We start from the raw sequence: 396,856 nt of genomic DNA on the forward strand, positions 1-396,856 counted from the left end.
ACGAAGCAAATTACCGCCGCATTTCCATCATCAACTGGATGCTCACCGTTCCCATGATGGTACTTTTTGCCTGGCCTTATTTCTATACTGCAGATTTAATGGGTCTGGATACCCTCTATTGTTATATGGGAGCCTTTATCTTTGCGGCACCTTTTATGCTTACTATACTGCACGGACATGTAACCATGGCCCTTGGCTCACTCCACCGACATCATTATTATGATTGGATGACCCAAGAAAAGCCACTTACTTATGGTCTTTTTTTTCACCCTATGTTTGTCAAAACACGTTTCAGGCTCATTATGCTAATCTTGAGTCTGCTTTTTCTGCCGGCAGGCTATTTGTTAGGGATATAACAAGATTTAGCCTATTCCCCCTTACTGATTGAGCATTAATAAGCCTTCCCATTCTTGATTTCATCCACCACACTTGGATCTAACAAAGTAGATGTATCACCAAGATTATCCAGATCTTTGGCCGCAATTTTCCTAAGAATTCGACGCATGATTTTTCCGGAGCGGGTTTTCGGCAGCCCTGATACAATCTGAATTTTATCAGGCTTAGCAATGGGGCTGATAATTTTACTTACCAAATCCAACAACTCTTTCTTAAAAGCTTCCGGATCCTTGACTTGCTCGTCACAAATCATAAAAGCAAACACCCCTTGCCCCTTAATGTCGTGAGGAAAACCAACTACCGCTGTCTCAACCACTTTAGGATGTTCGTCCAGGGCATTTTCAATTTCAGCAGTTCCTAATCGGTGCCCCGAAACATTTAATACATCATCCACACGACCGGTTATCCGGTAGTAACCATCCTCATCACGTCTGCAGCCATCTCCGGTAAAATAATATCCTTCGTACGTACTTAAATAAGTCTGCTTATATCGTTCATGATCACCATAAACAGTTCGGGCAATACCCGGCCACGGATGTTTGATACACAAATTTCCTTCTACTCCATTTCCTTCAATTTCCTCACCATTTTCATCCATTAAAGCAGGAAAAACGCCGGGGAGCGGTAATGTAGCAAAACCGGGTTTAGTAGGAGTAATTCCCGCTAAAGGAGAAATCATAATTCCTCCGGTTTCCGTTTGCCACCAGGTATCCACGATCGGGCATTTATTATTTCCTATGTGATCATGATACCAATGCCAGGCTTCTTCATTAATAGGTTCACCTACAGTTCCTAATACCTTTAGTGAACTCAAGTCATACTTCTTAACATAATCGATATCATAAGACATCAAGGCTCTAATAGCCGTTGGAGCCGTGTAAAAGTGCGTAACTCGATATTTTTCTACCACTTCCCATAGCCGGCCGGCATCCGGATATGTCGGAGTCCCTTCAAAAATAATCCCTGTAGCTCCGTTAAAAAGCGGTCCATAAATAATATAACTGTGGCCTGTAATCCATCCTGCATCTGCTGTACACCAATAAATATCGTCGGCTCCTACCTGAAATACCTGTCGAAATGAATAACTCGTATACACCATATATCCCCCACAAGTATGAACCACCCCTTTGGGCTTACCGGTTGAACCCGATGTATAAAGAATAAAAAGCGGATCTTCGGCATCCATTTCAACCGCTTCATGCTCTCTGGAGGCATTTCGGATTAGAATATGCCACCATTCATCCCGCCCTTCTTTCCATTCAATTTCACGGTTGGTTCGCTGGCATACGATCACACTTTCTACAGAAGGACAGCTTTCAAGTGCTTCATCTGAAATTTCTTTAAGAGGAACATGCTTATCCCCGCGCCGAAGACCATCGTTGGTAATCAACATTTTAGCTTCACAGTCATTGATCCTTTCTGACAGCGACTGTGCAGAAAATCCTGCAAATACAATGGAGTGAACCGCTCCAATTCTGGCACAAGCAAGTGCCGAAATCACTAATTCCGGTGTCATAGCCATATAAATGACAACACGATCCCCTTTTTTGACACCTTTACTCTCCAACACATTGGCAAACCGACAAACATCTTCGTGCAACTGTCTATACGTAATTGTTCGGCGAAATGAATCAGGATGATTCGGCTCAAATATAAAAGCTGTTTTATTCCCAATAGTGTTCAAATGGCGATCCAACGCATTTTCTGTAATATTCAGCTTACCACCTTCAAACCATTTGATATTCGCGTCTTTAAAATTTCCTGTTTGAGTTTTATCCCAGCGTTTTCGCCAATAAAACGTTCCGGCTTCATGATCCCAAAATTTAAGACGGTCTTTTTCACTTTCTCTGAATGTTTGCTGATACTCTTCAAATGATTTTATATTAAGCCACATTTTTAAATCAGTTTGGTTATGAAATTTTGATGATGTTGTAGGTTTTTGAGCGAATAATCAAGTTTATCTCTCATTTTGAGAAGATTTGACCTTTTTTGAAGTAATTAAGCCAAAATTTTCAAGAATGTCTGCTGGATTATACATCATTTACAAAATATAGAGTTGAAGAATTAAGTATCCCGCAAATATTTAGCTAAAGCTAAAAAAATGTTACACACACATTTTACCCTCAAAATTTTCCTTTTATGATGCCTTTTTTTTAGGGTTTTTCGAAAAAAATTACACGCACAAAATGGCATTTTTTTACCCGAATTGGTGCTCAAAATTTTTAAAATGTGCCAAAAAAATGGATTCTTGTTCCTGAAATTTGAGTATTTCTTAATATTTAATAATGAATCAGAAGGGATTTTTGAGCGAATATATTCATCAAAAGAGTAACATAGTACCCACCTTATGATGGCCAGATACTGTTATTACAAGGTGATTTTTCCGGGCAAAACTGTTTATTGATTGGATTTCCGCTTATAGCAATGATGCAAACGACTCAAAATACGGTGCTTTCGAGTGCGCACGTTCGCGTTAGAAAGGTCAAATTCCTCAACAGCATCATCTGTACTGGCTTCCGGCCTATCCATGAAATACTCAATAAACTCCCTGGATTTCTTTCTAAGCTCATCTAAACATTCTTCCAGTATACGCTGCCTTTCTTTATCCAGCAGGTTCTGGAACTGCTCTTCCGGCTCATATATTTCATTAAAGGACTCTCCGTCATAGTCAAACTTGTGCTGACGCTTTATATATCGGAGATATTCATGACGACAAGACTTAATCAGATAACTGAATATATACTTACTTTTCTTGATCTTATTCTTCCGTATTTGTTCAAATACATCCAAAAAAGCTTGCTGTACACATTCTTTAGCCGCATTTGATTCTGCACTCATCACCACTTGAAGATAGTCCTCAAGTCTTGGGATCACTTCCGACAATAGTTCGCTTGCCTTCGTGTCATCCCCTTTTTGGAGTGCTTCTACCAATTCCGAATAATCAACTCTGAGTTGTGCCAAACTAACCAACCAATAATTAAAAATTTTTGACAGCTTTGATGCTTATCACTGAATTCGAATACATCAAAGAATTTACAGTTCTATTTAAACTATCAAAATATACGAGCTCCAATAATAAGTGATTTTTTTTGAATTATTAATTCATTTTAATCTTTTAGTGGCAGCTGTGAATATTAAGATTTAGATTAATTTTGTAACAATATGTAAGAATTATACTCTTACAATGGAGTAGAAAAATGTCTTTAAAACAATAAACTACTCTAAAATTAAAATGTAACAAATAGCAATAAACATACTCTTGTACTTAACCTAAAGTTTAATCTTTAAATATCAATACCATGAAATCACTAAAATCTCTCTTCGCCCTCGCTGCCATTGTAACTCTTTCGTTCGGATGCGCCTCGGTCACCGATGCCTCCCTGACCGAAGAACTCAACAAAACCCCGGATACTCAAATCACCTCCAGCGATGACGGTGTATTCTCCGGCGGAAACGATGTAGAGCCTATCGTGGAGAAACCCTGGTAGTCACACAATCACTAACCCAGTTCTTTAATTCACAACTCAATAACACACTTAAATTATATAACACCATGAAATCACTAAAATCTCTCTTCGCCCTCGCTGCCATTGTAACTCTTTCGTTCGGATGCGCCTCGGTCACCGATGCCTCCCTGACCGAAGAACTCAACAAAACCCCGGATACTCAAATCACCTCCAGCGATGACGGTGTATTCTCCGGCGGAAACGATGTAGAGCCTATTGTGGAAAAACCTTGGTAAAAATCCAATTATCTTCATTAAATTAAGGTTCAATTAATAAGATGATTAGCTTTGAATTTACTTTATCTATTAATAATAGCATTTACGTTTTCGGATACCACCGATGTTCGTATTCAAACCGAAAACCAAATAGAACACTATGTTAACAATATAAAATCTGATAAAAATCTAAGTTTGAATTCATGGGCTTTTCATGAAGTTGCAACTCTAAACTGTACGACATTAGATATTGCAAAAAAACATCTTCAAAATTTGCCGGATCATGCTTCTTACTATGAATACCTTGATTGCAATGATATTCTAAATAAAAAAGCGGGTGATGAAAGTATCCAATTTTGGGAAGGGGATATTCTAGATCGATATAAAAGAATCATTGAAAGTGAAAGTAAAATAACTGAAGAGATATTGGGTTTTAACGACTACCCTCTATTACATTTCACCTTGTTAATGCGTAGTAACGCCAGTGATTATTATTCTTTGGAATATTTGAAGCAGGCTTTGGAAAATTGGCTTGATTACAGCCAAAGTTTGACTGATAAAAATAACTTGGAGTATGTTCTATTTATCTCCAACATCATACGAGCTGCCTATATACTCGATAAGTATGAGATCATTGAAAAACATTATGAAATATTTGTTAATCAAAACATACTCCCTAATTCAAGCCATAAACTAAGGCTATTAGGAGCCTTTGATTACACCTTTTACGTCTTAGGTAATTACGACAGGTCTTTGAAACTCCAAAGGGAAGAATCTTTGCCTTTAGCCCAGTTTATAGGAAAGAAAAGTGATGTTCAAGCCATTAAAAACCGGCAAGGAGCATATCTTTTCTCCCTTGGTAAATATGAGGAGTCAAAGATTGTTTATGAAGAGTTATATAATGATTCATTAAGCTTCGAAAATCAGTACTCACTTTTCACAAATCTTGGAGTAAATTACTTAAAACTTGGCCAAGCGAATAAATACATTTCCTTTCAGCTTCGGGCCTTAAATCAGGAAACAAAAAACTACAGAAGCTTACTTCAAATTTATAGAAACCTGTTTGTTTATTATGTTTCTATTAAAGATGTTAATGTTGCATTAAGTTATATAGACAAAGCAAAAGAGGTGGCTCAAAATAATTCTGATACGACGGAATTAGCACTAATTGATTCTTATTTAGGTTCTTTCTACTGGTCAACCTATAAAGATCATGAAAAAGCCCTTGATTTTTTAAATTCCGCCGAAGGAATACTTTCTCCTGAAAGGGACTATGCCAGGTATGCAAATCTATTAATTGAAAGAGGTACCATTTTAATTGAAATTGATTCTCTTGATGCAGCTCAAAATATATTCAATACAATTAAAAAATTAACCCTCTCCAAATCAGATACACCAAAATATATTGACGCATTGGTAAATCTTTCATCCATTTATCTAAAAAAAGGTGATTTGAAAAATACCTTTTCGAATTTGGAAGAAATAAAACTCTACTCCCTAGACAACATCGATTTCCCATTGCTCACTAAATACTATACTGTTAAAGCTGAATACAATTATAAAACAGGCAATAGAAGAGCTGCCATAGCTGAATTAAAACCGGTTGTGGATCAAGTCATAGATCGAGCTAAAAATAATACCGACTCTCAAGAAGGGTATTGGTCGGTAGAGGATGAGTACCTGGAGGCTTTTGCATTAATGGTGGAGTTATTTATAGAAACTGAGGCCCCTGAGGAAGCTCTTTTGCTCCTGGATCAGCTAAAAACCATTAATGACGCTTCTTTATATAACAGTCCGTTGATCAAGGCCGCCAAGTTATCAGAAGAAGACTTAGTCGAAGAAAAGCGCCTAAATAGAAGGTTGCAGTCACTTCGGAAAAAATATCTGAATGCCACTCAGGAAGAGCGTTTTGCAATAAAAATAGAAATCGATCGTACTTCCGCTATGCGGGAACAAATTTTGGCCGAAGTAAATCTTAATAAAGAAAGGGATCTGCCTTCGGTTTGGGCCGTCCAAAGATCCATACAGTCAAATGAATTGGTCTTACATTTTACGGAAGTTGGGACTCACTTATATGTCACACACTTAACCAGGGATGACACTAAAATTAATGTCTATGATTTCCCACAGGAAACACAAGAAAAATTTAGCAGTATTGCAGATGATCTAGCCTCAGGAAATACAAATTTGAATCATTTGCATGAACTATATCGGTTCCTTGATTTAAGTCAAATTCCGGATGACATAAACATGATTTCGGTTATACCGGACAATTATTTGTACCGAATTCCTTTAGAAATATTACCTACCGAATCTCCGGATTCTCCTATCAGTTTTGGCAGCACACATTATTTAATTGAGGATTATTCTTTTCGGTATTTCACATCACTAAAAGAATTTGACGGTAATCAACGTACTTTTAATGCTTCAACTGAAAACGATTTCAGTGGTTTTGGAATTTCTGACTTCAAAAACTTTAAAAACACAAATCTCCCGTCGCTTCCCTATGCTACTGTTGAAACCAGGAATATCAACTCAGTGCTTACTTCATTTCAACAAAAAGAAATTTATAATGAAGGTAATGCAACTAAAGATGCTTTTAAGCGACAAGTTGGTTCTTCACGGCTAGTGCATGTAGCTACGCACAGCGAGGTTTCAGAGCAAAATCCACTCTTTTCTACAATTTATCTGAAAAACTCCAACCCGGGCGATACCCTTGAGTCTGAACAAGCACTTTATGCATATGAATTGTTTGATACGCCACTCAACAGTGAGTTCATTATGCTGAATTCATGCAGTTCAGGATCCGGAAATTATATTCAGGGCAGTGGCGTAATGGGTATCAGTCGTGCTTTAAGATATGCAGGAGCCAAAAGCCTTGCACTGAATTTATGGTCCGTCAATGATAAAGTAGCTTCTGAATTTGCTACAGATTTTTACGGTTATTTAAATGAGGGGGTCACTAAGAGTGAAGCCATCAGAAAAGCGAAGCTAAATCAACTTAAAAGGTCTAATGCCAACCCTCATTTTTGGGGAGCTTATATGATGATTGGCAATCCTTCTCCTATCACACGGTCATCTGAAAATGCGTTTCTGCTATTTTCTTTATTGGCCGCATCAATATTATTTAGCGGATATACCACCTATCAAAAAGCTGCTGCATAGGCCGCAGGGAGCTAAATATTACCGGCTAACCACACTGGCAAGTGCATCAACATAGGTCTTAGCTACCCGACTGTAAGCACCGTTCAACTCATAAGCTTTTTGGAAAGCTTCCTCTGCTTCATCAAGACGGTCTAATTGGAAATAGGTATTACCTAAGAACCAATAGCCCTTCTCAAGAGTAAGAATCTCAATATCATTTTGAGCAATTACCATTTCGAAGCTCTCAATGGAAGAAGAATAATTTCCATTATTATATTGAATTGAACCCAGGCTTAATGCAATTTCTGCTGTTAGTTGTGGATCATCAGTATTTTCAAGTTCTGTCTCTAAAAGTGAAATTGCTTCTTCAACTTCACCGTCGGTTGCCAATCTAATAGCTTGCCGAATCACATCACTTGTTACTGTTTCTGAAACACCCCTTGCATCCCTCATGATTTCAAGTCCAATTTGATCAACCGGACTTACGGAAAGGTCGCCTGAAGTACTTATGTTCATTACGCCAATTACGCCGGCAATCAAGATAACTGCTGCCGCTGCGGCATACCGAACAACTTTTTGGAAGGAATAAATTTTAGCAGAAGGTTGTGCTGCTTTCTTATGATCAAGAATTGCCTTCACATTGGCTACACTTTTCATGTAATCCAAGTAATAGTCATCCTGAATTAATTCAGCCCATAACTCATCTGCTTGCTCTGCATTTAACTTCCCATTTACATACAGATCAATTTTCCTCTCCAGCTCTTTATTTACTTTACTTTCTATCATTTCTGTATTTATGATTAAATATTACTAACTGATTTTTACCGTCATTGTTTAAACCCGCAGGTTTTCACCCATTTCTTTAGATACTAAATATATAATACTATACTATATCTATTAAATAAGAGTAAACACCACTGTATTTGTTACATTTTATTTGAATTTTTTTTCAAAATTATTTTTAGCGGGTTGATTTCTTATTATAAAGAGGATTCTAAACACTGTAATGTTACAGGTTTTTCTTTTATGGAGAGTAAAATTAAACGATTCTAACCAACTTAACTAAATGGCCTTTAACTATCGATTAATCATATTGATTGTTGTTTCTACATTTTTCGTTTCATGTACTCAAGAAAGCACTCTTAGTGGTAGTATAGATTATCTTGGGGATGCAGTTCTTATTCTTCAGGAAAAACCCGTCCATTACAAATATGCCCCTGTTTCAAATGATACCATACCGGTAACAGATGAGGGCACCTTTGATTTGTCCCTCTCTGTAGAACAACCAGAACTTAGAACTCTTTATATTAATGATGCCTCCTATCCTGTTTACCTAACTCCCGGAAATAATCTTTCAATTACCATCACCCGTTCTGATTTTCCCAAAAACGTTCGGGTGGAAGGATATTCACAAGATTGGGATGAACGATATGACGCCTATTTGCGTGAAATTGAAGGGCTCGACTCCCAAATCCTTCAGGAAGTGGAGAAAATTAAGGTTGGAGAAGAAAACCAACTTACAAACCTAAGTAAACAAAAATATAAAATTGCTGAAAAGCATCTTAAAGAAACTCCTTTCAGAGACTATTACTTGCAAGCAATTGGAGAACATTTGGTTTTTAAAGTTCGGTCAATAGAATATAATGGGCGCAATTTCGACCATTTTGATACAGATTCTGCCCGGGCCAGCGTTTTCAATGAAGCCAAAGAACTTGGTTTTTTCACCTTTGAATCTCTTAAAGCACAGCGTGCCGGCATCAGGGATTTCACTCATTATTACGCCCGTACATTTGGGATTTACGATAGCGTAAAGGCCGACTATGAGATGGATTTATCCGAACATGACATCAAACGAATAGCATACAAGTCTTTAAATGAGAAGCGTCTGGAGGTTTTGGAACATATAGAAGAAAGGGACGCATTGGCTCACGTACGGATGTATTTAGTGGCTGAACGAATTGGAGAACAGTCTTTGGAAATAGCCACACCAAGTTATGAGGACTATCTTGAAGAATTTTCAGATTATCCCAAATACACTGATTTTTTAACTTATTTCTATAATGAAATTAAATCTGTCTCCCCAGGCCAGCCGGCCGTTCCTTTTGCAATTCCCGATATTAATGGAGATATCCATACCATGGAAGATTATAGAGGCAAATTTGTATTGCTAGATTTTTGGGCCGGATGGTGCCAGCCGTGCCTGGAGGAGTTTCCGCACATGCGCGATATTTATGAACGTTACTCACGGGATGAACTTGAGATCGTAGCTATTTCAAACGAAGTGGACAGCCTGGTTTGGGTACAAGACATTAAGCGGTTTGATAATCCCTGGGTGCAGCTTTACAGCGGTGATGGTTTTCAGGAAAAGACCTTCACTGCTTATAAGGGTGGTGGAATTCCATTCTATATTTTAGTTGATCCGGATGGAAAGATCGCCCGTTATAATGATATTCGAGCCTCTTTTAATTTTACTACCGTATTTGACTCCCTCTTAACTGAATACAAAAATTCACAAGAATAATGCTTCGATTTTTACTTGCTTTACTATTAATACCCGGTATAGTTAGCTGCCAGGATTCAAAGCCTGAACCTCAAGAGATCATAGATTCCCAACGCCTTGGGCAAATGATCGTAATTGGATTCCGAGGCACCGAGCTTTCAGAAGAAAGCACGATCTACAAAGACCTTTCTGAGCGAAATATTTCCGGTGTGGTTTTATTTGACCGGGATGTTATTACCGGGAACCGAAGTCGCAACATTGAAAGCCCGTCTCAGCTCATGCAGCTTACCAACAGTATTATTGCATCCGCTCCCACTTCTCCCATCATAGCCGTAGACCAGGAAGGCGGATTGGTAAGCCGACTGAAACAAAGCAAAGGATTCCCAAAGTCTGTCTCAGCTGAGTATTTAGGAGAGCTGGATAACGAAGATTCAACCCGGCATTACTCCCGGCAGATGGCTCAGGAATTTATGGTGGTGAGTACCAATACCAACTTCGCCCCCGTTGTAGATGTCAACACTAATCCCGAAAATCCCGTAATCGGAAAACTGGAACGCAGCTTTTCATCCGATCCTGAAAAAGTAGCTGAACATGCCGGATATGTTATTGATGAATACAGCAATGAGGGGATTCTAACGGTACTAAAACACTTTCCGGGACATGGAAGCTCTACTTCCGACAGCCACCTTGGCTTTACTGATGTAACTGATACCTGGAATGAATCTGAACTCATTCCTTATAAAAAGCTTTTTTCCGAAAAAGAGATTCATGCGGTGATGACCGCTCACATCTTCAACGCTAACATCGATTCCCTGTGGCCGGCTACCTTATCCGATAAAACGATAAATGGTTTACTCAGAGACTCACTGGGGTTTGAAGGCGTTGTGTTTTCCGATGATATGCAAATGGCTGCCATTCGGGCTGAATACGGATTAGAAACAGCCATCGAAAAAGCCATTAATGCCGGTGTCGATATTCTGATTTTTGGAAATAACCTGGTGTATGAAGAGGATATCGCAGAACGAGCCATCAACATTATTCAAAAGTTACTGGAAGAAGGAAGGATCGAAAAAGAAACCGTAGAAGCATCACTCGCCCGAATTGATAAGCTGAAAGAAGAGGTGATCGCTCCCCTTTGTACCTGCATGGATTTTTAGGCAGATGAATCAAACAGATATTCTTTCAAAAACTGAAGAATATGTTCGTGAAACATTGGAAGGAGAAGGCAGCGGACATGATTGGTGGCATATTCACCGTGTCCGAAATACAGCACTGAAACTTGGTAATGAAGAAAACGCCAACCTTTTTGTTGTAGAACTAGCGGCTCTCCTCCACGATATTGCCGATCATAAATTTCATGATGGAGATGAAGAAATCGGATCTGCAACCGCTCGAAAATGGCTCCAAGGACTAAATGCAGAAAAACACATTATTGATCATGTATGTGACATTATACGTGATGTGTCTTTTAAAGGAGCGAAAGTTGAAACTCCCATGAAATCTATTGAGGGAAAAGTTGTGCAAGATGCCGACCGGCTGGATGCCATAGGCGCTATTGGCATCGCCAGGGCTTTTGCGTACGGCGGGCACAAAGGACGCGAACTCCATAACCCAGATATCAAACCGGAAAGTCACGCCTCATTTGAGTCTTACAAGAAAAATAGCGGACCAACCATCAACCATTTCTACGAAAAACTGTTTTTGCTTAAAGATCGTATGAATACTAAATCCGGACGCAAACTGGCTCAGGAACGCCACCAATTTATGCAAGAATTTGTAGCTCGCTTTTTAGATGAATGGGATGGAAGTGTTGAATTATGAATGCTAAATGTTGAATTAGATCTATTTAGAATTCAACATTTAGCATTCAACATTTCTAATTTCCCCGATATTCTTCTCCCTTAATGATCCATTTTGGTTCACCTTCGCCCTTCAGGTAGTAATCAAAATACTCTTTCATGCGAATGGCATAATCGAGGCGGTTTTCTATTTTTTGAGGATGATGCGGCTCATTATGATACTGCAGGAAGATCACATCTTTGTTGTAGCGACGCATGGCCAGGTACATCTCAATACTTTGCTCCCAGGGCACCGCACCGTCGTCATCACCGTGCATGATCAGCATCGGTGTGGTAATCTTGTCCGCATAGAAGACCGGTGAATTTTCGATGTAGGCAAGCGGGGCCTCAATCAGTGTTTTACCGATTCGACTTTGCGTTTTTTCATACTGAAATTGACGGGCCATCCCGGATCCCCAGCGAATTCCACTGTACGCACTCGTCATATTACTGACGGGGGCACCAGAAACCGCCGCATCAAAAATATCGGTTTGGGTAACCATAAATGCGGTTTGGTAGCCACTCCATGAATGCCCGTGCAAACCAAGTTTATCCTCATCCGCTATCCCCATTTCAACCAGCTTCTGAATTCCGGGAACCAAACTCTTAGTAGCTGCAAACCCTGGCCGACCAACTTCAAAGCGAATATCCGGAAGGAATACCACATATTCATCACTTACATATTGGGCAAACACCGGGCGGTGATTGGTCTTCGGCTCATTGAAATCATGCAACCGATCAGTAAAAAACCGATAGTAATAAGTCATGATCGGATATCTTTTATTCGGGTCGTAATTATCCGGTTTAATGACCACACCCTGAATAAACTTGCCATCCAAACTCAGCCAGTCAACGAGTTCTGCTTTTCCCCAATTCCATTTTTCATGAAGATCATCATGTAGATTGGTTAGCTTGTTTGTGCGGTTAAATTTCCAATTATTAGCTACCCAAATATTTGGGAATTCGTCGTAAGCTTCTCTTTTATACAGAATGGTATTTGCATCCTCCGCTTTTTCCACGAAAGTGAATTTCTTGTCTTCTTCAAGCAGACGATTGATACCAGATCGATTTGTCTTGGCTGCGTAGAACCCAAAATTTTTATTGAGATCGTGATAGGAAGTCAAGAGCAAATCTTCATTATTTTCAAATGCTTCATCCCGGTCTTTATTCATCCTTTCGATTCTGAAAATTCGGTTTTCCTCCCGTCCTTTACCCTCGGTTATATTTCTGGAATTTCCGTTAGAAGTATCGAATCGCCAGATGTCGTATTTATCATAGATCATCACAGCGGCATCTTTTTCAATCCATCCGGCTACACCATATCCCGGCACATCCGATGGGTAGTCATGATCTTCGTCATAGAATGGCACATCTATTTCTGCGGTAAGATTTTTAGATTCTAAAGATTGCGTATCCATCAGATACCACTGTTTATCCTGATAATAAGCCGCGAATTTTCCTTCCGGCGACAGATTCACCCATCCGCCAAAGTGCTCCAAAAATTGTTCTCGCTCCCCGGTATTCAGATCTACCGTATAATAATCACGATAGGTGCCGTCCCAAGTACGTTCTTTCATGTATGGAGTATCATCGCTTCCCAAAACCAAATCAGGATTGTGTGCGATACTTACATCCGGTATGTTATGATCAGCCAGCTGTACCCACTCGTTTCTATCGAGATGATACACAGCGGTATAAAGATGGTTTTTCCGGGAATTCCATGTATTCTTTTCATGTGTTTTAATGAGGGGATCATCTCCATGCCAAATATCGAGTCCGCGGTCATCCGTAATTTCTTCCACATCATAAATATCAATTTCTTCTTCAGAATCTTCCTCATCCTCCTCTTTTTTACTATCTAAAGCTGCCATTTCAGCATCCATAAAGCCAAAGAATAGACGGTTGCCATCATTTGTGAACGTAAGGCGATTATTAGACCGAAGCACAAAACCGTCATTGCTTTCTCCTTGTTCAATCAGCGTTTGCAAATTCGAATCAGAGGCTGACCATAAATGCAGGGAGGCATCACTTTCCACATATGAAGTATCGAGTGTGGCTTTGGTAAAGGCCAGATTTTGAGGCTCATGGTCCCAAGTCAGATTTGCATAAAACCCGTTTTCCGCCGTATTGATTTCTTTTGATTCCCAGGCACCTAAATCAAAAATATATGCTCCGTTTTCAGCTCCTGAAGTATCTACAACAGAATATGCCAGGTATTGAGAGAGACTGTCAAAAGCCATTTCCCGTACAAAAGGCAACTGAAACTGATCTCCCGAATCCAGATTCTGAAGCACTAACTCTCTACCGAGTTTATCGTTTTTCGATTTCAGATCTTCAACTCCCTTGCTTTGCATATGATGTACTGCCAGCCATTTTCCATTCTCCGAAAAAGAAAATGATTGCACGCTGTCAAATTCTGTCACTTCCCCATCATTGGTAGATAAAAGCAACAAGCCCTGTTTAGGCTTATCTTTTTCAGCTTTCAGCTCTTCAGCTAATTTTACTTTTCGAAAAGCCGCTACCCATGCTCCATTCGAGGTGATCTTTGGACTGGCCCCCAGTTTCATGGAAAAAGTCTGTCGACCGTTGGTACTTTTTACTTCCACTTTACCGTCACCGCGGTCAGGCCAAATTTCATAAGCGGCCCAATTCCCGTTGTCAGAAAGTTCGATGGAACCGATGTCCTCAAATTTCATCACGTCCTCGAAACTCAAAACACCCTGCCCCGTAGTTAATACCGGACATATAAACAGCCCGATGATCAAAAGAAAAAACCGATTTTTTAATGAATGCATGAATCTAAAATTTATTTTAATGTGGTAACCCAAATAAAACGTATTCAGGCGTTACATCAAATTTTTGATCACTTTCTTTAGAAATATTTTACTTTCAGAGTAAAGCATCGTTATGGCACACACAGAATATACCTATGACTACTTGATTCAAGCATTTCAGCAAGCCAAAGCCACTGCTGAAAATCTGACTTCAGACTTAGATGAGGAAGTGTTTCTGCGCCGACCGGCGAAAGATAAATGGTGTATTGGAGAAATATTGAGCCATTTAGTGCAGACAGGGCGTGAGTATTTGCCGCAAATTAAAAAAGGCCTGAATAAACCGGACTTTGAGTTAAAAAAAGGCGCCGATCCTTTCATTCCCGGTTTTTTATTTCGATGGTTCATTCATCAGGTAAGCCCCGAGAATAAAAAAAAGCTCCCTACAGTGAAATCATTTCAACCCGAGCAAACTACTAGTATTGACCGGCACAAAGTGCTCCAGGATTTTCTTCAACTTCAGAATGAATTCATCATTATACTAAAAAAGTCTAAACTGGAAGGACTTGATTTGGGACGCATCAAAACCCGAAATCCTGTCATAAAATTTGTACCTATGTCACTAATCGCCTGTTTTGGAATTACCGAGGCGCATCAACGTCGGCATTTTGAGCAGATGAGAGACTTGAAAAAAAGGTTTTCTAAGTAACATATATCCTACTCCTGCAAAATCCTCTCTTAATTTTTGAGATTATTGTTTACTCTCTGTATAAATACACATATTTTATACATATAATTTACAGTGGCATCAGTATTGAGGTTATTATGGAAGGACTCAACATTTATCAAGGCGGGTCGGTAAAAAAACAGCGAAATGAGCTCAAGCTTTCATATAAAGCTGAAACCGGTTTTGTTTCTCCCGCCGCCGATCATCTCCAGAAACCATTGGATTTAGAGGAACTGATTGTACACCGGCCCGCAGCTACATTTTATGTCCGGGCTGAGGGAAATGCCATGAAAGAATCCGGAATCCATGACGGCGATATTTTGGTAGTAGACCGGTCTGTTCAGGCTGCTGATGGAAACATAGTGATTGCTGCAATTGATGAAGAACCGGTAATTCGAAGGCTGGTCAAGAGAGGCTCACGGCTGTTTTTAATTTCCGACAATCCAAAATTTGAGCCTATCATCATTCATCCCGATACCAACTGGATGATTTGGGGTGTGGTGACTTATGTCATACATAAATATAAGCTATGATTTTAAAGCTGGACTCTTTCAATAACAGAAGCAGCATTGCCTATGCAATGATCGATTGCAACAATTTTTATGCTTCCTGTGAGCGGGTTTTTAATCCTTCGCTGGAAAACAAACCAATTGTTATTCTGTCCAACAATGATGGCTGTGTTATTGCCCGTTCGGAGGAAGCCAAGCAACTTGGTATCCCCATGGGCGCACCGGAGTTCAAATATCGAAATTTTTTTAAGAAAACCGGAGTAATTGTTCGCTCCTCTAACTATCCATTATATGGAGATATGTCGCGGCGGGTAATGGAAGCCCTTCGAGACCTCACGCACGATATTGAAGTTTACAGTATTGATGAGGCTTTTGCTGAAGTTTCCACCAACACGCATCCCGACCTGGAAGAATATGGTCGCATTATCAAAGAAACCGTTTTTAAATGGACCGGCCTTCCTGTATCGGTTGGAATTGCACCCAGTAAAACCCTTGCCAAGATTGCCAATGAAACAGCGAAAAGAAATCCTGCTTACAAAGGTGTTTTAAATTTATGTGAGAATCCGGGAACCGATCACATATTAAAAAAGATGCCTCTGCAGAAAATATGGGGAATCGGGCATAACCTAACCATCCGTCTGAACCGCTTTGATATTAAAACCGCCCATGACTTAAAACAAAAAATTAATCATAAACGCTGGGTAAGAAAGCACCTTAATGTAACCGGATTGAGAACCGTGCTCGAATTAAACGGCTTTCCATGCATCAAACTCAGTGAAGCCCTGGATTCCCGAAAAGGCATTCTCACCTCCCGCATGTTCGGTAAACCTCTCTTTGATCTTACCGAAATTGAAGAAGCTGTTTCTACCTATGTTTCTCGCGCAGCGGAAAAATTACGAGCTCAGCATTCACTCGCTTCCAATATACAGGTTATGCTGATCGGGGATAAATTCAAGAACCCAAAATCGAAGTATAAGTACGGGGCTTATACCTCTTTCAAGGTACCAACAGCGCATACTCCCACACTTATTAATGCAGGCAAACAGATCACCAGATCCGTTCACCTCCCCGAAACCAAATACAAGAAAGCGGCCATCATGCTAACCGGATTGGTGCCCAACAGTGAGGTACAAATGGACTTATTTGATCCTGAACTTTATACCCGGCAACAATACACGCTGATGGAATGTATAGACCAAATAAATACCCGACATGGGAGAAACACCGCTGCTTTTGCAGCCACCGGCTTGCATCGGAAGAATGAGGAGGAAGCTTCTTGGAAAATGAATCAGAACTTTTTGAGCAAAAGATATACCACAGAATGGGAAGACATAATGATCGCTAAAGCAAAATAATAAAGTGAGGAGTGATAAAGTAAGTTTATATAACTGTTTCCCATGATTTGTTTTTCTAAACCAAAAAAGAGATATGTAAAATAAGGCTTGTTACCTTTAAGACCTACTTTATCACTCCTCACTTTCTCACTAACTCCGAAGCTTCTTTTCCGAGTTGCATACCCAGGGCCACTCCCATTCCGCTTAAACCCGCAACCACAATGGCTTTTTCTGAAATGCGCTTGAGAATAGGGCTTTTGGTACTTGTGAATCCCATTATTCCCGACCATTCTTTTTCAACTCCCCACCCTTCCGGCAACTTCAAAACATTGTTTGCAAAGGATATGAGGTGGTTTTTAATTTTTTCATTCGTTCCAAATTCTATTGTTGTTTCAACATCAATGTCTAAACTTCGAGCACCGCCAAGCAGTAATTGATTCTCACCTACTTCCCTGAAATAATAGTATCCGCCATCATAATGAAAGGTGCCTTTCCATTTAAAGTCAGGGATGGGTTTAGTCACAAATACAAACCCTCTTCCCGGTTTTATATCCACTTCTTTTAAGAGTGAAGAGGTAAAGGAGTTAGTCGCAATAGCTAATTGAGAGGCTTTTAACTGAACGTCATTTCCAAGATTAACAACCCCACTCGCTTCATCAATATTTTGCACCTGAGATTGCCACCGAAATTCCACGCCTTGTTCTAAGTTTTTCTCATATAAAGTACGCATCATTTTTCCGGGATGAAGGCACCCTTCGTGCCTGATGCTTATGGCAGGAAATCCGTTAATCTCTGTAATCTCATAGACATCCTCTTTCCCGGCCGCTTCAACAAGCCATCTGTTTACAATATCCAGTTGGGCAACTGCTTTCTGAAATACTTCATCATCAGTAAAAATTTCAAAGGCACCGGGTTCACGATAATCAATATTTTCATCTCCTAGGGTCTGGCGAAGCAGTTGCAACCCGTTAAACCTTCGCCGGATTCGGTCAATAATTTTGGCCTCTTCCTCGATTTCCATATCAGCCATGTGTTCTGTAACTGAACCAAAACAAGCAAAACCTGCATTCCTGGTGCTGGCACCAATCGGATAAAAGCCACGATCTATCACCAACACTTTTTCATCCGGATGATTTTGCTTATAGAAATATGCTATCGATTGCCCTGTAAGCCCCGCACCCACTATAATCAGGTCATGTTCCCGGTTATACAGTTCCGATTCCCAAAAAGAGCGTTCTGCGTTTTTCATTGGTGATCAAAGGCTAATGAAACCATCAAAGGTATAGCTACTTCAAAAAATCGATCATCCACATTATACTTGGGATGATGCCATGGATACAAAGAGTCTGATTCCTCACTTCCACTTCCCACAAAAAAGAATGCGCCGGGAAAATGCTGTAAATAAAACGCGAAATCTTCTCCCGCCATCACAGGGCGTCGCATCTCTAAAGCTGATTCTTCCCCAAATAATTTTTTCATAGTACTGAGTACCGTTTCAGCTTCTTTTTCGGTATTGATAATTGACGGGTATCCTTTATTGAAACTGAATGTATATCCGCCGCCTGCTGATTCGGTAATTCCTTTCGCCAAAGCTTCGAGTCTTTCAATCACCAAATCTTCCGTTTCCGGCAATAATGTTCTTGCCGTTCCCCAGAGCTTAACTTTTTCAGGAATGATGTTATGTGCAGTTCCTCCTTCAATTTTACCAATTGTCACTACCACCGGTTCGGCTGGATCTACATTTCGGCTGGCTATGGTTTGAATAGCATTTACATACTGCGCAGAAAGCACAACAGGGTCAATGGCCTCATGGGCCCTCGCTGCATGGCCACCTTTACCAATGATCTCTACTTCAAATTCTGAAGTAGAAGCCATCAACGGGCCCGGTTTTGTAGCGATGGTTCCGGGCTTGTGCATAGGTGAGGTATGTAAGCCATAAATAGCCTGTACCTTATGTTTTTGCAGAAATCCGGTCTCGCTCAGCAGCTTCCCGCCACCGGGCAGTTTCTCTTCCCCGGGTTGGAAAACGAGTAATATTTTTCCTTCAATTTCACTTTGTAGTTCCTTTAAAATCCTGGCAGAGGTCAAAAGATTTGAAGTATGTGCATCATGACCACAACAATGAGCCACCCCTTCATTCTTTGAAATAAATGAACTCTTGGTTTCTCCTTGTTCCAAAATTGGCAATGCATCTATATCTGCACGCAATGCAATAACCCGATCAGATTTTTTACCGCCCTCCAAAATACCCACACACCCGGTTTCAAGCGGACTTTCATAGGGTATTTTAAGCTTATCCAATTCGTTCTTAATGAACTTAGTAGTCTCAAATTCCTTAAAACTCACCTCTGGATGTTGATGCAAGTATTTTCGGGTTGAAATGGTATCCGAAAAATATTTTTTTGCCAATTCTTTAATTTTGGAATGCATGCGCTTTTGTATCAATTATATTTTTGCGAATAATAAGCATATTATGTGACTCAACGTAACCTTTTGCAGATCTCTGCCGTACCGGTATGGGTCAGATAAAAAGAAGGACATATGAAAACATCATCTTGGGAAATAATCATTGCAGGTTTCATTTTTGTGGGCGTTGCTATATACCTCATAGAACAAAACTCGGATGCCCCTGTATCCAATGAAACTGCTGCTGCCGACAGCATCCGAATAAACCTGAATGGGAATGACATTCGGGTGTTCGAACTGAAAAGCCTGCAAAATCTTGAGAATCTTAAAAACCTGGAGAATCTCGAAAATCTCAAGAACCTGCGTAATCTTGAGAACCTCAAAAACCTTACTAATTTTTTACCTGCTGAAGTCAGGACTGAATTTGAAGCTGAAATTGATGAAGTAATGCAGGAGTTTGAACAAGAGAGTGTGAACGTAGTTGTCAATACTGAAAAAGGCACCGTTTCTGTTGACAAAATCGTACCGGCCTCTTCGGGAAACTGGACAGCCGTTTCCCCCGGTGTGTTTGCTTATGCAAAAGAATTTGATGCAACAACTCTACAAGAAACCCGGCTGGAATTACCTTTTGGTTCTATTGATGTAATCGGAAGTTCAGGCCCCAAAGCCGAGTTTACTGTAAAGGCATCCGGCCAAATTTCAACAAAAGCAGATCTTCAATCAAAAATTAACACTTCTACAAATATTACAGCCGATCGGGCATTTTTTAAAATAACCCCTCAAACTGGCCAATCAAAAAACCTAAATATTCAGTTACAGGCTACCCTTTCAATACCTGAAAATATACGTGTGCATATGCTTACGAACGCCGGTCATATCTCATCAGAAGATATCCACGGGGAACAAAATTATAAAACACTTGGCGGACATATAACTTTGAAGAATATTTCAGGGAAAATCAGTGCAGAAACCGGGGGTGGGCATATATCCATTTCTGATTCTGAAGGGCATCTGGTTTTAAACTCTAAGGGAGGCAGTATTCACACACAAAACTCCACCGGCAGATTAATCATGAAAACAGCCGGGGGAAATCTTCAGGCTTATGATTTTGGCGGTTCTGTTGATGCCTCTACCAACGGCGGAAATATTGAATTGCGCTTTCTAAAACTTGACGGAAATTCTTCTGCAACAACAGGAGCAGGCACGATTACCCTTTGGACACCCAAATCCGAAAATGCGTCCTTTAATTTAGCCGGGAGCTCAATAGAAATTGATTCTGAACTTGATTTCCAGGGTACCACCTCATCCGGAAGCGCTCAGGGAACCATTGGAAACGGAGCAACTTCCATTACTGCCAAAACGAATTACGGTAAGGTAATTCTGCATGCTAAAAATTAAGTTCGCTTTTTTTTCTTAAAAAGATTGTAACTGTTCACGATCCATGCTGAATGCAGTACCAAATGTATGACAAGAATCAGCGTAAATATTACCGCTGTCCAAAAGTGAATATCTCCCCAATCATGTCGTGATAAGCTAATAAAAGCTTTTTCACCACTGCCCGGCGGCAGTAACACATACATAATGACTCCTGTGAATAACAGCACTAACAGGCATAGAAATAGTGTAGCATCAATCACTATATTTTGGGTATTCTTTCTCATCTTTTCTCGCAGTATTTATCTTTCATTTTAGTATTTTTAAATGAACTTTTTATGAATGTCTACCGGGTTTAGGCAAACTAAAGGGCCTTTTGATTTATCCTGGATTGTCGGCCCTGTTTTCTAATTACTTTTTAAGAATGTCTCCTAAGATACACCCAACCAAAGACGGCTCTTCTACACTGTATTCTGAACAATTCAGTCAATATTATCACAACCCAAATGGAGCGGCTACCGAAAGTTTACATGTATTTTTTGAGTCCTCCGGATTAAATGAATACCTGGAAACTGCCACCTCCCTGACGATTCTGGAAATAGGTTTTGGAACAGGATTAAACTTTCTGTTGCTGCTGGATATCTTGAAACAGCGCGGCTCCAAAATCCCCGTCAAATTTTATTCTATTGAAGCTTTTCCGGTGAGCGCTGAAACTGCTGACGAATTTGACTTTTCCGGCCACATTAATCATCAAGAATTGAATGATGTTTTACCTGATATTTTTAAGAATTTGCAGCCCGGTATAAATCACAAAAAGCCGGTGGGTGAAGTAGATGCAGAGCTGAATTTGTTTATAGGAAAATTTGAAGCTTTTAAACCCGATGAACTACAGGCAGATTTCATCTTTCATGATCCCTTTTCACCGGAGGTAAATGAAGAGCTTTGGACCGATGAAGTTTTTAAAAAGCTGCGGACTTTTTCAAAACCTACAACAGTATTGGCAACGTACTGTGCGGCCTCGAAAGCGCGCGGAGCCATGTGTGCCTCAAACTGGCATGTTGCCAGGGCAACAGGTGCCTTGGGGAAACGAGAAATGACACTGGCTTCCCCATCTAAAGAAAAACTAAAGCAGTTTAAACGGGTAGATGAGAAAAGGCTGAAGAACCGATATCTGAATAATGACTTTTGACAGGAGCTTATCCCTCTAAAATTTCTTGTAATTCTTCAGCAGCTTTCCGAATTCCTTCCGGGTGCTGAAGCATGTTTGCACCCAATAAAAAAACCGTATCCTCTCCATATTCCCTCATCCATTGAGGAATAGTTTCTCGTTTCATTCCCCCACCCGGCATTGGAAATATTGGCTTAAATGATTTTTCCATGTTTCTCGCTGCTTCATTCAGTTCATGACATTCTTTTGGGGTAAAAGAAAATCGCCCGCCGGTATTTGGATAAACGGCGAAATCTGCACCAAAGGCTCGATACAATTCCCCATATAAAAAAGCAGGAGTAAAGCCATGCTCCGGATCAGTAACCAGGGTTCCCGAAAATGCCGGATGAGCTATGATGGGCAAATCCAGCTTGGATTGTGCCAATTCGTGCATGGCTTCATATCCGGAAAGATGTGGGCAAACCAAAACCCCGTCAGCTCCTAAATCAGCAGCAAGCTCGTAATGCTCCATCAACCTGGAACCAGAAGTTGTAATGTTGGGAAAATAACGGGTGAGATTTCCGGTTTCATTTACGGCTTGTCCCAATACTTTAACCACCTTTGAAACCCGCTCCTCAAATGGAGCATAGGGTTGGTTTGTCAAGCCGTGGTCATCTTTAATCATATCAATTCCGCCCAAGGCAAATTCACAAGCTTGTGCTGCAAGTTCATTAGCAGAAAACCCCATAGGCTTTAGTACCCCACACGCCATTGGCCGTTTACGGATTCCAAATGCTTCCCGGATTCCCTCAATGCCAAACTTTGCTCCCTTAAATAAACTGTTCAAATTACCCCAATCCACGGATATAATTTTTATACCTCTTTTCAAGGAGATATTTCCGTAAAGAATATTCAAAAATTGTGTGAGATCATTTCCCGCATTATCCAAAGGCCACTCAATAACCGCCTCATACCGTCCGGGGCTAAAGCTACTTACTTCTGTTACTGTCCCGGCCACCTTATCTAAAATTTTGCGAGATACCACGTCTTCAGGTAACTCCACACTCTGTTCCAGACAAATCCACCGAAGTTTTTCATCGATCTTTTCATCCTCATAGCAAGTTACAAGGTAGCGTACGGTAAAGGTTTCCATGCTTTGATAAAGTGCGAGGGTTTCGTGTGGTTATAGGAGTATCAATAATACGGTAAGCCAACAAAATACTTTAAGAAGAAGATATAAATTCAGCAATTAGAGCTTTAATCTCATCAATCCCATCCCGGGAGCTGGCTGAATATGGCAGAATCGGGACTTCTATATTCATTTCCTTCATAATTCGCCGGACCTGAGCCTTCGATTGATTTACTTTATTCTTTGAAATCTTATCAGCTTTGGAAAGCACAACGGCAAAAGGTTTTTCATTCATCCCCATCCAATAGAAGAAATCCTCATCTAGTTGACTGGGATCATGCCGTACATCCACGACCTGCAAGATCAGCCTAAGCGACTCTCTGTCCAGGAGGTATTCACGGATATTCTTTCCCCAGCGTTCGCGTTCTTTTTTAGGAACCTTTGCATATCCATAACCGGGCAGGTCAACAAAAAAACATTCTTCCCCCACCTGATAATAGTTCATCTGCTGCGTTTTACCCGGCACGTTTGATGTACGAGCAATATTTTTCTTATTCAACAACGCATTTATTAAAGAAGACTTCCCAACATTAGATCTTCCGGCAAAACAAACTTCCGGCAAACCGGCGGGAGGGCATTCTTCAAGTTTTGTTGCACTGGTGATAAACTTCGGCTGGGCATTAAACATTAAATAAGCTCATTTGCTTCTTTCTCTATCCCAAAATTCACCGGTACGGGATAATCTCCGGTAAAACACGCAGTACAATAATCATGACCGGATGGATTCGCCTCTTTAACGGCACCTACCAATCCATCAGGAGAAAGATATCTTAAACTGTCCACACCAATTTCCTTGGCCATTTTTTCGATATCCCGGTCAAACTTGTTAGCAATTAATTCATCCGGACTTGGGAAATCCATTCCGTAAAAGCAAGGACTTATAATTGGCGGTGAACTTACCAGAAAATGTACTTCAGACGGATTACAATCCCGAATCATATCTACTAAATAACGGGATGTAGTTCCCCGTACAATTGAATCATCCACTATTATAACCGGCCGGCCTTCCAGCACTCCACGCACCGGATTGAACTTGGTTCTTACTTTTTGCTCCCGTGATTTTTGCCCCGGCGATATGAAAGTCCTGCCTACATAATGATTTCGGATGAGCCCCATATCATATTGGCAATCGTGCCCCAGTTTTTGGCTTTCCGTGGCATAACCTAATGCAGCAGTATTACTGGAATCGGGAACCGAAATTACCACCGGGCGTTTTCCTGTGGTATCATTTTCAATGATTTCACTTAAAGGATGTTCTTTTGCCAACCGCTTACCCAAGTTGCGACGGATCTTATCCACCATTTCCCCAAAAATCATACTATCAGGCCGGGAAAAATATACATATTCAAAAATACACTGACTGGTTCCCGTTCCTTTTGTTGGCGGAATAAAATATGATTTAGGTTCTCCTTTTTCAGCTGCTTCTTTATCAATAACAACTACTTCTCCGGGCTCCACATCACGAATATATTCCGCATTGTTAATATCGAAAGCACATGTTTCGCTGGCAACACAGAAAGCCCCATCTACTTTACCCAGTGCCAACGGGCGAAATCCATTGGGATCACGCACAGCTATAAGTTTATCATCGGTCAAAATCACTAAACAGTACGCCCCCTCAATTTGACGAAGTGCGTCCATAATTTGATCCATCTGATCTTCATATAAACTGTGAGAAATCAAGTGGAGAATAAGTTCCGTATCAGAAGTACTTTGAAAAAGAACCCCTTCTTTCCTGAAGCGTTCCCGAATTTGTTTGGCATTAGAGAGGTTCCCATTGTGCCCGATGGCCAGATTCCCATTTCTATAATGTACTCTGAACGGTTGAATATTAGCAGGATTTTTGGACGATCCTGAAGTTGAATAACGGTTATGACCAATAGCATTTTTACCATTCAAAATCTTCTTAAAAACTTTAGACTTGCTAAATACATTTAACACCAAGCCGAAATCTTTATAGGCCGGCATGGCATACCGTTCTTTTTCATCGTCAAAATACGAAGTGACGATACCGGCTGACTCTTGCCCACGATGCTGCAAGGCATGCAATCCATAGTAGGTATGAATGGCCGCTTCCGGGTGATTATAGATACCGTAAATTCCACAATATTCGCGAGGCTTATCGCTCATATTTAAAGCTCCAAACTTATGAGGGTTGATGAGTCTTAAAGATAAGAAATGATTGGGGGTTTCGGGAATTATAACTGTAACAAATTATTGACAGGTTATGCACATTGTTATTCATTACTTCTTGCTTGGTAATAGACATTCAACTATTTGTAGGTAATTCAATAAAAAAGGTTGTCCCAATTCCTTCTTCACTTTCAAACCAGATTTTCCCATTCATCCTCTCCACAAATTCTTTACTTAAGCTGAGACCAAAGCCACTTCCCTTTTCCTTGTTAGTACCTTCTCGCGTCCATGATTTGCTATCAAAAATCTTATCAAAAGCTTCCTTAGGAATTCCAATACCGGTATCCTTTATATAAATAATGACTTTTTCTCTTGTTTCCTGAGTGCCAATTTCAATACTACCCCCCTGATTCGTGTATTTTATTCCATTTAAAAGCAAATTCCTGATTACCAATTGCAAAGCATTTGAATCTGCTTTTAAAGTTGCACCCTCTTCAATATTTTGAATAATCGATATCCCTTTCTTATCTGCCAATATTTTTTGAGATGAAATTATATCTTTAACTAACGGTTGTAATTGAACCGGACCAAAATCCATTTTTACCCCGGAAAGTTGCTCTTTAGCCCAAACCAGCAGATCTTCCATGACATCTACATTTTTCTGAACTGAAATTTCCAGTTCCTGAACCACTTTTTCCATTTCCTCTTCAGACAACGCTTTTTCTTTAAACAAATAAAGTACTCCTTGCATAGAACTAAGTGGAGTGCGCAGGTCGTGAGCTATGATGGCAAACAATTTATCTTTGTCCCTGTTTAGCTGCTCCAACTCCTCTTTTTGAGCTCTTACCTGCGTAAGAATTTCCTCTTTTTCTCGAGCTGTTTTTCGCATTATAAACAATATTACAACTATCAATACAATGATAAGCATTGCTGCAACAATCAAAATAAATTGAAATTGTAATTTGCTTTCTTGCTGGCTTTGCTTTTCCTGTAAAAGCCGATTCACTTCATTCTGCCGGTTTAATTCCAACTGATTTTCAAGTTTGGCCAACTCTTTTTCTTTTTCGATATCGGTTAAACTGTCTGAGTAAGCTTTATGCGTATTCAATGTAGTAAACGCATCTTCATATCTATTGGCCTGAGCGTAGGCTTTGTAAAGATTCTCCCTTGAAGTAATTACCAAGTCCGTATTTAAAGATCGAACGGCAAGTTCCTCAGCAGCCTCCAAATGACGGATAGCCTCCTCACTTCGCTGCTGCTCCATATACATATTTCCGAGCACATAATGATTATAGTACATTCCCTCAGTGATCCCGCCGGCTTCGCTCATTGCTAAAGATTGTTTCAACAATTCTTCCGCATTTTCATACTGCCCCATTTTAGCCAGCGTCGCCCCACGGTTATGAAGAATAATGGCGGGCGGAGAATTAGGACGAAGTTCAAAAAATAACCTTTCGGCTACCTCATAATGATTCAAAGCTTCTTCATACCGCTCCATGTTGCTTAGTGTATTTGCAAGATTCAAGTGAGCCCTGTAAATATCGGCTTTGGCGTTTTTGGCTTGAGCGAAATCCAGAGATCTTTCCAAATAATACACTGCCCTTCCATATTCCTCGTAGTCGTTATATGCTTTGCCAACATTATTATACACTACGGCAAGCATCAACGTATCTCCGGTTGCCTCAGCATACTCAATTGTAGATAAATAGTTCTTAAATGCCTTGTTACGTTGACCCAAATTGTTATAAATAACAGCCAAATTTTGAGTCAAGCCTATTCTTAATCGCTCTTTCTCATTCTGTGGAAGCCGTTCGGTAAATTCAATAGCTGTCTGAAAGCTTGCAATAGCCTTTAAAGGCTTTTCCTCCATATCATAGGCCCTTCCCAATAAGTTATGATATTGGACCATCTTCTCACTTTCAGGGAATCTTTCAATTGCTTCATTGAGCAGCGAAACGGCAAGTTCGGTTTCTTGCCGATTTATATATACTTCAGCTAAAAGACCAATAGACATTTCCTGCCCTTTAGAAAACCCGATTTTTTTTGCAATACTGTCCGCACGATTAATATACTCCTCGGCTAAACTCAAATCCCCGGCAAGAATAGCCCTATCTCCTTTTTCCAATAATTCATTTACCAGCGTGGTGTCACTTTTAAGCAAACCAAATGACGAATCTAAATAAGGGGTAGCTGAAGCCCATCCTCCTCCAAAAAATGATACTCCAATAACTGCAGCGGCTAAAACCTTTTTAAATCGTACTATAATCAAATCTGGATCCATTTATATTATATCTGTCCTTTGATTCAAAATAACAAAGCCCTTCAAACTATGAAGTGCTATTATTGCTTATTTAGGAACTTTTTATAAAAAAAGACCTACTTCCGCCGACAGATTAATTTTTTCTTGATCATTCTGCTTTAACAATTCAAATGATAGATCATCTCAATTACAGTTATAATTTTATATTCTGCATATTAGCTATTTTAATAGATCCCAATAGAAAATGATACCTTTCTACAGAAATTGAACGGGAATTCAAGTTTACATTTAATATCACTCTTTTACTTACATAAATAATGACGAAAGCACAGATTACTTCATTAGCTAAAGAAGCCAAGAGCTTGGAACCGGATTCCGAAGAACGATCTCTTCTTCTGAGCAAGTCATTGAATTATTCAAATCATTTTCTCCAGTCACTGGATGCTCAAAAAGCTTATCAAAAGTTTGATAAAACTGTAAACAAACTGCTTGATGAACCTCTTACCGATGCTCCGTCGAACGTAGAGAAGGTAATATCAGACATCGAACATAAGATTGTGCCACCGGGGCTTAATCCAGCTTCAGGAGCACACTTTGGCTATATACCCGGCGGAGGGCTGTTCAGCAGTGCGGTTGGAGACTATCTAACTGCAATTACAAACAGATATGCGGGCGTTTATTTTTCATCCCCCGGGGCTGTTGCACTTGAAACTAAGCTCATCAATTGGATGGCAGAACTCATTGGTTATGACGGAAAGGCCGGAGGATATCTGTCTTCGGGAGGCAGCATGGCGAACCTGACGGCTATAGTAACAGCAAGAGAAAATGCCAAAATCGGATCACAGGATATTTCCAGAACCGTCGTCTATTTGACTGAACAAACCCATCATTGTGTGGATCGGGCGCTTATGATAGCCGGGATGAAAGATTGTGCGAAGCGATATATAAACCTCGATGATAAATCCCGGATGAAAAGCCCAGAACTGAAAAAGACTATTCAGAAAGATAAGGAAAAGGGTTTAATTCCATGGATGATTGTGGCTTCGGCAGGCACAACAGATACTGGTGCGATAGATGCCCTGAAAGAGATAGGTGAAATTTCTTCCGAAGAAAATCTGTGGTATCATGTAGATGCAGCTTATGGCGGCTTTTTCTTACTCACAGAAGAAGGGAAACAAAAATTAAAGGGAATAAATCTGGCAGACTCGGTGGTCCTCGATCCTCACAAAGGACTGTTTTTACCATATGGCTCGGGAGCACTGGTTGTAAAAGATGTAGAAAAGCTTGCCAAAGCACACCGTTATGATGCCCATTACATGCAGGACACTAAAATAGATGCAGGCATGTATTCTCCGGCAGAACTTTCCCCCGAACTAAGTAAACATTTCAGGGGGCTTCGAATGTGGATGCCACTCAAACTACACGGGATAAAAGCATTCCGCAGTGCCTTGCAAGAAAAGCTGCTGTTGACTCGTTATACCTGGCAAAAGCTTGATCAAATGAAAGATATTGAGGTTGGTGCCGAACCCGATTTAACTGTATTTACGTTTCGATGGGCTCCGGATGGTGTAGCTGACTTGGATGAAATGAACAAAAAACTGCACAAAGCGATCGTTAATGACGGGCGAGTATTTCTATCTACTACCCGCATCGAAAATGAATTTCGCTTTCGATTTGTGGTGCTCTCCGTGAGAAGTCATTTGAAAGAAATAGAATTATTTCTGACTGTGCTAAGGGAAATTATCACCAAGACTGAACAAAACATCTCTGAACTCTCCAATTAACTGAGTGAGCTTCAAACAAGTAAAAAGCCCGTCGCTTAGCAACGGGCTTTAAATATTTCTGACTCTTTTTCTTAATTACGAAATAAAGCTTAATTATCGAGTGTGGCTTCCAGCAGGATATCCACCCCGGTCAATGCTTTTGAAACCGGGCAGCCTTTTTTGGCCGCTTGTGCTATTTCCTGGAACTTATCGTTACCGATATTCGGTACATCCCCTTTGGTAATCAGTTTGATGGTGGTAATGGCACCTGCTCCCCCGTCAATAGTTACCTCAGCATGAGTTTCAACAGAATTTGGGGTGAAACCGGCCTTATCCAATTCGTTGGAAAATGCCATGGAGAAACAACCGGCATGGGCCGCGCCTATAAGTTCTTCGGGGTTTGAGCCGGCTTTATCCTCAAACCGGGTAGCAAAACTGTACGCTCCTTCGTAGGAACCGCTTTCCAGCTTCATAGTTCCTTTCCCTGATTTCAAATCTCCTTTCCAGACGGCTTCTGCTTTTTTTGTAGGCATGGTTTTTTGTAATTGGTTAATAGTTAATGGTAATTGATTATTTGCTTTGCATAAGATAACGAGTTAAGCAAAAGATACATTCCAAAAATATACATCCTCACCTGACCCCTACCCTGTGGCGCGGGACATAAACAAAAAAAGCTCGAAACTGGATTCGATGTAAAGCACTAAAATCCAATATCTATAATTAATCCTTGGGTGATAAATAATTAATCCTCCAGGAAAATTCTTCAACCAGATTTTCAGTATATCCTTCGTGGACAAAACTTATTTCCGAATTTTTGTTAGTAAACCAGGTTGTAGGAAAAACATAAACTTCCTGTTTACTTAGATACCCATTATCCCTAAGGACTTTAAAAGTATATTCATTCTCTATCATCCACTCTCTAACTTTGTCAATATCCGGGTCGTTATTGATAGTAATAACTTCCACATTTGGATTACTTTCAAATTTTTCATGGAGCTTCTGAATATCCGGCATCTCCTTTACACAGGGGCCACACCATAGTCCCCAAAAGTTTATTACTGTTATTTTCCCGGTTAACTTATTTGAATTGAATTCGGCATTAGCCAAATCGTTTAGCTTAAATTCCGGTAAGAGTTCCGGGTTTTCTATTATTTCAGACAATAATTCTTCCTTGCGGTTTCCTTCTCCCACTTTCTTTACAGCAGCCAAATAATCTTCGAAGCGTTCGACGTCACCGTTCATTTTAAGATATAAGTTCTTTAAAGCTTCCTCATTTGGGTTTTCCCCGGTGCCGGAAATCTTTACTCCGGCCTGATAATGATTCTCGGCCTTTGAAAGCTCTTCCTTTTTTTCGTAAATCTGTCCCAGCCTGTATAGTATATTTACATCTTCGCTGTGAAGAGAATAGGCCATTGACAAATGCTTTTGAGCACTATCCAGTTTTCCTTCATTGAAGAAAACCCATCCCAGTGCACTGTAAATATTACCCTTGTACCGCCCCATGCCCTTTAAATACTCTTCTTCAGTTTCGTAAACACCCCGTTCATTTTGTCCATTAATTTTTTCCTCAGCAAGTACGACTCCCTCGCGAGCAATTTCTTTGGCCCGTTCATAGTAGTTTGTTTTTTCAGCCAAGGCTACTGGACCATAACCATGTGTTATGTGAACATTAATTCCCTCATATTCAACCATCCCATTTACAACCTCAAGAAAAATCTCCGGGTTCACTTCTTCAGAGCTTCTCAATTGAAAAAATAACTGTCGATATGCATCCCCAAGTAAACTCTTTCTAATGTGATTCGGTTTATTAATGAAATCCCATAGTAACTGTTGGTATTCCTCTATTAGTTCCGCTTTTTTTTCTTCAAATATCTCTTCTCTGTGTTCTGATAAAAAAGCCCTATATCGGCTTACATAAACCCACTCTGCATATACATCATCGGGATATTCCTGTAATATCTTTTCTTCATATTCATATTGTTTTTCCTCATCACCAAATTGCCCGTATTTATTGGCGATACCATAAAGCATTTCTACACTAATAGAAACTTCATCAGTTATTGATTCCAAATCTGCTTCAAATATTTCTTTTTTTTCATCTCTACTGAGATCATCATTTTGCATCAGCAACCTCCAATACAATGAATGTATGGAGTAGGAAGAAGTAAGTTCTGTAGCTTTTTTAATAAGCTCATATGCTTGTTCCGAATCTCCGCTAAATTGCAAGTAGAACGCGGGGCGGTAATACGCATCTATCCATTCCGGATCCTGATTTCGTAATTCTTCTAAAATCTCCAATCCCTTCTTAAAAAGGGCTTTCTGATTATCATCTTGAGCCCGATAATTGGAAGCCAATAACCCACCCGCCCACAAAGATCGTAAAGCTTTTGAATCCGGAAACTCATCAATCACTTTATCTAAATAGGCTACTGACGTCTCTGTACCTTCTTGGTTAGATATAGTAGCGGCTTTTAACCAATGAAAATATTCATTATTGGGATTCATAGACACCATCTTATCCATCAAATCCATTGCCTCTCCCCCTCTGTCATCATGCGCACTTAAAGCTCTCACCAAAGCAAAAAGAGCCCATGAATCTTTCGGATATTTTTGATACAGATCTTCAGCAAGTTTTATTGCCTTTTCTTCTTTTTCAGACAGTGCAAGATTAGCTATATACCATGCATGAAGTTCTGTTGATTCTGGAAACTGCTTTAGGAAGTTTTCACCAGAATCCAGACCGGGTGTATAGTTTTTATTGAAAAAATGTGCCCTCACAACTTCAATAGCTCCTTCTTCCGATAAATTTTGCCCTTGTTGAGCATATGTATAAAACGGAAGTAAAAAAAAGATAAATGCTAGAAATAGTTTATTCATAATTCCCCCTACTTATTATTTAGTATGATGCTTTAATTTAAAAATTCTCCCTTAAAATGCTAATAAATTTCCCCCAACAATATGTAAATACTAAATATGGGTCAATTTAACAATTGCAGGATTTTTCAATCATCAAATTAATAGAACAACAAAGTAACTAAGTTCTGCTCAACGGCCTTTTTGAAGGGGGACCGAGTTTCTTCCACAGGAATGCCGTAGACAGAACTCGCAAGTTCATTGACTTTTTCATACAAAACAAAAAAGGCAGAACTCATTGCTGAATTCTGCCTTTTGGAGCGGGAAACGAGATTCGAACTCGCGACCCTCACGTTGGCAACGTGATGCTCTACCACTGAGCTATTCCCGCTTATTATCAATAAATGTCTCCTATTGGAGAGCACCAAATATAAGAGTGTTCATGGCTACAATTCAACCCTTTTTTAAAATTACCGTTTTAATTTTTTCAGCACTTTATCTGAACTGATCTTCTCTTCCAGATATGCCTCATCAGGTAAGACGGGTTTATCGCGATACCGATCTACAATACATATAAAGCCCAATGACTCACCTTTATCAGCATGAAACTGATGGAGGGTTTCCGGGGAAATAAATACCACATCGTGCAGACTCAGTTCATGCACCTGATCTCCCAGAATCATGGATCCGGCCCCGCGAATGATAACCACCGAGTGCGGATGCCGATGATATTCCAGTGAAGTATATCCGCCTTTTTCCACCTCAAAATACCGGGTTTGAAAATTGAGCGGGTGCTCATCCTCTCCTTCTCCCAATAGCGAATAGCGGTGTACGCCTTGGTAACAAGAAGTGTCGGATTTATACTCCTTTCGCTCTACTCCCTTCCACTCGTAATTTTTACACTTTAGTATTTTTGACACTTTGTTTGTTCGTTATTCTATTGCCTGCAACCTTATGTCTTCAATCTTAAATCTAATATCTCTTAAATCGAAATTTCTTTTACGGAGCCAAGCAATCTACCCAAGAATTTATTGCCATATACTTTTTCAATATGCTCCATATCGGCAATAATCACCAATAATTCTTTGCTTCGGGAAAAAGCTACATTCAGTAACCGGGGAACCGAAAGTCCATTTTTCTTTTCATCAAAAGGACGGACGGAATAGTGGCGCATACCACCGTTTTGCCATTCACCGCTCATTACGGTATCAAATATAATCACGGATTTCTCGCGTCCCTGGAAAGTGTGAATGGTTCCCACTTCAATATCCCGGTATCCTTTTTCCCACAAATGATTTCGAACCTTATAGACGCTATTTCGAAAGGGGACGATAATTCCAATATCATCCGAAGCATGATTTTTGGTAAGCCGTTTTACACTTTCCTCAATGAGCCGGTGATGGACTTCATTTACCGGTTTAAACCCTCGCTCACCTGACTCTTGTTCTAAAACCGGGTTATATTTTGTGGTGTCTATCAAGGCCACGGAAGCAATACTTCCATCGGTTATCCTTCCGTCTCTAGGTTCCCCTGACTTCAACCTTCCTTCGTAAAATACCGAACTTATCACCCCGGCCAAGTCATCTTTCATCCGGTACTGTACATCGAAAAAACAGGTAAAATCGGGATTAATATCGTGCCAGTTAAATAGTTCTTCCGTAGTCCCTGATTTAGATACAAAGGTGAAAATATCCTGCTCCAGAAAATCCCTTGATTTAGGGTGATTGGTTATGGCAATCGGCGGAAGCTGCATGGGATCACCGGCTACAACCAGGTGTTTTTTGCTTTTAGCAGCCATCAACAACATATAGGGAATTCCGGCCATAGACCCTTCATCAACGACCACAGCATCGTAACTGAGGTTATAAAACAGTTCTGAAGTGCATACCTTGGCAAGCGTTGTTGCCACCAACTGCTTTTTCTTGAGCTCATAGCGCTCATTCAAATTCATCAGGCGATCGATTTCAATTTCAACGGATTCAGGCCCACCGTGCTCATCCAGTTTGTTTCCCGCAAGCTGACATTCCAGTTCCAGTTTTTCCGGTACTTCTTCGCCGTTGCGCATCAAGCCATCGACCGTTTCCTGAAGTTTTTCATACTTACTGAGCAGGTTTGAGAGCGTCACCGCATCGGCTTTGCGGCTGTCCAGCTTTGTCTTCACCTGGTGTTCAAAAAGGATGTCTTCCAGCCGGGACTCATCTAAAGCGGCTTCACCATAGCGGGTGGTGTTTTGAAGATTGAAGCCCGGGTCAACTTCCTCTAAGGCATCAATAACACTCAACAACCCCACATCCACTGCGCGATTAGTATTGGAAACAAAAAGCACCCGTTTCTTTTGCCGCAACAAGTTGGCCACAACATAACCCAGCGTTGCTGTCTTCCCCGTTCCGGGCGGTCCCCAGACATACAAAATGTTGTTTTGGAGAGATTTTTGGATGGCTTCTTTCTGGGCATCATTGCGAAGGTCATCCACTTTTATTTCAGCAATACCGGCATGTTCTTTGAAAAATTCTTCCGGTTGCAGCAATGCTTTCAGCTGAGGAATCTCATCGGCTTTGTCCTGAAGTTTGAACAGGTGCTCTTCCATCTTTTTGAGCACAAAATCATTCTCCCACTCAAGAAACACCTCTCCAATTTTATTTCCTACGTTTTTGGGGAATTCCAGACGCACTTTTTTGTCTTTAAATTCCACCGGATGAACTTTGTATTCCTTGCTATCAATTTTTGCCTTTATTTCTTCGGCAAACCTGAGGCCTTTATTCTGCGTCTCAAACGTATATATAAATTCCCCTGAGATCTTTTCGAGTTCACCGCTGAAAAGCACATCCGTGGATGGGGTTTCCCTCACAGCAAGAATTTCTTTTTCAATAGCCTCAATAGCTTCTTGTAAAACTTTCTTAATCAAGTAATGCTTAATTTTAAACGTTGAATGTTAAATAGTGAGTCCATTTAACATTCAACATTATTCAATTTAAAATTTCACTGATCCCATAATTCAGCGCGAATCATTTCTGAACTTTTTTCAGACAGAAGATACTCTAATCGCAACCGGTTTTTTTCAGGGACTTTCTGCTCTACCAATCGCGCACTTTCCGGAGTGTACAAGATAAGGTCTGATTCGCGAACAAAAAGCGGTAATGACTTGCCATATATGGTACCCGCAACAAACGATCCTTCAAAATGAATAGAGCGTTTCAATTCACTGATAATTTTTGGAATACTTTCTTCGCTTCCGGTTACCAATCCGATGGTATCAATGGCCACTCGATCGACCATAGAAAGCAGGATATCCGGGTCGTAATCATACACAATAGGTAACACCAGTAAACTTTCCTTTAAGCTCCTGAAATGGCTCATGAGGTGGATCGGTACGAATAAGGCATCATATTTAGCTGCGCTTTCATATTCATTGATGTCAATCACCTGGCTTTTTACACCTACCTGTTTTTTTATGGCATCTGAAAGCATTCGCCCCAACTCATAATTTTCTCCCACACTCGCACTTGTTTGAATACGGTCCGGCCATTCCATAAAGCCCAGCTGTTCCTGGAATAAAAGCTCGATTTCGGATTCATCAAGTCCGTAACCAATGAGTTCCTCCACCAATGCCTGAACCTTCTCTCCGCCCACTTCCAGCCTGGCTGATTTATCCAACAGTGTATTCTGGTTTTTTACGGTGAAACCGCGCCCCTGTTCTCCAAGGATCAGGCCTTCGTCTTCCAAAATATGATAGGCTTTTCGAACCGTGTGAAAACTAGCTTCAAGCTGCTGGCCCAGCTCCCGCGTTGACGGCAACATTTCACCCACCTGAAACTGCTTAGTAGCAATCATTAGTCGAATTCGGTCAGCGATATGTTTTGCGGAGGTTTTAATTTTCTTTCAATTAATTAAAATGATGATTTATATATCTTCATCCACTACTCAGTAATTAATTATTCAGCGGTGGATATCGGATATTCAACTTGTGTAATCCTCGATAATTTCCAGGTATGCCTTTACTGTTTTTTCCAGGCCCCAGTAAATGGATTTACTAATAAGTGCATGACCGATACTTACTTCATTTAAGTGCGGAACGGTTTCCAATAGATCGGGAAGGTTCTCCAGATTCAAACCGTGACCGGCATTAACTTTCATTCCAAGGTCATTAATTAACTTAGCTCCCTTTCGCAGCCGGATCAGTTCATGTTGTTTTTTACCGGGCCCGGCATTGGCAAACGTTCCGGTGTGCAGCTCGATGGCATCAGCCCCCAGCTTATGTGCCAGTTCAATGTCTTCGGGATTGGGATCCAAAAACAAGCTGATCTCAATATTTGTTTTCCTGAGCGCCGGGAATACGCGGCTTTTAAAATCGTCAAATACCGTGTGCATTTTTAAACCGCCCTCGGTTGTCAATTCTTCCCTTCCTTCCGGAACCAGGGTACACAGGTGTGGATTCACTTCCGTACAAATTTGCAGCATCTCATCTGATGCGGCCATCTCAAAATCCAGCTTTCCCCGAACGCTTTCTTTTAACCTATATACATCTTCATCCCGGATATGGCGACGGTCTTTGCGAAGGTGAAAAACAATACCGGCCGCCCCTGCTTCTTCACAAATTCGAGCTGCATCAACAGGATCGGGATATCCCTCCCCCCTGGCATTCCTTAGTGTTGCAACGTGATCAATATTTACAAGTAATTTCATTGATATAACCGCGGAATTAAATTTAGAATTTCTTCTCCAAAAGTAAGCATATCCGTTTATATTTACAGATAATGAAATCAGACGGTATGACCATTAAAAAAGCGAGCCTTATAGTTTTTACGGCGGTAATTCTTGCAGCCTGCGGGACCGTTAAGCGCGGGACTATTCCCTGGGAAGAAGAAACCACCTCGACAACGCCTGTAAATTCACCGGAAGATACTCCGCCCAAAAGCAGTTCGGTAAATGAAGAAAATACTCCTCCTGAGATTAAGGAGCGGCAAGAATTCCTCGAGTTGGCTTACCAAGACTGGAAAGGAGTTCCCTATAGACTTGGCGGGGCCGGTTATGAAGGCATCGATTGCTCTGCTTTTATGCAGGTTGTTTTTGAGGATTATTTTTTCGAAATCATTCCCCGCACCACCTTAGAGCAACTGGAACACGGAAAAGCTATCAAAAAAAGAGAGCTGAAAACAGGGGATATGGTGTTTTTTAAGACAGGGCGAAAATCATATCATGTGGGCGTTATGATAAACCAAGATGACTTTTTGCATGCTTCTACAAGTTTCGGAGTTATCATATCAAGCCTTGAAGAAGATTATTGGCAGAAAACTTACCTGGCTGCGCGAAGAGTTCTTTAATCTTCTGCTGATTTCTTTGATTAAGACCGGATTGTATAAAGCCGACTCATTTTTTTTGCTTAACAATTCATCTTTCTTCATCAAAAAAAGCCTGAGCTAAGCCTAATGGCTACCTCGCCCACTCAGGTAATACCCCTGCTTCAATTCCAAATACAAACCCAATAATTGTTAAAGAGGCGAGTGTCAATAATATTATAAATAGGATATTTAGCCAAAAACCGGCTTTAGCCATTTCAGGAATAGTAATCTTCCCGCTTCCATAAACAATGGCATTAGGAGGTGTTGCCACCGGAAGCATAAAAGCACAACTGGCACCTAATACAGTGGGAATAGCAAGGAGTAATGGATTCTCTCCCAACCCAATGGCAACTGAGGCTAATATTGGTAAAAAAGCTGCTGTAGAAGCTGTATTACTTGTCATCTCTGTTAAAAAGATGATTAGCGATATCACAATAAAGATAATCAACAGTATTGGCCAGGTATTTAGTGCTCCTATTCCGGTTCCAATCCAGGTAGCCAAACCTGTAGAACTGATAGCAGATGCCATACTCAATCCACCACCAAAAAGAATTAATACGCCCCAGGGCAAACGCTTGGTATCCGACCATTTTAGAAGAAATACATTATTCTTAAGATCAGAAGGGATGATAAAAAGAATCACAGATGCTGCAATTGCTATACCAGCATCTGAAATACCCGGAATGTAATTTGAAATGAAAGGCCTGAATATCCAAAGTGTAGCCACTGCTACAAAAACAGAAGCAACCTTTTTTTCCTCTGATGACATGAAGCCTAATTCATTCATCTGTTTTTGAATCAATTCTTTACCACCCGGTAAGACATTAATTTTTATCGGGTAAATCAACTTTGTCAAAACTAAATACATTAGTGGAAGTGACACCAAAACAATGGGAACTCCAACAAGCATCCAATCAAAAAATGTGATCTCAATGCCATAATTCTCAAGAACAAAACCGGCTAATAAAGCATTGGGAGGCGTACCGATGAGTGTACCCATCCCTCCAATATTACAGGCATATGCAATACATAATACCAGTACAATCTCAAAGTTTATCTTTTCTGAGCTTTCATCTCTGTCTACCAACTCCAATATTGACATAGCTATTGGCAACATCATAATTGCGGTAGCCGTGTTACTAACCCACATACTTAAAAATGCAGCCGCTATTATAAATCCTATGATAATAGAAGAGGGTTTAACTCCAACAAAACTGACAATATTGATTGCAATTCGTTTATGAAGATCCCACTTTTCCATTGCCAGGGCTATTATAAATCCACCCATAAATAAAAAAATAAGTGGATTGGCATAAGGCGATGTTGCCTCTGAAATAGTAGTAATACCAAATATGGGAAATAAAACTATTGGCAGCAGTGCAGTTACAGATATGGGAATGGCCTCTGTCAACCACCATATCCCCATTAATATTGTTATTGCAGCTGTTCTCCATGCCTCATCAGATAAGCCCTCAGGCGACGGGGTTAGCATGAGTACTATTAATACTAACACTCCACCGATCAAACCTAAACGTTTACCTAAATGGGTAAAGTTTCTTTTTATCATAAAAACCTAAACTTATCTGTCAGCCGGATAATTTTCTTTTTCCATCCAATATTCTAAGTAAGGAACATTATAAATACTTGTCCAGCCAAATACTCTAAGGCCATTTGTTATCTGCCAAATTGGGGGCCTTCTTGCACCAGGGTCTTTTGGAAAATTACTTGCCTCTTCTAACGCTTCTGCAAGTATCTTTTGATTTTCATAAGAGTCGAATTCCTGTACCAATTCATCGGTTTTTAAGTATTGAGCACGATCAACCGCTTCTTTTAAGAAACTCGGTTCACCGGAATATTCATATCCCAAAACCAAACTGCTTATTGATGATAAATAGGATTCCATGTCATGATTATAGGGAGGAACATCCCGAAGCCTTCTTGCATGATCAATGACAGCATTTTTAGCTTCCTCGCTATCCGTTAGTTGAATATACCTTCTGAGACCATTAGTTACATAAACTTGTGAGTAACCATATCTGTTAATTACAATCTCACCACCTTGATCCGGATGATGTTGTAACTCAAGCATTATATTTACCCGGTCTTTCAGCTCATCACCATATACATCCATTTTTGTGGCATCATAAATCTCAGCTAAATTCCAAACCGACAAGTATAGCCGGCGTCCCCTCAATCCATGATCACCAAATACTCTTTTCACATAATAATTACCTGTTTCCATGGCTACTTCCAAACCTCTGTGATTTGCATCAAGATAATAGGATGTAATCCATCCGGGCACCCAAACATGAGCACTCAATAATGAAGTATAGTGCTGATCAGCATGTCGTCTGCCCATTCCAACATAAGGTGACCCTTCAGTCTTTTCTAAATTTTGAAAATAGTGTAACGATTCGTTTGTATCACCAATGTAAATAGGATCTTTAGGCCAGTGAATGTTGTCTACATCCATTGTATGCATACTTGCTGCTTGTGCTGTTCGATAATACAGAGGGTTACCTGTTCTTATAAATTGTAACCACCACATGTAATCGTTACCGGGTTCATTATTTGTCCATTGTCTCCATTCATTACCATAATAATAGGTCAAATTATCACCGTAATTAAGCATGCCATACCACGGTTCCCATTCCTGATTAAATTTCATCCATTTAAATTTATACTCTAAGCCTCTTTCGTACGTAGCAAACTTCTCATTCCGGGCAGATAGTTTACCAAAAGCTTCACTTTTGGCATACCAATCAGGATCTGCGTGTGTAACAGGACTATCCAGAAACATTTTTGCAGTTTTCTCTACATCACCATTGGTACTTTTTTTATGAAAGTAAAATACCATTTCAGTTGTCTTTGCTAAACCTTGCGCAAAGTTTGCAATCATTCCACTATCATTTTCGAGGTCTTTTCTCGCAAAACTAAGTGGCTCAACAGAAGGCGTCCATATAAAAGCTGTTATTTGATCTTGTTCTTCTTCAACCTTCATCTCTTTGGGGTATTCTTCAAAGAAGCTCTTGAAGCCAATCATAATGCCCCATTTTTCGTCAGAAAGATCTATCCAGCCAACCGCTCTTTCAGCATTAACATCAGTTTGTTCATCTATTGTGATCTTTGACTTAAATGCATTCTGTAATCTTTGCTCTGGTGAAGAGTTTTCCAAGGGTGGAATTTGAGATGGATTCGGACCGGTTTGAAGTACTGATGCCTCATTAATTAATGAACTCTGTACAAATTGGCTGCTGCTTTTATCCCACCATTTTCCATCATAATAAGAAGTAGTTACAGTCTTATTATCAGACAAATTATACTTTAAAGATAATCCCGTTGCAGCTATTTGATCTTCTGGCTTTACAAATCCTGTGTCTTTGGAAAGCTCGCCTTCATCAATAACAATTCCATTTTGAGTTACAATAGCCTCATATTGTCCATTGGGAATACTATGATTATCAGGATTTCCGGTATAAATAAATGTATGCTGAACTTTAATGTAGCTCTTCCCGGCATAAGCATGAATTCGGGTTATAAAAGGAGCGGTATTATTGTCGTCACGATTATACTGGTACTCTCCCTCCACCCGAATAATTGAATGTAACGGACCACTTCCCAGTTCTTTAACCGTTCTTGTAACTACTGCCTTAGATCTGTCAAGTCCCATCCCATCTATAAGATCAAGGAATGAACTTCGTCCCTCTCTACCTTCAGCAATTACATCCGTTTCACCAAAACCATCTTCATCAATATCCAATTCAACTTTATCAAGAAAACCACTGCCGGCAGGTGCATTAAAAAAACCACCACCTTCTCCTTTTTTGACTTCAAAACGTAAAGGGCCTGTATCAACTGTTACTTCTCCGTTAACGCGTTGATTGTTCTTAACGGTTAATATTTGGTCATAGTCCATGCTATTTCGAACTTCAGGACCATATTCTACTGTATAATCAGTTTCATCTCCAGTAAAGAAAAACACCCACATCCATTTAATACTATTATCCGCAGGCTCCCAGGTATTTACTTTCGTGATTTGTGATGGAATCTCATTTCCCTTGCTATCCAAAACTCGAACATGATCAGGTGAAAAAAGCTCCCCCTTGGGAACTGGAATACCAAAAACTTGCGGAGATCCCGGAATGTTATTTTTTACATCAATGGGAATTTTTGTTGAATTATTAATAACATCACAAGCTGAAATCATGATCAGTGAAACCATGAACAACAAACTTAAATTCTTCATATTAAACTTTGAAATCCACATTATAAATTACCTGTCAATTTTGGGTTTTATTATCTAAAACCAGAGCTGCAGCACCCAATAAAGCTATTTGGTCCAGTTCAGAAACAGTTATAGTTAGTTTATTAAGAGAGTTCTTGTAGGCAAAGTCTGACATCGATTTATACATTGCATCTTTAAAAAATTGATAAGCTTTACGAACTCCTCCCCCAAAAACAATCAACTCGGGATCATATGCATACAGAACAGCTTTAATTGCATTTCCAAGATGTGTTCCAAATTCATTATATATTTCCTGCGCATCCTCATCATCATCCAAAGCAAGTTCAAAAAGTTTTGATCCATTAATACCTTTTTGTTTTTCAAAAAATTGCCCGGAACAATAATGCTCATAAATTGAATCTCGATAAGGTATCATTCCCACCTCTCCGGCTCCACAGTTAGGCCCTGAATACAATTTGTTATTAAAAATAAGTCCGGCTGCAAAACCAGTTCCAATTATAAGACCGGCAACAGAAGAACATCCCCTAGCTTTTCCGAAGTATTTTTCCCCCAAAACAAAACAATTCGCGTCATTATTAATGTAAACAGGCTTGTTAAAGTCTTTCTCGAGAATTTTCTTAAGAGGGACTTTCTTCCAAGAGGGGATGTTTTGCACATTATATACTATACCGGCTTCAACATCTACCACACTTGGAACTCCTATCCCAACTGCGGTCACAGATGACTCAATTTCTTCCGAAATTAGCATCCTGATTTGATTAATTAAATCTTCCGCTGATGCCGTATTCTCAATTTCTGCAGTTGAAATTGACACAATCTTGTCATTCACAATACGTGCAACCCTTACGTTAGTAGCTCCTAAATCTATTCCTATCACATCCATCTTATTCCTGTGGATTGATTTAAAATTGTTCAACGAAAATCAGCATCATTCTTTTGACCCAAATTCAATGGTCTTGTTACTGATGAGTGGTTGGGCCCAGAAGCCGATACTCAGTATGTATCCAAATGAGATATAGAGGAATAACATCCCGATTCTCAACCCAAATAGATCACCAAGTGAACCCACGATAAGCGGAACAATTGCACCACCGGCAATTCCGGTAACCAATATTCCTGAAAAAGTTCCATGATGCTCGGCCACTGAATTTAGTGCTAACGAAAATATAATCGGCCACATAACAGCAATAAAAAATCCTATTGCAGGAAAAGTATAAAGTGCCATCTCTCCAGGACCAAAAAGAGAAAGGGTAAGTGAAATTAATACAGCTACTGTAAAGAGGATAAGTACTTTTTTACTGTCCATAACTTTTAGCAGGAATAAACCAAGCATAGTCCCTGCAGTCATCATTCCCCAAAACCAAGAGACTACTGAAGCTCCGGTGGTTTGAGGATCGTATCCATGGTAGGTTGAAAGAAATTCTGATATCCAGTTGGCAACCCCTTGTTCAGCACCTACATAAGCGAAAATACCAAAGAAGAACAAGATTACTTTCTTGTTTTTTAATAACTCTATATGGGTTTCAAAAGCGCCAATCAATTCGTCTTCTTTTTTCTCTACTTCCGGAAACTTAGAAGCCGCAATCACAATCACCATAACTACACAAACAAATGCGAATAACCAGTATAATGAAACCCAGGGCAAGTTCTCCGGAACTATGTTAGTAAGCAAACTCAACAATGCGCCCATGTTTTCAGTACCGATATTAAGAACCAAATAAGAATAAACAAGTGGGCTTATAAAAGAAGCCAGTCCGAAAAACAATTGAGCCATCACTGAATTGAAAGCAAAATTTTCTTCCCCACCAGAAACCCTGAGGAGTGGATTAATAGCTACCTGAAGCATAGCCATCCCTGAGCCGATAAGGAATAAAGAAATGACGGCAATTAAATATTGAGGAAATAAAGCAAAAAGTAACGCCCCGGAAAATGCTACCAGAAATGCGGCTATCATTACTTTTTTTTCCGCAAACCGTTCGATCAATATTCCTGAAGGAATCGACATCACCCCATAGGCTATAAAGAATGCAAATGGTAAAATCGCTACTAAGGTAAGACTCAAATTAAAATCCTCAATGATCTGAGGAACAAGCGGACCTATTATATTTGTTAGAAATGAGATAACAAAAAATATTAATACGATAAGTCCTACCAGGTAATAATTCCGTTTCATAATATTGATATAGTGAGTGGTGCTAGTGTTTCAGGTTTAAATAAAAATAATAGGTAAGCTATTTCTTTAACATTGGAAATAACTTTCTGATTTCTTCTTCGGTGGGCTGATATCCATATTCACAAATCTCAAATGATTCAGCATATTTGAATGTTTTTGCTTTCTCTTTACCATACCATTTTTCGAGTACTTTACGCTGTTCCGGTGAAACCCCCATCTGACCTATGAACCCATTTCGTAAAAACTCTTTTCTTTCCTCTTCACCTTCAGGTACTTTATCTAAATTTCCTGAAACCCAGGGAAGCCACTCGTATACCTGAGACTCATGTGCATCGAAGGCATTTACTTTTTTCTCAAAGGTCTCATCTATTCCAACTACGATGTCATGGGAGAAGGGATTCGGTTTTTGGAAACCATCTGCCATATACAAAAACACCGGATTTTTCTTTAATGGGGGGGTGTCGGGGGCTACATTTGGAACTACTACCATATAAGCAGCATCCTGAACCAATACACCCGCATATCTGTGGTCAGGGTGATAATCGTTCGGGCGTAATCCTAGTACGATATCGGCATTCCAATTTCTAATTTCTCGAATAACCTGTTGTCTGATATGTAACTCAGGCAGCAATTCTCCATCATGATTATCTAAAACTTTATATTCGTCAATACCCAATCTTCTGCCTGCTTCAGCTGCTTCTGCTCTTCTACGTTTAGCCAGCATCCCGCCGCCTTCTTCATAATGACCTGCATCTCCATTTGTAATTGACAGGAATTTAACTGCATAACCTCTTTCAGCTAGCATAGCTGCGGTTCCTCCCATTTTAGCATCGCCATCATCTGGATGAGCGAATATAGCAATCACTCTAATTTTATCATTTCCATCATCCGGCAACTGAGCACTTGCCAAAAAAGTAACAGAAAGTAATAGCGTAGTAAAAAGTAATGATCTTAAATAGTTCATTTATTTTGATTTAAATTAAAAAAATAGCCGGGATATATGAGTGTATTATCCCGGCTAAAAAGCTACTATTTATTGGTGTTCTGGATTTTGGGTCATTTCATCTGGCGCAACATCTATAGCCCCAAGTGGAATCGGATACAGAAGTGTTACTTCCGACTCTGATATCCCTAAATGATTAGCCATTACTGATTTCGCTACTCCAAATCGCAGCAAGTCAGGCCATCTTTTATTTTCAAATGCAAACTCCAATCGCCGTTCCTGCAGAAGTTTCTCCTCAAAAGTACCCGGCGTATTAGTATCAATATCGGTCAATCCGGCACGATTTCTTACTTCATTGATAAGATCATATGCTTCACCACTTTCACCAAGGGCTTCAGCCAAGTTCAATAGAACCTCAGCATATCGAATTTCCATCCAATTATTAGGTGCATCAAAAGCATTTGAAGGGGAGCTATCAAATTTCTTGACCCAATATGTCCCGGTAGCTGTTGTATCCAAGGTTCCATTGAGTCTTTCATCTGCAGAATCAAACTGAGCAACGATATCATCGGTAACATTTTGTGGAGCAACTCCTCCACCAACACCACCACCGACACCATTTGGCGTATACATATCAGTATATGCACTTCCTTCTCCAAGGCCACCGGAGATATATTGAACCTCAAATATAGACTCAATATTTCCTTCATTAGAAGCGCCCCAAAGCTCAGCATAATCAGCTACAAGGTCGTATTGCTCTGAGTCCACAACTCTTCGTAACGGTCCTTCAGCTGCGGTGGGATTTCCAGCTTGCAAATGTACTCTTCCCAATAAAGCAGCAGCAGCATGTTTAGTGGCACGCCCGCCATCTGTTACTTCCGGCAATAATGTCTCAGCCTCTTCCAAATCAGAAGCAATGCGGTCAAATATAACCGAAGCAGAAACTTGGTTTATTTCCACATTTGGTGAAGTAACTTCTTCAAACTGCTCAGGAATGTTTCCAAAAATGACAGCCATATGATAGTAAAGTAATGATCGTATAAAAAGTGCTTCTCCTTTAATTTGATCCTTTAAGTTACTATCCGTGAAATTAACATCATCAATACGAGCTATAATCGTATTTGCTCTGGCGATTCCTTCGTAAGACTGATTCCAGGTTGTACTCAACTCACTCGCCGTCGATATTTCCTGAAAATCATCCAGCTGTTGTAGTGTAGCGGCAAGACCTGTTGCCCCACCACCGTTTGCTCCATTATCAGCTCTCATTTCTAACATGAGTACATAGTTGACTCCAAAGGTTCCATTACTTTGAAGTGCATCGTATGCACCTGTAATAGCTACTTCAAAATCGCCCTGTGTTTCATAGAAGTTTTGCGAGTTTCGCTCCGATATCGGACTTAAGGTTGTAAAATCTTCTCCACAAGAGACAAATAAAAGCGGAAGAAGAAATATTAGATATAATTTTTTCATGGTTCTTATCCTTTTTAAAATTCTGATTAAAAGTCGAGGTTAATACCGAATTGGAATGTTCTTGATAATGGATAGGCACCATAATCTTCACCCGGTGTCAAACTGTTCGTTTGCAGGCTTACCTCGGGATTAAATCCTATATAATCTGTAAAAATAGCAACGTTAGTAGCAGATGCATACAAGCGAGCAGAGCTAAATATACCTTCAATCCATGAAGCCGGTAAAGTATACCCTAACGTTATATTTTTAATCTTCAAATAGCTTCCATCTTGTACCTGATAAGAAGAAATTCGGTTATTATTACCATGGTTAGCTGAATTACGGTCAGCCCTCGGATGTTCTCCATTCCCTGGTTCTGATTCAGAGATCCAACGATCATTCAGTGCTGCATATGAATTGAAATTAGCTTCACCATTGAGGAGGTGACGGGAAGTTAAGTTCAGTACATCCCGGCCTTGAACTCCCTGAATGAAAATACTCAGATCAACACCTTTATAGTTAAATCTATTTGTGATTCCATAGGTGTAGTCGGGATGATAGCTGCCAATCACCGTGCGATCGTCTGCGTTAATTACACCGTCGCCATTCACATCCTTAAACTTAAAGTCGCCGGGACGTGGAGCAGGAGCCATTAAATCATCAGGTGAATTATTAATATCCGCCTGATTTTGATAAATACCATCAACTACATATCCATAGTAACTACCTATTGGATCTCCGATACGCGTAATATGACGATTACCGGCTGCTCCGGAACTTAAAATTGGATCTCCTTCCGGGCCTAATTTAAGTACTTTATTACGGTTTGCAGCAATATTGAAATCAGTAGCCCATTGGAAATCACCTGAGAAGTTTCTGGAAGTGATAGCAAACTCAACTCCTTTATTCTCAACTTCACCAATATTTGTCAGTGCTGTTTCAAACCCGGTTGATGCAGGAATGTTTACCATAAGCAAAAGATCTTTGGTAGTACTGTTATATACATCAAACGAACCATAAATTCGACTTTCAAGGAAAGCATAATCAATACCAAGATTAACTTGATAAGTTGTTTCCCAGGTAAGCTCATCATTTCCAATTGTTCTTGGAGCAACACCAATGCTCTCACTTCCTGAAAATGGATAATTGGCTTCACCTAATAATCCGATTGATCCATAGTTTGGAATCTCAAAGTTACCGGTTACACCATAACTGCCTCTGAATTTCAACTCATTTATAGCATCAATATCGGCCAAAAATGATTCCTGAGTTGCTCTCCATCCTAATGAAAACGATGGGAATACACCCGTTTGATTTTCGCTACCGAACCTTGATGAACGATCAGCACGGACAGTACCTGTAAACAAATATCTATCTTTGTATACATAATTAACACGGGCAAGGGTTGAAACTAAACTCCATTCTTCCTGAATTTCATCACCACCTGTGATAATACCGCCATTAACAGTTTTAACTTGATCGTCAGTGAAGTTTTGGGCTACTATAACACTTCGGCTATCCGTTTGCTTTTGAGCAGTGTACCCGGCTACAGCATTCAAACTGTGATCCTCTCCAAAGGACTTCACATAGTTAAGTGTATTTTCCCATAACCAATTAAAGCTATCACCTGAACTGCTTTGAGCATAAGGCTGTGGAGATGTCTGAGTTCTATAAAGAAACTCGGTTCCCCTGTAAAATGACTGTTTAAAATTATTCAGATCATAACCAACCAAAGACTTGAATGTAAGGTTCTGATTTATGTTAAAATCACCATAAAAATTACCGAACACTCGATTATTCTTAATGTCCTCACTTATGAATTCCATAATGGCAAGTGGGTTACTGGCTGATGTAGTTCCTCCACCCAGATAAGACTGATTATTCAGCTGGTTTATAGAACCATCCGGATTATAGGGTGCAACTACGGGCGAGTGAACCATCGCAGAGTATACAATTCCGGGAGGTGAGCCAAAATAAGGTGCATTAGCAGGTAATCTGTCGTGCTGCGTTAAAGCCGTATTGATCGAAGTACCAATGGTAAACTTGTCACTTAAATCCTGAGTCAGGTTTAATTTTAATGTATAACGATCAAAGGCAGAACCATCTAAAACACCTTCTTGATTCAGGTAACCGGCTGAAAGGAAATATCTACTGCTTTCATTTCCCCCACCTACAGAAAGGTCATAATTCTGCATTACTGCAGGGCTAAAAATAAGATCCAACCAATCGGTATCAGTTCCATCCCAATTAACATATTGTTCCGGAATCAAATAGTTCCCTACGTTTGGACGCCCTGCATTTGTATCAGGATCGTAATTTGGATTAGCCGGAGCATCTCCCATTTCAATATCCTGCAGATAATTATTATTACGTGAATCTTTGGTATAAGCTATCACTTCCTCGGCATTCATTAAATCCGGCTGGTTGAATATAGTCGAACTTCCCATATAGCTATTAAAGGAAATCTGGGGAGTACCAGCACTACCTCTCTTAGTTGTAATAAGAACAACCCCATTAGACCCTCTGGATCCATAAATAGCAGCAGCAGAAGCATCCTTTAAAACCTCAATTGATTCTATATCTCTTGGGTTAATGGTTGCTAATGGATTAGCCTTAGGTGGCTGAAAAGAAGCTCTTTGGCTTCCAATACTTGCTTGAAGGTTCGTGCCTTTTGAAATAGGAACTCCATCCACTACATACAGCGGGTCATTACCGGCAGAAATAGAACCTGTTCCACGAATCAAAATTTGTGGACTAGCCCCGGGCTCACCTGTTGACTCCGCTACATTAACCCCAGCCATTCTACCCTGAAGTGCATTTTCAAAACTTGAGACAGGAATGCTGTTGATTTCCTCAGGCCTTATTGACGTCACGGAACCTGTAACCTCTGTTCGTTGCTGTGTACCATATCCAACAACAACAACATCCTCAAATTGTACAAGATCATAGACTAAATCTATTTCAAAATAGTTTTGATCACCTATAATCACTTCTTGTGTTTTATATCCTACAAATCGAAAAACTAATACCTCAGCATCATCAGGGACTGTAAACTCAAACTCCCCATCCGCATTTGTAGCAGTACCTATATTCGTACCTTCTACAGATACGTTAACGGCTGGCAGTGTTTCGCCGGTTTGTGAGTCCCTAACCACACCAGAAATATCTTTCTCAAGTTGAGTAATTTCATTTTTCAAAGATTGGCTTTCAATCAACATGATTTCCCTGGTGTTAGAAACTACAGCTTCGTAACCCGAATCGAGTAATACATATTGTAAAGCATCAGAAACACTTACATCTTTAAGCTCTACTGAAATAGACTTAGACAGTGCTTTTAAGTCTGAGTTAAGAGCAATTCCAAGTTTTGACTTCTTTGAAATTAACTTTAATACGTCACCAAGAGGGACGTCTTTCTCATCTAATGTAATCTTCTTCCTCAATTCTGGAATACTATTGGAATACAACTTAACTGAATAGTACTGACTGGAAATTGTCTGCAAACTATTCGAAAGAGATGTAATCAATTGTGCCTTTGCATTTGTAGTATTACCAAAATGAAGTACAACAATACCAAGTAACATATATGATATCGCAATCCTTACTGTTTTTGTAACAAATGTTCTCATCCGTGTCCTCTATAGCTAGTTTTTGTTCTTGTTATAAAAGCGCTTCCAATTTTACCTGATAACAAAACGAATTAATGCCTTGTTGTTTAACAGGGTTATTTACTGAAAGTAACTTTGTCCTTACTAATTTTATATCTGATATCTAACGAAGTAGCAATCGTCCGGATCACGTTATCCATACTTTTACTTTTCAATTCAGCTGTTAAATGCATGTTTTTGATGGAATCAGAATCAAATACTACGGTTATGTCGTACCGGCGTTCCAATTGTTTTGCAACTTCAGACATTGCAGTGTAATCAAACTTCAACTCGCCTCGTTTCCAACTCAAATAAAAATCTATATTGTCAACATTTTCGGTAATCATCCTGCTATTTGATAAGTCTAACCGAGCAAGTTTACCTTTGGTTAAAATTATTCCATCATTCGCATTAGAATTTGCTCGCCTAAATGATACAACACCACTTTCAACTACAGTCTGTACTGTTTTATCGTCTGAATAATTTTTTACTACAAATGAAGTTCCAAGAACTTGAATTATAGCACCGTTAGTATTTATGATAAATGGCTTATTTGGGTTCTTTGCTACATCAAAATATGCCTCCCCTTCAAGATAAACCTCCCTGGAATCTTCACTAAAAACAGTCGGTATGGAAATTCGACTATCGGCATTCAAATACACTTTTGTCCCATCAGATAAAGTCACTCCCCCACGCTTACCCTTCGACATTGAAATTTCTTTCAAAGCCGTATTTTGAACTTCTTTAACAGGTACATAAATCGATTTAAAGGTATATAACCCAAAAAGCCCGGCCAGTAAAAATATTGCAGCTACACGAATTACAACAGACCAAGTAGAATTTAAAGAAAACTTACTTCGGCTTGCTGTTGTTTTAATATTTCCAATAATACCCTCATCATCCATTCTGTTTTTCAAAACAGCCCAATCAACTTCGGTATTAAAAAGAGTATTTGGCGGATAATTTTTTGAAGAAAGCTCCCACAGTTCATTTAGGCTATTCAAATAATCTTGGTTTTTAGCACTTTCTGAAAGCCACTTATCTACTGATAGCTTCTCAGCTTTTGAGCATTCTCCAGTCAAATATTTTGATAGTAATTCTATATCCAAAGTTTGAATCTGATTAAGTGTGTTACTTCTTTATTTCTTTAATAAGACAAGTCTAATTCTTAATACCCCCAAGAGTAATTTAATTTTTTTTAGACATGTCCTTTAGTAGTATTTGATCACGAATATCTTGCAATGCGTTTGCAATATGATTCTCAACTGTTTTTCTAGTTATATCAAGAACTTTAGCTATTTCTTTATATGACAGCCCATGACGTCTATTCAACTCAAAAACCATTCTTCTTTTTTCTGGCATGTTCTCTACAATTGCCCAGATTTGCTTAATAGAATAACGTTGAAGATCAGTTAACCCGTCATTGTTTTTAGCACCAGGCATCCCAAATAATGCTAAACTTTCCATCTCGGTTCGAAATCCGCTTATAATTCTAAGCTGTGAATTTTGTTTTTCCAATAGATTAAGAGCCTGATTTTTCACCGATTGAAAAAGATAAACCCTCACACCTACGTTAATTTCCCAATTTTCCCGATTCCTCCAGATTTTCAGAAATACATCTTGTACAACATCTCGTGCAAACTCTCTGGATTTCGTAATACTGATTGCGAACCTGCTCAATTCAATATGATACTTGAAAAATAAATACTCGAATGCTTTTTCATTTCCCTCGCGTATCAATGCTACAAGCTCTAGTTCATCTAGATCATCCATAGAGTTTTGACTTTGAAACACGGAGGCTAAAAACATCTTATTTATATCTACAATAGTTGGTACTCAATTTAGAATTATTGAGCTGACAATGTATTATTCAAATAATCTATTCAATTATAACATAATCATTAGCAGCAGATACCATAGTATCCGCTGCTATATTAATTAAAAAAAATAACTCACTACCAATCCCTTCTGGAACCTGCTCCATCTGGATTGCCTTTATAATATCTAAAACTTTCCATCGGCTTACCGTCACGAGCACCTCGCTCATACACTCTGTTTCGCATACGCTCGAGAAATTCTTCCCCCTCATTACCAGGTAAATCTTCCAAATTCGGGCCTGTATAATTACTAAAAGCAGATGTAAATTGACTTACATATTTACTTAAAGAACGAACTTTATTTTCTGCGAAATCTGAAATATCAACCCAAGTGTTTTCGTGGGACCCTGTTGTACTATAGAAAAGATAGTCGGTAACTGAATGCTCTTCCAAGCCTTCATTAATAATTTGACTTGGAAAAATTAGTCTCCATTCAGCTGCTCGGGCAGCATCTACTGCCAGATATGAAGCCGCACGGTGATCCGCCTTATGCCATTGCTGATATCCATAGCCGGGATCAAAAGCCATTAGCGTATTAGGCTTCAGCTTTCTTATCCACCAAACAATTTGTTTTACAACTTCTTCCCGATCTGCAAACTCTAACATACCATCTGTATAACCTAGATTGATATAGTTTTCTTCAGGTATGCCTAATTCCTTTAAAGCATCAACTTCTTCTTGTCTGCGAATTTTAGCTAATCTGTCACGTGTCATAGTCGGGTCACTTGTACCTACATTCCCCGTGGTTAAGAGCATGACATAAACATCATTTCCGTTAGCTTGAAGTGTAGCTAATGTTCCGTGTGACCCTCCATCATCGTCTGGATGAGCTCCTATCAATAATATGGTTCTACCTGTCCATTCTTCTACCGGTGTATCAGGTTGCGCAATCAATAAAAATGGCGTTAACATGAATGTAACCAATAGTATTTTTATTCTTTTCATAGTTTGTCCTATTTGTTATTTGTTAAAGAGACTTTCTTTTTTGAAAAATTCAGGGTTAATAAGAGATGCAGCCTTTTCATCCAGCACTAACTCAACTTTGGGATGTTTTTTCAGGAAAGTGATTGGACACTCGCCTGTAATTTTTTTGCTAAATAATTGTGAAATCGCTGAGGCTTTAGAAGCTCCCCAAGCCATACAAACAATTTTTTTTGCCTTTAATATAGTATTTATACCCATTGTAACAGCATATTTAGGTGTGTTGCTCAGCCCCCCAAATCTTTCCGACGTATCCAATCTTGTTCTATGATCCAATTGAACCAATCTTGTCTTGGAACTCAGTTCTGAACCCGGTTCATTAAATCCAATATGACCATTACTTCCTACTCCCAACAATTGAAGATCTATCCCCCCAAATTCCTCAATTTTATCTTCAAAATCCTTACAGTGAGCCGGGATATCATTACGATCAAGCATACCATTAGGTATAAATATGTTAGCCAGGTTAATGTCTATATGCTTAAAAAGGTTTTCAATCATATAATAATGGTAGCTGTTTTCGTTCTTTGAATCGATTGGATAGTATTCATCTAAATTAAAAGTAATAACATTTTTAAAAGACAGTCCCTCTGTTATATGATAGGTTATCAATTTTTCATAAACTTTTTTTGGAGAACCCCCGGTAGCCAAACCAAGAACAGTTGGTTTCGAGTACAAATTATTACTCTCAACTTCTGACTTTATCAATTCAGAAATATAATCACTGCCTAAAGTTTTGTTCCTAAATACCTTAAAATGGATCCTCCCATTACTGAATTCTACCATGCTTTACTTTAGAAATAATCTAGTCTTATGCCATACTTTTTCATAAGACCGAACAAAATTCCTATACCCCTAAAATTATTTGCTCAAATGGCAACTATTTAAACTGAGTGCACTCTCTACACAAAGAACAGATAAGCAAAGCAGTTGATAAATTTAAGCCCGGTTAATTTATAGCAAGTGTGTTTAATTCAGACTTAAAAAAGTCAAAAATATATCTTGGCAAATGAAATCAAATACTGATGCAAACACTTAGGTGTTTTTTTCACGTAATTCAAAAATGTGTTTCATCATTTTCAGATAATGATCACTCATTGATATATCTCTTCTTTTCATCATAGACTTCATTACTTCTATCGCCTTTTCAAACCGGTAAAGCTCTTCACCTTCAGGACCTAGCCACGTAAAAGACTTAATAAATTTCGGAGATAAATAGTCAATAAAAACATTTGAGCTTACCCCACAAATTGTTCCAGTATTCAACATTGTGTTAATGGCTGTTTTAGAATGATCTGCCATGATAGTTCCTAAAAACTGTCTCCCGGTTTCAATTGGTTTCTTTGTTTCCCAGTCAATGACCTTAACGCTTTTATAGTCATTCTTTAAATTTGAAGTAATGGTATTCGCACCTAGATTTACCCATTGCCCAAAAATAGAATTCCCGCAAAAGCCATCATGAGCTTTATTGCTAAATGAATGAAAGATACTGCCAGACACTTCCCCCCCAACCTTGCATACCGGCCCAATAGTTGTACCCCCATAAATCCTTGCACCCATTTTAACAGTAGCGCCTTTTCCTACTGCAATAGGACCACGCAAAATACTTCCGGCTTCAATTTCAGCTCCATCTTCAATAACTATCGGGCCATTCTTCGCTATAAAAATGCACCCTGGTTCAATATGGACCTTATCTCCAATAAATATATTTTCTTCATAATGAACTACTGCTTCAACCCCCAAACCGGTTTTAGATATGTTTTTCAACTTTGTTAAAGCAATATCAGCTTTAATTTGATCTGAATTTAGTTCAATAAGATCCCAAATATAATTTAGTGCCCAAACATTTTTGAATTCTATCTTTTTCAAACCATCACTTTGAAAAACACCTTGGTGAAATAATTGAGATGAAGTTTCACCGTCAATAAGTGCAGCAACTACTTCTTTTTTATTAACTAATTTTTCATTCATTTTTAAATCAGAAATTGCAGAAACTAATTCAGCATTTGGTAAATACCTGGAATTCAGCCAAAGACAGGGTTCATCATCCTGGTAAACCCCTTTATCAAATACACCCTCCATGTAGTCAGGAAGTAATCTGTAACTTTCATCAAGGCTTAATGTTTTTTCCCACTTTTCCCTTATAGTATAAATCCCCACTCTGAGATCATCGAGTGGACGAGTTAGAGTGAGTGGGTGAAACCGTTTTGCTTTTTCATCGGAAAAGAAACAAATATGCGAGACAATATCGGGTGTCATAATTTCTAAAATCGTGATCGTTATTCTATGTGTAAGACACTATATTTAAGGATTATCGCAACCAAAAAAAATTATTTAGTAAGAGTTTAAAATATGTGTGGAATTGTAGGGTATGTCGGTGATAAACAAGCTGGTAAAATTATAATAGATGGACTGAAACGATTAGAATACAGAGGTTATGATTCCGCAGGCCTTGCCATCATAAACAAACAATTAACCATAAAAAAGGGGAAAGGGAAAGTAGCCAATCTTGAGAAAATGGTCGGGAACGATCAAATGGGGACAATTGGCATTGGGCATACTCGGTGGGCTACTCATGGCGAACCAAATGATATTAATTCTCATCCCCATACTATTGAAAGCGGAAAACTTGCGCTCGTTCATAACGGGATTATTGAAAATTACAATACCTTAAAGAAAAAACTAATTGAGCAAGGGTACATTTTTTATTCTGAGACAGATACTGAAGTTCTTGGAAAACTTATCGATAGTTTTCTTAAAAATGATTCCACTTCTTTGAAAAAAGCCATTCAGCTTGCTTTGCATCAAGTTCATGGCACCTATGGTATAGCCGTAGTTCATTCTGATTTCCCGGATCAAATTGTAGTGGCTAGAAAAGGATCCCCTCTTCTTCTTGGAGTTGGCGACGGTGAAATGCTTATTGCATCGGATGCTTCTGCTGTAGCAGCTTATACAGATAAAGTAGTGTATTTGGATGATGGAGAAATAGCCGTTATTACAAAGGATGGTTACACCGTAGAGTCCGCTGATCAAATTGAACTTTCTAAAGAGGTTCACGAATTGGCTCTCAGTTTAGATGAAATTGAGAAAGGAGGATTCGATCACTTTATGCTTAAAGAGATCTTCGAACAACCCAAATCTATTTCTGACTGCTTACGTGGCCGTATAAATGCCGAAGAAGGAACGGTCACCCTTGGGGGAATTGAAAGCGTTATGGATAAGCTTGCAAATGCCAATCGAATTATAATTGCTGCTTGCGGTACCAGCTGGCATTCAAGCCTGGTAGGAGAGTATTTGTTTGAATATCTCGCTAAAGTCCCTGTCGAAGTGGAATACGCATCCGAGTTTAGGTATAAAGAACCTCTGATTGGAGAAGATGATGTCATGATTGTGATTTCTCAAAGCGGAGAAACAGCAGATACACTTGCGGCACTTCGGGAAGCAAAAGCACGGGGAGCATTAGTACTTGGCGTCGTTAATGTAGTAGGTTCCACCATTGCACGGGAAACAGATGCCGGTGTATATATACATGCCGGACCTGAAATTGGTGTAGCCTCTACCAAAGCATTTACCGCCCAGGTTACTGTATTGACCATGATGGCCATAAAACTTGGACTTTATAAGAAAACCCTTTCCAGTAAAGAGGCCAAAGAACTTATTGCCGCTTTATCTCAGATTCCTGATAAAATTGAAACAATCTTACAGAACACAGATCAAATAAAACATATTTCAGACCTGTTCTCCTATGCCCCTAATTTTCTATATTTAGGACGTTCTTATAGTTTTCCCGTTGCGCTTGAAGGTGCTTTAAAACTCAAAGAAATTTCATATATCCATGCCGAAGGTTATCCGGCAGCTGAAATGAAGCATGGCCCTATTGCCCTGATTGATGAAATGATGCCGGTTGTTGTAATAGCGGCAACCGATCATACCAATGATAAAATGATTAGTAATATAGAAGAAGTCCGTGCCCGGAAAGGCCGGATCATTGCTATCACTACTGCCGAGAATACAGAGGTCGGAAATCTGGCTGAGTTTACTTCTATTGTTCCTGAAACGAAGGATGTTTTATCTCCACTTCTTACAGTTATTCCGCTTCAGCTATTGTCTTATTTCATAGCTGTAAACCGTGGATGCAATGTAGATCAGCCACGAAACCTGGCCAAAAGTGTGACTGTAGAATGATTTGAATGTGGATAAATTTGAAGAAACTTTCCTCGAATATTTAAAAAATATTCATTCAAACTTCACAGAAAGGATTTTACATTAAATTATCATAATATTTTTATGTGGATAACTTGATTTTTATAAAAAAAATGCGTTCAATTCCTGTCCTCTCGGATTAGTATCATAAATCAATCGAAATGAGAAATTGGAAGGCATTTATTTTTAAAGTTGTCGTACTTGTATTGGTGGGCATTGTAATTTTTACAGGCTGATCTTATTCCTGCACATACAATTTATGCATCGCTTATCGAAGCGCGACCTTTCTGTGTTTAATTTTTCCTTTATACTTTAACTTCTTTTAATTGCTTTGTGCTCTTTTATATTCTCAAGACTTGCTAAATTCCAAATGAAATTCTGAGATTCAATTAACAAACGATCTGATAATGGGGAAAATAAATTTAAATTATTTAGAAAGCATGACGGATGGGGATAATGAAGTCATGATCGAAATGATTCAATTGCTAATAGAAGAAACCCCCAAACATCTGGATAGTATTAAAAAGGCTCAGGACGAGAAAAATTGGATGCAACTTAGATCTGAAGCCCATAAAATTAAGCCCATGATGCTTTATGTTGGGCTTGATGATTTGAATGAAGCCTGTCAGCAACTAGAAGAGAATGCAAAAAATGGGGAGGATTCTGAAGCTAATTCGGAGTTAATAGAAAAGCTTGAAAATGGGTTTGATGAAGTAGTGGACGATTTAAAAGCAAAGATAGCCGAACTAAGTTAACGTCATTTGCAGGTGATCGATATCGTCTACCGAATACACCTCTCCTTCTTCCTTAAAACCTAATTGATTATAATACGCTTTGAGAGCTGCCTGAGCTTCAATACGTATTGGCACACCTCTACACAGCTCTATACCTTTTTTGACAAGTTTAGCCCCTAATCCTGTTCCCCTGAAATTCTTTGAGACTACAATCCTGCCTAAACTCGCTTCCCCCTCATATTTTAAACCGGGTTCAAATACTCTCAAATAAGCTGCCAATTTATCCCCTTCATAAAAAAGAAGATGATTCGCTGTATCATCATAACCGTCTATATCTTCATAAAAACAGTTTTGTTCAATAATAAAAACCTGTTGGCGCAGTCTGAATACATCCTCCAGCTGTTTTGAACTTAGCTCTTTAAAAGTTTTATAAATTATATCCATAAAGATTTAACTATAATTGCAACCATTTTTCATTCTACTTCGTAAAGGAAACCCACTGTTAATAAAATACTGAAATTATGATTTGGGCTTGGCTATTAAATAGCATTTCTGTTTACGCAACTGCAAATTTACTGAAAGGCGTGGAAATCAAAAACTTTTGGAGCGCTGTTTTTGTAGCAGCCCTATTGGCATTAATCAATATATTTGTAAAACCCATTCTATTGATTTTGAGCCTTCCCATCACCATTATAACATTTGGGTTATTTGTGTGGGTTATTAATGCAGCCCTTATTATGTTGGTAGATGCTTTAATAGAAGGCTTCAAGGTAAAAAACTTTGGCTGGGCCCTTCTCTTCGGGATGGTGATGTCAATAATAAGCTGGGTGCTCTTTAACCTTTTTGGATAAGAAATTTTTTTAAATAAAATAAAAGGCTGCTTTTTACGCAGCCTTTTTTATTTCTATAAATTATTATTCAAATATTATCGCAAACAGCTTGAGTAAATGTAGAAGTTGTACCTTCCCCGCCAATATCCGGAGTGCAGTATACTTTTTTCTCAACCAGTGTTTTGTAAATTGCCTTTCGAATATTTTCAGCTATTTTTTTCTGATCAATATGTTCCAACATCATTAAAGCTGAAAATAGAAGGGCCATTGGATTGGCAACATTTTTTCCAACAATGTCTGGTGCTGAACCATGTACTGCTTCAAACATAGCTGCATCATCTCCAATATTAGCTGCCCCAGTCACGCCAAGCCCGCCGACAAGTCCTGATGCTAAATCAGAAAGTATATCTCCAAACAGATTGGTGGTCACGACTACATCAAACTGCTGTGGCCTAAGTACCATCTGCATAGCCATATTATCTACAATCAAATCCTGAAACTCAATACCAGGATAGTCTTTAGCCACTTTTTTACCAACTTCCAAAAATAAGCCAGTAGTCAATTTCAAAATATTTGCTTTATGAATAAGGGTAACTTTCTTGCGTTCATTTTTTACAGCATACTCAAAAGCAGCTCGGATAATTTTCCTACTGGCTTCTTCGGTAACAACTGCAATACTTTCAGCATGCTTTATCCCATCCTCTTCTTCTATCCAATGTTCTTTGCCAATGTATAGTCCCTGTGTATTTTCACGGAAAATCACCATGTCTACTCCTCGGAATGGAGTATCAATACTTGGCAGTGTACGAGCAGGACGAATATTACTGTACAGATTAAATTTTTGGCGAAGTGCCACATTCACGGATCTGAATCCGGAACCAACCGGAGTTGTAAGCGGTCCTTTTAGTACGATGCGATGTTCTTCAATAGCTTCAACCGTTTCATCAGGCAGAGGATTTTCTGTTTCCTCGTAGGCTTTCAGGCCAGCAGATTTCTCGACCCAATTTATTTCAGCTCCGGCTTTTTCTAAAATGGTTGTCACAGAATTTGTGATTTCGGATCCGATTCCATCTCCGGGAATTAAAACGACATTTCTCATTCAAAAAGGGATTTATTTCTTCAAAATTTTAGGAGTGCAAATATATTGATTTAAAAGTCCAAATGTGAATATGAACGAGAGTATTATCAGACTCTAAAACTTTTACTCTCTAACCAAGTCAGACCTGCCTGTTCCGGGCAACGAATTTGTTGGTTTAGCATGCAATCAAAAATAAGCTGAAGGTAATGGCGAAATTGCTTTTATTAATACTAATAATGCAAGAAAGAAGTTAATGTATGAGATTGGCTTTAGAGCTTAATCATTTATTCGGAATAATTTTTAAGCAAAACAAAATGATTTCTTAACAATAAGCGTTATAAAGCGTAGATCAGGAAAAAATACTCAAAGCCTATGATAAACCGAGATGAACCTATGGAGAAATCTAAAAAAGAGATTAGAAGTCGAATTTTATCATTTACTAAACAAAGAAGTCCTGAAAAATCTGTAAGCCCTTCTGAGGTAGCTCGTGATTTGTTTTCCAATATATGGAAAGATCATCTTGATGAAGTACGTACGATGGCCGGTGAATTGCAAAGTGAGCATTTAATTAGCGTGAGTCAGAAGAGTAAAGATGTTCGAATCGATGAGGCTAAAGGGCCGATACGCTTATCTCTGATGAAATCTGATAAGTAGAAATATATGCCGGGCTTTTAGTTTTTGAGCTTCCCCGGATTTCCATGAAAGATGACAGCAAGAAAAATCTATTTTTTAAATCCTGTTCCAGACCCACTCGGGGATACATTTAACAACCCATGCCAACAAACGCCAGCGCTTCGTTACATATAAATAGTTCTTCTTTTTGCTAATCCCCTTCACCATTTGTTTCGCTGCTTTCTCTACCGGAGCCACCCAAAACATCCCTTTGCTGCGCGCTGTCATTTCCGTCCAAATATACCCTGCCCTTATTTCTGTTATGCTGATGTCTGAAGATACTCGTTTTGCTTTTTGACGATAACTCACCATATAATTTGAAATAAAATGCTTCGTAGCAGTATAGGCTGCCGCGCGATGTGAAGCTAATAATGAAGCCATTGAGGACATACCAACAATATGTCCTTCATCCTTTTTCCTAAAATATTCAAAGGCAAAATGACAGCCATGGGCAAAGGCTAATGCATTTACTTCAATCAATTTAGATTCTGCCCTCCAGGGTGGTAACATTTGTAAACGTCCAATGCCTGCATTCAGAATCATAATATCCATCCCCCCCATTTCATCAATCAATTCCTGATACACAATTTCAGCTTTCTCATGATCAGTGACATCCAAAGTTCTTACATATGCAAGATCCCCGATTTCAAATTTCAGCTTTTTCAGTCGCTCAGTTCTTCGTCCAATTAACCCGACTTTGTTCCCCTTTTCGGAGTATTGAAGAGCGAGCTCCCTTCCTATACCTGAAGTAGCTCCGGTAATGATGACGTTTTTCATAAGACTGCTGATATTGGGTTTCAATTAATCTTTGAAATCCATCACCTAAAATTATTTTGCAAGTTGAAGGGCCGGTGTTTTTTGTTTGGCATACTCAAAAGCACCAAACATTACCCCAGAATAAAACAGATCTCCTATTACTGTGTAGTGAAAGAAAGGAATTCCTGCAGTATAACTCATAAATAATCCTTCAAGGCCAACCGGATACATCGGATTTCCTAACCAAGCACCAAAATTCGTCACCAAGAAGAAAATTATGGAAGCACTTAAGCTCCCTGCGACTACGGTCTTGAGATTTACTTTTTTAAGAATAAAAATACCGGCTAACACGATCAACGCAATTGAACCATACATCCAATAAAATCCGGGTGTGAAAAGAACAAACCCTCCATAAAAATTGGCATAAAGCAAATTGTTCACCAATAAATCACTTATAAAGAAAGCAATAAGGGGGAGTAAAAAAGAGAATTTTTTATCCGTGAAATAAGCAGCGCCAAAAATAGACATCGCTCCTAATGGCGCGAAGTTATATGGATGAGGTATAATTCTTGAGAGTGCAGCTATAAGTATAAATCCGGATAAAACTATAAAACGTTTTTTGTTCATTGGTCTGATTGTGCTTTATGTGAATCCTTAAAATAAAAAAAGCATCGCCTCAAATGAAACGATGCTTTCAAAATATCCGGTATTTTTGAAATTACTTCTCAGCGTTTAACTCAAGGTTCAAGTCAATAGTAACTTCATCACCGATAACTGCGTCAGAAGCCCAATCACCGGTGCCCACTGTGTAATCTGTTCTATCTAATTTTGTTGATGCAGTAATGCCTGCTACCAGCGTATTCTCCTGCATAGGATTATCCTGGATACCCAAAAGCGTAAATGGAAGTGAAATTTCTTTTGAAACGTCTTTAATAGTGAGCGTGCCATTGGCCACAAACTCATTATTGCCAGCAGACTGAATGTCTGTGCTTTTGAACGTTATATGCGGCCATTTTTCAGCATTAAAAAAGTCATCTGTCCTCAAATGCCCGTCTCTTCTCTCATTTTTTGTGTCAATGCTATTTACCATGATTCGAACATCAATCATGCTTTCTTCCAGGTTTTCCGGGTCAAAGTTTACGTTTGCTTCATAGTCATTGAATTGTCCGTTAACCGGAGTAAAGAAGTGAGTTACTTTAAAATTAACAGCGCTGTGATTTTTGTCAATAGTCCAATTAGTCGCAGCATATTTCACTAAAGCCAATGATGAAAAGGCAAATAATAGCAAGGCTAATACTGTTGTAATTTTATTAAGTGTCTTCATTATTTAAATAATTATTTAAGATTATGTGTTGTGTAAGGTTACCCAACACACGACTTCTTTAAATAATTTCCTTTAATATTAAATTAATTTGAATTTTTCTGTTTTAGGTTTGCAGCGACGCATTTGAATACAATTTTATGTTACAACATGTAAAACACACTTAACTTCCCGAACAATTTATCTTTTCTTCAGTTTGTAAAAATAGCTATTTATATCATATTATTTTTAGTTACTAGTCAATTATTCAATTTTTAAAGTTTAGTCATGAAAAATTTAGTGCGTTATACGTTTGTATTAATGGTGGGTGCAATTTTTGGAACAACTGCTGTTTTTGCACAACAGCAACAAATGCCCCCACAACCGGAACCGTTAAGCCCGGAAGAAGTTACTGATGAGCAATTAGTAATGATCTCTAATGTAACACAGGCAGGTCAGGGTATTCAAGAAGAGGCCGATAAAAAGATGAAAGAAGTTATTGAAGAAGTGGGGATGGAATATACTCGCTTTCAAGAAATTGTAATGGCCCAACAAAATCCTCAAATGGCGGGGCAAATTGAAATAACAGATGAAGAACAGGAAACACTGCAACAAGTTCAACCTGATCTCATGCAAATTAATCAACAAGCTCAACAACAATATATAGCCAAAATTGAAGAGGAAGGACTTTCTATTCAAGAATTTCAGCAAATAGCTCAAGCTATTCAGGCTCATCCTGAGGTAGCCGAGCGATTTGAAGAAATCAATAACTCGAATTCCGATAGCGAAGACGGTTAATCCGGTTCAAAGGATTTAAAGTAAAAGCCCGGTGCTTATCACACCGGGCTTTTTTATTTATAAATAAAGTTTATCTGCTTACCCATTCAGAATTTTTAATTGTAAAACGCCAGGGTAATTGAGCATCTTCCCCAGCATAATCAACCCCAATACGTGGGCTTGCTTCTATTTCCTTGCCCCCAAAATTAACCCCCCTGTCCTCCAACCAAACTTCATCTCCAAGTAAATCTGTTTTGTCATTTGATGTTGTGATTCCCAATGCCTGAGACAGTTTTCCCGGACCATTGGTAATGATAGGACTTGGGCTTTCTTGCCCCCTCCTTTCTGCCATTTCCTCAATCCCTTCCTTTGGTTCTATAGCCCGAACTAAAATGGCGTCGGCTAATTCTTCTCTGTTTGTTACAATATTAAACAGATGGTGTATACCGTAACAGAGATATACATAAGAAAAGCCTGGAGGTCCGTAAAGGGTTTCCGTTCTCGGTGTTTTCACATTAGGATAAGCATGACAAGCTCGATCAGTCCGCCCGTTATAAGCCTCGGTTTCTACAATCATTCCGGTTGTTAAATTACCGTCAAATTTTGTGCAAAGTACTTTTCCAATTAACTCTTTGCTTATTTGAACCACATCATCGCGTTCATAAAAAGTACGGGGAAGCTTAGGATACATCAGGAGATAGCAGTATAGGGGTTTTCTTCGATGGCCGGTTTATTGATCATAAATATATCTTTATATGCTCTGCCAATAATTGCACTGATCACAAAAAGCAATGCCGTATAAAATGTCCATACAGCTAATATAATCAGGATTGTATATCCTTGGTAAAAATACCGATAAGTTGAAAAAGCATATTCCAAATACATGCTTACGCCATATTTGGCTAACTCAAACAAAATAGTGTAACTGAGAGCAGCAATTAGTGCTACTTTTGGCTTTATTTTACGCTCACTTACAAATCGAAACACCACATAGAGCACCAAGAATGCCAATACAATAGGAAGAACAAAATTTAAAAAATCATAAATCCAGGGGAGTTCAATGGTGATTTCAGTAAAAGGAACATCAATCTCACTGAGATTAAACAGTGAAATAGTGGAAACAGCGAGACTAAATATCAAAAAGACAATCCCAATCAAGCTAAAACCAAAGAAATTGTATACTACATCCATTACGGGATGCTTACGCTCTTTAATATCGAAGGTATCGAATAGCACGTGTTTAAGGCTGTGGAGCAGGCCTTGAGTGAAGAACAGGAGTACAATAATACCAATGATTCCAAAGATTCGTCGTGCTCCAATCAGCGGGGTTAGTAACGTTTCAATCGTTATTGCGCCACGAAATACATCATCACTTTGAGTTTCATAAGTAAAACTTGGGAAAAACTCTCGTCCGTATCGCACAATCTCATTAAAAGCTTCCTCAGCCGAAAGCACATAACCAATTATAGAGATCAGGATCAAAACAAAGGGAACAGCGCAAATAAATAAATTAAATGTAATAGCCGAAGCATTAAAAAAGATATCTTTTTTACTGGCCAGCGTTACTACCCGATTCCAAAATTCTTTCTGTTTCTGCAAAACCTGTTCTTAATTTATGAACCATAAAATTCGGATGTAACAAGATGAATTACAAGCGATGATTTAACACGTAGTTTTTCAGTCAATTCATTGGTAAGTTCCAAATCCACATTTCAGCAATCTATCAGTTTAAAATAGGTATTTCGAGCGCATGAGTGCTAAAAAACAAACTCCGCTAATGCGGCAGTATTTCCAAATTAAAGACGAACACCCCGGTACTATTTTATTGTTTCGGGTGGGTGATTTTTATGAGACTTTTGCCGATGATGCTCAACTGGTGAGCAAGGAATTAGGAATCACCCTCACCAAAAGAAACAATGGTGGCGACCAAACCCCATTGGCCGGCTTTCCCTATCACGCACTTGATAATTATCTTCCCAAACTGGTTAAAAAAGGCTATAAAGTGGCTGTGTGTGATCAAACTGAAGATCCGGATGAAGCAAAAAAGGCCGGGCGTAAAATTGTAAATCGTGAGGTTACTGAAATCACCACACCCGGTGTAACCATGTCGGAAAAATTATTGGATCATAAACGCAATAATTACATTGCTTCCCTTCATTGGGATGGGTCTAAAATCGGCGTTGCGTTCTCAGATATTTCTACCGGTGAGTTTGCTCTCAGTCATGTAGATGAAAAAAACCTTGGCAGTTTGCTCGCCGCTATTCAACCTTCTGAAATATTGATTCAGCAAAAGCTCAAGAATAAACTGGATGAAAAACTCACTCATCATAATATTACCTTTATTGAAGATTGGGTATATGAAGGTGACTATGGTTATAAACTACTTACCGATCATTTTGAAACCCACTCGTTAAAAGGCTTTGGAGTGGAGAATCTTAAAACCGCTCACGTTTCTGCAGGTGCTTTGATGCATTATATGCAGGAAACCCAAAAGGCTTATTTACGTCACCTCCGCCGCCTTTATGCTTATGAAAGTAATGAATTTATGTCGCTGGATGCCGCTACAAAGCGTAATCTGGAACTCACTGCCAGTATACAGGAAGGAGGAACAGAGGGTACACTGATTTCGATTTTAGACGACACATGCACCGCTATGGGTGGGCGACTGCTCCGGCGCTGGATTATGCGTCCACTTAAAAGACTTAAACCTATTCAGGAGCGCCTGAATGCTGTTGAAAAGCTGAATGAATTACATGATATCAGAAGTACATTGCGTGAGGAGCTCGAACAAGTAGGCGATATGGAACGCTTGATTTCACGCATTTGTGTCGGGAGAACCAATGCCCGGGATGTTGTTCAACTGAAATTGTCTCTTGCACAAATCCCGAGGCTGAAAAGTCAATTTTCAGGAATTGAAGATCCGTTGTTGCAGGACATCCTGAACCGCTTAAAATTGTTGATCGAAGTACAAGAACGAATTAATAAAGCACTAAAGGAAGATCCTCCGGCAAGCCTGAGAGACGGAAATATGATCCGGGAAGGATTTAATGATGAACTTGACGAGCTTCGGGATGTAGCAAAAAACGGGAAGAAATACATCGCCCAGATCAAAGATGAGCTTGCCAAAAAACACAATATTTCGTCATTAAAGATTGGCTACAATAAGGTGTTTGGATATTATATAGAAGTCACCAATACCCATAAAGACAAAGTACCTGACTCATTCATCCGAAAACAAACGCTGGTAAACTCAGAGCGGTATATTACTCCGGAGCTGAAAGAAGTCGAAGAAAAGGTATTATCAGCTGAAGAACGCAGTAAAACTCTTGAATATGAGCTGTTTGAGGAATTGCGTTTATATGTAGCCGATTTTGCAGACGATATCCAGCAGGTTGCTCAAGCTATTGGAGAACTGGATTGCCTTCAGGGTTTTGCGGAAATTGCTTTTCGAAATAATTACGCCAAGCCGGAAGTGGGTGATCACGAAGAAATCGATATCAAAAAAGGCCGTCATCCCGTAGTGGAAAAGTCTCTCCCCATGGGTGAGCCCTTCATTCCTAATGACATCAAGCTGGATAATGAAGAGCAACAGATTTTAATTATTACCGGGCCGAATATGGCAGGTAAAAGTATCATATTGCGGCAAACGGGACTAATTGTATTGCTTGCACAAGTGGGAAGTTTTGTACCCGCCGAATCAGCTAACATTGGGTTGGTTGATAAAATATTCACTCGTGTTGGAGCTTCTGATAACCTGGCAGCCGGCGAAAGTACCTTTTTGGTTGAAATGAATGAAGCTGCCAATATTTTAAACAATGCCACCCCCCGGTCACTTATTTTATTGGATGAAGTCGGTCGCGGCACCAGCACTTTTGATGGACTCAGCATCGCCTGGTCGTTGGCAGAGTATCTTCACAATCACGCTCCGGTAGCTGCCAAAACCTTGTTTGCCACCCACTATCACGAGTTGAATGAGCTGGAGCAGATGTATGAGCGCACCAAAAATTTCAATGTTCAGGTGAAGGAACACAACGGCAAGGTTGTTTTCCTGAGAAAATTAGTTCCGGGCGGAGCCGATCACAGTTATGGCATTCAAGTGGCAGATATGGCCGGACTTCCGCAAGTGGTGATTGAACGGGCCAAAGAAATTCTAAAAAACCTGGAGAGCCACAGCCTCGATATCACTAATAAAAATGGAACCATCGAGAAAGAAGTTTCCAAGAAAAAAGAAGCGTCTAAAAAGCTTGCTGAAAAAATCGATAAACAGCCGGAGACCAGTCAGATGTCGATGTTCCAAACCCATGTGGACCCCCGATTTGAGACTGTACTGAATAAGCTGGAAGCTACCGACCCCAACAGAATGACCCCGATTGAGGCCCTGATGTTACTTACGGAATTAAAAAGATTGGTAGATTAATGGTATTACAAAAAATGGCATGACTGAAAGTAAACCTCACAAATCCGGATACGTTGCCATCATTGGAAAACCCAATGCGGGGAAATCCACGCTGATGAATTATATCCTGGGTTCCAAGATCTCCATCACCACGCATAAAGCGCAAACCACCCGGCATCAGATTGTGGGGATTTTTTCGGATGAGGATACACAGATCGTTTTTTTGGATACGCCGGGAGTTATCTCACCAAAGTATGAACTGCAGAAAGCCATGATGAAAACGGTGGAACGCGCCCGTTCTGATGCCGACCTCATCCTTTTCATTCATGATCCCACTGATAAACACCCCGCTGATGATGTTATCGAACTCATCCGATCCATTAATAAGCCAATCTACCTGGTGGTCAATAAAATGGATGTGGCCGATCAGGAAAAAGCGAAACGATCGGTTGCTGAAATTAAGGATAAAATGAAGATCCGATCGGTACATTACGTATCAGCGACAGCAGGAACAGGCGTGCCGGAACTGATGGAAGAAATTCGCGTCGGATTGTTACCCGGGCCTCCCTTCTATCCCAAAGAAGATCTCAGTGAACATCCGGTTCGGTTTTTTGTTTCTGAATTGATCCGTGAGCAGATATTCCTGCAGTTTCATCAAGAGATACCTTACTCCTGCACTGTTGAAGTGGTTTCCTATGATGCCGATGTGGACATCGACCGTATTCATGCCGACATCATTGTAAACCAAAAATCCCAAAAAGGTATGCTAATCGGAAAAGGAGGAACAGCTATTAAAGAGCTGGGGATCAAAGCCCGGGAATCTATTGAAGAATTCATAGGCAAGCAGGTGTACCTGGAGCTGCACGTGAAAGTCCGGGAGAAATGGAGAGAAAAAGAAGGCTGGGTTCGGAATTTGGGCTATGGGAAGTAGCGGAATGAACTCCAGTAAGTAGTTAGTTTTTCAAGATAGGCTAGAACAACTTATTAGTGATTAAATTTTAGGTTCAATTCATATACTTCAACAATAGGCGACTCAGAAATATCGGTTAGAAAAAGTTTTCCATTTTTGTAATCAAGTACTTTAAAAGTATTTACAGGATGACTATTAAATTTTTTAAGCATAATTTTATTCAAAAATCCATCTTCCTTAGAAAAAATATTTAATGACAATGCTGAATTCTTATTACTTATTTTTTTCAAAATCTATTTTAATTATTTGTTTATCTACACCTTCCTTTTCTGCTTGACCTGTACACCCTATCAAAACCAGCAATAAAATAATTAGACTATTTTTCATACTTAGCTATCTTTTTAGATGTTGAAAAAAAACGAATCTGTCAATTTTTTTTAAAAGCATCACAAATTTTAATTTGCACTAACCAAAATCTCACCGTAGTTTTTACGCAATGAAATTAATCCGACAAAATATTACCAACCCTTCTGCAACCATGTGTTGCATGTATATGTGCAAAGCGCAGACATAAGGGCTATGGTATAAATAAACGATTTTAGACAAGCCCTTTTGAATGCAACTCAAAAGGGCTTTTTTATTGGATATTAATTTCTATTGTTCTTTAAACATACTGTTGCATTCTCATTACGAAAGGTGGAGGGATCAGGTCCTGTGAAGCCTTGGCAACCGTTCAGCACATAAATGCTTATGTGCTGAAAAAGGTGCCACATCCTGTTCCGCACATAACTTGTTATGTGCAGGAAAAAGATGAGTTCGATAAGACCCGGTTTTGTAAGAAAAGCCTCTTTCGGATTCATCTCTGAAAGAGGCTTTTTTTGTTTGCTCAAATAAAGTCTCGCAGAGGAGAATCATCAGTTTCGAAGATTCAACAACAAATAAATAACACTTACAAAAACCCAATTATCATGAGCAACGAAAAAGAAAAACGAGACTTAAAATTTGAAACCCTGCAGCTTCATGCAGGACAGGAACCTGATTCCGCAACCGGATCACGGGCGGTTCCCATCTACCAAACCACTTCTTATAATTTTGATAATACCGAACACGCCGCCAACCTCTTTGCCCTGCGTGAATTTGGGAACATCTACACCCGGATCATGAATCCCACTAACGATGTTTTCGAAAAACGTCTTGCTGCACTTGAAGGTGGAGTTGCAGCGGTAGCTACAGCTTCAGGTCAGGCAGCGCAATTTTTGGCCATTACCAACTTGGCTCAAGCCGGAGATAACATCGTTTCTACTCAAAACCTCTATGGAGGAACCTACAATCAGTTCAAAGTTTCATTACCCCGATTGGGCATTGATGTCAACTTTGCTGAAGAAGACACCGTGGAAGCCTTCGAAAAGCATATAGATGAAAACACCAAGGCCATTTATGTGGAATCCATCGGAAATCCGCGGGGTAATGTTGCTGATTTTGAAGGTCTCTCTGCATTGGGTGAAAAATACGGTATCGCCCTTGTAGTAGATAACACCTTCGGAGCCGGCGGGGCTTTAGTTCAACCCCTGAAACATGGCGCAAATGTAGTAACCGCATCGGCCACCAAATGGATTGGCGGGCACGGAACATCAATTGGAGGAGTGATTGTAGACGGCGGAAATTTCAATTGGGGCAATGGAAAGTATCCCGGTTTCAGTGAACCTTCTCCTTCTTATCACGGACTGAATTTCTGGGAAGTATTCGGAGAAGACGGGCCGTTTGGAAACATTGCTTTTGCCATTCGTGCACGGGTTGAAGGGCTGCGTGATTTCGGCCCCTCACAATCCCCATTTAACAGTTTCCTGTTATTGCAAGGATTGGAGACACTCTCTCTCAGGATTGAACGCCACAATGAAAATGCCCTTAAATTAGCTAACTGGCTGAAAGATCATGATGCCATTGAGTGGATTAATTTCACAGGCTTACCCGAACATGATTATCACGAGCGGGCTAAGAAATATCTGAAAAAGGGACACTTCGGTTCCACCTTCACTTTCGGTGTGAAAGGCGGATATGACGCAGCCCGTGAATTCATCGAAAATGTAGAGGTTTCCAGTCACTTAGCGAATGTAGGCGATGCCAAAACACTGGTCATACACCCGGCATCTACCACCCACCAGCAACTTACTGAATCCGAACAGCAAGCCAGCGGTGTGAAAGGTGACCTTGTTCGGGTATCAGTTGGCATCGAACATATTGATGATATTATTGAAGATTTCGAAAAAGCCTTTGCCAAAATAAAAGTAACTGCCTAATCGTCCACTACTCAAAAACAAAAGGGAGCGAGTTTAGGCCTCGCTCCCTCTTTTTAAAAAACCGTTTACAGAAACTCTGTAAACAATCATTCGAACTATAAAAATACACATACTATGAGTACTCAAACAACTACAAAACCACAAAATGAAAAAAAACTGCATGAGGCCATCGCCGGTGTTATTAATGCGGTAAAAAATAAACCCGAAAATGCTGATGCTACTTTTACAATTACCTCTGAATTGAAGCACGGATTTCACTCTAAAATTAATGCGCGTAAATTCGAATTCATTTCGGATGAACCGGAAAATTTAGGCGGCCAAAATGAAGGGCCAAACCCTATTGAATATGTATTGGGGGCATTAGCCGCCTGTCAGGAAATCGTGATTAAAGCCCATGCCGGTCAGCTCGGAATAGAAGTAAAGTCAGTAAAAGTAGATGTATCCGGAAACCTGGACTTGCATGGCTTTTTTGCTCTTTCAAAATCAAGACCCGGGTTTACTAATGTAAAGTATAGTACCACTATTGAAACTGAAGAAACCGACCCGGTTAAACTTCAAAAACTAAAAGACATCACGACAACAAATTGTCCGGTACTCGATATCATCCAGAATCCGGTTCCGGTTTCAGGAGAATTAACCTATATCAATTAATAGTAAAAGGGACGGAAATCATTTTCCGTCTCTTCTTATATCAAATACAATTTGAAATGGCAAAACCAATAAAACATAGCTTAAATCAATCTTTCATTACAGAATCAGGATTAGAGCTAAAAAATCCCCAAATAGCATATCGAAGTTGGGGAACTTTAAATTCGAAAAAAGACAATGTTGTACTCATTTGCCATGCCTTAACCGGCAATTCCGATGCTGATAATTGGTGGGGAGGTCTTTTTGGAAAGGGAAAACCCATCGATCCCGAAAAGCATTTCATTATTTGCCCAAATATTCTAGGAAGTTGTTACGATTCTACCGGGCCGACCAGCCTTAATCCCGAAACCGGAAAAGCTTATCAAGCTGATTTTCCTAAAATAACGATAAGAGACATTGTCCGCTTTAATCAGCTTTTGTTAGATAAACTCGATATCAGTGAAGTTGAATTAGTGGTGGGCGGATCTTTAGGAGGAATGACGGCACTTGAGTTTGCCCTCATGGATGAACGAATTCAAGCCGCAGCATTATTTGCCATGGGTAAGGCACATTCTCCCTGGGCCATTGGAATCAGCGAGGCCCAGCGGCTGGCAATTTACGCTGATGAAAAGTGGAGCAATGGTTTTTATGATCCTAAATATCCTCCCGCAAAAGGACTGGCAGCCGCCCGGGCTATGGCCATGATCACTTATCGTGCACCCGAAAATTATGAACAGAAATTTGGACGAGAAATTCATCCTGAAAAAAACATCTACCAGGTAGAATCCTATCTGAATTACCAGGGAGAAAAACTGGCCGGGCGCTTTGACGCAAATACTTACGTCATTCTTTCCAGGGCAATGGATTCTCATGATGTTTCCAAGGATCGAGGAAGCTTTGAGGAGGTACTTGGAAATTTAAATAAACCCGTTTTAGTAGTTGGCTTTGACAGCGACCTCCTCTATCCAATCGAAGAACAGCGCGAATTGGCAAGCCTCCTTCCTCACAGTCAGCTCGCAGAGTTAGAATCACTCTATGGCCATGATGCCTTTTTGATCGAATTCGAACAGCTCAATGATCAGCTCAACTCATTTTTCAACTCACTTAAAAAAACAAAACAATGACACTCACCTTAAAAAAATCTATTTCAAATCCAAAGCCTAAAAAGAAGAATATTGACTTGTTTATTGCAGGAATCGGGGCGATTGGAGGAACCTTAACCCGGTTAATAAAGAACTTAAATCACCCACTTTTTGAGCTTGACCTAATTGGAGTCTGCAACAGCAAAACCACCCAATGGAATATTGATTTGAATAAATTCTCCAAAGATTTAATCATTACTGGCGGAGCACCAACAGATTGGAATAAAATCCCCGAGGAGCTTATCCGGCGCAGTAATGGAAACCTAATTTTTGTGGATGCAACAGGAAGTGAAACCGTAGCCCACCAGTATCAATATCTATTGAATCACGGAGTTCATATTTCAACCCCAAGTAAAAGAGCGAACACCTTGGGACAGGAATATTTTGATCACCTGATTAAAGCGAACAATACCGGTAAAGCTCAATACCGATATGAAACAGCTGTCGGAGCCGGCTTGCCTGTGATCAGCACTTTAAAAACATTGTTGAATAGCGGAGATGAAATCACAGAAATTTCGGGGGTGGCCTCCGGAACGATGACTTTTTTGTTTACCCAGCTTCAAAACGGAACCCCCTTTAGCGAAGCCGTTCTGAAAGCGAAGAAAGATGGTTATTCGGAACCCGATCCCCGCGATGATTTATCCGGCGAGGATGTAGCCCGTAAATTCCTGATTTTGGCACGCGCAAGCGGGTATAAATTCGAACGCGATCAAATCCGGGTAGATACTTTGGTTCCTGAAAAGCTAATCTCTCTTTCCACCGAGGAATTCCTTAAGCAATTACCGGAATATGACGGGCATTGGAAAAGCAGGAACTCTCAGGCTATGGTAAATAATCGAAAACTTAGATATGTCGGTAAATTTACTCCGGATGGTATTTCAGTTGGGATTGAAGAAGTGAAAGCTGACTCTCCCATCGGTGGACTAAAAGGAACCGATAACCTGATTCAAATTTACACCAAAAGATATGCAACCTCTCCCATAGTAATACAAGGTCCCGGAGCCGGAAAAGAAGTAACCGCTGCCGGTGTTTTGGGGGATATTATTGATATTGGTGGGTTGATTTGAGGAATTCAAATGAAAAATTCAGGATTTTGAATTTATTATCGAACGTGATATTTGTCAGTTGCCCATTTAACCGGGTTGTTACGAATGTATTCTGATATTGTATTAAATGATTTTCTATCTCTTACGATATGATCATAATACCTCGACTGCCATTTGAAATCAGGCTGAATTTTGCGTGCTCTTTTTGTCACCCCGATTTTAAAACCTCGAATAATGGATGCCAAATTTCGTGATTGAGGACCAAATTCATTTAATGGGTTTTGGTTGCCTGGTCTTAGAGACGCAAGGTTTTGCGTCTCTATACCATGTTTGGCACCCGTTTTGTTTCTAGCATCATCTGCCTTGGCAATAATTATAATCCCATGAACATGATTGGGCATAACAATAAATTCACCCAATTTCACAAACGGGAAATGTTCCGGGGTATCCATCCAACAGGTTTCTGCAATTTTACCAATTTCGGATAATTGCATTTTTCGATTTCTACCAGAATTATCTCCCATTGATGAATTTGAATATAGAGACGCAAAATCTTGCCTCTCTATGATATAGGTACCATCATCAATTGATATACCAACCACCTTTCCAAAAAAACATTCCCGATTTTGCATACAAATCGTTACAAAATAGACCCCATTCCATCCATAATCCCAAGATTTTAATCGAACTGTTTCTGACCTGTATTTCTTATACCCCTTATTTTGCATGTCTCTTAATTTGAACCGAACTTATTCTAAAATAACAGAATTTGATTTATGTGCAATATCATGAGGCTTTCCCTTTTATTACTAATATCCATTCTATCCCTTCAAACCATCTATTCCCAGGATCGACAACGGGCTCGTGATCTTGGCATCAAACCCGGAATTCTAACCCCGGGATCTCTAAATGCCATCACCGATGTAGAAGGAGTTAAAGTTGGTCATCGCACCATTATAGAAGGAAATAATATCAGAACAGGGGTTACCATGATCTTTCCTCATGATGGAGATTTATTCAAATCCCGTGTCCCCGCAGCGGTATATGTTGGAAATGGATTTGGCAAGGCATTAGGTTTTACCCAGGTTCAGGAACTGGGAGAACTTGAAACACCAATTGGGTTGACAAACACTCTTAGCATCCATACGGTGGCCAATGGAATAACAGAGTATGTTCTTCGGCAGGCCGGAAATGAACATGTACGATCAGTAAATCCTGTTGTAGGAGAAACCAATGATGGATGGCTGAATGATATTCGTGGGCGACATGTAAAAATTGAGCATGTTTTTGATGCTATAGAAAATGCCAAAAGTGGTCCTGTTGAAGAAGGCAGTGTGGGTGCCGGAACCGGTACTTCAGCGCTGGGATTCAAAGGAGGAATTGGAACTTCGTCCCGAACTCTTCCCGAAGAGCATGGCGGATATACCGTAGGTGTTTTGGTTCAATCCAATTTTGGCGGAGTCCTTACTATAAATGGTGCACCCGTTGGTGAAGAACTTGAAAATCATTACATGGCAAGCGATGTTCCTTATGATGTGGATGGTTCTGTAATGATGATTGTGGCAACAGATGCTCCTTTGCTTTCCCGAAATTTAAAGCGATTAGCAAAACGGGCCTTTTTAGGTATTGCACGGGTAGGCGGATTTGCCTCAAATGGTAGCGGCGATTATGTGATCGCTTTCTCAACAAGTAAAGATGTACGGATCAAGACTTACTCTCCCGGCTCCACCCAAACATTTACAGAATTAGAAAACTCCGCCACAACTCCGCTTTTCCTGGCCGCTGTTGAAGCCACAGAAGAAGCTATTCTAAACTCCTTATTTATGGCCACCACTGTTACCGGCGATCGCGGGCATACGCAAAGGGCTCTTCCTGTCGATGAAGTCTTGGATATAATAAAGAAATACAACTTGCTGGAAGAGTAACTTTTAAAAGCCTAAAGTTAATTTGGGTATATCTCCCACGAATCCTCCCACTCTCTCCCACAGCACAATTTTTACGCCTTTTTCCCGCACCGGAACAACCACTTACCTTATATATTCGCCTTATAGCCTCATATATGCGAAATATGTTCGTTTTACTAAAATCTAACTCATACAGTTAAATACAACGATTAATCACTTCTTTAACTTTCTTTGGGTAAACCCTTGACACATAGTGGTGATTTGGGGTACATTGTGGGGTGAAGTGGGAGATAGTGGGGACTTATCTCTTCCACCTTATATATAGCAATCTAAATCACCGCAGGGATATCGTGCCAAGTTTTAAAGGACAATACGAGCATAGTATAGATGACAAAGGGCGAGTCGCCTTTCCTGCGAAGTTACGCAAATCTCTCAGCCCCGCCGCACAAGAACGCTTCACAGTCGTACGCGGACAAGAACCCTGTCTTTATTTATATCCCGAAGACGAATGGGAAAATGTGGAAAAGAAACTATCCCGTATTAACAACTTCACCAAAAAAGGCCGCCTGGCTAAAAGAAACTTCCTGCGATATGCCGAAGATGTATCTCTGGATAAACAAAACCGTATTGCCCTCCCCACTGATCTTACAACCTATGCAGAGATTGACGGTAAAGCGGTATTCCTTGGAATGGGTGAATATATAGAAGTATGGGATCCCGCCAAACTTGAAGAAGCGGATGCCAACCTCGATGACGGTGCATTTGAAGAAATTTTTGAACAAGTAATGGGAGATGATCCTGAAACCGATGGTGTATGAGATGGCTACATATCATCAACATATCCCGGTTTTATTAAATGAATCGGTAGAGGCCCTTATTACAGATAAGGATGGCCTATATATAGATGGCACACTCGGCGGCGGTGGGCATTCCAAAGAAATTTTAAACCATCTTGGTGAAAACGGGCGGCTATACGGCATCGATCAGGATGATGAGGCACTTGAAGCAGCCTCCTCTAATATTGGCGATGATTCCCGTTTTATCCCTTTAAAAGGCAATTTCGGCTATCTGGCCACTCTTCTTCCTCCCCAAACCCACGGTCAGATAGCCGGAATCCTTTTGGATTTAGGTGTTTCAACACACCAGATAAAAGAACCTGAACGAGGATTCAGCTTCCAGGAAGACGGTCCCTTAGATATGCGAATGGGAAATCTTTCCGGGGTATCAGCATACCAGGTTGTAAATGAATATGATTATGAAAAACTGCGTGATATAATTTTCCATTACGGAGAAGAAAAACAAAGCCGGAAAATTGCCCGGGCCATTATCGAAGCCCGACCTATTGAAACAACCGGTGAACTCCAAAAAGTGGTTTCTTCTGTAGTAAACAAACGATTTGAAATTAAATCCTTAGCCCGGGTTTTTCAGGGAATTCGCATTGAAGTAAATCGCGAATTAGAAATGCTGGAAAATGTAATGGAACAGTCATTAGAGGTTTTAAAGCCCGGCGGACGTATTGTAGCTATTTCATACCACTCTCTTGAAGATCGCATTGTAAAGAGATTCTTTAAATCAGGAAACTTTAAAGGAAAAGTGGAAAAAGATTTTTACGGAAACCCGATATCCCCAATCAAACCTGTAAGTAAACAGGTTATTATCCCCACAAAAGAAGAGGTTTCCGTAAATCCTGCGGCCCGAAGCGCTAAACTTCGGATTGCAGAAAAAATAGACGGAGGTGAATCATGATGGTACAATCCCCACTTAAAAAGCATGATATTCGCCCTAACCTTCGCAAAGTCCCTTTGCCTGATAATAATTCTTCTTCTGCAAAGAAAAATAAAAGAGCAAAGCATTCTACCACACCGAACGGAAAACTTGGAATCCCCAAGATAACACCCTGGAAAGTGATTTTAGGCAGTATTATCATTGGAATTTTCGGATTACTCTATCTTACCCATGTATTTTCCACTCAGCGTTTACTGGAAGAAGTACAAACTCTGGAAGCTGAATATAATAGGTCAAGAGCTCAATACGACGAACTTAAACTCCGTTACGATCGGATGATTGGCCCGGCAGAGATTTACCGCAAGGCTGAGGATCAAGGATTCATTAACGGCGGCCCGGCAGATAAAGTTATCATCATAAAGGAGTAACGGATGGATGAGCGTACTGCCATATTAAGCCGAATGTTTATCGTTTTAGGGTTAATACTCCTCATCCCCTGCGCGTTAGGGTTTCAGCTTATCCGGGTCAATTATTTTGAGGGTGATGAATTAAGAGCGCTATGGAATAAACAAGCCATAGATCAAATTCCCATTCCCGCCCAGCGCGGAAATATATACGATGCAAACGGAACACTGTTAGCCACAAATGCTATTGATTACAAACTGGCTTTTGACCCAAAAGTAGAAGTAAACGGCAAAATTGGCGTTCCACAGTCGCAGGTTAATCAACTAACCAAAAAACTCGGTTCGTTAACAGGAAAAAGTGCGGCGCATTATCAAAATAAAATCAATAGTGCCCCTCCCCATTCACGTTATATCGTTCTGGCTACTAACTTATCGGTTTTGGTCAAAGACGAAATTAACGCACTTGGTATTAAAGGGGTAATTCTTGAAGAGAATTATCGCAGGAAATACACCTTTGGTTCTCTTGCGTCTCATGCTTTGGGTTTTGTAAACCATGAGACCGATGGACGGATTGGACTTGAAGCTTATTACAATAAAGAACTTAAAGGTGAAGATGGGCTTCGTCAGGTTCGGCGCGACCCTTTTAACCGTATTTTTGAATATATCGGAGCTCCTAAAAAACTTCCCCGAAACGGATATTCGCTGCATACCACTATTGATGCCTACCTCCAGGCAATTCTGGAAGATGAGCTCAAAGCCGGCGTAGAAAAACATTTGGCTAATTACGGAACCGGAATCATAATGGATCCAAAAACCGGAGCTATTAAGGCCATGGCCAATTATCCAACCTATGATCCTAATTTCCCGGCAAGTACAAATGACGAAAATAGAAGAAATTTTGCCATTTCCGATATGATTGAACCCGGTTCTACCTTCAAACTTGTAACTGCTATTGCAGCTGTAGAGCAAGGAGTTGTAGAATTTGGGGAAGTTTTTGAAACACCGGAAAACGGTGAAGTAATCATCCATGACTTAATTCTTCGTGACCATAATCCATTAGGTGATTTAACTTTTCAGGAAGTCATTCAGAAGTCATCAAATGTAGCGATGGCCGAAATTGCCATGAGAATGGAAGCACAGGTTTTTTATCAATACGCCAGAAATATGGGCTTTGGCACCGATACAAATATTGATTTAATCGGTGAAGTGCCGGGACGTTTGGCCAAGCCCTATGATTGGAGTTTAGTAACCCTCCCGTGGATGTCTCACGGTTATGAAATTCAAACTACTCCTCTTCAAATAACTCAGGCCTATGCAGCATTTGCAAATAATGGAGTTATGATGCGTCCTTATTTGGTGGAAAGAATAGAGGATAAAAATGGAAGTATTATTAAAGAGCACAAACCGAATAAGATTCGGCAGGTAGCTAAAAGATCAACCTTAAATAAATTGCTGCCTGTTTTTGAAAGTGTAGTAACTGACTCCGGAACCGGAGATCTTGCACAAGTTGATGGCCTTCGTATTGCCGGCAAAACAGGAACGGCTAAAAAAGTTGTAGATGGCCGTTACACCAATAATTATCGTAGTTCTTTTGTGGGATTCTTTCCGGTAGAAGATCCCAAATATGTTTGCTTCATTCTTTTAGATGAACCCAAAACCAGTGGTTATGGAGGTGTTACAGCCGGCCCTATTTTCAAAAATATAGCCATGCGCATTGCCGGTCTCGATAATGATATCCAGCGCAACATGAAAAAGGATCAGAACCCGGCACCCCAATTGGTGCAAGTTCCATTTCTAAAAGGACTATCAGAGCAACAGGCAGAACTTTTGTTAACCAATTTGAACCTGCCATTTTCCATGAACGGAAAATCAGGTTATGTCATAGAGCAATCGCCGGAAGCAGGAACGGAGTTGCAAAGAATTGAAGAAATTTCACTCACATTATCGGAAACTTACGCAGCTTCTGACAGTGCAAAAGCACGAGATGGTTATGCTGAAATCCCTGACTTAAAGGGAATGAACATGCGGCAAGCTACATCACTTTTGACTGAATTGGGCTTGCAAACCGAAATTATTGGATCAGGAACCATTTTTGCACAGTTTCCAAAATCCGGTGAATGGCTCCGAAAAGGTTATCCCGTTACCATTCGCGGCAAAGCAAAATCATTAGAAATACTAACCCAAGCCAGTGATCGATAAGTGACCCTCGATAAACTAATAGAAATTTGCAATCCGCTACACGTCACTAACGCAGATATTGACGTTGAGCTGGTGTCTTTCGCGATCGATTCTCGTGAAGTACAGGAGAACTCCACCTTCATTGCAATTAGTGGTACTCAGGTTGACGGGCATATGTTTTTAGAAGATGCAATTAGTCGGGGAGCCAAAGTAATTATCTGTGAAGAATCTTTTTATACAGAAGATGATATTTGTGTGATCGAAGTTGAGGACACAAGAAAATTAGCCGGGCCTATTGCACAAGCTTTTGCTGGAAATCCCGCCGAGAAATTAAAAATTATTGGAATTACCGGAACCAATGGAAAAACAACTACCGCTACGCTTGTCTATCAAGTTTTAAGCACATGCAATTATAAAGCCTCTCTTCTGGGAACCGTTAGTAAGCGAATTTTAGACAATGAATTTGACAGCAAACTAACCACAGCTGATCCAATTGAACTTGCCAGCGATATGAAAACCATGGTTGAGGCAGGTTCTGAATATTTGGTAATGGAGGTTTCCTCACATGCATTGCATCAGCATCGCACTGCCGGTTTTAATTTTCAAGTGGCTGCCTTCACAAATTTGAGTCACGACCATCTTGACTATCACGAAACGCTGGAAGAATACGCTAAAGCTAAAAAACTACTTTTTGATCAGCTCCCGGAAAGTTCTACAGCCGTGGTCAATATGGACGACAAGTTTGGCTCAGAGATGCTCAAAGACTGCAAAGCAAAGCAATTTTTTCTGAGTTTCAATAATGATACAGCTTATGTCTTACAAAACTCAGCACGGGGTATTTCCGTGATCGTTGAAGGAGAAAAGATCGAAAGTCCCTTAGTTGGTAAATTTAATGCTTATAATATTGGATTAGCCTTCCTGATATGTAAAGCTATCGGTTTGAGCCCTCGGGATATCGCCAACGCGTTGAGCAACGCTAAAGGTGCCGCCGGACGTATGGAACCGGTTAGTATTGACGCAGATCACCTTCCACTAATTATTGTGGACTATGCTCATACTCCCGATGCCCTGCAAAATGTGCTTTCAACCCTTTCAGCCGTTAAAGATGCCGAGCAGAAATTAACCGTAATATTTGGAGCCGGCGGTGATCGGGATACTTCCAAACGCCCTGAAATGGCAAAAGTCGCCGAAGAATATGCCGATAAAATTATTGTAACCAGTGATAACCCCCGCTCTGAGAATCCTGATTTGATAATTGCCGACATTTTAGAGGGTTTTGAAAATTTAGATAATGTGAAAAGCATCACAAACCGAAAGGAGGCTATCGAAAAAGCTATTTCTGACGCAACAGGAAATGAAATCATACTGATTGCTGGAAAAGGTCACGAAGATTATCAGGAAGTAAACGGCGAACGCCATCCTTTTGACGACCGTGAAATAGCCCGCGAGTTTCTCACCGTAAAAGCCGGAGGAAACTGATGTTACACGAACTATTTACCTGGCTTGATACGGTTTATGATGTTCCCGGAACAGGAGCCGTTGCATTCATCTCTACCCGAACGGCATTGGCGGCAGTTACTTCACTACTAATTAGCTTGTTTATCGGGCGAAAAATGATTCAATGGCTCAGTAAGCTTCAGCTGAAAGAAGTGATCAGAGATGATATTGGATTGGATCACCACCTTGCCAAAGGAGAAACGCCAACTATGGGCGGTGTAATAATCATCCTATCTATTATAATTCCATCTGTTCTTTGGATGAAAATGGACAGCATCTATGGTTGGTTGATTGTATTTGTAGTACTGGTACTCGGAATCGTCGGATTTATCGATGATTATATTAAAGTGGTTAAAAAAGACAAAAGCGGCCTGGCAGGATGGTTTAAAATAGCAGGACAAGTTACCGTAGGTTTGATTGTAGGAGCTGTACTTTATTTTCACCCTGAATTCGACTCATTTAACACCTTAACCACCGTTCCATTTTTAAAGAATGTGAACATCGATTACGCCTTTTTCGGTGATACATTAGGGTGGATGATTTATCTCAGCGTTGCGGTTTTTGTAATTACTGCCGTAAGCAATGCCACTAACCTAACGGACGGACTTGATGGGCTTGCTGCCGGCGTTTCTGCAATTTGCGGAATTGTCTTTGCAATTTTTGCTTACGTATCCGGGCGCGTTGATTTTTCAGGCTTCCTCGACATCATGTACCTGCCCGGTGTTGGCGAACTCACCATTTTCAGTGCTTCGTTAATTGGGGCATGCATTGGGTTTTTATGGTATAACACTAATCCGGCCTCTGTATTTATGGGAGATACCGGGTCATTGGCATTAGGGGGTGCATTTGGTGCCTTAGCCCTGATGCTCCACAAGGAATTACTGCTCCCTTTTATTTGTGGAGTCTTCTTTTTTGAAACACTGTCGGTAATCATTCAAACCACTTATTTCAAATACACCAAACGAAAATATGGCGAGGGTAAGCGGGTATTCCTGATGACCCCCATTCATCATCACTTTGAGAAAAAAGGATGGCCTGAGCAAAAAATCGTGGTTCGATTCTGGATTATCACAGTACTCCTTGGAATTCTAAGCTTGTTGACACTCAAAATCCGATGAGAGAAGTAAAAAACAAACATATCGTTGTGATTGGCGCCGCGCGAAGCGGTGTAGCAGCTGCTCTCCTCCTTCATAAAAAAGGAGCCGATGTTTTTGTGTCTGATTATGGAATGATTACCGAGGAAGCAAAACAGAAATTCAATGTTGCCGGTATTCCTTACGAGGAAAACGGGCATTCTGAAAAAGCCAAATCCGGCGAATTTATTGTTTTAAGTCCCGGAGTACCCACAGAATCTCTTATTGTTCAGAATTATTTAAATAATGGCAAAGAAGTATTTGCCGAAATTGAAGTAGCAAGCTGGTTCACAAATCAAAATATCATAGCTGTAACCGGAAGTAATGGTAAAACTACAGTTGCCAACTGGCTTGATCATTTGTGGAAAACAGCCAACCGTGATCATGCCCTCGCCGGAAATATTGGTGTGGCGTTTTCTGATGAAATTGAAACCAATAAAGGTGACTTCATTCTGGAAGTCAGCAGTTTCCAACTCGATCATATCAAAAATTTCAGACCAACGGTGAGTGTGATTTTAAATATCACTCCCGATCACTTGAATCGTTATGGAAATAGTTTGGAAGCCTATGCCGCTTCCAAATTCAGGATAACAGAAAATCAGACAGCAGATGATTGGTTTATCTTTAATTACGATGATCCAATCATCAAAAAACATGTTGAGACGTTAAAGCAAAAACAAACAGCTCCCCGGTTATGGGCTTTTTCCAATGAAAACGAAGTATCCGAAGGAGCATTTGTACGCAACAATCATATCATCTTCAAATTCAACAATAAAGAAGAAACCCTTATGCCAGTAGAAGAAATAGGATTACGTGGCCGGCACAACTTAAGTAATGGCCTTGCCACAGCATTGGCAGCCCGTGCTGCCGAAATTAAGAATGAAGCCATTCGTGAAAGTCTGCGTTCATTTACAGGTGTAGAACATCGGCTTGAATTGGCCCGTGAAGTGGATGGCGTGAAATATATAAACGACAGTAAAGCGACCAACGTAAACGCAGTTTGGTTTGCACTGGACAGTTTTCACGTTCCTGTAACTTTGATTTTAGGCGGTCGCGACAAGGGAAATGATTACAGCGAACTGGAACCTCAGATTCGGGAAAAAGTTCACACTATTATTGCGATTGGAGAATCCAAAGAACGGGTAGAAGCCCAGCTTGGGAAAGCAGCTCCGAATTTTGTGAAAGTAGAAACAATGGGTGGAGCCGTACGTGCAGCCCAAAAAGTTGCCAAACGTGGCGAAGTAGTTTTATTAAGCCCCGCTTGTGCTTCTTTTGACATGTTCGACAGCTATGAACACCGTGGAAAAATTTTCAAAGAAGAAGTAGATAAATTATAAACCCCAATATCCAGGCCCCAATGACCAAAATTTTGGCATGTGAAATTTGAGATTTGAGTAATTAATGATATACACCAGTCCACATAGCAATATTTCCAACATCATCGGCACTTCCGCTGAAGATATTGATACGCGCAAGCAAGGCAGCGATCGGTATTTATTGATGTCGGTTGTTATCCTGATGACCTTTGGGTTATTAGCGGTGTATTCATCCATTGCCTTTTTTGCCGAAACAAAATCAACTACAGCCGGGCAACTGATCATCGGTCATATGGTGAAATTAGGTATTGCCTTCTTCGTGATGCTCATCTTCTCAAAAATAAACTATCATACCATCGCCAAATTCAGCCGTATCGGGATGGTAATAAGCCTGTTTCTATTATTTGCGGTACTTGCTTTTGGAACAGAACAGTTTGGAGCAAAACGTTGGCTGAATGTAGCCGGATTTTCCTTTCAACCTTCCATGGTTGCAACTGTTTCTCTTATCATACATGTATGTGTATTGCTGAGTGAAAAACAAGAATACATTAAAGATTTTAAAAAGACCTTCCTCCCCATCATGTTTTGGGTGATTTTGACTTGCGGACTCATCGGTATTGAAGACTTCAGCAGCGCAGCCATTTTACTGGGGATCTGCTTGGTATTGATGTTTATAGGGAGAGTGAGTGTAATACAACTTGGCACATTGATTACCGTTGGGATATTAGGAGGCATGTTATTGTTAAGCCAATCCGGCAACAGGCAAGACCGCATCAATCAATACATCACCCAAATTAAGGATATCCCAAGCGAACACATTCTACAGGGAAGCGGCTATCAGGCTCAACAGGCTCATATTGCCATTGCCAAAGGTGAATTGATTGGTGTGGGAATTGGCAAAAGCTCCCAACGTGACTTTCTACCTGCTCCTTATAACGATTTCATTTTTGCAATCATCGCCGAAGAATACGGACTAATTGGTGCGATGTCGCTTATATTCTTTTTTACTGTGATTTTATTTCGTGGCGTAGTGTTCATTGCCAGAAATGCCGAAGACAACCTTGGGTCGCTGTTGGCAGTGGCGTGTACACTTACTATCGTTTTTTACGGATTTGTAAATGCCGGTGTTGCCAGCGGTATTCTTCCCGTAACGGGACTTCCTATGCCTTTTGTAAGCTACGGAGGTACCAGCATGTTGTTTGCCGGGCTGATGGTCGGAATTCTCCTCAATATCTCGAAACATAACCGGGATCGGAGGACCCTGTTCTATGGATAGTCCAAGAATTTTATTGGCAGCAGGTGGTACGGGCGGTCATGTGTATCCTGCCATCGCAATTGCAGATGCTTTGAAAGCTGAAAACCCTGATACCGAGATCCTATTTGTAGGGACTAAAGATCATATGGAATGGGACGCTGTGCCTAAATCCGGATATGATATCCGAAATGTTTGGATAAGTGGATTCCACCGACGGTTTACTTTAAAGAATTTGATATTTCCTGTGAAATTGATCACAAGCTTGATTCAAAGCTTAAGAATTCTCTCAGGATATAAGCCCCATGTGGTTATTTCCTGTGGCGGATATGCCGCAGGGCCTGTCGCATGGGTTGCCGGCAAAAAAGATATTCCGGTTGTGATACAGGAACAGAACAGCTTTCCGGGTGTCACCAACCGATTGTTGGCAAAATTTGCCGTCAAAATATTTACCGCCTTTAAACAAGCAGACCACTTCTTCCCCGAAGAAAAAACGCAGGTAACCGGAAACCCAACCCGGGCCACATTGATTGGAGCAAACAAATCCAACGCTTTAGACGCTTTTGGGTTTACCGATGATAAACCTGTTTTACTTGTAATGGGAGGAAGCGGAGGCGCAAAAACCATCAATGAAGCAATGAAAGCAAACATTGAAGCACTGCATGACCAAATCGGTTTGCAAATCATCTGGCAATGCGGAGCTCGATATTATGATGAGCTTTCAACAGGAATCAAAAAGAAAAATTTGGACAACCTGCGGCTCACGGCTTTCCTCGATAATATGGCGGAAGCATATGCGGCGGCAGATTTGGTAATCAGCAGAGCCGGAGCAAGTTCCTGCTCAGAATTAATGCTAACGGGCAAACCAAGTGTTTTGGTACCCTCACCCAATGTTGCGGGTGATCACCAGACACAAAACGCAAAAGCAATGGTAGATGCCGGTGCATCTAAATTGTTGGAGGATAATGCTATGAAAGAGACTATGACAGAATTAGTAGAACAATTGATCTACGATCAGGAAAACCTTAAACGCATGAACCAAGCAGCATTGAACCTGGCAAAACCTGACGCAGCAAAACTAATTGCTAAAGAAATTTTAGAAATCGCAAAATCGAAGTTATAAAATAACAGTGGAAAAACGCATCGAGACACAACCCGTTTTTGGCAAAACCAAGCATATCCATATGGTGGGTATAGGTGGAATTGGTATGAGCGGGATGGCCGAAATCCTATTACAGCGCGGTTATAAGGTAACCGGATCAGACGGTGCAGAAACCGAAACTACGAAGCGACTTCAGGAACTCGGCGCCGTCGTTCATAAAGGACATAAGGCCGAATATATCGAAGGCGCAGATGTTGTGGTTTACACCAGTGCCGTGAAAGCTGATGATAATGTAGAAACTAAAGCTGCCACTGAAAACCGTATCCCCACTATTAAACGAGCAGAAATGCTGGCCGAATTGATGAAAATGAAGTTTGGTATCGGAGTGGCCGGAACACATGGAAAAACTACAACCACAACTATGGTAGGGCACGTGACCCAAGACGGAAACTATGATCCAACCATTATCGTCGGAGGGAAAGTCCACAGTTTTGACAAAACCAACGCTGTAGTTGGAAAAGGTGATTTAATTGTGGTTGAAGCCGATGAATTCGACCGAACATTCCTCCGTCTCTCCCCTTCAATTGCGATTATTACGAATATTGAAGCCGAACACCTGGACATTTATGATGATTTGGAAGATGTAAAACAGGCGTTTATTGACTATGCAAACAAAGTACCGTTTTACGGAGCGGTTATTGTATGCCTGGATGACCCAAATGTGCGCAGTATTTTGCCAAATCTTGAAAAAAGGGTCATCACCTATGGAATAACTCCTCAAGCTCAACTTCGGGCAATCGATATCCGTGTAGATGCTTTTACCAGTACCTTTACAGTAGTACATGAAGGTGAAAAACTTGGAGTTATTACGCTAAAAGCGCCGGGCGAGCATAACGTAAAAAATGCACTGGCTTCTATTGCAACAGGAATTGAACTGGGTATTGATTTTAAACTAATCAAAAAAGGCATTGAACGGTTTGACGGAGTATTCCGAAGATTTCAGCTCAAATATGACAACGGCTGTATGGTCATAGATGATTATGCCCATCACCCTACAGAAGTACAGGCAACACTACAGGCAGCACGGAAAGGATGGCCGGATCGCAGGGTCGTTGCGGTATTTCAACCTCATTTATATTCCCGAACTCAAGATTTATATAAGGATTTTGGGCTCTCTTTCTTTGACGCTGAGTTACTTATTGTGACAGATGTTTACCCTTCCCGCGAAAAACCCATTGAAGGAGTAACAGGGAAATTAATTGCAGATACAGCCATACAATACGGGCATAAGAATGTGATGTATGTGGAGGATAAAGAGAAAGTAACCGAAACTCTTAAAGAAATTTCAAAAGCCGGAGATATCATTATCACCATGGGAGCCGGCGACATTTACCGGTTCGGTGAAGAATTTGTAGAAGCGCTGAAATCAAAAACATTCAAACCAAAAGGAAAGTAGTTGAGTAATAAAACTACAAATAAAAGCTTAATGCCCTGGATAACCGCCATTATGATGGTGACCGGCATTGCTGTGCTTGCTGCAATGTATTGGACTCAAAATGTGACTATACAGGAGGTAAAAGTAAATGACCTTACATTTACATCCTATGAAGAAATAAAAGAAGCAGCCGCTATCCCTTTCGGTGTAAAACCTGACAGCCTTAATCTTAATGAAGTAATCCGGAGGGTTGAAAGTTTGACATATGTCCGATCAGTAATGCCGTACATCGAACCCAACGGAAATTTAAGGCTCAATATCAGAGAACGTCAGCCCATAGCTTTACTGGTTAACGGTTCAAGTCGAAAATATGTAGATGCAGAAGGTGTACGCCTTCCCATATTAGAAGGCAAAACACAAGATGTACCCTTGCTCTATGGATACAGTGCCGCATCATCAGATACCATTAAAGCTGAATCATTTGTACAAGTCAGAGATTTTTTAATGAAAGCCAAAATTAACGGATTTGCCTGGGCCACTATCAGTGAAGTGGTTTTCGATGAAACCGCCGGTGTGGTAGCATTGAGCCATGAAAATGGAGTCAAGCTGCTTTTTGGACGTAATGAATTTGAAATCAAACTGGAGAACTGGAAAGCTTTTTATACAGAAGTGATCCGCACCAAAGGCATCGATGCTATGCGTCAGGTTGATCTCCGGTTTACAAATCAGGTGGTAACCCATGAAATTTAATTTTGATCACATATCATTTTCTGAAGTACAGGGATATTCTTTGCTAAAAACCAAAAAGGGCTCAATATCAGCTGATGCTACCAAAGCAAAGAATCTGGTGCGAACAGAGATCCTGTTGCAGACCCTTTTAAATGCCCCAAAGGATGGTTTACTGAAGGAAGATTCAGTCTTAGACTTTTATGCAGCCATAGCAACAAACTGTAAAGACTTAAGACCATACGTCCTTAGCAGCAGCTTCAGGGAAATATTCGAAGAAAAAACTTTAGCAATCAATCAAAACACAGCGGATCGTCATGGAAGAACATGAAAATATAATGGTAGGCCTGGATATCGGGACCACCAAAATTTGCGCAATCGTAGCCTCAATCGATGAACAGGAACGTATTCACATTCTCGGGGTGGGTAAAGCTCACAGCGACGGCCTGAACCGTGGAGTTGTGGTAAATATAGACAAAACCGTTAATGCTATTAAAGATGCCATTGCCCAGGCAGAACTGGCTTCCGGCATACAGGTAAATTCAGTGAATGTAGGTATCGCCGGGGATCATATCCGAAGCATGAGAAGCAAAGGCGTAATCACCATCAACAACAAAGACAACGAAATTACCGCCAAAGATGTAGAGCGACTGCTTGAAGACTGCCAGCGTATTATGCTGCCAACCGACCAGCAAATTCTACATGTAATTCCGCAGGAATTTGTGGTGGATGGTCAGGATGGCATTAGCGATCCGGTTGGAATGAGCGGCATGCGTATGGAAGCCGAAGTTCACATTATTACAGGCCTTGTTTCCGCGGCTAAGAACATGTATCGCTGCGTGGAAAGAGCCGGTTACCAGGTAGCTGACTTAATTCTTGAACCCCTTGCTTCCTCCTACTCTGTATTGGATGAAGAAGAAAAAGAAGCTGGCGTGGTATTAGTGGATATCGGGGGCGGTACTACCGATCTCGCCATTTTCCAGGACAATACGATACGACATACGGCAGTAGTCGCCATTGCCGGGCAAAAAGTAACCGATGATATCCGGCTCGGACTCAGCGTGCTTGACGATCAGGCTGAAACCCTTAAACGTAAACATGGCGAAAGTTATGCAGACCTGATCGAGGAAGATGAGGTTATCACAGTACCGGGAATTGCAGGACGCCCGCCCAAAGAAATAACTAAAAGTATTCTCGCTAAGATTGTTCAGGCCCGAATGGAAGAGATCCTGGAAATCGTAGGCATTGAAGTTAAACGCAGCGGATATGCAGATTCAATGAGTGCCGGAGTAGTCATTACCGGTGGCGGATCATTGATTAAAAATATCTGTCCGCTGGCAAACGAAATTTTAGGACTGGATGCCAAGGTAGGAATTCCTCTGGGCATCACAGGTGGACTGAAGGAAGAAGTAAACAGCCCAATCTATGCTACCGGCGTAGGCTTGGTTATGCACGCCCTTCGTTCAGGAACCGCTAATAATCAAACGATGATACCCACATCATCAAAAGGAACCAATGTTGAGCAGGTGATGCAGAAAATCACCGAGCGCATGAAGAGTTGGTTCAAAGAACTTTAAAAGTAAAATCAGCAATCAACACAAGGGAATGAATCCGTCTGACGGATGTAATTCCAAACGCAATCATCTACAACAATAACAATCCAGTAAATCAACAACTCAAATAGGAGTTATCATGGCTAACAATTCACGTTTCTTTTTCGACGAACAGAGCCAGGAAAACGCTAAGATCAAAGTGATCGGCGTAGGCGGCGGTGGCGGAAACGCCATTAACAATATGATTAATATGGGGCTCGAAAGTGTGGAGTATATCGCACTGAATACCGATGCCCAGGCACTAAAAAACAGCATGGCGGATATCAAGATCCAGGTGGGTTCGGCCCTTACCAACGGACTTGGCGCCGGGGCACGTCCCGAGATCGGGCGTGAGGCGGTGGAAGAAAACCGTCATGAAATTGAAGAATCCATTGAAAATGCCGATATGGTATTTGTAACGGCAGGCATGGGTGGCGGAACCGGAACTGGGGGAGCTCCTGTGGTGGCTGGAATCGCCAAACGCCGTGGAATTTTAACCGTGGGTATCATCACTACCCCATTTGAATGTGAGGGCAAAGTTCGTAAAAAATATGCCCTGGAAGGAATCACCGAGCTCAAGAAAAATTGCGATACGGTAATAGTGATCCCCAATGAGCGGCTTCTCGACATTGCCGACGAAAACACTTCCCTGATGGAAGCCTTTGCGATGGCGAATGAGGTACTTTACAACGCAACACGCGGTATCAGCGACCTGATTCTCATGCCCGGACTCATCAACCTTGACTTTGCTGATGTTCGCACAACCATGAGCGACGGGGGTGCAGCCATTATGGGCTCAGCTACAGCTGAAGGTCCTGACAGAGCTGAGAAAGCAGCACGGGCAGCTATTAACTCTCCACTGTTAGACGGAGTAAGTATTCGCGGTGCACGAAATGTATTGGTGAATATTTCAGCCGGATCTAACCTTGGAATGCGTGAAACCACAACAGCTACCAATATCATCCATGAAGAAGCCGGTGAAAATGCCGAGATCATTTTAGGTACGGTATTGGATGAAACTTTTGGAGATGAAATCCGCGTGACGGTGATCTCTACAGGTTTCGAATTGGCAGAAGATCGCTCCTCGGCTAAAGTGGCCGGAAGTAAAGAACCTTCTTTGAATAAAGCGGCTCAAAATGCTCAGGTCAATATTCAAAAGTCCAAGAAAGAATCGGATGTACCAAATCGATTCCCAAGAGGAACAGGCGACTATTACAAAGGGGAAAACAACCTCAAAAAACTGGATACTCCTTCTTATCTGCGTCGTGATCTAAACGTTCGCAAGCAGGAAGAAAACATCGAAGTTCCTGAGGAAGAAGAGCAAAACAACGAAGCGCAAGATAATATAGCGCCTTTCCAAAGCCGCACGGAACGCATCCGTAAGGATGATACCGAGCAGCCGGCCTTTCTCCGTAAAATCATGGATTAAGGAATTGTTATTGATATCGGTTCTCAACCCGGTACCATGGGAGTGGTACCTCTGAGAACCACTGATTTTACTGGATTATAGCTTCATTAGAGCTATAGATTGCTAACAACAGAAAAGGCTCCTTGATAGGGAGCCTTTTCTTTTTAATACCTGCTTGTTTCTTACTTTTTTGCAATTTCTGTATTGGAACAAAATTATTTAGGTCTGTGTAAGAATGGATTCAAATAAAACCTGTTTAATAATCTAACATATGCTATGAGAAATCTGCTTATTTTGTTCTTGTTTGTTGCATTTTTACTTTCGATGAACCATAATGCAAACGCTCAAAGTACAGAGCTGGGTGTTATTATTGGGGAACCGACCGGAGTTAGTGCGAAATTCTGGGCATCCGGGAGAACAGCGATAGACTTTGGAGTGGCATGGTCACTGGGTGAGTCCGGAAATATGCACATTCACTCTGATCATCTCTGGCATTTTTGGAATCAGTCAGGTCCAGCATTTTATACCGGTTTGGGTGGACGATTAATAATGAATAATGAGACCCAATTAGCCGCCCGCATTCCGATCGGTCTTCAATTTAATGTGGCCAAGCGACTCAGTTTATTTTTTGAACTGGTACCCACTCTCCCCATCGTACCTGAAACCAGCTCCGATTTTGATATAAATGGCGGAGCAGGCCTGAGGATAAGGTTTTAGAATCAATTTATCATAAAATAGAATACACCAACCGACCCGCCATAGCTACAGCTAACACTGCAAAACCCCACTGCAGGTATTTTCTTTTGATCTTTTGGTTGAGATAAGCTCCCCCAAAACCTCCGATGAGTCCGCCGATAGCCAGCGGAAAGGCCGCTCCAAAATCCACATAACCGACCGAAAATTCTGTAAGGCCCGAAATAGCACCCGGTTCAAAGGCAAGCTGCAGCCAGCCGGTAGTAACCATGAGTATCATCGCCAGATGGGATACACTTACTGCTTTTCTGAAGGGCTGTTTATAAAATAAATTCATAATGGGCACCATCACCCCGCCCCCGCCAACTCCGGCAAGGGCAGCTACAAATCCGCCACAGCCACCTGTAATAAACGATTGCTGCAACTTCAATGGTTCAAACTCCCGGTCAAATTCATCTTTCTTGTCTTTACCCCTTCCGAACATCATGTATGCAACATACAACAACATTATCGAGAAAAAGATCACGAATTCGGTTCGGTTGTAATACGGAGAAGTAATCACCAATTTACCTGCATAAACACCAATTACTCCCATCAAGCCCAACTTAATTCCTTCACCCCAAAATATATTATCCTGCAGATATTGGCGTACAATACTTCCTGAAGCGGCTATGAACGTACAAAACAAACCGGAAGCCACCGTCCAGAGTACCGGGTTTTCGACTCCGGCCCCATCAAATAAAAAGAAAAGGACAGGAGTGAAAATGATCCCACCGCCTATTCCAAGCAACCCGGCTAGAATTCCCGCTACCAATCCAACCAATAAAAGAAGCAGAAGCTCAAGCAAAAGTGATCTCCCCTTTTAAATAAGTGACGGCCTCACCGGATATCTCCACCCGATCTCCTTTCATCGTGCAAATAAGATCTCCTCCACGCTTAGAGATCTGTCGGGCTTTCAATTCGTCTTTACCTAATTTTTTACTCCAGTATGGAGTACTTTTGGTATGAGCCGAACCGGTAACCGGGTCTTCATCCACTCCTGATTGCGGAGCAAAAAAACGGGACACAAAATCAACTTCATCACCCGGAGCTGTGACAATAATTCCACGTGCTTCTACTTCACTCAGCATCTTAATGTCAGGGTTTAATGCTGCAACTTCTTCCTCCGAATTCAGCACTACCATGTAATCATCGGATTTAAATACTTCGGGCGTTTTGAGAATTCCCAGAGCTTTGAAAAGAACATCCGGAGCTTCAGCTTTTTCCATATGATCTGCAGGGAAATTCATCAGTAGTCTTCCCCCTTTTTTGCCAACTGTAAGCAAACCACTTCGGGTTTTAAACACGATCTCATCCTCTGAGTAGTCAAGTTCTTCAAATAACACATGAGCTGTGGCAAGCGTGGCGTGCCCGCAAAGATCCACTTCCACTGTCGGGGTAAACCACCGCAAGCGATAACTATTGCCCTCTTTCACAAAAAAGGCTGTTTCGGAGAGATTGTTTTCAGCAGCAATATCCTGCATTTGTTCATCTGTCAGCCATTCCTCTAAAGGAACCACAGCAGCCGGATTCCCGGTAAATAATTCGGATGTAAACGCATCAACTTGATAAATGGATAAACTCATGATCTAATAATTTCATATTTAAAATTAAAAAGTAAGTCTTCTTGAACTGTGGAACTCAAAAACCCATTCTTAATTTTAAATCTTTCATTTTAAATTACCTCTGAATGTAGGGGCATTTAATAATTAATTAAACCCTTAAGTGTACCACTCGTTCCATGGGATTCTAATTCGCATATACCCTGCCATCTCCCTTATCTTTGCGGCGATCTAACTACTATTTAATCATTATAACCTATGAGATATTTATTAACCCTACTATTATTATTTCTATTAATTGAATCCCCTAAAGCTCAGATCAAGGCTGAACTTGATTCTATCGATGTTACTGCATCAAGAATCACTACCTCCATTTCGGAAAGCGGAAAGAATGTTTCGGTGATCACTGCAGAACAGATCGGTGAAATGCCGGTACAGTCGGTGGATGAGCTTCTCCGCAGTCTTCCCGGCATCAATATAAACGGCCGCGCAGGTTTCGGCGTGCAAGCAGATGTTGGTGTACGCGGAAGCACCTTTTCGCAGGTGATGTTCCTTTTGGATAACACACCTTTAAACGATCCTCTGACTGCCCACTTCAATACCAATATCCCGGTTGCGCTTTCTGAGATCGCCCAAATCGAGTTGATCCGTGGCCCGGCAAGCACCTCTTTTGGAGCTGATGCCGTGGGTGGTGTGGTACACATAAAAACCAAGGCGTACATGATGAAAGAAGTTGAAGCCCCTGAAGAATTTCAACCCCGAGCTAATCTTGACGTTTCAGCCGGTGAAAATGACCTGCGCATCATTGATGCAACCGCAGGTGTTGCCAAAAAAAATATTCGATTCAGCACCTCTTTCAGAACGGCTTCATCTGATGGAGAACAGTTTTCGAACCCCGGATTTGAGCAGGGTGTTTCCCCGGAAGAGAACTATAACACCTATTTTGATATGATGAACCTGTCGGCTGCCCTTTCAGTAAACTTAGCTGAAAACTGGAATTGGTATGTACGTTCAGGGATCGAGAATCGTGATTTCAATGCCCGTTATTTTTACACGAGAAGTATCTATGACGAATCGGTAGAAAAGATCGACAGCCGGTGGGCACTTTCTGCATTAACCTACGATAATGGGAATCACCGCACTGAGATCAATGCCTCTTACCGGGATGTGGAAGATGTGTTTGATTTTAATTCCGGTACTCTTGGTATTCCGCCGAATGAGCATCAAACACAACAACTATTTCTGAATGCTTCTCATCAATATGAATTGAATAATGATCAATTGAATTCGGTTTCCGAGTCATTGAATTACATGCGATTTATGATCGGCGGTCAGATCCTAAATAAACAGATCGAAAGTACCGACCGGGGTGATCATGAAAACACCTCCTGGGGAGTGTACGGTATCCACACCATGAACTATGGCTTTGGGTTGAGTGTGACCACCAGCCTTAGACTACAGTTCAATCCCATAAGCGATCTTTCTTTCCTTCCGCAGATCAGTGCGGCTTATGACATGGGAACCCTGAATATCAGAACTTCTATTGGACAGGCTCTCCGTGAAGGCGATTTCACTGAGCGTTATATTTCTCATGAGATTCCAAATCTCACTCCCGGACGAAATATTGGGAATCCTGATCTGCTTCCGGAAGAATCCACCACTTTTGATCTTGGCCTGGACTGGACCCCAACCAACAACCTGAGGATCTCACCAACGGCCTTTTATCGGAGTTCATCAAACCTGATTGATTACGCTCTGACGAATTCTAATAACATCGATAATGCAGATAACTTGCAAGACGGTGAAGAATATTTCTATGCGTCCAACATTTCAGAATCTGATGTGGTCGGTATAGAATTTTTATCGGCCCTTACTTCTGATTTGGGATCAAGTGTGGCGTTAAGAACCGAAGCAGGTTATACCTATATCAAAACAACAAGTGATCAAAATACGGTTTCCCGCTACATTGCCAACCACCCATCGCATCAGGTTAGTCTTGATTTGTCTTTAACGGGCGGCAATCTTTCCGTACAGTCACAGTCTCAATTCAACGTGCGTTCGGAAGAAGCTGAGGCACTGATAAACGCTGAAGTACCCAACCAATATTTCCTGACCAATTTAAAGGTGGGATACAAACCATTCGGGAATAACTTCCAGATCTACACTCAGATCCTGAATGTTACAGACACACAATACCAAGAGATCCTCGGTGCTCCCATGCCCGGAAGATGGGTACTTGGCGGAGTTAAATACAGTCTTTAATTGTATTTTAGGTTTGATTAAACGCATGAATTTGTATGTGCATATTCATGCGTTTTTTATTTGATCTAACTTTATCGATCCGCGATTATCAAATCATCCGCCTCATCCGTGTTCCATTACAGTGTTTAGCTTGGGAACGAGCCGTACTAACTTTATCTTTAAAGGTCTGTAATTTCACTCCAAATCCATTTCATGAAACTGTACCCCAATTCCCTTTTAGATAAACTTGGTTTTGAGCATATCCGTCAGGCCACACTGGAGCTGACGCAATCGGTTCGCTCTGAGGAATTGATGGAAACTTTAAAACCTTCCTCAAATTTACAGCGGGTACAACTGCTTACCGGACAAACAGCTGAAATGCTGGAGATCATCGCCGATCCCGATCCTTTTCCACTAAGAGAATTTCCCGAGGTTCGCGACTACTTATCACAATCCAAAGCCGAAGGTAGCCTCATCCCCCTTCCCGCTTTTGTGGATGTGTTGAAAATTTGTTCAGCATCACGACAGGTAAAGAAATTCCTGAAAGCCAGAGAGGATACCTATCCCCGGCTTTTAAAAGTTTCGGAAGGACTCATCCCGATGAAGGAGCTCGAAAAAAACATTAAGGAGAAGGTGACAGAGTATGGAGAATTGCGGGACGATGCGAGTCCGGAATTACAATCCATTCGCCGAAAACTGAACAAGCGAAAAAGCGACCTCCGGGGAACTATCAACCGGGCTATGAATAAGGCCTCCAAAGATGGTATGACTTCCGATGAGGGTGCTACTATCCGTAACGGACGTATGGTGATCCCGATTCAGGCTGAATTCAAACGAAAGTTCCAAGGATTTGTGCATGATGTTTCCGCGAGCGGACAAACGGTGTACATTGAGCCGGTGGAAGCGCTGAATATGAACAACGAGATTCGTCAGTTCGAGGCCGAGGAACAACGCGAAATTGAACGTATCCTGAAAGAACTGACCAGACATGTACGCCAAAACGCCGAGTATATTGATCAAAATACCTTATGCCTTGCAGAACTTGATGTGATCGCAGCAAAAGCAAAACTCACTAAAAAGCTGGAAGGACAAATCCCGATCATCGCCGAGAAAAATTACCTTAGTGTGAAGGAAGCCTACAATCCCATTCTCCGGCTCAAAAACCTGAGTATCCGAAAAAAGGAAAATCGCGAGAAAATCATTCCGCTGTTCATGAAGCTGGAAGAAGACGAACGCTGCCTGATGATCACCGGGCCCAATGCCGGGGGTAAATCGGTAGCCATGAAAACCGTGGGCTTATTGTCCATGATGATGCAATCCGGGTTTGGCGTGCCTGCCAACCCAACTTCCGAACTTCCCATCTTCTCAGGGATTTATGTAGATATGGGCGATGATCAATCCATTGAAGATGACCTAAGTACCTTCTCATCCCGGCTGCAATGGATGCGAGAAACCGTGAAACAGTTTGAGCCAGGTAGTTTAGTGTTAATCGATGAAGCTGCTGCCGGCACTGATCCGGAGGAAGGCGGAGCACTGTTTCAGTCGTTCATCGAACGGATGCTGGAACAAGACTGTAAGGTGATCGTAACCACCCATCACGGTTCGCTTAAAGTATTTGCACATGAACATCCTTTAGCCGTGAATGGGTCTATGGAATTCGACCAATCTTCCCTCTCTCCCACCTATAAATTCAAAAAGGGTATTCCGGGAAGCAGTTATGCTTTTGAAATTGCCCAGCGCATGAACCTGAATGAAGAAGTACTGAAACGAGCCCGGGTGCTGCTGGGAGAAGCCAAGAATAGGATGGAATCACTGATCACTGAATTGGAGACGAAATCACAGCAGGCGGCTGAATTAAAGGAAAAATACACCTCCCTACAGGCCAAGGCAGAATCGGAACGGAAGAAGTTTGAGAATAAAATTCAGGCCATTGAAAAAGACAAAGAGAAGATCCGTGAGAAGGCGCTGAAGGAAGCAAAGTCGATCATGGACTCGGCTAATCAGCGCGTGGAACGAGCCGTCCAGCAGATTGTGGAGCAGAACAAAGCCGATAAAGATGAGATCAAGGAGATCCGCAAAGAAGTGGATCAGGAGAAAAAAGAAATTGACCGCTCGCTGCAAGAGATTGAAGAGAAGAAAGAAGAACGTAAACAGGTTACGGACGATCCTCCCAAAAAAGGGGATCACGTTCGTTTCAAGGATGGAAATACAACCGGGGAATTAGTGGAGATCAATGGTAAAAATGCGGTGGTACAGGCCGGTGGTTTGCGACTAAAGACCAAGTACAAGAACCTGGTTAAAGTGGAACAGCCCAAGAAAGAAAAGAAATCAAAAGCCCGTTCATCTATTATTGTAGGCGATAGTAATTTAACCAACGAGATGGTTAAGCCCTCCCTGGAGGTTCGGGGAATGAGAACGGAAGATGCCCTGCATGAGGTTACCCAATACATCGACCGGGCGGTGTTCCGAAATATGAATCAGGTGGAGATCATTCACGGAAAGGGGGATGGGATCTTGCGGAGCCAGATTCAATCATACCTGAATACTCGTAAAGATGTGAAAAATGTAGAAACGGCACCTATTGAGAGAGGGGGAGCGGGTTGTACGATTGTGGAGTTGAAATGAGGAATTGGGGATTTTGAATGTTGAATTTTCTATCTAATTCTAACCTTCAGATTCCTGCCTTCGTAATAATGATCAGGTAAGAGTTGAAGGGATTACAAAACAAAAATGGGTTGAAGTTCACACTCCAACCCATTTTTAATCTTTCATTTTGAATTTTTAATTCTTATTCAGATTCCGCCCATACCTCCGCATCTTCAACAACTTCGGCAAACTCGATGGCATCTCCGGTCTTGCTCATGGTGGCTTCATAATGAACCGGGCCTTCTTCATCCCTGCTGATAAGCAATGAAGCCAGCTTGTTGGTGATGTTCTGCTGGATTACACGCTTCAATGGACGCGCACCATAAACCGGGTCATACCCCCGGGCAGTCAGCCAATCTTTCACATTGTCGGGAATATCCAGTTTAACATTACTTTTTCTGAGCATTTCATGCACTCTTCGAAGCTGAATATCCACAATGGAGCGGATGTGCTCCTGACCAAGAGGGTGGAATACAATGGTATCATCCACACGATTCAGAAACTCGGGACGAATGGTCTGCTTCAGTTGATCAATCAGCTTGTTCTGCAGTTCTTCGTATTTCTCGTCCGACATCTTACCGCCCGACTTCTCAATTTCATTGGAGATCAGGTGTGAGCCGATATTGGAGGTCATGATGATGATGGTATTCTTGAAATCCACCGTCACGCCTTTGTTATCGGTAAGGCGGCCTTCATCCAGTACCTGCAACAGAATGTTGAATACATCCGGATGGGCCTTCTCGATCTCGTCCAGCAAAATCACTGAGTATGGATGTCGGCGGGCGGCTTCGGTAAGCTGTCCGCCTTCATCGTAGCCCACGTATCCGGGAGGAGCCCCAACCAAACGGCTGACGCTATGCTTTTCCATGTACTCACTCATATCAATGCGGATCATCGCCTGTTCATCATTGAACAGAAAATCAGCCAATGAACGAGCCAATTCGGTTTTACCCACCCCGGTTGAACCAAGGAAGAAGAACGAACCAATGGGCTTTTGCTCATCCTGCAACCCGGCCCGAGACCTGCGAACAGCATCCGAAACGGCTTCAATAGCTTTATCCTGACCAATCACTCGTTTATGTAATTCATCTTCGAGGTGAAGCAATTTCTTGCGCTCACTTTGCAACATTTTTCGAACAGGAATTCCGGTCCACCGCGCTACGATATCAGCGATGTCTTCGGCATCCACTTCTTCTTTAAGTAAAGACTGATTATCCTGCATCTCATCCAGTTTATCCTGAGCCTCTTCGAGATCCGTTTCAAGCTGAGCGATAGTTCCGTATCGTAATTCAGCTACCTTCTCATAATTCCCTTGCCGCTCAGCTTTATCTGCTTCGTTTCTGGAGGTATCGATGGCTTGCTTCAACTCACGCACTTTTTGAATGAGCTCTCGCTCCTGTTCCCACTGCACGCGCATTGACTTTCGCTGTTCTTCCAAATCGGCTAGCTCCTTTTCAATTCCCTTCATTTTGGATTGGTCTTTTTCCCTCTTCAGGGCTTCACGCTCAATTTCCAGCTGGCGAATTTGTCGCTCCAGTGCATCCAGTTCTTCCGGGAGAGAATCGATTTGTAACCGCAGTCTTGATGCGGCTTCGTCTATCAAGTCGATGGCTTTGTCCGGAAGAAAGCGGTCAGCTATATACCGGTGTGAAAGCTCAGCAGCGGCCACCACAGCGGCATCCGTAATACGAACTCCGTGATGCATTTCATAGCGTTCCTGCAATCCACGTAAGATAGAAACCGTATCTTCTATGGAAGGTTCACCGACTAAAACAGTTTGGAGCCGACGCTCCAGGGCTTTGTCTTTTTCGATGTATTTGCGGTATTCATCCAATGTAGTGGCGCCAATAGCATGAAGTTCTCCTCGTGCTAAAGCAGGCTTCAAAATATTGGCCGCATCCATAGCACCTTCAGTAGCACCGGCTCCAACCAAAGTGTGAATTTCATCAATAAAGAGGATTACTTCCCCGTCAGATTCAGATACATCTTTTACTACAGCTTTCAACCTTTCCTCGAATTCACCCCGGAATTTCGTCCCTGCGACCAATGAACCCATATCCAAAGCTACAATACGTTTTGTTTTGAGGCCCTCGGGAACATCCCCGCGTACAATTCGAAGCGCCATTCCCTCGGCAATCGCGGTTTTACCCACGCCCGGTTCACCAATTAGTACAGGATTATTCTTGGTACGCCGAGTTAAAATCTGCATTACACGCCGGATTTCCTGGTCACGTCCAATTACCGGATCAAGCTTATTTTTTTCAGCCAATTCATTCAGGTCACGGGCATATTTTTTAAGAGCACCGTATCTGCTTTCGGCATTGGGATCATCCACCGTTTGATTGCCGCGAACGTCTTTCAATACTTTCAGAATATTTTCCTTTGTAACATTCTGGTCTTTAAGCAAATTGGCAATTTCCCCTTTGATGCTAGCCATACCCATTAAAATATGTTCTGAGCTTATATACTCATCACCAAGTTTACTGCCCTCTTTCTGAGCAATATCAAAAAGTTCCTTGCTTGTGTTCGACAAGTACTGCCCTGATACAGAGGCACCCTGCACTTTTGGCAATCGCTCTAAAGTACTGTCCACTACTTTTTCTATTGCGGAAGGATTAGCTCCAAGTTTACTTAAAAGTGTGTTTACAATACTCTCCTGATCACTTAAAAAAGCTTTTAAGATATGCGCAGGTTCAACCGCCTGATTATTGCCGCTTTGGGCAAGCTCAAGTGCTTTTTGAACAGCTTCCTGCGCTTTGAGTGTAAATTTGTTCATGTTCATATTAAAACTCCTTTTTTCTCTTATTTGTAGTTAATATGACCAAAATCGTGCCTGTTACTTTATATTGACATAATTACAGGATGATGGCAGGTGAGCTGAAAAAAAAAATGATTTTACAAGAAATAGAAGGATGACTGGTTTCAACAAACAATAAAAAAACCCTGAACTGTATCAGAGTTCAGGGTTTGGGTTTTTCGGGGTACAAATTCTTTTAAAATTCTAGCGCAAAGATACGGAATCTTAAAAAAAGATCTCTGTAATTTTTAGTAAATATTCTTCAGTTTTTATAGATTAAATCAATCATCTTTAAAGGAATAAACCCCGGTCCGTATCAGGGACCAAGGTTTGGGTTTTCGGGGTACAAAAATCCTTCTTTAATCGAGTTATAGTTCAAACGCGATATATTGTTTCAAATTATTTCGAATTATTGTCAATAATAAAACTTCATCCCCTGCTTCAATGGCTGTTTCCACCTCAGAATAAAAATCAGCGGCGGATGATATTTGCTTTTGTTTAACTGCAATAATCACATCCCCAGTGCGAAGGCCTCTTTCGTAGGCGGATCCTGATTCATTTACTCTGTTAACAACAGCGCCTTCAATATCGTTGCCTATATCAAGCTGATTTCTGATTTCATTATTTAAATCACGTACTGAGAAACCAAGACGTTCTTCAAGGCCTTGTGAGGACTGAGGGTCGACAGACGCAACAGCCTCTTCCGGTCGCTTTCCTAACGTCACATCCAGGCTCATATTCTCCTTATCACGAATGATACCCAGCGTAATTTCATCACCCGGTTTTTGGGATGCTATGCTCGTTCGGAAACTATCCCAGCTACTAATTTCCTGCCCGTTTAAAGATACAATAATATCCTCTTCTTGAAGGCCTGCTTTATCAGCCGGCCCACCTTCTTCCACGCGGCCTACAATTACACCACGCACGTTACCAAGTCCCATTGCGCGGGCCATTGTTTGGTCAACTTCGCCACCGGTAAACATGCCCAGATATCCGCGGCTTACTTCACCGTCTTCAATCAGATCATTCATAATACGTTCCGCCATATTAATCGGAATGGCAAATCCGATCCCGTCATTACCGCCTGACCGGGATGCAATGGCTGAGTTAATACCTACTAACTGGCCATTTACATCAATTAAAGCTCCGCCGGAATTGCCTGGGTTAATAGCGGCATCGGTTTGAATGTAATCACCGTAGAACGTCAGGTTACCCAATGATCGACCACGGGCACTTACGATACCAAATGAAACCGTATGGGCTAAATCTTCACTCAGTGGACTTCCAATTGCCAACACTAAAGACCCCGCCTTTAAGTTGTCACTGTCTCCTATTTCAATCGCTGGAATGTTATCGACGTTCACTTTCAATACCGCAATATCCGTTTGCGGGTCGGTACCAATCAATTCGGCATCTACCTCATTTCCACTGAACAGCCGAACCTTAATTTCATCAGTATCTGCAATCACATGGTTATTGGTCAGGATATATCCCTCTTCAGAGACTATAACTCCCGAACCTAATCCACGCTGTACTCGCTCCCTGGTTTCTCCGTCACCCCGGGGATTACCAAAAAACTGAGAAAATGGATTAATCATCCTTATTTCCTGAGTTCTTTTTGTTGTTATAGTAACCACGGCCGGATTTGTCTTTTCAGCTATATCTACAATAGCATCATTAAAGTCTTTAAGTGAAGCCACTGATCTATTTTCAGCACTTTCAACTTTGGTGTCATACTCCGGCAGAGTGATGGTATCAGAATTTGTAACCCAATTGAAACTTAGCAATACAAGGATAGCAGCGGCCACCCCAAATATATTTCTTACGGTCGTATTCATTTTTATCTATGCTTTGTTTGTTTTATGGTTTGCGGTAATACAACGCATCAAGGTTTTAAAATTGTGTGCAGCCACAAACCTTTACAATTCAATTCATATATAATAAGAAACCGAAGCTCCTTTCGCAGAGCTCCGGTCCCCTTAACCTATTGGATCAAGCTTATGATATCTTGATCTGCTTCTTAACCTTTTCTTCGCTTTTTGCAATAGTAATATTCAAGACACCATCTTCATATTTAGCAACGATGCTGTCTTCATCAATAGTATCGGGAAGTTGGAACGAACGGCTAAATGAACCGAAACCTGACTCTACCCGATGATAGTTTTTATTGTTTTCCTCATTTTCAAATTTACGCTCACCGCTGATAGATAAGCGGCCATTTTCCAAGTCTACATTTATATCTTCTTTATTCATGCCCGGAAGTGCTACTGAAACTTCAAATTCCTTTTCCGTTTCAGAAATATCTACGCTTGGCATAAACGAATCTTTACGATAGTTGAGTGATTCATTAAAGAATTCATCCAGAATATCGCTAAAATTCTTTGAGTGAAGATCAATATTGGGTCGTGAATATTTCATAAGTGCCATAATTAACCTCGCCTTTTTATTTTCAATTAATTCACTGTTAAAGATGCAATCAGCATGCCAATAACAGAAAAGAGAAGCCATGCTGACAGACGGGCAATATCAATCTGTTGAAATTTCAGTCCGGTTATAAAGAGAAGTAATGTTGACAGACCGGAAAAGCAGGACTGTCAGCTCCATTACAAACTTGGCAGGAAAAGAAATTTAAAATGGGATAGCCCCACATTTTAAATTTTACACTTTGAATTTTTCATTCTAAAGAATAGCTCTTCTTCCATTCCCGGGCTATCAGAAAAGCCATTTCCAGACTTTGCTCATAGTTAAGGCGAGGATCACAAAATGTTTCGTAATTGCGGTTCAATTCATCTTCTTCAAGGCCTTTAGCGCCGCCCACACACTCGGTTACATTATCACCGGTAAGTTCAAGGTGAACTCCTCCAAGATAACTTCCTTCAGAACGATGAATAGAAAATGCTGACCGCACTTCGCTGATAATATCATCAAAATTCCGGGTTTTGATTCCGCCATCTGTGCTAAAAGTATTGCCATGCATAGGATCGGAACTCCAAACTACCGGAAATCCCTCACGCCGCACTGCCTTTATCAACTTGGGCAGTTCTTTTTCGATAAGATCTTTTCCAAAGCGGGTAATTAATACAATCTTACCTGCCTCATGATTTGGATTGAGTGTTTCAATAAGCTTCAGTGTTTCATCAATTTCATAAGGAGGACCAATTTTTATACCCACCGGATTATTGATCCCTTTAAAATATTCTACGTGAGCACCGTCCAAATCCCGGGTGCGATTGCCCAGCCAAACCATGTGAGCACTCAGGTTGAAATGCCCGGATTTTCGTGGTACAGGCCTGGTTTGTGCCGAATCATAGTATAAGTTCAGCGCTTCATGTGAAGTATAAAAATCTACTTTTTGAAGGGTTGTAAAGGTATCAGGAGCTATGGCTTCCACAAACCTAACTGCTTTAGTAATAGAAGTTACCATGTCCTCATATTCGGCATAGTATTCATTATTGCGCATGAAATCGAGCTCCCATTGCTCCGGGTGGTGAAGATCGGCAAACCCCTCATCAGCTAAAGCTCTTAAGAAATTCAGTGTGAGTCCTGCCTTGTGATAACCTTCCAGTAACCGTTCCGGGTCTGGCATACGAATACCTGATTCTGACTTAAAGCCATTAATCAAATCACCCCGATAATTATGAATTTCTTTACCATCAACTGTTTCAAAATCATTAGATCGTGGTTTTGCATACTGCCCTGCAATTCTTCCTACTCGTAAAACCGGAGCTCCCATTTCATGAATTAAGATAAAGCTCATCTGTAAAAGCACCTTTACCATATTCACAATTTTGGGTGCTTTGGTTGCATCAAAGCTCTCGGCACAATCTCCGCCCTGCAATAGAAATGCTTTTCCTGCTGCAACATCAGCAAGTTTAGATTTTAATGCTTCAATTTCCCACGAGGTAACCAGCGGGGGTAATGATTTGAGTGTTTGGTAGCTTTTCTCCAATTCATCCTGATTCGGATATTCCGGAAGTTGTTTTACCGGTTTATCTTTCCATGAGGTTGGAGACCAATTTTTGGGTATTACTTCTTGCATAAAACTTATATTTGAAAGTGAGTGTGAAAACTATCGGTTTTTTAGGGTTAATGCTTAAAATTCTTACACATTGTATCACTCAATCAAATATATTAAGGGCAAAATCTAAGAATCTCACTATGTTAGAAACAAAACCACGTATTTTAGTTGTAGATGATCATCCGGCTCTTGTAACACTTACAAGACATAAATTAATTCAAAAGGGGTACGAAGTACTTACCGCACAGAACGGTCAGGATGCCTTAGAACTGGCTCGTACCGAATATCCGGACCTCATTTTAAGTGATGTTGACATGCCTGTCATGAATGGATTCGAGCTTTGTGAGCGTATAAAAAAAGATTCCAGGCTCAATAAAATCCCATTTATACTGGTGACTTCAATGGTGACAACGGAGTATATCATGAAAGGGATTGAAGCCGGTACCGACAATTATCTAACCAAACCCTACGACGACGACACCCTTTATTCAAAAATTGAAGAACTTTTAGTAAACCCACCCCCTCCAATTAATAGCCTGAAAACGGTTGAAGTAAAAATTGAGGGCAAGAAATATGAAGTGCTGGCTGATTATTCACATTTGGTAAATTTGTTGATTTCCACCTATAAAAATACGCTGGCACAAAACAATCAACTGAGTAGAATGCAGAGCGGATTAAATGCCGCCAACAAAGAACTTGAACTCACCAAACAAGAGCATGAGGAACTCATCCATAATATTTTTCCTGAAAAAATTGCGGAAAGTTTACTCGCCTATGGCACAGTGACTCCTGAACGATATAAAGATGCAACCATCATGTTTACGGATTTTTCCGGATTTACAAAAGTGGTTCCCCAATTAAGTCCGGAAAAATTAATCGAGAGTCTGTCTTTTTATTTTGATCAATTTGATGATTTTGCCGCACAACATAATTTAATCAAAATAAAAACCATTGGTGACAGCTATATGGCTGCCGGCGGTTTACCCGAGCGTAACTCAACACATCCTGTTGATACCATCCTCGCTGCACTTAAAATCACAGATTTCGTAAAAAACTTCGGAGAAAAAAATAAAAATAATGAAACCCCCTACCTTCCTATTCGCATTGGTATCCATACCGGTAAAGCTGTTGTGGGAGTGATTGGGAAAAAACGCTTTGCATACGATATCTGGGGTGAAACTGTAAACCTTGCTGCACGTTTGGAAGAACATTCCGATCAGAACGCCATTAATATTTCTGAAGTGACCTATGAACGGGTTAAGGATTTCTTTGAATGTGAGAGCCGAGGAGATATAGACACCAAATATACCGGCAGGGTGCCTATGTACTTTGTTAAGCGGATTAAGTCGGAATTTTCAGAAGATGATGAAGGGCTTTTCCCGAACCGGCTTTTTATTCGAGAATATAATTCCCTGCTAAGATCAAACGGACAGAGCTAAATTTTCCGGGACTCAACAGCACAATTCTTGCTTCATTATTTTTTAAAAAGGAATGGAAGAATTCGGGTCGTTGTTTTTGTATTTTTCATAGTTCTGAAATTCAAAAATCAAAGAGACTTTGCAGCATAACATTGTAGTACGAGGGGCTCGCGAACATAACCTCAAAAATATTGATATCGATATTCCCCGTGATCAGCTTGTGGTCATAACCGGGCTTTCCGGATCGGGGAAATCATCACTGGCTTTTGATACTATTTACGCCGAAGGTCAGCGGCGATTCCTGGAATCTCTTTCTGCTTATGCCCGTCAATTTCTGGGAATGATGGAACGGCCGGCCGTAGATTTTATCGATGGCTTGTCACCTGTTATTTCCATCGATCAAAAAACTACTAACCGAAATCCACGCTCTACGGTGGGAACCGTAACCGAAATTTATGATTTCCTTCGATTACTTTATGCCCGGGTTGGAATTCCATATTCCTACAAAACCGGAAATAAAATGGAAAAACAATCAGCGGATCAGGTAGTACAGACTATCATGGATATGCCGGAAGGAACCAAGGCCTATTGTCTGGCTCCGGTGGTTCGCGGGAGAAAAGGACACTATCGTGAACTCTTTGAGCAAACCATCAAACAAGGCTTTGTAAGTGCCCGAATTGACGGAGAGTTTCATGACCTGGAAAAAGACATGAAACTGGATCGATACAAAACCCACAACATTGAAGTGGTAGTAGACCGTTTTGTAATCTCTCCAAAAAGTGAAAAACGTATTGCTGAAAGCATTCGCCTGGCCCTAGAAATGGCTGACGGGAATGTAATTCTTGCCATTAAAGACGGAGATGAGATCAAGGACAAGCTCTACTCACAAAACCTTTTTGATCCGGAAAGCGGGGTGGCATATGAAGATCCTGCCCCCAATCTTTTTTCATTTAATTCACCCTACGGAAATTGCCCAAAATGTGAAGGACTGGGATATACTTATGATGTAAGCTGGGAATTGCTGGTTCCCAATAAAGAACAAACTATAGAAGAGGGCGGAATTCGCTTCCTTGGTGCACCTAGAGATATTTTCGTATTCAAACAGCTTAAGGCTATTCTTAACTCCTTTGATCTGGATTTTGAAACTCCGCTTAAGGATTTTCCCGATGAAGCCTTGAATATCATTTTACACGGTAGCGGTGATAAAAAATATTCTGTCAGCTACGATTTCAAAGACAACTCCGTAACCTACAAGCATAAGTTTGAAGGACTTCGAAATACTATTATAGACCAATATCATAACAGCAAATCTAATAAGCAGCGGGACAAGGCAAAAGCCTTCATGGATAAAGTGACATGTCCTGAATGCAACGGCGGACGCTTAAACAAAGAAGCCCTATCCTACAAAATTGACGGGTATAATATTCACGATCTTGTCCAAAAAGACATTCAACAGCTAAGAGATACACTTTACGGCATCAACCTGACCGAAAGACAACAAACGATCGGCAATCAGGTGCTGAAGGAAATCCGTGACCGTTTGGACTTTCTGCTGAATGTAGGACTGAATTACCTAAGCTTAGACCGTGAAGCCCAGTCTTTGAGCGGCGGTGAAGCCCAGCGAATTCGATTAGCTACCCAAATAGGAACTCAGCTGGTAGGTGTACTTTACATTTTAGATGAACCCAGCATCGGGCTTCATCAACGCGATAACATCAAGCTTATCAAGTCACTGGAAACATTGCGGGATTTGGGGAATTCAGTTATAGTGGTTGAACATGATCGCGAAACTATTGAGCATGCCGATTTTGTGGTAGATTTGGGCCCCGGAGCCGGTGTAAATGGCGGACACATCGTAACCTCAGGCAAACCTGAGGAACTTGACCCCGACTCCGATACTGCCAAGTTTTTAAGAGATGAAGAAGCGATTGCCATCCCTGAGAAAAGAAGAAATGGAAATAAAAAATCCATCACAGTTAAAAATGCGCGCGGCCACAATTTGAAAAACCAGGATATGGAAATTCCTTTGGGGAAATTTATTGCAGTAACCGGTGTAAGTGGAAGCGGTAAAAGTTCACTTATTAATCAAACACTGGTTCCTATTCTGTCTAACTATTTTTATAAATCCAAAACGGTGCCACTGCCTTACGATTCTATTAAAGGAATCGACAACCTGGATAAAATTATTTCCATTGATCAAAGTCCTATTGGCCGAACCCCAAGATCAAATCCCGGAACTTATACCAAAGTATTTGACCATGTGCGGCGGTTATTTGCTGAACTGCCCGAATCCAAAATTCGCGGTTACGATCAGGGGCGCTTTTCTTTTAATGTGAAAGGTGGGCGGTGTGAATCTTGTAATGGGGATGGAGTTCGTAAAATTGAAATGAACTTCCTTCCGGATGTATATGTGACCTGCGAAACCTGTAATGGGAAACGATACAATAGGGAGACACTTGAGATCTACTATAAAGGGAAAAACATTTCAGACGTACTGAAGATGCCTATTAGTCAAGCTGCTGAATTTTTTGATGCCCAACCCGCTATCAGCCGAATTTTAGGAACACTCACCGATGTAGGACTGGGTTATCTCACGCTGGGACAATCCAGCACTACTCTTTCCGGCGGTGAGGCACAACGAATTAAGCTTGCCCGTGAACTTTCCAAAGTAGGCACCGGTGATACTCTCTATGTAATGGATGAGCCCACAACCGGCCTTCATTTTCAGGATGTGAGAATGCTGGTGGATGTTATTCAGCGATTAGTAAATAAAGGAAATACCGTAATGGTGATTGAGCACAACCTTGACCTTATAAAAGCTGCAGATTGGATTATTGATTTAGGGCCTGAGGGCGGTGCCAGCGGTGGGGAAATAATCGCTACCGGAACTCCGGAAGAAATTGCCACAATAAAGCATTCTTACACCGGTCAATTTCTCAAAGAAGAATTTGACCGGCTGCGAAAAGTAACTGCATAAATAACTTTATAATTTTCTTGTTCACAATGGATGAATTGTTGTTTATATTTTGAAACTGAATGAAATTCTTTCGCACACATATCACCCAGTCTTTCAATATAGGCTTATTGCTCGTTGGGCTCGTTTTTTATTTTATAAAACCGGTTAGTAATCATTCCGAGCATGATGCTTTTGCTGTTTGGTTGCAATCCAATTTAAAATCAAACACCAATGATAATGTTGCAGATCAAATTCGCGGGCTTTCAACTGCCAATGTGGAGCTGGAGTCTGTAATTCGCGAAGCCTCGGCTCTTGTAAAAGCCTATGCAGATGATTTTGAACTCCCGGTTGATAAGCAGTCTCAAGACGAGAACGAAGTTTTTCAAGTACTTTTAAAAGAATGGAAGGATTATCAAAATTCTTCTACCGGCATGGGTAAAGCTGTGATAATCAAACAGGCACAATCCCATTCTGTACTGCCTGTAGATGGGCTTGCTTTCGGCGGAAAATCGCCCGTTCAGCAGTATGATATTTCTCCATCAGTTTTAAATACTGCTTTTGAACAAATTACCCTTCCCTCATTTAATTATTACATTTCCCCTCTTTCCGGCGGAATGGCTATCAATGCCCCATAGGCTAATCGGGCAAAACATACTCAATTTCTATTTAAACGATAGCAGAAAGCAGAAAAAGGCTTCAGCTGATATTAATGCTGATCACTTTATTTTTGAGCTCACTCTTATCTATCAAAATTTTTCAAACTATAAAATTTAATTACCATGCAAGGAAACGGATTTAAAATTGGTTGTATAGTGGCCTTTTTAGCCCTTACAATTTATTATCTCTACCCAACTTTACAGTGGAATCTAGAGCAAAACTACATTGAACAACTAAGCCCCTCTGAAGCGGCTCAGTACGAAGAAGAAAACCAGGAAAAACTGGAGAGTCTTAGAGAAAACATCCTCTCTTTGGGGCTTGACCTCCAGGGTGGAATGCACGTAACGTTAGAAGTAGGTGTGCCACAGCTGGTTTTAGAATTAGCCGGTGATAATGCAGACGAATTACTTTCTGATGTAATTAGCACGGCTAGCGAACGGTCAATAGAAAACAACAGTGACTTTATCGATGAAATGGTTGCTGAGTTTGAATCCAGAGACCCGGATGCACGTCTCAGCCGTTATTATAGAAACGATGCAATGGATATTACCCGTCGTTCTACCAATGAAGAAATTGCAACATTTCTTAAAACGCAAAGAACCTCCGCTTTAGATAGGGCTATTGAAATTATTCGTACACGTGTTGACCGTTACGGTGTAACCGAGCCCTCTATTTTGAAGCAAGGGAATAACCGAATCGTAGTTGAGCTTCCCGGAGTAGAAGACAAGGAACGTGTTCGCAGCCTCCTGAAAGGTACTGCACGTCTCGAATTCCGCCTGGCAGCGGATGCAGAAGAATTTCGTTCTTTTGTAAATCAGCTTTATGAATACTACGAAACCTACCAGGAAACAGATTCCGATACCCTTGACAATCAATTCAGTCCACTTGAAGAAGTATTGGTTCCGGCACAAAGTCCTTATTTGGTAGGATATGCCACTCCTGAGGATACTGCCCGGGTAATGGATTTGCTGAAAACAGAAGATATTCAGCGAATGATGCCAAGAAATACCACCGTAATGTGGAGTGCCAACCCTCTTCCCGGACAAGATGGTTCAGACCTTTATCAATTGATTGGAGTCCGTACTCAAATTGAACTGACAGGCGATGTAATTGAAGCAGCAAGTGTTCAATTCGACCCCGCTACCAACGTCCCTGAGGTATCCATGAGCATGAATAGCGACGGTGCCCGTAAATGGGGACGCATAACCGGAGCCAATATTGGCAAACCGGTTGCTATTGTATTGGATGGGTTTGTGTTTTCTTATCCTAATGTTCAAACCAAAATCTCAAATGGCCGTTCCTCTATCACAGGATTGGATGGCATTGAGGAAGCAGAAGATTTGGTAAACATCCTGCTTTCAGGTGCACTGCCCGCTCCACTCGAAATTCTTGAAGAACGTACGGTAGGAGCAACTCTGGGTGCTGAGTCAATCAGCGCCGGATTGAATTCCATCCTGGTTGGATTAGGTATTGTCGCCATATTTATGATTGTCTATTACCGCACCGGAGGAGGAATTGCTGATTTGGCTCTGCTGCTGAACATTATTTTCATCCTTGGTATCCTCGCCGCTTTCAAAGCAACACTTACCTTGCCGGGTATCGCAGGTATTGTATTGACCATCGGTATGGCCGTGGATGCCAACGTGCTGATTTTTGACCGTATTCGTGAAGAACAACGCACCGGAAAAACACTAAAGGCATCCATTGAAGCCGGGTATGCAAATGCCATGAGTGCTATTGTTGATGCTAACGTAACCACCTTTTTCGTAGCTATTATCCTCTTCAGTTTTGGAGTTGGCCCGATCAAAGGATTTGCGGTAACACTGATGGCCGGTATTGTAGCCTCATTGTTTAGCGCTATTGTAATCACCCGCGTTGTTGTGGATTATCTGACCCAGGCAAAGAAAAACGTTGTCAGCTTCGGTTAATCATCAATAAGAAATTTAAATAACTAAAGGAATATTATTATGAGATGGTTTGAAACACCAAATTTTAACTTTACCGGAAGCCATAAGATAGCGTACGTTATTTCCGCTGTTTTATTTTTGGCTTCAGTTACCGCAATTTTAACACAAGGATTGCAATACGGCATTGATTTTAAAGGCGGAAAAGAATTCGTTCTTGATTTTCAGGATGCCGTAAATGTAGTAGAAATGCGTTCCAGCCTGAGCGAGCCTTTGGGTGCTGCTCCCGAAATCAAGCTTTACGGTTCAGACAGTGAAGTACTGATTCGTACTGACAATGAAGGTGAAATCAGTGAAGTTCAACGGATAATTACCTCAAATGTAGCGGAGCTGTATCCCGATAACCCTGCCAATGTGATAAAAACAGATGTGGTAGGGCCCCGGTTTGCAGAAGATCTAAAATGGGGTGCGTTACAAGCGGTCATTTATGCCATTGTAATCATCTTCATTTATATCTTAATTCGGTTTCGAAACTGGACCTTTTCAGCCGGTGCGGTAGCCGCCCTTGTTCATGACGTGGTGATCGTACTTGGGGTATTTACTATCCTCGCTGATCTGGTCCCATTTAGTTTACAAATTGATCAGGCCTTGATCGCTGCATTCCTGACCATCGTTGGTTATTCTCTTAACGATACCGTAGTTGTTTTTGACCGTATTCGTGAGAATTCCAATGTACATAAAGGAATGGATTTCACACCGATGGTAAACAAAAGTTTAAATGATACATTAAGCCGTACCGTTATAACTTCCATTACCACCTTGTTTGTGGTGCTTGTGCTGTTTATTTTCGGCGGTGAGGTGTTAAAAGGCTTTTCTTTTGCCCTCTTAATCGGTATCGTATTGGGTACATACAGTTCATTGTTTGTAGCCAGCGCGTTGGTGGTAGAACTCGAAAAACGTACCAAAAAATCTTAATTACTTAAACGACAGGAAATCTATGAGCTTTAATACATCAGAACGCTACAACAGCGTGGTTATCGAATTTAAAGGAAACGTAATGGGTGGCCCTGATGCGGTTAGTCTGAACGAAAAATTGCATGAACTCATCGATGCCGGAAAAATCAATGTTGTGGTTGACCTCGGCAAAGTGAAATTCATGAACTCTTCAGGCCTTGGTATGCTAATTGGGGCACTTACCACCATGCGTAAAGCCGGTGGAGACCTCCGTATAGCCAATGCAACAGATAAAATCGAAAGCCTGTTGATCGTTACTAAGTTAATTACGGTATTCAAGCACTTTAAATCAGTGGAAGAAGCCGCAGAATCATTCGAAGAATGATAACCTGAAATTAAAATTGAATACGAAGGGGTGTTCTGCACCCCTTTTTTATTGAACTGATTATGAGCACAAGAGTTGTTATTGGAGCCCAATGGGGTGATGAAGGAAAAGGAAAAATTGTAGATCTTCTTAGCGATAAAGCGGATTATGTAGTTCGCTTTCAAGGCGGAGCTAATGCCGGCCATACCCTCAAATTTGATGATCGAAAATTTGTCCTACACCTTATTCCATCCGGAATTTTTAATGGAGATGCCGATTGTGTAATTGGCAATGGTGTCGTGATTGACCCCATCGCTTTGGTAGATGAAATCAAAGGCGTTCAGGAAATGGGATTCAGCCTGAAGGGCCGTTTCTTTATTAGCCAGACTGCCCATGTAATACTCTCCTACCACAAACTTCTGGATCAATTGAAAGAAAAACGCCGGGGCGGGGATGCCATCGGAACCACCGGCCGTGGAATTGGGCCCGCTTATGTAAGTAAGGTTTCCCGCGTAGGTATTCGCATGGTTGATTTACTTGACCGGGCTGTACTCAGGGAAAAAATTGATCATAACCTGAAAGACATTAATTTTGCTCTCAAGAACTTATACAAAGAGCCGGTTCTCAAAACTGATGACCTGATGGATGAACTTGAAAATTCCATCAAAACATTGGAACCCTATATTTGCAACACTACCAATCTATTACATGAGGGTATCAAAAATGAAAAATCAATATTACTGGAAGGTGCTCAGGGCACTTTGCTGGATGTAGACCATGGTACTTATCCGTATGTAACTTCCTCATCTCCAACTTCCGGTGGTGCCTGTATCGGTTCAGGAATTCCTCCCACAGCTTTGACCAACATAATGGGAATTACCAAAGCTTATTGCACCCGTGTTGGAAACGGTCCTTTCCCTACTGAATTGCTCGATGAAACCGGTGAAGAACTTCGTAAAAAGGGACAGGAATTCGGAGCAACCACCGGGCGCCCCCGTCGATGCGGCTGGCTGGATTTAGTAGCCCTGAAATACGTATGTCAGATTAACGGTATGAACGAACTGACTCTTACCAAAATGGATGTGATGGACGGGTTTGAGGAGATCAAAGTTTGTACCGGATATAAATTGAATGGAAAGGAAAGCGATGTATTTCCACTTTGTCTGAATGAGATAGAAGAGGTTGAACCTGTTTATACCACCCTACCGGGATGGAAAAACTCTATTGAAGGAATTACCGATTGGAATAAACTGCCTTCAACAGCACAATCTTACATTCGATTTATTGAGGAATACCTGGGAGTGAAGTTTACCATTATTTCTACCGGACCTAAACGCAGCGAAACGATTCTTCTTTGAGAAATGGCCTCCGGAGGTTTCTGGTTTTCACTGAGTTCTCTCCTTCCCAACTTTTCGGTTGGGAAGGAAACTATCAATCCCCTGCATAAGTAAGCAGTTTCTCATACGCTTCCTGACATTCCTCGAGCAGGTCTTCCAGTTCTTCCGGAAAAGGCTCATTTTTTGATTTGTAAGCCCTAAATCCTGTAGAACGATGCACGTTATGATACCAGTGCTTTGCCCACACTCCATCCTCTTTTCGGGGGCCGGCCGGCCATTTTAGCATAGCTTCATCAAAAGGTATTCCCAATGTGCCGCATAATTCTCTCAACCGTGATTGAGGATATTGGAGTATATCTTTCGAATCAACAATAATAGGTTTCTTATCAATAGCCTTAAGGTATTGTACCACTTCCAGATGTTTGGCATATCCTACATCTTGCATTGTCGGATTCTTAACCTGTTTGGCATAGGATGGAAGCATATCCTCAGGAGGCCGGGTCAAAATCACATTCACCGTTTCCTCCATAAAACTCCAGTCCAAATTTACCAGATGGTGGGTCATATTCTTAAAAAATGCAATGGGGGTATCATATTCTCCAAGTATGATTTCATCCACTACTTTTTGCCCATCTGTTTCCTGGCTGGCAATTACTTCATCCGCACCGGGATGATAATCTTTTGCATCGGTCGAAGAAAGGTAGTGAGCATACAGCGGCTCATCTACAACTGTTGTGTCTTCGCGCTGGGCAAAAGAGTACATCAACGCCGTTGAAATATTACGTGGACCACTCCACAAACAAATTCGTTTGGTTTTTAGCATATATTCAGTTTTTTACTTTTACTTTAAACCTGAGGGTTAATAATACACCCAGGATAAAATTCAAATTCATTAAAATTAAACCTTCATCTTACGTACGGATTCTTCAATCTCTTGCTCATAAAGATGTTGCAAACGCTGTGCCATTTTTCCGGGTACAGATTTTGTAATTAACCGGCCATCCACATGAGTAACAGGAGTTATCCCACCAAAGCTTCCAGTTACAAAAGCCTCATCCGCCCCATAAACATCAAACAGTGAAAAATTCTTTTGATGGCACGAGATATCTTTCTTCTCACATACTTCAATCACTTTGCCACGAGTAATGCCATTCATGCAATATTGCCCGGTTGAAGTCCATACTTCGTCATCTTTTACTATGAAAAAATTAGTGGCATTGCACGTGGAAACAAATCCATTGATATCCAGCATGAGCGCTTCATCAGCTCCGGCTTCAATCGCTTGGACCAATGCCTGAACTTCGTGAATTTTACTATGACAGTTGAGCCGGGGATCCAGGTAATCGGGAGAGCCCCGCCGAATAGTACTGGTAAATAATTTGATCCCTCTGTTTCTGCTTTCAGGATCGGCTTTTTTGTATTCTGCAATAATAACCAGATTAGGCCCGGAAATCGTTAACCTCGGATCCTGTGATGGGGTTTTCTTAATTCCCCGGGTAAACATCAAGCGGACATGAACACCATCTTTCATATCGTTAGCATCCAGCGTTTCCCAAATAGCGCGGGTAATTTCTTCCCTGCTCATCTTCAGATCCATGCCCACAGTTTTAGCTCCCTGAAATAGCCGATCGAAATGTTCTTTCAAAAAAACCAAGACTCCTTTATACAGTCGAAACCCTTCCCAAACACCATCACCTACTAAATAACCACTGTCAAATACTGATATCTTAGCCTCTTTACGGGGAAACAACTCCCCATTCACATAAACCAATACATCTTCGTTCCGCGGATCATAAACCGCATTATGAGTGCCGTGCGTCATTTAATTTTTGAATGAACATACGTAAAAGAGAGCAAATGGTCACCCCTTTGATTTTATGCTTATATAAAATATTACCAATTGTTTAAAATAAATATCTTAAAAAAAATTTAGTAGCAGGGCAAAAAGTGTTCTCAAAAAAAATCTCTACAGCATCACTGTAGAGATTTTATTATTTGCGGACTGAGTTAAAATCCACCCCCAAAAACCCGAAAGGTTAATCGATTAGGAAGGACAATTACCTAATCCAGGATTAGTTATATGACCAAAAGTTTACCACTTTTATTTGTGTTTGAATAATAGGTATAGAATAAAAAGTGAACCGGTTCTGAACCCGGATATAAAACAGTCATTTCCTGTTCCTATCGCATTTTTATGCTTAAAGCTCATTTATCCAAAATATGAACTTTCACTCCTCAAAAACCAAAGCATCCGGATTTGCACCTAATTCTTTCAGGTATTTCATCATGGATTTGTTAAAAGCCTCAGGGCCACAAACATAAAATGGCTGATCAAAGTCATTGATCACGGATTCCAGAAATTCCTTATCTATAAATCCATCCAAAAAGATATGATCGCTCTCCGGCTTTTCATCTGTGATCACCTTGATGAAATTATCACCCATTATATCCTCAAATTCATTTCTCAGGATAATATCTTTTTCAGTTTTATTGGAAAAGATGAGCTTGTTATTCCCGATCTCACCCTTTTTGTGAAGGTCTCTGAAGATAGCAATGAATGGAGTCACTCCGGCTCCTCCCGCTAAAAATACGCCTTCTCCTTTATATTGAATCGTGCCCCAAGCTTCGTCCACAATAAGGGAATCTCCTTTTTTTAGCCTCCCAATCTGTTCGGTTACGCCATCGTGTTCAGGATAAATCTTGATAGTAAATTCAAGGTGTTCATCTTCATTCAAAGAAGTAAAGGTAAACGGCCGTTTTTTATCTCTCCATCCATCCTTGTCTATTGCAACTTCCGTAGCCTGGCCTGGTTTAAATTCATAGCCATCCGGTTTTACCAGGGTAAATTGCTTGACGTCGTGTGTTAGATTTTGAATTTCTAATATCTGAAGTGTGTGTGCCATAATTGTCTATTTTTTTAGCGTTTGATAATAGATACAATTATAACCTCTAAAACATTCAAAATATGTACTTAGCGGTGCGGGATATAAGCCTTCATATTATTCAATGCTTGTTGCTGCACCTTCTTTTGAAGAAATGAACTCCAACCCAATAAAAACCCCTGCAACCCCAATGCCTGCCGGCTCCACTTCCGGAAATCAAAAGAGTCGATGTGTTCGATGATGAGTCCGTCTTTAAATCTAAACCGGGCGTTAATGTTATTGTGTACCATCCGGTTTGTTTGAGAGAATAAGTACTTCGCTTTCAGCCGGGCCTTACCTGTTTCTTCATCCGCCCAAACCTGATCAAAATGAAACTCGAATTCCTTCGCCCCTTTGCAAAGCATCGTCCACATTCCGGCTATTTCTTGTTTTGATTTCAAATCAAAAACAGCATCTCTGAATACTGCATTTGGGTGATAACAGCTTGTCATAGTTTCATAATCCTGCTCTTCTAATCCTGAGTATAACCGGTGAATAAGTTTTTCATTTTCATTCATGCAGAAATAAAGTCAATTCAGTGGTTAAAAACATGAAGCTGTAAATTAAAATAGGCTTCAAAATATATTGAATAAGTATTACCCTAACCTGTCATACTCATATTCCATCATAGAACATTAGCCCAAAAAATCACTCTAAAAAATAAAAGTGTAACATTTCACCTCCAGCCTACTCTTATCAATAATCTACCATATAGATTGTATCAGTAATGGACGGATGGCTTTTTAATTTATTCACCCGTTGGGGTTCTTTCATTTTTTATACAACTCTCTTTCGGTATTCAATTCAAAAAGAGCGGATACAGTTAATTAAATCAAGTACGTTGGGTTCGGCTAATTGTCCCGCAAACATAAAAAAAATACAGTATGTATCGCATCAAAACTATTCTGAGAAATAGTCCGTTGGTCATTGCCATTCTTTATTTTTTGGTTGGAGGTTTATGGGTTCAATTCTCCGATCAATTTGTACTTGCTTCCTTTAATGAGCCAGAAACTATAACACAGGTTCAATCCCTTAAAGGATGGTTATTTGTATTGGCTAGCGGGGTGATGATATATTTGCTGGTATGGAAAAATAACACCTTGCTAAGTAAAGCCATTCAGCAGCTTAGAAAAAGCAGGGATGAATTTAAGGCCACCTTTGAATCCGCCCCTGTAGGTATCGCTCATCACAAACCTGATGAAAACTGGATACAGGTAAACCAAACGCTATGTGATATGCTTGGATATAAAAAAGAAGAGCTGCTCAATCTTAATTTTGAAGATTTTATTCATCCCGACGATATAGAAGCCAGCAGAGAATTAGACCAAGAACTGGTAGAACAAAAAAGAACATCCTATAAAATAGAAAAACGATATCGCACAAAAGACGGTACATATTTTCCGGGTTTGGTTTCTAAATCAGCGGTATTTAATGGACCGAAGAACCCGGTATACCTGGTGGTGATGTTGGAGAATATCGCGGACCAGAAAAAAACGGAAGAAAAGTTACAACAATCAGTAGAAGCAAAAGAAACCCTGCTTTCTGAAATACATCACCGGGTTCGCAATAACCTGGCATTGGTTTCCGCGTTATTTGATCTGCAGGCCATGTATACCGAAAATGAACGGGTTCATGCGATTCTTCACGATAGCCAGATGAGAGTGAAGTGTCTTGCATTGGTGCATGAATCCTATGCAGATGCCGAAAAAACCTCTCATATAGATTTTGGGGACTACCTGAATCAATTAGTAGATTTTATCTATAAAACATTCAAAAAAGAGAATGGAGAAAGTACGGTCAACATAAAGAAAGACATTCCCACCGTAAACCTAAACATCAACCAGGCAGTACCAGCCGGTTTATTATGCAATGAATTGCTGCTTAATGCTTACCTAAATTCTTACGAAGACATTAAAAATCCCGCTATAGAAGTAAGCCTTAAAGAGGTCGAGGAAAGCGTAGTATTAACTGTTTCGGATAATGGGTTAAAAAGCAGCCAAGAGTATAACCTGAAGAAACCAACCAGTTTGGGGATGCTCATAGTGAAAACACTTAATTCACAACTCAGAGGGAACATATCGGTTACTGAACAAAATGATAAAACTTCATTTGAGCTAACATTTGAAAAACGGGATTTCAAAGGCCCCAGCAGCGCATTATAAATACTAACCGACTGCCCGGCAGTTTTTATATAAATATTATTTAAGAAATGTGTTTCGAATAAAATAACTCACTTGCCCACCGGTAATAACTACTAAGCTTCCCACTAATGTATATAATGGCCAGGCAATGGCTAATCCCTCCCCCGGAAGAATGTTTTGTATAGGACCCTGAACCATAAACAACAACGCAATCAAACCGCAGAAGAAGCCGATAATAGCATCAGTTTTGTTGGGTTTATCGAAAAACATTCCCAGCAGAAAAGCACCCAGTAACCCACCATAGGTATAAGAAGCAATGCCGAGGCCCAATTCTACAATAGCCGGACGTTCACCGCCCTGAAGTTGTAAAACAGCAAAGAAAATAGCAGAAGCTGTCAAAATGATTCCCCACCCCATCGTTATTTTTCGGGAAATAGAAAGGTCTTCAGCTTCGGTATTGTTTTTCCCAAAATAGGGTTTATACAAATCATAGGTTGTTGAGGAAGCCAGTGAATTCAGTGAAGAGCTGAGACTGCTCATAGCAGCCGCAAAAAGAGCAGCAACTATCAATCCGGAGACTCCAACCGGCAATTGCTCTACAATAAATTTGGCAAATATTTCATCCGTAGTTGCTAGCCCTAATTCTGAAGCGGCAGCACCTTCATAAAACATAAAAAGCAATAACCCGATACCCAGGAATAATCCGAATTGGAGCATCGCTACAATTCCACTCCAAATCATGGCCTTTTGACCCGACTTTAAATCCCGGGTTGCCAGTACCCGCTGAACCAATAATTGATCCGTTCCGTGAGAAGCCAGTGAGAAGACAGCACCGCCTACAATTGCCGTTATCAGAGTGTATGGCTGCGCAATAAAGTCTCTGAATGAAAGATCAAATCCAAGATTCATGATTTGAAATTTTTCGGTCGGCAACTCGAATCCGACCGGTAAATTTCCAAGCAAAACACTGACAGCTATCAAAGCACCTCCGATATAAACTATCATCTGCACAAAATCCATCCATACCACGGCTTTAATTCCGCCAAAAAAGGTATAAATCAGTGTAATTCCGGTAATCACACAAATGGAGAGAATATATAATTCCAGATCTCCCCATCCTGCAAAAGCTCCCCCCAAGCGTAAGATAATGGCCAATGGAATAGCCGTAGCAAAAAGGCGTACCCCATCCGCTAAAAGCCGGGTAATCATAAAAGTGGTACTTGCAGCATTCCGCATAGTCCCGCCAAATCTTCTTTCCAAGAAGGTATAAGCTGTAAAAAGTTCCCCCTCATAATATTTGGGCAGAAAAAATAATGCTACAAAAACACGGCCGATCACATAACCCACGGTAATTTGCAGGAAAGTAAGATTTCCGCCATAAGCTACCGCAGGAATGCTGATAAATGTAAGGGTACTGGTTTCGGTGGCTACAATGGAGAAAAGAACGGCCCACCAGGGGATGCCGTCGCCGCCCAGAAAATAATCTTTATTCGACGTCTGTTTTCCGGAGGACTTTAGCCCTAAAAATGCAACTCCGGCCAGGTATACCACAATAACGATATAGTCGATGTAGGAGAACTCCATAAGCTATATCAGGTATTGGACTGGTTCGGCGCGATTACCATCTGTATTATACACCGACACATCGAAACCTTCCACGATACTGTATCCACCGTAAGCGCCTTCTTTATTGAGGGCGATGAAAGCCGCCTGAACACCCTCGCTGTTCCCGGAACTGCGTTCTATTATCCGTTCTGTGGCAATTTTACAGGCTTCTTCGGGGGAATGTCCTGCACGCATCATCTCAACCACCAGGTGGCTGCCGGCTGTTTTTATGATTTCCTCTCCCAATCCAGTTGCGACCGCTCCTCCTATCGCAGGGTCAATGAATAAACCTGCCCCAATAATGGGTGAATCTCCAACACGGCCATGCATTTTCCAAGCTGCCCCGCTTGTAGTGCATGCGCCTGAAATACGACCTTTTTCATCCAGGGCCAGCATTCCTATAGTATCATGGTTTTCAATATTTATTTTCGGTTTGTATTCTTTTTGATCCAGCCACTTTTTCCATTCAGCTTCGGCATCGGGTGTTAAAAGATCTTCTTCCTCAAATCCATGGTCGAGTGCAAATAGTTTTGCCCCTTCACCTACCAGCATACAATGCGGAGATTCTTCCATAACCTTTCGCGCCACCGAGACCGGATGTTTGATATTTTGCATGAATGCCACGGAACCACATTCTCCCCTTTCGTCCATGATACAAGCGTCTAGCGTTACCTTGCCCTCCCGGTCTGGATACCCGCCAATGCCTACTGTTTTATTGTCTTTATTTGCTTCTTCAACTTTGACTCCGGCTTCAACAGCATCCAAAGCATAGCCACCCTTTGACAAAACCTCCCATGCCGCTTCGTTTGCACTCAAACCCGTTCTCCAAGTTGAAATGACCACCGGCTTCTTTCCTGTGAACCGGGTCTGGTTGGGTACCATCGGTATGCCAAAAGGCAAAAGTCCCAAAGCAGTTGTTTTTAAAAAATCTTTTCTTTTCAGCATAAACTAATGTATCAATGATTGTTCTTCCCTTTACAGGACTTTAAGGTCAAGGGCCATTCTCATGAAGAAAATCTATCAATTTCTCCATCGCCCGGCCTCGGTGAGAAATAGCATTTTTTATGGATGAATCCAATTCTGCAAAAGTTTTCTCATATCCTTCCGGTAAGAAAATGGGATCATAACCAAAACCCTTATCCCCTTTTTGTTCGGTGATGATCTCTCCTTTGCATACGCCTTCAAAGGTGTATTCCAGGTCCTCAATAACCAATGCAATCACCGTCCTGAACCGAGCCGCCCTGTTTGGGCTCCCGTCAAGCTCACCCAACAGCTTCTGCACATTATCCTGATAGGATGCATTTCTGCCGGCATAACGCGCTGAATAAACGCCCGGACTTCCGTTGAGAGCCTCAACCTCCAATCCGGTATCATCAGAAAGCGCAGGAAGCTGAGTTTCCTGAGAAACATATCGTGCTTTTTTTAGGGCATTTCCTTTTAAGGTGGGGCGATCTTCAATAACCTCTTTTAGGTCTGGGAAATCTTTTGTGGAAAAAACCTCGATTCCCAGCGGACTCAATATTTGCTGCATTTCCTCAATTTTATGAGGATTTTGAGAAGCTAATACCAGTTTTTCTATCTTCATATTTTTACTCTTGGAAAAAATTTATAAAACATATTTATTCCACTTCCTAATGTAAGCAATCCATTTAATGCTGTAAAAACCGTGTCATCTATCAATACCGAATAGACCGTAAGCATCAAACTTGATAAAAAATACATGATGATAAAAGCAAGATTCATTGAAGTATTTCCCTCTTTTATGGTTTGCCACGTTTGAGGAATCCAGGCTGCTACTAATATTCCAAAGCCCGTCCACCCTAATAACTCAATTCCCGTCATATTTATCTTGTCTGTTTATTTAAGCTTGTGTAATAATTCCTGAACTTCATGCCATTTTAGTCGCGGCCCATATTGCGATACGATCTTGGAACCCGCCAGACTGGCAAGCTTACCTGAATTTGCGAAGCCTAGTTCATTGGTGATTCCATACAAAAACGCTCCGGCAAATAAATCTCCGGCACCATTGGTGTCTACTGCTTTTACTTCATACGGTTCAATATCAATGAAGGTATCACCGTCATAAATCATAGCTCCATTTTTACCCTGTGTAATTACAAAACGTTTGGCTTCTTGTTTTAAAGCTTCTCTTGCTTCCAGCAGATCACTTTTCCCGGTAAAAGTTTTGGCTTCGTCTTCGTTGCAAAATAACAGATCTACAGAAGCTCCTATAACATCACGAAAATTCTCTTTGAATGCGTGCACTATGGCAGGATCAGATAAAGTAATAGCAGTTTTAACCCCATTTTCCTCAGCAATTTTCTTGGTATGTTTCATGGCATCCAACCCCGGTTCTGATGCTACCATATACCCTTCCAGGTATATATATTCCGAATCTTTTATCGCTCTCTCATCCACTTCATTGGTTGAAAGTCCGGATGAAATTCCCAGGTAGGTATTTAAAGTTCGTTCGGCATCATCCGTTATCATCACCAAACACTTCCCGGTAACTCCATCCTCTCTTTCCTGCCGGTCAAAATTCGTAGGGATCCCGGCATCTTCCATATCCTTCAGATAAAAATCTCCGAACTCATCGTCAGCTACTTTGCAGGAATAAAACGCCTTCCCCCCAAACTGACTTACCGCGATCACGGTATTGGCCGCCGACCCGCCTGATTTTTTTTCGGTGTCGTTATGATCAATGGCACTTATTAATTTATGCTGGGTTTCTTCATCCACTAGGGTCATGAGTCCTTTTTGAACTTCATACTTTTCGAGAAAATTATGGGTGACGTTGAATTCCAGATCTACCAGGGCATTCCCGATGCCGTACACATTGTATTTTTTGTTCATATTCTTTTTTGCCACAAAATCTCTAAAACACGAAAATGCATGCTTTATGAGATTGATTTAATCGTTTTTTGCTCAAAATTTTCGAGTTTGAAAGTACGGACATGTGTTCAGCTTTGAAAGCTGTCAAATACAAATAGCATTTTATAAATTAGTTATATAAAAAAAGCCCTCTCACCTTTCGCTAAGAGGGCTTTAAGTATCCTTTTGATTTTTTCAATTAGTGTACAATAATAGGATCAGGATTTCCATCAGGATCACCGTTAACGGTGCCGTCGGTACTTGCATTTCCTAATAACAGAACACCGGCAGCATGTGGAGCGGCCATTGAAGTTCCGCTTATAGTATTATAACCTCCGTCTTTCCAAGTGGAAGTCACACTTACACCAGGAGAAGCATAATCAACCGGAGGGTTTCCGAAGTTAGAAAAATAAGCCCAGTCATCGTTACTGTCCATTGCAGAAATAGTAACAATATATGTTCCATTTACACGAGCAGGAGATGAATTGTTTGCATCCTCACTGTCGTTTCCAGCTGCAAGTGAAAAGTAAATACCATTAGAAGAAGCAGCCAACACTGCATCATCCAAAGCCTGAGAAACAGGACCTCCTAAACTCATGTTTGCAACATCACCGGCAGAACCGTTGGCACCAACATGATCAACACCTGCAATTACTCCGGAATAAGACCCACTTCCACGGCTATCCAGCACCTTAACAGGAATTACTGTAGCACCGGCAGCAACACCAATAACACCTTGGTCGTTATCAACAGCAGCAACAGTACCTGCTACGTGTGATCCATGTCCATTACCATCATCAAGACTTTTTGCATCACGTCCACTAGTAAATGCATTGAAACCTCGGGAAGCATCAACATTCAAATCCGGGTGATCTAAGTCAATTCCGGTATCAATGATCCAAGCTACGCTACTTCCAGTGTATGTTACACCACCATTCACACGAGTGATTCCGTATGGAGTTTCCTGATTAGAACTTCCTCCACCATCACCGTCACATGAGCCACCATTAGGAGTACCACATGGGGGAGCAAAAGTATGAATCCTGTCCTTCTCAATATATTTTACATTTTCATCACTGCGTAACTTTTCTAGCTGTGCTTCATCTAAGTGAGCTGCAAAACCGGCTATTGCGTTGTTATATTTCAGAAAAACATCAGTTTCTGATAATTGAGCTTTTGACATTACTTTGCTTCTTACAGCTTCAACCTGCTCTACATCACCGAGTTTAAATTGGCCGTCATTTGATGATTTCATCACCACAATATATTGCCCTTCGATAACCTGATTTTCTATTAAGTCATCTTGGTCAGCAACTTCCGTTACATTTTGACAACCCACAACTGCTAACATAAGAACTAATGCCCCAGCAGTAATCTTCCTAATTATTCTATTATTCATATCTATTTCTATGATTATTTAGTTAGTGTTTTATTTATACCCGAGTGAATGAGTAACTTAGATCATATACCACCTATTCACTTTCCGTTAATTTGAAAAATTATCGGTCAGGAATTTGTGTTACACATGTATATACATTAAACAGTAATAGATTACCACTTTGTTACAAAAAAAATTTCACAACTATTTACAATCTAAGCTAACCTCTTCACTCCCAGGAAGAAAGGCGCAAAGCAAAATGGCCCCCAATCCTGTAAATGGAGTCAATAGCTCCAGAGCTTATGAACCTGCTAATGACGATTTCAGAAATAGCAGCGTCTTAATACCTCTTATTACATGGAAAAAAGAACTGGAAGTAATCCTGACTTTACGAACACAATCCATTAACCACGGAGGACAGCTCAGTTTTCCCGGTGGTGGCAAGGAAGGAGATGAAACTATTGTGGAAACAGCGCTGCGTGAAGCTCAAGAAGAAATTGGCCTTCACACAAGTGGAGTCCAAATTGCAGGACAACTCACACCGCTTTATGTAGGCCATTCCGATAATATGGTAACTCCGGTGGTTGCTTTTTTAGAACAAGAGCAAAGCTTTACACCTAATCCAAATGAAGTGGATGAAATTATTACGGTACCGATTTCCAAACTCATTGAGGAACAACACATGGTAGAGGAAGACTGGGAACTTAGAGGAACCCCTTATCGTGTTCCCTTTTGGAATATTCACCGTGTTCCGCTTTGGGGTGCTACGGCTATGATGATGAGTGAACTCGTGGAATTGTATAAGGAGTTTTTGGAGACAAATTCTCATCCATGATTTCCCAGAAGTTATTATGAATGCCTATCTTCTCATCCTGTTAAATCAAAGGAATATATGTCGCTTTTACTGATTGCAAAAAACCGAGACTTCGACTCACTAAAAAAAGCCCTGCTCGAAAAAGATTCCAATCTGGATGTTGAGATCTGGCCTCGGGTTGAGAATAAGGAACGGGTTACGTTTGCGGTATGCTGGAATCACCCTGAAAAAGTATTAGGTAATTATCCCAACCTTAGGGCAGTATCATCGCTTGGAGCCGGCGTAAATCATCTTTTGGACGATGAAAGTCTGCCTGAAGATATCCCCATCTGCCGGCTCGTCACAGATTCGCTTCAAGAGCAAATGGCTGAATATGTATTGAATGCAATCGTCAACTACCGACTCCATATCGGTGATTATTTTACAAACAAGCAGAAAGGAGTTTGGGAACAAAAAAACACAGTTCCTAAAAAGCATGCCCCGGTCGGCATTATGGGATTGGGTGAAATGGGAAGCAGCGTTGCAACATTACTGGTGCAACAAGGATACACCGTTTCCGGCTGGAGCCGCTCTAAAAAGGATATCGACGGTGTTACTTCTTTTGCCGGGCCGGATAAACTCGATAAATTTCTTTATGAAACCAAGATCCTGGTAAACCTCCTTCCCCTAACCGAAGAGACTGAAGGATTTCTGGATCTCGATCTTTTCAAAAAACTTAAAAAACCCGGATATTTGATAAATGTGGGAAGAGGAGATCACTTGGTTGAGGAAGATCTGATCTACGCCCTCGACATGGGTTACTTGGAAGGCGCTTGTCTGGATGTATTTGAAGAAGAGCCATTGCCAAAAAATCATTCTTTTTGGAACCGCAAACAGATTATGATCACTCCGCATATTGCGGCCATCACTCCCGCCAAAGAAGCTGCTGAAGTAATTATAGAGAATTATAAACGAGCTATGTCGGGGATGGCGCTTTTATTTGAGGTGGATAGAGAGAAGGGGTACTAAGGAAAGCTGTCAGTCTTAGTAAAGAGGATCAAGCTATCAGCACAACTATACACTAGCTAAGCAGCCTTACCAATTGATATCCCATCCAAACAAATGCCAATCCAAAGATTACCTGAATACCCAAATTCAATAAGCTTAGCAGCAATTTACCATTCTCGAAGAGGAGAAAGGATTCGTGGGAGAAAGTTGAGAATGTTGTAAATCCTCCTAAAATTCCCACAAAAATAAAGAGCCGGATTTCAGGGTGTGCCCATGATTTCAACTCAAAAAGCCCGGTCACTAGCCCAATGAGCAAACAGCCCAAAAGATTCACTACCAACGTTCCATAAGGAAAAGCACTTCCTGAAAACTGAGATTGTGTAAATAAGGATAACAAATAGCGGGAAACAGCTCCAATAAAACCACCGGAACCCACCGCTACAACTTTCAGCCAGTCGATATTCATATCAGATGCTTACCGGATGCACCCAACCGAACTTGTCTTCTTTTCGGCCATATTGGATATCCGTTATCTCATCAAAACATTTTTGGGCAAAATCACCGGGTTTTTCCCGATCTAGTTCAAGCGTCTTTCCCTTATGATGAATCAAACCTACCGGTGAAACTACGGCTGCAGTACCGGAACCAAATACTTCCTTCAACTCGCCTTTCTCATAGGCTTCAAAAAGCTCGTCAATGGTAATACGGCGTTCTTCTACATTCAGACCCCACTCTTTGGCAAGGGCTATTACGGACCTTCGGGTTACCCCGGGGAGAATTGACCCAGTCAAAGCCGGGGTTATAAGTGTATCACCGATTAAAAAGTGGATATTCATTGTACCTACTTCTTCAATATACTTATGCTCTTTAGCATCTAACCAAAGTACTTGTGTGTAGCCGTCGGCTTTGGCTTTTTTAGCCGGTAAAAAGCTACCGGCATAATTTCCTGCTGCTTTAGCTTCGCCTGTTCCGCCATTTACCGCACGTACAAATTCGTCAGTAGTTGTTAAAGAAACCGGATTAAAACCTTCTTCATAATAAGCCCCAACCGGTGAAGTAATAATTTGATAGGTAAATTTATCCGATGAACGGGCAGCCAATAAATCATCTGATGCAAAAATAAACGGACGTATGTAAAGTGCAGTCCCTGATTTTTTCGGAATCCACTGCTGATCTAACTTGATAAGTGTTTCAAGTACTTCAATAAAAAGGTCGTAATCGGTTTCAGGAATGCACATCCGCCGGCAGGAGTTATTAAATCGCTCATGGTGTGTTTTTGGGCGGAAAATGTGAACCGTTTTTTCATCCGCGTAATAAGCTTTCATCCCCTCAAAAACAGCCTGACCATAATGAAATACATTCGTAGCCGGGGTCACTTCAAAAGAACCGTATGGTTTAATGACCGGTTCACCCCATTTGCCGTCCACGTGTTTCATTTCGAACATGTGATCAGAGAATTTACGTCCAAACACAAGGTTATTAAAATCAACCTCATGAACTCGGCTTTCATTTACTGGCTTTACGGTAATTTTGGTACTTGTAAGTATCTCGTTCATCATGATTCTAAAATAACACGTTTCGGATTAAATAACAGCAACAACGAAGGAAATTAAATTTCCTGCACCTGATAATATCTGAAGATAATCAACTTAGACCACCTTATAGGGCATATAATAATCAGGGTATATATTGAATTATCGTAACATTTAAAGCAACATCTTCAGGGTAACATTTCTCTTAACAAAAAATACAATCAACCTGTACTCTGCATTGCAGCTGCTATTCCGTTGATGTTCAGAAATAATACTTCCGTCAGTTTTTCTTTCTGATCTTTGGAATCCGCTTTCTTCCAGCGTTTTAACAATTCGGCCTGTATAAAATTCATCGGATAAGTAAAGGGATTCCTAAATAAAATGGAATTCTGTATCACTTTATTGTGATCTAAAATATGATCATTCCCGGTTATGGATGTAATCCATTGTTCCGCCTGCTTAAAATGTTCCACTAACTGGTTATGGAATTTCGTGGGCTTGGTGTTATACAAACCCGAAGTTGGCAAGTGTGTCCGAGCCATTTCACGTTGCGAATTATTCAAAACAGTACGGAAAAAAGTCCATTCCTTATGCCACTTCTGTAGCACTTCAAGTGCATTGTCATTCTTTTCGGCCGCCGCTTCAATTCCTTTTCCAATCCCATACCAACCCGGTGCATTATAGCGAACCTGTGTCCATGCAAATACCCATGGAATGGCCCTAAGTGAATCAAAAGTCATTGAATCTGAAGAACCACGGGATACCGGGCGTGAGGCAATCGGCAATTTACCAATATGTTCGATCGGAGTTATACTGGAATACCAATCCCAGAAATCCGGATCGTCAATCAACTCCCGATATGTTTTCATACTTGTTTCAGCAATATCTTCTATAACCGCCCTTTCCCCTTCTTTATTGGAAAGGTAGCCGGAAGTCTCTGAATATTGAAGCATGGTTACCTTAGCCATGGCATTCACAATTTGTTCTAAATGCCGGTGTGTAATTGACGAAAGCATATATCGAAATGAAATAACTTCTCCCTGTTCTGTAAATCGAATACGACCATTATTGGCCACCGCCGGCATCGCGGTTATGGCTTGGTTCGACTGTCCTCCACCCCGGCCAATTGTACCCCCTCGCCCATGAAATAAGCGGAAATCAACATTATACTTTCTGCAAACAGTCCCCAATTCGTACTGAGCTTTATCCAGTGCCCAGTTAGCCATCCAGTACCCGCCGTCTTTGTTACTGTCGGAATAACCCAGCATAATTTCCTGGAAATTATTTCGGGATTTCAAGTGCCTGGAAAAGAGATCATGCTCATACATTTGTGCCATTAAATCTGCACTATTCTCCAAATCTTCAATGGTCTCAAAAAGAGGCACAATATCGATTAAGCTCTCTGCTTTATCATTCTCATAGCTCCATAAACCTACTTCCTTTGCAATCAGCATTACCTCCAACATATCACTGATACCATGCGTCATGCTAATGATATAACTGCCAAAAATGTCCGGATTCAGAGCCAGTATATCTTTAATTTCCTCAAACACCGTCATCACTTTACTGGCAATTTCTGAGCGTGAACTCTTTACAGTGCTTAATGGCCTTGGGTTAGAAAGCTCTTTCACCAAAACTTCAATTTTATCCGTTTCAGTCAGCTCATTATAATTGTCCAGCACCTTAGCTTGAGACAGAAGCTCTTCCACTGTTTCTTCATGCAGTGCACTGTGTTGACGTATGTCTAATGCACTTAAATGAAAGCCAAAGGTATTTGCGCGAATAATTAAATCTTGCAGTCGCCCCTGCTGCGACAATCCCGAAAGCCCATTTTCAACCAAACTCTTTTTAATGACCTCCAAGTCATAAATAAAATCAGACACATTATACTTTTGGGAAGCGGCTAAAATTTCCGGCTTTTCCTCTCCAAGCGCATCCAGTAAAGACTCAATTTTACGCATGATATGCGTCACCTTCCGGCGATAAATCTCATGCTTATATCGGCGCTTATATCTTTCTGAAATTGGGAATTCTTTCTCATCTTTTTCGACCGATGTTCGCAATGCATCTGAAACCGGAGCTTGCTTATCTGAGACACTTAAATACCTGCGCAGCTCATTAAGTTCATCCAGGTATAAATTCAACACGGTTCTGCGCTGCTCAATTACGGTTTGCCAAGTTACGTTCGATGTCACATTAGGATTCCCGTCCCGATCACTGCCAATCCATGACCGGTATTTCAGTACAATCGGAATCTCAGGACGCTTGCTGTAATAGGTGTCAAAAGCCTGACGAATATCCCGATAGAGAACCGGGATGGAATCCCAAATAGAATGCGTAAAATAGAACAAACCATTTTCCACCTCATCCTCTACTGAAAGCCGTTCTGAACGGACTTCATCCGTAAGTAAAAGTAGGTTAAGTTGATTTAAAATTTCCCGCCGTAAATCTATTTTTTCATCCGGGGTGATATCGCTGTTTCCAAGCCGGGAAATCATGGAAGCCAACTCCTGTTGTTTCAGTAAAACACTGCGGCGGCGAGCTTCCGTCGGGTGTGCGGTAATAGTTGGCTGAATATCCATTTGCCGGAAAATATCCAGGGCTTCCTCATAGGTATATCCCTTTTCCTTCATTCGATAAACTGCTTCAGCTATACTTTCTTTTCGGGGAGATTCAGGAGTTTCGTCAAATTCACGGCTTCGGTTTACGCGACTGATCTCATGTTGCTCCAGGGAATTCACTAAATGAAAGAAAGTGGTGTACATCTGCAACACATCTTTAATCTCATCAAGTGAGAGAAGGTTCATCTCTTTTTGAAGCTTCTTCAATGTTGGTTCATCTTCCTCATCCAATGCTTTAGCACATTCAATTGGAAGCGTACCCAGTTTTTTTACAAACGCCTCACCATGTTTTTCAATGACCAATTCCTCAAGAATTTCTGTGAGTGTAATTACTCTTTTTGTCAGGTTTTGACTTATCCCACTACTTTCAGCAAGGTTACTGACGGTTTCTTTCCAGTACATGAATGTTTAAATTTTGAAATGAGTGTGAGTGATTGAATAGTAAGTTAGAGATAATTAAACTCTTTTATAGTTTCAACAAACTCAACTATCCAACTTAAATACATAAAATGAATAAAAAACGTTGTGGCTGGGTTGAAGGTCAATTTCAGGAATACATTAAATACCACGATGAAGAGTGGGGAGTTCCCGTCCATGATGACAAAACACATTTCGAGTTTTTGATTTTGGAGGGAGCCCAGGCCGGACTCAGCTGGTCTACAATTTTAAAGCGCCGGGAAGGATACCGGAATGCGTTTGCCAATTTTGATCCTGAGAAAGTGGCTCAGTTTAATGAATCTAAAATTCAGGAATTGTTGCAGGATGAAGGTATTATCCGAAACAAACTGAAGGTGAGGTCTGCGGTAACCAATGCTCAGTTATTTTTGGATATTCAAGAGGAATTCGGCAGCTTTGACAACTACATCTGGGAATTTGTCGGGGGTGAACCGATTGTCAGTCACTGGGAAAGCATGAAGGGGTTACCGGCCACCAGTAAAGAGTCCGACACCCTAAGTAAGGACCTGAAAAAACGAGGGTTTAAGTTTGTAGGAAGTACCATCATGTATGCCCATATGCAGGCTTGTGGATTAGTAATGGACCATACCACAGACTGCTTCCGATATGCAGAATTGAACCCCGAACATTGAACAATTAACTTCTGCCTTGGATATTCCTTGTTTAATGTTCGATGTTCTTCTCCAGCCACTCCTCAATCAAATCATCCACGTATTTCACAACAAAATCCTCTCTCTCAAGGAAAGCTGATGCGACAGCAGATCTGGCTCCGGTTCGGCAGGAAACCATTACGGGTTTATCGTTTGGAATATCACCCAGTCTTTCCAACAAGCGGGTATGAGCAATATTTATTGCTCCGGGAATGTGCCCTTCGTCAAATTCCGATTTTTTGCGTACATCCAGTAAATAGGCTTCATTCGCATTCAGGTGTTTTTCCGTTTGAGCAAAATCTATGGTATCTGTAGTAAAAAGCACCCCTCCCTTTTCAGCAAATTCTTTCAATTGACCGGGTGTGGCAAATCCTTTTACAGGATCCAATCCTATCCGGATTAAATCCAGCACTGCTTCTTGTAATTTATCCTCTTCAATAATCAAGAAAATGGATTCGTCCTCTCTTATATAAGAACCCGCTACCGTATTGAAGGCTTTATTAATTGGAGAAAGAAGTGAACCTTCAATATGCCCATTCATAAATTCTCCCCGATTGCGTGTGTCTAAAATCACTGAGTTTGTGATGCGTACCTGTCCAATAATTTGTTCTATAGTTAGGTTTTCCGGTTGTGGGATATTTCCCAGGATTTTAGGCCCTTTTTTATTTTCCCTTTTCATACGGGCAAAATAAATCGGTGGCTCCGGCTGACCATCCAAAATATAATCCACAAACTCTTGTTCGTTAGTTGCTGCACGTATAGAATCATTAAACCGTTGTTCATATCCCACCGTAGATTCAGGAATAGCCCCCAAAGCCTTTCCGCAGGCGCTTCCCGCTCCATGTCCCGGCCACACCTGCCAGTAACCCGGCATTTCTTTAAATTTTTGAAGTGATTGATACAATACTTTAGCTGAACTTTCCATAACCCCTTTCTCACCGGCTGCTGTTTCAAGTAAATCCGGGCGTCCTACATCTCCTACAAAAACAAAATCACCTGAGAGCAACCCCATTGGAACATCAGATTTTGCTCCGTCAGCCACTAAAAAACTCAGGTGTTCGGGGGTATGCCCCGGGGTAAATGCTGCAGTAAACTTGATGTTCCCAACTGAGAATTTATCCCCATCCTTTAACAGCTTATGGTCGTAATTACTTCCAATAACCCATTCGTATTTCCAGTTTTCATCCCCTTCATCCGAAACATATACTTTAACCCCCTGCTCAGCAAATTCACGTAACCCGGAAAGATAGTCGGCATGAATATGTGTCTCCGCGGCAGCAATAATTTTGAGGTTATTTTTTTCGGCAATTTCTTTATATCGGTCAATATCCCGCATGGGGTCAATCACAATGGCTTCGCCCGATGCCTGACAACCAATTAGATATGCATATTGAGCGAGCTTTTCTTCAAATATTTGTTGAAAAAACATGAATGAGGTTAAGTTTTTTTCCGTTTAATTTGCCAGCGGAAAATACTACATCTTGAAGCCATCGAAAACTGTTATGAAAGATTTTTGGAATGAACGTTATTCGGAACAGGAATTTGTATATGGAACCGAACCGAATAATTTTTTTAAAGAACATATTGAGAATTTAGAATCCCGTACAATTATTCTGCCTGCCGAGGGTGAAGGGCGTAATGCCATATATGCTGCAAGCAAAGGCTGGGATGTAACAGCAGTAGATTATAGTGAGCAAGGGAAGAAAAAAGCACTGAAACTGGCAGAACAGAAAGGGGTCAACATCAAATATGATTTGAGTGATTTAGCTGATTATGATTTTGGACAAAACAAATATGATGCTGCAGCTTTCATTTATGTCCATTTGCCACGATCAATCATAAAAGATGTGTATTCTCATGTAATTTCAAGCGTCAAGCCGGGAGGTAAGATTATTGTGGAGGTATATTCAGTCAACCAGCTTGGAAGAAATTCAGGAGGACCAAAAGATAAACGGGTTTTATATACCGAAGAAAAATTACGGGATTTGCTTTCCGGTACCGACATCAAATGGATGGATGAAGTCGAAGTGACTCTCAATGAAGGGATGCATCATGTTGGGAAAGCGATGGTGTTTCGGGCAATTGCTGAAAAAGTATAAATAAGAAATTGAACCGGGAGAACTTAAATGGCAATCCTTTGGAATTTCCAGATATAATCGGTGATTGGAGTTGAGTAAAAATATTAAATAAGGGTAATTCAATAATCACCCTTATTTAAGAATCTGGTTCAAACCTATTTGGTTTCGAAACCTGCATTGGCCAAATCCTGAAACCCACCAACATTGTATACCTTTTCAAAACCATTTTGCTTCATCATGCGAGCTGCCTGTCCACTTCTGTTGCCCGATCGACAGTATAGATAGTACGTCTCATCTTTATTCAAGCTATCAAGTTGCGCAGCAAAATCACCATTCATTAAGTCATATTGGTGATCGGCTTCAACCAAATGTCCTTCTTCATACTCACCTTTGGTACGGACATCAATAATAATACCCGGAGTTTCAGTCTTTATTTCTTTAAACTCTTCTACACTGATGTCGATACGCTGAGTTTCTTTTTCGTCGGTTTTGTTTGAAAATATATTAAACATGATTAGTCCTATAATTAAAATTGTCGCTATTGTTAAAATCGTTTTCCACATAATGTTTTATTTTAGAGATGCACCGGTTTTTTAAGTTTATTCATGCTAATTAACAAAGTAATACCGGATATCATAACAATCACTCCTGTTATGGTGATTGCAAATCCAAGATCGAACAAATCAGCCAAAAATCCTGCAAGAAGTGCTCCGACGGCATAACCGCCATCTCTCCATAATCGAAATACTCCGATACTTTCAGCACGATCTTCAGGATGAACCAAGTCAGCTACAGCTGCTAAAAACGTAGGATATACCATTGCAGTTCCTAATCCTAAAAATGAGGCCGCAATTATAAATTCATAAAAGTGGGACAGTGATGGGAAGATTAACAAACTTGCAGCCTGTACCATCAATCCTGCAAATAACATATTCTTTCGACCGGTATAGTCTGAGATTTTCCCTGTTACTACCTGGAAAATTCCCCAAAACGCCGGATAAATAGCCGTTACAATTCCAATTTGATATAAATTCAGTCCGGCTGCTGACAAATATAGCGGAAATATTCCCCAAGCCATTCCATCTTTTAAATTGGTTGCCAATCCAGATTGTGAAACGGCAAACAGATTACGATCTCCTATCGAAACCTTCCAAAACAGATTCTCTTTACTCCTTTTTTCATTATTTCCTTCAGAACTTTCAGAATGAACCCAGGGAGCAGTGTCTTTCACTAAAAAAATCGACATTAGTAATCCGATACCGGCCAGTCCAATTCCTAAATAGAAAGGGTATGGTCGTAACCCAAACTCTGAAGCAATCCACCCGGTCAGGAAAGCCACAACTGCCACAGCTAAATAACCGGCAAATTCATTCAATCCCATGGCCAGGCCCCGGTCTTTTTTCCCGGCAAGATCAATTTTCATAATCACATTGGCCGACCACGCCAGTCCCTGGTTAATACCTAAAAATACATTGGCAGCGATCACCCAATTCCAGCTGTCTGCCATCATTAAAATGAAAGGAACAGGCAAACCAAACAGCCAGCCCACAATCAGCATTTTCTTGCGTCCGTATTGCTGGGCAAATCTTCCCGCAAAATAATTGGATGCCGCTTTGGTAATTCCAAAAACAATGATGAATGAAAAGATTGCTGAACGAGCTGCGATGCCAAACTCACTTTCGGCAATTTCGGGTAGAATGGTGCGCTCCAGCCCCACCATGCCACCTACAAAAGCATTGATGAACACCAGCAACGAGAATTGCTTCCAATTATGTTTGAGTCCGAGTACTTTCATCTATTCTTCTTTTAAGTGTGAACCTACAATCGTTTGACAGGTCTCGCAGGTTCATCTAAACACTCACAGACCCTAACGTACGATGCGAGGTTGCTACAATATCTTTATTAAGTATTAGTTTGAACCGGTGAATAATTGTGGTCCTTCTTGTGACCTTTTTTGTAGGCTTCCATTGCATCGGCTACATCAAAATAAAAGTTACTGATACTGAGCCCTTCCGTAATTCCGGATACTTTCAGCTTATCTCTAACCGGACCAATGGCGCCGGCAAAATACAATTCAATATCCCGATCTTTCAGGTCTTTTATCAATTCCTGCAGTGCATGTACTCCGGTAGAATCTATATTATTCATAGCAGATGCATCCAGGATCACCAGGTTGAGTTTATCTCCTTTTTCGGCAATGAGAGAATCAATAGTGTCTCTGAAATATTCTACATTGGCGAAATAAAGCTGAGAATCGAAACGGTAAATCAGAATTTCTTCTTCAGTTTTCGCTTCTTTATATCGTTTAACGTTTCGGAAATTTTTGGTTTCTCCTAATCGGCCCAATTCCGTACTGTGCGGTTTGGTACTGCTGTAGATCACCAGTCCTAATGAAATTAATACGCCTACTGCAATACCTTCTTCAATGCCAAGAGAAAGTGTGGCGATAAAGGTGATTACCAACAAAGCCAGGTCTTTTCGGTCTGTTTTCCAAAGATGCCTCATTTCATGGGTATCGAATAGCCCGGCCACGGCCACCATAATAATCGCCGCCAAAACCGCACTAGGCAGATAATAAAACAGTGGGGTTAAAAAGAGTACTGTGAGTGCGATAATTACTGCTGAAACAATAGAAGCCATTCCTGTTCTGGAGCCGGCCTGATCGTTCACTGCAGTTCTTGAAAATCCCCCGGTTGTCGGATATGACTGGAACAAGGCTCCACCAATATTCGCCACCCCCAATCCAATCAATTCCTGGTTTGGGTCAACTTTATATCCATGCTTGTTTGCGATGGCTTTAGCCACGGCAATCGACTCCATATATCCCACCAATGAAATCACAAGAATAGTTGGTAATAACAATTCAATGTCAGCCCAGCTCATAGATGTAAATTTGAAACTTGGAAGACCTCTTGGAATATCTCCCACAATCGCCACTCCGGATTCATTTAACCCAAAGACATACGTTACAAGGGTTCCTAGCCCTACTACAACTAATGCTGAGGGAAAGGTGCGTTTCCATTTTCTAATAAGAATGATGGTTGCAATAGATCCGATCCCAATTGCAGCTGTAAAAGGATCAATCTCATTTATTTTTTGAAAAGCATTAATCAGAATTTCATGCACATAATTAGTTCTAGGAATGTCAATTCCCAATAGGTTTTTAAGCTGACTGCCACCAATGATCAGTGCAGCAGCTGAAGTAAATCCGCTAAGTACAGGGTGCGATAAAAAATTCACCAAAAAACCCATTCTGAATACACCCATCAAAAGTTGGAAAACCCCTACACCCATGGCAGTCATAATCGCCAGCTGTATGAACCGATCACTTCCCACATCTGCAATCTCACCAACACCTGCCAGTACCAACAAAGAAACCATTGCCACAGGCCCTACTGCCAACTGACGAGACGTGCCAAAAACAGCATATAAAATCAGCGGTACAATAGAGGCGTATAAACCGTAAATCGGCGGGAGCCCGGCAAGCATGGCATACGCCATTCCCTGAGGAATAAGCATGATACCCACCGTAATGCCGGCATTTATATCTCCTTTAGCGTCATCCCCGGAATAGGATTTAATCCAATCCAGAATGGGAATATATTTGGTAATGGATGGTTTTGATTTCATGGTTTGATTTATTTTCTCCATCGTAAAGGCGTTTCATGTATTGCCTCCACAATAGAATATTTCAATATTTTTGTTTGATAGAACTCGCCGGACCTTTCACCTTCCGACGGGTTGGGTTTTCGGGGTACAAAATTTTGATCCCCCAATGTTGCAGGAATAAATGCGATTCATCCCTGCATTATATCAGTGGATTATTTAAACAGTGGTTGCTGCTTTAGGCTTATAATTTTCGAATTCATCATCGATGAGAACTACTTTATAGCCATTTCGTTTTAGAAATGCCGAAGCTACAGCGGAGCGGCCCCCTGCTTGACAGTGTACCACCAAGGTTTTGTCTTTGGTGATTTCACCTAATCTTGGCAATAATCGTGTATGTGCCAGGTTTTGAGCACCTTCTATATTACCTTCACTGTATTCTGAGGCTTTCCTCACATCCAGGATCTGGTAATTGTCATCATCTACATACTGATTAATATTATCGAATTTTTGCACTGTGATAGCTTCCAGTTCTCCCCCTTGTTCAGCATAATGATCAAGGTCCATTGGAGTCACATAGCCAATTACATTATCCAACCCAATGCGATAGAGATCACGAACGGCTTCTTCCAGTTTATGCTCCTCTACAACCAGGTAAATATCTTCATCTTCTGTGATATAAGAGCCGGCTACCGTATTAAACTGTTTGTTCATAGGCGAGAGCAATGATCCGGGAAGATGTCCTTCTGAGAATTCGTCTCTTTCTCGGGTGTCAAGCACGGCAACCTCCGTGTTGTTCGACAAGCTTCCAAGCTCCTTTAAAGTGAGATGCTTTGGCTGTGGAAGTCCTTTTATGATTTTGGGACCAAGCTTATTGTCTCTTTTCATTCGTGCAAAATACAAAGGTGGCTCCGGCTGACCTTCAAGAATGAAATTCACGAAAGCATCCTCAGAAGTTGCTGATTTGATGGAAGCATTGTAACGCAATTCATATCCAACGGTTGTTTCAGGGATTGCTCCCAATGCTTTTCCGCAAGCACTTCCGGCTCCGTGCCCCGGCCAGATTTGCAGGTACTCGGGAACATTTTTAAAATCTTCAACCGATTTAAAAAGGGTCCGGGCAGAAGGCTCCATTACATTGGCTTGCCCCGCAGCTGATTCCAGGAGATCAGGTCGCCCTACATCTCCTACAAATATAAAGTCGCCGGTGGCAATTCCCATGGGTTCATCCGCTGCTGCACCATCAGTAATAAAGTAACTCAAATGTTCGGGAGTATGTCCCGGTGTGTGCCAGGCTTTAATGGTAATGTTACCTATTTTGAATTCATCACCATCGTTTAAAAACTCATAGTCATAATCGCTGTTTTTCAGCCATTCGTACTTCCAGTCTTTATCACCTTCATCTGAGGCGTACACTTTCACTCCACGCTCGGCAAATTCCCGAAGACCGGAAATATAATCGGCATGGATATGAGTATCAGCTGCACCGACAATGGTTAAATTTTGGCCGGCTGCATGTTCAATGTATTGGTCGATATCACGCATTGGGTCGATCATTACAGCTGTTCCATTAGCCTGGCATCCAACCATATATGCATACTGTGCTAATTTTTCGTCAAAGAATTGTTTGAAATACATGTTGTTTCTCCTGTGTTGTGTTGTTAAATATTCTTGGAAGTCAGAACTCTGAACTCAGTAGTCAGAATTTCTCTACTGAGTTCTGATTCCTGAATTCTGAATTCTTCCATTTCATTAATGAGGTAAAGAATCTCGAAGCATACCATAGACGTAAGTTCCTGCTGCTGCTGATAAAATTGGGATGATCATCACAGTGAGGCCGCTTCCCAGTAGTGCAAACATGGGGCCCGGGCAGGCTCCTAATAAAGCCCAGCCAAGTCCAAATAAGCTGCCGCCAATGATGTAGCGTTTCACTTGAGTAGAATCTTTTGGAGGTATCGTAATTGGATTCCCCTTGGTATCCTTGATGTTGTTTCTTTTAATAATTTGGATGGAAATAATGCCTACCACAATTGCAAGGCCGATAATTCCATACATGTGAATAGAGTCGAAACGGAACATTTCCTGAATTCGAAACCAAGACACGACTTCAGATTTTACAAGTACAAATCCAAAAGCCATTCCAATCAATAAGTATTTGAGATATTCTAAAAATTTCATTGTTATGCTTTTATAGGATTAAAGTATGAGTGGGTAAATGAAGTAAGTCATAATAAGACCGCCAATAAAGAAGCCGATGACAGCAATCAGTGAGGCAAGTTGTAAATCGGATAACCCGGAAATAGCGTGACCGGAAGTACATCCGCCGGCATAACGAGCCCCAAAGCCTACCATAAAGCCACCTAAAACCAATACAATAAGTCCGGTTGGTGTGCCTAATGCCGCCCAGGAAATAAGATCAGCCGGAACCAATCCGGCAAAATCCTGAATTCCAAGGGCCTGTAAATCAGCTATCGTGGATGCTGCAAGATCAATCGGCTCGGGATTAGCGAATACATATCCGCCTAGAAAGCCACCAATAATAGAACCCGCTAAAAAAGTAAGATTCCACCAACCGGCTTCTTTCCAGTCATAATTGAAAAATGCTATGTTTCCGAAATTGCATGCCGCACAAGCGTGCCTCAGATTTGCCGAAACACCGAACATCTTCCCTCCCATAATAAGCAGAAGGGGAACAGTAAGGCCGATGATGGGACCGGCTACATACCAAGGCATAGGTTGAAATAATATGTCCATCAGTTTGAGTATTTATTTAATTATTTATCGTTCTTTTTTTTCTTCGTTCCAATGATACTGGGTTTTTTTGATTTGTAACAACATGTTATAACAAGTATATTGCATTGAGGTTAATTGGCGAGATTTTACCAGTAAGGGCGAATTGCAATGCGCCCTTACTGGTAACCAAGACTTTGATATAAAAATTTGATCTATGGAACAACAATCATCTAAACACGAATACGTTAAACAGCATTTGCAAAAAGAAATCACTGAGGGAAATTATGAAGCCGGAGAGAAACTGCCTTCTGAAAACCGTCTTTGTGATTACTTTAAGGTAAGCCGCGTAACCGTCCGTCACGCGTTGCAAAATTTGGAGAATGACGGGCTGATTTATCGCAAACAAGGTATAGGCGCTTTTGTTAATGATCAGAATATGAAGAGTAACCTTGTCCGGCTGACAGATTTCTCGGAGGATATGCGCCTTGCCGGTTTGGAAAGCAGTTCCCGGCTCATCAGTTTAAAAAAAGTAGATCCCGTTAAAGAGGTAAATGAGATTCTGGAAGTTCGCCCTGATATGAAACTCATCCGTGTGGATCGTATTCGCCTCGGCAGTGGAAAACCCGTAGCGTTTGACATCACATGGCTTCCGCCCGGCTATGGCCAACTTCTATTTGATGAAGACCTAACCACTCAAACCATCTACAATGTGATTGAAGAAAAATATGAGATTCCCATTCTTGCCGGTAGTTATAAAATTACTGCCATCAATGCCGACGACTATATTGCGAATCAACTAAATATTTCCCAAAATGATGCCGTTCTGGAAATTGACCGTTGCTCACGAACCACCGGTGACAAAAAGGTTTATTTTCAAAAGCGATATTACAATCCGGCCCACGTTTCCTATGTAATGGAGCTTTCCCGAAATGATGAATCTGAAACTTCCTCTAAAGATGGGTTACCCCTCAAGGAATTCTCTCCGAAGTTTGCTAAATAACAACATAAACAGCATTTTCCGTCTACTTATAACTGTTCACTAATTGTGGGTCAAATGAAAAAAACACAGAGAATAATGGCAACCTCCATGCTGATGCTAACGTTTGTGTTTTCCTTTTCGGGGATTCAAGCACAGTACCTGGAGGAGTTTGAAGATAAAGTAACCGAGTTTACGCTAGATAATGGATTGCACTTCATTATAATTGAACGGCATGATGCCCCAGTTGCAAGTTTCTACACCCATGTGGATGTAGGCGGAGCTAATGAACCGGTTGGAAATACAGGTATTGCACACATATTTGAACATATGGCATTTAAGGGTACTCATTATATCGGCACCACAAACTGGGAAAAAGAGAAAGTGGTGATCGATCAAATGGATCAGGTGTATCAGGAGTGGCTTCGTGAAAAATATAAAGCCAATCCGGATTCTTCTGTCCTGAATGCAAAATGGACAAAGTTTCAGGAACTTCAGGAGGAATCAAGGCAATTTGTAGTCAATAATGAATTCTCCCAAATTATTGAGCAAAATGGCGGTACAGGCTTAAATGCTTCTACCGGTGCTGATTTTACAAATTATTTTTATAGCCTCCCTTCAAACAGGGCTGAATTATGGTTCAACCTGGAATCAGACCGATTCAAAAACCCAACCTATCGTGAGTTTTATGTTGAGAAAGAGGTGGTTCGCGAAGAACGCAGGATGCGTACTGATTCTAATCCAATCGGACGATTGATTGAGGAATTTTTAGCCGTGGCCTATACTGCTCACCCTTATGGACGCCCTGTAGTAGGCTGGAACTCTGATATTACTGCCACTACCATTGCAGATGCTCGTGATTTTTATGACAAATTCTACGTACCAAGTAATATCACTATTGCTATTGCCGGTGATGTAAAACCTAGCCGAATGAGGGAATTAGCTCAAGAGTATTTCGGTGATCTCAGGGAAGGCGAACCGGCACCTATAGTTACTACTATCGAACCCGAACAACGAGGTGAACGACGCTTCAGTATTGAAGGAAACTCACAGCCTATTATGCTAATCGGATATCATGGTGTTGAAGAGTCTCACCCTGATTTTGAAGCATTGAATTTAGTAGGGAATATTATTTCAAATGGCCGCACATCACGTCTTTATAAAAAATTGGTTGAAGATCGCCAGCTTGCTTTACAAGTTGTTGCTTTTAATGGTTTTCCGGGAAGTAAATATGGTTCTATGTTCCTAACTCTTGCTGTGCCTAACAGAGGGGTGGAACTAGATTCACTTGAGAACTCAATCTATGAGGAAATAGAGTCAGTAAAAAAAGGGGCACTGACCCAGGAAGAATTAGATCGGGCCCGTACTAATATTCGAGCAGGAATTATTCGCGGACTTAATAACAACACCGGACTGGCCAGTAACTTCGCAAGTACACATGCAACCAAAGGTGACTGGAGAGAAGTATTTTTACGATTGGATCGCATCAATGAGGTGACTTTGGAAGACCTGCAGCGTGTTACAAAAAAATACTTAGTCAAAGACACCCGAACCGTAGGTGCTACGGTACAAGCTGATTCCTAATTCAATATTTTAACTGCCTAATGGATTTTATTATGAAACGTTTAACCATTTTTATTTTTGCATTGCTTATCGCATTACCCATTTCTGCGCAAAAGCGATATCATGAGATTGAGTTTCCGGAAATCAATCCTATACAAATGCCGGAAGTAGAAGAATTCAACCTTGATAATGGGATTAACTTCCTCCTGGTTGAAGACAAGGAACTGCCCCTCATAAATGTGCGGGTGACAGTAAAAACCGGTGGTATTTTGGTTTCGGAAGATAAAACAGGGCTTGCCGGCATGACGGGAAGCGTAATGCGTGAAGGAGGTTCTGTTAACTACCCGGCCGACGAACTTAATAAACTGCTGGAAGATAATGCCGCTTACATCTCTACTTTTATCGGAACCGGCTCTGGGGGAGCAAGTTTAAATGTTCTGAAAGAAGATTTTGACGATTTACTCCCTGTTTTTGTGGACGTCTTACAAAATCCTGCTTTCCCTACAGACAAAATTGATCTTGCTAAAACTCAAGCCAAAAGCAGTATTTCTCGCCGTAACGATAACCAAACTCAGATAGGAAGCCGGGAATTTCAAAAATTGATTTATGGGGAGAATTCTGTTTACACCCGCCAAACCGAATACGAAACTATAGATAATATTACCCGTGAAGACATGATTGAACTTCACGAAAATGCTTTTGTCGGTTCAAACCTGACAGTGGGTATAGTTGGTGACTTTGATACTGATGAAATGAAGCAAAAATTGCGTGAAGCCTTTGGGAGTTTTCCAACAGGAAGTCCAACCAATCTCATATATCCGGAAATAAACTATGATTTTCCCTCCACCATAAACTTTATAAACAAATCAGATGTAAACCAGAGTTATGTTTCTATGGGACATATTGGAGGTTTACGAGAAAACCCGGATTATCCTGCCATTCAGGTAATGAATGAAGTGCTGGCCGGTGGATTTTCAAGCCGATTGTTCCAGGAAGTGCGAACCAACCTTGGTTTAGCCTATTCAGTGGGTGGTGGTTATGGAACCAATATCAATTACCCTGGCACCTTTCGGCTTGTTACTATGACAAAAAGCTCCACTACAGCTGAGGCCATTGATGCCATCTTGAATGAAGTAAAAAGACTTCAGCAAGAACCTATCACCAAAGAAGAACTCAACAACACTAAAGATCAATTCTTAAACTCTTTGGTATTTCGATACGACAGTAAGTCCAAAATCCTGAACGAGCGAATCAACAACGAGTATAGCGGACTTTCTCCGGATGCTTTTGATAAGCTTATGGAAGGAATAAAAGCTACGACCATAGAAGATGTACAACGTGTAGCCCGGGAGTATTTGAAACCGGATGAAATGCAGATTTTGGTCGTAGGCAATAAAGATGAAATCGGTGATCAGTTAGAAAAATACGGTAAAGTAAATGAAATCGACATTTCTATTCCTGAGCCACCTTCTGATGAAGAAGAAACTGCCGGAGATGCAGCCCAGGGGCAACAGTGGTTGAACAAGATGTCGGATGCCATCATAGCGTCCGGAACCGAAGCAGAAGCGATTCGTGAAGAAGCAACTATTACTCAAAAAACACCAATGGGTGATATGGAATTACAAAGTTCTTCTGTCACTAATTATAATAATTACTCCTCTGAAAGAACTATGCAAACTCCACAGGGCGAAATGAGTATTAGTTTCGAAAACGGCAGCGGCACCTTAAGCATGATGGGACAACAACGACCGCTTCCTTCGCAGATGGCTCAACCAATATTGAAAGAAATGAAACGCAGCTATCTTGCCATCGCATTTAATAAAGATGTTGCAAAAGCTGAATACCTTGGAGAGGAAACCGTAGAGGGCAAAAATTACGCTGTTCTTCGCGTTAAAAACGATGGGGTACAGGTGACTTATTTACTGAATAAAGAAACAGCTTTACCGGCACGCACCAGGTATTCAGAAATGAACCCGCAAACCGGACAACGTCAACAAGCCGAAACCGTATTTTTTGACTGGAAAGTGGTAGATGGCATTGCATACGCTTACTCCGCAATTACTTATACAGATGGAGAAGTAGCCGCAGAAGTATCAGTTGAAAGTCATGGAACCGAATAAAAATTTAACTTCATCAAACTTACATGTTAAAACCCGTATTTCTTTACTTTAGTACGGGTTTTAAATTCGTATTTAAATACTTGTCCTATATATTTAGGGTAAATCAATTTTAGAGGTAAACATTATGTCAGTTTGGGATAACGAATATCCATCAGATTCAGAATACGCTCATTATTATGCCGAGTATGTAGCCCATGTTCCCAAGAACAATATTATTGAAACACTAAATACCCAGATGCATGAAATGTACACCTTCATTAATGCAATACCGGGGCATAAAGCATTTTTTGCTTACGAAGAGGGGAAATGGACTATAAAGGAAATAATAGGCCACATGATTGAAACCGAGCGTGTATTCTCTTATCGGGCTTTAGCCTTCTCCCGGCGTGACCCAAGTCCCCTTCCTCCGATGGAGCAGGATGAGTACATCAAATATTCGAATTACAATAAACGAACCATTAATAATCTGGCAAATGAATATATGGCTGTACGTATTTCGAGTGTTCACTTATTCCAAAATATGACCAGAGAAATGCTTTTACAGAAAGGAACAGCCAGCGGAGTAGAATTCACGGTCCGCTCTATTCCTTTTATTATTGCCGGCCACGAACTGCATCATATCAACATTATTAAAGAGAAGTATTTGTAGCGATAGATTGATGCCTTTAGAGGACCTATTCGAAGAAGGGTGTGAGTCAATTTACTACTGATTGTTCAAAACTCTTTTGCTTAGACACCTTACCTAAACCCAAATGTATGATCTTCTGAACCAACTCCTCTTCATCCGAAATTTCCGGAAGATTCAAAGCCCGTCCTTCTTCGATCCAATCTGAAAGTGTTTGGCTAAAATACTGATCAACCTGATATACCACTTTTGCGCCTATTTTTTTCAAAGCAGCAGCATTACACAACTGCTCATATTGTTTTTTAATAGGAATAGTGAGTAATTTTTTCCCTAAAAACATGGCTTCAGAGGTCGTTTCAAATCCTGTAGAAGAAACAATCCCCAAGCAATTTTCAATACTCTCCAGAAATGTCTCCTTACCCAGCGGGTTTACTTTTACATTTTCTCTGATGTAAGCCTTTTCACATTCCGGACAAAAAACATGCCATTCCACTTTTCTCACCTGATTAAATATGGTATATAACATTTTATTATTGAATGCTGGCAAATACACGGTAACGTGCCCCCCCGGCTTCGGGTGAAGATCACGAATATGTCTTCTAATAATGGGTGGAGCAATGAAATCATCATACCTCAAATAATGAGATCCCACAGCCGCTGTACTCGGCGCAAAGTGCCTCATCACCTGTTCAGCCATCACAGATCGTTTATCAGGCCTAGGTGAATTTCCCGATAGAAATGATGCCTGATGACTGATAGCCACACAGGGAATTCTAGCACTCTGTGCAGCCCATGCGGTAACCGGCTCAAAGTCATTTACAACAAAATCATACGCTTCAACCGGTAGGGTTTGAATATCTCGGATGAATCTTAATGGATGAAGATTAAGAGCGGTTTCGAGCACATCCACACTACCGTTATTGTCGTAAGCAAAGCTAAGTCCTCTTGCTTTATACTGAACTGGCCCATCGATATTCATTTTGAAATTATACCCACTGATGAGTACATCCACTTCTGCATATTCACGAAGTTTGGGAAGTACTACTCTTGCCCGACTTATATGGCCGTGGCCGGTTCCCTGTACGCCGTACAGAATCCTCATCCGATCATCACCTTATGATTAAAGGTGTGGCTTTTCATCAACATGTTCACCCGTGGATTTTCTTGTAGCAAAACATCCTTACCGTAACGATACAGACTCCACTCGGCTCCATCATACTCCAGGCAAGTTAAATTTTCCACCCAGTCACCGGAATTCAGGTAAATCACTGATCCCTTTTCATTTTCATACCCACGAATTTTGGGTTGATGAATGTGACCACACACCACATAATCGTAGCCCTCCTCAATAGCCAGCTCCATTGCAGTCACTTCAAAATCATCGATGAAATTGACTGCCTGCTTTACGCTATCTTTGATCTTTTTGGAAAGAGAAAATTTTCCATATCCCATTTTTTCAGAAATGTTATTCATCCACCGGTTTAGCAAGATTAACAATTCGTAGCCTTTTCCGCCCATTTTAGCTACCCATTTGCTGTACTTCATGGTGATATCAAAAATATCTCCGTGGAAAAACCATACGCTTTCACCGTTCATCTTCAACACCAGTTTATCCTGAATAAAGAGCGGTCCAAGTTGCAGGTTTGAAATTTTTCGTAAGGTTTCATCATGGTTGCCCGTCAGATAGTAAATATCCACTCCATTAGTCATCATGGTGATGAGCGTTCGGATGACATGCATGTGAGCGTCCGGCCAGTAGTATTTACGGAAATTCCACATATCGATGAAATCACCGTTTAGAATAACTCGCTTCGGATCAATGGAATTCAGATATTGAACCAGTTCCACAGCATGGCAGCCCACAGTACCGAGATGGATATCAGACAGTACAACTGTGTCGAGCGTTCGTTTCATAGCCTTAGATGATTTTTCACCAAATATCTTCTAAGTATATTATGAAGCCTTATCGTAACTGTTATTAATTAATTACCAAGGTGTTAGGAAATTATGAATGAGAATTAATTGATGATATTATTTACGTTCATTCATAATTCAATATTCAATATTCAAATTTTAGCATTCCCATGAATGAGCAAAAAATAGTACACGTACATCTTCCCAAAAATGAATCTTTTAAGACTACCTTAAGCGCCGGAAAACATGAACTCCTCTCAGATGAACCGGAAAGCGTTAAAGGTGGGCAAGATTCCGGTCCCGATCCCTACGACTATCTGTTAATGGGCCTCGGCTCCTGCACTCTAATGACGGTGAAAATGTATGCAAATCGTAAAGGATGGCAACTGGAAGATCTCTATCTTGAACTTCGCCATAATAAACGTCACGACAAAGATTGCGCTAATTGTGAAGATCCTGAAAGCAAAATTGATGTTATCGAAAAAGAATTAATTTTGAAAGGCAACCTCAGCCAAGAACAAACAGAAAAACTGTTGGAAATTTCCAAAAAATGCCCGGTTCACCGTACCCTGGAAGGAGATATAAAAATTGAAAGCTCAGTAAGTACTTAACGATTCTTTTCCTTTCCTTTTACCCGATACATCATGATATTTGCCGGCAAAGGTTAGTTAATTCCCTTTTTAAAGCAGCTTTGGGAGTTTAATAGGTTAGCAATTATGAATTCATCTGCACTGCGCATCCTGAACGATGCAATTTTTGAAGCTAAAACTTGGAAACCGGGGCGTTCCCGAAATACGCTTGAAAATGATTTTTACCAGCTTATGCTAAGCGGTCCGGCACTTGATGAACATCTTGATTTATGGCATGAATTCAGGCGAGCCCTCGCCGAAAATCCTCACCTGGAAGAAAAAGATCTCCGCGAGTTCCTAACCCGTACCGAATACGCCCGCGAAGGGTACTGGTGGTTTGACCCAGAGGAATGGCGTTAGGGAACATTGAACATTCAATGCTGAGTGTTCAATCTTCAATATTCGTTATTCAACCACCTCAATCCCCTCTTCATACGCTTCCATCGGGATGCAAGAACAAACCAAGTTCCGATCTCCATACGCATCATCAACACGAGAGACAGCCGGCCAGAATTTGTCGTACTTGAGTTCTTCCTGCGGAAAGGCTCCTTTTTCGCGCGTATAGCTACGAGTCCATTCATCCACAGCAATTACACGTTGGGTGTGGGGTGCATGCTTCAACACGTTGTCTTCTTTGTCTGCAATGCCATCTTCAATTTCCTGAATTTCTTTGCGGATCGAAATCATAGCCTCACAAAAACGATCAAGTTCTTCCATAGATTCACTTTCAGTCGGTTCAATCATCAGCGTACCCGGAACCGGGAAACTCATGGTTGGGGCATGAAAGCCGTAGTCCATCAATCGTTTGGCTACATCCACTGATTCCACTCCGGCCGATTGTTTGAATGGGCGGAGGTCTACAATAAACTCGTGAGCTGAACGTCCGGTTTTTCCGGTGTAAAGAATTTCATAATGATCCTTCAGGCGGTCTTTCAGATAATTTGCATTCAGAATGGCATATTTTGTGGCATCAGTCAGCCCATTTACCCCCATCATTCGGATGTAGGCATGTGAAATCGTCAAAATACTGGCACTTCCCCATGGGGCTGCTGAAACTGCGTTCACTCCTTTTTCTCCTCCAATTTTGATTATAGAGTGAGAAGGTAAAAACGGCACCAAGTGCTTGGCTACACCAATGGGCCCCATGCCGGGACCGCCACCACCGTGTGGAATACAAAATGTTTTGTGTAGATTCAGGTGGCAAACATCCGCTCCAATTTCGCCGGGACTTGTCAAGCCAACCTGAGCATTCATATTGGCCCCATCCATGTAAACCTGTCCACCATGTTTGTGAATGATTTTACAGAAATCCTTTACCCGGTGTTCAAAAACTCCGTGAGTTGATGGATATGTAATCATCAAAGCAGCCAGCCGGTCACTGTGTTTTTCCGCCTTAGCCTCAAGATCATCGCTGGAAATATTTCCATGATCATCGGTAGCTACAACTACAACCTCCATCCCGGCCATTACCGCACTTGCCGGATTTGTCCCGTGTGCCGAAGAGGGGATCAATGCCACGTTTCGGTGACCCTCCCCCCGGTTTTTGTGATACTCGCGGATGGTCATCAAGCCGGCATACTCTCCTTGAGCACCGGAATTTGGCTGGAGCGACATTCCTTCAAACCCTGTTATTTCGCATAACCAATCGCTCAGTTCATCAAACAGCTGAGTGTATCCCGCTGCTTGCTCACGCGGCACGAAAGGATGAATCTGTCCGAACTCAGGCCAGGTTAAAGGGATCATTTCAGCCGTTGCATTTAATTTCATAGTACAAGAACCGAGAGAAATCATGGAGTGAACCAGAGATAAATCTTTATTCTCCAATCGCTTCATATAACGAAGCATTTCATGCTCAGAATGATATAAATTGAATACCGGATGGTCGAGATAACCCGTAGTTCTTTTCAGGTTCTCCGGATATTCTACTTTTGCAGCTTTGGATTCAGCTTCAACATCAAAATCATTTTTCTTGCCCAGCGCTTCCGCAAAGATGTTTAAAATCAGCTCTGCATCTTCCAGGTTTTTGGCTTCATCAAACGAAATCCCGATTCGATTTTCACCGGTATAGCGAAAGTTAACTTCGTACTTCTCCGCCACTGCCCTAACTTTGGCCACATCAGCTTCAACCGTAATGGTATCAAAGAAAGTCTCAGTTTCAACCTTCACTCCAATTTTATGCAATCCGACTTTAGTCAACTTTGTTAAACCATGAACTTTTGAAGCAATTTTCTTCAAGCCTTCCGGCCCGTGATAAACGGCATACATCCCGGCTATCACCCCCAACAAAACCTGTGCGGTACAAATATTGGACGTTGCTTTTTCTCGACGAATGTGCTGTTCGCGAGTCTGTAAAGCCATTCTATATGCCGGTTTCCCTTCGGCATCCTGGGTTACCCCTATAATTCGTCCGGGTATTTGTCGCTTAAATTTTTCTTCTGTGGCAAAAAAGGCAGCATGCGGCCCGCCATATCCCATCGGGACTCCAAATCGTTGTGAAGAGCCCACCACTACATCCGCTCCCATTTCACCCGGTGCTTTTAACAAAGTCAAACTCAACAAATCAGCAGCCACGACAGCATAAACATTATTTTCATGTGCAGCTGAAATTAAACTCGTATAATCTTCAACAGTGCCATCTGTTGCAGGATATTGAAGTAATATTCCAAACAATTTAGGATCAGTGACATCCAGGTCATTATGACTGCCAATTCTTACTTCAACACCAATGGGTTCAGCACGGGTTTGAAGAACCTCAATAGTTTGCGGATGACATAATCCCGAGACAAAAAATACATCTGCCTCTTTTCGCTTTTTACCTTTTCGTTGCCCGTACAACATACTCATTGCCTCAGCAGCAGCAGTTCCTTCATCCAACAAAGAAGCGTTGGCCAATTCCATCCCCGTAAGGTCACTAACCGTAGTCTGGAAATTTATAAGTGCTTCCAAACGCCCCTGTGCAATTTCTGCTTGATACGGAGTATATGCCGTATACCAACCCGGATTTTCCAAGATATTTCGTTTAATCACATTCGGCATCAGGGTATCATAATATCCCATCCCGATAAACGATTTATAGATTTTGTTCTTCTCAGCCAACTTCCTGAATTCGGTAAGAAAATCAGTTTCACTTAAAGCCTCCGGCAAATCCAGAGGTCTTTGCAAGCGAATGCCTTCGGGAATGGTTTCGTCAATCAGCTTGTCTAACGACTCAGCTTCAATAACCTCCAGCATTTTTTTTGTTGTTTCCTGATTAGGTCCGTTATGTCGGTGAGCAAATACTTCTTTATCGAAATTGATATTCATTTATATAGAAAAATGGGGTGATTTTTTTTGATGAATGAAACACATATTAAAGCCGTTAAATTTCAGCTAAATAATTTAAAAAACAGGATTCTTCAAAATAAGGAAAAATGAGCTCAAAAAAGCAGTTTTTGAATATCACTTTAATTCAGTTTCTCTAAAATTTTTGATTTATTATAGGACTTGTTAAAATCACAAAATTCATTAATTAATTTTACCTGATTATGGGAAAAGCATTAAAACTTTTGGTTACAGTTCTTCTTTTGGGAACTACACATACTTTTGCACAGGAAACCAACTCTTTAAAAATTGTAATTGAACCCGATCCTGTTGTTGTGGAAGTCGGAAGTGAGCTTCACATACAAGCAACTTTAGTAAATGAGAATGGGGAAGCACTACCTGATACCATTCTCTTTTATTCCCGAAATGGACGGGATCTTGAAGTCTCCCGTGATGGCTATGTAAAAGCCAATAAGCCGGGAACATATTCCGCTTTGGCGCTGCGATCAGGGCCCAGAGATCAGCGAGTGACAAAATCTTTTGAAATTGAAGTTCCATATCCGCCAATTGCTAAGGTTGAATTCATTGATGTCCCTAAGAACATCTACTCAAGAACTACCATTGATCTGCGGGTAAATGTAATTGATGAAATGGGGCTTGTTCGTGAAAACCCTGACCTCACTATCACCAGCAATAATAAATCAGTTGCGGTGGTACAGCATGGTAAATTAATGGCTCTAAAAATGGGGAAAGTTCAACTAATAGCCGAATCAGAAGGTAAAAAAGCCACCTTGGTTGTAAACGTCAAAAACAATCCTACTGCTTCGATCGAAATTGAGAATGAAGAAACCAGTATCCGAACCGGAGATGTCATAACTCTAAATGCTGTAGCAAAAGCAAGCAATGGGAAAACCACCGATGCTCCCATTACCTATTCTTTTGTAGCACAACCGGATGATAACTTAGGACAGGGTGCAGAAGGACAGATTTCTCAAGAAGGAAAATTCGTGGCTAATAAGCCTGGTATTTTCACCCTTTCGGCAAGATCCGGAGATGTAGTAACTGATCAAATTATTCGAGTCAGAGATCGAAATGTAGCCCGGGATATTGAATTGGTCGGACATGGAGAAGTTCTCGATGTTCACACCTCAGATCTGTGGATATGGGAAGGTGTTGACGGCCGTGACTATGCCATAACCGGAACATGGGGTGCTAACGGTGATGCATATTTTTGGGATGTCACAGACCCCTCCAATATTACTCCCATTGATACAGTGAGGGTTGATGCCCGCACTGTCAATGATGTGAAAATTTCTGAAGACGGCACCATTGGGGTAATCACCCGTGAAGGTGCTTCCGATCGTAAAAACGGAATGGTAGTACTTGATGTAACCAATCCGAGAGATGTTAAAATACTGGCAGAATATAACGAAGGTTTAACCGGCGGTGTTCATAATGCTTTTATTTATGAGGATCATGTATATGCCGTAAACAATGGACGCCGATACGATATCATTAATATTGAAGATCCAACAAATCCGGTAACGGTTGGAAGGTTTGAACTGGATACTCCCGGCCATTCCATTCACGATGTTTGGATTGAAGACGGAATTGCCTACTCCTCTAACTGGAGGGACGGCGTTGTTGCTGTAGATATTGGCAGCCGGGACAGTGAATTGGCTGACGCCGGCGGATCTCCGGAGAATCCCGTACAACTTGGCAGCTATTCCTATCCAAGTGGATGGAATCATGCAGCATTTCCATTCAAAAGTAAATCCACAGGTGATTTTTATGTGATTGCGGGCGATGAAGCATTTCCGGAAGGATTGCCTTCCCGAAATAATCCGGTAGCCGCGGCTGGCTGGATTCACTTTGTGAAATTTGACGGATGGGAAAAACCCAAAGAAGTAGCTCGTTACCAAGTTCCTGAAGCCGGGACACATAATTTCTGGGTAGTTGATGATCTGTTATTTGTGGCTTACTATAATGCCGGTCTTCGAATCGTAGATATTTCCGGAGAATTGATGGGCAATCTTTACGATCAAGGACGGGAAATAGCCAAGTTCGAACCTACCCACCCGGATGCCCTCGTGCCGAATGCTCCGTTTACATGGGGACCTCAGCCTTATAAAGGACATATTTTCATCTCAGACTGGAACTCGGGATTATGGGCAATTAAATTAGTCGAAGAATCATCACAAGGCACCAATTAAGGATTTTTAAAACCAAAAGCCTTTTTATCAGGCTTTTGGTTTTACTATGAAATGGCAATCTCTACTCAAAATTTTTTAAATAATTTTGATATGCAACCACTAACGAAAGAAAACCTTAAACATTACTACTTCAATAAGTATATAGTATCTCCTTTAAAAAAGGATAAATATCATATTTCTTATTGCTATGATTATAAGACTCTTTGGTTTAGAACGTATAAAGTAGCCAGCCGTACCATTAATTATTGTTTTAAAGAGGAAAGCCCAGATAAAGGCTATGTTTATAGTTCAGAAGTGAGTTATATACCCTCACTTTATTCAAATTTCTTCAAATTTGCCTTTATCAGGAATCCGATTGACCGTTTTATATCTATTTGGAAAGGGATGGTACTGAAAAGGAACTATTTTGAATTTTCTGAAGATGAGTATCCCAAAATGAAAAATTTTGAATCATTTCTTTCATGGGTAGAAAATCAAAATATTGAAAGTGCAGATGTACACTTGCTCCCACAAAATAAGCTTATCGATTTAAATAATATCGATTATCTCGGACGATTTGAAAACTTTAGCAATGATTTCCTGGAAATAGCTAATGAAATCGACCTTTCTATTTCAGAAGAAGATCTGATTTATAAAAATAAATCACCCAAAATTGATTTTACTTTAAATTCAGAAGACAAAAAAAGAATCATAAAAATTTACCATAAAGACGTAAAGTTATTCTATCCCCGTTTAGATAATTAATTTTCCAATATCACCTATATGTATTTCATTAAATCTCTACTCACTCTTGTCCTTTTTTGCGCTTTAGCTTTTACTGACTCTGTTTTTGCCCAAGATTATTATGTGTATGTAGCTGCAGAGTCAGATGATCAAGTTCAACTGATCCATTTTAATGCGGAAACAGGAGAGGCTGCAGTTTCAGAAACCATTGACGTTGGCGTTTGGCCACAAGAAAATGAAGGGCCTCACGGACTAACGATTTCTTCAGATGGTAAATATTGGTTTGTTACCATTGCACATGGCACACCCTACGGCCAACTTTGGAAATATGAAACAGGAACTAACAAGTTTATCGCAAAAGTTGAATTAGGCATGTTCCCGGCAAGTATGGACTACAATCCATTAACCGGACTGGTGTACGTGGTCAACTTTAATCTCCACGGAGATATGAAACCAAGTACACTCTCGGTTGTTGATTCCGAAACAATGATGCGTCTTGCCGATATTCCTGTTGGTATCATGCCTCACGGTACTCGCATAAGTCCTGAAGGTGATGTGGCTTACCATGTCTCAATGATGACGGACGAATTATATGAAATTGATGCATATCAGCTGGAAGTAAAAAGAACACTCAGTCTTGGTCAAGACTCCCCTCAAATGGACCATTTTCAAAAAGAGGCCATGGATCATTCGAATATGAATCACAGTCCTGTAGAAAAACCAACCTGGGCCGACCCACACCCAAGTAAACCTTTCGTTTATATAGCCGGAAATGGCTCCAATGAAATCATCGAAGTGGATACGAAAAAATGGGAAATCACCCGTCGTTTCAATACCGCTAAAGGTCCTTATAACCTGGAAGTAAGTCACAACGGGAAATTGCTAGTCGTATCATACAAAGGTGAAGGTGCAGTTGGAATTTGGGATCTTGAAAAAGGTGAAGAACTGGCCTACATCGAAAACAGCAGGAAAGTTACCCATGGAGTTGCCATAACTCCTGATAATAAATTTGCTTTCATTTCTGTCGAAGGCATCGGGGGTGAACCGGGTTCTGTTGATATCATTGATCTCAAAAAACTGGAGAGAGTAGATGTGGTGGAAACCGGTAAACAGGCCGGCGGTATTGTTTTCTGGAAGCAGAAATAATCCACTACCCTATTCGGCTATCAATGAAATAATATGGCTTACATTATTTCCTTGTTCGCCTTCTTTATAGATGGTGTCTTTGTCCAGGGCTTCAATAGAAAACCCCAGTTTTGCAGCCATCTCAATTAGCAATGGTTCTAAGCGCCCTTTGTCGGTATTGAACTTTACCATCGCCATGCGGGTCCTGATGTCAATTTTTTGGACAGCCCGGCCTATCATGTCGGCACATCTGATAACCTCAGAGCCGTTAAAATGGTCTTTATCAGTTACCGGTGACGGGGAAAAGGTTTTCTTGAACTCACTGAGTGAACGGATCTCTCCGGACTTTTCCTCCTTTTGCAGCCACTCAATCCGGTGTTGTACATCTTTTATGTAATAGGCTAGGTACCGGGGTTTTTTACTTTCTAAATAAAAGTTAAAATCACTTAGCCAAATATCTTTTACTTCCTGCATCGGTATGTCAAACCAAATCCCCTCTTGCTCTAAATTCCATACCAGCTTGCCATCCTTTGATTTTCGTTCATTCAACATCAACGGATAACTCTCCTGAAAAACATCGGTAAGATGTAATGTATTCGTTTCTGGAATCACTTTTACGGCAGGTGTGTCTTCCTTGGGATTCACAAAATCAGGGGCATCATTTTCAACTTCACACTCAATAGAACTTATTCTAAGTAAGATTCGGACTAATCCCTGATCAATAGGTTCCTTAAAAGCTTCAAGTTTATCACTCATAATTACTTCTGAATATTTACGCCTGAAGTTAGGGAAATAATATGTTTGTTGAGTGCATAATTCCAAAACACAAAATTAGCTGTGGCTAAATATTTTTTAAGTCCTCACGAATTGTTATCTTTTCGATCAAAAAAACTATGGAACTTATACCCGATTGGTTTTACGAATTAAATCCCATCTTGCAGGCTTTCAGCGGAGGCCTCTTTACCTGGGCTGTTACAGCTCTTGGTGCAGCTTTAGTCTTTTTCACCAAGGCCGTAAACTATAAATTACTTGATGCTATGATGGGTTTTGCTGCCGGTGTTATGATTGCCGCCAGTGTTTGGTCGCTTATCATCCCTTCTATTGACATGGCCGAAGCTCAAGGCCTTATCTCCTGGATGCCTGCTGCTGTAGGCTTTTTAGCGGGAGGAATTTTTCTGAGAATTTGCGACCAATATCTTCCCCACTTACACATTGGAATGCCCCGTGATGCAGCTGAAGGGATGGAAACCTCATGGAAACGGGCAACTCTTTTAGTACTTGCCATCACCTTACACAACATCCCCGAGGGCTTAGCTATTGGGGTTCTGTTTGGTGCAGCTTCTATTGGCCTGGAAACCGCAGGGGGTGCAACTGTTGCAGCAGCAATTGTTTTAGCTCTTGGCATCGGAATTCAGAATTTCCCTGAAGGAATGGCGGTTTCTATGCCCCTTAGACGCGAGGGTGTTGGTGTTTTCAAAAGCTTTAATTACGGACAAATATCCGGTGTTGTTGAGCCGATCTCTGCCGTCATCGGGGCCGCTGCAGTTATTTTCATACAGCCTATTTTACCTTATGCCTTGGCTTTTGCAGCCGGAGCTATGATTTACGTGGTGATTGAAGAGCTGATTCCGGAAAGTCAACTGCACGGAAATACTGACCTCGCTACTCTTGGAGCCATGGGTGGCTTTGTGTTGATGATGGTTTTGGATGTAGCGTTAGGTTAATAATGGTTTAAAAATGATTTCTTAAAGTCGTTCACCATTTCGTACCTTTAAAGTCTTATCATTTCATTTAAATACGATTGCATTGAGCGACAATAAGATTATTTTTTCGATGGTTGGGGTTAGTAAAACCTATAAACCCAATAAAACGGTTTTAAAAGATATTTACCTCTCCTTCTTTTACGGAGCAAAAATCGGGGTGCTTGGTTTAAACGGTGCAGGTAAATCTACTCTCTTGAGAATTATAGCCGGCGAAGATAAAAACTATCAAGGTGATATTAGCTTTCAAAAAGGTATCAGCTTCGGCTATTTATCTCAAGAACCAAAGTTGGACCCCTCAAAATCGGTTAAAGAAATTGTAGAAGAAGGGGTTCAGGAAACAATGGATTTGCTGAAGGAGTATGAAGATATCAACACAGCATTTAGTGATCCTGATGCCAACTATGAAAAACTCATTGAAAAGCAGTCGAAATTGCAGGAGAAAATTGACCGAATTGATGCCTGGGATATTGACAGTAAACTGGAACAAGCGATGGATGCTCTGCGCTGCCCTCCCGGTGATACATCAGTAGAGATCCTGTCAGGTGGTGAGGCGCGACGTGTAGCCCTATGTCGTCTGCTCCTCAAAAAGCCAGACGTGCTTCTGCTCGATGAGCCAACGAACCACTTAGATGCCGAATCTGTGGGTTGGCTGGAGCAACATTTAGCCCGGTATGAAGGAACTGTTATTGCAGTAACTCACGATCGTTACTTTCTTGATAATGTTGCCGGATGGATTTTAGAATTAGATCGCGGAGAAGGAATCCCGTTTGAAGGAAATTACAGTTCTTGGCTGGAGCAAAAATCAAAACGACTTGAGCAGGAAGAAAAAGAAGAATCCAAGCGGCAAAAAACGTTAAAACAAGAATTAGATTGGATTCGCCAAAACCCAAAAGGCCGGCGTGCTAAGAGTAAAGCCCGCATTAATAAATATGAAGAACTACTTTCCGAGGAAAATGAAAAGCGCCGGGATGATATGGAAATTTTTATCCCAGCCGGTCCCCGGCTTGGAGATAAAGTTATAGTGGCAGAACATGTTAACAAAGGATTTGAAGACCGCTTGTTGATTGAGGACATGAATTTCCGACTCCCTCCCGGGGGTATCGTAGGGGTAATTGGGCCAAACGGCGCCGGTAAAACCACTCTCTTTAAAATGATAACCGGACAGGAAAAACCGGATAGCGGTAAATTAGAGACCGGAGATACTGTTGAATTAGGTTATATTGATCAAAAACGACCATTGGATCCTTCCAAGACCATTTGGGAAGAAATCTCAGGCGGACAGGATACCATCAAACTTGGAAACCGGGAAGTAAACTCGCGAGCTTATGTGGCTCGTTTCAACTTTAGTGGCAGTGACCAACAAAAGAAAGTAACAGAGCTCTCAGGAGGAGAACGAAATCGAGTTCACCTTGCCAAGATGTTGAAAGAGGGTGCTAATGTATTGCTTTTGGATGAGCCAACTAATGATTTGGATGTAAATACCCTTCGTGCATTAGAAGAGGCTTTATTAAACTTCGCCGGTTGCGCAGTGGTTATCTCTCACGACAGATGGTTTCTTGATCGTATTGCAACCCATATTCTGGCCTTCGAAGGTGATAGTCAGGTTTATTGGTTTGAAGGAAACTTTGAAGAATATGAAGAAAATAAAAAACAGCGGTTAGGCATTACTGATGACCAACCACACCGCATTAAATACAAAAAGTTGATGCGCTAAATTAAACTGAAGGTCTTATTATATTTAGCAGATTTGCATTATTGGTAATTGATACTAATCAACCAAATTTATTTAATAGTTGGCATAGGGCAAAAACATCTAAAAAAGAATAAAATATGTATAAAGATCTCAGAAAAGGTCGTTTAGATGTAGACCGAAAACTTTTTAGTGTTGTTGTATTTGGCTTTATTTGCGCCCTTTTACTCATCCTAACAGTTAACTTTTCTATCAATACATCTTCAGGTATCAGGGCATATGTAGCGGGTGAAGCATATTGGGCAAAAGCACAAAAAGAAGCGGCAATTCATCTTAGTAATTATCTGCTTACCGAAAATGAGAGAGACTATCAAAACTTCAAAAGTGTTTTAAAGATAAATGAAGGGGACCGGATTGCGAGAGAGGAACTGCTCAAAGAAGAATATGATTACCAAACGGTCTATGAGGGTTTTATAACAGGGAAAAATCATCCGGACGATATTCCTGATATGATAAACCTTTTTCGCCGATTCAAAAATGTTTCACATGTTAAAGAAGCTGTAGATATTTGGGCGGCCGCTGATAAAAAAATTGAAGAATTAATCACATTTGCCGATTCAATTCGATCAGAAATCCAACGGGGAGATGTTGGCCTTATGCAAAAGGAGGAATGGCTCTTAGCTTTAAGAGACCTTGATCACGAACTTACCGACCTGGAATATCAGTTCTCTTTATCTATGGGAAATATGGCTCGGTTAGTAAATGATATTTTCCGGTGGACTACCATCATTTTGGGGTTACTGCTGATTTCAATAGGAATTTGGATTACACTCCGGTTTTATAAAAGCACAAATATATGGATGAGTGCACTCAAAAAAAGTGAAGAAAAATTCAAAAATGTGCTCGATAACTCCAAAGATGTACTTTATAAAATGGATCTGAAAAGCAGAAAATATGTTTTTGTGAGTCCCGCTTTAGAAAGCATGCTTGGATATGATACTCAAAATTTAATGGAAGGCGGGGTTGAATTTATTCTTTCCATTATGCATCCAGATGACAAGAAGCGCATGAATAAAGTCGTTGAAAAATATAACCATCTCGATGACGGTGATTTTCTTCCTGTCGTGCAATTCCGGCTTCAGGACAGCGAGGGAAACTGGAAATGGGTAAGCAATGTCCGAACCTTGGTTAAGGATGAAAATGGCAAGCCTGATGCTATTGTGGGGGCTGTTCGGGATATATCGACTCAAAAAGCACAGGAAAAGAAAATCACCGAATCACTCCATGAAAAAGAAATTCTTTTAAAAGAAATTCACCACCGGGTTAAAAATAATCTGGCTATAGTTTCAAGTTTATTAGAGCTCCAAAAAGACGGAGTAAGTGAAGAAGTCCAGAAAATGCTTAGTTCCAGCCAGGCGCGAATCAAATCCATTGCCAAAGTTCATGAAAAGCTTTATGAATCAACCACTCTCTCCGATATCCCCCTTGACACCTACATCACTGAAATAACCGAAGAAATTGAAAAAGCGTACAAATCCAAGGAAAAACAAATAGATATAAAAATTGATATCACGCCAATTACCGTAAATATCAATGAAGCGATACCTATCGGGTTAATCCTAAACGAGCTTATTAATAATGCTTTTAAGCATGCTTTTAGTGGGCTCCAAAACGGCATTTTAAAAATTCTTCTTCAAAAAGCTGACCGGGGCATGGAGCTTATCGTAGAGAGTAATGGTAATCAAATGGATGCTGATTTTGATGCGTCGAAAAGCGGTTCACTTGGAATGACGTTGATAAAATTATTAGTTAAACGTATAAATGGGAAGCTGGAAATTGAACAAGATGAATGGACCAGGTTCAAAATTTGGTTTGAATTAGAGAAGACTAGTCCAAGCAATATTACTTAAAAATCATTCCTCAATACCCTGCCCGGCATCTATTTCCTTTAGACTGTCATAATCATTTGTACCAACCACCCAATTATATATATTAAGACAGTCACGATCATTGATATCAGCCAGTTCGAATCCCATTCCTCCTGCACCTGATGCTACCGTTACTCTCAGGTTTTGAATGTTTTTTCTTATCTGAAAAGGGTTTTTTGTAAGGTCAACATTTTGAATTCGATTTCTCTTTACAATAGCTACCGTTCGGGATAAGACCCGGTATCGCATCCGTAAAATACTCTCATCAACAGCCAACGCGGCATCTTTATAACGCAGCCAGCCAAGATATCCTAAAAGCGGTACTAACAACCCAATCAACCAACCGTAATCCAACAAAAGCCATAACAATGGAATAGCAACTAATAGTAAATAATTCGGGCGACGTATATATCGGAATAGTACATTTTTAGGGGGGCTTATTTCAAATGCTGGTTCTCCATATTCGGGCAAAAATTCAGTCAGAAACGCACTCAAGCTTTCAGAAGCCATAAAGGGTGCCATAACAATAGAACGGCCTTTCTGGGTCTGATCAAAGCCCGCACTTTCTACGTAAACCATTCCATAGCCAAACGGCTGACGAATAATTCCCTCCACAAACCGAACCGCCTGGATGCGGTCGTAAGGAACGGTAATATGCTTTCGCTCCAGTAATCCGGTAGTAATGATAAGTTCCTTGGAAGTTTTCTGAAGCCGAAAATCAGAATAATTAAAAATCACTCCTAAAAATGACAATGTCCATGAAACTATAATAATAACGATGACCAAAGTGGCTATTACAGTAACATTACTATAACCGGGAGCAGCTTCATAAATATATTCTATGGTTTCTTCATTAATAACTTGGTCAAGTTGTCCTGAAATAGCTCCCAATATGGATGCGATTAATCCAAAATTACCGGACGTGAAAGCGGCAAAAACCAAATCTTTCGTAGATAATTTCCACGTGCCTAAAACTTCTTCTTCAGGTTCTTCAGTATTTTCGGTTAATGCATCTTCTCCCGGAAAGCTGTTTTTTCTCTTGCGTAATTCCGTCCTCAGAGCTTCTGCTTCCTCCCTCGATATTGCACTTATTGTTGCTGTTTCAGTGCCCCCTCCTGCCGTTTTAACCTCTACTTTTACCAGACCGAACATTCGTTGCAGCAAGCCCTCCGTTATATCAATAACCTGTATACGATCTTTAGAAAGGTATAACTTATTCCTTACAACAATTCCTTTCCGAATCTGTAGTTCATCTTCATATACACGATACTTAAATACCCACCAACCAAATGCACCTCCAAGTAACGCGACTCCTAAACCACCCATCAAAAAGTATAAAAAATATCCTTCTGTATTGGAGGTCCCGATAAAAAGCAGAATTATAATGGTTATAAAATTCTGCCGAATTAAGTCCAAAACCCTCGTTATAGCAGCTACGGGATGCTGTCTTTTAAATTCAGACATCGCCTTTTACCTTTCTTACCAGGGTTGAAATGGTGTTTCGTAATTCATCAGCCGTATCATCATCAAGGGCCGGAATTTCATGCGTGGTAGCCGCGGTTGATATGGTAACGGATGACAGCCCAAACTTACGATAAACAGGTCCCTGACGTGTATCAACATGCTGAACCCGGTTTATAGGCACCAAAGTTCTTTTTTTGATGATAATTCCGCGCAGCATATCTATTTCCTTCTCTGAGACGTCATATTTCCAACGCTGCCAGCGAAGTTTTGGTAACAGAATTCCCGTTAATAAGTAAAAAATTAACGCTATTAGAAAAAAAGATGTGAATAACACCCAATCTATTCCATTGTACCAGGTTTGTGCCATACTTAAATTTTTCCCAACAGCAATACCCATGTAAAATGCAGCGGGACTGAACCATAAAAGTCCAAATAATAAAGCATTAATTGTCCATGCTTTTATAGCATTTTCGTGGATTCGGGTGCCGGGTTCTTGATTCATACTAAGCTAACTTGGCTTTGATTTTGGGTGAAGGTATAAACTTCCATTTTCTTTAAAAATTTGTTGAAAATAAAAAAAGCCACACAATGGTGGCTTTTTTTTAGATTTAATAAAAGAAATTACATTGCGTTTTTTCTCGCTTGAATTTCCTGCCGGATTTCGTGAGAAAGATTTTTAAGGGTCATCAAATGCTTACGAGCCCTTGTACCAGCGGCTTTGTTTCCTTTCTCATAAAATTTCTGCATTTCAACTTGTAATTCTTCTACTACATTGTTGATATCGTCCATTCTACTCATATGTTGTACTCCTTTTAATTTTATTTCGGTTAAAGGTATTTCATGGAACTAAAAATACCCGCTTTATAACATACTGTTGTAATTACAGTAATAAAATCTGCGTTAATTTAATAAATAAGTAGGTAAATACATTTTTTTCTTTACTCCTTGGTTATAGGCACTGCTTCACGGGTTGTTCCCTTAATCTCATCTACCCCATACATTAAACCTAAACCAATGATCAAAAGCAATAAAATTGCACTCATTCCCCAACGCTGACTACCCATAAGAAAAGTAATCCATCCTACCATAATCGGTCCTGCAAAAGTAGTAACTTTACCGGATAATGCAAAAAGCCCATACATTTGATTTCGTTTATCTTCGGGGGCAATTCTACCCATAAAAGTTCGGCTTGATGCTTGTACCGGCCCTACGAAAATTCCGAGCATTAACCCCCATATCCAAAACCATTGCTCATTTTCTACAAAGAGTACTGCCACAACCGGTATAATCAGACCTATCAATGCCCATACAATTGTGTTCTTACTTCCACTGATATCATCTAACCAGGCAAAACCGAATGCACCGAGACCGGCGGTCACATTGAGCGCGATTCCGAACATAAATATCTGACCGGTATCGAAGCCAAATGTTCCTGCTGCATAAACCCCTCCCATAGCAAAGATCGTAGCCAGGCCATCATTATAGAACAACCGGGCAAGTAGAAATTTCCAAATATTCGGCTCTTCTTTCAACATAGACAGGCCATTTTTCAGCTCTTTCATCCCATCCGTTATAGCCTGTGAAATGGTCTTATTTTTGGAAGGAGTATCCGGGGTCTTCAAAAACATGGGTAAACTAAACAAAGCATACCACACTCCGGTGAATACAAAAGTAATTCTTACATTTTGCAGAGATTCTTCATCTAAACCAAAAACAACAGATCCATACTCTACAAAACCAAAATAACCTATAATAAGACATAGCAACCCGCCGGCATAACCCATTGCCCACCCCCATCCTGACCACTTTCCTATAGTGAGACTGGTAGTTAAATCAGGCAGCATGGCATTGTAAAAAATAAAAGAAAGCTCAGCCCCCAATGTTGCTATAAATGCCATGGATAAAGCAAACCAAATGAATTCGGAGCTTGGTTCTGCAAACCATAACATGCTGCAACCAATTACACACATAGCGGTGAAAAACACAATCCAGGGTTTTCTCCTTCCACCTTCATCAGCAATAGCCCCTAAGAATGGAGCAGATAGTGCGATAATCAAACCGGCAAGCCCGATCATATTCCCCCAAAGGGTCGTCCCCATGGTTTCATTTTCAGCAATAGATTGAGCAAAATAGGCCGCAAACACAAAGGTTTGGATCATTACGAAGTAGGCGGAGTTGGCCCAGTCGTACATAGCCCACGCAAGTAAGCCTTTGGTTGAATCAGGTTTGGTCATAATCAAGGGTTATGAAAGATGTGCACGAATATCGGTCTTGAGAACGGAAATGCAAAATTAAATAGCTGGAAATGAGAACGCGATAAACTTAGTAGGAGATTAACCGTTTCATTTTACAAGTTGAAATTATAAAAGAACGTCATTCACCAATTCCTTTGCTCCTTTCACACAATCAGGCACGGAAACACCCCAACGATAATTACCTCCAACATAAAGTCCCTGATTTTCTTGTTCGGATTTTGTGATTTCGTTCCTGATTCTCCCATATCCTACCTGGAACTGAGGTATTGCTTTGGTCCATAGTTTGGATTTAATGACTGTCGGATTTGCTGAAATCCCCATCAGCTCTGAAAACTCCTGTACGATCGCTTCTTCAATTTTCTCCACCGGAGATGATAATATCGACCGATCATGGGCTCCGCCGGCCATTAGCGTATAATGTAGCTTTCCTTCCGAAGTCAATTCCGGAAATATACTGGATTTCCATATAGCTCCCAGCAGCCGGATATTTTCTTTACGCGGGACAAGGAAGCCAAATCCGGATTCAGGAAATTCAATATCCTTCTTATTGAAGATAACTTGGGTTGAAAGCATCGGGGCATAATCAATTTTTCCCAGGGTTTGAGATAATTCAGGGTTAAACTCTGACATAATCGAACACAGGGTATAAGCAGGCAAGCAAGTAATCACTGTACTTGCCTGATGAGTACCTGCATCCGTCTTCACCTCAAATCCGCTGCGTATTTTTTTAAGGTTGATTACTTCCTCATTCAAAATATGGGCCGATAGTTTTTCCGTGACAGCATTTGTTAGTTGCTGAATACCTTTTTTGAAAGTCAAAATCATGGGCTTGATTTCGGATTTTTCCCTTTTGGATCGAAACATTCCCATCACTAAAGATCCAAATTTGTTCTCAGTTTCAGCCAATTTTGGAAGAATCTCATACTTACTCATCTTAAAAATATCACCGGCATAAATTCCCGAAAATACCGGATCTACCAAATATTCAACGGCTTCCTTACCAATCCTTCGCTCTAAAAAAGCCCCTACGCTTTCGTCTTCAGTCTCACCTTTGGGAATAAAAGGTTCTGCAAGCATACGCACCTTTGCTTTTACCGAAAGCACTTCAGTTGTGGCCAGTGTTTTTACTGAAGGCGTTAACCTCTGAAGTTCCCGGTTTCTTACAATAAACCGGGTTTTGAAGGCTTCTGATATTTGGATAATGTCATCTTTCAACCCTGCTTCTTCCGCCAGTTCACGGATAAAACCGTCATGGTCACGAAGGGAATTAGGGCCGAAATCAAACACGGTTTCTTTGGCTTTCTGTGATGAAATCACTCCACCGGTTTCTTCCTCTTTTTCAATAAGCTTAAAAGAAATGCCTGCTTTGTGCAAATACCATGCTGTAGCCAGGCCGGAGATACCTCCGCCAAGAATAATTATTTCTTTTTTATTTAAATTACTCAAGTTGTTTTTTCTGCCAATTGCAGTTTCTCAGTACACCACTTTTCCAAAGCATCGATCCAAAGATCATCATCATTAACACATGGAATGAGGATGAGGTCATCCCCCCCGGCCTCAACAAAGTCTTCTTTTCCGCGAATACCGATTTCTTCCAAGGTCTCAATACAATCAGAGATAAAAGCCGGGCAGGTTACTGCTACCTTTTTTACACCTTCTTCAGCCAATCGCACTAATTCCGAATCAGTAGCCGGGCTTAACCAAGGATCAATCCCTAATTTAGACTGAAAAGCAAAGCTGTACGTAAAATCCATACTATCAAGATTTAAATATTCTGCAGCATTTTGAGTGGTTTTCACGTTTTGGTGCCGGTAACAAAAAGTATGAGCCGGTGAATTTACGTTGCAGCAATCCTCACACTTCAGACAATGGTCGCCGGTAATATCTCTTTTCTTTATATGACGCTCGGGTACTCCATGATAAGAAAACATTAAATGATCAATGTCATGCTCCTCAATATATGGACGAATACTTTCTCCTAATGCTTTTATATAAAGCGGGTCGTCATAAAAAGCCTCTTTAGTTTCCATTTCCAGGTGGGGATATTTTTCCAGCCACACTTCTTTGGCTTTCTCGATCACGGTTTCAGTAGTAGCCATGGCATATTGCGGATACAGTGGAATCATAAAAACTTTTTCCAGGTCAGGGTTTTGCTCCATGAGTGCGTCAAAACCGGCTTCAATAGAAGGATTGCCATAGCGCATACCCATGGCAATGGGAACGTGCTCCCCCAACCGGGCTTTCAATTTATCAATAACACGCTGGGTGATCACAATCAGAGGAGAACCTTCATCCCACCAAATCAACTCATAAGCTTCAGCTGATTCTTTTGGACGAAATGGAAGAATCATGGTCTCGACAATTGCCTTACGTATAGGTGAAGGAACATCAATGACTCGTTTATCGGTTAAAAATTCTCTCAAATATACTTTCAGATCAGCGGGTTCATAACTATCCGGTGATCCAAGGTTAACTAATAAAATCCCTGTTTTAGATTGTTCCATGCTTTTTTTTAATCTATGTTCTGCTACAATTGAGCAATAAGTTTATTTAATGTGTAAAAAATATGAATTCCGGGAAAAATAGGCCTGTATTAATCATTGGGTGTGGTTGGTTAGGAAAAAAATTGGCAGCGCGTCTCATTGCAAATAATAAAATTGTTTACGGAACCACGCGCTCCTCTTCTAACTTTTCCGAGTTTAATGCACTTGGAATTAAGCCTGTTAAACTTGAATTACCAGTTACTGCCCTTTCTGATATCCGCTTACCGGATGTAGATTCAGTAATCATTTCTATTTCACCGGGCCGGGGTGAAGATCGAAATGAATATCCAAAAATACTCGGACAACTTTCCCAGGTTTTGGCTGATAGAAACGTACAAACTATTATGTATAGTTCCACTTCCGTGTATGAAGATACGAAGAATATAGTCACAGAATCAGATGCAGATCCGGACGAAACGAGCAGTAACGCAATTACAGCTGCAGAAGGTGCATTGGTTAAGTACTCTCCCAATGCTGTAATCCTGAGATTATCTGGTTTATATGGAGAAGATCGCCACCCTGCTAAATACATGGCCGGACGAAAAAATATTGCTCAAGGTGACTCACCTGTCAATTTAGTGCATCGTGATGACGTGATTCAGGTAACTGAAAAAATAATTGATAAAAAAATAAGCGGTGAGATTTTCAATGTTTGCAGTAGCAGCCACCCTTCCAGGTCTGAAATCTACACTAAAATAGCTGAGCGCCTGGAACTGAAAAAACCAACTTTTGAAGAAGGCGGTGCTGATGGGAAAATTGTTTCATCTGAAAAATTAAAAAAACAGCTTAAAATTAAATTTCTTCATCCTGAACCGGAGGAATTTCTGGCAGATTAGCCGGGATTCAATATTCCTTCACTTTCCAAAAGTTCCAGTGTTTCTGCGGCATGTCGTAAATGCGGGATCACAATACTGCCTCCTACGATCAATGCTACATTCAGTGCGTCAACAATCTCAGCTTTGGTTGAGCCGGTTTTTGCGCATTGTTCCAGGTGATAATCAATGCAGTCGTTACAGCGCAGCACAGCAGAAGCTACGAGCCCCAATAACTCTTTCGTTTGAGTTGGAAGTGCCCCCTCCCGATAGGTATTGGTATCCATATTAAAAAACCGCTTAATCCCAAGATGATCCAAGTCCATCACCTTATCGTTCATCTTACTTCTTTTTTCTCTAAACAATTCCAATCGATTTTTTTCTGACATAATCTTTTATTTTCACTTCCTTTACTCAGTAAATAAGTGGAAAGTGGTTTCATATTTCTTACTTTCTTCAAGCGAAACTTACACTTAATTATCTTTTTCTGCTTTCGTGATTTAGCGGTCATCAAATACTATGTTCTGGAATAAAAAAGAAGCAAAACATAAACTGGTTGTAATTGGAGATAGCCTTTCACAAGGGTTTAATAACGGAGGCATTTACCGTACAGACATGAATTTTCCGGCTCTGCTCCATCGCTGTTTTGAGCCCAAACCAGAATTTGATCAGCCTAAATTTACTGCCCAAGCCGGAATTCCTCTTAATATCGAAGTTTTAGTACGGGGTTTATCTGAGGAGTACGGGGATGAAATTGATTGGACAGAATTTCTTCCTGCTGCCAAATATACAGTTAAAACCTTAAAACGAATTAAAAGATATTGGGAAGGAGGTTTTAAGGATCTTGCTGTTGACCGGGTTCAACCCTATCACAATCAATCTGTTTGGGGATTCAATATCAGCGACTCATGGAAAGTAACCGAAGAAAACAGTCGCCATCATATTATGAACAACCGGGAGCAATTCACGGTGTTTAATATGCTTCCCGAGCATGCCAAATTTACGACTGCACGACTGGTTTTAAACCCTTCTCTTAAACCCGAATATCAAAAGCGTTCCCAAATTGATAATGCTAAAGTATTAGCTGAAGATGGAGGCATCGAGAATTTAATCGTTTGTCTTGGTCATAATAACATGATCGCGACAGTTACCGATCTCAAACTTATTTGGACCGAGGATGACGACCTTGAGGTTTTTCCCGGGCAGCGGGCTCACACTATTTACAGACCGGAACATTTTGAGAAGCAGTATCGAAAAATGGCTGAGAAAGTATCCGGGCTTGGAGCTAAGCGGGTGTTTGTCCCTACTCTGCCTTATGTGACAATTCCACCCGTTATGCGTGGGGTGAATTCAGACCTTTCCAGCAAACGCCTGGGATATTTTGATTACTACACCCGTTTTTGGATCTGGGATGAAGATTTTCATCCCGACAAACACCCGCATCTCACCAAAGATGAAGCCATTCAGCTCGACCTTACCATGGACGACTACAATGCCATCATCAAAAAAGTAGCTAAAGAATATGGATGGTCTGTTGTTCCTATGGCTAAAAATGTAGCCGGTATGGCACGCAGACGTTTAGGCGGTGAGCTGGTTCGGGACTTTCCTAAGGGGCTAGCTGATGCTTTAAAGAGACAAGAAAGCACTGCCCATTTGGTAGATGAAAATGGAGATGTTAATCTGTCTACAGATTTCATCCGCTTAAATGATGAGGGTAAACTCTACAAAGGCGGAATATTTAGCCTGGACGGACTTCATCCCACTACCATTGGTTACGGACTGATGGCCAATGTTTATTTAAAAACGATGGCAAGAGCCGGAGTTAAATTTCAACACTCTATTGATTGGGATGAAGTTGTAACTGAAGACACGTTGGTTAGCAACCCACCAAAACTACTTGCAGAGCTTCGCACAGTACTTCGATTTTTGGCTATGAACCAACAAGAACGTGTTTTTAGTATCGGTAAAAATGTTTTGAGCCAGGTTATGGAATTGGTTTCACCAAGGCACCAACCCTAAACCCTTATCCCAGCTTAAAATCTTCCAAAAAACTAGTATAACTGTTTCTCAAAGACTTAATTTCAGCCTGGACTGACGCTTTTAAGGATTCCCAATTCTCTTGGCTCGCTTCTTTCAAGTCATTAATATCTTTTTTTATTGCATCACGCCGCTCTTTTAAATTATTAAGCTCTTCCTTGGCATCTTCTTCAATTTCACCTGATTCCTCCCTTAATTTATTTTCTGCTTGCTGAATTTTACTGTTTAATTCTTCAAGCTTCTCCTCAGCCTCGGCTGTAAATTCAGCTTTTGTTTGCTCTACATCCTCTTTTGCAGATTCAACTGTACTTTCAATTTGGTCGTCAACCTCACCGGCTTTTCTCTCGGTCTCTCCTGAACAAGCTCCCAGTACCACAATTATGCCTGTAAGTAAAATGGTGAATATATGTCTTAACATGATTCCTCAGTCTTTATTTCTGTTCATTTGTATGTTTTAAATGAACGCGATCGCGGTTTGTTCCCCGGTATTTAACAGAGAAAAATTAATTTAGATTTATTCTACATAAGCTTTGACTTGGTTTAAATCTCTCCTTAACTTAGAATCGATCTAAATAAATAATCATCCCTTAATTTCTCATTCTTACAAAATGAAGCTTAACAAACTATTCGTCCTTACCTTAACCTCCATCGTTATGATCTCATGTGGTTCTAATGATGATCCGCAAATTGACGTCCCTGCCAACTACGAATTTACCCGAAACGGGGAATCAACTGTTTCCTTCACCGGACAAACAACCCGCATTAAAATGACCACCGAACTTGTTGGTGCCATTAATGACTTTGATAATTCTACCAAAGAACTTTTACTGCAAATGTACCGAAACCAAACTGCAGACGGTGGAGATGCGAATCCATATTCAGATGAGGAATTGAATGCTGCAACCAAGAATGTTAAAAGTAAAGTAGCTGCATCCACAGATTACTTCTCTACAAATACTACCGTTAGTGCCGAACTCAAAAATCAGTTTGAAACCTGGCTGATAAACCAAATTGAAGAAGTCTATCCCAATGAGAATACCATGGCAGAGCCCGGTCAACCCGGACAAATTGCCGATGGCTCTTCAACTCGATATGTAAACGGTAAAGGCTTTGAATACAACCAATTGGTTGGTAAAAGCTTGATCGGTGCATTAATGACCGACCAAATACTAAATAATTATATCAGTACTTCTGTACTGGATGCCGGAACAAATCGTGAAGACAACAATAACGGCACCCTTGCTGAAGGCTCAAATTATACCAATATGGAACATAAGTGGGATGAAGCCTATGGATACCTCTATGGCACGGCTACAGACCTTTCTAATCCTGTTCCAACTACTGGCGATGACGATGCCTTCCTTAACAAGTATTTAGGCCGTCTTGAAGCGGATGAAGATTTTGCAGGTATTTCACAAGAAGTATTTGATGCTTTTAAATTAGGCCGTGCTGCTATTGTGGCCGGAGAATATGCTGTTCGTGACAAACAGGCTCAAATCATTCGAGAAAATCTGTCTAAGGCCATTGCTGTTCGAGCGGTATATTACCTTCAATCCGGGAAAAATGCTTTAGATCAAGAAACACCTGACTATGGAGCAGCCTTCCATGATCTGTCAGAAGGATATGGATTTATCTTCAGCCTTCAGTTTACCCGTGTTCCAAATTCAGACAGTCCGTATCTTACTAAAACAGATGTAGATGGATTTCTTGCTCAGCTTACTCAAGGGAATGGACTTTGGGAGGTTACCCCGCAAACGCTGGATAACATCGCACAAGAAATTGCTGGTCAATTCGATTTCACTATCGAAGAAGCTGCTAACTAATTTTAGACTCTCAAATCTGGCTGGCAACCGGGAAACAGTTGCCGGCTTTTTTAATTTTAAACCACTGTCATTATGAAAAAAATTGCGATCATTTTACTTACTCTTTTTGCATTATGGAGTTGCACCAAAGATGGTCCTTCCGGCCCTAATGTAGATGATTTTGACAGGGAGGCTATTCTTGTAAACTGGTCTGATAATATTATTATCCCTTCTTTTACAGCTTTTTCAGGCTCTGCCGACCAGTTACACTCAGATGCGTCAGCTTTTGCTCAAGCACCAACGCTCCAAAATCTTGAAATACTACGCAATTCCTGGAAATCTGCATACCTGGCCTTTCAGCATGTTTCTATGTTTGAAATGGGAAAAGCCATGGAGCTTCGCTTTCGCGATAACCTGAATATCTATCCCACCGACACAACAGAAATTGAGACTAACATCATGGAAGGCAACTATAACCTAGAGCTGTCTTCACTAAACGACAGTCAGGGATTCCCTGCACTCGATTACATGCTAAATGGATTGGGTGCAAATGATACTGAGACCCTGGCTTTCTACACTACCCATGAAAACTCGAACGGATATCTCACCTACCTAACAGATCTCACTGCTCGTATTCAATTTCTTTCAAGTGAGGTCTTGACAGACTGGACTTCCGGATACCGTGATGAATTTGTAAGTAACTCCGGTAATGGCGCGAATTCTTCTCTGGATATGATGGTAAATGATTATATCTACTATTATGAAAAACATCTTCGTGCAGGTAAAATTGGTATTCCTGCAGGTGTATTTTCCGGCTCACCACTCAGCACTCATGTAGAAGCTTATTACAGTGATGCTTTTTCCAAATCCTTATTCAACGAAGCATTAAATGCCTCTCAGAATTTCTTCAACGGTACACATTTTGAAAGTAATACTTCCGGTGAAAGCCTGAAATCATATCTCGATTTCCTAAATACAATGAAAGATGGAACTGATCTTGCAACCCTCATCAACAACCAGTTTGATGCTGCAAGAGAGGAAGCTAAAATCCTGAATGATAATTTTGCGGAGCAGGTGGAGTCTAATAATAACTTAATGCTCTCCACCTACGATCAACTGCAATTGAATGTTGTTTACATGAAAGTGGATATGCTTCAGGCACTGAACATCAACGTGGATTATGTTGATGCTGACGGTGATTAAACAGTGAATACCAATTCGATCCGGTCATATCTCAATACTTCAACCAATGCTGCTCCATTAGCTGTTTTCCGGATTTTTTTCGGAATTTTGATGCTAATCAGCATTGTTCGCTTTGCGGCCAATGGCTGGATCGAAAAGCTGTATATAGAACCGGATTTCTTCTTTTCCTATTATGGCTTTGAGTGGGTTCAGCCATTGGGCGAATGGACTTATCTGATCTTTCTCATTTGCGGACTTTCCTCCGTTTTTATTACCCTTGGATATAAGTACCGCATTTCCATCATCGTTTTTTTCCTCAGTTTCACCTACATCGAGCTGATGGACAAAACCACTTACCTCAATCATTATTACTTCATCAGTATCCTCAGTTTTCTGATGATCTTTCTGCCTGCTCACGCTTATTATTCCCTGGATGCATACAAAGACGAAAATCTTCGGTCTCAACAAGTTCCTAAATGGAGCATTGATTCAATTAAATTCCTGCTTTTTATTGTATATTTCTATGCAGGACTTGCCAAACTCAATTCCGATTGGTTATTCAAGGCCATGCCTCTGCAGATCTGGTTGCCGGCCAAATATTCTATCCCAATTTTAGGAGACCTGCTTCAGCAAACCTGGACACATTACGCCTTTGCATGGGCGGGCGCCCTTTACGACCTTACCATTCCTTTTCTTTTGCTTTATAAAAGGACCCGAATTATTGCTTTTGCGATGGTAGTCGTTTTTCATCTACTCACTCGTGTTTTATTTCCCATCGGGATGTTCCCTTACATCATGATCGCCAGTGCCCTTATCTTTTTTGATGCCGGTTTGCACAACCGAATACTTGAATATACTTCTAAGTGGTTCAAAATCAGTAAATCCTTTTTTGATAACGGGGCTGATTATTCCTTCCCTAAGGCTTGGATCCGAAAAGCTTCAGTTAGTATGGTAGCCGTCTTTTTTATGATTCAGTTGCTTGTTCCCTTTCGATATATGCTGTATCCCGGAGAGCTTTTTTGGACAGAGGAAGGCTACCGATTCTCCTGGCGGGTGATGTTGATGGAAAAAGCCGGATATGCCAATTTTAAAGTGGTAGATCCTGAAAATAGACAACGATTTTATGTAGATAACACAAAATTTCTGACCCGGTTCCAGGAAAAACAAATGTCCAGCCAACCTGATTTCATTTTAGAATATGCCCATTTTCTGGAAGATCATTATCAGCAGCAAGGCATCAAAGATCCCGAAATTTATGTAGACAGTTATGTGGCTTTGAATGGACGACAAAGCCGACGTTATGTTGATCCTGAGGTCGACCTGACCACTATTCAACCTTCACTGAAACACCGAACCTGGTTACTCCCTTTTGACGATGAGATTAAAGGACTTTAGTCTGTTTATTATTTTTTCCCTGCTTTCAATTTCTGCTTTAGCACAACATCAGATCTCAGGATATATCACCGATGCAGAAACCGGAGAGCCTATTGAGGATGTTGACATCTATGACAACAACGCCGGAAAGTCTTTCCAAACTAATGAAAATGGGTACTTCGAAATAAACAACCTCCCCTATGGAAACTATAATCTCTTCTTTTTTAAGCTTGGATATGAAATTGTAAATAAAACTATCATTCTGGATGGTAATAATTCGGATTTTAATTTTGAATTAAAGAAACTATCCGGCGAAATGTCTGATGTGGCTGTCATCGATCAGAGAGATAAAGTTTTTGGATTAACAAGGCTTCGGGAGGTGGAAGGAACTTCTATTTATGCAGGAAAGAAAAACGAAGTTATCTCCATTGAACAAATGGTAGTAAATACTTCCTCAAATAATGCCAGACAGATCTACGGCCAGATATCCGGACTGAACATTTATGAATCCAATGATGCAGGTTTACAGCTAAACATTGGCGGGCGCGGACTTGATCCCAATCGATCTTCCAACTTTAATATCCGCCAAAACGGATATGATATAAGTGCCGATGTTTTGGGATACCCGGAAAGCTATTACACACCTCCGGCCGAAGGGCTTCAGGAAATACAGGTTATTCGCGGAGCGGCTTCCCTGCAATATGGAACTCAGTTTGGCGGATTGGTTAATTTCCGCATGAAGAAACCCGTAAAAGACAAGGCCATTGAAGTTATTTCACGTCAATCTACAGGTTCTGATAAACTCTTTACTACATTCAATAGCGTAAGCGGAACTGTTGGAAAGGTAGGCTACTATGGCTATTACAATTTTAAAAAGGGAGACGGATTTCGGCCCAATTCCAATTTCGAATCGGACAACCTTTATTTCTACACAAATTATCAATTCAGTGAACAAACCAAAATCGGGCTGGACTTCACTTATCTGAATTACCTTGCCCAGCAGCCCGGAGGGTTGACTGATGCCCAGTTCTATAGAGATCCAACCTTTAGTAACCGAACCCGTAACTGGTTTGACGTGAACTGGAAACTGGCTTCTATAAATTTCGAGCATGAGTTTTCCTATAAAACTAAGCTGAGTATTCTTGCTTATGGTCTTGATGCCTCCCGAAAATCAGTTGGATTCCGAACCAACCGCGTGTCTCAAGAAGACGACCCAGAATCACCTCGTGACCTTATCCTGGGGGATTTCAATAACTGGGGAACAGAAGCACGCCTGTTGAACCGATATTCAATCGGAGAAAAAAATGCTGTGTTTCTGATCGGAAGCAAATATTACAATTCCAGAAATACCTCCGTTCAGGGACCCGGTAGCGCGAGTGCTGAAGCTGATTTTACCTTAGCTGACGAGCAATTTTCAAATTATCCCAATCAATCCGATTTTACCTTTCCCAACCAAAACCTCGCAATATTCGGCGAGAACATTTTTTATGTGAAAGAGAATTTTTCTATAACCCCGGGATTTCGATTTGAGTACATCAAAACACAAAGCCGGGGAACTTTCAAGCGTGTTAATTTTGATTTGGCCGGAAATCCTATTCAAAATCAGACTTTTGAAGACAATCGAACGTTTGACCGAAGTTTTTTACTGCTTGGCACGGGACTCAGTTACCTCCCCAATTCAAATACGGAACTTTACGGAAACTTCTCTCAAAACTATCGCTCCGTAACTTTTAATGATATCAGGGTTGTAAATCCCACATTCCAGATTGATCCTGAGATCACTGATGAAAGCGGTTTTACCACTGATTTTGGTATACGCGGAAGCCTTGGAGAAAGTATTTCTTATGATCTCGGTGGCTTTGGATTGCTCTATGACAACCGCATCGGGGAAGTTTTAAGAGCTGAGACACGTATTAATGCAGAAGGAAACAGAGAGGAAACGGGGCGTGTTGTTCGTTACCGAGGAAATATCGGGCGGGCTTTTATGTATGGAATAGAAAGTTTGTTTAAGGTGAATATTTTACCACTTTTGAACAAAGACCAACGAGATATAAAGTTTTCTGTTTTTGCGAATACAGCACTTACCCAATCCGAATATTTCGATTCTGAGATTGCCGGCGTAAAAGGCAATGAGGTTGAATTTATTCCTCTACTCAATATGAAAACAGGACTTACGATCGGTTACAAAAATTTGATTGGCTCATTGCAATACACCTTCGTCTCCAATCAATACACGGATGCTTCAAATGCCGAACAAAATCCGAATGATAACCAAAGCGGCATCCGTGGCGAGATCCCGGCATATGAAATAGTCGATCTTTCCCTGTCTTGGTCTTACAAGAAAATTAAGGTTGAATCAGGCATCAACAATGTCCTGAATTCCTGGTATTTTACCCGACGAGCCACCGGTTATCCGGGCCCGGGCATTATTCCATCCCCACCAAGAACCTTTTATGCCACAGTCCAATTTAGAATTGGGACATGACCGAATATAGCTGATTGATACCAATTCAAACCATCCCCCAACCCCCTTCCGGGTTATCTTAAAAATAGATATAACCAAAAAGCCCGATTGCAGTGAAACAACCGGGCTTTCATTTACTTCATTCTTATCAGTGGTTATTCAAATCCACCAACTCCTGCGCTTTCATTTCCGCTTTTATTGGCACCTTCACTCTTATTATCGCTATAAACTCCCGATACAAAGAAAGCTGCTCCGGACAAGGCCAGGTCTTTTAGCATATTAGACATAGAAGTTTGCATATTCTCTCCACCTCCAATTACACCCGGCAAATGAATAGAGAGGGCAAAAATAAGCAACATTATTCCCAACAATAACGCAACAAGCTTTACTTCTTTCTGAATAATTAATGCTACTGAAGCACCAATTAAAGCAATTCCTGTTAAATAAATCCAGAAAGCTCCACCGGGTATTGGCACCATTCCGGCCATTGCACTTGCATTCATAAAATGAAAAAGTCCGAATATTGCAAAGGGTATTGCATAAACGAATCTTCCAATTTTTCCGATTGTTGTTTCCATAGCTATACTCCGTAATTTAAGGTTGGATGTCCCTTTATTATATACAAACTTGCTTTAATATTAAAACAAAAGTAGTAAGATTTAATCTTTTTAGCCTTGACTAATTATTATTTTAGCCTCATATTTAGTCAAGGCTAAAAATTTATTTACCCATGCATTATTTCATCAAAATCCTGCTTTTTACCGCTATTATCGTTTTACGATCCATTTCACTTTCCGCTCAAGATTCTGGAAGTATTTCTGGAATTATACTTTCTAATAATAAACCAATTCCATCCGCTACAGTTGGTATAGAATCATTAAATAAAGGAACATTTTCAGATGATGACGGGCAATTTCTCCTTCAAAATATTCCTGAGGGTGAATACACCATTTCGGTAAGTGCTGTTGGGTTGCAACCTTTTAAACAAAACATCTTTGTAGAAGCTAATGAACAGCTATTTCTAGAGCTAAAATTACGTATTTCAATAACAGAGTTAGAGCAGGTGATAGTGACCGGGACTTTGAAAGAAACCACCATCAAAGATTCTCCTGTAAAAGTCAGCTGGATATCCGGTCAGGCACTTGAAAAGTCAGCTTCAGAAAACCTGATGGATGCGGTTAAATATATCAACGGTTTATATAACCAGGTTGATTGCGCAGTTTGTGGCACCAACAACATTCGCATTAACGGAATGGCAGGGCCTTATACAGCCGTACTTATTGACGGTATGCCGATAATGGGTGCACTTGCTTCAGTGTATGGGCTGAATGGTATCAACCCAAACATCATTCAGAATCTGGAAATTATTAAGGGCCCAAACTCTACTTTATACGGAAGCCAGGCAATGGGTGGAGTTGTAAATATTATCACCAAAGACCCCGGCTCTTCCCCGATGTTTTCAATTCAGGCCAATACCAGTACTCATCTCGAACATAACTTGAATTTGGCCTATGCCCCTAATTTTGATAAATCGCATGTCTTATTTAGTAGCAGCTTATTTCATTCAAATACATTTATTGATGAAAATAATGATGGGTTTTCAGATTTAACTCAGGATACCCGTTTCACCTTTTTCAACAAGTGGAGTTTTGAACGGCCGGACTTTAAGAAAGCTTCGTTTGGTGCAAAACTGTATCTCGAAGAACGCATGGGCGGGGTTGAAGCATTTGATCATTCTGTAAGGGGGAGCGATGAAATATATGGTGAATCTATTTACACAAATAGGATAGAACTTTTCGGAAGCTATGATTTGCCTTTTAGCCCCGAAAATTTTTGGATAGATGCATCCTATGCCTACCACCACCAAGATAGTTACTACGGAGATTATAACTACAAAGCCAGCCAGCAAACCTTTTTCTCCAATTTAATTTGGGATAAATCTTTTTCAAAAAAAAGTGATTTACTTGCAGGAGCAGCGATTCATTACGATATACTCGACCAGCTTTTTAACCATAATGTTGTTGATGGAGGTTCTGCAGATAAACGATTTGTTCCCGGAGTTTTTCTTCAATACGACCACAGGTGGAATGATACCTTCCGAACACTTGCAGGAATACGAGCCGATCATCATTTAGATCACGGGGTAATTTTCTCTCCCAGGTTTAATGCCAAAATTAAACCCGGCAGCCATACCACTTTTAGGTTAAATGTAGGAACCGGATTCAGAATTGTAAACCTGTTTACTGAAGAACATGAAGCATTGACAGGTTCCAGGGAGGTTATAGTTGCAGAATCTCTAAATCCAGAACGCTCGGTAAATCTGGCTTTGAATTTGAATCAGATTATAGATATCGGCCCTTACTCTATTCTGAATACCGATTTCGATATCTTCTATACCCGGTTTTCAAATCAAATCATACCAGATTATGATACATCCAATCAAATCATTTATACTAATTTAGATGGACACTCGGTCTCAAGAGGAATTTCATTAAGTATGGCCCATAACTTTATAGCACCGCTCACTTATATGGTTGGGGTTACCGTTCAGGATGTGTTCAGTGTTGAAAATGGGGTTAAAGAAGATCTGCTATTTGCACCAAATTACACGGCTGTTTTTAATGCTACTTATACCCTTCAAGAATGGAAGCTGACGCTAGATTATACCGGTCGAATAAATGGAAAAATAAAGCTGCCGGATTATCCTAACCGAAATCAATTCTCTGAAGCTTTTACTGAGCAAAATATCAAATTTAGCAAGCGCTTTAATAGTGGAATCCAAATTTTTGTTTCGGGTAAAAACTTATTCAACTATACCCAGCCGAGCCCAATAATTGCCCCGGATCGCCCTTTTAGTGACGAGTTTGCCACCGATTATGTATTTGGCCCCATTCAGGGAAGGCGATTTTTAGCAGGCATTTCCTTTGACCTGGAATGAATCTATTTCTTAGCCATTTAACTTCAAAATATTTCGCTTCCCCTAATCCCCTTTCGTGCTTCTTTGTGACTTCATGGCCTTCTCTTTTTAGCCACTAAGCTTTAATACGACCATTTTAACCTAAAAAAAAGTACATTTGGAGTTTCGGTGATATTAGCGAAAACTTCACCTTTTAGGAGCTGAGCTAATATCAGAAAATCGAGGTTGTCTCCCAGAGAGCGAGAAATTTGAGGGATCAGAATCAGCATCTTACGATCAAAGCTTCCCAAAATTCCGGCACTGATACTGGTAAGCGGGTTTATTGAGTAAGACGCATTCACAAAATACCCGGTTTTGGCAATAAATAGATCATCAGCTGAAGGTGGCTGCATAAGTTCCCCAACGGGATTCAACGCACGCTTCCACCCGCCGTTATATAAAAGTTCAGTGGAAAGATAGACTGCATTTGAAAACATATAATCTCCCCCAAGCGATGCTGTAATATGCCCGCTTTCCTCAAAAAAATTTTTACGGGGATGGAAGTAAGTAGTTTCTCCTTTAAATCCTGCGTTTTTCAGATAACCGCTCCAGCCCGCACCCAGCGCCAACTGATCAAAATAGTTTCCTCCAATTAGCTGAATATCATACTCACCTAGATTTCCGCGATACATAGCAGCTACAACCGACTCATCAAACGTATCCCCAAAGCGATAGCCCGCTTCAATACTAGAGGCATAACTCCATGAGTATGAAGCATAAAAGGCATCTGTTCCGGGGCGCTCCTCATAATCAAAATCCAGATAGGCATAGGTATTGAATAAATCATTGGGATTCCACACCATTGTCTTCCCCCAGTTGATTCGCTGCCGCCCGGCATGAACTTCCCATGGGCCGTTAATGTATGAAAGATGAAGGCGATCGATGGCGGAATTGAGCACGGTGTGATCAGAATCAATCCACGTGTGACTTAGGTCAAAATAGCCCGGGTCGTTTTCCATGAAATCCCCATAACCGGGAGTATTTTTCACCGTCCAGCCGTTGAACAGGCGATTACGTACATCTCCCCGAAACTCAAAATTTCTCCCAAAACTAAAGCGGCTTTCTATGCGGTGATGAAGAATGTTATCGTAACGGATGGTCCCAAAATCATTGCTTATGCTGGTGCCACCCAGTTCTTTTACATATCCTCGGAAATCTGTTTCGATAGTGTTTTGTGCTTGGATTGTTGTGGGGAAAATCAAGATTATGCATAGAAATAATAATCCTAATCCACCAATCCCTTCTTTTCTTGAGTAATTCGGGACAAGCTGAAATCGGTCCCACTCCAAATAGAGATAAGTTTTTAGCCATATCAAAACTCCGGTATTCAATATTCCTCTAGTCAATGTTCGATATTCAAGTTCCTTGCGTGATGTTGGATATTCTCTCCTCATCCTTTTCAACTTTACCATCTACCAGGGTAACTACACGCCGGGCCCGTTCTACTACTCTTTGATCGTGAGTTGAAAACACAAAGGTAATTTTTTCTTCTTCATTCAGCCGCAACATCATGTCCAATAGGTTTGCAGTTGAAGCGGAATCAAGGTTTGCCGTGGGTTCATCAGCCAATACAAAATCTGGTTTGGATGCAAGCGCACGGGCAACAGCTACTCGCTGTTGCTGTCCGCCGGAAAGTTCGGAAGGACGTTTATTAATTTTATCTTCCAATCCTACCATTTTAAGCAATTGCATACTTCGTTCGTTACACTCTTTTTGAGGCCTCCCCTGCATTTGCAAAATAAAAGCGATGTTTTCTTTAGCGGTCAGCACGGGAATTAAATTATAGGCTTGAAACACAAACCCGATATGATGTAGCCTGAAGTCAATCAGCTCTCGCTCTTTTAACGAAAACATATCGGTGTTATGAATTTGCACCTTACCTTCTGTAGGTTCATCTAATCCGCCAATGATATTCAACAGCGTAGTTTTTCCTGAACCGGAAGGCCCAACAATAGCAGTGAATTCGCCTTCTTCAATATCCAAACTAACTCCGTTCAGAGCATGTACCGGAACCTGATCCTGATTATAAACTTTCTTGACGTTACGTACCTGGATGATGGGCATTGGATTTATGATTTTTTGTTGCTGTATTGTCTATTGATCATTGCTAATTATTTATTTTCTAGACTTTTCTTATGGCTTGAACCGGGTTTAATTTAAGCGCTTTAACTGATGGATAAATGGCGGCTAAAAGCGTTGCTAAAATCATCAAGAGCCCAATATTTACAAAATATCCTTCCGGCAATTCCGGATAAATGGTAGTACTCATTCCGTAATCTTCTAATCCTTGTGCAAAAGCACTTAAGTCAATGCCAACACTTCCTACCCAAAAGATACTCAACCAACTCAAAACCATTCCTATAGGCACTCCTACCAGCGTTAAAAACAAGGTTTCAATCATCACCATAAAAAAAGTGCGGATTTTATTCACTCCAATAGCTCTAAGCATACCCAACTCCTGGGTTCGCTCCAACACAGCCATCAACATGGTATTAATGATACCGAAAGTAAGGGCGATAGCAACAATAGTCATAAAGATGTAGAGCATGAAATCTACATTAGAATCGGTATAACGTAGAGTGGGGGATACATCTCCCCAGCTTTGGATTTCCATTACTGATACCTTCGCCAGCGAATCCCGGTATTGGTCCGCATTCTTAAAATTATCTACCAGCATCACAATTTCATGAACAGTGTTTTCCCGACCCAGCAACCGGTTCATATCTTCACGACTTACAAATACATGAGTTTCGTCAAAATTGGAATTTGGAGTATCAAAAATTCCAACTACCCTAAAAGCCCCAGCCGTAATGTTGCCATCTACATCCTGAAAATTAATAACCATCCGAGAACGAACTTCTACATCTAGCCGCTGTGCTAATTTTGATCCTATCAATGCCGCATTTCTTATTCCCGGCTCAAGATAAGTGCCTTCGTGGATATAGGTATGAAGATCTGAGACAGTAGAATCAGCTTCGGCGCGAATTCCCTTCACTGTTATGCCAAATGTGTTGGTTGCACTTGAAGCCAAACCCTGCACCATATTTCTGGCGGACATCGATTCCACAAACCCATATTCTTCCAGGGCTTTCACCAAAGAATCAGGATTGGGAATAAAGTATTTGGGTAAATTTTCTTCGCTATATTTGGGATGGTGAATTTGAAGATGTGAAACTGAGGTTTCCAGCTCATTTCTGATGTACTGCATGCTCAGCCCGTTCATCAATCCACTAGAAAAAATTCCGGCCCAGGTTCCCAAAACTACCGTTAACATCACCACGGCGCTCCGGGTAGTATTTCGCCACACGTTTTTCCAGCTTAGTTTAATAATCGGCCACAAATTCATATCAGCGCCTCATTGCTTCTACGGGTTTCAGTTTGTGCATGTGCAAGAGCGGGTATAAACTGACGATGAGGGTGATGGTCAAAACTATCATTCCCTGGTTCAGCATAATTGCGGGATCGGTGGAAAATCGAATAAATGGTTCCATCCCATACTCTTCTATAGCCCGTGCCGCTTCTCCGGTGAATTTTAATGGATTTAGGTTGAAGTAATACATAAATGGCAGACTGCTAATCATCCCGAAAAGCGTGCCCATGAATGTGATGAAAATCATTTCCAAGATCAGTATGACGGCCATTCGAACCCGTGCCGTACCAATAGCAATCATCACTCCAAATTCAAATTTACGCTCGGCGGTCATCATAAGTACTGTTCCGAAAATCCCAAAGCCTACGATCATGTATAGAATTAAAAGTAAAATCATACTGCTCCCCCTGTCCGCTTCTATTGCCTGTACCAATTCCGGCATTAGCGTTTGCCAGCCTAGCACGGCATATTCTTCTCCTAATTCCGGCTGTAATTCAGAAACAACCGCCTGAACCCTTTCTGGGTTTTGAAGTAATACTACTGCTGAAGTTAACCGGTCGTAAGTGCCATAAAAATGTTGCGCAATTTCCATCGGCAAATAAACCAAAGAATTGTTCATTTCAGGAATGCCGAATTTCATAACCCCAGTAATGGGGTAGGCACCGGCAGCACTCATGCCTCGAAACCCCTGCCCCAACAATACCAGTGTATCCCCCACTTGCACACTTAAAAAATCGGCCAGCCCCGCCGAAATCAATACCCCGGTATCTTCATTTGTCCTGAAATATTCACCCTCTTCAATTTTTTGATCGGGCTCACTGAGCTGCCGTTCACTTTCCACATCAATACCTACTACCATTGCGGCTTTACTTCGTTCATCCCCGGCAGCCAATGCGTAGGAATAAAGTCGGGGGATTACGGTTTTTACTTCGGGATGATCTTGAATACGGCTTAGTAGCTGTTGATTAACTTCAAAACTGTTATCCAAGGTAGATTCGTTAAAATAATCGGGATGCTGAACCTGAATATGACCGGAAAACGAGCCCACCGTATTATCTATCATTTGATCATACTGTCCCTGCTGCATGGAACTCATCACCGTAGAAAGTAACACCGCCATCACTACAGAAGCCATTGTGATCAGGGTTCGGCGTTTATTCCGCCAGATATTCCGCCACGCCAGTTTTAGGTATAACATATTTTTGACCCTTTAGGTCTCCAATTCAAAATTCAACATTCAAAATCTCGAACTAATTTTGAATGTTGAATTATATCTTAGTTTACTCTTCTCATATTCTGAACCGAGAAAAAACTCTCCGGGATACCTTCATTGAACTCCATAGACTTATATTCCATCACAGTTTTATGGCCTTCTTTATCCTGTGGGATCATTTCCATTTTTGAGGGGATCAACCTCCCGTCAAATTCTTTCACATTCATTCCTTTCATTACGTTTATGAGCTCTCCATATTCATCGTAAAATTCGGAACGTAACTGTATATATTCTTCTTTTGAAATCCAAACATCCACCTGCTCCCATACCACAGGGGCATCCGGTTTGGGGGTCATCTTAATTTTGTAGCATTCATAGCCTTCAATAGTTTCTTCACCGACCAATTCATGCTCATAATCGATTACCACAGATGATTCCCGTACCAGATCGTCATTAGTAAAATCTGATCCCATCCACGATTGCATCATCATTGAAGGTGGCATTTTTATGGTACGTCCCACACTCGGTACCCAGTTCCAAATTTCATTTCCTCTTTTTAGAAAAGCCGTACCTTCATCCCGTGCAGGACCAGTGATTAAAATCAAAGAATACTCTGTTCCCCGACTCCAGCTTTTCATCGAAATAGTACGATCCCAACTAGGACGAACAATGGTCATGGTCAGTTCTGCCTCGAGCGATTCGCCACGCATTTTCTCATCCATCTGCCGTATAATTTCGGTAGCATCTTGGGCAAACAAGGAACCTGATGCAATAAAAAGCCCAACAACAACCGTCAATAATGATTTAAGATGGTACATATTCCTCCATAATTTTGGTTTTCATTTGCTCATAAGGATATTCATCGCCCAAAGTAATACATCCCACTAAAAGCCCATCGAGCAATGCTCCCAAACGGTAGGCTTCCAGTTCCGGTTGTTCGTAACCTAATTCCCTAAATAAACTAACATATTGCTTCATCTGGGTTTCTCGTATTTCCCTGTTTTTGTCTTTCAAGCTGCTGAAAGTATCGGGCTGGAGTGCCAAAGAGATCATTAAATGCATCGTCCCGATATCAGTTTCTATAATCTGAAATGTTTGTTCAAGAACATTCCTGATTTTATCTTTAGGTGTAAAATCCTCCGGAAAGTCCAAGACTTCATCTCCCATTTCTACCAACTTGTTAAATATTCCTTCGAGAATGGCTTCTTTACTGTCGAAATAATGATAAATCAGTCCTTTTGAAATACCCGCTTTTTTAGCAACAGCAGATATACTTGTATGGGTATACCCCTCATTAGCAAATAACTCGAAGGCAGCATCCAGAATTTGCTGCCGGGTTTGCTCTCGAATTTCTTTGTTTTGCTCTTTGGTTCGTGGAGACATTTTATATTGACTAAACGTTCAGTCAAAAATTTAATGGAAATAAATTTTAAAAACAATATTCGTTATTTTTAACCTGAAAACTTACGGGAGAGGAAACGGGGTGAAAACTATTTAGCTCTTCTCAGGCGAATAAACCAAATCCAGAAAATTTTGAAGAATTAAAGATCCTACGCTTCCGGATTTCTCCGGGTGAAACTGTACACCGATGAAATTGTCTTTAGCTACAATTGCGGAAAAATCGTTGATATAATTGCATGTTGCCAAAGTATACTCAGTTACCGGAGCATAAAAGCTATGTACAAAATAAAGATAATTTTTGGCAATCAGGTTTTTAAGAATAGGATGTTCTCCAGAATTTTTTAGCCGGTTCCACCCCATATGCGGAACTTTAGCCTTAGACTCATCAAACTTTTGAAGAGAGCCGGGGATTATACCTAATCCGATTGTATCTCCTTCTGTAGAAGTCTCATATAAAAGCTGCATGCCTACACAAATTCCAAGCACAGGTTTTTTGGTTTTTTTCAGCCATACATCCACACCTTTATTCTCAAGAGATTTCATTGCCGAAGATGCATGGCCTACCCCCGGGAAAATTACCGCTTCCGCGCTTTCTAGTTCTGCAGGGGTTTCTGCAAAAAAATAATGAGCTCCCAATCGGTCCAATGCATTTGCAACTGAAGCTGTATTTCCGGCTTTATACTTGATGATAGCAATCATAAATAATCTACAACGTCCCTTTTGAACTGGGGACAAGATTCTGGATACGCCCGTTTTGTTCTATAGCCATCTTTAAAGCCCGGGCAAAACCCTTAAAGCAAGCTTCTATTTTATGGTGATCATTTTCACCGGAAAAGTTAACATGAATTGTTGCTTTCAAGTTCATTGCAAGACTATAAAAAAAATGCTTTACCATTTCAGTGGGAAAATCACCGACATATTCACGATTAAATTCCCCCTCAAAAACCAAATACGGCCTTCCTGATAAATCCAGGGCCACGGTTGCTTGCGCCTCATCCATGGGGAGTACAAATCCATATCGTTCAATGCCTTTTTTATTTCCAAGTGCATTGGATATAACCTTCCCCAATGCAATAGCTACATCCTCGATAGTATGATGCTCATCTACCTCCAAATCACCCTCACATTTAAGGACGAGATCCACCAAACCGTGACGTGCAATTTGATCCAGCATGTGATCGAAAAAACTTAGTCCTGTAGAAATATCGGCTTTGCCGGTACCATCTAAATTAATTTCAATGCTGATATCTGTTTCGTTGGTTTTCCGGTGAATAGCGGATTTGCGAGCTTCTTTGGTAATAAAATCTACCACCGGCTTCCATCCATCAGCCGATATCAACAGATCTTTTCCTTTCTTTAGAACTATTTTTTCCTGTTCAATATCAATTAATAAATCGGGCTCTCCCTCCTCTGCAAAAGAAATGCCTTCCTGTTTCAGCAATGTTTTTTGTTGGGGTAAAATAGAACCTAATGGAATCAATAAGTCCCTCCCGCCCTTAATAATTTGCTTCAAGGAAGTAACGGTATTTGCTCTAAACAGATATTCCTTGTTGGGATCTTCAAGCGATTTTTTTGTGATGGATATAAGCATAATAAAATTATTTTCTTAACATACTTGTTCTAAAGCCTCAAAAAAGCGATCGTTTTCCGTGGCTGTCCCTATTGTTAATCGCAAACAGTTTTCGCAATGTGGTTCATTTCCACGATAACGTACAATAACACCTTTTTCCGCAAGCTTTTTATACACTTCAAAAGCATTCCCGATTTTAAACAGCACAAAATTAGCATCTGTCGGATATACATATTCCACTTGAGAATACGTAACCAATTTCCCGATTACACGTTCCCGTTCTTTTAAAATCAACCCAATATTTTTAGTAACAGTATCAAGGCTTAAAAATGCATTGAGTGCCATTTTCGAAGTCAACTTATTTACATTGTAGGGAGCTTTTACTTTCATCATATACTCTATGGTTTCAGGGCCAGACAATGCTACCCCCAACCGGATTCCTGCCAATCCAAATGATTTCGACATAGTTTGCAATACCACTAAATTTGGGAATTCATTTATAGCTGATGCCAAACTATGCTCCCGGCTGAAATCTATATAAGCCTCATCCACTACCACAATTCCATTAAAACTTTCCACCACTTTCAGGATATCTGTATTATCCATGCTGTTGGCTGTAGGATTATTTGGAGAGCAAATAAAAATCAATTTGGTTTCCGGTTTAACCGCTTCAAGTATTTTATCAGGTTGAAGTTGAAATCCTTCGGTAAGCAATACCTCATCAACCCCTACATCGTTTATATTGGCTGAGACTTTATACATGCCGTAAGTAGGGGGATTGATAATGATTCGGTCTATATCGGGCCGGCAGAAAATCCGAAATAATAAATCGATCGCTTCATCACTCCCCACCCCCACAAACACATTCTCCTGTTTCACTCCGCGAAAGGCTGCAATTTTATTTCTCAGCTCCTCCTGATATGGCATTGGATAACGATTTAACTCAATGTCATCAGTAAAGGGAGCACCAAAGCTATTCTCGTTGGCATCCAGTAATATCCCCGAATCAAAATCATCCCGTGCACTGCGATAAGGTTTCAGGGTTCGGATATTATCTCTTACCAGAGATTGGATGTTAGTTTTCTTCATTTATCAATGTTTTTAATCTTAAAGTAACAGCATTCTTATGTGCCTGAAGTTCTTCCAGTTCCGCCAATTTTTCTACAACAGGCCCTAAATTCTTCAGCCCCTCTTCACTAATTGACTGCATGGTAATTGATTTCTGGAAAGCAGCTAAATTCACCCCGCTATACATTCTGGCATATCCATAAGTTGGCAAAGTATGATTAGTTCCTGAGGCATAATCCCCCACGCTTTCGGGGGTAAGCTGCCCAAAAAATACAGAACCCGCATTCATAATCTGATCCGCATAGGACTCGGCATCTTTCACATTTACTATTAAATGCTCGGGGGCATACCGATTAGAAAACTCAAAAGCTTCTTTCAAATTTTCTATGATAATGGTAAAACTTAGCTCAAGTGCTTTACCGGCCATTTCTTTTCGTGGCAGTTCTTCAAGTTGTGATTTTAGCTCAACATTCAGTTTAGCCAGGTCAAAATCAGCAGTGGCAGCTAAAACAACCTGACTATCCGCGCCATGTTCAGCCTGTGAAAGTAAATCAGCCGCTACGTAAGCCGGATTTGCATAACCATCAGCAATCACCAAAACCTCCGAAGGGCCGGCCGGCATATCAATACCTATTTGTGCTTCACTGTTTTGCAGGATCATTTTAGCCGCTGTAACGTATTGGTTACCCGGCCCAAAAATCTTATCTACTTTGGGTACCGATTCTGTTCCAAAAGCCATGGCAGCAATAGCCTGAGCCCCGCCTGCCATCAGAATTTTATTGACTCCTGCTTTTTGAGCGATATAAATAATTTCAGGAGCAACCGTGCCGTCCTTTCCCGGAGGAGTAGCTAAAACTTTAGTACCACAATCCGCAATCATTGCTGGTATAGCCAACATCATGGCTGTAGAAGGTAAAATAGCAGTGCCGCCGGGCACATACAGTCCCACCCGCTCAATAGGCCGGGTTACCTTCATGCATCGTACTCCCGGCATAGTCTCCACTTCCAATGGAAACGGAAATTGTGCTTTGTGAAACCGAAAAATATTATCAAATGCGACATCAATGGCTTCCTTCACTTCCTGATCAAAAGAAACTTCTAATCCGGTTGGATCGAAAGCCACTTCATCTGGTTCAATACCATCAAATTCCCGCGTAAATTTTCTAACGGCTTCATCTCCACCACCTTCCACTTCGTCCAAAATAGGCTGAACGGTTTCGAAGATAGAAGTGAAGTCAATCTTAGGCCGCTTTAGAAGCTTGCTGACCTCTTCAGATGACAATGCCGAGTAATTATATGTTTTCATCATGTTCGCTTTTAAGCTTGAGGCGGAGCCTCCGTTTAGCATTCCGCAGCAAAGCAGCGGAATGAGTGGTAATCACTTCAATATTTATTATTCATCTTTCGATATTCTAAAGGATCATACTTTCAATCGGGAGCATCACAATATCTGAAGCTCCCGCTTCCTTCAGTTCTTCCATCACTGTCCAGAATTTTTCAATCGGAATTACCGTATGTATGGCCACCATATCTTTTTCAGCCAAAGGCATCACAGTTGGGCTTTTCATAGAAGGAATAATTTCTTTGATATTCTCTACAGCCGCTGTAGGAGCATTCATCATAATGTATCTGCTTTTAGCCGCTTTTTGATACCCATCCATGCGCACTAAGAATTTTTCAATCAGCTGTTGTTTACCCGGAGACAATTCCTTATTGGTGCGAATGAGTTGAGTCTGTGATTCCAATATTGTATCCAATTCAACCAACCCGTTTGCACGCAAGGTCCCCCCGCTTGAAACCAAATCTACAATAGCGTCAGCCACTTCTAACTGCGGGGCAATTTCCACAGCACCTGATATTTCTATAACCTGAATATTAATCCCTCTTTCTTCAAAAAACTTACGCGTCAGATTTGGATAACTGGTAGCAACTTTCTTGCCTTCAAAATCTTTAGGGCTTTTGATATCTCCATTTTTTGGAGCTGCAAGTGATAAACGGCATTTCCCATACTGCAAATCCCGGATTGGCGTTACATCAGCGCCGGTTTCCTGTGTTTCATTGGCACCTACAAAACCCAGGTCGCATACGCCATCCTGCACATATTCAGGAATGTCATCATCGCGCAACAATAAAAGTTCCACATCAAAATTACGGGTTTTTACAATCAGGTTGCGTTTATAATTATCAAAGTCGATGCCAATGCCTGCAAGTAAATCGATGGTTTTGTCAGTAAGCCGGCCGCTTTTTTGAATAGCAATACGTAATGAGGTAGAAGAATCCTTCGTTCGGTTCATGATATCAATAAATAAGTTTGGTTTAAAAATATAAGTAGAAAAAGAGGATCAAAGGTGTGCTTATTGCACAGAAATATGATGATGTCCGTGGTGGGCATGATGGACACCGTGATGATAAATAATATGTAGGCTGTTTTTTCTCACGACTCAAATATAGGCAGTTCTTTGTTGTTGTGCCAATGATTTATTGTTAAAGGATTGTTAAGAACTTGATTAATTTTTTATGATCAATAATCGTTCAGTTTGAAAATTATTTACTCCTGATTGTTTTTTAATATCCGGCGATATTTAAGCCCTCTTTTAAAATCCCATAAATCATGGTTCAATCACTCTTATTTCATTAACTTTATTCAAAATGAAATCACACCAAAAAAATTTATGAAAATCGACGTTGCCTGGCTTGGTAAAGACTACCATATGGAAGCTGAAAATGAAACCGACGGTAAAATTCGAATTGACGGGGATAATAATATTGGCGGGCTTGAAGGCGGCCTCTCGCCCATGCAATTATTGTTAGCCGGCATTGGCGGATGCAGTGCCATTGACGTCATTTCCATCCTAAAAAAGCAAAAACAAAAGCTCACCGACCTGAAAGTAGAGGTAGACGGCGATCGTCAGAAATTGGATGCCGGGTATTCCGAATATAAAACCATCCATATGCACTTCATTTTATCCGGCGAGCTGGATCCCAAAAAAGTGGAACGGGCATTGAAGCTTTCCATCACCAAGTACTGCTCAGTATCCAAAGCATTGGAAAAGGGCTCCGAAATCAGCTACGACTATAAAATTATGTAACACTTAACATTATAGCATTTATCATTACCGTTGCGCTATCGCTACATAATCATTAAGTTTCATAGATATTAAATTCCAATAAATCAAATAGATACCTATGGCTAAATGTGAGTTATACCAAGACGTTAAGGGCGAATGGAGATGGAGACGTGTTTCTAAAAGTGGAGACATTGAAGCGTTTTCCAGTCAGGGTTTTGAAAAAGAAGAAGATGCTCGAAAAGACGGTAAGGACTGCAAAGAATGCACCAGTTATCTTCGAAAATTTTAATTAGTTAGGCTTACATTTTATCGAATGCTAAAATTGCATTCAGTATAGTTTCGGTAGATTTTTTATAAAACTCTAGCGGGATGGTTGCGAACTCATCAGTATGCTGGTGGTAATGTTCGTGATCTTCCACACCGAAGTAGATAAATTTTTTCCCTTTCGCATGAAACGCGGCATGATCTGAAGCATTAGTCCAATCATCATAACCTTGTTCAGGACGATCATGGCCAAATAACAACTTAACTTCACCGGTTTCTATACCCTCAAGAACCGGTTTAAACTCCGGGTGATGAAACGTCCCGGATGCATACAATTCATTTTGGTCATTATTGCTAATCATATCCAAGTTGATATTCATAACAACTCTTTCCATAAAAACAGAATCTTCTGTAAAAGCTCTCGCTCCCTGTAAGCCCATCTCTTCGGCATCAAAAGCAGCAAAAACAAGAGTATGATTGGGTTTTATGTGGCTAAAGTAATCAATATAAGTAATCAGGGCTGCCGTACCGGAAGCATCATCATCAGCCCCGTTATAAATTAAGCTGTCTCGAATTCCCAGGTGATCGTAATGAGCTGTAATAACAATTACTGAATCGGTTTTACCCGGAATTTCACCTACTACATTAATTCCGGCCAGTGCCTCTTCATTTCTATTCAAAAAATCAAACTCATGGGTAAAAGACCCCTGAAAAGGATTTGCGCCTTCTTCTTCAAACCGCTGAACCAAATATTCCCGGGCCTTGCGATTTCCCTCGGTTCCTGTTCTGCGCCCTTCGGTTTCATCAGACGAAATGAAACGCAGGTCTTCGATCAGTTGATCGGTGTTAAGGGTTGGGCTTGAAGTCTTTTCTTTCGGAGTACAAGAAATGAATAGTCCAACTATTAATAATGGAAGTAATTTATGTAGTGGTTTCATTCTATGTTAGTAGTTGAGTTAATTTAATTTCGCTCCAATACAAAGCGTTTGGAGAGAGACGAAGTACACAGATCTTTTTTTAATTACTTTTTGGGTCAGGGTTCCTTATATACACTCCCAACATACCGTCGGGAACGAGGATAAGGAAATACTTTTCATGTTTAAAATAAAACGGCTCTGCGAGCCATTCTGTGTTTATCCTATGTTTAGTTTTTGAATATATTTTTGGGAATATGCATGGAAACCAGCATATGAGGTACATCTACTACTTCAGCGATTTTCAAATCCCCAGCTAATGAACACAAAGCATATGCATCCTGCCGGTTCATGCCTTTTTCTTCCACCAGGTAATCAATCATAAACCGTGTGGCCTTTTTGGCAGCTTCATCAATAGTTTCAGCAAACGCAGTTACGGCATAATATTCATCGGTTTCATATTGGGGTTCACTGATGGCCCGGCCTTCTTTTATCACTTCTACTTCGTAAATAATATTCATGGGAGCTTCAATGGCTGTTCCGCAAACCTCTCCGTGTCCCTGGGCAGCGTGTGTATCCCCAATCGAGAATAAGGCGCCTTCCACCAACACCGGAAAGTACACTACCGAACCTTCTGTAATATTCGGATCATCCATATTTCCGCCATTTTCTCTGGGGGGAATGGTTGACAGCATTTCTTCGGTATCAGGGGCAACTCCCATCACACCAGGAAATGGTTTTAGAGGAATTTCTATGTCTTCAGAAAATCTGGCGGTTTTTTTATCCTTGCCTAATTCAAAAATTTTTAGCCAGGGTTCGGTAAATTCATCAGAGAGAAAGCCAAAACCCGGTACAATTGCGGTCCAACCCCAATCTCCCATTTCAATTTTGTGAAGCGTAACTTTAAGCACATCTCCGGGCTCAGCATTTTCAACATAAACGGGTCCGGTTAAAGGGTGAATGGGATCGAAACTCAGATTCGCTAAATCTTCCAGTGTTGAATTCAGATCCAGCTGCCGGTCTGATGCTTCTTCAGTTCCAACTTTTATTACTGAACCGGATGGAACCCTCAAAACCGGTTCGATGGTACTGCTCCAGCGGGCGTGGGTTTGATCGGCAGAAAGTTCAAAGTCAACTTCAGGAGCTAACGCCATTTCTCCGGCAGTTTCTCTCTGCTGGCAACCTGGGGCTATTACAAAAACTAGTGCTATTAAAAATGATAATACCCTTTTCATATCTCCTCCGTGTTTTTGGTGTGCAGAAATGTGAGGAGATCGTGGCATTTTTACAAGTAAACAGATATAAAAAAACTCCTGCCTTAATTAAAGACAGGAGTAATAAGTAAGTAAGGATTGCATTGATCCTTACTGTAATTAAGTATAAAGGCTAAATCACACAATCTTTGTGATCAAATCAGCGGTACGCGCAGAATAGCCTGCTTCATTATCGTACCAACCAATGACTTTAACCAATTTACCGTCTACTTTGGTAATCTGACTGTCGAAGATATTTGAATGCGGGTTTCCAATAATGTCAGATGAAACCAGTTCAACATCAGCATATTCAAGGATTCCTTTCATAGGACCATCGGCTGCAGCCTTAAATGCAGCGTTTACTTCTTCAGCAGTAGTTTCTTTTTCTACAACAGCTACTAAATCAGTAAGTGATCCGGTAACGGTTGGCACGCGTACCGCACCACCATCCAGTTTTCCATCTAGGTGAGGAAGTACCAAGCCAACAGCTTTTGCAGCACCGGTAGTCGTAGGTACAATATTTACAGCGGCAGCACGGGCACGACGAAGATCTTTGTGCGGACCATCAACCAAAGCTTGATCTCCGGTATAAGAGTGTATGGTAGTCATGAAACCCTTCACTAATCCAAAACTGTCATCCAATACTTTTGCCATTGGGGCCAGACAATTGGTAGTACAACTTGCGTTAGAATAGATTTCCACATCTTTATTAATTTTCTCATCGTTTACACCCAGTACAATAGTCTGAATGTCATCACCTGATGCCGGAGCCGAAATAATCACTTTCTTGGCACCGGCTTTAAGATGTTTTCCGGCACTGGATGAATCACGGAAAAAACCGGTAGACTCAACAACCACTTCAGCTCCAAGATCACCCCATTTCAAATTGGCAGGATCTCTTTCCGCACTTACGGAAAAGCTCATCCCATCGATAGTAATCTTATCTCCATCCACGGATACGTCTCCGGGATAAGTTCCTTGAGCTGAATCATATTTAAATAGATGAGCCAAAGTTTTAGTGTCGGTAAGATCGTTTACTCCAACAATTTCAATATTGTCTTTGTGATTAGTCAGGATTGAACGAGTTACCATTCGGCCAATACGACCAAACCCGTTAATTCCTACTTTAATTTTTGCCATTTCGAATCCTATTTATGATTGAATTTTAATGCTTTTACTTCAGTATTAAATAAGGTAAAAAGCATCTGTAAAGTTCTTATGAATTATCCAAAGCTACCATTATAACGCCCTATTTTCAATGTTTTACCAATTTGTCGCTTCTCGCGAATACAACTTTTGAATTGGGAGCGCTTTTCTATGTATCTTTAGGGTATCCATTACAGAAATTTTATAAAAAACAACAGATACCATGCCAGACCAGACCTTAGAAAAGTATAAAAATGAGACCTACTTAGATTTTTCTGACCCAACAAATGATAAAGCACAAAAAGATGCGCTGGAAGAAGTCCGATCGAACTTTGGTAAAGAATATGACCTGTATATAAACGGGGAATTTGTAAAAGGAGATGCCGGCACATTTGACAGTAAGAATCCATCCAATCTATCAGAAACCATTGGCACCTTCCAAATGGCCAGTAAAGAACAAGCATTTGATGCTTTGGATAAAGCATGGGATGCTTTTGAAAGCTGGCAGCATGTTTCAGCTCAAAAAAGAGCCGATTACCTTTTTAAAGCAGCTGATGTAATTCGCCGCCGCAGATTGGAAATCAATGCCTGGATGGTTAGCGAAGCAGGTAAAAATTACCTGGAAGCAGATGCTGATACCTGCGAAGCCATAGATTTTATTGATTACTACGCACATGAAGCTTTGCGCATAGATGACGGAATGGATGTACTTGAAGAAACATGGGGCGATCATAACCGCACTATTTACATGCCTATTGGAGCCGGAGTAACTATTTCTCCATGGAATTTTCCGTTTGCAATTTTTGTAGGGATGGCGGTTGCTCCTATTGCTGTTGGAAATACGGTAGTGGCCAAGCCTGCTCCTGATACCCCCAGAATGGGATCATTGTTAGCAGAAATTTTTGATGAAGTGGGATTACCTAAAGGTGTATTTAACTTTGTGACCGGCGGAGATATCGAAGTGGGTGAAAACCTTGCTAAACATCCGAAAACAAGATTCATTTCTTTCACCGGTTCAAAAGACGTAGGCCTTCACTTGAATAAAATTGCCTCCGAAGTTGCTGACGGCCAAAAATTCCTGAAGCGCATGGTATGCGAACTCGGCGGTAAAAATGCCACCGTGGTAGATGAAGATGCAGATCTGGAATCAGCTGCTACAGAAATTGTGAAAGGCGCTTTCGGCTTTCAAGGGCAAAAATGTTCAGCCGGCTCACGCGTAATTGCTCATGAGAAGATATATGATGATTTACTTGACAAGGTAGCATCTAAAACTAAAGCACTGTCGGTTGGCGATTCAAAAGAGAATCACATGGCAGGGCCTGTAATTAACCAAAAAGCTGTAGACAAAATTATGAGCTACATCGAGATTGGCAAAAAAGAAGGCCGTTTGGTTGCCGGCGGAAAACGTGCCGAAACCGAAAACGAAGGCTATTATATAGAACCTACCGTTTTTGCCGATGTAGACGAAAATGCCCGAATTGCCCAAGAAGAAATCTTTGGCCCCGTAACGGCTTTTATTAAAGGCAAAGACACCGATGACCTTTTGCGCATTGCCAATGGAGTTGATTACGGGTTGACAGGAGCCTACTTTTCAAGCGACCCCAAAAAGATTGATAAAGCACTCCGTGAATACCAGGTCGGTAACTTGTATATCAATCGCAAGTGTACCGGAGCATTGGTTGGTGCACAGCCTTTCGGAGGCTTCAAGCTAAGCGGGACTGATGCTAAGGCAGGCGGTCGGGATTACCTTAAATACTTCCTGGAGCCAAAATCTACTACACTCCGTCCAAACAACGGTGTAGAATATGACCTTCAGAAATTTAAGTTTGCTGATAAGTAAAGCTCTCTTTTTATTTTTTAATATGAAAAACCCGCTCACATAACTTATGTGAGCGGGTTTTCTATTGATTACAATTTGATTTACTCATATCAGGTATCAATCATCATCCAGGTCCACATCATCCGGGGCTTCATCATCGTCGGCCACTAATTCATCAACATCGGGCGTATCATCCAGATCATCATCATCGTCTTCATCATCCACCACAGGAGCTACATCTTTTTTGGGCTTAACTTCTGCTTTGGCTCCGGCTCGTCGTAATATTAGGGCGATGTCCTCCTGCTCATTATCCATAGCTATCATCATCGCTGTATCACCATTTTTATCGCGAAGTTTTACATTGGCTCCTTGCTCAATGAGGTATTTTACAACATCGGTATTTCCGGCTTTAGCCGCTAGCATAAGTGCAGTATGCCCCCACCGCTGTTGAGCATCTACATCAGCTCCGGCCTCAATCAATAGTTTTACTGCTTCCAGATTACCATTTCTGGCAGCTGCAATAAGAGCAACATCGCCAATTTTTGCCCCTTCATCTATAAAATATTTCAATAGCTCTATATTGCCATTCTCAGCGGCACGATTCAAAGCCGTTCCACCCATCTTGGTTTCAATATTCAGATCGGCTCCTTCTTCAACCAAAAATTTCACAATATCAGTATGATCTTTTTCCGTTGCCACAATCAAGGCAGATGCACCGCTTTTGTTGGTTTCGTTGATATCCGATCTACCTTTTAAAAGTTTTTTTACTTCCTCAAAATTGCCGGATTTTGCAGCATCAATAATTTCTGGTTGCTCCATAATGCAAAGTGATTTTTTACCGTTGTAATTGGCGTGATGATAAAAAACGGTACGTATATCTCAAACTAATTCTTAAAGAAAATTTATTAAAAGTTTGAGATCATACCGGTTTACCTTTTTTTAGCATATCTCTAATCGTTCTTCACCTTGGATAATTTATATTCCAAACAACAAAAACTACCTCAAGAAACCCTCAACCTTATAGCCGCGGATAAACTCAGCTCCGTTCATCCTTTTAGTTCCGGGAAGCTGCACTTCAAGTAATTCGATCGTACCATCCTTACAGCCAACCAGTAATTTATCATCTCTTGCAACCAGTACGCCCGGCTGAACATTCGCATTCTTTTCTAAATGGGATTTATACATATTAAACTTTTTCCCATTCCAGTCAGCCCAGGCTGTTGGAAAAGGACTCAACCCACGAATTTTATTGTGTACATCTTGTGCAGATTTATTAAAATCAATATGACAATCATCCCGAAATAATTTCGGAGCAGGACTTGCAAGCTCATCATTCTGTTTCGACAGCGTATAGTTACCGGAATCAATTTTTTGGAGAGCCTTCATGAGTAAAGCAGCTCCCATATCCCTTAACCGTCCGTACAATTCACCGGTTGTTTCATTTTTGCCGATATCTGTTTTTTCCTGTAAAACAATTTTGCCGGTATCTACCTTTTCATCCAAAAAAAAGACCGTACATCCGGTCTCCTCCTCTCCATTTATGATGGCCCAATGGATGGGTGCCGCCCCCCGGTATTTTGGTAACAAAGACGCGTGTAAATTAACAGAACCTATTTTAGGTATCTTTAAAACTTGTTTTGGAAGTATTCTAAAAGCAACAACCACAAAAAGATCTGCATCTAATTCCCTAAGCTGTTGTTCAAACACAGAAGACTTCAAATCTTCTACTTCTATTACAGGCAGTCCCAGTTGCAAAGCTTTCGCTTTTACAGGGGTTGGGGAGGTTTCAGAGCCGCGCCCCCGGCGTTTATCTACATTAGTTACAACCGCCTTTATGGTGTGGTCAGATTGGTGAATTTGCTCCAAACTTGGAATTGCAAACTCCGGAGACCCCATAAATACAATGTTCATAATTGACTAATCTTTTTGTTTAGGCACAATCGGATACTTCACCTTTTTGTCTCCGGAATCAATTTCTTCAAGTTCTTTTTTATGCAATCTTTTTTTGAAAGCACTTAAGTAATCCAAGAAAAGCACGCCTTCCAAGTGATCATACTCGTGCTGAATCACTCTTGAAGTCCAGCCGCCTGCTTCGAGCCGGTGTTTATTAAATTCCCTGTCAAAAAACTCTATAATTACAGTTTCGGGGCGAAAAACCTTATCATTTACTTCAGGAATACTAAGGCAGCCTTCCTCCAGAGGAATCTTATTACCTCGTTTCTCCAGGATAAGCGGATTTATAAAAACCATGGGGCCGTAAGGAACTTCACCTTCTTCAATCATGGCATCAGTATCCATCACAAAAAGTTTAATAGAACGACCAATTTGAGGGGCAGCCAATCCAACGCCATCGGCATTGTACATTGTTTCCAACATATTGTCGATAAGAGTCTGCAGTTCCGGGCTATCCTCTTCTATTTCCTCAGCTTTTTTAAGTAAAATAGGGTCATTATAGGTAACAATAGGTAATATGGGCATAGTATATTATGAATTCGAATCTAAATAGTTTTGCAAAATAATAGCGGCTGCAATCCTGTCAACCCTTCCCTTTTCTTTTCTCTTTTTTTTTGGGATGCCTGCTTCAACCATAAGGCTGCGTGCCTGTGTTGAGGTGTAGCGTTCGTCGACCTTAGCTATTTCAATATTTGGGAAAGACAGATGCAGTTTTTTTATAAAATTATCAACCATTTGTGTGGCAGAACCTTCCTCTCCGCTAAGAGACAAAGGCCAGCCAATCACAAATTTTTCTACAGGAGAATTTTCTGTTATTTTTTGAATTTCAGAAAACACCTCTTCCGGGGAGAATGTTCCAACCGGAGTTGCAATGGTCTTAAGGAGATCAGTTTGGGCAATTCCCACTCGTTTTTTTCCAACGTCAATTCCTATCAGGCGAGTATACTCCTGCAAATATTTAACTTTTTTATTTGTTTTTCTTTACGTCTTCCAAAGGCTGACGTAAAAATTTCTTCATTAATTTACTTGGTTTGAAGTGTGTTTTACGATGTGCAGGCACATAGATCACTTCATTTGTTTTAGGGTTACGTGCTTTTGGTTTAGCTTTTGTTTCTTTTACTTCAAACACACCAAAGTCACGGATTTCAATACGGCATTCAGTATCCGCCGACATCATAATCTCCCTTAAAGCTACAATTACAGCATCAACCCAAGGCTCCGCTTGAATCATGGGTTCATCCATGGATTCTGCAACCCGACGTACAACATCTCGTTTTGTATAAGTCATCATAGTTTTAGTGATTTTGTTAGATGCTAATCTCTTCAGTTAGCATTTTTATTTGTCCTTCCTAATTATTCGCAACTTAATCTTACTTAAGCTTTTTCACCTAAAGCGAATAAACTTTCATCATTGTAAAGATAAGTTTGTAAAAAATCTACCTAATCTTAATTAGATTTCTTATTCATAACGTAAAACGTTCTTCACACCTTCAATCTTTTCCAGTTTTTTCATAATTCTGTTTAGATGGCTAATACCATCTACATATAAGGTAATGATACCTTCAAACATACCGCTGTCACTACTTACATTGATACTTTTCATATTTGTTTCCAATGACTTTGACAATACATCTGTGATATCATTAATCATTCCGACACGATCTCCGCCAATAACTTTAATAGCTCCAAGAAACTTAGTATCAATATTCTTGGCCCAATTTACCTCAACAATTCGTTCTGTCTCTGTTTTCAAAAGATGCTGTGCGTTGTTACACATTGCCCGGTGGATTTTAATATCCCCCGTTCTGCTAATAAAACCTATTACATCATCACCGGGAATAGGGTTGCAACAATTGGCATAGGAATATTTAATATTACTTAATTCACCATTAATAAATAATGATTTACCATCTCCCACCGACCGCGCGGAATCCAGGTATTTATTCTGAATTTCCTCATTCGAAAGCTGCTTGGTATCTGCTGAGTCAGTGTCTTCGATTCGGCCGGTACTCTTAAATTTCTTGACTTCTTTAAACAACTCATTTACTTCAAAAGCTCCCGATCCAATATCAAAAAACAACTCCTGGGTAGATTCATAGTTAAATCTTTTGGCAAATTTATTCAGTTCCTGATCTGAAATTTCCACACTGCCCTTTTTGGCTCTTTTCTCCCAAAGCTCCCTGCCTTCTTCAGCAACTTTACGCTGTTTTTGCTTAATATATTGACGGATACGAGACTTCGCTTTATGCGTCACCACATCATCAATCCAATCCGGATTCAGGTTAATCTTGTTACCTGTAATTATTTCAACCTGGTCTCCATTATGCAGCTTTTGCCTCAAAGGAACCATCTTTCCATTTACTTTAGCAGCCATGGCACGTTCACCAATTTCACTGTGAATTTCAAAAGCAAAATCAATAGGTGTGGCTTCTCTTGGTAATGTCTTCAACTCGCCATCAGGCGTAAATACATAGATTTCATCTTTGTATAAATTAAGTTGAAAATCCTTTACAAAATCCGTTGCGGCATCCGGGCGAGGGTTGTCTAATATATCACGTACCCAGCTCACAAATTTGTCCAGCGTCTCGGATCCTTGTTGTGCTCCTTCTTTGTACTTCCAATGAGCTGCCAGTCCTTTTTCTGCAATATCATCCATACGGCGGGTTCGAATCTGTACCTCCACCTTACGCCCCTTATTTGTAATTACCGTGGTATGCAATGATTGATAACCATTTGCTTTAGGCACTGAAATAAAATCACGAAACCGCTCCGGAATGGGTGTGTACCAATCTGTTATAATAGAATAGACTCTCCAGCAATCCTCTTTATTATGTGGATCTTCAAGAATAATCCGAATAGCAAAAAGGTCATAAATTTCTTCAAATGGTTTTTGCTGCCGTTGCATTTTCCTATAAATGGAAAAGATATGTTTTGGCCGGCCCTTGATCTCAAATTTAAATTTCATTTTGCCCAACTCATTTTTGATGGGCTCCATAAACTCATTTATAAACTCTTCCCGGTCCTCTTTCTTTTCCCGCAGCTTTCGCGCCACAAATTTAAATGAGGTGGGGTCTATGGCTTTGAAACAAAGATCTTCCAGCTCATTTTTGATTCTAAATAAACCAAAACGATGAGCAAGAGGAGCATACAGATCCATCGTTTCGGAGGCTATCTGAACCTGCTTCTCCCGTTTTAAGTGCTGAATGGTTCGCATATTGTGCAAGCGATCGGCAAATTTAATCAACACCACTCGAATATCTTCAGCCATAGTCAGCAACAGCTTCATAAAAGCTTCTGCTTGTTTACTGTCACGGCTTTTGAATACACCTGTAATCTTAGTCACGCCATCAATAATTACGGCTACCTCTTCCCCAAACCAATACCGAATATCATCCAGGTTTACATCCGTATCCTCAACAGTATCATGCAACAGCGAGGCGATCACTGAAACATCATCGATATTAATTTCGCTTGCTACAATTTTAGCCACTTCCACCGGATGATAATAATAGGGTTCACCCGAAGCTCTCTTCATATCTTCATGAGAAAGGTAACACAATTTGAAAGCTGAAGTAACCGCTTCTTCATCCACATCCGGAATATGCTCACGACATACCTCGAGCAGCAGCTTCAGATCTTCTCGCTGTGCTTTTTTTAATTTATAACCTTTAAGGTCATATTTATCTATGGAAGCAACTCTGCTCATTTAATAATTTTTTTTACTTCCTGAAAAGTACTTATTAACGTTATTTAAAGCACTTAACTTATATCTATTCGTACAAAAAAAGCGGATGTGAAGTTCACACCCGCTTTTTTCCTGCTTTTTTACACTAAAAACTTATTGATACCCCAAACATGATTCTTCCTGTTTGAGAATTTACATCTTGTAATTCCGGTTTTTCCAATTCATAACTTGAATAACGATACTCCACAAAAGGTTTTAGCATAGGGATGATGGTAACTTTGGCGCCCGCCAACATATTCCAATACAAACTGCTTTCTTCTCCACTTTCAGGAGCAGCATTGCCAGGATCATTTTGTACGTCACTTATTGCTCGTTTGTAGTCCTGGGTTCCGAGGCCTAAACCTACATAAGGTTCAAGCAAGCCAAGCGAGACACCACCAATAGCAGCTATGCCAACATCATAGTTGGTCAGGTCTTCAGAATAAGAAAAATTATTTTCGCTCACATTATTTTCTTCGCTGAAATAACTTCCATGTAATCTCAAGCCAAGGTTTACAATAGGCAGACCTTCAAAAATTCCTTTTTGAATTCGAAGACCAAATCCGTTTTTAGGATCTTCATCACGCAGTTCATAGGATGCTCCAATTTCAAATTGAGCATAAGTACTTACTGAAAATATTGCTACAATTAATAAGGGAAGGGTTATCAGACGTTTCATTGTGTCTCCATTAGGTTATATTTACTGAAAGTTACAAAACCCTTTTTGGGAATCAATAAATTGTTTGAAATCTTTATTGAAGTAGTGAAAGTTAAAGCCGTATATTTGGCGCCTACGGAAAGCCGCTGTGGTGGAATTGGTAGACACGTTGGACTTAAAATCCAATGGGTATTAAAATGCCCGTATCGGTTCGAGTCCGATCAGCGGTACGCTAAACCCTTGTAGCTCAATTGATTAATGAGTTGCAGGGGTTTTTTGTTTTCGAGATATTATGAAGCAGGTCATTCTCTGGGGTAACAGTGGGGTAACAAAATATCAAGTACCCCTAGTATTTTTGAATGCTCCATTTTGCGACTACAGCCCTTCGTAGATGTCTTTTCGATGACCAATTCGTATGACTAAGATGAGTAATTGTTCATCCTTGATTTGATACACGACTCGATAATCATTTACCCGCACTCTCCAAAGGTCTGAAGCTCCCTTTAGCTTAGTACATCCCGGAGGCCGGGCATCCTCAGTAAGTTGCTCGATGGTATCAATGATGTTGGACTTATAGGGATCAGGAATTTTTTTGAGTTCTTTTTGAGCCTTGCGCTCAATCTGTACCTTCCAACTCATTATTTGAATAGTTCTTTTTTAGCCTCTTCCCAGGGAATGAACTCACTCTCCGGGTCGGAGAGGATTCGCTTAGCTTCTGTAACGTCCTTGTGATCTTCCAGTGCTTGAATAGCTTCCAGGTCCTGGATAGGAACCACTGCAGCAACAGCCTTACCTTTTCGGGTTACTACAATTCGCTTGCCTCCAAACCCACTTTCATTAAGCAGATCGGAAAAAGACTTTCGCGCACTTGCGCTATTTACGGTTTTAACATCCATGGTTTTCTTCTTTTGTACGTGTTGTACATAATGTACCAAATAAAACGGAATTTTGATAGTAGTATTGTACCGGCGCCGGGATTGCCTGGTTAGTGAGTGCCTTCTCATCTTATTTGCATGTAAGGAAGAGCTGAATTATAATTGGCAAAATTGGCGTACTTAAAATAATCGGGGTTAATTAGCATGAAAAAGAAAACAAAAAAGGTTGATCACTTTTTGTCGGGGCTTCACGAATATGTAACGACGAACCCTCAATTCAGAAGAAATACAATCAACAAATCTGAGGTGCATATTCAAACCGAACTCAGACCGCTTCTGATCAGGTACCTGGAGAAGTATTTTAAGGATTGCGGGTATAAAGACTATGTAGGAAAGGCAAACAAGTCATTTTATTGGGAGGGTCAGGAAGGCAGGTATGGGCGCGAAAGAAGAACACTCTTCGGGTCAAGAAACTACCCCGACTTTATTATCACAGAGCCTTATTTGGTAGCCGTAGAATATAAACAAAGCCAAAACGGTTCCACGGTTAAGCAAGGCATTGGGCAATCCATTATGCACACGCTGTGCGAAGATTTTGAGTTCGTGTACCTCTTGTTCCATGATCAAAATAAAGACAAGAGAATTGAGTCATCGACAAAAAACGAAATTGAACAGGCTGTTATTGGTAAGATTTGGTCTGACTTTAATGTCGTTATAAAGTTTATATGAACATCAAACCTAAATGATGGAGTGATACAATGGAATTTTTCATAGTCTGGATAATATCTGCAGTTGGGGGACTTTTACTTGACGGGGTGCGTGGATTAGCCTGGGGTTTTTTCTTGGGCCCGATAGGATTGGTTGTTGCCGCCATTTCCAAGCCAAAGAAAGTTGAAGAATTGGAAACCAAAAGAGCAATTCAGAGAGAGGCCGAAACTAAACGATGTCCTTACTGCGATGAGTTGATCCGGGCAAAGGCCATAGTATGCAAGCACTGCAAAAAAGATTTAACAGAAGATCCCGAAACCCTGGACAAGTAACACCCAGCCGGATGCCCTACGCTTACATAACTGTGCGGCTATTATAGTAATTCCGCGCCCTTCCATTCCGGTACAAAGCCATCCTGATGTCAGCAAGGCCTTTCCTCTCCATTTCAGAACCGCGCACGGGTTCCAATAATCCAGTTATGTAAAGTACCGCTTAGCTGGATCACCGGCTTCACCTCCCCGTCACTCTCAAAATCCATCAATTTTGACAAAATTAGTTTTTTAGGCCTGTTTTGTCGTATTCAGAATAGGAAATAAATAACACCGCCCACCCCCTGTTATTTCCCACCAGGTAATCGCACCTCTTTTTTGCCTCAATTTTTACCCAAAACTTCCAAATAGGAAATATTCTGCCCAAAAATGAAGCAATTAATTCACAATAGGTAATTTATTAATTTTACTATACTTATTTGCTTTTAATTTTCAGCTTTTCTAAACTGAAAGCGGTGAAACAAAAAAAAGAAAGCAGGCCAGTTTTTCGAGGACATGACCTGCTTTCGGTAACATAACGAGGTAACAAAATGACTAATTCAGAATCTAATCACAACAAACGATTCAAGTTTGAAGCCCAGCAAATCCGGGTGGAAGAAGAAACGAAAATGAGATCGAAAGCTCTTCGATCAGTCGTCAACCAGACAAACCGAAAGCTTCAGAAAGAACGGTCCGGCAGCAACGGGCATAACTCCTCAAACCTAGCCCCAGCGTAATGAAGTCAGACAAAGTGTCCCACAAGGTAATACAATCATTAAAGCTGCAGGGCAAGTCCTACCCGGTGTACGACATGCACGGCAGTATTGTCGATGAAGTTCGTGGTACCAGGGTAAAAGGCCTTGAGCTGATTGCCGTGAAAGACTGTGAGAGGCTTGGCATTAAAAAAAGCGTGATCAAACACCTGATGAAGGAAGGTAAGCTCCGGCGCTTTCACCCGAACGGAAATGAGAAGACAGATTCACGGCCCACAACGGTCTACTTCGATATCGACGAGTTTTTAGGGTTAGCCGAGTTTTAACCCCACTGCCTAAATTTTCCACACCCTTATTAACAATTAAACCAAAACAATTATGGAAACAGAAAAACCTATCGACATCGACAAAGCCGCCAAAGCGCTCGAGACTCTTGGTGCAGAGCTAAAGAAAGCCATCAAAAAACATGGTTATGATGATGTGGCCGGAGCCTTTAGGCTGCGATACCCTTTCAAGCTTCATCATCTGGAAGAGTTCGAAATCATAGACACCATCTTTGCCATCACAAAGCCAGCTATTGATACACACCGGTTGAATCTTTCCGGCGCGATGTATCACATGAACTCAGAGGCCTTAATTGAATTAATGGAGCTCGGGGAATGTGCGAAGCATCTACAAATAGATCTGCCGAAACAAACCCTTGAAAACGACGCCCTAAGAGCCCTGATCATTGAATGTGAAGGCATTGGCGGCCATGCCAGGGTACAACTATTGGAGTGCATGAGTGAGTATGAATTTGAAATCAAAAAATTAACCCAAACACTAAATACCAGCAATCATGGATAAAATTAAACTAAACCCAGAAATCAAGAAAAAAGCAGATGAGCTATTTGAGCTCATAGAAAAAGAAGTAAATGAAAAGCATGAAGATGATGTAGCTAAAGCAATGGCCCAGGAATGGGGTGACTATCTCAAGACCTCCAAAGGCTTTGATATATTAAAATACGGTGAAGAACTAACCATTACAGAGAGCGAACGCGCCATTTATGGCCTTGAAGATAGCTTTTATCGAATGGATGATGAAACCGCCGCCCTATTGTCAGATGTCGCTCTTCAGGGTTTGAGAGTTACTGAGTATTGGAACAAAATCAGAAAGAACGAGAAGGATCCAGATGATATACACCGTATGGAATCATGGATATACATGTTGAAAGAAACCGCTCAAGAGATCGACAAAGGTATATCTACGCTTTGGAAATTCCGGGCAAAAGGCTATCGAAGGGAAGTTGAAGAGCTTAAAAAAGCTGTTTGACCCAATTCAACCCCGGCGCCGGTATGGTGTCGGGGTTTTCTTTTTCTTCAAGTATTTCTAGTAAACAAAAGGAAAATTCATTCTCAGTCCGGCCGTAACCTTCCTTAAGGTATTATAACCAAGAAATACATTCACAGATTCTGAAAGATTATATCCAACGCTCGCCCCAATTCCTGCAACAAGACTAGCTTGATCAATCATGTGGTAGCCTCCACCATTAAATCTACCATCTAAGTAATTGGTATATTCATTTAATGAACCCAAAGATATTTCACCATTGATAGTTAGTTCACTTATTACGTTATGCCCATAACCAAAGTCTAAGGTCCAAAAATACTCACCTGTACCATCAACTGTTCTTCCATAATTAGACTTTTGCTCGCTAACAAGTTTACCTCTGGTATCCGAAAACTGATAACTAAAACCTAAATGAAAAGAGTTGCTGTTTTCAAGGTAAAATAGATCAACAAACATGGATGAAGAGGTTCCAAAACCTGCCCCAACCCCAAAGCTTTGGGCTTTCACCAAATTATTTGAAGTAACGATGGCAATGCATAGAGATACCCAGAAAATAATTTTATTCATTTTGCACTCCGATTTATTTGCCTCTAAATAACTCATTTCATTCAAATATTCAATAATATTTGACATGCAAACCGGCGCCGGGTTGAGGCTATCCAATCAAATGAGACCAAGTTTACTCAAGACTAGTCAAGATAATCGATCACTAGAATGCTGTGAAGGGCCTTTATTTCTTGAGTAAATGAAGCTTTAAACCTGAGGGTCTATCCAACTGAAAAACTCTTTAACCGCTTCCCAGGCTTTCCGCTTTTTCGTCAAAACTAAGGGGGTGGGGTGTTATAAAGTTCTTCTTTCTGGGCTTTCAGTTCTTCGATCTGCTCGTTGAGTGCTTCAATCTGTTGGTTTATCCTTCTTTCCATGGATCGTATTCTGTTAAAATCCTTTCCCTCCATAAGTCCCCAAAACATTATAGAGGCTACATTTAAAACGGAAAGCACACCTTCAGCATCCATGGTTAATTGCCGAGCGCCTTCAAAATCTCCAATTACCGGGATTTTATTTTCTTTCAGAAAGATATTCTTCAGATTGTGATCGCCTTTCAAGATTCCCTGCCCCCATAAGTATGCAAACCCTTCACAAATTTGTTGATGACATTGATATTTTTCCTCGATAGTCCACTTATCCAAGTCAGCCTCTCTCATGTCTCCACATTCGCAATATTCAGTTATCAGGTAAGGTGTTTCATGTTCCAAGTCATAATCCAGGAGCTTTACTATATTGGGATGATCTAATCCTTTAAGGGTGTGTACTTCATTAAAGAATTGTCTCTCTTTCCAATCCGGCCAATCCGGGCTGCTTTTCTGGAATTTTATGAACCCCACTATATCAGGATCCTCTATATTTTGGACTATCGTATAAGGCCGCCCTTCGACATGCCTCCATCTCCCATACTTCTGTACCATCGGTCTGTGTGTTGGTTAAATGTTCTTAGTTAAAAGTTCTTCTTTTTGGCGGCGCCTTCCATTGCTCCGAAAAACAGAATTTTCAAATAAAGATATTTTCTTCTCTACGAGACTTAATCCTTGTCTCATGTCATCAATGGATTCCATTATCATTGGGCATTCAAAATCTACCAATCGAACCTCTAGTTTTTGGTTTGACAAAAATTGAACGTCGATAGGACAGATTCCTTTACTCAAACAGTGTGTTATACCTTCACAAATATTTAATATTGCATCGGTTATTTCTGAAACATTAAAATTGTGAGGTCGGTAAAGATGCATTTGTAGACTATCTTCGAAAAACTCTGTCACCAAATAAGGCTCTTCTGCTTCTAAATCGTAATCTAAGAGTGTTACAATGTTAGCATGATCGTGAACTAATTTTAATGCCAGAACCTCCTTAGCAATATTTCGTCCTATTTTTATAACCCCTTTCTGATCATCGGATGAGGCTAAATAGCACCTGTCCTCTTTCAGGGTTTCTTCAACTTTCCATTTTCCATACTGTTCTTTCATGTCTTCTCTTTAATAATTAAGGTTTACTACAAACATCGCCCATTGTTGTTTTGAGCGATATCTAAGTCTGATGATCTTTAGGTTTAATATTTAGATTCCATTATTTATTAACAGGTTTTTCTCCTTGTCCATTAAATACATTTGTTTTTCGCTCGACTTTACATAATAAAGAATTATAGGTCACTGAAATGTGGCCTCATTACCTTTAAAATGAGTTAGTCCCGGCCGTTATCCGGAATGAAAAACAGCACCCTTTCATCTCCGGGATCCCTCTCAATAACAGGGCAATTCCCAGGCTGGTAGATGATCACCTGATTAAAGCCTCGCTTTCTGTTTCTTAACTCCTGCTCAGCTTTCGCTTTCAGTGCCAAGTACTGTAAGGGGGTGTTCTCCATCTGAAATCCTCTTTAGTTGGTTGTCTGTGAGTTCGGCCATGTTTATTGATTTAATAAGCCCACTCACATCATGTTCACGCTTATTAGTAAATGCGCCGCCAACTTCTTTGGCAGCTTGTTCCAGGCATTCATTGATGCCCTTGTAATTTTTTATTCGCTCAAAGTTATCCAGATTCTCTTGCAGCTTTTTAAGCCTGTATACTTTCTGGGAAATAGGAATATCTGTTATTTCCTCAAGGAACCGGCGCCGGGTTTCATCGAATAGATCCTTCCATTTTTGAGCTAACTGATCAGAGCCCTGAAGAGATTTGGGGTTATAGTAGGTAAGCTGGGATAGACTCACCTCAACCCCAAATCTTTCTTGAACCACCTCTTGTACTTTTACAGGGGGTTCATAGCAGGCTAAGCTCATTACGATAAATGATTTATGCTTCTCGTTTAGTGTTGCCATTATTCTGGGTTTTGCTCAAGATAATTCAAGATTTTAGGCTTCCTGAAGTTGTTCGCGCTCTTTAGCTACCCGCTCAACCTCGGCTTCTCTTTCAGCAATATTATGAGCACGTATAGCCAGGTCAACAAGGTCAGCCGGTGTCTTTGCATCAATTCCATGCCCGGACCCTGATAGTGTCACTTCCCGGTAGTGATGAGGTGATAAAAATATCTCTGTCCTCGCCGCATCTGTTGATCCCGCCTTTTCATCTATCCTTTGCAGTAATTCGCGCCGGGCCTCTTCATGTTCCGGAGTATCATCCCGGAGTGAAACTGTTCGGAAACTTGGCTCAATCTTAGTAATGGTCTGTATAAACTTCTCTGCTGCCTTCTTCCACTCAACACGCTTCTTTGAAATACTCACCAGCTTATCAAACAGCTCACTATCCAACTCCTTGAGCATCATTAGAAATTCATCCTTGGCCTCCTCTGCCCTGCGAGCCAATGCGACGCATTCTCCTTCATATGAAGACATGGCTTCTTCCTTTTGAGCGGTCTCAAGCTCAATTTGCAGAGCATCCAGTTTTTCGCGCTTCTCCTCAATCACTTCTTTGATGATTTCCCTGGAAGAGGTGAGTTTCTGGATCTTTTCCTGGCCTTCATCGGAGATCAAAGCTTTGTGGTTCTTCTTTATCTCAAAAAGCTCTTGCTCCAATTTGCTGTTTCGCTCTTCCAGTTCTGAAATTTCCTTTTCAGTCCGGGTAATATTCTTTGCTATCTGTTCTGAGTTCATGATTCTTTTGGTTTTGATTGGTTATGATTTCGTTCAATAAGTTCTTGAACCTTGGCTTTGGCTTCAGGCGTGGTTTCATCCTCCTCATGATGGTCCACATCCCGGGCCTCGGCTTCTTCTAATATTCGCTTTCGTAGTTGTGCGTTTTTTTCTTCTGCAGTCATGGTTAGTTTGTTTTTGGATTAAAAAGCCTTCCCCCTGAGTTCTCTTCTAAGTTCATTTCCTATTCTGCGCGTGAGTTCGTCGATGGCCTCATCGGAAACACTTGCACCCGGACTTTCCACCTGCACACCTATGTTAAAGCTTTGATGCGGCCTGTCATCTCCACCGGCAAGGCGGGTTATGCTCACGTTTCCAGATCCGGACGAGCTGCCTTCAGGGTATACCAGGGACATCATTTCGTCCCAGTTTTCAACACGCACTGGAAGAGGGAGTTCTATGTTTAATCCTCCAATGCCGTTAGAGCCCACGCTTCCAAGGTTCATCCGGTCACCTCCCGCCATTTCTACCATCCTCCACACAGCCTCACCGATCCATTCGAGTAGTACAATCACCTCATTGGCCTGAACGTCTGTGATAGTCCGGTTGAACTGAACTGAGCGGGAAAACCCCTGCTCGGCGCCGGATTCGGTTGATGGGTCATGACTTGAAATGGTTTCCAGCCAGGATGTGAAATCGTCGTAGCTCCATCCGCTTGGAATCAGATCCTCCCAATTTTCCCATATCATCTGGATGATTGCCTCACGCTCGGCCTGAGTGGTTTCCGGGTCGTTAAGTTCCTGCATCCATTCGGCTAGTGTTTTACCGCCTACGCTCTGAGAGAGGTCAAGTCCTGCCGCCTCAACCTGCTGAATAAAAAGATCGAACGCCTCTTGGGTGCTTTTGGCCCCGAATTTGATGGCATCCTCATACACTTGCTGGGCGCCCTCTATAGATTCGCCGTACTGCCGGAACGAGTCTTCAATAAGGCTCCAAGCTTCACCAAGTCCTTCTTGCATCAGCTGGGCTACGGCCTGACTATGCGACATACCCTGATCACGGTAGTTTTGGTACATATCCTCAAACTGTCCAAATACTTCAGGGAACAACTCTGCAAGTTCTGCAAGGTTCGTGAGGAAAGTTTCTTCACCAGCGTACCCAAAAGGCTCTCCGCCCCTGTCTTTATCCCCAGTAAAAAACCCTTCAAAAAGAGTCTCACCACGTTCAATTTCCTCTTGTGTCACGTCACCACCGACTACACCCTGATCAAGGTATGCGTTTGTTTGTTTGATGACTGCGCGCCGGAGACTGTTTAATGAAACGCGAAGATCCTGCATTTCTTCCATTTGACGGAGACGCTCTTCGTTATCCTGGCTGTTTTGCCCGATGAATCCCGATAGCATAGTTACAACCCCGGCAGCAACACCAATGGCACCAATAGCCCCGGAAAGGCCGGTTCCTCCTAACCCCATAAAACCCGATCCATCCAGCTTATTGATGGCTTCAAGGTTTCTAAGTAGATCAATCGAGCCACGAAGCACATTCTTTAGGTTTTCGTCAACGTCCCCGAAGGCATCTGCGAGAGAAAGAACGCTATTTAAGGATTCGGCAATGTCCCCCAAACTGGCTTTAGCTTTGTCGCCTTCTTTTTCGGTTTTCTTGAGGTTCTTGATGAGAGCTTCAAAAACTTTCTGTTGCTCCGGCCCAAGCTTTGATTTGAACATCTCATACGTGCTCTGAAGCTGTTGCAGATACTTGGCAGTAGCCTTCTCTACTTCCTGGTTGTATTTCTCCTGGCTGATTTGATTCATAGCCAATTCATTGTCTAAACGCCGGAGAGTTGCTTCATAATTCTCAGCACCATTGATCAAAGCATCGAAATGCGTTTTCATGATAGAACCGGCGCCGATATCTAGGTTTTGCCCCAGCTGCTTCCAGGCTCTCTCGATCTTATTAAACCCAAAGGCCACTTCTCCAAATTTCCGGGCTTGCTCTTCAGCCTCTTCATTCTGTGCTTGCATGGCTGTAGTACTTTGATTTTGGAGCTCAACCAGTGATTTATTCACATTGTTAAGCTGCTCCTGCTTTCCAACAGCCATAGACATGGAGGTGATGGCATCGGCCAGAGTGTTACTCATATTTGAAAGCGCCTCAGCCTCTTCATGAAATCCCATCTCTTCCGCTTTAAGGGCTTGTTCGGATACCGCTCGAAGCTGCTCCTGCATTTCGCTAATCCTTTCGTTGTACTCGTCAATTTTAGCAGGATCAAAGGACTCATTAACAGTTTTAAAATCTTCCTGAAACGATTTCGTAACCTTATTGAACGTATCCATAAAGCCACCATCTTCTCCAAAGAAATCATTGAGAGGATTAGCAAACATCGTTCCTTTCAGGGCGCTCATGGTATCGTTTATGCGATCACTCATGCCCTTTTCGTCAATACCAACAGCTATCTCAAGCTCATCCAGCTCTTTTTTGAGTTCCTTTCGGAGTTCAATGGCTTCATTTATAGCCTGCTGCTTCTTAAGCCGGGCGACGAGCTCCTGATTCCCACCCTGAGCCTCCAGGTTCCGGATCAGGTTCTCCATGCCTGAGCTCATGGATCGATCAATGGTGCTCACTAAGTCTTCTGCAATTCCTAGCGCGTTCTCAAGCCATGTGATGAGCTGTGGCCCGAAACTTTGATTGAGCTTTGAAGAGAGAGTATCGAGGAGCGTTTGAATGTTCGCCATAGATTGGCGGGTCCTGTTCGCTGAACTTGTGGCCGTTCGCTCTAGGTCCCCAACTGCAACCCCCGCTTTCTTTGTAATCAACTCAAGGGTAGCTGTGGCTTTCTCCTGTTGGGTTAAAGCATCAGCCGCATCCTTCCCGGTATTTGCTAATGCGCGCTCCTGGACTTCGGTCTCACGAATTACAATACCAAGGCTTTTCAGTGCTTCACGCTCCCCAGTTAGAGCTGTGGTAATCGCATTGTGAGTACGCTCTATCGGTACATCGTTAAAAGATTGGAGGTCACCGGCAAGCTTCACGATATCGAAACCGAAATCAGCAGCCTCACTGCCTGTGAAATTCATTCCTTGAGCAATAGCGGTAGTTGTTGCTATCATTTCTTGTGCTTCCGTTCTACTGAGCCCCATCAGACGAGCATTCTCCTTTATGAACTCGTTAGCCTTACCAATGGAGGGTCCAAGTACCGTTTCAAACTTAGAGGCGGTCTCCTCGATTTCCTGGGATCGAATCAATGCTTTCCTGAGCGTATAGAACGCAGTAGTTGCGATACTTGCAATCCAAAGCTTTGCAGCGGTACCAATTCGTTTAAACCCGCCTTCCATTTCATTAGTGGTTCTTTTGGCATCTTGCCTCATTTCCCTGGAAGAACGGCCCCAAGCTTGCTCTGTATTCCGGGCGGTTCGTTCGGCTGTGTCTTCAACTTTGTGGAGATCCTGCCGGTACTCTCGGCTATCAATGGTTATTTTTTCTCTAATTGCCATTCGTTCAAATTTTTGTGGTTAAAAAGGTCTTTCTTCTTCAAACTTGGTTGCATGCCCGTTATACCTGGACTCTTGTAGTGTAAATTCAAAAGCGGTCTTAGGGGGTTCATAATCGTCTCGTTCCAAATACTCTTTAAAAGCATAATACTGATCACCCTTTGTCATGGGTTTATTCTTTTTCTCCTTATAGGCAGCCATTAGCTGCTGGTGGAATTTTTTCACATGCTTTTCAAATTTCTCTGGATCACTAATTGATTTCCGGAAGAATTGACAAGGCTCCAAATCCCAGGTAAAGAGCGCTGTTAGCAATTGCTCCAAATGTTCAGCCGGATATCCCTCATCGATTAAGTTCTGAAAGTGAATGGCCGCTTTATCGTCTGGCTTAGTTGGGATCTGAGGATTGGCTTCTGAAAAACATTCCCAAAAAAATGTAACAAGAGAGAGGGCCTCTTCACTCACATTTGATACCGTTGATTCTGGAGAGCTCTCTACTGGTGAGGTATTTGAAGAGTTAACTGAAGAGATAGTGTTAACCTCTTTAACCACCTTACCCTCGTCAGGTTTACCACCTTTGTTATCAGGTTTACCGCCTTCATCATGAGGTTTACCACCTTTACCGCCTACGTGGTTAATCTCCTTAACCACCTTTTCAGGGATCGATGCCGTGTATTCGTGGCGCTTCCATCCCTGGCCAGAGAAGCCATGAACTGACTTTTCGATCCACCCATCCTCTTCAGCCTGGTTCAGATACTTGATCACTGAAGGCTTGGAAAGTGAAGTGCATTCAGATAGCTTTTTGATAGACGGAAAGCAGCTCCCCCCCGCCGAATCCATAAAACAGGAAAGTGTTAAGAGCACATGTCGATAAGTAGGGTTTGCAGGGGCATAGTGAATAATGTATGCTCTCCAGTCCCAGACTTTAGGAGCCGTTTTCATTTAACCTCCTTTGCGTGCTTTTTGCCGTCTGAGAAAGCTTTAAAAGCCCCTCTTTATCAGTCCCGATTTGCAGGATAATCCAGTCATCATGGTTGCCCCGGATATGCCGAAGAAAGTTCGTTTTTAAAGCATCGTATAACTTATTAACCGAGTAGGTGTTACGCTTCGCTGAGTACTCCAGAGCATAAACTGAGTCCTGATCTTCAATTATCTTTTTTGGATCGAAAGTCATACTCTGCACCCCCGATTTGGGAATAGTGATGATTGAGTTTGTGGAGGGAAATCTTCTTCTCGGGCTGAGTAGTATTTCGCTTTATGGCCGGTCACAGAGCAGTTGTCTTCTTTGACTACTGTAACCTTGCCCTGGTCTTCGAGCTTACTTAGGTAGCGAGTACAATTACATCTCAGAACGCCTGTCCGGACGGATAACATCATGCTGGTGGCCGGTTCTTGCTTGAGTTCATCGAGTACTTTCTGGATTTGGATTCTTTTCTTGGAGTTTTTCATCGCCTTGAGATTTTCTTTTAGAAGTGCAATTCTCAAGAGGAACTGTTAGATTACAGTCGCCTTGAGCTCGCCGGATGTCGCCGGCGGGTTTTTTTATGCTGCAACTTCTTCAGGTTCAAGCTCTTCTTGTTCTCCATGAGCCTTTTCCTCTAGGAACTCCCGGATATCTGAGGCCAGCCAACCGGCAGCCCTGTCACTTATCTTAAATCGAGTGGGAAGCTCTCCTCTCTTTTCCATTCTGTGGAGAGTGGTTCTGGATACACCGAGTAGTTCGGTTAACTCATTAGGACGTATAATTTGAAGGTCATTCATGGCTTATGATTTTTTCTTAACGTTTCACTAAGCCAATCTATGTCACTGCAACTGTTTGTTCATCCTACACGGATGGGAATATTGTAGGATTTATCTAGGATTATTTTAATTAGGTTGTTTTCGTGTGCGCTCTATTATGAAATAGAATTAACCAATTCTTTTTTAGCATCATTATAAGCATCAGTCCATCTATAAAATGCAGACCTGTTCAGGTCTGGCGTTTCATCAATGATTAAATCAAAAATTGCGGCCGTACTCCTGCCGGGCTTGTATAGCACATACTTTTCCAGAGCCTCTTTACAAATCTCCCGATTCCGAACTTTTTCAACAACTATTTTAATTGCCATTCTGTCAACTTTAGTAATGGCCTCTCCGAACAACTCCATTTTATTTTTTTCTTCATCACTTAAATCATTCCAATATGTTAATTCATTAGGGTAGGAGGAGCATATTATTGATCTAGAAATAGATGACAAGGCATCTGAGTTGGTTTTTAAAAGAAAAAATTTCTCCATAATGCCAATCATCCTAAAAAAAACATTGACCCACTTTTTTGGAATACCCTGATATCCACCAACCACCCTTACCAGGCTTTCATCCTTTGCTTTTATCTCCTGAAAAAATTTTAGAAATTCATCATTATTCAACTCTTGGAGAGGGATTAAAAAGACTAGCAAGTTTATAGATTCCAAAATCTCATCTATAATTTTTTTTACTGATTCAATGCTTTTTTCTTCCCCGTTTTTAAAAGAATCCCCCTTTAGATGAAAGCTCCCCAGATCAATCTTTTCTATAATTTCATTAAGCGGTTGCTCCAATTTTTCCTGCAATTCATCAATTTCGTCACCCAAAGCAAGCGCCTCAGATTTAACGCCTTGTTTTATCGTTTGTAGGCGTGATAATGCCGTTATTTTATCCTCTGATTTATTATAAAAAGCCACATAATTATCATGGATCTGACTAATCTTTTTTCTGACTTCTGATTTTTTAATGCTGAATGTATTGCTAACTAACTTTTTTAAATCCATATCAACCAATTTTGAATACCTTGGCTTTTTTGCCAGTTATTATTCTTTCGAGTTCGTTACTCCATTTTTGAAGAGCTTCCCGCTTCTCATCCAGATAATCGTAATCAATGTACCTGGATGTAACGATGTATTCTTTAGCCATGCCTTTATGGTTTAGCACCTTCCCGATGTGCATGAAGTCGATCTTCAGCCGCTGCATATTAGTTGCCACAATATGACGGAGATCATGAAGCCGGAAATCATCCAGTTCGGCCACTTCTTCAACCCGATCCATTACCTCCCTGAAATAGGATAGCGGCTGCCCGTCTTTCTTTGGAGAGTTAAATACAAATTCCTTTTCTCCGGTGAGCTGGTGTAAGTTCTCAAGTACCTCAATGGCTTTAGTAGAGAGAGGTACCACATGTACCCTATCCCCTTTCGTTTCTGCTTTGGGAATTATCCACAACGCATTTTCAGTATCGATATTAGCCCATTTCATCCGAGAGGTTTCCCCAAGCCGTTGGCCTGTGATCAGCAGCAGCTTCAAAAGGCTTTGTGTTGGCTCTCTCTCTTGCTCCATAGCCTGCCAGAGATTACGAATATCCTCAGGGTAGTAGTTTGTATTTCGAGTATCTTCTTCTCCAAATTTAGAAAGTCGCTTAAGGGGATGGTTATCTGTGAACTCTTCCTCAAATGCAAAGGAGTACATCTTAGAGAAAATGGCTTGTATTCGATTGGCATTGTAAGGCTGCTTTTCAGCTATCTTTTTCAGGAATCGTTTCACATCACCCCTGGTGACTTCATCCACGGAATACCGGCTAAATTTGTCCCTGATTTTTTTCAATCGGGATTTGTAGGATGATTGAGTGCTCTCTTTCAGCTCACGTTCTATGTACTCCTTCTCGAACAGGTCAGCCAGTTCCCCGATAGTTTTGGGAGCCTCTTTGTTTTTAAGGCGCTGCTTGTCCCCTTGAGGATCTTCTCCTTTGTTTACCTGTACGCGTAACTCATCAGCCCGGTCCCGGGCATCTGCCAATGAAACAGACGGGTAGCTCCCAATAGTGAAGCGTTTGATCTTTCCACCGAATCGGTACCGGTAGAAAAAAGATTTATATCCAGAAGGGTTTACCCTTAAAGCCAGTCCTGATTTTGAGGTATCGAATATCTCAATACGCCTTGGAGAGGTTACGCTTTTGACATACGAATCAGTTAAGCTCTTTTCCATGATCTGCTCTCATTATTTGTTACCCCAGGAATCTCTGGGGTAACAGTGGGGTAACAAAATACCGTTTAATTATGATTCATCCTGAAACATAATCTAACATTTTAGGCATTGATTAGCAATAACTTAGCGGACATTTTCGAACATTAAGATTCATTAAGAAACACACCTGTATTTGGACTTAAAATCCAATGGGTATTAAAATGCCCGTATCGGTTCGAGTCCGATCAGCGGTACAAAAAGCCTCGTAAAACATTGTTTTTGCGAGGCTTTTTTTGTTTTGATCTCATCAAAATCCGGATTTTTCAGAAATTACATTTCCAATTTTTAGTGGTTAAACCCCAATATTCGCTTTTGAACGGTTTGCATAACTCATTTTCATCTTTTATATACCCTAAATTTTTATTGTTATATAATTTCGTTTAATATCAATTCATGTTATTATTAAGGTATTATGCTTTTACGCAATCGAATTAACGGGACATAATGGATAAAAACCAGAAAAAAACGGTAATGATCGTCGAGGACGATTTAATACTGAATCTTCTGTACGAGAGTTACTTAGAAAAATTGGGATATGACGCTGAAGGGGAACTTGTTTATGGTAAAACAGCCATAGAGGTCGCTCAAAAAATCAATCCCGATCTTATTCTAATGGACATCTCTTTGGAAGGTGAAATTGATGGGATCACTGCCATGAACGAGATTCGAAAATTCTCAGATGTACCAGTGATCTATATTACAGGAAATTCTGATCCTCATCACGTACAACGAGCTAAAGAAACAGGTTATCTCGACTATCTGGTCAAACCCATTGAATTTAATGACCTTAAAGAATCTATAGAACGAAATTTTAAGAAAATTAATAAGTAGGTTTATAGGGTTATAAAATCTTATCTAAGTTCCTCTCTCATCTCACGCCATTATAATATAAAGGCTTAATATGGTCTTTCGCAGTTGTGTATTACTATAAATATTGGCTAAAGGTTTTTTTCTTGATTATAATTTTACCAAATTTGAGTTTAATCATGCAGTCTTAATGCTATATTACAGGGTTAATATCTATAAATAATATTGATATGAAAGTATTAAGGAACAGAGCTTTTCGTTGGGTATTGTTGATGAGCGGGCTTGTGGCTATAATTGCACTCGCCGGAATGAATGTGCTCTCATTATATGATCTGCGCGATCGAATGGTGGAAGGAGAGGAAGAACGTCGAATTGATCAGATGGATGAGATAAATGATACCATTCGGAATCAAATTATTGACCCATTAAGAGGTTTAGGTAAAATTGAACTTGAACCTATTGAATCATCGATTCAGCAAACAGGCCAGTTTCCTGATAATATGCAGGAAATACTTATAAAAGCTTCCCAAAGCCCTTTCTTTACCGGTATTTACTTTACTCCGGAAAATACTAACCCCTGCGATGAGAATACTTCGATATATGTATATAATCCCGAACAAAATCAAATCAACCCCACGGATGATTACCCCGGATTAGTTTGTGACGGCGTCGGATTAGCTCGTACCAAAACCAGGATTCAGCTCAATGACTTTAATTACCGCTGGAATAATAATTTTGAATTTGACACACATCGCAGCTTAAACCTGGGTCTTATCAATATCGCCGAACACAGAATGATTGGTGTCCTTACGCTTACCTTAAATGAAAATTATATTATTAACGAGGTTATTCCTCCTTATTTAACCAGTTATTTTGGAAGCAGCAGTGATGAAACTGGAATTGTTGTATGGGTGCGTGATTGGGTAACTGATGAAATTCTTGCAAGCAATGACCCTTCAGTTCCCTTCAACCAAGATTTAGTAGACCACAGAATGAGGTTTTCCGGATCGGGATTCTTTGATAATTGGTTCTTAAATATTGCTTTCCTCGATTCTCCTGTTGCAAGTGCTTATAACTCTACACTGGTTAAAAACCTGGTGGTTTTAGGAGTAGCCATGTTGTTCCTGATGGGGGCCCTGATATTCATGTTTGCAACGGCACAGCGGGAACGACACCTTGCCCAAAGACAAGCCAACTTTTTGGCAAATGTAACTCATGAGTTGAAAACCCCACTTGCTGTTATGCAGGCGGCCGGAGAAAATATATCTGACGGAAGGGTAACCGATCCCAAACGTCTTAAACAGTATGGAGAACACATTTATAATGAATCCATCCGGTTGCGCGGCATGATTGAAAAGTTACTGGATGTAGCCCGAGTTGATTCCGGGAAAGACATGGTTAAAGCTGCCCCCTATCGCCTTCATGATCTTTTAAGTAATTACTTGTCAGAAAACAGAGAATACATCGAGAAGAAAGGATTTGAAGTAAAATTCAAATCACATGATGAAACCGCACTCACAATGATTGACATTGATAATTTTGAAACAATTGTGAACAATCTTACTGAAAATGCTATAAAATATAGCACAGATGAAAAATGTATTGAATATCAGATTTCATCAAACAGTGATGATGTCTTCTTTAGTATCACCGACCATGGAATTGGAATTCCAAAAAGAGATCAAAAAAATATCTTCAATAAATTCTACCGCGTTGAAGATTCTGATTCTAAGAGTACCAAAGTTAAAGGACATGGATTAGGACTCAGCATCGTTAAAAATATGGTAGAAATGAATGGTGGAAATATTATAATTAAAAGTAGCCCGGGGAAGGGTACAACATTTATTGTAAGATTTCCTAAATTGATGAGAGAAGAGGTTTCGGCTGAACAGGTACAATCAACTGCTACGGACTCCTCATCACCAGAAAAAATAAATGAGCAAACAAAATATGTCGGATAAACGGATGAAAGTACTTGTTGTAGAAGATGAGCCAAGCCTGATTTTTACACTGCGAGACACACTGGAAAGCGAAGGCTACGATGTTGTTGTGAGTGAAGAGGGTACACAAGCCGTATCGATGGTAAAAGAACACAAACCGGACATAATGATTTTAGATATTATGCTTCCCGGCAAAAGCGGTTATGATATTTTGGAAGAAATCAGGAAAGAGAAGTTTACTTTTCCGGTAATCATGCTTACAGCTAAAGATCAAGAGCCTGACAAAGTGAAAGGGCTTAATCTGGGAGCTGACGATTATTTAACAAAGCCTTTTGGAGTTAAGGAATTATTGGCACGCATCGAAGCTCGTTTACGGCGAGCAGGTACATATTCCACTTCCGGTGAAGTTGACATTTTACAACTTGGAGATGTTAAAATTGATCTGATGGAATCTGTTGTTAACCGTCCTGATGGGAACGAAATTGAGCTTACATCAAGAGAAGTCGAACTAATACGATATTTACTAAAAAGTGCCAACGAACCTGTTTCAAGGGATGAACTTTTAGAAAAAGTTTGGCGCTATGAATTCAGTACCAACACCCGAACGGTAGATGTGCATATTTCAAAATTGCGAGCAAAAATTGAAGTTCATCCTGACGATCCCCGCTATCTAATTACTTTACACGGTGTTGGATACATGCTACGCAGTAACTGATTTAACCCATATATATCATCACAAAACTTACACACAATCCGGCTGATATAGTTAGCTGTTTATTGTCAACTGATCCATTTCTTTCTGTCGGGCAGATTCCACAAACTTGACAAAGTTTTCAATCTGAGATTCCAGCAGTTTTTGCTTGAAAGAATCCCGAAGCCCTTCTCCATCAATAAATTCATCTTTGACATTTGGAATAAATACTCGCTCCGGAAACTGGAGCGCATTCCGATAATTGGCAATCATCTGAAACTGCTCAACGGATCGCAAACCTCCAAATACTCCGTTTGCTTCCCCAATAAATGCCATAGGCATTTTCTCAAAAGCCTCGGGAAAGGGCAGATAATCTATAAACACCTTTAAAATTCCCGGAAAACTTCCATTGTATTCCGGTATCACAAAAATTAGTCCGTCCGCATTAATAATTGGCTCTCTGAATTTTTCAATAGCAGGTAGCTTTTTTCCATACCTGCCTCCTATTACTTCTTCAAGAGGAAAATCTTCCAAGCTGATGACCTCAACATCAACTCCTTTTTCTCGATAAAGCGATTCCACATACCCTGAAACTCTCAATGCGTTTGAGTTAGGACGATCAGTACTGCTAATTATTTTTAAGTTCATTTATATCTGATATAAATTTATTCTCTTTATGCTCATGAAAATACCATTTAGATGATAAAATCATTCCGTGATTTACCTAAAAACTTATCCAATATAAAATTGTAAGCGATTTTCTATTTGTCATGATACTAATAATGTTTTTTAAAATTTATTCCTAAATTATTTCTTATTTTTAATTATAATACTATATATTTTAAGGTATGATTATATAATGTGGAAAAAGTCTTCAATTTAAGATTTTTTATTCCATCTGATATCCTTCAGAGAGTTCGGTTGGTTAGGCTGCGATTTCTCTCTGATTGATATTAGAACTCCAACAATAACAGGCGAAGGGATGACTTTCTTCGCCTGTTTTATTTTGGCTTTCTCTTTCGTATTTCACACCTTTTTTATGATTCGAAATAAATACCGAAGAGATGCCAATAGTTCATCAAACTAAAATCGAGTGTACAAAAGGAGATATTGCCGACCAACCGGATATAACGGCAATTGTAAATGCAGCTAATGCCCAATTACAAACTGGCGGAGGTGTGGCAGGGGCCATTCACCGTGCAGCCGGTCCCGGTTTGGCTGAAGAATGCAGCTCAATGGCTCCCATTAAACCCGGTGAAGCTGTTATCTCAGGCGGACATAAACTTCCCAACAAGCATGTAATCCATTGTCTTGGGCCAGTGTATGGGCAAGATGAACCGGAGGATAAACTGCTTGCCAATTGTTACAGAAATGTGTTGCAGTTAGCTGAAGAACATGAGATTGATTCCCTCGCTTTTCCGGCTATTTCAACCGGTGCTTTTGGATATCCAATGAAGGATGCTGCTGAAATTGCTTTTACAGTAATAGAGGAAAGCATGCCCGCTTTAGACTCTGTAAAAGAAATCCGTTTCGTTCTTTTTAGTAACCGGGATCTTAAAGTGCATCAACAAACTATGGAAGAAGTATTTTCCTGAGATTAATTATGCCTTAGAATATTCTATTTGTACTCTATTTCAATATGTGGTGCGTATGTGCCTCAGTACATATTCCATCTCATTTTTAACAATAGAAGATGACGTCACATAGTGATTATTCATAAAACTGAATAAAAGCTTTTTACCGGTATTAGTAATTACAAACCCGCTCAAACAGTGGTTATTACTTAGCGTGCCGGTTTTTGCAAAAACATATGGCTCTGTACTATCCGGAGCGGCATACCAATTCTTTATTGTTCCCGATTCCCCTCCGGCCGGCAATAATTCAAACAAGTCCGGATCATATAAAAACTCATTATCAATTTGTTCCAACAGCCAAATAATACTTCTTGGGGTGAACATGTTATATCGGGAAAGGCCTGACCCGTCAACCCATTGCGGCTCATCCGGCATCCCACTTAAATGATTTTTCTTCATGTATTCAATAACGGTTCGGCTGTTCAGCAGCTCTCCCATTTGTGATGCCGTCACCAATAATATTTGCTCAGCTATAAAATTATCGCTGGGTTGAAGCATACGCTTATAAACTGAATCAGCCTGAACACTGTATATGGTTTTATAATCTTCCGTAAATGAAGATGCAATGTAGGTCACCGGTTTACCGAGCGTATCGCTGAGCATTTCAGTAATCAATTCCGGTGTGTAATGAAAGGGTTTATCCGTGGTATAAGTAGTGGTGTCGGATCTAGGGTTGTACCTGAATTGATTATCAAAAAAATCTCTTTCTATGAGAGGCGGATTTTTCTTCGAAACTTTATTTTCAATCTTTGAGCGAAAAAATGCGGGGGAAACTTTTAATCCCGATGAGTCGGAAGCTATTTGCAGTTGCTCAATTTCTTCTACCGTTACCCGCATTACATTTCCAAATACCGGAAAGGGTGATTTTTCGGCAGAATAATAAGAGTTAAAATCACTCCACGACCATCCCGGCCCCAATACTTCATCATCAAAATGCTCATCCGTATAATAAAGCTCATTATCACTCTCTTTTAGAAACTGAAATATAGCCGGATTGCCAAAATCGGGGTGTAGAAAGGAAGGGTCGCCAGTTCCCCGAAAAATTAAAGAATCTCCTTTTATAAAATATTGGATTCCGGGAAGGGAATCCGGAAGCATTTTTAAACCCGTATAAAAAGTAAATAATTTTGTGTTAGAGGCAGGAGTAAAATACCGGTTTTCATTTTGTGCATACAATACACTGTCCTTATCCGGGTCATAAAGCATGAATCCTGTAAAAATACCTGAGAAAACTTCTGAATCTTCAAAAATAGCTTGTAATGTGTTTGCTTCTTTTTCCGGCTCTCCTTTCTGAACTCCCGGTTTTGTTACTTCTTCGGCTGAACGACATCCCCAAAAAATGGCTAAAAAAAGAATCGTAAAAAAAATCGATATTGAATTTGATACTCGCATGTGATCGTTATAAAATATTTTGTTTATTTAGCTTAACATATCTAACAAATTTTTAGCACAAATAAAATATACTAGCCATGTGGAGAAAAAACCTGTTACCGGCTTTACTGCTGCTGATTGCCACTGCCTGTACTCATCAAAATTTTGATACCATTATTCAAAATGGCACTATTTACAACGGAACGGGCGACGCTCCATTTACAGCTGATATTGGAATGAGGGCAGACACCATTGCTGCTATTGGTGACCTGAGCTCCTCGGATGCCCCCGTCATCATTGATGCTGAAGAGCTTGCCGTATCCCCCGGCTTTATCAATATGCTGAGCTGGGCTAATTACTCTCTTTTGAATGACGGAAGGTCTATGAGCGATATCAAACAAGGAGTAACCCTGGAAATCTTTGGTGAAGGATCCTCGATGGGGCCACTGAATGAGGAAATGCACCAAAATAATGAACGCCCCTGGACAACTCTTGGTGAATACCTTGAACATCTTACAAAAGAACAGGGGATTTCGACCAACGTAGCCTCATTTGTAGGAGCAACAACCATTCGCCAACATGTCATTGGTTCTCAAAACGTGTCCCCAACTGCGGCTGAGCTGAGGCAAATGCAACAGCTTGTTCGGGAAGCAATGGAAGAAGGAGCTTTGGGAGTCGGTTCATCTCTTATCTATGCTCCGGCCTTTTTTGCAAGCACAGAAGAACTCATTGCCCTTGCAGAAGCAGCTGCCGAATATGACGGTACTTATATTTCCCATATCCGAAGTGAAGGGGATGACTTGCTAAAAGCAACAGATGAGCTTTTTACCATTGCTACTGAAGCTGGGATTGATGCTCAAATATATCATCTTAAAGCAGCCGGAAAACGAAACTGGGATAAACTCCCTGTGGTATTGACGAAAATTGATTCTCTCCGAAGTTCAGGGCATAATATTTCAGCAAATATGTACACCTACACTGCAGCTTCTACCGGCCTCGATGCTACTATCCCACCAACCGTACAAGAAGGCTCATACCAAGATTTTATCACCCGTCTGAAGCAGCCTGAGATACGTGAGCAAGTACTGGCTTCTATGCGAAGCTCTCAAACAGACTGGGAGAATTTTTATCAATTAGCCGGAGCTCCCGAAAATATTCTGTTGGTCGGATTTAATGAAGACTCACTTAAACACTTTACTGGGAAAAATCTGGCCGAAATAAGTGAAATACGCAATACCGATCCTGCGGAAACCATTATCGACCTCATCATAGAAAACAACGGCGACATCAGTTCAGTCTTCTTTGTAATGTCTGAAGAAAATGTTCGTACAAAAATAAAAGTTCCATATATGAGTTTTGGCTCAGATGCCCGCTCCGTTGCTGCAGAGGGGGAAGTCCTCGAATCAAGTACACACCCTCGTACTTATGGCACTTTTGCCCGTTTGTTGGGAAAATATGTACGGGATGAAAATGTCATCTCTTTAGAAGAAGCCATTTACCGTTTAACGGGTTTACCGGCTAAAAACCTTAAACTTCAAAAACGCGGTTATCTCAGTGAAGGTTATTTTGGTGATATCGTGATTTTTGATCCTGCCACAATTGAAGACAAAGCTACATTCACACAGCCCCATCAATATGCCGTGGGAGTACATCATGTTTTTGTAAACGGTGTGCAGGTATTAAAGGATGGAGAGCATACAGGCGCTATGCCAGGGCAAGTAGTACGCGGGCCGGGTTGGAAATGATTTTCTGCAACCTATTAAATTTGATTGTAATAAGCGGGCGCCGGGATTTCCAGCATAGTCTTGAGTCCGGGATTCATAGTATTAACAGAACGAATCGTATTAACGATGATGGCTGAAGTGGCAACATCACCGTTAATTCCTCCATCAATAACAGACTTGAAACCTGGATTACCGATTATTTCTATAGAATCATAAGAACGGACGAGACCAACTGCTGCTTTAAAATTAAGAGAAATTACCTCTTCATTATCTTTATAGCCTTTAGCAATTTGTTCCACACCCGCAATATTTCCTTTTTCAATCAAGATGTTTTCCATTTTTGTAGTTTCTTCAGCAAAAACGGGGATAAGAGTTTCTTCAACTTTTTGCATTTCCCAGCCAAGTGCTCTGGCCAATAGATAAACCGATTCTTTTAACCCCACATGCCGAATCGAATCCTCTTTTGCTTTAAACTCAGCTTGGGTCAAACCTGCACCAATCTTTTGCTGGAAAGGCAATCGCCTGGAGCCGGCATCCTGATACCTGTCAACCTGAACGTAATCTACTTTCTGGCAAACGGATGATAACACAGCCGGCAAATAATCCATCAGAAAACCGGGATTAACCCCTGTTCCAATACAGGCTATACCTTTTCCCCTGCAGTATTGATCAATTCGTTCAGCAATTTCAGGTTGCAGATCAAATGGACACATCAGCTCCTCACAAGTGGAAACTACATGCAGTTTAAAACTCGCTGCCTCCTTGATCTGTGGTTCTATTTTTTGAAGTGAAGAAACCGTTGATATCACCGCGATGTCTGCCTCAGTTTTTTCCATAACAGAACCAAGATCAGATGAAACCAAAACATCCAGTTTATTTATTCCGGCAAGTTCTCCTATATCCTTTCCTGTTTTATCAGGATCAAGATCCACCCCGCCTACCACTTGTATTCCTTTACGTTCTGTCAGATATCTTGTCAGTTGCTGACCTATAGGGCCAAGACCTATCTGTATTATTTTGATCATAATTAACCGGGATACTTTTTTAAAAAATTAAAACTGTTCCTTTAAGTCTTATTGGACAACAAAATCATAAACCATTTTAGAAATATCAGAAAAAGCAGAAAGTACTTCCTCCCTGTCGGATGCATTTTTTGAAAGCAGAACCAACACATAGCGCTCACCGGTGGGTAAAGTTATTATACCGGCATCATGATTTACCCCGGTAATCCACCCTGTTTTATGAGCCACTTGCACGTCAGCAGGGAGCAAGGCAGGGATCATTTCATTAAACTTTTGCTCCTCTAAAATTCCGATCATTTGCTCTGAAGCTTCTTCACTGACCGCTTCACCGGTGCCGATTTTGCTATAAATCTTCATTTCATCATAAGCCGTTGTACGATTACTCAATCCCTGTTCAAACGCTTTGATATCTTCTACACCCCGCAATACCATAATGCTGTCCGCTCCGTAACTGCGCATTGTTTCCGTTACGTTTTCCGCGTTCACTTTTTCAATTAAGATATTAGTTGCAAGATTACTGCTCATGGTTATCATATCATACATTAAATCCCTGATGGTCCTTTTTTTACCAATCAAATCATACAGTTCGCCCTCACTGTCTTCATTAACCGACATTTGATAGTCACTGCCATCTACAATGCTGCGGAATTCATTTTTTACAAGAATAGAATCATCCAGCGAAAACTCCCCGGCGTCAACTTGCTTATATAATTCAATCATCACAGGAGTTTTCATGGTGCTGGCAGCATGAAACATTTCCCTTTCATTTATCAGAATCGTCTCAGAAGTATCTGACAGGTTCATGAATGCCACGGCAAAATCACCGGACAGGCCATCAAGACGTTCATTTATTTGAGATTCTAAATGCTCAATATTATTGACAGACTGTGTACAACCGATGATCATAAAAATGATTCCTGCGGCTAACCAACAAAGAAACGTTTTGGGCATAGGTACTTTCATTTTAATTAAACGGAATAAAATTTATAATAAAAAAAGAGGCCCTAAGCATTCTTGGGCCTCTTTTTCCTCTTTTATTGGATTCAATTACTGATCCCAGAACAGATTATCAGTCTGGGTTATACTCGGTACATTTTCGCCGTTCCGCTGGGTTTCTGACTCAGGGTAAATAAAGCGCCTGACCCAATCTCCTCCCAGGGCACTGTTAGCCGGTGGAATCATATCATCATAAGAATAATCGTAACGCCGCGCATCCACCCACGACTCTGGATGAAGGAACATTGCCACATACTTTTCTTTCATAATATGATCAATAGTCAGGTTAAGTTCCCCAACATCTACAACCGGATTATTCATATATAACTGCTTATCCGCTTCAGCTACGCCTACTTTATCCATATGAGCTTCAATGCCATCCATATAAGCTTGATAGGCACGTGTTGTTTGAGATGGAGTTGCCCTCAAAGCAGCTTCTGCTTCTATGAATTTTTGCTCAGCATATGAGGCAACAACAACCGGTGCGGTGCGTGCCGAATAAAAACCATCGGTTGTTAACACCGAAAAGGCACCTTGTTCGGGAGCATTACCTCTTCCCTCACCGTTACGAACTCCAACATAATCCCCATTATCATTTGTACTCATAAACATTTCGATACGGGGATCTACCACTCCGTAAATATCACCATTCATATGACCAACTATTTGTTCTGACATCCAGCCACCAAGTATCAATCCAGCATTGGCAATTGCAACAGAAGCCCAAGGATTTACCTGCTCTTCAAAGTAGGTTACTTGTGCATCATCATCATTACTTTGAAAGCCGTCATCCAATGCTGCAAGAACGGCATCAGGATCATATGATGCTTGTTTGCTGTAATGATTCAGGTACCGTGCCTGAAGCATATAAGCTAACCGTTCCCACCTGGTAATATCGCCGCCATAAATGAAATCTTCATTTCCGGCAACAATTGTAGAATTACCTGCCTGAAGCTGAGTCAATCCATCCTCCAATAAAGTAAAAACTTCATCATAGAGATTTTGCTGACTGTCATACTCCGGGTTCAGTGTTTCAGCAAAAAATGCTTGTGAATAGGGAGCGTCTCCCCAGACATCAACTAAGGTAGCCAGATTTAATGCTTTAAGAATTTTGGCTATTCCTACATACTGAGTAGCACCTTGTTCCTCTGCCAAGTTCTCTAAATCAGTAAGATCAGTCATGACATCATACAATCGAAACCACTGATTTCCATAGCTTACGGCTTCATGCACATCTGTTGCACTTGCTTGATTAGGAGAAGCCAGGTACTGTACATAATAGGAAGTTATACTCCCCATGCGATACATGTTTTGGGCAGTCTCATAGGTTACATTTGTCATCAGCCCCTGTGGCGGAGCTTCTGTAGGGTTATTTGGATCATCATTAATATCGAGAAATCCCTCACATCCGGTCAAAAAGAATACCGTTGTGATACAAAAAATCAGAATTTGTTTGGAAAATATCTTCATTGGTTTATCCTGTTTTGTGTTTATAGAGAAAGGTTAACCGAGAAAAAGAAGCTGGCCACACCGGGGTAGTCCAATGCAGTAAAGCCTTGTGCATTAGATGAGGCTCCTCCGGCACGTGACTCGGGGTCAAACCCGCTAAAAGGAGTATAAAGTATAATATTAGTGGCCGTAGTAGACAGCGTAACTCTACGAAGCCCTAAATCAGTGACCAGATCCTGTGGCAAAGAATAAGCCAACCGAATATTTCGCAACTTGATATAAGAAGCATCAAGAACAAATTCTTCGGTTGATCTTCGCTTCACATTTCGATGATACCCTGCTCCATAATTTCTTACTGAACCAGTATTGGGATCAATCCGGCCTTCAGGGTCTTCACCTTGGCCTAGCCATACCTCCTGAGTATTTGGCTGACCATCGGCTGTAACACCTTCAAAAACATGGTAATCTTCTCGATTCAGAGTATTTTTTGTAATACCGAAGGCTGTAAAGAAGTTGTCATACTGACTATAAACATCTTGTCCCCACTTGGCATCAATCAAAAAGGAAAGATTGAAATTTTTGTAGGAAAAATCGTTTCTAAGACTTCCAATCCAATCTGGCTGTGTATTTCCTAATACTTTTTGATCAGTATTAATTAAAGGGAAACCATCATCGCCAATAACGATTGGGCGATCCTTATCAAGATAAATATTGTCTTCCGGCTCACCTGTTTCATAATATCGCTCATAGCTTCGGCCATATATATTACCAAATGGATCCCCTTCCGTCAGTTGAATTGAAGCAGAACTTCCGGCATAACCAAATGAGGAACCCAACAATATCTGATTAATCCCATCTGCTATTTCAACCACTTCACTTCTGTTTCGACTGTAGTTAACCGCCACATCCCAAACAAAATCACGTGTCTGTACAGGGCGACCTTCTATCTGTAACTCTATTCCTTTGTTCTCAATTTCACCGGCATTTGTAATGATTCGGGTATATCCGGTTGCATTAGAAATTGGAACATCGAATATCTGATCCCTACTGTTCGACTTATACCAGGTAAAATCAAACCTCAGCCTATTATCCAGAAACCTCAAATCAGTACCAAATTCCAAAGTCGTTGTTTGTTCCGGCTTAAGATCAGCACTACCCCGAACATTTGAACGGGTAAAGCCCACCTGACCACCTAAAGGAAACTGGCCGGGGGTATTATAAGTATTGCTGGTAGCATAAACGGGTGCATCTTTACCTACTACAGAATAAGAGGCTCTCAATTTTCCGTAAGTAACATAATCCGGGAGATCCGTTATATCACTGAATGTAAACCCAATATTTGCAGATGGGTAGAAAAAGGATCGGTTATCTTCAGGCAAAGTTGATGACCAATCATTACGGCCAGTCAAGTTTAAATAAAGGAAATTGTCATAATCAATCATCAAATCACCATAAGCACCTACAAGACGGCGCTGACGAATCGTTTGACTTAAAGATATATCCCGAACATTACTCAAATGATAGAAAAGCGGGGTTACAAAGTCCCTCCCGGTAGAAACCACATTGTTAAAGCTTCTATCAAATATGTCGTTTCCAACACGAAGCCTGGTACTCACTTTTTCAGTCACATCCCTTTCAAAGGTAAGGTTCAATGTTGAATTGATGTCACGGCTGTTTATGCGGGTTTCTTCTATTGCACCTGTACTGCTTACCACATTTTCATTCTCCACACCTCTGGGGCCGGGAATAATCTCGGTACGCTGATCACTGTAATAATCTGATCCAAGCGTATACAGGATATTAAACCAATCGGTAGGGCTGTAGTTTAAAGTTACATTCCCCACCATACGGTTTACATCATCTTCATAGGTCCAGTATTTAGCTTGATAAATCGCGTTATTTCCGGACCCTTCATTATTGTAATAACCGCGCATGGTACCATCTTCTTTTTCAAAATCGGTAATATCCTTAGTTGGAGCCCAGTACATCATAGATTCCATAAACCGATCTCCTAAAACACGGTTTCCGCCGGAATTTATATAATTTGCTGATGCTTGAACCGTGAAATTTTCCCGGGGAGAAATGTCGCCGGATAATCTTACTGATGTCCTGTCCCAATTTCCATAAGGAAGTACACCTTCATGCTGAAGGTTTGAAACTGATGCATAGTAGGTTGCATTTTCATTGCCGCCGGAAACATTTATTGAGTTATCTACCTGTACTCCTGTTTGAGCCGCATCACGCCATATATCATAATACTGCCAGTCAGGATTTATGTTTTCACGTACATCTTCAATTTTTGCGCCCCAGTTAGGCCAAAAACTTTCCGGTTGATGCTGGAATGAAAAACCCTGCCCGTAAACTTCCTGAAATTCAGGATAGGCATTGATTCGATCGAACCCTATGCTGCTGTTTAAATCAATCTGCGTATCACCGGATTGTCCTCTCTTTGTAGTGATAATTACCGCACCATTCGCAGCCCTTACTCCGTAAAGTGCTGTAGCGGCTGATCCTTTAAGCACGTTTACTGATTTTATATCATTTGGGTTAAGGTCTGCAGCACGATTACTCATTCCACGAGGCGTTCCTGAAGACTCAATGGTAGAGTTATCAATCGGCACACCATCAACAACAAATAATGGTTGGTTATCTGCACCGGGATCCAGGGAGTTTACCCCACGTATTACAATACGAGAACTCCGACCGGGTGCCCCTCCTGTATTTGTAACCTCTACACCTGAAACTTTTCCGCTCAGAGCATTTACCATATTAGATTGATTGCCGACCGTTAAGTTTTCGCTGTCGATCTGCTGGGTAGAATACCCCAGTTCTTTTCGCTCTTGTTCAATTCCAAAAGATGTAACAACCACATCAGTCAATGCCTGAATCGTGGGCCGCAGTGTTACATTTATTTCAGAACGGTTGCCAATAAATACTGCTAAGCGCTGAAAGCCGACAAATGAAAAAATCAAAGAGTCAGCATCTGCAGGCACCCTTGAAAGAGAATACTCACCATTCTCGTTTGTTGAAGTACCTATATTTGTATCATTGACAAATACGTTAACACCGGGAAGAGGCTCATTGGTCTCTACTTCCGTTACCGTACCTGTAATAGTACGTTGTTGTGCCTGGGCTGATCCCAAGATTGTGAAAAGAAATGTTCCAAGAACACATACAAATAGTAATAATCGTTGCATATATACCTCTCCATTTATTTATTTGTTTGTTTAGATAATAGACCTCTATTGTAAACGACAAACTGTACTGACTTTTACAATAAATATTAATTTTTAAATAAACCTTTTTTTTCAACAAATAAAAGAAAACTCACTTTCTAACATAACAATGGATACACTTTAAGCTTAAATGCACTTTTAATGTGTTTTATTGAGTTTTATGCACTTAATAAACCATGTTCATTCCACCGCATTTTATAAGTTAATGCACTAATTGTTTTATCTTTATTGTGCTTTTCTCTCAAAATTGACGCAATTATTTACTGCTGTCGGTATCATTTTTCTTAATTTCCTGCCATTTTTTCCATAGCAATGCTTCCCTGCCTTGATTTCCTGCTTTGTACCATTTTTTGTTTTTTAAAGCATCCGGAAGGTATTGTTGATTTACCCAGTTATGCGGATAGTCGTGCGGATACTTGTATTCATCGGAAGCATTTTCAACACCAAGATGTTTGGCTCCCAATTTGTTTGCGGTTTTATCTTTTAGATAAGGCGGTATATCCTTCACACCCTTTTCACTGATTTCTCGTTTTACCCCAAAAATAGCTCCAGTACTGTTGCTTTTTGGAGCCATACTCAAATACAAACAGGCATGCGATAAAAAGTACATTCCCTCCGGCATTCCACATTTCATAAAAGCTTCCTGACAGGAATTTACAATCGTGATGGCGTTGGGTTCAGCCAATCCTATATCTTCACTTGCAAAAATGAACATGCGCCGGAAAATAAAATTCGGATCATCTCCCCCTTCCAGCATCGCGTTCATCCAGTATAAAGCCGCATCCGGATCAGAACCACGCATGGATTTAATGAAAGCTGAAGCGTAGTGATAGTGCTCGTCCCCGGTCCGGTCATAGCGAACATTGCGTCGCTGAATACTTTCTTTGGCAATATCCAGGGTAATATTGACTTGCCCGCTTTCATCCGGTGTACTGGAAAGTACAGCTACTTCCAGGGCATTTAAGGCGTTTCGGATATCCCCTCCGGCCATCTCGGCCAGGTGATTAAAAGCGTCGTCCGTAACCATAATCTCTTTTTTACCTAAGCCTCGTTCTTCATCGTCAAGTGCTCTGTTTAACATCAGCTTTACTTCGTCCATAGTCAGGGGATAAAGCTCAAAAAGCTGGCACCTGGAAAGCAACGGATTCACCAGCGAATAAAAAGGATTTTCTGTAGTTGCCCCAACCAGGGTAATGATACCTGATTCCAAATGAGGGAGCAGTGCATCCTGTTGTGCTTTATTCCAGCGATGGATCTCATCCACAAAAAGGATGGTCTTTCGTCCATTCAGTTTCCTAAGTTTTTCTGCTTTATCTACCACATTCCGCAGTTCCTTGATACCATCCAGCACTGCATTGATGACTTCAAACTGAGCTTTAATCTCTCTCGATATCACATGAGCCAGCGTGGTCTTTCCGGAACTTGGCGGGCCATAAAATATAAGTGATCCAATAATCCCGCTCTCGATCATCCTTCGAAGCATCTTCCCTTCTCCCACCAAATGTTCCTGCCCGGCGAACTCGTCCAGTGATTGCGGACGCATTCGGGTTGCTAAAGGCTCGCTGTACTGCGGATTTTCTTTCTGTGAAGAAGATTGTGAAGCGCCGGATTTTTTTTCTTCGAAGAGATCCATGGATGAATTTCGAGGTGGTTGAAAAGTATATGTAAGATATGTGTTTTGAGGGAAAGAAGTATTCAGAATTCAGGAGTCAGAACTCAGGACTCAAAATGCTGAGTCCTGAGTTCTGATTCCTTTCTCACAACAACGACTTCTGATTTCCATACTTATCCAGATACTGCTTGAGCTTCAGTTTTTTCCGGGTTGAGTCACTCGTCATATAGCGCAGCTTTCCATAGATGGGCCGTTCCTGCCAGGCGCGATCGAATCTTCCAAAGCACCAGAAAATACCGGAATAGCTGTTGGGGTCGCGTCCATCCAGGGCATAGCGATTATTGAGTTCGATCATATAATCCAGGGCGGTCTGATAATCTTTAGTCCATTCTATGATCTTCTTCCCCCATAACATCCGCAGGTAGTTTTGCATAACTCCCGTCTCCCGAAGCTGGGTTTGGGCCGCGTTCCAGATCTCATCATGGGTTTTAGATTGTGCAAATTCCTCCAGATCATACACCCATTCCCGCTCATCATCCTGATGGTCACTTAATGTCTCTAAGACCCAATCCGGCAGGCTTTCAAACTGATCATAATCCGGTCGGTGATGTGCAAAATGAAAGCCTACTTCCCTCCAGGTGATCACTTCATCCAGGAAACTTTCCACATTCTGGTCTCCATTGAAAAATCCTGATCTCTTTCCATTGTTTGGAGTAATGTCATCCAGATCCCAATCTTCCGGCTGATGATCAAGCACCGCTTTCACGATCTCATACTCACTGATCAAACCAAAATGCAGCCACGGACTCAATCCACTTGCCGCATCCGCATCGGGATCGTTACGCTCCTCATCATACCGATGCAAACCGTGCGCAATGAAATCTCCCAGTTTACCCAGTGCAGCTTGCCGGGTTCCTTTCTTTCCAGTGATTCCAATATCATGGTTGATATCTAGTGTAGAAATGAATTTTGGGATGTCTTCCAACACCTTATCAGCCCTGGGATATTTATCTTCAAAACCATCAGGAAACCGGATCGGATTCAGGTTTTCCAGATCATCCAGCGGATCTTTTTTAGGGGGATGAGTATATGCTTCCAGAAAGTGTTCCTGCATCACCTTTCGAAACAAGTAAGCCGAATAGGGGTCTGTATCGGTAATACCCAATGGAATGATACCATTTGAATCGATGGTGATGTATGGAACTTCAATTTCACCCGCCATTCTTTCGTTGTTTTCACGAATGATATAAACGGGAAATTCATCTGCTACCACCGCTACAGAATTCTTAGCAAGAGTTTGAAATGAGCCTTCAGCGTCACCGGCATTTCGCTCTGTATAGCAATAGTGGTTGATCTTGGTATCACTTAGTTCATCCAGATGTTCTTTCATCCCTTCCAGCAAAAAAGCATGAAACCGGTCACACACCCAGGGGTAATTGGCAACCACGCTTTCGTAGATCAGAAGTGGCTTCTCATATTTATTGGCGAGGGCTACAGCATATTCTAATGCGTAGTTATATTGAAGGCGCCGGTTGATCTGCATCCAATACAGAACATAACCCCCGTCAGGATTTACCTCTTTATCATTCCGCTTAAACTTTCGGTAACTGTTGATGTTTTTCATAGTGGTCTGCATTCTGTTCGAGCAAACCAATTTGAACAGTAACTAATTCCTCAACCGAAGTATCCTTTGGCTGTAAGGCCTCACTTCCATCCTGTGACCTAAATCAGGATACTCCGGATTTGACACTGAGATCATCACCAGAGTATCAGACTGTACATTTTCAACAGAGTGTTCATATTTCAGGTCTTCTAAATTAAGATCTTCAATTGTGAACGACTCATTCACTCCATCTTCGAGTATCTCGTGTTGAGCCGTAGCAAATCCAACTTCAGCAAGTTCGGCACGCATAAGGTCCTTGGTACGGCTTTTATCTGCAGCCTCCTTAGTGTTCTCAAACACATTCATGCGGGTTATTTCAGCAGGGACTATAAATAACATCCCTATGCAGATCGCTCCACCAATGTACCAGTACCAGGGTTTTGCTCTATTGTCATTCGTCTGAGCTTTCTTGTATCCTTTAAATAATAAGTATGGACCAATCATTAAGTATATAACCACATTCAAATATATGGAAACTGTTTCCCATGTAATGGAATAACCGGATGCTGCATTGCCACGAAATATTTCAATAGCATCCTGCGTATTGATTCCAATAATGGTTGTTGAAGGGCGCATATTAAAAATGTAATGTAGATTATCCGGCAAGAAGTACATATCACCACGAATAAATGAAAATGTTGCCGTCACCAAAACGAGTAATAAAAAAACGATCAGCCACTCATTGAATCTTCTAGTTGAGAACTTCATAATGTACCCCCTCTTTATTCAGCGTAAATATCATTTCGAATTGACCTTTTTGTCCGTCATAATTTTCATACTCCGGATCTTCCCCTAGGGAAACTTCCCCGACTACAAACACTCTGATCTCATCTTCCTCTTCGTCTATTTCGTAGAAGTGATTTCTGTTATCGTCTTCCTTTTTCTGGTCATCAGCATATTCAGCTGTTCTCAGGTCATGGTCTGATACAAAAACACCATCATCTCCCAGCTGCTCCGGCATCAGCTCCCGAAAAGTAGCCACAATGGATTCCCGATCATTTTGATGATATTGACTCAATACATAAACGAGTTTCTCCTGAACATCAGCTTTTGTCACCCCTTCATCAATGACTTTACGTATTTCAAGAAGCAGGTCTTTCTGAAAATCCCTGTTTCCATAATCGTTGGCAAAGGCAATGGCATTAAATAACACAACCAAAATGACCAGTCCATAAACCACCCGATAGGTAGTTTTAGATTCAAACTCATCCTTGCTCAGACTTACTAATCTGCCCAGAAATATGATCCCGGTCAGTAATGCAATAAATAAAGCTATCCAGATCTTCCCGAAATAGAGCGGTACGAAAAAGCCGATACCGGCTATAACTATTCCCCCGATTAACAGTTTTGTTTCTCTTTCCATAAAACAATTTTTAGTTCTGTTTTACAGAATAAGCGTAAATTCTTTAATTAAAGCAAACAATCACATACGGTACAAAGGCTTGATAAACTTCTACGAACTTTCCATTATTAACTTTTGATCATCTATTAAGTTTACATATAACTTCCGGATAATCGTATAAAATGAGTAAAAACAACCTCCATATAGATGAGAGCACTCACCAGCGGGAGCCTAATCCCATGGAACGGTTGAAACACGCTTTCGTGGCACTGCTTCTGGGATTCTTACTCATTAACATTATCGGGTTTTGGATGTTTCCCGGGCCCGGAATCTTCGGACTGTACATGGTGTCTTCAGCTCACCATTCTGTAGCGTTTTTAGGGAGTATAACAAATATCGTTGCCGTTTCTATACCTATAATCTGCGGGATCATTGGCTGGTTCAATGGAAAATATTTCACAGACCGACTCGAAGGTTATATACAATGGTGGAAATTTTGGTGATTCTAAACTCAGTACACTTTCAATTATAACAGCATATGGATCATAAACGAATTATTGGCATTATGGGCCCCGGGGAAGGGGCCGCAACCTCCGACAAGGAAGTGGCCTTTGAGCTTGGAAAATCATTAGCCGGGATGAATTGCTATATTTTGACCGGAGGAAGAGCCACCGGAGTCATGGAGGCGGCAATGAAAGGAGCAAAATCCGCCGGAGGAACTACGATTGGTATTTTGCCCACCGAAGATGGAAGCCATCAATCTGAATACGTTGACATCCCCATTAAAACCGGGATGGGCAGTGCACGAAATAATATCAATGTGCTTACTGCCGATGTAGTGGTAGGAATAGGAATTGGGCCGGGAACAACTTCAGAAATTGTACTGGCTATGAAAGCAAAGAAGCCAATCATACTTCTTAATCAAACCAATGAAACATTAAGATTCTTTCTCAACTTTAACTACCAATCACTATATCAGACTAATTCTGTAAAGGAAACTATCGAGACAATCCGACAAATTATTTAAAAATTTTCTTGATTTTTCCCCTAATACTATTATATTAGTATCAACTAATTCAACGACAGCTTTATGAGAAAATCACTGACACCCCTTGGAGAATCGGAAATGGAAATCCTGCATCACGTGTGGGAACTGGGAGAAGCCACGGTGGCCCAGGTTAAAGAACGTATTCTTAAAGAACGTAAAGTAGCCTATACCACAGTTATGACTATTATGAAAAACCTCAATGACAAAGGCTACCTGAAATACCGGAAAGACGGGGCAACCTATGTTTACAGTGCCCGCAAAAAGCCGGAAGATGTACAATCCAGCCTGGTTTCCGGATTGGTTGATAAAGTATTTAAAGGCTCAACAACGGCTTTGGTACAAACGTTGGTAAAGGGTGAAAACCTGAGTGAAGACGAATTAAAGGAACTCCGGAACATGATTGACGATATGGAGGATAAGTAATGTATGAACTGATCTACTACCTTAAAGAATTTGGCAACAACAGCCTAGACTACATTTGGTTTCCCTTGGTGATATGGACCCTCTGCTGCGGACTTGCATTCATTGTCTTAAAAAACCGAAAGAAACTGAATCCCCTATTTCATTATCACTTGAGAACTGCTGCGTTATTGTCGCTGCCGTTCGGAATTGGTATATCTGCCTTAATGAGCAAGATCCCTCAGTGGTTTGCAGCATCAAATATTGAGACCGCTTTTTTTGTGGTTTACAATCCTATTGAGATAGTACCCTCAGGCGGTAATTCAGGAGCTGAAACTGCAGCTATTAACTGGATGGAACCGTCTCTTTTAATCGGGATCGGAACGGTATTCATTGCTTTGGGTTCACTGTTTATGCTAGGCAGGCTGATCAGCAGTTATGTGGCTTTGAAAACCTTATACAAGAATTTAAATGTGACCGAACTTCAGGAAGTAACCACATCCGGGTTATCCCAAAGAAATTCTATAAAACTGGCTTTTCATGACCATCCCCTGGTACCCTTTACCTTTGGATGGAAACAGCCGGTGATTGTGCTGCCCAAAATCTTGCAGCATGAACCGGAAAAATTTGAGATGGCCCTGCAGCACGAACTCATCCATATAAAACGGGGCGATTACCTGTTGCAGCTGGCTTTGTCCATGATTGAGTCCCTGTTTTGGTTCCACCCGCTTATCCACTACGGAAATAAAGAAATTGATGCCTATCGTGAAATTTCCTGTGACCAGGAAGTGCTTTCCAAATCCGACTTCTCCATAAAATCCTACGCCAACCTCTTATATGAATTAGTTCCGCTCAGCAGTGGCGCAGAAAGGTTGTCAGTGAGCATGGCGGTCAAAAACTCAACCTTAAAAAAACGGATTAAAACCATGAAGTATCACAAACTACACAAAGCATCCTTCCGGCAAAGCATCGCCTTTTTGATGCTGATGATCGTTGGAATTACCCTTCCCATTGCCTGCTCAGATCTGAGAGGGCCTCAAAGCCTATCCGAAGAAGAATTAGAGAATACGAGATTTCAAGTTTCAGGACTTGAGTTAGAAATTAATGGTGAAAATGTTATTGAATCTGAACCCGGAGTTGGATTTACAACAACTGGAATTGCAGCCTTCATCCTCAATGCAAAAGACTATGGTGTTTTTAAAATTTCACCTGTTCAATTCAAAGAAGGCATGAAGGCAGGTAAAATAGATGGAGACAATATTTCATTTACAATTAATGAATTAAATGTAGTCGTTAAATCGACAGAAGATGTGCTTCCTGAGATAAACAGTCAGGTTGATGTTTGGGTAGAACACTATCCTGCAGCCATAAAAGGATTCTCTCATGGCGTTGCCAGTCCTTTCAAATCACTTGACGATTATGTTTCTGAATACATTTCGTCAGTTGATCAAACAAAAGAGGATTATTTCGTAGTAGTGGAAGAAATGCCGGTTCTTATTGGTGGTATGAAATCCCTACAAAGTAAAGTAGAATATACTGATTTGGCCCGAAGAGCAGGAATTGAAGGTCGCGTAACGGTACAGTTTATCGTAAATGAAAACGGCGACGTAGAGAACCCACAGGTAGTTCGCGGTATTGGCGGCGGACTTGATGAATCAGCCCTTGCAGCCGTCCGTGAAGCTAAATTCGAACCGGGCATACAAAGAGGTAAACCGGTACGTGTTCAATATGCTGTATCTATTAATTTTCGTTTAGAGGATTCAGATTTTTCTACCTCCGAAAACGCTATCCAGCGAGAACAAGGCACCGGATTAAACCGATAATACCCTTTTACTTCAATTTGCCAAATATTAAATAGCTTATTTGTCCTCACAAAAAAGCGGGTTTGAACACCCGCTTTTTTTATTAAACTTTTTTTGCAACATCTGTTTTTAAGTGGCGTATCAACTTGGTAGATTACAATTAAACAAATTTATCATGCCAGCTAAACTCAGAAAATCACGTACCGATAAAATGCTTGCAGGCGTTTGCGGAGGCTTTGCGGAATATCTTGGATGGGATGCAACTCTTGTACGTATCATCTTTGCCCTTATATTGGTTTCCAGTTTTGGAACGGCCGTACTCGCTTATTTCATCCTGGCCATCGTAATGCCTGATTAACGGCAGCTATTTAGCTTCCTCTTGTAAAAGTCGTACCGGCTTAGCATCTTGACCTCCAACAAATCATGGAACCTTTATGAAAGTTGGAATAGTAGGAGATGCAAAGCGTGTGGTAGCTTGGGAAAAGCATTTACGTCCTCATCAAATTGTTCGGGAAGTCGAACTGTGCCCTCATATTACTGAAGTTGGCAAAGTGGACGCTTGTCTTTTAGTCGACGAATCAGATCAAAACCTTGACATTCTCTTGCAGGGCATTCAGCTTGGGCTGAATTGCTTTCTCATCTCCCGACAACCTACCAATACCCAAAAACTCGAAAAAATATACCGGGCTACGAAAGAAGCCGGGGTTCATGTCCAATTTTCACACTGGCCTACTTTAGCTCCTGCCACCCAATGGATGATGGACCGTATGGATCGTCCTTCTTTTTTAAGCATCACCCGGGAAATTGGTTATTCGCAGTTTCTTAATACTGAAGACGAATTTCGCCATTTCTGGATTGATGAACTTGGCTTATGCATGAAATGGATAGACAGCGGCATCCATCATATAGAAGCCAAACAAATACATCTCGAAGACAAACAACCGGTCGCTATTCATATCTTTTTGCGTTTTGATAATGGGTCTACGGCTGATATCAATATCTACACCGGCGCTTCCGAAAGTAAGCACCTCCGCATTGTTTCATCCCGTCAGGAACTTTTGGAGTGCAATGTACCTACACAAACCGTCCGGGCAGGGAGGTTAAACTCTGCCAACAAACTTTATTTTGACCGACAAACTTTCGATCCTGCAAAATCTGCAGAAAAAGCAGCATTGATGTTTTTAAAATCCATTCAAATGAATCAGGAAACGCCCTACACCTCCTACGATGCTTACCAGCTTTCCAATCAAATAGAACGTATCGAGAAGCGCCTTAAACAGTTCATTTAATATTATTTTAACATTTAAGTAACATTGTGTTTACTTTAAGTTAACAATTCCTTAACATTGGAACAGATTCAATAACGAATTTATATCAATTACAGTAACATTATTGTTTAGCACCAAAGATACAGAGGAGGTGCCACTATGAGAGCAAAATTATTTGAAAAATACTACAAATTAGGATTTGACCACTACATCTTTAAGAACATATTCGGACTGCATAAGCCCGATAAAAACATTAAACGGTTTTACTATGCCATTATAGCTACCGCTTTAATGGTAGGTTTTTTAATTTCTTAAAGTAATTTTTACGGCTTCATAGCCTTAAATAACTTTTTCAGTTTACTTCGCGACATCAGTCCGTCTATAAAGTTAAACTGACCTGCCTGAAGCCGTTCACCACCGTCAATGACCACACATTCTCCGGTCATATAAGACGAAAGGTCAGACATTAGAAAAATTGCAAGATTGGCGAGCTCCTCATGCTCGCCATATCTTTTTAAGGGAATTTTATCCCTGAATTTCTTTTCCAATACCTTTTTTGGGACTAAGCGCGACCATGCCCCTTCCGTAGGAAATGGCCCCGGGGCAATAGCATTTAACCGAATTCCATAGGTAGCCCATTCAAAAGCCAGGGATCTTGTCATTGCTAAAACCCCTGCTTTACTGCAAGCCGAAGGAAGCACAAATGCACAGCCGGTACCTTCGGCGTAGGTAGTTACCATGTTTAAAATGGTGCCTTCCTTTTTGTTGTCGATCAGGTAATTCCCAAAGGTATGGGTACAATTGAAGCTGCCATGAAGTACAATATCCACAATTGCCTTGAATCCCCCGGGTGTTAAATCTTCCGAAGCCGACAGGAAATTTCCCGCTGCATTATTCACCAGCCCTTCTAAAGAGCCAAAATCGTCGATTATTTGTTCAAACATTGATGTTACCCCATCAAAATCCCTGACATCGCATTGATAATACCTGGCTACTGCTCCCTCCCGCTGTTCTTCTATGTCTTTAACTGCTTTTTGGAGCTTCTTTTCTGTTCTTCCACAAATGGCGATATCGGCACCGGTTTTAGCAAACCCTTTGGCCATAGCCAACCCAAGACCGCTGCCCCCGCCGGTTATTAAAATGGTTTTTCCCGATAACGTGTCTTCTTTAAACATAAAACTTATCCTGATTGATCTTTTATTTCATTCCATTTTCGAATTACCGAATCATTACCCATCATTTCTGAAATTTCATTAATGCTATGATCTATTTTTTTTAGATCAATTTTTGTCTCATTCAACTGCAGTACATTTTTTGCATCTTCTAAATCTTTAGGCCTGCCCGCTAATAATTTATAAATTATTAAATCTTCAGCCTTTACAATTCTTACTTCGTTCCCTTCAATTTTCACTATTTCTGCATTACGAATAGCCTCTCTTTCAAACTCAATGAATGAAAAAATCAGATCTACTTTTATACCTGAGTCAGTTTCTCTTAGGGGTAAAACATTGGTCTGGTTTACAAACTTTTCAGGATTCTTTGTCCTTACTTGAAAATCACCTGAAACTATGTTCAGAATTCGGCTTAAATCATCATTATCAACCCCTAAGATAATATCAATGTCTTCCGTAAATCGTGCTTCCCCGTGATACAAAACTGCATAACCACAATAACCATATATGGAATTTGATGGACTTGAAGAATAGAACATATCTTTAGTAGTGTATTGTTAAGCACTTATTTCAATTAAGCATTGAGTTTATCTTTTTTCTCACCTCAACGAGCATTTCAAGGTGTTTTTCAGATTTTGAGTTTTGCAGTTCAGGATTTAATGAAAGAGCCGTTTTATAAAGTTGATCTGCCTTTTTGTACCAATTCTTATTTACAGAAGCTGCCTTCGACTGTTTTCTTTCTTTCTTTTCAAAAGCTTCTAATATGTGAGGATTCTTAACCATAAAAGCATTATTGAATAATAAACCCTAATTGTCAACTTAAATTCTCAAAAATACCGGCAGCGCCCATTCCGCCGCCAATACACATGGTCACTAACCCATATTTAGATTTACGGGCTTTCATTTCATACAAGATCTGTGTGGTAAGTTTAGCGCCGGTGCACCCCAATGGATGTCCCATGGCGATAGCCCCACCGTTTACATTGGTGATATCTTCATCCAGCCCAAGTTCTCTAATAACGGCCAATGATTGGGAAGCAAAAGCCTCATTTAATTCGATTAGATCAATATCAGATAATTTCAATCCGGTTTTATTGAGTACTTTGGGAACCGCCTCGATTGGACCAATGCCCATAATTTCCGGGGCAACACCGGCTGCCTGAAATCCTACATATCGAGCCATCGGTTCCAGTCCGAGTTTCTTCACCATCTCTCCGCTCATAACTACCAGACCGGCTGCAGCATCATTCATTTGAGATGAATTTCCCGCCGTTACACTTCCGCCGTTCTTAAATACCGGGCGCAATCCTGATAAAGCTTCAACCGAAGTATCTTTACGAGGGCCTTCATCTTTCTTGAATGTGAAAGAATCTTCGACCACCTCACCATCTGCTGTCACTTTCTTTTCTTTCACTTTAACCGGGGTAATCTGTTCATCAAACTTTCCATCTTCCCAGGCCTTGATCGCCCGCTGGTGACTTCGGTACCCAAATTCATCCTGATCTTCACGGCTGACTTTGTATTTATCTGCTACATTTTCTGCAGTGATTCCCATACTCACATACACACCGGGTTTATTATCCACTAACTCAGGGTTGGGTTGAACCGACATACCTCCCATCGGAACCAAACTCATAGATTCAACCCCGCCGGCAATAATCACATCTGCCGCTCCGGCCATAATACGTTCAGCAGCCATGGCTATGGTTTGCAATCCGGATGAACAAAAACGGTTTACGGTCACGCCGGGAACTGAATCAGGCAATCCCCCCAACAAAGCAATCTGGCGTGCTACATTCAATCCCTGGGATGCCTCAGGGAATGCACATCCCATAATCACATCTTCAACCTGTTCCGCTTCCAAGCCTTTGGTTCGCTTCAGAAGATCTTTCACAACCTCCCCTCCCATAGAATCGGGCCGGGTAAACCGGAGTGAACCTTTATTGGCTTTCCCACAAGGCGTTCGTGCTGCTGCAACTATATAAGCTTCTCTGTCTGACATAATTTTAAATTTCTCAATTTTAAATTTTTAATTTCTTAAAGGTTTTCCCTTCTTCAGCATGTGCTCCATCCGGGCCAATGTCCGGTCATCCTGAAGGCATTCAAGAATGGCATCCCTTTCCAATTTCAGTAAATAAGATTCCGGGACTTCCTGCTCTTCACTCAAATCTCCACCGGCCAATACATAAGCAACACGCTCAGCTACGACTTTGTCATAATCTGTAATGAACTTCCCTTCATGCATTACATGGAGCATCAATTTCATGGCAGCAAGGGCTGTTTTACCCAGTACTTTGACCGGCGTATCCGCAGGTGATCGGTATCCGGCCTGAAGCAGATTCAATGCTTCTTGTTTCGCGGTTTTGATCAGCAGGTCACGATTCATAACGATAGTGTCAGAGTCTCTCAGATAGCCCAAATCCTTTGCTAAATGTGCACTTTCAGAAATCTTCGCCATTCCGATTGTTTTAAATACTTCCCGAATGAACGGCAACGGGTCGGCTTCTCCTTCCAGCTTATCCATTGCCCGCCGAAGCAGTTCTGTGGTTCCGCCCCCTGCCGGAATCAACCCAACTCCCACTTCAACCAACCCCATATATAACTCATGATGGGCGATTACTTTGTCGGAATACAAACAAAACTCAACGCCTCCGCCCAAAGTTTTTCCAAACGGAGCGGAAACTACCGGAAACGGAGCATATCGCAGGGCAACTGCCGTTTCCTGGAAACTATTTACCGCTTCAACCACGCTCTCCCAATCCCCCTTTTGTTTGGCGGTCAAAGCTTCTTTCAAATTGGCTCCAAAGGCAAAATTATCGCCATCATGACTGATTACCAATGCCTCAAAATCCTGTTTCACTAAATCCAATGATTTATACAGAGACTGTACCAGCTCAGCACCCAGCGTAGCATTCCTGGTTTTAAATTCAAAGAGTGCCACTCCATCTCCCATATCATGCAGTGCCGCACTGTCATTTTCCATGACCGGAGCTTTTGATTTCCGAAGCTGCTGTACTTTTATTTCACCCTGAGCTTCCGGCGGTATCTCTGCCATTGATTGGGTTTGAGGATCATAAACTTTTCCATCCTTATAGAAGGAGGTAAAGCCGGCATCCAGCAATTCCGTGATAAGCGGTGGAATGTCCCGGTTTTCTTTTTTGAGCCGGTCCACTACATCTTGTATTCCCAAGGCATCCCATCGCTGGAATGGGCCCAACTGCCAGTTGAACCCCCATTGCATGGCGCGGTCTATGGAGAGGGGGGAATCGGTTATTTCGGGGATACGATTCGCGGCATAAAGCAATAGATCACGGTGAACATTCCACAGGAAATCGCCAATTTTATCCTCCGAGTTCACCAGGAACTTCAGTCGTTCTGCTGTATCCTTAATTCGATTTGCTTCTTCCAGCACCGGATCTTCCAGCTCCTGCTGCGATTCATACTCCAGCGTTTCAGGGTTTATGACCAGATATTCGCCTTTTTGTTTGGAGTAAAACCCTTTACCGGCCTTATTACCGATCTTCCCTTCATCTACCATTTTCTGAAATTTTTCCGGGAGCTTAAAAGTACCCCTCATCTCATCATCAGGAATAGAAGGGTATAAGTTCTTGGCTACATGATTCGTTACATCCAGCCCGGCCATATCTGCGGTGCGAAAGGTAGCAGCTTTGGAATAGCCCGTAAGCGTTCCGGTGAGCAGGTCGATCTCCTCAGCCCTAAAATCTTTATTGAAAAAGTAGGGCATAATATTAGCGATGGAAAAAATCCCAACGCGGTTAGCAATGAAGTTCGGAGTGTCTTTACAAATCACAACTCCCTTACCAAGTATTTTTTCACAAAAACGATGCATGTATTCGGTTACATCATCTGAAGTATGGCCGGTTGGAATCACCTCAAGCAATTTCATGTACCTGGGCGGATTAAAGAAATGCGTTCCCAAAAAATGAGCTTTAAAATCTTCGGTGCAATCTTCGCTGATTTCCCCAATCGGTAACCCGGAAGTGTTGGAACTGACGATAGTTTCCGGCTTCCGAATCTCTTCAATACGCGACATCATCTCTTTTTTGATGTCCATTTTTTCGATGATCACTTCGCAAATCCAGTCGGCCTCTTTAAGCTTGTCGAAATCATCCTCGAAGTTTCCGGTTTCTACACGTTTGGCAAATTCGGGCAATCCAAAAGGAGCCGGTTTCATCCTGGAAGCTTTTTGAAGGCTCTCTTCTGCCGTTTTATTGGGACGGTTGGGGTCATCGCTTTTCAAATCCAACATGACCACATCCAGCCCGGCATTTATACAATGGGCCGCAATCTGACTTCCCATCACTCCCGAACCTAAAACTGCAACTTTCCTGATCGAATATTTTTTCATAATAATGATCTCTTTTAAAAATTCCTCTTCACTTATTTATTCTTTGCGCACTTAATGTCCCTGTAGTTTATTTTTTAACTGCAAAGAGTTACCTATGATTCCTCATCCGCATATATCCCATCAATCTGTTCTTTGTATTTCTCGTTGATGACATTGCGTTTCACTTTGAGGGTTGGAGTGATTTCTCCGGCATCAATCGTAAATAGGTCTTCAAGAAGTTTGAATTTTTTCACCTTTTCCCACTTGGAAAGATTTTCATTCACCTTATCCACTTCTTTCTGAATTCGTTTTATCACATATTCATTTTCGGTGAAGTTTTCTTCCGGAAATTTATGGCCCTTGGTTTCAAACCGTTTCTTCATGTTTTCCCAATTAGGCACAATCAGCGCTCCGCAGAATTTATGTTCACTTCCAACCACTACCGCCTGTTCAATAAATCCGCTGTTTACCAGTGCATTCTCGATGGGTTGAGGGGCTACATATTTCCCGGTGGAAAGCTTAAACAGTGACTTTTTCCGGTCAGTCACGAACAACCATCCATCTTCATCCAAATGACCGATATCCCCGGTATAAAACCATCCGTCGTCATCGATCGCCTCTTCCGTTTTCTCCGGCATTTTGTAATATCCCTTCATGATGTTTGGGCCCCGGGCCAAAATCTCACCATCTTCAGCAATCTTAATTTCCACATCCACCAGTGGTTTTCCGGAAGAACCGATCCTCAATTCTCCTTTTGGGGGCCCGGTCAGTACCGGGGAAGTTTCGGTCAGCCCATAACCCAATCCGCAATAAATTCCGATGCCATTTATAAACCGGGCAATGTTAGGCGACAGGGCGGCTCCCCCCACATTAAATCCTACCATCCGTCCGCCAAATAATTCCCGGATTTTGGCATATACCAGCTTATCCGCAATTTTCCATTTCCACTTTGCCGGGGGATTCTCGGGGTCATATTCTTCGGCTAAATTCACCGCCCAATAATAAAGCTGCTTCTTCAGCCCGCTCATTTCCTGTCCCTTCACTTTGATACCGGTCACAATCTTTTCCAACAACCTCGGCACCGTTACCATATAAATGGGCTTAACAGTTGCAAAGTCGTCCCGAATCTCATCTACTTCTTCTATGTAATACGGAGGCACCCCCGCATAAGCATAGATATATGAAGCGGTTCGTTCAAACATGTGCGCCAGCGGCAGGTAGGAAATTACTTTAGGTTCATCAAAATCTTTCGGGTCAAAAGGAAATATTTCATGGGATGCCAGGGCATTTCCGGCAATGTTATTATGCGTCAGCATCACCCCTTTAGGTACTCCGGTTGTCCCTGAGGTATAAATCAGCGTAGCGAGGTCATCCGGGGCTACCTCGCTTCTCAATTTTTCAAAGAGATTCGGTTCTTCCTCATTGCGCTTGTGCCCCATTTCCAGGATGTCATCAAAATCGTATAATTTTTTATGGTCTGTACCGAGAATGGAAATCACCGCCTTTACATTTTCCACGCCTTTAATGAGTGGTTTGGTTTCAGCAAACACCTCATCATCAGAGACAAAGTGCACCTTGGACTCCGAATTTTCCAGGATATACTTAATCTGCTCGCCGGGCTGGGTTGTATAAATCGGCACCACCACGGCTCCCAGAGAAAGCACCGCCTGATCAATCACCAGCCACTCGGTGGAGTTTTCGGCATGCAGTGATACCTTATCTCCTCTTCTCACGCCCAACTCATAAAGCCCCAGGGCCAGGTCATGTACCATTTGCTCAAAATCTTCTATGGTAGTTTCAATCCATTCTCCATTTCTTTTGACCGCAGAAAAAATCCCGGTTTTATTTTTTTCCCGGCCTTTAGCAACAATCGATAAAATAGTGGTTGGTTCGTATTTCATGATCTGTTTATTGGTTAAGGGTTATTAGTTAATGGTTATCGGGTACTTATAGCTGAACGCTAATAACCATTAACTAATAACAAATTCCCCGTATATTTAAAAGCGATTCCACACCTTTATTTTAATAACTTAACGCCGTTAATCAAATTCAAGTTTTATGTTTATAGAAGACTCCCTCAAACAAAAAGCCGAAATCTTCTTCAATTTCGAGCATAAACATATGGGACATGCTCTTGGTATCGAATTTAACCACGTTGGTTCCGACAAACTGGTGGCCTCCATGCCGGTTAATGAAAACACGGTACAGCCTTTTGGCGTTCTGCACGGCGGGGCGTCGGTCGCTTTGGCGGAGACCTTATGTTCCGTGGGCGGCTGGTTTCAGCTGGATGAAACGGATAAAACGGTGGTGGGCGTTGAAATTAATGCCAATCATATCCGAGCGGTACGGATGGGCGGAGAGGTGACGGGAACGGCCAAACCGGTGCACGTGGGCCGGAAGATACAGGTTTGGGAGTGTGAGCTCCGCGATGAACAGGATAAACTGGTTTGCACTTCAAGGTGCACGCTGGCGGTGGTGGGAAGGTGATTTTGGAAATTGGGAATTGGAAATGTTGAATTTTGAATGTTAAATGGCTTTTTCATTTGGCATTTAACATTCTGAACCGGGATTTGCTGGAGTGGGGGTGTCCGCGGTTCTTAGTGAGACTTCATTCGCAAATCAGTCTATCGGGCCATCCTTATTCGTAATTCTGTATGAACTGATTTGCGACAGATCGATGGACCGATCTGCGATGGATGATTTTTTTGTTTGCCCTAAATGGGAGATGCTTCACTTCGCCTCCCTGTCGGTTGTCTCCGTTCAGCATGACAAACAGGACGCGTAAACAATCTTAAGCCGCCAGCGGCGGCTTATTCGTTGTTAACAACCGGCACGGTCATCCTGACGAGAGAGCGAAGTGCATACGAAGCGAATGAGGAAGGATCTCCATTTCATGGCTGCCGGCTAAATTCATCCTCCTTAGGCAGCATTCTCCGGTGCGAGCATGACGTGCATGAGATGAAGTGAAGGATTAATAACTCAGGTTACTCATTATTCCTTTCTTATCCTTTGGCTCAAATATAATAAGGTATAACGTATGGCCGTCTTCAGATGCTACCTTGAGGTTGGCTTTCAATTGAGCTAAAAGCACCTCGATTAATTGCCTGCCCACGCCTTGATTCTTCTGAAGATTATCAACTTCAGAATTAACTTTAATTTCCGTAGTGATGGAATTCTCGTTTTCATATACCCGAACTTGTATCTCCCTCCTTAGCTTAAAACCAAACTTAAAAATACTGTTCATACATTCATTAAGCAGCAATCCATAAGTTAGTGCCTGGTTTACATTGATAAGAATGGGATTGATTTCCTGATTTATTTCAATATCGAGCTCGCTAAAATCTTTTTTACTGAGGTTCAGGATGCCCGGGATAAAATCATGTATCCATACCCGTCTCATATCATCAGACTTGTATAAAACTTCCTGAACCGTAGCCATAGATTTTATCCTTCGCTGGGTTTGCGTAAGCACCTGTTTCACGGATGGATCATTACTCTCCATATTTTCAAGTTCAATCAATGCGCCCATTACTGCCAGATTATTTTTCACCCGGTGATGTACTTCTGCAAACAATCGTTCTTTTTGACCGGTAATGAGATTGTTTTTCTCATTAAGCTCTTGACTAAGGTTTCTTAATTTATTGTTACTAAAAACAAGCAGGGAAGAAAGAAAAAGGATTACAAAAAAACCGGCAATCACGGCATTATTAGTCCTGTCAATTTCTTGCAAAAAATCGCTCTCGGGTATCAGTACCGCAATCAGAAATTCTTTATTTGGAGTAATAGAATAGGTTTTTACGATCCCCCACCATTTTTGGTTTTGGGCTTTAAAAGAAACGATTTCATCATTAGGATAATTAAGCAATTCAACCAATGCAGGGCTTCCGAATTCTTTCGGAGTTGATAATATCTTCCCTGCTAATTCTTTAGAAGACACATTTTTATAATTTCCGGGCAGGCCGATGATTTTTTTGCTTTGTTTTGTTATGATGAAAAGCTGATTATTCTCAGTCAGGCTTAAATTCTGCGAGAATTTTGAAATATCTTCAAGGGTCAAATCCAGTGCCAATATGTGCTGAAGTGTATCATTTTGAGATGATTTCCATGTTACGGAGGCAGTAAGGCCAAGTTCACCGGTCATATAAGTATAGGGGTCTGTCCAGTGGATAAATTCTCCATTCTCCCTCAATGCCCCGGTAAACCACTCACGATTCCTGGGGTCCGTTTTCAAATCTTGAGTCCATGATTCAACGGGGATAAGCGCCTCATCAAAGGCCAACCGCCTCCATCTTTCAGTCATCCCCCATTCATCTACATATACTTCCCTGTTTAGCCAGCTTCCCGCAATTGAATCCGGTAATATATTTAATTCCTTACCCCGGCTGTCAGCAATCCCTATGGAAGAAATTTGCGGGTGCTGATTGATAACCGGAATAAAATAACGGTTGAGTGAAGCGGAAGTGGGGTTTTGCAAGAGCTGCATTTCTTGCTGCTGCTTCAACGTATTTATAATGTTTTTAACAGGTAGGAAAAATTGATCCAGTTCGCTTTCAACACGCTTTGAAGATTGTTCAATTAACTGATTGGCAAAATACTGTTTGGTTCCCCCAAGCTCATAAAGAATAAACCCCATAACAAGTGCGGAAATTACCACAACTCCTAAGGTCAGGTACCTGGTGATCCGGTTTATTCCAAAAGCCATGAATTTTTATTTATAATTAAAGCCAATTAAGCTTAAGAGAACTCAGGCGTTAATATGTTACACTATATTTATGTTAAAGAAAGTAATCTTTAACAGAATTATTTTTTAACAATAGAATGTTAAATGAGTAAGCCACTTAACGCTCCCAATCAATATTCATTGCACTTTGGGAATTGGATTTGGAACAAGCATAAGTTATTCACGCAATGATTCCCATTGCTTTTCACCGTTTTGAATGAGTTTAAGCAAGTCCATGGTTACCAAAAGGTTTACTCGTTTGATGCTATTGTGGTACAACGCACCCAGCTGAAAATTATTCCAGCTAAGCATTCCGCCATACCCGTTCCCGAATTGATTGCTAAAGCTGACCGCCCCGGAAATTCCTAAACTGCTTGTATAATTATTAAAACCCCAGGCAACGCCCAATACCTCGACGTTAAAGACCTGATATGACTTAAGGGCATCCAAGTCCCCGGTGTCCAGCTCAAATGAAATATTTGGGTGCAGTAAAACAAGTTGTGATTTGGGCGGTTCGGTGAGTGCCCCCTTTTCCCTAAGCAGCCAGCTGTTGACTAAAAACTCCCACGGATACTGTGATTTGCCTTTAAAATGAAAATTATCCCACTGTTCGTTCAGTTCATTCAGTGTGCGCTCTGCTTCTATACGGTCATCATTGGTCATTCGATCCGCAATTCTTTGGATGGCATGAATGCGATACCGTAAATCAATAACGTGCAGGGAATCCAGGCTGTCGGGGGTGATGGTGATTTTTAATTCCGGGTCCGATGAAAAATAACTCAGGGGAGTACCAAAGAAAGCATCATACTGTTCTATGTCCGCAAAATTATTATCAATTTGATCAGCATCGATGCCCCCTTTCTTAACTTTTTTATAAGTATTGATAAATGCTGTGACAGCTGTAATGAACTTCCTCTTTTCGTCCAGCACTTTATCCTCAGCCCACAGGCTGTCCTGATCTAAAAAATCCAGTAACAAGGATTCCAGGATTAATTCATACTCTCCTTCTACAAAATAATTATGATACCGGTCCTCCACCTGTTCAAAATGGCGGGAGTCCTTTTCGTCAAAATCATAATTGTTTTCATATGGATCATTTTGTGCATGGATACCGGGTTGGAGCCCCGACACGAACATGATAAAAAGCAGTGAAAGCAGTTTTAACCGTATTCTTTTATGCATTACAACCCTCCGAGATTTCTTTAATTTTTTCATAGATAGAATAGCTTTCCATCAGTACCGGAATGCAATCCAACAAGCCGGATTGCTCATCAATACCCTGTACCAACGGTATTAATTCATTTTCAATGACTTCTTTTGCTTCCCCGATGCATTTTAACTTCCCTCCGAACTGTGTGGTGCTATCGTAGCTTGAATACGCTTCCTGTATCTCGGCATCTGAAATACAATCGCTTGATATGATGCTTCTAAATAAAGGGATATGCACTTTGGGATGATCCAGGTAATGTTCAAAAGAATGAATATTCCACTCGTGGAAATGATTGAGTTCCAATGAAGCATATTTATTTCCCCAGTTTGTGGGAGCAAAAGGAAAAGGCATAAGAAACGGGTCGAACTTATGCCTTACGTTGACAAATGATTTAAAATAGGCCGGGCTCCCTGCGCTGGCAGGACGTATAATGGAACTATATGGATCGAAATCAGACTTCATGACCCGGCTGACATTTGCCAGGGTTAAAATTCGCTGAAAGGTCCAGTCTGCGGGTTCAAATACCGCATCCGTATAAAGGTTGCTCCCTAACATGTGGAGAGCATCATGGGTGACAATAGTCCCCAGGCTGTGTGCAATCACCGTACTTGACTGATGATCCGGATTGTTGTCTTTAATCCAGTTGATCTTTGAGATAAACTGCTCGGTTACATGCGTGCGGATACTTGCCCGATAGGTTACAAAGAAGCGGTAAATTAATACGTCGGCGATATGCGTCCAGAAGAATTTCTTTTTATTCTCATCTGCATTCTCAAATACATTCAGTATTTCAGGTATGCTAAGCCCGGGATCAAGTTCTTGGCTTTCAAGAAAGGCACTCATGTCGGAAGCATGTTCTTTCCAGAGCTGCAGGAGTTCATTTAGCTTTTGGTCGTAACTGATGGGCAGGAAATTGATGCGTTCCTCAAGGTCAAGGCCTTCAAAGAACGCGTACCTGCCGGCTACTTCTTTAATTTTATTTTTGACATCGTCAGCCCATGAATCTGTCTCATGAACCCCCATTCCATGCACTAAGAATAGATTGTGTTTCATTTTTCCCCGATTTATTTTTTGATCATTGCTTCACTTGTATAGGTAAGAGTGATTTCAAAGCAATTCCTTACAAAAAAAATTAATTTTTTTGCCACGAAAGCTCGAAAACACGAAAAGCAATGGAACGTGGATGAGGTGGATTGGAGGCTGTTTCTGCAATCACCGGTTCTGAACCACGATTTTCAGGTTTGGGATTTCCTTGATTATGAAACGATCCCGGGGGTTGGGCAAGGGAACATCCAACACCCAACACGGAACATCCAATGAAGAAGTTTTCACGTAGATATTCTGTGTTGGTTATGCATTATTGGGTGATATGGACTTAGTTTGAGGCAGAGCCTCTATGGGGCATCACGGAGCGGAGCCCCGTGACGAGGGTCGGGTAGCGTTAGGGTAACCGCTATTCCTCTGTCCGGGAGCGTTTCAGATGCGCTTTTCTTCCCTCTCGCACCACGGTCTCAATGATTTCAGCAATATCCTTTTCAGATGTTCTGAAATTCACAATGCAGGCCCTCAAACAATAATTTCCCTTCACCACGGCGTTCGACAGAAAAACTTTTCCCCCGGCCTGCAGTTCATTCAAAAGTTCATTGTTCAGTTGATTCAGATAATCGTCGTTTTTGGGGTGATCCAATGGGACATACCGGAAGGCCGTAATGCTTAAATTTTGGGAAACGGCTTCTAATTCGGGATGTTTTTCCGCAAGGGCGAATAGCATTTCAGAGAGTTCAATGTCTTCACTGATGAGTTGTTCATACCCGCTTCGGCCGACTTGCTGTAATGAGAGCCAAACTTTTAACGCCCGGAAACCGCGGGAGTTTTGCAGTCCGTATTCATAAAAATTTTGGGCAAACTCGTTTGCATGGGTGCTGAAGTTATAATATTCGGGATGTGAACTATAGGTGTCGAGTAAATGCTGAGGGTTTTTGATTAAGGTGCATCCGGCTTCCAGCGGGGCATATAGCCATTTATGCGGGTCCAGGGCAATAGAATCTGCTTCTTTAATTCCTTCAAACACGGGCCTGAGTTTTGGGATAATGGCTGCAGGCATCCCATAAGCCCCGTCAATGTGGAACCACAAATCATATTTTTTGCAAATCGCTGCGATTGTACTCAGATCATCCACCACGCCCGTGCTCACATCACCGGCCGTGCCGATGACCATTAGCGGGATACATTTATTATCCAGGTCTTTTTTAATGGCCGCTTCCAGAGCCTGGTTATCCATCTTGTTGGAGTCGTCAGTTGGTATCCATCGTATAGAATCCGTACCCAGACCAAATAATATTGCGGCTTTTTCAATCCAGGTATGGGTGGTTTGAGAACAGTAAACCGTTAATTGATGGGGGGAATTTTGAATCCCTTCTTCCTTAATACTCTTTGGCGCCTTTGCCGTTCTTGCTGCCAGGAATGCCGTGAAATTGGCCATGTTCCCTCCGCTGACCAATATGCCGCCATAGTCGGATGAGACCCCGATAAATTCGCAAAGCCATCTGACGGTCTGTTTTTCAATTTCAGTGGCAATGGGACTTAAGATATGGGCTCCCACATTTGGGTTGACTGAAGCGGCCAGTAAATCTGCTAATGCTCCAATGGGGGCCGCCGAAGAAGTAATGTATCCCAAAAACTTAGGATGTCCGTTAAGCAAAGAATGGTCGATCAATAAATCAGTGGCAGTAGAAATTAATTCCGCTGCGGGCTTTCCGGTTTCAGGCAGTTCGAAGTTTCCTAAAATATCTTGTAACTGACCCGGACTTTCATTCGGAGTAACCGGCTTCTGATCAATTGAATGAATGAACTCAGAAATATCATCGATGAGCTGATGTCCGATTTTTCGGAATTCTTCCTTATCCATTTCAATGGATGACTTTCTGATCTTTGACATGGTTTTATCCTTTTATGAATGTGTTACAACGGTCGGCAGCTTTTGTCTTGCGTTGCTTTTACCTATTTATCTTTATCACTGATTTCTTCTGCCAGTCCAATCAGAAGCCCCTCAACTCCCCTGATATAGCACAGTCGATATGCGTTCTCATACTGAACGATTTCTCCAACGAGTTGTGCACCCTTCCCGGTCAGCCTGGATACCATCTCGTCAATGTCTTCAACGGTGAACATGGCACGCAGATAACCGAGTGCATTTACAGGTGCAGTCCGATGGTCTGATTTGACCGGGGGAGTGATGAATTTTGAAAGTTCGATCCGGCTGTGTCCATCCGGAGTAACCATCATGGCAACCTCCACACACTGAGAACCGAGTCCGGTAACCCGGCCGGCCCATTCTCCTTCTATGGTTCCCCGGCCTTCCAGCTTTAAGCCAATCTCCGAGAAAAACGAAATAGCATCATCCAGGGATTCTACGACGATGCCGACATTGTCCATTCTCAGTAATCTGTTTTTTGTCATTGTTTTATTCTTTATCAGGTTATTTTCAATTGAATTTCGGGTCCGGCATTCCCGGAATGAAGAGGATAAAATGAAGAAATAGGGATTAATATCAAAGCACGGACCTCGTGCTACTCCGACAAACCAGGGGGGTAATCCCGGAGATAAATATCTTAGTCTGCAACAAGACCAAAAGCGGAAGGTTTTTTCTTACACCCAAAAGCGGAAATGACGGACATAATAAAGCCTCTCTTTTCATTACTGTTTTTAAAAACAGATTAAGTTCATTTCTGTTTGTAGCATTAACCTAAAACAAACCATCATGTCTTTAGCTAAAGTTATTGAAGTGATTGCTGAGGGAAATACCATGGAAAAAGCCGTGGAAAATGCCGTAAGTCAAGCTTCTAAAACCGTTCAAAATATCAGAAGTATAAACTGTGAAAATATACAGGCCATCGTAGAAGATAATCGCATTAAGAAATACAGAGTCAATGCAAAAGTGACTTTTGTGGTGAATGACTGATCTTAATACGCAATCGGATTGCCATTCGTAATCGGGATTGGGTTCATCTGAGTACCAGGGGAATGACATTGGCATATATTGAGTCAGGCAGTGATGCATTATTGCGCCGGAAGTAATTGGGAAGAGGGTTTTGAGGGTGGTTTGGGCAATGGAGCTCACCCCGCCAGCGGACCCTTCCTTGTTCCTTCCCTAACGCGCAGGCGCGCCAAGGAAGTAGACGCTAATAAAAGCTCGGTGATTAATTTTAGCTTCCATTCCGAAAAGACTCCCTCTAAAGCTCAAATACCATTCATAGCCACCACTGCCCCAAGGCGTCCTCTTTCCCTTGACGCATACCGGCTGATATGTAACGGTTTCTTAAAAAGCCGAGATAGCTTAAACAATTACCAATCTCACAACAAAGTGCGTTAGGGAAAGAGACATTGATAGGGTCAGAGTAATTTAAAATTAATCATTTCCTGAATTGAACTTCTTTCCACTCCTCAAACAAGTGCGCCACCTTCAGCCGCTGGTATTTCCCCGTTGAGGTTACCGGCAGCTGATCTCCAAATACCACCACTTTCGGGGCTTTGGAAAACGGGAGATGTTGCCGGCAATAATCCAGAATGGCTTGTTCGTCTTTACCGGCTCCTTCTTTGAGCTGAACATACGCCCCCACCTCTTCCCCATACCAATCGTTTTCGAAACCCACGGCTATCCCGGCTTTCACGCCCGGGGCTTTGTTGATCACTTCATCTATTTCCAGGGGCGCCAGGTTTATTCCCCCGCGGATAATGAGCTCTTTCAGCCTTCCCGTAATGAAGAAGTATGGGTTTCCGTCCCTGTCTTTTTGGATAAAACCTTCGTCGCCGCTACGGAACCACCCGTTTTTGAATGCGGATTCATTGGCTTCACGGTTGTTGAAGTAGCCCTTCATCACATTCACCCCGCGGATCACAATTTCGCCCCGTTCTCCCTCCGGAACCGAATGTCCTTCTTCATCCTGTATATCCATTTCGTTGGCCGGAACCGGGATACCGATGCTTGGGTATCCAAAATCACGCATCCATTTGTTGTGCTCTTCTTTGGGTTGATCCACCGGAATAAAGCAGGAATAACAGGTGGTTTCGGAAAGTCCGTATCCGTGAATGATGGGGATATCAAATTTCTCCTCGAAGTTCTGAGCTACTTTTACCGTCAGCGGCCCAGCCCCACAAATGATATGCCTGAATTGAGCGGATTTGGGAGCTTCTTTGCCTTCATAATAATTCGTCAGATATTGCAGTAATGTCGGGACTACGCTTACAATGTGAACCTGCTCTTCTTCGATAGCGCTAAAAAAGTGTCCGGGACTGAATTTTTGATTTAAAACCGTAGATCCCCCCGCGAAGAATGGGGTGATCATCGTTACCACAGTACCGTTAACGTGGTGAATTGGCAATACACACATCATTCTTGTTTGACCATCAATGTTATGCCATTGACTGATGGTTCGAGCATCCTCCAGCAAATTCCGCTGCGTTAATACCACCCCTTTGGGCTTCCCGGTAGTACCCGAGGTAAACACAATCAACGCTTCCGATTCAATGTTGATTTTAGCTTCCTTCAGTTCTCCCTCTTTGTTTGAAAAAGCTTCCACGGAATCGCCACAAACCACGAGTTCTATCTCAGCCAACGAGTCTTCCTTTTTGATGATGGTCTTCACCCGTTCGGCATAATCTTCGCGAACCAAGGCCAGCTTCACTTCTGCATTTTCCAGGATGTAGGCAATGCGGTTGTCATCTTCCCCCAAATTAACCGGCACCACCACCAGTCCGCAAAACCAAGCCGCAAAATACTGTATCACGGTATGCCAGTGGTTGTGAGATATAGTGGCAACTTTATCCCCGTGCTGAAGTCCTTTGGACTGAAAAAAGCGGGCGGTATTCAATACCCGTTCATAAAACTCCCTATAGGAAATCTCCGTACGCTGCTGATTTTCATCCCGATACACCAGGTACGTTTTATCACTTCCTATGCCCCGCTTAAGCAAGCTGACAAAATCATCCCTCAAATCCGGCAGTGGATGTGTAATACTCCGGGCATGGGCAATTTTATCGTCTAAGGTATGTAATTCCATTGCACTCCATTTTTCGTTTGTGCAAATGGTAGCAGATGAAAGTTAAAAAGGCAAGAGCAGCCTTTGGGTTAACATGATTGATTAGCGATTAACCGATAGACCGAACTGCGATGGACGAATTCTCTCCTGCTCGTAATGACGGGTTTTAATAGCGTTACCTCAGAGTGAAGTCCTCCCTTGAGGGAGGTGCCGACCGAATGGGAGGCGGAGGGCGTTGGTGCCAGGGGCGGGATAGCTTTTTTGCTGCATCAAATCAATAGGTGCGGAGACAGAATTCAACTACGGGGACCCGGAGGTCCCGGCGGGCGTTCCCAATGGGGACGTTGGGAACGAGTGAATCAGGAAAAGACCGATAAGTTAATAAATCATTGTTTGGCAGGAGTACGGGGAATGGTCATAATCTCTCGTTGTCTTCCATCGATGTACCACACGCCTGTGCTGTCAAAAAAGGCATCTTCTTCCAGCATAATGCGAATTTCCTTGCCCCATTCTTCAATATGAGTTGCAGCATTAAGCTCAATGGAATAGGCGGTATTCAAGTGCAGGGGATAGTCACCGTCTCCCGGCACGCCTTCCTGTGCATCCCACATCCCCAATGTAGTTCCTGCCGCATGGCCATGATAACCTATCGGATGGGTATAGATGCTTGGCTTGAGGCCTTCATCAATGGCTTGTTGCCGCGACATTTTCAGCACCTCATTCCCGGTTCTGCCCTCCTTGAAATTATTGGTAAAGATATCCTGAAGCCGATTTCCATTTCGAAAGGCTTGTTTCAGGTATTCAGGAACTTCGGTTTCTCCGGGGCGAAGCACGTAGGCATGCTGTTGAGTGTCTGTATTCAGGCGCAAATACTTAATACCGAAATCCACATGAAGTAAATCCCCGGGCTGAATTACGTTTTCCCCGGGCCGGCTGTCAAAGGTTCTCAGGTGATCAAAAGATTCCGGATCAGCCCGCTGAATGGATACGCTGGGATGAAACCATGTAATCAATTTTAAATCACGGATCTTTTCCCTGTACCACCAAACTACATCCTCGGTAGTCGTTACTCCGGGTTGAATCACCCGATCGGAAAATCCTTCTGCGATAATTTCATGGGCAATGCGGACAATTTGTGGGTAGATCTGCATTTCTTTTTCAGTACGGGTTTCAAGCCAGCCCACAGCCAGTTTTTCAGCCGATACTAAACGATTACTGTACTTTGTTCCGAGCGCTGCTTTCATTTCTTCATGATCGGTAACCACCAAACCGTCTGCATGTCCCCATATCGAAGAGATATTGATCCCAATTTTTTCCGGATCCCGTTCTTCAACTATTTCCGCTAATCTTTTCCATTGATCCGGTTCTTCCTCCGGCTCCCATGCACGCTTGAACATTTCACCCACATCATAGCGAGCCACGGCCAGTGTTTCCACATTCCCGTTTCCAAGATGATGCATTACCAAGATCGTGCGCCTGCGAGCAGTATGCCATGTTGCAGGCAGCAAGGTCTCTATGACCGGGTCTTCATTATACTCCCGGGAAACCACAACCCACATATCGATCCCGGTGCGCTCCATTAGATCAGGGAGTACATTCTCAATCTTGTCTTTGAGAAGATCATCAATCACTGCTGCACGTTCTTTCAAGGGAAGAATATGCGGATAACTTTGCCCAAAACTCTGGGTATGTGCTAATAAAAGTAATAGAGGGAGAAGTATAAATTTTTTCATGCGAACTGAGTATGTATTCAAATTTTGGTCATGAATATGATTAGGAATCTTCAGAGGTGCAAGAGCTTATGGATAAAGCATAGACAAAAAAAATCCTGCCCCGAATAACCGGGCAGGATTTAAATTAGATCAGATTGTTCGAATACTTTTACATGGATGCCAGATCTCTCAGCGTTTGAGCCAAGGTACGGACTTTCTCCGATTGTGAAGAAGAACCGGCTTTAGCTTCAATCGTTCCGGCTAGTTCATTCAACACATTCGTATTGCCATCCTCAGCATCACTGATACCTGCGCGCAAAGAAGCAAGGTCGGCATCACTTAATCCATCATTCCTGTCGAGCTGATCTACATATGCTTTTGCCAGAGCAAAAGTGGTAGGCCATTCGAACATTGGCTGTCCCTGAGCATTCAAGTAATCCAGCTTGACAGTATTGGCTGCATCAATTTCATTTTGGGTGATATACGGGTTCGGCTCCAATTTAAAAATATCCATACCGCGGGCAATTTCTGAATTCACAATTACGCCATTGTACCAATACACCGACCAGCTTCCGCCACTCGCCATACGAGTTGAATCAACAGGGCCACGATCATGGTATGCAATCTCAACGGGATTGGCAGCATCAGTCCAGTCAAACACGGAAATTCCGCCCTGATACCAGGACTGAACCATAATTTCACGTCCCGGAACAGGAATCAAAGAACCATTATGCGCCACACAGTTTTCTTCGGTTGTCTGCGGGGCAGGCATTTTGTAATAACTCTCAAATTCCATCTTTTTATTCTCATTGATAGTAAACAAAGCATTCGCACCCCATTCGTAAGGATCGGTTTCGCGACACTTAGGCTGTCCGCCACCGCCCCACTCATCCGTAAACAACACCTTCTTTCCATCATTACTGAAAGTAGCAGAGTGCCAGTAGGAGAAGTTAGAATCAGCTACCGCATCAACACGTTTAGGATTTACAGGATCAGAGATGTCCAATAGCAATCCATAACCCTCGCAAGCACCGCCGGCAAGGCCTATTTCAGGGTATAAGGTAATATCGTGGCATTGGGTTGGCCCGCGCTGTTCTCCATCATCGTTACCGCCAAACATCTGGGCAATCATGTCCGGAAGTTGTTCCCTTAAAGCGGCACTGTCTGCTGCGGTAGGCTCTCCGGTATCATTTCCGCGTTGTTCCATTACGTTACCCATTAATTGAGATACGAACCGATCAGGAAGTATGCGGGGAGTGCCTCCAATTTCTACCACAAATGCACCTTGCTCTTCAGCTTCACGAACGCGGGCTAAGTCAGCAGGAGCTAATCCGTGGGTTGGAGGGGCGGTTAGGTCTTCAAAAATACGCGGTGAATTCACAATAGCCGCTTCCTGCGGATTATCCAGGGGCACTTTTATGACCTCAATCCGGAATAAAGCAGAATTCGGGTCTTCTTCCGGCAAGGCGTTCACACACCCCGGAAGCTCCTCTTCAGGACGTACAGGCGCAGATCCTGATACATATATATACACGTTTTCATCATCTTTCGGGTCTTTCAAAACAGAATGCGTGTGCGAACCGCGGCAAGTTTGAACATTAGATACATACTTTGGCTCTTCAACATTAGTGATGTCAAAAATTCGAATCCCTCGAAGACGTTCCTGACTTACTGCTGTTTGAACTCCCTCCGTTCCGCAATCAAGTCGGCCTCCAAATCCTTCACCGGATACGAACAGGAGATTTCCATAGACCGATACATCACTTTGTGAAGCCGGACATAAATAATCAACAACCAGCTCAGGAGCCTGTGGATTAGAAATATCCCAAACTATTACCCCGTTGTAGTTTCCTTGAAAAACATAATTATCCTTAAAGGCAAGGTCAGAGTTTGTTACCCCTACAAAATCCTCCGGAGGAGGTGTTTGGGAAATCATGGTTAAATTCCATGCAGCTTCTTCTGCATCAAACAATCCGGCTTTCAATCCTACACGAGGATCCGGGCTTGGCGGGTTTACCGCCGTCATAGGTTTAGGTTCTATTTCAGGGGTGGTTGGGGCGGAAGAATTATCCATCATAGAAGATGATGAACATCCGTAAGCACCAATTACCACCGCTAGAACCAGCATAAATATCACTTTGAATGAGCCCATCATTTTTGACGGACTGTTTATAGTATCTGATTTTATCATACGATTTCTTAGTCTGTGTTTTTGTTAGCGAAAAATATTTATTCGAGAATAAATGAGTTTTGTTAGTAACTTTATTTGGAAGCTGTTATTTCATCCAGCATCAGCTGCATGCGGGCAATTTCAGTTTTTTGGTCAACCTGAATATCTGTAGCCAGCCTGAATGCCCCTTCATCTTGAGCGGCTCCATCCGTTTTAAAAAGCTTATCCACCATCGTTACCGCTCCTTTATGATGACCTATCATATACTTCAGAAAAAGCCGGTCAAAGTCTTCCCCTTTGGCTTCCGATAATTCTTTGAGCTGAGCCGGCGATAACATCCCCGCCATATTGGTATGATCCATTTTCATGTGATCATCCCCCAAACCGTGAATCATCAACTTAAGCCCTTCAATATGTACTTCCGGAACGGGTTGTCCCCGATCTTTCAGCCACGTTTGCATAGATTTAATTTCGTCTTTCTGAGCATTAATAATCCGTGCAGCCAAAGTTTGAATTTGTGGGCTTGCTCCATTTTCAGGGGCCAAACGTGACATGATCAGTGCCTGAGCATGATGAGCAATCATTCCGGTCATAAATTCGGTATCCGCTTCGGTGAAGTTCATACGGGCACTATCCTGTCGAGCCCAATATAATTCTTCCAACTCCTCATCAGATCTTGCATTATCACCGGCAGCCGTTTGACCGGAAACCGATTCCGAAGATTTGCAAGCAGACAGCCCCGAAACTAAAACTATTATGCACGTAATTTTAAAAACAGACGATAACCAATTACTTCCGAAATTTACTGTATCCATAACTTTTTATTATTTGTAGAGTCTCTCCTTTTAAAAAAGGCAGCCTTATAATAAGATCATTAAAAGTGAAATACCATTCTCAAATTTAACGGAGAAATCTATAAAAAATTGACTGCCAATTTTAGCGAAGCCTACAAGGGTACCAAAACATTCGGATATTGCCTCTTATGGAAAGCTTAAAAATATTATTGGGTTGTTTTTAACCAACCTGACCTTCTCTCCCTTACTTTTCTGTTGATCTTTTCAGCCAACTCCGTTTTGTAACTTTTATCCTCTTCCAAAGTAACGGTTGCTGTTTTTCTTTCGCCCCACCGCTTATAAACAATTTCAATTTCATCTCCCGGTTCATAATCCGCCAAAACTTTATTCATATCATACACCCCGTTTAAAGATGTCCCCGCTACGGAAATAATTTCATCCGTCCCGCTAATTCCGGCTTCATAAATTGGAGAACCTTTTATGGCATTTGATCTCAAAATTCCAACTCCATCCTCAATCCTGATGTTGGTTCCCAAGCTTGCTTTGCCGGGATTGGCTTTTCCGAAATTCACTCCAACACTTGCCATCAGCGACTCATAATCCGGCATTTGGCTGTCATAAATGTATTTTGTGAAAAAGTTTGAAGAAAATTCATCGCCTGCATATTCAGCAAGTGCGGCTTGAATATCACGGACGGTATAGGGGATTTCGGGCTTACCAAAATTTTGCCAGACAAGCTTCATGAAATCATCCAGGTTTTTGCCATCATCCATATTTCGAAGAGAAAGGTCGAGGGCTAAGCCCAACACACTGCCGTAAGTGTAATAGGAAATAAAAGTGTTTTCACGGTTTACGGGATCAACAGAACGGGCGGCATCGACAAATGGAGCCTGATAGCTCATTTCAATCGGATTAAAAAATTGACGCCCGGGATGGTTAAATACATAATTGATTCCCCCGGCTAACCCTTCCACATATTCTTTCTCGGTTTGAATGCCTGCCCGGGCTAAAATCAGACCGGTATAATAGCTGGTGAAGCCTTCAGCAAACCATAGCTCCCCGCTCATATTGGCTTCCTCAAAATTGAAGGGCTCCAGGCTGGCCGGGCGGATACGCTCCACATTCCAGGTATGCACAAACTCATGCGAAATGGTTCCAATACTGGTTTCACCTAATGGCTCGTCCAGTGGTTTCGAATTCGTAACGATGGTTGAGTTTCGATGTTCCATCCCATCTCCGCTGGCATTGGGCATAAAACAGTTTAGGAATACGTATTCGCCATAATCCAACTTGGGTAGTTCCCCAAAAACATTCACCTGTGCATTTACAATAGCCAACACTTTTCCAAAGTACTCATCTACTTCTTCATCAGTCGCCGGTTTATGGAGCGCCATTTTAATGAGCTGTCCGTCAATGGCTTCCTGCCGCTCATGGAAATCAGCGATTTCTACAGGACTGTCTAAAAAGTAGTACAGATCAGGAGCATAATAAGTTGTTCCCTCCAGCGGCTTGAGCTGTGTGGCGACTTTCCAGTTCAGGTCTTCGCGTACATTAAAAGTGATCTCAATCGGACGATGACCGTAATTTCGGGCCCAGGCAAAAGTGGCCGGCATATTGAGATGGGCATGGGTTTCATCCACCTGTGAATAAGTCCCATCTCCGCGATTGGCAAACAAGGTGTACTCAAATTTCACGGTTCCGTCATGTCCGCTGATGTTCCACTGGTGTGGATTCGGACGGGTAACCTCCAACTCATTCCCCTGACTATCGGTCGCTTTCACCCCATATACATTCTTGGCAAATTCATGCAGGGCATATCTGCCGGGAGAAGTCCGGCTCATTCGAACTTCAAGTACCTTATCATCCAAATTGGTGTAAGTCACCGATATTTCAGCTTCGTGATGAACGGCGTTTTCGAAAGAGATTTCGTAGGTAGTTGTAGTCTGCGCAGAAAGTGATAAAGTGAGGAGTGATAGAGTGAATGTTATTAGGACTTGTCTCATGACGAAATTTTGAGATTAGAATTGAATGGCGGGAATATGGAGAGGAATGAAATAAGGTTCAAGATTTTAGGTATAAGGCGCAAGTTTAAATGGAAGCCAAACTTGCGCCTTGAGCCTTGCTTCTTACACCTAATCTTCCAGCCATGAATAAGGATAACTCGGATCATCCAACCGCATGGCTTCTTCGGTGACGTACATGGGGTGGAAGGTATCGATCATGACCGCATATTCATCGGTTTCTTCTGCTCCAATGCTGGCTTCGGCTTTGCCGGGTTGCGGTCCGTGGGGGATGCCGCCGGGGTGCAGGGTGATATCGGCATAATCAATTCCCTCACGACTCATAAAATCCCCTTCCACATAATAGATCATCTCATCGGAATCTACGTTGGAGTGGTTGTACGGCGCCGGGATGGATTCGGGGTGATAATCGAATTTACGCGGACAGAAACTGCACACCACATAATTATGTCCCCGGAAAGTTTGATGTACCGGCGGCGGCTGATGGATGCGGCCGGTGATCGGTTCAAAATCTCTGATGTTGAAAATCCATGGATAAAGGTACCCATCCCATCCGACTACATCACAAGGATGGTGATCAAAACTATAATGATGGAACCGCCCTCCTTTTTTAATGCGTACTTCGAATTCACCTTCTTCCGGGAAAAACAGTTGTTCGGAAGGCAACCTGAAATCCCTTTCACAAAACGGCGAATTCTCCATGAACTGACCCATGTCGGATAAATACCGTTTGGGGAAGTCGATGGGGCCGGTGGATTCGGCCAGCAAAAAGCGGTTCTCATCCGTCTCAAAATTCATTTGATAAGTGGTGCCCCGGGGCAGGAATATATAATCACCCCAGCCAAAATCCAGTCGCCCGAACACGGATTGAATATGTCCTTCACCTTCGTGAATAAAGATCAATTCGTCATGTTCGCCGTTTCTGTAGAAATAATCCATGTTATCGGTTGGCCGGGCCACACCAATTTGGATGTCATTATTGAACATTAGCACTTTGCGCCCCGTGACGGGATCGCCTCCGGCCGGAACGTCCTTGGTTTTCAACAGCCGGTGTCGCAACATTTTTTCATCCGCTTTTTTGAGGGAAATTTCTGCTCCCTCTTCTACCTTCACAACGCGCGTTGGCATATGATGGTGATAAAGCAGCGAACTGTTGCCATGAAACCCCTCCGCTCCGAATAGCTCTTCGGTATATAATTCTCCATCTTCACGACGAAATACGGTATGACGTTTATGCGGGATCTTCCCTAATGCGTGGTAATACATGGCTACATTTTTGATTTATGATTGATGAATGTTTATTGCTCTCAATTCAACATTCATCAACTCCAATTTATAATTACAAATTACCTCTAAGATCTTGTTCGCGCTCGATGGCTTCAAACAGGGCTTTGAAATTTCCTTTACCGAAACCACGGGCGCCTTTGCGCTGAATAATCTCAAAAAACAGGGTCGGCCGGTCAACTACAGGCTTTGTGAAAATCTGCAATAAATAGCCTTCATCGTCGCGATCCACCAAAATTCCGAGTTCTTCTAATTTATCAATAGGTTCATCGATTTTGCCTACCCGGCCTTCCAGTTCTTCATAATACACCGTTGGCACTTTCAGGAAATCAACGCCCCGGTCCCGGAGTTTGGTTACCGTATCAATGATATCCCCGGTTAACAGCGCTACATGCTGTACGCCCGGGCCTTCAAAGAAATCGAGGTATTCTTCGATCTGGGATTTCTTCTTGCCTTCAGCGGGTTCGTTGATCGGGAACTTGATCATTCCGCGGCCGCCGGCCATCACCCGGCTCATCAGGGCCGAATATTCGGTGGAAATATCTTTGTCGTCAAAGATGATGTATTGGGTGAAACCGAGGACATCCCGGTAGAAATCCACCCAATCGTTCATCCTGCCCAATTCCACATTGCCCACACAATGATCCACAAACTCAACGCCCACCGGCTCAGATTTTACCAAACTTTCTTTCGGCTGAAATCCCGGCATAAACACCCCATCGTACTCAGAGCGATCGATAAAGGAATGAATGACATCTCCGTAGGTTTTGATAGCTGCCTTGCGGATGGTACCGTGCTCATCCTTTAAATCATGAGGTTCAAGAACAGACTCGGCTCCCCTTTTCACCGATTCATGATAGGCCCGGTCTACATCTTCCACGTGCATGGCAATATCTTTTACACCATCTCCATGCTTATGTACAAATTTGGCTATGGGGGAATCACTGTTCAGCGGTGCGGAAAGCACAAAACGGATATTTCCCTGTTCCAGGTAATAAGAAGCCCGGTCGCGCACTCCTGTTTCCAATCCGGAATAGGCCTTCATCTGAAAACCGAAGGTCGTCATATAGAAATGAGCCGCTTGCTTGGCGTTACTCACATAGTGCTCCACATAATCCACATCCTGCAAGCCAAGATGATCATCAAATTTTTCTTCTACGGGTCGCTCGAGGGTGTTTTCTAATTCAGCCATTATGCACACTTTTTTATTAGCTTTTTCTTTTCACTCTTGAAAATACAAAATAAAAAAGCGCTTCCATAGAGTAAACCCCGGTATCCCAACACATTTCAAAAAATACAGCCGACAGCGCATTTGAGTTTTTCCCCGGAACCGGAGATGGGGTTGATCGTTTGTGGGATTTTACGGGGGGCTATTTGTTTGGCAAAGTGGCTATCCCTTTGCTGCTCACTCGGGCTGGGTGGTCCGGCGGGGCATTCCTAACGGGGGCGTTGGGAACGAAGGTAAGTTTAAATTCATTAGGAAATTTAACGATTAACTTATATGTTAATTATTGAAGTTATCAACATTATTGTTAACTTACCCACATGAGTGAAAAGGGTCTGAAATTTACAAATAACGGATTATTGCCACCGGGAGACTATGAGTTAACCTTCAGGCAATTACGCAAATCAATATTAGTTTCAGGCCCAGCGAAACCGGAAATTCCAAATTGGGATAAATCATGGAGATCTTGGTTAGTTAACCAAGCTGAAATGTTAGTCAAACAATTATGGCAAATTGGTATTACTGACATTTATTTAGATGGTTCATTTGTAGAAGCAAAACCCCGACCCAATGATATTGACGGGTATTTTGAATGTGATTTGTCAGAATTTGCCAGTGGCCATATTCAAAGACAGCTAAACCTTATAGATCCCCATAAGATATGGACGTGGAACTCAAAAGACCGTAAAAGCTATAGTGGATTTACTAAAAAACAATTACCCATGTGGCATAAGTACCGGATAGAACTATATCCTCACTTTGGACAACCCAGCGGTATAACTGACAAACATGGTAACCAGCAAGTATTTCCGGCAGCTTTCAGGAAACACCGGGCTTCCGGCAAACAAAAAGGTATCATAAAAGTAATACAATAATGTTAATCAGATATTAAGAGTTAATTAATCACTCAGGGCAGGGTCAGCCCTAAAAAACGGACATCTTATGATTAGAACAGATAAAGAATACAAAAAAGCGATTGAGAAGTTAGAAGAAGAGGAAAAGATCCTGAATGTCCAGCGGGAGCACTTTATAGAACTGGGGCATACGGGCGAGGAATTGGACCGGCTTATGCAACCTCTTATATCTTTTCATGAACAGCTTAAGGAAGAGGTGGAAACCTATGAGCAAATGAAACGTGGGAATTTGGGTGTGCTGATGGATTTTAACAACATCGGGCGCTGGTTGATTGGCATTCGGATTGCGGCAGGACTATCACAAAAGGAATTCGCAAAAAAAACAGGTGTTTCCGAAGCCCAGGTTTCCCGGGATGAAAATAATGAATATCACGGTATCACAGTAGAGAAAGCCCAGCGACTTCTGGAGCTGTTAGGGGTGCGGTTTAAAGCTGAAATTGAAGAACCTCCTTCGTTTTTAAATCAGAAAAATGATGATTTTGCATACGCGTGAATTTCATCTCGCCCGGCCAGGGGGAGCGGGCAAGTCCGTTGGGATTTAGAATTAGGCTTGGGATGCCAAACCGGACGCAGCCCGGGGGCTACGAAACCACCCCTCCTGGAAACCGGTGGGCGTTGGTAGTTGCCAGAGGTTGAGCTAATGGGCGTATGAATTTAGTTTGAGGCAGGGCCTCTGTGGGCATTACGGAGCGGAGCGCTGTGACGAGGACAAATTTTTTTTGTAAGGAATGGCTCTGAAACTGCTCTTACCAGATACACCTTAACAAAAAACCAAAGCTATGTCAGAACCTATTCTTGTTATAGAACTTGTCAACAATAAAAAAGGTGAAACAAGCCACGACCAGCCTACTTATTTGGAAAACAGGGAATTTCACCATCTGGAGATCAATGAAGTCGCAGAAATTTTTTCAAGAAGCTTGCCCATTAGTTTTGAGAAGGCACATAAAATTTTAACGACTCTCAGGGAATACCTTCTAACTACACTTACATTGGAAGAAGGTTTGGAGGTTGAGGGCATCGGTTTCTTTCAATTGATTGCCGTTCCAAAAACAGAAGAGGATAAAGAAAAATTATATAAAGGAGAGACGGATGGGGTGCAAATAGAGATACTATTTCGCCCATACCAAAACTTTGAAAAGAAATTAAGTTTTTTGAGTGAGAACTAAGCAGCCGTCTTGCCAGATTGAAACCATCGGCAGGGCTCTGTTGGTTGCTGAAGGTTGGTCAAGATGGTTGATATGGGTTTAGTTTTAGGTGGGGTATTTCAGAGCAGAGCACAGTGATGGTCACATTTTTTTTGCTGTCATTACCTTTCTAGATTATATTCTTGAAGTAATTAGTCATAGAGGAATAATACAAACATTAAATTTTTAAATAGTTATGGCAAAAAAGCATAATAGGGATACAAACAAATCAGCAGGGTCGGCAAATAAAAGAAGTGTTAAAGGGGCTACTGATAAAAAGATTAACAAAAAGACAGATAGTACTGGACCAAGAATTACCAATAATCCACTCAAGAGTGACAACAAGAAACGTTAATGAAAATAAAAGATGCCAGAGAATCTTATTATTATTATTCGGGTAAAACCAGTGATATTTCAAGACAGTTATCATTTGTTGGCTTAGGAATAATTTGGATATTCAGAATCAGCGAAGAATCTAAAATTGCTATTCCTGATGAATTGATTTTTCCAATGATAGCATTTGTACTTTCATTAACTTGTGATCTGTTACAGTATATTACTGCTACTCTAATTTGGGGGAGTTTTCATAGACACCATGAAGCTAAATTTGAACTTCTCAAAGAAGAGAGAATTTCAGAGAAAGAAGTTAATGCAAGTAAGTACTTAAATTGGCCTGCATTATTTTTCTTTTCAATAAAAGTTACAGTTCTTTTGGTGGGCTATTTTGCTCTTTTAAAATACTTTGTTCATATACTTAGACTTTAATGCGAATATGATCACAAGCATTCCTCCCTGTCACATAGGCTACGCTGTGACAGGATGAAACGAGATATATTTACTTCTTCTTTTTCTTAGGAGCAACTTGTGATAATGCACTGCCAGCAGCTTTTTTGGAATCTTTACCTGTTCTTTTATCTCTCAGAACTTTCGATGCAGATTTTGCTGCTGCTTTGCTTGTTTTTCTTTGTTTGGCCATGGTGGTTTTTTATTTGATTTTAATGGTTCCCTTAGTGTTTACAGACACCCGGGCATTTCCCAGCCGGAGAGAAAACGCTCAAAAACTCTCGATAAAACCTCTTACAATAATGAAGCCAAATAGAGTAATAGGACAAATTGTCAATTACGTTTATAGCACTACATATGAGGCCACATCAGATAGATTTCTTCACAAGCGGCTTCAATGTCTTTTCTTCTTTTAATGAATGACCGAGGTGGTGTAAAGATTTTACCACTGAAAACATCATAGACTAACGTCATGTGATGCGGCGCATTTAATTCTGTACTAACTAGATTCTTTTCAACCCACTGATGAGTTGCAGTTGAGATATAATTTCCAGTTTCTTCATCAAGAGGGCTGTTCTTGCTAAAATAAAGCTTTATGACTCCTACATCATTATTATCGTCATCATTTTTGGTTGTAAGAATTAGTTCCGGTCTGATACTAATGTTTACACCACCTACTTTAAGTTTAGGTACTTTTTGACTACCTCTCTTTATTGAATATTGGCTTAAATCTGACAGACCTTGGTAGGCATTCTTAAAAGAAGTAATGGCTTCAATATTTGATCTATTCTTAGACCTTTGATAGCCTTTACTTGGCCTGAAGCTTTGCAACTCATTAATAGAGTTATCGAGTGAAGAAATATTTTTATTAATTGAACTTAAAAAGCTTACAATCGCTAACTCTGCAAATTGATAATAAGCACTCTTAAAAACCGGAGGCTTTTTTTGTTCAGTTATTATCGTTTTTCTGTTAAAAGGTGTGCCTGTCATATATTCGCCAAGTTTGTTAATAGATATTCTTGGCTTTTTTCTTTCTTTTGTGGTACTCATAATTCTCAGATTTATATTGGTGGTGAAATACATGTTCAATCAATGTACAAAATGAATGGGTTCGAGTTAGGATTCTTTTGAACATTTTATGAACAGAGTTGTCCACAATTAAACGGCAGTTTTAACGAGGTTGTCGATAATGAGACTAAAATGGCAAGTCATCATCCAAGTCCTCTATTTCTTTTTTATTAAAATCAGAAATGCTAATTGCAGACAAATTAAACTGCTTAAGAAATGAATTAAATTCAGTTAAAATCTTAACAGATTCCAAGTTTTGATTTTCTAAAATGCCCGAATGTAATGATATAGCTTTCTCTTCTGGGAAATCTTTTATCATTTTAATTGTCTTGATTCTATTAAGTCCTTCCTCTGGATTGTTTGAAACCAAAAATAAATCTGTAAGCTTGTTTATATAATTCGACCTTGTTTTAGGATTGGAACTAATAATTTGAAAAATACCCTCTGCAACTTCACCAATGGATTTATTATTTGCTTGAAATCCTTGAAATTTGCCAATGAAACCATAAGGGTCTAAATCTTTTCTTACCGGAATTACTAAAATACCCCGCCCAATAGCTACGCCAACCTCTTGATCAGTCCAATTACTTTCTTTAAAACCAGGCATGAGGATTGCGCATAAAGCATCCATTGAAAATAATCCTTTTTCAATTTCTTTTTCCCATAATTTTGTTGGCTCTATGTCTTCGTGTGCAACAAAGCTGCTTATCCCAAATTTCTCGAGTGATCCCTTAAGTCTTCCCACTGTTACTTTATGAATTGAAAGATGACTTAGAAATAAACGGAAGTAACCCGGTTTCCAAAAAGTAGCTTCCTCATCTTTAACGACAGGAGTTCTTGAAACTAAAGGATGGTCGATCTCTAATTCCCGTGCAATTTCAAATATTACTTCATCATCAACCCCAGCTAATACTTCTTTAACGTAAACCCATTTGCTGTTTGCGCTTGGTGTATGATCAGTCGGTATTCCATATTCGGTGAAATAGGCATCAATTTCGCGAAAACCCATTCTGCTTTGTAGTTCTCGTCCTATGATATCAACTAAATCAATTTTTTGAAGCTTTTTCATGATTATCGTAAAACTATACTGGCTTTGTACCGAGAGTGTAATGGATTAGGCTTTGGGAACTAGTCGAACTGAGTTAAAATTATTTACTCCTCTTCATTATCATCATCGTCTATATCAGCCTCTTCTGAATCTGAGTCGTTAGTTATTCCTTTATTTCCAAGTTTTAAATTCCCAATGTTAGTTGATTCAAATAACTCTTTTAAAGCTTGTGACTGAGAATCTCTAAGAAGTTGCATTGATTCTTGAAATTCTGTTGAAACTTGAAACGCTAATGCATTTGCCAAATCAGAATTAATCTGAAATTTAATATTTTCAAAAACAGTTGAAATATTTTTCATTGCTTCAGATATACTACGCGCTGGTAATTTTGGTTTAGCATTACCAAGAACATCAAGTAACTTTGTTCTATGTTTTTTCAATTCTTTTACTTCATAGATCCGTAACATTCTGTGATGCATAACTTTATTTCGAATTGGTATAACTCGATTAGTTAATTCATCTTCGAGTTCAATCCATGTTATTTGATCATCAAAATATTTAGAAAATACATCATCCCATATCGACACTGTTTTACTTTTTTCTGCCAGATCAATTCTAAGTTCATCCATTGAATTTTTTTCAAGAAGTAATTCTTCTAAATCAGAAACAGTTAATGATTTATTTTTTGGCCACTGAGTAAACTTTCCTGTTACAATTTCAATAAGTCCACTGAACATTGTGAATTCAATAGGATGGTGGAGTTCTTCCTCTTTCTTATTTGAACTCTTTGCGATTTCTTCTGCTCGTTCTTTTAATTTATTTGGAATTCGATCCCACCAATTAAAGCCTAGAACCTCAATCATAGCTTTACTGATAAAATTTCTCAGTTCAGTTTCAATGTCAGATAAAATATTGTAAGCTTCCTTCCTTAATTCATCCCCAAGCTCGTCTCTTGCTCGAAAGGCCCCTTCTTTGTAAACATTAAATCTTTCATAGCAGGCATTAACATCATTCTTACCTCCTTTTATTGTTAACACATAGAACTTGTTACTCTGATCAACTTCATATTCTACATCAAATCGTTGTAATTTTCTTGCTACATCTTTTTCCAATTCTTCTTTTTCATGAATTCGCAAATCGAGCCAGTATTCAAGAAGATATTTCCTATTTGAACCCATTAACTCCCCTCCACAACTTCTATTTCTTCTTTAGTCAACCCATACAACTCATAAACCATCCCATCAATCTCGGAATCGGTTTGGGCGATTTGGTTTTTTAGCTCGTTGGCTTTGGCTTTTTGTTGGTTGAAGTACTCCATCCATTCGGCTTCTTTGTCGAGGGTGAGTTCCACCTTTTTCTTTTTCAGCTCTTTCAGGAATTGCTTGAAGGTGAGCTCGTGCCAGCTTTGGAGTTTCTTGGATAGCTTGTCTATGTCAAATTTGGATAGCAAAAGCTCTGAGAAATTATTTTCAACTTTCTGGAAATCCTTATTTAGTTCCAGCATTGAATCTACTTTTTCAATGAAAGGCTTCTTGTTTTTTGGCTCTTCAGGAAGTGGAAACGGGTAGAGATATTTTGTTTTGAACCGGAAATACCCACCTCTTAACACCGTTCCGGTATTTGTTAAATAAAACCACATCAAATTTGAATTCAGAATGCTTAAATAGTATTTGTAGTCTTCATTGCTTGGCTCGTTAAGAATAAAGGAATAGACCGTTGTTGCATGGTACATATTCTCATTATCAAAGGTCATATTTGTACCCTTAGATATTTCTTGAGACACAATCTTTGGTTGTTCAAATTCAGTTAAGCTTTTCGGATAGATATATAAAAACCAACCTTCCTTATCCATTTTCCCACTTTCACGTCCTCGTAAATCCTTTTCATTCTCCTTTAAATATTCATATCCCTTTGGAAAATGCTTTTTTATATAATCTTCTGTCATTGGCTCAGAAGTACCATCACCTTTTAAGATATATGGAAATATAACGTAATAGATGTTTTTCAGATGGCAATACTTAGATACATCCTGTCCCTTTAATTGCGGCTTCATTAAACCTTTTTCAATCTGAACTTCCCGATCTAATGATTTTGAATAACCGACCACATAATCACCTTTAATATCGCCTTCAATCAAATAAATCTTATCAGCACTGGTTTGAAGGCCAACAAATATTTTTTCAAAAATATCCTCAGCAGTATATGGCTGGTCTGCAAGTTTCTGGAATAAGTTGGCTTTGATCTTCCCCATCAGGTTCCACTTTTTCCCTGACAGATTTTTCTGGCTCATTTCCTCAAACACAAAAGGATTTATGATCTCCTGAGGTTCGACGTAGGCAAATTTCAAATCCTTATGCTTTTTCTTATCAAAATTAATGATGCAGGTGTAAGTGGTAACTTCAAATACCAAGTGTTCTTCAAAATGAAGTAAAGAAGAAACCGCATTCTGTTCAGCCAAAAACTCTCGAATTCCTTCACCAAACTCGGAGATTAAAAATTTGTGGGGCAAAATAAATGAAACCTGTCCGTTCTTATTGATCAATCCATAAGAACGCTCCATAAACATTACGTAAATATCATAATTACCCGTAGCAGACTGGAAGTTTTTTTCATAATAAGGCGGTAATTTAGGATAGGCATCTTTGATTCCCTGAATTCTTAAATAAGGCGGATTCCCAATCACTACATCAAAACCGCCATTAGCGAAAACGTCCGGGAATTCTTTTTCCCAGTTAAAAGCTTTGTCGCCGGCTACTTCGGGATCGTCGATCAGCGAGTTTCCGCATTTTATATGGTTGTTCAGCGAGGTGAGCTTGCGGCCTTTTTGGGCAGTGCGCAGCCACAGGGAAAGCTTGGCGATCTCTACCGACTCCTCGTTTATATCTACACCAAACAGGTTCTTTTCCAGAATTTGATTCTCAATATCAGAAAGCACCAACGCCTCACCGTGGTATTTGGCCTGTAACTCATCAATGTATTTGTGCTCCGCAATCAAAAATTCCAGAGCTTGGTTCAAAAATGCCCCGCTTCCGCAGGCTGGGTCACAAATAGTTATGTTCAGCAGCCATTCACGGTATTTTTTTAAATCATTAATGCCTTTTTTTGTTCTGCGCTTGGCTTCTGTAAAGCGTTCATCATCAATTTCTAGATCAGCTTTTTTTTCCTCGCAGAGTTTTCCAACCGTGTTCTCTACAATATACTTGGTAATGTACTTGGGCGTATAAAACACCCCGTCTTTTTTGCGGCGGGTATTGGAAGTATCCACCTCTTCGCCTTTCAACTCGGCATTGATTTCTTCAATCTCATTCAGTGAATGCTCAAAAATATGCCCGAGAATATTGACGTCCACCTCGGTTTCAAAATCGTATTTGCTTAGTCGGTCGGTATGCTCATAAAGTAACTCATCGGAAATATTGAGGCCATCCAGTAGGGTATCTTCCAAAAATAAACCTCCGTTGTAAGCAAACACTTCATAATCTTTCCCGTCATAGCCCTCATTCAAATACTTGAAATTCTTTTTGAATCGCTGATACAATGTTATTTCCACATCATAATCATCACGAAGCTCAGTCCATCTGCGGATGATATTCCGAATGAGATTTGGAGGAACCAAGTTTCTGTCTTCTGCAAAAAAGATGAATAGAAAGCGATCCAGCAGTTTCTGAGTTTTCTTAAACAGAAGAACTTTGTCATGTTCAGGATTCCGTTCTACAATATCTTCAAACAGGGCTTGCTTAAAGTTTGAATAATCCTTGTACAGCTTCTTAGTGATGCTTTCTTCTTCAGTGAGAGATGCATCTTTAATTTTCTTAGGCAGACCCTTGGAAAAGTTAGGATAGCCAAGACATAACCAAAGCACCTTGAAGTCTTTTTTGCTGAGTGTAAACAGGTTGAACTCAAGGAAGTCCACGGCGTTATCAATATAAAATCGAAGTTTCTCAAAATTAGAGATGATGACGTAGTGGGCATCACGTTGATTGTTTTTATATCCAAATGCCTGATCTTGCACTTTGGAAAGATCGGTGGTTTCGGTGCCCTTCAGCTCAATCACACCGCGGACTTTATCGCCGTCCAGCAGCGCCCCGTCTGCTTTTTTAGAATCCGTGAGATTCTTTTTTTCTGCTACCAGATTATAATCTGGGGCCGGTTTCATGGTATATCCAAGTACATTAACAAATAAATGCTCTAGAAATCCTCCTTGGTATTCCTCTTCTTTGGAATTACGAATGTTCTCCTGTATCTCGGCATTGTGGAAGTGTGCCGTAAATTTCCCCCAGGCTTCCTCCACCTTTTGTTCATCAACCCCGGAAAGATATTTATTCAGTACCGCGTTTTGGAATAATGGCATAAACGAAAAACCTACTTCTTATCTAAATCAATTTAATATCAACGGATTATAGGGAAAGCGAGTGTGATGTGAAAGAAAAGTGTTTAGAAAGTCTTTTTAAAGACATGCGCATCAATCGTTCAATTCATGAGCATCATTCCACTGATCGATGCGCATCGGTTGGGCAAAACATGAGCATCAGTTTTGCGGGTGTTATTTATATAAAATAGAAACGTACCGGCAATTAGCCGGTACGTTTTAATGTTTAGGCGGATGCTTTTTCGTAACTCAAGTTTTTCAGCATCTCATCAAACTTATTACCCGGCCTAAACAGGATCCTCGCATCTGTGATATGGCTGCTGTCTACTTCTTCAGCCGTAACACTTCCTTCACTGCTGATACTAACCCGAAAACTGCCCAAATCGCCGATATTTACGATGTTTCCATCGCTCAGCATTTCGGGAACAATATCGATAATGGCATACAGTACCGCACGGATATCTGCTCCGCTTACCGTACTGATTTTCTCGATTCGATCGGTCAATTCTTCAATCCCTTTCGAACCTTTACTTATTGCGGAAGCATAAAACTTCCTGTTTCCGCCGCCCTCTACGCCGGGCTCCGCTCGTTCTATTACATTAAAATTAACAGGCATGTTGTTTCTGTTTTGTTAATGTTTATAAGTCATATTTATAATGACTTAAACAGTTAGAGCGATTTAAAAGGGATTCCTTACAAACTTTTTTAAAAAAATCACGAAAACTCTCATCACGGGGGCAAGTTTTCCTTACAAAAACGAAATTTTTTTGTAAGGATTTGGTTTCAAACTGCTCTTACAGGTATACCTACTAACAAAAACAGGGGAATTATGGGGTTTAAATTTGGGAATACCAGTAAAACAAAACTAGAAACCTGCCACGAAGATCTACAGAAAGTACTTCAGTTGGCCATATCACGTTCGCGTATTGATTTCGGTGTATCAGAGGGACATCGCAGTCTGGAACGACAGAAGCAGTTATTTAACGAAGGCCGCTCCAAAATTGACGGCATCCAGAAAAAAGGTAAACACAATTACAATCCTTCAATGGCAGCAGATATTTATATCTATCATCCTGACCCGGACACACGCAGTAAACTGGCGTATGACAAGCCTTCACTTTGTTATATAGCAGGATTGGTTATTTCATGTGCCGGCGAACTCCTGGAGCAAGGGGAAATCACCCACAACATCCGGTGGGGCGGCAACTGGGATAAAGACGGAGTAATACTGCAAGATCAGGGTTTTGACGATTTACCGCATTTTGAGTTGGTTGAAGCTGAGCCGATTGCCTAAAAAAATTGCTTCTCCTTCCCTGACTGCGTTGCGAAGATGGATTTTCTTAACGAGGGTAAATGTTGTTTATAGAAAAGCTATTTACTACAGGCAACTGCTCAAAAAGAAGAGAGTAAAAAACGGAAGAAAGACTACATCTCCAATCTTTCTTCCATTTATGATAAATAAATCAATAATCTACGGGATCACTTATTGAGTTCCCTCCCCAAACTATATAAAGAGAATCATCGGGATTGGATTTAAAGGTAGAATCGATTGCGAAGCTTTTGTAGCCCAAGCAACCTAAACACCCTTCGGTTGGGTCACCCGATACTATTTGAAAAATAACGCGGTATCGCCAGTCTTTTTTAAGAGGTAGCGATAATTCTCCGAATGACCGTGGAAGTTTGTCCTTCAACAATATTATTTCAACATCCAGTGATCCTGATTGGACTGTCTCAAAAGGACCGGCACTTAATTGGCTATTATCTTGAGAAAATTGACTACGATGCAGCAGAGTAGAACCATTATCATTAAACACAACATCAAAATCAGGTGTATCTGCTGTCGAATTGTTGAATACGAATTCTACTTCTGAACTTTTTTCTTTCCCATTATTACTTAATTCACTACAGCCACTTAGTAATAAGATAGATAGTGCAAATATCATTATTGAGCTCTTCATAACTAATTGGGTTTTAAAATTATGATTATTAAATGAAGATTATTCAGTTATTATAAATCTTCTGCGTATAAGTTTCTTCTCCAAAGTCTAAGTATTTCAGTTGCATTCCAACCGGAGGGTTCAGTAACGCTTTCACGAAAATTTGTTGGTAATGTTGTTCTAGTTGTAAAATAATTAGAATAATCGGGAATTACCTGTTCAAAACAAGCAACTAGGTGGTCAACCCCATCTCCTCTTCTCCAACCGGAGGCATATATCTCACAGGTTTCAATAATATCCGATATGTAACTTCCCGGTAAATTTAAGCTATCAAATGATTCATTGGCAGGATCTGTTATATCAATCATAAATGAAGCAACTGCGCCTTCAACAATTGAGCCATCAGATGTACCACCATAACTGTAATCTGAATTTTCAAAATCAAAATAGTTGAAACTTAGAATTTCTGCATGGTAATTAGCAAAACCTTCTGAATAAGCACATTGTAAATTATATTCTCCATCTACGTAATGTGGACTTGGACAATTACCACCGGCTTCATTTCCCCCTAATCCCTTTTCATGAAAAGCATGGCCATATTCGTGAGCAAGCACAAAATCACCAAATGAACTACCATCGGCGTGAGACTCTAAAATCACAATTCGATCAGAGGACGGACTATAATAACTACCGGCATCGGCATCAATATTTAAAGTTACTTTGCCTCTGCTGTGAGAAAAATATGATCTGGAGTTATTGATTATTTCTGGCATTTCGTACCAAACATACACTTGACTGCCTGTAGCTCTGCTTTCAAATGTGTATCCACAGGCAGCGAGTGAAGTAGACTCGGTAGCAGCAATGGTTGATCCTTCGTAGGAAACATCAACAGTGCTGTGCGTGGTATGCAAATCGGCCTGAATAGATTCATAACCTGTTTCGTCGCAAGTTTTATGTATTTTTCCTTCACTATCGGTTTGATCCCAGCTTTCACTAATTACTCTGTTCTCAAACTCATCTGTAATAGTAACATATACGGGAGCAGTTACAACAGGCTGAAGCACGTCTGTTTTAGGATCCATATAGGTAAAAGCGATAGTTACATCGTGAGAAGAAGTAATTTGAGCAGAATTACCATTAGCTCTATTTTTTAAGCCACTATCAGGGTAAACAAGACGAATTCTAGGGGGTTCACTTACAGGTGTGAGTGGCCCAGGTATCTTATGATAACCTTCAGGAAACAAATTGGCGTCAAATATATCAGTAATTTGGCCCCCATTTTCGTCTATCCACAGCCAAAATTCTCGTCGGATGGTTTTATCAATTGCCTTTCCATTTTTGGTCAAATTTTGTTCCGATTGTGATCTGGCAACCGCAACAACCATATAATAACCTGGTTCTTTGATCTTCAGAGTTATTGATTTATTTAAAGATTCTCCTTTTACAAAACTTTTTATCACAGAATATTCTGGTGGGATAGGAACTCCCAATGCTAATGGTATTAGCTGTCGATCACCTAATTGTTGTTCTGCCTTTCTCAAAGCTGCAATTTCCGGTAGTATTATTTTTACTTCTGCTATTTCGGTATTGACATTACTCAATAAATCAAACTCAATATTTAACGGTTGTCTGGGTTTAAGTGTACCAATAGTTTTTACATTCATATCAAAACTTTTTACCTCTCCGAACTCGGAAGTAGTTATAATTGATTTATCCTTTACATTTGATACACTTTTTTCTGAACTAAAATAATTAGTTAACATTGAGGAATCGTTACAGCTGGTGATTAAAATTGAAAAAATGATTGGTATAAAAAGAAGATTTAACTTTTTCATCATATTCTCCATTTACTTAGGATTTCATCTTCGTAATTGCCAAACAATTACACTCCTAATTAATATTCCCTCGAAGATTTACACAAACCTTTTCTGTCCTTTTCTGTATCCATTTTGAACTTTCTGTACCCATTCTGAAAATTATCTACCCATTTCAGAATCAGTACCTTTCTTCCACAAAAGGTTAAATCGTAATTTTGTATAGTTAATCTCAAAATTACGAGTTAAAAATTTATACAACTCTCGCTCGTTTTTTAGTCCGCTTTCTATAGCTACTGCAGTACACCCAAAATCAGGATGTTCTCGTATCATCTTTTTAATTTTTTTGAATCGTATTGTTTTCATCTTGCTCTTTGCAGATACATTAAATTCTGCTTTAACCAAATGATTCAGTGTTGTCTTCGAACACCCCACAAACAAAGCCCAATCTTTAACGTACCGAATCTTAGCTATCTCTTGCTCAAGTAAACTTACTGCCTGTTGCGCTTTCAGTGAGTCACGTTTTTTCTTTATCTCTTTGTTATTCATTTGTACACCCATTTTAGTACAGCTGTACATAAGAGTAATGATGCTTAAATCTGTTACTAACATTAATTATTCTTAATGATTTAAAACGTAACGTTTATATTAATACTACTTCTGAAACTTGTATTTCACTTCCCGAACTACTCTTTTTAAATTCCTGTTATTAAGACTGAAAAGCGCTTCCAAAAAAACTGTATATTCTCATCATGGAAAACCAAGAAAAATTAGACGAATTTCAAGCCCGCATTGATGCGGGCGAAAAGATCGAACCCAAGGACTGGATGCCTGAGCGGTATCGGCAGCAATTGATCAGGATGATGAGTCAGCACGCTCACTCCGAAATTGTGGGTATGCTTCCGGAAGGAAACTGGATCGAACGGGCTCCATCCCTGAAAAGAAAACTGGTGCTCCTGGCCAAGGTGCAGGATGAGGCCGGCCACGGACTCTATCTCTACAGTGCTACCGAAACACTGGGCATTGACCGGAGTGAACTTGTTGATCAATATCTGTACGGAAGTGCTAAATACTCCAGCATTTTCAACTACCCGACTATGACCTACGCCGACATCTGTGCGATCGGCTGGCTGGTGGATGGAGCGGCTATTGTAAATCAAACCATGCTGGCGCGTTCTTCTTACGGGCCTTACTCACGAGCAAACGTTCGTATTTGTAAGGAAGAAAGTTTCCACAAGAAGCAGGGATATGAGATGCTCGCCAAAATGGCTTCCGGAACCCCTGAGCAGCAAAAAATGGCCCAGGATTCTGTCAACCGCTGGTGGTGGCCAAGTTTAATGATGTTCGGCCCGCACGATTCTGATTCTCCAAACAGTGCCGAGCTCATCAAATGGCAAGTGAAATTAAAAACCAATGACGAACTCCGTCAGCATTTTGTGGATCGTATGGTGATGGAAGCTGAAGCAATCGGCGTTACCCTCCCCGATCCGGACCTGGAATACAATGAAGAAACCGGCCATTGGGACTTTGGTGACATCCCCTGGGATGAATTCTGGAACGTGGTGAAAGGCAACGGCATCATGAATCGCGAGCGAATTAAAGCCCGACGAAAAGCCCATGAAGAGGGCGAATGGGTTCGGGAAGCGGCTAATGCCTACGCCCGGAAGAAGAAACTACAGCAAGAAAAAGCATCGTAAAAGAGAATTCAGGACGCAGGAGTCAGAACTCAGAATGTTCTGGCTCCTGAATTCTGAGTTCTGACTTCTCTCTTTAATCTGAAACCAAGAATTTTAATGTCAGACAATAATTCTAATAAAGACAACTGGCCTCTCTGGGAGGTTTTCACACAGCCTAAATCAGGAAAGCCACACGAACATGCCGGAAGCCTTCATGCAGCCGACAAAGAAATGGCTCTCCAAAATGCGAGAGATACCTATGCCCGCAGAAATGAAGGGGTGAGTATTTGGGTGGTGGAATCAAAACATATCACGGCTTCAACGCCGGAAGATATGGGTCCATTTTTTGATCCGGCTAATGACAAGCCGTACCGGCATCCGCAATTTTACAGTGTACCAAGAGCAGTTAAGAAGAGGTCTTAGTTAATGGTTATTTGTTAATGGGGGCATCCCAATTAACCATTACACCAATAACTATTAACCAATAGAAATTGATTCGAAATGATGACTACTGAAACCAAAGAATTAACAAAACAAGAAGCGTTCCTAATCTACCTGCTGCGGCTGGCAGATGACCGTCTTATACTTGGTCAACGAATGTCAGAATGGTGTGGGCACGGACCTCAGCTTGAAGAAGATCTGGCTATGGCCAATATGGCCCTGGATCTGATCGGTCATGCTACGGCACTGTATGAATATGCAGCAGAGATCGAAGATGAAGGTCATGATGAAGATTATTTTGCCTACTTCCGGGATGACCGAGAGTTTACGAATTTGCAGTTATGTGAGCTCCCAAAGGGTGATTTTGGATTTACCATGGCTCGTCAATTCCTGTTCAGTGCATTCAGTTATTTCCAGTATGACCGATTGAAAGATGCCAAAGATGAGCAATTCAGCGGGATGATCAGCAAACACCTGAAAGAAATTAAATATCACCTGCGTCACTCGCGCGAATGGGTATTACGATTGGGCGATGGAACCGAAGAAAGCCATGAACGCATTCAGGAAGCTTTTGATGAACTTTGGATGTACCTGGATGAGCTTTTTTATATGGATGATGTGGACGAGCTGATGATTAAAGAAGGTCTTGGTGTTGATTCATCCGAATTCAAAAAAGAATGGAAGAAATTGGTTGAAGAAACGTTAACAGAAGCAACACTTACCGTTCCTGACTGGGATCAATTTATGATGAGCGGGAGCCGAAAAGGAATTCATACTGAGCATTTAGGTCACATGCTGGCTCAGATGCAGTTTTTGCGGCGTTCATATCCTGATGCGGAGTGGAAATAGAATAGTATTGAGTAGTGAGTATTGAGATTTGAGTTCTCAATACTCACTACTCACTACTCAATACTAACACATGCCAGCCATCCAGCTACATACCGAAGAGCAGATTTGGGACTTCCTGAAGGAAGTGACCGATCCTGAGATCCCGGTGCTCAACATCGTGGAGATGGGAATTGCACGGAAAGTCGATGTTGGTGAAGAAGGCAAAGTATTAGTTAAAATCACTCCTACCTATTCCGGTTGTCCGGCAATGAATGCTATCGAAAAATTGGTTCATGAAAAACTGTCTGAACGAGGAGTTGAAGATTTTGAAGTGAAGCTGGATTTCGCCGAAACCTGGACGACGGACTGGATGACGGAAGAAGCCAAGACCAAGCTTAAAAACTATGGCATTGCTCCACCGGAAGAAACTGAAGCAGAAGATGATTTCCTAAAAAGCCTATCCAGCACAAAGGTTGTCCCCTGCCCTTTTTGTGATTCTTTTGAAACCAAACTGGTCAGCCAATTTGGTTCCACCGCCTGTAAATCTCAGTACTTCTGCAATAACTGTGATCAGCCTTTTGAGCATTTTAAGTGTATCTAGGATTACAGATTATTTTGATTACGCAGATTTCACAGATTTTTTAGTTTCCAAGATCATCTCTTTTTATTTAAACAACACTTTTTGTGAAAAGGCTGTCATTATATAAATTCTACCGAAATACAATCTGTGCAATCCTCAAATCCCTTAATCTGTGATCACTACTGAACTTACCAATGGCATCTTTACCATCACCCTAAATCGGCCTGACAAACTAAACAGTTTCAATTTCGAGATGGGTACTCAATTGAAAGAAGCATTGATGGAAGCCGAATCAAACGATGAAATTCGATGTGTGCTGCTTACCGGAGAAGGACGTGCTTTTTGTGCCGGACAAGATCTCGCCGAAGCTACTGAGGTCTCCGAAGATCCTGAACGTGATTTAAGTGAGATAGTACATCACACCTACATTCCTATCATAAAAGGAATTCGACAACTGGAGAAACCGGTGATTTGTGCGGTAAATGGAACCGCAGCCGGTGCAGGAGCCAATATCGCCCTTGCCTGTGATATTGTGATAGCCAGCGAGGACGCCAAGTTCATTCAATCCTTCTCACAAATTGGATTGATTCCGGACAGTGGCGGAACATATATTTTGCCCAGGTTAATTGGATTGGCGCGAGCCACAGCACTCACTTTTTTGGGTGAAAAAGTCTCTGCCCGGGAAGCCGTAGAAATGGGGATGATCTGGAAATCCTATCCTGCTGATGAGTTCATGGAACAAGCTCAATCTATTGCAGAGAAACTGACTAAAATGCCGACTCGCGGTTTTGGCCTCACCAAACGAGGCTTCAATGCCGGATTCTCCAATGATCTGGAATCTCAAATGAAACTGGAGGCTAAACTCCAGGCCGAGGCAGGTGAAACCCATGATTATAATGAAGGGGTTCATGCATTTCTGGAGAAGCGAAAGCCAAACTTCAAAGGTCAATAGGATCACAGATTACAAATCTAAAAAGCCTGTACCACTATGAATATTGAACTCACAAAAAATATCAAAATCCTCCTCGTTCTTGAAGAATTGCTGCTTTTTATGGGATCGGTCATTTTATTTGGAATGGCGACCTCTTATGGATGGTGGATGTTTGCTCTTTTATTCTTTCTCCCGGATGCATCCTTTGCCGGATATCTCATCAGCACAAAAGTCGGTTCCTGGTTCTACAACATCCTTCACCACAAAGGAATTATGATCGGGCTGATTTTAGCAGGATATTTTGCTGAAATTGACCTTCTATTGGCTGTTGGAATTGTATTTTTAGGACATTCGGCTTTTGATCGCGTTTTCGGCTACGGGCTTAAATTCTCCGATGATTTTAAGCATACACACCTTGGAAGGATTGGTAATTAATCTGTTTTTAACGGATTTTCAATATGTTTCGATAGAATAGTATTCGATAGGCCACGTACTAATCGGTTATCTGCTGTCCACATTTTTGTTTGATTATCCATAGCCAAAGCGAGGTATAACGCATCATACATCGTAACAGGCAGTGAAATAGATATATCAAAAGCCAGTTTTGCCAAGGTTTGGTGATAAACAACATCCGCTGCTATACGTTGCACCTGATCTCGTTTACGGTGAGCATCCGAAGCCTCCAACTCTCTTCTTTGTACTTTTTTACCAATGAGGGAATCCATCTCTATATAAAAAAGATCAGGAACAAGAAATCCTGAATGATCTTTCAGTAGTTGTTCAGCTTTATCTGAATCCTCTTCTAAAAAAATCCATTTTGCAGCAATAGATGCATCGAGAACAATACTCATCGATCCCGGATTTCCCGCAGATCTTCTACACTATCCGAAAACATACGACCTTCTGCACGATATTTAGCAAGTTCTTCCCGAACCATATTTCGGGTTTCTTCAATATCCACTTTTCCCAAAGCATCAATCATCTCTTTCAACTCTGCTTGTAAAGATCGATTGTTTCGCTCTGCTCTCTTTTTCCAATTATTAAGTGTTTTCTCATCGATATTTCTTACTAATACATCAGGCATAACTTCTCTTGGTTTGTTATTTGATATCATTATGATATCTTTTTTCCCTTTAACTTTCAAGTTCAAAAATTTAGGTCAATTTACAACGCATTCCACTTCAGATTCCTTATCTTGGAATCGATTTTTCAGATGCTAAACAAATATTTTCTATGATACCTAAAGATACCAAGATCGGCGTGGTCGGCGCCGGAACCATGGGAACAGGAATTGCCCAAGTCGCTGCTACCCAAGGACACCAAGTCTATTTATATGATGCTTATCCACAACAATTGGAAAAGGCCAAGACAGGCTTGGAAAGTATTCTGGCCCGGCAGGTTGAGAAAGAACGAATGACCCAAAAAGAAATTGATGGGATTTTAGATCGTATCCAGTTTGTAGACAGCATTACCATGTTTGGGGACTGTGGCTTTGTAATTGAAGCTATTGTCGAAGACCTGGATATCAAAAAAGACACGTTTGCCCGTTTGGAAGGTATTGTCTCAAAAGATTGTGTGCTCGCTTCTAATACCTCTTCCCTATCCATTGCCGCCATTTCATCTGCATTAAAGAAACCTGAGCGATTTTTAGGTGTACATTTTTTCAATCCGGCTCCACTGATGAAATTAGTGGAAATTATTCCGGGCATTGCTACGGGTGAGAATGTATTTCAATCCACTAAAACATTTGTCAAAGAATGGGATAAAATTACTGTTTCCGGAAAAGATACCCCCGGATTTATCGTGAATCGTGTAGCGAGGCCTTTTTACGGGGAGGCACTGAGAATTTATGAAGAAGGCATTGCTGATGCCGCCACTATCGACTGGGCCATGAAAGAAATCGGTGGGTTCCGCATGGGGCCTTTTGAGTTGATGGACCTCATTGGTCACGATGTGAATTATGAAGTAACCTGTTCTGTATTTGAAGCATTTTATTATGACCCCCGGTTCAAACCCTCCTTTGCCCAAAAACGCATGGTAGAAGCCGGCTGGTTAGGAAGAAAAACAGGGCGTGGATTTTATGATTACCGGGAAGGCGCCAAGAACCCTGAACCTGATAAAGACAAAGAATTGGGTACAAAGATTTTTGATCGCATTTTAACAATGCTGATTAATGAAGCCTGTGATGCTGTTTTTATGAATATTGCATCTATTGAAGATGTCGATCTTGCAATGCAAAACGGAGTAAACTATCCCAAAGGCTTACTGAAATGGGGAGATGAGATCGGATTGAAAAATATTCTTGACCGAATGACCGCTCTTCAAGTAAAGTACCGGGAAGATCGATATCGGCCAAATCCATTGCTAAAGAAAATGGTGGCAGAGCAGATAAGTTTTTATAAATAAAGTAGTCAGAACCCTGAATTCAGAACTCAGGGGGAGGAAAATTCTGGGTTTTGACTCCTTATTTCTAAGTTCCCAAATATTAATCCATGAATAAAGAATCACATTCCATAATAAACCACATGCTCTCCAATGATGCCTTCTCCCGGTGGATGGGGATTGAGGTTCTGGAGTCGGAACCGGGTTACTGTAAGCTGTCCATGACTATTCGAAAAGAAATGACCAATGGATTTGGGGTTTGCCATGGTGGAATCACATTCTCCTTTGCAGACAGTGCCCTTGCTTTTGCATCAAATTCCAGAGGCCCCATTTCACTTGCCCTGGAGAATAATATAAACTTTACAAAGAAAGTCAGTGTTGGAGATATACTCACGGCTGAAACCGAGGAACTTCAAAATGGCCGAACTATTGGCGTTTATAAAGTCAGCATCTCCAATCAAAATGACGAGCTGGTAGCTGAGTTCCGAGGCACGGTCTATCGAACGGGAAAAAGTCATAGTATTGAGTAGTTAGATAATAGTATTTAGTATTTAGAAATTATGCATCAGTTTAAAGAACTAACCGTTTGGCAAAAAGCAGTAGATCTTGCTACTGATGCCTATCGGTACACTAAAAATTTTCCAGCCGAGGAAAAATTCGGCCTTACTTCACAAATAAGGAGAAGTGTAGTATCTATCAGCTCAAATATTGCTGAAGGAGCTGGAAGAAAATCGAAAAAAGAATTCAAACATTTTTTACATATAGCTTATGGATCAGCCTCAGAACTAGAAAATGAACATTATAAAATGCTATCAGAAAAGATCACCGAAATTCAAAAGATGATTTATTCACTTTCAAAGTCATTGAAATAAATTCTCAATACTAAATACTATTATCTAAATACTATGGATGCATACATCATTGACGGAATCAGAACCCCAATCGGAAAACTAAAGGGCTCGCTTTCTCCTATTCGGGCTGACGATCTTGCTGCTATCCCTATTAAGGAACTCATTAAGCGTAATCCAAAAATCGATTTGGAAACGATTGAGGACGTGATACTCGGTTGTGCCAATCAAGCCGGAGAGGATAACCGGAATGTGGCCCGAATGGCTTCATTGTTAGCCGGAATTCCAACTTCAGTACCGGGTGAAACAGTAAACCGATTATGTGCTTCCGGAATGAGCGCGACGGTAAAAGCTTATCACGCCATCAAAGCCGGTGAAGGGGATTTGTTTGTTACCGGCGGCGTGGAACACATGACCCGCGGCCCCATTGTTCTCGGGAAGGGATCATCTCCATACTCAGGAACTACCGAAATGCATGACTCTACTTTTGGATGGAGATTCATCAACCCAAAAATGGAAGAAATGTACGGAACTGACGGGATGGGAATGACGGCTGAGAATGTTGTTGAAATGCACAACATCAGCCGCGAAGATCAGGATAAGTTCGCGGCCTGGAGTCAGCAGAAAGCTGGTGCTGCCCGCGACTCAGGGCGTCTTGCTAAAGAAATTGTACCGGTAGAGATTCCTCGCAGAAAACAGAATCCATACCTGTTTGAGCATGATGAATTCATGCGTCCCGATACCACGGCTGAAGTACTTGCCAAGCTTCGTCCGGCCTTTAAGAAAGACGGAACCGTAACGGCTGGAAACGCATCCGGACTAAATGACGGTGCCGGAGCCTTATTGATTGCTTCTGATCAAGCCGTGAAAGATTTTGGATTGAAACCCAAAGCCCGAATTGTGGCTCATGCCGTTTCAGGAATTGAACCGCGAATTATGGGACTGGGCCCGGTTGAAGCAGCTCAAAAAGTATTGAAACGAGCTGGAATGAAATTAGACGATATGGATGTCATTGAATTGAACGAAGCTTTTGCAGGGCAATCTCTCGGCGTAACCCGAATGTTGGAAATGGATGACGACGATGACCGGCTCAATCCTAACGGCGGAGCAATTGCACTTGGGCATCCCCTGGGAATGACCGGACAACGATTACTGCAAACAGCTACCATAGAACTTCACGAGAAAGATTCTCATAAGTATGCATTGTGTATGTTGTGTGTTGGTGTTGGCCAAGGGATGGCAGTTATTCTCGAAAAAACTTAGTAATTAACCGCAAAGGACGTTAAGTATTTTCTCTGCAAACTTTGTGTAATCTTAGTGCTGTCTGAGTTTCAATAAATAATCGATTATGGCAATTTATGAGTTTAACGGATATAAGCCAGTTGTTCACGAAACAGCTTTTGTACATCCGCAAGCGGCAGTTACGGGAAATGTAATCATTGGTAAGGATGTGTACATCGGTCCCGGAGCCGCTATTCGTGGCGATTGGGGGAAGATCGTAATCAAGGATGGATGTAATGTGCAGGAAAATTGCACCCTCCATATGTTTCCGGGAGTGACGGTGATTTTGGAAGAGGGTGCTCATGTAGGACACGGAGCTATTATTCATGGAGCCGAACTCGGTGAAAATTGTCTTATCGGGATGAATGCGGTTGTCATGGATAACGTAAAAGTGGGCAAGGAATCGATAATCGGTGCTTTGGCTTTTGTCTCGGAAGGGATGGAAATTCCCGATCGAAAAGTAGTGGCTGGAAATCCGGCAAAGATCGTGAAAGATGTAACCGATGAAATGGCCATTTGGAAAACCAAAGGCACGGAACTCTATCAACAACTTCCCAAAGAATTGCACGAAACTTTAAAGGAATGTGAGCCGTTGCGTAAGGTTCCGAAAGATCGTGAAGATCAGAAAATGGGATATGAGACGTGGGGAGAAAAGAAATCAGAACTCAGGAGTCAGAACTCAGAATAGACTCAAACTGAGTTCTGGATTCTGATTTCTGAGTTCCAATATATTAAAGCTAAAATCAATGATTAAAGTACACAGCTATATACAAGGCAAATGGTTAACCGAAGGTGAAGAAAGTGAATTGATCAGTGCAGTCACTAATGAGCCGATTGCTCAGATAGTGGAAGCGGATATAGATTATAAGTCTGCTCTGGAATATGCGCGAACCGTGGGCGGCTCCAAACTCCGGGAAATGAGCATCCACGAAAGAGCCTTCAAAATCAAGTTCCTTGGGAAATACCTGATGGACCGAAAAGAGAAATACTATGAGATATCCACCAATACCGGAGCTACCCGGATGGACTCCTGGATCGATATTGAGGGCGGATTACTTACCGCTTTCGGAATTTCCAGTAAATCACGGCGGGAGCTATCAGACCTACCCTGGCATGTAGAAGGAGAGGTAGAGCGACTTTCCCGCAAAGGTTCTTTCATGGGGCAACATATTTGTGTTCCAAGGCGGGGTGTGGGCGTACATATTAACGCTTTTAACTTCCCGGTATGGGGAATGCTGGAAAAACTTGCTCCTGCTATTATTGCCGGAATGCCCGTGATTGTTAAACCATCTCCAACAAGTTCCTACCTTGCCTGGGCTGTTTTTAGAGACATCGTGGAATCCGGCATCCTCCCCGAGGGAACCGTGCAATACATAGCCGCCGACAAACCCGGCGACCTCCTGGATCACCTCAACAGTCAGGATATGGTGGCGTTCACCGGTTCGGCATCTACAGGAAAAAAACTAAAAGCTCATCCAAATATCATTGCCAACAGCGTACCTTTTAATTTGGAGGCTGATTCCCTGAACTGTTCTATTTTGGGAGAAGATGTTACGCCCGGAATGGAGGAATTTGATCTCTTTATCAAAGAAGTTGCCAACGAAATGACCGTCAAAACCGGACAAAAATGTACGGCTATTCGCAGGACAATTGTACCGGAAAATAGAATAGATGAAGTCATTGAAGCCCTGAAAACCCGGCTGGACAAAACCGTTATAGGCGATCCGGCTCAGAACGACACCCGGATGGGGCCGCTTGCAAGCACCCTTCAAGCCGAACGATTTGAAGAACAACTTCAGCAATTATCCGAAATTACAGAAACCGTTTATACTGCCAGCGGGGAACAAAACGGGGCTTTTACAAATCCAAGAGTACTGGTTTGTCATAAGCCAATGCAGGTAGATAATGTTCACCAGCTGGAAGCCTTTGGCCCTATGACCACTGTGATGCCTTACAAGAATACCCAAGAGGCCATTAACCTGGCCAACAAAGCCAATGGCTCGTTAGTCGGATCGCTTTTTACCGCCGATGATGAAATTGCTCATGAAATCACAATGGGTTGTGCTCCTTATCACGGCCGTTTCATGGTCATCAACAAAAACTCGGCTGGAGAATCTACCGGCCATGGCTCCCCCATTGCCTCCCTGGTTCACGGTGGCCCTGGTCATGCCGGAGGTGGAGAGGAACTGGGTGGAGCAAGAGCCGTTCTTCACAACATGCAGCGCATTGCCTTGCAGGGTTCACCGACTACACTTCGAAATATCGTTAAGCAGCATATTAAAGGAGCGGAAACACATGAATCTGACAAACACCCGTTTCAAAAATATTTTGAGGAGCTGGAAGTTGGAGAAGCATTAACTACAAAAAAGCGCACGGTCACTGACCAGGATGTGGAAGATTTCGCAGAACTAAGCGGTGATCATTTTTATGCGCACACTGATCCTGAAGCAGCTTCAAGATCCCTTTTTGGTAAAATTGTTGCTCATGGTTATTTCATTTTATCCGCCACAGCAGGATTATTTGTCCATCCTGATGAAGGGCCGGTCATGCTGAATTATGGTTTAGAAAACCTCCGGTTTATAGCTCCTGTGGCTCCCGGTGACACCATTCAGGCTAAGTTGATATTAAAACGGAAGAATGTCCGCCAGCAGAAAAAGGATGATAAATTTCCTTTCGGAGTGGTTTATTGGGATGTGGAAGTGACCAATCAGGATGACGTGTTGGTTGCCGAGTATACCATACTGACATTGATAAAGAGAAAACATAAGTTGGATATTGATGAGGTCTAAGAAATTTTAAATTTTGTAAGGTTTTCCTATTTCATTGCTCTTACTGTATAGAATTCAGAAGTCAGGATTCAGAAATCAGAATTAAACAGGTAAGTACAATGAGACAACCAGCTAAGACCTTTCGCGATTTAATTGTGTGGCAGAAAGCTCATCAATTTGTTTTAAAAACCTACAGATACACTATGAATTTTCCAAAGCATGAGCTTTATGGATTGACTTCACAATTTAGACGAGCTGCTATATCCATCCCTGCAAATATTGCAGAAGGATTTAAAAAACGAGGCCCAAAAGATACCATGCGATTCTTAAATATCTCACACGGCTCTTTAGAAGAATGCAGATACTACATTATTCTTGCCAAAGATTTAAAATATGGAGATTCAGATCATTTAAATAATTTATTGGAAGAAGTGAGTCGATTGCTAGATGGCTATTATAAGGCCATTCTGAATTCAGAATCCTGACTTCTGAATTCTCATTTTTAAAGAAAATATTTAATTAAACATCAGAGTAAATAATGAGTGAGCAAAACGGAGCTGTAAATCTAACCATTGAAAACGGTATTGGAACTATTGAATTTTATCATCCAAAAGGTAATTCGCTGCCGGGAGCTGTTCTTCGGAAATTGGCAGAAACCATTACCTCAACGGGAGAAAATAATGATATAAGAGTTGTCGTAATCAAAAGTCGCGGAGAAGGTGCTTTTTGTGCAGGGGCTTCTTTTGATGAATTGATAGCGATTGAAGATTATCCAGCAGGAAAAAAATTCTTTATGGGATTTGCACTCGTCCTCAATGCCATGCGAACATGTTCTAAGCTGATCATAGTACGGGTTCATGGAAAAACCGTAGGCGGGGGAGTTGGGATTGCTGCTGCAGGAGATTATACCTTTGCTAAAAAAGATGCTTCCATAAAACTTAGTGAACTGGCTTTGGGAATCGGACCGTTTGTTGTAGGTCCTGCGGTAGAGCGAAAAATCGGAAAAAGTGCTTTTTCTGCTTTATCCATTGATGCTGCTAATTGGTACAATTCAAAATGGGCACTTGACAATGGGCTTTTCAACAAAGTTTTTGATGAAACTGAAGAGCTGGATCAGGCTGTGCTTGAATTAGCAAACCAGCTTTCAAAAAGCAGCCCCGAAGCTATGCGTGATTTGAAAGCCGTTCTTTGGAAAGGTTCTGAAGATTGGGATTTACTTTTGGAACAACGAGCTGAAATAAGCGGACGACTGGTGTTGTCAGATTTCACCAAAGACTTTATCAAAAAGTTTAAAACTAAATCTTAGTTTTAAATTTCTCCTTTTCTTTTCAAAACCTGGTTTAACGTATTTAACTTCAATAATTATTATACTCGTCTAAATTCAAAATACTTTACCGCCATGAAAATTTACCTTACGTTTTTTACTCTGCTTTTTGCTTTCACATTTTCTTATGCTCAAGATGATTGGGACGTGACAAATCCCGATTTGGGAGACTCAACTGAATTGAACTTCACAACGGATGAGGGAACCTGGATGAATTTGGATGTAAGCCCTGACGGGAATCAGATTGTATTCGACTTGTTGGGAGACATTTATATCATGCCAATCACAGGTGGCCAGGCAACTTTATTGCGTGGCGGGAATGCATATGAGATACAGCCTCGTTTCAGCCCTGATGGCAGTAAAATTCTATTTACCAGCGATGCCGGAGGCGGTGATAATATTTGGATGATGGATGCTGATGGCCAAAATGCTACACAAATAACCGAAGAAAATTTCAGATTATTAAACAATGCCGTTTGGACCCCTGATGGAGAATACATCATTGCTAAAAAACATTTTTCATCAACCCGCTCCTTGGGTGCCGGTGAAATATGGATGTATCACAAAAGTGGGGGAAGTGGAATTCAATTAGTTGAAAAGGCCAATGAACAACAGGATATAGGCGAGCCATGGGTTTCTCCTGATGGACGTTACATATATTATAGTCAGGATGTATATCCGGGCGGATATTTTCAGTATAACAAAGACCCAAACAGCCAAATTTATGCCATAAAACGATACGATCGTGAGGAAGGAGATATTGAAACCGTAACCGGCGGAAATGGTGGGGCCGTTCGCTCCCAGATTTCTCCTAATGGTGAAACACTAGCTTTTGTCCGTCGGGTTCGCACCAAATCTGTTTTATTTTTGAGGGATCTGCATACCGGACGAGAATGGCCTGTTTATGAAAATATGAGCAAAGACCAGCAGGAAGCATGGGCCATTTTTGGAGTATATCCCAACTTTAACTGGCTGCCTGACAATCGGCACATTATCGCCTGGGCTAACGGTAAAATCAACAAAATTGATACACAGACCGGTGAGTCTGAAATCATTCCATTTGAAGCTGAGTCTTCACATAACATTGTAGAAGCTGTTCGTTTTCAACAGGATATTGCACCGGAAGAGTTTCGTGTAAAGGCTGTTCGTCAACTTAGAACTTCAGCCGATGGTCGAACTTTGGTATGGAGTGCAGCAGGGCATCTTTGGAGTAAAATGCTACCCGATGGCACCCCGAAACGAGTTACCAACTCCGATAATTTTGAATTTGAGCCCTCTTTCTCTCCGGATGGAGAATCAGTGGTTTATGTTTCCTGGAATGATGAAGATATGGGGGCTATAAACATAGTAGAATTGAATGAAGGGCCACAGCCTGCAACCCCAAGAAAAATAACTTCCGATAAAGGTATTTACCGGGAACCTTCTTTTTCTCCGGATGGCAACACTATTGTCTTCCGGAAAGAAAGCGGAAATGGCCAACAGGGATTTGTTCACACCCTAAACCCCGGAATTTATACCATTCCAACCAGCGGCGGTTCTGCAACTATGGTCACTGATGAAGGAGCCTTGCCCCAGTTCAACCCTGAAGGCGATCGTATTTATTACCAATCAGGCGGATATATTTTTGGAGCCATCAATAAATCATACAAAAGTGTGAACCTGCAGGGAGAAGATGAACGCACCCACTTCACCTCCAGTTACGGACATGAATTTGCGCCAAGTCCTGATGGAAACTGGATGGCTTTTTCCAACCTCCACAAAGTATATTTAGCACCTATCCCTAAAACCGGAAAAACAATAGAACTGAATCCTAACACCAAATCTATCCCGGTAAAACAGGTGTCTTCAGAAGCCGGATATCATATGCATTGGTCTTCCGACAGCGAAAAAATTCACTGGACCCTCGGTGAAGAATATTTTACCGTAGATTTAAAAGATACTTTTGAATTTGTTGAAGGGGCACCGGATTCATTGCCGGAACCTCCCACCCAAGGACAAAAGCTGGAACTGGATTTAGAAAGTTACGTCCCTGAAGGAATCATCGCTTTCACCAACGCCAGGATTATCACCATGAAAGGCGATACTGTAATTGAAAGCGGCTCAATTGTGGTTGACGGAAATCGAATTTCTGCAATTGGAACCGATGTTGAAGTCCCCGCCAATGCTAAAGTAATTGATGCCTCCGGAAAAACTATTATGCCGGGTATTGTTGATGTTCATGCCCATGTTGGAAATTTTCGATTGGGTGTCAGCCCGCAGCAACAGTGGGAGTATTTTGCAAACCTGGCTTACGGCGTTACCACCGTTCATGACCCTTCTTCCAATTCTGAAATGATTTTCTCTCATTCCGAAGCCATCAAGGCAGGGAATATGGTTGGGCCTCGCGTTTTTTCTACCGGAGTGATTTTATACGGAGCTGATGGATCCATCAAAACCGAGATTAACAGTTATGAAGATGCCCTGTTTGCATTAAAACGAACGAAAGCATGGGGAGCTTTTTCTGTGAAAAGCTATAACCAACCAAGACGTGAACAACGTCAACAAGTTATTAAAGCCGCCAAAGAGCTGGAGATGCTGGTAGTTCCCGAAGGAGGTTCCACATTCACTCATAACATGAGTATGATTTTGGATGGCCATACCGGAATTGAGCACAATGTCCCTGTTGTTCCGCTTTACAAAGATGTGCAAGAACTTTGGGGCGCCAGTGAAACCGGTTATACACCTACACATGTTGTCAATTACGGAAGTATGAGTGGAGAGTATTATTGGTATCAAAAAACCAATGTCTGGGAAAATGAGCGACTCCTCACATTTACTCCGCGAAGTGTAATAGATCCCCGTTCACGCCATCGCACCATGATTCCTGATGAGGAATACGAAAACGGACATATTCTCACCGCCGAATCTGATAAACTACTTGCCGATGCCGGTGTTAAAGTAAACCTTGGTGCTCACGGTCAGCTTCAAGGACTTGGCGCTCATTGGGAACTCTGGATGTTTGAACAAGGTGGAATGACCAATATGGAGGCTTTAAGAGTAGCTACATTAAATGGAGCACACTACCTTGGAATGGATCACGAAATTGGTTCTCTTGAGGTTGGCAAGCTTGCTGACTTGGTTGTACTTGATGAAAATCCGCTGGAAGATATTCGCAATACTAACTCTGTGACTCATACCATGGTGAATGGCCGGTTATTTGATGCCGCCACTATGAATGAAGTGGGCAATCAAGAACGCGAACGACTGCCTTTCTGGTGGGAACGTGACGGTTATGATGAGCGCTTCGACTGGCATGCCAATTCCATAGCTCCGGCCGGATTGCAGTGTACTTGCTTTGGTGCTCACTAATTGGTTAGTCAAGTTTTAAGTAACGTAAACTGGTTCAAGCATCCACTTGGACCAGTTTTTTTATGGCTGATGGCTGACTATTCTCCCCGGAAGTAATGAGCAAGTTCATTCTTCCTGTCCCTCCAAAGGGACATAGGTTCTTAGCCTTAGCAGCCAAGTGGAAGGAGGCTAAACACTTTGATCTGCCAAGACCCTGTCTCTCTTCGGAGAGAAATCGGATTCAGCTTGGTGGAATCCAGAGAGAGGGCTGTCTTTGATGACCATTAAATCTGAATTTCAATAAGAGGCTACTACAAATTCCCGAACCTGTTCATAAGTCCCCTTGTGCTAGTTCCGACTTAATAGCGATTTTCTAAAACCGCATAGTAAACGTAGACCCCTTCCCTTTTTCAGAGTTTAAAATCAAACTTCCGCCATGCAGTCTCATGATTTGACGAGAAAGGCTTAATCCAATTCCGGATCCTCTGGATTTCCCATTCCCTCCCACCGTATAAAAGGGAATGAAAACCTTTTCCGACATGGCTTTTTTAATCCCCGGGCCATTGTCCTGAATTTGAATGATGACCTTTCCGGATTCTTCTATTTTTCCCCTCATCCAAATTATGCCATCCTTCTGTTCTGATAAAACCCGAATAGCATTCTTCACTAAATTTATGAGTACCTGTTCCACCAAATGCGGATCAGCCGTAAGCTCAAGGCTTTCCGGTTCAACCTCGATATTAATTTGAACTCCTTCTTCTTTCGCCTGCATTTCCATAAGACTGGCTGTCCGATTCAGTACTTCCCTCACCTTAAAAAAATCGAACTGGGGTTCAGGAATTTGAGTAAAATCTCTATAAGAATTCACAAAACGCATCAGGCCCTGGCTTCGATTGCTGATGGTATTCAAAGCATCGGTAACATCTTCAATCATTTCTGTATTTAGCTCAACAGACTCTTTTTCAGTGCTTAAGCGCTCTTCCAGCAACATCTTCACGGTACTTGAAAGTGATGAAATGGGAGTAATGGAGTTCATAATTTCATGTGCCAAAACCTGAGTCAGATTTTGCCATGCTTCCATCTCTTTTTCTTCCAACTCAGTATGAATATTTTGAAATGAAACCAATTTATAAGCCTCATCCCGCATACGGAATTCTGTAGCATACATTGCCAATTGCAATGTCTCATTTTGGATGGAAAGACGAGTCAGACTCCGATTTCCTCCCTTTAATTTTTGAACCGCAGTGTAGAGCGTTTCCGAAATTTCTAACAATGACTCAGTCTTTCTAAGTGTAGCCACTTTAAATAATCGTTTGGCGGCAGTATTCAACAAAACTACCTCTCCTTTTCCGTTAAAACATACCAGCCCTATTCCAATGTGCTGAACTACCGTTTCCAAATAACGAATGCTCTCTTCTTTTTCACTTCTTTCTTCTTTAAATCGCTCAATCACTCTGCTGAAAGATTCATTCAGCTCATCGAAATTACTCCCTAAATTATGATTCCTGAATGAACCGGTGAAATCAGAATACTGAATAGCTTCCAGAAAACGAGTCAACAATACATTTGTACGCTCCAGGTATTTGATAAGCGTCACAATCTGTCCACCTACCACAACTGTAAGAATTGCTATGCTCACATAATACTGGGTTTCCAGGATCAGGTACATCAGCAGCAGCAAGGTTGTTGCCAACAGTAAAATCCGGACGATGACTCCGATTCTGAAATTCTTATAAAAGCTCATATTTTTTCATTCTTTAGCTGAACGCTTTTAAATGCCATATTTTTCCAGTCTCCGGTACAGTGAAGCCCGTGTCAAGCCCAACTCATCGGCAGCATGAGAGATATTTCCTTCATGTTTATCGAGTGCTTTTCGAATCACTGTTTTTTCAACTTCCTCCAGATTCAACCCCGCTACCGGAAGGTGGCGGTCATTCCCTGAAACAGAGGTTAGCAGGAAATCTCCTTTTTGGAGATGCTTCTCATCGGTCATAATGATTGCCCGCTCAACAGCGTGTTCCAATTCCCGAATATTCCCCGGCCAGTGATGTTCCTTCAAATGATCCATCGCCTGATTCGTAACACCCATAATTTCCTTTTTATATTTGGTTCGATATTTTTTCAGGAAATATTCGGCCAATAAAGGAATATCTTCGGTACGTTCTCGCAATGGCGGAAGTTTAATCTCAATGGTGTTAATCCGATAGAGTAAATCCTGTCGGAATTCCTTCTTTTCCACCATTTCAGCAAGTGCTACGTTCGTTGCACAAATCAGCCTTATATCGATTTTGATCATCTTATTAGACCCTATTCTTCTAATTTCATGCGTCTGAAGCGCTGAAAGTAATTTAGGCTGTAGCTGAATGGGTAAATTCCCGATTTCATCCAGGAAAAGTGTACCGCCTGTAGCAATTTCAAACCTTCCGGCCCGGGATTCTTTGGCATCAGTGAAAGCTCCTTTTTCATGGCCAAACAATTCACTTTCAAATAAACTTTCGGAAAGTGCTCCCATATCTACCGTTATAAAGGCATTATCATTTCGGTTTGAGCGCCGGTGTAAAGCCCGTGCCACCAATTCCTTTCCAGTTCCGTTTTCTCCGGTTATGAGCACGTTAGCGTCCGTCTTCGCTACTTTTTCAATAGTCTGAAAAACCTGCTCCATCGCCCTGCTTTTACCTATAATATTTTGATAGGGCTGCTCCATATCTGCTTTCAAAGCTGCATTTTGAGTACGGAGCCTTTGAGAATCCCGTTTTGAGCGACTAAGATTCATCGCAGAAGTCACAGTTGTAAGCAATTTTTCATTTTGCCAGGGCTTCAATACAAAATCGGAAGCTCCTTTTTTAACTGCTTGTACTGCTTTTTCCACATCTCCATAGGCGGTAATTAAAACCACCGCCATTTCCGGATCGTCTTCCAGTATTTTCTCAAGCCAGTAAAACCCTTCCTCACCGCTGCTTACATCTTCATGGAAATTCATATCCAGGAGAATAACATCATAATCATATTCTTTCATCAGTGCGGGGATAAGCTTTGGATTGCTCTCCACATCTACTTTTTCGACATGTTGTTTGAGATAAAGACGAGCTGCATTCAGTACATCCGTATCATCGTCAACAACTAAAATTCGTCCGGTTTTTTTCATGGTTTTCGCCATGCGCTAAGCGCTCTGCACATGGTTCCTATAAAGTTTTCTGAAAGTTGGTTATTTTTCTGCTTAAATGATCTAATCGGTCTAAAAGTTATTCTTCTTTTTCTTTCTTAATGATTCCCCTTCTTTGAAGTACGATGGTGATGTTCGCATTTTCAAAAGTCGAACTCCTCGCAATATCTAAATAGCGAAAAAAGGTTTTCTTATATCCTGAACCGGACCCTTCTGATATATTGTTTAACATACTCAATCCTGGACCTCTGAGTTGGTCTGCAAATCTATAAAGCTTCATTCTTTCCAATTTATCTACTATCTCAAATAATTCTTTAGCAATTTCAATTGCCATACCTCTAAATCTTGAAATCTAAATTTTGCCATATTTGTACCTCGAAGAGTTAGTTAATATTAAAACGCCTTGCGCATTACCCTCTGTGCTAATCTCTATGCGAATTTCGTACCAGTTGTAACATTTGGCCTTTAAATTAGTCTTATCAGTGTGTTGGCATAATTAAACTGTTCAATATCGAACACCTGCTGTTGGAATGTGAACATTATTTTATTAATTATCACACCTATTTCACTTTTATGAGGGGTTAGCTTAGTTTGGCACGTTAATTGAAATAGTTCGTATCAAAAACCTCATTTAATCGTATGATCAAAAGATTGTAGCTTTTAAATCAGCGGCAACGAACTCAAAATATACATTACTTATATAAATAAAGGCTTTTTACCACATGGGAATGGATCGAAAAATTGAGAAGAAGACCTGGACGCTAAAACGCATCCTGATGATATCCGGCATAATTGCTTTCGTAAGTTTGAGCATTTATGCTTTTTGGTTTATGGATATACGCTCTACCCTGAATGTTGAACGGGATAAGATTACCATATCAGAAGTCCGGGAAGACACCTTTCAGGAATTCATACAAGTAACCGGGGCGGTTCAACCTATACAGACCATTTACCTGGATGCTATTGAGGGTGGAGTGGTTCAGGAAGTATTCCTCGAATCCGGAACGATAGTGGAAGAAGGCGATACTATTTTAACGCTTACCAATTCCAGCCTGCAATTACAGGTGATGCAACAAACTTCCGGGCTGTATGATCAAATAAATAACGTCCGGAATTCACGGCTCAATCTGGAGCAAAATACATTACGACTTCAAGAGCAGTTGGCCAATGCAAAATCTCAAATGGAGATCCTTAAAGCTCAGTATGAACGACAACAAAAATTGATTGAGCGCGATTTAATCTCAGAAGAAGAATTTCTAACCACTAAAGAAAATTACGAATATCAGAAACGCCGATATGAATTAACCTATGAGTCATTTAAAAAGGACTCGGTTCAAACCATTACCCAAATGCGTCAGCTTAACAACTCGGAGCAGCGCATGTTTCAAAACCTGGAAGCAGTGCAGCAAATTCTGAACAATTTAGCTGTTACGGCACCCATATCCGGCCAGTTAAGTACTATTGAACTAAACCAAGGGCAGTCCATATCATCCGGTGAGCGCATCGGACAAGTCGATATCCTGGACAGTTATAAAGTGCGAGTAGCCATTGATGAATATCATCTCTCCCGAATTGTACAGGGCCTAAACGGATCGTTTACCTTTGACGGACAAACCCATGAACTGGTGATTACCAAAATTTATCCCGTCATTAATAATGGACAGTTTGAAGTGGATATGGAATTTGTGGGGGAAGCTCCGCAAAACTTACGCCGCGGACAAACATTGAGAATACGCCTGGAATTGGGTGAATCGGCCAGTGCGATACAGATTCCCAGAGGCGGATTTTATCAAACCACCGGAGGAAACTGGGTATTTGTAGTTAAAGAAGATGAGAGGAAAGCGTACCGAAGAGATATTAGATTAGGTCGGCAGAATCCTGAGTACTTTGAAGTGCAGTTTGGGCTGGAGCCGGGTGAGAAAGTAATTACATCGAGTTACGACACTTTTGGAGATAATGAAGTTTTAGTGCTGGAGTAGCTGTCAGCTATCAGACTTCAGCTTTCAGTATTTCCTAAACATACAAATGCTGAGAGCTGAAGTCTGATCGCTTAGTCACTGCTTACTTTCTGGTGAAGTGAGGTCAACATTCGTTTTACCTCGGTCACCTGCATAGTGTGTTCTTTGAAAATTTGGTCGTTTATAAATCCCAAGTCTTTGGATAGTATCAACTGATATTCTAATTCTGATGCTGATCCCATTCCAATATTCAAGAAATGAGCCAATTGCGATTGAGTGTTTCTACCGCACCCTTCTGCAATGTTTGACGGAACAGATGAAGCAGATCTACGCATCTGATTGGTCAACCCATACATTTCTTCTTTTGGATAAAAAACTGTGGATTTATAAATCGCCAATGTTAACTGATGGCTCTTTTTCCAAACCGAAAGTTTTCGAAAATCTCTCATATGATTGATATTTAAATTTTGAATTAAAAATAGCTGATAGCTGAAGTCTGAAAGCTTTATAGTTAGAGCATTGAAAACTAAATTCCTTACAAAAATTTTTAAAAGACCAACAACTAAAAGCCAAAAACCATGATTAAAACCAAGAACCTTAAAAAAGTTTACACTACTGAAGAGGTAGAAACCACAGCCTTGAGCAACGTAAACCTCGAAATAAATGAAGGGGAATTTGTAGCTATTATGGGTCCTTCGGGATGCGGGAAATCTACCCTGCTGAATATTATGGGGCTGCTGGATAATCCCACTGATGGAGAATATCATTTTCTGGATCACGAAATCTCAACTCATTCAGAACGGGAACGAGCCCAGCTTCGTAAAGGAAATATCGGTTTCATTTTCCAGAGCTTTAACCTGATTGACGAACTCACGGTATTTGAAAATGTGGAACTTCCGCTGCTGTATCTGGGTGTTGATTCTGCTGAACGAAAAGAAAAAGTGGAAACGGCATTAGAAAGAATGGGCATGATGCATCGCCGTAATCACTTTCCCCAACAGCTTTCGGGTGGACAGCAACAGCGCGTTGCCATTGCTCGTGCCGTGGTAGCCAATGCCAAACTCATTCTCGCTGATGAGCCGACCGGTAACCTGGATTCTGACCACGGTGATGAAGTCATGAAGCTCCTCGCAGAACTCAATGAAGCCGGAACTACCATTGTGATGGTAACCCACTCCCCCCACGACGCCGACTACGCCCGACGCGTAATCCACTTATTCGATGGCCACGTAGTGACCGAGAATATGCAGGAAGGGTTTCATGTTTAGGAGCTCTCAGCCGTCAGCGATCAGCTTTCAGTTTTTTCAAGATCGATAAAACTGAGAGCTGATGGCTGAGAGCCTAAAAAAACACTGTAACGTTTTTTCAAATCTAACGTCTAACTCTCATAACAATTAATCGGGTTAGACTATGTTTAAAAATTATTTAAAAACCGCCTTTCGCAGCTTTAAGCGACACAAAAGCTCATTTCTTATCAATGTTATCGGCCTCTCTATTGGGATGGCATGCAGTATCCTCATTTTGCTTTGGGTGCTGGATGAATTGAATTACGATCGTTTCCACGCCGACAGTGATCAGATCTATCAGGTCATGGAGCATCAGGTTTATTCGGATAATATGTTCACCACGCAATCCACACCCGGTATTTTGTCTCCGGCTCTAAAAGATGAAGTACCTGAATTCCAGTATGTATCTACCTATACCTGGAACATGGAATACCTGTTCACCAATGAAGAAAAATCATTTAAGGAAAACGGGATATATGCCCGGCCTGACTTCTTCCATATCCTGGATTTTAAAATTCTGCATGGTAATAAAGATGAACTGATTACAAGCCCAAAGTCTGTCGTAATCTCAAAAGAATTGGCAATAAAATATTTCGGGGATGAAAATGCCCTCGGAAATTCCATCATCATTAATGGAGATGAGGCACATACCGTAACCGGAGTGTTTGAGAAATTCCCGGAAAACTCCACCTTTCGATTTGATTATGTACTCCCTTTTGAAGATTGGCTGGAGAATAATTCATGGGCAACAGATTGGGGAAATAACGGCCCAAGAACTATCGCCAAATTGTACCCCGGGGTAGATGTATCCGCTTTAAATACCAAAATCAATGATTTCATCAAGGAGCGAAACGAGAATTCAAATGTAGATCTCTTTGTCTATCCTTTTGCTGATCAATATTTGTATGGCCAATTTGAACAGGGAGAAGTTGTTGGCGGAAGAATTGAATATGTAAGGCTTTTTACTGTTGTGGCCATTTTCATACTGCTGATCGCCTGCATCAACTTCATGAATTTAAGTACAGCAAAAGCTACAAAGCGGGCTAAAGAAGTAGGCATCCGAAAATCTATCGGAGCTACCAAGGGCTCATTGATTGGGCAGTTTATTGGAGAATCAATGATTATTACATTTTTCTCGCTGCTGGTTTCGGTCTTCCTGGTTGAACTGAGCTTACCCGTTTTCAATGCATTGACGGATAAAGTCATTGAAGTAAATTATCTCGAACCTTCACTATTGATGATGTTCATAGGGACCGCCCTGTTCACCGGCTTGGTTGCCGGAAGTTATCCCGCTTTCTATCTCTCCTCTTTTGAAGCGGTAAAAACGCTGAAAGGCACCCTTAAACTTTCAGGCGGTGAGATTTTTGCCCGAAAAGGACTGGTAGTTTTCCAGTTTACGCTGTCAGTGATCCTGATTATTTCTACTATCATCGTCTATCAGCAGATTCAGTATACCCAAAGCAAAAACCTGGGTTACCAAAAAGAAAATCTAATTACGTTTACCGTTGAAGGAGATATAGATAACCAGTGGGATACGTTTCAAAGTCAACTTCTTGACATTCCGGGGGTTACCGCAGCTTCGCGGGCAAGTGCTTCTTTCATGGGGCGAAATTCCAATACCTCCGGGCTTTCCTGGCCGGGCATGGACCCGGATACACGGGTCTTATTTGAAAATGTAAGTACCGACTATGGGTTGATTGAAACAATGGGATTTGAATTAATCGCCGGACGAACGCATTCTGAAGAATTCGGAGCCGATACCGCTCGTATCGTAATTAATGAAACAGCAGCAGCTATCATAGGCATGGAGAATCCGGTAGGAGAATATATTACCCTATGGGGAGATGAGACGGAAATTATCGGGTTGGTAAGAGATTTTCATTTTCAAAACTTGCGACACGAAGTCGAGCCCTTATTCTTCCGCTTGGCACCTGAAAACACTTGGAAAGCGTACGCTCGGGTTCAATCTGACAACATTCAAAATACCTTGGCAGAAATGGAACAAGTGTATAAACAATTCAATCCGGATTACCCCTTTGGATACGAATTCATGGATGAACAGTATGCGGCTCTTTACCGCAGTGAACAGCGTATTGGAGATCTTGCTAAATATTTCTCCATCTTCGCTATTATTATTTCCTGCCTTGGATTATTCGGGTTATCTGCATTTACGGCCGAACAACGAGCCAAAGAAATCGGTGTGCGAAAAGTGCTGGGGGCTTCCGTTCAAAATCTTGTAATGCTCCTTACTAAAGATTTTACCAAACTGGTTATTATTGCAATTACAATTGCCATCCCTACCTCGTGGTACCTTATGAATGGATGGCTTGCTGATTTTGCCTACAGCTCAGGAATGCAGTGGTGGGTTTTTGCAGCTTCCGGGGTTTTAGCGGTCATCATTGCCTGGCTGACAGTTAGCTGGCAATCGATTAAAGCCGCACTGGTGAATCCTGTCCAGAGTTTGAAGAGTGAGTGATAACTAAACTTTAAATCTTCGGCATGGAACTTGAGCTTAATCAAAAGTTAAAGACTGTTCATAACCGTACACCGAGTGTTTAAAAGCGAACAGATTTTCTACTGAAAATAGTCTTTAACGTTATTTTAGGTGTTCTTCTCTAGTTTGGTATGATTGTTGGAATAGTGTTATGAGTAAAAGTGATCAGCTATTAAAGCTTTATTGATCATCATTTGCCGTTCACTTACACCAAAAGAAATCATGCTCAAAAACTACCTCAAAATAGCCTTTCGTAATCTGAATAGGAGCAAAGGTTTTACTGCTATCAATGTATGGGGATTGGCTATTGGTTTGGCTTGTTGCCTGCTCATTTTTGTGTATATACAAAATGAACTGAGCTATGACCGCTTTCACAAAAACGCCGATCACCTCTACCGCGTGACTTTTAGTACGAATGAAGAAGGAACACCCACCAATGCCAATGGGAGTTTTGCTGTGGGCCCAGCTTTAAAAAAGGATTTTCCTGAAGTAAGGGAGTTTTCACGCTTAAGAAAAACCGGAACCCAAAGCCTGGTTCGGTACAATCAGAAAAGCTTTTATGAGGAACGGTTTTTCTTTGCAGATTCTACTGTATTCGATTTGTTTACTTTCCCTTTTCTCCGTGGAGATACCGGCACAGCTCTCTCTCGTCCAAATACCGTTGTTATCACCGAACAAACCGCCCAAAAATATTTCCCGAATGAAGACCCTATGGGCAAAACGCTATCAGTTGACGCTTTCGGGGAAGGAAAGGTAATGGAGTTCGAAATTACCGGGGTGATGCGTAACCTGCCTCAAAATTCCCACATCCAATTCGATTTTTTAGCCTCTTTATACAGCACTGATGATAATCTGGATCAATTTGCCGGTTTTCAGCAGGTTTATACCTATATACTAATTCAGGAGAATGCCTTCACAGAAATACTGAAATCCGGTCTGCTCGACTTTATTCACCGTAACTGGACAGCCGACCCGTGGTACACTATAGGTCTTCAACCCATGACAGATATTCATTTGCATTCACGACTCCGATCTGAGATTCAGCCTAACGGTAATATCCGCTACGTTCAAATTTTTTCTGTCATCGCTATTCTGGTACTTGTTATTGCCTGTATAAATTTCATGAATCTTATGACCGCCAGGTCTATCAAACGTGCCAAAGAAGTAGGAGTACGGAAAGCTGCAGGAGCTCAACGGAGACAGCTTATATACCAGTTTTTAACTGAATCTATAGTACTCAGTTTCATCTCTGGCATACTTTGTGTGGTAATGGTTGACTTATTTACCCCAATATTTAACAACATTACGGGCAAAGAAATCAATGCGCTTTCTTTTTTCGAACCAGTTTCCCTTTCCATTTTGATCGGTTTAATTATAGCTGTAGGGCTATTGGCCGGTTCTTATCCCGCCTTTATACTTTCCGGCTTTAAACCTTCCACTACTTTAAAAGGTAAGTTGGTTGAAAACGGTTCAGGATCTTTCTTTCGAAAAGGGTTAGTGGTGTTCCAATTTGCCATCTCAATGGCATTGATTGCGGCTACCGGTATTGTTTACAACCAGTTGAATTATATCCAAACCAAAGATCTCGGCTACGCCGAAGATCAAATTATGATACTTTCGCTAAATAATGATCTAAGGAGCCAATACTCTGCATTCAGAAACGAATTGATACAACACTCCTCTGTAATTAATACCACTACCTCATCATTGGTTCCTACTATGGGCACCAGTCATAACGGCTATACTGTGGAGGGATTAGATCAAACTTTTAATTTTTCCACCTATTTCATTGACGAACATTTTGCAGATGCTTACGGACTGAAGCTGCTGAGCGGAGAAAATGCCCGTCGGGATGTACTTGGAGATGAAGGCGGGGACTTTCTGTTTAGCGAAGAGGCTGTAAAGGAGCTGGGTTGGGATAACCTTGAAGAAATACTGGGACGAAGCGTGAGCTATCAAAATGATGCAACAGGACGGGTCACGGGAGTAGTTAACGATATACACACTTATTCACTCCGCGATAATATATATGCTTCAGCTTACTTTGTAACTCCAATCCAATATCATAAATATCTCTCTGTACGACTCAATCCGAACAACATTTCAGCTGGCATTCAGCATATCGAAACAGTTTGGAATGAAGTACTGCCCGGCTATCCTTTCGACTACTTTTTCCTGGACGATAGCTTTGAACAAATGCACCGTTCCGACACTCGTCTCGCTGAAACAATTAGCTGGTTCGCACTACTTGCGATATTCGTGGCCTGTCTGGGTTTATTCGGGCTAAGTGCGTATGCGGCTGAACAAAGAATTAAAGAAATCGGAATACGAAAAGTACTGGGGGCAACCGTAGGAAGTATCATTACACTGTTTTCCAAAGACTTTATAAAGCTGATAATTCTGGGGGCTATTATTGCCATACCTGCTGCTTGGTACTTTACGAATAACTGGCTGACAGGATTTGCATACCGAATTGAAATAGAGGCAACGCCTTTTGTTTTGGCTGCCATCGTTTTATTGATTATTGCTTTGGCCACAATCAGTTATAACTCAATCAGGGCAGCAGTCAGAAACCCAGTAGAAAGTTTACGAAATGAATAAATAACAGCTGTCAGAATTTTCAACTGATTGCTCAATACTTAAAACCATGCTAAAAAATTACTTCAAAATAGCCTTTCGTAATCTGTTCAAGAACAAGCTGTATTCCGCCATTAATGTATTAGGACTTGCCCTCGGTATTGCATTTTCATTACTGGTGCTAATGTTCATTCATGATGAATTAACATATGATCAATTCCATACCAATGGTGAAGATATTTACCGGCTCTATCGGCAACCGCTGATGCAGGGCTCTTCCTACGACCCTGATGTATATATGCCCATGCCCACGGCGCAAGCAATGGAAAATGATTTTCCTGAAGTTGAAGAGACCATTCGCTTTATCCCCTTTGGGGCTAATGTAATTCGCAAAGATGGAACCGTATTTGAACAGCCGGGTTTTGTGTTTACTGATCCTTCCATTTTCGAGGTATTCACATTTCCATTACTTTTGGGCGACCCAAACACTGCTCTTCAGAATCCTGGTTCTGTGGTAATCACTGAAGAAATTGCTGCCAAGTATTTTGGGAATAAAAACCCGGTAGGAGAAACCCTTTCGATAAGACTGAACGGGGAATTCAGTGATTTTGAAATAACCGGAGTCGCCAAAAATATCCCTTCCAATTCTACGATCACTTTTAGTGTATTGCTTCCTATTCAGGATGTACTGAGCCGTTTTGACAACTATTCAAGAGTTGAAAACAGCTGGAATTCGACCCGAAATATCACATATATAAAATTGAAAAACGGGACTGATGCTGAATCGGTTCGTGCAAAAATGCCGGACTTTATGACCACCCATATGGGTTCTATTTTTAATGAGATGCGGGAAGAAGGCCGGTTCTCATTCGATGGGCCTCCCATGATCTACCAACTTCAGCCTTTATCTGATATTCATCTTAACCCTGAGGTTCCGGGTGGTTTTACTGAACCCAGCAATCCTACCTATTCTTACATTCTTGGAGCAATTGCATTAGCTGTTCTCCTAATCGCATGCTTTAACTTTATGATCCTTTCCATAGGCAGGTCTGCAAAAAGAGCAAAAGAAGTTGGATTGAGAAAAGTTGTAGGGGCTTTCCGAGGACAGCTGATGGCTCAGTTTTGGGCAGAAGCACTCACTGTTACATTTATCGCTCTTTTAACCGGACTTCTGTTTGTGGAATTTCTGCTGCCCGTCTTCAACGAACTTTCAGGAAAAGAGCTCTCTTTTTCATTTTTATTGGAAAGCAGCTGGGCAATAGCCGTTTTTGGAATGCTCTTTGTACTTACCGGATTAATTGCCGGCAGTTATCCCGCCCTGATACTTTCAAGGTTCAAACCCATCGAATCACTGAAAGAAAAACTTAGTTTTGGAGGTGCTAATACCTTTTCAAAATCGTTGATCATGATTCAATTTGTGATTTCCATTTTCCTGGTGGCAGCTACATTGGGGATGTCGAATCAACTTCAGTTCCTGCAAAACAAAAATCTTGGGTTCTCTGGAGAGCAAGTTGTTGTTATCCCGGTTAATGGATTGGATGGGCAACGTGCTTTAGGCCTTTTCCAGGATGCTCTCTCGCAAGAAACAGGCATCGCGGACATTACTGGAGCCAATGTTTCTTTTGCGACCGGGTTATGGCGCCGGGGTTATCAATATAAAGGTGAAATAAAACAATCAGCTGTCTTCAGAGTTGAGTCAAATTACATAAACACTCTTAAAATGAACTTGGTAGCGGGGCGAAATTTCAATCCTGAATTGGCTTCTGATTCTACCCAAAGCATCATTGTGAATGAAACCTTCTTAGCCGAACATGGACTTGATCTTTCAGCCGTTGGAGAAAGCTTCCCCATTGATTGGGGATGGATGGTAAACCCTATTATTATCGGTGTGGTTGAGGATTTCAACTATCAATCGCTGGAGAACACCATTCAACCGGCCATCATGTATATGAATCCCCGGGACCCCATCTTAAACCTGTTGGTACGTATCCAACCTGATAACATGCCTCAAACCATCGCTAAACTTAGAGAAACATGGGATAACACTATCACCAATGAAATTCCTTTCACTTACAGTTTTCTGGATGAGGATATGAACGAATTATATCGGGCTGAAGAGCGCTGGGCCACGATCATTACTTATAGTTCATTTTTCGCCATTTTTGTGGCTTGTCTGGGGTTGTTTGGATTGGCCAGTATCACTTCCATTCAACGCCAAAAAGAGATTGGTATTCGAAAAGTATTGGGTGCCAGTATACAAGGGATTGTTTTCCTGCTATCGAAAGATTTCGCCAAACTTGTTGCTATATCCATATTGATTGCAACACCTGTTGCCTGGTATGCCCTTACTGAATGGCTGCAAAACTTTGCGTATCGCACCGAAATTGGAATAGGCATTTTCCTGGTAGCCGGAGGTTTTACCTTGGCTGTGGCTTTGCTAACCGTAAGCTGGCAATCTGTAAAAGCGGCCCTGACGAACCCTGTAAAAAGTTTAAGAAGTGAATAGCGCGAAGTGCTTGGAGCAAATCGCATAAAACCATACAAATCATGATTAAAAACTACTTCAAAATCGCGTTCCGAAACCTGTTCAAGAACAAGGTGTATTCTTTTATTAACATCTTTGGGCTTGCGGTGGGTATTGCCTGTTGTTTACTCATTGGATTGTATGTTCATAATGAATGGAGCTATGATGAATTTCATTCTAAGTCTGACCGACTGCACCGGGCTTGGGTACATGAAGATTATGGCAATGACGAGATCTATTTCAATTCGGTAACGCCGTTAATTTTAGCTTCTACCCTCGAGAATAATATCCCTGAAATAGAGGAAACTACTCGATTTTCCAGCTTTTCTAATCCGGTGAAACGACCTGATCAATCGGAATCCGTTTCAGAAACTATCTCCATGGCAGACCCGGTATTTTTTGAAATGTTTGATTTTGAAGTGATACGTGGAGATGTGACTCCTTTCAAAGATAATCCCGGTACCGTTATAATAAGCGAACAAACGGCAAAACAATTCTTTGGAGAAGAAGACCCAATTCAAAAACCCCTAAGCATTCAAATTGGGGATGCATTTACTGATTTTACAGTAGTCGCTGTGACAGAAGATCCTCCCCTTAATTCCAGTATTCAATTTGAGATTCTTATTCCATTTTCAAACGACACCAAAATTTATAGTCAGGGTGCGTTAACAAGCTGGTTCAGCGTTTCTGCAGAAACCTATGTCCTGCTAAGAGAAAACAGTCAAATGGATGAAATTGACGGCAAGATGCAATCCATGATGGTTACTGAACTAGGAAATCGCTACGGTAATGAATTCAATGAAAACGATCTGACCTATACCGTAGGTTTACAACCCATAACCGATATTCATCTGAATACAGAAATCCCAGAGGGAATAGCCTCTGTAAACGACCCCATTTACTCCTACATCCTTGGAGCCATTGCTTTTCTGATCCTGCTCATTGCCTGTGTGAATTTCATGACGCTTGCCATCAGTCGTTCAACCTCCCGGGCCAAAGAAGTAGGGATTCGAAAAACTATTGGAGCAGTACGCCAACACCTGATGTTTCAATTTTGGGGTGAAGCACTTTTAATGACTTTATTTTCATTAGTAGCAGGAATTCTACTCGCAGAACTTCTCCTGCCCCATTTCAACGTGCTATCCGGAACTGAATTGCAGCTCACTTTTAATGTAAACATCCTCATCATGTTTTTAATAGGGGCTGTCTTTATCAGTTTGATCGCCGGGATTTACCCTGCACTTATATTATCCGGGTTTAAACCTGTTGAAGTTCTTAAAGGCAGGGTGAAATTATCCGGGGATAAGAACTTGTTTCGGCAGATCATGGTGGTATTTCAATTTACACTGTCCATCGCTTTGATCGCCGGTACTCTGATCATTTCAAAACAGCTTGATTATATGAGATCTGTCGATCTTGGCTATCAAAAAGAGCAGGTAGTAGTCCTTTCTACAGATTTTAATGCGGGCCCCGGCACTCCGATATCGAAAACTATCGAAGATGCTAACAACCTTAAAGAACGGCTTGAATCAGAACTCGCCGGCGAACCCGGTATAGCTTCTTTCAGTTTATCGGCATTTACTCCGGTACAGTCCGGCGGATGGATATCTGCCGATTACCGGGATCAAAGTGACCGAAAGAGATACTTTCATTTTAATATCGTAGATCATGCGTTTTTAGATACGTACGGAATCAGTGTTTTATCAGGCCGGGATTTTTCTGTCAACAATCCATCTGATAAACGGCGAGCTATCCTTGTAAATCAGGCACTTGTAGATGATTATGGATGGGAAAACCCGATCGGACAACGCCTGCCAGGCCCTAACTTTGAAGACCATGAGATCATTGGCGTGGTTGAGAACTTCCACTATGAATCTTTGCACACAGAAGTTGAGCCGCTCGCATTAACCATCAATCCATCTATATTATTCAGTGGCATTGAAAATATTGGCTTCAGTACATCGCCGACTCCCCGTATTTCCATACAATTCAAAACCCAGGACCTCCCTGCTCTCATGAGTAAATTTGAAGAGACTTGGGCATCGACGGCAGAAGGAGCTCCGTTTAATTATACCTTTGTTGATCAAGCCGTTGACAATCAATACCGGCAGGAAGAACGGTTAAGTCAGATTGTGTTTTTTGGCTCTACCCTTGCTATCATCATTGCTTGCCTTGGATTATTTGGACTAGCCTCCCTGATGATCATTCGCCGAACCAAAGAAATTGGAGTCCGAAAAGTATTGGGTGCAAGTTCAAAAAGTATTGTGCTGTTGGTAAATAAGGAATTCACCAAGCTGGTCGCTATCGCCTTTGTGATCGCTGCTCCAATTGCCTGGTATGGAATGAGTAATTGGCTGCAAGATTTTGCGTACCGTATTGAAATGGGAATCGGAGTCTTTTTACTGGCCGGTATCACCGTCTTGGCAGTAGCCTGGCTGACGGTGAGTTATCAATCTGTGAAAGCAACTTTGATTAATCCTGTTGACAGTTTAAGAAGTGAATAGCGCGAAGCGCTTGGAGCATAGCGCATAGCACGTTGTAGAATTCAACGGCCATGCGCTATGCCCTTTGCGCTCCACATAAAAACAAAAAAGTCATGTTCAAAAACTACCTCAAAATAACCTTCCGAAATCTTAAAAAAGACAAGAGCTACACTTTCATCAACCTAACCGGATTGAGTGTTGGGCTAGCTGTTTGTCTCATTATTGCGCTCTTTATCCAATTCCATTTGGGTTTTGATCGGTTTCATGAAGAATCAGATCGTATCTACAGAATAGCAAAGGAAGATGGCCGACCCGGCGAGCTACAACGGAGTGGAAATATGCAGGGTCCTTTGGCGAGCACGCTAGCTGAAGAGATCCCTGAAGTTGAACAAGCCGTCAGATTGCAAGGGGTCGGTAAGACTTTGATAACCGTTGATAGTGAGTCTTTTTATGATGAAGATATCATAAGGACTGACCCATCCTTCTTCAAAATCTTTGACATTATCCAACTACAAAAAAACACTGAAAATCTGCTAAGTGACAAAAACAGTATAGTTCTTACCAAAGAAATTGCCGAAAAATATTTTGGGAGAGAAGATCCCCTCGGAAAAACGATCACTTTGAATGAGTCTGACAATTATATTGTAACCGGTATTGTTCAAAACCTTCCGGCTCAGTCACATTTTCATTTTTCTATGCTGATCAATATTCCCGATGAGATGTATGGAATAAACATCATGGACTGGAACCGATTTAGTGCTTTCTATACCTATCTATTGCTCGATCAAAACGTAAATCCTGAACAAGTTCTGGAAAAAGTACCTCGGGTGCTGGAAGGTAAAATTCTGGAAGAAACCCTTGCTAATACCTCTTATTTCTTACAGCCGCTTAAGGATATCCATTTGAGATCTGACCTTAGTTTTGAGTTGAGTTCTGACCGCATCATGAGCATCAATTACATCTACTTATTTGCAACCATTGGATTCTTCATTCTATTGATTGCCAGCCTGAACTACATCAACCTTTCTACAGCACGCGCTACTACAAGGCTTAAAGAAGTAGGCGTACGAAAAACAGCAGGTGCAGGAAGAAATAATTTGTTTTGGCAATTTACCGGAGAAATTTTAATTCTCACATTCATTGCAGCTCTGCTTTCTCTGGGAGTGGCTGAACTACTGCTAAATCAGGTTAATGCCTTAATGAATTTAGAACTCAGTACGGCGGCTTTATGGTCACCTCAGTTTTTGAGCGGTTTCTTGCTCGTCGTTTTTCTGACCGGTTTTCTATCGGGAATTTATCCCTCCCTAATGCTATCCTCTTTCAAACCATCTGATGTTCTGAAAGGCAGCCAAAAGGTATTCAGTGGCGGTAGTCTGCGAAAAGGTCTGATCGTGTTTCAGTTTACGGTAAGCATGGTTCTGGTAATTGGCACACTTATTATAGACCGACAGATGTCCTACATCCAGAATAAAAATCTGGGGTTGAATCCTGATCAGGTTTTAAATATTGCGCTTGAAACCAATAGTTCACAAGCTAGTGCTCAATCCTTGATTGATGAACTAAATCAAATCCCTGGAATTGTATCTCACACAGCATCTGCAGGAATACCTGCCAAAGATCACATTCGCCTGTTTCTGTTTTTTAATGAAGATGATGAAGAACCTACTCCCGTATATTTTAATCAAATTGACCGCAACTACATTGAGACAATGGGAATGGAATTAGCATCCGGGCGGAACTTCACTCTCTCCGATTTTGAAAAGGAAAGATCCAAAGCGCTGGTAAACAGATCTCTTATCGATCAACAAGACTGGACAGCTGAAGAAGCTATTGGTCAAAAAATTCAATCGTATGAAATCATTGGAGTACTTCAGAATTATCACTTTCAATCCCTCGAAAATGAAATTGAACCGGCATTAATTACCACTCTGAATGGAAATCCGAGATTTATCTCAGCCCGACTGAATTCTGAAAATATATCATCCACTATGGCACAGATCGAAAATATTTGGCAACAGATCAGCCCCTCTGCCCCCATGCAGTACAGTTTTCTGGATGACACTTTTAACAGCCTGTATCGATCTGAAGAACAATTGGGGATCCTCTTTTCAGGTTTTGCACTGATCACAATAATTATAGCCTGTATGGGATTATTTGGGTTGATGGCTTTCATGGCATCAAAACGGACTAAAGAAATTGGAATTCGGAAAGTACTGGGCGCCTCCATAGCAAATATCGTAGCCCTGCTCTCCACAGATTTTGTAAAACTGGTGATATTGGGATTTGTAATCGCCATCCCCATCGCCTGGTACGCCATGAACCAATGGCTGGCGGATTTTGCGTATAGAATTGAAATTGGCCCCGGCATCTTTGCCCTGGCAGGTGGCGTATCTTTGGTGATTGCTTTACTTACCGTTAGCTGGCAATCCATCAAAGCAGCTCTGGCTAACCCCGTAGAAAGTTTAAGAAGTGAATAAATAATAGCAGTCAGCTCTCAGCTTTCAGCCGTCAGATTAGGCGGACTGAAAGCTGACGGCTGATCGCTGAAAGCTTAAAATCATGCTAAAAAACTACCTCAAAATTGCATTCCGTCATTTGACGAAAAATAAATCCTACACGATCATCAATACACTTGGTTTGGGAGTTGGACTTGCTGCCTGTATTATTATTGGCCTGTGGGTGAATTATGAACTGAGCTATGACGACTATCATAAAAATTCCGAACGGATCTACAGGGTATTGAACGGTGATGTCGCTGCAATTCCTCCTACCCTTGCTCCTGTTTTCAAAAGTGACTACCCAGATCTGGCCAAAGAAGTTGTAAGGTTCTGGCCCATCAAATCGCCTTCTGATATCGTATATGAAGACAAACGTTTTGCCGAACGGAATATCACATTCACTGATCCCGGAATTTTCAACATCTTCACACACCCGATGATCATGGGGGATAAAGAAACAGCTCTTTCTTCCTCCCATCGAATTGTGATCAGTGAATCGATGTCAGAAAAATACTTTGGGGAGGAAACGCCGCTTGGCAAAACCATCAACATGTGGGGTCAGGATCTGGAAGTGACCGGTGTTTTTGAGGATGTCCCTCACAACTCTCACCATCGATATGATTTTCTTGTTCCTATTGAGTTGCTGCATACCTTCATGGGTAATATGATGGAAAACTGGACATGGGCCGGTTTCTATACCTATATGCTTTTGCCTGAAAACATCCAACCCTCACAGGTTGAAACAGCTATCGCCTCAACATTCGATAAATATACCGAAGAAGAATTCCATGCCTCTCAGCTTCAGCCATTGAACGATATCTATTTTCAACCGGCTGAGAAGGATATCGCCGTAACCGGGAATTTCAATTATGTTTTCATTTTGGCAAGCATTGCGATCGTTGTTCTTGTTGTGGCCTGCGTGAATTTCATGAACTTGTCTACGGCCTATTCAACAATCAGGAAAAAAGAAGTTGGGATGCGAAAAACGTTAGGGGCTCAACGCAATCAACTTATCGGGCAGTTTTTGGGTGAGGCTATTCTGCTCAGTTTAATGGGATTGTCTCTAGCACTCATTTTGGTAGAAATCAGCCTCCCCTTCTTTAGCAATTTCACCGGAAACCCATTAGCTATCCCTTTTGAAAATGGTTGGGGTGCTATTTTAGGTTTTATTGGTCTGGCACTTTTTGTAGGTACTTTATCCGGAAGCTATCCGGCTTTTTTCTTATCGCGATTTCGGCCAATTCATGCATTAAAAGATAATTCAAGATCATCTTCATCAGGTGGAGGGCTGCGAAAAGGTCTGGTTGTTTTCCAGTTTGTGATCTCAACCTTCCTCATCGTCGCCGCATTAACTGTGTATTCTCAACTAAATTTCATGCAGGAAAAGGACCTTGGTTTTAGTGACGATCAAGTCATTATTACCGGTGCTGAAAACTATCAGGCCTTTAAAGGAGAACTCGAAAAAACACCCGGTGTACAAAAAGTTTCTGCTGCACAAAGTGTCCCCGGACAACGGTTCCCATATTACCCCATTCGTACTTCAGATATGGCTCCAGACTCTCTGCCCACCATGCGAACATTGCGTGTTAACCCCGGTTTCATTGAGACCCTCGGAATGGAAATGGCTATGGGCAGAAGCTTTGATGAGCAAATCCCAACAGACGCAACCCAGGCATTTGTGATCAATCAAGCTGCTGTAAATTATTTAGGATGGGATGCCCCCATTGGAAAAGAACTCTTTTGGTATGATTTTAGTGAAGATGGATCTTCATTTGAGGCCGCCAAACAAGGGGAAGTAATAGGTGTGGTCGATGATTTCAATTATGCTTCACTGCACAACCCCGTTGAACCTCTTATTATGCATGTTAGCCGTGATATAAATATGACGGTAATAAAATTACATACTGAGAATACCGGTGAGACTATCGCTGCGATCAAGGAGACCTGGAATAGTGTATCACCCGGAAGTTATTTTTGGCACTATTTCCTCGATGATGAACTGGACAGTCAATATGGAGCCGAACAGAAACTGGGGCAAGTATTTGGCGGACTAACTCTGCTTGCACTGTTCATAGCTTGTCTTGGTTTGTTTGGGCTAACCGCCTTTTCCACTCAACAGAGAACCAAAGAAATTGGAATCCGCAAGGTGATGGGTGCCGGCATACAGCAGATCATTCTTCTGCTAAATACCGAGGTTGTCAAAATGGTTACTTTATCGTTGATCATTGCCATCCCGATCGCCTGGTATGCCATGAATCAATGGCTGGCGGATTTCGCATATAGAATTGAAATTGGACCCGGCATCTTTGCCCTGGCAGGTGGCGTTGCATTGGTGATTGCTTTATTTACCGTTAGCTGGCAATCCGTTAAAGCAGCAGTAGCGAATCCTGTAGACAGTTTAAGAAGTGAATAATAATAGCAGTCAGCTCTCAGCTTTCAGCCGTCAGATTAGGCGGACTGAAAGCTGACGGCCGATCGCTGAAAGCTTAAAATTATGATTAAAAACTACATCAAAATAGCTCTTCGAAATCTGAGAAAGAATAAAATCGACTCTGCCATAAGTATTGGGGGATTAGCCGTGGGATTGGCCTGCTGTATCCTGCTGGTTTTTTATGTTCGGTTTGAATGGTCGCACGATAATTTCCATGAGAATGCAGATCAGGTTTATAGGATTACAGATCAAACTACCGTTCCGAGTACAGGTAAAGTACAAAAAAGCCTTACCACCCCTTACCCGTTACCCGCTGCGCTCGATTCTGCATTTCCTGAAATCGATCGCGTATTACACATTGCAGAAAGAGAAGTAAAACTTGAACGGGATGGAAAATTTCGCTCTCAGCCAGTCACCTATACGGACGAAGACTTTTTTGAAGTGTTTACTTTTCCCTTGCTTCACGGAAGTCCTGAATCTGCTTTAGGCAGCCCCGAAAAAGTTGTAATTACCGAGGATATTGCCCAAAGGGTTTTTGGGCAGAAAAATGTTGTTGGAGAAACGCTGACCTTCAAAATGAACGAGCAAAATTATCCCCTTACAGTTTCTGCTGTAGCTCAATCCATTCCAGCTAACTCAAGCATCAAGTTTGAAGTGATTCTTCCCTTTGAAAACTACTTTCGAAATTATGATCCAGAGCAAGCAAAAATGTATCGCGAAAACTGGCATATCGGTTTTGCTGAAACTTGGCTAACCTTAAATGAGTCTTCCGATCCCAAATCTCTGGAGGCTAAATTCCCTGAATTTCTCAAAACCAAATATGGAGATTTCGCAGAGTTCCTTAAAATGGAGATGGGCCTACAAGTATTTGAAGGGGCTTATTTTAACCAAGAATACACCTCTTATATTACCGGAAATAGCAATCCGCTTTATTCAAATATCTTAGGTGGCATTGCATTGATCATTTTAGCCATCGCGGGAATGAACTTCATGAGCCTGACCCTAAGCAGGGCTTACCGACGAAGCCACGAAATGGGCATCAGGAAAGCAGCCGGTGCACAATCCCGGCAAATTCACTTTCAAATCTTTGGTGAGATTCTCCTCACCTGTAGCTTAGCTTTTGTTTTTGGAATGATGCTGGCTGAAATTTCCTCCCCATTTTTCCAACAGTTAACAGGAAAGACTTTTGAAGTTCAGGTTATAAATGATCCCATTCTATGGGGAGTGCTTGCTCTGATGATTCTGCTGGTAACCATTATCACAGGCCTTTATCCCGCTTTAAAGATGTCTCGAAAGAAAGCCTCACTCCTGTTTTCCTCTCAACGATCCGCTGAGCGTATTCCGGTTTTTGTAAAGGGCTTGATCTGTACGCAATTTGCACTCGCCATCGCATTTCTGATCGCCACTTTTACCATGAACCATCAACTCAACTACTTGCTCAACAAAGATCTTGGATTTTCTACATCAAATATAATTACCGTTGAATTAGATATAGAAAGTGAAAAAGGGAAACAAGTTGCGGAACTCTTGAGTAGTGAAGTTCGTCGCTTGCCCGGTATACAACACGTATCGACTATTGGAGGGCATTATCGCTCTGGTAAAGCAGGATTTGGAATGGGAAGGATGATGACATCAACAACACTAGAGGGTTTTGATACTGCCATTACTTTAGAGATTGTGGATGAGTATTACCTTGCAACAATGAATATCGAACTTTTGTCGGGCCGTAATTTTTCTCCCGAACGACCTTCTGATATCCAAAATGGAATTCTTGTAAACCAAACCTTTGTGGAAACAATGGGATGGGAAAACCCGGTGGGCCAAATTATTAGTGACAAAAATGAACGCTGGAGCTCCACAATGGATGGCAAAGAAGTCATTGGAGTGGTCAGTGATTTTCATTTCAAGCCCCTTTACGAACAATTACAGCCCATTGCACTTCAACACATTAACAGTCGCGATTATGGCCCTCCAGGGACTATTTTGGTAAAAACTTCTTCCGGTAATTTAAGTGCAACTATTTCTAGTCTCTCAGAACTCTGGGAAAGCATAGCCCCTGAAGAAATTTTCAACTATAATTTCCTCGATGAAATGGTAGCCCTCCAATACATGGAAGAACAGCGCTGGCGAAATATTATCCAGTTTGCCTCTTTTATGGCTATTGCACTCGCCTGTTTTGGGCTATTTGGTCTTGCTGCCTTGTCCGCCCAACGGAGAACCAAAGAGATCGGCATCCGAAAAGTGATGGGGGCAACATTAACGAATATTGTTACATTACTCTCAAAGGATTTTGTGAAGCTTGTGATTGCAGGCTTTATCATCGCTATACCTATTGCATGGTACGCAATCAATCAATGGCTTAGCGAGTTTGCATACAGAATTGAAGTCGGCCCGGGCATTTTTATATTTGCCGGTGTCATCGCATTGACCATTGCCTTGCTGACGGTAAGCTGGCAATCCATCAAAGCCGCATTGGCGAACCCCGTAGAAAGTTTAAGAAGTGAATAAATAATAGCAGTCAAACTTCAGTTTTCAGCCATCAGATTGAACAGGCTAAAAGCTGAAATTCTTCAACTGTAACGAATCCTAAAACTATTCGTGTAATGAGTATTTGAACCAATCCTTCCATGCCATGCTAAAGAATTATGTAAAGATCGCCTTACGAAATATCCGTAAGAATCCCGGGTATTCGTTTATCAATATCCTTGGACTGGCTGTGGGGATCGCCGCCTGTGTATTGATTTTCCGATACATCTCGTTTGAACTTTCTTATGATAAATATCACAGTAAAGCAGATAGGTTATACCGGGTTACCCTGCAAACTCCTCAACAACAGATTGCATTAACTCCTTCCATTGTATCCCCTGTTTTACAGAGGGAATTCCCGGAAGTAGAGTCAGCTGTTCGCATATATGCATATGGTAACTACAGGCCTGTTGTTGTTCAGTACGAAGACCGGGTATTTGAAGAAAGCAGCTTTGCGGCAGCCGATTCAAGCCTTTTCGATTTATTCGACTTCGAATTATTGGCCGGAAATGCCCGCTCGGCTCTAAAACGACCCGGCACTATCGTAGTGAGTAATAGTATGGCTCGAAAATATTTTGGAGATACCAATCCCATTGGCAAAACCCTGACCATCACTACAACCGGCACCGTTGAATATGAAGTAACCGGTGTGATGAAAGACATTCCGAATAATAGTCACTTCCGTTTTGACATCATTGCATCACTTGAAACCTATCGAAGCTGGGGTCAATTATCCGATACAGAATTACAAGGGTCTCAATTTTACACTTATATCGCACTTCAGGACGGTGTCGATCCAACGGCTGTTGAGAGTAAAATTAACACTTTTGTACAACAGAGCCTTGCTGAGTCCCGTCCTTTTGAGCTTCCCCTGCAGCCGGTAACCAATATTCACCTTCACTCAAATATTGATCATGAAATACAACCACAAGGCGATTTCCGTTATGTGCTTGCCGCCGGTATCACCGCTCTGTTAATATTGATTATTGCCTGTATCAACTATATGAATCTTGCTACGGCACGCTCTGTTCGTCGGTCAAGGGAAGTCGGTATCCGAAAAGTTATGGGATCGGGCCGGAAAGAATTGATGGGGCAGTTTTTTGGCGAATCTGCTTTCCTGACTTTCATCTCTCTGTTAGTATCTCTCTTTTTAGTAGAATTATTTGCTCCCGGATTCTTCCGGTTAACCGGACAAACGTTGCCCATTAATTTCACCGATCCTCTCCTTCTATTATTATTGGCGGGTATTGGCATTTTGGTGACATTATTAGCCGGAAGTTACCCCGCATTGGTGCTTTCATCGTTTCAGCCTTCAGCGGTATTAATGGGTGGCAGAACCACTACTGCAGGTAATACATCTCTCAGAAAAGCACTGGTAGTGTTTCAATTTGGGATTTCCGTATTTCTGATCATCGGCACCCTGGTTGTTCACAATCAAGTAGACTATATCCAAACGAAAGAGCTCGGCTTCAATAAAGAGAATGTGGTTGCTCTTACATCTTATGGCGAAGTTGAAAACAGATTTGAAGCTTTCCGATCAGAATTAAGTCAGATTCCGGGCATTGGACAAATAACCATGGCTTCACACTCTCCGGTAGAAATTGGCTCCGGATACAAAATTGATGTCGATGGAATTAACGAAGACCCTGATTTTGTCATCAACGGACTTCGGGCCCGACCAGAATTCACGGATATGTTTAACATAGAAATCATCGCCGGTGATCCTATATCTGAAAATAACTTCTCAGCAACCAACCGGGAAGAAAATCCGGAATACGCTTTCCTTGTTAACGAAAAAACAGCGCAGGTCTTTGGGGTGGAACCCGAAGAACTGATCGGAAGAAGAACCGAAGTGCACGACCGCATTGGTACTATTGTAGGAGTCGTAGATAACTTTCACTTTTCAAGCCTCCACAATGAAATTGAACCTCTCATGATCTTCCCTCAGGATGGATTCAATAAATTATTGGTAAAACTAACTTCCTCTGATATTGAAAATGCCCTGCACTCACTCGAGGCTTCATGGGAGAGCTTTTTCCCAACCATTCCGTTCGAATACCAATTTGTGGACCAGCAGTTTGATGCCCTGTACCGCTCTGAAACCCAGATTGGATATATATTTACCGGCTTTTCGCTGCTGGCTATTTTTGTAGCCTGCCTGGGACTTTTTGGATTATCTTCCTACATGGTAGAACAGCGCACACGGGAAATTGGTGTTCGCAAAGTGCTCGGTGCTTCCTTATTCAATATTCTTGGACTATTTTCAATGGATTTCCTGAAATTGGTCATTACCGGATTTTTGCTGGCCGTGCCGGTAGCTTGGTTTGTAATGAGTGACTGGCTTCAAAACTTTGCATACCGTATCGACATCAGTTACAATATTATGTTAATTGCCGGAGGTCTCACTTTATTGATCACCGTTATGACCGTTAGTTACCAAGCCGTGAAAGCAGCTTTACTAAACCCCGTAGAAAGTTTAAGAAGTGAATAGTCCGAATCGCTCGGAGCAGAGCGCATGGCTCGTTGCAAAATCCAACGGCCATGCACTTTGCCCTCTGCGCTCGGCATAAAAACACCTCAACTGTAACGATTCTTAAAAGTACCCGTGTAATGTTCTGAACCAAATTTCTGAGATCATGCTAAAGAACTATATAAAGATCGCCTTAAGAAATATCCGCAAGAACCCCGGATATTCATTCATTAACATATTCGGACTCGCCTTGGGTATGGGAGTTTGTATCCTCATTCTGCTGTATGTAAAGTACGAACTGAGTTATGACAAATATCATGATAATTCAGACCGTATTGTACGGGTAAGCCGCGCCTGGTTCAATCAAGATGGAGAAACCAGTTTACATCTTGGTCACGCCGCCCCTCCATTCGGACCCATGCTGGAAAATGATTTTGAGGGAACCGTAGAAGAAATGGTGCGTTTTTTCGAGGTTAATCCACTCCTTCGGTATGAGGATAAATCCTTTGTAGAAAACCGGTTCTTTTTTGCTGACCCCGAGGTTTTCAACATGTTTTCCTGGGAGATGATTGAAGGCGACCCGGCTACGGCCCTTACTTACCCCGATGGCATCGTGCTCACCGAGAGCATGGCCCGAAAATATTTTGCAGAAGAAGATCCAATGGGCAAATCTATTCAGTTTGAGGCACAGGGGGTTACCCTTCCTTTACAAGTGAGAGGCATTGTTGAAGACGTACCTGAGAACTCACACTTTCAGTTTGATTTTCTTGCCTCTATGGAACCGGTAGTACAGTTCTATGGGGGGCAGGCAGCCATGATGCAGAATTTTGGGAGCAACAATTTCGCCACCTACCTCCTGCTTCCTGAGGATTATGATTATCACCGACTCCAGGATCAAATTGCTGCCTTCATGGATCGGAATTTAGGACAGGAAGGTCATGACCGGCCTGCCTCTGAAGGAACCATGCTTTTCCTCCAACCCCTCACTGATATCCATCTTCATTCTAATCTGGATTCTGAAATTGAGGCCAACAGCCGCATTGAGTATATCTATATCTACACGGCGATTGCTCTTTTTATCCTGATCATTGCTTGCATCAACTTCATGAACCTGAGCACCGCCCGATCAGTAAAACGCGCCGTTGAAGTCGGCTTGAGAAAAGTGATTGGTGCAGACCGGGCTTCCCTAATCCGCCAGTTTATAGGGGAATCTATGGTGATGGCACTGCTGTCTCTATTCCTTGCCATCTTTTTGGTGGAATTGATTCTCCCCTATGCCAATGATTTCATCGACAAAAACCTGAGCTTAAATTTATTGCAAAACTATACACAGCTGATTGGGTTGATCGGAATTGTGGGTTTCGTTGGTTTGGTAGCCGGAAGTTACCCTGCTTTTTTCTTGTCAGGATTTGAGCCGGCAAGCGTACTCAAAGGAACTTTTAAAGCCGGAAAGATTCATGAACGATTCCGGTCTGTACTGGTAGTTACCCAATTTGCCATTTCCATTGCATTGATTACCTGCATGCTGGTAGTGTACACGCAGCTTGACTTCATGAGAAATAAAGACCTGGGTTTTGACAAAGAAAATATTGCCGTACTGCCGGTCAGTCAACAAATTACTTCTAATTATGAAAATATCCGCCAGAGGTTATTATCACATCCCGGGATTCTCAATGTTTCTATGGCAAGCCGGGTTCCCTCGGGACGCCTTCTCGATTCCCAAGGTACCTCAGCAGAAGTAAATGGGGAGCTTAGAGAAATTGATTTTAGGATTGCAGATATCCATGTTGCCCATAATTACATCGAAACCTTTGATATTGATTTGGTGGCAGGGCGAAACTTTGATATTAATCTCGCCAGTGATTCAACTGAATCATTTATTTTGAACGAATCAGCCGTTCGCACCATTGGTTGGTCTTCTCCTCAAGAAGCCATTGATAAAGAATTCCATTACGGAAGCCGGCGGGGACGAATTATCGGCGTTGTCCAGGATTTTAACTTCGAATCGCTGCATCAACCTATCGCCCCTATCGTATTCTTGATTCCTGATGACCGAATTAGCAGCGTGGCCGTAAAAATCCGCGATAATGAACGGGAAGCTGCCCTTGATTTCCTGGAAGAACAATGGGCTACTCTCCGTCCCGGATATCCATTTTCATACTACTTTGTTCAGGATAATTTTGACGAGCAGTATGAAGCCGAAGAACGACTGGGAACCTTATTCGGATTTTTTGCCATCCTCGCGATCATCATTGCTGCACTTGGATTATACGGTATGGCATCCTTTTCCACACAACAACGAATAAAAGAAATCGGTGTTCGAAAGGTACTGGGGGCCACCGTTTCACAGATCGTTTTACGGCTTTCAACCAAATTTACCGCCTTGGTGTTAATAGCCATAGGTATCGCCATCCCGGTTGCCTGGTTTACAATGAAACAATGGCTCTCAAATTTTGCCTACCAGATTGATATTCCCATTTGGACTTTTACGCTGGCGGGTATAACTGCGCTTTTAATTGCATTAGCTACCATCAGCTGGCAATCCATTAAAGCAGCAATGACGAACCCCGTAGAAAGCTTAAGAAGTGAATAGCGCGAAGCTCTCGGAGCAAAGCCAATAACAAATAAAAAATATGATCCAACTAAGAGACATCGACAAATACATCGACAAACGGTTCCAGCGAACCTTCATCCTGAAGGGCATTAACCTGGATATCAAGGAAGGGGAATTCGTAACTATTATGGGTCCAAGTGGCGCCGGGAAATCTACCCTGTTAAATATTTTAGGCTTCTTGGACGATGCTTCTGAGGGCGAATATAAATTTTTGGGAGAACATGTTCATAACCTCAGCGAAAAACAGAAATCCAAGTATCACAAATCTTATATCGGATTTGTGTTTCAGGCTTATCATTTAATTGATGAACTCACCGTTTATGAAAATATCGAGATGCCTCTTCTCTACCGAAATGTTAATGGGAAGCAGCGAAAGGCAATGGTAGCTGATATCCTGGATCGATTTAACATTGTTGCCAAAAAGGATTTATTCCCACCACAACTTTCCGGGGGGCAGCAGCAGATAGTAGGTGTAGCTCGCGCCATTATTGGGAATCCAAAATTGATACTTGCTGACGAGCCAACCGGAAATCTTCACTCCGAACAAAGCGAACAGATCATGGAAATGTTCAAAAAACTGAATGACGAAGGAGTCACCATCATACAAGTTACTCACTCCGAGAAAATGGCAGGTTATGGAAACCGGATCATCAACCTGAAAGACGGGGCTTTGATACAAGAAAACCCGTACGAATCTTAACCGGCTCACCTGTTCCTAAATTATATGTAATCTGAAATCAAAATTAACCCTCAATCAAGAACAACGCAGCAAATCGGGCATTTTCTTTGATATCACAACCGGTTTCCGGAACCGTAAAATTCAAAGAAAGGGTACCTACAGCTTCACCGGAGGCTATTAAATACGTATTGCTAATTAATCCAGCTTCCTGTGTATGAATATGAGGAGAAACAATGGCTGTATAATTTTGGCCTTCATTGATGGATTCGTTAAAAAAAGCCCGGTATGTTCCTTTTTTTAATTGCCACCATCCATATTTATCATCGGAATTTTTTTTCTCTGCAGAAACAGGTACCGATTGAGCAGCCTTGAATTCGCTTCCTCCAAAATCCAGGGAACCGGAACCTGTTAACAGATGTATCTCCGAAACCGTCAAATCAATGTGGCGTTCATGCTGTTGTGTATCCTTATGTACTATATTTGAAAGGTACTTTAATACTTCGTCCGATTGTAACAGCGACATTTTTAGCACTCCATTTTTTATTGTTTTCACTTATGTTCATAACAACCATATCGCAATATTTCATTCATTGATTTATCATCGTTAAATCGTTTTTTTCATGTTTAGTCTTTTAAAAAATTCTTTAAAGGAAATTCTTCATTAGAAGAAAGCATTCCCGAACCGGATTACCATGCATTAATTAACACAATCAAAGAGTAAGATATAATATGGGGCACTGACAAGTTTTAACAAGCAGGAACTTGATTATGAACCTCCTTTCCCGTTAAATACTTGCAGAATAAAATTCACTTAACCTCTTCCTCCCATGAAAAAAGCTCTCTCTACTGCCCTCCTGATTATGTCAATGTTTATCCTTAACAGTGCTGTATTAGCACAAGACAAAGTGCTGACAATTGACGATTATGACCGCTGGTCTCGCATTGTTGGAGCTGAAATTTCTAATAACGGGGATTGGATGGCTTACGGCCTGCGTCCTAACGGCGGTGACGACACTCTGCATGTCATTTCATTGAGTAATAACTCCGAATTCAGCATTCCCCTTGCTCAAAATGTCAGCTTTTCAGATGATAGTAAATGGGTCACTTATACCATTACTGTCGACAAAGATACACGCAAGAAAATGACTGAGAGCAAAGAAAAAATTTATAATCAAGCTGAGTTACTAAATCTTGAAACAGGAGAAAAATATACGGTTGACCGCTCAGCCGGTATGGAATTCTCCATGAATGGAAAATTTTGGACTGTCCACCGCGAAAAGCCCGAGTCAGATAAAAGCAAGCATAAAGGCAGTGATTTGATAGTACGCGACCTCCGGGATGGCACCGTAATTAATATTGGAAACGTATCGGAATTTGCATTCAACAAGAAAAGCACCATGCTAGCCTATCTTATAGACGCCAGTGAAAAGGAAGGGAACGGGTTATATCTCAAGAACCTGGATACCGGCATTCTTACTACCCTCGATTCTGACACGGTTTCTTACACAAATTTAAGCTGGGATGATGAAAATGCACAGCGTTCCGAATGGAATCAAAAAGGAAACGGGCTTGCTGTATTAAAAGGAATAACCATTGACAGCTTAGCTCATCCTAAAAATAAATTATTGATAGCTCGCAACCTGGATTCCGGGTTAACTAAAACGTTATTAGATCCTGATGCTCAACCTAATTTTCCTGACAATATGGTAATAAGCGGAAATAGAGATCTTTCCTGGAGCACCAGCAGTGAATTGGTTTTCCTGGGGTTTCGCGAACAGGAACATAAATTAAAAATGGACAAAGATACCGTTGCCAATGTAGATGTTTTCCATTGGAAGGACGACCGCATCCAAACGGTACAGGAACGACAGGCAACAAGAGACCTCCGATTTACTTATATAGCTTCTTTTAACCCCGAAAAATCCACTTTTACACGTCTAACCGATGAAAGCATGCGTGATTTAAATATCTCGGATCATAATCGGTTTGGGATCGGCCGCGATGAAAAACCTTATACTGATGATTTAAACTGGGGCGTCTCGCCAGCAGATTTGTACCGGATTAACCTTCAAAACGGTGAGCGTACACTTTTTTCCGAAAATGTTAAACGTACTAATGGAGTTTCTCCGGACGGGCGTTATTTCCTGTATCAAAAAATAGCAGCGCAAGACACCATGTTATATGTATATGATGTGGAACAAAACACCAATACCAATTTATCTGAAGCTGCACCTGTACAGTTTACGAATACCGATCACCCCTATCCGCACGAAAGTCCGACTTTTGGCGTAGCCGGATGGACCAAAGACGGCGAGCATGTAATCTTGAATCACAAATACGATCTCTGGATGCTGAAGCTGAATGGCTCAAAGGCTGAGAATATTACCGGTGGTTTAGGCGAACAGGAGAAAATAATTTTCAGGTATGAAAAGCTGGACGATAACGAAGAATACATCGATACCTCCGGTAAATTATTGCTTTCGGCCTTTGGCGAGTGGACCAAGAAAAACGGATTTTACGAACTAAACATAGGTGATACGCCCGAACCTCTTTTGTATGAAGACGCGAATTTTGGAAACCCGGAAAAAGCCCGCGATGCGAACCGAGTAATACTTACCCGCCAGACTTTTGTAGACTTCCCGGATTATTATCAAACCGATTCAAAGTTTAATAACCTCGTAAAAATCACGGATGCCAACCCTCAGCAAAAAGAATATGCCTGGGGAGAAAGAGTGCTGGTTGACTACAAAAATAGCCGCGGAATTAAACTCCAGGGTACGCTTACATTGCCTGCTAATTATGAACCCGGCAAGAAATACCCGATGATTGTGTATTTCTACGAAAAAATGTCTGACCGCCATCATCAATATTCCATGCCCGTTTATGATGACCGCCCGCACATGTCAACCTATGCCAGCAACGGGTACCTGGTATTTATGCCAGACAATGTTTTTCAGTTTGGAAGACCCGGAACAAGCTCTCTCGATTGCATCACATCTGCTACTCAAAAAGTAATTGACCTTGGCTATGCTGATCCAGAGCAAATAGGGTTGCAAGGTCATAGCTGGGGAGGTTATCAATCGTCGTTTATTCTTACACAAACCGACATGTTTGCAACCGTGGTAACAGGGGCTCCGCCTACAAATCTAACCAGTTTCTATAATAATATCTATGGAAGCACAGGTACAAATCATCATGGAATTATGGAAATAGGACAAGTACGTATGGGGCGTGATGTCACCCCCTGGAGCCACCTCGAAGACTATCAGCGGGAAAACCCCATGTTCCATGCCCCCGATATTGAAACACCATTTATGATTCTGCACGGAACGGATGACGGGGCGGTAGACTGGATGCAAGGGCTGGAATTCTATAACGCTGCCCGCCGTCTCGATAAAGAAGTTGTGCTTCTATCCTATCCAGGGGAGGGACACCATTTAGGGAGAGAGGCCAACCAAATTGATTTCCAAATCAGAATGAAGCAATGGTTTGACCATTATGTAAGAAACGCACCTGCGGCTGATTGGATATCGAATGGTATCCCCTACATTGACAAAAAGTATAATAAGGCAGAATAGATCTTGATAAACCATCTCTTGCTATTGCAACAGTTAAAAAAAGCTTTGATGGCAACACCACATCAGGGTAATACGACCGGATGGGTTCTATGATGGGTTTTTTTTTCGTAAACCTGTACAATTGACATTAACCTGTGATCTTCAAACATTTTACCTAAAAATTGTAAGCCAGCAGGTAAATTTCCCGGGAGGTAACCCATAGGTACTGTGATGGCAGGCTGCCCCGTATGTGGAGCAATAATGTGGTTATTATCTCCTGTTATTGCTTGCACAGTTCCAGCCTTAGCAGGGGATCTGTTCCATGACGGGTATATGATTGTACTCACTCTGTAGATACTCATTGCTCTTTCAATAGCCTGCCTGAATTCAATACGCCTTACATCTGTGAACACGTCAGTACAAACATTTTCACCCTTTAAATTATTGTATCTCTGATAGTTAAGAAGGTCATTCTTTATGTAGGGGGAATATTTACCCGACGCAATTATTTCATCTAAACTTCTGACAGGTACATCGTCTTCCAAACTCGAAAGAAATAGGTTAAGATCTTCCTGAAAGGTTGGGCACCACTGATTATGTCTCAAAGAATCAAATCCTGCTACTTCAAACGGATCTACGATCTCAGCACCCTGCTTCCTAAGGTCTGATATGGCTTTTTCAAACAATTTACTCACTTCCGGGCTTGCATACATACTGATCCTTCTGAACACACCGATTCTAACACCCTTCAGATCTGTCTTATTCATACGGTCTATATAGCTTTCAGGAACCATATTTAACCCATATTCTGTTAACTGATCTTTTTCATCGTAACCGTTTATGATCTCTAAAACACGGGCTGCATCTTCCATTGATCGTGTCATAGGGCCGGGCATGTCATTTCTTAAATTTAAAGGTACAATGCCATTTCTACTCGTAAGCCCCATGGAAGGTCTGACACCAATTAACGCATTGTGCGAAGCCGGTCCTCTAATTGAACTTCCGGTATCTGTCCCCAATCCGATAATCCCAAAATTTAAAGCAATAGCTGCAGCTGTTCCGCCACTTGACCCCGCAGTTGTATATTTTAGGTTATATGGATTTAATGTCTCACCGGCAGTTGAACTAATAGAGACGTTGGCATTGATTCCCCACTCAGCCATATTGGATTTCGCCAGAATTATTGCACCTGCTGCTTTAAGTCTTTTTATGATTGTGGCATCTTTTTTTGGTATATACCCCTTAAGAGCCAATGAGCCCGCAGTCGTTTCAATTCCACTTGTACTGATGTTATCCTTAACTATGACCGGAATGCCATGAAGTGGTCGTAATTTTCCGATTTCTTTAAACTCTTTATCCAATAACCGGGCTTCTTCAATTGCCTTCGGATTAGTGACAGTTATTGCGTTAATACCGGCAGCCTTGTCAATTTTGTCAATCCGACTGATGTAACATGATATGAGTTCTTCAGCCGTCAAACTTTTATCTAAAAAAGCTTCATGAACACTTCTGATATCTGCATCTTTCAGGTCAAAAGATCCACATTTATCTAACTGACCTCCCACTGAAGACAAGTTTTGATGACCCAAAGCATGAATTGAAGTGGACCATAAAAGTAATCCCAGAGAAAGCGCTATTATTTTCATTATTTCCGATCTATCTACTCGCTATACTAAAGTAATTTACCTTTTTATTTTACCTTTCATTCCTTTTAATTATGACAGAATAAGATTTTACAAATCCTTTAATAAGTTTTGATGAAGAAGCCCTATCACAAAGCGTTATTACTGAAATAATAACTAATACAAAACCGATTCCCGGTAATTTGACAGTTCATAATATCAGATCATCATAATCATTAAAAACATCCCCATGTACAAAGTTACCTGTTTACTCATCTCTTTTATTATTTTTACACCGCTATCTTCCCTGGCTCAAAATCAGGCTGTTCAAGCTGTTCAGGACTACCGGAATGAACATGCCCACCGGATTTTATCGGATTATATGGAACTGCTTCGCATTCCCAATGTTGCTTCTGATATTGAGAACATCAAAAAGAACTCAGATTTTCTTACAGCCGCTTTTGAAAAGAGGGGTGCCTCCATGGAACTGCTTACTTTACCTGATAAGCCTGATGTTCCGCCGGTTATTTACGGAGAAATTGATACACCCGGTGCCGAACGTACTTTGATTTTCTATGTTCATTATGATGGCCAGCCGGCCGATCCTAAAAACTGGACACATAATCCCTGGGAACCTACCCTATACTCCGGCTCGATGGAACAAGATGGAAAACCAATCGCATTCCCTGAACCAAGCGAATATATAAACCCGGAATGGAGAATCTACAGCCGCTCTGCCTCTGACGATAAAGTCCCTTTTCCTGCAATCCTTGCAACACTGGAAGCACTGAATGAATCTGAAATCTCCCTCACCTCTAACATTAAATTCTTTTTCGATGGCGAAGAAGAGGCTGGCTCACCCAACGTCAGGGAATACCTGGAGCGATACAAAGACAAGTTTGAAGGAGACCTTTGGGTTTTCCTCGATGGCCCAAAACACCAAAGCGGTCGGCCACAAGTTGTTTTTGGAGTGAGAGGAGTTACCGGAATGGAAATCACCGTTTATGGCCCTTCCCGCCCTTTGCATAGCGGCCATTACGGGGGATGGTCTCCCGTGCCGGGACAAATGCTTGCGAACTTATTAGCAAGCATGAAAAATGAAACCGGAGAAATCCTGATTGAAGGCTTTAATGATTCAACTGCTCCCATCACTGAAGCCGACCGGAAGGCCTTTGCCACACTGCCTGATTATGATGCTCAAATCCAAAAAGAACTTGGCCTCAGCTGGACTGAATTTGAAAACCGATCCCTGATCGAAAGTTTTATGTATCCCACTTTGACCATACGGGGACTCAGCAGCGGTAATACCGGAGAACTGGCGCGAAACGTAATTCCTACCACAGCTACCGCTTCACTGGGGATTCGCCTGGCTAAAGGGAATGACCCGCAAGACATGCAAGATAAAGTAGAAGCACATATCCAAAAGCAAGGATACCACATTGTCCGGGATACCCCTGGTACAGAAACCCGTCTCAAACATCGTAAAATTGCCAAAGTAACCCGCGGAGGCGGATACCCGGCCATGCGGACTTCTATCGATAATCCCATGGCCCAACAGATTGTTGAGGCTATTGAGCAGGCAGCCAATGAAGAAGTCATTCTCTATCCATCTTACGGAGGCACCCTTCCGATCTTTCATTTCGAAGAAGTGATGCAAACGCCCATTGTAATTGTTCCCATTGCCAATCACGACAACAATCAGCATGCTCCGGATGAAAATATCCGAATTGGCAACATTTGGTATGGAATGGACATCTACTCTTCCATTTTTACAATGGAATAAAACTTTATGGCCCTAAGATGTACAGTTTCGAACATTTGCTGTTTACAAATGAACACTTCCAGCCTACAAAAACAGCATGAGGCTGGTTTTAGAAGCAAGATATTAATTGGCACATTTCTTGAATAAAGAAATCTGTTGACTGCTAATTCTAAACTGTAAAACCATGCATAATGTCCGTGTACAATTCACCGTCCCAAATGTAGAAAAAGTCGTAAACCTTGATGTTCACGTAAATGGCGAGAAACGAAATATGAAATTCAGAGTAGAAACCTTTGAATGGCATGCTGAAAATGGTAGCTCAGAAGACTTAATAACCATATTAAGAGATCGAATCATGAACTATGATGCAGAATGGGAACTTTATCACATCGGTACTCCGTTTGAGGATAAAATTCCGGTAACTTTTCGATTCAAAAGCAAAGCATGATTTCTTTTTTCACAAGAGTGATTGTCTCTTTTTTTGTTGCTTCTACTTCAATTCTGGTAGCCCAACCGGCTTCTAATGAAGGCTCTTTAGAAGAAATTCTCACTCAAGCCGAAACTATCACTTCTCTTCGAAGTGTCCTCGTTCAGCAGAATGGAAAGCTTTTGGGTGAAGATTATTTCCGAAATGCTTCTCCGGATCATCCATATAACATTAAATCGGCTTCCAAAAGTATTATTTCCCTACTTACCGGCATTGCAGCTGACCGGGGCGACCTTTCCATTGATGAAACCTTAAGTGATTATTTTCCGGAATATTTTGAAGCTAACCCGGATTCCGTAAAAGCGAATATCACCATCCGAAATCTCCTGTCTATGCAAGCGGGACTGGAAACTACCAGTTTTTATAATTACGGGCGTTGGGTGATAAGTGATAACTGGGTAAAATTCCAGCTCGACCAGCCCCTTGAAGAAGAACCCGGCGGGAAAATGGTCTACAGTACCGGTACCTCCCATTTACTATCCGTAATTATTACCAAGGCTACCGGAATGAGTACCCGGACTTTCGCAAACCGATATTTATTTGAGCCAATGGACATACAGGTTGGTGGATGGGATCGGGATCCACAAGGATACTATATGGGGGGCAATAATATCGCAATGACTCCAGAAGACCTTCTTAAAATTGGACAAATGCTGTTAAATGGCGGCACTTATGAAGACAACAGAATTGTCTCTCAAAAATGGGTGCGGGATTCTTTCCAAACCTACACACGCAGCAATTTTAATCCTTACGATTATGGATACATGTGGTGGAACCGACCGGTGGGAAATTATAAGGTGTTCTTTGCCTGGGGGTTTGGCGGTCAATATCTCTTTATGATCCCGGAGTTAAATGCAGTAGTAGTTATTACTTCATTCCTGGAGAATGCCACCCAGCGTCGCACTTATAAAGAACCCGTTTTTGAATTACTTGAAGACCAAATTATACCTTACCTGAAAGAGCATCATTCCTGAAAAAATCTTTCAGGAAAAAGTTTGTAACAAATAGCCTGCCCAATACTCTCTTTATCATAAAGTTTTTTAACAGGGTATTACAAATTGTTTGGTTCGTTGGTTTTAAGAGGTATCGCTAATGTTTAAAAATTACATTAAGATTGCGATAAGAAATCTCCTTAAAAATAAGGTGTATTCTCTTATCAATATTTCTGGGTTGGCTATTGGATTAGCTACCTGTTTGTTAATCATTCTCTATGTTGTACATGAATGGAGTTACGATAACTTCCACTCGCAGTCAGAGCGTATTTACCGGGTAGTCCAAACTACAACTTCATCCGAACGAGTAGAAGAGCAGGCATCCACTCCTTTTCGCCTGGGACCGGTTCTGGATGCGGAATTTCCCGAATTGATTGAGAAGTCCGTACGCTTCTTTGATATGCAAGAACCTTCCCACACCTTCCTTAACAGGGAAGACCAAATTTCTTTCCGCGAAAACAATTTCTATTTCGTGGATTCTACTTTTTTTGATGTTTTCTCTGCTGAATTAATACGTGGAAATCCCTCCGAAGCTCTTAAAAATCCTCTTTCTCTGGTTATCAGTGAAGAATTGGCAGAAAAATACTTTGGAGATGAAAACCCGATTGGGCAATCTTTAAGTTATAAAGGCATTCGGGAAATGACCGTTACAGGGGTAATGAAAACCTGGCCTGACGAATCTCATATAGATATTGATTTGGTTGCATCTTTTACCAGCTTAAATGAAATCTATGCAAGAAGCCCCAACTATGATCAGAGCTGGTTTTGGAATCCTGTTTGGACATACATTTTGCTAAATGAGTCTGCAAACCCCCAACAACTCGAATCACAGTTGAATACCATAGCCGATAACTATTACTATGCTTATACCGGATGGCCAACTGATGAAACCCTATCATTAAACCTGCAACCCATTACTGATATTCATCTATATTCTGATCGAGATCAGGAAATGAACCCCAACAGTTCTTATTTATATATCTATATATTAATTGCAGTAGCCGGTTTTATAGTCATAATAGCCTGTATCAATTTTATGAACCTTTCAACGGCACGTTCATTGGAACGAAGCCGGGAAGTCGGACTCCGGAAAGTGATGGGAGGATATCGCCAACAACTTTTCTACCAATTTATAGGAGAATCCTTTTTCGTTTCATTCATTGCCATTCTATTCGGATACCTTTTGGTGCATATCGGCCTTCCCTTTTTTAATGAACTCACAGGGAAAGAACTGGAGTTTAGCTTGTTCCAAAACATGTACACTATCCCTTTACTTTTACTGTTGACACTATTTGTCGCTTTCCTCTCAGGTTCCTATCCGGCTATATTTTTATCCTCCTTTAAACCAACTGAAGTATTAAAAGGAAAAATTTCTAACAGCAATACCGGAACTCTTTTCCGTAAAGGCTTGGTTACTTTTCAATTTACTCTCTCCGTTATCTTGCTGATTGGTACTGCAGTTATTTTTATGCAGCTCAAATTTATACAAGAGAAGGATCTGGGTTTCGATAAAAACAATGTGCTTTTACTGCCTACCAAACAAAACCTGATTTCCTGGGAATTTGATACTTTCATAGAACAGGGATTAACTCATGCTCAAATTCAATCCATTACCGGGCTCGGAAAAATCCCGGGATCCGAAAAACAAGAATATTATCGTTATGTGCCAGCCGGTACAGGCGAGGGTGAAGATGCCTCAAACTTAGTGCTGCATGTCACACACAATTTCATTGAAACTTTTGATTTACAGGTTTTATCCGGCCGGAATTTTTCAAAAGACTTTCCCAGTGATCCCCAGCAAAGCCTGCTTATTAACAGGGAAATGCTCAATCAGCTTGAAGCGGATAGTCCCGAAGAAGCCCTGGGTGAGATATTTTACTATTTCCCACCACAAGGTGAACGGCAGACATTCACGGTTATCGGGGTAGTTGAAAACTTTAACTACTCTTCTCTGAAAAAAGAAATAGAGCCGCTGGTCATTAAATTAGTGGAGGGAACCAATGCCATTCTCAGGTCTGTGGAGCATACCGCTATTGAAATCGCGCCCGGCAACCCTACACCCGCTATAGAACATCTGGAAAGTATTTGGAAGGAACTCAATCCCATAGATCCTTTTGAGTATCGCTTTTTAGATGAACGCCTTAATGAAATATATGAAGCTGAACTCACTATGAGTTCCCTGGCTTCTGCCTTTTCAATTTTATGTATCATCATTGCCTGCCTGGGACTTTTGGGATTAGCTTCCTATTCAGCGCAGCTCAAGAAAAAAGAAATCGGGATCAGGAAAAGCCTCGGGGCCTCCATGGGCAACATTATTTCCCTGTTATCAAAAGAGTTTTTGTTGCTGGTTGGTATTGCCAATCTCATTGCATGGCCCCTCACTTATTATGCGGCTGCTCGCTGGCTCGAAAATTTCCCTTATCGCTTTGATTTAGCGTCAAACCTACCCGGCATCTTTTTAGGAGCTGCAGCTGTAATTTTAATCATAGCTCTGGCTACGGTCAGTTACCATTCTATAAAAGCCGCAATGATTAACCCCGTTGAGGCAATTCGCAATGAATAACTCTTTCTTAAAAATTAAACCGCTTTTTCTTTAAAAATTCACATCCTTTGCTTACACTCATGGAACCTTTCAAAACAGGCATTCATTGAGTTAGTATGAAATGGATAACACACCTTTTATTAGTTTTCGTGTGGACGCTGGGTTCAACCTACCCGGCTTCGGCAGAAACCGTTCAGCCTGATACTACTGTGGAAACCTTCGTCACAGTAATTACTATTAAAGGAACCATTGGCCCTACCACCACCAATTATATTTCGCGCGGCCTTGAAAATGCTATTGCCGACAATTCCCAAGCCCTGATTATAGAAATGGATACCCCGGGCGGTTTATTAACTTCAACTCAGGATATCGTTCAATTAATGCTGGCTTCCGAAATACCGATTGTTGTTTATGTAACACCTTCGGGCGGTAATGCAGGAAGCGCCGGCACCTTTATCACTCTTGCAGCCCATATTGCTGTAATGGCGCCGACTACCACTATCGGGGCAGCTTCACCGGTTTCGATGGGCGGCGGGCAACAGGATACGGTGATGCAAAAAAAGATTTTTAACTATTCTGAAAGTTTTATTGAAAGTATCGCAAAGGAACGGGATCGCAATGCCGAATGGGCCAAATCGGCTGTACGGGATGGCGAAGCCATCACAGAAACGGAAGCCCTTGAACTCAATGTAATCGACTTGATTGCCGGTGATTTAAATGAACTTTTGACCCAAATTGACGGCAAAGAAGTTGAAGGAAAAACGCTGCAAACGGCTCAAGCTACGATTAAACAACTGGATGAAAATTTTGCTGAAAAATTCTTCAGCTTCATCATGCGCCCTGAGATTATGCTCATTTTAACTATGGTGGCTATTTACGGCATTGTAGGGGAAGTTACCAATCCCGGGGCTATCGTTCCGGGGGTTGCAGGAGTAATTGCCCTGATTTTATTACTTTATGGCTCGGCAGCCATGCCAATAAATGTTGCAGGCTTTATTTTAATTGGGTTGGCTATTGTACTTTTTGTAACTGAAGCATTTACACCAACTTTTGGAATTCTCATGACCGGAGGTGCTGTTTCATTCTTTTTAGGAGCTTTAATGCTATTCCAGGATTTCCCTCAGGAAATGCAGTTAGACTGGTACTGGTTGGTTCCGGCCACTATCTTAATGGTAATCTTCTTTGGGTGGATTGCCACTTCAGGAATTAAAGCTCAGTTTACCGGCCACCGAACCGGACTGGAATCAATGATTGGTAAAAAAGCCAAAGTCATTGACAAAGTGACTGAAACCGGAGGGCGCGTGCTTATTGCCGGCGAATATTGGAATGCCGTTACTGAAGCAGAAGAAATTAAATCTAACGAATGGTGCGAGATCGTCCGCTTTGAAGGACTGACCGTAACCGTTAAACCGTACACACCAAAAAAGGAGATTGACCATGGAGTCAACTGAGATTTTTTCCGGATACATTACATGGGTAATAACGCTGGTTGTATTTTTTGTACTGCTGGCACCCCAGGTATTTAAAATCCTGCGTGAATATGAACGAGCTGTTGTATTCAGGCTTGGTAAATTTCAAAGCGTTAAAGGCCCCGGCTTGATCGTGCTTATTCCATTCATTGATAGGGTGGAAAGAGTTGACCTTCGAGTACTGACTATCAATGTTGACAAACAGGAAGTTATTACCAAAGATAACGTGACCGTCAATGTGGATGCCATCACTTTTTTCCGCGTTGTAGATGCTGAAGCCGCTGTCATACAGGTTGAACGATACATTCATGCTACCTCTATGCTGGCTCAAACTACTTTGCGAAGCATTGTCGGACAGGTTGAATTAGATGAGTTACTTGCTAATCGCGAAAAAGTAAATAAAAATATACAGGAAATTATTGACCGCCAGACTGACCCATGGGGAATAAAAGTTGTTTCAGTGGAAGTTCGCGATGTGGTGCTGCCTGAGAATATGAAAAGAGCCATGGCCCGTCAGGCTGAGACCGAGCGTGACCGTAGAGCTAAAGTCATTAATGCTGAAGGTGAATTCCAAGCTGCAGAGCGACTGGTAGATGCAGCCAAGATGATCGAAACAGCACCGGCCGCGTTACAGCTTCGCTTCCTGCAAACCATGAATGAGATCAGTGAAGAGAATGCCACCTTTGCCTTCTTGCCGCTGCCGATGGATTTTCTCGAAGCCTTCAAAACCATGGCTGAAAGAGGTAAGTCGAAAGACTAATAACCTGTAATACTTCAAATTTTATACTTAACCGGCTTCGGTGCTCTGCATCGAAGCCTTTTTTATATGAACTTCCTATCCCAATAATACCCCTTTAGTTTTTGATATTCTTTTCATCTCCCATCCTAACATTTCTTAAATTTAGCCCTCTCAATCATATCAATTCAATAAATTTGAATATTCATGGGGCGCACTAAATCAGTTTTTCTCGTTTTCTCGATGTTTATTTTTTCTTCGGGATCATTGTTTGGATTCCAGAATCAACCACAACCCCGGGATGCCAATCTGCTGGCCAATCCCCAGCGAACTGTACACACTTTTCTCCATTGGCAGCAATCCGGGCATCAAAATCCGGATTATGTTATCAAAACCATGAAGCTTTCGGATGGAAGTGAACAGGAGAAAAAAGAACTAGCCAGCCAATTGTTAAAGATTTTAGACGCTCGCGGTTTACTGATTGACTACGACCAAATCCCTTCTAATCCAAATTATGCTGACAGCCTTTCCGGACTTCAGCAGTATATTTTATTTCAATCCCTGCCGGAAGTCTACCTTACCAAAACGGCTCAAGACGAATGGGTATTTTCGGAAGCCACCATCGAGCATATTCCCGAACTATATCAGGCTACATTCTCAGGATGGGTTACTTTTATCGTGGATAATCTGCCGGAATGGACACATCAGGAATGGCTGGGCAATAAAATCTGGCAGTACATCGGCATTTTTCTTTGGCTGCTGACCGGACTCATCTTGATGAAAATATTTACTTTTTTTCTGGACAACTACGTTCGAAAGGTTGCCCAAAAAACGAAAATCACCTGGGACGATGACCTCATTGACAGTGTTGAAAAACCATCCGGCTATATCTTCCTGGTTGCCTTTTACTTTCTCACCTACTCCAATCTTCAGTTTTCGGTGAGCATCAGCCATTTTCTGTCGGTTACTTTAGAAATTGTCTTGTCCTTTACCGTGGTTTGGCTGTTTTACAACCTCGCGGATGTCTTCTCCAAATACCTCGGCGTGCTCACCTCCAAAACCGAAACCAAGCTTGACGACCAGTTGATCCCGCTTATCCGTAAAACCCTGCGCTTTTTTGTGGTTGTGATGGGCATTATAGCTATCCTGCAAAACAACGGCTACAATGTGGCCTCCCTCATAGCCGGACTGGGGATCGGGGGATTGGCTGTAGCCCTTGCTGCCCGCGAAACATTAGCTAATTTCTTTGGCTCCATCACCATTTTTCTGGATCGTCCGTTTAAAATAGGCGACTGGATCAAGACCGGCGAGGTTGAGGGCACCGTGGAAGAAGTCGGTTTTCGTTCAACCCGTATTCGAACTTTTTATAATTCGCTCGTCAGTGTTCCCAATTCCAATATCGCCAACACGGATATCGACAATCTTGGATTGAGACAATACCGCCGGCTTAAAACAGAATTGAATCTCACATATTCAACCACGCCTGAACAGATGGAAGCTTTCGTGGAAGGCATCAAGGCCATTGTGAAAGCCAACAAGCATTTTCGGCAAGACATGTATGAGGTGCATTTTAATGCTTTTGGAGCCCATTCATTAGATGTACTCGTCTATGTATTTTTTGATGTCCCCGACTGGAGCACAGAACTGCAACAGCGCCACAACTTCTTCCTGGAAGTTCTGAGATTAGCCAAAGATGTAGGTGTTGAGTTTGCCTTCCCAACCCAAACCCTACACATGGATAGTTTCTATAAAGATGAACCCCGTAAGGTTGGAGAAGAACGAAGCGAAGAAGAATTAGCCGCGGCCGTTCATGAATTTGGTCCTGATGGGAAAAAGGGAAAACCGGACGGCATTCGAATTTTCAAAGATGGAGAAGAAGTGGATTTTGGGGCAAATAAGTGACCAAATTTCCGTCAGAACTCACACTTTCGGGTTGAAAGTAAGTAATCAACAGCTTTCTTGAGCTTATCCTCTGAGATGGGTTTTCTAAGAAATTTAGTATTCTCAATCTTCTTTGCTTTTTCCAGGTGAACCATATCTGAATTCCCGGTTATAAAAACAATGGGGGTTTTAGAAAATTTTCTGATTTCTTCAGCCGCCTGGATTCCATCCATTTCGCCTTCCAGCATAATGTCCATAATTACAATATCCGGCGCATATTTTTGCACCAATTCCACCGCTTTCTCACCGCTACTGATTTCACCTACCGTTTTAAAAACCATTTCCTTAACGTAATTCTCATACAGAAGAGAAAGAATCAGGTTGTCTTCAACAATGATTGCTTTTTTTGAAATATTCATTTTTTAACCCGCTGCCAACGTAATTCGCTGCCGGAATGTAATATTTCAAAATCAAAAAGCCTATTTTTGGGCTATAGGCAATAGATGAATAAAAAATACGGCACAAAAAAAGCCGTCTCAATGAGACGGCTTTTCATTTCCAATTACTTCTATCAGTAGATGCTACTCTTTTTCAGCTTTTTCTTGTTCTTCTTTCCCAAAAGCTTCGAATACCATTTTCAGATCGGTAGCTACTTCATCCTTTGTACGGCCTTCAATGCGATGGCGGGGAATCATAGCTTTGATTTCTCCATCCACAAAATACGCAAATGCCGGTGAGGAAGGTGGATATTCGCTGAAATATGCACGTGCATGGGCCGTGGCTTCTTTATCCTGTCCGGCAAATACCGTAACCATATGATCTGGTTTAACTTCAGACTGCTCCAAAGCAATTCCAAGTCCCGGACGGGCATTTCCTGCCGCGCATCCACATACCGAGTTGATTGCCAAAAGCATCGTACCTTTGTACTCTTTCATGGCACGATCTACATCGTCTGTAGTTTTTAATTCTTCCACTCCGAATTGCGTCAGTTCTTCTCTCATCCAAGACGTGTCAGGTCCCATTCCAAATCCAAATTGCATAATAGTCTCTTTTAATTCTTGAAATTAATTACTCTTAAAATAAGAAATATTTCATTCAAAATAAGTCATGAGTAGAATGATCATACTCAAATATAAAAATGACGGTGAACAAAGAGCCCACCGTCATAAGTCGTTCGTCAATCGTCAGCTTTACTTGGCTGCTTTATAATTTTTAGCAACCTGATCCCAATTCACAACATTCCAAAAAGAAGAAATGTAATCGGGACGACGGTTTTGATAATTCAGATAGTAAGCATGCTCCCAAACATCCAGTCCGAGAATAGGAGTATATCCTTCCATCAGCGGACTATCCTGATTTGGAGTGGAATGAACTACTAAATTGCCCCTTCCATCCACAGAAAGCCACGCCCAGCCTGAACCAAACCGGCTGCCGGCTGTATTTGAAAATTCTTCTTTAAACTTATCAAAACTGCCGAATGTTTTTTTAATGGCATCTGCAAGTTCGCCATCAGGATTACCTCCACCGTTTGGTGACAAAATAGTCCAAAATAGCTTGTGGTTGGCATATCCGCCGCCGTTGTTAATCACAGCCTGTTTTTTATCTGCGGGCACTTCATCAATTCTGCGAAGGACTTCTTCGATATCCAACTCAGCAAATTCATGCCCTTCTAATGCTGCGTTTACTTTGTTCGTATATCCTTGATGATGCTTAGTATGATGGATCTCCATCGTTCGGGCATCTATATGCGGTTCAAGTGCGTCATAATCATAAGGTAAATCGGGAAGTGAATAAGCCATTTTTTGTCTCCAAATTAGGTTTAAGTTTATTGACGCTTAAAGATTGTGCGCCTTTCATTTATCGTTCTTAAACATAAGCATTACAGGGCTAAAATTCGTTCCGGCAATCCATCTAAAGAATCTATCCTTTAGATTTGTTTATACTATCAGTGAATGTACCTCTGAATTACTCTTAAAATTGAAGTATCTTTGTAGGCACACTCTCACTCAATTTATTTATGAAGTACGATTACGACGTTATCATTATTGGAAGCGGCCCGGCCGGGTTTTCCTGCGCAATGCAGAGTTCTAAATTCGACAAAAAAGCATTGGTTGTTGAAGCCAATGAAGAATCTTTCGGGGGGACCTGGATTAACTCAGGAACCATTCCCAGTAAATCCCTCAGGGAAACCGCACGCATCATTCAGCGTTTCCAGAATCAATTCCAGGATTTGGCCCAGGAAAAAGCTTATCAACATCATCAAATGGATGATTTGTTGAGGTACAAAAATCAAATTCTAAAAAGTAAGAATTCCAAAGTGGAAGCCGATTTCAACAAAAATGAAATTGATACTGTACGTGGCTTCGGAGTTCTCAAAGACAAGAATACCGTTGAGGTAACAAGGTCTGACGGCACCAAAAAAACCTATACCGGAGAATTTATCTTCATATCCCCGGGAAGCAAACCTGTTCAGCCCAAAGGCTTCAATCTCGATCACGACAAGATACTGGATTATACCTCTGTTCTTAATCTGACTCATATCCCCCGTCGCCTGTTGGTGATTGGAAGCGGTGTTCAGGCACTCGAATATGCGACCACATTTTCAAATTTAGGCAGCCGTGTTTCTATCTTAAATGAAGAAGAAGAGTTTTTACCATTTTTGGACAATGAGATCTCAGAACAGCTTTCCGAAGTGCTGCAAAAACAAAAAATTGAAGTTTTTTCAAATGCTGAAAATATTGAGATTCGATCCAATGCCTTGCGGAATACTACGGAAGTTAAATACGAAATCAGAAATGATAATGAAGGCCAGCGAGCTCGTGTCATAGAAACCGAACACGTGTTATACCTTGGGGGCAAGGTTCCAAACTCTTCCGGAATTGGTCTTGACAAAATTGGAGTTGAACAGGATGAAAGCGGTTATATTGTTGTTACAGATGATTATCAAAGCAATATTGAAAACATTTTTGCCGGCGGTGATGTAATTGGATATCCGGCCCTGGCTTCGGCTTCTTTTTCAGAAGGACGAATTGCCTCTTGCCGCATGTTCGGTATAGAAGCCCTGGAAGTACCGCCTGAAATTCCCTTCGCCATTTATTCTATCCCTGAAATTTCAAGTATTGGGCTGACTGAGAAGGAAGCAAGAGCCAAAAATTTAGACATCACCGTCGGACGTGCCTATTACAAAAATATTACACAAGGTGACATCAGCAACCAACAGCATGGCTTGCTGAAACTGGTTTTTGATACTAAATCACTCAAATTATTGGGCATCCACATATTAGGGGAACGTGCCAGTGATCTGATTCACCTCGGGCAGGCAGTCATGTCGTTAGGAGGCGATGTTCGCTATTTCATCAATCACGTACTTAATTATCCCACCTACAGTGAAGCTTACCGGATTGCCGCATTCAACGGTATGAACCGGGTGTATAAAGCAGGGGTGAAATACAAGAAACTCCTTAAAAATAAAGAGTAGAATTGAACATCGAACAAGAAACACTCAACACCAAACATTGAAGTAATGTAGAATGGCCGCTTTACTTCTCCCTTCGATGTTCCTTGTTCAATGTTGGATGTTCTAAACGTAGTGTACGGCTTTCCGCATGCCTTCAGAATCGTATTCAAATTCTTCCGGCAGGGTTTTGATACCCTCTTCCTCAGATATTTTGGCACAATAAGCCAGCACCATCGCATCTACGATATCGTCTTCTTCTACCTCGTTGCGACGAAATTCTTCCTTAATATCACGGAAGAAATCATCCGCTGCCGTTTCTCTGTTTTTGATGAGCTCTAAACGATGTTTGATTCCCTTTTTAAGATTCTTTTTCTGGTAAATCATACCGCCGTTTAGTTTTTGAAAAAGCAATTCGGGGTGGCTTTCCAATACTTTGTCTTTTAAGTTTTCATCTGCACGAAGCAGTTCATCTACCATTTGTATTTTAGGAGTAATGTTCCAGGCCTGTAGCGTCAGCTTTTTATCGGTGTACTCATGGCTGATCATATTCGCTTCTACATAAGAAGGGGCCATCAAAGCAGGGCGGATGGGTGGACTGAATACACTGGAAGCATATTCTCCGCCTAATTTTTTACGCAGCAGTTCATCCGCTTCGCGAGTATATTCTTCATCTTCCAGGCCAATGGGCATGTCAATGAATATAAGGTCATAACTTTCAAATGCTGTTTTCAGTGCTTCTTTGTCTCTCAGAATTTCGTACTTCTCTTCCCCTTCATGGAAAGAGATCAAAATCCATCCTGCTTTACATCCGTCAATTCCCGCTGTCTTCACTTTAACTGATCCTTAATATTTTTCTTTATGGAAATATGCAGTTCATCGAGTTGATGCTCATCCACCTTATCCGGCGAATTATCCATCAGGCTCTGTGCCTTTTGATTTTTAGGAAAGGCAATAACATCGCGAAGGCTTTTTGCGCCGGTCAATAACATCACAGCCCGGTCAATACCAAAAGCGATACCGCCATGAGGGGGAGCCCCAAATTTAAAAGCGTCCAGTAAGAACCCAAACTTCTCGCGGGCCTCTTTATCGCCAATTCCCAACAATTCAAACACCTTACTCTGCACTTTTTGATTATGGATTCTAATCGATCCGCCGCCTAATTCATTCCCGTTCAGCACTAAATCGTAAGCCCGTGCTTTTATTGCGCCAGGATCAGAATCCAGCAGCTCCATATCCTCAGCTTTCGGAGAAGTAAATGGATGATGCATGGCATGATAACGACGGGTTTCTTCATTCCATTCCAGCAGTGGGAATTCCGTTACCCACAAGAAATTAAATTTCGACTCATCAATCAGGTCAAACTCCTTACCCATCATCAACCGCAGTTGTCCAAGTTGTTTTAGCACGTCCGGTTTGGGACCGGCAAGAATTAACACAAGGTCGCCTTTACCGGCCCCTGATTTCTCTACCATCTGCTCTACAATCTCATCCGTCAAAAATTTAGCCACGCTGCAAAGCGGACCGTCTTCCTGCATCTTGATATAGATTAACCCGCCGGCTCCTGTTTCTTCTTTCACTCGATCAGTCAGGCGATCAATGGCGCCACGGCCCATGTCACCTTGTCCCGGAACCGTAATGCCAACTACCCCGCCGCCGGCTTTAACCGTTCCGGAGAACACTTTAAACTCAGCTTCTTTCACGATCTCAGAAAAATCAGCGAATTCCAATCCAAAACGAGTGTCCGGTTTGTCGGATCCATAGGTATTCATAGCCTCTTCGTAAGTCATCCGGGGAAAAGGCGTTTCCACCTCATATCCTATCGTTTCTTTGAATACTTTTTTCATTAATGCTTCGTGAGTGGCATAAATATCTTCCTCATCTACAAAACTCATCTCCACATCTATCTGGGTAAACTCCGGTTGGCGATCGGCCCGCAGATCTTCATCCCTGAAACATTTTACAATCTGAAAATACCGATCAAAACCTGAAACCATCAGCAGCTGTTTATAGGTCTGTGGACTTTGAGGCAATGCAAAAAACTTCCCGGCATTGACCCGGCTAGGAACCAGGTAATCACGAGCACCTTCAGGAGTGCTGCGCATAAGTACGGGCGTTTCCACCTCGGCAAAATCCAGGTTGTGGTAAAAAGAACGCACGGATTGATAGAATTTGGATCGCAGCATCAGCTTGTCCTGTACTTCAGGCCGTCGCAGATCCAGGTAGCGATATTTCAGGCGAACTTCTTCATTGGTTGGAATACCGTCTTTGATCTCGAAAGGAGGTGTTTCCGCTTCTGAATAAATTACCAGGTCAGTAGCCTCAATCTCAACTTCACCGGTTGGCATTTTCGGGTTGATATTTTCTTTCCCTCGAGTAATCACTTTACCCTTAACCCCGATTACATATTCTGAGCGGAGCTGTTCTGCTTTCTCATGTAACTGGTCATCTTTCTCCTTAAAAACAACCTGGGTTATGCCATATCGATCTCTAAGGTCTATAAATATTACACCGCCGAGGTCACGCCGTGGGCCTACCCAACCATTTAAAATTACTTCTTCGCCAATATTTTCTGCGGTAAGTTCTCCGCAAGTGTGTGTTCTTTTAAGGGTCATTCTTTTCGATGAATCGTAGAGTGAAAACTTTTGGTGATTAAGGCGCTGAAAATACACATAATGTAAACGAATCGCTTACTTCAATGTGATATGAACTCATTTTTTTGAGCGACGGAGCTTTTACTTCTGCCTCGGGCATCGGATTTGATAAAAATTTAAGCAGATAACAGAGCCTTTGGCACCAACACTTCTCACCATCAATGCGGGAACAACCGTATTAATGGATTTCTCCTCAAGGAGAGACTTTCCGGGGTGGTGGAGCCTCCATTAGTCATTTAGGTTTAGAACCTTCAATTCAACCACGGATAGTCATCCCTTGAGGGAGGTACCGCGTTTTGACCTGTCAAAACGAGCGAGCAGGTTTTTATTTTGAGTACCGTAATATTTAGCGCCTGGCAGGGTGTTCGTATAAAGGGCAAAACCGCCTAAAAAATTAAATTGGCGAACTTCCCCTATTTTTAAGTACATTATTTGTCCTTTCTCCGCGTGGGTCGGGGAAAAACCATTTCTACCTGGGGAGGTAAAATGACTAACATTGACACCATTGTTGCGGACGGCAACGAAATTTTTAGATATGGACTGAGCTCCATTTTGCGCGATCACGGTGCATTTAACATTTGCAGCGAGGTTGACAATGGTGCACTTGTACTTACCGCCTTTGAAAGCGTGAAGCCACAATTGTGTATTCTTTCATTTTCAATGCCGGAAATGGAAGGGATTATCATCGCCAAAAAAATTATTGAAAAAAACTCTGATGCTAATATCCTCCTCCTGGCCGAAGATACTGATCAAAAAACCCTGGATGAATTCTTGGATTCCGGGGCCTTTGGGTTGATCCACAAATCTGCTCATCACCTTGAACTTATTGACGCGGCTCAAAAAGTGGCAAAAGGTGAACGCTTCCTCGGTAAGCAATTTTCAAAAATGATGACCAAAGAGTATATCCGGCTGGCCCGCAAAAAGAAACGGCCCGATCCCATTAAATCTGTCACCAAAAGAGAACGTGAGATATTGGGTTTGCTTACTGAAGGGCTTACCAGCACCGAAATTGCTTCCAAGCTGTATATTAGTCCCCGTACCGTTGAGAAGCACCGAACCAATTTGTTGAAAAAGCTGGACCTAAAAAATACGGCTGCTTTAGTTCGATTTGCCATGGAAAACGAACAGGCACTATTATAAGTAAAGTGCCAAGCCCTAAATTCCAATTTCTTGATACTTGGAATTTGGGGCTTGGTACTTGGAATTTATGTGTACTACGTATTTTCACGTACAAAAATTACGTATATCTCTCCATTGACGAGCAGCGGCTTTAAATGTATGTTTTAAGTGCAAATGGGGTAATAGCCGTCTGTAGATGATATTAGCCACCGCTCATTGAGTTGAGGGTGGCTTTTTCTATGACATTACCTGCCTACAAATCACAGAAACTATCAAGACTTCCCTTCCGTCAGCTGCTTTAATTTAGCTGCCCGCAGTTCGTTGTACATGTTTTGTTCTTCTACCATTCTTGACAAGGCAAACAAGTCGTATAGCGCCCCCAGTCCCATCACTCCTCCCGATAACAGCCAACCGATACCGGTGCCCGTTCTTCCGAGATAAAACCGGTGTAATCCCAATATCCCAAAAAACCCTACAAACCAGAACAAATAAGCTTTGCCTTTAGACTTGATCTCATATGAATTTGAAACCGAATCATTTTGTGTCAGAAGCTTCATCTTTTTGTTTCCCCCAACCTGCCCGATAAAATCTTTGTAACTGAAAAGTATTCTTTTGGCCAGCTTCTTCATCCGGACGGATTCTGCTTTTTCAATTTCCAATTCCCCTTCCACCACTTCATATTCAAATACAAACTCATCCACAAGTTTATCCATCTGTATTTTTCCCTCAAGATAAGCTTCTACCTTCCGCGACAGGTTCCTGAGTGAATCATAAATGGAAATTGACAGGTTGGTTTCGGTATAACCCTTCTCTTCTTTCAGCTCAGAAATTACTTCCTCATACTTTTGAAAAGCCTTATCCAGTGCCTTCTCGGCAACCAGGGCCATTTCATATTTTTCTGCCTTTCTCATTTCAAGCTTTTAAATTATTGGTGTGGAATTTAAATATTTCGGTAAAACCTATTCTAAAATAATCTATTACAAATACAAAAAAAGCCCGACTTGTTTCCAAGCCGAGCTTTAAACCTTTTGTTGTACCGTGGGACGGAATTGAACCGTCGACCTCACGATTATGAGTCGTGCGCTCTAACCATCTGAGCTACCACGGCGTGGTTAATTCTCAAATTCCAAGTAACAAATTCCAATTATATTGTTATTCGTTTTTTTGAGGGCATCAAATATACGGCATTATATAACAAAGGGTAAAACATTTTTTCGCCACCGCCCTTAATCTGTACGCTAAGTTTCTTAACTTCCGTCTTTAAGTAAAAAAATCATACCCAAAAGGTTCATGGCACAAAAAATAACGACACAGGAAAAAGATTATTCACAATGGTATCTGGATGTAATCAGAGAGGCTAAGTTAGCGGAGCATTCTCCGGTGCGCGGAAGTATGGTCATTCGCCCGAACGGGATGGCTCTCTGGGAAAACATGCGTAATGCCCTTGACACCATGTTCAAGGATACCGGTCATGAAAATGCCTATTTCCCGCTGTTTATTCCAAAATCTTTTCTTTCAAAGGAAGCACAGCATGTGGAAGGATTTGCCAAAGAATGTGCGGTGGTTACCCACAGCCGGCTCAAAAGCGTAGACGGCGGGGTGGAAGTAGACCCCGAATCCAAGCTGGAAGAAGAGCTGATTGTACGCCCTACTTCAGAAACGATTATCTGGGATACTTACCGCGGATGGATTCAGTCGTATCGCGACCTGCCTATTTTGGTGAACCAGTGGGCAAATGTAGTGAGGTGGGAAATGAGAACCCGTCTGTTTCTCAGAACTATGGAATTTCTATGGCAAGAAGGCCATACCGCTCATGCCACCAAAGAGGAAGCTGAAGAAGAAACCCTCCAAATGCTGGAAGTATATCGCACTTTTGCCGAAGACTATATGGCTATGCCGGTCATAAAAGGCGTAAAAACCGCCAGTGAGCGGTTTGCAGGAGCTGTGGACACCTATTGTATAGAAGCATTGATGCAGGACGGAAAGGCCCTGCAAGCCGGAACTTCTCACTTCCTTGGACAGAATTTCGCCAAGGCTTTCGATGTAAAATTTCAGGATAAAGACGGAGAACACAAACTTGTATGGGCCACAAGCTGGGGGGTTTCCACCCGCCTCATCGGAGGATTAATTATGACACATTCTGATAATCAGGGCCTGGTGCTCCCTCCAAAACTCGCTCCAAAACAAGTGGTTGTGGTGCCTATTTACCGAAGTGACGAGCAGCGCAAAGCCGTACTCGAATATGCGGATAGTATTTATGATGAATTGAAAGCGTTGGGTGTTCGTATTAAGGTAGATGACCGCGATAATTACAATCCGGGCTACAAGTTTGCAGAACATGAAGCAGCCGGAATCCCTTTGCGAATTGCTGTTGGCCCTCGTGACCTGGAAAACAACAATGTGGAATTGGCCCGGCGTGATACAAAAGAAAAGAATATCGAAAGCCGCGACGGACTCGGGGATCGAGTAAAAAAATTGCTTGATGACATCCAGGTTGAACTTTTTGATAAAGCTAAAAAACGCCGTGAAGAAAATACTTCTGAAGTGGAGTCGTACGAGGAGTTTCAAAAAGTTCTTAAAGAAAAAGGCGGTTTTATTTGGGCCCATTGGGATGGAACGCCTGAGACCGAAGAAAAAATTAAACAGGAAACCAAAGCCACCATCCGTTTAATTCCTTTGGAAAAAGGAGAAGCAGGGGAATGTATGGTCACGGGTAAACCCTCAAAACAAAAAGTTCTGTTTGCGATTTCTTATTGATTAACCGCCAAATTTTGATTGCTTAACGGTTAAAAAATGAAAGTACATGCCAAAAATCCCACATTCATATTATTTATGCTCGGCTGAACAATCCCGGTTCATGGATGAAAAAACCATTTCCGAATTCGGGATTGATGGCTTCACACTGATGGAAATAGCGGGTACACGTGCTGCAGATTTTATTCAGTCTGAAATTCTGGCCGGCTCTCACGGAATCTTTTTCTGCGGGAAAGGAAATAATGCAGGAGATGCCCTGGTTATTGCACGGCTCCTCTCCCAGCAAGACTATAGGATCACGGTTTGTTTTTTAGCAGGCACGGAAGATTTAAGCCCCGATACTCAAAAAAACCTGGAACTCCTGAAAAAATTGGATGCAGGAATCAACATCCTCAATTGGAATGATTTTACTCCAGCCGACTTTGATTTTATAGTAGATGGAATGCTTGGAACCGGGTTAAACTCTGAGGTTCGGGTACCCTTCTCAGATGCCATAGAGTGGATTAATAAACAAGAAACGCCTGTTTTCGCCCTGGATGTCCCTACCGGGCTTCATGCCGATTCCGGGCGGATTTTAGGTGTAGCAGTTCGAGCCGATTTCACTTTGAGCTTTGGTGCCCTCAAAACCGGTTTTTATTTAAACATGGGATATGATTGCACCGGCGAGGTTATTTTGTGCGAACTTTCATTTCCCAACAAGTACAAAAACCCAACAGCTTACCTTATCGACCAAAGCTGGGTTGAAGCGAATACCCCCTCACCCCGAAAAAACAAACACAAGTATGACGGCGGGGTACTTTACGTGATAGCAGGTTCGGAAGGCTTAACAGGAGCTGGAATTCTGGCTGCTAAAAGTGGATGGGCAACAGGCTTAGGGGCAGTAGTTTTAATCACCCCAAAAGGGCTTCTGGAAATCTATGAAAAACAACTGGTACAGATCATAAAAAAACCGGTGGGTGATAAAGAAGATCTGTTTTTTAAGAAATCCCATCTCAAAAAAACCTTAGAAATACTAAGAGAGAAACCGGGAAAGTTACTTATTGGCCCCGGACTAGGCAGGCAGAAGGAAACCATTCGGTTCGTACAAAATATTCTTCAAGAGTTTAAAGGAGATGCGGTTATTGATGCCGATGCTTTATTTGCACTGTCTAAAATGGATGGTTGGGAAAAACCAAAATCAGCAAACTGGATTTTAACCCCTCACCCCGGAGAGTTCGAAAGTTTACTCCATGAAAAGTTAAGTGATGGTTTTAACCGATTAAAATTGAGTGCTGAGAAAGCAAAAGAACATAAAATCACTCTTTTATCTAAAGGAATGCCAACAATGGTTGGAACAGAATCAGGCGATATCTATTTAACCGGTTACGATACCCAAATTTTTTCCAGAGCCGGTTTTGGAGATGTATTGGCGGGTAAAGTCGGCGCATTTTGGTTAACATATTCAACTGCAGAATCGGCTTGTTTTCATGCATTATTAGACGGCTTAGAAAAATCTCAACAATATTTTGCCCAAGAATCCGGTTCTTTAGAACCCATTGATATCATCTGAATGACGAAATACTTCAATATCCTTACTCGCTCTATAAAACTTTATCTCACGCTTTTAATCATCTCTACCGGGGTAATTATTTATGGAACTCTTTTTCCGGTGGACTATAAAATATCCTCTTCACTGGCCGGGTTAGACAAAGTGGTGCACTTTATTATGTTCGGAGCATGGGCTTTCTTTTATGGTATTATTCGTTTTTTGAAAGATAAATTCACACTCTATCCTGTTTTTTTGGTGGGCGGGGCGTTTGGCCTTACCATTGAATTTCTTCAGTACCTGCTTCCTACGGGACGCAGCCCCGAGTTTATGGACTTCATTGCAGATATTTCAGGTACCGGAATGGCTATTTTGTTTTTATTCATCTTAACTAAAAAAGTACCTGAATTTAATCCTGACACCGCATCATAATGCTATTATTATTTGGATATGGCTTCACTATTTAAAGATTGAATTCTTTAAATAAAACCCAAGCCAATGAAATCTTTCAATAAGAAACTCAACCTCAGGAAAAACTATCCTCTTATTTTTGAGATTGGCCTGATTGGCGCCCTTTTAATTTTTATTGCGGCCTTTAAATTCCAGGTTCCTGTAAATTTCAATTCTTCTTCAGATACCGTAATTCATACAGAACCCCCAATTGTACTCCCCCCGATAACCCTTCAAAAGAAGATCCCACCTCCACCGGCAGTGGCTCGAATCCCTGTTGAAATACCAAATGACGATCCCATGGACCCACCTGTTATCAATTTTGGGGATTTTAATGATATCGACCCTACCCTTCCACTTCCGCCAAAATCCAAGAACAAGGATAAAGAAGAAACGGAGATTTTGGAGCAAGCCGAATTCATGCCTGAAATGAAAGGAGGATTAGAAGCACTTTATAGTGATATCGAATACCCGAAAATTGCTAAAAGAAATGGTATAGAAGGCAAAGTCGTTGTTCAATTCGTTGTAAACAAAAAGGGGGAAGTAGAGGACCTTGAAATTACACGCGGTATAGGTGGCGGTTGTGATGAAGAAGTTTTGCGGGTTATTAAATTACAAACCTTTACCCCAGGAATTCAAAATGGAAATTTCGTAAAAGTACGCATGAAGCAAGTGGTTCATTTCAGGCTTCGTAACTAATGCTTCAAAAGGAGATTAAAACTGTAATTTTATGATAGTTCTAAGTCGACAAAACACCTTTACAAATTCATTTAAACAATTTTTTAGAACTTTGGGCACTAAAAATATGTTTAAACAGTTAAAATAATGTGTATGTACTTGCACACGAACTATAAAATCCCGTTCTTCTCAGCGATACTAAATTTGTTGTTTATTAATATTGTATTTTGAATTATGATAAATAGAAGAAAATCACCGGAAGCAGATCTTAAGAGGTCATATACTGTCTATTTAGAGGCAGGACTGATCATAGCTTTGCTTTTTATGATCACAGCCGTAAAAGTGACCCTTGAAACTGAACCGCCTAACGTGGTGGCTTTAGATGAACAGGAAATTGTGGAAATGGAAGAAATTGTCCAAACGAAACAAATTGAGACTCCACCTCCACCCCCGCGTCCCCCAGTCCCGGTAGAAGTACCCAATGATGAGATCATTGAAGATGAAATGATTGATTTGGATGCCGAATTAGACATGGATGCTCCAATGGATTTACCTCCACCCCCTGAAGAAGAAGATCAGGAAGAAGACTTCTTTGTAGTAGTAGAGCAAATGCCAGTACTTAAAGGTGGAATGGCCAAACTTCAGTCAAGTGTTAAATATCCTGAAATGGCTCGAAGAGCCGGTATTGAAGGCCGTGTAACCGTTCAGTTTATTGTAAACGAGCAAGGGCAAGTTGAAAATGCCCGTGTAGTTCGTGGTATTGGCGGTGGTTGCGATGAAGAAGCACTTAAAGCCGTACAACAAGCGGAATTTGAACCAGGCATGCAGCGTGGACGTCCCGTTCGTGTACAGTATGCACTCTCCATCAACTTCCGATTGGAAAACTAATTATTCCAAATACAATTTGATGTTATTAAAGGTGTGATTTTTAAAAATCACACCTTTTTTTTATTGCCAAAAGGTTCTAAGAATCTTTTTGAGGTTATCAAAACCCGCTTTTTGAATAGCTTCCGTAATTGGCACCCACTCTACTTGTTTAATACCCTCTTCTTCCTGGGGTTCCAGCTGCTCTTCTTTTGTAAAAATCATGGAATACCAATAGGTCGTTTTTCCAAAAGTCTTGTTTTTTTCAGGATATTCGTGATATGTGGTGCCTATATTCTTTACAATAGCCGGAACTCCACTGCCTACCTCTTCAGAAACCTCTCTGGCAGCACAACTTTCTATGTCCTCCCCGGGTTCGAGCTTCCCTTTCGGTAAATCCCAATATCCATTCCTGAATATCATCAGGATTTCAGGTTCCGCCCCTGCACGACTGAACCTGAATATAATACCCCCAGCAGCTGTTATCGGCTCAACAGGCGGTTTATTCATCTTTGTCTGGCGACTCGTCTTCTGATGATTCAGCCTTTGCTTTCTTAGATTCCTCAGCGTAATTCAACCTTAAATTTGTAAGTGTTTGTTCCAGGTAATTCCCTGCTTCTTTCGAAAGATTTCCTTTCGTGAATTTTTTGAGCATTGCTAAAGTATCGATAGCATATTTAGCTGAGGATAAATCTATTTCCATTTCCTGGGTAGCAGGATTCTGAATTTTCCCCAGGCCCATCATCGCAATTTGCTGATGCTGTTGAACCAGCATCATAAATAGCAGTTGTTCTTGCTGTTCTTCGTTTAAATTATCTCCATTCTTGCTCATCGTATTTCCTTTTTTAAGTTCTTAAAATCAACGCCCATATTTACGGGCTTCCAAATTTAATAAAGTTCATTTTTATGTACATTATGAACCATCAAGAATAACGAAAATCAAATACTATTATATGGCTATTGTCAAGCCTTTTAAGGCATGGAGACCTAACCCTGAACTAGCTCAAGAAATTGCCTGTGTGCCTTACGATGTGGTAAACTCAAAAGAAGCTCGCAAATTAGCTAATGGCAACCCCCAAAGCTTTCTGCATGTCATTAAGCCTGAAATCGACTTAAGTGAAAATACTTCCGTTTATGATGCAAAAGTATATGATCAGGGGCGCAAGAATTTATATGAGCTGCTCAACTCTGATGCTTTTTTACAAGAAGAACATGAGGCTCTTTATATTTATCAGCTCGTTATGGAGGGTCGTTCTCAAACGGGTATCTTTAGCTGTGTAAGTGTGAATGATTATAATAACAACGTTATTCTAAAGCACGAACTTACCCGGCCTGACAAAGAAGATGATCGTACCAAGCATATTATCATACAGGCAGCGCATGCTGAACCGGTGATGCTTACTTTTAGAGACAGCGGAAGTGTTACTTCATATGTGAATGAATATATGAGCAGGGAGGATCCTATATACGATTTAACTTCTGAAGATGGAATTACGCATACCATATGGAAAGTAGATGATAAAGCTTCTTTGGTTTCGGCTTTTCAGGATATTCCTAAGTTATATATTGCCGATGGTCATCATCGGTGTGCAAGTGCCGCTCGTGCTGCCAAAGAAATGGCTTCTCAAAATCCCGGGCATACCGGAAAAGAAGAGTACAATTACTTCCCGGCTGTTCTATTTCCAATGGATCAGATGGAAATACTTGCATATAACAGGATAATATTGTCAACTCCCGACAACTTTTTGGAACAACTCAAAAAAGAATTTACACTTTCAAAAAATGTCAAACCTGTACCTTCGAAAAAAGGCATGGTTTCATTCTATATAAATGACAATTGGTATGGACTTACACTGAAGGCATCAGAAAAGAATGATCCTGTTTCGAATCTGGATATAACACTTCTTCAGAATCAAGTACTGGAACCATTGCTTGATATCAAAGATCAGCGTACCGATCCCAATATTGATTTTGTGGGGGGGATTCGCGGCACCGATGAACTGGAAAAGCTGGTAGATACCGGTGAGGCTTCTCTTGGTATTAGCTTGTATCCAACTAGTATTGAAGAACTTTTGGATGTTTCTGATGCCGGATTACTGATGCCGCCAAAATCAACCTGGTTTGAGCCTAAGCTACGATCCGGCCTTTTAATTCACACTTTTTAGTAACAAATATTCTTAATCATACATGAAACGCGTACATAATTTTAGTGCCGGGCCCGCGGCCCTTCCTTTAGAAGTTTTAGAAATAGCCCAAAAAGAACTTCTCGATTATCAGGGTGAGGGAACATCCATTATGGAACAAAGCCATCGTGGCAAGTCGTATACCCGGGTTGATACCGAAGCTAAAGAGCGTTTAAATCGAATTTTAGGTCTCGGCAACAAATTTAAGATCATGTTCCTTCAGGGAGGGGCCAGTACGCAATTTATGCAGGTTCCCTATAATTTTTTGAAACCGGAAGAAACTGCTGATTATATCAATACCGGAATTTGGTCAAAAAAAGCTATTAAGGAAGCCAAGCTCTTTGGTAATGTTCATGTAGCCTATACCGGTGAAGACCAAAATTTCACCCGGGTACCTGCTGATGAGGAATTAAATCTTTCGGGTGAATCCCGTTATGTTCATTTTACATCAAACAATACCATCTACGGAACCCAGTTTTCTTCAGAACCAGACTCTAAAGGTACCCCATTGATTTGTGACGCCTCTTCTGATTTCCTTTCCCGAAAAATTGATATCGATAAATACGGCCTCATTTACGCCGGCGCACAAAAAAACCTGGGCCCTTCAGGCGTAACTGTTGTTCTTATAAGAAAAGATTTTCTGGAAACAGCAGATAAAAAAGATATTCCGACCATCCTGAATTATCACACTCATGCTGATAGAATTTTTAATACTCCCCCCACCTTTGCAGTCTATATGGTGAACTTGGTATTAAAATGGGTTGAAGAAAAAGGCGGGATACCTTATTTCGAGAAAATAAATTCACAAAAAGCAGATTTACTTTACAAAACTATCGATGATGATGGATTTTATCGAGGTATAGCTGAGGTGAATTCACGATCCAAAATGAATGTGACTTTCAGGTTACCTTCTGAAGCTCTTGAACAACAATTCCTGAAAGAAGCCGCCGAACATGATTTAGTTGCTTTAAAAGGACATCGAACCATAGGTGGAATCAGGGCGAGCATTTATAATGCCTGTACCCTTGAAAGCCTTGAGATACTTGTCAATTTCATGAATAAGTTCCGTGCCGACAACGGGTAAAGCCGGCTATATAATTTATTATTTGAAACAGCGGCTATCTTTTTTATAGTAATCCGAACACGCTCAGAAACTTATCAACCGTATTGGGTACAAAAATAATCAGGTATAAAAGTCCCCAAACGGCTCCGGCTATATGGGCTTCATGATTAATGCGCCCCTCACCTTTACTTGCGTATACACTATAGGCCAGGAATAATATCCCAAAAATGATGGATGGAATGCCAAATGGGATAAACATAATATAAATGGGATCGAGCGGGAAAAGCAGTATATACCCGAATAATACGCTTTCAACAGCACCGGAAGCCCCAACAGTGGCAAATTCGGGGTTGTCTTTATGCCTCACTAAAGAGGGAAGGCTGGAAACTATGAGCCCGGTAAAATAAAGAGCTAAAAAGTGTCCCTGCCCTATTTCACGCTCTAATACTAATCCAAAAAAGAAGAGAACAAACATATTCAAAAAGAGGTGCCCAATGCCCGCGTGAACAAAACCGGAACTGACAAGTTCATACCACGACTTTTCACGAACTACCCGGTATGGTATCATCATGAATTTCTCGAACAATTTAGGTGCGGCGTAGAGAGTTACCAATGAAATCAAAACATTTGCTGCAATAAGAGATAGTGTTACCGACATGTAGTATTCGTTTATTTTTCTTTTCAAGGTAAGATGAAAACGTATCTCTTGCAGAAGAATCGAAAAGAATCGTAACTTTAGTTTTAATGTTTTAGCCGAAGTAGCTCAGTGGTAGAGCAATTCTCTCGTAAAGAATAGGTCGTCGGTTCAAATCCGATCTTCGGCTCATAATAATGACTAAAATACATGTCAGATTTTTACTGTAATTTTGCAGGAAATTCTACAGCATTTCACCTGAAAGCAGTATATATTTTTTAGGGTTCACAATAAATCATCTGCATGCAAAGCTTTAAAATTTTCTCCCTTCTTATAATTATAACTATTCTGATTTCAGCTTGTGGTATTTCACGAAAAGGAACCGATTTTGCTTCCACAGAAAATGCCCGGGTAATTGAAAATGGAGTATCGAGCTGGTATGGCCCTAATTTCCATGGCAAGTTAACTGCAAATGGTGAGGTGTATGACATGGATGGAGTCACCGCTGCCCACCGAACACTCCCCTTCGGTACCATCCTGCTCGTTGAAAACCTCGATAATGGAAAAACGGTACAAGTTCGCATTAACGATCGAGGCCCCTATGCAAAAAACCGTATTATTGACCTCTCCAGGGGTGCAGCCAAGAGGATTGACATGATTGAAGCAGGAACTGCCCGCGTTCGTCTATATTTGCTTGAAGGTGATTTAGAGAATTCCCGGATTACTGATCTAAAAGTACCCACTTATACCGTACAGTTAGGATCATACAAAAAGCGGAGCCAGGCTGAAAAACAAACTGCCGAAATTGACGGAAGTCGTGTTGAAACCATAAAAACCGGTGACCAAACCTTATACCGGGTCTATTTTGGGACTTATACTGATCCGGAAGAAGCCAAAAAAGAAATGCAACGACTCAATGATATGGGGTATGTCGGGTTTGTGAAACAAATTGAAAATTAATGGATGCTTCGGGATTGATGCACCGGTTTTTTCCGTTTCCCACAGAACACAAAAACAATCTGTCTATGAAGAAAAAAATCATTGTTATAGGAAGCGGATTCGGGGGCTTAGGAGCAGCTTCTCGTTTACTTTCTGCAGGCCATGAGGTTACCATCCTCGAAAAAAGAGACAAACTTGGCGGAAGAGCGTATGTCTATGAAAAAAACGGATTCAAATTTGATGGTGGCCCTACTGTAATCACCGCCCCTTTTATGTTTGATGATATTTTTGAGGCGGCCGGCAAGAAACGGGAAGAATATGTAAAATTTGTACCCTGTGATCCCTTTTACCGAATTTTTGATGCCGAAGGCAAACACTTTGATTATAATAATGATCATGAATTTACCCTTGAAGAAATTCGCAAGCAAAATCCTGATGATGTTGAGGGTTACGAGAAATTCCTTGGAACAACCAAAGCCATTTTCGATAAGGGTTTTGTGGAACTGGCAGACAAGCCTTTCCTCAAATTCACTGATATGTTGAAGGTTGCTCCTGATCTCATTAAGCTACAGTCTTACAAAACTGTTTATAAATATGTGGCTCAATTTATTAAGGATGAATTCCTGAGGCGATGTTTCTCATTCCACCCATTATTAGTCGGTGGAAATCCATTTGATACCACTTCCATTTACGCCATGATCCACTACTTGGAACGAGAATGGGGCGTACACTACGCCATGGGTGGTACCGGGGCAATCGTGAATGCACTTGAAAAATTGATACTTGAACAAGGTGGTCAAATTCATACTGAAACTGAAGTAGATGAAATTTTAGTGGTAAATGGAGAAGCTACGGGCGTTCGTCTTAAAAATGGAGAGATTCTGAAAGCCGATAAAATTGTTTCCAATGCTGATGTGGCCTTCACTTATAAAAACCTGATTAACCCAATACATCGAAAGAAATATACCGATCGTAAAATTGAGCGGACCAAGTACAGCATGTCGCTCTTTATAATTTATTTTGGAACTAAGAAGCGATACTTGGACTCCGGATTAGCTCACCATAACATCATTTTAGGTAAACGATATAAAGAATTGCTGGAAGATATTTTTCATAAAAAACATCTTTCCGATGATTTCTCGCTGTATCTGCATATGCCCACAGTTACTGATCCATCAATGGCACCTGAAGGCTGTGAAGGATTCTATGTACTCTCTCCGGTTCCGCACTTAGACAGTGGCACCGACTGGAATGAAATGGCTCCAAAATATCGAGATATCATTATGAACTTCCTGGAAGAAAATTATCTGCCCGATTTAAAGGAAAACATCATTACCGAGCATTACATTGACCCACTGCACTTTAAAAATGAACTAAACAGCTATAAAGGATCGGCATTTTCTGTGGAACCAATTTTAACTCAATCGGCTTGGTTTCGGCCGCACAATAAATCTGAGGATGTAGAAAATTTATATTTTGTAGGAGCCGGAACCCATCCGGGCGCAGGACTTCCCGGCGTTCTTTCATCTTCAATCATTGCTCAGGATTTGATTGGCTCTGCATAATATCAATACCCAATCAAACTTGAGCCCGGACTTTTTTAAGAACTAGGTAATCTTACAATCAATCATTAGATTCTTCTAATGATTGATAGCCCATTTTAGGACACATTAAATAAAAATTTATGAATTTGAATAACGGCAATAAGTTGGAAATGCAGACGGACTATTCATTAGCCCCATTTTTCGAATTATCGCATGATTTACTCTGTATTGCCGGGTTTGACGGGTATTTTAAAAGGGTAAATCCTGCCGTATGCAAAGTTTTGGGATATACAGAGGAAGAACTCCTTTCAAAGCCCATTAGTTATTTTCAGCATCCGGATGACAAAGAAATCACTCAAAAATATCGCGAACCAATCTTATATGGAAAGCCGCTTACAAATTTTGAGAATCGGTATATCACAAAACGGGGAGAAATCGTTTGGTTTGCCTGGACTTCGATACCTGTTAGCGATGATGAATTGATCTATGCTATTGCCAAAAATATCACTCATAAAAAGAAACATGAAGAAGAACGAAATCAGTTGCTTTCGGAATTAAGCAAAACCAATAAACGCTTAAAGCAACTCAACTACACGACTTCTCATGATCTCAGGGCACCTGTCAGTAACTTGCTTGCTATATTTAGTTTGATGGATATTTCCCACATTAGTAATGAAGAAACCCGTGAGTTCATTGGACTACTAAAGAAATCTACAGAAAATCTGAAAACAACTTTAGACAATTATGTGGATGACCTGAAGAGTCAAGATTCACAATCAATAAGTCTGTCTGATATCAAGTTTATGGACGTGATCGATTCTCTCAGGCTGACTTTGGATTCACTTATTAAAGATACCAATACCTCTTTTCAGATCGACCTGGATGCTTTTGATTCGGTGACATTCAATCCCGGATATTTAGAAAGTATTTTTCTGAACCTGATCACCAATTCCATTAAATATGCCCATCCGGACCGGAATCCAGTTATCACTATAAAAACCGAAATCATTAATGAAAAAAAGCAGCTTATTTTTTCTGATAACGGGATAGGGTTTGACAGCGAAAAGCAGAAGGACAATGTATTCGGGCTGAATCAAAGCTTTCACGACCATAGAGACAGCAAGGGTGTCGGGCTTTACCTTGTCTACAATCACATTACCAACCTGGGCGGACGAATTACGGTACACAGTAAGGTTGATGAAGGCACTACGTTCACTCTTACTTTTAAAGATTAGCGCCGGATTCAACTTAATTTAAAGGAAAGTCCAATCCACTGTCCTTTTTCACACGTTTACCTTTCTCCCGGTTTGTATCTTTCCTCTGCCCTTGCTTCTACATCATTTCGATAATAAGCTACATCTTTAAAGTTCACATTAACGTAGCGTTCAGCCTGATCAAAAAAGTGCGGAGAATCCGGGTCACCGCTTTGTCCGCCGGCCAGCAAGCTCTTTGCTTTCACGGTATCACCGAATTCAACTACGGCGATAAAACTGTTCCCTGATGTCCCATAGAGCTTTTTAGTATCATAGGTTCGGGCACCATATGATGCCAGGGCACCCCATCTTCCTGAGGCCAAACCAACCGGAAGACTTGGCTTATCATCATCAAAGTTCGGGGCAATAGAACCATCCAGCCGCTGAAACCTGTTTATATCTCCCCATGGAGTATCCCAGCTGCCAAAGTCCTCTTCAAGGTCTTCGATAGTTTGCTTAAAGATCGCTAATCGTTCTTCTTCAGGTGATCCTTCTCCATAGTAATCCATCCGTTCCATAAAATTCAGGCCTTCGGGATTCTCTCCATTTCTCAAATAATTCATTCCATAGAAATGCGCCAGGGACATGGCCACGGATTCTTCGGAGGTCGTAAAATCCCAACCTCTCATTACCTCTATCGCTTCAGCTATGGTTTCACCTTTTGGAGGTGAATTATCATACGCCTGAACCAATCCCGGGATCATTTTTTCAAAAGCGGGGAGGCGGGGATCATATCCCAACTCAATCAATCCATCCAGCGTCAGGTTGCTTGTTCTCTTGAGCAGATCAATGGCATGAACTGCTCTGAAATTCTCAGAGTCTATGGACATATACCGTGGATAGTCTTCCTTTTTAGGGCTGTACTCAGCAGCAGCGGTAAATGGGGTAGAGTTCGTATTTTGGATCCAGCCGTTACCGGGATTTAAGATCGTGATCGCTTCATCTACCGGATGTAAACCCTGCCAGTCAGTAGCCGGATTACTTCCATCTACCGGTTGGGTATAATCAAACTGAGTATCACGAATAGGAATAAAATTTCCATGATAATAGGCGATATTTCCCTCTGCATCCGCAAATACCGTATTGTTTGAGGAATTAGTCCGAATGTCCATCATAGCCCGGAATTCATCATGATTGTTTTTCTTGGTTCGGGTATAGGATTGCTCCAGCGCTTTTACCGGTTCCCACATCAGTGAAGTTGCCACCCATTCATCGTCAATCATATGAGTAATCGGCCCGTGATGAGTTCGGTAAACCGGAAAAGTTTTTTCTTTTAATGAGTTCCCTTCTTTGTATTTCAGCGTTACCTCAGAAGTCTCCACCGGCTTCCATTCGTCTCCATATTTATACATAAGCTGCCCGTCCCGCTCTTCAATCACTTGCTTGAATTCATCAATCACATCCGTATAAGTAGACGTGTGCATCCAACCCGTTTTTTCATTGAACCCTTGATAAATGAAAAATTGTCCCCATGTCACCGCTCCATATGCGTTTAACCCTTCTTCACTCACTGCATGAACTTCGCCGCGAAAATAAAATGAGGTATGCGGGTTGATGAGTAACATCGCATTTCCTGATTCGGTAAGATCTCCGGATACCGCAATTCCGTTTGAACCTTTGGGCTCCTCATAGGGATCCGTTATCGTTAACCCATTGCCAAACCCATTTAGTGCAAGTGAGGTCCGGTCTTCATAAAAGGCCCGGATTCTCCGGGTTGAAACTCGCTCAATATCTCCGCCGATGGAGCCTTCACTGAAATACATTGGCATCCACGGTTCGAACTTGGTAATGAGCGCCGGTTCTACTTCAGGATGGGTGTAAAGATAATAATTCAATCCTGCAGCCCATGCATCGCAAAGTTCCTTGAGCCAATCCGGGGCATTTTCATAGTAATCGACAGCTTCTTCTTTACTCATAAAAAGCCGGGCACGGAGGTCACTGTACAACTCCTCTTCTCCCTCCACTTCTGCCAGCCTTCCGATTGCCCAAATATAATTTCGCTCTACTCTGTTGAAGTCATCTTCAGCCTGGGCATACATCAATCCAAAAACTGCATCGGCATCTGTCTGTCCATAGACATGAGGAACACCAAAATCATCCCGAATAATTTCAATTTGGGATGCTTGTTCTTCCCAGAGTGCAATCTCGGATGCGCTAAATTGCGATTGACAACCGGTTAATACAAACAGAATAACCAAAAAGAAATAATGCAGCTTTTTCATGAATAAAAAATTTGATTAGAAAGTATTTGAATGTAGGTCAACAGAATCAGAAAAAAAAAGTCGAAAATGTAAATCAATTTATCATTCACGGAATCTACATGATAAAATCCTACTATTTGGTACACACCTTAAGCGAAAGAGGAAATGCCATGAAAATAACCATCGCAGTAATTATTCTATTTCACGGATTAATTCATATCACCGGATTTTTGAAAGCTTTTGACTTGGCTGAAGTTGAAGAATTAAAGATGCCCATCACCAAATCATCCGGTATTATCTGGCTGATAACTTCCCTGATTTTTATTGCAACTTCCGTATTCTATTTAGCCGACTCGTATTTTTATATCGGCCTTGGCGTTTCGGGCGTTACCCTTTCTCAAGCCCTAATCCTGCAACACTGGAAATACGCAAAATATGGGACCATCCCCAACCTGATCCTTGGAATAATACTTTTCCTCTCCATTTGATATACTATTCTTCATAAGTAAATTACCAAGCTTGTAAAAAACTTCCATCCTTTATGGAAATAGCTCTCAGGCCTTGTATATTCTTGCTCATACAAGGATCAAAATCTACATTTTATGAAAAGAATAATGCTCTTACTGGCTTTGCCTCTACTTTTTATGGCTTGCCAAACTCAATCAAAATATAACCAGCTCAATCTGGAAGAAATCACTATAACTGAATTACAAAAAGGATATGAAAAGGGTGATTTTACTGTTGAGGATGTTACTGCCGCCTATTTAGAGCGCATCGCTGAAAAAGATCAAAACGGGCCCGGTCTGAATTCAATGCTTTATATAAATTCGCGGGCACTGGATGTAGCCAAAGAATTGGATACTGAACTTCGCGATGGTAAAAAACGCGGACCTTTACATGGAATCCCGGTAGTGCTGAAAGACAATATCGACACCTTTGACATGCCGACAACTGCCGGGGCGAATGTGTTAGAGGGTTCTGTTCCGGATCAGGATGCGTTTATTACGCAAAAACTTCGGGATGCTGGTGCCGTCATATTAGGTAAAGCAAATCTTAGCGAATGGGCCAACTTCCACAGCAACTTTTCCTCCAGCGGTTGGAGCGCTTTGGGTGGACAAACGCATAACCCTTACGACTTAACGAGAAATCCATGTGGTTCCAGCGCCGGCTCCGGTGCCGCTGCCTCTGCTAACCTGGCCGTATTTTCTATCGGTACCGAAACAAACGGTTCCATTACTTGTCCATCTTCGGCTAATGGATTAGTGGGGATCAAACCAACCGTAGGCCTATTGAGCCGGTCCGGTATCATTCCAATTTCATATACACAAGATACCCCTGGCCCAATGGCACGAACTGTTACTGATGCAGCTATTGCCTTGGGAACCATGGTTGGTGTGGATGAGGCTGATGGAAAAACCCTGGAAAGTCAAGGTAACTTTCATACTGATTACACTCAGTTCTTAAATGCAGACGGACTGCAAGGAAAACGCATCGGACTTTGGACAGGCTCTCTTGGAGGCCACTTCCGGGTTGATACACTTATGTATGAAACCGTCAGATTTTTAGAATCACAAGGTGCTACAGTAATTGAAATAGAACAGATTTCAGACCGCAATGTAGGCGGTGACTCCTTTCAGGTTCTGCTATATGAATTCAAAGATGGCCTGAATAAATACTTTACTTCATTAGGCAGCGACGCCCCGATAAAAAATATGGATGAACTGGTAGAGGCTACACTAAACGACCCTGAAGAGATGAGATATTTTGATCATGACCTATTGATACAGGCCAATGAAAAAGGAAATCTGGAAACTCAGGAATATATAGACGCCCTTGAACGCATGTTAACCACTACAAGGGAAGAAGGCATTGATAAGGTGATGGACGAACATAATCTTGATGCTATAATTGGGCCTACAGGAGGCCCGGCATGGAAAACGGATCTCACCAACGGGGATAATTTTGCAGTTTCATCAAGCTCCCCTGCCGCTCGGTCAGGGTATCCAAATATCACTGTCCCCATGGGCTATATTGATGAACTTCCGGTAGGTATCTCCTTTTTTGGAAGGGCATGGAGTGAGCCTGTTCTCCTCGAGATAGCCTATGCTTTTGAACAAACCACAATGATCAGGAAAGCACCTGAATTGTAACCTATATTTTCGTTTCAATAAAAAAAAGGGGCATGAATGTTCATGCCCCTTTTTTTATTACTAAATCCCTATTCCTTACTTAAGGGATTTCTGAAGGTCTTCCCAGTCCTGAAGAAATCGCTCTAAACCACTGTCGGTAAGTGGGTGTTTAAGCAGACTCTTAATTACACTCAACGGCATGGTAGCTACATCAGCACCTTCCTTAGCGCACTCAAGCAGGTGCATGGGATGACGGATACTTGCAGCCAGTACTTCGGTTTCGTATCCGTAGTTATCATAAATTTGTACAATATCCCGAATCAATTGCATGCCGTCAGTTGAAATATCATCCAGCCTTCCTAGAAACGGGGATATATAGGTAGCACCGGCTTTAGCGGCGATAAGTGCTTGAGTCGGAGAAAAGCAAAGTGTGCAGTTAGTTTTAATCCCTTCTTCTGAAAATGTTTTAATGGCTTTAATACCATCTTTAATCAAAGGAACCTTAACCACAACATTATCAGCAATAGCTGCAATTTTACGGCCTTCTTCTATAATTTCATCATATTCGGTAGAAACAACTTCAGCAGAGACATCTCCCTCAACAATGTTGCAAATTTTAGCAATATGCCCTTCAAAATCCTTAACCCCTATTTTAGCACAAAGGCTTGGGTTGGTTGTTACCCCATCTAACACTCCCAGGTCGTTAGCTTCTTTAATTTCATCGAGATCAGCGGTATCTATAAAAAATTTCATGAGTGAGCGAAAGTTTAATGAATGATTAACATCAAAGGTAAAGATAAGGATTCATTCCCTCCCATTCATTGCAAATCAAAAACATATAATTTCTTTTTTTTTACAAAACTCAAGCTTGTAAAAACAAACTATCTGTTGAACTTATATGTATAACATTGAGTGGAAAAAAAGATTCAAATTCAATAATTGATCAAGTGAAAAAAAAAATATCCCTGTTATCCTTAATAAGTCTATTCATTATTAGTTGCGGAGGCGGAAATTCAAATGAAAATGGCCGGTCTAATTTCTCTATGTTTGGGGGAAACGGATCTCAACGCTCCACCAGTGTTGAAACCAGTGAGATTGAAATTGGTACCATTGCCGATCAAGTTCGCTCCTATGGCAATGTAAAAGCTCAAAATGTAATTTCAGTAGTACCACAGGTCAGCAATCGTATTACAAATCTTTATGTTGATTTGGGCGATACCGTACAACAAGGCCAGGCCCTTGCAAAAATATACGATGCTACATTCCGTGATCAGCTTACTCAAGCCCGCTCACAGGTAGAACAAAGCAGGATTGCCCTTCGGCGGGATAGTTCTGAATACGAGCGCCAACAACAGTTAATGGAACGTGACCTAACAAGTGAATCCCAATTGGATATTGCTCAGGCCGCTTATCAAAACTCTCTGGCACAATATGAGTCTGCCCGATCTTCACTTACTCAGGCCCAGGAAAATTTTAACAATACGGAAGTAAAAGCACCGGTCACAGGAGTTATCATTAGCCGGGCTCTTGAAAAAGGAGATTTGGCCACTACCGGAACGGAATTGTTTCAGATAGCCAGCACAAACGGCTATGAATCTCGAATTTATTTGCCTGTTCAGGATTGGCGGGAGGTAAAAATCGGGCAAGAAGTTAACCTCAGAGTTTCAAATGAAAGCAATGTAAGTGCCCGGGGGATTATTTCCCGTAAAAGCCCACAGCTTGATGCAACAACCGGTCTGGGAGAAGTAGTGATTACGCTTACCCAAACCGGAAACGATATTTATCCGGGAGTTTTGGTTGAAAATGTGATTAACATTACCACGAAAGAACAGGCTATGATTGTGCCCCGAAGTGCATTGGTTGAGCAAGTGGAAACCGTCATCAACCCTGAAACCAACACCATAGACTTAGAACGTACCTATTCAGTATTTGTATCTCGGGGTGATTCGATAGCTGAACGCCGGCAGCTGGAATTAGGAATTGAACAAGGGGATAAAATTGAAGTACTGGCCGGGTTGATACCTGACGATAAAATTATTGTAACCGGACAAAGCGGACTTGAAGACGGATCAAGAATTTCTGTTGCCTCCGGAGACAGATTTGAAGCTCCTGAACAACGGCAAATTGAAAGACAAGCAAACCGGCCCGGTCGCAATGCTGCTTCCGGCCAAAATCCGCTGGCTAATATGAGTGAAGAAGAAAGAGCCGAAGCTCGTGAAAAAATGCAGGATATGACCCGGGAAGAACGCATGGCTTATCTTCGTGAACTTCGAGAGCAACAAGCCGAGAATGCCGATTCAACTTCAAACTAAAGGAACTAATGGGATCTCTGTCTAAACTGGCGGTTGACCGTCCAATTACTTTTTTGATGACTACCCTGATTCTGTTGGGTTTTGGTTTTTATGGCCTGCAAAATCTGAGACTTAATTTATATCCTGATGTCTCCTTCCCTACCATCACAGTTTACACCAGTTACGAAGGAGTAGCACCGGAGGATATTGAGACCCTGGTAACCCGTCCTATTGAAGAATCCGTAGGAAGCATCAGCGGTATTCGAAGAGTTCGCTCTTTGTCCAGCCAAGGCGCATCGGTTGTTAAACTTAATTTTGAATGGGGGACTGACCTCTACCAAGCTGAGAATGACGTCCGGAAAGAACTGGGTTTTGTAGAACGACAAATCCCCGATGATGCCGAAACACCCTTGGTTTTTTCATATGATCCGAACCAGGAGCCCATTGTCGTTCTCACAGTTACCTCAAATGCGCGAAGTGCACGAGAACTAAGGACATACTCTAAACAAGTCCTGGAACAGCGGATCGAGCGGATAAATGGAATTGCTTCTGCTGAAACCTCCGGCGGTTTGGAACGGCAGATCAATGTTCGAATCGATAATCAGCAAATGAGATTGTATAACCTGACCGTTGCTGAAATTTCTCAAAAACTGCAACAAGAAAATATTCAGGTTCCCGCCGGTCAGCTTACTGAAGGTAATACTAATTATTCCCTGAGAACTATTGGGGAATTCAAGAATGTTGATCAAATTCGAAATACCATTATAACAGTGCGTGACGGACAGCCATTACTTCTCAAAGACGTTGCCACCGTTGATGACGGAATTGCACAACCCATCGGTAACGTACGAGTAAATGGTGAAGATGGAGTGGTACTGAATATTTATCGACAAAGTGATGCCAACGTTGTAACCGCGGCCAACGCTGTAGTAAACAGCCTTGAAGAGATTCAGCGAAGCCTGCCTAATGATGTGAGGGTGGGAGTTCTTACTAATAAAGCGGATTTCATCGAGCAATCCATCAGTAATCTGCTCATGACAGGAATTCAGGCTATTATTTTAGTTGTTTTGATCTTACTGGTCTTTTTAAGAAGCGGCCGTTCTGCGATGATCATAGCCATCTCTATCCCCGTTTCTATCATCACAACCTTTTTGGTGATGGACCTGGCTGATCTCAGTCTTAATATTATTTCCCTGTCCGGCCTGACTTTAGCTGTAGGCTTGGTGGTGGATAATGCCGTTGTGGTATTGGAAAATATCTTTCATTTCCGTGAGGAAGGAGCTACCCGTGACGAAGCCTCCATAAACGGAGCTAAGGAAGTAGCCGTACCCGTAGTGGTCTCTACTATTACTACACTAGTGGTGTTCTTGCCTATTTTATTTGTTCCGGGCATTGCAGGCTTCTTGTTTCGTGACCTTGCGCTTACCATTTCATTTTCCCTGGTTATTTCAGCATTGGTTGCTCTCTCCCTGATTCCGCTAATGACCTCTCAATTCTATAAAGAGAAAGCCGTTGATTTTCAGGCTAAGAATAAAGTAGCCATGTTTTTCACAAACCTGCTTCAGAAGCTTGAAAAAACATATCACGATCAATTACAGAAAGTGATCGATCGCAGTGGCTTGGTGGTAATGAGTGCCGTCTTGTTATTTTTGGCCAGTCTTCCGCTCTTTTATGTGATCGGAGGAGAATTTTTTCCACGGGTAGATGAAAATGCCTTTGTTCTGGAAGTCCAACGCGAACCCGGTGTGAATTTATTTGAGCTTGAACGTTCGATGGGACAGGTCGAATCTATCATTCAACAGGAAGTACCCGAGGCTCGGCTCATCGTATCTGATTACGGTGACAAGGAAGGCATTGAAGGCGCTGATGATCCGGGAGGATTTACCGGAACGGTCCGGGTTGAGCTTGTTACCCAAAATGAACGAGACCGCTCCCAATCCGAGATCACCGGGAGCCTGATTCGTGTACTCCAGGTAGTGCCCGGTGTCGAAATTCAGGAAGTGATTATTGATCCGCTCAGCCCCGATGGCGAAAACGGCTTGATCGTACAAATATTTGGGTATGATCCCGAGATCAAACAAGAGCTTGCTGAAGGTGTAAAAGAAGATCTTCTTACGATAGAAGGCATTAACAGTGTTTTCAGTTCTTCTGATCAGGGACGACCCGAATTGCGGCTCATCATGGATCGTGAACGAATTTCAAGGGTGGGGATGAACACCAACCAGGTGGCAACTACAGTAAGTAATGCCGTAAAAGGAAATGTAGCCACGGCCTTTGTTGATCAGGGCGTGGAATTTGAGGTGGTAGTAGAGCTTGATCCAAGCGATAAGGCACAATCAGTGGATCTATCCAACATTCAGGTTCAAACTCCCGCAGGGGAATGGATGCCCCTTAAAAATCTGGCTCGCATTGAACGTTACACCGGACCTACCAATGTACTCCGTATAGATCAGGAGCGGGTAGTTGAAGTAACGGCAGAACTGGCAGGTATTGATCTTGCCGCAGCCTCTTCTCAAGCTCGTCAGCAACTCGATCAGGTAAACTGGCCCGATGAATATCGCTATGAGATCTCCGGTACAGCTGAGGAGCAATCTGAGTCCTTCGGCTTTTTAATGATTGCCTTCATCATAGCAGGAATTCTCACCTATATGGTAATGGCTTCGCAATTCGAAAGTTTAGTAGAACCATTCATTATTATTCTGACCATACCATTGGCTTTGACCGGAGTATTGCTCATGCTGTGGATCACCGGTACATCCATCAGTGTTACCTCCATGGTTGGGCTGATCCTGCTTACCGGTATTGTGGTAAATAACGGTATCGTTATGATCGACTACATCAAGATTTTACAAGCCCGGGGCACGATCCGAAAGGAAGCTGTTGTTGAAGGAGCAACCCGGCGTCTCCGCCCTATTCTTATGACTGCATTCACTACTATTTTATCGATGGTTCCACTGGCACTGGAACTTGGCACCGGCTCCGAAACATGGAGTCCAATGGCACGAACCGTAATTGGAGGACTCACCATGAGTACCCTGCTTATGCTGTTCGTTGTGCCGTGTTTTTATAATATTATAAACGGCTGGGTTGAAAAACTTGGTTTTGATGCCGTACACAAAGAAGACCCGTTAGCTAAGCCACAGGAGGTATTGGCATGAAGCAATTCAGTGTAGCCGAAAGCATTCTGAAACGTCCCATCACGGTTATTATGATGACCCTGATCGTGATCGGATTTGGAATATTTTCATTGACAAACCTTAAGATCACACTCTATCCATCCTTTAATATTCCGGTTCTGGCCGTATCAACAGGATATCAAAATGTAGCCCCGGAAGATATCAATAGGATCATTGTGAATCCTATTGAGGGAGCTCTTTCTTCCATCGAAGGAATTGAAACCCTGGAAGCTCGTGTCAGCCGGGGAAGTGCGTTTATCATTCTGCGTTTACGTGATGGAGCAGACATCCGGAAAACAGAACTCAAAGTTCGAAAAGCTTTAGACCAAATACGGGGAGATCTCCCTCAACAAGCCCGTGAACCTGTTATTTTCCAATTTGATCCTGAGAATCGGCCCATTATGCGCCTCAGTATTGATGCCGAAAACCGTGGACTGGATGAATTGAGAAACATCGGACTCGAACTGGTTGAAACCCGCCTCGAAAGAATTGAGGGCCTCGCCTCTGCAGAAACACAAGGTGGTTTGGAGCGGCGCATTTATGTGGATGTTTCCCCCATGTCGCTTGCCCAATACAATCTTGTCCCTGCGAATATCGAGAATGCACTCCGTTCAAATAATGTGCAGTTGCCCATTGGAAACATCGTCTCCGACCGTATAAATTACAGTATCAGGGCACAATCTACTTATCAAACCGTAGATGAGATCGCCAACACCATCATTCAGGTTTCCGAAAATGATATTCCCATTCGTGTGAAAGATGTAGCTGAAGTAAGTGACGGATTTACAGATATCGAAAGCTTGGTAAAAGTAAATGGCAAGAACAGCGTCTCGGTAGAAGTTCAAAAAAACTCCGATGCAAACACACTGGATGTCGTAAACGAAGTAAAAGCATTAGTACCTGAAATCAACGAGATATTACCACCGGGAGTTACCCTCAGGGTTCTTTCAGATGAAGGAAAGACCATTGAAGACTCCATCAATAACCTCGCTCAGTCTGCTTTGGCTGCCCTTGTCGTGGTCATTTTGGTGATCCTTATTTTTATGGGTGGGTGGAGGATCTCACTGGTTGTAGCATCAACCATCCCGGTATCCATAGCTGCCAGTTTTGCTGCCATGTATGCCGCCGACCTGACCCTGAATATTCTCACCATTTCCGCCCTTGCCCTCGCCATCGGTCTGCTGGTTGATAACTCCATTGTAGTCACCGAAAGCATTGCCCGTAAATTGGAGGAAGGCGTTTCCAGGTTTGAAGCCGCCCTCAAAGGAACCAATGAAGTGATTGGAGCCCTGCTGGGCTCAACCCTGACCACCCTCGGCGTTTTCGTTCCCATCATTCTGATATCGGGAACCCAGGGAGCTTTTTTCAGAGAATTTGCATACGCCATCTGTTTTGCTATCGGCTTTTCATTTTTGTCCTCCATCATCCTTGTCCCGGTTATTTCCTTACTGATCCTGGATTCCAAGCAATTCAATACCAAAAATCTTGCCTTCAGAGGAATTGCCAAACTGGAAAGAGGATATATCAGATCCTTGCGGTGGCTCTTCCATCACAAATGGATTCCGCTAACAAGTATGGTAGTGATCGCTGTCAGTACATTTTTCCTCTATACCAATATTTCCAAAGAAGGATTTCCTGAGGCTGACTCAGGCCAAATTGACATCAACATAAGCCTGCCGGAAGGAAGTCAGCTTATCAGAACTGCCAGTGTATTAGATGACTTCAGCCAGCGGGTAAGTGACCTCCCTGAAGTTGAAACTATGATCACCAGTATTGGGCGGAGTCGCTGGGGAAATCAAACCAATCGCGGTGAGATCAGTTTAACACTCGTCCCTGAAATGGAGCGTGAACAAACCAGTACAGAATTTGCTGTTTTCCTGCGGGAAGAATTAACCGCCCCCGGGGTTGAAGTACGCGTTCGCGTTGAAGGAGGAGGATTGAACTTCGGCCGGGGATGGGACTCAGGCGGCAACTCCATTCGCTTAAGCCTCATCGGGCCGCAAATCGATGAGTTGCTGGCTATCTCCAACCGAATTGAAGCCCGGTTAATGGAAGATCCCACTGTCATTGACGTGGATAATGGAAGAACCGATCCCACTCCGGAATTACACTTCATTGCAGACCGGGAACGACTGGCCAGGCTCGGTACGAACTTAAATATTGTAGCCGGAGCTTTGAGAACTCAAACGCTTGGTAATCAGACCGGTTATTATATTAATGAAGGGCGTGAGATCCCAATTGAGGTTCGCACTCAAAAACAAGCTCTTACCAGCCGCGAAGATCTTTTTGATCTGGAGGTGTTTGAATATGAAGGTCAACGCATCCCTATCCAGGCTATCGGTGAGTTCGTTCCCGTACGCGGTGTGGATTCTTTTCAGCGCCGCGACCGTGAAACCGTCCTCGATGTGAACATTCAGATCCAGGGAAATGCTTTGGAATATGAGCAGGTGATCCGTGATTTTGTGGAACAGGAAGTTGTACTTCCAGACGGCTATCGTTACGAGTTTACCGGAGGAACTGCCGAAACTCAGCAGGGACAATCCGAATTTGGATTTGCCCTCTTAGCCGCATTGATATTAATGTTTATGATCATGGCTTCCCTTTTCGAAAATTTCAGGGATCCTTTTGTGATCTGGCTGTGTATTCCACTGGCTATGTTCGGCGCCCTTGCTTTTTTATTCCTTATCGGAGATCCCTTAAGCACAACAGCTAATATCGGGGTATTCATGCTGGTTGGTATAATTGTGAACAACGGTATCGTGCTTGTTGATTACATGCACTTATATACCAAAGGCACCGAGTATGACCTACTGAATCGTAAATCCGTAAGCTGGAAGAACTTGTTCATTCCGGTATTCTTCTGGAAAGAAAAACCTACCGTTAAAGATTCAGAACTTCTCAAACAAATACTGGAAGCCTGCCGAAGAAGAATGCGGCCTATTCTACTGACCGCCATCACTACCATTTGTTCGATGATCCCGCTTTCTTTGGAGATCGGTTCCGGAGCAGAAACATGGTCACCTTTGGCAAAAGCGGTAATTGGCGGGTTGATGTTCGGATCAATTTTAACCCTCTTCATCACCCCGATATTATCCGTTTCGCTGAGTATGACTATTGAGTGGTTTAAGGAATTGTTTAAAAGAGATAAGTCAGTAATAGCAGAAGCGTAGTTACTTATCTTGAATCATTTATCAATTTTATACTTTGTGATCATTGGTACATTATTGCTCTCCAAAATATAAAAAGAATCACTTGCTTCATGATAGGCGAAGTCTATGACGTAATAATCCTCCGGTACATTTTCATAAATATGGGATTTTTGATAGGAAAGGCTGTCATTGTTAAAAAGGTATTCATCAATTACAATTTTGCGGCCTTGGCGGCTGACAAAAACCCGGTTTTCATGCACATCAAACGTTCTGTTCACAGATGTAAGTTTAACTCTACCGGTACTTGATGGGGTAACATTTTCCCGATTGGAAGTTGGATTGATATAGTCCAGAATCAACTTCGTGGAATCCGGCACCAATTCTGAAAGATCCTGTTCAATGATCAGTTCCCCATCCGTTGTGTATGCCCTATATATCGGAAAATACACAAAAACCAAGTGAACGATATCATTTTCCAACTGGATGAAAGGCCAGCTTATCCCTGCAGGCAATGGTTCATCTGCCGTTAAATAGTCTCCAAAGGCGCGTTTTTTCTCCCCTTTCTTGCTATAAACCCCAATTAATTTTTCTTCTGAAGAAGCAACAGAACCAAACGACCCTGGGGCAAATCCATATATGGTATCACCGGCAACATCAAATTCAACAAACCATGACTCGGAAATAATCGAATGGGAAGAATCTTTAGTTGTGCTAAATGTGACCATTCTGAAACCATCGCTTACATATATCCATTCATTATCAGTATCTATGAGTTGTGGGTATTCATATTCACCGGGTCCCCGGCCTTGTCGCCCATAGCTGCGTATATATTCCCCCGAAACATCTACCTGAAATACTGAAGGGATACCAAAATCAGTTATAAAAATAGAGCCCTCATCGTCCAATGACATATTCCTTGGACTAGAAAAAATAAAGTCACCTTCATAACCAATTGAAAGTACAGGATTCAAATTATTATGCTCACCAATATCTTCTGTATGGGTGTTTTGTTCACCGCAAGAGACTAGCATACATAGAATAAGGATGACAGATATGTATTTAAAATCCATTGAGTATTTCATTGTTATTATGAGATCTATTCATCTACTCTGAAAGGATTTTCTAAATCCAATTACAATAAAAACAATAAATATTTAAGAATCTGAGGAATTATTACGTGGTAACAAGCCTGAAACAATTCGGTCTTAAAACCTTACAACTCATTGTAATAGAACAAAAAATTAAAGTAAAATCCTCTTTCAAATATGGAAATTGGAACGTGATTAGCCTATACTTGTTTTAAAGACTAAAAAGGAGAATTATCATGAGCAGATCATCAGGTTTTTTATCAGGAATTATTTCAGGAGCAATTGTTGGTGCTGTATTTGCATTGCTTTATGCACCCGACACGGGGAAAAATACACGCGACCGGCTTTCATACAAGCTCAGCAATTATTACGATGAGTTAAATGACCTCATCGACCAATTGCGGGAAGAAAAAGAATTATTGGTTTCCGAAGCCAAGGAAAAAGGCGATAAAGTAGTGCTTGAGGCCAAAGAAAAGGCGGAAGGGCTTATTAAGGAAGCCGAAGATCTTTTGGAATCCATTGAAACGGCCAAGGAAAAGACAGCTAAGAAAAAAGGCTGATTCTTTTGCACCTTATTTAACTTTGTAGCCTCTCTTGTAATCTACGAGTGAGGCTTTTTTATACCTTGCATTTTTCCGATGCTTTGGGTAATTCCCGGTACATTATAATTTAACCGTCGGGAATATGGAATCACGCAAGCAATTTCTCAGAAAACTTGGAACCGGGGCTGCCGTTTTGGGAGCGGGTGCTTTTTTCAGTCCGCTTAAAGCCAAAGATATTACCCAAGATCTACAGCGCTTTACAGGCTCTGCAGCCGAAATCGCCAAAAATGAAGACTATTGGGCGCGGGTGCAACAGGCTTTTACCGTAGATCGCAGCCTCATTAATTTGAATAATGGCGGGGTGAGTCCGGCTCCGGAATTTGTACAGGCCGCCATGAAGCGGCATCTCGACTATTCCAATGAAGCCCCCGTCTATACCATGTGGCGCATTCTGGAACCACAGCGTGAAGGCGTACGAAAACGCATTGCCCGGAATTTTGGAGTTGATCCTGAAGAAATCGCCCTCACCCGGAATGCTTCCGAAAGTCTGCAGATTTGCCAGTTCGGCTTTGACCTGAAAGCAGGCGATGAAGTCCTTACCACCGATCAGGATTATCCCCGCATGATCAACACCTTCAAACAGCGGGAGCGACGAGAAGGCATCAAATTGAAACAATTCAGTATCCCGGTTCCGGCTGAGGATGACGATGAAATTGTTCGTTTGTTTGAGGAGAACATCACCCCGAAGACCAAAGTGATCCTGATGTGCCACATCATCAATATCACCGGGCAAATTCTGCCGGTCAAAAAAGTGGTTAATATGGCCCGCAAAAAAGGCATTCCGGTGATCGTGGACGGAGCTCATGCCTATGCCCATTTTGATTTCAAACACTCCGATCTGGACTGTGATTATTATACCACGAGTTTACACAAATGGCTCTTTGCTCCGCATGGCACGGGTATGTTGTATGTGAAAAAAGACAAGATCAAAGACCTCTGGCCGCTGATGGCCGCTCAGGAATCGCAGGATGAAGATATCCGAAAATTCGAGGAGATCGGCACCCATCCTGCAGCAAATTATTTGGCTATTGCAGAGGCACTGACCTTCCACGAAGGAATCGGAGCCAAGCGAAAAGAAGCACGGCTCAAATATCTTAATGACCTTTGGATCGATGAATTAGTGGATGGTGATAAGGTGGTACTTCACACCAGCCGCAACCCCAAATATGCCTGTGGTATTGCAACGGTACAGATCAAAGGAATGGAACCGGGGGAATTGAACAGTGCTCTTTGGCGGGATTACCGGATCATTACAACCCCCATCAATCACACTCAATTTCAAGGAATTCGTGTTACACCCAATGTATATTCCACTATGGAAGAGATCGGGCGTTTTGTGGATGCTATGAAGGAACAGATTGCTAAGGTGTGATCTTTTATAGAGGTTTGAACCAGGATTAGGAAGGATTTAGAGGATCTTCAGGATTATTGAACATCCTGTTAATCCTGAAATATCCTGCTAAAATCCCGGTTCAAACCGCAATAAATTAACCTAAGACTAATAACATGACGAAATCATTTACAATACTATTCATGGGCATGTTCTTTATGCTTTCTTGTACGCTGGAAAAACACCTCCCCGCTCAAAAGAAAGTTATTCATACAGAAAATGCCCCTGCTTCGGTTGGGGTGTATTCACAGGCCATACAGGTTGGGAACGTGTTGTATCTCTCCGGACAGATTGGTTTGGTTCCTGAAACCCGTGAATTGGCCGGGAATGATCTGGAATCTCAAACCCATCAAACTTTACAGAATATTGAAGCCGTTTTGGAAGCTGCGGGATTCACGATGGCTGATATTGTTAAAGCCCAGGTCTTCCTGGATGACATGGATGATTACGAAGCTTTCAACGAAATCTATGTTCAGTATTTTACCGAAGAACCGCCCGCCCGGGCTGTAGTAGAAGTGAGTCGTATTCCGCTGGCTGCTAAAGTGGAAATAATGGCGGAGGCTGTAAAGTAAATATTATGTCTGACCTTCAGGATGTCATCAACCTTCGCCGAACCCTGCACCGGTATCCCGAACTTTCGAAACAGGAGTTCGAGACTTCGAAACGCATTTCTGAATTCATGCAGCAATTTGATCCGGATGAGGAGATTTCCGTGGCCGGAACGGGGAAAATGTTTGTATTTGAAGGGAAAGAACCGGGAGAAACCATTTTTTTTCGATGCGAACTTGATGCTTTGCCCATACAGGAGCATTCCCCCAACTTAGCCTATAGATCTTCCATTGACGGGGTGTCTCACCTGTGCGGACATGACGGACATATGGCTATTATCGCTTATCTGGGAAAACTTATCTCTGAAAACCGGCCTCAAAAGGGGAAAGTCGTATTGCTCTTTCAGCCTGCGGAAGAAACTTACCTGGGAGCAAAAGATATGGTAAAATCTCCGGAGTTTCACGCCCTTTCCCCTGATTATATGTTTGCCCTTCATAACATCCCGGGCGTGTCCAAGAATAAGATACTAGTGAAAGAAGGAAGTTTTGCAGCAGCCTCCTGCGGAATAACTATTAACCTTGAGGGACGAACATCGCACGCCGCCGAACCTGAAAAGGGGAATCCTCCTTATCCTGCCGGTACTAAAATTATTGAAGAAATTCAGGAGCTCACCCGAACAAAAAAAGGGTTTAAAAGCCATGTCATTTCCACCTTAATCTATATTCGAATGGGAGAAATTTCATTTGGAATCTCTCCCTCCAGTCTGGAAATGGGGATTACGCTCCGTGCTTATGAAAATAAAGATTTGAATTTGCTCTGCAAAAAAGCGGAAGAAATAATAGAGAAACACGCCCATGATTTCGCGCTGGAATTTTCCCACAGTTATAGTGAAATATATCCGGCAACAGAAAATGCACCGGTATGTGTTCAAATGATTACTGAAGCTGCAAAATCAAATGGTTTAGACGTTGACCAAATGGAAAATCCTAACAATTGGTCAGAGGATTTCGCCTATTATACGGCCACCAACAAAGGTGCACAGTTTGGTTTTGGCTCCGGTGAGGATATACCACCGCTCCATAATCCAAATTATGATTTTCCGGATGACCTTATTGAGCCGGCAGCAAATGTATTCTTTCAGATTTATAAAAATCGATTAATGTGATTTTCAGCCGGATAATATTGAATGCCTTTAGCCTGTCATTTGTTTAGTACCATGAAGATGAAAAGTAGAATTCAATTTCGGAATTATGAGTGCTACAGCAACATTAAGAACGATAAGCGCTGAAACTTTAAATCGGAAACTAACCGGTAATCATGCCCCCATACTGATCAATGCTTTAGATCAAGAGGCTTTTCTTGCCAAGCACATTCCCGGTTCTATAAATATCCCAACGGAAAATGCTGAAATAGCTAAGGAAGTACTCCCTTTTATGGATGCTGAAATTATCGTGTACTGTGCTAATTCGGATTGCACTGCATCGCCCGAGCTTGCTCAAAAGCTTGAAGAAATGGGATACACTAATGTTAGTGATTTTGAGCAAGGACTTGCAGGATGGAGAAAAGCCGGATATGAGCTTATGGGGAATGACGTTTGATTCTGCACTAAAATTTATTTTAAACCTGAATAGCCACCTCAAAAGGGTGGCTATTTTATTTCAGCTATATTTCGTAAAAAGAAATTCCATACCCTCCCTTTTATCTTATTATCGAATATATTCTTAGCTACAATTTTAACAGATCGGAGAACGGTACATGAAACGTATAGTAAACTTTTTATTTATTCTGATTTTACTTTCCGCAAGCTCAATCTTTGCTCAAAGCACGGATGAAGTCGTGGATGCCATCGTTACGGAAGCAACACAAAACTCACAGCTTGAATACCTGGGACATCAGCTTACAGATGTAATCGGGCCAAGATTGGTGGGAACCCCTCAAATGCAAAACGCTCACGACTGGGCAGTTTCTCAATTTGAAGAATGGGGTATCTCGGCTGAAAATCAACAGTATGGGGAATGGGACGGCTGGGAGCGCGGGATCACCCACGTAGACCTTATTGCACCCCGGGTGGTTTCTTTGGAAGGACAGCAGCTGGCCTGGAGTCCTTCTACTCCCGAAGGAGGTATTTCCGCTTCATTGGATGTACTTCCTACTGTAGAGAACCAAGAAGAATTTGAAGCCTGGCTTGAAACCATAGAAGGAAAAATCATTTTGGTTTCTCAGCACCAGATTACCGGCCGGCCTGATTACAATTGGGAAGAATTTGCCACCGAAGAGTCTTTTGAAAAAATGAAGGAAACTCGCTCTCAATTAAATCAAGAATGGCGGGAAAATCTGCAGCGTACCGGGTTTATGCGTGAAATCAATCAAAAGATTGAAGAAGCAGGTGCTGTTGGCATCTTTCAATCCCGATGGTCGAATGGTTTTGGGGTTAATAAAATATTCAGTGCCAACACGGAAAACATTCCTGTGGTTGACCTCTCCCTTGAAGACTACGGAATGCTCTATCGAATGGTTGAATATGGTGATGATCCGCAAGTCAGGGTAAATGCACAATCCAGGGAATTGGGTAAAGTTCCGACCTTCAACACTATTGCCACCATACCGGGCACTGAAAAACCGGATGAATATATTATCCTTTCCGCACACTATGATTCCTGGGACGGAGGCACCGGCGCCACGGATAACGCAACCGGTTCGATTACCATGATGGAAGCTGCCCGCATTCTAAAGAAAGTATATCCAAACCCGAAGCGTACTATCATCGTGGGTCTTTGGGGCGGAGAGGAGCAAGGTTTGAACGGCTCATCCGCTTTTGTACAAGACAATCCTGAAATCGTCAATAATATGCAGGCCTTATTCAATCAGGATAACGGAACCGGCCGTGTGGTACGTATCTCCGGGCAGGGATTCCTTCATGCTTACGAGTTCTTAGGCCGATGGCTTGAAGCGGTACCCCGTGATATCACCCAACATATTGAAACCACCTTCCCCGGCACTCCCGGCGGGGGCGGCTCTGATTATGCTTCTTTTGTCTCGGCTGAAGCCCCCGGTTTCTCTTTGAGTTCCCTCAGCTGGAGCTACTGGAATTATACCTGGCATACCAACCGCGATACTTACGACAAAATCGTGTTTGATGATGTCCGAAATAACGCCATCCTCACAGCCATTTTAACCTACATGGCAAGTGAAGATCCTGAAACCTTCCCGCGTGAAAAAGCCGTGCTTCCCATTAACCCAAGAACGGGTGAGCGCATGGAGTGGCCGACACCAAGGACTCCGAACCGTACCGGGAATTAGTTTTAATTACGACCATTGACGATTGACGGACGACGGTCATTTGTTGAGTTAGATTAGTTTAAGCCATCCTGAGTAATTGGGGTGGCTTTTTTTTTGGGCGGTGGGAAAGGAATTACTTAAAAGCTATATCCATTCGGACCGGGTGGTCCTCTGTGGCATTCCGAACCGGGAGGTTCGGAACGAGGGTAAAATTATTTAGACAGTTTATGATTTTACCCCGGGGTAGATAACAAAAACGTAGTAATAAAAAAACCAACAGGATTAGTTTGAATTATTAAATCATCAAGTCTTATAAATAGAGAGATTTCGGGACGAGGATAACAATTATAAAAAAAGCCCCGCTCAACTTAATGAACGGGGCTTTAATTTTTTTAAAAGGCTAACGAAGAGTTAGTCTTCAGCTTCGGCAGTTTCGCCTTCACCGTTTTCACTTCCGCCAAGTTCTTCAAATACTTTGGCGATTTCTTCGTCTCCTTCTTCCATGTCTTTCTTCGAGCCAACTACGATGTCTTCGTAATCGCGAAGTCCGGTACCGGCAGGTACTTTATGTCCAACCACCACATTCTCTTTGAGTCCGCGGAGGAAGTCTTTCTTAGCTTCAATAGAAGCCTGTGTAAGTACCTTGGTAGTTTCCTGGAAGGAAGCTGCTGATAACCAGCTGTCGGTTGAAAGGGCAGCTCTTGTAATACCCAACAGAATTGGCTTGGAAATAGCCGGTTCTGCTTCACGGGTTTCAAGCTCTTCTTTTCCGTCTTTAATAAGCTGATTATTTTGATCTCTTACTTCACGACGATCAAGGATGGTGCCTTTCTTAAGTTCGCTGCCACCCGGATTGGTTACTACAAATTTACCAATCAACTCATCGTTTCGGTCGTTCACTTCAAAGCGATCCACTTTATCTCCTTCAAGGAACATCGTGTCGCCGGGATCAGTGATTTCCACCTTCTGCATCATGGTGCGTACAATCACTTCAATGTGCTTGTCATTGATTTTCACACCCTGTAGTCGGTAAACCTCCTGAATTTCATTCACGAGATATGACTGTACTGCATAAGGACCGAGAATATTCAGAATATCCTGGGCGGGGATGGTACCGTCAGAAAGTGGCTGACCTGCTTTCACAAAATCATTGGATTGAACCAAGATATGTTTACTCAGCGAGATCAGGTATTTCTTCTCATCGGTTCCATCTTTGGATTTCACAAATACCTCTTGTGAACCACGCTTACGTCCACCCATTTCCACGATACCGTCAATTTCAGAAACAACGGCAGGTTCACTTGGGGAACGTGCTTCAAACAATTCAGTAATACGCGGCAGACCGGCAGTAATATCCTTCGATTTAGAAGCTACACGCGGAATCTTCGCGATTACCTGTCCGGCCTCTACTTTCGCACCGTCTTCTACTGCAATGTGAGTATCAACCGGAAGTGTACTTTCCCGGATTCGGTCTTTAGTTCCTTTAATCACAAGGGTTGGTACCAGCGAGCGATCTTTGGAATCCGTAATTACTTTTTCACGGTGACCTGTTTGGGCATCGGTATCATCCGAGGAAGTTACTCCATCGATGATATCCTTATACTCCACGGTACCGTCAATTTCAGAAAAGATCAGAGCATTATATGGATCCCACTTACAGAGCACAGCTCCTTTAGGAACCACATCGCCTTCTTCAACCAACATTTCAGAGCCATAAGGCACATTGTAGTTGATAAGTACTTTTCCTTCATCGTTCACAATTTTGATTTCACCCGCACGGGAAAGAACTACATTATGATCTTCCTCACCGTCGTTGTAAACCACAACGCGAACGTTTTCAAATTCAACTTTACCTTCAAATTTGGTTTTGTGCTGAGATTCAGCTTCCAAACGAGAAGCTGTACCACCCACGTGGAAAGTACGAAGCGTAAGCTGAGTACCCGGCTCACCGATAGATTGAGCGGCAATAACTCCTACAGCCTCACCTTTCTCAACTACAGTTCCTCGAGCAAGGTCACGTCCGTAACACTTGGCACATACTCCGCGAGGAGTTTCACAAGTAAGTACAGAACGGATCTCAACTTCATCAATCGATGTTTCGGCAATCTTCTGAGCTACCGTTTCATCAATAACTTGATTTGCCTCACAAATTTGTTCGTCCGAAATCGGATCGTAAATATCGTGAAGAGATACACGTCCAAGAATACGATCTTCCAGACTTTCAATGATATCCTCATTGTCTTTCAGAGCCGTCATCTTAATACCACGAAGGGTACCGCAATCTCTTTCATTGATAATCACATCTTGAGAAACATCAACCAAACGGCGAGTCAGGTAACCGGCATCAGCTGTTTTAAGCGCTGTATCGGCCAAACCTTTACGAGCACCGTGAGTAGAAATAAAGTACTCAAGAACCGTCAGTCCCTCTTTAAAAGAGGACAAAATTGGGTTCTCAATAACTTCATTACCCTGCTGCATAGAACTTTTCTGAGGCTTAGCCATCAGGCCACGCATACCGCCTAACTGACGAATCTGCTCTTTAGAACCACGAGCACCGGAATCCGCCATCATGTATACCGGATTAAATCCGTTGCGGTCGTTTTGCAGTGCCGTAAACAATGTCTCAGATACCCGGTTTGTGGTACTTGTCCACTTATCGATTACCTGGTTATAACGTTCGTTATCGGTAATAAAGCCCATCTCATAACGACCCTGAACATCGGTCACCTCTGATTTGGCTTTGTCAATCAGTTTACCTTTTTCATCAGGAATGATGATATCATCAAGACTGAAAGATAAACCGCCAATAGTGGCTTCCTCATATCCAAGTTTTTTCATGTCATCAAGGAACCTGGCTGTTTTAGCCGTTCCTACAACACCATGAATTTCTCCAATGAGATTTCTCAGTTCTTTCTTACCAAGAGTCTTGTTAATGAATGGAATTTCTTTCGGTACGATCTCATTAAAAATGACTCGGCCGGTTGAAGTTTTAATTACTTCATATTCCGTTTCTCCTTCCTCATTTACTACAGGAATTCGAACATTAATTTTTGCATGTCCGTCAATTTGGCCCTGATCGAAAGCAACCAATACTTCTTCCGGAGAAGAGAATGTTTTGCCTTCACCTTTACGTCCATCATCCGGCTTGGTGAGATAGTATAGTCCCAAAATCATATCCTGGGAAGGAACCGCGATCGGGCCTCCGTTTGCAGGACTTAAAATATTGTGAGAACCTAACATCAATACTGATGCTTCAATAACAGCATCGTGGCTCAATGGAAGGTGAACAGCCATTTGGTCACCGTCAAAGTCAGCGTTAAACGCTGTACATGCGAGCGGGTGTAATCGGATAGCTTTTTCCTCGATCAATACCGGCTGAAATGCCTGTATACCCAACCTGTGCAATGTCGGTGCACGGTTAAGCATTACGGGGTGTCCGTCAATTACATTTTCAAGGACTTCCCAAACCACGGCATCACGTCGATCTACTACCTTCTTCGCGCTCTTAACCGTCTTCACATATCCACGCTCAATTAAGCGGCGAATAATGAATGGCTTGTAGAGCTCAACCGCCATTTCTTTCGGCAAACCACACTCGTGCATTTTCAGCTCGGGGCCTACCACAATTACAGAACGACCGGAATAGTCAACACGCTTACCAAGAAGGTTTTGACGGAAACGGCCACTCTTACCTTTCAGCATATCGCTGAGAGATTTCAGAGGTCGGTTGTTGTTACGTACTGCGTTTGATTTTCTTGAGTTATCGTAGAGTGAATCAACCGCTTCCTGCAACATGCGTTTCTCGTTACGGAGAATCACATCAGGAGCTTTAATATCAATCAATCGCTTAAGACGATTGTTACGGATAATTACACGACGATATAAGTCATTCAGGTCGGATGTTGCAAAACGTCCACCTTCCAAAGGTACCAGCGGACGAAGTTCCGGTGGAATTACCGGGATTACACCCTGCACCATCCACTCGGGACGGTTTTCGGTATGCTGGTTAGCAGCACGGAATGACTCTATTACCTGAAGACGCTTCAGTTTCTTTTTCTTGCGCATTTGTGAAGTTTCGTTCTTCACCTCATAGCGCAACTGATAAGCTAATTCATCCAAGTCGAGATCACTGAGCAATGCCTGCAGGGCATCCGCACCTTCTTTAACGATGAACTTATCGTCATCATCGTCATCAAGCTCTTGGTTTTCTTCGGGTAATTGTTCTAAAATATCCCATTTCTCTTCTTCAGAGATCATGTCACCCTGAGCGTAACCTAAGTCACGCGCCACACCCGGATTAATAATTACGAAAGTCTCGTAATAAACAATCTTATCCAGGTTCTTGGAAGACATTCCAAGAAGGTAAGCGATCTTGTTTGGAAGTGATTTGAAATACCAAATATGTACTACAGGAACGGTAAGGGTAATATGGCCCATGCGCTCACGGCGTACTGCCTTACGGGTAACTTCCACACCGCAACGGTCGCAGATGATACCTTTATAGCGAATACGCTTGTATTTACCACAATGGCATTCGTAATCTTTTACCGGGCCGAAGATCTTTTCACAGAAAAGACCATCCATTTCCGGCTTAAAAGTTCGATAGTTTATTGTCTCAGGAGTCAAGACTTCGCCGTGAGAACGAGATAAAATCGTTTCCGCGGAAGCAAGGGATACCCCAATGCTGTCAAAGTCTTTGGTGACTGTTAATGTCTTAGTTACTGGCAAGGATGTTCCTCCAAATTATTAACAGTGAAATTATTCAATGTGCATTTCAAGGCCGAGACCCATAAGCTCTCGTAATAGTACCTTGAATGATTCGGGCACGTCACCATCGGGCAGGTTCTCACCTTTCACGATAGCTTCATACACTTTAGAGCGCCCTTTTACGTCATCACTTTTTACAGTGAGCATTTCTTTGAGGATACTGGATGCACCATAAGCATATAGTGCCCAAACCTCCATCTCTCCAAGTCGCTGGCCACCAAACTGAGCTTTACCGCCCAATGGTTGCTGCGTAATAAGTGAGTATGGCCCGATAGAACGAGAGTGCATCTTGTCCTGAATCAGGTGATTCAATTTCAACATATAGATATAACCTACTGTTGTTTTCTGTGCAAAAGGTTCGCCTGTTCGTCCGTCATAAAGATTTACGCGGCCGTCTTCAGGTAACCCGGCTTCTCTTAATTGCTCTTTTACTTCATCCATGGAAGCACCGTCAAAAATAGGAGATGCAAATGTCACGCCCATTTTCTTAGCTGCCCATCCAAGAATGGTTTCATAAATCTGGCCAAGGTTCATACGAGAAGGTACGCCCAATGGGTTTAGACAAATGTCTACCGGGGTACCGTCTTCCATGAATGGCATGTCTTCGGCAGGTACGATTTTAGCAACCACACCTTTGTTACCGTGACGACCGGCCATCTTATCACCCACTTTCAGCTTACGCTTTTTAGCCACATAAACTTTTGCTTTCTGGATGATTCCCGGCGGGAGTTCATCTCCTACCTGGATGGCAAATTTACGACGCTTGGCTTCGGTGTCAATTTCACGACGAAGCTCGCGATAGTTGGCAAACAATTTCTTAACCATCTTAACCAGCTCACCATCAGTGGCCCAGTCGATGTTTTCGTTAATGTTTACCGGATCAATTTCTTCAAATACGGATTTCTTGTATTTCTCGCCTTTCGGAATCAGCTCTACATTGCTGTAGTCTAATACACCCGGGGAAGTTTTATCACGCAGCAAGGAATACATCTTATCTGCCCAAAGCTGGTTCAATTCAGCCAGTTTTTGTGCATGACGTTCTTCTTCTTGCTCAACGCGTTTTTTCTCTTCTTTTCGAGAAATTAATTCATCACGTTTTCGGCTAAAGAGCTTGGTATCAATTACCGTACCCTCAACACTTGGAGGTACTTTCAGAGATGCATCTTTTACATCGCCTGCTTTATCTCCAAAGATAGCACGCAGTAATTTTTCTTCCGGTGTAGGATCTGTTTCTCCTTTCGGAGTAATTTTACCTACCAGAATATCACCGTGCTGAATTTTAGCACCAATACGAATAATACCACGCTCATCAAGATCAGAGGTAGCTTCTTCGCTTACGTTTGGAATTTCACGAGTCAATTCTTCTTCACCTCGTTTGGTGTCACGAACTTGTTGTTCGAACTCCGTCACGTGAATAGAAGTGTAAATATCTTCTTGAACGATGCGCTCACTCACTACAATAGCATCCTCAAAGTTATATCCTCTCCATGGCATAAATGCCACAAGCAAGTTACGACCCAGGGCTAATTCGCCTTTATCTGTAGAGCAGCCATCGGCCAATGCCTGACCTGCTTTCACTTTATCACCGATTTTAACAACAGGACGCTGGTTTATGGTAGTATCCTGGTTAGTACGGATGAATTTATTGAGCTTGTATGATTTTACACCGCCATCGAAATAGCAATTTTGCTCTTCTTCAGTACGGTTATACTTCACTCTAATTTCTGTAGCACTTACGTACACTACTTCACCATCCGCATCGGCAGTAATAATAGCGCGTGAGTCACGTGCTGCACGTTGCTCCAAACCGGTTCCCACAACAGGGGCTTCCGGACGTAAAAGAGGAACGGCCTGACGCTGCATGTTCGAGCCCATTAAGGCACGGTTAGCATCATCATGTTCAATAAAAGGAATGAGGGCCGCTGCCAGAGATGTAATCTGGTTTGTGGCAACATCCATATATTCAATTTCTTCAGGCTTCACTCGCAGGTAGTTACCTTCGCGGGTTCTGGAGAAAATGGCTTCCGTTTCAAACATACCCTTGTCATCAAGTTCGGCATTTGCCTGGGCAATAACGGTTTCATCCTCCTGTTCTGCCGCCAAATATTCTACATCTTTGGAAACCTTACCGTCTTTTACTTTACGATATGGCGTTTCAATAAATCCAAAGTCATTTACTTTAGCATGAACGCAAAGAGATGAAATCAATCCAATATTCGGACCTTCCGGTGTTTCAATCGGACATAGGCGGCCATAGTGAGTATAGTGAACGTCACGAACCTCAAAACCGGCTCGCTCACGTGTCAATCCACCCGGACCCAAGGCCGACATACGGCGCTTGTGAGTTAACTCAGCAATTGGATTGGTTTGATCCATAAACTGCGAAAGCTGGTTGGTTCCGAAGAAAGTATTAATGACGCTTGAAATCGTACGTGCATTCACCAAATCCTGCGGAGTCAATTGCTCAGCATCTCGAGAGTTCATACGCTCACGAATGGTACGTGCCATGCGAGCCAGGCCAATTGCAAACTGTTGGCCAAGCTGTTCACCTACAGTACGTACACGGCGATTACTTAAGTGATCAATATCATCCACCTGAGATTTCATGTTCTTCAGGCGAATCACTTCTTTCACAATAGCCACAATATCTTCTTTAGTCAGGTATTGAAGCGTATTTTCTTGATCCATCTTCAGGCGCTTGTTCAGTCGGTATCGGCCAACTTCACCAAGATCATATTTCTTGTCGCTGAAGAATAACCGTTCTAAGATAGAACGTGCAGTTTCAGGATCAGGCATTTCACCAGATCTGATTTGCTGATAAATTTCTCCGAGTGCAGAAGATTCATCATACGTAGGATCTTTGCGAAGCGTATTCATCATTACGGAACGCTCAGACTCTTCAGCAGTAATTTTCTGTACAAGAACTTTCTTTACTTCTGCATCCTTAAGTGAGCCGTAATCATCTTCTGTTAATTCATGATCGCGCTCGAAAATAATTTGTCGGTTGAGAGCTTCGGTAACTTCACCGGTCTCATCATCAACAACTTCTTCCATGCTCTCTACAACAATATTCTCAGCAAGTCTCTTACCTACCAACTTCTTCTTGTAGTCTGCTTTAGTACCAAATTTAATTTCTTCAGACAGCTCAAATAAGCTCAACAGTTCAATATCTGAAGAATATCCAAGTGCTCTCAGCAAGGTGGTAGCAGGTACTTTTTTCTTACGATCGATGTAAGCCCAAAGCACGTCACGGATATCAGTGGTAAATTCAATCCAAGAACCCTTGAATGGAATAACACGTGCGGAATAAAGTTGTGTTCCGTTTGGATGTACATTTTGTCCAAAGAATACACCGGGTGAACGGTGAAGCTGACTTACGATAACTCGCTCAGCACCGTTTACGATAAATGTTCCACGATTTGTCATCCAGGGCAGGTCTCCTAAAAATACTTCCTGCTCAATAGTTTCGCTGGCTTCATCGCTATCATCAACAGATGATAACCTTAGTTTTGCTTTAAGCGGAACGGAATATGTTAAGCCACGATCTTGGCATTCAGATTCAGTATATCTGGGGACATCCACGTTATAGTAAAGAAATTCAAGGATGTGAGTCTCCCGACTGTCCTGAATAGGAAAATTTTCATTAAAAATTCGTTGTAGTCCTTGATTTTCTCGCTCGTTAGGAGCAATATCAAGTTGTACAAATTTTTCGAATGACTCTAATTGGATATCCAGAAAATCCGGGTAATCCAGTACATGTTTGGTTTTACCAAACGATAAGCGTTCCGTGTTCGGAATAGTTTGCATCTTCTTGCTCAAAAGGAACCTCTCCTCTTAGATTGAAGGTAAATTATACGGGCAAACCCCAAGGCTATTGGGGTCAATTTATATAGACGCCAATAGCCAATACCGTTTTCACGGCATTGGCTACCAACGAATTTGTAAGTATGAGTTACTTAAGCTCTACTTCGGCACCAGCTTCTTCAAGCTTGGCTTTAAGTTGTTCAGCTTCATCTTTCGATACAGCTTCTTTAACAGTGCCGGGAGCTCCGTCAACCAATTCTTTGGCTTCTTTCAGCCCAAGGCCGGTGATTCCGCGTACTTCTTTGATAACCGCGATTTTCTTGGCACCAGCACTTTTCAGAACTACGTCAAACTCAGTTTGCTCTTCTCCGCCACCGGCTTCTCCGCCACCAGCAGGTCCAGCTACTGCAACAGCAGCTTGAGCAGGTTTGATATCGTATTCTTCTTCAAGAACTTTTGCAAGTTCGTTTGCTTCTTTAATTGTTAGGTTGACAAGCTGTTCAGCTAAATCTTTAACGTCAGCCATTTTTATTCTCCAGTTGTTTTGATATAAAAAATTCTAGTTGTGTAATAAGGGTTATTCTTCGCCTTTTTCAGCGATAGTATTAACAGCACCAACAAGGTTAGATCCTTGTGAGTTAAGTGCACCAACTACATTTGATAGTGGGGCCATTAACAGACCAAGGATGTCGCCAATAATTTCGTTCTTAGACTTCATAGCTGCCAGAACGTCCAGTTTATCCTCACCGTAGAAGTCTCCATCTACCATTGCGGCTTTAAACTGTGGCTTGTTGTTATCCTTGATAAAATCTTTCAATACCTTGGCAGGTGCAGATAGTTCTTCTTCTACAAAAGCAAAAGCATTCTGCTCAACTAAGGAAGGGATGATATCATCATATCCACCAACCTTTTCCATTGCGAGCTTTACGAGTTTGTTTTTATATACTTTGAAGCGAATATCTCCCTTACGAAATGCACCGCGCAGTTCATTAACTTCAGGTACCGACATTCCGGAATAGTTCGTGATATATAAAGCACTTGAACTTTCCAGCTTTTCGGTAATTTCATCTAAAACTGCTTGCTTTTCTGCAGTAGGCATAATTCAATTCCTCCTATTATAGGGATGTTACTGCGGTTCTGCTTAACGGGATGCTTGGTCCCATAGTGCTGCTCATGAAAACACTTTTCACATACAGCCCTTTTGCGGAAGCTGGTCTTAAACTCATAACGGTTCGGAAGAATGATTCTGCATTCTCTTTCAACTCGTTAGCTTTAAAACTTACTTTACCAATAGATGTATGCAGAATTCCGGCTTTATCAACTCGGAAATCAATCTGTCCGGCTTTAACTTGCTTAACAGCATCGGCCACATCCATTGTTACAGTTCCACTTTTAGGGTTAGGCATCAGTCCGCGGGGCCCTAAAAAGCGCCCAAGCTTACCGAGTTTACCCATTACGTCAGGTGTTGCGATTATCACGTCGATATCGGTCCACCCTTCTTCTATTTTCGTGATGTAATCATCAAGACCAACATGGTCGGCACCGGCTTCTCTGGCTTCATTTTGCTTACTCTCGTTAACGAGTGCAAGCACACGAACTTCTTTCCCTGTCCCATGAGGCAAGCTCACGGTGCCACGAACCATTTGATCGGCGTGGCGCGGGTCAACACCCAAACGGATATCAATATCCACTGAGGCATCGAAGTTAGTGTTTGATGTTTTTTTAACCAGATCGCACGCTTCTTCCAAAGTGTATTCCACTTCAGGATTCACGAGTGCCACAGCCTGTTGGTATTTTTTTCCTCTTTTTGCCATGATCACAATTTCCTTACTTTTCGCGATTTACTCTAAGACCCATACTGCGAGCCGTTCCTGCAACCATTTCCGCACCAGCTTCGATGTCAAACGCATTTAAGTCTTCCATCTTTTCTTGTGCAATGTCTTTGCATTGGCTCCAGGTTACCGTACCTACTTTATTTCGGTTTGGTTCACCTGATCCGGACTTGATTTTCGCTGCTTTTTTAAGAAGAACGGGTGCTGGTGGTGTCTTTGTTTTAAATGTAAAAGACTTATCAGCATAAACCGTAATCTCAACAGGAACAACAGTTCCGGCCTTGTCCTGAGTCTTAGCGTTAAAGGCTTTACAAAACTCCATAATATTGATTCCTGCCTGACCGAGTGCCGGTCCTACAGGTGGCGCAGGGTTTGCCTGCCCCCCAACAATCTGGAGCTTCAGGATTTTATCAACTTTTTTAGCCATGGATTCTCAGGATCCTATAATTAATAACTTCTGTTTATTTGTGCGTAATAGCTAGTGTGCATCAACTAGGTTCTTTAGGTTGCGGATTCAACTTGATTAACATCAACTTCAACAGGAGTCTTACGGCCAAAAATACTAACCATAACTCTCAGCTTAAGTTTTTCAGGGTTTACTTCCTGAACGGTTCCGTCAAAATCTTTAAACGGACCGGATATCACTTTCACCAAGTCGCCTTCGCTATACGGAATTTCAATGTTCCGTAATTCATCTCCACTATCTTGCACTCGGCCAATGATGCGCTTGACTTCGTGTTCTTTTAATGGAGTTGGCACCGTTTCATTTTTTCCTACCTTCAAAAATCCAAGACAGGAAGGTGCACTTTGTATCAAATTATTTACTTCTTCATCATAATGAGTATTCAAAAGGATATAACCGGGGAAAAAATTCTTTTCCCGAGTACGCTTCTTGCCTGAACGAATCTCAACAACTGTTTCAGTGGGAATCAAAATCTCTTTGATTTTATCCTCTAAACCTTGTTCTTCTATTTCGCGCTCAAGAAACTCTTTAACCTTTTTTTCATGACTGGAAAAGCAGCGGACTACATACCAATCATGCGTTAGTTCTTTACTCATTATTAATTATAAATAGCTTCTAAGATTGTGCTGTACAATTGATCAACACCAAAAATAAAAACCGAGATTATGATTGAGAATACCACTACAATTATAGTGTTATCGATCAGCTCTTTTTGTGTTGGCCAAGAAACTTTCTTGAACTCTTTTACAACACCATCAAAAAAATTATTAATCTTACTCATATTTTTAGATTTATCTGCACGGGTGGAGAGGCTCGAACTCCCGACACCTGGTTTTGGAGACCAGTGCTCTGCCAACTGAGCTACACCCGTATAAAGCGCACAAGAGCAGACGGCAAACCGACTGCTCTTTGCACTGGCCCTATTTAGGTAATTACTTAGTCTAAGATTTTAGTTACCACTCCGGCGCCCACGGTACGGCCACCTTCGCG

334 protein-coding genes, 5 tRNA genes, 1 pseudogene and 1 riboswitch (1 of these 341 only partly in view) are annotated in these 396,856 nt (G+C 41.5%); of the genes and pseudogenes, 161 read left to right on the top strand and 179 right to left on the bottom strand.

What is annotated here, in order from left to right; all coding sequences use genetic code 11:
* A protein-coding gene (locus tag HUJ22_RS07870) for a hypothetical protein (protein ID WP_290875949.1) crosses the window boundary here: on the top strand, positions 1–356 show its 3' portion. 13 nt of this gene lie to the left of the window's left edge; the window shows 356 of its 369 coding nt (coding positions 14–369); its start codon lies off the left edge, out of view; its stop codon occupies positions 354–356.
* 35 nt (positions 357–391) lie between these two features.
* On the opposite strand, the pseudogene acs reads toward HUJ22_RS07870, so the two are convergent.
* Positions 392–2,314 (bottom strand): annotated as a pseudogene (gene acs, locus HUJ22_RS07875) (acetate--CoA ligase); the annotation flags it as partial.
* 479 nt (positions 2,315–2,793) lie between these two features.
* Positions 2,794–3,357, bottom strand: a complete 564-nt coding sequence (locus tag HUJ22_RS07880; protein WP_290875951.1) for a sigma-70 family RNA polymerase sigma factor — start codon at positions 3,355–3,357, stop codon at positions 2,794–2,796.
* Positions 3,358–3,695: 338 nt separating this feature from the next.
* On the opposite strand from HUJ22_RS07880, the gene HUJ22_RS07885 reads away from it, so the two are divergent.
* From HUJ22_RS07885 to HUJ22_RS07895, 3 genes are all read left to right on the top strand, one after another.
* Positions 3,696–3,884, top strand: a complete 189-nt coding sequence (locus HUJ22_RS07885) for a hypothetical protein (protein WP_290875953.1) — start codon at positions 3,696–3,698, stop codon at positions 3,882–3,884.
* A gap of 65 nt (positions 3,885–3,949) precedes the next feature.
* A complete protein-coding gene (locus tag HUJ22_RS07890; protein WP_290875953.1) occupies positions 3,950–4,138 on the top strand; it encodes a hypothetical protein in 189 nt (62 codons plus the stop codon).
* A 51-nt stretch (positions 4,139–4,189) separates the two neighbouring features.
* Positions 4,190–7,282 carry a CHAT domain-containing protein gene (locus HUJ22_RS07895; RefSeq protein ID WP_290875955.1) on the top strand — a complete coding sequence of 1,031 codons (3,093 nt, stop codon included), beginning with the start codon at positions 4,190–4,192 and terminating at the stop codon, positions 7,280–7,282.
* Between the two features lie 18 nt (positions 7,283–7,300).
* On the opposite strand, the gene HUJ22_RS07900 is transcribed toward HUJ22_RS07895, so the two are convergent.
* Positions 7,301–8,047, bottom strand: a complete 747-nt coding sequence (locus HUJ22_RS07900) for a tetratricopeptide repeat protein (protein WP_290875957.1) — start codon at positions 8,045–8,047, stop codon at positions 7,301–7,303.
* Positions 8,048–8,327: 280 nt separating this feature from the next.
* Here HUJ22_RS07900 and HUJ22_RS07905 point away from each other — a divergent pair, with 280 nt between their 5' ends.
* Genes HUJ22_RS07905 through HUJ22_RS07915 form a run of 3 tightly spaced genes read left to right on the top strand, consistent with a single transcriptional unit; the run spans position 8,328 to position 11,582 of the window.
* Positions 8,328–9,782, top strand: a complete 1,455-nt coding sequence (locus tag HUJ22_RS07905) for a TlpA disulfide reductase family protein (RefSeq protein WP_290875959.1) — start codon at positions 8,328–8,330, stop codon at positions 9,780–9,782.
* Entirely contained in the window at positions 9,782–10,918 is a 1,137-nt protein-coding gene (locus HUJ22_RS07910; protein ID WP_290875961.1) for a glycoside hydrolase family 3 N-terminal domain-containing protein, read from the top strand. The genes HUJ22_RS07905 and HUJ22_RS07910 overlap by 1 nt, the downstream gene beginning before the upstream one ends.
* A gap of 4 nt (positions 10,919–10,922) precedes the next feature.
* Positions 10,923–11,582: an HD domain-containing protein gene (locus HUJ22_RS07915; protein WP_290875963.1), complete on the top strand. Its 660-nt coding sequence runs from the start codon at positions 10,923–10,925 to the stop codon at positions 11,580–11,582.
* 55 nt (positions 11,583–11,637) lie between these two features.
* Here HUJ22_RS07915 and HUJ22_RS07920 read toward each other — a convergent pair whose 3' ends face one another.
* Entirely contained in the window at positions 11,638–14,394 is a 2,757-nt protein-coding gene (locus tag HUJ22_RS07920; protein WP_290875964.1) for a prolyl oligopeptidase family serine peptidase, read from the bottom strand.
* A gap of 112 nt (positions 14,395–14,506) precedes the next feature.
* Here HUJ22_RS07920 and HUJ22_RS07925 point away from each other — a divergent pair, with 112 nt between their 5' ends.
* The 3 genes from HUJ22_RS07925 (at position 14,507) to HUJ22_RS07935 (ending at position 16,961) form a co-directional block, all read left to right on the top strand.
* Positions 14,507–15,079, top strand: a complete 573-nt coding sequence (locus tag HUJ22_RS07925) for a DinB family protein (RefSeq protein WP_290875966.1) — start codon at positions 14,507–14,509, stop codon at positions 15,077–15,079.
* Positions 15,080–15,195: 116 nt separating this feature from the next.
* Positions 15,196–15,630: a translesion error-prone DNA polymerase V autoproteolytic subunit gene (gene umuD, locus HUJ22_RS07930; protein WP_290875968.1), complete on the top strand. Its 435-nt coding sequence runs from the start codon at positions 15,196–15,198 to the stop codon at positions 15,628–15,630.
* Positions 15,627–16,961, top strand: a complete 1,335-nt coding sequence (locus HUJ22_RS07935) for a Y-family DNA polymerase (protein WP_290875970.1) — start codon at positions 15,627–15,629, stop codon at positions 16,959–16,961. The genes umuD and HUJ22_RS07935 overlap by 4 nt, the downstream gene beginning before the upstream one ends.
* 118 nt (positions 16,962–17,079) lie before the next feature.
* Here HUJ22_RS07935 and HUJ22_RS07940 read toward each other — a convergent pair whose 3' ends face one another.
* Both HUJ22_RS07940 and HUJ22_RS07945 read right to left on the bottom strand, forming a co-directional pair.
* Complete coding sequence (locus HUJ22_RS07940; protein ID WP_290875972.1) at positions 17,080–18,189, bottom strand: FAD-dependent oxidoreductase; 1,110 nt, start codon at positions 18,187–18,189, stop codon at positions 17,080–17,082.
* Positions 18,186–19,370, bottom strand: a complete 1,185-nt coding sequence (locus HUJ22_RS07945; protein WP_290875974.1) for a M20 family metallopeptidase — start codon at positions 19,368–19,370, stop codon at positions 18,186–18,188. Before HUJ22_RS07945 ends, HUJ22_RS07940 begins: the two co-directional genes overlap by 4 nt.
* A gap of 111 nt (positions 19,371–19,481) precedes the next feature.
* Here HUJ22_RS07945 and HUJ22_RS07950 point away from each other — a divergent pair, with 111 nt between their 5' ends.
* Positions 19,482–20,744: a DUF4097 family beta strand repeat-containing protein gene (locus HUJ22_RS07950; protein WP_290875976.1), complete on the top strand. Its 1,263-nt coding sequence runs from the start codon at positions 19,482–19,484 to the stop codon at positions 20,742–20,744.
* Here HUJ22_RS07950 and HUJ22_RS07955 read toward each other — a convergent pair.
* Complete coding sequence (locus HUJ22_RS07955; RefSeq protein ID WP_290875977.1) at positions 20,741–21,007, bottom strand: DUF4405 domain-containing protein; 267 nt, start codon at positions 21,005–21,007, stop codon at positions 20,741–20,743. The genes HUJ22_RS07950 and HUJ22_RS07955 overlap by 4 nt on opposite strands.
* A 137-nt stretch (positions 21,008–21,144) precedes the next feature.
* Between HUJ22_RS07955 and mnmD the strand changes: the two genes are divergently transcribed.
* Complete coding sequence (gene mnmD, locus HUJ22_RS07960; RefSeq protein ID WP_290875979.1) at positions 21,145–21,909, top strand: tRNA (5-methylaminomethyl-2-thiouridine)(34)-methyltransferase MnmD; 765 nt, start codon at positions 21,145–21,147, stop codon at positions 21,907–21,909.
* A gap of 7 nt (positions 21,910–21,916) precedes the next feature.
* Here the strand turns inward: mnmD and HUJ22_RS07965 are convergent, their stop codons facing one another.
* The 4 genes from HUJ22_RS07965 to HUJ22_RS07980 all read right to left on the bottom strand — a co-directional run bounded on the left by HUJ22_RS07965 (position 21,917) and on the right by HUJ22_RS07980 (position 27,470).
* Positions 21,917–23,020, bottom strand: coding sequence for a RuBisCO large subunit C-terminal-like domain-containing protein (locus tag HUJ22_RS07965; protein ID WP_290875981.1), 1,104 nt, complete (start codon positions 23,018–23,020; stop codon positions 21,917–21,919).
* A 70-nt stretch (positions 23,021–23,090) separates the two neighbouring features.
* Positions 23,091–23,684 carry a ribosome biogenesis GTP-binding protein YihA/YsxC gene (gene yihA / locus HUJ22_RS07970; RefSeq protein WP_290875983.1) on the bottom strand — a complete coding sequence of 198 codons (594 nt, stop codon included), beginning with the start codon at positions 23,682–23,684 and terminating at the stop codon, positions 23,091–23,093.
* Positions 23,684–25,186 (bottom strand): amidophosphoribosyltransferase, encoded by a 1,503-nt coding sequence (purF, locus tag HUJ22_RS07975; RefSeq protein ID WP_290875984.1) that lies wholly within the window; start codon positions 25,184–25,186, stop codon positions 23,684–23,686. The genes yihA and purF overlap by 1 nt, the downstream gene beginning before the upstream one ends.
* Before the next feature lie 139 nt (positions 25,187–25,325).
* On the bottom strand, positions 25,326–27,470 hold the full coding sequence (locus HUJ22_RS07980; RefSeq protein ID WP_290875985.1) for a tetratricopeptide repeat protein: 2,145 nt from the start codon (positions 27,468–27,470) through the stop codon (positions 25,326–25,328).
* A 296-nt stretch (positions 27,471–27,766) separates the two neighbouring features.
* On the opposite strand from HUJ22_RS07980, the gene HUJ22_RS07985 reads away from it, so the two are divergent.
* Positions 27,767–29,233 carry a pyridoxal-dependent decarboxylase gene (locus HUJ22_RS07985; RefSeq protein ID WP_290875994.1) on the top strand — a complete coding sequence of 489 codons (1,467 nt, stop codon included), beginning with the start codon at positions 27,767–27,769 and terminating at the stop codon, positions 29,231–29,233.
* Between the two features lie 89 nt (positions 29,234–29,322).
* Here HUJ22_RS07985 and HUJ22_RS07990 read toward each other — a convergent pair whose 3' ends face one another.
* The 7 genes from HUJ22_RS07990 to HUJ22_RS08020 form a co-directional block, all read right to left on the bottom strand.
* Positions 29,323–29,745 (bottom strand): OsmC family protein, encoded by a 423-nt coding sequence (locus HUJ22_RS07990; protein ID WP_290875996.1) that lies wholly within the window; start codon positions 29,743–29,745, stop codon positions 29,323–29,325.
* Positions 29,746–29,932: 187 nt separating this feature from the next.
* Complete coding sequence (locus HUJ22_RS07995; RefSeq protein ID WP_290875998.1) at positions 29,933–32,089, bottom strand: redoxin domain-containing protein; 2,157 nt, start codon at positions 32,087–32,089, stop codon at positions 29,933–29,935.
* A gap of 292 nt (positions 32,090–32,381) precedes the next feature.
* Positions 32,382–32,456, bottom strand: a tRNA-Gly gene (locus HUJ22_RS08000).
* A gap of 79 nt (positions 32,457–32,535) precedes the next feature.
* On the bottom strand, positions 32,536–32,985 hold the full coding sequence (locus tag HUJ22_RS08005; RefSeq protein WP_290876000.1) for a cupin domain-containing protein: 450 nt from the start codon (positions 32,983–32,985) through the stop codon (positions 32,536–32,538).
* A gap of 62 nt (positions 32,986–33,047) precedes the next feature.
* Positions 33,048–34,970 carry an AAA domain-containing protein gene (locus HUJ22_RS08010; protein ID WP_290876002.1) on the bottom strand — a complete coding sequence of 641 codons (1,923 nt, stop codon included), beginning with the start codon at positions 34,968–34,970 and terminating at the stop codon, positions 33,048–33,050.
* 74 nt (positions 34,971–35,044) lie between these two features.
* Positions 35,045–35,938, bottom strand: coding sequence for a GntR family transcriptional regulator (locus HUJ22_RS08015; protein WP_290876637.1), 894 nt, complete (start codon positions 35,936–35,938; stop codon positions 35,045–35,047).
* A gap of 84 nt (positions 35,939–36,022) precedes the next feature.
* A complete protein-coding gene (locus HUJ22_RS08020) occupies positions 36,023–36,748 on the bottom strand; it encodes a pyridoxine 5'-phosphate synthase (RefSeq protein WP_290876004.1) in 726 nt (241 codons plus the stop codon).
* A gap of 71 nt (positions 36,749–36,819) precedes the next feature.
* Here HUJ22_RS08020 and HUJ22_RS08025 point away from each other — a divergent pair, with 71 nt between their 5' ends.
* Entirely contained in the window at positions 36,820–37,386 is a 567-nt protein-coding gene (locus HUJ22_RS08025) for an NlpC/P60 family protein (RefSeq protein ID WP_290876006.1), read from the top strand.
* A gap of 109 nt (positions 37,387–37,495) precedes the next feature.
* On the opposite strand, the gene HUJ22_RS08030 is transcribed toward HUJ22_RS08025, so the two are convergent.
* The 12 genes from HUJ22_RS08030 to HUJ22_RS08085 all read right to left on the bottom strand — a co-directional run bounded on the left by HUJ22_RS08030 (position 37,496) and on the right by HUJ22_RS08085 (position 54,976).
* The gene (locus HUJ22_RS08030; RefSeq protein ID WP_290876008.1) at positions 37,496–38,971 is read right to left on the bottom strand and encodes a DASS family sodium-coupled anion symporter; all 1,476 of its coding nucleotides are present in this window, start codon (positions 38,969–38,971) and stop codon (positions 37,496–37,498) included.
* 12 nt (positions 38,972–38,983) lie between these two features.
* On the bottom strand, positions 38,984–41,650 hold the full coding sequence (locus HUJ22_RS08035; protein ID WP_290876010.1) for a hypothetical protein: 2,667 nt from the start codon (positions 41,648–41,650) through the stop codon (positions 38,984–38,986).
* Positions 41,651–41,684: 34 nt separating this feature from the next.
* Complete coding sequence (locus tag HUJ22_RS08040; protein ID WP_290876012.1) at positions 41,685–42,533, bottom strand: ROK family protein; 849 nt, start codon at positions 42,531–42,533, stop codon at positions 41,685–41,687.
* A gap of 45 nt (positions 42,534–42,578) precedes the next feature.
* Positions 42,579–43,823 carry a sugar MFS transporter gene (locus tag HUJ22_RS08045; RefSeq protein WP_290876014.1) on the bottom strand — a complete coding sequence of 415 codons (1,245 nt, stop codon included), beginning with the start codon at positions 43,821–43,823 and terminating at the stop codon, positions 42,579–42,581.
* Positions 43,824–43,881: 58 nt separating this feature from the next.
* Positions 43,882–44,787 carry a PIG-L family deacetylase gene (locus HUJ22_RS08050; protein WP_290876016.1) on the bottom strand — a complete coding sequence of 302 codons (906 nt, stop codon included), beginning with the start codon at positions 44,785–44,787 and terminating at the stop codon, positions 43,882–43,884.
* Between the two features lie 69 nt (positions 44,788–44,856).
* Complete coding sequence (locus HUJ22_RS08055) at positions 44,857–46,236, bottom strand: RagB/SusD family nutrient uptake outer membrane protein (RefSeq protein ID WP_290876018.1); 1,380 nt, start codon at positions 46,234–46,236, stop codon at positions 44,857–44,859.
* 26 nt (positions 46,237–46,262) lie between these two features.
* Positions 46,263–49,841 (bottom strand): TonB-dependent receptor, encoded by a 3,579-nt coding sequence (locus HUJ22_RS08060; RefSeq protein ID WP_290876020.1) that lies wholly within the window; start codon positions 49,839–49,841, stop codon positions 46,263–46,265.
* A gap of 95 nt (positions 49,842–49,936) precedes the next feature.
* Positions 49,937–50,968 (bottom strand): FecR domain-containing protein, encoded by a 1,032-nt coding sequence (locus HUJ22_RS08065; RefSeq protein WP_290876022.1) that lies wholly within the window; start codon positions 50,966–50,968, stop codon positions 49,937–49,939.
* Positions 50,969–51,047: 79 nt separating this feature from the next.
* A complete protein-coding gene (locus tag HUJ22_RS08070; RefSeq protein WP_290876024.1) occupies positions 51,048–51,632 on the bottom strand; it encodes an RNA polymerase sigma-70 factor in 585 nt (194 codons plus the stop codon).
* Between the two features lie 182 nt (positions 51,633–51,814).
* Positions 51,815–52,681 (bottom strand): PIG-L family deacetylase, encoded by an 867-nt coding sequence (locus HUJ22_RS08075; protein WP_290876026.1) that lies wholly within the window; start codon positions 52,679–52,681, stop codon positions 51,815–51,817.
* A gap of 15 nt (positions 52,682–52,696) precedes the next feature.
* Positions 52,697–53,503, bottom strand: coding sequence for a glucosamine-6-phosphate deaminase (gene nagB, locus HUJ22_RS08080; protein ID WP_290876028.1), 807 nt, complete (start codon positions 53,501–53,503; stop codon positions 52,697–52,699).
* A 249-nt stretch (positions 53,504–53,752) separates the two neighbouring features.
* Positions 53,753–54,976 (bottom strand): putative sugar nucleotidyl transferase, encoded by a 1,224-nt coding sequence (locus HUJ22_RS08085; RefSeq protein ID WP_290876030.1) that lies wholly within the window; start codon positions 54,974–54,976, stop codon positions 53,753–53,755.
* A gap of 93 nt (positions 54,977–55,069) precedes the next feature.
* Between HUJ22_RS08085 and glmS the strand changes: the two genes are divergently transcribed.
* On the top strand, positions 55,070–56,902 hold the full coding sequence (gene glmS / locus HUJ22_RS08090; RefSeq protein ID WP_290876032.1) for a glutamine--fructose-6-phosphate transaminase (isomerizing): 1,833 nt from the start codon (positions 55,070–55,072) through the stop codon (positions 56,900–56,902).
* 425 nt (positions 56,903–57,327) lie between these two features.
* The gene (locus HUJ22_RS08095; RefSeq protein ID WP_290876034.1) at positions 57,328–57,675 is read left to right on the top strand and encodes an Hpt domain-containing protein; all 348 of its coding nucleotides are present in this window, start codon (positions 57,328–57,330) and stop codon (positions 57,673–57,675) included.
* On the opposite strand, the gene HUJ22_RS08100 is transcribed toward HUJ22_RS08095, so the two are convergent.
* On the bottom strand, positions 57,667–58,098 hold the full coding sequence (locus HUJ22_RS08100) for a GNAT family N-acetyltransferase (protein ID WP_290876036.1): 432 nt from the start codon (positions 58,096–58,098) through the stop codon (positions 57,667–57,669). The genes HUJ22_RS08095 and HUJ22_RS08100 overlap by 9 nt on opposite strands.
* A gap of 77 nt (positions 58,099–58,175) precedes the next feature.
* Between HUJ22_RS08100 and HUJ22_RS08105 the strand changes: the two genes are divergently transcribed.
* A complete protein-coding gene (locus HUJ22_RS08105; RefSeq protein WP_290876038.1) occupies positions 58,176–58,505 on the top strand; it encodes a phage holin family protein in 330 nt (109 codons plus the stop codon).
* 67 nt (positions 58,506–58,572) lie between these two features.
* Here HUJ22_RS08105 and HUJ22_RS08110 read toward each other — a convergent pair whose 3' ends face one another.
* Complete coding sequence (locus HUJ22_RS08110) at positions 58,573–59,583, bottom strand: isocitrate/isopropylmalate dehydrogenase family protein (protein ID WP_290876040.1); 1,011 nt, start codon at positions 59,581–59,583, stop codon at positions 58,573–58,575.
* Between the two features lie 351 nt (positions 59,584–59,934).
* Here HUJ22_RS08110 and HUJ22_RS08115 point away from each other — a divergent pair, with 351 nt between their 5' ends.
* On the top strand, positions 59,935–60,216 hold the full coding sequence (locus tag HUJ22_RS08115) for a DUF3253 domain-containing protein (RefSeq protein ID WP_290876042.1): 282 nt from the start codon (positions 59,935–59,937) through the stop codon (positions 60,214–60,216).
* A gap of 75 nt (positions 60,217–60,291) precedes the next feature.
* Here the strand turns inward: HUJ22_RS08115 and HUJ22_RS08120 are convergent, their stop codons facing one another.
* From HUJ22_RS08120 to HUJ22_RS08130, 3 genes are all read right to left on the bottom strand, one after another.
* Positions 60,292–61,011 (bottom strand): SDR family NAD(P)-dependent oxidoreductase, encoded by a 720-nt coding sequence (locus HUJ22_RS08120; protein WP_290876044.1) that lies wholly within the window; start codon positions 61,009–61,011, stop codon positions 60,292–60,294.
* Positions 61,012–61,062: 51 nt separating this feature from the next.
* Entirely contained in the window at positions 61,063–61,617 is a 555-nt protein-coding gene (locus tag HUJ22_RS08125; protein ID WP_290876045.1) for a DUF6580 family putative transport protein, read from the bottom strand.
* A gap of 91 nt (positions 61,618–61,708) precedes the next feature.
* The gene (locus HUJ22_RS08130; protein WP_290876047.1) at positions 61,709–62,314 is read right to left on the bottom strand and encodes a YceI family protein; all 606 of its coding nucleotides are present in this window, start codon (positions 62,312–62,314) and stop codon (positions 61,709–61,711) included.
* Between the two features lie 264 nt (positions 62,315–62,578).
* Here HUJ22_RS08130 and HUJ22_RS08135 point away from each other — a divergent pair, with 264 nt between their 5' ends.
* Positions 62,579–63,088, top strand: coding sequence for a DUF4168 domain-containing protein (locus HUJ22_RS08135; protein WP_290876049.1), 510 nt, complete (start codon positions 62,579–62,581; stop codon positions 63,086–63,088).
* A 70-nt stretch (positions 63,089–63,158) separates the two neighbouring features.
* Here HUJ22_RS08135 and HUJ22_RS08140 read toward each other — a convergent pair whose 3' ends face one another.
* A complete protein-coding gene (locus HUJ22_RS08140; RefSeq protein WP_290876050.1) occupies positions 63,159–63,758 on the bottom strand; it encodes a DNA-3-methyladenine glycosylase in 600 nt (199 codons plus the stop codon).
* Complete coding sequence (locus HUJ22_RS08145) at positions 63,758–64,666, bottom strand: YihY/virulence factor BrkB family protein (RefSeq protein WP_290876052.1); 909 nt, start codon at positions 64,664–64,666, stop codon at positions 63,758–63,760. Before HUJ22_RS08145 ends, HUJ22_RS08140 begins: the two co-directional genes overlap by 1 nt.
* Positions 64,667–64,817: 151 nt before the next feature.
* Here HUJ22_RS08145 and mutS point away from each other — a divergent pair, with 151 nt between their 5' ends.
* The 6 genes from mutS (at position 64,818) to HUJ22_RS08175 (ending at position 73,506) form a co-directional block, all read left to right on the top strand.
* Positions 64,818–67,484: a DNA mismatch repair protein MutS gene (gene mutS, locus HUJ22_RS08150; protein WP_290876054.1), complete on the top strand. Its 2,667-nt coding sequence runs from the start codon at positions 64,818–64,820 to the stop codon at positions 67,482–67,484.
* Between the two features lie 19 nt (positions 67,485–67,503).
* On the top strand, positions 67,504–68,394 hold the full coding sequence (gene era / locus HUJ22_RS08155; protein ID WP_290876056.1) for a GTPase Era: 891 nt from the start codon (positions 67,504–67,506) through the stop codon (positions 68,392–68,394).
* A 660-nt stretch (positions 68,395–69,054) separates the two neighbouring features.
* Positions 69,055–69,190: riboswitch (SAM riboswitch) on the top strand.
* 151 nt (positions 69,191–69,341) lie between these two features.
* Positions 69,342–70,670 carry an O-acetylhomoserine aminocarboxypropyltransferase/cysteine synthase family protein gene (locus HUJ22_RS08160; RefSeq protein WP_290876058.1) on the top strand — a complete coding sequence of 443 codons (1,329 nt, stop codon included), beginning with the start codon at positions 69,342–69,344 and terminating at the stop codon, positions 70,668–70,670.
* Positions 70,671–70,784: 114 nt separating this feature from the next.
* Positions 70,785–71,321, top strand: coding sequence for an OsmC family protein (locus HUJ22_RS08165; protein WP_290876060.1), 537 nt, complete (start codon positions 70,785–70,787; stop codon positions 71,319–71,321).
* Between the two features lie 56 nt (positions 71,322–71,377).
* Positions 71,378–72,421: a homoserine O-acetyltransferase gene (gene metX, locus HUJ22_RS08170; RefSeq protein ID WP_290876062.1), complete on the top strand. Its 1,044-nt coding sequence runs from the start codon at positions 71,378–71,380 to the stop codon at positions 72,419–72,421.
* On the top strand, positions 72,418–73,506 hold the full coding sequence (locus tag HUJ22_RS08175) for a hypothetical protein (RefSeq protein ID WP_290876064.1): 1,089 nt from the start codon (positions 72,418–72,420) through the stop codon (positions 73,504–73,506). Before metX ends, HUJ22_RS08175 begins: the two co-directional genes overlap by 4 nt.
* A 35-nt stretch (positions 73,507–73,541) precedes the next feature.
* Here the strand turns inward: HUJ22_RS08175 and HUJ22_RS08180 are convergent, their stop codons facing one another.
* A complete protein-coding gene (locus tag HUJ22_RS08180) occupies positions 73,542–74,213 on the bottom strand; it encodes a transposase (RefSeq protein WP_290876066.1) in 672 nt (223 codons plus the stop codon).
* A 60-nt stretch (positions 74,214–74,273) separates the two neighbouring features.
* On the opposite strand from HUJ22_RS08180, the gene HUJ22_RS08185 reads away from it, so the two are divergent.
* The 16 genes from HUJ22_RS08185 (at position 74,274) to HUJ22_RS08260 (ending at position 91,874) form a co-directional block, all read left to right on the top strand.
* Positions 74,274–75,410, top strand: a complete 1,137-nt coding sequence (locus tag HUJ22_RS08185; protein WP_366871022.1) for a P1 family peptidase — start codon at positions 74,274–74,276, stop codon at positions 75,408–75,410.
* Positions 75,411–75,739: 329 nt separating this feature from the next.
* Complete coding sequence (gene mraZ, locus HUJ22_RS08190) at positions 75,740–76,207, top strand: division/cell wall cluster transcriptional repressor MraZ (RefSeq protein WP_290876070.1); 468 nt, start codon at positions 75,740–75,742, stop codon at positions 76,205–76,207.
* Positions 76,182–77,135, top strand: a complete 954-nt coding sequence (rsmH, locus tag HUJ22_RS08195; RefSeq protein ID WP_290876072.1) for a 16S rRNA (cytosine(1402)-N(4))-methyltransferase RsmH — start codon at positions 76,182–76,184, stop codon at positions 77,133–77,135. Before mraZ ends, rsmH begins: the two co-directional genes overlap by 26 nt.
* On the top strand, positions 77,132–77,542 hold the full coding sequence (locus tag HUJ22_RS08200; RefSeq protein ID WP_290876074.1) for a hypothetical protein: 411 nt from the start codon (positions 77,132–77,134) through the stop codon (positions 77,540–77,542). Before rsmH ends, HUJ22_RS08200 begins: the two co-directional genes overlap by 4 nt.
* Positions 77,543–77,545: 3 nt before the next feature.
* Entirely contained in the window at positions 77,546–79,717 is a 2,172-nt protein-coding gene (locus HUJ22_RS08205) for a penicillin-binding transpeptidase domain-containing protein (RefSeq protein WP_290876076.1), read from the top strand.
* A complete protein-coding gene (locus tag HUJ22_RS08210) occupies positions 79,718–81,175 on the top strand; it encodes a UDP-N-acetylmuramoyl-L-alanyl-D-glutamate--2,6-diaminopimelate ligase (protein ID WP_290876078.1) in 1,458 nt (485 codons plus the stop codon). It begins immediately after the preceding gene.
* Positions 81,175–82,311 carry a phospho-N-acetylmuramoyl-pentapeptide-transferase gene (gene mraY, locus HUJ22_RS08215; RefSeq protein WP_290876080.1) on the top strand — a complete coding sequence of 379 codons (1,137 nt, stop codon included), beginning with the start codon at positions 81,175–81,177 and terminating at the stop codon, positions 82,309–82,311. Before HUJ22_RS08210 ends, mraY begins: the two co-directional genes overlap by 1 nt.
* Entirely contained in the window at positions 82,308–83,663 is a 1,356-nt protein-coding gene (gene murD, locus HUJ22_RS08220; RefSeq protein ID WP_290876082.1) for a UDP-N-acetylmuramoyl-L-alanine--D-glutamate ligase, read from the top strand. The genes mraY and murD overlap by 4 nt, the downstream gene beginning before the upstream one ends.
* 64 nt (positions 83,664–83,727) lie before the next feature.
* Positions 83,728–84,918 carry a putative peptidoglycan glycosyltransferase FtsW gene (locus HUJ22_RS08225; protein WP_290876084.1) on the top strand — a complete coding sequence of 397 codons (1,191 nt, stop codon included), beginning with the start codon at positions 83,728–83,730 and terminating at the stop codon, positions 84,916–84,918.
* Positions 84,911–86,017 carry an undecaprenyldiphospho-muramoylpentapeptide beta-N-acetylglucosaminyltransferase gene (gene murG / locus HUJ22_RS08230; RefSeq protein ID WP_290876086.1) on the top strand — a complete coding sequence of 369 codons (1,107 nt, stop codon included), beginning with the start codon at positions 84,911–84,913 and terminating at the stop codon, positions 86,015–86,017. The genes HUJ22_RS08225 and murG overlap by 8 nt, the downstream gene beginning before the upstream one ends.
* Positions 86,018–86,078: 61 nt before the next feature.
* Positions 86,079–87,452, top strand: a complete 1,374-nt coding sequence (gene murC, locus HUJ22_RS08235; RefSeq protein WP_366871024.1) for a UDP-N-acetylmuramate--L-alanine ligase — start codon at positions 86,079–86,081, stop codon at positions 87,450–87,452.
* A gap of 30 nt (positions 87,453–87,482) precedes the next feature.
* Positions 87,483–88,181: a cell division protein FtsQ/DivIB gene (locus tag HUJ22_RS08240; protein ID WP_290876090.1), complete on the top strand. Its 699-nt coding sequence runs from the start codon at positions 87,483–87,485 to the stop codon at positions 88,179–88,181.
* The gene (locus HUJ22_RS08245) at positions 88,171–88,488 is read left to right on the top strand and encodes a hypothetical protein (protein WP_290876092.1); all 318 of its coding nucleotides are present in this window, start codon (positions 88,171–88,173) and stop codon (positions 88,486–88,488) included. The genes HUJ22_RS08240 and HUJ22_RS08245 overlap by 11 nt, the downstream gene beginning before the upstream one ends.
* Positions 88,475–89,734, top strand: coding sequence for a cell division protein FtsA (gene ftsA, locus HUJ22_RS08250; RefSeq protein ID WP_290876094.1), 1,260 nt, complete (start codon positions 88,475–88,477; stop codon positions 89,732–89,734). Before HUJ22_RS08245 ends, ftsA begins: the two co-directional genes overlap by 14 nt.
* 115 nt (positions 89,735–89,849) lie before the next feature.
* On the top strand, positions 89,850–91,178 hold the full coding sequence (gene ftsZ / locus HUJ22_RS08255) for a cell division protein FtsZ (protein ID WP_290876096.1): 1,329 nt from the start codon (positions 89,850–89,852) through the stop codon (positions 91,176–91,178).
* A 255-nt stretch (positions 91,179–91,433) separates the two neighbouring features.
* Positions 91,434–91,874 carry a hypothetical protein gene (locus HUJ22_RS08260; RefSeq protein ID WP_290876098.1) on the top strand — a complete coding sequence of 147 codons (441 nt, stop codon included), beginning with the start codon at positions 91,434–91,436 and terminating at the stop codon, positions 91,872–91,874.
* A 10-nt stretch (positions 91,875–91,884) separates the two neighbouring features.
* Here the strand turns inward: HUJ22_RS08260 and HUJ22_RS08265 are convergent, their stop codons facing one another.
* Complete coding sequence (locus tag HUJ22_RS08265; protein ID WP_290876100.1) at positions 91,885–92,697, bottom strand: sulfite exporter TauE/SafE family protein; 813 nt, start codon at positions 92,695–92,697, stop codon at positions 91,885–91,887.
* Positions 92,690–93,475 carry a PhzF family phenazine biosynthesis protein gene (locus HUJ22_RS08270; protein ID WP_290876102.1) on the bottom strand — a complete coding sequence of 262 codons (786 nt, stop codon included), beginning with the start codon at positions 93,473–93,475 and terminating at the stop codon, positions 92,690–92,692. Before HUJ22_RS08270 ends, HUJ22_RS08265 begins: the two co-directional genes overlap by 8 nt.
* A 234-nt stretch (positions 93,476–93,709) precedes the next feature.
* Here HUJ22_RS08270 and HUJ22_RS08275 point away from each other — a divergent pair, with 234 nt between their 5' ends.
* Positions 93,710–95,713, top strand: coding sequence for a TonB-dependent receptor (locus HUJ22_RS08275; protein ID WP_290876104.1), 2,004 nt, complete (start codon positions 93,710–93,712; stop codon positions 95,711–95,713).
* Positions 95,714–95,905: 192 nt separating this feature from the next.
* Positions 95,906–98,317 (top strand): endonuclease MutS2, encoded by a 2,412-nt coding sequence (locus HUJ22_RS08280; RefSeq protein ID WP_290876106.1) that lies wholly within the window; start codon positions 95,906–95,908, stop codon positions 98,315–98,317.
* Positions 98,318–98,480: 163 nt separating this feature from the next.
* Here HUJ22_RS08280 and clpB read toward each other — a convergent pair whose 3' ends face one another.
* From clpB to HUJ22_RS08300, 4 genes are all read right to left on the bottom strand, one after another.
* Positions 98,481–101,120: an ATP-dependent chaperone ClpB gene (gene clpB, locus HUJ22_RS08285; RefSeq protein ID WP_366870933.1), complete on the bottom strand. Its 2,640-nt coding sequence runs from the start codon at positions 101,118–101,120 to the stop codon at positions 98,481–98,483.
* Positions 101,121–101,503: 383 nt separating this feature from the next.
* Entirely contained in the window at positions 101,504–102,973 is a 1,470-nt protein-coding gene (locus tag HUJ22_RS08290) for a Do family serine endopeptidase (protein WP_290876110.1), read from the bottom strand.
* A gap of 160 nt (positions 102,974–103,133) precedes the next feature.
* A complete protein-coding gene (locus HUJ22_RS08295; RefSeq protein ID WP_290876112.1) occupies positions 103,134–103,553 on the bottom strand; it encodes an Hsp20/alpha crystallin family protein in 420 nt (139 codons plus the stop codon).
* Between the two features lie 256 nt (positions 103,554–103,809).
* Positions 103,810–105,174, bottom strand: coding sequence for a class II 3-deoxy-7-phosphoheptulonate synthase (locus tag HUJ22_RS08300; protein WP_290876114.1), 1,365 nt, complete (start codon positions 105,172–105,174; stop codon positions 103,810–103,812).
* Positions 105,175–105,293: 119 nt separating this feature from the next.
* Between HUJ22_RS08300 and HUJ22_RS08305 the strand changes: the two genes are divergently transcribed.
* From HUJ22_RS08305 to HUJ22_RS08335, 7 genes are all read left to right on the top strand, one after another.
* Positions 105,294–106,592: an adenylate/guanylate cyclase domain-containing protein gene (locus HUJ22_RS08305; protein ID WP_290876116.1), complete on the top strand. Its 1,299-nt coding sequence runs from the start codon at positions 105,294–105,296 to the stop codon at positions 106,590–106,592.
* 118 nt (positions 106,593–106,710) lie between these two features.
* Positions 106,711–109,548, top strand: a complete 2,838-nt coding sequence (gene uvrA / locus HUJ22_RS08310) for an excinuclease ABC subunit UvrA (RefSeq protein ID WP_290876118.1) — start codon at positions 106,711–106,713, stop codon at positions 109,546–109,548.
* A 59-nt stretch (positions 109,549–109,607) separates the two neighbouring features.
* Positions 109,608–110,162: a hypothetical protein gene (locus tag HUJ22_RS08315; protein WP_290876120.1), complete on the top strand. Its 555-nt coding sequence runs from the start codon at positions 109,608–109,610 to the stop codon at positions 110,160–110,162.
* Between the two features lie 144 nt (positions 110,163–110,306).
* The gene (secD, locus tag HUJ22_RS08320; RefSeq protein ID WP_290876122.1) at positions 110,307–112,112 is read left to right on the top strand and encodes a protein translocase subunit SecD; all 1,806 of its coding nucleotides are present in this window, start codon (positions 110,307–110,309) and stop codon (positions 112,110–112,112) included.
* Between the two features lie 39 nt (positions 112,113–112,151).
* On the top strand, positions 112,152–113,063 hold the full coding sequence (secF, locus tag HUJ22_RS08325) for a protein translocase subunit SecF (protein ID WP_290876124.1): 912 nt from the start codon (positions 112,152–112,154) through the stop codon (positions 113,061–113,063).
* Positions 113,064–113,085: 22 nt separating this feature from the next.
* Complete coding sequence (locus tag HUJ22_RS08330) at positions 113,086–113,427, top strand: STAS domain-containing protein (RefSeq protein WP_290876126.1); 342 nt, start codon at positions 113,086–113,088, stop codon at positions 113,425–113,427.
* 62 nt (positions 113,428–113,489) lie between these two features.
* Complete coding sequence (locus HUJ22_RS08335; RefSeq protein WP_290876128.1) at positions 113,490–114,764, top strand: adenylosuccinate synthase; 1,275 nt, start codon at positions 113,490–113,492, stop codon at positions 114,762–114,764.
* Positions 114,765–114,837: 73 nt separating this feature from the next.
* Here the strand turns inward: HUJ22_RS08335 and HUJ22_RS08340 are convergent, their stop codons facing one another.
* The 4 genes from HUJ22_RS08340 to HUJ22_RS08355 form a co-directional block, all read right to left on the bottom strand.
* Positions 114,838–115,566 carry a sulfotransferase family protein gene (locus HUJ22_RS08340; RefSeq protein ID WP_290876130.1) on the bottom strand — a complete coding sequence of 243 codons (729 nt, stop codon included), beginning with the start codon at positions 115,564–115,566 and terminating at the stop codon, positions 114,838–114,840.
* A gap of 75 nt (positions 115,567–115,641) precedes the next feature.
* Positions 115,642–116,565, bottom strand: a complete 924-nt coding sequence (locus tag HUJ22_RS08345) for an aminotransferase class IV (protein WP_290876132.1) — start codon at positions 116,563–116,565, stop codon at positions 115,642–115,644.
* Between the two features lie 406 nt (positions 116,566–116,971).
* Complete coding sequence (locus HUJ22_RS08350) at positions 116,972–117,646, bottom strand: FAD-binding oxidoreductase (RefSeq protein WP_290876134.1); 675 nt, start codon at positions 117,644–117,646, stop codon at positions 116,972–116,974.
* A gap of 68 nt (positions 117,647–117,714) precedes the next feature.
* The gene (locus HUJ22_RS08355) at positions 117,715–118,182 is read right to left on the bottom strand and encodes a nuclear transport factor 2 family protein (RefSeq protein WP_290876136.1); all 468 of its coding nucleotides are present in this window, start codon (positions 118,180–118,182) and stop codon (positions 117,715–117,717) included.
* Between the two features lie 366 nt (positions 118,183–118,548).
* Here HUJ22_RS08355 and HUJ22_RS08360 point away from each other — a divergent pair, with 366 nt between their 5' ends.
* Positions 118,549–119,826, top strand: coding sequence for a sensor histidine kinase (locus HUJ22_RS08360; RefSeq protein ID WP_290876138.1), 1,278 nt, complete (start codon positions 118,549–118,551; stop codon positions 119,824–119,826).
* Between the two features lie 36 nt (positions 119,827–119,862).
* Here the strand turns inward: HUJ22_RS08360 and HUJ22_RS08365 are convergent, their stop codons facing one another.
* From HUJ22_RS08365 to HUJ22_RS08390, 6 genes are all read right to left on the bottom strand, one after another.
* A complete protein-coding gene (locus HUJ22_RS08365) occupies positions 119,863–121,389 on the bottom strand; it encodes a sodium:solute symporter (protein ID WP_290876139.1) in 1,527 nt (508 codons plus the stop codon).
* Between the two features lie 3 nt (positions 121,390–121,392).
* The gene (locus HUJ22_RS08370; RefSeq protein ID WP_290876141.1) at positions 121,393–122,355 is read right to left on the bottom strand and encodes an isoaspartyl peptidase/L-asparaginase family protein; all 963 of its coding nucleotides are present in this window, start codon (positions 122,353–122,355) and stop codon (positions 121,393–121,395) included.
* Between the two features lie 46 nt (positions 122,356–122,401).
* A complete protein-coding gene (gene rdgB / locus HUJ22_RS08375; protein ID WP_290876143.1) occupies positions 122,402–122,995 on the bottom strand; it encodes an RdgB/HAM1 family non-canonical purine NTP pyrophosphatase in 594 nt (197 codons plus the stop codon).
* Positions 122,992–123,252 carry a PQ-loop domain-containing transporter gene (locus HUJ22_RS08380; protein WP_290876145.1) on the bottom strand — a complete coding sequence of 87 codons (261 nt, stop codon included), beginning with the start codon at positions 123,250–123,252 and terminating at the stop codon, positions 122,992–122,994. Before HUJ22_RS08380 ends, rdgB begins: the two co-directional genes overlap by 4 nt.
* 15 nt (positions 123,253–123,267) lie before the next feature.
* Entirely contained in the window at positions 123,268–124,263 is a 996-nt protein-coding gene (locus HUJ22_RS08385; protein WP_290876147.1) for an adenosine kinase, read from the bottom strand.
* A 217-nt stretch (positions 124,264–124,480) separates the two neighbouring features.
* Entirely contained in the window at positions 124,481–125,680 is a 1,200-nt protein-coding gene (locus tag HUJ22_RS08390; RefSeq protein WP_290876149.1) for a S8 family peptidase, read from the bottom strand.
* 238 nt (positions 125,681–125,918) lie between these two features.
* Here HUJ22_RS08390 and HUJ22_RS08395 point away from each other — a divergent pair, with 238 nt between their 5' ends.
* Both HUJ22_RS08395 and HUJ22_RS08400 read left to right on the top strand, forming a co-directional pair.
* Positions 125,919–126,494 carry a CoA pyrophosphatase gene (locus HUJ22_RS08395; RefSeq protein WP_290876151.1) on the top strand — a complete coding sequence of 192 codons (576 nt, stop codon included), beginning with the start codon at positions 125,919–125,921 and terminating at the stop codon, positions 126,492–126,494.
* A 57-nt stretch (positions 126,495–126,551) separates the two neighbouring features.
* Complete coding sequence (locus tag HUJ22_RS08400) at positions 126,552–127,481, top strand: glyoxylate/hydroxypyruvate reductase A (RefSeq protein WP_290876153.1); 930 nt, start codon at positions 126,552–126,554, stop codon at positions 127,479–127,481.
* A 52-nt stretch (positions 127,482–127,533) separates the two neighbouring features.
* On the opposite strand, the gene crcB is transcribed toward HUJ22_RS08400, so the two are convergent.
* The 3 genes from crcB to ppc form a co-directional block, all read right to left on the bottom strand.
* The gene (gene crcB, locus HUJ22_RS08405) at positions 127,534–127,926 is read right to left on the bottom strand and encodes a fluoride efflux transporter CrcB (RefSeq protein WP_290876155.1); all 393 of its coding nucleotides are present in this window, start codon (positions 127,924–127,926) and stop codon (positions 127,534–127,536) included.
* Position 127,927: 1 nt separating this feature from the next.
* Positions 127,928–129,019 (bottom strand): branched-chain amino acid aminotransferase, encoded by a 1,092-nt coding sequence (locus HUJ22_RS08410; RefSeq protein ID WP_290876157.1) that lies wholly within the window; start codon positions 129,017–129,019, stop codon positions 127,928–127,930.
* A 194-nt stretch (positions 129,020–129,213) separates the two neighbouring features.
* A complete protein-coding gene (gene ppc / locus HUJ22_RS08415) occupies positions 129,214–132,015 on the bottom strand; it encodes a phosphoenolpyruvate carboxylase (protein ID WP_290876159.1) in 2,802 nt (933 codons plus the stop codon).
* 107 nt (positions 132,016–132,122) lie between these two features.
* Between ppc and HUJ22_RS08420 the strand changes: the two genes are divergently transcribed.
* Positions 132,123–132,701: a DNA-3-methyladenine glycosylase I gene (locus HUJ22_RS08420; protein ID WP_290876161.1), complete on the top strand. Its 579-nt coding sequence runs from the start codon at positions 132,123–132,125 to the stop codon at positions 132,699–132,701.
* A gap of 31 nt (positions 132,702–132,732) precedes the next feature.
* On the opposite strand, the gene HUJ22_RS08425 is transcribed toward HUJ22_RS08420, so the two are convergent.
* The gene (locus HUJ22_RS08425; RefSeq protein ID WP_290876163.1) at positions 132,733–134,148 is read right to left on the bottom strand and encodes an MBL fold metallo-hydrolase; all 1,416 of its coding nucleotides are present in this window, start codon (positions 134,146–134,148) and stop codon (positions 132,733–132,735) included.
* 73 nt (positions 134,149–134,221) lie between these two features.
* Between HUJ22_RS08425 and HUJ22_RS08430 the strand changes: the two genes are divergently transcribed.
* On the top strand, positions 134,222–134,818 hold the full coding sequence (locus HUJ22_RS08430; RefSeq protein ID WP_290876165.1) for a class I SAM-dependent methyltransferase: 597 nt from the start codon (positions 134,222–134,224) through the stop codon (positions 134,816–134,818).
* Between the two features lie 134 nt (positions 134,819–134,952).
* Here HUJ22_RS08430 and HUJ22_RS08435 read toward each other — a convergent pair whose 3' ends face one another.
* The 6 genes from HUJ22_RS08435 to HUJ22_RS08460 form a co-directional block, all read right to left on the bottom strand.
* Complete coding sequence (locus tag HUJ22_RS08435; RefSeq protein ID WP_290876167.1) at positions 134,953–135,360, bottom strand: rhodanese-like domain-containing protein; 408 nt, start codon at positions 135,358–135,360, stop codon at positions 134,953–134,955.
* Between the two features lie 11 nt (positions 135,361–135,371).
* A complete protein-coding gene (locus HUJ22_RS08440) occupies positions 135,372–136,592 on the bottom strand; it encodes an MFS transporter (protein ID WP_290876169.1) in 1,221 nt (406 codons plus the stop codon).
* Between the two features lie 107 nt (positions 136,593–136,699).
* Positions 136,700–138,448: a SulP family inorganic anion transporter gene (locus tag HUJ22_RS08445; RefSeq protein ID WP_290876171.1), complete on the bottom strand. Its 1,749-nt coding sequence runs from the start codon at positions 138,446–138,448 to the stop codon at positions 136,700–136,702.
* A 174-nt stretch (positions 138,449–138,622) separates the two neighbouring features.
* A complete protein-coding gene (locus HUJ22_RS08450; protein WP_290876173.1) occupies positions 138,623–140,041 on the bottom strand; it encodes an MBL fold metallo-hydrolase in 1,419 nt (472 codons plus the stop codon).
* Between the two features lie 114 nt (positions 140,042–140,155).
* Entirely contained in the window at positions 140,156–140,581 is a 426-nt protein-coding gene (locus HUJ22_RS08455) for a DUF6691 family protein (RefSeq protein ID WP_290876175.1), read from the bottom strand.
* An 18-nt stretch (positions 140,582–140,599) separates the two neighbouring features.
* Positions 140,600–141,157 carry a YeeE/YedE thiosulfate transporter family protein gene (locus tag HUJ22_RS08460; protein WP_290876177.1) on the bottom strand — a complete coding sequence of 186 codons (558 nt, stop codon included), beginning with the start codon at positions 141,155–141,157 and terminating at the stop codon, positions 140,600–140,602.
* Between the two features lie 193 nt (positions 141,158–141,350).
* Between HUJ22_RS08460 and HUJ22_RS08465 the strand changes: the two genes are divergently transcribed.
* The 4 genes from HUJ22_RS08465 to HUJ22_RS08480 all read left to right on the top strand — a co-directional run bounded on the left by HUJ22_RS08465 (position 141,351) and on the right by HUJ22_RS08480 (position 146,444).
* Positions 141,351–142,136: a GntR family transcriptional regulator gene (locus HUJ22_RS08465; protein WP_290876179.1), complete on the top strand. Its 786-nt coding sequence runs from the start codon at positions 141,351–141,353 to the stop codon at positions 142,134–142,136.
* A gap of 54 nt (positions 142,137–142,190) precedes the next feature.
* Positions 142,191–143,696, top strand: coding sequence for a pitrilysin family protein (locus HUJ22_RS08470; RefSeq protein WP_290876181.1), 1,506 nt, complete (start codon positions 142,191–142,193; stop codon positions 143,694–143,696).
* 32 nt (positions 143,697–143,728) lie between these two features.
* Positions 143,729–145,795 carry a pitrilysin family protein gene (locus HUJ22_RS08475; protein WP_290876183.1) on the top strand — a complete coding sequence of 689 codons (2,067 nt, stop codon included), beginning with the start codon at positions 143,729–143,731 and terminating at the stop codon, positions 145,793–145,795.
* A gap of 124 nt (positions 145,796–145,919) precedes the next feature.
* A complete protein-coding gene (locus tag HUJ22_RS08480; protein WP_290876185.1) occupies positions 145,920–146,444 on the top strand; it encodes a DinB family protein in 525 nt (174 codons plus the stop codon).
* 46 nt (positions 146,445–146,490) lie between these two features.
* On the opposite strand, the gene HUJ22_RS08485 is transcribed toward HUJ22_RS08480, so the two are convergent.
* Together HUJ22_RS08485 and HUJ22_RS08490 are read right to left on the bottom strand one after the other, a co-directional pair.
* The gene (locus HUJ22_RS08485; protein WP_290876187.1) at positions 146,491–147,522 is read right to left on the bottom strand and encodes a glycosyltransferase family protein; all 1,032 of its coding nucleotides are present in this window, start codon (positions 147,520–147,522) and stop codon (positions 146,491–146,493) included.
* Entirely contained in the window at positions 147,519–148,334 is an 816-nt protein-coding gene (locus HUJ22_RS08490) for a UDP-2,3-diacylglucosamine diphosphatase (protein ID WP_290876189.1), read from the bottom strand. Before HUJ22_RS08490 ends, HUJ22_RS08485 begins: the two co-directional genes overlap by 4 nt.
* A 170-nt stretch (positions 148,335–148,504) precedes the next feature.
* Here HUJ22_RS08490 and HUJ22_RS08495 point away from each other — a divergent pair, with 170 nt between their 5' ends.
* A complete protein-coding gene (locus HUJ22_RS08495) occupies positions 148,505–148,945 on the top strand; it encodes an OsmC family protein (protein ID WP_290876191.1) in 441 nt (146 codons plus the stop codon).
* 105 nt (positions 148,946–149,050) lie between these two features.
* Complete coding sequence (locus tag HUJ22_RS08500; RefSeq protein WP_290876193.1) at positions 149,051–149,323, top strand: hypothetical protein; 273 nt, start codon at positions 149,051–149,053, stop codon at positions 149,321–149,323.
* A 45-nt stretch (positions 149,324–149,368) separates the two neighbouring features.
* Here the strand turns inward: HUJ22_RS08500 and gcvP are convergent, their stop codons facing one another.
* Complete coding sequence (gene gcvP / locus HUJ22_RS08505; protein WP_290876195.1) at positions 149,369–152,266, bottom strand: aminomethyl-transferring glycine dehydrogenase; 2,898 nt, start codon at positions 152,264–152,266, stop codon at positions 149,369–149,371.
* A gap of 221 nt (positions 152,267–152,487) precedes the next feature.
* Between gcvP and HUJ22_RS08510 the strand changes: the two genes are divergently transcribed.
* From HUJ22_RS08510 to HUJ22_RS08520, 3 genes are read left to right on the top strand one after another with little or no spacing between them, the layout of a single operon-like run.
* Positions 152,488–154,476 (top strand): hypothetical protein, encoded by a 1,989-nt coding sequence (locus HUJ22_RS08510; protein ID WP_290876197.1) that lies wholly within the window; start codon positions 152,488–152,490, stop codon positions 154,474–154,476.
* 51 nt (positions 154,477–154,527) lie between these two features.
* Positions 154,528–155,220, top strand: a complete 693-nt coding sequence (locus HUJ22_RS08515; protein ID WP_290876199.1) for a sulfotransferase family 2 domain-containing protein — start codon at positions 154,528–154,530, stop codon at positions 155,218–155,220.
* An 18-nt stretch (positions 155,221–155,238) separates the two neighbouring features.
* Positions 155,239–156,345 carry a YncE family protein gene (locus HUJ22_RS08520; protein WP_290876201.1) on the top strand — a complete coding sequence of 369 codons (1,107 nt, stop codon included), beginning with the start codon at positions 155,239–155,241 and terminating at the stop codon, positions 156,343–156,345.
* Between the two features lie 9 nt (positions 156,346–156,354).
* Here HUJ22_RS08520 and HUJ22_RS08525 read toward each other — a convergent pair whose 3' ends face one another.
* Complete coding sequence (locus HUJ22_RS08525) at positions 156,355–157,080, bottom strand: hypothetical protein (protein WP_290876203.1); 726 nt, start codon at positions 157,078–157,080, stop codon at positions 156,355–156,357.
* Positions 157,081–157,217: 137 nt separating this feature from the next.
* Between HUJ22_RS08525 and HUJ22_RS08530 the strand changes: the two genes are divergently transcribed.
* From HUJ22_RS08530 to HUJ22_RS08540, 3 genes are all read left to right on the top strand, one after another.
* Positions 157,218–158,048 (top strand): ZIP family metal transporter, encoded by an 831-nt coding sequence (locus HUJ22_RS08530; RefSeq protein ID WP_290876205.1) that lies wholly within the window; start codon positions 157,218–157,220, stop codon positions 158,046–158,048.
* Between the two features lie 76 nt (positions 158,049–158,124).
* Entirely contained in the window at positions 158,125–159,801 is a 1,677-nt protein-coding gene (ettA, locus tag HUJ22_RS08535) for an energy-dependent translational throttle protein EttA (protein WP_366871027.1), read from the top strand.
* 116 nt (positions 159,802–159,917) lie between these two features.
* Positions 159,918–161,687: a histidine kinase dimerization/phosphoacceptor domain -containing protein gene (locus HUJ22_RS08540; protein WP_290876209.1), complete on the top strand. Its 1,770-nt coding sequence runs from the start codon at positions 159,918–159,920 to the stop codon at positions 161,685–161,687.
* A gap of 3 nt (positions 161,688–161,690) precedes the next feature.
* Here HUJ22_RS08540 and HUJ22_RS08545 read toward each other — a convergent pair whose 3' ends face one another.
* From HUJ22_RS08545 to hemH, 6 genes are all read right to left on the bottom strand, one after another.
* Positions 161,691–163,169, bottom strand: coding sequence for a PH domain-containing protein (locus tag HUJ22_RS08545; protein WP_290876211.1), 1,479 nt, complete (start codon positions 163,167–163,169; stop codon positions 161,691–161,693).
* Complete coding sequence (locus HUJ22_RS08550; RefSeq protein WP_290876213.1) at positions 163,162–163,671, bottom strand: PH domain-containing protein; 510 nt, start codon at positions 163,669–163,671, stop codon at positions 163,162–163,164. The genes HUJ22_RS08545 and HUJ22_RS08550 overlap by 8 nt, the downstream gene beginning before the upstream one ends.
* Positions 163,672–163,790: 119 nt before the next feature.
* A complete protein-coding gene (locus HUJ22_RS08555) occupies positions 163,791–163,967 on the bottom strand; it encodes a histone H1 (RefSeq protein WP_290876215.1) in 177 nt (58 codons plus the stop codon).
* A 140-nt stretch (positions 163,968–164,107) separates the two neighbouring features.
* Positions 164,108–165,403: an MFS transporter gene (locus HUJ22_RS08560; protein WP_290876217.1), complete on the bottom strand. Its 1,296-nt coding sequence runs from the start codon at positions 165,401–165,403 to the stop codon at positions 164,108–164,110.
* Positions 165,404–165,529: 126 nt separating this feature from the next.
* Complete coding sequence (hemG, locus tag HUJ22_RS08565) at positions 165,530–166,870, bottom strand: protoporphyrinogen oxidase (RefSeq protein WP_290876219.1); 1,341 nt, start codon at positions 166,868–166,870, stop codon at positions 165,530–165,532.
* Positions 166,867–167,928, bottom strand: coding sequence for a ferrochelatase (gene hemH, locus HUJ22_RS08570; RefSeq protein ID WP_290876221.1), 1,062 nt, complete (start codon positions 167,926–167,928; stop codon positions 166,867–166,869). Before hemH ends, hemG begins: the two co-directional genes overlap by 4 nt.
* Before the next feature lie 62 nt (positions 167,929–167,990).
* On the opposite strand from hemH, the gene HUJ22_RS08575 reads away from it, so the two are divergent.
* Positions 167,991–168,803 (top strand): NAD-dependent epimerase/dehydratase family protein, encoded by an 813-nt coding sequence (locus HUJ22_RS08575; protein WP_290876223.1) that lies wholly within the window; start codon positions 167,991–167,993, stop codon positions 168,801–168,803.
* Here HUJ22_RS08575 and HUJ22_RS08580 read toward each other — a convergent pair.
* Complete coding sequence (locus tag HUJ22_RS08580) at positions 168,800–169,168, bottom strand: carboxymuconolactone decarboxylase family protein (RefSeq protein WP_290876225.1); 369 nt, start codon at positions 169,166–169,168, stop codon at positions 168,800–168,802. The two genes, HUJ22_RS08575 and HUJ22_RS08580, sit on opposite strands and share 4 nt — an antisense overlap.
* Before the next feature lie 130 nt (positions 169,169–169,298).
* On the opposite strand from HUJ22_RS08580, the gene HUJ22_RS08585 reads away from it, so the two are divergent.
* Positions 169,299–170,798, top strand: a complete 1,500-nt coding sequence (locus HUJ22_RS08585) for a hypothetical protein (RefSeq protein ID WP_290876227.1) — start codon at positions 169,299–169,301, stop codon at positions 170,796–170,798.
* Between the two features lie 4 nt (positions 170,799–170,802).
* Here the strand turns inward: HUJ22_RS08585 and HUJ22_RS08590 are convergent, their stop codons facing one another.
* Positions 170,803–171,234: a hypothetical protein gene (locus HUJ22_RS08590; RefSeq protein WP_290876230.1), complete on the bottom strand. Its 432-nt coding sequence runs from the start codon at positions 171,232–171,234 to the stop codon at positions 170,803–170,805.
* Between the two features lie 190 nt (positions 171,235–171,424).
* Between HUJ22_RS08590 and HUJ22_RS08595 the strand changes: the two genes are divergently transcribed.
* The 4 genes from HUJ22_RS08595 (at position 171,425) to HUJ22_RS08610 (ending at position 177,659) form a co-directional block, all read left to right on the top strand.
* Positions 171,425–172,639, top strand: a complete 1,215-nt coding sequence (locus tag HUJ22_RS08595) for a DUF4856 domain-containing protein (RefSeq protein ID WP_290876232.1) — start codon at positions 171,425–171,427, stop codon at positions 172,637–172,639.
* A gap of 72 nt (positions 172,640–172,711) precedes the next feature.
* Positions 172,712–173,821 carry an imelysin family protein gene (locus HUJ22_RS08600; protein ID WP_290876235.1) on the top strand — a complete coding sequence of 370 codons (1,110 nt, stop codon included), beginning with the start codon at positions 172,712–172,714 and terminating at the stop codon, positions 173,819–173,821.
* A 3-nt stretch (positions 173,822–173,824) separates the two neighbouring features.
* Entirely contained in the window at positions 173,825–175,195 is a 1,371-nt protein-coding gene (locus tag HUJ22_RS08605) for an HTTM domain-containing protein (protein WP_290876237.1), read from the top strand.
* Complete coding sequence (locus tag HUJ22_RS08610; RefSeq protein WP_290876239.1) at positions 175,176–177,659, top strand: TonB-dependent receptor; 2,484 nt, start codon at positions 175,176–175,178, stop codon at positions 177,657–177,659. The genes HUJ22_RS08605 and HUJ22_RS08610 overlap by 20 nt, the downstream gene beginning before the upstream one ends.
* 134 nt (positions 177,660–177,793) lie before the next feature.
* Here the strand turns inward: HUJ22_RS08610 and HUJ22_RS08615 are convergent, their stop codons facing one another.
* A complete protein-coding gene (locus HUJ22_RS08615; protein ID WP_290876241.1) occupies positions 177,794–178,216 on the bottom strand; it encodes a hypothetical protein in 423 nt (140 codons plus the stop codon).
* 152 nt (positions 178,217–178,368) lie between these two features.
* Here HUJ22_RS08615 and HUJ22_RS08620 point away from each other — a divergent pair, with 152 nt between their 5' ends.
* Positions 178,369–180,576 (top strand): TonB-dependent receptor, encoded by a 2,208-nt coding sequence (locus tag HUJ22_RS08620; protein WP_290876243.1) that lies wholly within the window; start codon positions 178,369–178,371, stop codon positions 180,574–180,576.
* Positions 180,577–180,677: 101 nt separating this feature from the next.
* Here the strand turns inward: HUJ22_RS08620 and HUJ22_RS08625 are convergent, their stop codons facing one another.
* The 11 genes from HUJ22_RS08625 to hisG all read right to left on the bottom strand — a co-directional run bounded on the left by HUJ22_RS08625 (position 180,678) and on the right by hisG (position 191,510).
* Positions 180,678–181,988, bottom strand: coding sequence for a hypothetical protein (locus HUJ22_RS08625; protein ID WP_290876245.1), 1,311 nt, complete (start codon positions 181,986–181,988; stop codon positions 180,678–180,680).
* Entirely contained in the window at positions 181,951–182,658 is a 708-nt protein-coding gene (locus HUJ22_RS08630; RefSeq protein ID WP_290876247.1) for an ABC transporter ATP-binding protein, read from the bottom strand. The genes HUJ22_RS08625 and HUJ22_RS08630 overlap by 38 nt, the downstream gene beginning before the upstream one ends.
* A gap of 58 nt (positions 182,659–182,716) precedes the next feature.
* Positions 182,717–183,940 carry an FtsX-like permease family protein gene (locus tag HUJ22_RS08635; RefSeq protein ID WP_290876249.1) on the bottom strand — a complete coding sequence of 408 codons (1,224 nt, stop codon included), beginning with the start codon at positions 183,938–183,940 and terminating at the stop codon, positions 182,717–182,719.
* 1 nt (position 183,941) lies between these two features.
* Complete coding sequence (locus tag HUJ22_RS08640; protein ID WP_290876251.1) at positions 183,942–185,162, bottom strand: ABC transporter permease; 1,221 nt, start codon at positions 185,160–185,162, stop codon at positions 183,942–183,944.
* A gap of 77 nt (positions 185,163–185,239) precedes the next feature.
* Positions 185,240–185,995, bottom strand: a complete 756-nt coding sequence (locus tag HUJ22_RS08645; RefSeq protein ID WP_290876253.1) for an outer membrane lipoprotein-sorting protein — start codon at positions 185,993–185,995, stop codon at positions 185,240–185,242.
* Positions 185,982–186,560 (bottom strand): TetR/AcrR family transcriptional regulator, encoded by a 579-nt coding sequence (locus HUJ22_RS08650; protein WP_290876255.1) that lies wholly within the window; start codon positions 186,558–186,560, stop codon positions 185,982–185,984. Before HUJ22_RS08650 ends, HUJ22_RS08645 begins: the two co-directional genes overlap by 14 nt.
* Positions 186,561–186,671: 111 nt before the next feature.
* Positions 186,672–187,277, bottom strand: a complete 606-nt coding sequence (hisH, locus tag HUJ22_RS08655; RefSeq protein ID WP_290876257.1) for an imidazole glycerol phosphate synthase subunit HisH — start codon at positions 187,275–187,277, stop codon at positions 186,672–186,674.
* 7 nt (positions 187,278–187,284) lie between these two features.
* A complete protein-coding gene (hisB, locus tag HUJ22_RS08660; protein WP_290876259.1) occupies positions 187,285–188,169 on the bottom strand; it encodes an imidazoleglycerol-phosphate dehydratase HisB in 885 nt (294 codons plus the stop codon).
* Between the two features lie 15 nt (positions 188,170–188,184).
* Complete coding sequence (gene hisC, locus HUJ22_RS08665; protein WP_290876261.1) at positions 188,185–189,237, bottom strand: histidinol-phosphate transaminase; 1,053 nt, start codon at positions 189,235–189,237, stop codon at positions 188,185–188,187.
* Positions 189,224–190,525, bottom strand: coding sequence for a histidinol dehydrogenase (gene hisD / locus HUJ22_RS08670; protein WP_290876263.1), 1,302 nt, complete (start codon positions 190,523–190,525; stop codon positions 189,224–189,226). Before hisD ends, hisC begins: the two co-directional genes overlap by 14 nt.
* 103 nt (positions 190,526–190,628) lie before the next feature.
* Entirely contained in the window at positions 190,629–191,510 is an 882-nt protein-coding gene (hisG, locus tag HUJ22_RS08675; RefSeq protein WP_290876265.1) for an ATP phosphoribosyltransferase, read from the bottom strand.
* A 378-nt stretch (positions 191,511–191,888) separates the two neighbouring features.
* Here hisG and HUJ22_RS08680 point away from each other — a divergent pair, with 378 nt between their 5' ends.
* Together HUJ22_RS08680 and HUJ22_RS08685 are read left to right on the top strand one after the other, a co-directional pair.
* Entirely contained in the window at positions 191,889–192,305 is a 417-nt protein-coding gene (locus tag HUJ22_RS08680) for an OsmC family protein (protein ID WP_290876267.1), read from the top strand.
* A 97-nt stretch (positions 192,306–192,402) separates the two neighbouring features.
* The gene (locus tag HUJ22_RS08685) at positions 192,403–192,573 is read left to right on the top strand and encodes a hypothetical protein (RefSeq protein WP_290876269.1); all 171 of its coding nucleotides are present in this window, start codon (positions 192,403–192,405) and stop codon (positions 192,571–192,573) included.
* A 10-nt stretch (positions 192,574–192,583) separates the two neighbouring features.
* Here the strand turns inward: HUJ22_RS08685 and HUJ22_RS08690 are convergent, their stop codons facing one another.
* The 3 genes from HUJ22_RS08690 to gap form a co-directional block, all read right to left on the bottom strand.
* Positions 192,584–193,486: a M28 family peptidase gene (locus HUJ22_RS08690; protein WP_290876271.1), complete on the bottom strand. Its 903-nt coding sequence runs from the start codon at positions 193,484–193,486 to the stop codon at positions 192,584–192,586.
* Between the two features lie 206 nt (positions 193,487–193,692).
* The gene (locus HUJ22_RS08695) at positions 193,693–194,697 is read right to left on the bottom strand and encodes an acetamidase/formamidase family protein (protein WP_290876273.1); all 1,005 of its coding nucleotides are present in this window, start codon (positions 194,695–194,697) and stop codon (positions 193,693–193,695) included.
* Positions 194,698–194,853: 156 nt separating this feature from the next.
* Entirely contained in the window at positions 194,854–195,855 is a 1,002-nt protein-coding gene (gap, locus tag HUJ22_RS08700; protein WP_290876275.1) for a type I glyceraldehyde-3-phosphate dehydrogenase, read from the bottom strand.
* Positions 195,856–196,084: 229 nt separating this feature from the next.
* Here gap and pruA point away from each other — a divergent pair, with 229 nt between their 5' ends.
* Positions 196,085–197,701: an L-glutamate gamma-semialdehyde dehydrogenase gene (gene pruA, locus HUJ22_RS08705; protein WP_290876277.1), complete on the top strand. Its 1,617-nt coding sequence runs from the start codon at positions 196,085–196,087 to the stop codon at positions 197,699–197,701.
* A 96-nt stretch (positions 197,702–197,797) separates the two neighbouring features.
* Here pruA and HUJ22_RS08710 read toward each other — a convergent pair whose 3' ends face one another.
* From HUJ22_RS08710 to HUJ22_RS08740, 7 genes are all read right to left on the bottom strand, one after another.
* Positions 197,798–198,499: an ankyrin repeat domain-containing protein gene (locus tag HUJ22_RS08710; RefSeq protein WP_290876279.1), complete on the bottom strand. Its 702-nt coding sequence runs from the start codon at positions 198,497–198,499 to the stop codon at positions 197,798–197,800.
* Between the two features lie 177 nt (positions 198,500–198,676).
* Positions 198,677–199,591, bottom strand: a complete 915-nt coding sequence (gene fmt / locus HUJ22_RS08715; protein WP_290876281.1) for a methionyl-tRNA formyltransferase — start codon at positions 199,589–199,591, stop codon at positions 198,677–198,679.
* Between the two features lie 6 nt (positions 199,592–199,597).
* Positions 199,598–200,158, bottom strand: a complete 561-nt coding sequence (gene def / locus HUJ22_RS08720) for a peptide deformylase (protein ID WP_290876283.1) — start codon at positions 200,156–200,158, stop codon at positions 199,598–199,600.
* 6 nt (positions 200,159–200,164) lie between these two features.
* Complete coding sequence (gene ruvX / locus HUJ22_RS08725; RefSeq protein WP_290876285.1) at positions 200,165–200,587, bottom strand: Holliday junction resolvase RuvX; 423 nt, start codon at positions 200,585–200,587, stop codon at positions 200,165–200,167.
* A 13-nt stretch (positions 200,588–200,600) separates the two neighbouring features.
* The gene (locus tag HUJ22_RS08730) at positions 200,601–200,924 is read right to left on the bottom strand and encodes an HU family DNA-binding protein (protein ID WP_290876287.1); all 324 of its coding nucleotides are present in this window, start codon (positions 200,922–200,924) and stop codon (positions 200,601–200,603) included.
* Positions 200,925–201,092: 168 nt separating this feature from the next.
* Positions 201,093–203,339 carry a bifunctional (p)ppGpp synthetase/guanosine-3',5'-bis(diphosphate) 3'-pyrophosphohydrolase gene (locus HUJ22_RS08735; RefSeq protein WP_290876289.1) on the bottom strand — a complete coding sequence of 749 codons (2,247 nt, stop codon included), beginning with the start codon at positions 203,337–203,339 and terminating at the stop codon, positions 201,093–201,095.
* Positions 203,340–203,463: 124 nt separating this feature from the next.
* Positions 203,464–204,036, bottom strand: coding sequence for an outer membrane beta-barrel protein (locus HUJ22_RS08740; protein ID WP_290876291.1), 573 nt, complete (start codon positions 204,034–204,036; stop codon positions 203,464–203,466).
* Positions 204,037–204,157: 121 nt separating this feature from the next.
* Here HUJ22_RS08740 and HUJ22_RS08745 point away from each other — a divergent pair.
* Positions 204,158–204,245, top strand: a tRNA-Leu gene (locus tag HUJ22_RS08745).
* A 145-nt stretch (positions 204,246–204,390) separates the two neighbouring features.
* Here HUJ22_RS08745 and HUJ22_RS08750 read toward each other — a convergent pair.
* Positions 204,391–204,654, bottom strand: a complete 264-nt coding sequence (locus HUJ22_RS08750) for a type II toxin-antitoxin system RelE/ParE family toxin (RefSeq protein WP_290876293.1) — start codon at positions 204,652–204,654, stop codon at positions 204,391–204,393.
* Positions 204,654–205,019, bottom strand: coding sequence for a type II toxin-antitoxin system Phd/YefM family antitoxin (locus tag HUJ22_RS08755; RefSeq protein ID WP_290876295.1), 366 nt, complete (start codon positions 205,017–205,019; stop codon positions 204,654–204,656). Before HUJ22_RS08755 ends, HUJ22_RS08750 begins: the two co-directional genes overlap by 1 nt.
* A 75-nt stretch (positions 205,020–205,094) precedes the next feature.
* On the opposite strand from HUJ22_RS08755, the gene HUJ22_RS08760 reads away from it, so the two are divergent.
* From HUJ22_RS08760 to HUJ22_RS08785, 6 genes are all read left to right on the top strand, one after another.
* Complete coding sequence (locus tag HUJ22_RS08760; RefSeq protein ID WP_290876297.1) at positions 205,095–205,619, top strand: hypothetical protein; 525 nt, start codon at positions 205,095–205,097, stop codon at positions 205,617–205,619.
* Positions 205,620–205,648: 29 nt separating this feature from the next.
* A complete protein-coding gene (locus tag HUJ22_RS08765; RefSeq protein ID WP_290876299.1) occupies positions 205,649–205,930 on the top strand; it encodes a zinc ribbon domain-containing protein in 282 nt (93 codons plus the stop codon).
* 527 nt (positions 205,931–206,457) lie between these two features.
* Positions 206,458–206,643 (top strand): hypothetical protein, encoded by a 186-nt coding sequence (locus tag HUJ22_RS08770; RefSeq protein ID WP_290876301.1) that lies wholly within the window; start codon positions 206,458–206,460, stop codon positions 206,641–206,643.
* Positions 206,643–206,945: a hypothetical protein gene (locus HUJ22_RS08775; protein WP_290876303.1), complete on the top strand. Its 303-nt coding sequence runs from the start codon at positions 206,643–206,645 to the stop codon at positions 206,943–206,945. The genes HUJ22_RS08770 and HUJ22_RS08775 overlap by 1 nt, the downstream gene beginning before the upstream one ends.
* 52 nt (positions 206,946–206,997) lie before the next feature.
* Positions 206,998–207,465 carry a hypothetical protein gene (locus tag HUJ22_RS08780; RefSeq protein ID WP_290876304.1) on the top strand — a complete coding sequence of 156 codons (468 nt, stop codon included), beginning with the start codon at positions 206,998–207,000 and terminating at the stop codon, positions 207,463–207,465.
* Entirely contained in the window at positions 207,458–207,931 is a 474-nt protein-coding gene (locus HUJ22_RS08785) for a hypothetical protein (protein ID WP_290876306.1), read from the top strand. The genes HUJ22_RS08780 and HUJ22_RS08785 overlap by 8 nt, the downstream gene beginning before the upstream one ends.
* 57 nt (positions 207,932–207,988) lie before the next feature.
* On the opposite strand, the gene HUJ22_RS08790 is transcribed toward HUJ22_RS08785, so the two are convergent.
* From HUJ22_RS08790 to HUJ22_RS08850, 13 genes are all read right to left on the bottom strand, one after another.
* Positions 207,989–208,582 carry a hypothetical protein gene (locus HUJ22_RS08790; RefSeq protein ID WP_290876308.1) on the bottom strand — a complete coding sequence of 198 codons (594 nt, stop codon included), beginning with the start codon at positions 208,580–208,582 and terminating at the stop codon, positions 207,989–207,991.
* A gap of 191 nt (positions 208,583–208,773) precedes the next feature.
* Positions 208,774–209,415 carry a protein kinase gene (locus HUJ22_RS08795; protein WP_290876310.1) on the bottom strand — a complete coding sequence of 214 codons (642 nt, stop codon included), beginning with the start codon at positions 209,413–209,415 and terminating at the stop codon, positions 208,774–208,776.
* A gap of 15 nt (positions 209,416–209,430) precedes the next feature.
* Positions 209,431–209,970 (bottom strand): protein kinase, encoded by a 540-nt coding sequence (locus HUJ22_RS08800; RefSeq protein WP_290876312.1) that lies wholly within the window; start codon positions 209,968–209,970, stop codon positions 209,431–209,433.
* A 348-nt stretch (positions 209,971–210,318) separates the two neighbouring features.
* Entirely contained in the window at positions 210,319–210,816 is a 498-nt protein-coding gene (locus tag HUJ22_RS08805; RefSeq protein ID WP_290876314.1) for a DUF2280 domain-containing protein, read from the bottom strand.
* 33 nt (positions 210,817–210,849) lie between these two features.
* Positions 210,850–211,587 (bottom strand): hypothetical protein, encoded by a 738-nt coding sequence (locus HUJ22_RS08810; RefSeq protein ID WP_290876316.1) that lies wholly within the window; start codon positions 211,585–211,587, stop codon positions 210,850–210,852.
* Complete coding sequence (locus tag HUJ22_RS08815) at positions 211,584–211,751, bottom strand: hypothetical protein (protein WP_290876318.1); 168 nt, start codon at positions 211,749–211,751, stop codon at positions 211,584–211,586. Before HUJ22_RS08815 ends, HUJ22_RS08810 begins: the two co-directional genes overlap by 4 nt.
* An 18-nt stretch (positions 211,752–211,769) precedes the next feature.
* Positions 211,770–215,057, bottom strand: a complete 3,288-nt coding sequence (locus HUJ22_RS08820; protein ID WP_290876320.1) for a hypothetical protein — start codon at positions 215,055–215,057, stop codon at positions 211,770–211,772.
* A gap of 18 nt (positions 215,058–215,075) precedes the next feature.
* Complete coding sequence (locus HUJ22_RS08825; RefSeq protein WP_290876322.1) at positions 215,076–215,993, bottom strand: helix-turn-helix domain-containing protein; 918 nt, start codon at positions 215,991–215,993, stop codon at positions 215,076–215,078.
* A complete protein-coding gene (locus HUJ22_RS08830) occupies positions 215,977–216,225 on the bottom strand; it encodes a hypothetical protein (RefSeq protein WP_290876324.1) in 249 nt (82 codons plus the stop codon). Before HUJ22_RS08830 ends, HUJ22_RS08825 begins: the two co-directional genes overlap by 17 nt.
* Positions 216,222–216,536, bottom strand: coding sequence for a hypothetical protein (locus HUJ22_RS08835; protein ID WP_290876326.1), 315 nt, complete (start codon positions 216,534–216,536; stop codon positions 216,222–216,224). Before HUJ22_RS08835 ends, HUJ22_RS08830 begins: the two co-directional genes overlap by 4 nt.
* 57 nt (positions 216,537–216,593) lie before the next feature.
* Positions 216,594–216,812 carry an AlpA family phage regulatory protein gene (locus HUJ22_RS08840; protein WP_290876328.1) on the bottom strand — a complete coding sequence of 73 codons (219 nt, stop codon included), beginning with the start codon at positions 216,810–216,812 and terminating at the stop codon, positions 216,594–216,596.
* A 134-nt stretch (positions 216,813–216,946) separates the two neighbouring features.
* Complete coding sequence (locus tag HUJ22_RS08845; protein WP_290876330.1) at positions 216,947–217,840, bottom strand: hypothetical protein; 894 nt, start codon at positions 217,838–217,840, stop codon at positions 216,947–216,949.
* A gap of 1 nt (position 217,841) precedes the next feature.
* The gene (locus HUJ22_RS08850; protein ID WP_290876332.1) at positions 217,842–219,044 is read right to left on the bottom strand and encodes a site-specific integrase; all 1,203 of its coding nucleotides are present in this window, start codon (positions 219,042–219,044) and stop codon (positions 217,842–217,844) included.
* A 483-nt stretch (positions 219,045–219,527) separates the two neighbouring features.
* Here HUJ22_RS08850 and HUJ22_RS08855 point away from each other — a divergent pair, with 483 nt between their 5' ends.
* The 3 genes from HUJ22_RS08855 to HUJ22_RS08865 all read left to right on the top strand — a co-directional run bounded on the left by HUJ22_RS08855 (position 219,528) and on the right by HUJ22_RS08865 (position 222,545).
* On the top strand, positions 219,528–219,914 hold the full coding sequence (locus HUJ22_RS08855) for a response regulator (RefSeq protein WP_290876334.1): 387 nt from the start codon (positions 219,528–219,530) through the stop codon (positions 219,912–219,914).
* Between the two features lie 206 nt (positions 219,915–220,120).
* Positions 220,121–221,851: a HAMP domain-containing sensor histidine kinase gene (locus HUJ22_RS08860; RefSeq protein ID WP_290876336.1), complete on the top strand. Its 1,731-nt coding sequence runs from the start codon at positions 220,121–220,123 to the stop codon at positions 221,849–221,851.
* Positions 221,826–222,545 carry a response regulator transcription factor gene (locus HUJ22_RS08865; protein WP_290876338.1) on the top strand — a complete coding sequence of 240 codons (720 nt, stop codon included), beginning with the start codon at positions 221,826–221,828 and terminating at the stop codon, positions 222,543–222,545. The genes HUJ22_RS08860 and HUJ22_RS08865 overlap by 26 nt, the downstream gene beginning before the upstream one ends.
* A 51-nt stretch (positions 222,546–222,596) precedes the next feature.
* Here the strand turns inward: HUJ22_RS08865 and HUJ22_RS08870 are convergent, their stop codons facing one another.
* The gene (locus HUJ22_RS08870) at positions 222,597–223,169 is read right to left on the bottom strand and encodes an NAD(P)H-dependent oxidoreductase (protein ID WP_290876340.1); all 573 of its coding nucleotides are present in this window, start codon (positions 223,167–223,169) and stop codon (positions 222,597–222,599) included.
* 416 nt (positions 223,170–223,585) lie between these two features.
* On the opposite strand from HUJ22_RS08870, the gene HUJ22_RS08875 reads away from it, so the two are divergent.
* Positions 223,586–224,116: a macro domain-containing protein gene (locus HUJ22_RS08875; protein ID WP_290876342.1), complete on the top strand. Its 531-nt coding sequence runs from the start codon at positions 223,586–223,588 to the stop codon at positions 224,114–224,116.
* 39 nt (positions 224,117–224,155) lie between these two features.
* On the opposite strand, the gene HUJ22_RS08880 is transcribed toward HUJ22_RS08875, so the two are convergent.
* Positions 224,156–225,547: a D-alanyl-D-alanine carboxypeptidase gene (locus tag HUJ22_RS08880; RefSeq protein WP_290876344.1), complete on the bottom strand. Its 1,392-nt coding sequence runs from the start codon at positions 225,545–225,547 to the stop codon at positions 224,156–224,158.
* A 77-nt stretch (positions 225,548–225,624) separates the two neighbouring features.
* Between HUJ22_RS08880 and HUJ22_RS08885 the strand changes: the two genes are divergently transcribed.
* Positions 225,625–227,271 (top strand): amidohydrolase family protein, encoded by a 1,647-nt coding sequence (locus tag HUJ22_RS08885; RefSeq protein WP_290876346.1) that lies wholly within the window; start codon positions 225,625–225,627, stop codon positions 227,269–227,271.
* A 14-nt stretch (positions 227,272–227,285) separates the two neighbouring features.
* On the opposite strand, the gene HUJ22_RS08890 is transcribed toward HUJ22_RS08885, so the two are convergent.
* The 8 genes from HUJ22_RS08890 to HUJ22_RS08925 form a co-directional block, all read right to left on the bottom strand.
* A complete protein-coding gene (locus HUJ22_RS08890; RefSeq protein WP_290876348.1) occupies positions 227,286–228,275 on the bottom strand; it encodes a hypothetical protein in 990 nt (329 codons plus the stop codon).
* A gap of 48 nt (positions 228,276–228,323) precedes the next feature.
* On the bottom strand, positions 228,324–229,223 hold the full coding sequence (locus HUJ22_RS08895) for a serine hydrolase (protein WP_290876350.1): 900 nt from the start codon (positions 229,221–229,223) through the stop codon (positions 228,324–228,326).
* A gap of 96 nt (positions 229,224–229,319) precedes the next feature.
* Entirely contained in the window at positions 229,320–230,738 is a 1,419-nt protein-coding gene (locus tag HUJ22_RS08900) for a SusD/RagB family nutrient-binding outer membrane lipoprotein (RefSeq protein WP_290876352.1), read from the bottom strand.
* A 20-nt stretch (positions 230,739–230,758) separates the two neighbouring features.
* Positions 230,759–233,914 (bottom strand): SusC/RagA family TonB-linked outer membrane protein, encoded by a 3,156-nt coding sequence (locus HUJ22_RS08905; protein ID WP_290876354.1) that lies wholly within the window; start codon positions 233,912–233,914, stop codon positions 230,759–230,761.
* A gap of 295 nt (positions 233,915–234,209) precedes the next feature.
* Complete coding sequence (locus HUJ22_RS08910; RefSeq protein WP_290876356.1) at positions 234,210–235,586, bottom strand: replication-associated recombination protein A; 1,377 nt, start codon at positions 235,584–235,586, stop codon at positions 234,210–234,212.
* Positions 235,587–235,710: 124 nt separating this feature from the next.
* Positions 235,711–237,189, bottom strand: a complete 1,479-nt coding sequence (locus HUJ22_RS08915) for a hypothetical protein (protein WP_290876358.1) — start codon at positions 237,187–237,189, stop codon at positions 235,711–235,713.
* Between the two features lie 42 nt (positions 237,190–237,231).
* Positions 237,232–237,936, bottom strand: a complete 705-nt coding sequence (locus HUJ22_RS08920) for a hypothetical protein (protein ID WP_290876360.1) — start codon at positions 237,934–237,936, stop codon at positions 237,232–237,234.
* Positions 237,920–238,591: a hypothetical protein gene (locus HUJ22_RS08925; protein ID WP_290876362.1), complete on the bottom strand. Its 672-nt coding sequence runs from the start codon at positions 238,589–238,591 to the stop codon at positions 237,920–237,922. The genes HUJ22_RS08920 and HUJ22_RS08925 overlap by 17 nt, the downstream gene beginning before the upstream one ends.
* Before the next feature lie 161 nt (positions 238,592–238,752).
* Between HUJ22_RS08925 and HUJ22_RS08930 the strand changes: the two genes are divergently transcribed.
* The 6 genes from HUJ22_RS08930 to HUJ22_RS08955 all read left to right on the top strand — a co-directional run bounded on the left by HUJ22_RS08930 (position 238,753) and on the right by HUJ22_RS08955 (position 243,108).
* The gene (locus HUJ22_RS08930) at positions 238,753–239,073 is read left to right on the top strand and encodes a hypothetical protein (RefSeq protein ID WP_290876364.1); all 321 of its coding nucleotides are present in this window, start codon (positions 238,753–238,755) and stop codon (positions 239,071–239,073) included.
* A 35-nt stretch (positions 239,074–239,108) separates the two neighbouring features.
* Positions 239,109–239,597, top strand: a complete 489-nt coding sequence (locus HUJ22_RS08935) for a TIGR00725 family protein (RefSeq protein WP_290876366.1) — start codon at positions 239,109–239,111, stop codon at positions 239,595–239,597.
* A 63-nt stretch (positions 239,598–239,660) separates the two neighbouring features.
* Complete coding sequence (locus HUJ22_RS08940; protein ID WP_290876368.1) at positions 239,661–240,041, top strand: BlaI/MecI/CopY family transcriptional regulator; 381 nt, start codon at positions 239,661–239,663, stop codon at positions 240,039–240,041.
* The gene (locus HUJ22_RS08945; RefSeq protein ID WP_290876370.1) at positions 240,041–241,840 is read left to right on the top strand and encodes a M56 family metallopeptidase; all 1,800 of its coding nucleotides are present in this window, start codon (positions 240,041–240,043) and stop codon (positions 241,838–241,840) included. The genes HUJ22_RS08940 and HUJ22_RS08945 overlap by 1 nt, the downstream gene beginning before the upstream one ends.
* Before the next feature lie 154 nt (positions 241,841–241,994).
* On the top strand, positions 241,995–242,177 hold the full coding sequence (locus HUJ22_RS08950; protein ID WP_290876372.1) for a PspC domain-containing protein: 183 nt from the start codon (positions 241,995–241,997) through the stop codon (positions 242,175–242,177).
* Positions 242,178–242,253: 76 nt separating this feature from the next.
* On the top strand, positions 242,254–243,108 hold the full coding sequence (locus HUJ22_RS08955; RefSeq protein ID WP_290876374.1) for a hypothetical protein: 855 nt from the start codon (positions 242,254–242,256) through the stop codon (positions 243,106–243,108).
* Between the two features lie 302 nt (positions 243,109–243,410).
* Here HUJ22_RS08955 and HUJ22_RS08960 read toward each other — a convergent pair whose 3' ends face one another.
* The 5 genes from HUJ22_RS08960 to HUJ22_RS08980 form a co-directional block, all read right to left on the bottom strand.
* The gene (locus HUJ22_RS08960) at positions 243,411–244,262 is read right to left on the bottom strand and encodes an SDR family oxidoreductase (RefSeq protein WP_290876375.1); all 852 of its coding nucleotides are present in this window, start codon (positions 244,260–244,262) and stop codon (positions 243,411–243,413) included.
* Positions 244,263–244,267: 5 nt separating this feature from the next.
* Positions 244,268–244,798, bottom strand: a complete 531-nt coding sequence (locus HUJ22_RS08965; RefSeq protein ID WP_290876377.1) for a nucleotidyl transferase AbiEii/AbiGii toxin family protein — start codon at positions 244,796–244,798, stop codon at positions 244,268–244,270.
* 275 nt (positions 244,799–245,073) lie between these two features.
* Entirely contained in the window at positions 245,074–246,261 is a 1,188-nt protein-coding gene (locus HUJ22_RS08970) for a thiolase family protein (protein WP_290876379.1), read from the bottom strand.
* A gap of 27 nt (positions 246,262–246,288) precedes the next feature.
* A complete protein-coding gene (locus HUJ22_RS08975; RefSeq protein ID WP_290876381.1) occupies positions 246,289–248,628 on the bottom strand; it encodes a 3-hydroxyacyl-CoA dehydrogenase/enoyl-CoA hydratase family protein in 2,340 nt (779 codons plus the stop codon).
* A gap of 92 nt (positions 248,629–248,720) precedes the next feature.
* A complete protein-coding gene (locus HUJ22_RS08980) occupies positions 248,721–250,508 on the bottom strand; it encodes a long-chain fatty acid--CoA ligase (protein WP_290876383.1) in 1,788 nt (595 codons plus the stop codon).
* 220 nt (positions 250,509–250,728) lie between these two features.
* On the opposite strand from HUJ22_RS08980, the gene HUJ22_RS08985 reads away from it, so the two are divergent.
* A complete protein-coding gene (locus HUJ22_RS08985) occupies positions 250,729–251,094 on the top strand; it encodes a hotdog fold thioesterase (protein ID WP_366871029.1) in 366 nt (121 codons plus the stop codon).
* 484 nt (positions 251,095–251,578) lie between these two features.
* Here HUJ22_RS08985 and HUJ22_RS08990 read toward each other — a convergent pair whose 3' ends face one another.
* The 5 genes from HUJ22_RS08990 to HUJ22_RS09010 form a co-directional block, all read right to left on the bottom strand.
* Positions 251,579–253,309 (bottom strand): sensor histidine kinase, encoded by a 1,731-nt coding sequence (locus HUJ22_RS08990; protein WP_290876386.1) that lies wholly within the window; start codon positions 253,307–253,309, stop codon positions 251,579–251,581.
* Positions 253,310–253,504: 195 nt separating this feature from the next.
* Positions 253,505–254,509: a hypothetical protein gene (locus tag HUJ22_RS08995; protein ID WP_290876388.1), complete on the bottom strand. Its 1,005-nt coding sequence runs from the start codon at positions 254,507–254,509 to the stop codon at positions 253,505–253,507.
* The gene (locus HUJ22_RS09000; RefSeq protein WP_290876390.1) at positions 254,502–255,590 is read right to left on the bottom strand and encodes a hypothetical protein; all 1,089 of its coding nucleotides are present in this window, start codon (positions 255,588–255,590) and stop codon (positions 254,502–254,504) included. The genes HUJ22_RS08995 and HUJ22_RS09000 overlap by 8 nt, the downstream gene beginning before the upstream one ends.
* 400 nt (positions 255,591–255,990) lie before the next feature.
* Complete coding sequence (locus tag HUJ22_RS09005; protein WP_290876392.1) at positions 255,991–257,475, bottom strand: aminotransferase class V-fold PLP-dependent enzyme; 1,485 nt, start codon at positions 257,473–257,475, stop codon at positions 255,991–255,993.
* A 62-nt stretch (positions 257,476–257,537) separates the two neighbouring features.
* Positions 257,538–257,996: a VOC family protein gene (locus HUJ22_RS09010; protein WP_290876393.1), complete on the bottom strand. Its 459-nt coding sequence runs from the start codon at positions 257,994–257,996 to the stop codon at positions 257,538–257,540.
* 301 nt (positions 257,997–258,297) lie between these two features.
* On the opposite strand from HUJ22_RS09010, the gene HUJ22_RS09015 reads away from it, so the two are divergent.
* A complete protein-coding gene (locus tag HUJ22_RS09015) occupies positions 258,298–258,498 on the top strand; it encodes a dodecin family protein (protein WP_290876395.1) in 201 nt (66 codons plus the stop codon).
* A 451-nt stretch (positions 258,499–258,949) separates the two neighbouring features.
* Here HUJ22_RS09015 and HUJ22_RS09020 read toward each other — a convergent pair whose 3' ends face one another.
* From HUJ22_RS09020 to hppD, 7 genes are all read right to left on the bottom strand, one after another.
* On the bottom strand, positions 258,950–260,596 hold the full coding sequence (locus HUJ22_RS09020; RefSeq protein WP_290876397.1) for a class I adenylate-forming enzyme family protein: 1,647 nt from the start codon (positions 260,594–260,596) through the stop codon (positions 258,950–258,952).
* Positions 260,597–260,961: 365 nt separating this feature from the next.
* Positions 260,962–262,308, bottom strand: coding sequence for a M24 family metallopeptidase (locus tag HUJ22_RS09025; RefSeq protein WP_290876399.1), 1,347 nt, complete (start codon positions 262,306–262,308; stop codon positions 260,962–260,964).
* A 148-nt stretch (positions 262,309–262,456) separates the two neighbouring features.
* Positions 262,457–264,478, bottom strand: coding sequence for a hypothetical protein (locus HUJ22_RS09030; RefSeq protein WP_290876400.1), 2,022 nt, complete (start codon positions 264,476–264,478; stop codon positions 262,457–262,459).
* A 71-nt stretch (positions 264,479–264,549) separates the two neighbouring features.
* Positions 264,550–265,272, bottom strand: a complete 723-nt coding sequence (locus HUJ22_RS09035) for a DUF305 domain-containing protein (protein ID WP_290876402.1) — start codon at positions 265,270–265,272, stop codon at positions 264,550–264,552.
* Between the two features lie 185 nt (positions 265,273–265,457).
* Positions 265,458–267,254, bottom strand: coding sequence for a PDZ domain-containing protein (locus HUJ22_RS09040; protein ID WP_290876404.1), 1,797 nt, complete (start codon positions 267,252–267,254; stop codon positions 265,458–265,460).
* Positions 267,255–267,383: 129 nt separating this feature from the next.
* Complete coding sequence (locus HUJ22_RS09045) at positions 267,384–268,538, bottom strand: homogentisate 1,2-dioxygenase (RefSeq protein ID WP_290876406.1); 1,155 nt, start codon at positions 268,536–268,538, stop codon at positions 267,384–267,386.
* Positions 268,539–268,611: 73 nt separating this feature from the next.
* A complete protein-coding gene (hppD, locus tag HUJ22_RS09050; protein ID WP_290876408.1) occupies positions 268,612–269,748 on the bottom strand; it encodes a 4-hydroxyphenylpyruvate dioxygenase in 1,137 nt (378 codons plus the stop codon).
* Positions 269,749–270,101: 353 nt separating this feature from the next.
* Between hppD and HUJ22_RS09055 the strand changes: the two genes are divergently transcribed.
* From HUJ22_RS09055 to HUJ22_RS09070, 4 genes are all read left to right on the top strand, one after another.
* The gene (locus HUJ22_RS09055) at positions 270,102–270,656 is read left to right on the top strand and encodes a hypothetical protein (protein ID WP_290876410.1); all 555 of its coding nucleotides are present in this window, start codon (positions 270,102–270,104) and stop codon (positions 270,654–270,656) included.
* A gap of 67 nt (positions 270,657–270,723) precedes the next feature.
* Complete coding sequence (locus tag HUJ22_RS09060; protein WP_290876412.1) at positions 270,724–271,188, top strand: helix-turn-helix transcriptional regulator; 465 nt, start codon at positions 270,724–270,726, stop codon at positions 271,186–271,188.
* Positions 271,189–271,474: 286 nt separating this feature from the next.
* Positions 271,475–271,861, top strand: a complete 387-nt coding sequence (locus HUJ22_RS09065; protein WP_290876413.1) for a hypothetical protein — start codon at positions 271,475–271,477, stop codon at positions 271,859–271,861.
* 372 nt (positions 271,862–272,233) lie between these two features.
* A complete protein-coding gene (locus HUJ22_RS09070) occupies positions 272,234–272,644 on the top strand; it encodes a hypothetical protein (protein ID WP_290876415.1) in 411 nt (136 codons plus the stop codon).
* 70 nt (positions 272,645–272,714) lie between these two features.
* On the opposite strand, the gene HUJ22_RS09075 is transcribed toward HUJ22_RS09070, so the two are convergent.
* From HUJ22_RS09075 to HUJ22_RS09100, 6 genes are all read right to left on the bottom strand, one after another.
* Positions 272,715–272,855, bottom strand: a complete 141-nt coding sequence (locus HUJ22_RS09075) for a hypothetical protein (protein ID WP_290876417.1) — start codon at positions 272,853–272,855, stop codon at positions 272,715–272,717.
* 158 nt (positions 272,856–273,013) lie between these two features.
* Positions 273,014–273,712: a hypothetical protein gene (locus HUJ22_RS09080; protein ID WP_290876419.1), complete on the bottom strand. Its 699-nt coding sequence runs from the start codon at positions 273,710–273,712 to the stop codon at positions 273,014–273,016.
* Positions 273,713–273,857: 145 nt separating this feature from the next.
* Positions 273,858–274,799: a toll/interleukin-1 receptor domain-containing protein gene (locus HUJ22_RS09085; protein ID WP_290876421.1), complete on the bottom strand. Its 942-nt coding sequence runs from the start codon at positions 274,797–274,799 to the stop codon at positions 273,858–273,860.
* 83 nt (positions 274,800–274,882) lie between these two features.
* On the bottom strand, positions 274,883–275,956 hold the full coding sequence (locus tag HUJ22_RS09090) for a DUF4559 domain-containing protein (protein WP_290876423.1): 1,074 nt from the start codon (positions 275,954–275,956) through the stop codon (positions 274,883–274,885).
* Positions 275,956–279,126: an N-6 DNA methylase gene (locus HUJ22_RS09095; protein WP_290876425.1), complete on the bottom strand. Its 3,171-nt coding sequence runs from the start codon at positions 279,124–279,126 to the stop codon at positions 275,956–275,958. The genes HUJ22_RS09090 and HUJ22_RS09095 overlap by 1 nt, the downstream gene beginning before the upstream one ends.
* 244 nt (positions 279,127–279,370) lie before the next feature.
* On the bottom strand, positions 279,371–279,760 hold the full coding sequence (locus tag HUJ22_RS09100) for an HU family DNA-binding protein (RefSeq protein ID WP_290876427.1): 390 nt from the start codon (positions 279,758–279,760) through the stop codon (positions 279,371–279,373).
* A 213-nt stretch (positions 279,761–279,973) separates the two neighbouring features.
* On the opposite strand from HUJ22_RS09100, the gene HUJ22_RS09105 reads away from it, so the two are divergent.
* On the top strand, positions 279,974–280,438 hold the full coding sequence (locus HUJ22_RS09105) for a hypothetical protein (RefSeq protein WP_290876429.1): 465 nt from the start codon (positions 279,974–279,976) through the stop codon (positions 280,436–280,438).
* 169 nt (positions 280,439–280,607) lie between these two features.
* Here HUJ22_RS09105 and HUJ22_RS09110 read toward each other — a convergent pair whose 3' ends face one another.
* The 3 genes from HUJ22_RS09110 to HUJ22_RS09120 form a co-directional block, all read right to left on the bottom strand.
* Complete coding sequence (locus HUJ22_RS09110; protein WP_290876431.1) at positions 280,608–281,102, bottom strand: hypothetical protein; 495 nt, start codon at positions 281,100–281,102, stop codon at positions 280,608–280,610.
* Between the two features lie 50 nt (positions 281,103–281,152).
* The gene (locus HUJ22_RS09115) at positions 281,153–282,919 is read right to left on the bottom strand and encodes a hypothetical protein (RefSeq protein ID WP_290876433.1); all 1,767 of its coding nucleotides are present in this window, start codon (positions 282,917–282,919) and stop codon (positions 281,153–281,155) included.
* Positions 282,920–283,057: 138 nt separating this feature from the next.
* Positions 283,058–283,507 carry a helix-turn-helix domain-containing protein gene (locus HUJ22_RS09120; RefSeq protein WP_290876435.1) on the bottom strand — a complete coding sequence of 150 codons (450 nt, stop codon included), beginning with the start codon at positions 283,505–283,507 and terminating at the stop codon, positions 283,058–283,060.
* Between the two features lie 140 nt (positions 283,508–283,647).
* Here HUJ22_RS09120 and paaA point away from each other — a divergent pair, with 140 nt between their 5' ends.
* The 6 genes from paaA to HUJ22_RS09150 all read left to right on the top strand — a co-directional run bounded on the left by paaA (position 283,648) and on the right by HUJ22_RS09150 (position 287,786).
* Entirely contained in the window at positions 283,648–284,592 is a 945-nt protein-coding gene (gene paaA, locus HUJ22_RS09125; RefSeq protein WP_290876437.1) for a 1,2-phenylacetyl-CoA epoxidase subunit PaaA, read from the top strand.
* A gap of 96 nt (positions 284,593–284,688) precedes the next feature.
* Positions 284,689–284,994 (top strand): 1,2-phenylacetyl-CoA epoxidase subunit PaaB, encoded by a 306-nt coding sequence (gene paaB / locus HUJ22_RS09130; protein WP_290876439.1) that lies wholly within the window; start codon positions 284,689–284,691, stop codon positions 284,992–284,994.
* 81 nt (positions 284,995–285,075) lie between these two features.
* A complete protein-coding gene (gene paaC / locus HUJ22_RS09135; protein WP_366871032.1) occupies positions 285,076–285,861 on the top strand; it encodes a 1,2-phenylacetyl-CoA epoxidase subunit PaaC in 786 nt (261 codons plus the stop codon).
* Positions 285,862–285,931: 70 nt separating this feature from the next.
* The gene (gene paaD, locus HUJ22_RS09140) at positions 285,932–286,441 is read left to right on the top strand and encodes a 1,2-phenylacetyl-CoA epoxidase subunit PaaD (protein ID WP_290876443.1); all 510 of its coding nucleotides are present in this window, start codon (positions 285,932–285,934) and stop codon (positions 286,439–286,441) included.
* 151 nt (positions 286,442–286,592) lie between these two features.
* Complete coding sequence (locus tag HUJ22_RS09145; RefSeq protein WP_290876445.1) at positions 286,593–287,372, top strand: enoyl-CoA hydratase-related protein; 780 nt, start codon at positions 286,593–286,595, stop codon at positions 287,370–287,372.
* A 36-nt stretch (positions 287,373–287,408) separates the two neighbouring features.
* Positions 287,409–287,786: a DUF4260 domain-containing protein gene (locus HUJ22_RS09150; RefSeq protein ID WP_290876447.1), complete on the top strand. Its 378-nt coding sequence runs from the start codon at positions 287,409–287,411 to the stop codon at positions 287,784–287,786.
* Here the strand turns inward: HUJ22_RS09150 and HUJ22_RS09155 are convergent.
* Positions 287,783–288,202, bottom strand: coding sequence for a type II toxin-antitoxin system VapC family toxin (locus HUJ22_RS09155; protein ID WP_290876449.1), 420 nt, complete (start codon positions 288,200–288,202; stop codon positions 287,783–287,785). The genes HUJ22_RS09150 and HUJ22_RS09155 overlap by 4 nt on opposite strands.
* Positions 288,199–288,435 carry a hypothetical protein gene (locus HUJ22_RS09160; RefSeq protein WP_290876451.1) on the bottom strand — a complete coding sequence of 79 codons (237 nt, stop codon included), beginning with the start codon at positions 288,433–288,435 and terminating at the stop codon, positions 288,199–288,201. Before HUJ22_RS09160 ends, HUJ22_RS09155 begins: the two co-directional genes overlap by 4 nt.
* Positions 288,436–288,584: 149 nt before the next feature.
* Here HUJ22_RS09160 and HUJ22_RS09165 point away from each other — a divergent pair, with 149 nt between their 5' ends.
* The 9 genes from HUJ22_RS09165 (at position 288,585) to HUJ22_RS09205 (ending at position 299,302) form a co-directional block, all read left to right on the top strand.
* A complete protein-coding gene (locus tag HUJ22_RS09165; protein WP_290876452.1) occupies positions 288,585–289,757 on the top strand; it encodes a 3-hydroxyacyl-CoA dehydrogenase NAD-binding domain-containing protein in 1,173 nt (390 codons plus the stop codon).
* Positions 289,758–289,843: 86 nt separating this feature from the next.
* Positions 289,844–290,263, top strand: coding sequence for a hydroxyphenylacetyl-CoA thioesterase PaaI (gene paaI / locus HUJ22_RS09170; RefSeq protein WP_290876453.1), 420 nt, complete (start codon positions 289,844–289,846; stop codon positions 290,261–290,263).
* Positions 290,264–290,293: 30 nt separating this feature from the next.
* On the top strand, positions 290,294–290,605 hold the full coding sequence (locus tag HUJ22_RS09175; RefSeq protein WP_290876454.1) for a four helix bundle protein: 312 nt from the start codon (positions 290,294–290,296) through the stop codon (positions 290,603–290,605).
* Positions 290,606–290,638: 33 nt separating this feature from the next.
* Positions 290,639–291,844 carry a 3-oxoadipyl-CoA thiolase gene (gene pcaF / locus HUJ22_RS09180; RefSeq protein ID WP_290876455.1) on the top strand — a complete coding sequence of 402 codons (1,206 nt, stop codon included), beginning with the start codon at positions 290,639–290,641 and terminating at the stop codon, positions 291,842–291,844.
* Positions 291,845–291,929: 85 nt separating this feature from the next.
* Positions 291,930–292,550, top strand: coding sequence for a transferase hexapeptide repeat family protein (locus HUJ22_RS09185; RefSeq protein ID WP_290876457.1), 621 nt, complete (start codon positions 291,930–291,932; stop codon positions 292,548–292,550).
* Positions 292,551–292,608: 58 nt separating this feature from the next.
* Entirely contained in the window at positions 292,609–294,651 is a 2,043-nt protein-coding gene (gene paaZ / locus HUJ22_RS09190; protein ID WP_290876459.1) for a phenylacetic acid degradation bifunctional protein PaaZ, read from the top strand.
* Between the two features lie 98 nt (positions 294,652–294,749).
* Positions 294,750–295,115 carry a four helix bundle protein gene (locus tag HUJ22_RS09195; protein ID WP_290876461.1) on the top strand — a complete coding sequence of 122 codons (366 nt, stop codon included), beginning with the start codon at positions 294,750–294,752 and terminating at the stop codon, positions 295,113–295,115.
* A gap of 53 nt (positions 295,116–295,168) precedes the next feature.
* Positions 295,169–295,936 (top strand): enoyl-CoA hydratase/isomerase family protein, encoded by a 768-nt coding sequence (locus tag HUJ22_RS09200; RefSeq protein WP_290876463.1) that lies wholly within the window; start codon positions 295,169–295,171, stop codon positions 295,934–295,936.
* Positions 295,937–296,029: 93 nt separating this feature from the next.
* The gene (locus tag HUJ22_RS09205) at positions 296,030–299,302 is read left to right on the top strand and encodes an amidohydrolase family protein (RefSeq protein WP_290876465.1); all 3,273 of its coding nucleotides are present in this window, start codon (positions 296,030–296,032) and stop codon (positions 299,300–299,302) included.
* A 352-nt stretch (positions 299,303–299,654) separates the two neighbouring features.
* Here HUJ22_RS09205 and HUJ22_RS09210 read toward each other — a convergent pair whose 3' ends face one another.
* The 3 genes from HUJ22_RS09210 to HUJ22_RS09220 form a co-directional block, all read right to left on the bottom strand.
* Positions 299,655–301,025, bottom strand: coding sequence for a HAMP domain-containing sensor histidine kinase (locus HUJ22_RS09210; RefSeq protein ID WP_290876467.1), 1,371 nt, complete (start codon positions 301,023–301,025; stop codon positions 299,655–299,657).
* Between the two features lie 27 nt (positions 301,026–301,052).
* On the bottom strand, positions 301,053–302,438 hold the full coding sequence (locus HUJ22_RS09215) for a sigma-54 dependent transcriptional regulator (RefSeq protein WP_290876469.1): 1,386 nt from the start codon (positions 302,436–302,438) through the stop codon (positions 301,053–301,055).
* Positions 302,439–302,523: 85 nt separating this feature from the next.
* The gene (locus HUJ22_RS09220; RefSeq protein ID WP_290876471.1) at positions 302,524–302,778 is read right to left on the bottom strand and encodes a four helix bundle protein; all 255 of its coding nucleotides are present in this window, start codon (positions 302,776–302,778) and stop codon (positions 302,524–302,526) included.
* A gap of 394 nt (positions 302,779–303,172) precedes the next feature.
* Here HUJ22_RS09220 and HUJ22_RS09225 point away from each other — a divergent pair, with 394 nt between their 5' ends.
* Positions 303,173–304,423, top strand: a complete 1,251-nt coding sequence (locus tag HUJ22_RS09225) for an efflux RND transporter periplasmic adaptor subunit (protein ID WP_290876473.1) — start codon at positions 303,173–303,175, stop codon at positions 304,421–304,423.
* A gap of 71 nt (positions 304,424–304,494) precedes the next feature.
* On the opposite strand, the gene HUJ22_RS09230 is transcribed toward HUJ22_RS09225, so the two are convergent.
* Complete coding sequence (locus HUJ22_RS09230; RefSeq protein WP_290876475.1) at positions 304,495–304,851, bottom strand: four helix bundle protein; 357 nt, start codon at positions 304,849–304,851, stop codon at positions 304,495–304,497.
* A gap of 129 nt (positions 304,852–304,980) precedes the next feature.
* Between HUJ22_RS09230 and HUJ22_RS09235 the strand changes: the two genes are divergently transcribed.
* From HUJ22_RS09235 to HUJ22_RS09285, 11 genes are all read left to right on the top strand, one after another.
* Positions 304,981–305,670: an ABC transporter ATP-binding protein gene (locus HUJ22_RS09235; protein ID WP_290876477.1), complete on the top strand. Its 690-nt coding sequence runs from the start codon at positions 304,981–304,983 to the stop codon at positions 305,668–305,670.
* A 142-nt stretch (positions 305,671–305,812) separates the two neighbouring features.
* Positions 305,813–308,164, top strand: a complete 2,352-nt coding sequence (locus HUJ22_RS09240) for an ABC transporter permease (protein WP_290876479.1) — start codon at positions 305,813–305,815, stop codon at positions 308,162–308,164.
* 240 nt (positions 308,165–308,404) lie between these two features.
* Entirely contained in the window at positions 308,405–310,783 is a 2,379-nt protein-coding gene (locus tag HUJ22_RS09245; protein WP_290876481.1) for an ABC transporter permease, read from the top strand.
* A 46-nt stretch (positions 310,784–310,829) separates the two neighbouring features.
* Positions 310,830–313,265, top strand: a complete 2,436-nt coding sequence (locus HUJ22_RS09250) for an ABC transporter permease (RefSeq protein WP_290876500.1) — start codon at positions 310,830–310,832, stop codon at positions 313,263–313,265.
* Positions 313,266–313,306: 41 nt separating this feature from the next.
* A complete protein-coding gene (locus HUJ22_RS09255; RefSeq protein ID WP_290876502.1) occupies positions 313,307–315,787 on the top strand; it encodes an ABC transporter permease in 2,481 nt (826 codons plus the stop codon).
* 92 nt (positions 315,788–315,879) lie between these two features.
* Positions 315,880–318,243 (top strand): ABC transporter permease, encoded by a 2,364-nt coding sequence (locus HUJ22_RS09260; protein ID WP_290876504.1) that lies wholly within the window; start codon positions 315,880–315,882, stop codon positions 318,241–318,243.
* A gap of 82 nt (positions 318,244–318,325) precedes the next feature.
* Complete coding sequence (locus tag HUJ22_RS09265; protein ID WP_290876506.1) at positions 318,326–320,677, top strand: ABC transporter permease; 2,352 nt, start codon at positions 318,326–318,328, stop codon at positions 320,675–320,677.
* 81 nt (positions 320,678–320,758) lie between these two features.
* On the top strand, positions 320,759–323,203 hold the full coding sequence (locus tag HUJ22_RS09270; RefSeq protein WP_290876508.1) for an ABC transporter permease: 2,445 nt from the start codon (positions 320,759–320,761) through the stop codon (positions 323,201–323,203).
* A gap of 124 nt (positions 323,204–323,327) precedes the next feature.
* Positions 323,328–325,712 carry an ABC transporter permease gene (locus HUJ22_RS09275; RefSeq protein WP_290876510.1) on the top strand — a complete coding sequence of 795 codons (2,385 nt, stop codon included), beginning with the start codon at positions 323,328–323,330 and terminating at the stop codon, positions 325,710–325,712.
* 145 nt (positions 325,713–325,857) lie between these two features.
* Positions 325,858–328,284: an ABC transporter permease gene (locus HUJ22_RS09280; RefSeq protein ID WP_290876512.1), complete on the top strand. Its 2,427-nt coding sequence runs from the start codon at positions 325,858–325,860 to the stop codon at positions 328,282–328,284.
* A 40-nt stretch (positions 328,285–328,324) separates the two neighbouring features.
* Complete coding sequence (locus tag HUJ22_RS09285; protein WP_290876514.1) at positions 328,325–329,005, top strand: ABC transporter ATP-binding protein; 681 nt, start codon at positions 328,325–328,327, stop codon at positions 329,003–329,005.
* A gap of 43 nt (positions 329,006–329,048) precedes the next feature.
* Here HUJ22_RS09285 and HUJ22_RS09290 read toward each other — a convergent pair whose 3' ends face one another.
* On the bottom strand, positions 329,049–329,507 hold the full coding sequence (locus HUJ22_RS09290; protein WP_290876516.1) for a hypothetical protein: 459 nt from the start codon (positions 329,505–329,507) through the stop codon (positions 329,049–329,051).
* Between the two features lie 304 nt (positions 329,508–329,811).
* Here HUJ22_RS09290 and HUJ22_RS09295 point away from each other — a divergent pair, with 304 nt between their 5' ends.
* A complete protein-coding gene (locus HUJ22_RS09295) occupies positions 329,812–332,562 on the top strand; it encodes a prolyl oligopeptidase family serine peptidase (RefSeq protein ID WP_290876518.1) in 2,751 nt (916 codons plus the stop codon).
* A 62-nt stretch (positions 332,563–332,624) separates the two neighbouring features.
* Here the strand turns inward: HUJ22_RS09295 and HUJ22_RS09300 are convergent, their stop codons facing one another.
* A complete protein-coding gene (locus HUJ22_RS09300; protein WP_290876520.1) occupies positions 332,625–334,187 on the bottom strand; it encodes an amidase family protein in 1,563 nt (520 codons plus the stop codon).
* 226 nt (positions 334,188–334,413) lie between these two features.
* Here HUJ22_RS09300 and HUJ22_RS09305 point away from each other — a divergent pair, with 226 nt between their 5' ends.
* From HUJ22_RS09305 to HUJ22_RS09335, 7 genes are all read left to right on the top strand, one after another.
* Complete coding sequence (locus HUJ22_RS09305; protein WP_290876523.1) at positions 334,414–335,946, top strand: M20/M25/M40 family metallo-hydrolase; 1,533 nt, start codon at positions 334,414–334,416, stop codon at positions 335,944–335,946.
* Between the two features lie 163 nt (positions 335,947–336,109).
* Positions 336,110–336,373 (top strand): hypothetical protein, encoded by a 264-nt coding sequence (locus tag HUJ22_RS09310; protein WP_290876525.1) that lies wholly within the window; start codon positions 336,110–336,112, stop codon positions 336,371–336,373.
* Complete coding sequence (locus HUJ22_RS09315; protein ID WP_290876527.1) at positions 336,370–337,386, top strand: serine hydrolase; 1,017 nt, start codon at positions 336,370–336,372, stop codon at positions 337,384–337,386. The genes HUJ22_RS09310 and HUJ22_RS09315 overlap by 4 nt, the downstream gene beginning before the upstream one ends.
* Positions 337,387–337,504: 118 nt before the next feature.
* Positions 337,505–339,967 (top strand): ABC transporter permease, encoded by a 2,463-nt coding sequence (locus tag HUJ22_RS09320; protein WP_290876529.1) that lies wholly within the window; start codon positions 337,505–337,507, stop codon positions 339,965–339,967.
* Between the two features lie 95 nt (positions 339,968–340,062).
* Positions 340,063–341,397, top strand: coding sequence for a nodulation protein NfeD (locus HUJ22_RS09325; RefSeq protein ID WP_290876531.1), 1,335 nt, complete (start codon positions 340,063–340,065; stop codon positions 341,395–341,397).
* Complete coding sequence (locus HUJ22_RS09330; protein WP_290876533.1) at positions 341,384–342,175, top strand: slipin family protein; 792 nt, start codon at positions 341,384–341,386, stop codon at positions 342,173–342,175. The genes HUJ22_RS09325 and HUJ22_RS09330 overlap by 14 nt, the downstream gene beginning before the upstream one ends.
* A gap of 219 nt (positions 342,176–342,394) precedes the next feature.
* Complete coding sequence (locus tag HUJ22_RS09335; protein ID WP_290876535.1) at positions 342,395–344,053, top strand: mechanosensitive ion channel family protein; 1,659 nt, start codon at positions 342,395–342,397, stop codon at positions 344,051–344,053.
* An 11-nt stretch (positions 344,054–344,064) separates the two neighbouring features.
* Here HUJ22_RS09335 and HUJ22_RS09340 read toward each other — a convergent pair whose 3' ends face one another.
* The 3 genes from HUJ22_RS09340 to HUJ22_RS09350 form a co-directional block, all read right to left on the bottom strand.
* Positions 344,065–344,451 carry a response regulator gene (locus tag HUJ22_RS09340; protein WP_290876537.1) on the bottom strand — a complete coding sequence of 129 codons (387 nt, stop codon included), beginning with the start codon at positions 344,449–344,451 and terminating at the stop codon, positions 344,065–344,067.
* 162 nt (positions 344,452–344,613) lie between these two features.
* The gene (locus HUJ22_RS09345) at positions 344,614–345,072 is read right to left on the bottom strand and encodes a BrxA/BrxB family bacilliredoxin (protein WP_290876539.1); all 459 of its coding nucleotides are present in this window, start codon (positions 345,070–345,072) and stop codon (positions 344,614–344,616) included.
* A 150-nt stretch (positions 345,073–345,222) separates the two neighbouring features.
* Positions 345,223–345,831, bottom strand: coding sequence for a superoxide dismutase (locus tag HUJ22_RS09350; RefSeq protein ID WP_290876541.1), 609 nt, complete (start codon positions 345,829–345,831; stop codon positions 345,223–345,225).
* Positions 345,832–346,049: 218 nt separating this feature from the next.
* On the opposite strand from HUJ22_RS09350, the gene sthA reads away from it, so the two are divergent.
* Positions 346,050–347,510, top strand: coding sequence for a Si-specific NAD(P)(+) transhydrogenase (sthA, locus tag HUJ22_RS09355; protein WP_290876543.1), 1,461 nt, complete (start codon positions 346,050–346,052; stop codon positions 347,508–347,510).
* A 102-nt stretch (positions 347,511–347,612) separates the two neighbouring features.
* On the opposite strand, the gene HUJ22_RS09360 is transcribed toward sthA, so the two are convergent.
* Together HUJ22_RS09360 and aspS are read right to left on the bottom strand one after the other, a co-directional pair.
* A complete protein-coding gene (locus HUJ22_RS09360; protein WP_290876545.1) occupies positions 347,613–348,320 on the bottom strand; it encodes a DUF429 domain-containing protein in 708 nt (235 codons plus the stop codon).
* Positions 348,317–350,101: an aspartate--tRNA ligase gene (gene aspS / locus HUJ22_RS09365; protein ID WP_290876547.1), complete on the bottom strand. Its 1,785-nt coding sequence runs from the start codon at positions 350,099–350,101 to the stop codon at positions 348,317–348,319. Before aspS ends, HUJ22_RS09360 begins: the two co-directional genes overlap by 4 nt.
* 471 nt (positions 350,102–350,572) lie before the next feature.
* On the opposite strand from aspS, the gene HUJ22_RS09370 reads away from it, so the two are divergent.
* Entirely contained in the window at positions 350,573–351,280 is a 708-nt protein-coding gene (locus tag HUJ22_RS09370) for a response regulator transcription factor (RefSeq protein ID WP_290876548.1), read from the top strand.
* 251 nt (positions 351,281–351,531) lie between these two features.
* Here the strand turns inward: HUJ22_RS09370 and HUJ22_RS09375 are convergent, their stop codons facing one another.
* Together HUJ22_RS09375 and HUJ22_RS09380 are read right to left on the bottom strand one after the other, a co-directional pair.
* Positions 351,532–352,170, bottom strand: a complete 639-nt coding sequence (locus tag HUJ22_RS09375) for a TM2 domain-containing protein (protein WP_290876550.1) — start codon at positions 352,168–352,170, stop codon at positions 351,532–351,534.
* 123 nt (positions 352,171–352,293) lie between these two features.
* A tRNA-Met gene (locus HUJ22_RS09380) sits at positions 352,294–352,367 on the bottom strand.
* Positions 352,368–352,549: 182 nt separating this feature from the next.
* Here HUJ22_RS09380 and proS point away from each other — a divergent pair.
* From proS to HUJ22_RS09405, 5 genes are all read left to right on the top strand, one after another.
* Entirely contained in the window at positions 352,550–354,016 is a 1,467-nt protein-coding gene (gene proS / locus HUJ22_RS09385; RefSeq protein ID WP_290876551.1) for a proline--tRNA ligase, read from the top strand.
* Positions 354,017–354,062: 46 nt separating this feature from the next.
* Positions 354,063–355,562 carry an NAD(P)H-hydrate epimerase gene (locus HUJ22_RS09390; RefSeq protein ID WP_290876552.1) on the top strand — a complete coding sequence of 500 codons (1,500 nt, stop codon included), beginning with the start codon at positions 354,063–354,065 and terminating at the stop codon, positions 355,560–355,562.
* A complete protein-coding gene (locus tag HUJ22_RS09395) occupies positions 355,563–355,970 on the top strand; it encodes a VanZ family protein (RefSeq protein WP_290876553.1) in 408 nt (135 codons plus the stop codon).
* 66 nt (positions 355,971–356,036) lie between these two features.
* Positions 356,037–356,687, top strand: a complete 651-nt coding sequence (locus tag HUJ22_RS09400; RefSeq protein ID WP_290876555.1) for an energy transducer TonB — start codon at positions 356,037–356,039, stop codon at positions 356,685–356,687.
* A gap of 213 nt (positions 356,688–356,900) precedes the next feature.
* On the top strand, positions 356,901–357,554 hold the full coding sequence (locus HUJ22_RS09405) for an energy transducer TonB (RefSeq protein WP_290876556.1): 654 nt from the start codon (positions 356,901–356,903) through the stop codon (positions 357,552–357,554).
* Between the two features lie 60 nt (positions 357,555–357,614).
* Here the strand turns inward: HUJ22_RS09405 and HUJ22_RS09410 are convergent, their stop codons facing one another.
* Together HUJ22_RS09410 and HUJ22_RS09415 are read right to left on the bottom strand one after the other, a co-directional pair.
* The gene (locus HUJ22_RS09410; RefSeq protein ID WP_290876558.1) at positions 357,615–358,040 is read right to left on the bottom strand and encodes an NUDIX domain-containing protein; all 426 of its coding nucleotides are present in this window, start codon (positions 358,038–358,040) and stop codon (positions 357,615–357,617) included.
* Positions 358,033–358,362, bottom strand: coding sequence for a DUF1844 domain-containing protein (locus tag HUJ22_RS09415; RefSeq protein WP_290876560.1), 330 nt, complete (start codon positions 358,360–358,362; stop codon positions 358,033–358,035). Before HUJ22_RS09415 ends, HUJ22_RS09410 begins: the two co-directional genes overlap by 8 nt.
* A 121-nt stretch (positions 358,363–358,483) precedes the next feature.
* On the opposite strand from HUJ22_RS09415, the gene HUJ22_RS09420 reads away from it, so the two are divergent.
* Together HUJ22_RS09420 and serC are read left to right on the top strand one after the other, a co-directional pair.
* Entirely contained in the window at positions 358,484–359,695 is a 1,212-nt protein-coding gene (locus HUJ22_RS09420) for a DUF1015 family protein (RefSeq protein WP_290876562.1), read from the top strand.
* Positions 359,696–359,717: 22 nt separating this feature from the next.
* On the top strand, positions 359,718–360,797 hold the full coding sequence (serC, locus tag HUJ22_RS09425; RefSeq protein WP_290876564.1) for a 3-phosphoserine/phosphohydroxythreonine transaminase: 1,080 nt from the start codon (positions 359,718–359,720) through the stop codon (positions 360,795–360,797).
* A gap of 43 nt (positions 360,798–360,840) precedes the next feature.
* On the opposite strand, the gene HUJ22_RS09430 is transcribed toward serC, so the two are convergent.
* The gene (locus tag HUJ22_RS09430; protein ID WP_290876566.1) at positions 360,841–361,434 is read right to left on the bottom strand and encodes a rhomboid family intramembrane serine protease; all 594 of its coding nucleotides are present in this window, start codon (positions 361,432–361,434) and stop codon (positions 360,841–360,843) included.
* Between the two features lie 94 nt (positions 361,435–361,528).
* Here HUJ22_RS09430 and HUJ22_RS09435 point away from each other — a divergent pair.
* The 4 genes from HUJ22_RS09435 (at position 361,529) to HUJ22_RS09450 (ending at position 365,128) form a co-directional block, all read left to right on the top strand.
* Positions 361,529–361,600: transfer RNA gene (locus HUJ22_RS09435), tRNA-Thr, on the top strand.
* A 113-nt stretch (positions 361,601–361,713) separates the two neighbouring features.
* Positions 361,714–362,370 carry a septal ring lytic transglycosylase RlpA family protein gene (locus HUJ22_RS09440; RefSeq protein WP_290876568.1) on the top strand — a complete coding sequence of 219 codons (657 nt, stop codon included), beginning with the start codon at positions 361,714–361,716 and terminating at the stop codon, positions 362,368–362,370.
* Positions 362,371–362,435: 65 nt separating this feature from the next.
* Entirely contained in the window at positions 362,436–363,914 is a 1,479-nt protein-coding gene (locus HUJ22_RS09445) for a phytoene desaturase (RefSeq protein WP_290876570.1), read from the top strand.
* Positions 363,915–364,033: 119 nt separating this feature from the next.
* Positions 364,034–365,128 (top strand): PAS domain-containing sensor histidine kinase, encoded by a 1,095-nt coding sequence (locus tag HUJ22_RS09450; RefSeq protein WP_290876572.1) that lies wholly within the window; start codon positions 364,034–364,036, stop codon positions 365,126–365,128.
* 56 nt (positions 365,129–365,184) lie between these two features.
* Here HUJ22_RS09450 and HUJ22_RS09455 read toward each other — a convergent pair whose 3' ends face one another.
* Positions 365,185–367,368: an acylase gene (locus tag HUJ22_RS09455; RefSeq protein ID WP_290876574.1), complete on the bottom strand. Its 2,184-nt coding sequence runs from the start codon at positions 367,366–367,368 to the stop codon at positions 365,185–365,187.
* Positions 367,369–367,466: 98 nt separating this feature from the next.
* Between HUJ22_RS09455 and HUJ22_RS09460 the strand changes: the two genes are divergently transcribed.
* Positions 367,467–367,835 carry a hypothetical protein gene (locus HUJ22_RS09460; protein WP_290876576.1) on the top strand — a complete coding sequence of 123 codons (369 nt, stop codon included), beginning with the start codon at positions 367,467–367,469 and terminating at the stop codon, positions 367,833–367,835.
* A 114-nt stretch (positions 367,836–367,949) separates the two neighbouring features.
* Entirely contained in the window at positions 367,950–369,497 is a 1,548-nt protein-coding gene (locus HUJ22_RS09465) for an amidase (protein ID WP_290876578.1), read from the top strand.
* A 75-nt stretch (positions 369,498–369,572) separates the two neighbouring features.
* Here the strand turns inward: HUJ22_RS09465 and fsa are convergent, their stop codons facing one another.
* On the bottom strand, positions 369,573–370,229 hold the full coding sequence (gene fsa, locus HUJ22_RS09470; RefSeq protein WP_290876580.1) for a fructose-6-phosphate aldolase: 657 nt from the start codon (positions 370,227–370,229) through the stop codon (positions 369,573–369,575).
* A 194-nt stretch (positions 370,230–370,423) separates the two neighbouring features.
* Here fsa and HUJ22_RS09475 point away from each other — a divergent pair, with 194 nt between their 5' ends.
* Genes HUJ22_RS09475 through HUJ22_RS09485 form a run of 3 tightly spaced genes read left to right on the top strand, consistent with a single transcriptional unit; the run spans position 370,424 to position 378,113 of the window.
* Complete coding sequence (locus HUJ22_RS09475) at positions 370,424–371,788, top strand: efflux RND transporter periplasmic adaptor subunit (RefSeq protein ID WP_290876582.1); 1,365 nt, start codon at positions 370,424–370,426, stop codon at positions 371,786–371,788.
* A gap of 8 nt (positions 371,789–371,796) precedes the next feature.
* Positions 371,797–374,925 carry an efflux RND transporter permease subunit gene (locus HUJ22_RS09480; protein ID WP_290876584.1) on the top strand — a complete coding sequence of 1,043 codons (3,129 nt, stop codon included), beginning with the start codon at positions 371,797–371,799 and terminating at the stop codon, positions 374,923–374,925.
* Entirely contained in the window at positions 374,922–378,113 is a 3,192-nt protein-coding gene (locus HUJ22_RS09485) for an efflux RND transporter permease subunit (protein ID WP_290876586.1), read from the top strand. Before HUJ22_RS09480 ends, HUJ22_RS09485 begins: the two co-directional genes overlap by 4 nt.
* A 14-nt stretch (positions 378,114–378,127) precedes the next feature.
* Here HUJ22_RS09485 and HUJ22_RS09490 read toward each other — a convergent pair whose 3' ends face one another.
* Positions 378,128–379,162 (bottom strand): 6-bladed beta-propeller, encoded by a 1,035-nt coding sequence (locus HUJ22_RS09490; RefSeq protein WP_290876588.1) that lies wholly within the window; start codon positions 379,160–379,162, stop codon positions 378,128–378,130.
* Positions 379,163–379,416: 254 nt separating this feature from the next.
* On the opposite strand from HUJ22_RS09490, the gene HUJ22_RS09495 reads away from it, so the two are divergent.
* The 6 genes from HUJ22_RS09495 (at position 379,417) to HUJ22_RS09520 (ending at position 385,021) form a co-directional block, all read left to right on the top strand.
* Positions 379,417–379,740 carry a YtxH domain-containing protein gene (locus HUJ22_RS09495; RefSeq protein WP_290876590.1) on the top strand — a complete coding sequence of 108 codons (324 nt, stop codon included), beginning with the start codon at positions 379,417–379,419 and terminating at the stop codon, positions 379,738–379,740.
* Between the two features lie 124 nt (positions 379,741–379,864).
* Complete coding sequence (locus HUJ22_RS09500) at positions 379,865–381,154, top strand: aminotransferase class V-fold PLP-dependent enzyme (protein WP_290876592.1); 1,290 nt, start codon at positions 379,865–379,867, stop codon at positions 381,152–381,154.
* 176 nt (positions 381,155–381,330) lie between these two features.
* Positions 381,331–381,744: a RidA family protein gene (locus HUJ22_RS09505; RefSeq protein ID WP_366871034.1), complete on the top strand. Its 414-nt coding sequence runs from the start codon at positions 381,331–381,333 to the stop codon at positions 381,742–381,744.
* A gap of 5 nt (positions 381,745–381,749) precedes the next feature.
* Complete coding sequence (locus HUJ22_RS09510; protein ID WP_290876596.1) at positions 381,750–382,886, top strand: amidohydrolase; 1,137 nt, start codon at positions 381,750–381,752, stop codon at positions 382,884–382,886.
* Between the two features lie 85 nt (positions 382,887–382,971).
* Entirely contained in the window at positions 382,972–383,319 is a 348-nt protein-coding gene (locus tag HUJ22_RS09515) for a rhodanese-like domain-containing protein (RefSeq protein ID WP_290876598.1), read from the top strand.
* Between the two features lie 157 nt (positions 383,320–383,476).
* Positions 383,477–385,021 carry a M20/M25/M40 family metallo-hydrolase gene (locus HUJ22_RS09520; RefSeq protein ID WP_290876600.1) on the top strand — a complete coding sequence of 515 codons (1,545 nt, stop codon included), beginning with the start codon at positions 383,477–383,479 and terminating at the stop codon, positions 385,019–385,021.
* Positions 385,022–385,411: 390 nt separating this feature from the next.
* Here the strand turns inward: HUJ22_RS09520 and rpoC are convergent, their stop codons facing one another.
* The 9 genes from rpoC to HUJ22_RS09560 all read right to left on the bottom strand — a co-directional run bounded on the left by rpoC (position 385,412) and on the right by HUJ22_RS09560 (position 396,737).
* Positions 385,412–389,728 carry a DNA-directed RNA polymerase subunit beta' gene (rpoC, locus tag HUJ22_RS09525; RefSeq protein ID WP_290876603.1) on the bottom strand — a complete coding sequence of 1,439 codons (4,317 nt, stop codon included), beginning with the start codon at positions 389,726–389,728 and terminating at the stop codon, positions 385,412–385,414.
* Positions 389,729–389,758: 30 nt separating this feature from the next.
* The gene (gene rpoB, locus HUJ22_RS09530) at positions 389,759–393,574 is read right to left on the bottom strand and encodes a DNA-directed RNA polymerase subunit beta (protein WP_366871036.1); all 3,816 of its coding nucleotides are present in this window, start codon (positions 393,572–393,574) and stop codon (positions 389,759–389,761) included.
* A 145-nt stretch (positions 393,575–393,719) separates the two neighbouring features.
* Positions 393,720–394,097 carry a 50S ribosomal protein L7/L12 gene (gene rplL, locus HUJ22_RS09535; protein WP_290876607.1) on the bottom strand — a complete coding sequence of 126 codons (378 nt, stop codon included), beginning with the start codon at positions 394,095–394,097 and terminating at the stop codon, positions 393,720–393,722.
* A 51-nt stretch (positions 394,098–394,148) separates the two neighbouring features.
* Positions 394,149–394,670 (bottom strand): 50S ribosomal protein L10, encoded by a 522-nt coding sequence (rplJ, locus tag HUJ22_RS09540; RefSeq protein WP_290876609.1) that lies wholly within the window; start codon positions 394,668–394,670, stop codon positions 394,149–394,151.
* Between the two features lie 16 nt (positions 394,671–394,686).
* Entirely contained in the window at positions 394,687–395,385 is a 699-nt protein-coding gene (gene rplA / locus HUJ22_RS09545; protein ID WP_290876611.1) for a 50S ribosomal protein L1, read from the bottom strand.
* 13 nt (positions 395,386–395,398) lie between these two features.
* Positions 395,399–395,830: a 50S ribosomal protein L11 gene (rplK, locus tag HUJ22_RS09550; protein WP_290876613.1), complete on the bottom strand. Its 432-nt coding sequence runs from the start codon at positions 395,828–395,830 to the stop codon at positions 395,399–395,401.
* A 74-nt stretch (positions 395,831–395,904) separates the two neighbouring features.
* Positions 395,905–396,462, bottom strand: coding sequence for a transcription termination/antitermination protein NusG (nusG, locus tag HUJ22_RS09555; protein WP_290876615.1), 558 nt, complete (start codon positions 396,460–396,462; stop codon positions 395,905–395,907).
* Between the two features lie 2 nt (positions 396,463–396,464).
* Positions 396,465–396,647: a preprotein translocase subunit SecE gene (gene secE / locus HUJ22_RS14965; RefSeq protein ID WP_020404069.1), complete on the bottom strand. Its 183-nt coding sequence runs from the start codon at positions 396,645–396,647 to the stop codon at positions 396,465–396,467.
* A 17-nt stretch (positions 396,648–396,664) separates the two neighbouring features.
* A tRNA-Trp gene (locus HUJ22_RS09560) sits at positions 396,665–396,737 on the bottom strand.
* Positions 396,738–396,856: the final 119 nt, after the last annotated feature.

Source organism: Gracilimonas sp., from assembly GCF_014762685.1.
Classification (GTDB): Bacteria; Bacteroidota; Rhodothermia; order Balneolales; family Balneolaceae; genus Gracilimonas.

What these genes read in the sequence shown, in the direction of transcription:
- HUJ22_RS09210 (WP_290876467.1), bottom strand. Translation starts at nt 301,025, where the DNA reads ATGAGCTTTTATAAGAATTTCAGAATCGGAGTCATCGTCCGGATTTTA.
- HUJ22_RS08995 (WP_290876388.1), bottom strand. Translation starts at nt 254,509, where the DNA reads ATGCATAAAAGAATACGGTTAAAACTGCTTTCACTGCTTTTTATCATG.
- HUJ22_RS07955 (WP_290875977.1), bottom strand. Translation starts at nt 21,007, where the DNA reads ATGAGAAAGAATACCCAAAATATAGTGATTGATGCTACACTATTTCTA.
- HUJ22_RS09395 (WP_290876553.1), top strand. Translation starts at nt 355,563, where the DNA reads ATGACGAAATACTTCAATATCCTTACTCGCTCTATAAAACTTTATCTC.
- HUJ22_RS08590 (WP_290876230.1), bottom strand. Translation starts at nt 171,234, where the DNA reads ATGTTAAGACATATATTCACCATTTTACTTACAGGCATAATTGTGGTA.
- HUJ22_RS08175 (WP_290876064.1), top strand. Translation starts at nt 72,418, where the DNA reads ATGACACTCACCTTAAAAAAATCTATTTCAAATCCAAAGCCTAAAAAG.
- HUJ22_RS09505 (WP_366871034.1), top strand. Translation starts at nt 381,331, where the DNA reads ATGCTTTCTTGTACGCTGGAAAAACACCTCCCCGCTCAAAAGAAAGTT.
- HUJ22_RS08225 (WP_290876084.1), top strand. Translation starts at nt 83,728, where the DNA reads ATGATATACACCAGTCCACATAGCAATATTTCCAACATCATCGGCACT.
- HUJ22_RS09120 (WP_290876435.1), bottom strand. Translation starts at nt 283,507, where the DNA reads ATGTTAGTAACAGATTTAAGCATCATTACTCTTATGTACAGCTGTACT.
- HUJ22_RS08470 (WP_290876181.1), top strand. Translation starts at nt 142,191, where the DNA reads ATGAAAAAAACACAGAGAATAATGGCAACCTCCATGCTGATGCTAACG.
- HUJ22_RS08280 (WP_290876106.1), top strand. Translation starts at nt 95,906, where the DNA reads ATGAAACTGTACCCCAATTCCCTTTTAGATAAACTTGGTTTTGAGCAT.
- HUJ22_RS08580 (WP_290876225.1), bottom strand. Translation starts at nt 169,168, where the DNA reads ATGTCAGAAAAAAATCGATTGGAATTGTTTAGAGAAAAAAGAAGTAAG.
- HUJ22_RS08895 (WP_290876350.1), bottom strand. Translation starts at nt 229,223, where the DNA reads ATGCCCAAAACGTTTCTTTGTTGGTTAGCCGCAGGAATCATTTTTATG.
- ftsA (WP_290876094.1), top strand. Translation starts at nt 88,475, where the DNA reads ATGGAAGAACATGAAAATATAATGGTAGGCCTGGATATCGGGACCACC.
- HUJ22_RS07965 (WP_290875981.1), bottom strand. Translation starts at nt 23,020, where the DNA reads ATGGAAACCTTTACCGTACGCTACCTTGTAACTTGCTATGAGGATGAA.
- HUJ22_RS08515 (WP_290876199.1), top strand. Translation starts at nt 154,528, where the DNA reads ATGGCAATCTCTACTCAAAATTTTTTAAATAATTTTGATATGCAACCA.
- HUJ22_RS08460 (WP_290876177.1), bottom strand. Translation starts at nt 141,157, where the DNA reads ATGGACATATTATTTCAACCTATGCCTTGGTATGTAGCCGGTCCCATC.
- HUJ22_RS07985 (WP_290875994.1), top strand. Translation starts at nt 27,767, where the DNA reads ATGACGAAAGCACAGATTACTTCATTAGCTAAAGAAGCCAAGAGCTTG.
- HUJ22_RS08390 (WP_290876149.1), bottom strand. Translation starts at nt 125,680, where the DNA reads ATGAATAATAGAATAATTAGGAAGATTACTGCTGGGGCATTAGTTCTT.
- HUJ22_RS08070 (WP_290876024.1), bottom strand. Translation starts at nt 51,632, where the DNA reads ATGGATGATCTAGATGAACTAGAGCTTGTAGCATTGATACGCGAGGGA.
- HUJ22_RS08180 (WP_290876066.1), bottom strand. Translation starts at nt 74,213, where the DNA reads ATGCAAAATAAGGGGTATAAGAAATACAGGTCAGAAACAGTTCGATTA.
- HUJ22_RS08970 (WP_290876379.1), bottom strand. Translation starts at nt 246,261, where the DNA reads ATGTCAGACAGAGAAGCTTATATAGTTGCAGCAGCACGAACGCCTTGT.
- HUJ22_RS08960 (WP_290876375.1), bottom strand. Translation starts at nt 244,262, where the DNA reads ATGTTTAAAGAAGACACGTTATCGGGAAAAACCATTTTAATAACCGGC.
- HUJ22_RS08270 (WP_290876102.1), bottom strand. Translation starts at nt 93,475, where the DNA reads ATGAGTTTATCCATTTATCAAGTTGATGCGTTTACATCCGAATTATTT.
- HUJ22_RS09455 (WP_290876574.1), bottom strand. Translation starts at nt 367,368, where the DNA reads ATGAAAAAGCTGCATTATTTCTTTTTGGTTATTCTGTTTGTATTAACC.
- HUJ22_RS09230 (WP_290876475.1), bottom strand. Translation starts at nt 304,851, where the DNA reads ATGAGAGATTTTCGAAAACTTTCGGTTTGGAAAAAGAGCCATCAGTTA.
- HUJ22_RS09250 (WP_290876500.1), top strand. Translation starts at nt 310,830, where the DNA reads ATGCTAAAAAATTACTTCAAAATAGCCTTTCGTAATCTGTTCAAGAAC.
- HUJ22_RS09245 (WP_290876481.1), top strand. Translation starts at nt 308,405, where the DNA reads ATGCTCAAAAACTACCTCAAAATAGCCTTTCGTAATCTGAATAGGAGC.
- HUJ22_RS08185 (WP_366871022.1), top strand. Translation starts at nt 74,274, where the DNA reads ATGAGGCTTTCCCTTTTATTACTAATATCCATTCTATCCCTTCAAACC.
- HUJ22_RS08625 (WP_290876245.1), bottom strand. Translation starts at nt 181,988, where the DNA reads ATGAGGAGAGAATATCCAACATCACGCAAGGAACTTGAATATCGAACA.
- hisD (WP_290876263.1), bottom strand. Translation starts at nt 190,525, where the DNA reads ATGATGAAAACATATAATTACTCGGCATTGTCATCTGAAGAGGTCAGC.
- secF (WP_290876124.1), top strand. Translation starts at nt 112,152, where the DNA reads ATGAGATGGTTTGAAACACCAAATTTTAACTTTACCGGAAGCCATAAG.
- HUJ22_RS09515 (WP_290876598.1), top strand. Translation starts at nt 382,972, where the DNA reads ATGAGTGCTACAGCAACATTAAGAACGATAAGCGCTGAAACTTTAAAT.
- HUJ22_RS09235 (WP_290876477.1), top strand. Translation starts at nt 304,981, where the DNA reads ATGATTAAAACCAAGAACCTTAAAAAAGTTTACACTACTGAAGAGGTA.
- HUJ22_RS08575 (WP_290876223.1), top strand. Translation starts at nt 167,991, where the DNA reads ATGAATTCCGGGAAAAATAGGCCTGTATTAATCATTGGGTGTGGTTGG.
- HUJ22_RS09240 (WP_290876479.1), top strand. Translation starts at nt 305,813, where the DNA reads ATGTTTAAAAATTATTTAAAAACCGCCTTTCGCAGCTTTAAGCGACAC.
- HUJ22_RS08380 (WP_290876145.1), bottom strand. Translation starts at nt 123,252, where the DNA reads ATGACGGGAATTGAGTTATTAGGGTGGACGGGCTTTGGAATATTAGTA.
- HUJ22_RS07915 (WP_290875963.1), top strand. Translation starts at nt 10,923, where the DNA reads ATGAATCAAACAGATATTCTTTCAAAAACTGAAGAATATGTTCGTGAA.
- HUJ22_RS09325 (WP_290876531.1), top strand. Translation starts at nt 340,063, where the DNA reads ATGAAATGGATAACACACCTTTTATTAGTTTTCGTGTGGACGCTGGGT.
- HUJ22_RS09000 (WP_290876390.1), bottom strand. Translation starts at nt 255,590, where the DNA reads ATGAAACACAATCTATTCTTAGTGCATGGAATGGGGGTTCATGAGACA.
- HUJ22_RS09350 (WP_290876541.1), bottom strand. Translation starts at nt 345,831, where the DNA reads ATGGCTTATTCACTTCCCGATTTACCTTATGATTATGACGCACTTGAA.
- proS (WP_290876551.1), top strand. Translation starts at nt 352,550, where the DNA reads ATGGCACAAAAAATAACGACACAGGAAAAAGATTATTCACAATGGTAT.
- HUJ22_RS08455 (WP_290876175.1), bottom strand. Translation starts at nt 140,581, where the DNA reads ATGAAATTTTTAGAATATCTCAAATACTTATTGATTGGAATGGCTTTT.
- mutS (WP_290876054.1), top strand. Translation starts at nt 64,818, where the DNA reads ATGAGTGCTAAAAAACAAACTCCGCTAATGCGGCAGTATTTCCAAATT.
- HUJ22_RS08475 (WP_290876183.1), top strand. Translation starts at nt 143,729, where the DNA reads ATGAAACGTTTAACCATTTTTATTTTTGCATTGCTTATCGCATTACCC.
- HUJ22_RS08800 (WP_290876312.1), bottom strand. Translation starts at nt 209,970, where the DNA reads ATGAAAGAACAGTATGGAAAATGGAAAGTTGAAGAAACCCTGAAAGAG.
- HUJ22_RS09020 (WP_290876397.1), bottom strand. Translation starts at nt 260,596, where the DNA reads ATGGAATTACATACCTTAGACGATAAAATTGCCCATGCCCGGAGTATT.
- paaZ (WP_290876459.1), top strand. Translation starts at nt 292,609, where the DNA reads ATGATTAAAGTACACAGCTATATACAAGGCAAATGGTTAACCGAAGGT.
- HUJ22_RS09335 (WP_290876535.1), top strand. Translation starts at nt 342,395, where the DNA reads ATGTTTATTTTTTCTTCGGGATCATTGTTTGGATTCCAGAATCAACCA.
- HUJ22_RS08540 (WP_290876209.1), top strand. Translation starts at nt 159,918, where the DNA reads ATGTATAAAGATCTCAGAAAAGGTCGTTTAGATGTAGACCGAAAACTT.
- HUJ22_RS09300 (WP_290876520.1), bottom strand. Translation starts at nt 334,187, where the DNA reads ATGAAAATAATAGCGCTTTCTCTGGGATTACTTTTATGGTCCACTTCA.
- ppc (WP_290876159.1), bottom strand. Translation starts at nt 132,015, where the DNA reads ATGTACTGGAAAGAAACCGTCAGTAACCTTGCTGAAAGTAGTGGGATA.
- hisB (WP_290876259.1), bottom strand. Translation starts at nt 188,169, where the DNA reads ATGCTTATATCCATCACAAAAAAATCGCTTGAAGATCCCAACAAGGAA.
- purF (WP_290875984.1), bottom strand. Translation starts at nt 25,186, where the DNA reads ATGAGCGATAAGCCTCGCGAATATTGTGGAATTTACGGTATCTATAAT.
- HUJ22_RS08750 (WP_290876293.1), bottom strand. Translation starts at nt 204,654, where the DNA reads ATGAGTTGGAAGGTACAGATTGAGCGCAAGGCTCAAAAAGAACTCAAA.
- HUJ22_RS09260 (WP_290876504.1), top strand. Translation starts at nt 315,880, where the DNA reads ATGTTCAAAAACTACCTCAAAATAACCTTCCGAAATCTTAAAAAAGAC.
- HUJ22_RS09495 (WP_290876590.1), top strand. Translation starts at nt 379,417, where the DNA reads ATGAGCAGATCATCAGGTTTTTTATCAGGAATTATTTCAGGAGCAATT.
- HUJ22_RS09285 (WP_290876514.1), top strand. Translation starts at nt 328,325, where the DNA reads ATGATCCAACTAAGAGACATCGACAAATACATCGACAAACGGTTCCAG.
- HUJ22_RS08910 (WP_290876356.1), bottom strand. Translation starts at nt 235,586, where the DNA reads ATGGATCTCTTCGAAGAAAAAAAATCCGGCGCTTCACAATCTTCTTCA.
- HUJ22_RS08755 (WP_290876295.1), bottom strand. Translation starts at nt 205,019, where the DNA reads ATGAGAAGGCACTCACTAACCAGGCAATCCCGGCGCCGGTACAATACT.
- HUJ22_RS08615 (WP_290876241.1), bottom strand. Translation starts at nt 178,216, where the DNA reads ATGGAAACAACAATCGGAAAAATTGGAAGATTCGTTTATGCAATACCC.
- rdgB (WP_290876143.1), bottom strand. Translation starts at nt 122,995, where the DNA reads ATGAAGATAGAAAAACTGGTATTAGCTTCTCAAAATCCTCATAAAATT.
- HUJ22_RS08345 (WP_290876132.1), bottom strand. Translation starts at nt 116,565, where the DNA reads ATGACGCACGGCACTCATAATGCGGTTTATGATCCGCGGAACGAAGAT.
- hisG (WP_290876265.1), bottom strand. Translation starts at nt 191,510, where the DNA reads ATGAACCGAACGAAGGATTCTTCTACCTCATTACGTATTGCTATTCAA.
- HUJ22_RS08765 (WP_290876299.1), top strand. Translation starts at nt 205,649, where the DNA reads ATGGAATTTTTCATAGTCTGGATAATATCTGCAGTTGGGGGACTTTTA.
- pruA (WP_290876277.1), top strand. Translation starts at nt 196,085, where the DNA reads ATGCCAGACCAGACCTTAGAAAAGTATAAAAATGAGACCTACTTAGAT.
- HUJ22_RS09315 (WP_290876527.1), top strand. Translation starts at nt 336,370, where the DNA reads ATGATTTCTTTTTTCACAAGAGTGATTGTCTCTTTTTTTGTTGCTTCT.
- HUJ22_RS09165 (WP_290876452.1), top strand. Translation starts at nt 288,585, where the DNA reads ATGATACCTAAAGATACCAAGATCGGCGTGGTCGGCGCCGGAACCATG.
- HUJ22_RS08760 (WP_290876297.1), top strand. Translation starts at nt 205,095, where the DNA reads ATGAAAAAGAAAACAAAAAAGGTTGATCACTTTTTGTCGGGGCTTCAC.
- HUJ22_RS09060 (WP_290876412.1), top strand. Translation starts at nt 270,724, where the DNA reads ATGATTAGAACAGATAAAGAATACAAAAAAGCGATTGAGAAGTTAGAA.
- HUJ22_RS08945 (WP_290876370.1), top strand. Translation starts at nt 240,041, where the DNA reads ATGTATGAACTGATCTACTACCTTAAAGAATTTGGCAACAACAGCCTA.
- hemH (WP_290876221.1), bottom strand. Translation starts at nt 167,928, where the DNA reads ATGGAACAATCTAAAACAGGGATTTTATTAGTTAACCTTGGATCACCG.
- HUJ22_RS08420 (WP_290876161.1), top strand. Translation starts at nt 132,123, where the DNA reads ATGAATAAAAAACGTTGTGGCTGGGTTGAAGGTCAATTTCAGGAATAC.
- HUJ22_RS07920 (WP_290875964.1), bottom strand. Translation starts at nt 14,394, where the DNA reads ATGCATTCATTAAAAAATCGGTTTTTTCTTTTGATCATCGGGCTGTTT.
- HUJ22_RS08530 (WP_290876205.1), top strand. Translation starts at nt 157,218, where the DNA reads ATGGAACTTATACCCGATTGGTTTTACGAATTAAATCCCATCTTGCAG.
- HUJ22_RS09375 (WP_290876550.1), bottom strand. Translation starts at nt 352,170, where the DNA reads ATGAGAAAGGCAGAAAAATATGAAATGGCCCTGGTTGCCGAGAAGGCA.
- HUJ22_RS09100 (WP_290876427.1), bottom strand. Translation starts at nt 279,760, where the DNA reads ATGCCTGTTAATTTTAATGTAATAGAACGAGCGGAGCCCGGCGTAGAG.
- HUJ22_RS08100 (WP_290876036.1), bottom strand. Translation starts at nt 58,098, where the DNA reads ATGGATATAATTTATAAAACTTTTAAAGAGCTAAGTTCAAAACAGCTG.
- HUJ22_RS08650 (WP_290876255.1), bottom strand. Translation starts at nt 186,560, where the DNA reads ATGTCTCCACGAACCAAAGAGCAAAACAAAGAAATTCGAGAGCAAACC.
- HUJ22_RS08425 (WP_290876163.1), bottom strand. Translation starts at nt 134,148, where the DNA reads ATGTTTTTTCAACAAATATTTGAAGAAAAGCTCGCTCAATATGCATAT.
- HUJ22_RS08690 (WP_290876271.1), bottom strand. Translation starts at nt 193,486, where the DNA reads ATGAAACCACTACATAAATTACTTCCATTATTAATAGTTGGACTATTC.
- HUJ22_RS08780 (WP_290876304.1), top strand. Translation starts at nt 206,998, where the DNA reads ATGGAAACAGAAAAACCTATCGACATCGACAAAGCCGCCAAAGCGCTC.
- HUJ22_RS09055 (WP_290876410.1), top strand. Translation starts at nt 270,102, where the DNA reads ATGAGTGAAAAGGGTCTGAAATTTACAAATAACGGATTATTGCCACCG.
- yihA (WP_290875983.1), bottom strand. Translation starts at nt 23,684, where the DNA reads ATGTTTAATGCCCAGCCGAAGTTTATCACCAGTGCAACAAAACTTGAA.
- HUJ22_RS08635 (WP_290876249.1), bottom strand. Translation starts at nt 183,940, where the DNA reads ATGAATTTGTGGCCGATTATTAAACTAAGCTGGAAAAACGTGTGGCGA.
- HUJ22_RS09510 (WP_290876596.1), top strand. Translation starts at nt 381,750, where the DNA reads ATGTCTGACCTTCAGGATGTCATCAACCTTCGCCGAACCCTGCACCGG.
- paaB (WP_290876439.1), top strand. Translation starts at nt 284,689, where the DNA reads ATGTCAGACAATAATTCTAATAAAGACAACTGGCCTCTCTGGGAGGTT.
- HUJ22_RS08815 (WP_290876318.1), bottom strand. Translation starts at nt 211,751, where the DNA reads ATGACTGCAGAAGAAAAAAACGCACAACTACGAAAGCGAATATTAGAA.
- HUJ22_RS08140 (WP_290876050.1), bottom strand. Translation starts at nt 63,758, where the DNA reads ATGTATCCTAAGCTTCCCCGTACTTTTTATGAACGCGATGATGTGGTT.
- HUJ22_RS08620 (WP_290876243.1), top strand. Translation starts at nt 178,369, where the DNA reads ATGCATTATTTCATCAAAATCCTGCTTTTTACCGCTATTATCGTTTTA.
- HUJ22_RS08925 (WP_290876362.1), bottom strand. Translation starts at nt 238,591, where the DNA reads ATGGAAAGAGAAACAAAACTGTTAATCGGGGGAATAGTTATAGCCGGT.
- sthA (WP_290876543.1), top strand. Translation starts at nt 346,050, where the DNA reads ATGAAGTACGATTACGACGTTATCATTATTGGAAGCGGCCCGGCCGGG.
- HUJ22_RS09030 (WP_290876400.1), bottom strand. Translation starts at nt 264,478, where the DNA reads ATGATAAAATCAGATACTATAAACAGTCCGTCAAAAATGATGGGCTCA.
- HUJ22_RS08640 (WP_290876251.1), bottom strand. Translation starts at nt 185,162, where the DNA reads ATGTTATACCTAAAACTGGCGTGGCGGAATATCTGGCGGAATAAACGC.
- HUJ22_RS08680 (WP_290876267.1), top strand. Translation starts at nt 191,889, where the DNA reads ATGAAAATCGACGTTGCCTGGCTTGGTAAAGACTACCATATGGAAGCT.
- rplJ (WP_290876609.1), bottom strand. Translation starts at nt 394,670, where the DNA reads ATGCCTACTGCAGAAAAGCAAGCAGTTTTAGATGAAATTACCGAAAAG.
- umuD (WP_290875968.1), top strand. Translation starts at nt 15,196, where the DNA reads ATGGAAGGACTCAACATTTATCAAGGCGGGTCGGTAAAAAAACAGCGA.
- HUJ22_RS08295 (WP_290876112.1), bottom strand. Translation starts at nt 103,553, where the DNA reads ATGAAATATTCACGACCCAATATTGATCTTCACTCAAAGAATTTTAGC.
- HUJ22_RS08870 (WP_290876340.1), bottom strand. Translation starts at nt 223,169, where the DNA reads ATGAACTTAAAAATAATTAGCAGTACTGATCGTCCTAACTCAAACGCA.
- HUJ22_RS08520 (WP_290876201.1), top strand. Translation starts at nt 155,239, where the DNA reads ATGTATTTCATTAAATCTCTACTCACTCTTGTCCTTTTTTGCGCTTTA.
- HUJ22_RS07910 (WP_290875961.1), top strand. Translation starts at nt 9,782, where the DNA reads ATGCTTCGATTTTTACTTGCTTTACTATTAATACCCGGTATAGTTAGC.
- HUJ22_RS09040 (WP_290876404.1), bottom strand. Translation starts at nt 267,254, where the DNA reads ATGAGACAAGTCCTAATAACATTCACTCTATCACTCCTCACTTTATCA.
- hisC (WP_290876261.1), bottom strand. Translation starts at nt 189,237, where the DNA reads ATGAAGAAAACTAACATCCAATCTCTGGTAAGAGATAATATCCGAACC.
- HUJ22_RS08410 (WP_290876157.1), bottom strand. Translation starts at nt 129,019, where the DNA reads ATGATGAACGAGATACTTACAAGTACCAAAATTACCGTAAAGCCAGTA.
- HUJ22_RS08205 (WP_290876076.1), top strand. Translation starts at nt 77,546, where the DNA reads ATGGATGAGCGTACTGCCATATTAAGCCGAATGTTTATCGTTTTAGGG.
- HUJ22_RS09035 (WP_290876402.1), bottom strand. Translation starts at nt 265,272, where the DNA reads ATGGATACAGTAAATTTCGGAAGTAATTGGTTATCGTCTGTTTTTAAA.
- murG (WP_290876086.1), top strand. Translation starts at nt 84,911, where the DNA reads ATGGATAGTCCAAGAATTTTATTGGCAGCAGGTGGTACGGGCGGTCAT.
- HUJ22_RS09430 (WP_290876566.1), bottom strand. Translation starts at nt 361,434, where the DNA reads ATGTCGGTAACACTATCTCTTATTGCAGCAAATGTTTTGATTTCATTG.
- HUJ22_RS08975 (WP_290876381.1), bottom strand. Translation starts at nt 248,628, where the DNA reads ATGAAAAAATATTCGATCAGGAAAGTTGCAGTTTTAGGTTCGGGAGTG.
- HUJ22_RS08850 (WP_290876332.1), bottom strand. Translation starts at nt 219,044, where the DNA reads ATGGAAAAGAGCTTAACTGATTCGTATGTCAAAAGCGTAACCTCTCCA.
- HUJ22_RS08465 (WP_290876179.1), top strand. Translation starts at nt 141,351, where the DNA reads ATGGAACAACAATCATCTAAACACGAATACGTTAAACAGCATTTGCAA.
- HUJ22_RS09015 (WP_290876395.1), top strand. Translation starts at nt 258,298, where the DNA reads ATGTCTTTAGCTAAAGTTATTGAAGTGATTGCTGAGGGAAATACCATG.
- HUJ22_RS08355 (WP_290876136.1), bottom strand. Translation starts at nt 118,182, where the DNA reads ATGAATGAAAATGAAAAACTTATTCACCGGTTATACTCAGGATTAGAA.
- era (WP_290876056.1), top strand. Translation starts at nt 67,504, where the DNA reads ATGACTGAAAGTAAACCTCACAAATCCGGATACGTTGCCATCATTGGA.
- HUJ22_RS08370 (WP_290876141.1), bottom strand. Translation starts at nt 122,355, where the DNA reads ATGCTGAAAAGAAAAGATTTTTTAAAAACAACTGCTTTGGGACTTTTG.
- HUJ22_RS08055 (WP_290876018.1), bottom strand. Translation starts at nt 46,236, where the DNA reads ATGAAAAAATTATATCTAATATTTCTTCTTCCGCTTTTATTTGTCTCT.
- HUJ22_RS08710 (WP_290876279.1), bottom strand. Translation starts at nt 198,499, where the DNA reads ATGGAGCAACCAGAAATTATTGATGCTGCAAAATCCGGCAATTTTGAG.
- HUJ22_RS08550 (WP_290876213.1), bottom strand. Translation starts at nt 163,671, where the DNA reads ATGAATCAAGAACCCGGCACCCGAATCCACGAAAATGCTATAAAAGCA.
- HUJ22_RS09405 (WP_290876556.1), top strand. Translation starts at nt 356,901, where the DNA reads ATGATAAATAGAAGAAAATCACCGGAAGCAGATCTTAAGAGGTCATAT.
- HUJ22_RS08040 (WP_290876012.1), bottom strand. Translation starts at nt 42,533, where the DNA reads ATGGATGTGATAGGAATAGATTTAGGAGCTACTAACGTAAGGGTTGCA.
- HUJ22_RS07885 (WP_290875953.1), top strand. Translation starts at nt 3,696, where the DNA reads ATGAAATCACTAAAATCTCTCTTCGCCCTCGCTGCCATTGTAACTCTT.
- hisH (WP_290876257.1), bottom strand. Translation starts at nt 187,277, where the DNA reads ATGATTGCTATCATCAAGTATAAAGCCGGAAATACAGCTTCAGTTGCA.
- HUJ22_RS09200 (WP_290876463.1), top strand. Translation starts at nt 295,169, where the DNA reads ATGAGTGAGCAAAACGGAGCTGTAAATCTAACCATTGAAAACGGTATT.
- HUJ22_RS08785 (WP_290876306.1), top strand. Translation starts at nt 207,458, where the DNA reads ATGGATAAAATTAAACTAAACCCAGAAATCAAGAAAAAAGCAGATGAG.
- HUJ22_RS08020 (WP_290876004.1), bottom strand. Translation starts at nt 36,748, where the DNA reads ATGAAATTACTTGTAAATATTGATCACGTTGCAACACTAAGGAATGCC.
- HUJ22_RS08965 (WP_290876377.1), bottom strand. Translation starts at nt 244,798, where the DNA reads ATGTTCTATTCTTCAAGTCCATCAAATTCCATATATGGTTATTGTGGT.
- HUJ22_RS08335 (WP_290876128.1), top strand. Translation starts at nt 113,490, where the DNA reads ATGAGCACAAGAGTTGTTATTGGAGCCCAATGGGGTGATGAAGGAAAA.
- HUJ22_RS08275 (WP_290876104.1), top strand. Translation starts at nt 93,710, where the DNA reads ATGAGATATTTATTAACCCTACTATTATTATTTCTATTAATTGAATCC.
- HUJ22_RS09025 (WP_290876399.1), bottom strand. Translation starts at nt 262,308, where the DNA reads ATGAAAAAATTTATACTTCTCCCTCTATTACTTTTATTAGCACATACC.
- HUJ22_RS09320 (WP_290876529.1), top strand. Translation starts at nt 337,505, where the DNA reads ATGTTTAAAAATTACATTAAGATTGCGATAAGAAATCTCCTTAAAAAT.
- HUJ22_RS08450 (WP_290876173.1), bottom strand. Translation starts at nt 140,041, where the DNA reads ATGTATTTCAAACAATTCTTTGACGAAAAATTAGCACAGTATGCATAT.
- HUJ22_RS07990 (WP_290875996.1), bottom strand. Translation starts at nt 29,745, where the DNA reads ATGCCTACAAAAAAAGCAGAAGCCGTCTGGAAAGGAGATTTGAAATCA.
- secE (WP_020404069.1), bottom strand. Translation starts at nt 396,647, where the DNA reads ATGAGTAAGATTAATAATTTTTTTGATGGTGTTGTAAAAGAGTTCAAG.
- gcvP (WP_290876195.1), bottom strand. Translation starts at nt 152,266, where the DNA reads ATGAATATCAATTTCGATAAAGAAGTATTTGCTCACCGACATAACGGA.
- HUJ22_RS07935 (WP_290875970.1), top strand. Translation starts at nt 15,627, where the DNA reads ATGATTTTAAAGCTGGACTCTTTCAATAACAGAAGCAGCATTGCCTAT.
- HUJ22_RS09080 (WP_290876419.1), bottom strand. Translation starts at nt 273,712, where the DNA reads ATGAGTACCACAAAAGAAAGAAAAAAGCCAAGAATATCTATTAACAAA.
- HUJ22_RS09280 (WP_290876512.1), top strand. Translation starts at nt 325,858, where the DNA reads ATGCTAAAGAACTATATAAAGATCGCCTTAAGAAATATCCGCAAGAAC.
- HUJ22_RS09065 (WP_290876413.1), top strand. Translation starts at nt 271,475, where the DNA reads ATGTCAGAACCTATTCTTGTTATAGAACTTGTCAACAATAAAAAAGGT.
- HUJ22_RS08440 (WP_290876169.1), bottom strand. Translation starts at nt 136,592, where the DNA reads ATGAAAGTACTCGGACTCAAACATAATTGGAAGCAATTCTCGTTGCTG.
- HUJ22_RS08775 (WP_290876303.1), top strand. Translation starts at nt 206,643, where the DNA reads ATGAAGTCAGACAAAGTGTCCCACAAGGTAATACAATCATTAAAGCTG.
- HUJ22_RS07940 (WP_290875972.1), bottom strand. Translation starts at nt 18,189, where the DNA reads ATGAAAAACGCAGAACGCTCTTTTTGGGAATCGGAACTGTATAACCGG.
- HUJ22_RS08075 (WP_290876026.1), bottom strand. Translation starts at nt 52,681, where the DNA reads ATGAAAAGAATAAAAATACTATTGGTTACATTCATGTTAACGCCATTT.
- HUJ22_RS08545 (WP_290876211.1), bottom strand. Translation starts at nt 163,169, where the DNA reads ATGTCTGAATTTAAAAGACAGCATCCCGTAGCTGCTATAACGAGGGTT.
- rsmH (WP_290876072.1), top strand. Translation starts at nt 76,182, where the DNA reads ATGATCCTGAAACCGATGGTGTATGAGATGGCTACATATCATCAACAT.
- HUJ22_RS09460 (WP_290876576.1), top strand. Translation starts at nt 367,467, where the DNA reads ATGATAAAATCCTACTATTTGGTACACACCTTAAGCGAAAGAGGAAAT.
- HUJ22_RS08525 (WP_290876203.1), bottom strand. Translation starts at nt 157,080, where the DNA reads ATGAGTGATAAACTTGAAGCTTTTAAGGAACCTATTGATCAGGGATTA.
- HUJ22_RS08585 (WP_290876227.1), top strand. Translation starts at nt 169,299, where the DNA reads ATGTTCTGGAATAAAAAAGAAGCAAAACATAAACTGGTTGTAATTGGA.
- HUJ22_RS09485 (WP_290876586.1), top strand. Translation starts at nt 374,922, where the DNA reads ATGAAGCAATTCAGTGTAGCCGAAAGCATTCTGAAACGTCCCATCACG.
- metX (WP_290876062.1), top strand. Translation starts at nt 71,378, where the DNA reads ATGGCAAAACCAATAAAACATAGCTTAAATCAATCTTTCATTACAGAA.
- HUJ22_RS08240 (WP_290876090.1), top strand. Translation starts at nt 87,483, where the DNA reads ATGCCCTGGATAACCGCCATTATGATGGTGACCGGCATTGCTGTGCTT.
- HUJ22_RS09330 (WP_290876533.1), top strand. Translation starts at nt 341,384, where the DNA reads ATGGAGTCAACTGAGATTTTTTCCGGATACATTACATGGGTAATAACG.
- HUJ22_RS08305 (WP_290876116.1), top strand. Translation starts at nt 105,294, where the DNA reads ATGTTAGAAACAAAACCACGTATTTTAGTTGTAGATGATCATCCGGCT.
- ftsZ (WP_290876096.1), top strand. Translation starts at nt 89,850, where the DNA reads ATGGCTAACAATTCACGTTTCTTTTTCGACGAACAGAGCCAGGAAAAC.
- HUJ22_RS08770 (WP_290876301.1), top strand. Translation starts at nt 206,458, where the DNA reads ATGACTAATTCAGAATCTAATCACAACAAACGATTCAAGTTTGAAGCC.
- HUJ22_RS08395 (WP_290876151.1), top strand. Translation starts at nt 125,919, where the DNA reads ATGGCCCCCAATCCTGTAAATGGAGTCAATAGCTCCAGAGCTTATGAA.
- HUJ22_RS08555 (WP_290876215.1), bottom strand. Translation starts at nt 163,967, where the DNA reads ATGAGTAGAATGGACGATATCAACAATGTAGTAGAAGAATTACAAGTT.
- pcaF (WP_290876455.1), top strand. Translation starts at nt 290,639, where the DNA reads ATGGATGCATACATCATTGACGGAATCAGAACCCCAATCGGAAAACTA.
- HUJ22_RS09400 (WP_290876555.1), top strand. Translation starts at nt 356,037, where the DNA reads ATGAAATCTTTCAATAAGAAACTCAACCTCAGGAAAAACTATCCTCTT.
- HUJ22_RS08915 (WP_290876358.1), bottom strand. Translation starts at nt 237,189, where the DNA reads ATGAAAAACATCAACAGTTACCGAAAGTTTAAGCGGAATGATAAAGAG.
- HUJ22_RS09225 (WP_290876473.1), top strand. Translation starts at nt 303,173, where the DNA reads ATGGATCGAAAAATTGAGAAGAAGACCTGGACGCTAAAACGCATCCTG.
- HUJ22_RS08290 (WP_290876110.1), bottom strand. Translation starts at nt 102,973, where the DNA reads ATGAATACGACCGTAAGAAATATATTTGGGGTGGCCGCTGCTATCCTT.
- HUJ22_RS09440 (WP_290876568.1), top strand. Translation starts at nt 361,714, where the DNA reads ATGCAAAGCTTTAAAATTTTCTCCCTTCTTATAATTATAACTATTCTG.
- HUJ22_RS09410 (WP_290876558.1), bottom strand. Translation starts at nt 358,040, where the DNA reads ATGAATAAACCGCCTGTTGAGCCGATAACAGCTGCTGGGGGTATTATA.
- HUJ22_RS08510 (WP_290876197.1), top strand. Translation starts at nt 152,488, where the DNA reads ATGGGAAAAGCATTAAAACTTTTGGTTACAGTTCTTCTTTTGGGAACT.
- HUJ22_RS08130 (WP_290876047.1), bottom strand. Translation starts at nt 62,314, where the DNA reads ATGAAGACACTTAATAAAATTACAACAGTATTAGCCTTGCTATTATTT.
- HUJ22_RS08885 (WP_290876346.1), top strand. Translation starts at nt 225,625, where the DNA reads ATGTGGAGAAAAAACCTGTTACCGGCTTTACTGCTGCTGATTGCCACT.
- HUJ22_RS08830 (WP_290876324.1), bottom strand. Translation starts at nt 216,225, where the DNA reads ATGACTTTCGATCCAAAAAAGATAATTGAAGATCAGGACTCAGTTTAT.
- HUJ22_RS08260 (WP_290876098.1), top strand. Translation starts at nt 91,434, where the DNA reads ATGAGAAATCTGCTTATTTTGTTCTTGTTTGTTGCATTTTTACTTTCG.
- HUJ22_RS08315 (WP_290876120.1), top strand. Translation starts at nt 109,608, where the DNA reads ATGAAATTCTTTCGCACACATATCACCCAGTCTTTCAATATAGGCTTA.
- HUJ22_RS09445 (WP_290876570.1), top strand. Translation starts at nt 362,436, where the DNA reads ATGAAGAAAAAAATCATTGTTATAGGAAGCGGATTCGGGGGCTTAGGA.
- HUJ22_RS07900 (WP_290875957.1), bottom strand. Translation starts at nt 8,047, where the DNA reads ATGATAGAAAGTAAAGTAAATAAAGAGCTGGAGAGGAAAATTGATCTG.
- HUJ22_RS08435 (WP_290876167.1), bottom strand. Translation starts at nt 135,360, where the DNA reads ATGTGGAAAACGATTTTAACAATAGCGACAATTTTAATTATAGGACTA.
- HUJ22_RS08840 (WP_290876328.1), bottom strand. Translation starts at nt 216,812, where the DNA reads ATGAATGACCTTCAAATTATACGTCCTAATGAGTTAACCGAACTACTC.
- HUJ22_RS09075 (WP_290876417.1), bottom strand. Translation starts at nt 272,855, where the DNA reads ATGGCCAAACAAAGAAAAACAAGCAAAGCAGCAGCAAAATCTGCATCG.
- mraY (WP_290876080.1), top strand. Translation starts at nt 81,175, where the DNA reads ATGTTACACGAACTATTTACCTGGCTTGATACGGTTTATGATGTTCCC.
- HUJ22_RS09295 (WP_290876518.1), top strand. Translation starts at nt 329,812, where the DNA reads ATGAAAAAAGCTCTCTCTACTGCCCTCCTGATTATGTCAATGTTTATC.
- HUJ22_RS08610 (WP_290876239.1), top strand. Translation starts at nt 175,176, where the DNA reads ATGAGATTAAAGGACTTTAGTCTGTTTATTATTTTTTCCCTGCTTTCA.
- HUJ22_RS07980 (WP_290875985.1), bottom strand. Translation starts at nt 27,470, where the DNA reads ATGGATCCAGATTTGATTATAGTACGATTTAAAAAGGTTTTAGCCGCT.
- HUJ22_RS09045 (WP_290876406.1), bottom strand. Translation starts at nt 268,538, where the DNA reads ATGTATTACCACGCATTAGGGAAGATCCCGCATAAACGTCATACCGTA.
- HUJ22_RS08825 (WP_290876322.1), bottom strand. Translation starts at nt 215,993, where the DNA reads ATGAAAACGGCTCCTAAAGTCTGGGACTGGAGAGCATACATTATTCAC.
- paaD (WP_290876443.1), top strand. Translation starts at nt 285,932, where the DNA reads ATGCCAGCCATCCAGCTACATACCGAAGAGCAGATTTGGGACTTCCTG.
- HUJ22_RS09085 (WP_290876421.1), bottom strand. Translation starts at nt 274,799, where the DNA reads ATGAAAAAGCTTCAAAAAATTGATTTAGTTGATATCATAGGACGAGAA.
- HUJ22_RS08805 (WP_290876314.1), bottom strand. Translation starts at nt 210,816, where the DNA reads ATGGCAACACTAAACGAGAAGCATAAATCATTTATCGTAATGAGCTTA.
- HUJ22_RS08865 (WP_290876338.1), top strand. Translation starts at nt 221,826, where the DNA reads ATGAGCAAACAAAATATGTCGGATAAACGGATGAAAGTACTTGTTGTA.
- glmS (WP_290876032.1), top strand. Translation starts at nt 55,070, where the DNA reads ATGTGTGGAATTGTAGGGTATGTCGGTGATAAACAAGCTGGTAAAATT.
- HUJ22_RS08905 (WP_290876354.1), bottom strand. Translation starts at nt 233,914, where the DNA reads ATGCAACGATTATTACTATTTGTATGTGTTCTTGGAACATTTCTTTTC.
- def (WP_290876283.1), bottom strand. Translation starts at nt 200,158, where the DNA reads ATGCCCATATTACCTATTGTTACCTATAATGACCCTATTTTACTTAAA.
- HUJ22_RS08600 (WP_290876235.1), top strand. Translation starts at nt 172,712, where the DNA reads ATGAAAAAAATTGCGATCATTTTACTTACTCTTTTTGCATTATGGAGT.
- HUJ22_RS08160 (WP_290876058.1), top strand. Translation starts at nt 69,342, where the DNA reads ATGAGCAACGAAAAAGAAAAACGAGACTTAAAATTTGAAACCCTGCAG.
- HUJ22_RS09070 (WP_290876415.1), top strand. Translation starts at nt 272,234, where the DNA reads ATGAAAATAAAAGATGCCAGAGAATCTTATTATTATTATTCGGGTAAA.
- HUJ22_RS08035 (WP_290876010.1), bottom strand. Translation starts at nt 41,650, where the DNA reads ATGAAGAATTTAAGTTTGTTGTTCATGGTTTCACTGATCATGATTTCA.
- HUJ22_RS08330 (WP_290876126.1), top strand. Translation starts at nt 113,086, where the DNA reads ATGAGCTTTAATACATCAGAACGCTACAACAGCGTGGTTATCGAATTT.
- HUJ22_RS09110 (WP_290876431.1), bottom strand. Translation starts at nt 281,102, where the DNA reads ATGAAGAGCTCAATAATGATATTTGCACTATCTATCTTATTACTAAGT.
- HUJ22_RS09265 (WP_290876506.1), top strand. Translation starts at nt 318,326, where the DNA reads ATGCTAAAAAACTACCTCAAAATTGCATTCCGTCATTTGACGAAAAAT.
- HUJ22_RS08050 (WP_290876016.1), bottom strand. Translation starts at nt 44,787, where the DNA reads ATGAACTATTTAAGATCATTACTTTTTACTACGCTATTACTTTCTGTT.
- HUJ22_RS08875 (WP_290876342.1), top strand. Translation starts at nt 223,586, where the DNA reads ATGCCAATAGTTCATCAAACTAAAATCGAGTGTACAAAAGGAGATATT.
- HUJ22_RS09465 (WP_290876578.1), top strand. Translation starts at nt 367,950, where the DNA reads ATGAAAAGAATAATGCTCTTACTGGCTTTGCCTCTACTTTTTATGGCT.
- murD (WP_290876082.1), top strand. Translation starts at nt 82,308, where the DNA reads ATGAGAGAAGTAAAAAACAAACATATCGTTGTGATTGGCGCCGCGCGA.
- HUJ22_RS08300 (WP_290876114.1), bottom strand. Translation starts at nt 105,174, where the DNA reads ATGCAAGAAGTAATACCCAAAAATTGGTCTCCAACCTCATGGAAAGAT.
- HUJ22_RS09310 (WP_290876525.1), top strand. Translation starts at nt 336,110, where the DNA reads ATGCATAATGTCCGTGTACAATTCACCGTCCCAAATGTAGAAAAAGTC.
- HUJ22_RS08360 (WP_290876138.1), top strand. Translation starts at nt 118,549, where the DNA reads ATGTATCGCATCAAAACTATTCTGAGAAATAGTCCGTTGGTCATTGCC.
- murC (WP_366871024.1), top strand. Translation starts at nt 86,079, where the DNA reads ATGGTGGGTATAGGTGGAATTGGTATGAGCGGGATGGCCGAAATCCTA.
- fsa (WP_290876580.1), bottom strand. Translation starts at nt 370,229, where the DNA reads ATGAAATTTTTTATAGATACCGCTGATCTCGATGAAATTAAAGAAGCT.
- HUJ22_RS08795 (WP_290876310.1), bottom strand. Translation starts at nt 209,415, where the DNA reads ATGGTACAGAAGTATGGGAGATGGAGGCATGTCGAAGGGCGGCCTTAT.
- HUJ22_RS09420 (WP_290876562.1), top strand. Translation starts at nt 358,484, where the DNA reads ATGGCTATTGTCAAGCCTTTTAAGGCATGGAGACCTAACCCTGAACTA.
- paaA (WP_290876437.1), top strand. Translation starts at nt 283,648, where the DNA reads ATGGAAAACCAAGAAAAATTAGACGAATTTCAAGCCCGCATTGATGCG.
- HUJ22_RS08845 (WP_290876330.1), bottom strand. Translation starts at nt 217,840, where the DNA reads ATGGATTTAAAAAAGTTAGTTAGCAATACATTCAGCATTAAAAAATCA.
- HUJ22_RS08990 (WP_290876386.1), bottom strand. Translation starts at nt 253,309, where the DNA reads ATGGCTTTTGGAATAAACCGGATCACCAGGTACCTGACCTTAGGAGTT.
- HUJ22_RS08485 (WP_290876187.1), bottom strand. Translation starts at nt 147,522, where the DNA reads ATGAGGATTCTGTACGGCGTACAGGGAACCGGCCACGGCCATATAAGT.
- HUJ22_RS08365 (WP_290876139.1), bottom strand. Translation starts at nt 121,389, where the DNA reads ATGGAGTTCTCCTACATCGACTATATCGTTATTGTGGTATACCTGGCC.
- HUJ22_RS07995 (WP_290875998.1), bottom strand. Translation starts at nt 32,089, where the DNA reads ATGAATAAACTATTTCTAGCATTTATCTTTTTTTTACTTCCGTTTTAT.
- HUJ22_RS08200 (WP_290876074.1), top strand. Translation starts at nt 77,132, where the DNA reads ATGATGGTACAATCCCCACTTAAAAAGCATGATATTCGCCCTAACCTT.
- HUJ22_RS09480 (WP_290876584.1), top strand. Translation starts at nt 371,797, where the DNA reads ATGGGATCTCTGTCTAAACTGGCGGTTGACCGTCCAATTACTTTTTTG.
- HUJ22_RS08940 (WP_290876368.1), top strand. Translation starts at nt 239,661, where the DNA reads ATGAGAAAATCACTGACACCCCTTGGAGAATCGGAAATGGAAATCCTG.
- HUJ22_RS09095 (WP_290876425.1), bottom strand. Translation starts at nt 279,126, where the DNA reads ATGCCATTATTCCAAAACGCGGTACTGAATAAATATCTTTCCGGGGTT.
- HUJ22_RS08790 (WP_290876308.1), bottom strand. Translation starts at nt 208,582, where the DNA reads ATGTCAAATATTATTGAATATTTGAATGAAATGAGTTATTTAGAGGCA.
- HUJ22_RS08350 (WP_290876134.1), bottom strand. Translation starts at nt 117,646, where the DNA reads ATGGCACACACACTTCAGATATTAGAAATTCAAAATCTAACACACGAC.
- HUJ22_RS09520 (WP_290876600.1), top strand. Translation starts at nt 383,477, where the DNA reads ATGAAACGTATAGTAAACTTTTTATTTATTCTGATTTTACTTTCCGCA.
- HUJ22_RS08810 (WP_290876316.1), bottom strand. Translation starts at nt 211,587, where the DNA reads ATGAACTCAGAACAGATAGCAAAGAATATTACCCGGACTGAAAAGGAA.
- HUJ22_RS08385 (WP_290876147.1), bottom strand. Translation starts at nt 124,263, where the DNA reads ATGAACAAAAAATACAATGTGTACGGCATCGGGAATGCCCTGGTAGAT.
- HUJ22_RS08110 (WP_290876040.1), bottom strand. Translation starts at nt 59,583, where the DNA reads ATGAGAAATGTCGTTTTAATTCCCGGAGATGGAATCGGATCCGAAATC.
- HUJ22_RS07905 (WP_290875959.1), top strand. Translation starts at nt 8,328, where the DNA reads ATGGCCTTTAACTATCGATTAATCATATTGATTGTTGTTTCTACATTT.
- HUJ22_RS08730 (WP_290876287.1), bottom strand. Translation starts at nt 200,924, where the DNA reads ATGATGACTTATACAAAACGAGATGTTGTACGTCGGGTTGCAGAATCC.
- HUJ22_RS09290 (WP_290876516.1), bottom strand. Translation starts at nt 329,507, where the DNA reads ATGTCGCTGTTACAATCGGACGAAGTATTAAAGTACCTTTCAAATATA.
- HUJ22_RS08950 (WP_290876372.1), top strand. Translation starts at nt 241,995, where the DNA reads ATGCCAGCTAAACTCAGAAAATCACGTACCGATAAAATGCTTGCAGGC.
- HUJ22_RS07890 (WP_290875953.1), top strand. Translation starts at nt 3,950, where the DNA reads ATGAAATCACTAAAATCTCTCTTCGCCCTCGCTGCCATTGTAACTCTT.
- HUJ22_RS09220 (WP_290876471.1), bottom strand. Translation starts at nt 302,778, where the DNA reads ATGGCAATTGAAATTGCTAAAGAATTATTTGAGATAGTAGATAAATTG.
- HUJ22_RS08980 (WP_290876383.1), bottom strand. Translation starts at nt 250,508, where the DNA reads ATGAAATACGAACCAACCACTATTTTATCGATTGTTGCTAAAGGCCGG.
- HUJ22_RS09450 (WP_290876572.1), top strand. Translation starts at nt 364,034, where the DNA reads ATGAATTTGAATAACGGCAATAAGTTGGAAATGCAGACGGACTATTCA.
- HUJ22_RS09175 (WP_290876454.1), top strand. Translation starts at nt 290,294, where the DNA reads ATGCATCAGTTTAAAGAACTAACCGTTTGGCAAAAAGCAGTAGATCTT.
- HUJ22_RS08430 (WP_290876165.1), top strand. Translation starts at nt 134,222, where the DNA reads ATGAAAGATTTTTGGAATGAACGTTATTCGGAACAGGAATTTGTATAT.
- HUJ22_RS09010 (WP_290876393.1), bottom strand. Translation starts at nt 257,996, where the DNA reads ATGACAAAAAACAGATTACTGAGAATGGACAATGTCGGCATCGTCGTA.
- HUJ22_RS08025 (WP_290876006.1), top strand. Translation starts at nt 36,820, where the DNA reads ATGAAATCAGACGGTATGACCATTAAAAAAGCGAGCCTTATAGTTTTT.
- HUJ22_RS08340 (WP_290876130.1), bottom strand. Translation starts at nt 115,566, where the DNA reads ATGCTAAAAACCAAACGAATTTGTTTGTGGAGTGGTCCACGTAATATT.
- rplK (WP_290876613.1), bottom strand. Translation starts at nt 395,830, where the DNA reads ATGGCTAAAAAAGTTGATAAAATCCTGAAGCTCCAGATTGTTGGGGGG.
- HUJ22_RS08740 (WP_290876291.1), bottom strand. Translation starts at nt 204,036, where the DNA reads ATGAAACGTCTGATAACCCTTCCCTTATTAATTGTAGCAATATTTTCA.
- mnmD (WP_290875979.1), top strand. Translation starts at nt 21,145, where the DNA reads ATGTCTCCTAAGATACACCCAACCAAAGACGGCTCTTCTACACTGTAT.
- HUJ22_RS08115 (WP_290876042.1), top strand. Translation starts at nt 59,935, where the DNA reads ATGATAAACCGAGATGAACCTATGGAGAAATCTAAAAAAGAGATTAGA.
- HUJ22_RS08105 (WP_290876038.1), top strand. Translation starts at nt 58,176, where the DNA reads ATGATTTGGGCTTGGCTATTAAATAGCATTTCTGTTTACGCAACTGCA.
- HUJ22_RS09340 (WP_290876537.1), bottom strand. Translation starts at nt 344,451, where the DNA reads ATGAATATTTCAAAAAAAGCAATCATTGTTGAAGACAACCTGATTCTT.
- HUJ22_RS07925 (WP_290875966.1), top strand. Translation starts at nt 14,507, where the DNA reads ATGGCACACACAGAATATACCTATGACTACTTGATTCAAGCATTTCAG.
- HUJ22_RS09155 (WP_290876449.1), bottom strand. Translation starts at nt 288,202, where the DNA reads ATGAGTATTGTTCTCGATGCATCTATTGCTGCAAAATGGATTTTTTTA.
- HUJ22_RS08120 (WP_290876044.1), bottom strand. Translation starts at nt 61,011, where the DNA reads ATGAAAAACGTCATCATTACCGGAGCTACTTCAGGTATAGGAAGGGAG.
- HUJ22_RS09255 (WP_290876502.1), top strand. Translation starts at nt 313,307, where the DNA reads ATGATTAAAAACTACTTCAAAATCGCGTTCCGAAACCTGTTCAAGAAC.
- HUJ22_RS08860 (WP_290876336.1), top strand. Translation starts at nt 220,121, where the DNA reads ATGAAAGTATTAAGGAACAGAGCTTTTCGTTGGGTATTGTTGATGAGC.
- HUJ22_RS08900 (WP_290876352.1), bottom strand. Translation starts at nt 230,738, where the DNA reads ATGAAGATATTTTCCAAACAAATTCTGATTTTTTGTATCACAACGGTA.
- HUJ22_RS09115 (WP_290876433.1), bottom strand. Translation starts at nt 282,919, where the DNA reads ATGATGAAAAAGTTAAATCTTCTTTTTATACCAATCATTTTTTCAATT.
- HUJ22_RS09205 (WP_290876465.1), top strand. Translation starts at nt 296,030, where the DNA reads ATGAAAATTTACCTTACGTTTTTTACTCTGCTTTTTGCTTTCACATTT.
- HUJ22_RS08595 (WP_290876232.1), top strand. Translation starts at nt 171,425, where the DNA reads ATGAAGCTTAACAAACTATTCGTCCTTACCTTAACCTCCATCGTTATG.
- HUJ22_RS08930 (WP_290876364.1), top strand. Translation starts at nt 238,753, where the DNA reads ATGAGTAAAAACAACCTCCATATAGATGAGAGCACTCACCAGCGGGAG.
- HUJ22_RS08685 (WP_290876269.1), top strand. Translation starts at nt 192,403, where the DNA reads ATGGCTAAATGTGAGTTATACCAAGACGTTAAGGGCGAATGGAGATGG.
- rplL (WP_290876607.1), bottom strand. Translation starts at nt 394,097, where the DNA reads ATGGCTGACGTTAAAGATTTAGCTGAACAGCTTGTCAACCTAACAATT.
- HUJ22_RS09005 (WP_290876392.1), bottom strand. Translation starts at nt 257,475, where the DNA reads ATGTCAAAGATCAGAAAGTCATCCATTGAAATGGATAAGGAAGAATTC.
- HUJ22_RS08890 (WP_290876348.1), bottom strand. Translation starts at nt 228,275, where the DNA reads ATGATCAAAATAATACAGATAGGTCTTGGCCCTATAGGTCAGCAACTG.
- HUJ22_RS09105 (WP_290876429.1), top strand. Translation starts at nt 279,974, where the DNA reads ATGGGGTTTAAATTTGGGAATACCAGTAAAACAAAACTAGAAACCTGC.
- HUJ22_RS08935 (WP_290876366.1), top strand. Translation starts at nt 239,109, where the DNA reads ATGGATCATAAACGAATTATTGGCATTATGGGCCCCGGGGAAGGGGCC.
- HUJ22_RS09160 (WP_290876451.1), bottom strand. Translation starts at nt 288,435, where the DNA reads ATGCCTGATGTATTAGTAAGAAATATCGATGAGAAAACACTTAATAAT.
- HUJ22_RS08400 (WP_290876153.1), top strand. Translation starts at nt 126,552, where the DNA reads ATGTCGCTTTTACTGATTGCAAAAAACCGAGACTTCGACTCACTAAAA.
- rplA (WP_290876611.1), bottom strand. Translation starts at nt 395,385, where the DNA reads ATGGCAAAAAGAGGAAAAAAATACCAACAGGCTGTGGCACTCGTGAAT.
- HUJ22_RS08165 (WP_290876060.1), top strand. Translation starts at nt 70,785, where the DNA reads ATGAGTACTCAAACAACTACAAAACCACAAAATGAAAAAAAACTGCAT.
- HUJ22_RS09275 (WP_290876510.1), top strand. Translation starts at nt 323,328, where the DNA reads ATGCTAAAGAATTATGTAAAGATCGCCTTACGAAATATCCGTAAGAAT.
- HUJ22_RS08135 (WP_290876049.1), top strand. Translation starts at nt 62,579, where the DNA reads ATGAAAAATTTAGTGCGTTATACGTTTGTATTAATGGTGGGTGCAATT.
- HUJ22_RS08500 (WP_290876193.1), top strand. Translation starts at nt 149,051, where the DNA reads ATGAATTCATCTGCACTGCGCATCCTGAACGATGCAATTTTTGAAGCT.
- paaC (WP_366871032.1), top strand. Translation starts at nt 285,076, where the DNA reads ATGACTACTGAAACCAAAGAATTAACAAAACAAGAAGCGTTCCTAATC.
- HUJ22_RS08735 (WP_290876289.1), bottom strand. Translation starts at nt 203,339, where the DNA reads ATGAGCAGAGTTGCTTCCATAGATAAATATGACCTTAAAGGTTATAAA.
- HUJ22_RS08880 (WP_290876344.1), bottom strand. Translation starts at nt 225,547, where the DNA reads ATGCGAGTATCAAATTCAATATCGATTTTTTTTACGATTCTTTTTTTA.
- HUJ22_RS08480 (WP_290876185.1), top strand. Translation starts at nt 145,920, where the DNA reads ATGTCAGTTTGGGATAACGAATATCCATCAGATTCAGAATACGCTCAT.
- HUJ22_RS08820 (WP_290876320.1), bottom strand. Translation starts at nt 215,057, where the DNA reads ATGGCAATTAGAGAAAAAATAACCATTGATAGCCGAGAGTACCGGCAG.
- HUJ22_RS09390 (WP_290876552.1), top strand. Translation starts at nt 354,063, where the DNA reads ATGCCAAAAATCCCACATTCATATTATTTATGCTCGGCTGAACAATCC.
- paaI (WP_290876453.1), top strand. Translation starts at nt 289,844, where the DNA reads ATGAATAAAGAATCACATTCCATAATAAACCACATGCTCTCCAATGAT.
- secD (WP_290876122.1), top strand. Translation starts at nt 110,307, where the DNA reads ATGCAAGGAAACGGATTTAAAATTGGTTGTATAGTGGCCTTTTTAGCC.
- HUJ22_RS07950 (WP_290875976.1), top strand. Translation starts at nt 19,482, where the DNA reads ATGAAAACATCATCTTGGGAAATAATCATTGCAGGTTTCATTTTTGTG.
- aspS (WP_290876547.1), bottom strand. Translation starts at nt 350,101, where the DNA reads ATGACCCTTAAAAGAACACACACTTGCGGAGAACTTACCGCAGAAAAT.
- hppD (WP_290876408.1), bottom strand. Translation starts at nt 269,748, where the DNA reads ATGGCTGAATTAGAAAACACCCTCGAGCGACCCGTAGAAGAAAAATTT.
- HUJ22_RS08060 (WP_290876020.1), bottom strand. Translation starts at nt 49,841, where the DNA reads ATGAGAACATTTGTTACAAAAACAGTAAGGATTGCGATATCATATATG.
- HUJ22_RS09150 (WP_290876447.1), top strand. Translation starts at nt 287,409, where the DNA reads ATGAATATTGAACTCACAAAAAATATCAAAATCCTCCTCGTTCTTGAA.
- HUJ22_RS08560 (WP_290876217.1), bottom strand. Translation starts at nt 165,403, where the DNA reads ATGACCAAACCTGATTCAACCAAAGGCTTACTTGCGTGGGCTATGTAC.
- clpB (WP_366870933.1), bottom strand. Translation starts at nt 101,120, where the DNA reads ATGAACATGAACAAATTTACACTCAAAGCGCAGGAAGCTGTTCAAAAA.
- HUJ22_RS08245 (WP_290876092.1), top strand. Translation starts at nt 88,171, where the DNA reads ATGAAATTTAATTTTGATCACATATCATTTTCTGAAGTACAGGGATAT.
- HUJ22_RS08985 (WP_366871029.1), top strand. Translation starts at nt 250,729, where the DNA reads ATGGGACATGCTCTTGGTATCGAATTTAACCACGTTGGTTCCGACAAA.
- HUJ22_RS07945 (WP_290875974.1), bottom strand. Translation starts at nt 19,370, where the DNA reads ATGCATTCCAAAATTAAAGAATTGGCAAAAAAATATTTTTCGGATACC.
- rpoB (WP_366871036.1), bottom strand. Translation starts at nt 393,574, where the DNA reads ATGCAAACTATTCCGAACACGGAACGCTTATCGTTTGGTAAAACCAAA.
- nagB (WP_290876028.1), bottom strand. Translation starts at nt 53,503, where the DNA reads ATGGTAGAATTCAGTAATGGGAGGATCCATTTTAAGGTATTTAGGAAC.
- HUJ22_RS08630 (WP_290876247.1), bottom strand. Translation starts at nt 182,658, where the DNA reads ATGCCCATCATCCAGGTACGTAACGTCAAGAAAGTTTATAATCAGGAT.
- HUJ22_RS08445 (WP_290876171.1), bottom strand. Translation starts at nt 138,448, where the DNA reads ATGGAGAAAATAAATCAAACCATGAAATCAAAACCATCCATTACCAAA.
- serC (WP_290876564.1), top strand. Translation starts at nt 359,718, where the DNA reads ATGAAACGCGTACATAATTTTAGTGCCGGGCCCGCGGCCCTTCCTTTA.
- HUJ22_RS09195 (WP_290876461.1), top strand. Translation starts at nt 294,750, where the DNA reads ATGAGACAACCAGCTAAGACCTTTCGCGATTTAATTGTGTGGCAGAAA.
- HUJ22_RS08855 (WP_290876334.1), top strand. Translation starts at nt 219,528, where the DNA reads ATGGATAAAAACCAGAAAAAAACGGTAATGATCGTCGAGGACGATTTA.
- HUJ22_RS09345 (WP_290876539.1), bottom strand. Translation starts at nt 345,072, where the DNA reads ATGCAATTTGGATTTGGAATGGGACCTGACACGTCTTGGATGAGAGAA.
- HUJ22_RS08955 (WP_290876374.1), top strand. Translation starts at nt 242,254, where the DNA reads ATGAAAGTTGGAATAGTAGGAGATGCAAAGCGTGTGGTAGCTTGGGAA.
- HUJ22_RS09490 (WP_290876588.1), bottom strand. Translation starts at nt 379,162, where the DNA reads ATGGATTTTAAATACATATCTGTCATCCTTATTCTATGTATGCTAGTC.
- HUJ22_RS08125 (WP_290876045.1), bottom strand. Translation starts at nt 61,617, where the DNA reads ATGAACAAAAAACGTTTTATAGTTTTATCCGGATTTATACTTATAGCT.
- HUJ22_RS08645 (WP_290876253.1), bottom strand. Translation starts at nt 185,995, where the DNA reads ATGTACCATCTTAAATCATTATTGACGGTTGTTGTTGGGCTTTTTATT.
- HUJ22_RS08490 (WP_290876189.1), bottom strand. Translation starts at nt 148,334, where the DNA reads ATGAAACGAACGCTCGACACAGTTGTACTGTCTGATATCCATCTCGGT.
- HUJ22_RS08030 (WP_290876008.1), bottom strand. Translation starts at nt 38,971, where the DNA reads ATGATAAAAAGAAACTTTACCCATTTAGGTAAACGTTTAGGTTTGATC.
- HUJ22_RS08095 (WP_290876034.1), top strand. Translation starts at nt 57,328, where the DNA reads ATGGGGAAAATAAATTTAAATTATTTAGAAAGCATGACGGATGGGGAT.
- HUJ22_RS09270 (WP_290876508.1), top strand. Translation starts at nt 320,759, where the DNA reads ATGATTAAAAACTACATCAAAATAGCTCTTCGAAATCTGAGAAAGAAT.
- HUJ22_RS09215 (WP_290876469.1), bottom strand. Translation starts at nt 302,438, where the DNA reads ATGGCGAAAACCATGAAAAAAACCGGACGAATTTTAGTTGTTGACGAT.
- HUJ22_RS09305 (WP_290876523.1), top strand. Translation starts at nt 334,414, where the DNA reads ATGTACAAAGTTACCTGTTTACTCATCTCTTTTATTATTTTTACACCG.
- crcB (WP_290876155.1), bottom strand. Translation starts at nt 127,926, where the DNA reads ATGAATATCGACTGGCTGAAAGTTGTAGCGGTGGGTTCCGGTGGTTTT.
- HUJ22_RS08695 (WP_290876273.1), bottom strand. Translation starts at nt 194,697, where the DNA reads ATGAAAAGGGTATTATCATTTTTAATAGCACTAGTTTTTGTAATAGCC.
- HUJ22_RS09500 (WP_290876592.1), top strand. Translation starts at nt 379,865, where the DNA reads ATGGAATCACGCAAGCAATTTCTCAGAAAACTTGGAACCGGGGCTGCC.
- HUJ22_RS09185 (WP_290876457.1), top strand. Translation starts at nt 291,930, where the DNA reads ATGGCAATTTATGAGTTTAACGGATATAAGCCAGTTGTTCACGAAACA.
- gap (WP_290876275.1), bottom strand. Translation starts at nt 195,855, where the DNA reads ATGGCAAAAATTAAAGTAGGAATTAACGGGTTTGGTCGTATTGGCCGA.
- fmt (WP_290876281.1), bottom strand. Translation starts at nt 199,591, where the DNA reads ATGAACATTGTATTTATGGGGTCTCCGGAGTTTGCAATTCCAAGTTTG.
- HUJ22_RS08045 (WP_290876014.1), bottom strand. Translation starts at nt 43,823, where the DNA reads ATGAAACGGAATTATTACCTGGTAGGACTTATCGTATTAATATTTTTT.
- HUJ22_RS09090 (WP_290876423.1), bottom strand. Translation starts at nt 275,956, where the DNA reads ATGGGTTCAAATAGGAAATATCTTCTTGAATACTGGCTCGATTTGCGA.
- HUJ22_RS08495 (WP_290876191.1), top strand. Translation starts at nt 148,505, where the DNA reads ATGAATGAGCAAAAAATAGTACACGTACATCTTCCCAAAAATGAATCT.
- nusG (WP_290876615.1), bottom strand. Translation starts at nt 396,462, where the DNA reads ATGAGTAAAGAACTAACGCATGATTGGTATGTAGTCCGCTGCTTTTCC.
- HUJ22_RS08920 (WP_290876360.1), bottom strand. Translation starts at nt 237,936, where the DNA reads ATGAAGTTCTCAACTAGAAGATTCAATGAGTGGCTGATCGTTTTTTTA.
- HUJ22_RS09415 (WP_290876560.1), bottom strand. Translation starts at nt 358,362, where the DNA reads ATGAGCAAGAATGGAGATAATTTAAACGAAGAACAGCAAGAACAACTG.
- HUJ22_RS08085 (WP_290876030.1), bottom strand. Translation starts at nt 54,976, where the DNA reads ATGACACCCGATATTGTCTCGCATATTTGTTTCTTTTCCGATGAAAAA.